Genomic DNA, 461,373 nt, shown 5'->3' with positions numbered 1-461,373 from the left:
CTCTAGTTGTCTGATAGCATTTCCGCCGCTCGGGGTAGAACCTGAACAGGCACCGCGTTAGAGCGTTGCAAGGAACCTCCGCAACGGGCTTGAGTCCCAGGGGCGGGGCCATGCTCCACGTTCGAAGTTTCATGCGCAGGTAGTTGCCGCGCTTTTGGGGGATTTGATGGATATCTGGATGGCCTTTCAGGCCCTGATTCTGGGCATCGTGGAAGGCCTGACCGAGTTTTTGCCAATTTCCAGCACTGGGCACCTGATCGTGGTCGGGGACTTGCTGGGCTTCAACGGCGAAACGGCGACGGCGTTCAAGATCATCATCCAGCTCGGCGCCATTCTCGCAGTCATCTGGGAGTTTCGAGCGAAGGTGCTCGGTGTGGTCGTGGGGTTGCCCAATGACCCGAAGGCACAACGTTTCACCTTCAACCTGCTGCTGGCGTTCGTTCCGGCTGTGATTTTCGGTCTGGCCTTTGCCGATCTGATCGAACACTGGCTGTTCAACCCCATCACCGTGGCCATGGCGCTGATCATTGGTGGCATCGTCATGCTCTGGGCAGAGAAGCGCAATCACCCGATCAAGGCGGAAACGGTCGACGACATGAACTGGAAGCTGGCGCTCAAGGTCGGTTTCGCTCAATGCCTGGCGCTGATCCCGGGGACGTCGCGCTCGGGTGCCACCATCATCGGCGGCCTGGTGTTCGGCCTTTCGCGCAAGGCGGCCACCGAGTTTTCCTTCTTCCTGGCCATGCCAACCATGGTTGCAGCCACGGTTTATTCGCTGATCAAGTACCGCCACATCCTGCAGATGAGTGACTTGCCGATCTTCGCCATCGGCTTCGTCAGCACCTTTATCGTGGCGATGATCACCGTGCGCGCCTTGCTCAAGTTCATCACCAGTCACAGCTATGCGGTGTTCGCCTGGTACCGAATCGCCTTTGGCGTGGTGATTCTCGCCACCTGGCAGCTGCATCTGATCGACTGGAGTACCGCGCAAGCGTGATCGGCAACGAGCGCAAAGGGCGCCTGAAAAACTGGGATGATGCCAAGGGTTTTGGTTTCATCCAGCCGCAGGACGGAGGCGCAGAAGTCTTCGCGCACATCTCGGTGATGCGCGGTGACCGTCGCCCGCAACCCGGCGACGAGGTGCTGTTCATCGAAGGGCGTGATCAACGAGGGCGGCCGCGTGCCGAACATTTGCGCCTGGCTGCGCAGCTGAGCCTTGATCGGGAGGCGATCCGGCGTAAACCGAAAACCTCCAGCAAGGCGGCTCCAGCAGCGCGGAAGTCTGCCGCCAGGTCCACGCACAGGGCAGCGAGGCAGGGCTCCATCCAGAACTTCGCCGGCAAGAGCGTGATTCTCGCCTTGCTATGCCTGTTGCCAGTGATCGGCGCCTTGCAGCTGCTTGGTAAAGGCTTGTGGTGGGTATTACCGCTTTATCTGCTGGCCAGTCTGCTGAGTTTTCTGCAGTACTGGCTGGATAAACGCAGTGCCCAGAGCGGTGGCCGGCGCACGGCGGAAAATACCCTGCACCTGATCGAGCTGGTCGGTGGTTGGCCAGGGGCGCTGGTCGCTCAGCAGACCTTTCGTCACAAGACCCGCAAGCTGTCTTATCAAGCGATTTTCTGGTTGATCGTCGCCGTTCATCAGCTGTTCTGGATCGACCTGCTATTGCTCGATGGTGCCTACATCGCCCGCCATATCCCCTCACTCCTTCAGTAGCAGGCCAGTTGGCAGGCACGCTGGCATTGGACCGCGCTAAGCGGCTATGTTGGCGTCCGGAGCCCGCCTGTCTGGCGGGAGCAACCAGGTCATGAAAACAATAATGAGAACCTTCGGCGTAGGCAGTGTCCGGCAACGTCTTGCGGCCTGTTTTCGGGCGCTGGGCCTGTGCCTGATGGGCTACTTCTCTGGCCCCGCCCAAGCGTCAACCGTGGTGCCATTGACCCTGGGCGGTACGCCCGAGTCGGTAGCCTATTGCCGGCAGGTGCTTGAGCAGGCGCTGGCCTTGGGAGGACACCCGGTCGTGGTGCGGGAGCTTGGCAGTCTGCCGATGACGCGCCTCGAGCTCATGCTCCAGCGTGGGGAGATCAGCGCACTGATCCTCGGGCCGACGGCCGAGCGTGAGCGCAGGTTCCTGCCAGTGCGGGTGGACATGACCGACAACCTGGTCAACCAGCGCATCCTGTTCATTCGCAAGGGTAGCCAGGCGCTGTATGACCCGGTGCACGGTCTGGAGGATTTTCGTCGTCTGCAGCAGGTAGCTGGCATGGGGGCAGCCTGGGCGGATCGGGTAATCTGGGAGGCCAATGAGCTGCCGGTGGCGACCATCGATGGCGACTGGAAACGGCTCTACCGTATGGTGGCTTCGCCGACACGGCCGATCGACTACCTGCCCCGCGGTGCCCACGAAATCGCGCATGAATGGATGCAGCACACTGAACTGGAGGTGGAACGCAACCTGGTGTTCCGCTACGCACAGGATCACATCCTCTACGTCTCGCCGAAACGCCCGGAGTTGCAGCGCTTACTGCAGGAACTGTTGCCGCAGGCGCAACGCAGCGGCTTGATACGCCGCCTGGCCCGGGAGCACTTCCATCAGGTATTCGAGCCACCGGTCAACCTGCAGCAGCGACGGAGCATCCACCTTGAGATGGCCACGCCGCTATAGCAGCAATCCCGGCTGCAGGCGTTTGGGCAATCTGCGCACTACCAGTTGATGTGAGCGTGTCAGTAACTGGCGCAACTCGTCGTCGCTCAGCGGCAAGCGCTGGGCGCTCATGCTGATCCAGTGAGCGCGGGCCAGATAAGGCGCAGGGCGGATGCCAGGACGGTCGACATAACCGAGAAACAGGTCGCTATCGACCTTGAATGCCAGATTCTCGCCAATGAAATGAAGGATGGCGAACATCTTGTTGCCCGCCACGGAAAACACCCGGTTGCTACCCCATTTGAGGTCTTCGCGGGCTCCGGGCAAGGCGAGGCAGAGGGCGGCGATCTGATCGGTTGTCATGGGCATGTCCCTGGCGGCTCGGCAGGCAGTCTATCTGTTGGTAGAGAGCGTGCGTAGCCCTTCGATCCACCGCCAGCGGCAACCCGCGTAGCGTTTCAGGCGCTCAGCCCACGCTTGCCGAGGTTCTCATGCTGTGCTCGTAGGCCTGGGTCATGACCTGCCAGGTGTGCGGGTCAGCCGGGATCAGGTGTTCGATACGCAGCGAGGCCACCGTGATGTCCAGTGGCATGCCAAAGGTGGTGAAGGTGGAGAGAAAGCTCAATTCGCCCTCGGGTGAGTCGATGCGGGTCATCACCAGCGGAGGCGCTTGGTTGCCCAGCACTGCCAGGCCCGACGGTTTCGGCAAGCCTGCCAACAAGGCGGCCAACTCGGGATTTTCCAGCGCTTCACGGAAGGCGCGCTGCCAGGCGAGCGCACGAATTTCGTCGGCGTTGAGCAGATGGTCGCCCAGGCCACCTGGCTGTAGCAGGGTCACCAACAGGTTGAGGTCATCGGCGGCATCGACTGGCAAGCCCAGCAGAGCGAACAGAGCAGCCGTGCTGGCGTTGGCGGCCATGACCTGCCACTGGCTGCCGAGGACGATCGCCGGTGCGGGGTTGTTGGCCTGCAGCACATGGCCGATGGCGCCGCGAATGGCCTCCAAAGATGGCGAAGTGAGCGGCAAGGCGCCATAGCGCGGCGCATAGCCAGCGGCCAGGAACAGGTTGTTGCACTGCTCTAGCGGGGCGTCCAGCGCCATCAGCAGGGCATGCAGTGTGGCGGGGCTGGGTCTGGCTCGCCCGGTTTCGATGCAACTGAGGTGGCGTTGGGAGATGCCGGTGATCAGCGCCAGGTCGAGCTGGCTGAGGCCTACCTGGCGGCGTAACTGACGCAATTGTTGGCCGGCGGGTGTGGCGGTGTGCGTGTGAGGTGGCAGATGAGCATTCATGCACAGACTCTGGCAGTTCGGCTGAGGCGATGTCTATGACCTGACAGGTCATTGAACCAAGGGCGAGCCTATCACTAGGCTCTGTAGGCAAAGTCGTCGAGCGCAGGTCAGGCAAGGCAAGAACGGGTGAGGGTGCGCAGTTTACGCGCTGCAAATGAGCATTCCGAATCCGTTCTAACCAGCGCAGGCACTTTTCGTACAGAACCTACCGTGCTCGCCTCACCGATCAGGAACCGCCGATGAACAGACCTTATCTCGCACTCGTCGCCTTGCTGGCGTTTTCGCTCTATACCGCCTGGTGCATGGCAGTAGCCGAACAGTCCCTGCTGGCCTTCGGCCTGGAGCTGCTGTCACGGCCCGACACCGCGCAGCTGGTCATCGACCTCTACCTGCTGGCCGCCATGGCGGCGCTCTGGATGTACCGGGATGCAAGGAGCAAAGGCCGTTCGCTGCTGTCAATTCTGCCGTACCTGGTGCTCACCGCGGTGTTCGCCTCCATCGGACCGCTGGCCTACATGGTGGTAGAGGGATTTTGGCGCCAGCGCCCGATGGCGCAGCGGGTGTGAGCGGCCTCCTGCAGCTGTATAGCCTGTGCGTGCTGGTGCTGTTTATGAAGATGTTGGCGATATCCTGCTACCAGGGTTACTTGCGCATCAGGTATCGAGCCTTCGCCAATACCGAGGATGCGGCGTTCGTTGGGCGTGCTGCGCGCGCGCAGGACCTGCCTCAGGTGCGGCGTGCTGGCCAAGCCTGGGCCAACGACCTGGAAAATATTCCGCTGTTCTTCGTGCTTGGCGCGCTGGCTGTGGTGCTGCGAACGCCGGACGAACTGACGGGGTTGCTGTTCTGCATATTCACCGCCGCCCGCGCCGCGCATACGTTGGCGTATCTGGGGGGCTGGCAACCATGGCGGACCCTGGCCTACGGGGCAGGGCTGGCTTGCCTGCTGGCGTTGGCGGCAATGATCGGTCAGGCGCTGCTCTGATCCTTCATGGCACTTTGGCTGCATCAGACTTGTCTGTAGACTCGGCATCCTGTGATCACCCGCGAGCAGGCGCCACTCGGACCCCAGTCGATACCCCGCATGAACACTCATCAGCGCTTTCGGCTCATCCTCTGGCTACTGCTTGGCCTGTCGATATTCGCTTCGTCGACCTGGGCCGGTGTTCGCCAGCTCGATGCTGCGGTGCTGGACAAGGAACCGTTGGCGCTGACGCCCCATGTCGGTTTGCTGGAGGATCCTTCGCGAACACTGACGTTGGCGGATGTCAGGTCTGTCGAGGTCGCGCAGCGATTTCGCACCGAGCAAGTCGACAGTGCGTCGTTCGCCTTGGGCTTCACCCGTTCGGCCTACTGGTTTCGCCTGGGCATCGGCAATTCCAGCGAGCAGGCGCTGACCCGTTTGCTGGTGGTGGACAACCCGCGCATCTCCCAGGTCGATGCCTACCTGCCGGACGGGCAGGGTAGCTATCGCATCTGGCGCACCGGGGCGGATCGCCCGCAAACCAGCAAGGCCTACGACAACCGCAACTTCGTCTTCCCCCTGCATCTGCCTGCGCATTCGCAGCAGATGGTCTATCTGCGAGTCGAATCGAGCATCGGCCTGCTGGTGCCGCTGCAGCTCTGGTCGGTCGAAGGTTTTCAGGCATACGAGCGCGAGGATTACATGGCGCGCGCCGGTTACGTGGGCATCGCCGTCGCGATGATCCTGTTCAACCTGATGCTGTTCATCGCCCTGCGTGAACGCATCTACCTGCTCTATGTGACCTTCGTGCTGTGCGCGGTGTGCGCCTTGACGGTCAAGAACGGCATGGCACCGGACTGGATGTTGTTCGGCATACCGCTCAACTCCAACGTGGCTTATTACTCAGGAGCATCGCTGGCGCTGAGCGGCATGTTGCTGTTCATGCGCAGCATGTTGCAGACCGCCTCTCTACTGCCACGGATCGACCGCGGCTTGCTGGTGCTGGTAGCGCTGTACCTGGTTTCCCCGCTGATCTATGCCGCCGCGTTGCCACAGGTGTCACGCGTGGCCATCGTGATCAATCTGCTGACGGCCTTCGTCATGCTGGGGGTGGCTTTGGCCTGCGCCCTCAAACGGCAACGCAGTGCCTACTTCTTTCTCGCAGCCTTCGGCCTGCTGATTCTCGGTGGGGCGACCACGAGCCTGCGCGCCATGGGCATCTTGCCGACCAATGCCTTTACCGTGGACGGTCTGCAGATCGGTTCGTCGCTGGAGATGCTGTTGCTGGCCTTCGCCCTGGCCGACCGCATCAACGTCATACGCCAGGAAAAGCTCCAGGCGCAGACCAGGTTGTTGCAGACGCAGGAGCAGCTGGTGCAAAGCCTGCAGCGCTCCGAGCGCGAGCTGGAGGAACGGGTAGCCGAGCGCACCCAGGAGTTGCAGGTGCTCAACAGTCGACTGGAAACCCTGAGCCTGACCGATGCGCTCACCGGCATCGCCAATCGTCGTCATTTCGACGAGGTACTGGCCAAGGAGTGGAAGCGCGCCCAGCGAGCAGGCGAGTCGCTGGCTCTGGCGGTTGTGGATGTCGACTGGTTCAAGGCTTACAACGACCATTACGGGCATCTGGCAGGTGACAGCTGCCTGCAACAGGTCGCGCACACGCTGGCCAAGACCATCAGCCGCTCCAGCGATCTGGTGGCACGCTATGGCGGCGAGGAGTTCGTTTTCCTGGCGCCCGCCACCAGCCTGGCCAGTGCACAGGACATGGCGCAGACGCTGGTTCGGTCAGTGGCAGCGCTGGCGTTGCCGCATATACGCTCACCCCTTGGCCACATAAGTGTCAGCGTCGGTGTAACGGCCATGCAGGCCGATGCAGAGCTTCCTTTGCAGACGCTGGTACAGCGTGCCGATACCGCGCTCTATCGCGCCAAGGCGCAGGGGCGTAATCGCGTTGAGAGCGGCTAGCCAGGCGCCTCGCTTGCCTGCGAAGGGGGGCGACAATGCCAGGCTTCAATGGATGCAGTCGGCCCGAGCAGGGCGCCGCGTCGTCTCGATCTGCCTCAGATGCTTAACACTCTCACCCTTTGCGCAGAAACCCTCTTGCTTGAGCGCTCGCGACGCGTTTATCAGGTGTTCTGTGCCGCCGGAACTGTCTCAGAGGCTTAACAAAACAGGTTCGCGGCGTCTAAGTATTTCGGTTAAGTGATTGTTATAAAAGAATAAATTTATTTTGGCCCAAGCCATGCTTTGCCATTGAAGCGGTGCGTTCGTTGAGCGCCCCATTCAGAGGATGCCGAGCATGAAGCTGGATTGCCGCATATGGATCTTGATGACCGTGCTGACGGGTGTAGCCCAGGCCGGCGAGGGCGACGTGGTCATCAGCCGCGATGTGCAGCCGCGCGTGGCCACGGTCAATCCTATCGTTGCTGATCCACATCCGCGTGTGGTCAATCCCGGCGCGATTGCCAGCGGGGTTACCGGCGAGCTCGGTGACAGTGATTTCGCCGGCGTTTCCAGCGGCCTGGCACTGCCTCAGCGGTTGCTCCAGGGCAGCCTTGGCACATCGATTCCCGCAGCTTCGCATCAGGGCATTCCCGTTCTCGGCGCAGGCCATTCAGGAGGCGCCCGCAGCAACGGCATCGCCGATCAGGTCAATCGCAGCGTGCAACAAGGTTTGCGCCCATTGCAGAGCATAGGAGGGCGCTGAGATGCACAAGCCTTTGCTGTTTTCCATGGCGCTGCTGCTCAGCCTGTCGGCCGAGGCCGACAGCATGAACGCCAACATCGACGCCAGTGGCCAGGCCTACCAGGGCAATCTGACGGTCAACCAGGCGGCGGGCCATCTGCAGCAGCAGGCAAACAGTCGTGCCCTCGCTGTGGGGGGCGCTGGCGTGGCGACGAACACCGTCGTGCAACGGCAGGAAAACCTGCTGCAGCGCTCCTCACCACTCGATGCCCAAGCCTCCATCACGGGGGACTCCTTCAGCAATGGCAGCGGCATTGTCGGCATCAACCAGGCCGCTGGCATCGCCAACCAGCAGGTCAATTCTGCAAGCGTGGCGCTGATTGCCGCGCCGCAGAGCCTGGATGACAGCGTTCTTGCCCAGAGCGTAACGCGCCCCAACGATTCAGCTTCAACCGTACCCACCCTGGATGGCGAGCGTCGTGTTGACATGAGCAACGAGGCCTTTGCCGGTAGCCGTGGCGTGGTGCAGTTGAACCAGAGTGCTGGGATTGGCAACCGTTCTGCCAATCACCTCAGCATCAGGGTGGTGGATTGAGCCCTGCCGCAACAAAGGTCAACTCCCAAAACCGCAAGGAGAACACCATGAAACACTCAGTACGGCTAAGCCCTCTGGCATTTGCCCTGGCCGCGATGTTGGCAACCGCTGTTCAGGCCGATGGCTTCGGAGGTGGTTACGGTAATCCCAATGGCGCCAGCGCGAGCGTCGACGACACGCAGATCAACCACAATAACGACGTGATCAACAACGAGACCAAGAACACGGCCGGTATTGATGGGTCGCTGGAAGGCGCAGCGGGTAACGTCGGTGTCAACGTCGCCGCCGGTGACAACAACCAGCAGGCCAATGCCGCAGCCATTGCGACCGCCGATGCCGCGTTCGTTTTCGGTGGCCTCGCCTCCAGCAGCGCCAGCGCCAGCATTGGTGTGGACCAGCAGGCTTACGACAACACCCTGACCAACTACGGCAACCCCAACAATGCCAGCGTGCTGGACAGCGCCAATGATGCGACCGGCAACGTCGCGATCAACGTCGCGGCCGGCAACTACAACCAACAGAAGAACGACATGTCGATCGCGGCGTCGGAAAACGCCCTGGTCGCCACTGCGGCGTCGACCATTACGCAGACCTCCAGCGGCAACGAGACGGAGAACAAGCTTGGCGACGTGTTCGAGGTCGATTCAGCCCTGCCCACTGTCGCCAGCGGATTCGGATTCGGCGGTGGTGGCGGTTATAACCCGCATACCCCACAGACCCCGGTGGTCAATAACGCCAGCTTGAGCGGCTCGCTGGCCAATGTCTCGGGCAACGTGGGCGTCAACATCGCCGCCGGTGGCGGCAATCAGCAGAGCAACAGCCTGGCGATTGCCGCCGGGTGCAATGCCTGTGTAGCTCAGTAGAGCAAATGGCGGCGCTGCCGTTTTCTCTCGATAGCGCCGCCTCCTTTTGCTGGAGGCACCATGTTCGGCTCCAGATCGCGACGGTTCATCTGCTGCCTGTGTTGCGCTTTCTGTTCGCTGGCCGGCGCAGCAGAGCTACGCCTTGCCGTGCTGCCCAATGGTGGTTTGGCCCATATACAGGTGGAGAGCATCCGTGAGCGGCGGTTTTCCAATCTGGTCGAACAGCAAACCGATTTCAGCTGCGGTGCGGCGGCCATGGCGACGATCCTCAACCAGGCCTACGGCTTGGCGCTGCGCGAAGAGGACGTGATCAGGGGCATGCTGGCCAGTGCGGACGCCGACCTGGTACGCACTCAAGGGTTTTCCATGCTCGACATGAAGAACTACGCCGCCACGCTGGGGCTGAGGGCGCGTGGCTACCGCGTTGCCGCCGAGCAGTTGGACAGCATCAAGATTCCCGCCATCGTCTTGCTCGATGTCCGCGGATACAAGCACTTCGTCGTGCTGCAGCGTACCTACCGGGGCTACGTCTACATCGGCGACCCGGTGCTAGGGCACAAGAAGATGGCGCTCAGCGAGTTCGGCAAGGGCTGGAACGGTATCGTTTTTGCCCTGATCGGCCCCGGCTACGACCGCGAGAATGCGCTGCTGACGCCGCCCGAACCGCTGACGGCGAAACATCGCATCGATCATTTCAGTCCCGTCAAGGACGCCGAACTGATGGAGTTCGGCTTCATCCAGAGTGACTTCTTTTAACCAACTAGGGCCCTGCGCCCAGGAGGTTGGTCATGCACAGCAAACTATGGCTAGCGGCGAGCATCCTCGCCGCCAGCTTGCCGGTAGGAGCCAGCACCCTGTTCCAGCCCGCAGAGGTCAGCGATCAGGAACTGGCACAAATGCGCGGTCGTTATGTATTGCCGGACCGCATCATCAGCTTCGGTGTGGTGATGACTTCAACCTGGCAGAACGGTGCGGGCCAGGTCATTGGCGCGCAGGTCGCACTGAACGTTACCAATGGTCAGATACAGCCGTCGCTCTACGTCAGGCAGATCAGCTCGTCCGGCGCTGGCAACGGCAGCGTCGTCACCGGCAGCGGCACCATCACTGGCGGTGCTGGCCTGGATAACGTGCAGGGCATCGTGCAAAGCGTGCGTACGGCCGGTGACCTCAATGCCGGGCTCAATGATCTGCGGCTACGGATCACGACGGGCGGTGGCGAAACGCCGGTCGACCCCGATGCACAACCCTGGAGCGGTAGTCAGGACTTCAGCAATGCCGCTGGACTGGTTCGCGTCAGCGCTCGCGCTGGCGGTATCAGCATCGCTCTGAATGCCAGCCAGGGGCAGGGTTCCAGTAGTCAGCAGATCGGTGGAGGTGTGGCCCAGCACGCCAATATCACCGGCACCCTGAACGATGTGCGGAATCTGGCGGCCCTGAACGTCGCGCTGCGTGACAACCCGCGCAACCTCAACCTCGAGAACTGCATCGAACAAATTCGGGCCTTGCGCCCTCACGGCTACTGAGACAGGTGCCCATGCGGCACAAGGATCCGGTATATGCGCCGAGCATATGGCGTCATCGTCACGTTCAGTATGAGCTTGTGTTCCAGTCTGCCGGCCGTCGCGGCCGACGACGCCCAGGTCGAGGCTCTGCAGAAGGAACTGCAAACGCTGCGAGCCAATTATCAGACGCAGCAGAATGCGCTGATGGTTCTTGAACAGCGCCTGCGTCAGATCGAGGGCAGGGCGGCTGCGGCAGGTGGCGGGGCGGCGCCGCTGTCACGCAACCCTCAGGTGGCCAGCGCCGGAACCTCCGCCGGCTATGGAACCGCCTTGAAAGACAACGCCGAGCCGCCCGCGAGCGTGGAGAACCTGTACCAGGAAGCCAGTGGTTTCTTCGGCGGCGGCACCTTCAGTATCGAGCCGGGAATTACCTACAGCCACTACGATTCACGCCAGCTGTTTCTCAACGGCTTTCTGGCGCTGGATGCGATCTTCCTGGGCAATATCGGTGTTGATCAGATCAATGCCGACACCTTCACGTTCGACCTGACCGGCCGCTACAACTGGGCGCAGCGTTGGCAGCTGGACATCAATACGCCGTGGATCTATCGGGAAAGTACCTATCAGTCGGCCGGAGCCGGCGGCTCCAGCACCTCGGTCAGCGAGGCGACCGTAACGGGCGATGCAAGGCTCGGAGACATCAACGTGGGCATCGCTTACAAACTGCTGGATGAAGGGGAAGGTACGCCGGATGTCGTCTTGAGTTTGAGGGCCAAGGCGCCGACCGGCGTTGAACCCTATGGGATAAAACTCGATCGCGTGGCAGGGAACGACAACCTGAGCATCCCGGAGGACCTGCCGACGGGTAATGGTGTGTGGTCCATCACCCCCGGTATCACGCTGGTCAAGACCCTCGACCCCACCGTGGTGTTCGGCAATTTCTCCTACACCTACAACTTTGAAGAAAGCTTTGACGACATCAGCCCGCAGCGCGGGGTAAAGGTGCCGGGTAAGGTGGATCTGGGCAATTGGTTTCAGTTTGGCCTGGGTGTGGCGTTCGCCCTCAATGAGCGGGCGAGCATGTCGATGTCGTTCAGTGAGCTGATCAGCCAGCGGAGCAAGATCAAACCTGAAGGGCAGGGCTGGCAGACCATCACCGGTAGCGATGCCAACGCCGCCTACTTCAACATAGGCATGACCTTCGCCGCGAGTGACAAGCTGACCATCGTGCCCAACCTGTCGATCGGACTGACACCCGATGCGCCGGATTTCTCGTTCAGCATCAAGTTCCCTTACTACTTCTGATCCGCAGTGTCAGCGTAGTTGGTGCTTATGCAGCAGTCGGTAGAAGGTCGGCCGCGACACCCCCAGGGAGCGCGCGGCGTTGCTCATGTTGGTCGAGTAATGCATCAGGGCATCTTCGAGCGCCTGGCGTTCGGCGCTTAGCAGGTAGTCGTCCAGCGGTCGGCAGGGGGCGGAGGGAGTGGCAACCAGACCGATATCCGCTGTTTCGATCTGGCGCCCCTCGGCCAGAACCTGAGCACGCCTGACGCGATTGGCCAGCTCCCGCACGTTTCCAGGCCAGCTGTGGCTCATCAGCGCAGTCATGGCGCCGCCACTGAACTTGCGTGGGCGACGGCCTATCTCGCCAGCGTACTGGCGAGAAAAATATTCGACGAACAAGGCGATGTCTTCCTTGCGCAAGCGCAGGGGGGTCGTCTGTATCTGCAATACATTGAGGCGGTAATAGAGATCCTCGCGAAACCGCCCGGCACTGATGGCCGCCTCGAGGTCGACATGGGTCGCGGCCAGCACCCGTACATCGGCTGCCATGCTTTTGCTGGAACCGACCCTCTCGTAGGTCATTTCCTGGAGGAAACGCAGCAGGTTTGCCTGCATCTCCAGCGGCAGGTCACCTATCTCGTCGAGAAACAAGGTACCGCCCTGCGCTGATTCGATGCGACCAATCTTGCGTTGACTGGCTCCGGTGAATGCACCCTTCTCATGACCGAACAGCTCGGAGTGGATCAACTGCTCGGAAATGGCCCCACAGTTGATCGCCACGAAAGGGCCACTGGCCCGCCGAGACTGGTTGTGCAGACGGCGCGCCACCAGCTCCTTACCCGTGCCGCTTTCACCGGTGATCAAAACCGAGGCATCACTTGGGGCAATCTTGTCGATCAGATGACGCAGCTCTCGTGTCGACTGGCTCTGCCCGATCAATAACTCTCCGGCCGTTACCGGCGGCGGGGTAGTGATACGGCGATAGAGACGGGCCATGCCCGAAGCGCGGCCCAATGTGCAATGCAGGCGGTATGAATCGAAAGGCAGCGTGTGAAAGTCGAAGAACCATTCATATATGAAGTTTGCCAGGTCCGTATTACGACGCAGGTCGTCACTCATTACTGCTATCCATTCGGTCTGGCTGTCGCGAATCTGTTGCTTTATACGTTCCAGATAATCCAGGTGGTGCGTTTGCAGACAAATCACGCACACATCATATACCGGTTCGACTTTGCTACTTAGATCTGCCTGGTCCACCAGCCACTTGTTTCTTCGCAGCTCGGGAATGAGTTGTTCACAGTCGCTTACAGGTTCTACGATCAACAGACGTCTAGGGTGGTCAAGCGAACCCAGCATACGAACTCCTTTGCCCTTGACGGACAGGAACAGCGCTCGCAGGTTGTTTCTTGGCATGGTGACTGCTTTGCAGTTCACCTATCGAAGCACTTAATATTCACCGCTTAATTCGGTACGGTCGTGCACGAAAGTGTGCACTTAAAATACCTGCGAGTCATAAGCGAAGTGTTTTAATAGTTATTGGCTATGTAAGTAATGGCGCGATGGGGAAGTTATAGTCGATGTCATCTGCAAGGCAAGTTAAATCCCCGCAATCCGATGTGTGGCGGCTGTTGTGAAAGTTTGATTGCTTATCTCGCCATGCCGCAGTCTTGATGACTGCTGCCTGGCTGGTCAGGGCTGCCAGCCAGGCAGTGATTCGAACAACGTACATGTATACGTCCCCTTCGATTGGAAGCAGCTGCCAATCGAAGGGGAGGGCTCAAGCTGGCGGCTGCCAGCCGCCGCCGAGCGCCTTGTAGATCGCCACGATGCCGCTGTAGAGCTCGACTTCCGCCGAGGCCTGGGCGTCTTCGGCGGCCAGGCGCTCACGCTCGGCATCGAGCAGCACAAGGAAATCCACCGTGCCTTCGCGGTAGCGGATCGCGGCCTGGTCAGCCGCTGCACGGCTGGCTTCGGCCTGGCGCACCAGCGCCACCAGGCGTTGCTGGCGTTTGGCGTAGTCGCTGAAGGCATTTTCCGACTCCTCCAGCGCCAGCAGTACCTGTTGCTCGTACTGCGCCAGGGCGCCGTCGGCTTCGGCTTCGGCGCCGCGCAGACGTGCGCGAACGCTGCCCAGGTCGAAAGCCGCCCAGGTGATACTCGGCGCTACGCCCCAGGCGCGGGCAGCCGATGCGCCCAGTTGCGAGCCGCGCCCAGCGGTGAAGCCAAGGAACCCGGAGAGACTGACACGCGGAAACAGATCCGCCGTGGCCACGCCCACTTGCGCCGTGGCCGCGGCCAGCTGGCGCTCGGCCGCCTGGATATCCGGGCGGCGGCGCAGCAGTTCGGCCGGGTTGCCAATCGGTAGCGCTTTGGCGATCACCGGCAGTGGCTTGGGCGCCAGATCCACCTGCAACTGCTCCGGCCGCTGGCCAAGCAGCGTGGCGATGCGATTCTGCGCGCGTACCTGCTGCGCCTGCAGTTGCGGCAGACTGGCTTCGGTGGCGGCGAGGCGTGCATCGGCGCGCAGCACATCCAGTTCGTTACCGACGCCGGCGTCACGCAATTGCTCGGTGATGGCGCGCGAGGCCTGCTGGTTCTTCAGGTTCTCGCGGGCGATGCTTTCGCGCAGCTGTGCGCCGCGCAGGGTGCCGTAGGCGTCGACCAGCTCGGCGATCAGGCTGACCTGCAGCTGGTAGTAGTCGGCCTCGGCCAGTTCGATGCGTGCCTCACTGGCCTCCAGCTGACGCTGGATACGGCCGAACAGATCCAACTCCCAGGCCATGTCCAGACCAAGGTCGTAGCGTTCCTGACGAACCCGCTCGTCCGTGGTCGGCGGCTGCTGCGCCTTGCCGAATTCGCCACTGGCACGGCTGGTGACAGTGGGGAAACGGTCGTTGGCCACGTCATCGCGAATCGAACGCGCCGCGCGCAGGCGGTTGAAAGCCACGCGCAGTTCACGGTTGTTTTGCAATGAGCGCTGCACCAACTGATTCAGCGTCGGGTCGTCGAACTGCTGCCACCAGGCGGCTTCGAAGCGACTGCGGTCGTAATTGGCCGCTTCCATCGCGGCAATGCGCGCAGGATCGGTCACGGGTGCTCGGTAATCCGGGCCGACGGCGCAGGCCGACAGCACCAGGGTCAGGAGAGCGGGGGCAAAGGCTTTCATGCGTGCACCTCCTGCAGGCGGGCGGCTTTGCGGGCTTCGCGTTTCTCGACGAAGGCGCGGATCAGGACATAGAACACCGGCGTCAGCAGCAGGCCGAAGAAGGTCACGCCGATCATCCCGGAGAACACCGCCACGCCCATGGCATGGCGCATTTCAGCACCGGCACCGGAGCTCAGCACCAGCGGCACCACGCCCATGATGAAGGCGATCGAGGTCATCAGGATCGGACGCAGACGCAGGCGGCAGGCTTCCAGCACCGCAGCGACGCGGTCGAGGCCTTCTTCCTGTTTCTCCTTGGCGAACTCGACGATGAGGATGGCGTTCTTGCACGCCAGGCCCACCAGTACGATCAGGCCGATCTGAGTGAAGATGTTGTTGTCGCTACCGGCCAGGATCACCCCGGTGATGGCCGAGAGCAGCACGGTCGGCACGATCAGGATCACCGCCAGCGGCAGACTCCAGCTCTCGTACTGGGCAGCCAGCACCAGGAAGGCCAGCAGCACGCAAAGCGGGAAGATGAACACGGCGGTGTTGCCGGCGAGGATCTGCTGGTAGGTCAGGTCCGTCCACTCGTAGGTCATGCCGTTGGGCAGTTCCTGTTCCAGCAATTTGGCGATGGCGGCTTCGGCCTGACCCGAGCTGTAGCCCGGCGCGGCGGCACCGTTGATTTCGGCGGTGAGGAAACCGTTGTAGTGCATCACCCGATCCGGGCCTGAGCTGTCCTCGACCTTGACGAAGGTCGACAGCGGCACCATCTCGCCACGGTTGTTGCGCACCTTGAGCTGGCCGATCTGCTCCGGCTCCAGACGGAACTGCTGGTCGGCCTGGACGTTGACCTGATAGGTGCGACCAAAGCGGTTGAAGTCGTTGGCATACAGCGAGCCCAGGTACACCTGCAGGGTGTCGAAGATGTCGCTGATGGCCACGCCGTGGGTCTTGGCCTTCTCGCGGTCGATGGCGGCATCGACCTGCGGCACGTTGACCTGATAGCTGGTGAACACTGACATCGGGTTCAGCTCCGGCAACTGACGGGCCTTGCCCAAGATGTTCTGGGTCTGCAGGTACAGCTCCTCATAGCCCAGGTTGCCGCGATCCTGAATCTGCAGACGGAAGCCGCCGATTGTGCCCAGGCCCTGCACAGGCGGCGGCGGGAAGATGGCGATATAGGCGTCCTGGATCTCGCTGAACTGGCCGTTGAGTGCGGCCGCGATGGCGCCGGCCGACAGGCTTTTGTCCTTGCGCTGGTCGAAGTCCTTGAGGGTGACGAAGACGATGCCGCTGTTCGGGCTATTGGTGAAGCCGTTGATCGACAGCCCAGGAAAGGACACGGTGTTTTCCACGCCTGGGTATTTGGCGGCGATCTCGCTCATGCGCTTGATCACCGTCTCGGTACGGTCGAGCGTGGCGGCATCGGGCAACTGGGCGAAAGCCACGAGGTACTGCTTGTCCTGCTGCGGCACGAAACCGGCCGGGGTGCTGGAGAAGCCCAGGTAGCCGAGCACCAGCAGGCCGCCATAGACCAGCATGGCGATGCTGCTGCCACGCAGCACGCGGCGTACGGTGCCGACGTAGCCATGGCTGGCGCGGTCGAACACGCGGTTGAACGGGCCGAACAGCCAGCCGCCGAACAGTTTGTCGAGCAGCCGCGAGAAACCGTCCTTGGGCGCGTGGTGATCCTTGAGCAGCACGGCAGCCAGTGCCGGTGAAAGGGTCAGCGAGTTGATCGCCGAGATCACCGTGGAGATGGCGATGGTCAGCGCGAACTGCTGATAGAACTGCCCGGTGAGGCCGGAGATGAATGCCGTCGGCACGAACACCGCGCACAGCACCAGCGCGGTGGCGACGATGGGACCGGTCACTTCTTTCATGGCCTGGCGCGTGGCTTCGACCGGTGACTTGCCCAGAGCGATGTTGCGCTCGACGTTCTCCACCACGACGATGGCGTCGTCCACCACGATACCGATAGCCAGCACCAGGCCGAACAGCGACAGGGCGTTGAGCGAGAAGCCGAACAGGTGCATTACCGCAAAGGTGCCGATCAGCGACACCGGCACGGCGGCCAGCGGGATGATCGAGGCGCGCCAGGTCTGCAGGAACAGAATCACGACCAGCACCACCAGCACGATGGCTTCGAGTAGGGTGTGTACCACTGCCTCGATGGAGCCACGGACGAAGATGGTCGGGTCGTAGACGATCTCGTAATCCATGCCTTGCGGGAAGCTCTGTTTCAACTCGGCCATGCGCGCCCGCACCTCGTTGGAGATGTCGATGGCGTTTGAGCCTGGGCGCTGGAATACCGGGATGGCCACGGCCGGCTGATTGTTCAGCAGCGAGCGCAGGGCATACTGGTTGGAGCCGAGTTCGATGCGGGCGATGTCACGCAGGTGAGTGATCTCGCCGTCTTCGCCGGCGCGGATGATGATGTTCTCGAACTCTTCCTCGGTGACCAGACGGCCCTGGGTGTTGATCGACAACTGGAAGCTGTTGCCGGCATCGGAAGGCGGCGCGCCGAGAGCCCCGGCGGCGACCTGACGGTTCTGCTCACGGATGGCGTTGACCACATCGGTGGCGGTCAGCCCACGCGAGGCCACCTTGTTCGGATCGAGCCAGACACGCAGCGAGTAGTTGCCCATGCCGAACAGCTGCACGTCGCCCACGCCCGGCAGACGCGCCAGCTCGTCCTTGACGTTGAGCGCGGCGTAGTTGGACAGGTAGAGCATGTCGTAGCGATTGTCCGGCGAGGTCAGGTGCACCACCATGGTCAGGTCAGGAGAGGCCTTGTCCACGGTCACGCCAAGACGTTGCACCTCGGTGGGCAGGGTCGGCATGGTGCGGGTCACGCGGTTCTGTACCTGCACCTGGGCGTTGTCCAGGTCGGTGCCCAGAGCGAAGGTCACGGTCAGGGTCAGCTTGCCGTCGTTGGTCGACTGTGACGACATGTAGAGCATGCCTTCCACGCCGACGATGGCCTGCTCCAGTGGCGAGGCCACGGTTTCACCGATCACCTTGGGGTTGGCGCCGGGGAAGTTGGCGCGTACCACCACGGTCGGCGGCACCACTTCCGGGTATTCGCTGATCGGCAGCTGGAACAGCGAGATGGCGCCGCTGATCAGGATCAGCAGCGATAGCACAGCGGCGAAGATCGGTCGCTGGATGAAGAATTGCGAGAAATTCATGGGTCTGTCCTCAAGGCGCAGGCTTGATCAGCCGCGCGGCGAGCGAGCGTCGATTTTTTCGGCGGCGATACGCGGAGTCTGGCTGCCATCAACGGCTTGGCGCATGCGAGCCAGGTGCTCAAGGGTGTTGTCATCGGCCATGGACACCGACTGCGGGTCGACGGTAGAGCCAGGCATGGCGCGCTGCAGGCCATTGACGACGATCTTCTCGCCCTTGCTCAGACCGCTACGCACGATGCGCAGCCCCTCCAGCTTCGGCCCCAGCTCGATGGAGCGATAGGACACGGCGTTGTCATCGCCCAGTACCAGCACGTACTTCTTGCCGAGATCAGTGCCGACCGCTTCGTCCTTGATCAGGGTGGCTGCGTAGGACTTGCTGCCCACCAGCTTCAGGCGAGCGTAAAGACCCGGGGTGAAGTGGCCGTCCTGATTGTCGAACACCGCACGACCACGGATGGTGCCGGTGCGCGGGTTGACCTGATTGTCGAGAAAGTCGAGCTGGCCGAGGTGCGGGTGATCGGTCTCATCGGACAGGCCAAGGTAGACAGGGCTGGCGCCACGGGCGTCGGTGCCGGCTTCACGGGCCAGTTCGGTGTACTTGAGGAAGGCGCGCTCGTCGGCATCGAAATAGGCATAGACCTTGTCGGTGGACACCACCGAAGTCAGCAGGCTTTCACCCGCGCTGACCAGGTTGCCCCGAGTGATTTCGGCGCGGCTGACACGGCCGTCGATGGGAGAGGTGATGCGGGTGAATCCGAGGTTCAGACGAGCGTTTTCCAGTTCGGCGGCAATCGCTGCGACCTGAGCCTGAGCTTCGGTGGCGGCACTGGCGCGAGCATCGGCCAGTTCGGCGGAGATGGCGTTGCTCTGGCGCAGACGTTCGCCGCGGCGCGCTTCGCTGGCGGCACGGGCCTGGTTGGCGCGGGCCTGCTGCAACTGTGCTTCGAGACGTTTGACTTCGGCCTGGAAGGGGCGCGGATCGATCTGGAACAGCAGATCGCCTTTCTTCACCAGAGTGCCTTCGTCGAAGGCGACTTTGTCGATGTAACCGGAGACGCGCGGACGGATTTCGACGGACTGTGGGGCTTCCAGGCGGCCGGTGAATTCGTCCCACTCATTGATCGGCTGTTCGATCACTTCGGCGACGCTGACCTTGGGCGGCGGCATTTGCGCCTGGGTCTGCGCGGCCTGATCGCAACCGCTGAGTGCGAGGGCGCCGGCGAGGGCCAGAGGGAATATCCAGATGTTCTTGTGCTGCTGTTCCATGGGTGACTCCGCCAGTCGGATTTGTGGATGGGCGGAGTCTGCGGCGAGTCTCGTAGGGCTACGAATCGAACGCCATGAATTTGAATATCATCGGGAATGATAAAAGACAGAGTTGTATCAATTTAGAACTATGACAGTGCGCAAAGGTTCCTGGCGGCACTTCGCTGGTGCGTTTCCGGATGTTTTACAGGCTATCGGGGTCGCCACAGAACATCTGAATGCGCGAGCGTAACCAGCGCTCGGCCGGATCGTTGTCCTGGGCGCCGCGCCAGGCCATGTGCAGCTCGAAGGTCTGGGCCTGGATAGGCAGGTCTTCGGCGCGCAGGCCGCCTGCGGCAGTCAGAGCGGCGGCAGTGTAGTCTGGCACGCTGGCGACGATATCGGTCTCTGCCAACAGGGTCGCCAGGCCGTTGAACTGCGGCACGGCCAGCACCACATGGCGCTCGCGGCCGAGCTTGGCCAGTTCATCATCGATAAAGCCCGTCAGGTCGCCAGCGAAGGACACCAGCGCATGGGGGCGGGCGCAGTAGTCATCGAGGCTCAGCGCACCGGGCACGGTATCGGCGCGCAGCAGCTTGGCCTTGCTGCGGCGCAGAACCTTGCGCTTGGCATTGGCCGGCAGTTCCTCGGTGTAGGCCACACCCACGGAAATTTCGCCGGAGGCCAGCAGGCCGGGCATCATCAGGTAGTTGGTACGACGAATCACCAGCACCACACCAGGGGCTTCGGCACGCAGACGGCGAAGCAGCGCAGGCAGCAGGGCGAACTCGACATCATCGGAGAGGCCGATGCGAAACACCGCCTTGCTGGTGGCAGGATCGAAATCGGCGGCGCGACTGACGGCGGTGGAGATGGAGTCCAGCGCTGGCGAGAGCAGGGAATAGATTTCCTGCGCGCGCGGGGTCGGTTCCATGCTGCGGCCGGTGCGCACGAACAACGGATCGTCGAACAGGGTGCGCAGGCGGGCGAGGGCGGCACTGATGGCCGGCTGGCCCAGGAACAGCTTCTCTGCGGCCCGGGTGACGCTGCGCTCGTGCATCAAGGTCTCGAAAACGATCAGCAGGTTCAGGTCGAGGCGACGCAGGTCGTTGCGGTTCATCCGGGTACCATTCGAGGGATACGGGCCTTGTCAGCACGGCGCTGCAAATGAGAGCCTTTGCCTGGGCAATAGTACGGGCAGTGTGCAGCGGATTGAAAGCTGCCGAATCACTGACAGGCATGAAGACTATCGATAGAGTCTGATAGTGTCGCCGCCGAACAGCGGATAGAGTCCACAGTCATTGAAGTGTTAATCCGCGATCAAGCTCGAGGTAAGCGATGTCCCGCATGATCCGTTTTCATAAGTTCGGCGATGCCGAAGTGCTCCAGTACGAAGAGGTTCCGACGCCCGAGCCCGGCCCTGGTGAGGTGCTGGTGCGCGTTCAGGCCGTGGGCCTGGGCTGGAAAGACGTACTGTGGCGACAGAACCTGGCGCCCGAGCAGGCCAAGCTCCCGGCTGGTACCGGTTTCGAACTGGCCGGCACCGTGGCCGTATTGGGCGATGGTGTCAGCGACTTCGACGTAGGCACCGCCGTTGCCGGCTTCCCGGCCAGCACGCCGAACCGTTACCCGACCTGGGGCGATCTGGTGCTGATGCCCAGCCACGCCCTGACGCGTTACCCCGATGTGCTCAGCCCGGTCGAGGCCAGCGTCCATTACACCAGCCTGCTGTTCGGCTACCTGGCGCTGATCGAGCTGGCGCACCTCAAGCCCGGCCAGCACGTGCTGATCACCGAGGCCAGTCACTGCATGGCGCCGCAGACCGTGCAGCTGGCCAAGGCACTGGGCGCCAAGGTTATCGTCTCCACCAGCTCAGTGGAGGATCGCGAGTTCCTGCGCGGCCTGGGGGCCGACAAGGTGATTGCGACCGAAGAGCAGGACCTGGTCCTGGAGGTTGAGCGTTACACCGAAGGCAAGGGTGTCGAAGTGATTCTCGACCAGTGTGCCGGCCCGCAGATGAAACTGCTGGGCGATATCGCCGCGCCGCGCGGCAAGCTGATCCTGTACGGGATCAATGGTGGCAACGACACGGCCTTCCCTGCCTGTGCAGCGTTCAAGAAGCACCTGCAGTTCTTCCGCCACTGCGTGCTGGATTTCACCGGTTGCCCGGAGCTTGGCATCGAGCCGAACAACGAGGCCGTGCAGCGTGCCATCACGCACATCAATCAGATGACCGCCGACCGCTTGCTGACGCCGGTGATCGACAAGGTGTTCGACTTCGAAAACTTCATCGAAGCGCATCGTTACATGGAAACCTGCCCGAACCGTGGGCGAGTGGCCCTGAAACTGGCTGCGGATTAAAGTCCGCGGTCAGATGGTCGCTATACCCGGTAGGTTTACCGTTAGTTCAAGGACAGTTTCATGACTATGGTCATCGGTGACGCGCTATCGCTGTTGTTGTTTCGTTTGCATAGCGGCCGTCTGCTGGGCATCAACCTGCTCAAGGTCAACGAGATCATTCCCTGTCCTGCGTTGACCAAACTGCCCAGCCGCCACCCCAATGTGCGCGGCATCGCCAGCCTGCGCGGTGCGGCGGTGACGGTGATCGATCTGGCGCGCGCCATCGGCGAGCAAGGTGCGGCTGACGAGGATGACGGTTGTCTGATCGTCACCGAGGTGAGCCGCTCGCGTCAGGGCCTGCATGTGAAGGGCGTCGAGCGCATCGTGCAGTGCTCAACCCGCGATGTGCGTCCACCGCCTGCCGGATCCGGCAGTCGTGCTTTCATCACCGGCGTGACTCAGATCGATGGTGCCATCGTGCAGATTCTCGATATCGAGAAGGTATTGCATGACATCGCTCCAGCACTCGAAGAGGCGCCAGTCGGGCAACTGCTCGACGGTCAGGATGGCCGCCTGCTGCAGGGGCGTCGCGTGCTGCTGGTCGATGATTCGCAAGTTGCGCTGCAACAGACCCTCAATGTCTTGCGCCAGCTAGGGCTCGACTGCACGGCAGTGCGCAGTGCCCAGGCAGCGCTGGAACAGCTTCATGAGTATCAGCAGGCCGGCATGCCGTTCGAGCTGCTGGTTTCGGATATCGAGATGCCGGAGATGGACGGCTACAGCCTGGTTCAGGAAATCCGCCGCAGCTCCGATATCGCTGCTACCTACGTGCTGCTGCATACCTCGCTGGACAGCACCATGAATACCGAGAAGGCGCGTGCGGTCGGCGCCAACGCGGTACTGACCAAGTTCTCCTCGGTCGATCTCAGCCAGGCACTGCTCGACGCCTTTCGGCAAATGAGCGGACAAGACTGAAGCGCTCCCTGCAAGCCCTTGCCGGCAAACGGCAAGGGCTTGCCAGGCTTTCTCTCGCACCAAAATAAAATCCAATACTTTCAATGAATTAAGCGCGCCGTTTGAGCTGGCATGCGCTTTGTATCAGTGCTCCTGGCAATTGCAATTCAGTCAAGGAGCACGACATGAGCACGATTGGAGGCGTTGGCAGTTACGGCGGTCTATCGCTGAGCGGATTGCGCAACAAGCAGAGTGAAGAGCAAGGCGAGTTTGCCCAGCTGGCGCGCAACGTGGAGAAGACCACGCGCTCGGCAAACGCCGAGTCCGAACGCGAGTTTCGCGCCAGACAAGCCACGGATGAGGGCTTTGCCCGCTTGCGTGTGGAGTTGCAGAATGGGGCCGAAGGCAAGGTGGAAGCTGCCGTCAGTTCCGGGGCAGTGCAAGAGCCGCAGGGCGAGGACAGCGGTGACGCCGCATTGGCGGAGTTCATGGCTTACATGGCGATGACACCGGCGGAGAAGATTCGTCACGGCATCCTCAATGAGATGGGGCTGACCGAAGAGGACATCGAAGACATGTCGCCCGAGCAGCAGCAGGCTGTCGAGCAGGAGATCGCTCAGCGCATGAAGGACCGTGCGGATATGCAGGCTCAAGAGGACGGCAAAGGCCGCTCTTATGGGCTGATTTGAGCCGTGCTTGCCGGCGCTGATTGAGCCATTTCCCGGGGAAGAAGGGGCAACGGACTGAGAAACGAACCGTGGAGACTCTCCATCTTTGGTTAAGGCCGTTTGGAATTTTTATGGGCTGGATTGTCTATCAATCTACGACAGTGCAACCGTTGCGTTGCGACCTGTCGAGCAGTCATCCCCATAGAGAATCTTTATCCGGACGTTTCCAATATGGATGTTCTTTCCGAGTTCTTCGAGCGCACGAGCCTGCAAGGGCGACTGTTATTCGCCGGCCCGGTAGACGGTACGTTGGTGCTGGACAGACCCCCTGGCATGGCATTCATCCACGTGATCGAGCGCGGCGCACTGGATATGGTGCACGCCGACAAGCCGCGCATTGCGATCAGTGAACCCAGTGTGCTGTTCTGTCCAAGCACCTGTTGCTACAAGCTGCGCGCGCACCAGCCTGGCGGCGTGGATCTGATCTGCGCTTCCTTTCAGTTCGGGCGCTCGGGGCAGCAGCCCTTTCCCCTGGGACTGCTGGAAACACTGGTGTTCCCGTTGAGTGCCCTGGAGCAGCTGGGGCCTGTGATCGGCTCCCTGGTCAACGAATTTCGCACACCGGCACCAGGGCGCAGCAAGGCACTGAATCTGTTGTTCGAATATGTGTTCGTCCTGCTGGTGCGGCGCGCAGTGAGCGAAGAGCGCATCACCAGCGGTCTGCTCTATGCCTTGCAGGACAGCCAGCTTGGGCCAGCCTTGATCTGCATCCATCAGGAGCCTCAGCAGGCCTGGAGCGTCGAGCGTCTGGCCGAGCTGGCGAAGATGTCGCGCACCAAGTTCGCTGCGCTGTTTTCCGAGGTCATGAGCATGACGCCCATGGCCTATGTGACGGCCTGGCGCATGAAGGTCGCGCAGGACCTGCTGTGTGAGGGCATGCCGATCAAGGTAGTCGCCGATGCGGTGGGTTACGCATCGCAGGCGTCGTTCTCGCGCACCTTTGCTCAGCATGTCGGGCAACCGCCAGGCGAATGGCTGCGCGCAGAGGGGGAGGACCCACCTGCGAAGCTGCAGGTGCAGATCTATCAGGATTGACCCGCGCCCAGGGCAATAAACCCTGGGGCGGGGTGCCCGCTCAGGCGACGACGGGGATCAGCGGGTCGGCAGCCGCCAGGGCGACGTCGCGTTTGGCTTGCGGCGGGTAGATCCACTGGGTGTTGATCTGCATCTTGAGTTCTTTGCCTGGCTTACCGGTCAGCACCACCTTGCGTTCCCAGCCTTCGGTGAACACCGCGCCCCAGGCGCCCAGATCCAGACAGGTGACGTACTTGGGCTGGCTGTAGGGAATCGGCTCGACACCGAGCAGATCGGCTGCCGCGTTGTTGCCGGAGGAGCGGCCGAGGGCAATGGCGTGCTGGCAGGTCATCAGTGCGTGGTTGCCCAGATCGTCCACTGCGGCATACGCGGTATCACCGGTGGCGTAGATGGCGTCCTGGCCCAGCACCTTGAGATTGCGGTCCACGTGCAGGCGCCCGAAGGCATCGCGCTCACCGTCGATTTGCTGGGTCAGCGGCGAGGCTTTCACGCCCACGGTCCAGACCACGGTGTCGGCTTCGATGCGCTCGCCGTTATCCAGCCGCACGCCATGTTCGTCGACCATCGACACCGGGCTGCCGAGTTTCCAGGTTACCCCGAGGTTGTCGCTCGCTTCAGCGATTACCGAGGCGATCTGCTCACCCATGACGCTGCCGACCTGATCACCCATGTCGACGATGATCACCCGCACGTCGACCTGGTCACCCAGGATGGCACGCAACCGCGACGGCATTTCCGTGGCCGTTTCGATACCGGTAAAACCACCGCCGACCACCACGACGGTGTTACGCGCCTGGCTGGCCGGCTTGTCGCGCAGGCCCTGTAGATGGGCTTCGAGTTGCTGCGCCGACTCCAGGCTGTCGACATCGAAGGCGAAGCGGTCGATACCGGCCAGAGGAGGCCTGGCAACCTGGCTGCCAGAGGCCAGAATCAGGCGGTCGAAAAGCAGCTCGGCCTGTGCGCCGTTTGCGTCACGGTAGATGACCCGCTTGCCTGCGGCGTCGATGCGTGTCGCGCTGCCTTGCACGAATTGCACGCCGACTGCTTCGAACAGCGGGCCGAGCGGCGCAACGCAGGTGCTCAGGTCGCTTTCGTAGAAGCGCGGGCGCACGCGCAGTTCGGCTTGCGGGGCGAGCAGGGTGACCGTGACATCCAGGCGTTGGTGCTGGTCCAGCAGGCGAACGGCGCTCAGCGCACTCCACATACCGCCGAAACCGGCGCCGATGATCAGGATCTGCTGTTTCATAGGGTTGATTCCCGTAGTTGAAGATAAAGGTGTTGGCTGACTACGGGATCGATTGTGTGGTTGTTTTGGATCAAGGTATTGATCCAATATCTGCACAAATAAGTGGTCCACTTTGGAGCATCCATGCCCGTCGAAAAAGCTCCGCCACACGTGGTCTTTCTACCCCTGGGAACACCGGAGGAGGGGGCTAGCCTGCAGGAGTGGCTGTATGACTCGTTGCGCAGCGCGATTCTGGGCGGGCGCCTGCCGGCTGGCAGCAAATTGCCCAGCACCCGCGCCATGGCCGAGTATTACAGCCTGGCGCGCGGCACGGTGCAGGCGGCCTATCAGCAACTGCTTTCCGAGGGTTATCTGCAAGCGCGTACCGGCAGCGGTACACGTGTCAGCGAGGTATTGCCGGACCCGACGCTGAATGCAGGGTACGTCCGGCGCAAGGTGGTGGCGGCGGTCGAGGACAAGCGCGCGGCGCCCGATACGCCATGGCTGAAACGCCTGGCGCAGATCGAGCCCATTTTCTCCCGGCACACATTGCCGAGTGGTCTGCGCGCGTTCTTTCCTCATCGTGGTGATATCAACGCCTTTCCCATCGATCTGTGGCGCAAGCTGCACACGCAGCAGCTGCGCAGCTCGCGCCTGAACATGCTGCTCGACGCCGATCCGGCGGGGTTGCCGGCGTTGCGCGAGGCCATTGCCGGTTATCTGGCCATCGCACGTGGCGTACAGGTTTCGCCCGAGCGCATCCTGGTGCTCGGCAGCGTGCAGCAGGGGCTGGATATCTGCCTGCGTCTGTTGGCCCCGGGTGATTCTCAGGTATGGATGGAAGACCCCGGCTACCCCGGCGCGCGGCAGTTAATGGATATCTCTGGCGTGACACGCGTGGACGTGCCAGTGGACCGCTCCGGCCTCGATGTGGACGAGGGCATACGTTTGGCGCCAGGTGCCCGGCTGGCCTACGTCACGCCGTCACGGCAGGCACCGTTGGGCGGCGAGTTGTCGCCAGCGCGCCGTCTCGCCTTGCTGAAGTGGGCAGCGGAGCAGGGCAGCTACATCTTCGAGGATGACTACGACAGCGAGTACCGTTTCATCGCCAAGCCGATTCCGGCCCTGCGCTCGATGCCTGGCGCCGAGCATTCGGTGATCATGGCAGGCACCTTCAGCAAGCTGCTGTTTCCCTCGATTCGCCTGGCCTACCTGGTCATGCCGCCGCAATTGGTCGAGAGCTTCACCCGCGTTTCGGCGCTAATGTCGCGCCATGCCAACAGCCTGGCGCAGGCCGTACTCGCCGACTTCATCCATGAGGGCCACTTCGACCGTCACGTGCGGCGCATGCGCAAGCTCTACGCAGCGCGTGCCGATGCCTTCGCCGAGGCTGCGCACAGGCATTGGCGAGGGTTGATCGAGGTGCCGGAAATTCGCGCGGGGATGGATATCGCCTGCGGTTTGCAGGTGGAGAACGAGCAGGATGCTTTTGCCCGTTTGCAGGCGGCCGGTATCGATGCCATACCGCTGTCGCGCTACTGCGTCAGCCCTCGTGGTCCAGGCCTGGTGATGGGCTTTGCGCCCTACGAGGAAGGCGCCATCGAGGCGGCAGCCAAGGCCGTCGCGCAGGCGCTGCGCAGCTGAGAGCCGCCCCGGCCGAAGCCGGGGCGGAGAGCATCAGAGGATGCTCAGCGGGTACTCGACGAAGGCGCGGATCTCGTTGAGATCCGGCCCGACGTCGGTGCTGGAGCGGTAGATGGAGTTGCGCAAGCGAACATGCAGATCCTTGGCCGCACCACTCTGGATGGTGTAGCCGATCTGGTTGAAGATCTCGCGTTCGGTGCCGTTGTTGTCGTTGCTGGTATCGATGTTGTCACCGCGTACGTAGGCGAACTTGTAGCGTAGACCCGGCACGCCGTACTCGGCGAAGTCCAGCTCGTAGCTGGCCTGCCAGGAGCGCTCGTCCTTCAGGTTGAAGTCCGAGTAATAGGAGTTGGCCAGGTAGATGCTCGAGCCGCCGTCGCCATAGTCATAGGCAAAGCCGGCATCGCCGCTGCTGCGCTGATGCGCGACGATGAAGGCATGGGCGCCGATGCTGTACTTGGCCGCCAGGCTCCAGATGGTGTTGCGATCGCCCTGGCCATCACCGCCGAGATCCACGGCGGCCACCGAGCCGGTGTCGTACTTGGTGCGGTAGATGTTGAAGTCGAAATTGAGCGCCTGCTCAGCCGCCAGCGCCAGGTTGTAGTTGATGTTGGCGTAGTAGCGTTTGTACATGTCCTCGAGGTCGGAGTGATACACCGCCAGGCTCAGATCATCGCTCACGGCGTAGCTGCCGCCGAGCACGTCGATGCTCTTGAGTCGATTGGGATCGCGTGCCGAATCGCCCATCGGGCTGTCCGCGGTGAAACGGCCGGCGTTCAGTTCGAGCCCTTCGATTTCGTTGCTGGTCACCAGCGTACCGGTGAAGGATTGCGGCAGCAGGCGGCTGTCGTCATGGGCCAGAACCGGCAGGGAAGGGAACTGATTGCCGTACTTGATCACGGTATTGGAAACACGCAGTTTCACCGCGCCGCCGGCCTGGGACAGATCGTCCACCGGACGGCCTTCGCTGTCGGTGTCGAAGAAGGCGCGATAGTTACGTCCGCGGCCGCTGTCGAGCTTGACCCCGAGCAGGCCGAAGGCATCGACGCCGAAACCGACGGTGCCCTGGGTGAAGCCGGACTCGAAAGTGGCGATGAAACCCTGACCCCAGGTCTTGGCGTCGTTGGTGTGGTCTTTGTAATCACGATTGAAGTAGGCGTTGCGCAGCAACAGATTGAGGTTGGCGTCTTCGACGAAACCATTGGCTTCGGACTGGCTGCTGGCATGAGCCAACTGCCCACCCAGCGCGAGGCTGCAAGCCAGCGCGAGACAGTGCTTCTTGTGCATGGGGGCTCCCGGTGTTGGTGTGCTGTTCTAAACGCGCCTCACATCGAGGTAAGGCCCGGCCCAGAGGGCGCGCATAGAGTTATCACCCGGCATGCAGATGCACTATTCAAGCTGATCGATGATCACTATCGACGACTTCGATGCGCTGATCAGCGCGAAGGACGATAGGCTTTACCCCGATGAAGACTTCCGAGCGGCGGCCTTTGTATCACTCACGGAGGCCGACGCTCTGGCTCCACTTCATCTCCTTTGGTTAAGACGACTTGTGGCCGCCTGGTGATCCAGTGCGGCCTTTTTTTCGTCTTCACCATGGCATCGCGCAGGTGCTCAGATGCTCAATGAAAATCGCGGCTGCGAATATCCAGACCGGTCAGCATGCTCGTCAGATCCGTCAGGCGCCCGGCTATCACGTGGCGCACACCTTCGACCGTTTCCAGATGACCATCGACGCGCAGCATCTGCGACTGCACCAGGGTCCGTCGTTGCCGCTCGGCCAGGTCGTGCCAGACAACCACATTGACCAGGCCGAATTCATCTTCGAGCGTGACGAATATGACGCCGCTGGCGGTTTGCGGCCTTTGCCGGCCAATCACCAGGCCGGCGATGCTGACCGGCCGGCCGTGCTCGACCGCCAGCAAATCATGGGAACTGCGGCAGCGCTCGGCGCGCAATGCCTCGCGCAGCATGGCCAGCGGATGCGGGCCGAGAGTGGTGCCAAGCGTCGCATAGTCGGTCAGCAGATCTTCCCCCTGCGAGGGTGCAGGCAGGCTCAGGCAGGCTTCACTCGGCGCAGAGACGCCGGCGAACAGCGGCAACTGTTCCTCGACGCCGGCCACCGCCCAGCGCGCCTGGTAGCGGTGGCCAACCAGAGCCCCAAGTGCGCCGGCATCGGCCAGCCGCTCACGCGCCGAGGCGTCCAGGCGTGCGCGCCGACTGAGGTCTTCGACATCGTGAAATTCACCTGACGGGCGCGCCTGTTCTATACGACGTGCATCGGCCTCGCGCAGGCCGCGGATCATTCTCAGCCCCAGGCGGATGGCCGGCTCGCCCTGTTCATTGGGTTCCAGGCTGCAGTCCCAGTCGCTGTAGCGGACATCCACGGGACGTACCTCGACGTTATGCCGCCGCGCGTCCTGCAGCACCTGATCGGGGCTATAGAAACCCATCGGCCAGCTGTTGACCAGGGCGCAGGCGTAGGCCGCGGGCTCATGACACTTGAGCCAGCAGCTGGCGTAGGCGAGCAGGGCGAAGCTGGCGGCATGCGACTCGGGAAAACCGTAACTGCCGAAGCCTTCGATCTGACGGAAGATCCGCTCGGTGAATGCCTGCGTGTAGCCCTTTTCCAGCATGCGCGAGGTGAGCCGCTGCCGATGAGGCTCAAGGCCGCCATGGCGTTTCCAGGCGGCCATGCTGCGGCGCAGTTCATCCGCTTCGCCTGGGGTGTAGTCGGCGGCGACGATGGCCAGTTCCATCACCTGTTCCTGGAACAGCGGCACACCGAGGGTGCGCTCGAAGACCGGCTTGAGTTCATCGGAGGGGTAGTCGATGGCTTCTTCGCCGTTTCGTCGGCGCAGGTAGGGATGCACCATATCACCCTGGATCGGCCCCGGACGGACGATGGCCACCTGGATCACCAGATCGTAGAACTTATTTGGGCGCAGACGTGGCAGCATCGCCATCTGCGCGCGCGACTCGATCTGGAACGCGCCGATGGTGTCCGCGCGGCTGATCATGGCGTAGGTGGCCGGGTCTTCCTTCGGCAGAGTGGCCAGCGTCCACTGTTTGCCGCGATAGCGTTCGATCAAGGCGAAACAGCGGCGCAGCGCGCTGAGCATGCCCAGGGCCAGCACGTCGACCTTGAGCAGCCCGACCCTGTCCAGATCGTCCTTGTCCCACTGAATCACGGTGCGTTCGGCCATGCTCGCGTTCTCCACCGGCACCAGCGTGTCGAGCGCATGCTCGGAGATGACGAAGCCGCCGGGATGTTGTGACAGGTGCCGGGGAAAACCGATGAGCTCACCGGTCAGTATCAGCACGCGCCGGAGCAGTGGATTTTGCAGATCGAATCCCGCTTCCTGCAGACGCTCGGGCGAGGGCGGACCGCTGCTCCAGCGACCACAGCAATCAGCCAGCGCATTGACCTGATCCGGCGGCAGGCCGAGGGCCTTGGCGACGTCGCGTATCGCCCCGGCGCCGTGGTAGGTGTTGACCACCGCCGTGAGCGCTGCACGCGTTCGCCCGTAGCGGCGAAACACGTACTGGATGACTTCTTCTCGGCGCTCATGCTCGAAATCGACGTCGATATCCGGTGGTTCGTTGCGCTCGCGGGAGAGAAAACGCTCGAACAACAGCCGGCTGTGCGTAGGGTCCAGCTCGGTGATGCCGAGCGCGAAGCAGACGCTGGAGTTGGCCGCCGAACCCCGACCCTGGCAGAGAATATGCTGCTCGCGGGCGAAGCGGACGATGTCATGCACTGTCAGAAAGTAGCTCTCGTATTGCAGCTCGGCGATCAGCGCCAGTTCGTGTTCGATCTGAGTGCGGGCAGCGGGCGGCACGCCCTTGGGCCAGCGCTCGCCGGCACCACGTTCCACCAGATGCCGCAGCCAGGACGTGGCGTCATGACCTGCCGGTACCAGCTCGTGCGGGTAGTGGTAGTCCAAGTGCGCGAAATCGAAGCTGCAGCGCTCGGCGATGCACAGCGTTTGCGCGAGCAGCTGCGGCGGATACAACTCGGTCAACTCTTCGAGTCGGCGCAGATGGCGTTCGCCATTGGCGAACAGATAGGCACCGGCCTCGGCCACGGGCAGATGATGGCCGATAGCGGTCATGCAATCCTGCAAGGCGCGGCGGCCACGGGCATGCATGTGCACATCGCCACAGGCCACGGCCGGCAAACCGTGAGCGTCGGCCAGATCGAGCAGGCGCTGCAGGCACGCGGCATCGTCCGCGCCGCGATGCAACTCCACGCCCAGCCACAGGCGCCCCGGCAATAACGAACGAAGCCAGGGCAGGGCGCTGCTATCGCCGTGGCTGAGGCAGATGCCCAGCAGCCCCTCGAGCGGCGCAACGAAGTCTTCATGCAACAAGCGGTAGGCGCCCTTTGCCGCTCGGCGTCGCGCCCGGGTGATCAGCCTGCATAGCGCCTGATAGCCCTTCAGATTCTCGGCCAGCAGCACCAGCTTCGGGCCGTTTTCGATCAGCACCTCACTGCCCACGATCAGCTTTACGCCGCTCTTCTTCGAGGCCTCCCAGGCGCGCACGATACCCGCAAGCGTGCATTCATCCGTGATCGCCAGGGCCCGATAACCCAGCAGGGCCGCCCGCTCGAACAACTCCTGGGCACTGGAAGCGCCACGCTGGAAACTGAAATTCGACAGGCAGTGGAGTTCGGCGTAATCGCTCACGCGAACCACCCGTGCAACAGCAACGGACCGTCACTGCCGACCGTTCGATAGGCCCAGCCGCGCTGGCCGGCACGGGTTTGCACCACGTAGTAGTCGCGGCGCACATCCCCGCCATCCCACCAACCAGACTCGATGCGCTCCGGACCGCAGAGGATGCGTAGCGAGCTTTCACGCAGTGGCTGGGGTTCGCTCAACAGCCAGCCGGGACGCGCACTGCAGGGTGGCAGCAAGGGGCTGATCGGTTCGTTCTGCCAGGCGTGTTCGGGGCGATGATCCGCTCTGGCTCCGAGGCCATGCAGGGCGCCATCACCCAGGCGAGCGCGCAACCGTTCGCGTAACTGCTCCCAGGGCTGGTTCTGCTGCGGGCGCTCATCGAACAGTTGCTGGTGTTGCGGCGCGAAGACTGGCAATTCACGCGCCACCAGGCGCACGGCCAGCACCGGCGCCGCTAGCTGCTGATGCTGCAGACGGCCGCGGGTCAGCTCGAACAGCATGCCTGGATCACGCTCGGCGCTGAGCAAACCCACCTGCACCTGGGTATCGCCCCCCGTGCGGTGTTCCAGATGCAAGGCAAAGCGCTGAACGCCACTGTCACGGCCGGCCAGGTAAGCCGCCAGATCGGCTGTCAGGCGGCGCAGCGGGAACAGCAGCGCCTGATGCGACTCCACCTCGAAATTCAGCTCGATACGGGCATCGAATACATCCGCAGGCGTATAGAAATCCAGCGCCAGTGGGCGCTGGCCAAGCAGGGTATCGAGGTGGCGCAGTACCTCGGCAGGAAAGCGCTTGGCCAGGCTGTCGCGCGGCAAAGCCAGCAGTTGGCGCAGTTGCCTGAGCCCCATGCGATTGAAGGCAGTGGTTACCGAGGCAGAAAGCCCGAGTCGGTCCACTGGCAAGGGATCGAGTATCTGCTTGAGCGTCTGTTCATCGCTTGCCATCAGGCCATCGCCGATATTGACCAGCACCCGCGCAGCAGCCGGATTCGGCGCGACGGCAATGCGGTGCTGGAAAGCCAGTGCTGACAGCTCGCTGCGCAGACGCGCCTGAAAGCGCGGCCAGGGGCCGAACAGGCCCAGGCTCGATTGCACTTCCAGCAGCAGACAGCGCGGATAATGGAGACTGACCTGGGCACTGAAGCCGTAGGCCCAGGCGGCCAGAAATTGTTGCCAGTGTTCGATGGCCGCAAGATCATACGGCGCTGTTGCGAACCCGTGCGTGAGCGCCTGTGCCGCTGTCAGTGACTGCCCGGGTTTCAGCCCCAGAGCTCGGGCTGGCGGGTTGACTGCTTGCAGTACGCGCCGTTGCGGCGAGCCGCTCAGTAACACCAGTGGCTCATCAGGGTTGGCGCGCTGACGTTGCACACCGTCCATGGCCAGCTGCGGCAACAGGATGCAAGCCCAGAGCATGGCCGGCTCAGTGCCAGGCAAACGCAAGCGGCTGCGCAGGTGGAAACCCACCTTTGCACTTGATCACCCGCAGCTGCGCAGGCTGACCTTCGAGCACCAGACGCAGAGCGGCCGGCGAGGGATTGGCGGCCTCCGTCTGTGGCCGATAGGCAAAAGCCAGGGTTTGCCCAGTGCCAGCGGCCACTTGCAGGCGTCTCAGCGAACGGTCATCAGCCTGACGCAACCAGCACAGCACCGCCCCGCAGCTCCCCGAGCGCAAACATTGCTCGGCAGCCCACAAGGCATCGCGGCCATTGGCCTGGATGATGCTCAGGTGGCGCAAGTCGACGCCGGCCTGAATCCAGGCCTGGGGATAGGGCAGGTGAGGAGGGGAGACGAGCACGACCCGCTCGCCCGCGCTACTGAGGCTTGCAAGGGTCGGCCACAGCAAGCTCAGCTCACCGATGCCTGGCGCACTCGTGAGAATTTCACTGAGCGCAGCCGTAGGCCAGCCGCCTCCAGGCAATGCGGCATCGAGAAAAGGGTGTCCAGTTGAGATATTGGCGCTGGATGGCGATGAAACGGCCTGGCCTCGCCACACACGGCGAGCGTCGATCAATCGGTCAAGCGCAACCACGGATGACATGGGGTAACGACCATATACTGTATATAGATACAGTATTGTGCGTGCGGGTGACCCTGGTCAAGTGGCTGGCAGCAAGCCTGCTGCGGTCCATGTTCGGACGCCATGCGATGCATGGACGCTACAGGCAAATAGAGGGCCGCACGGGTAACCCAGTGCGGCCCTCTATTTGATGGACATGACCCTTGGCCGTCAGGGATGCAAGACCGTAGCAGCCTCCGACTTGAATAGCCGCGTGCGAATGTCCTTGGCAAGCATCAGGAAGAGCAGGGCAAAGCCCACATAGCCGTTGATCACGTAGACGATATTGATCAGGCGATCGAAGGGGATGGTCAGGCCGACCAGGGTGCCGATTACCGCCAGCACTACCAGCAGGATGCGGTGACGCTGACTGTTTTCGTCCGGAGCAAAGCGCTTTACCGGCGCCCACAGCAGTGGCGCTGCAGTGGTGAAGATGGCAACGAACACGATGAGTGCAAAGCCCAACGCCAGTGTCGGGTGAAGCTTGGCGATCAACGCCAGCGTGGGAATCTGCGTACCGGCCACGTCATCGAGATGGGCCGCCAGGCCCAGCATCATGGCCAGTACCGCCAGGCTGAACATTACCGCGCCTAGCGTCGCACCCCAGCGGGCTTCCTTTCTACTGGAGGCCGACTTGCCCAGATTGGTCATGAACGCCGCCAGCCACATCATGCAAAAACCGACATAGGACGCACAGGCAATGAACCAGTTGCTGCTGGCCTGCAGAACGGTGCGATCAGTCACCAGTGGTTCCAGTTGCTCCGCATAGTTTTGCAGCCCGTCAGGCGCCATTGCATAGCTGACGATACCAATGACGATTGCCAGAACACTCAGCAGCGGGCCTATCAAACCGATGATTTCCACCAGCCGCTTGAAGCCCAACAGCAGCGTCACCAGGGCAAGACTGCCCATTGCCACGCCTCCGATCCAGTTCGGCCAGCCGAACTGCTGATGCAGCGCGGCGCCTGCGCCGGCGATCATTACCCAGAAGGACATGAACAGGAAAACGACCGAGAAATAGTCGAAAAAACTGCCGAGCAGTTTGCCGCAGTAATATTGATAAATACTTTTAGGCTCGCTGAACTGCTGCTCATAGCCGGCACTTACGAAGCTGAAATTGACATAGATGAACAGCAACAGCATTAGCGCAACGCTGGCGACGCCACGATAACCGTATGCCACGAAGTACTGCATGATCTCCTGACCCGTGGTGAAGCCGGAGCCCACCAGCAGGGCGATCAGTGCTCCACCTGTCAAAAGTACGCGCATCAGGCGCACGGGATTGTTGTTCCGAGTCATAAGTATTGCACCTTGAGTTCTTGGTTTTGTTGAGGTTGCAGTGGCGGTTTGGCGGGTTCCTTGCGGCTGGAGATGCAGGAACAGTAAGCTCGGGACGTCGTTTTCAATGCACCCGCAAGCGACATTCAGTCGTTCGGTTGCGACGCACCTTCAGGGCCATGGCGCTGAAAAAGTTGCGTTTTGCCGAGCGCGCGGCTATCGGGAAAAATCCAGATACAGCGAGGAGAGGGCGCTTACGCGATAACGCCATTGGCAAGTTTGGTGAACATGCAAACTCTGATAACAACGCAAACAAGGGCTGGCTCGGATGGACGCCTTGAAATTGTTACCCAAACGTAGTTTCAGCGAAGCCATGCAGGGGAAGAACCTGCGTTTCGTAGATGACAAGAAGCAGCCGGTCAAACAGGCCCGGGTAGGTTTTCTGTTGCTCGAGCATTTCTCCTTGCCGGCTTACACCCAGGCGCTCGACACCATGGTCACGGCCAACCTGATCAGCCCTGGCTGCTTCATTACCGAGTCATTCAGCCTGACGGGCGAATCGGTAACCAGCGACCTGGGCTTGGTGATCTGTCCTGGCGCACAAATTCAGTTGTCGCACATGGCGGACATGGATCTGCTGGTGATCTGCGGCGGTCTGCGTACGCCGCTGAAGGCCTCGCCAGCGCTGAGCGCCTTGCTGCATGGCGCGAACAAGCAGTTCGTAGAGCTGGCTGGGCTCTGGAATGGTGCCTGGTTTCTTGGGCAGGCCGGACTACTGGATGGCTATAAATGTGCGATCCATCCGGAGAATCGCGCTGTACTGGCGGAGGTCGCCAGAAACAGCCAGGTGACCAGCGAGAGCTACATGGTCGATGGCAACCGGTTGACGGCCGCCAGTCCCAGCGGTGCATTTCATATGGTGATGGAGTGGATCCGCAAGCGGCATGGCCGGGAACTGGCCGATGGCATCGTCGATATCCTGGCCTTCGAAGAGTCGCGCTACCGTCGCGCACGCCCGGCACTGCACGACAAGATGAGCGAGCCGCTGCGCAATGTGGTGCAGCTGATGTGCGCCAACATTGAAGAGCCCCTGAGCCTGACCCAGATCGCCCAGTATGTTGGGCGTTCCAGGCGGCAGATCGAGCGGCTGTTCCAGGATCAGATGACGACCACGCCGGTGCGCTATTACCTGGAGCTGCGTCTGACTGAAGGGCGCCGGCTGCTACAGCATTCCGATCTGCCGATCCTCGATGTGTCACTGGCTTGCGGGTTCGTCTCATCGAGTCATTTCAGCAAGTGCTACACAGAGTTCTATGGTTACTCGCCATCAAAGGAAATGCGCTTCGGCAACGTCCGTTCGTCAAAATGCGAAAAACCTGGACCGAGCACCTGACGGCAGTCATATGATAGTTCGCATAATGTATATTATGTTAAACAGCGTATTGAGTCAGATGCCCCTTCTTGATCAGGAGTGATCTGAACTAAAGATTCGAATTTCTGGTAACTACAGATTCGAAACGGGATTGAGCTCTCCGTTTCTAACCTTCGGTTCACTCTGTGCCCTCCCGTTTCCAATCTTTGGTTCACGAAAAAATCCGATTTCTAATCTTCAGTTCATGGATTGCCGTTCCATTTCGAATCTTTGGTTCACGTGCTTCGCCGTTTCTAATCTTCAGTTCACCGGAGCGTCCATTCGATTCGGTCACGCATCTCTCGATCAGTTGATCCCCTAAGCACCCGGTACTAGCCTGAATGAGTACAACGCACGTCGCGCTCGGGTACGCACGCCGATGGCTCTTAGGGCTTAGAGCCGGGATCAACGTCATGAAGATCGCGCCACAACCTCTTTTTGAGGTGCTTACTCGCTTCAATAAGCTCGAGTTTCAATCCCCAGAGCTGCGATATGAGCTACCTGAGGTGCGCGCATTTCTGGAAGGGTTTCCAGCGGCGTTTCGCGCCAAGGAGGGATACGTTGCAGTACGTGCTTTCCTAAAAACCTGCAGCGATAACGAGACAACATTCAACAGCTACCGCACTCATGCAGAGCGCTTACTCCTTTGGTCGCTCCTGGAGGCCCAGAAGCCGCTCCTAGAGCTCAACCACTCGGATAGCGAGAGCTTCGTAGCATTCTGCCTTAAGCCGCCGAGCAGCTGGGTTGGGCCGGTTGTAAGGGACAGGTTCACTCGCATTGGCAGTCGGATGGCGCATGAGTCAGACAGCTACATGGTCAATGCCGACTGGCGGCCTTTCAATTGGCACAATCCCAAAAGCGATCGATCTACCTCCTCAGGATGCACCCCTCCTCCGCTATCCGGCCCACCATTGGGCCTATCTCAGGCGACCCTTAATAAGTGCATATCTGTATGCAAATGCCTCTTTGTCTATGCCGTTGGTGAGGATCTAACCGAGGTCAACCCATTCGCCTCTAACCGCCTTCCTTCACGGGGAAGACGTATTCCAGGGAGCAATGGAGCGCGTTCGCTGAGCAAGGATCAATGGCTATACGTGATTGATACAGCAGCTGGTATGGTTTCAGAAGACGTCCGACATGAGCGGACGCTGTTCATCCTCGCCACCGTTTACGCCATGTACCTGAACGTATCCGATTTATCAGGCAAAGGGCGCGACGCTCCGGCGATGAAGGATTTTCGCAGGGACGCTGCTGGTCTCTGGTGGCTCTATCTGCGTAAAGGCGCCCGGTTGGTAGACAGAGTTCGTGCGCCGCAGGAGTACCTGGATGTTTACCTTGCACGTTACCGGCGCATTTTAAACCTACCTCCCCTGCCCTCCGACGACGAGGCCGTACCTCTGCTATGTACCCTGGGAGGGCGACCAGGATTGTCCGACCACCACATCCGCGGACTCCTCCAGCCGGTGTTTGATTTGGCCCTTGTTCGAATGCGGCAGGACGGGTGGAGTGAAATGGAGGTTGATCAGTTGCGATCGGCATCGCTCCAGTGGATCCGCAACACCTCTGCCAGGCTTGCCTCACCGAACCTCAATACTTTTGAGTTACAAGCCGCTCTTCGGATACGTGATATAGCACGCTACACCGCCACGGTACCCGGTGAAGAGAGTGACAGCTAAAGGGGTCTGCTGCCCGTCGAAATCTGCAAATAAATCTGCAAAACAGCACATCTGCCATCTCTGAAGTGCCCATTCTAGAGGCCTTAAGCGGTCATTGGTAAAGGTGCAAAAAAATACGCATATTCACCAGTAAGCATCGTTCCGCCGAGCCTTCAAAAGAGCTTTCCCCAATCTCTATGGGCTAACGCGCTACACGCACTGGGTGCTCCACCGAAGCAACGTAGCGACACTCTTTTCATCCGGGCCTCTGAGTCGTAAATCACTGGCACGCCATCTTGGTTAAGCAACACACCGCCAGCCCCGATCAGCAGAGCATGGCCACCAACGACGTCATGTGCCGAGACCGGCACGAGAGAGATTCCCGCGATAGCGTCGCCGGCGGCTACGCGAGCCAAGCGATACGCAATACTGGGGGAAGGAACAAAAGCTGCGGGCGCGCACAACTCGGCGTTGAGTTCTGGCTTGTTTACTGCCGCTGTGCTCACTAGGACCTGGCAGCCCGCGTCCAGAGCTCGATGCGCAAGCTGAGCGGTCACTTTGCGGTTATTGCGGATAACGCTTCCGCTGCCTTCCGCCCATGAGATGCAATCGGGCCCCAGATCTGGAGTGACTGGTGCGTAGACCACACCGAGAACGGGCGTCGCATTGCGCAGAAGCCCTACTGAAACTGCAGATCCTTTACGCCCTTGTAGAAAATCGCTGGTTCCATCGTTGGGGTCTACAACCCAACAATACTCGTGGCCAGCCAGGCTGGTGCCTGTTTCTTCTCCCCAGAAATCGCATGGCAGAAGGTCAAGGAGCCCCCTGCGCAGTACCACTTCGATTTCGGCGTCTACTTCTGCCTTGTCGCCGTAGCCACGCGGCCCGCCTGGAAGATCCCACTCGGCTGCAAGGAGCTTGCCTGCCAACAGCACCTTCTCAGTGACGAGCTTTAGCAATTCCTGGTTCATGGTCGGGCGCCTGCGCTAAAGACCCTGCACTCAGTGTTGCACATCTGTGGGGTTTGCTAGGGGTCCGCTCCCCTGCCCCTTTACCAACTGTCGGATACCTGCTGGTACCGGCACCGTCGTGATAGAGGTGGAGCCCAGCGACGCCCCCGCAGAACCATCCAACGATAGCGGTGACACCTCACAGGCGGCGAACGCCGCACCTGCGCCGTCTGCTGCGCCCGCTGCCGATAGCGTCGACGCCCTGCTGGCACTGCTCGGCACCCCTGATACCGAACGGCCCCCACAGGGGCCGGAGGCTGCGCCGCCAGTTGCAACCTGCATCGATGAACCACCTGCACCTTCTCAGGAGAGCGATTCAACGTCACCACCACCCCTTGTTCTTCCTTCCGCCGCGGGCGTCGAAAACCTGCGGGAACCACCCTCCGGCGAACACTTCATGGCCTGGCTGCGGCAGCGCATCCAAGGCCGCAAGCTCATCATCAATGACGCAAAGGCCCTGGTGCATACGGTGTCTGGCACAGCCTTTCTGGTCAGCCCGGGGGTGTTCCAACGCTACGCACAAGAACACCCTCACACTGCAGCACTCGCCAAGCAGGATCAGATGGCAGATTGGCAGTGGGTGCAAAAACGCTTCGAGAGGCTGCAGCTGCACCACAAGCACGACAACGGCCAGAACATCTGGACATGCGACGTGACGGGGCCGCGCAAGTCGCGGCGGCTGCATGGCTACCTGCTGAAAGAACCCCGGCAGCTGTTCGAGGAGGTGCCTACCAACAACCCCTATCTGATCCTGTTAGCACCACAGTAATTCGCGTTCGAGTGAGAACATGGATTTGGTGATATCAGTTTCAGGCAGTTTTGGAAAGCAATGTGGGGCTCCACCTGTTTGTTGGAAGTCAATTTGGAACTTTGCTCCTGGTCTCTTCTATGAATAGTAACGGCTTGAAGTAGAGAAGCCTGAGTCGACGTCCGTATCGTACAGGGTTGCGCTTGCTAGGTAGCGCATTCTCCCCGATCAAACACCCCTCCTTCGGGCTCCTTGTATGCAGTATCTAAGTGACACATGCATACAGCAACTGATCGGCTTTTTAGGCAGCGCCGGGCGCTCTAGAATCTGGTTTATAGTCGATTATAAAGTGATTATAGAGCGATTATAGAATTCGCTTTTGGTGCCTGATTGGGCCTGCTCGAAGCAGGCAGCCCCTGCATCTCGCCTAAGCAACAGTATGTTTGACCAGGCCCCCAATTCCTACTTGGGGCTCGACTGAACGGCTAGCGAGGCCGGTCTTGTGCTAGCGCGCCTAGCGGGTGGTGCGAACCCTACGAGCTTGAGAAATCCGGTTAAACGGAGCTACCAGTTGAGCCCGATTGATACCCTGCATGACACTCTATTTGATCCAAATCAACACTATTGCCAAAAGGAGCGTTCATGCCTCGGGGCAATCTGCTATCGTCGGCCTATTGCCCCGCCTGGTGAATTGCTGTGCGTCGGATTGGATTGATCCTGCTAATGATTGCTAGCCTCGTGCTGCCGACCTTCGGCGGTGTGGCTTTCAGCATGCCGGCACAACCTTGCCCGATGCAGAGCGCCGATCATCAGGGCCATGCAATGGTCGATGCTCCGTGCTGCGAGCAAATGGACACGTCTGATGGGGTGGCCAATAAGTCCCCCTGCAAATCCGGCCAGGAATGCAAGACCGGAGGACTTCTCCAGACCACCGTGATCAAGAGCATATCCCCTCTCCCCTCACGCCCCGAGATATTGCTGACCCAGTCGGTGATTAAGCGAGAGCCCGCAGGACTCTGGCGCCCTCCTCGTTTCGTCTAATGCAGTGATCATCCCGCGCCTTACAGTCAGGCGCATCGTCGCGGTCACGTTTCGTAGTCGCGACTTCGATCAATCGCATTGGAGGCGAAAGCATGTCCGCTTTCCTTTTTCCACGCCGTGGCTTTCTCGGTGTGTTGGCTGCCGCATTCTGGGCAGCTCCCTGGCTTGCCGCGCAGGCGCAGCCCCTAACTTTCGAACGAGCCCAAGCTCTGGCCGAGCAGAGTGCCCCTGAGAACCTCGCGCGCCAGGCGCAGGTGGCATCGGCACAGCAGGCTGTCGAGCCCGCAGACGCCCTGCCCGATCCCAAGCTGATTCTAGGCATCGACAACCTGCCGATCGAAGGCCCTGACCGTTACACGCTTAATCGTGACTCCATGACCATGCGCCGCATTGGGTTCATGCAGGAAGTCCCCAACAGTGACAAGCGTCAGGCTCGGCGCCAGTTGGCCGAGGCTTCAGTAGGCCGAGCCGAGGCCGAGCAGCGTGCCATGCAGTTGGAGATCAAGCGCCAGACGGCAGTGAGCTGGCTGGATGTGTACTACGCCGAACGCAGTGTTGGCCTCTTCGATCAACTGGACCGTCAGATCGAGATGCTCCGCTCGACCGTGCAATCGCTGATTGCCGGCGGTAGTGCTCAGCCTGGCGAGCTGTTGCAGGCCGACCAGGAAGCTTTGGCGTTACAAGATCGGCGAGATGAACTGAATCGCGATGTGGCAGTAGCTCGTGCCAAGCTGCGCCGCTGGATAGGCAACGAGGCTGACCAGCCTTTGCAAGGAGGTGTTCCCAGTCTGAACCTGGTGGCACCGCACCTGCAGCAACGCATTGCCTCACACCCTGAGTTGCGCGCTGCCTCCGCCCGAGTCGGCGAGGCTAGCGCCGAGCTGAACGAGGCCATCGCCGAGAAGACCCCCGACTGGGGTGTTGAGTTTGCCTACAACAATCGCGACAACCAGTTCGGCGATATGGTGATGGTGCAATTTACCTTCGACCTGCCGTTGTTCGTAGGCACACGTCAGGGGCCCAAGATCAACGCCAGACAACAAAGCGTGTCGCAGATGGAAGCCGAGCAGGAAGCATTACTGCGCGCCCATCAGGCTGAGCTGGAAGGCGGTATTGCCGAGCTTGAGCAACTGCGCAGGACCTTGTCACGCACCGAAAAAACCTTGATCCCGCTTGCAAGCAAACGTGCCGATCTCGAACTGGCCGCCTACCAAGCCGGTAACAGCCAGCTCACATCCGTTATTACTGCCCAGCGCGACCTGATTGATGCGCAACTGCGGCAGATTGAACAACAGCGCAAGTTGAGCCAGCTCTCCGCAAGCCTGTACTACGCCTATGTGGAGGGCCTGAAATGAAGATATCGACATTTGGTTTTGCGGTCGCCGTGCTGACCGTGGGCATTGGCGCGGCGGGCGGTGGCTACTGGCTGGCCCAGCGGCAAGCCAAACACGAGCTACTGCCTAGCTCCGCACCGACGGACGAGCGCAAAGTGCTCTATTGGTACGACCCGATGCAGCCTGAGCAGCGCTTCGATAAACCGGGCAAGTCACCTTTCATGGATATGGAGCTTGTCCCTAAATACGCAGGATCCGAGCAAGATCCGTCTGTCCTGAGCGTCCCCGCTCAAGCCGTGCAGAACCTCGGAATGCGGACCTCGAAGGTGATCCGCGGTGTACTGCCCTCGGATATCGAGGTGGTCGGCTCCCTGGCCTATAACCAGCGAGAGGTAGCGAACCTCCAGGCCCGCGCTGGCGGATTCGTCGAGCGGGTTTACGGGCGTGCCCCTGGCGATGTACTGCCAGCTGGAACACCCTTGGTCGACCTGCTGATTCCCGAGTGGTCCGCCGCGCAGTTGGAGTTCCTCGCGGTACTGCGTACCGGTGACGCCCGCTTGATCACTGCGGCCCAAGAGCGCCTCCGCCTGCTCGGCATGCCACAAGCGTTGATAGAGCAGGTTCGCCGCAGCGGCAAACCGCGGGCAGTGCAAACCCTCACCACACCTATCAGCGGCGAGCTCCAAGCCTTGCAGGTACGCGCCGGGATGACCGTTGAAGCCGGGCAGGATCTGGCGTTGATCAACGGGCTGTCCAGTGTCTGGCTCGATGCGGCGATACCCGAGGCCATGGCCGGAAGTATCCAGGTCGGGGACGAGATCCGCGCCAACCTGACGGCCTTTCCTGATCGACCGCTGCTGGGCCGCGTCATAGCCTTGCTGCCGAGTGCCGATCCGCAAACGCGCACGCTCACGGTACGCAGCGAGCTACCCAACCCTGCCGGTAAGTTGCGCCCCGGCATGTTCGCCGCCGTACGCCTGAACAGTGCCGTCGAACAATCCACGCTTCTTGTGCCGAGTGAAGCCGTGATTCGCACCGGGAAGCGTGCATTGGTGATGCTGGCCGAAGGCGACGGACGCTACCGTCCCCAGGAAATCACCTTGGGCCGCGAGGCCGATGGGCGTCTGGAGGTGTTTTCCGGTCTTGAGGAAGGTCAGGCGGTCGTTACCTCCGGCCAGTTCCTCATCGATTCGGAAGCCAGCCTGCAGGGCATCCTGGCCGGCAATGCAGAACAGGACAGCACGGAGGGGCTGCATGTGTCTCACGGCGTTATTCGCGCACTGGACGGGAAACAAGTCACCCTGGAGCATGGCCCCTTCGAGAGCCTGAATATGCCAGGTATGACCATGGCTTTTCCTCTGGTCAGCTCCGAAGTAGCTGTGGGACTTAAGCCAGGAGATCACGTACGCATCGCCGCACGTCAGACAAACTCCGGCCTGCTGATCGAGCAGCTCCGCAAGGAAGGAGACCAGCCATGATCGCGCGCCTGATCCATTGGTCGATCGGCAACCGCTTCCTGGTACTGCTGGCCACCCTGTTCATCACCGCCCTGGGCCTCTGGTCGCTGCGCAACACGCCGTTGGATGCACTGCCGGACCTATCTGACACCCAGGTCATCATCAGAACCAGCTTTCCCGGACAGGCACCGCAGATCGTCGAGAACCAGGTGACCTACCCACTGGCCACAACCATGCTCTCGGTACCGGGGGCGAAGACGGTGCGCGGCTACTCGTTCTTCGGCGACTCCTTCGTCTACGTGCTGTTCGAGGACGACACCGACCTCTACTGGGCGCGCTCGCGGGTGCTGGAGTACCTCAACCAGGCGCAGGAACGCCTGCCCGAGGGTGTTACCACCACCCTTGGGCCGGATGCCACCGGCGTGGGCTGGATCTACCAGTACGCCTTGGTCGACCGCAGCGGCCAACATGATCTTGCGCAGCTACGGGCGCTGCAGGACTGGTTCCTCAAGTACGAGCTCAAGAGCCTACCCAACGTGGCCGAAGTGGCTACCCTCGGGGGCATGGTCAAGCAGTATCAGGTGCTGCTCGATCCGCAAAAGCTGGTGGCTTATGGGGTAACTCAGCAGGAGGTCGAAGCGGCGCTGAAGAGCGCCAATCAGGAAACCGGCGGCGCCATCCTGGAGCTGGCGGAGCGCGAGTACATGGTGCGGGCTTCAGGCTATCTAGAGAGCCTGGAGGATTTCCGCAATGTGCCGCTGCGGGCTTCGGCCAGCGGAGTTCCGGTGCTGCTGGGTCAGGTGGCCACCATTCAGCTGGGGCCAGAGATGCGGCGTGGCATTGCCGAGCTGGATGGCCAGGGTGAAGTGGTAGGCGGCGTGGTCATCCTACGCTCCGGAAAGAATGCCCGCGATGCCATCGCTGCGGTGAAGACCAAGCTGGACAGCCTGAAGGGCAGCCTGCCGGCCGGCGTCGAGGTGGTCACCACCTATGACCGCTCGCAACTGATCGACCGCGCCATCGATAACCTCAGCTACAAGCTGCTGGAAGAGTTCGTGGTGGTGGCCTTGGTTTGCCTGCTCTTCCTCTGGCACCTGCGCTCGTCGCTGGTCGCGATCATCACCCTGCCCCTGGGCATCCTCATGGCCTTCATCGTCATGCGCTACCAGGGCGTCAATGCCAACATCATGTCGCTCGGCGGGATCGCCATCGCCATCGGCGCCATGGTCGACGCCGCCGTGGTGATGATCGAGAACGCGCACAAGCACATCGAAACCTGGAAGGCTCGACACCCTGGTGAGCAGCTACAGGGCGAGGCGCACTGGCGGGTGATCGGCGAAGCCGCGGTCGAGGTCGGGCCGGCGCTGTTCTTCAGCCTGCTGATCATCACCCTGTCCTTCCTCCCGGTCTTCACCCTGGAGGCCCAGGAAGGCCGCCTGTTCGGCCCGCTGGCCTTCACCAAGACCTATGCCATGGCGGCTGCCGCCGGACTCTCGGTCACCTTGGTACCGGTGCTGATGGGCTACTGGATTCGCGGGCATATCCCCAGCGAACAACAGAACCCCTTGAACCGCTGGCTGATCGGCGCATACCGGCCGGTACTGGAGTGGGTGCTGGCTTGGCCAAAAGTGACCCTGGCGCTGGCCGTGCTGGTCTTTTTGTCCAGCCTCTGGCCCCTCAGCAGACTCGGAGGAGAGTTTCTGCCGCCCATGGACGAGGGCGACCTGTTGTACATGCCCTCGGCCCTGCCCGGCTTGCCGGCGAGCAAGGCGACCCAACTGCTGCAGCAGACCAACCGGATGATCCTCACGGTGCCGGAAGTGGCGCGGGTGTTCGGCAAGGCCGGGCGAGCGGAGACGGCCACCGACCCGGCGCCGCTGGAAATGTTCGAGACCACGGTGCAGTTCAAGCCGCGCGAGCAATGGCGTGCGGGCATGACGCCGGAAAAGCTGATCGAGGAGCTGGACCGCGCGGTGAAGGTCCCCGGGCTGTCCAATATCTGGGTGCCGCCCATCCGCAACCGCATCGACATGCTGGCGACGGGGATCAAGAGCCCCATTGGGGTGAAGGTCTCCGGAACCTCCTTGGTCGACATCGAGCGCATAACGCGCGATATCGAGGCCGTGGCCAAAGAGGTGCCTGGGGTGAGTTCGGCCTTGGCAGAACGCCTGACCGGAGGTCGCTATGTGGATATCCAGATCGATCGGCTGGCCGCGGCGCGCTATGGCCTGAGCATCGCCGATCTGCAGACGGTGGTATCGGGCGCCATCGGCGGCAGCAATATAGGCGAGACGGTTGAAGGACTGGCCCGCTTCCCGATCAACCTGCGCTATCCCAAGGAGTGGCGAGACAGTCCGCAGGCACTACGGCGTATGCCGATCCTCACTCCAGCCGGCCAGCAGATCACCTTGGGCACCGTCGCCCAGGTAACTCTGACCGAAGGGCCGCCGATGCTGCGCAGCGAGAACGGGCGACTGTCCGGCTGGGTCTATGTCGATGTCCGTGGGCGCGACCTGGCCTCGACCGTGCGCGAGCTGCAGCAGCGCGTCGCCGAGCGGGTACAACTCGACGCCGGCATGACCGTCTCCTACTCCGGTCAGTTCGAGTTTCTGGAGCGCGCCAATGCGCGGCTGGCCTGGGTGGTGCCGGCGACTCTGTTGATTATCTTCGTGCTGCTCTACCTGACTTTCAGCCGCTTCGGCGAGGCCCTGCTGATCATGGCCACCCTGCCCTTCGCCCTATCGGGCGGCATCTGGCTGCTCTACTGGTTCGGCTTCAACCTGTCGGTGGCCACCGGCGTGGGCTTCATTGCCCTGGCCGGCGTCTCGGCCGAGTTCGGGGTGATCATGCTGCTGTACCTGAAGAACGCCTGGCATGCGCGTGTGGATACCGGGCGCAGCGGTGATCCGGCCCTACTGGAGGCAATTCGTGAAGGCGCGGTGCTGCGTGTGCGGCCCAAGGTGATGACGGTGGCCGTGATCATCGCCGGCCTGTTGCCAATCCTCTGGGGCGGAGGTGCCGGATCTGAGGTGATGAAGCGCATCGCCGCGCCCATGGTCGGCGGCATGATTACCGCGCCGCTGATGTCCATGTTGGTTTTGCCGGCCGCGTACTGGCTGATGCGTCGACAGGGCAAACGAAAGAGTTACTCACCACAGGAGCTATAGCTCTGAGTGTTCAGGAGAGCCCCTCCGCCAGATGACGAAAAGGGGCTTATCTGCCTTAAATCACGCGTTTAACACTCAGGTACTCGCCCTTGGGTTCAGCTCAACGGCAATGGCACAGTGACCCTCAGGTGCTCAAAGCCTGGGAGGCTGCTGCCGTGCGCCAGACGACCACGTTTTTTGTGAATGGCAAACCGCTCCTGAGCTTTGGTGCACAGCCACTGATTGATCTGGTTAAAGCTGAAATCGAACAAAGCAAATAAGCGCTTGCAGTCTGTAAACAAACGAACCCGCACCACCGCCTGCAATGTCTCGTGCCGAGTACTGCAGGTGGTGGCGCATTGTTTAGTGGCGATGGCTTTTCCCAACGTGGGTATGGCCATCATCTGGAAGTGCACTGACTCCGCCGGTGGTATTCAGGCGCTGGAGAATTCCACACTCGTCTACACCCCGCTCAGAGGCGCAACGGTGTCGTAACTCAACCAGCTGTTGTTGCAGTGCCAGGAGGCTGGTCACTCGCGCTTGCACATGCTCGATGTGCTCATCCACTAAGCTATTCACACCCTCACAGTTCCCCTCTGGCCGATCCATCAGCGCCAACAAGCTTCTGATCTCGTCCAGGGTCATGTCCAGTGTTCGGCAATTACGAATAAACGTAAGCCTCTCAAGATGCTCACTGCTGTAAAGACGATAATTGCCCTCGCTGCGAGCCGGTGTCGGCAACAGCCCTTCACGCTCGTAATAGCGAACCGTTTCAACCTGGCAATCGGCAAGCTTGGCCAGCTCTCCAATTTTCATGAAATACCCCTTCTACAAACTCTTGACCCTGTAGTGGCTTCAGGGTGTTCACTCTACAGCACTGACCAATAAGGATACCCCCATGGCTGGTTGCTGCAGTGATGAACAAAAACCTGAAGCGGTTTCAAAGGATGTCTGCTGTGACCCCAGCGGCGCGTTTAAGTGCTCGGCCACGGCAACTACAACGGTAAATGCCATGGTTCGCTCCAGGCTCAGCAGTTTCCGTATTGAACAAATGGACTGCCCCACCGAACAGACGCTGATTCAAGACAAACTGAGCAAGCTGGCTGGCATAGACAAGCTCGATTTCAATCTGATCAATCGCGTTCTTGGGGTATGGCACAGCTTGCCGTCGACCGCTCTTATTGAAGCGGCGATCTCATCCCTAGGTATGCAAGCAGAACCGCTCTCTGCTGAGGGGCAAGCCCGCATCACAATCGAACAGATGGACTGCCCAACGGAAGAAAAGCTGATCCGCGACAAGCTCTCCTCCCTGACCGGCATCAGCGCGCTGGAGTTCAACTTGCTTCAGCGCGTATTGACGTTTAGCCACACAGCAGAAGCATTGCCAGCAGCCCTGGCAGCGATTCGCGACCTTGGTTTCACGCCAGTGGTTGAGGGTGCAGCAACAGTAAACGATGAAGCGCAAGCAGCGCCGCGCAAGAAGGCTTGGTGGCCTTTGGCGCTATCCGGTGTGGCTGCCGTATCGGCTGAAGTGCTGCACTTCGCCGAGCTTGCACCTGAGTGGGTTGTGGCCGGTGTGGCGCTGCTCGCCATTCTGCTGTGCGGCCTGACGACCTATAAAAAGGGTTGGATTGCGCTGAAGAACCGCAACCTGAACATCAATGCACTGATGAGTATTGCGGTTACCGGTGCGGTGCTGATTGGGCAATGGCCGGAAGCCGCCATGGTCATGTTCCTCTTTTCTGTGGCCGAGCTGATCGAGGCAAAATCGCTGGGTCGGGCTCGTAATGCCATCCGCGGCCTGATGGATCTGACCCCAGAGCGCGCCACGGTGCAGCAAGCAGACGGCTCATGGCTTGAAGTTGAGGTTAAAACCATAGCCTTAGGTGCATTGGTCAGGGTTCGGCCTGGCGAGCGAATCGGCCTCGATGGCGAGGTGACTTCCGGCAACTCCACCATCAACCAAGCGCCGATCACGGGGGAAAGCCTGCCCGTAGAGAAAACCGTCGGAGACCCGGTTTTTGCTGGCACCATCAATCAAGCAGGCTCGCTGGAATACCGCGTCGTGGCAGCCGCTGCCAACACTACGCTGGCACGCATCATTCACGCGGTCGAAGAGGCACAGGGTTCACGTGCTCCGACCCAGCGCTTTGTCGACCAATTCGCCAAGGTATACACCCCTGTCGTATTCCTATTCGCCCTGGCTATCGCCATTGTGCCGCCACTCTTCATGGCCGAACCCTGGTACGACTGGATCTATCGTGCCTTGGTACTGCTGGTGGTCGCTTGCCCTTGCGCCTTGGTTATTTCAACGCCCGTCACCATTGTCAGTGGCCTGGCTGCGGCTGCGCGCAAAGGCATTCTGATCAAAGGCGGTGTCTACCTTGAAACCGGCGGCAAGCTTGGCTTCCTGGCACTCGACAAGACCGGCACTATTACTCACGGCAAGCCGGTGCAGACCGATTACATGCCGCTGGTTGATCAGGACTCAGAAGTCTACCGCACACATGCCGCCAGCCTCGCCAGTCGGTCTGACCATCCGGTATCGCAAGCGATAGCCAAGCATGCCAGTAAGAATGGGCTGGCGTTTACCGCCGTTGAAGGATTCGAAGCCCTACTGGGTCGAGGTGTTCGAGGCACCATCGAAGGCATAGATTTCCACCTGGGTAACCACCGCCTGGTGGAAGAGCTTGGCCTCTGCTCACCCGAGCTGGAAGCGACGCTGGAGCGTCTCGAACGCCAAGGTAAAACAGTGGTGGTGCTGTGCAATCCGCAGCGTGCCATTGCCCTGTTCGCCGTTGCCGATACCGTCAAGGGCTCCAGCCGCCAGGCAATTGAGGAGCTTCATGCGCTTGGCGTGAAGACCACAATGCTGACCGGCGATAACCCGCACACCGCAGATGCGATTGCACAGCAGGTAGGCATCGACGAGGCACGCGGCAACCTACTGCCAGTCGACAAATTGCAGGCCATTGAAGCATTGCAGGCGCGCGGCTACGTTGTAGGGATGGTCGGCGATGGCATCAACGATGCGCCGGCGCTGGCGAAGTCTGAAATCGGTTTCGCCATGGCCGCCGCCGGCACGGACACGGCCATCGAAACTGCGGATGTGGCCTTGATGGATGACGACCTGCGCAAGATCCCGGCCTTCATCCGCCTGTCTCAACAGACCGCCGTCATCCTCAAGCAGAACATCGTGCTGGCGTTAGGGATCAAGGCCCTGTTTCTCGCCATTACCCTAACGGGGCAGGCGACGATGTGGATGGCCGTCTTTGCCGACATGGGCGTCAGCCTGCTGGTGGTGTTCAACGGCCTGCGCCTGCTTAAAAAGTAGGATCGGAGGATTGAAGATGAAAGCAGCATTGCAACTCGCAATTGAACAAGCCTTTCAGCAGGCCCGGCAGGCCATGCAGGAACAGCGCAGCGCAGATGCCTTTCAATGGTTAGAGCGCGCGCACATCCTGACCCAACGCCAACCCGTGCTGCATGCTGGGTCACACTGACTGATGCTTGTGCTCGGCTGGCAGACCGGCGATTACCGCGAGGTCGCGGGGCAACTACCACGTATTTTCGCGGCCCTGCTGTTCTCCAAAATCTGGGTGCCTATCGGCAATACAGGCCGCTCCAGGGTCAGTGCTTTCAAGCCCATGCCGGTTCCCGAAGAACCACAGACCTTGCTTGCCGATGACAAGTAAACTCAATCCGGTCGGTGATTGCGCCCATGCAAATTGATATCTCTACCCAGCTGCCATGCTCACTGGCAGAGGTGATCGCCCAGGTGCGCACGCCACGTCTGCTGCATCAGGTTGCATCACCGTTGCTGAGTTTCAGCCCGCTGACTCCCGTTGAGTTTCCTGGCACCTGGAACGAGGGCACTTACTGGGTCAAGCTGAAGTTATTCGGCGTACTTCCCATTGGCCGTCAGGCGATTGTGATTACATACCCGCAGACGGAAAATGCTCAGATTTTCATGCTAAGAGACAACGGCTACAGCCCGCTGATCAGCAAGTGGGATCACCTCATTACGGCACAAGAGGTCAACGGCGGAACGCTTTACCGAGATAGCGTGACCATCAAGGCGGGCGTCCTCACTCCGTTCGTCTGGCTATTTGCGCGCCTGTTCTACGCCCACCGTCAGCGCCGCTGGGCAACCTTGGCGGCAAATGGCTTTAACTACGGAAACTCTCAGCCGCTGTAGTAATCGCACCTTGCTAGGTTCTTGGTCGCATCAACCAACTCTTCGTCTGGTAAGCGCTGAGCCCATGGCTATTCACACCCATGCGGTCACAGTTTCATGCACCATTACTGCCATGAGCTGGAATATACGCAGTGCGCCTGCCAGCTCCAGCTCGTCAGCGAAATGCTGGCTTACACGGCGGGAGTGAGCAGCATGCCCGAATCACGCAAGGTGATTCGGGTGGACGCTTACGAGCATCCAAACAAGATCAACCGGCGTCACCCCCAGCCGGCTTGTCACATCAGCCCGGCGCTATCGATCTATCTGAGTGCACCGTCCTATGAGCTGGCAGTCATGAACATTCGGCCTGATCAAGGCTGGAGCTCTCTCGACCTACCCGTCGGATTCTATTGAAAATCTGAATTCAAATGTCGCTTTAAGACAACTTTCATTGCCGCCTTGTGAAGATTACAGAATTGTAATTTTCCAATCATCTTCAAGTTATCTTCAGCTTGCAAGGATAGGGCTCAGCTCCCCAAAGGCGCAGAGCGCTTGAGGGTGCAATACCTATAAGAACGCCATGGCGAAAACTAGACTAATAACTGCCAATTATAAAGGAGCAATAAATGCTTAATAAAACCAAACTATCCCTTGCAGTATTTTCGGCGATTGTCAGTGCAGCTCCGCTCATGGCGGCCGCAGAAGAGCAAGCCGAAGGTTTTGTAGAAGGTAGCAGTTTCAATATTCTCAACCGTAACTTCTACATGAATCGTGACTTTCGTAAAGGTCAGTCGAGCAACACTGACAATGGTTATACTGAAGCTTGGGCACACGGGATCATTGGCCAGTTCGAGTCGGGCTTTACCCAAGGTACCGTAGGCTTTGGTATTGATGCCTTCGCCATGCTCGGCCTTAAACTGGATACCGGGGATGGTCGATATGGCCCAGGTGGTACTGTTAATCTGCTGCCGGTAAATAGTGATGGTGAAGCCGAAGATAACTACTCCAAAGTGGGTGGTGCAGTAAAAGCCCGGCTATTCGACACCGTTGTCAAAGTGGGTGATGTGTTCCCCATGACGCCGGTGGTTCACTACGGTGACTCCCGCCTGCTACCGGAAAGCTTTCGCGGCGTTACGGTTGAGAACACAAGCTTTGATGGTTTGACCCTTCAGGGTGGCCGCCTGCATGCCATGAGCCAGCCGCAGGTCAGCACCATGCGTGATGAGTTCGCAACCTTCTATGCGGGCTCTGTCGCGTCTCCATGGGTTGCCTATTTCGGCGGTGACTATTCGCTAAATGACAACCTGAGCTTTAGTCTCTATAGCAGCCAACTCAAGGATGCTTGGAAGCAGCACTATGCCGGTACGTCCTTCACCTACCCGCTGACCGACAGTGTTTCCTTGTTCGGTGGCTTGAACTACTACAAAGCTGTTGATGACGGCCAGCAGCTGTTGGGTGAGTTCGATAACGACATTTACAGCGGCAAAGTGGGTGTGCAGTTCGGTGCACACAGCGTTGCCCTGTCGCACCAGCGCAACAACGGCGACGATGATTTCGACTACCTGCGCCAGTCTGATTCCATCTTCCTCGACAACTCTATTCAGTACAGCGACTTCAACTCGCCGAAAGAGAAGTCCTGGATGCTGCGCTACGACCTAGATATGGCCAGCTATGGCGTTCCTGGACTGACCTTCATGACGCGCTATGCGCTGGGTACAGATGCGGACTATTCCGACGCCAACAGTGTGTATATGCGTCGTGATGCCGATGGCAACCCGCTGACTGACCAGAAGCGCTGGGAACGCAACATCGAAGCCAAGTACGTCGTCCAAACGGGCTCACTGAAAGAGATGTCCTTCCGTGTTCGCCAGATGACTACCCGCGCAACGGATTACGAGTCGGATCTGGACGAGGTTCGTCTGATCGTCGAGTACCCACTGAGCGTGCTCTAAAAATGGATGGGCGGGCGGGCTCTAAAAGCACTGCCCGCTCATGCATAACAAGATAGGCAGTTATTAGATTTCAAGAATGTAATGTTGGGCTCACGCTGCTGTTAGCTTCACCTCCGTAAAATTCACTCGAACTTGCAGAACTTGTCCATGAACCTCGACAAGCTAATAATTGAATTTTACGAGGCCTGCCTTATGAAGATGTTGAAAGCCCTAGTTATTGGATCAGTACTTCTTGTCGGCTCCACACAGTCTTATGCAGAAGATGGCTATGATCGCTCAATGAAAGCTCAGGCAAAATTTCGAGCAGATCAAAAACGAATTCACGGAACTGAGCCTGCTGCCAAACCGGCGGACGAACTAAAGGTTAAGACCAGCAACCAAGATCGGACCAATACCGATCTTAAAAAAGAAACCAACGCTGACTAACCGCTCACTTCCGAACGATGTTCACCTCTAGAAGCTCCCGAGCTCCTTTGGAAAGAGGTGTACCCTAAGCGCCCTTCGGGGCGCTTTTTTTATTTAATCTTTAATAATAAGAAAGATTCACTGGGAGTTTAAACCTCCAAGCTAGACAACTAACTCTTCTCTTCCGCAAGTCATTCATATCTGCAACAAGCCATCGCTGTCAGCGTGTAGCAAGAAGGGCAAAATGATACCGGTGAAGGCCTTTAGATTGATCTGCCTGATATCTGCAAAGGCACTCGGCTATCACCCCGATGCTAGAACACGGTGTCATTTGAATACCGCGCCCTTGCACCGTCAGCAGATACCCACTCAATAGCCAGACGCCGTGCCCATCTCAATCTTTCATGATTCAAGCCATCCAAGAGGATCGCCACGCTTTTCGCTTCCTCATGTAAGCTGACGTTTTTCATCCTTGAGGATGCTATGAGTAGGGATGCACTTGAACAAAACCAGATACCGATCTATTTCGTCGCGGTCATTGCAGCGGCAATCGGTGGGTTAATAGCTACTGCAGCGGCGCAGAGCCTGAACGCATTAGTGACCCCGACTATCGCCGTGCTGATGTACGCGATGTTTCTGCAAATTCCCTTTCTTGATCTCCGCAAAAGTCTTAGCAACAAACGCTTCATGTCAGCCTTGCTTATCGCCAATTTCGTACTGATTCCACTGCTGGTATGGGCACTCACCAGAGGGCTCGCAGAACACCCGGCAATCCTAATAGGCGCTCTTCTAGTTTTGCTCACCCCGTGTATCGACTACGTGGTGGTCTTTACTCACATTGGCAAAGGCGACTCGCGTGCGATTCTTGCAGCAACCCCCATCCTCTTGCTGTTGCAGCTTGTGCTGTTGCCTGTGTACTTGGCTTTCATGCTAGGGGAGCAATCCCGAGTCGTTATCTCGATAGCGCCTTTCGCTGAAGCCTTTCTCGCACTGATTGTCGTGCCTTTATTGCTCGCGGTTGCTACAGCAGCCTTGGCTAAGCGCTCACGGTTCGTAGGTCGCTGGAACACCGTATGGGCATGGATGCCAGTCCCTGCGATGGCGGCAGTTCTCATTGCGGTGGTTGGGTCGCAAATCTCGCCGGTGGTTCGTGATATCGACCAGCTTTTACCGGTGATCCCGGTGTACATCGGTTTCATGCTTTTGGCCCCCGTAGTGGGCGCACTGGCTTCAAGAGCTTATAAACTGCCCGCCTCGACGGCGAGAGCGGTTACTTTCAGTACCTCCACACGTAACTCGTTGGTGGTTCTTCCGCTGGCCCTGGCATTGCCTGAAGAAATACGGGGGCTTGCAGCCGCAGCGGTCATCACCCAGACGCTGGTTGAGTTGGTGGGTGAGCTTGTCTACATCCGGGCAGTTCCGATTCTTATTTGGCGTAAAAAAAGCCGCTGAGGACGTCACAGGCACAGTCACCGCCCACATTGAGCGGTATTTACGGTAAGCAAAAAGCCCCGCTCAAGAGCGGGGCTTTTCAGTTGCACACGAATAGCGCTGTGAACTTAGCGCAGACGATGGGCCAAGCGGTAGAGCAATGGCAAAACCAGCAGCGTCAGCACGGTTGAAGACAGGATTCCGCCAATCACCACCGTCGCCAGAGGGCGCTGAACTTCTGCGCCCGTACCGATGGCAGTGGCCATTGGAATAAAGCCCAGAGACGCAACCAAAGCAGTCATCAGCACCGGCCGCAAACGAGTCAACGCGCCTTCACGAATAGCCTCGTCCAGCCCCATGCCGTTCTCACGCAAACTGCGAATAAAGGAAATCATCACCAGGCCGTTGAGTACCGCGACACCCGACAACGCAATGAAACCCACCCCCGCAGAGATCGAGAGCGGAATATCACGCAGCCACAAGGCCATGATCCCGCCGGTCAGCGCGAAGGGCACGCCGGTGAATACCAGCAGGCCATCTTTGACATTGCCGAACATCATGAAGAGCAGCGTGAACACCAGCAGCAACGAGACCGGTACGACAATCTGCAGGCGCTTGGCTGCCGACTGAAGCTGCTCGAAGGTGCCGCCCCAGGTCGTCCAGTAGCCTGTAGGGACGCTAACCGCCAGGGCGATCTTGCTCTCGGCCTCGGCGACAAAAGAGCCAATATCGCGGCCGCGAACGTTGGCGGTGACCACCACGCGACGCTTGCCACTTTCACGGCTGATCTGGTTCGGCCCCGGTGCGGACACCACGCTCGCCACATCAGCCAGGCGCACAAACCCTGGGCCATCCAGCCCATCGCCATTGGCCAGACGAATAGGCAGCTGCTGGATCTTGTCGACATCATTGCGCCACTCGTCCGCCAGGCGAACTTGGATATCGAAACGCCGGTCACCTTCAAACAGTGCACCCGCCTCGCGCCCGCCGATGGCGGTGGAAATGGCGTCCTGAATCTCCGAGACATTCAAACCGAATCGTGCGGCTTTCTCACGGTCGATTTGTACGCTGAGCATCGGCAGACCGGTGGTCTGTTCGACCTTCACATCAGCTGCTCCTGGAATACCCTCCAGCACCTCAGCGATTTGCTCGGCGGTCTCGTTCATCACATCCATGTCATCGCCAAACACTTTCACTGCGACGTCACTGCGTACGCCGGAGATCAGCTCGTTGAAGCGCATCTGAATGGGCTGAGTGAACTCATAGTTGTTGCCGGAAACCTGTTCAACCGCCTCCTGCATCGCCGCAACCAAATCGGCTTTGCTGCGATCAGGATCGGGCCACTGGTCGCGCGGCTTTAGCATGACAAAGTTGTCCGCCACGTTCGGCGGCATTGGATCGGTTGCGACTTCAGCGGTTCCAAGCTTGGCGAACACCGTATCAACCTCGGCAAAGGATTTGATTCGTTGTTCGAGTTGCACCTGCATTTCAATTGCTTGCGAAAGGCTAGTGCCAGGAATACGCAGGGCATGCAAAGCGATATCGCCCTCATCCAGGCTCGGCACGAACTCACTGCCCATCCGCGAAGCAGCTAAACCAGAAAGCACCATGATGACTGTCGCAATGGTCAGCACTAACGGCTTGCTGACCATGACCCAATCTAGCAACGGCGCGTAGCCTTGCTTGACCCAGGCCATTAGCCGATTTTCTTTTTCACTGACGTTGCCATTGAGGAACAGTGCAACAGCTGCCGGGACGAATGTCACCGAGAGGATCATGGCTCCGAACAGGGCTGTCACCACGGTGAACGCCATTGGGTGGAACATCTTGCCTTCCACGCCGGTCAGCGCAAATATCGGCAGGTACACCACCATAATGATCAGTTGGCCGAACAGCAGTGGACGACGCGCCTCCTTCGACGCCGCGAACACCTCATGGAAGCGCTCATTACGGGTCAACGTTCGGCCTGCTGCGGCCTGGGCGTGAGCCAAACGACGCACGCAGTTCTCTACGATCACCACGGCACCATCGATGATGATGCCGAAATCGAGTGCGCCAAGGCTCATCAGGTTCGCGCTGACCTTGTTGCTGACCATGCCCGTAAAGGTGAACAGCATCGACAGCGGAATCACCATTGCGGTGATGAGGGCCGCCCGAATGTTACCCAGGAACAGGAACAGGATAGCGATAACCAGCAGAGCGCCTTCGATCAGATTCTTCTTCACCGTATTGATGGCCTTATCGACCAATACAGTGCGGTCATAGACCGTCTTCGCTATGACTCCTTTCGGCAGGTTGCGATTGATCTCCTTTATGCGCTGGTCGACAGCCTGCGATACATAGCGGCTGTTCTCACCAATCAACATAAAGGCAGTGCCGAGCACCACCTCCTGGCCGTTCTCAGTAGCGGCACCGGTGCGCAGCTCCTTACCCAGGCCAACCTCGGCCACATCACCGATGCGCACAGGAACACCATCGGTGTTCTTGATGATGATGTTGGCGATGTCAGCGATATTGCCGACTTGTCCCGGAGCGCGGATCAGGTACTGCTCGCCGCTGCGTTCGATGTAGCCCGCACCAACGTTGGCATTATTGCTCTCCAACGCAACCACAATGTCCTGCAGGCTGAGGCCATGTGCGACCAGGCGCTCCGGCTTGGGTGAAACCTGGAACTCCTTGGCATAACCGCCAATGGTGTTGATCTCGGTAACACCTTTGACGGTTCGCAGTTGCGGCTTGACGATCCAGTCCTGAATCTCACGCAGATCCATCGGTGTATAGGTGCTGCCATCCGGCTTCTTCGCACCGTCTTGCGCCTCGATGGTCCACATGTAGATCTCGCCCAGACCAGAAGCGATTGGCCCCATGCTCGGCGACAGATCACTGGGTAGATTTCCACGCGCTTCCTGTATCCGCTCATTCACCAACTGACGAGCGAAGTAGATGTCTGTGCCGTCTTCGAAAATGACGGTGACCTGCGACAACCCGTAACGTGAGATTGAACGCGTTTCCTGTAAGTTGGGCAGCCCAGCCATTACCGATTCAATCGGAAAGGTCACGCGTTGCTCGGTTTCCAGTGGCGAGTAGCCCTTTGCCTCGGTATTGATCTGCACCTGCACGTTGGTGATGTCGGGAACCGCATCAATCGGCAACTTCTGGTAGCTGTAAACACCCAACGCTGCCATGCCGAGCACAGCCAGCAAGACTAGCCAGCGCTGGTCGATGGCGAAGCGAATTAATCGTTCGTACATGTCAATTTCCCCTAAAGCGCAGCATCACCGCGCTCTCCAGTACGGATGCGCAATGCGTCGGTCAAAGGGGCCACGGCGACGATTCCATCACCGGGTACACCTGTGTGGGCGGCCTTCTCGATGGCATGGACGATCTCATCGGCAACTTCTTCTGAACAGAACGCCAGCAGCACGAGATGCTGATGGGCGTCGGGGTTCCACTCGTCGGCGATGTAGCTGTGATCCTTGCCGTGGCCACGTGGATGACCATGGGCGGGCAGGATGGTAAATCCAGGCAGGTGTGGCAGTGCATGCAAAGCTTGCTCGACGGCCTCAAGCCGGATCGGGCGAAAAATAGCTGTAACTTGTTTCATAGCTCGACTCCGAATTAGTGGTCATGGCTCGCGCCGGCTTTGCCAAGCTCAGCTTTGATCAGGAAGCTGTTCTTCAGCGCGTATCGATCGCCCGCCTTCAGACCCGAGATAACCTCGACGAAGCGGCCGTCGGATTTGCCCAGCTCAAGAGGCCGAGCTTCTAGCTGGTTATCGAAGCGGCCGAACACTACCTGCCAATCGCGAACGGTCTGGATCGCTTCGACCGCTACTGCAACGGGAACGTTGTTCTCCTCGGCAATCACCTCGACCGTCACTGGCAAACCAGGCCGCCATAGCCGATCTGGGTTAGCTAGCACGATGCGAGCAGTCGCTGAGCGGGTTTGCGCCCCAACCAGAGCGCTGACATAGGAAATGGAGCCCTTAGCCGTGGCGGCGAATGCGCTGGAGCTCACGACAACGTTTTGCCCTTCGGCGATTACGCCCAAGTCTTTCGCCGCGACGGTTGAGTCCACCCATACGGTCGACAAATCCGAGACGGTAAAGACTGCGGAATCCTCTTTGAGTACTTCACCAACAGAGATGCTTTTGCTGGTTATCACGCCATCGATAGGGGCACGAATCTCGAATTCGGTGAGATTCTGGCCTTTGGCCGGTGCACCGCCCAGCGAAGCGATTTGTTGCTGGACGCGCTGCACTGCGATAGCAGCTTCCTGCATGGCAACTTGCGCCTGCAGGAAGTCCTGCTCGGCGGAAATCTTCTCTTCCCACAATTGCTTTTCACGTGCATAGGTCGTGCGGGCAAGCGCAGAGCGTTGCTGGGCGGCCAGTAGCTCGCCACGCAGTTCGGCCAGCGCCTGGCTGGAGATTTTGGCCAATACCTGACCCTTGCTGACCGTATCGCCAGCACTAACCGCCACCGAGTCGACGCGCCCGGCAAGTTGCGGGGTCACCTGAACCGTGCGGTCACCGTTGTAACGAACCTCGCCGAGCACTTGCAGCGTGGAGGCGATTTTCGCGGGACCAGCAGTGGCGAGCGTGACGCCACCCTGCTCAAGCTGCGCATCCGTCATGGTCACGCGGCCCTCAACCTGCTCGTAACCGAACGAATAGCTCTTGCCACTGTGCGTGGCGCTGATGGAAACCTGGAATGAATGCGGCTCTACAACCGCGGCATCGCCACGTAGGTAGTTATTCTCTTTGCTGAAATTGATGATTTGCGCAGGTTGGCCAAGACGCAACAAGGTCACTTGCACCGTGCTTTCAGCAGGATTTAGAAGCTTGCCGTCCAGGTAGGTATAGAGCCTGAACTGAGGCTCTACGCCCTCCTCAAAAATCGTCACTTCAAGCGCATAATCACCCTCGGTGAAAAGCTTGCCGCCATGCTCGCCCTTGGTGGGTTCTACAGTTTCATGGTGCTCTTTATCTGCATGCTCATCGGCCTCTTCATGCTCGTCGGCCGAAGCCTCCCCGTGGTGCTCGGGATCTGCGTGAGCCGATACATCCTCATGACTCTCATCATGGCCATGGCCTTCCTCCCCGGACTTACCAGGGCTACCACTTAGAATCAGGCCCGCCACGGCTAAACCGATGACGACAACAGCCACAATCATCAGCCACTGCTTTCTGGGAGTTGTTGATGCCATTGGTAACTCCAAATTATCAAAAGTATTGAATTTGATTCATGCCCAGGCGGCGACTAAACGCGCTCAATAAACATGCAGCCGCCAGGAAAGCAGGCGAGGCTTCATGTCGCATGACGCGACCGTCTAAGGCGTTATGTAGGTGCGCAGAGATGCTTATTTTTTGAATTCGATGTTGAGTTGGGAGCCGTAAATCTTCTCCAAGCTCACCCAGGCCGAGATAGCTTCATCCAGGGTATTCAGGTACTGGGAGCGCATGCTTACGAGGGTGCGCTGAGCATCGAGTACATCGATAAAGGCAAACTTGCCCATCTCGAATCCACGTACTGCGCCCTCTACTGCTTGCTGCGCGGTCGGCAGCAGTGTGCCGCTGATCGAGTCGACTTCACTTCTAGCGCTTTCCCACTGCTCAAATGCCTGCTGGGCTTCCGCGCGCAGGCGGAGTTCTGCGGCATTGCGCAAATCCCGCGCTTGGTCAGCTCCTTGAGCAGCGGCCAGCACATTGCCTTGGTTACGGTTGAACAACGGAATAGGCATCGACAAGCCGAGCAAATTGACGCGCTCGCCAAGCCCTTCGTCGTATTGGCTGCCAACACTGACGGTGAGGTCTGGAATGCGCTGCGACTTTTCGAGTTCCAAGGAAGACTCGGCACGCTGGATGTGCGTGCTGGCCAGCCGTAGGTCCGCTGTATCTGTTATGCGTGCAAGCATCTCAGCCTGCGACGGCAGGTACGGCAGGCGCTCAAGATCACCCTCGACATGCGCGAAGTTCGGTGTCTCGGCACCCGTTATGAGCGCCAGTTGCTTGTAGGCATTGCTTTGATTGAGGCGTGCGCGATTCAGCTCCAGTTGAATTTCCGAAAGCTGCACCTGAGCACGCGAAATTTCGATTGGCGAAGCCTTGCCGGCCTTTACGCGCCCTTCGACCACCTGAAGTCCGCGACGGGCAAGGTCTAACGACTGAGTGGAAAGCTGCAGTCCTTCCTGGGCACGCAGGGCTGAGTAAAAGGCCTGGATGACCTCAGCGCGCAAGATGTTTTTCTTACGCTCCAGATCAATCGCCACCGCGTCCTGATCACGCTCAGACACATCAATACGCGCGCTACGCTTGCCGCCCAGCTCAATTGGCTGAGATACCTGAATGCTGGTAACGCGCGACTCACTGCGCGTGTCCTCAACGCTCCAGGACAACTCAGGATTCGGGATCAGCCCAGCTTGAGTACGAGCACCTTCGGCAATACCTGTATTCCATTGTGCTGCAGCGAACTCCTGGTTCTCAGTGAGCGCTTGCGCCAACGCCTCATCAATCGTTATTGACTGCCTTGTTGATTCGGCAGCAGTTGTTGGAACTGGAGCAATTAACAATGCAGCCAGTAGCCCTGATAACACACAGAACTTACCTACTCCAACTCCATGTCCGGCCATTGTTTTTACATGCACTTAAAAGTCCTCCGCAGAACTAACTCTGCTGGAATATAATGAAGGCCTTTATATTTATTAATCCCGAGGGATATCGAGGATCATTACTTGGGAAAATAAGTAGAAAGCCAATTCCCGGCAGAATGTAGTGCTCCACGCCTATCAGCAAGGTGACTGGAAAATTACAAATACGTTATCCAGCACCTTTCCAAGTAGGCCTGTATTAGTATTGGCAGCGCTCAAGAGAGCAGGCGATTTAGCGCCCAGCAACAACTAGAAACAAACACAGTTAAATAGCGGTTGCCTCGCGTGTAGCGCCCCGGGCAGCCCTGCCAGTCAAAAGTTGGGGGTTTTGGATAAGGGCAAGTACTGCGACACGTTGTCGCTTAACACCTTGGAGCCATGCGAAATAGGCATTACAGCTTGACCCTAAAGCCGCTTCAGGCTTTAGCCTTGGAGCAACCTGAAAAGCCGTAGGTCATATCCGTGACCGCCGATGAAAGAATTAAAACCACTCCGCAGCCACAACAAAAGAATATCTAAAAAATACTGGCTGCACATTTTAAGGTGAATTTTTATGCGAATCCTTATTGTCGAGGACGAGCCCAAGACTGCCGAATACTTACACCAAGGTTTAAGCGAAAGTGGCTATGTAGTTGATAAGGCAGCCACTGGCGTGGACGGTCTCCACCTTGTTAGGCAACACGCTTACGACTTGGTAGTGCTTGATGTAAACCTGCCTGAAATTGATGGCTGGGGCGTGCTTGAGCATATACGCAGTAACAGCAGTACACGCGTGATAATGCTGACTGCACGCGGGCGCTTAGTGGATAAAATTAAAGGCCTGGATTTGGGGGCAGATGATTATTTAGTCAAACCGTTCGAGTTCCCTGAATTACTTGCGCGAGTTCGTACATTGCTACGGCGAAGCGAGCAAATTCCAGTACCGGAAGTGCTGCGGGTAGCCGACCTTGAGCTTGATCCGGCGAGGCACCGCGCGTTCCGTGGTGAGCAGCGCATCGACCTGACCACTAAAGAGTTTGCGTTGCTGCACCTACTGATGCGCCGCTCTGGGGAAGTGCTATCGCGCACCCAGATCATTTCGCTGGTCTGGGATATGAATTTTGACTGCGACACAAACGTCGTCGAAGTCTCCATCCGCAGGCTACGCGCCAAAATTGATGATCCGTTCGATAACAAACTGATCCACACCCTCAGGGGTGTTGGGTACGTGCTTGAGGAACGGGCATGAAGCCGGCCAGTCTATCCATGCGCCTTGGCCTGTCGGTCAGCGTGATGGGGGCGGCACTGGTTGTTCTGCTAGCGGCACTCGCCTACTTCGCGCTTACCCATGAGCTGGACTCGTTGGCCAAGCAGAGTCTTGACGGCAAACTGGAGCAGATTCAGCACAATCTCGCCGAAGACATGAGTGCACATGCAATTGCCCAGCAACCTCACGAGTTGCTGGATCTGGTCATGGGGCATGACAACCTGCACCTGACGATCTACGGGAAAAAGTCAGGCACCAAATTACTCCTGAATCTGGGTGAGAAATCCAGGGAGCCCATTCTTGCCAACATACCAGCAGGCGATACCCCTAGTTACCAAAGCTGGTCGGATACTGAGGGAAACAACTTCCTGACCGCATCCAAGGTGATGCTGCTCAACGACGGCGACCACGTCAGGGTCTTACTCTCAATTGATCGATCTGCCGACGAAGCACTGCTCAGTGCCTACCTCAAGTCAACACTGATCGCACTCCCTCTTCTGCTCGCGCTGATTGGCATGGGCGCATGGTGGATCGTGCAGCGAGGCCTTTCTCCGCTCCGGCAATTTCGCCAGGTTGCATCGCTGATCTCCACACAGGATCTGACCCACCGAATTTCCGTGGATAAGCTTCCACAAGAACTCAGCGCGCTGGCCCACGGCATCAACTTCATGCTGCATCGACTTGATGGCGGCGTTCAGCAGCTATCGCAATTCTCTGATGACTTGGCCCATGAGTTGCGTTCGCCCATCACCAACCTGATGGGCAAAGCCCAGGTAACTCTCTCCAGAGAGCGTCCGCCAGAGGAATACAAAGCCGTACTGGAGTGCTGTACAGAAGAGCTTGAGCGCGTCACCCGGATTGTTTCCGACATGCTGTTTCTCGCTCAAGTCAGCCACCCGGCGTCCCTGGTTCCCTTCGAGAAGATTGCCCTAGAAGATGAGGCAAGACGCGTTGTGGATCTGTTCAGCATCTCCGCGGAAGAGAAGCAGATCAGCCTGAGCATTGTCGGAGCAGGCCTAACCTTCGGTGATCGGCTGATGGTGCAGCGCGCGATTTCAAACCTGTTGTCCAATGCGATTCGACATAGCCCCATCGGCGCAAACATTTCGTTGCTGATCGAAAAGCACAGCGAAACCGTATCGTTCTCGGTGGAAAACCCCGGGATTGGCATTCCCGCACAGCACATCCCTCATTTGTTCGAACGCTTCTACCGTGTCGATACCAGCCGCTCTCGTGCCGAAGGTGGAACAGGGCTTGGCCTGGCAATTGTTCGCTCGATCATGAGCCTGCATCAGGGCACGGTCGAGGTCAGCAGCCTGCCAGGCAGCTTCACCGTGTTCCGTTTGATCTTCCCCAAAGTCCGCAATGGTTCCTCGACCTAGACCCTGCAGGCGTACAGGCATAACGACCAGCCGAAGATTGGCTGCAGAGGAACCCGCCCCTATTCGGAGAGCACGGCATACAGCGACGGCTCCCCGATATGCCAACCCCCTGAGCATGGAGAAACAACAATGAAGAAGACCCTCTTGGCAGTCGCGGTGAGTACTGGGGTACTCAGTCTTAGCCAGCCAGCCTCCGCTGAATTTTTTGCAGACAGCAAAGCCGGTCTGGAAGCGCGTAACTTCTATTTCAATCGCGACTTCCGCCAAGACTCAGCCAGCCAATCAAAGCAGGAGGAATGGGCCCAGGGCTTCCTGCTGCGCTACGAATCCGGGTTCACCGAAGGGACAGTCGGCGTGGGCATCGACGCTATCGGCATGCTTGGCCTCAAGCTGGACTCCAGCGCCGATCGCTCAGGCTCGGGCCTGCTCAAGCGCGATAAAGAAGCACCTCGTGCCGCGCAGGATGAATATGGCGAGATGGGTTTAACCGCGAAGCTACGTGCTTCGAACAGCGTGCTGAAATTAGGCACGCTGCAACCCAAGCTGCCAACCGTCCAAGCGAACGACTCGCGCCTACAGCCACAGACCTTTCAGGGCGGACATCTCAACTCGCTGGAGATTGACGGGCTTACCTTTGATGCAGGCCAGCTCAAGCAAGTAAGCCAGCGCGACTCCTCCGATAGCGAAGACCTCAGCATTACCAGCGGCTCTGCCCGCGCTATCAGTGGCGGTGGAACCCAGACGAGCGATGAGTTCAGCTTTGCCGGGGCGACCTACAAATGGAACAGCAACCTGACCACTGGCTACAACTACGGCAACCTGGACGACTTCTACAAACTGCATATTTTCACTGTCCTGCATACCTTGCCGCTAGGTGACAAGCAGTCGCTAAAAACTGATCTTCGCTACGCCCGCTCCACCGATGAAGGCAACAGCAACGTCGACAACAAGGCATTCGGAGCAATGTTTACCTACGCCTTTGGTGGCCACGCCCTCGGTGTTGGCTACCAGAGCATGAGCGGAGACACCGGCTACGCCTACATCAACGGCACCGATCCGTTCCTGGTCAACTATGTGCAGATCGGCGACTTCGCCAACAAAGACGAAACCTCATGGCAGGCCCGCTATGACTTCAACTTTGCCAGCGTTGGCATCCCTGGCTTGACGTTCATGACCCGTTACCTGACTGGTGACAATATTGATCTAGGCGCAGGCAGCGCCGATGGTAAGGAATGGGAGCGCAATACTGACATCGCATATGTCTTCCAGGACGGTGCGCTGAAAAACCTGGGTGTGAAATGGCGCAACGCCACACTACGTTCAACCAATTTCGGCAACGATGTTGACGAGAACCGCCTGATCGTCAGCTACACACTTCCGCTGTTGTAATCATCAAACCTCAGCGCGGAACTAGTAGTCGAGTGCCGCGCTTAGAACCGCCCGCGCTGATAAAGTGATACTGCCGGAAGTTCAATTCCAAACATAAAGCTCCTCCCTCCATCAGATTACAAATAAGTAATCCTGCTGCGATCCTGGCGTTAGGTTCGTCTCGTTAAGCTCAAAGTACATGCATTTTGCTTGGCACGAGCTTTGATCGCCCCCCATGTTCGACCCTCTCACCATCGACCACCAACTAGCACAGATTTTCTTGACCAGCGCGCGCTGCGCCTGCTTTAGGCAGGCTGCACGCAGCCTAAACTTACATATCGTGCCGATGCGCAAAAAACTCAGGAAGCTGGAGGCAACTGTAGGTACCCCGCTATTCCTTTATAAAGGACGCGAGCTCAGCCTGAGCGCAACAGGACGTGAATTACAACAACTACTGATCCAGAAATTCGGTGACCTGCATCCAGAGGACGTCAGTGTCCAGCGAGCTCTGGTACGTCTTGCGGTGCCGACGGCACTGCTCACCGACCTGCTGGCCCGTGATTTGATCTCCTGGCTGCGTAATGACGCGGCCGTGAGACTAGAAATCATCCCACAGGAGGGCGAGCCCGAGAGGCTGGCAGAGATCATGATTTGGATCACCGATCCCGGCACGCCAAGACCGACTCCAAGCTTTGCAATGACAACACCATTGATGCTTGCACGAATTCCCTATCGTGCCCATATGGCCAAACGTTATGCGGGTAAACGCCTACCGAGTTCTGTAGCCGACCTCAAGGATTTCATGCTGGTTCAGCTCGCGGGAAACACAACGGTTGACAGTTTCGAACCATGGAATCAGCTGATCCGTCAGCGCCAAAGCGCGGTCATTCAAGTGCATTCACAAGAGTGGGTCGTTGACTTGCTGCGTAACTCCTCCTGCATTGGCCTGCTACCTGGCTACATCTCCCATGTAGACCGTAACCTGCTGCCCCTTGACGAGTTATTCGAGACTGCCTTGGAACGGGTGGTCTGGATTTCAACGTCCCCGCTGGCAGCAGAGCAATCAGAAGTGCAGACACTGGTATCGCTCATCTACAAAGCCTTTGAAGATCGCCACAACTGGTTCACTCAGTAGCCCTGAGTAGTCCACAAGCAGCTAATTCACCAAATAGTCATCTCGCTGAAACAAACAAAAGTTTCCACTCCTGCATTGAAACCCTCGCCCTGTAAGGCTTTCATTCGCCCTCTCGATCATTGAAATAAAAATGTCATCGAAAGTATGTGCAAGTGTAATACGCCTACCCGAGCCTGCCCCACGTCTACCACACATGTTTTCGACGAGGATAATTACATGCTCATTGCTACCCCCAACTCTCAATGGCTTAACCGAGTCACGTGCGGGCTCCTGCTGAGCGCTGGAGGACTCGGTCTCAGTCAACCAGCGGCAGCTGATTTTTTGGCAGATAGCAAAGCTGGTCTGGAAGCGCGCAACTTCTATTTCAATCGTGATTTCCGCCAAGACTCAGCTAGCCAGTCAAAGCAGGAGGAATGGGCCCAGGGCTTCCTGCTGCGCTACGAATCCGGCTTCACTGAAGGGACAGTCGGCGTGGGTATCGACGCCATCGGCATGCTGGGTCTCAAGCTGGACTCCAGCGCTGATCGTTCAGGCACGGGCCTTCTAAAACGCAACAAAGAAGCACCTCGTGCAGCGCAGGATGAATATGGTGAGATGGGCTTAACCGCGAAGCTGCGCGCTTCAAACAGCGTGCTGAAACTGGGCACGCTGCAACCTCGACTGCCAACCGTCCAAGCAAACGATTCGCGCCTGCTGCCACAGACCTTTCAAGGCGGGCACCTGAATTCGCTGGAGATTGCCGGCCTGACCTTCGATGCCGGCCAGCTCAAACAAGTAAGCCAGCGCGACTCATCCGATAGCGAAGACCTCAGCATTACCAGCGGCGCAGCCCGCGCTATCAGCGGCGGCGGAACCCAGAATAGCGATGAATTCAACTTCGCCGGAGCAACCTACAAGTGGAACAGCAACCTAGCCACCGGCTACAACTACGGCAATCTAGACGGTTTCTACAAGCAGCATATTTTCACGGTCCTGCACACCTTGCCGCTAGGTGACAAGCAATCGCTGAAAACTGATCTGCGCTACGCTCGCTCCACCGACGAGGGCAACAGCAACGTCGACAACAAGGCATTCGGGGCGATGTTCACCTATGCATTTAGCGGTCACGCACTCGGTGTTGGTTACCAGAGCATGAGCGGAGACACCGGCTACGCCTACATCAACGGCACCGATCCGTTCCTGGTCAACTATGTGCAAATCGGTGACTTCGCCAACAAAGACGAAACCTCATGGCAGGTCCGCTATGACTTCAACTTTGCCAGCGTTGGCATCCCTGGCTTGACGTTCATGACCCGTTACCTGACCGGCGACAATATTGATCTAGGCGCAGGCGGTGCCGATGGTAAGGAGTGGGAGCGCAATACTGACATCGCCTATGTCTTTCAGGACGGTGCGCTGAAAAACCTGGGCGTTAAATGGCGCAACGCCACACTACGTTCAACCAACTTCGGCAACGACGTTGATGAGAACCGCCTGATCGTGAGCTACACCCTTCCACTGCTGTAATTAGCAATAATCCGTGCGTTGCACTGTTTGTGCAGCGCACGCATTTAGCGAAATGCACAGACGGCGACTATGGGGAGCCGCCAAGAGTGCATTACTACCGCTAACGATCGCCTCACCAAAGCTGACTTTCCAATGACCCACTCACTGATACCTGGGTAGAAATTGTTATCTTCGGTAGCCGACGCCTGTAATTGCTCTGACGAGTGCCAAACATAACTGACGTATCAAAACCTTTACTCTCAAAGAGTTTAGATCCATTACAGGAATGTAATTCTCGCTTCACGTTTGTGACAGGGTCTTGCGTTTATATTTTAATCACCACCTTGAAGGAGTGATTAAACATGAAAAACCTCAAAGTCATTGCTGCACTTTCCGCTATGGTTGTTTCCTCTGCAGCTCTGGCAGAAGGCGGCGCTGATCGTGTCTATGGTCGGATGATTCAGGCCAATGAGCAGGCCATGCAAGAGTATGCTGCCGCTAACGGAAAGAATCCGCCTGAAGTTATTCATTACCGCTACGGCATGAAACTCGATATCGCCAGGGTCGTGGCCACTACCCCGACGGACTCTAGCTGCGGTGTGATGCCGGCCCAGATGACCTACGAGGACTCCAATGGCGATCTGAATATTCTTGAATACCGGGCAGCCGGGACAGGTTGCCGTAATCAAAACTAGATAAATGACATCGCGCTGACTGAAATGTAATTTCCAAGTCACCCTGACGTTATTTGGCATGTGGAAATATGACCAAGGCGTGCCTGGCTATGCCCGGCGCGCTTGGCACATATATGCGACCACACAATGACAACTGCCAATAACATCAGGAGCATTTATGAATAACAGAACCCTGTTAGGACTTTCTCTGCTCACTCTGAGCGTCAGTACCGGGCAAGCTGCAATGGCCGCCGGCGAGAAAGGCGAGGGATTTATCGAAGGCAGCAGCCTGACCATTCTCAATCGAAACCTCTACTTCAACCGCGATTTCCGTAAAGGCCAGTCCAGCAGCTCGGGTAATGGCTATTCGGAAGAGTGGGCGCATGGCGTGATAGGCCGATTCGAGTCTGGCTACACCGAAGGCACCGTAGGCTTTGGTGTCGATGCCTTTGCAATGCTGGGACTCAAGCTGGATACAGGCGACGGTCGCTCTGGTGCAGGCGGCTCAGTCGATGTGATGCCGTATAACAGCCTCGGGCAGGCTGAGGACAACTACTCCAAGCTGGGCGGTGCAGTAAAAACACGGTTCATGGATACCGAAATCAAGGCAGGCGATGTCTTTCCTGTCAGCCCGGTCGTCCAGTACGGTGATGCGCGGCTTTTACCGGAGAGTTTCCGCGGCATCACCGTGGCCAACACCAGTGTGGAAGGACTGTCGCTTCAAGGCGGTCGCCTTCATTCGATGAGCCAACCCAACAGCAGCAGCATGCGTGACGGCTTCGCCACCTTCTACGCGGGCGAAGTCGACTCTCCATGGATCGCCTATTTCGGCGGTGACTACACGCTCAACGACAACCTGGGCTTCAGTCTCTACACCAGTCGGCTCAAGGATGCCTGGAATCAATACTATGCGGGCACCACGCTGAGCTATCCGCTTGCGGACGATGTCACCTTGATCGGTGGGTTGAACTACTACAAGGCAGTTGATGAAGGGAAGCAGCTCCTCGGGAGCTTCGATAACAACATCTGGAGCGGTAAGGTCGGCATCCAGTTCGGCGCGCACACCGTCCTGGTTGGACTCCAGCGCAACAACGGCGATGACGACTTCGACTACTTGCGCCAATCTGACTCCATCTACCTCGACAACTCCATTCAGTACAGTGACTTCAACTCGCCCAAGGAGAAGTCATGGCAGGTGCGCTATGACCTGGATATGGAGCCTTTCGGTGTGCCCGGACTGAGCTTCATGACTCGATATGCTCAGGGCTGGGATGCCGACTACAGCAACGCAAACGAAGTCTATATGCGCCGAGATGACAATGGCGATCCGTTGACCAACCAGAAGCGCTGGGAACGTGACATCGAGGCCAAGTACGTTGTGCAGTCTGGATCACTGAAGGACATGTCCTTCCGCATTCGACAAGCCACGACTCGCGCCACTGACTTCGAGTCGGATTTGGATGAGTTCCGCTTCATCGTCGAGTACCCACTGGAAGTGCTTTAACGCCAGTGCGCGAGCGGTGTGAATGCCGCTCGCATTTTGACTCTGCTGTCCCCTCTAGTGCTCCTTTGGTTTGGAGACAGCCCTTGGCGCCCGTCGGGCGCCTTTTTTACTTAGGGGAAGTGTGAAGAAGATCGGCCACTCGTTCCCAAGCGGCCGCGGTGGAATGGGCTGCTACTCGGCGGGATATTCTGCAACGACCTGATCGGCACCCGTCTTGGTCAAGCCAATGACCTGGTAGGCATGCTGTACGCCATCGACTTCCATGCCGGGGGAGCCCGCCGGCATCCCGGGAACAGCGATGCCCAGCAGATCATCGCGCTTGGTGAGTTCGATGACCTGAGCCGCCGGCACATGACCTTCGACGAACTTGCCGTCAATCACCGCGGTGTGGCAAGACGCTAACCGTGGCGCGACGCCCAGTCTTTGCTTCACTGCTGTCATGTTGCTTTCAACATGGTCGACGACTTTGAAGCCATTCGCTTCGAGGTGTGAAATCCACTTCTTGCAACATCCGCAATTGGCATCACGATGGACATCAATCGTCAGGGCATCAGCTGCTTGAACCGCAGACGTGACGGAGAGAGCGGCCAGTAAGGCCAGATATTTAGCTTTCATGTACGTGCTCTTTGCCATCGGCGTGGGTGTGGGTCTTGGGCGAGGCGTTCGGAGCCTGCTCGGCGTGATGATCACCTCCGTTGGACGACGCCTCATCTCCAGCATGGTGGTCATCGCCACTCATATCCGAATGGTGACCTGCCTTAGGTGCGGAGCCACCCTCGCTATCCGTAGCCGCGGCATCGTGATGACCAGGCTCTCCAGCATCACCTGATCCATGATGGTCATCGCCACCGCCACTATTGTCATGATGGCCAGGCTTGTTGTCGCCGTGCTGTCCTTCATGGTTATGCATCTGCGTTTCCCCACCACCGTGCTGATGGCCGCCACTGGATGCGACGAGTGTTTGGTATTGCTTGGCATCCATCGTCGGCAGTTGGTTGAGGAAGGCAACCATGCCCCAGATGTACTCGTCTCCCATGCTCTTGCCCCACGCAGGCATACCCGTTGCCTTGATGCCATGCTTGATCACCCAGAACGCTGCTGACGGATTGCCATCGACACCGATCTTGGCGAGGTTGGGAGGAGCAGGATAAAGCGATTGGCTCAACTCGGTCTCCGCCACACCTGGCGCCAAGTGGCAGCCGATGCACATGGAGTTGTAGTTGCCCGCACCGGCGCGAATAAGAGCTTTATCATCCAGGTTAGGAACCTCGATGTCCCGCGAACGGACCTCGATAGAGCGGTCACGGGCCATTGTGAGAAACGCATACACCGCAGGAAAATGGGGATCGTCGGCCCCCACATTGACCACGCCAAAATAGGCGCCGGCCAGGACAGCTGTGCTACCGACCACGCCGGCCGCCACCAAAGTTTTAATTGTTCTTTTCATGTCAGGTTCTCAAAACCACATCCGGATACCGGCTACAAAACGCGCCTCGTCTACATCACCGCCCTCGTCGCGGACCATGTCTGCCGTGTTGCCATAGGAGCGGCTCCAGGAGACCCCGACATAGGGGGCAAACTGCCTGACAATCTCGTAACGCAGACGCAAGCCGAGCTCAGTATTGGCCAACCCCGATCCGACACCACGCTCAGGATCGTTCTTGCCGTAGAAGTTCATTTCGGCAGTTGGCTGGAGTATCAGTCGGTTGGTCAGCAGAATGTCGTACTCGCCCTCCAGTCGGGCAGCGGTCTGGCCATTCTCACCTACGAAGGCGGTGGCTTCGGCCTCGAAGGCGTAAAGCGCCATGCCCTGAACGCCGAAGGCGGCCCAAGTCTGCGGCGACTCGGGTTTGAAGTCCTGGCGAACGCCCGCGACGACGTCCCACCAAGGGCCGATCGAGCGGCCGTACAGCAACTGCAACTCCGCATCCTCAGTCACGCCGTTGGTACGCTCGCCTTCGGAGCGGAACCAGACCCGGTTGATGTCACCGCCTACCCAGCCCGACGCATCCCAGGCCAGGGTGCTGCCCTCATCTGCATCCTGGTATTCGAGCTGATCGAGCAGGAAAAAGCTGTTGATGGCGCTGTCGTGCACCTTATGGCCAGGTAGAGGCGGGAAAGCCGCTTGGCGATCAGCATCCGTCAGAACGGGAATCGGCGTACGGCTGGTGGTTCTTGGGTCTTCAGTGGAGCCATGGTTCATCTTTGAATGATCCATGCCTTCCATCTGCCCTTGCATGGCGCCATGGTTCATCTTGCTGTGGTCCATGACTGGAGCCTTATCTTGGCTCTGGCTGTGGCCCATTTGGCTATGATCCATGCTGCCCGAAGCACCCTGTATGGCACCATGGTCCATCTTGCTGTGATCCATGCCCTCCATCGGCGCTTTGGTAGCGCCGTGGTTCATCTGGCTATGGTCCATCGACATGGCGCCGTGCCCCATTGCCGAATGATCCATTTCTTCCGCAGCCAAGGTAACGCCGCCGCTGAACGCACTCAGCGACACAGCCAGCGCCAAGAGAGATGGACGTGAAAACTTAGTGGTCATGGTTCGAACCTGCTTCGGCTTCGGTGCCGCCATGCTTATCCATCATGTTTTCGTGATTCATGCCGTCATGCTTCATGTCTCCGTGATCCATGGCGCCATGATCCATCTGCTGGCCAGTCGCCTTATCCTTCGACTGATCTGCGTGATTGCCACTGGCGGTCTTGGGCGCAGCCGACTCGGCAGCATGTTGTTCGTGCTCACTGTGCCCCTCACCTGCCAACGAAACCGGTGCGTGCAGGGCAGCCAATAAGCTAAACATGACTGCGCTGCCAGTCAGGGCATTTCGCTTCATAAAAGTGCTCATCAGAAATCTCCTTTACTCATCCACACGAACTTCACGGAACATGCCCATTTCCATGTGGAGCAGCAGGTGGCAGTGATAGGCCCATCGCCCCAACGCATCGGCAGTCACTCGATAGCTGCGCTTGGAACCTGGCGGCATGTCGATGGTGTGTTTTCGCACCAAGAAATTGCCGTTCGCATCCTCCAGGTCGCTCCACATGCCATGAAGATGGATCGGATGAGTCATCATGGTGTCGTTGACCAGCGTGATGCGAACACGCTCGCCGTACTTGAGGCGCAGAGGCTCGGCGTCAGAGAACTTGATGCCATCGAAGGACCAGGAGAATTTCTCCATGTGCCCGGTAAGGTGCAGCTCGATGGTGCGACTTGGTTCGCGACCATCCGGGTCGAGGAAGGTGCTGCGCAGGTCAGAGTACGTAAGGACGCGTCGGCCGTTGTCTCGCAAACCAATACCTGGGTCGTCCAACTTGTGCGTCGGTGTCATGGTCTGCATATCGACCAGCGGGTTGTTGGTCTCTGAGGCTGGGTGTGCCTGCATGGCACCTGCCATGCCTGCCATGCCTGCCATGCCCGAATGATCCATTCCAGCCATCTGGCTGTGATCCATGCCGGCCATGCCACCCTGCATGCTCCCATGATCCATGCCCGCCATACTGCCGTGGTCCATTCCGGCCATGCTGCCGTGATCCATACCCATGTCGCCCATGGCAATCAGCGGACGCGGGTCGGGGCTGGGTACCGGTGCACTCAATCCCTCCTGTACAGCAAGGGTGCCGCGCGCATAGCCAGTGCGATCCATGGATTGGGCAAACACGGTATAGGCCTGTTCGCTGTCTGGTTCGACGATCACGTCGTAGGTCTCGGCCACGGCGATACGGAACTCGTCGACGCTGACCGGTTTGACGTGCAGACCATCGGCCGCAACCACAGTCATCTTCAGGCCCGGGATGCGCACATCGAAATAGGTCATCGCCGAGGCGTTGATGAAGCGCAGGCGGATCTTTTCGCCCGGTTTGAATATGCCGGTCCAGTTGCCATCAGGTGCCTGGCCATTCATCAGGTAGGTGTAGGTGTAGCCACTGACGTCAGCGAGATCCGTCGGGCTCATCTTCATCTCGGCCCACATCTTGCGATCGGCTACCGCAGCGGACCACCCCATCTCGCTCACGTCATTGATGAAATCACCAACGGTGCGCTTGTGGTAGTTGTAGTAGTCCGACTGCTTTTTGAGCTTGGCCAGTACCCGCGCTGGATTTTCATCGGTCCAGTCGCTCAGCAGCACGACATAATCACGGTCGTAACTGAAGGGCTCGGGTTCCTTGGCGTCGATGACCAGCGCGCCGTATACGCCGACTTGCTCCTGGAGCCCCGAGTGGCTGTGATACCAGTAGGTGCCGTTCTGGTTGACCTTGAACTTGTACTCATACATGCCGTCGGGGGCGATGCCATGGAAGCTCAGGCCCGGAACGCCATCCATGTTCGCCGGCAGGATAATGCCGTGCCAGTGAATGGACGTGTCCTCCTTGAGGCGGTTGCGTACGCGCAACGTCACGGTCTCGCCCTCCCGCCAGCGCAGGATTGGGCCTGGCAGCGAGCCATTGATCGTCATGGCGGTACGCGCTGCGCCGGTGATGTTTACCGGAGTCTCTCCGATAAACAGGTCGAAATCGTTACCGCTCAGCACGTTCGGCTGACCTGGGCTGGTTACCGCCCAGACCGGCGTGCGCCACATGCCCATGCCGCCGAGAATACCGGCGGCGGCGAGGCCTTTGACGAAAGTACGTCTTGTGGTTTTGCTTTGCATGCCGTTATGTCCAATCCGTCAGATGAGCCGGTGATGTGCATCCGGTCTCGGGTTCATTGACTGCTCCAGTATTGGGAGATTTGATCTTCAAGCCTTGCGTGCTGCGCAAGCCCCCCCGACACCAAGCAGTATAAAACTGCCATATCTCAACCATCCGGGTGATTACATTTCTGTAAGGTTGAAGGGGCTCAGCAGTTGGCGTGTTCCGCCTGTTTGGCTTGGCTGCCGGCGACGGGAGCTCCATCCTTCTGCTGCTTGGCCAGCTGATACGCTTCCAGCGAGACCTGACGGGCCTGCTCCATGCGTGCAAACGTGCGATCGGCACCGCCTTCGGCCATCGCCAGAGTGGAAGCACTCAGGGCAGCAACTACAAACAGGGTTTTGATCGATTTCATTTCGTGAATCCTCGTAAGTTTAGAAGCCCCCGTAACTAGTGGGGGCGAGCCTTAAGCTCGCTGTTACGTTAACCACGAAGCCCTGTCAGCAACCTGATCTGAACATTACAGTTCTGTCAGGTTGCTATTTCTTTCTTGTAGGCCCTCCTGAAGGCTCGGTACTGTCTTCTTGCCCGAGAAGCCTTGCGGATTCCATGGGCCTGCTCGGCAGCAATGCCTGAGCTAACTCGCTCATTCGCACCGACGGATCGCGACCATCAAACAATCAAGAGAAATAGCCACTATGTCGAACAAATCCAACGTAGCTACCGGTGCCGCCCTGGCTCTGGTAGCCGCCAGCCTGTTCTCCACCCTGCCCGTCCAGGCGGCCCAGGACACCAAAGCAGCAGAAGTGAAATGCTTCGGGGTCAATGGTTGCAAAGGGCAGAACGACTGCATGACCGCGAAAAACGACTGCAAAGGCCAAGGCGAATGCAAAGGCCAGGGGTTCAAGTTGATGACCCAGGCCAAATGTGACGAAGCCGGTGGCAAAACCAGCGAATAAGGCGGTTCAGGGGAGTGCATGCCACTCCCCTGCTGGAGTCTCGAATGAGTAAGCGCAAAACTCTGGGTTTCGGTCTTGGCCTTCGCAACGAGTATTACCGGCAGATCCTGGAGGAACGGCCTGCGGTCGACTGGTTCGAGATCATTTCCGAGAATTACCTGGTGGAGGGCGGCAAGGCTCTCTACTTCCTTGATGCGATCGGCGAGCACTACCCCCTGGTGATGCACGGAGTATCTCTTTCGATTGGCGGCTCACATGCCTTGGACATAGACTACCTACGACAGCTCAAGCAGCTGGCGGATCGGGTGCAGCCTCAGTGGGTGTCTGATCACCTGTGCTGGAGTCGAGGCAACGCCCATCAACTTCACGATCTGCTACCGCTGCCGTTTACCCAGGAGAGCCTGCTGCATGTCGCGGCCCGGGTGCGCTTGGTGCAGGATGTTTTGGAACGTCCCATCGTGCTGGAGAACGTTTCCTCCTACGTGCAGTGGACAACATCCAGCATGAGCGAGTCTCAGTTCCTCTCGGAGCTCAGTTACCTGACCGGGTGCGAGCTGCTTCTCGACGTGAACAACGTCTACGTCAGTTCGCGCAACCAGGGTTTCGACCCTTGGCAGTTCATCATGGAATTGCCGCACGAGCGGATTCGGCAAATTCACCTGGCCGGGCACAGCGATTACGGGCAGTACCTCATCGACACCCATGACCAGCCCATCGCTGATCCGGTTTGGTCTCTCTACAGCAAGACTTTGAGCTACTTGGGCCCGACATCGACCTTGATCGAGCGGGATGACCAGTTTCCGCCGCTGGAAGAGCTGTTGTCCGAATTAGCACATGCCCGTGCTATCGCCAAATCTGTGATATCGGGGGCCACCCCTTGAGCCTGATCGCCCTACAGACTGCATTTGAAACTTACCTGACAGGTGACAGTGGCCTGCCCTCCAACGAGCTTTTGGAGCAGATCCGAGGTAGCACAGCGCTGAGTGCTCTCGAAGGCCTGCAGATCTACCACAACGCTTACCGTTCGCGCCTGCTTGCGGTCTTGCGAGAAGACTTCCCTGCCCTGCTTCACTGGATCGGCAACGAATCATTCGAGCAGCTCGCACTGGCCTACTTGGCCGCCTGGCCACCACGACATTTCAGCATTCGCTGGCTGGGCGAGAAGCTGCCCGAGTTCATTAGCAGCTACGTCGAAGAACCCCAACTATCGCCGATGCGCGAACTCGCGGAACTGGAATGGGCCTTTACACTGGCCTTCGACGCTCAGGATGTCGAAGCGCTTTCGCTGGAGACCATGAGTGATTTTTCGGCTGAAGACTGGATTTCACTCAGGGTTTCCCTGACTGCATCTGCCCGGTGGTTGCAGCTGCAGTACAACACGCTGGAGTTGTGGAAAGCCGCCAAGTCCGGCAGCTTGCTGCCTGATGTTACCCGCCTGCCAACGAACCTAGCCTGTCTTGTTTGGCGTCATGAACTCGTCTGCCAGTACCGGAGCCTGGAGCCAGCGGAGGCTTCGGCATTGCAGTTTCTCATCGAGGGCGGATCGTTCGCTGAACTCTGCGAGTCGTTGAGCGCCACGCATGGCGAGCAAGCTCCCTTGCAAGCCGCGACCTGGTTGAAGTTGTGGGTCAACGACGGTTTGCTAAAGCGCGGCCAGCTATTACACGAATGACCCGGAACCTTTAGGCTAGCGCTCTCTCTTTGGCCACTCCGAGCGCTTCTATGACTCACCGCATCATTCATTTCAAACAGCAAGCCTTGCTTGACCCGGAGACCTATCAGGCAATGCTGGCCGACGGCGTTGGTCACTGGGAGCGGCTTGCAGGAGAAGTCGTCGGCATAGAAGACGAAAAAAGCCACGAGTTCGCTGCATTGAAAAGCCTGTTCAAGCGCAAGCGGTACTCCTATGACACGCTGGAAATGCGCGAGCCAGGCGATCACTCAAACTGGCTTCGCGGCCGAGATGGTTCAGAAGGTATGACCAACGAGGTCACCAGTATCCCAGGGCTAAAAGAGCTCTCAGAACTGGAGATTTAGTGGGATAGCAGGTCAGCGCTCAAGCGCTGACCTGGGCCGAATAGCCAAGCTCCTGGATGAGTTCGCGGATCGATTCGGCACTTTCTGTGCTCTCAACGGTGACCTTGCCGGCCGCTCGATCCACTTCTACTCGTGCATCCTGATCCAGAGCTTGAATGGCCTTCGTGATTTTGCTCACGCAACTGCCACAGCCCATCCCCGCAACACTCAGACTAAACATGTCTTTCACCTCATTTCGTCCGCGGCTCAAGTTACCGCACGGACAGCATCGACCTTGACACGATGGCAAGGTCAAGCCCGTAAGCGCTACAAAAGGATCAGCCGTTTACCACGGGCGTAAGGATGGGGGTTGGTGAACACACCACGACATGCCTTGCGCCCCTCGTCAGTGCGACGTATAGATTCTGGGGGGTCATAAGCTCAGGATGCAGGACAACCGAGACATCCGCCTCCAGCCCCTTGAGAAGTAATGTGCTGCCTACAGAGCGTCTTGCGATCGGTCGGGCAAGGTGTCTATTGCGCTCTCGCGCTTGAATGGCTGCACTCAGAAAGTCGGCAGCACCTCCCACCACCGCTTGCATTGCAGACCGGCAGCAGTACAGAACCTCCGGTCGGTATACACGTGCCCCGTGCTGCTCAGCGAGCGTATCGATCACACGGAGCGCTTGCCCCAATGTTGGCGCTGCTACGAAATCGATCGCCGCAGCCTCGGCCGCGGTCGGAGGCGTTCGGGCCCTTCCTGCACGCAGCGACTCCACGCGCGTTCGCAGGTTTGCTGCACCTACCCCCGTCATTACGCTGGAAGCAAACTCCACAAGTTGTGCCAGAGCATTGGCACCCTGCAAGTCAAAGTTCCTGGCGAAGTTGACGAGATCTCTCAGGTCGACGGCTTCTACGGCCATGGCACCGGGTGTCTGGCTCGTGAGCTGATGGCGACCTTGCACGTTGATGGAGTCCCCGATGATGAGGACGCTACCCTGAGCGTTGGGAGCTTCGGTTCTCGCGGCCACCAGTCGCTGCTGAACTTCGGTTCCGGCGTTTAGCTGCACCCAACGCACTTCTGCTGGAGCCGTGCGCAGATCCACCGGCTGACCAGCTTGAAGTTGTTGCCTTATGGCGAGCAGCCACTGCCCGAGGTTCTCAGCTCCAGCCAGCCGCCAGCGCCACGGTATCCTCAACTCTCCCGCTGCGGGAAACAGGGGTTGCACCTCATTCGCCCAATGCACCAGTCGATTGCCACGGAAGCTGAATATGGCTTGCATCGGGTCACCGAGCACGCAGGTCGGAAGCACCTGGGCCAAACCAGACACGATGGCGTGCTGGACGACGTTGCAGTCTTGGTACTCGTCGACAAGCAACCGTGCATAGGTGGCGCGAAGGGGCTGAGCGAGGTGACCGGCCTGCAACAACTGCATGGCGGCCTCCCGAATTGCCGGGTAGTCAGTATTGGGTTGATGCAGCTGTAGGATCTGCGGGTTATGGCCGCTTCGCGCTGGGAACTTAGCGATCAGGCGCATCGAGAATCCGTCAATGGTGGAGACTCGATATGCGGAGTTAGGAACACCGGCTCGTCTCAGGCGCGCCCGTAAGGCCGCAACGCCGGCGTTCGTATGTGTCAAGACGAGGATGGGTTTGCTCTGCGTATGCGCGATGAGCGTCTCGGCAATCAATTGCGTTTTTCCACAACCTGCGGGGGCCGTTATGGAGCCACGCTCGATAGCGAAAAGATCAATCTCAGGGGGCACTTGTAAACGTCCAGAGCTGATTCGTGACTGCCATGAAGCCCGGTTCGGCGTTCTGTAAAGACGGACCGACGATGTCCCTTGCAACCTCCTGATAGGTTGTCAGCGACTTGAACCAGCCGCTGTTGCGGATACGGGATGCGGTTCCCAGCAGCTCTCGTCTCTCAGGTGAGTACCCATCCACGAGTCGCTTGGCTCGGATATCGTTCAGCGTCACGCGGCCTTGGGACTTCGTCTGAATGTGTGCGTTCATCAGCTCTGCACCCACTATTGTTTCGGCTTTCGCCAGAAGTGCATCGAGTGCTTGCTCACTGAGATGGCGGAAGATCTCGTCCTCCAACGTGAGGCCTGGTCGCCATGTAAGAATTTGCCCGCCGGCGGCCAAGAATGCTTCAGCGAGCCCCGCGGTCGAAGGCTTGTCGGCATCTACAAAAACCATCACGCGGTAACCCAAGTTCAGAAGTGCTGTTCCCCGGATAAGACTGTTATCGGGGCTTCCCCCGCCGGCGTCCACATACGCGCCGCCATGGGCCAGGAATGAGGTAGCGCCAAGACTGACCCACCATTGGTCAAGGCCACGCGCGAAGCCAACCTCGCTGGCCCCCTCGCAAACGATGATGGATTTGGCGAGGAATGCTTCGGGGTCCTTCCGAAGGGTACTTTGTACCTCGTTGGCTTCCCCAGCTGGCATAACACTGTGGCGCTGAGGTGCTGACCGAACAACGAATAACTGGCTGCCGGACAGCTCGCGCAGCGCGACCGGCGAGTGCGTCGTCATGAACACTTGCAACGGAGCGGCAGCGTCCTTTGCACCCAGCGAGTCCAGGAATCGCATGAGCCGATGAGGTTCAAGCCCGTATTCCACCTCATCAACCAGGGCAATTGGCGCGGCGCTGGCCGCAGCCCTTTGAAGCCCTGCCACTAGCAAGCGTGACGAGCCCGTGCCAAGGGAGCGCAGCGGAATACCTGTTTCACTGTGCAGCGCGATCGCCCCCTCGCCAATCGACACAGAATGTGCGTCAAGGAGCGCCTGAGGCATAGCCCCGACCGAAACGCCAAGATGCTGTGCTGTGCGTTGCACGACCTCAAGCGTCTGGGTCAGATGTTCGGCTGCTTGATTGCCAAAGTTCGCTCTTGCTTGCCTAGCGGCGCGCGCCAGTTCAGCACCAAGCTCGGCGCGCTCATCGGTAAGTCGATTGAGCACTGAGCCACGACTCCACGACAAGTTCGAACTCGCAAAGCTGCCGATACGGGCGGGTGCTAGTGCCGCTCGTTCCTTCCAGGGAAGAGTGCGTTCGAGTTGCTGCTGCTCCGCACGCTCAGAAAAAAGTGTCCAGGTAGGTTCCAAATCGGCACCAACTTGCAGGAGCAAGGTGATAACGGTCTCCAGCCCCGCTCGCGGTTCGTCTTCGACTTCTCCCGTTCCTGGATTGAATCCACGCAAGAACTCGCCGTAAACATCGATATCCATCAGCGATACCGGCAAATCGCCAAGCGTCACACTGATGGTGATGGGTGTTTCGACGTTCAGAGCGAAGAAGTCCATGTCGCCGAACGTGCCGCCCCGGCGGGCACCGACGCAAAGGTCAATCGCATCTAGAATGCTGGACTTTCCACTATCGCCAGGACCTATGAGGCAGTTAATTCCTGGGGCCGGCACCCAGTCGAGCGCCTGGATAGATCGGAAGTTGCTGATAATCAGTCTGCGAATGCGGGCCACGGAGAGTCCTCATGGGTTAACGACGACCAGTCTCCTACCCGCAGCGGCAACAGTCCATCGAACGTCACCTCGTCACTATGTGTTGCGACAGATAGGTCGGACCGGAAACTACCGTACGGCATTTTCCGGTCAGATGCGCTTCTGAATAATCACCTGGTCGGTGGTATGGAAGCCTATCCGATGTCCGTTGATTTCAACCTCAGAGCATTGAAGACCACCGACGCCGAGCTGACACTCATCGCCAGCGCAGCAATCAAGGGCGACAGAAGATGCCCCGTCAGCGGGTACAGCAGCCCCGCTGCTAGCGGGATTCCCATCGCGTTGTAGAGGAACGCAAAGGCGAGGTTCTGCCTCATGTTTTTCACGGTTGCCACTGACAGGGTGCGCGCTCGCAGGATGCCCATCAGATCTCCCTTGACCAGCGTCACTTGGGCGCTGTTCATCGCCACATCGGTACCGGTGCCCATGGCGATACCTACGTCAGACCTGGCCAGGGCGGGCGCATCGTTGATGCCGTCACCCGCCATGGCGACACGACGGCCATAGCCCTGCAAATCGGCGACCAGTTTCTCCTTATCCTGCGGTTTGACCTCACCATGCACTTCCTCGATTCCGAGCTGCTTCGCCACGGCTCTTGCTGTGGTGAGGCCATCACCAGTGGCCATGATGACCTTTACGTCTTCGCTTTGAAGCTTGGAGACAGCCTGTTGAGAAGTAGGCTTGATCGGATCGGAAACGGCCAGGAGTCCCGCCAGGCGACCATCAACGGCCAAATAGATGATGCTGATGCCTTCCAGACGCAGTTGCTCGGCGCGATTGCGCAGCGGGGTAATATCGACGCCCGCCTCGTCCATCAGTGCGGTGTTGCCGAGCTGCAGCTGATGGTCATCGACCTGGCCGCGCACACCAATACCCGAGCCAGATTCGAAAGTGTCCGGTTTGACCAGTGCAATGCCCTGACCGCGCGCATGATCGACGATGGCATGAGCCAGCGGGTGCTCACTACCCTGGTCGAGACTAGCAGCCAGGCGCAGCACTTCATTGGAGTCGTAACCGCCTGTCCCTTCCGCACTATGAAATACGGGACGCCCCTCAGTCAGGGTTCCAGTCTTGTCGACGATGAGCATGTCGATCTTGCATAGATTTTCGATGGCGCTGGCATCGCGGAACAACACACCGCTGCTAGCGGCCTTGCCAGTCGCAACCATGACGGACATCGGGGTTGCCAGACCCAGAGCGCAGGGACACGCAATGATTAGCACCGCCACCGCATTGATCAGGCCAAATACCCAGCCTGATTCCGGCCCTAATAGCCCCCAGCCGAAGAAGGTCAGAATCGCGATCAGGATCACCCCGACCACGAAATACCCTGCCACCGCATCAGCCATACGCTGCATGGGGGCCTTGGAACGTTGGGCTCTGGCCACCATCTGAACGATCTGCGACAGCATGGTCTCGGCACCGACCTTCTGCGCCTCCATCACCAGGCTGCCGTGGGTGTTCAGGGTGGCACCGATAAGGGCATCCCCTACCCGCTTGGTCACGGGTAACGGTTCTCCGGTAAGCATCGACTCGTCGACGGCGCTCTCCCCCTCTAGAACCGTACCGTCCACCGGGACTTTCTCTCCCGGCCGGACACGTAGGTGGTCGCCCTGATGGACATGTGTCAGCGGAATATCTTCTTCCTGGCCATCGGGCTTGATGCGACGCGCAGTCTTTGGTGCCAGCCTCAGCAGTGACTTGATGGCTGCCGAAGTCTGCGAGCGGGCCTTGAGTTCGAGCATTTGGCCCAACAGCGTGAGTGAGATAATCACCGCGGCTGCTTCAAAATAGACGCCGATACGTCCGTCCTGGGCAAAAGCCGCCGGAAACCACTGCGGAACCAAGGTAGCGGCCACGCTGTAGAGGTAGGCAGCGGCCGTTCCCAAACCGATCAGGGTCCACATGTTGGGGCTGCGGTGGCGGATGGAGTCAATGCCGCGGGTGAAGAATACCCAGCCACCCCATAGCGTCACGGGCGTCGCCAGAGCCAGCTCGACCCAGTTCTGGGTCGTGCCATGAAACAGTTGCAAGGAATGGCCGGCCATCGCCAATACGGTCACGATGACGGTCAACGGTAGGGTCCACCAGAACCGCAGCGAGAAGTCCTTCAGCTCTGGATTTTCCTCCTCTTCCAGCTCCGGGATGACAGGTTCCAGCGTCATCCCGCAGATCGGGCAGTTTCCGGGAGCCGGTTGACGGATTTCTGGATGCATCGGGCAGGTGTATTCAGCACCTACAGGTGTCGATGTGTGTGCTGGAGTCGCGTGCTGGTGATGCTCCCCATGAGACTGATGGCTCATGTACTGATGAGGATCTGCTTGGAATTTCTCTAGGCACTTCGCACTGCAGAAATGATAGGCCTTCCCTTCAAAGCTCTCGCGATAAGGGCCATCAGGTTTGACCTCCATGCCACACACCGGGTCGCGCTGGCTCTCGGAGTGGGCGTGCGAGTTATGTGAATGATCCTGGTCATGATGGCAGGAGGTCTTTTGCATGCGATCTATGTCCTTTCTTCGTCCTTGGAAACAGCGGTGCTGCTGGAGTGGGAGTGCCCGCCGTGATTGTGGCCAAACAGATGCATCAGCGGGCATAGCAGCAGGATGAGGTACGGCAGGGCCTGCGAAAGATGACCGTAATGCTCACGCGCTACATAGAAGATGCCTATTACGGCCAGCATGATCAGCGCAATGCCAATCTTGCTCTTCCAAAAAGGCGGCTCAGTGGTACTGGTGTGATGGGTATGGTCCACGACAATAGCCTCGTTTCAATGGCGGCCGGATCACTATAGGTGTCTCAGACTGGACGGAGTTGGCGAGTATCAATAAACGTCAGCGTACGGTCACCTTACCGACCATTCCCGACTGATAATGTCCTGGAATATTGCAGGCGAACTCCAGTTCGGTGGCGGCGGAGAAGGTCCAGATCAACTCTTCGCGTGCTCCAGGTTCGACAAGAACACTGTTGGGGTCATCGTGTTCCATACCGACCATCTTCATGCCGCCCATGGCATGGCCCATATTGCTCATGTCATGTGCACCTGTAGGGGACAGCGTGCCGTTCTGAAACATCGCGGCCATCTCTTTCTGGTGCGCGGCATGGGATGCCGCTTTGCCAAGATTGAATTCGTGTAGCAGTGCACCGTCATTTTTCAGGACGAAGCGAACTGTCTCGCCTGCTTTGATCTCCATTGCTTTGGGTTCGAAGAAGATGTCCCCCATCCGGACTTCGATGGTGCGATCTACTGCCTGACCGTCTCCCGGTTGCCCAATACTGTCTTTCTTGTGGCCCGGGCTGGCCAGCGCATTGGCAGCACTGAGCAGCAAGCCAAGGGTGGTGATTATGAAAGCGGGTCTGAGTTTCATGGTGTGCCTCTGAGGTGTTGAGGAGGGATGAGTCCCGATGCTAATGAGGTGCAGCTGGCGGTACGCTGACGTGAAAACTACATCGCAGTAAGGTTCGTCAGATCGGTGCTACCCAGCTCGCGGCCAACGGGTAGCACCGATGCCGGACTAACGCAGAGCAAACTCACCGACCATCCCCGCCTGGTAATGCCCAGGCAATGTACAGGCGAAGCTCAAACTGCCCGCCTTAGGGAAGGTCCACACGAACTCTTTGGTTGTGCCGGGCTCGACGAGAACCGCGTTCGGGTCGTCATGCTTGGCTTTGATGACTTCCGGATAGCCTGGAGGGTTGGAGTCTCCCATGCCATAACGCTCATGCCAGACAATGCGCTCGGCCATGCCGGTCGGGGTCAGTGTGCCGTCCTTGAACAAGGACGCCATCTTGCGCTGGTGCTCCAGCTGGGACGCTGCCTGCCCGATGTTGAACTCGTGCATCAACGCGCCCTCGTTCTTCAGAACGAAGCGCACGGTTTCACCTGGCTTCACATCGATCGTTTTCTGGCTGTAGTTGATGTCGTCCATCTTTACCAAGATGGTACGAGTCGCTGGCGTCGCCTGGGCCTGCTGCCCAATGCCATTGCTACTGCCGCCGACCTCGGCAAATGCCGGAAAGGTGGTGCTGATGAACAGAGTGCTGATCAGCAGTTTAAGGGGTAAGCGTTTCATGGTGAGACCTCGAGATGGGTGCTGGAAATCTCATGCTATTCCCCGCTTGCTGCCAGGCCGCTGACCCCAAAACTACAATTGCGTCAGCTGGGAAAAAGCACGGCGCCATAAAGGCGCCGCTAGGCCAAAGGAGCAATCACGGAAGGCCTGGAAGATGGGAAAATCCTTATCGATGGCACTCTTTGTCGGCCATCATTAGCTTGTGCTCGCGGATCATTTGAGCCAGCACGTCGTCTACCAGCTTGTCATGCTTTTCCATCCAGGCCAGATGCTCTTCGGCAGACATGTTTGGCGCGGGATGTTCGTTGTGCAGCTGGCTCATGATGTCTTCGAGCATGTTCATATGCTCCTTCATGTGCACATGCCGCTCGCCGACCGGGGCCTTCTCCGCCTGGATCAGCACGGCTTCTGCTTTGTCGCGCATCTGCTGGATGCGCTCGAATACACGGTCGCTGCCCCCTTCGGCCCAAGCCATGGAAGACAGCAGTAGCGAACCAACCAGAAGCAAAGGTTTCAGCGATTTCATGGGCAGTCTCCATCAGTGCAAACTATGGCCGGCACCTCTGCTTTTGGTCTGTCGAGGGCCGAGAGCACAACCTAGTACTCATGCTTGCACCCTAGACAAGCCACCCTGTCAGTGAGCTGAAGTCAGAATTACATTTTCGTAAGCTTCTGGTTGGGGCCGCGGTTTGCCTGCAAACTCAGGCCACCCGACTTTTGGAGTCTGCACACATGAAACTACTGGTAGCTGAAGACGAACCCAAAACCGGTACGTACCTCCAGCAAGGTCTCACCGAGGCTGGGTTCAATGTCGACCGGGTTATGACCGGTACAGATGCCCTTCAGCATGCACTTAGCGAAGCCTATGACCTGCTAATTCTGGATGTAATGATGCCTGGGCTGGACGGTTGGGAAGTGCTGCGCATGTTGCGCGCAGCAGGAAAAGACGTCCCCGTACTGTTCTTGACGGCACGCGATGGTGTGGAAGACCGCGTAAAAGGGTTGGAGCTGGGTGCGGACGACTACCTGATCAAGCCATTTGCTTTCTCAGAGCTTCTGGCCAGGGTCAGAACGCTGTTGCGCAGAGGTAATGGTTCGCCGACGCAGACCACCATGAAAATTGCCGATCTGGAAGTCGATCTGATGAAGCGGCGTGCGATCCGTGGCGGGAAAAGAATTGACCTGACCGCGAAGGAGTTTTCACTGCTGGAACTGCTACTGCGCCGGCGCGGCGAGGTGCTCCCGAAGTCGCTGATTGCCTCTCAGGTTTGGGACATGAATTTCGACAGCGACACCAATGTCATTGAGGTTGCGGTACGCCGGCTACGCGCAAAAATCGATGACGATTTCGATCTCAAGCTGATTCATACCGCCCGCGGCATGGGATACATGATGGATGCTCCGGAGTGAATATGAAGCACCTTTCGCTGACCGCACGCATGAGCCTGATGTTCATGTCCGCGGTAATTGCAGTCCTGACGGTAGCAGGGCTGAGTTTCAATATGCTCAGCCAGCACCACTTCAAGATGCTGGATCGGCAGGCCCTGGTGGAGAAACTCGAATCCGCCAAACATATCCTCAACAATGCTCGCGGTGAAGCGAGCCTTTCGGAAGAATTACCGCAGTTGCGAGCTTTGCTGGGAGCCCATCAGGATCTGGCCGCCACTATCCTGGCCAGTGACGGTTCTGTACTGTTTTCCGACCCCAGAGCAGTCGAAGTACCTGAGCGTTTCAGACGTGCAAATGAGCAGAGCATGTGGGAGTGGCAGAACGGCCAACACATGTACCGTGGCATGACGGAGCAAATCTCGGTAGCCGATCAGGCTGAGCCGCTCACTGCGTTGCTGATTCTTGACGTCACCAATCACACACACTTTTTCGACACGCTGCAACGATGGTTTTGGATTGGATTGGTCATCAGCGCCCTGTTCAGTGCCGCACTCGGCTGGGTGGTTGCTCGCAGCGGCCTTAGGCCTCTGCGGCAAGTCACTCATGTGGCCTCCGGGATGTCCGCTCGCTCGTTACAGGAGCGAATCCCTCTCGAACCAGTGCCGCGGGAACTTCAGCAACTGGTTCTCTCCTTCAATGCGATGTTGGCTCGGCTAGAGGATGCCTTCGTTAGGCTCTCCAATTTTTCGGCCGACATTGCCCACGAGCTACGAACTCCAGTCAGCAATCTGATGACCCACACCGAGGTCGTGCTGAGTAAAAAACGCGATATCAATGCCTATGAGGAGAATCTGTACTCCAACCTGGAGGACTTGAAGCGCATGTCTCGGATGATTGATGACATGCTGTTCTTGGCCAAGGCTGATAATGGCCTGATCATCCCCGAGCAGGCCAGGATCGAACTGGCTGACGTAGTCTTCAAGCTGTTTGACTACTACCACCTTCTGGCCGAAGAGCGCGGCATTGAACTTTCGCTCACAGGCAAAGGCCAAGTGCTAGGAGATCGGCTGATGCTTGATCGAGCGCTGTCCAACTTGCTGTCCAATGCGCTGCGTTACACGCCGGCGGGAAAGAGAATTTCGGTTCTGATCCGCCAGACAGCGGACTCAACTACCTTCAGCATCGAGAACCCAGGGAACACAATCAGCTCGGAGCATCTAGAGAAACTCTTCGACCGCTTTTACCGGGTAGACCCTGCTCGACGCGAAGGTAGCCCGAGCAATGCCGGGCTCGGGCTTGCCATCACCCGATCCATAATCGAGGCTCACAAAGGCCGCATTTGGTGTACTTCAGCGGCTGGCCTCACGGGCTTTCACATTGAACTTCCCCATCCCAGCTGATGTCGGTCTGCCGGTAAGTAGACTACAGCAGACAGCTAGCCCAACTTGACAGAGCGAGCTCAGGTGCAATTCGACCGAGCGCAGATGGCTTTCGCCATCCAGGCAGGCAATGAGCGGTGAGCTGACACTAGAGCCCGCCATTCGCTCTCGGGTAGTAGTTTATGAAGCTTTGAAACGGCATCACCTACGCTTGCCTTGCCCAGCCAATCCAATGCTCGAATGGCATCCCCCGCTCCAGTAGCGCCAAGAGCCATCAGCCATCGAGGCGCATGCCGAATCGATACGGTGGTCTTGCCAACCTGAAGCACCCTAGAACGTCCGGTGGTTAGGAAGACATACCGAACAGGAACCTGTGTTGTCAGCCCCCATTTATTGGAGACGCTAGCCCCAGTGGCGACTATCAGCTCACTCTGCACATTTGCCAATGAGCGGATGATCATCTCCGGTGCCAGTTTGCGCGCGCCGAACCGAGTTTCGACTGCAGCAATATAAAAGCCCCGAGCAACACGAAACAGCTTTCCACCTTCGACCAGGCGAGAGAGCCCTCGCTGCACAGCATGGCGAGGTCCCTGATGCACGAATCTGCCAGGTGTCAGAACTTCGCCTTCTGGAAGCTGTTGAATAATGTCTAGGATTTTCTCGGGAAGAGCCTTCATTGGCCGGCCAAATGCAGTGAGTGGCCCCTACCGAGAACCGAGAGAGCCTGCGCCCATCTTATGCGGGACAGATCATCGAACAATAGACCTGGCGCTTGGCTCCGTCCTGTGAGTACTGGCAGTCCCTGTGCGAGTAGATCTGGCCTGATGCCGTTTTGAAGTCGTAGCCCAAGACTCGTTCGTCTGGATCATAGACCCTTACCAGCTCGGTCAGCCTCTCCATTGTCCAATCATTGGACCCATTTATCCTTGCGGGCAGCACAACCTGGACTGCCTCGACTAGCGTCCCCTCGGCGCGCTTTTCTAGCATGTGCTCCAGCTCTTCTTCAGTCGGAATCAGAAGCATCGTCCGCCATGAGGTGGTCTTCCGGCGGCGATTGATCACCACGTAAAACCAAGGGCGATGCTCCTCGAGCTCGACGAATCGCCACATTTGGAAGTCATCTCCAAACAACGGCGGATACGCGATTTCAGCGCGCTTGTACGTGAGAAACATCAGTACACCCCTTTTTAAGCTATATATAGCATAGCCCAAGAGACGCTAAAAAGGCTTCATCGTTCCTTTTGCGAGACAGCAAATGGAACTCAATGAAGCGCTTGGTCTGGTGATCAAGAATCTGAGAAATTTGAAGGATCTCCCCCAGGAAGGGCTGGGCCCCAGCCAGAGCTATATCAGTGCAATCGAGCGCGGCAAGTGGAAGCCATCGATTGAAAAGGTTGAGCAGATTGCCGAGGTTGTCGGCATTCATCCTTTGACGCTGCTGGTTCTGGCGTACCAACGGCAGACGCCTGGACTGAAGCCAGATGAGCTGCTGAAAAAGATCCAGCGAGAAATCATGAGTCTTCAGAGCAGCCTGTCACCTGAGTAGGTATGTGCAGATGAAATCGATGCAGGTGGTAATCGAAGACTGGGATGGTGACGGAGCTATTCGCATTCCCGACGAGGTGCTCCAAGAGCTTGGGGTCGACGTCGGGGACAGCCTTTACCTCATTGAAGAGTATGTCGGTACCGCCCGCTGTCTTGTGCTCAGTAAATCGCCACAGATCCCTGATAGGGTTGATGAGCTGGTGAGCACCTGGGAAGCCTCCGCTCCAAAGCCCTCTTCAAAATAATCTGGTTTCGCAATCCCCCTGCAGCTATTCTGTGTGTGCAGCCCAAGAGCTTCCTCTCCCGGGCGCTGTACCGGTGATGAAACTTGGTTCGAGGCGGCCCCTGAGGCCGCCTTTATCATTTCTGCGGGATGAGAACCTAGTCTGTAATTGAGGAGCTGAAAACTGGCCCCATTGCGCCCAGTGGCAAGGTCTCCGACTGCTCTTCTATTCGCCCCGCCAGGAACACATCGTCCTGCGTAGGGAAGTGCCGCAAAAGGAACTTGGCATCTCGCCGTACCTTTTCAGGCAGGCTGCTATCTCGGGACAGTTCAACGAGAAAATCTCGCGTCTTTATCACAGCGCGAGAGCGCTCATTCGGCATTGTCATTTCCGTCTCCATGAATACCAGGACTCCTCTGGCAGCATACGCTTGGAGTCATGACAGGTGGCCGATGCTGACGCAACTGGGCGGCAAGCCAACGCCTAAGATCTCTTGACCGAGAGCAAAAGCAGCGAGTCAGTCAAACCGGTAGTCCGTACTCAATAGAGAGCAACACCTGGTGTACAGCTCGGCCACCGAACTCGGTGCTCAACAGGGAAACGGGCTGCACGTTTCCTAGCGCAATATTTGGCGACGTGAGCCAGCGAGTCGCTGCGGCTTGATCTGCCTCCAAGACGTTCCGAAGCATGTCGACAAGATTCGCGAGCCGACAGAAGGCCTCGCCCTCCGCAGGCGTCATGAGGGAAGCCGCTGGAGTGATGCCGATCCAGCCTGCCACGAGGCAAGAACCAATACCCAGCTCTTCCGCCAAACGCGTGGTTAGCTCAACCGGGAGTCCTGCCATGGTCGCCTGATGCAGGCTCTTATGGCTTTGGGGCAGCCCAAGTCGCTCGATAAGACTTTTCATCATGGCAACCTCTGGTTGTATGTTGGCACCAGCCCGACATCGGCGCTGGTTAATTAATGGACCGTCCAGCACTTTATGTGGAGGTTCATTCGTGCGCTGAGACCGCTCGCGGACCGCAGGTTTTTTTTGCGACACTGCCTCACAGCTCAATCTCTTCGGACAGTATGCTGGGCGGAGAATAAGGCGAATACCCACAACCCATGGAGAAGTAAGCGTGATGGACAACGCTCGTGATCGTGTTACACAGGAAATTGTAGAGGCCGAAGACCTCAAGCTGTTGGCGTCAGTTAACTCGGATGGGTACCTGTGCAGCGGGTGCAATACCCAAGTGTTCCCGCGCTCTTACCGGCCGGAGAATCTATATCGTGCCCACTTTTTTATTCTCGACCCTCACGGCCAGGGTTGTGGGGTCGAGGTAGAAAAGAAGGTCATTGCTCGCGGCAAGCGTGGAAGTGTCCAACACGAGTTGGAGACCTCCCCTGGTTTGTCCCCCGCCCGCTTACAACTGATTGATGCTCGAACGATCGTAGACCCCGCCTTGCCTCGCACGGAACAACGAACGCAGAGCGTTAGTCAGCAGGACGCAACGGGCAACACAGCTCGCAGAGAGGGACGGCGCGCAGCCAACAGTATTCGCCCGATCTGCCGTGCATTTTTGCGCTTCCCCTACGATAGGCATCTCTCGCTTGAAGTCCCCGGCGTCGCCCCGACGACCTATCAAACCGCCTTCAAAAAACTTCGTTCTAAAGGTTTTGAGCGGTTTGCCCAAGCGCGTGTGTTCTATGGCGAGTTGGCATGGTCACAGGCCATCGAGTCACCCGAGCACCTGACCATCTCGCTCAATGCGGGGGAATGGGTAGAAGGAGAGCTTTCGCCTTACCAAGTGCTCGTCCACTGGCGCGAGTGGTCAGCGGTAGCATGCGCGCGCCTCAGGAATGAGCTAGAAGTAGCCCGCAAGGAGGGCATGGACGCCAAGAAAGCCAAGCAAACATCGCGCAGCTATCTCTTCTTTGTTGGTGACCAAGACGATAAGAACCCTGCATTGTTCCATGTGCTAGACCATCGGCTTGTCTGTACCCTGCACGGTGACCTGATGTTCCCTCCGCGAAAGTAATCGCAGCAGGAAGATCGCTGGCGGTGTAGCTACGGCAACTTCTCTGGGCCAGCCAATATTGCACCTCGATGGGCTTGTACCATTGCTCTAACGCATGAAGACAGGCATGGTGCCACTAGTGCAGCTGGTCGACGGGCAAGGAAGGAGTGGTAAGTGGGAAAACCATATCATGCGGAGCTTGATGCTATTCATGCGACCTATGTGTGGGCAACGCAGCAAGTCGTGTTACCCCTCCATCGGTACTTGAGTAGATGGACCGGTGAATACGCCTGCTTCATTGGTTCCGGAGGCTCATATTCAGCAGCGTTCGCAGCAGCTGAGTTACGAGAGATCGCACATGGTTCTCCTACCCGTGCGCTGACCCCGATGGAACTGTCGGCCAAAGCCAGGTTCACTCCTACCTCAAAAGTCATGTTGCTTTCTGCAGAGGGCCGCAATCCAGATGTTCTGGCCGCAGCGACGTACGCAATGCAGTCGGACATGACGTGTGCGGCGCTCACTCTCACCAAAGACAATCCGCTGACCAGGCGCGCTGTTGAGAACCGGGCAACACGAATCTTTTCGCATGAGATGCCCTGGGGCAAAGATGGCTATTTAGCAACGAACAGTCTGATCGCAACAGTCTTGCTTTTGCACAGGGCGCTCTTCCCTGAGGATACCAGTCGTGAGTTTCTAGCGCAGCTGTTTAATGTAGACCGATTGCAGTGGTACCGGGATCAGTGGCGTAGCGATGTGACAGTCAAAGCGATGGGCGGACGTAACTTCATCGTTCTGCACGATCCAATGACTAAGTCTTTTGCTATCGATTTAGAATCTAAGCTCTCCGAGTCCGCAGTGGCCAAGGTCGAGATCGCAGACTATCGTCAATTCGCTCATGGCCGCCATTTACAGTTGGCGGATGGTGCTGACGGTACAGCCGTCATTGCCGCTTATAGTGCAGACTCTAAGGAACTGGCTGAAGCGACTCTAGCTCTTTTCCCCACGGACATATTGACGTTTAAGCTTGAGATTCCTGGTGTCGAACCGAATGAATTGGTTGTTTCTGGGCTAGTTATGGCCACTCTTCTAACCGAAGCCATCGCCCGAGCGGTAGACCGCGATCCAGGGCAACCCACGGTTCCTACTTTTGGCCGGGAAATTTACCGACTGGATAGCAGTCAATATTTCAAGGGATGGAGCCAAGCGGAGAACCGCTACTCGCTTGCGGCTCGCCGAAAGTTCGACCATCGAAGCGTTTCATCAGAAGAGATGGTTCAAGCTGAGGTAGCGGCAAAGATCTATGAAGGCAAGCTGGAAGGAGCCGTCTACAAAGCAATCATCAGTGATTTCGACGGCACATTATGTAATGCAGAGGATCGTTTTAGCGGCATGTGCCCGCGCATAGCAAAGCGGATCCTCCAACTGATCGATGATGGCCTCATCTTCTCAATCGCATCAGGTCGAGGTGGATCGCTTCGGGACGACCTTATTAAGGCTTTCCCTACGGAGTATCACAAAGCAATTTGGGTTGGTTATTACGGTGGTTCGCTACTTCAACCACTTGAAGTAAAAGTCGAGCACCCAACACCGAACACAGATTTTCTGAGCCTTTTGGGCTGGCTAAAAACAACTGCTTACTACCCTCGCTTGAAAAGCTTTGAGGATACTGTAAGAGGCGGACAACTGACCATAAAAGTATCCAGTCCAGAGGAGTCCAGAAAACTCCGCTTGGCACTGCGTACACGTCTCAATGCCGAAGGACTCGGAGACTGGAGAGTTTTTTGCTCTGGCCATTCGATCGACGTATTGGATAGCCGTACCAGTAAGAACAACGTGGTACGGGCGATTGCAGAACGGTTTGGTTTTGACCCACTTACCCAAGCCTTGCGTCTAGGAGACAGTGGCGATGAAGAAGGTAACGACTACGAGTTACTTAGCAAGGGCTGCAGCCTTAGCGCCGACCGTGTTTCTGCATCGTTGACCTCGTGCTGGAACCTCGCGTCTCCGGGCGCTAGTCAAGCAGGGGCCACTCAACAATATTTAGATTTCCTGCAGAAAACTGACAAAGGTTTTGAGCTTCGGTTTTCCAAGGAGGGTGTTGCTTGAAGAGTAAGATTGCCCTGAGGTTGTTAGCTGAACAGCTGGACTGGAGTGACGAGGAGGCAACGGAAGAGTTCTCCGCTCTTCAGTTGATGATCACCCATAAGTACGATGGCTACCAAGGGTTTCAGCCAGCCTCTCGATTCCATGTTGCCTTATTGAACTGGCTTAGTCAGTTCCGGCAGGTTGCCCAGCGTCGTGTTGCCTTCAGCATTATTAAAAAGCAACTGGTGTACATCACTCAGCGCGAGATGCATCACCTCGTAAGCTTGATGATGCCTGAACTGGACAGGCTCATGCGCAAGCAAGTTGCGAAGGAGCTGGGCGTCCAGTTTTACGAGACCTGGACGGATGCTGCCGCAGAACGTCGACTACTGCTTCTCCGTCGCCGAACTATCTTCGTAGGGTTGAGCGATGGTGCGCGCATCGATGTCTTCCGCCGTTATAACGAAGGAAAGATATCCAATGAGCAAGTCGTGCCCTTCAGTGAGATGTCGGACCTGAAATGGGAAAACCTTACAAAAGAGCTCACGGAGTGGTTGATAGAAAAAGAATATAAAGACGAGACACCACATTTTGAGGCCGTATGCTTGGTAGACGACTTTGCTGGCTCAGGTGATTCTCTGCTCCGCCTCGATGAGGAAAAAGGAGAGTGGAAGGGGAAAATAAGCAAATTTTACAATACTAACAAAGCAAAAGTAGGCCAGATCCTCGCCAAAAATTGCCACCTGTATACTCACCATTATTTAGCCTCGTCCCAAGCCGAAAAAACGATCAACGATCGACTTGCGCGCTTTAGCGAGAGCCATGAGGAATTCAGCTACAGCGCCACATATTCCTATGTGCTTCCAGAGTCCATTGTCGTTAATGACAACACGCCCCCTCCAGAGCTAATAGATCTCATCAAAGCTCATTACGACAAGGGTATTGAAGATAAGCATGTGGGGAACGACATCTGGTTTGGGTATAGAAATTGCGGGCTCCCTTTAGTCCTTGAACACAATACGCCAAACAATTCAATTGCCTTGCTATGGGCTGATTCGCCTAATAGCGGCTCTGAAGGCCAACACAAAATGAAGCCCCTTTTCGCTCGACGCAAACGGCACTCGACTAATGGATAATCCATTTAAAAAGCGCGCCACTGAGTATGTGGCCGAGCCAAACACCCTACTCCCTCTTGTCAGCCATGCTCCGCTGGTGGAGTTCTTCACACAAGACGGTACGGAGTTACTGGAAAAGCTCAGCATTGTCGTTGGGACTCCTGGGTGCGGGAAGACCACAATTGCCCGAATCATTGAGTTCGACTCTTTGGCCACGCTTGCGCGCGACCCAGTGGAGATCAATAAGGAATTAGCAATAGCACTTGCTCAGCTCAAAATTTTGCGAGATGGAGCACCGTCGCTGCTGGCCTATCGATTGCCGATGACCACTAACTTCCGAAGCATTTGGGATCTGCCCTATTCGGACTCTATTCGGGCAACGCTTCTGCGGGCCTATGTGCAGTCCAAGGCAGTGCTGGGGTGGTTTAGGCAACTCGAAAGCGTCGAGGAAATAGACCTCGAGCAAATTGTGATTGTGACGCGTAGCGACTCGGAATCTGCGCGAAAAGTCCTTAAGGCCGACTCGCCAAGAGAGTTTCGTGAACATGCGCGGCGAATAGAGCTCGCAGTCTTCAAGGTGATAACCGCGCTAGTAGCACCCAGCGAGCAAGATTTGGCTGAAATCATAAACGAGACATATGACGTTTTTGAATATATAGAGCTTTTCAGGATAAAAGGCTGGCTAACTGGAAAGTCGGATGAATATGTAGACTTACTGCCTATGGCAATAGTCGATGACGCGCATGAGCTTCACCCGCTTCAGTTTGCACAACTCCGCGATTGGCTTAAGCGGCGCAACATAAAAATTGGCCGCTGGGTAATGTGCCGTCCTGATGTTGTGTCGCCTGAAGACTACCGGGATGCTATGGCTAAAGACGTGATAGAGGAAGGCGAACACCGACCGGGCACAACTGGTGGGCGGGACTACATCCTCAAATTGATGCAGCCAAGCCATCGCAATAAGCGATTTATAGGTGTGGCCCGAGATATCAGTACTCGGTATCTGAGTGGAATAAATGACCTTTCGCGTCGCTCTGTTAAAACCCTATCCAGTGTCCTTGATCACAACAGCGTGACCTTGACTGCCTCCCAACTTGAGCAGCTTCGTAAATCTGTAGATAGCCTCCAGCGGGAGTCGAAGCTTTCTGAGTCTGTGATTAGTTCTTTGCGCGCGCGCGTTCCAGAAAAGACACCACCCGACGAGGCGCTTGCTGCATTTCGAATTTTACTCAAGCGTGAATGGAATAGAACCCCCCAACTTGGCCTGCTGGATGATGAGCCAGCGGAAGAGCCGATTACAGGTGATCGCACTGTAAGCCCCTCTCTGCTCGAAGGTGCCCGCCTGCAATTATTTCATGAGTTTGGGCGGCCTTATTACTTTGGGATGGACAAGCTCGCAGACGCAAGCAACAACAACATTGAACAATTCATCCGCCTATCCGGCTCCCTTATCGACGAGCTTATTATGCGAGTCGTTAGAAATAAAAAGCCAGAACTGTCGGCGAAGCTGCAACATGATGCTTTGCGCAAGCTTTCAACGAAGATCATGGACGAATGGGATTTCCCATATCATGCCTTGGTCAAAGATCTCATACACGGAATGGCGTCTCGCTGTGTGGAGCGTACGCTACTGCCCAATGCCCCTCTTGACCATGGCGCCAATGCTATTGGTATTCCTCAGGAAGAAATGGACAAGGTGCTTGCTCGCTCTGAACGCCTTACTCGTGTTCTGCATTTCGCATTTGCCTATAAGGCCTTAGTCTTCGTCCCTCAATATAAATGTAAAGGGCGTGTTTGGTGCCTTTTGGAAATCGGAGCAATTCCAAGCATCGCCTATGGTTTGACTTTGCGCCGCGGTGGCTTCATTGAGGACACTCTCTCTGGCCTGCAGTCTCTGCTTAAGGAGTAAGCATTGTGAAGTTGATTACTCATAAGGACTCTGAGGAGTGTCTCGGCTTTTTCAATGGCTACTTCACCTTGGCCAAAAAAGCGCTTTTTGTGGGCACGCTCGGTTTCAACGACGCGTGCTTGTACTTCCCCAGGATGATCTGCGACCTGCAGTGTTTTGACTTTCTCTTCCTGATCGAAAAGCGCCCCGAAGTTTCGCCGATCCTTGAGCAGTCTGCGGATCAGATCCGAGAAGAGCTGGAGAAGATCCTGAGCCAGCACAGCCTTAGCTTTGAAGCCGTGACCATTATCGCCGAAGACACAGCCAGCATTGCCGGCAGAAACGCAGCGTCGACCTTCGCCAAATGGCTGGCAAACGATTACACCGATGTAATTGTGGACGCAACAACCATGTCCCGAGGCGTATGTTTTCCCTTGGTGAAACAGGCGTACGAGAGCAAGACAAATGCTCATGTAGTGATTGCTGATCGCGCCGTCTCCCCCCTCAAGACAACCGCAATGTACACGGACTCTCCGCAGTACATGCATGGTTTCCAGGCGGACATGGATACCGATGAGGTGATCCAAGCAATCAAGCTTTGGATTCCTCAACTTTCCGAAAAAAACCGGGATTCATTGGACCGCATTTTTCGTAAAGAACGGCCGCAGGAGGTCGCACCAATCCTGCCCTTTCCTGCCTTAGATCCTCGCCGCGGAGATGAGCTGATGCGGGAGTTCCATGACTTGATCCTTACAGATTGGGACGTGAACCTCCTAGACATTATTTATGCCCACGAGTCGGACCCGACGGACGTTTTTGCGACGATTGAGCGCATTCACAATGGGCGGGAGTCCGCCCTCAAGAGCTTTGGTGAAACGCCTCCACGCACCATTTTGTCGCCCAGCGGCAGCAAGATGGGGAGTCTCGGCATGCTATTTGCCGCCATATCGCTAGATTTGCCAGTGGTATACTCTGAGACGATGGGTTACCGATGTGAACAGCAGACGGTTCCGCAGGTCTCAAAAGACAAGCCAGACCGTATGTGGCACGCTTGGTTACGCCGTCCGTAAGGGTTCTCCAGGATGGGGAGGAGAAAATATGTGGCAGCAGAATCGAATTGTCGGTACTGGGCTCTTTGCCCTGGACGTGATTTTAGGAGCGGACTCTCGCCGCTTGGGTTCTGCACTGGGTGGGTCGACAGGTAACGTTTTGTCCATCCTGGGATCCTTGGGTTGGGCCGCTACGCCTGTTGCAAGCTTTGGCCAGGACCCTGCCGGCGAACGACTCTGCAATGAGCTTCAAGCCATTGGGGCAGATCTACGATTCGTGGATATCTCCAGTTCCCAACGCACGAACGTGATCTACCAGCATCAGCTAGCGCCTCAAAGCAGTAGCTCTCCAACACACCGTTTCAGCTTCAGCTGCCCCTGCTGTGGGAAGAAGCATTACCCCATAGTCGAGTGTGACGACCGCATCGTCAACAAAGCTTTGCAGGGGCAATCAAAGACCGATGTCTTCTATCTCGATCGGCCTACCAAGGCAGGTTATGAGCTAGCAAAGTCCTATTACGAATCTGGAGCCTTGGTCGTATTCGAGCCTTCTACTGCCGGCGACGATGAAGATCTTTTCTCCGCAATTCTGCAGAACGTCCACATCATCAAATACGCGGATGAGCGCTTCCATTCGTTTTCTCGACCACTCCCCAGCTCCATTCTGGTTGAGATCCAGACTCTAGGCCCACGCGGGCTGCGCTTCCGTAGTCCGGTCTCCGGCAGCGAGTGGCGCCAGCTATCAGCCTTTCCCCTACCAGAGGTTGCAGACACTGCAGGAGCAGGTGACTGGTGCACCGCTGGACTGGTGTACTCCCTACAGCAAAACCGAGTGCACGACTGGAGTGACCTCAAGGAAAGCGAGCTGGAACACGCGCTGTCGTTTGGTCAGGCGCTTTCCTCAATGAACTGTCTAACCCGTGGCGCTCGAGGGTTGCTGAGGGTTCTTACACCCGACGAGATTCTTTCGTTCGCCCAGCAGCTGTGCACTGGCCGCGACAATCAGGCAAGCGAAACAGCGACAGCCTCGCAACTCGGGAAGCTTGCCCGGCAGAAGACACACGCCATCGCGGTCAGTAGCACGGACCCACTTGAAGTGTGCTGTCAGGCCCGCTGATCTAGTCGACTGACACAGCAGCTTTCCGCGGCTTTTTAACAGCCCTTACGGGCTTTGCTTCTGCCTTGCGAAGCTCGTCGCGAACCTCCATCAGCAGCACTCCGAGCATATTCTTGCCCTTGCCATTGACCTCGCCCCAAGTCCTGTTAACCTCGTTATCAACAGTGGCCGACTCGACGAGTCGGGCCTCACCGGTAGAAAGCAGGAGCGCTTTCAGATCCTCGTGTTGAGTGAACTTGGCCAAGAGAATAGCGCGCATGCGCTCAAATTTAACTTTCGACCAGCCCGGGCGAATGTCCCACCAGTAAAGACCGTGAGCAGCCATTGCCACTAGCGCTGGCGATGGAGCCGCAAGGATCCAATCCCGCACGGCTTCCTTGCGAGGCTTGCCCGCTTGGTAAGCGTGCTCGGAGGTGGGATACACGACATCCTCAAACAACACTTCGCGCTTATACAGGTTACTTAAGGCCCCATAAGGCTTTTCATTTGCACGGTAGAACCGAATTTCCTGCATTACTGCTCCTCACCTAATGACTATCGGCCTGAGGCCAAGCATATGGGTTGCCAAAGCGGCACGCTAGAACGCAAACGTTGTTTTTCAAGTCCGCACCGCTGGACCATCTAACTCCGGATTCTCGGCGCTGAGAATGAGCTGTGGCGTACTCAGCTGTCCCGGGAACACCCCGACGCTCTCGACATAGCGCAAGGCCGACTGGCCATCGCTCCAGCCGACGTATTGCATCAGCGCCTTGAGGTCCCAGCTATTACGCGTGGCCCAGGTGGCAAAGCCACGGCGCAACGAATGGCTGCTGTACAGCTCCCCTGGCAGCCCTGCCGCCTGTAGGACGGCGCGCAGGAGCGGAACGACACTGTTCGGGTGCAGGCCTTCTTCACCCAGATGGCCCCAGCGATCGATACTGCGGAACACCGGCCCCCTCGCGATACCTGCCACGCTTATCCAGTCGACGTAGGCCTGTACGGGACACAACTTGGCCAGCGCCGGCGCGCTGAAGGTTTGGCCATGGCTGTCCCGGTCGCCTTTGCTCCACGGCAGAAAGAGCTGCATCCCCTCCCCGCTCCGCACCTGGATGTGCTCGACCTGCAGGCGGCAGAGCTCATCGCTGCGAAACGCCCGCCAGAAACCAATCAGAATCAGCGCGCGGTCGCGGCAACAGCGCAGCAACCGCGGCCAGTCATCTTCCGCTCGTGCCCTCCCCTCGGCCTGCGACAGCCACTGCACGCACTGCTCAAGTTGGAGGAGCTGCAACGGCTCGGCCTGCTTCTCCTGCCGTGGGTGCAGCGTCCGAATGCCCTTGAGGATCTGGCGGACCAGCGGGGTCTTGGTCGGATCGGGGAAACCTTGGCTGGTGTGCCACTGCGCCAACGCTGCCAGACGCAGCTTGAGGGTGTTGCTGGACAGCGTGGCGGCGTGATCGACCAGGTAACGCACGATGGCATCGCTGGTCGCCGGCAGAAAGCCGCCCCAGGTCACCTCGAAGTGCTCGAGCGCTTGCTGGTAGCTGCGCCGCGTGTTGGCGCGAGTGCCGGCCTGCAGGTACCGCTCGATGTCCTGGCTCATCTGGGCCTATCCCCCTGGTGTACCGGTGAGCGACTGGCAAACGACGAAAAAGCCGCTTCACCTTGGATAATTCGTGATTATTTTATCTGACAGACAGTCAGAATTCTCATTTTTATTTTTCAATAATCAGTATGTAATTACGTGGTACGTAATCCACTACGAAATCGTAGGAGCAAGCCATGGCCCGCGGCGGCATCAATAAGGCACTGGTACAAAAGGCCTACCGGACGATCTTGGCTCGAGGCGGCAACCCAAGCATCGACGCGATACGAGTTGAGCTTGGAAATACGGGTTCGAAGACCACCATTCACCGGTATCTCAAAGAGCTCGAAGACGGCTCCGGCAGGGACGGAGCTCCCCTCCCCCTCAATGAACAATTGGCCAACCTGGTAGGTCAGCTCTCCGACCAACTCAAGGCAGATGCGCAGGCTTCTGTAGCCAAAGAACGCGAACAGTTAGGGCAAGAACGGATCCGCTACCAGTCACTAACTCAGCAGGCAGAAGCACGTTCGCTTCAGTTGGAAGATCAATGCAAAGAGCTTTCAGACCAGCTCAAAGCTAACCAACAAGCGCTCTCGTCCGAGCAACAGCTACGCCAGGAGAATGAAGTTGAGCTCGCACGCTTGGCCCAGGCCAACCTAGACCTGGAAAGGCGAGTACAAGATCGTGATGCCCAGATACGATCGCTCGAGGACAAGCATCAGCATGCCCGAGACGCCCTAGAACACTACCGCCAAGCCAACAAAGAGCAGCGCGAGCAGGAGCAGCGCCGGCACGAGTCACAGGCACAACAGCTGCAACTAGAACTGAGGCAGCTACAACAGACTTTGATTGTCAAACAGGATGAGCTGACCCATCTAAATCGCGACAATGCGCGCCTGCTTGCCGAGGCGAGGCAGCAACAGAAAGATCAGCATGCGCAGCAACAGCTTCTCGCTCAGAGTACTCAATCACTGAAGGTGGCCGAGAGCACATTGGCCAACACTGAGCGTGCGAATGTAGCCCTGGAGGAGCGCTGTCATGCCTTGCAAGAGGAAGTGACTCGACTTGGTGAAGTCACTCAGGATCAGTCACAGAAAGCAGAAAACCTGAATGTCCGCCTGGCGGAAGCCTTAGCGCAATTGAAGCTGGTTGAGCAGACCAGCGGTATCGCAAACAACACATGATCCCACCACACTAGATCAGAAGCTGAGTGGAGGCTCATATGACACTACCCTACGAACGCACCCGCTCAGTGGTGCTGACTAAGGATTTTCTCACGAGGCTCTCACAGGACACTGCTCTGCCAGAATCCATTCGTGATGAAGCCCGCCAACTGCTGCGTCACTACCCAAGCAAGCATGAAGTACTGCAGGCCGGCCGGAATGAAGAGCAATCTCCAGGCGGCGTACTTTCCCAGGCCGTCTTCAGTTCGAAGATGGAACGCTGAACAGCTGACGTCACCATGTCATCGACGGTACCGCATACGAATCAGGCCGGAAGGCCCTATACAATCGCGTGAGATACCAGCTACACGGCTCTCAAGCGTGCTACTTGTCGCTACCGTTTAAATGAGAATGTGGGCGTGATGGTTCAAGTTCACGTTATTGCAAAGAACTATATGGTAACTAAACTTGGCCTTTCTCACCAAGAATCGCTCTGACTCAGTAACATATTGATAGATTTGACTCGCCCCGCACTCCGACTCCCTAGGATCAAAGTTGCGCACAAATTCAACACCCATACCGCGAGTCGTTGAAAAATTCTCAATCATATCCATAAGGATTCCACCACCAGCGCCAATTCGAATTTCGGCACTGGACTCAGAATCAGTCAGAAATTTTATTTCACCCAAAATTTTGAGAAATAGCGTTTGGTAGAAACCATCATCAACACTGACTAGCCACGGGTGGACCATTGCGAGCCGTTTAATATGAGCAAACCCAAGTACCCCAATTGGCTCTTCGCATAAATTATCTCCGTGACGAAATCTGAGTCTAAGCCGAAAATAACTGTAAGCAACGGCTAGCGGGCACAGTGGGCATATGTAGCTGTCATCGGGTTGAAAATCAAAAGACTTTTCCACCCTCCTCAAGCACGATTCGTGACCGATTAAATATGTCTTTTCGATAGCGGCGCATATTCTGTGTAGGCGTGTCTCAAATTTTCTGAGCGCGAGCTCATCAACGTCATAGGGGGAACACTCGTCTGCCCTCCAGTGATGAAGCTCAACCGATGATGGTGCAACCCCGCGATGGGTGGAAAAAAATGGATTTTCCACATTTAAAAGCTGCATTACAGCTCGGGTTAAGTCTTCGTCATCCTCGTAACACTTTAATCGGACTATTTTGTTAAAAGGATAGCCTTCCTCCTGCTTGGCCATTATTGTCCCAAACCATTTTTTCTGAGCGAGTCCAGCCTCCTGCATCATTGCCCGAAGCGCATTGTCACCTCTGTATGGCAACTGATCTAGAGATGTTGGAATGTGGTATCCACAGTCTGAGCAGCGATGTCCAAAGGATGGATGGGGAGTTTCATTTAGGTGCAGTCTAGAGCAGGAATAGCACATCTTTTTCAAAGGCGAACCATGCAACAAGCAGCGATCTACTTGCAGCACAAACGTAAAGGCTGAGTGATATCCAAGCGGCGCGCACTCAGCACAGTACCGGTGATGCTCATTCGACGGAAAATAGCTCGAAGGAAAATGATCTTCTAACCCACTCGGCTTACATGCTGGAAGACCTAATTCCGAGCGAGGGCGCACATAAAAGCAAGAGTCGACCTTAGCAGAGTCAAACCCTAAAAGCTCCAAAGCCTCAATCTCAGTAAGCGAATTAAATATTGCTAAATTTGAAACCATTCCCCCCACAGATTCAAACGGATAGGGGCCTGTTTTAAAAAACGATAGCCGCATCACGCCACCTTGGACTTGCCGCTGTAAGTACAGAAATCTTGTAGCGAACTAGACTCAACCCCGGCCATTATCTGTGTGTCCGTTAGAACTAAACCATCACGATCATGAGAAGAGCACCACATGAGAATGTATTTGATCGAAAACAAAACATGCTCCATAGGCAGGTTATTTCTGTAGCTCCCTATCGCACAGCCAGTTAACGCAAGCCAAATTGGCTTTGCATACTTTTCCAGCCGGAACCCACTCGAAAACGCTATGGGAGCAAAGGCTTGTGTAAAAGTAATTCCAGAGCCCGGCGGATACTCGGCAATAGAGTCATATCCTTTCAAAATAATTGTCAAATCATCAATACTGGAGCAGCCTTTAAATACAATGAACTCACTCATGAACCTGGCAATTATTTGCCTCTGTTCAGACGCAAAAAGATCATCGCGCAATTGGATCACTTCTGGCATAGCAAATGAAACAACAGTCATCTTGATGCCAACATTGTCAAGAGAGTTGTACAGGTCGGCCAGCTGATATAGATCAGCGCTCCTTAGGCGCTGAAATTCGTCTATCAAGCATACATACTGATTGCAGTCGTTTTCTCGAACCCGAAGAACGATTCTGTCCGTAAGCTTTTTGAAAATCGAAAGCCTTGTTTCGCGAGACTTTATCGGGCAGTTCTCAATGTCAGCAAGCTGACGGATGATGTTGGAGCAATTTAATCCTTCCCTATTAATAACGGTTACCGAATTTACATATAGCTTAGGGAAAGTGGCCATCAGATAACCCTTCAAAGCCTTGCAGCATTGGGACTTTCCGAGTCGAGCTGGTCCGTAGAATATAACTCCGGTTTTTCGCATGAACACACGATCTTTAACGATTGTGCTAATGCGCGAAATTTCGTTTGAGGCAATTAAAAATTGCGTTTCAATTACCGGATGATCGAGATCGTACATAGGCAGCCCTCTCAGTAATCGTCCTCAGGCCCCGGAATCAACTGACCAGGTTTCAGATCAAAACCAATCATGCTCGTAACAGACTGAACCTTCACTTTCTCGACTGGTGCGGGAATTGCGGGAGCTTCTTTTTCCACATCGCCTTCCAGCCCGAACTGCTCATCAAACAGTCGCTGCAACTCTAAATTAGTGCTTCGGGTTTTTGATGAAATTAGATGCTCGCGATATTTCACAATAACATCGTCAATCATTGAGCACTCAAGCACCCGCTTTTCTATCGCTCTATTAATGATCTTTCTTGTTGTAACGCTGTGCTTAGAATGACGCCATATACCTTGAACATGAAGGGTGCCGAAAAATTCACCGGAGGTGTAGTACGCGTCGACCGCTCTATAGTCTTTCGGGTCTATTTTCACCCGCAGGCGCTCCCCAATGAGTGCAGGCCGGCTCGCCAGTTCGGCGCTCGTGTAATGAGCTTTGTCGAGCTGAATATAAGGCCGTATTCCCTTTTTAATGCCTCCACGAATGGTGCATTGTTTGACATGGCTTGACAGTTCGCTTACGGATTGCAGCCTGTCCTGCAGGCGTGGAAAGATAAGCCCATTTTCCCGAAAGAACTGCCTCATCACTTCAACAGGGCTCAAAGAGTAGTTCCGCCCCCTGCGAGGGGTGATGTTGTATGTAGCCATAAAGACATCAACAACCTGCGCGGCCTCGTCAATATTGATTTGATATTTTTCAGCGTTCTCTATCGGCGCCTCTGATCTGCCATTCCAAGGATTACTTCCTGTGCTTGAGAGTATAAGGTGCAAGAATCTTTGACTTGCTTGCCGAAACAGGCCTTCAATTTGAGAGCGACGCTCGGGCCTTCCAAGCTGACCGTAATTTATAGAGAATCCGAGAATATTTCTCGCATTACTAGAAACAAGCGCGGCATGATGCGCCATTGCATTGTCTAAGTACAAACAACCCCACAGCGCTCCCCTCGACTCTTCAATTAAGTAGCAAGGCATCCCGGCCCCATTAGGATATTCCAGGCCAGGTACGTCCAGCTCACTGATTGGTTCCCATCCTCCAACTGATGCGTCACATATCAAATCAAGAATGTCTTGCGCTCGCACCTCGCTGCTAAAGACAAGCCGATAAGCAAGTACCGCTTCAGACCTGCTTTCAACTGCAGCAATCAACCAAAATCGATTAATAACAGTGGTGGTAGTTAGATTGGGCTCAGGGCGTACCGCAAGAGAAAAAAATCCATCAATTTTATAAGCATCTATTTCAATCACATCAAAAGGTGCACTGCCAACTATCAATCGCTGCATTCCGTTGCCAACCTGTAGGTGAGCTTTACCTCCTACATCTGCAACAGCGAATACTGCTTTTTCGAAATCCTGATTCAAGATCGAATCTATTAGCTTTAGAATTGTTCTTTTCCCGGCGCCTTGCACCGAAAAAGGCCACTCTGCATCTGTAACACCGTCCTCTCTTAAAAGGTTAAGGAACTCAGCATAGTAATAACTCTTCTTGTATTTCAGTCCGCGGAATGCTGTCGTTCCCTGTTGGAGAACACGTTTTACAAATTTGCGGAACACATCAGGATGTTTAGCAATAGTTAGGCCTAATATGCCGCTGAGACTTCCTTGCTGCTCGCTACGTTTGCTTTGCTCTATATTTGTTCTGGTGTATTGTTTAATTCGTTTATTCGGCAGCAGAGCGACCTCTCCATGGTACACACCAAAGTCATCAAGTGTTGTGAACCTACTAACCAGTCGACACACTTCTTGCGGTTTCAGCCCTGTGTAGGTTTCAATTTCCTTAAGCGCTTGCCCCTCAAGTTTTAGCTTTACCGCTTCCCTTCTGAGCAAAAAAATATTTTTATCTGGTTCTTTAAGGCAGGCCTCGTCTACCCGCCCATACCCACAGCGGTTCAAAGATTCCCAGGTTATTGAAGACTTCATGACACCAATGCCCACTTGGTGTTTTTTGCAAAAAATGCGCTTTCAAATTCTACTGCTATCTTGCCTAAAGAATAATGCTGACAAAATAAGTATAGAAGCACATCTTGGGAGTGACTATTCAAATGCCTTAGATACTCGTCAAGCGTGCCTGAGGCGTGACCTATAAGATAATCTGCAACATCCAGATTAATTGCCGGAGGGATAAAAAAGTGCCTACCTGCTGCCAAACAGGCCGCTACCTTTAGTAGCGGCATGATGCTGCTTGCTCTAGGCGCAAAGTCATCATCATTAAAAATTCGATAATTTACGCCAGCTGCTTTTGCAAGTTCGCGCTGAAGTTCTATTTGTGGTGTCGATTCCGCGTCTTTGTTGAAGCTTCCCTCCTTTATCTCATGCCATTCTATCGACCCACCCCGCACTATCACCTCAGCATCGAGAATGGTTCTCTTCGCACCAGGCTCCGGTGATTGACTACGCGGTTGTGGGTTCAGATCGAAACGGATTACGTCGGGATTGAACTCTAAAAACAGGATCCAATGCGCTAATTCCCGATCGCTACTAAGCGAAAAATCCTGATCGCATTTTGCGCTATATACCCGCCATACGTTCCCGAACACTTTTCCGCGCTTCGTGAACGCATGCACCTTGCTTTGCTTACTCATATCTAGACAGCCCCATAAAGCCATTTCGATTAAACGAATCGCCTGCCAAACCTCTCAGGTTTTACATTAGTAATAATAAAGATGGCTTTGTATAATGATTCGAAATATCTAGACTTGATTCCAATAACTTTTTGGGAATTATCCCAATTGGAATCTGTAGTTCATTTTTTTCTTGAGGAGGCTTTACTGACTGAAGCGCTGTATGAGAAGATGCTAAATATTCTAGATTTATTTAATGAAGCGACTATAACTCATTGATTTTGCTGCGCGGTCTGGTGTTGGAAATTTAGAAATGTCAGTTCAGATCGCTTCAGGTGTCAGCATTTCAACGGTCCAAGGCCAATCGTCTTTAAGGCGCTGCTTGAGAATCAAGATCGCGGCCCCGTTCTATCGGGGCCTGCGTGCCTGATGAGCGAACGCTAGCAATCACAGGTGGAAATCACCCGCTGCCTCCGGTTGGTAAAGCACTTTCCGGATTTCAATTCGGCGGGTCCGCTCGGAAATCCGCCAGTCGATGGCGTCTCCCTCCTGATAACCGAGGATGGCCGCGCCGATATCGGAACACACCGAATACTTGCCGGCGCTGCTATCAGCGTCTTCTGGATAGACCAAGGCCACCTCGATCTCTTCGTCGTCCAGCTGCAGCAAGGCTCTGGAGTTCATCGTGACGACATTGCACGCCACCTGATCCGGTTTGACGACAATGGCCCGCTCAAGCTCATGCTCGAGTTCAACAACGGCCGGACCTTCCTCGAGCGCGATCAGGCTCTCCAGCCTGGCCTTGTCGACTTCAGTGATGTAGATCCCACCTGAGTCGCCAACGGCATCCTCACGCAAGCACTGCAGATAGCGCCCCGACGTCATGGAAAATGTTTTCAAGGTCGGTGTTTCGCTCTCGAGCAGAAAGCCGCTGCGCAGAAACGCTTTCAGCGAGCGCTTGTTGTCCGGGTGGATCTTGGCGATGAGTTTCCCGGCCCGCATGTCGAGGAAGGCCAGCTTCATGCCTTCGCGGATCGTGCCTGCGCCAAGGTTCCGCCCCCATTTTTCGCTGTCTCCGATGGCCAGGACTATCTCGCAATCTGAGCCGGTCTTGATCAGGCGAACAAAGCCCACAGGGGCGTCATACCGGTCGTAGGCCATGAAAAAACGGCCGCCCCGGTTGAACAGATGGGTCAGGATCGGCAATTGCGTGCGATCGATGGCTTGCTCGATGGATCGGCAGACATCGCGCGAATCACTGAGATAGCGAGTCACGCGCTCATCCTCCAACCAATCCATCAGTGTCAGTGCATGTGCCCGAGTAATTTCTGGGCACAGCGAAATGAAAGGCTTGTTCATCTTCACCGTACTTATCTGTAAGGATGAAAGCCCTTCATGGCTATGGCCATGACGGTTCTTTCGGCAACCGGCTATTTTAAGGCATAACGCGGTCAATGCCGAGACACGGCGTAAAACCTGACAGGCGCCCTCCTCTACATTTCCAGCTTCGCCCTGACACGGCTTTCGAAGTCGACGCTGAGGCTGATGTGTTCCTGCAACTGCTGACGAAACCGTGGCGACAACTGCTCTGCGAACACCTGCTCGACGCCATGGCGTATCCGTTGCTCGTTACGCAAGGCAGCCCGTATGCGTGTTCGCCCAAGCTCTGGCAGCAGCAAGACAGTAAAGCTTCTCCAACCATGGCGCAGAGCGTCCAGCAGGTTCATGTGCTGCGCCGGGCGGCCGCCGTAGGTCAGGATCTGCGCATGCAAGCAGTCGATCAACGCCGAGCATTGCTGTTCGCGTTCATTGAAAAGACGTAGCTGCTCGGATGTGCTCGCTCTGCCAGCCAGTCGCCGATAACTCAGACGAGCATCGTGACAGCTCATCAGAAGGTGGTTGAGCTGAGTGATGGTCTTGTCCAAGGTTGGCATGCAGACGCCTCCCCCCATGGCTCTTCTGTGCGTGGCAATCACACCGGGGCCGCGCGGCGTCCGCGGCACCCGGTAGATGGAATCAGCTCTTGGCGCGTGCTGCGTCACGCATTGCCCTGACTTCATTGTGATTACGCAACACCCCCTGGTACTGGCGCTCGACCAGGCTGCGAACTTGCGGTGGCAGGTTCTGGGTCAGGGCTTCGCTGTAGCGCTCCTTGGCCACATCTTCACCACGCTCGGCTTCGTTGAGAATCGCCTCTTCGTCCTTGCCGGTAACCAGTGATTTCAGGTCGACCCAGCGGCGGTGCAGGTCTGCGCCGGTGCTGGTGCTGTCCTCGGGCTCGCCACCGAGCTCCAGCACAGCCCGTTGCAGTTCTTCCGCGGCGTCGGCGCATTGCCGCGAACGTTGCGAGAAAAGCTGCTTCATGTCGGGTCGTTTGACGTCTTCGGCGCACACCTTGAAGCCCGCCTCGCCGTCCTTGCAGGTTTCGATCAGCTTGTTGAGGGTGCGTACCAGATCTTTGCGATCGTCTGTGAGAGCCATGAATTGCCTCCAGGCCGAGTTAGCGGCCATTGCTTGATGGTATGTCCCGTCATGGGGCGTACATGGTTTCCGACGTGCAGGCTGCGCTGATCGTTCAGGGAATATTCCTGTCGGCAGTCAGGCTATGGCGCTTGTCATCGTCCTGACAAAAAGCTTGAACGCAGGGCGAGTCGCGAACTCTTCTACCAGGGGCGCGTGCCGGGCATCGGTGACAAATCGAGCGCGCCTCTTGCTTCCCCGGATCGCCGCAGCGTCGCCCTTCTCCTCATTTGCGGCGGTTCGTTCTTTTTCCATTCGGGAGGCGACAGCGGCTTACTCGGCAGAGCAGCCGAACTCACATCCAGCCAGGCAGTCACAACGTCGTGGCCTGCCCACTAGGGCCACGTGCTCGGAACGAACGGACGCACGGGAGAGCATCGATGCCACTGCTCAAACTGCTGCATTTCATGGCGCTGATCGGCTGGTGCGGCGCACTGCTGTACCTGCCGGCGATGATCGCCGCCAGCGCGCGCAGCGGCGATGACGGGTTCTATCGCGACCACCCCCAGCTCACGCGCACGGTGTTCAACCTGCTCGCTACCCCGGCTGCCTTGCTGGCCATCGGCTCAGGCACGGCGCTGTTTCTACGTGAGTCGATATTCGCCCCCTGGTTGATCGTCAAGCTCACCACGGTCGCGGCGATGGTGCTCTGCCACGCGCTGTGCGGCGTACTGATTCTGCGCCGCGAACGCATCGCTGAAGCCGCACTGAGGCGCGACTGCCTGCTGATCGGTCTGCTGTTGAGCGTATCGATCGGCGCCACGCTCTGGCTGGTGCTAGCCAAGCCATTCTGACCACGGAGACCGCCTGAACATGCCCGGCCTGTCCTGCTCTCTCTACCCCCCAGTAGCTGGCAAACCGGAGCCGGACGCTTCAGCGGGTATCGACGCCCACGCCATGCTCGTACACCAGGCGTCCACCGAGATAAGCCGCCAGACCGATCAGCGCGGCCGTGAGCAGCGACAGGTACAACCCCCAGCGCTCCATGCCCTGCTCCGGCCCGGCATAGCGCAGCAGCCAGTTCAGCGATGCCAGCGACAGCATCATCACCGCGATGATGGCGTGGCACCAGGCGGTGATCTTGCGCCGAATGCTGCTGACCGTGAGCAGGTCAACCAGCCCGGCCAGACTGGCGATCCAGCCACCGAAAGCGCCGACACCCGCCAGCCAGAGACTGGCGCGGGCCCAGAACGGATCGGCCAGCAGCAGGTAGGCGATATCCGTTGCCACCAGGCCAAGCAGTGCGGCGACGGGAAAGTGGATCATCATCGGGTGCAGCGGGTGCCCGGCGATGGCGGCGCGACTGACGATGACTTCCTTTATTTCGGCCATCCGGGCCTCCCTGTGCAGATAAGTGATGTGCGGAAACAGGGGCGCGGCTGGCTGTCCCCCTGTTTCAAGTTGACCACGCTGACGCTGGCAGTTCCGTTTCTGGTTGCCTGCGAGGGGCCGCAATCGGCGCTCGACCCGGCGGGGCCGATGGCGCGAGAAGTGGCGATGCTGTGGTGGGCGATGTGCGCCTTCGCCACGCTGGTGCTGATCGTGGTCACGGCGCTGTGGCTGCATGCCATGCGCCGCAAAAGCTCGCCGGTCGATGACGTCCGGGCGCGGCAACTGACGCTGCGCTGGCTGGTCGGTGGCGGGCTGCTGTTGCCGACTGTGAGTGTCCTGCTTCTGCTGCTGTTCGGTATTCCCATCGGCCATCGCATGCTGCCCTTGCCGCTGGCTGGCGAGCAGCCCATGCGCATCGAGGTGGTCGGTCATCAATGGTGGTGGGAGGTGCGGTATCCGGACAGCGGCGTGGTCACCGCCAACCAGCTGCATCTACCGGTCGGTCGGCCGGTGGACCTCGACGTCACCAGCGCCGACGTCATCCACTCCTTCTGGGTGCCGCGCCTGGGCGGCAAGATCGACATGATCCCCGGCCGCGACAATCGCATCCGCCTGCAGGCCGACCAGCCAGGCACGTTCCGCGGCCAGTGCTCGGAGTTCTGTGGCACGCAGCACACCCACATGATTCTCGATGTACAGGCTCACGAAGAAGAAGACTTCGCCAACTGGTTGCAGGCGCGCCGCGAACAACAGATCAGCGCCCTGCCCGGCCCTGCCGGCGACACCTTCGCGGCTCACTGCGGCCAGTGTCATCGCGTGGCGGGCGTCAGCGACGGAGCCCGCGCGCCGGACCTCAGCGACATCGGCGCCCGAGCCTCCCTGGGCGCCGGCGTCGTCAGCAACAAGCCGGGGGCTCTGTTGCACTGGCTGCAAGAGCATCAGCGACTCAAACCCGGCAATGCCATGCCGTTGCATGACCATCTGGACCCCGATCACCTCAGTGCCATCGCCGACTGGCTGGAGACCCTGCGCCCGTGAGTACGCCAAGCAACGATCAGGTAGTCGCCCAGGAACAATTGCACGATCAGTTCAACGAGGTATGGGGCAACCCGCGCGGCTGGAAGTCGCTGACCATCGTCAACCACACCACCGTCGGCATCCGCTTCATGCTTACCGGGTTGGGCTTCTTCCTGTTCGGCGGTTTGCTGGCGATGCTGGTGCGCACGCAGTTGGCGATACCGGGCTACGAATTTCTCGAGCCGGACATCTACAACCAGGTGTTCACCATGCACGGCACGGTGATGATGTTCCTGTTCGCCGTGCCGATGATGGAGGGCCTGGCGGTCTACCTGATTCCGAAAATGCTCGGCGCGCGCGACCTGGTATTCCCAAGGCTGTCGGCGCTGGGCTACTGGTGCTATCTGTTCGGCGGGTTGATTCTGTGCGCCAGTCTGCTGCTGGGCATCGCGCCGAAGGCCGGCTGGTTCATGTACACGCCGCTGTCCAGCGCGGTGCATACGCCAGGGCCGAACTCGGACTTTTGGCTGATCGGCATCACCTTCGTGGAGATCTCTGCGGTATCGGCCGGTGTCGAACTGGTGGTGTCGATCCTGCGCACCCGCGCCGAAGGCATGTCGCTGAACAAGATGCCGATCTACGCCTGGTACATCCTGGTCATGGCCATGATGATCGTGGTCGGCTTTCCGCCCTTGATTCTCGGCAGCATCCTGCTGGAACTGGAGCGCGCCGTGGGCCTGCCGTTCTTCGAAGTCGCGCGCGGCGGTGACCCGATTCTCTGGCAGCACCTGTTCTGGCTGTTCGGCCATCCCGAGGTGTACATCATCTTCCTGCCCGCAGCAGGTATCGTCTCGACCCTGTTGCCGGTGTTCTGCCAGCGGCCGCTGGTGGGCTATCGCTGGGTGGTGCTGGCGATCCTCACCACCGGCTTCATCAGCTTCGGCCTGTGGGTTCACCACATGTTCACCGTGGGCATTCCGCAACTGGCGCAGGCGTTCTTCTCTGCGGCAAGCATGCTGGTGGCAATTCCGACCGGCATCCAGGTGTTCGCCTGGATCGCAACGCTGTGGATCGGCCGGCCGCTGTATCACGTGCCAATGCTGTGGCTGGTGGGATTTCTGGTGATCTTCGTCTGCGGCGGCCTGACCGGCGTGATGTTGGCGCTGGTGCCGTTCGACTGGCAGGTGCACGACACCCACTTCGTGGTGGCGCACATGCACTACGTGCTGGTGGGCGGCATGTTCTTCCCGCTACTGGCTGGCATCTATTACTGGCTGCCACACTTTTCCGGGCGCATGCCGTCGGTGCGCCTCGGCAAATGGGGCTTCTGGCTGGTGTTCATCGGTTTCAACCTGACCTTCCTGATCATGCACTGGACCGGGCTGATGGGCATGCCACGGCGCATCTACACCTACCAGTCCGGCCTCGGCTGGGATTTACCCAACCTGATCTCGTCGATCGGCAGCTTCATCATGGCCATCGGCATCGCCACGGTGCTGCTCGATATCGTGCTGCACTTTCGCTTCGGCCAGAAGGCCGCGAAGAACCCCTGGGGCGCGGACACTCTGGAGTGGAGCACTCATCTGCCGCCCAGCCCCTACAACTTCGTCAGCCTGCCGCCGGTGCGCACGCGCCACCCGATGTGGGAGCTGCCTGATCTGGAAGAGCGTATCGACCGTGGCGAGTTCGCCTTGACCGTGATCGACCACGGCCGGCGCGAAACCTGGGGCGTGGAGCCGCTGACCGGCAAGGTTCGCGAAATCATTCACTTGCCCGGCAATAGCTGGTTGCCGTTCGCGGCGGCGACGTTCATCGCCATCACCTGCCTGGGGCTGCTGAGCAAGTTCTACTGGGTTGCGCTGGCTGCCAGCATCGTCGCGGTGCTGGTACTGCTGCGCTGGAGCTGGGAGAACGGCGCGCACCCGTTGGCGGCGCCGGACGCCCGCGTGCAGCCCGGCGAGCCGCCCCTGCACTCGCGCACCTGCGATGGCCCCGGGCTGTGGGGCATGGGCGTCACCCTGCTGGCCAATGGTGCCTTGTACCTGTCGCTGCTGTTCGGCTGGTTCTATCTGTGGACAGTGTCGCCGAACTGGCTGGTGCCGGACGATCTGGTAATGGATCAGCGCCTGCTTCTGGCCAGCGCCGTATTGCTCAGTATTGCCGTGCTCTGGCAGCGGCCTGTACTGCGCCGCTTGCGTCAGGGCCAGGGGGAACCTGCTGCCTTGATCGCCTGTTTTGTTGGGACGGCGCTGCTGGGCTCGTTGCACGCCGGGCTGCTGCTCTGGGCGCTCGTGGCGGGCGACCTGGCGCCGCGTGCAACCGCGCATGATGCAGTGATCGTGGTGATGCTCGTCTACAGCCTCGCGCATGGAGCGCTGGCGACCATTCTCAGTGCACTACAGGCGTTGCGTGTGCATCACGGCTACGTATCCAGGCGCACACCCTATGAACCGCTGGTGGTGGAACAACTCTGGCAATACAACCTGGCCGTGATGTGGATCACCTACTGCAGCGTGGTGCTGTTCCCGACGACCTTCGGAGGCGTTTGATGCAGCCGCTAAGCTCGCCCTACAACCCCATCCACATTGGCCTTGGGCTGGTGCTCTGGAGCCTCTGGTTCGTCGTGCTGTACGGCGGGCTGTCGATTGGTTGCGCACTGGCGCCTCCTGATCCGGCGCAAGGCCAATGGACCTGGCTGAACGCTCTGCTCGCCCTGTTCAGCCTGGTAACCGTGATCGCGTTGCTGGGTTTGGCCTGGCTGTTTCGACGTGCCGCCAGGCGTGCGCGTGAAAGCCTGTCGGCCCGCTTCGTGGCACGCCTGGCCGCAGGTGTGAACCTGATCGGCGCCATCGCCACCGTCTTCGTTGCCCTGCCAACGCTGAGCCTGCCGCCATGCATTTGATGACCGCAGCTCTGCTCCTTCTACCCGGCAGCGCCGCCGCCCATGGCCTGCTGGACGGCCACCTGCAGCTCAATGAGCGCGCTCCATTGTTGTTGAGCGCTCTGCTGCTCGGCGCTGCCTGGCTGCTGTATATTCTTGGCTGCCGCAGGGTACGCCCGCACGGACGAGAAGCGCTGTGGATGCACCTGGCGATGATCATCACCGTGCTCGCGGTGTTCGGTCCCATCGACGATTGGGCGGAAACCAGCACCAGCCTGCACATGGTCCAGCACATGCTGTTCATGATCGTCATCGCCCCGCTGTGGGCGCTGGCACGACCGCTGCCGCAATGGCGGGCGATGCTCGGTGGCTGGATGGCCCCGGTGTCCGAGGCAATTCTGCGCAGCGGCCGCTACCCGATGGCCCTGGCCATGCTGCACGGTGCGATGATCTGGGTCTGGCACACACCCAGCCTGTACACGCTGGCACTGGACAATACCTGGTGGCACGCCATCGAACATGCCTGCTTCCTATTCAGCGCCTGGCTGTTCTGGTGGTCCTGCCTGCGCGCCAACCCACGGCAAGTCCCACACGCGCTGATGGCCATTCTGCTGACATTGATGCACACCGGCCTTCTCGGCGCCCTGCTCACCTTCGGTAATACGCCCTTCTATGGTGAGTCCCGCTCCCTGGAAGACCAGCAACTGGCGGGGCTGTTGATGTGGGTGCCGGGCAGCCTGGTCTACCTCGCGGCGGCTGGTTGGATCAGTTGGCGTTGGCTGACACGGATCTGGCGTCGTCAGGCGCGAGAAGGAGCGGAGGATTCCCTTTAGCCAGGCCCATGCCTCGTACAAGCTTTATTCAAGTTTTCCAGGGGCATATTCCTGCTTCGCGAAACTGCACCATGAATTTGGTTCAAAGTATTTTTTCTGTCGGTGTGAGACAGTAAGTCTGTTTTCCGGCGCAACATACTGTGCTCCAACAATAAAACAATGATCAGGGTAATGGGGTTGCGGAAATTTCTCTCCCTGATCAGCCCGCGAAGACCATCTTGTATAACTCCAGTACATGATGTCACTTTGGAATTTCTTTTTACCAATCGTCCCAACTGTTGGTATGCACTGGATACGCCGTTATGTTTCAAGGGCGCTATTAAGGAGAGCCAGATGAAACATGACTTGGAAAGTATCAGATCGGCGCTGGCCGATTACGAAGTTGCCATGACCCCACGCCCAGACGGCAGCGTCGTACTGACCGTTGCCGGTGAACAGCGCCGCTTGGTACGTGTACTCGATGCCAGTTGTTCGATGCAGGAGTTCATTCGCCTGATTCATTTCGACATGACGCTGGATGAAGATGCGGAGTCGATCAATGAAGCGGTCAAGCACTGCAGTACCACGCAGTTACCTACCTACTCGCGTGAACCGCTCTTCCGTACGCGTCTCTCTCGTTTATGGTCCATGAGAAAACTCACCAAGAAATGAGGAGGTGCGCAAATGTCCAGACGCAACGATTCAGAGTTGGCCCGTCACAAGCCTGAAGAGCTGCAGGGAAGGATCAGAAGGCATATGCCCTACCGGCACCAGTTGATGTACGAATGGCCCTACGTGGCTGGCTCGACCTGCCTGGTGGTGTTGCTGATCTGGCAGCCCTTTCAGCCTCCTGCGCTGGCGGTAATGCTTCCAGTATCGCAGCCTGGCGCTCAGACCATTCAGCGCTCGTTACAGGAGATCGACGCGAACTGCTATCAGGTACAAAGCGAGACATTGGTTGAGCCTCTCTGCCAGGGTTGTGCCCAGGGCGAGCAGTCCGCCGCCAACCTCGATGCATCCTCCGAGTTCAGTCGCTCGATTCTGACCTGCCAGGATATTTACCCTGACCTCGCCCATGAGGTCGGCAATGACATACCCGGCAACATGACGATTGACGTGATCAAGTCCAACCACTCTTTCTAACTGATCATGAGACTCGCGTCTGGTATTTGCGGCTTATACATGACCGATACCCGTGCTTGTCCAAGCGATTCAACGGGTGGTTGTCGACATGCATATAGGCCTTACTCACAACAAGCGTGCTTTTCATTGCAATGTTCACAGCCATTCAGGAGGGAGAAAGCTACAAGTTGAAATTCTATCTGGCGGCATATGCTCGACTAGTTGCCTGGCCATAGATGACGACATCGGGAGACATTCATTGGGGCGAGATGAGTGTTTGAAGTGAACATTTTTTAATGAAGACAACGGCTTGGCTAATTCAATGCCGTGTGAAAGGTGAACAGTATTCATGAAGCGATAACGCTGCAGAAAAGGTCGAGCCTTTATTTGCAACGGTCCGTCATCTCAACGGCCAATAAAATCGTGGGAGTTTTCAGCACGACATCGGCGCATACAGGCACCTTGACATATACGCATCACCTGATGACTTCGTCCGCAAGCGACCCTGCGCATTCACTTTTCACCCCTCGCCTGCCGGCACACCGCAAGAACCTGAAACCGCTGGAACAAGCCGACAAGGCAGCAATCAAGAGGAAAAGACAGGATGAATGGCGCTCTGAACACCCCCTGGATGCGCTGGGGTAAACGCGCACTCACCCTGTTGCTTCTTCTGGCCATATCCACGCTGCTGTATACCTCGCTGCGCAATCTGGACTGGGGGGAAGTGCGTCAGGCGCTGAGCGCTTACAGCCCGCAGACCCTGTTGCTGGGGACGCTGATCACGCTCGCCAGCTACCTGGCGTTCGGCGGTTACGACCTGCTCGGCCGAAAGTACAGTCGCCATCACCTACCTGCGCGCCAAGTTCTGCCGGTGGCGATGATCTGTCACGCCTTCACGCTCAATTTCGCCACCTGGATGGGCAGTGTGGCGATGCAATACCGCTTGTACATGCGCCTTGGCCTCGGCACCTCGACGGTGACGCGCATTCTCAGCCTCGGCCTGCTGACTCACTGGACCAGCTGCATGATGCTGGCCGGGGTGATCTTCTCTCTGCGCCTGATAGAGCTGCCGGCCAACTGGAAGTTGAGCATGATCGGCTTGCAGCTGCTTGGTTTTGCCCTGCTCGGGCTGGTCAGCGCCTACGTCGGAATCTGCGCGTTTTCCCGCCAGCGCGTCTGGCACCTGCGCGAGCGCTCCGTCACCCTGCCCTCGCCGCGTATAGCCTTGCTACAACTGTGCCTCGGCGCAAGCAACTGGTCGCTGATGGCCGCGCTGCTCTATTGGCTGTTGCCGGACGGCGCCGCCTATACCTCGGTACTCGGGGCGCTGCTGATCAGCGCGATGATTGCGTTCGTGGCACGTGTTCCAGCCGGGCTCGGCGTGCTGGAGGCCATGTCTCTCGCGCTGTTGCAGCGTCAGCACAGCCAGTCCAGCCTGATTGCCGCGCTGGTCGCCTACCGTGTGCTCTATTACCTGCTGCCACTGCTGGTGACCAGCGCCCTCTACGTGGCACTGGAGAAACGTGCAAAAGCCCTGTGCAAGCGCAGCGAACAGCCGGTCGAAACGCTACCTGGCTAAGTGGCATCAGCAAGACGTCCGCGCTACGCCTCAAATTCCGCGCGCCCTACCGCCCGGCGGATGGTGGGAACTTGCAGGCGCGTCAGGCCGGTCTATCTCACATCATTCAGCAAAACTGGAGGTATGAGATGGCCAAGCCATTGCACCTGATCAGCTACACCCTGCACGACCGCTCGCACAGTGTGGAAGTCGAGTCTGACCGCGAGCAACTGACGCCCTACCAGGCTCGTTTCTATCTCAGTGCCCTTCACACCTTCGAGTGGCCCAGCGAATTCAGAAATGTACAGGTCACCCGCATCCTGCAGCCGAAGAGAGAACGCGCCAGCCCGACTCATCGCGTCCAGCGCTGAGCATGCCGCAGACGCCCGAGCGCACTCGTGGGCCTACAACAATTCAAAGACGGCGCGTCAAAGACGGCGCGAGTGTTCTCAGCGCCCCCTTGCTAGGGGGCCTTGTCATTGCCACCGGGCACGAATATCAGCGGAATGATGTGTAGCACGGTGAGCACCAGCACTGTCGCCAGTACCGCTGTCGCCTCACGCCCCAGCCCCACTGCCACACCAATTGCGGCGGCGGTCCAGAGCCCGGCGGCGGTGGTCAGGCCATGCACGTCGGACATGCGCTGGCCCTTGAGAATTGTGCCGGCGCAGACGAAACCGATGCCGGCGGCGACGCCCTGGATGACCCGGCTCATGGCGTCGCTGTCACCGCCATCCTGCTCCAGCGCCATGACGAAAATTGCCGCGCCGACGCATACCAGCATATGCGTGCGCATCCCCGCCGCCTTGCCGGTGACCTCGCGCTCGTAACCGAGCAGACCGCCGAGCACCGTCGCCAGCAATAGGCGCAAGGTGGCGCGGGTCATGTGCTCGACCTGGCCGAGGTCGGAAAACTCCATGAGCAGGGTGGCAAGAATGCGTTCGCTGACGTCCATAGCGCGATCCAGGTGCGAGTATTCCTTGATCTGAGCGATCAGAACTGCAGAGGTTCGATGGTTTTCTTGCGCCGCCTATCCGGCCAGGGGAACCAAGCTTGGGCACCGGGCTTCTTCCGTATGACCCTGTCACATCGTGGAGCAATCCAGCATGCCCCGAGGAAGCAAAGCCAAATACACCGCCAAGCAGAAGCGCAAAGCCGAACACATCGAAGACAGCTACAAGGCCCGTGGTGTCCCTGAAGACGAGGCCGAAGCACGCGCCTGGGCCACGGTCAACAAACAGTCCGGCGGCGGCGACAAGCCTGGCGGATCTGGGCGCTCCACCAGTGCGGCGAGCAAGCAGGCGGCACGCGAGTCCTCTGCCCGGCGCGCAGTGAAAACCCGCCAAGGGGTGCCCAGACCAGGCCGAACACTGGAGAGCATGACCCGCATGGAGTTGATGGAACTGGCGCGCAAGCGCGACCTCGTCGGGCGCTCACGCATGCGCAAGCAGGAGTTGCTGGAGGCGCTGCGTCACGTCAGCTGACAAGCGCCTGGGCGCACATGGCGACGCGGTAGCAGAAACGCCAAGGCCCGCAGAGCGCGGGCCTTGGCCGGGTGGTCACGAATCTCTGGATGCCTGCCTCTTCTGACCACCCTTGCGCCCGGCTTCCGATGCCCTCTGGCGGTCATTGGCGAAGTTGCCGCCACTGTTGTGACCACCTTTACGGCCGGCTTCGGACGCCTTTTGACGATCGTTTGCGAAGTTACCCGGATTTTTGCTGGTCGCCATTGCTGGTACCTCCTGATAATGACTCGCGAGGCGTGATTGCCTCTACTTGAAATCAGGCAAACCCACTCCCGAGTCGTTCAGGCTTTTTTCACCGGCATCTGCGCGTCACCAGCCAGCGCTGGCGCCTGGTCAGCCGCTCAGACGGCCTTGAGTTGCGGGCTGGCAGTCACCGGATGGGTCTTGTGGCGATTCTCGAAGCAGAAGTTGGTGGCCTGCACATAGCCCTCAGCCGAGCCACAATCGAAACGGCGGCCCTTGAACTTGTAGGCCAGCACGCAGCCCTGCTGGGCCTGTTTCATCAAGGCGTCGGTGATCTGGATTTCACCGCTCTTGCCCGGCTCGGTCTGCTCGATCAGTTCGAAGATATCGGGTGTGAGGATATAGCGACCGATGATCGCCAGGTTCGACGGCGCGTCCTCCGGGTTGGGTTTTTCCACCATGCTGTCGATGCGAAAGATGTCGTCACGCAGTGCTTCGCCGGAGATGACGCCGTAGCGCGAGACCTCCTCCATCGGCACCTCCTGGATGGCGACGATGGAACAACGGAACTGTTCGTAGAGTTTGACCATCTGCGTCAGCACGCCGTCGCCATCGAGGTTCAGACACAGGTCATCGGCCAGCACCACGGCGAACGCCTGATCACCGATCAACGAGCGACCGGTGAGAATGGCGTGACCAAGGCCCTTCATCTCCACCTGGCGGGTGTAGGAGAAAGTGCACTGATCGATCAGGTGACGAACGCCACTGAGGGATTTCTCCTTACCGGTGTTGGAAATTTCGTGCTCCAGCTCGTAGCTGATGTCGAAGTGGTCCTCCAGCGAGCGCTTGCCGCGCCCGGTGACGATGGCGATTTCATTGAGCCCGGCCTGGAGTGCTTCTTCGACGCCGTACTGGATCAACGGGGTGTCGACCACCGGGAGCATTTCCTTGGGCATCGACTTGGTAGCGGGAAGGAAGCGGGTGCCGTAACCGGCAGCGGGGAACAGGCATTTCTTGATCATGAGTTCGGTACCAGTTTAGTAATTTGGTACTAGAACCTGACCTGTATAGAGCCGTTGCGGTTCAAGATTTTTCCCGAAGAGGCTGTTTTGCCGTTGCTTTTTTGCGCCATAGCGCACCCTCCGTCCAAGCGCCCAACAGGTTGATCTGCCGCTGTAAGCCAGGTATCGCCCCCAGGCGAGATAACTGCTTACTTTAGTCAGATTGCCTCCGGATCGCGGAAATTCACGGATTCCATGGGGCCAGTGACGCCGGTGCGCGCAACCGGGCTCTCTTCCACCGCCACGCCCTGCTCGGCCAAGTGAGCGATGACGCGCTCTACCGGCCACCACCGATTTTTCCAACGGTGATCTGATCAAAACATGATCAGATCACCGCAGGTTTCGGTGTTTCTAGCGCTGTGCTTGATGATCGCGTAGGAATCGGCGTTGGCCGGTTGTCAGGGGCCTTTCAGCCGAGATCAACCTGCCAACAAGGCGACTCCTGCCCCTGCTGAAGCCACCCCGAGCACTCGGGTCAGCACGGCCGCCTTGATCGGAAACCAGCGTGCCAGCGCATAGCCGGCAGCATGCAGGGCTGAGGTCGCGATCACGAAACCGATCGCATAAGCCGCTGGGCTGCTCATTTCCGGCAATTCGAGACCATGGGCCATGCCGTGAGCCAGCCCAAAGAGGCCTGTGATGCCCAGGGCAAACGCTACCGGTGGGCGCGCCGCCATAGCGACCAGCAAGCCCAGGGTAAGCACCGATGCCGCGATGCCGGTTTCCAGGTACGCAATGGCGAACCCATCGACCCCCAGCAGGCCACCGAGCAACATGCCGCCGACGAAGGTGACGGGCAGCATCCAGCACGCCCTGCCCTTTTGTTGCGCGGCCCAAAGACCGACCGCGAACATGGCCAGCAAGTGATCCATTCCGCCCAGGGGGTGCCCCACACCCGCCATCAGGCCCGAGTCACCATGTCCCGGATGGGCAAATGCGAATACCGGTATCAGGCACAAGGCTGCGCCCAGAGAAAGTCGTATCGATTGAGTTGGTTGCATAAAACACTCCTGAATGCTGATAAAGGGGGGCTGACGCTGCAGATTCAACGGCTCGGCGGTTTAGGGAATGGGCCACGGGCTTGCTCATAGGCTTGAGCCACGCGCAAGGCCAGGGCGTCCTTGAAGCGCGGCGCGACGATCATCATCGCCACCGGCAAACCGTCAGCCAGACCTGTGGGAATCGAAGTCGCCGGGTGGCCGGTGAGGTCGAACGGCGCGGTGTTGCTCAGCATGTTCAGCGCGCTGTGGACGTACTCTTCGATCGGTGCGTCGGCGGCGGTCAAGGTAGTCGCCACGAAGGGCATGGTCGGCATCACCAGCACATCGAAATGCTTGAACGCCTCGTCGTATTGGCGAGTGAGTTCTGGCACCAGCATGCGCGCCTTGGCGTAGTAGGCGCCGTGCAGGCTCTTCAGGCTGTAGTGGCCGGTCAAGGCCACGGCCCGGACGCTGCTGGACAACGCATCGGCATGCTCACGACGCTTGGCGCCGAAGTAGCTCATGATGTCCGGATCGTAATAGCCATCCACGTTCATGCCGTAGCCATTGCCCTGCAGCATCTGATACGCCGCGCCATCGGTGGCGATGACATTCCAGATGTCCAACGCCACGCCCGAGTGCCAGGGGACGCTGGCTTCGCCTACCGTCGCGCCAAGGCTCTGCAGTTGGGCAACCGCTGCCTTGACCTGAGCATCCACCTCGGTCTGGGATACGCCGGGAATCGCGAAGCCTTCACGCAACACGCCGACTCGCAGCCCTGCTACGCCCTGACCCAGGGCGGCCACACAGGCTACGGCAGGTGGATTCTTCTGCCGCGAGTCGAGACCATCGGCCCCAGCGATGACATCAAGCATCACGGCCACGTCACGCACGCTATTGGCCATCGGGCCGACGTGATCGATGGTTCGTTCGATCGGGAAGGCCCCGGTGTAAGGTACCAAGCCGTAGGTGGGCTTGTGGCCGACAATGCCGCTCCAGGCCGAGGGCATGCGGATCGATCCGCCCTGATCCCCGCCAATCGCCATGTCGACTTCCTCGAGAGCGACCAGCACGGCACTGCCGCTGGAGGAGCCGCCGGCATTGCGGGTTGGATCCCAGGGATTTTTCACCGGCCCACTGGCGGCGGTGAAGCTGGCGCCGGAGAAGCACAGGTCCTCGCACACCGACTTGCCTACCACGGTCGCACCAGCGGCGAGCAGGCGTTTGACCACGGTCGCATCTTCTGCCGGGATGTAACCGTCCAGGCTTAGCGAGCCGTTGGCCATTGGCACGCCGGCCACGGAAACGTTGTCCTTGATCACCACGGTCTTGCCCGCCAAGGGGCCTTGGGCCGCTCCTCTGATCTGGGTTTTCACGTACCAGGCACCGTGCAGATTATCGGTGTCCGCCACCTTGCTGTATTCGCGCTGCGGTGGTTGCTGCGCCACCGTTGCGGCATACAGCGCGTCGATGGCTTCGTAAGAGCTCAGGGTTTCATCAGCCAAGGAGAGAAAAGACGCCATCTGTGCGTCGCTCAGGTGATAACCATGGTCTTGCGCTGCAATCAGAAAATCAGCCTTGCTCGGGCGTTTCACGGTCATGTGGGGGTCTCCAGGTATTGGTTAGAGGCTGCCGTGATCAGGCAGGCAACCATTGACTCGAGCCAGCTACGCGCTTGCGCAGGTACGGCTCGCTCCGGAGGACCCCGTTGTCCAGGCCGGCCGCCGCGCGGGGCCCCATACTTGCCGAATCAGGGCGTATGGCGGCCAGCGCGCAGAAAGAGGGTCCGGCCCACTGGGCCGGACGCTCAGAATCAGGTTTGTTGAAACAACTCGTGGGCCTTGACCAGCGCCTCGGCGATCTTTTCCACCGGTTCGCGCTTGGCCATGGCCTGATCGCGCAAGGCGTTGTAGGCGTCGATTTCCGACATGCCCTTGGTTTCGATCAGGATGATCTTGGCTTGCTGCACGGTACGTATCACGGCCATCCGCCCCTCCAGCCGCTTGACGTGCTTTTCCCGCTCACGCGCCTTGCGCGATTGACTCAAGGTCAGCGCCAATGCCGTGAGCAGGCCGAACGAGCGAACCGGCGACGGGATCACCGAGCAGGCATTGAGCTGCAGCAAGGCCTCGACGATGATCGGATTTTCATAGGCGATCACCGGGATGACCGGTGGCGTGCTGGCATGCAGCAGCCAGGGTGTTTTGGTCGACAGGCTTTCCGGGGATACCGCAAGCACGATCACGTCGACCTCGGCATTGAGTCGCTCGGGAATTGGCCATTGCACGCGTACCTGACAACCGATGCGCTGCAGTTGCGCAGTCAGGTTGCGGCCGTCCTCGTCATCCGGGTGCACCACGAGCACGCTGATGTCGCGCAGGTCCTTGATCCCTGCGCTGCTGTCAGCGCGTTGCCGTTTCTTGGCCGCGCGCAGGGTCATAACGCGCTCCCGGAGCGCCAGTCATTCAAGCGTGGCGCAATGGCGTAGGGATCGGGTTTGAGGGCGCCCTGGCTTTCATAGAGGATGTCGAACTGGCCCTCGGCGTTGGCCCGCCCGATGCGTGAAAACAGGTAGGTGTGATGGTTGTGCGGATCGACGCGCACGCGTCCTTGCGGCGCCTCGAACTCCAGGCCGCGCATCGCTTGCAGCACGTCATCGACCTCGGTGCTGCCTGCGATGAGAATCGCCTTGGCCAATAGATGGGTCTGAAAGTAGGCGGCTTCCCAGCAGCGGTCGGTGACCTGCTCCTGGCCAAACAAGGCGCGATACTCTGCGATGCATTGGTGGTTGACTGCGCTGTCGACCGACTGAAAGTAGGTCGCCGCCGATATGTGCCCCGTGCCCAGATGAACGCCCATCTGCTTGATGTCGGTCTCGCTGGCGGTCAGGCTGGCGATCGGCATGCTGGCCGGATCGAAACCGGCATCGGCATAGGCCTGGTACAAGTGCGCCATGGATTCGCCCACGACAGTGGAGAAGATGAAGGACGGTTTCAGTTCCCTGGCCTTGGCCATGAGCTTGGCGAAGTCTTCGGGCCGAGCGTTCTTCAGCGGCAGGTAATATTCGCCGAGCTTGATGCCTCCCCGTTCGTACAACAGGTCGCTCATCAGCCGGTTGGTCTCATAGGGATAAACGTATTCGGAGCCAATCATCAATACCCGGTTGCCGAAGTGATCGAGCATGTAATTGCCCAGCGGCACGGTGTTGTGATTGGGTGTCGCGCCGGTGTAGATGATGTTGCGTGAGTACTCGAAGCCTTCGTAGTACACCGGGTACATCAGCAGTGCATCGTAGCGTTCCACGATCGGCAGGGCGGCCTTGCGCGCAGCAGAGGTGTAGCAGCCGAAGAAGAAGCGCAGGTTTTCCTCGCGGATCAACGATTCGAGATGCATGGCATACAGCGCTGGGGTCGAATCGGGATTGCGGGTGATCAGCTCCAGAGGCTGCCCCCCTACTCCGCCGGCTGCATTGATCTGCTCGATCGCGAATTGCGCGCCGCGCATTGTCGAGCGCTCGGCGGCTGCCGTGACGCCGGTATCGGAAAACACACCGCCTATGCGGATCACCATGCCTATCAACCTTGTTCGGAGACCGAACGCCCGGCATCCGTCAGGATACGAGCCCTCGGCAAAGAGTCATCATGCAAAAAATCGGAGAACGCTGGCCGCGGGTTCACGGCTGCAATCAGGCTGTCTGTGCCTGAAACCGGCGCGACTGCGCTGTCGAGGCCGGTCATGCGAGGGGCCTTCCACACCTGCCGGAAATGGGCGTGTGACAAGGAACACTGCGAGGGTACTGCCCCTATGCAGATTGTGGGCCACTGCCCTTTTCAACGACCGCTGCGTCGAGCCCAGCCATGGGCGCGCTGATGATTGGCGGCACGAACCAGCACCCGTCGCCGCCGTGAAGCACTCACGCTTTTGGTGCGCCGCCACCAGCCTTGCACCAAGGGGGCGCAACGCCAGTCGGGCGTGCAATTAATGCAGGGAATGACGCGGGTTGCTCAAGATAGCCCCTGATCAGGCCATCTCTGATAATTGGCACCCCCCTTGCACTCACCCTCTCGAGACATCGCGCTGGCTGTCTGCCCTACGCCCACTTGGCAAGTAGGGAGGCGCCTGACGTACGACTGGCTTGGACACAGTTGTCCCGCCAGATTCGGCACAAGAAGCCTGACCTCCCGGTTATTCGTTTAGCCGGGACGTCGGGCTTTTTTCATTCAAGGGGAAAAATGAGATGCAATACGACAAGCGCCGTTTGATCAAGCACGCCCTGCTGCTGGGGGCCTTCAGCCTGTTGCCGTTTTCTCTGGTCAATCAGGCGCAGGCAGCAGAAACCGTCAAGGTGGGGATCATCCATTCGCTCACCGGCACCATGGCCATGAGTGAAGCCTCGGTGGTGGACGCGGAAAAGCTCGCCATCGATGAAATCAATGCCAGTGGCGGCGTGCTGGGCAAGACCATCGAGCCGATCATCGAAGACGGTGCAAGCGATTGGCCGACCTTCGCGGAAAAGGCACGCAAGCTGCTGGAAAGCGATCATGTGGTGGCCACTTTCGGCGCCTACACGTCGGCCTCGCGCAAAGCCGTGCTGCCGGTATTCGAGCGTAACAAGGGCCTGCTGTACTACCCGACCTTCTACGAAGGATTGGAGAAATCCCCGGCCATCATCTACACCGGTGCCGAAGCCTCGCAGCAAACCCTGGCCGCGGTTGGCTGGCTGATGGCCAACAAGGGCAAGAGCGTCTACCTGATCGGTTCCGACTACATCTGGCCACGGACCACGAACAAGCTCGCCCGTGCCTCGGTGAGCAAGCATGGAGGCTCGATCGTCGGCGAGGACTATCTGCCCCTGGGCAGCATCGAGTTCTCTTCGGTCATCAACAAGATCAAGGCGGCCAAGCCCGACATCATCCTGTCGACCGTCGTCGGCGGCTCCAATGTTGCCTTCTACAAACAGCTCAAGGCCGCCGGCATCGACAGCAGCAACCAGACCCTGATGGCGCTGGCCGTTACCGAAGAGGAAGTCACCGGTATCGGCGCCGAAAACCTCCTCGGGTTTCTGACCTGTATGAGCTACTTCCAGAGCCTGAAGAACCCGGTCAACGAAAAATTCGTCGCTGCGTTCAAGGCGCGCTACGGCGACAACCGCGTGGTAGGCGACCCGATGGCTGCCGCCTACACCGCGGTTTACCTGTGGAAGAACGCCGTGGAGAAAGCCGGCAGCTTCGATGCGGCGGCAGTGATTGCAGCGTCTTCGGAGATGACCCTCGATGCGCCTGAAGGCGAGGTCAAGGTGCACAAGGACAACCACCACCTGTGGAAGCGTGCGCGCATCGGCACCATCAACGCCGAGGGCCAGGTCGACGTGATCTACGAGTCCGCGCCGATTGAACCCAATCCCTTCCCGAAACTGTAAAGCGAGGCCAGGCGCGACTCACCTCGCGCCTGCGGCCACCCCGAAGTTCTGAAACGGGTTCGCCCATGTGCAGCGACAGGTAGTGACGCAATGACTCTCGATATTCTGATCATGCAGGTGTTCAGTGGCTTCTCACTGTTCTCGGTATTGGTGCTGATGGCGCTGGGGCTGACCATCGCCTTTGGCCTGATGGGGGTCATCAACATGGCCCACGGCGAGCTGATGGCGATGGGGGCGTACATGACCTACGTCACATCACTGGTGTTCCAGCGCTACTTCCCCGAGCTCATGGGCTGGTACTTCATCATCGGCATCGGTGTCGCCTTCGTGGTGACCTTTGCCTTCGGCCTCCTGCTCGAACGCTGCTTCATCCGCTTCATGTACAACCGCCCGCTGGACACCTTGCTGGCCACCTGGGGCCTGTCGCTGGTGCTGCAACAAGTGTTTCGCCAAGTGTTCGGCCCCAAGGAAGTCAGCGTGCCGACCGTGGAATGGCTGCAGGGTGCCTGGAGCCTCAGCGAGACTCTGGAACTGCCGCTCAACCGGATTTTCATCATTGGCCTGACGTTCGTCATCGCCGCTGCGGTGTTCCTGTTCCTCTACCGCAGTCGCTGGGGGCTGCGTATCCGCGCGGTGACCCAGAACCGTGCGATGGCCGGTGCTGCAGGCATCAACACTGCACGCGTCGATTCCGTGACATTCGCCCTGAGCTGCGGCTTGGCCGGGATCGCCGGCAGCTCGTTCACCATGCTTGCCTCGACGGGGCCGATGAGCGGCCAGCAGTACCTGGTGGACACCTTCATCGTCGTCGTGTTCGGCGGCGTCGAAAGCCTGCTCGGCACCTTTCTCTCCGCCTTCGCCATCGGCCAGACGCAGATATCGCTGGAGTATCTGACCACCGGCTCCATGGCCAAGGCGATCACCCTGATGGTGGTGATCGTGTTGCTGTTCTTCCGCCCCAACGGCCTGTTTGCCGCGAAAGTGAGACGTTGAGATGAACGACATGACAAATACCCGGCCACAGGCACCCTCGCGTGCTCGGCGCTGGCTCAATGCCGGCTGGTTGCCGCTGATCGAGCGACATGGCCTGATCTGGCTGTCGATCCTGTTGTTGGTCGTCCTGCCGCTGAGCCTGGGCGACTTTCGCCTCGGGCTGGCCGGCAAGTACCTCAGCCTGGCGTTCTGCGCCCTGGGCATGGTGCTGATCTGGGGCTACGGCGGCATCCTGAGCCTCGGCCAGGGCATCTTCTTCGGCCTGGGCAGCTACATGATGGCCATGTACCTCAAGCTGGAAGCGACCGCCAACGATGAAGCGGCCAGCGCCCTGGCGGCCTTCTACGGATCGGCACTGCCCGACTTCATGATCTGGAACAGCGTCGAGGCGTTGCCCTGGTGGTGGAAACCCTTCGAGTCGGCGACCTTCACCATCGCGGCGATTCTGATCATTCCTCCGCTGCTGGCATTTGCGTTCAGCTACGCCTACTTCAAGAAACGCGTAGGCGGCGTGTATTTCTCCATCATCACGCTGTCTCTGGCGTCGATCATGTCGATCCTGATCATCGGCCAGCAAGGTTATACCGGTGGCGCCAACGGCCTGACCGATTTCAAGACGGCGTTCGGCCTGAGCCTGCAGACACCCCAAACACCCTGGATCCTGTACTTGCTCACCGCCCTGCTGCTGCTCGGCTGCGTGGCGCTGTTCGGGCTGATTCTGCGCAGCCGTCTGGGCAAGGTGGTGGTGGCCATTCGTGACCGAGAAGACCGCGTGCGCTTTTCCGGCTACAACACGGCGTTGTTCAAGGCCTTCATCTTTGCCGTCGCCGCGCTGATCTCGGCCTTGGGCGGGGTGATGTTCACGCTCCAGGTCGGCCTCGCCTCGCCCTCTCTGGTGGGCATCATTCCCTCCACCGAAATCGTCATCTACGCCGCCCTGGGCGGACGTCTGTCACTGGTCGGCGCGGTGTACGGCACGCTGCTGATCGGCGTGGCGAAAACCTACCTGTCGGAGAACTTCGTCAACTTCTGGCAGTACTTCATCGGCTTCCTGTTCATGGGTGTGGTGCTGTTCCTGCCAGCGGGGCTGGCCGGGCTGTTGCAGCGCTTGAGCAACAAGGAGGTGCAGTCATGAGCGCGATATTGCTGAGTGTCGAAGACTTGACCGTGTCCTTCGATGGTTTCAAAGCCGTGGACAACCTCAACTTCTACGTCGAGCAAAACCAGGTGCATGTGGTGATCGGCCCCAATGGAGCTGGCAAGACCACCCTGCTGGACATGATCTGCGGCAAGACCCGCCCCAGCGCCGGGAGCATCCGCTTCAAGGATCTGCAGCTGGCCAACATGATCGAGTACCAGATCACCCGTGCCGGGGTCGGGCGCAAATTCCAGAACCCTTCGGTGTACGAAGACCTGACCGTGCGCGAGAACCTGGACATCTCCTCGCCGGACAAACGGGGCATTTTCAACTGCCTGTTCGCCCGCAAGGACAAGGCCCTGGAGGCCGAAATCGAACGCACCGCCGAGATGATCTTTCTGCACGACCAACTGGGCCGCAAGGCCGGCCTGCTGTCCCATGGCCAGAAGCAATGGCTGGAAATCGGCATGCTGCTGATGCAGCGCCCCGAACTGCTGTTGCTTGACGAGCCGGTGGCCGGCATGAGCGCCGGCGAGCGGGAAAAAACCGCAGGCCTGCTCAAGCAGATCGCCAAGGGTCGCGCCATGGTCATCATCGAACACGACATGGAGTTCGTGAAATCGGTGGCCGACAAGGTCACCGTTCTGCACCAGGGCAAGACCCTGGCTTACGGCTCAATGGATCAGGTGCAAAACGATCCTCGCGTCATCGACGTCTACCTGGGGCACTGAGCATGCTGACCGTTAACAATCTCAACGTGTATTACGGCGAAAGCCACGTGCTGCGTAACCTGGAGCTGAATCTGGCGCCCGCAGAATCCCTGGCGATCATGGGCCGCAACGGCATGGGCAAGACCACCCTGCTGAAAAGCCTGGTGGGCATGCTGCCCGCCCGCAGTGGCAGCATCCAGCTGGTGGGCGAAGAACTGATCGGGCGCAAGAGTTACGACCGGGTCGCGGCGGGCATCGGTTTCGTGCCCCAGGGGCGGATGATCTTTCCTTACCTGAGTGTCGAAGAAAACATTCTGAGCGGCATGCAGGGCGCGCCTACCGCGCGGATTCCCAACTACATCTACGAGTATTTCCCGGTGCTGTTCGAGATGCGCCGACGCAAGGGCGGCAACCTTTCCGGTGGTCAGCAGCAACAGCTGGCCATTGCCCGGGCACTGGTCTCCAACCCCAAGGTACTGATCCTCGACGAACCCACCGAGGGCATCCAGCCGTCGATCATCAAGGACATTGCCCGCGCCCTGAACCAGTTGAAGAAAGAACGCGGATTTTCCTTGATCGTCTCCGAACAGGTGCTGTCGTTCGCCATGGCCGTGGCCGACCGCTACCTGATCATCGAGAAGGGTGAATTCGTCCACAGCGAGACGCAAGAAACCCTCGATCGCGAGCGCATCCTGCGCTACCTGACCATCTGACTCGACACAGGACAGCATGCCATGTTGATACTCGAGCGCATCCTCGGCCAAGCCAGCGACCCCGCCCTTGCCGAGCAGCTTCATGACCTCAGCCACCGCGGTCAGGTCGAAACCCTGAGTCTTTCGGCCAGCGATATCCAGCGTCATCGCCTGCGCCTCGCCAGCGACCGTGGCACCGACTGTGCCATTCGCCTGGAGCGTCATCAGCACCTGCGCAACGGCTCGGTGCTGATGCTCGACGGCGAGCGTGCCATCGTCGTGCAGATGCAAGATCAGCAATACCTCTCGTTGCGCCCTCGCGACGCCGCCGCAGCGCTGGAGCTGGGGTATTTCGCCGGCAACATGCACTGGAAAGTGCACTTTGCCGACGGCCTTTTACAGATTCCGCTGCAGGGCCCGGAAGCCGATTACCTCGAGCGCCTGGAAATGATGCTGGCAGACGGCCGAGTGTCGCGTTCATGAACCCATTGCACAGCAGTCTGTTGGCCTTGCAGCAGGCCGACAGTTTTTTCCCTGGGGGCGCCGTGGCCTGGTCATGGGGGCTGGAGACACTGGTTGCCGATGGGCGCCTGGGCGCCACCAGCGCAGTGGCGCTCGCACGACGGCAACGGGGTGTGCCGCGCGATCGCAGTGCGCAGGTAAATGGTTTCGTCGAAGGCCAGCTACGTCATCGATGGGCTACTTTCGACCGGGTGTTCCTATCCGCTGCCTGGCACGCCGCCGACAGTCTCCAGGCATTGTCCACGCTGGATGCAAGGATCGAGGCGTTGACCCTCGCCGAAGAGCTGCGCCAGGGCTCGCGCCGGCTAGGCCAATCATTGCTGGGCGTGCATGTGGCCATGGGCACATCTGGCGCCGAAGCCTACCAGCAGTGCATCGCCAGTGGCGCCGCAGCGGGACATCTTGCCGTGGTGCAAGGCTTGCTCTGGCAGCGCCTGGGCATGGATCTCGATCACTGCCAGCTCGCCGCCGCACACGGGCTGTGTACGGGGTTGGTCAGCGCTGCCGTTCGCCTGGGCGTGATGGGCCACCTCGATGCGCAACGGATACTGACCGATATCCAGCCGCTGCTGCTGGAGCTCCTCGCCCAGCCCGTCCCCGATCTTGAAGACGCCAGCGGCTTCACCCCCATGGCCGAAATTGCCGTGATGCGCCACGAATCCCAGGAACTCCGACTCTTTGCCAATTGAAGCGATGAGCGCTGCGCCTGCCACCGAACGAGGAACATGAACATGCTGTTGACCCCGACAGAACTCGAGCGATTGACGCTCTACACGGCCGCCGAGCTTGCGCGTAAACATCGGGCCAAGGGTCTGCGCCTGAACTTTCCAGAGGCCAGTGCCCTGATTGCCGACGAGATTCTCGAAGGCGCGCGGGAAGGTCGTAGCGTCGCCGAACTCATCGGCTTCGGCTCGACGATACTCAGCACCGATGACGTCATGCCGGGCGTCGCTGAACTGCTGCCGGTGCTGCAAGTGGAAGGCACATTCCCCGATGGCACCAAGCTGGTCACCGTGCATCAGCCGATTCGCCCCGGGCGCTTGCCGCTGGAAAGCATGCCACCGCCTGGGGAAATCATCGCTGCGCCAGGCGACATTCAACTGAGCGAAGGCCGGCCCACGGCGAGCCTGCGCGCCGTCAACACCGGTGACCGACCGGTGCAGATCGGCAGCCACTATCACTTTTTCGAGGTCAACAAGGCGCTGGATTTCCCCAGGGAAATCGCCTTCGGCATGCACCTGGATATCCCTGCCGGCACTGCCGTTCGCTTCGAGCCTGGCGAACTGCGCGAGGTGCAACTGGTGCAATTTGGCGGCAGCGGCGACATCCATGGTTTCAGCGGCCTGACCAACGGCAACCTGCACGACCCCGCCTGCAAGGCTGCAGCCCTGCAACGCGCACGCGCTCAACACTTCAAGGGGGCCTGAGCCATGGCCACGATGACTCGTAAAGAATACGCCGCCATGTACGGCCCCACCGTCGGCGATGCCGTGCGCCTGGGGGACACCTCGCTGCTGGCCGAAGTCGAGTTCGACCATTCGGTGCCAGGCGATGAATGCCTGCACGGTGGCGGCAAGAGCTTGCGCGACGGCATGGGGCTGATGCCAGGCTACGACAGCGCCGACGGTGCACTGGACATGCTGATCTGCAATGCGCTGATCATCGACCCGGTGCTAGGCATCGTCAAAGGCGACATTGGCATCAAGGAAGGCAAGATCGTTGCCATCGGCAAGGCCGGCAACCCACAGGTCATGGATGGCGTGCATCCACAACTGATTTGCGGTGTGGCCACCACCGTGCGTGACGCCGAAGGGTTGATCGTCACCCCCGGCGGCATCGATGTGCACGTGCATTTCGATTCGGCGCAGCTATGCGAGCACGCGCTGGCGTCCGGGCTGACCACCTTGATCGGTGGCTCACTCGGCCCGATCACGGTGGGCATCGACTGCGGCGGCGAATGGAACGTGGGCAAGATGCTGCAGGCTTCCGAAGCCTGGCCGATCAACTTCGGGTTTCTCGGGCGCGGCAATTCCAGCAAGCCCGAATCCTTGCTGGGACAACTGCGCGGTGGCTGTCTGGGCTTGAAGATCCACGAAGACTGGGGCGCTATGCCAGCGGTGATCGATACCTGCCTCAAGGTCGCCGACGAATACGACTTCCAGGTGCAGTTGCACACCGACACCCTCAACGAGTCGGGCTTTCTCGAGGACACGCTGGCGGCCATCGGCGATCGCACCATTCACATGTACCACACCGAAGGCGCGGGCGGCGGGCATGCGCCGGACATCATCAGCGTCGCCGGCAAAGCCAACTGCATCCCCTCCTCCACCAACCCGACCAACCCCTACACCCTGAACACGTTCGACGAGCATCTGGACATGATCATGGTCTGCCATCACCTCAATCCAGACGTGCCGGAAGACGTCGCGTTCGCCGAATCCCGTGTGCGCCCGCAGACCATTGCTGCCGAAGATATCCTGCATGACACCGGCGCGATTTCGATCCTCGGGTCGGACAGCCAGGGCATGGGCCGGATCAACGAAGTCATCTGTCGTACCTGGCAACTGGCCTCGAAGATGAAGGATCAGCGCGGGCGCCTGACAGAAGAAGCAACCGCCCTGGGCGATAACGAGCGGATCAAGCGCTACATCGCCAAGTACACGATCAACGCGGCGCGGGTGTTCGGTATCGACCGCTACATCGGCTCTCTGGAGCCCGGAAAAATCGCCGACCTGGTGCTATGGCGGCCCGCGTTCTTCGGGGTCAAGCCGGAACTGGTGGTCAAGGGCGGCTTCATCGTGCACGGCGTGATGGGGGATTCGGCGGCATCGCTGTACACCTGCGAACCCTTGATGATGCGTCCGCAGTGGGGGGCCTTCGGTGAAGCCCCGCAGGCGTTGTCGGTGAACTTCGTCAATCGCTTGGCCGTCGAGTCCGACACGGCCGCCAAGCTCGGCCTCAAGAAAGCGCTGCTGCCGGCCATCGGCACCCGCACCCTGCGTAAATCCGACATGTTGCACAACGATGCCTGCCCCGATATCCGGGTCGATCCACAGACATTCGACGTATACGCCGACGGCGAGCGCCTGACCTGCGAGCCGGTCAGCGAAGTCCCTCTGGCCCAGCGCTACATGCTGCGCTAACCCTACAGGCACAAAGGAGGCAAATGATGAAAACCTCGTTCAATGCGCAATCGGCTAGCGAGTTGCCACTCCATCCCGGCGCCGCCCGTGTCGGGATCGGCGGCCCGGTCGGCTCGGGCAAGACCCGCCTGCTGGAGCAACTGATCCCACGCTTCATCGCCCGTGGTACCGAACTGGCGGTCATCACCAATGACCTGGCGACTCGCGAGGATGCCGAGCGCGTCAGGCGCAGCGGCCTGATCGATGCCGAGCGAGTACGCGCCGTGGAGACCGGAGCATGTCCGCATACGGCGATCCGCGAAGACCCGACAATGAACCTGCAGATGGCAGACGAGCTCGAAGCGCGTTTCGCAGGGCTCGATCTGCTTCTGATCGAGTCGGGAGGCGATAACCTGGCTTCGACGTTCTCCCTTGATCTGGTGGATTACTGGATTTTCGTCATCGACGTGGCAGGAGGCGACGACATTCCGCGCAAGCGAGGTCCCGGGGTGTTGAGTTGCGATCTGCTCGTCGTCAACAAGTACGACCTGGCGCCTTATGTCGGTGTCGACCTGCCGCGCATGCGCCGCGAGTCCGATGCTGCACGTGACGGCAGGCCGGTGCTGTTCACCAATTGCGCCACGGGTGAAGGCGTCGATGCGGTCGTGGACGCGATCAGCCGCGCCGTGCTGTTCGACCGCTCATGAACGCACCTCAGAGTTTGTTTCGTCCCTTGACCGAATCCGTGGATCCTCAAGCGTGGATCACCTTCAGCCAGAGCGCGGGTGGCGACAGCTATATTTCTGCGCAACAGGTAGGTTACCCCTTTCATCTGGGCCGCACGCTCAAGCTTCCCGATGACCCACCAGGTATGGCGGCGGTGTATCTGCAATCCTGTTCGGGGGGGATCTTTGCAGGGGAGCATCTGCACGTGCGCCTGCACGCAGAAGCGGGTAGCCAGGTGCACGTCAGCACCGGTGCTGCCACCATCGCGCATAGCATGCTCGAGCAGCCGGCACGACAAGTGGTCAGCCTGGAGGCAGGGAGCGGCGCGCTGCTCGAATACCTGCCGATGACCACGATCCTGTTCCCCCACGCGAAACTGCACAGCCGGGTAAACGTGACCCTGCACCCCGAATCCCGGGTAATGATATGTGACGCGTTTTCTCTGCATGCGCCGCAAGGGAGCAGCGAAACCTTCGATGTTTATCGCGCCGATCTGGAAGTGCGCAGCCCCAGCGGCCAGCTCTTGGCGGGGGACACGCTGGCACTGAGTGGCGAAGACATGCGCCGTCGATTGCCGGGCGTCAGCGAGGGCATGCAAGCGTTGTCGACATTCATGCTGCTGGGACACGGTCTGCCGGTCGACACACTCAAACAGCAGCTGCGCGATGTGCTGTCCGTCCTGCCCGACAGCTACGTTGGCGTCAGCGCATTGCCCAACGATTGCGGGGTCAGCGTACGCATCATGACCCTCGACGCAGTGGCGTTGCGCCAGGCACTGCACTGCGTCTGGTCCTGTGCCCGTGAACAGCTGACCGGCATCACGCCCAGGCCACGGCGCAAATGAGCGTTCGTGCCCCACTCGTCACGCCGCAACGGCGCACAGGAACCTGGTCTTTCCTCTTAATCAGGGCTTATCAAGCAGATGGAATCGTGGCAACGCCAGGTGCCAATGGATGGCGGCCAGGCGCGCGAGCAGCACGACCAGCATGGCGGCAGCGGTATCCAGCCAGTGCGGCGTGCCGATCATGCGCAGGCCGATGAAGGTCAGTGCTCCGGCGATGCAGGCCGTGGCGTAGATTTCCTTCTGGAAGATCAGCGGAATCTCGTTGCACAGCACATCGCGAATCACCCCACCAACCACCCCGGTCATCACCCCCATGATCACCGCGGTGCTGATCGGCGTACCGTGCTGCAGCGCCAGTTCGGTGCCATACACGGTGAACACGGCCAGACCGAAGGCATCGGCGATCAGCAGACCCTTCTCGTGAATAGGCCGGGTCATGCGCACCCAGGCCACGGTGCCCAGCGCTGCCAGCGAGGCCACCAGAACGTAAGTGTCGTCACGAATCCAGCTAACCGGATGATTGTCCAGAATCAGGTCGCGCAAGGTGCCGCCACCCAGGGCAGTGACGATGGCCATCACCAGCACGCCGAACAGGTCCATGGACTTGCGGCCCGCCATCAGGGCACCGGTGATGGCGAACACCGCTACGCCTAACAGGTCGGCGACGTAGAAAAGGGTTTGCATGCTGTCCTCAGCGGCTGACCGGCGTACGCAGGGTGACGAACTCCTCGGCGGCGCTCGGGTGCACGCCGATGGTCTCGTCGAAGATCTGCTTGGTCGCACCGGCCTTCAGTGCGATGGCCAGCCCCTGGACGATCTCGCCGGCCTCCGGCCCCACCATATGGCAGCCGAGCACGCGGTCGCTGTCGGCGTCGACCACCAGTTTCATCAGCGTACGTTCCGGATCCTCGGTGAGCGTCAGCTTCATCGGCCGGAAGCGGCTCTCGAAGACCTGCACCTTGTAGCCCTCTTCGATGGCCTGCTCCTCGCTGAGGCCAACGGTGCCGATATTCGGCAGGCTGAACACCGCAGTGGGAATCATCCGGTAGTCCACCGGGCGATATTCCTCGGGTTTGAACAGCCGGCGCGCAACCGCCATGCCTTCGGCCAGCGCAACCGGCGTCAGCTGCACGCGGCCGATCACATCGCCGAGGGCGAGAATCGATGGCGTGGAGGTCTGGAACAGGTCGTCGACCTCGATGTAGCCGCGCTTGTCCAACTTGACCTCGACGTTCTCCAGGCCGAGGTTATCGAGCATGGGCCGGCGGCCGGTGGCGTAGAACACGCAGTCGGTTTCCAGCACGCGACCGTCCTTGAGCGTGGCGGCCAGGCTGCCGTCGGCCTGGCGTTCGATGCTGGCGATATCGGCATTGAACTGCAGGTCGACACCCTTCTTGCTCAGCTCGTCGCGCAGGTGTTCACGCACCGCACCGTCGAAACCCCGCAGGAACAGGTCACCGCGATACAGCAACGAGGTGGTTGCGCCCAGGCCATTGAAGATCGAGGCGAACTCCACGGCGATGTAACCGCCGCCCACCACCAGTACGCGCTTGGGCAGCTGCTTGAGGAAGAACGCCTCGTTGGAGCTGATGGCAAGCTCACGGCCAGGAATATCGGGGATCTTCGGCCAGCCGCCGGTGGCGATCAGAATGCGCTCGGCGCTGTGACGCTGGCCATTGACCTCGACGGTATGCGCGTCGACGATGCGCGCATGACCTTCGAACAGACTGACACCGCTGTTGGTCAACAGGTTACGGTAGATGCCATTGAGGCGTTCGATCTCGCGGTTCTTGTTGGCGATCAGCGTCGCCCAATTGAAATTGGCCTCGCCCAGCGACCAACCGAAGCCCGAGGCCTGCTCGAAGTCGTCGGAAAAGTGCGCGCCGTACACCAGCAGCTTTTTCGGTACGCAACCGACGTTGACGCAGGTGCCGCCCAGGTAGCGGCTTTCGGCGACCGCAACACGGGCACCATAACCAGCGGCGAAGCGCGCCGCACGTACGCCGCCGGAACCGGCGCCGATAACGAACAGGTCGAAGTCGTGACTCATGGGGTATCTCCTTGGCAGACGAGGAGCATACCGTAAAGGCCAGCGCCAAGCCGAACAGCAGAGGTTGAGAACATGCGCCCTACCCTGACTCATCTTGCCCTGCACGTCCCCGATCTCGATGCCTGCATCGCCTTCTACGAGCAATTCTGCGGCATGCAGGTGATCCACCAGCGCCCTGGCAAGGGCACGCGCATCGTCTGGATGGCCGAGCCGGGCAAGGAACACCAGTTCATCTTCGTCATCATGCCGGGCGGACAGGACCGCCACCTGGCTGACAACGACTACAGCCACTTCGGCTTTGCCCTGAGCAGTCGCGAAGAGGTCGATCGCATCGCCGCCATGGCCGAATGCGCCGGCTGCCTGATCTGGCCGCCACGCGATGAGCCCTACCCGGTCGGCTATTACTGCGGCCTGCGCGATCCGGCAGGCAACTATGTGGAGTTCAGCTACGGCCAGCCATTAGGGCCTGGCTCCGAGCAGATGCCGATACCCTGAAACGCAAGACGCCACCCGAAGGTGGCGTCTTTATCTGCGCGCGCAGGCGCTTTCGTCAGAACGCCTTGCCGGTCTTGTACAGGTGCTCGAAGCAGAAGTTGGTCGCGTCGATGTAACCCTCGGCGCTACCGCAGTCGAAACGCTGGCCCTTGAACTTGTACGCCATCACGCAGCCCTGCTGGGCCTGGCGCATCAGGGCGTCGGTGATCTGGATCTCGCCACCCTTGCCCGGCGGCGTGCTGCGGATCAGTTCGAAGATGTCCGGGGTGAGGATGTAGCGGCCGATGATCGCCAGGTTCGACGGTGCGTCTTCGGGCTTGGGTTTCTCCACCATGTTGCTGACGCGGTAGATATCGTCGCGGATCATCTCGCCGTCGATCACACCGTATTTGTAGGTTTCGTCCCTGGGGACTTCCTGGATCGCGACAATGGAGCAACGGAACTGGTTGTACAGCTTGACCATCTGCGCCAGCACGCTGTCGCCTTCGAGGTTCAGGCACAGGTCGTCCGCCAGTACCACGGCGAACGGCTCATCGCCGATCAGCGGCTGACCGCAGAGGATGGCGTGGCCCAGGCCCTTCATCTCCACCTGGCGGGTGTAGGAGAAGCTGCATTCGTCGATCAGGCGACGGATGCCGACCAGGTACTTTTCCTTGTCGGTGCCCTTGATCTGGTGCTCGAGCTCATAACTTACGTCGAAGTGATCTTCCAGCGCGCGCTTGCCTCGACCAGTGACGATGGAGATCTGACTCAGACCAGCCTCCAGGGCTTCCTCGACGCCATACTGAATCAGTGGCTTGTTCACCACCGGAAGCATTTCCTTGGGCATTGCCTTGGTAGCAGGCAGGAAGCGCGTGCCGTAACCGGCAGCGGGGAACAGGCATTTCTTGATCATGGGACTCCCTAATGGGGATGGTTGGAATGCCCGCTCAGTCTATCAAGCCGCGCTAGCCTTACAACTGCCGCTTGCAGGCCGACCGATGCCACGATAGAGAAAACCCAGCTCCGCCAGTTGATCGGCATCATAGATATTGCGCCCATCGAACAGCACCGGCATACGCATCTGCCCGCGGATGCGCGGAAAATCAGGCTGGCGGAACTGCTTCCACTCGGTAACCAGCACCAGTGCATCCGCCCCCTGAGTGACGCTGTAGGGCGATTCGCTCAACAACAACTGCCCCGACTCGGCGGCCGACGCGTAGCGCGCGGCGACGGCTGCAGTGGCGGCCGGATCGCAAGCCTGCACCTTGGCGCCTGCCGTCAACAGTGCATCGAGCAGCACCAGGCTGGGCGCCTCGCGCAGATCGTCGGTGCCGGGCTTGAACGCCAGCCCCCAGAGCGCGACCACCCTGCCCTGCAAATGGCCGTTGAAATGCTCGCGCAGGGCCTGGAACAGCAGCGTCTTCTGCAACGCGTTACGCGCCTCGACCGCGCGCAGGATACCCGGCTCGATGCCCTCGTGCTCGGCGGTACGGATCAGCGCCTTGACGTCCTTGGGAAAGCACGAACCGCCATAGCCACAGCCGGCATAGATGAAATGCGTGCCGATACGCCGGTCACTGCCGATGCCACGACGTACTTGCTCGATATCCACGCCGAGGCGCGCGCAGATGCCGGCCATTTCATTGATGAAGGAGATCTTGGTCGCCAGAAAGGCATTGGCCGCATATTTGCTGAACTCGGCGGCGCGCACGCCCATGCACAGCAAGCGATCATGATTGCGCAGGAACGGCGCGTAGAGCCTGCGCAGCAGCTCGCGACCGCGCTCATCCTCGCAGCCGACGATCACCCGGTCAGGGCGCATGAAGTCCTCGACCGCAGAACCTTCCTTCAAGAACTCCGGGTTACTCGCCACCAACACCCGCGCGCGTTTCTGCCGACGCGCCAGGCCCGCATTGATACGCTGCTCGACGCGCTCGGCAGTGCCCACCGGCACCGTGGATTTATCCACGACCAGGCAGGCGTGATCGAGCCGTGCGCCCAGCTCGTCGGCAACCGCCAGCACATGGCTCAGATCGGCCGAACCGTCTTCACCGCTGGGCGTGCCTACGGCGATGAAGATGACCTCGGCGCGGCGGATGCCGGCCTGTAGCTGAGAAGTGAAGCTGAGTTGCCCGCCGGCCAGTTGAGCCCTGAGCATCGCCTCCAGGCCAGGCTCATAGATCGGCACCTCGCCTCGCGACAGCATCGCCACGCGTTGCGGGTCGCGCTCGACGCAAACCACCTGATTACCCATCTCGGCAAAGCAGGTCGCCGTCACCAAGCCCACATATCCCGCTCCTATCACGCATATCTGCATCGCAGCACCCTCCAGGCCTTTGCTGCGATTGCAACCAATCGCCGTGGCAGCGATGTGACGGCAAGACGAAAGAATGATGACAAGCGTCGTTTGCTGGCATTGGCTCGAGGCCACTTGCCGCTTGGGCGCAACGCTGCCCAGCAGCGCTGGAAACAAACCGACTAAGGGGAATAGGGTGGGCTATCCAGGCTCTCGCCTGGGCAGTCAGGAAATACTCACTGGTGGCTCAACAGCTTGCGCAGCGGCACACCGTCCTTGAGCACCGGCGACTTGATGACGATGTAGCTGAAGTACTTGGAGATGCCGATGTTCTTGTCCAGCAGCCCTTCCATCACTTCCTGATAGTGCTGGATGCTGCGGGTCATGAAGCGCACCAGGTAGTCGTAGCCGCCGCTGATCAGGTGGCATTCGAGCACTTCATCGACCAGGCGGATGTTGGATTCGAATTTGGCGAAGTCTTCACGCTTGTGGTCGCTCAGGGTGACCTCGGTGAATACCGTCACCGATTCGGTGATCTTGGCCAGGTTGAGGTGGGCGTTGTAGCCGGAGATGTAGCCCGCCGCTTCGAGTCGCTTGACCCGTTGCAGGCAAGGGCTGGCCGAGAGGCCCACGGTGTCGGCGAGGCTGACGTTGGTGATGCGGCCATCTTTCTGCAATTCGACCAGGATGTTGATATCGATCCGGTCCAGCTTGACTATTCCTTCCATCGCTTACGTCTCAATCACCGATTTCCGTCTTTCTAGCAAATTCAGCGACGCAGGGACAGCTGATGCTGCGCCACCAGGTCGGCCATACTGCTGGCACAGAACTGCGCCCCACAAGGTTGTGCATGCTCGCTTTCCCCGCGGCGAATCAGGCACAGATCGTCCGACGCCAGCATGCTGGCCGCGGGCGTAGAAACCTGCAGGACATGCCTGGCCTGCAGGTCGTGAGCCGCCAGCCAGGTTCGGTCCGTCAGCGGATTGCCGGCTCGCGACAGCAGATCCTCGGCGGCGATGCCCAGGCGCTCGCACAGCGCATCGCGGTCGGCGCTGTCGCGGTCGCCGTACACCAGCAGTCGATAGAACTTGCGCAGGTAGAGCATGGCGCCGGGCGCGTCCTCGAATAGCGTCCAGTCGCCTGCCGAACGGGCGAAGCTCATGCCCTCCTCCCAGGTGGCCTGCAGCCCCAGGCTTTCGGCCAGCTGGCGATGGGCGAAACACAGCAGCCCGCCGAAACCCAGTTCGCCGAAACGCGGATAGAGCGCCTGGTTGATCCGCCTGAACTCGGCCAGGATCTGCTCCTTGCTCGGTGTATCGGCAAGGCCCTCCAACAATGGCTGCAGCGCCGCCCAGATACCGGAATCGCGATCAACCAGCACTTCGTCGCAGTCGATCAGCAGTGCACGATAGTCAGTCAGTTCCGTGGCCATGCCAGCCTCCCTCGCGGTGTTTCATAAGTGGAACTCTATGGCTGCCTCGGTCGACGCCGCATCACTGGCATCGCCCGAGGCCAGGGCTTAGTTCAATACGCGCCCCAGGGCCGCTTCGAGGATATCCAAGGCTTCATCGACCTGTGCCTCTTCGGTGACCAGCGGCGCGAGGAAGCGCAGCACGTTGCGGTAAATACCGCACTTGATCACCAGCAGGCCGCCTTTGCGGGCTTCGTCGATGAGCTTCTGGTTGAGCTCGGGGTCGGGGCTGTGCGCCGCATCGTCCTTGACCAGTTCGATCGCCAGCATGAAGCCACTGCCGCGCACGTCGCCAATCTGCCGGTAGCGTGCCTGCAGCCGCAGCAGGCCCTGACGCAGGCGCTCGCCCAGGCGGTCGCCACGGGGCAGCAGCTGTTCGCGCTCATAGGTATCGATCACCGCCAGAGCTGCGGCGCACGACAGTGCATTGCCGCCATAGGTGCCGCCGAGACCACCAGGCGCTGGCGCATCCATGATCTGCGCACGGCCGACCACACCGGAGATCGGCATGCCGGCAGCCAGGCTCTTGGCCACGGTGACCAGGTCGGGCTGGATGCCGGCATGCTGAAAGCCGAACCAGGTGCCGGTACGGCCGAAGCCTGCTTGCACTTCGTCGAGAATCAGGACGATGCCGTGCTCCTCGGTCAGCGCCCGCAGCGCCTTGAGGAACTCCGGCGGCGCGGTGAGGAAGCCGCCATCGCCCTGCACCGGCTCGATAACGATGGCCGCAACGCGCTCCGGCGCTACCTGGGTGGCGAACAGCTCGTTGAGGGCCGCCAGCGCCATCTCGCTGGTGAAACCGCGATAGGCATTGGGATACGGGGTATGGAACACCTCCGGCGCCATGCCGAAGTTCTGCTTGTAGGGCTCGCTCATGCCGGTCAGGGTGCTACCGAGCAGGGTGCGACCATGGAAACCGCCACGGAAGGAAATCACCGCTGGGCGCTTGGTATGGGCGCGGGCGATCTTCACCGCGTTTTCCACCGCCTCCGCACCGGAGGTGAACAGCGCCGCCTTGTGTGCGATGCCGCTGGAGCCGGCGACCAGTTCGCACAGGCGCTTCGCCAGGTCGATATAGGGCTGATAGGCCACAACCTGGAAGCAGGCATGGGTGACCTTCTGCAACTGCACCTGCACTGCGGCGATCACCTGCGGGTGGTTGTGGCCGATGTTCATCACGCCGATGCCGCCGACGAAGTCGAGGTAGCGCTTGCCATCGACATCCCACACCTCGGCGCCCTGAGCCCGGTCGATGACCAGCGGATGGGCGGTGACCAAGCCGCGCGGTACGAACTGATCACGCTGCTGGAGCAAATAAGGGGTTTCTTCGCATTTGCTGTTCATGGCATCTCCCATAGTGAGCCGGGCAACCGGGAGGCGGCTGCAATGCGCTCAGGTTAAGCAATCGCGGCAAAGTTCTAAGCCGAACTTGGCCGCCGAGAGATACGGATCGACTGTTTTGCTCCCGGCAAACGGCAGAATCGGCCACGGCACGGAATCTGCCGGATTGGCCAGCAGAGAAGCCGGCATGTTGCGGTGTACGCAGCCATTTCGACATTTACTGCTCCGCTGCTACGGCACACTGAAAGTCTTTGCCTACAGGAGAAAATGCCATGGCCCTGCTCTATAAAGCCGACCCGGTGCGCGGCGAACACTGGCAAGCGCTGTTCGCCGAACAGGCTCCGGATATTCAGTGGCGCGCCTGGCCAGAGATCGGCGACCCGCGCGAGATCCGCTATCTGGCAGCCTGGCAGGCGCCGGAGAATCTGCTGGAACTGCTGCCGAACCTGCAGGTGCTGTTCGCCCTGTCGGCGGGCGTCGATCAGCTCGATCTGAGCCGCCTGCCGCAAGACCTGCCGGTGGTACGCCTGCTCGATCCAGGCATTACCCAGGGCATGTGCGAGTACGCCAGTTTCGCCGTGCTGGCCCTGCACCGCGACATGCTGCGCTACCGCCAGCAACAGGTCGAAAGACGCTGGCAGGCGCACCCCTTGCTGCCTGCTAACAAACGCCGGGTCGGGGTCATGGGCCTCGGTCTGCAGGCGAAGCAGATACTCGCCACCCTGCAGCCCTGCGGCTTCGCCCTGTCCGGCTGGGCTCGCAGTCAGCACCAGATCCCCGGCGTGCAGTGCTTTGCCGGCACCGAGCAGTTGCCGACGTTCCTTGGTCAATGCGACATCCTGCTTTGCGTCCTACCGCTGACTGAGCAGACCCAGGGCATGCTCGATCACGAGCTGTTCGCCCAACTGCCGCGCGGCGCTGCGTTGGTCAACATGGGCCGCGGAGGTCATCTGGTGGAAGCCGATCTGCTCGAAGCCCTGGCCAGCGGCCAGCTCAGTGCCGCAGTGCTCGACGTGCTGCAACAGGAACCCGCAGCCCCAGAGCACCCGTTCTGGCATCACCCACAGATTCTGCTGACCCCGCATATCGCGGCGATGACCCAACCGGACAGCGCCTTCGCCGGACTGCTGGACAATATCCGCCGTCATCAACGCGGCGAGCCGATGCGCGGACAGATCGACCGCCAGCGAGGCTACTAACTGCCGACCTGGCGCCAGATCTCGCCCGCTGCGGCGTGTTCTGGCGAGACTAGCCCTGCCTGCCACACCGCGAGCGCTGCCGTCTCTCAAGCAAAAAGAAGCCCGCACAATGAGCGGGCCAAAGGGTGACAACACCAACACAAAGGGTTAAAGCGCTGCGGCGATTGCCTTGCCAACGTCCTGGGTCGAACCCTGGCCGCCGAGGTCGGGGGTGATCGGCCCGGCAGCGATGACCTGTTCGATGGCCTTGAGGATGCCGTCGTGAGCAGCGCGGTAGCGTTCGTCGCCATTACCAAGAAACTCCAGCATCAGCGCGCCGGACCAGATCATGGCAATCGGGTTGGCGATGTTGCGGCCGAAGATGTCCGGCGCCGAGCCGTGTACTGGCTCGAACAGCGAGGGGAAGCGCCGCTCGGGGTCGAGGTTGGCCGATGGCGCGATGCCGATGGTGCCGGCGCAGGCCGGGCCCAGGTCGGAGAGGATATCGCCGAACAGGTTGGAGGCCACCACCACGTCGAAACGATCGGGCTGCAGCACGAAGCGTGCGCAGAGGATGTCGATATGCTGCTTGTCCCAGCTGACCTCGGGATAGTGCTCGGCCATGCGCGCGGTGCGCTCGTCCCAGTAAGGCATGCTGATGGAGATGCCGTTGGATTTGGTGGCAGCGGTCAGGCGCTTGCGCGGCCGGCTCTGCGCCAGGTCGAAGGCGAACTTGAGAATCCGGTCCACACCACGGCGCGTGAACACCGACTCCTGCAACACGAACTCGTGCTCGGTGCCTTCGAACATCTTGCCGCCCACCGAGGAATACTCGCCCTCGGTGTTCTCGCGAATCACCACGAAATCGATGTCGCCCGGCTCACGCCCGGCCAGCGGGCATGGCACGCCCGGGAACAGGCGCACCGGACGGATGTTCACGTACTGATCGAAGTCGCGGCGGAACTTGAGCAGCGAGCCCCACAGGGAGATGTGATCGGGCACCTTGTCCGGCCAGCCGACGGCGCCGAAGTAGATGGCATCGAAGCCCTTGAGCTGCTCGAACCAGTCGTCGGGCATCATCTGCCCGTGCTGCAGGTAGTAGTCGCAACTGGCCCACTCGAATACTTCGATGTGCAGGTCCAGATTCCATTTGGCGGCGGCCTGTTCCAGCACGCGCAGCCCCTCGGGCATCACTTCCTGGCCGATGCCGTCACCGGCGATGGCGGCGATTCTGTATGTCGTGCTCATGTATCACCTCACGCGCCCAACAAGCCGCCGATATGGAATGCCTTGATTTCCAGGTATTCGTCGAGGCCGTACTTGGAGCCCTCGCGGCCTAGCCCCGACTGCTTGACGCCACCGAAGGGCGCCACTTCCATGGAGATCAACCCGGTGTTGAGGCCAACCATGCCGAACTCCAGCGCCTCGCCAAAGCGCCAGGAGCGCCCCATGTTCTGGGTGAAGAAGTAGGCACCGAGGCCGTACGGGGTGGCGTTGGCCATTTCCAGTGCCTGCTGCTCGGTGGCAAAACGCATCAGCGGGGCGACCGGGCCGAAGGTTTCTTCGTTGGCCAGCAGCATGCTTGGGTTGGCATCGCCCAGTACGCTGGGCTGGACGAACTGCCCCTCGCCCGTCGGCACTGCGCCACACAACAGTTGCGCGCCCTGAGTCAGGGCATCGTCGATATGCCGGGCGACCTTGCTCACGGCTGCAGCGTTGATCAGCGGGCCGATAGTGGTGCCAGCTTCCAGGCCGTCGCCGACCTTGAGCTTGCCCACCTCCTCCACCAGGCGCGCGGCGAAGCGCTCGTAGATGCCGTCCTGGACCAGGATGCGGTTGGCGCAGACGCAAGTCTGCCCGGCGTTACGGAACTTGCTCTGCATCACCCCGGCAATGGCCTGTTCGAGGTCGGCGTCGTCGAACACGATAAAGGGCGCATTACCGCCCAGCTCCAGGCTCAGGCGCTTGATCTGCTCGGCGCTCTGGCGCATCAGCAGGCGGCCCACGGCGGTGGAGCCGGTGAAGGAAATCTTGCGCACCGTGGGGTTGCCGGTGAGTTCTTCACCGATACCCGCCGGCATACCGGTCAGTACATTGAACACCCCGGCAGGTATGCCCACGCGCTCGGCCAGCACCGCCAGGGCCAGGGCCGACAGCGGGGTCAGCTCGGACGGTTTGACCACGATCGGGCAACCAGCCGCCAGGGCCGGCGCGCATTTGCGGGTGATCATGGCGTTGGGGAAGTTCCACGGGGTGATGGCCGCGCACACCCCGACTGGCTGTTTGAGGGTCATCAGGCGGCGGTCGCCGCTGGGCGTGGGAATGGTCTCGCCATAGACGCGGCGCGCCTCCTCGGCGAACCATTTGACGAAGCTGGCGCCATAGCGGATCTCGCCCTGGGCTTCGGCCAGGGGCTTGCCCTGCTCGCAGGTCATGATCAGGGCCAGGTCGTCGAGGTTGTCGAGCATGGCCTGATACCAGCGCTCCAGCAGCGCCGCGCGCTCGGCGGCCGGGCGCGCACGCCAGGCCGGCCAGGCACGCTCGGCGGCTTCGATGGCGCGGCGGGTTTCGCTGCCCTGCAGGGCCGGTACACGGGCGATGCACTCGCCAGTGGCGGGGTTGATCACCTCCAGGGTGGCGCCATCGTCGGCGCCCTGCCACTGCCCGTCGATATAGGCACGCTCGGTCAGAAGGCTGGGATCCTGCAAACGATTCTTCAACATGATGGACTCCGGTTTCGAGACAGCCTTCAGTCTATTGAGGGGCTCCAGACGAGGATGCTGAAAGCGGCCGTTACACAGTGACGGATGCTGAAAATCGCCGCGCCACGGCAGGCTCTGCCGGGGCTCTTTTTCAGTTGCGCAACGAGCCCAGCAGGCCATCGAGAAACCGCTCGCCGGCATCCATCTGGCTCAGCTCGACGAACTCGTCGGGCTTGTGCGCCTGCTCGATGGAGCCCGGCCCACAGACCACTACCGGCACATCCAAGCGCTGGGTGAACAGCCCGCCTTCGGTGCCGAACGACACCTTGGCGGTGCCCGTGCCGGGTTCGGCAAAGGCCTGTAGAAAACGCACGGCTTCGACGCTCGGGTGGGTGTCGAGGCCGGGGTAGACGTTCAGCGTCTCGATTTCGATGGCCGCCACGCTGGACAGGCGCTTGGCTTCGGCAGCAATGGCCTCGGCCTGCTCGCGCATCTGCTCGATGAAGCCATCGAGATCATCAGCCGGCAGGTTGCGCACCTCGAAGTCCAGGCTGCACAGGTTGGGCACGATGTTCAGCGCCCGGCCGCCGGCGATCTGGCCGACATGCACGGTGCTATAGGGCACGTCGTAGGCGGCGTCCTGCGCACCCTGGCTTTGCAGGTATTGCTGGCCCTGGCGCAGGGCGGCGATGAAGTCGCAAGCCAGATGGATGGCATTGGCCGAGCGCGGCGCCAGCGAGGAATGCGCTTCCTGGCCGTGGCACAAGGCGCGGTAGGAGCCCTTGCCCTTGTGGCCAAGGACGAACTGCATGCCCGTCGGCTCGCCGACGAGACACAGCATCGGCCGGACCGGCGCCAGGTGCAGTACGTCGAGCAGGCGGCGTACGCCGACGCAGCCGATCTCCTCGTCATGCGACAGGGCCAGTTGCAGTGGGCGGCTCAGGGGGCTGTCGGCTGCGGTGAGCATGGCGTCGATGGCCAGGGCGATGAAGCCCTTCATGTCGCAACTGCCGCGCCCGTACAGACGCCCGTCGCGCTGGGTCAGCTCGAAGGCCGGCAGCGTCCAGGCCTGGCCCGCAGCCGGCACCACATCGGTATGCCCGGACAAGAGGATGCCCGGCACCTCCCGTGGGCCAACGCTGGCGAACAGGTTGGCCTTGCGTCCGCTCTCGTCCTTGACGATCAGCGACTCGATGCCCTTGCTCGCCAGCAGCTCGCGCACGTAGTCGATCAGCGCCAGGTTCGGCTCCGAGGAGACGGTGTCGAAGGCGATCAGGCGTTTGAAGATGTCCAGTGCACGGACTCTCATGCGTAGGCCTCCGTTTTGCGGCTGCTGCTCACCGGCAGGGCCTGCTGCGCGTGCTGCAACTCGGCGCTGCTGCGGTGGCAGAGCACCTCGCTGCCACCGAGAATCAGCCCGCGCGGCGGCATGCTGCGGTTGCACAGACCGTCGACCCGCACGGGGCAGCGGTTGAGGAACGGGCAGAGCTTGGCCCCGGCGAGCGGCTCGCCTATCGCCGGCAACGGGCCGTAGTTGGCCCCGCAGCTCTCCAGCCAACCCTGGCGCAGCTCCGGCACCGAGTTGATCAGCAGGTCGGTGTAAGGGTGGAACGGTGCCTCGGCAAAAGCCTCCTGCGTGCCGGCCTCCACCTTGTGGCCGCTGTACATCACCACGATGTCGTCACACAGCGCACGCACCGTGGAGATGTCGTGGCTGATGAACAGGTAGGACAGACCCAGCTCGCGGCGCAGCTCACGCAGCAGTTCGAGAATCGCCGCGCCGACCACGGTATCGAGTGCCGAGGTGACCTCGTCGCAGAGAATCAGATCCGGTTCGGCAGCCAGCGCCCGTGCGAGGTTGATGCGTTGTTTCTGGCCACCGGACAGCTCGCCAGGACGGCGCTGGGCGATGCCGGCCGGCAACTGCACCAGCTCCAGCAGCTCGGCCATGCGCCGTTGCTGCTGCGCGCCCTTCATGCCGTGGTAGAAGCGCAGCGGGCGGGCCAGGATGTCAGCGATGCTATGGCGGGGGTTGAGCGCCGTGTCGGCATTCTGGAACACGTACTGGATGCGCCGGAACTGCTCGCGGCTGCGCCCATCCAGGGAGCGGCTCAGGGGCTGGCCATCGAGCAGGATCTGACCGGCCGAGGGTTCGACCAGGCCGGCGATGGCCTGGGCCAGGGTGGTCTTGCCCGAGCCGGACTCACCGATCACGCCGACCGCCTCGCCACGCCGCACCTTGAGGTCGACGTTGTGCAGCACCTTCTTCAGCCCGTAGCAGATTTCCAGCCCCCGCACATCGAGCAACAGGCCGTCCTCTTCAGGGGTGACCTGGTGATCGCAGACGCCGCTTTGCACCACCGGTTTCATCGCCGCCAGCAGGCTTTGCGTATAGGGGTGCTGCGGCGCGCGCAGAATCTGCTCGGTGCTTTCGTGCTCCTGAATCTGGCCATCGCGCAGGACGATGATGCGGTCGGCCATCTGCGCCACCACCGCCAGATCGTGAGACACGTAGATGGCCGTGGTATCGCGCTCGCGCACCACCTGCTTGAAGGCGCGCAGCACTTCGATCTGGGTGGTCACGTCCAGTGCCGTGGTCGGTTCATCGAGAATCACCAGCGCCGGATCGGTGATCAGCGCCATGGCCGCCATCAGCCGCTGCAACTGGCCACCCGAGACCTGATGCGGATAGCGCGCGCCGATGCGCTCGGGCTCCGGCAGGGCCAGGGCGCGGAACAGCTCCACGGCCTTTTCCTGCGCCTGTTTGCGCGACAGCACACCATGAATCAGGGCGCTTTCGATCACCTGTTCCATGATGCTCTTCGACGGGTTGAAGGCCGCCGCCGCGCTCTGCGCGATATAGGCCACGGTGCGCCCGCGCAGTTTGGCCAGCTCGCTGTTGGAGAGTTGCAGCACATCGACGTCGCCGATGCGCACCGAGCCGCCGACGATGCGGCAACCCGCACGGGCATAGCCCATCAGTGACAGCGCAATGGTGCTCTTGCCCGAGCCGGACTCGCCGATCAGCGCCAGCACTTCGCCCTTGTTCAGGCTGAACTCGGCACCGTGCACGATCGGCACGTCGACACCCTGGTCGTTGCGCGCGGCCACTTGCAGGCCACTTACCTTGACGATCTGCTTCATCTCACTTCTCCCTGCCGTGCTGGGTTCGCCCGCCGAGGCTGTCGATGAGCAGGTTGACGCCCATGGTCAGGCTGGCGATGGCCAGCGCCGGAGCCAGTACCGCCGGGGCGCCCTGCCCCAGGCCCTGAATGTTTTCGCGCACCAGTGAGCCCCAGTCGGCCTCTGGCGGCTGAATGCCTAAGCCGAGGAAGCTCATGGCGCTGAGCAGCAGCACGACGTAGACGAAGCGCAGGCCGAAATCGGTGAACACCGGGCGCAGCATGTTCGGCAGCACCTCGATGAAGATGATGTAGGCCATGCCCTCGCCACGGGTGCGCGCGACCCGCACGAAGTCCATGGTCATCAGGTTGACCGCCACGGCGCGGGAGATGCGAAATGAGCCAGGCATGTAGGCGAAGGCCGCCATCAACAGCAACAAGGGTACCGAGGAGCCGAACGTGGCCACCATCAGCAGGGCGAAGATCTTGTTGGGAATGGCGATCAAGGCGTCCTGGGTACGACTGATCAGGGCATCCAGCCAGCCGCCGGAGGCCGCCGCCACCAACGCCAGCAGAACACCGGCGGCGCACGCCAGTACGGTAGCCAGCAGCGCCAAGCCGATGGTGTACGGCGCGCCCTGCAGCAGGCGGCTGAGCATATCGCGGCCCAGGTAATCGCTGCCCAACGGATATTGCAGGCTGAGCGGACCGAAGAAGTCATCGCTGACCAGGGCGTTGGGGTCGTGCGGCGCCAGCCAGGGGCCAGCCACCGCCATCACGGCCCAGAACAACACCAGCAGCAAACCGACGATGCCGGCACCGGACAGCGCCAGTCGGCGTTTGCGCGGCGCCACGGGTGCCACCGTCGCCTCGACGGAGTCATTGCTCAGCGCTACGTTCGCTTGTGTGGATACGGTGTCCGTTTTCATTTGCGCAGCCTCGGGTTAGACAGGATGGCACAGAGGTCGGCCAGCAGTACCAGCACCAGGAAGCCCAGGCAGAACAGCATCACACAGGCCTGTACCAGGGGCATGTCGCGGGTGATCACGCCGTTGACGATCAGCGTGGCGATGCCCGGATAGTTGAAGATCGACTCGACGATGACCACGCCGCCAAGCAGGTACGACAGGCTCAGCGCCACGGCATTGGCAATCGGTCCGATGGCGTTGGGCAGCGCATGGCGCAGCACCACGCGAATCGGGCGCGCCCCCTTGAGCACGGCCATTTCCACATAGGGCGAGCTGAGCTGGTCGATCACCGCCGCGCGGGTCATGCGCGCCATCTGCGCGATCAGCACGCAGCACAGGGTCAGCACCGGCATGGCGTAGACGCGCACCAGTTCACCGAAGCTGTGCACATCGACGTTGCGCGACAAGGCCGACAGCCAGCCCAGCTTCACCGCGAAGATCAGCACGGCGATGGTGGCGATGAGGAACTCCGGCACGGATACCGCGAATACCGTCAGCATGTTGCTGTAACGGTCGAATTTCGAACCCCGGTACATGGCCGAGAGAATGCCGATGGTCAGCGCCACCGGCACCGAGACCAGCGCGGTGATCGCCGCCAGGCTCAGGGTGTTGGGCAGGCGGCTGGCGATCAGATCACCCACCGGCATGCCGTTGACCATCGACACCCCCGGGTTGCCGCTGAGCAGTCCACCCAGCCAGTACAGGTAGCGCAGGTACACCGGTTGATCCAGACCGAGCTGCGCACGCATGGCCGCCACCGCTTGCGGTGTGGCCTCCTGACCGAGCATTTCCTGCACGGCATCGCCGGGCAACAGGCTGGTGAGGAAGAACACCACCAGCGAGACGATCAGCAAGGTGATTACACCGATCCCCAGACGTCCCACCACAAGGCGCGCAATGGTGCCATTCATATCAAGAGCCCCTCTTATTCTAAGGTCGCCGCCTGCGATACCCGCAGGCGGCGCCATGGTTATCGGCGCTACGCTTCAGGCATCCAACCAGACGTGCTCGGCGAACATGTAGCCCATCAAGCCACCCAGCGGATGTGGTGCAAGGCCTTTGAGCTTGGCGTTGTGACCATCGAGACTACTGCTGAATTGCGGGATGCCCACGCCACAATGCTCGTTAACCAGCATCTGCATCTCGCCGTACATCTGTTTGCGCTGGGCGTCGTCGGTTTCCCCACGAGCGGCTAGCAGCAACTCGTCGAAACGCTCGCTCTTCCAACCCGACTCGTTCATCACTGCATCGGACTGGAAGAACAGGCTGAACATCAGATCGGCGGTAGGCCGCGCATTGATCGAGCCGAAGCCCAGCGGATGCTTCATCCAGTGGTTGGACCAGTAGCCATCGGCCGGCACCCGCTTGATATCCAGCTTGAGGCCGATCTGCTGACCGGAGAGCTGGAGCAGCTGGGCGATGTCCTGCGAGCCGGTAGCGGCCTCGGAAGCCACCAGCGGCAGAGAACGCCCGGCCATGCCGGATTTTTTCAGGTGGAACTTGGCCTTGTCCGGGTCGAACGCACGCTGCGGAACATCGGCGGAGTAGTAACGGTTGTTGGCGGCGATCGGTTGATCGTTGGCGATCTTGCCGTAACCCCGGAAAGCCACGCGGTTGATCTGCTTGCGATCGAGCAGGTACTTCATGGCCAGGACGAAATCCGGGTTCTGCACCGGGCCCAGCTCATCGCGCATTATCAGGTTGGTGTAACCGCCAGTGGGCGACTCCATCAGCGCCACGCTGGCACTGCCCTCAAGGCGTGAAACCGAGCGCGGGCTGACCGGGTTGATCAGGTCCACGTCACCGGCCAGCAACGCACTGATACGCGCCGACTCATCGGGGATGGAGAAGAACTCAATCTCGTCGAGATACGGCAGACCCGCTTTCCAGTAGTTATCGTTGCGCTTGGCGATGGAGCGCACGCCTGGCTGGAACTCGGCGCAGGTGAACGGCCCGGTGCCGTTGGCCGTGGTGAAGTCGGTGGTGCCGTCGCGCACGATGAGAAAATGCGTGGTACCGAGCACTGCCGGCAGGTCGGCATTGGGGCTGACCAGGCGCACTTGAACCTCGTGCGGGCCGTTCGCCTTCACCTCCTCGAACTGCTGGGCAATGCTCAGCGCCTTGGAACCCACCTGCGGCACCTTGTGCCGAGTCAGCGAGTAGACCACGTCGGCCGAGGTCAGCGGCTTGCCATCATGGAACAGGATGTCCTTGCGCAGCTTGATGTTCCAGGACAAGGCATCGCTGGTGTCGAACGACTCGGCCAGCGACATACGCGGCACCAGTTGCTCGTCCAGTGAGGTCAGACCGTTGTAGAACATGTTGTGCCGACAATAATCGGTGTAGTTCGAGCCCTTGGCCGGGTCGAGGGTGTCAGCGGTGGAGCTGGTGGCGGTGGCCACCTTGATGCGCCCACCCCGTTTGCCAGTTACCGTAGCGCCGCTGGCGCTCGCCGCCAGCACCTGCCCTGCCGGGCCGAACAGGCTGGCGGCGCCGGCAGCGGCGATGCCGGCCAGCCCCAGCATACGCAAGGCATCGCGGCGCGACATACCCCGGTTGAGCCCCTCGAAAATGCGCTGACTCTGCTCGCCGCTGATCAGTTGAGTGCCGGGGATGTTCTTGTTGTCAGTCATATCGTTGTACCTGTCGAAAATGGAAGGCTCGAATGCTCACGGCTAAGCGGAGCGACCGGGTAACGCAAACGACGTTGGTGCCACTGTTTTTCTTGTCACACGCTCAATGCAAATAGTCCTGAATGCGGTAGTAGACCCCTACGACCGGCAGGAACCAGGGTTTGCCGAAATGCCCGGGAATCGCCGGCCAATCGAGCTCGCCCCAGGGATTGGCCTCGGCCTTGCCATCCATCACTTCAGCCATCACCTGGCCCATGTGCACCGACATCTGCACGCCATGGCCGCTGTAGCCCATGGAGTGATACACGCCACCCTGCTGGCCTGCGCGTGGCAGGCGGTCGGAGGTCATGTCCACCAGGCCACCCCAGCAATAGCCGATCTTCACCTCGGCCAACTGCGGGAACATCTGCGCCAACGCTGCCTGCAGCACCTTGCCGCTCTTGAGGTCGGAATTGCCGCCGGACATGGCGAAACGTGCCCGCCCGCCCAGCAATAGCCGGTTGTCCGGGGTGAGGCGGAAGTAGTTGCCGATGATGCGGCTGGTGACGTACGAGCGGCGCCGCGGCAGCAGGCGCTCGAGCACGGCAGCGGATAGCGGCTCGGTGGCGACGATGAAGCTGCCCACCGGCACGATGCGCCGTCGATACCAGCCCAGAGCGCCGTGCTGGCTGGCACCGGTGGCCATCAGCACCTGGCCGGCCAGCAGGCTGCCACGGCTGGTGTCGACCCGATAGCCACCGGCCACGGGCTGATGCCCCTGCATGGTGGTGCGCTCGTAGATCAGCGCACCATGGCGCGCCGCCGCCTCGGCCAGACCGATGCCGAAGCGGCCGATGTGCATCTGCACGCCATTACGCTGCAGCAGGCCACCATGGAACTGCGCGGAATCCACCTCGCTGCGCACCTGCTCGGCCGAGAGCAACTCCACCTCGGCATCCACCTCGCGGCGGATCAGCTCGCAGGTACGCGCCAGGCCCTCGTAATGCTGGGGTTTGGCGGCCAGTTTGAGCTTGCCGTTGCGGGTCAGGTCACAGGCGATAGCCTCCTGCTCCACCAGACCGACCACGCTTTGCACCGCGCTTTCGTAAGCCTGGTAATAACGGCGCGCACGTTCGCTGCCGAGGCTGGCAGCCAGCCCGGCATAGTCATGAGCGACGCCGGTGCTGCAATGCCCACCGTTGCGCCCGGAGGCCTCGCCGATCACCCGGCCGGCCTCCAGCACGGCGACGCTGGCGCCCTTCATGGCCAGCGCCCGTGCCGCCGACAGCCCGGTGAAGCCGCCGCCCACCACCACCACATCGACCCGCGCCGGCAGGTCGCCACTCTGTGCCCCGGTGAACGCCGGAGCCGTATCGAGCCAGTAGGAATCGCTGTGCATCTGCAGCTCCTCGCGCACGTCGGCGATCAGAGGCCGACCAGGGCCGGCAAACCGCCGATATCGGCGATTTGCTGGTAGCCGTAACAGGTGTTGCCTGGTTGCTCGTGACCACGGGCAACGAAGGCCTTGTGCTTGATCTTCATGTCGTCGGCCGACATCAGGTCGTAGCGAAAGCTGGAGGACACATGCAGCAGGTCTTCGGGGCCACAGCCGAGGCTGTCGAGCAGGTATTCGAAGGCTTGCAGGCGCGGTTTGTAGGCCTGGGCTTGCTGAGCGGTATACACCTTGTGGAACGGCACGCCCAGCTTGTCGACGTTGGACATGATCTGCTCGTCCATGGCGTTGGAGAGGATCACCAGCGGAATCTTGTCGGCGATCTTGGCCAGACCGGCAGTGACGTCGGCATGCGGGCCCCAGGTCGGTACGGCATCGTAGTAGCGCTGGCCTTCGCCACGGTACTCGACCCCCCAGCGCTTGCAGACGCGCGCCAGTGCGGTATCGAGAATTTCATCGTAGGGGCGCCAGTCGCCCATCACTTGATCCAGGCGATACTGCGCGAAGTCCTTGACGAACTGATCCATCTGCGCGGCCGGCACGCGGTCGGCGAACAGCTCACGGGTCAGTGGGCCCATCTGAAAGTTGGTCAAGGTGCCGTAGCAGTCGAAGGTGATGTACTTGGGGCGAAGAAAGCTCATGGCGCAGTCCTGATGTCTTGTTGAGGTTGTTGCAGTCAACATCGACTCCCCCGTCGCGCTGTACTGCCCGATCATTACAGCACCGTGAACCCAGCAGATGAGGTTAAAAGCACGCTTGGCTCGACACAAAAAGCCGTTTTACGGGCCGCACTCAGCAGACTTTGCGGGGCGCCCTGTAAGCGGGCAAAGCCAGAGAAAATGCGCCCTTTGAGGGCCATACAAGGCAAAACGGGCGCCTCGAAGGGCGCCCGCTGGGGTGTTTGCGCAGCATAATCAACTGATGTCGATGAGCACGCTCTTGTGCCGCAGATTGGCCTCGAACGCCTCGCTGCCCAGGTCCTTGCCGATGCCCGAGCCTTTGTAGCCCCCCGTGGGCAGTATGTGGTCGTCGCTGCGACCGTAACGGTTGACCCACACGGTGCCCACCTCCAGGCCGCGAATCAGGCGCAGGGCGCGATTGAGATCGGCAGTATGCACCCCCGCCGCCAGCCCGTAGCTGGGGTGCTCGGCCAACTGCAAGGCTTGCTGTTCGTCGTCGAAGGTCTGGATGGTCAACACCGGGCCGAAGATCTCTTCGAGTACCGCCGGGTTGCCGCTGTTGGCCACGCCGAGCAAGGTCGGCTGGTAGTAGGCGCCCCCCAGGCCGTCGATGCGCCCTCCTCCTTCGAGCACCTCGGCGCCAGCCTGGCGCGAGCGCTGCACGATACTGTCGATGCGTTCGACCTGCTGCCCGGAAATGATCGGCGGCAGGCTGGTCAGCGCCGACCAGGTGGGGCCGGGATGCAGCTCACGGAAATGCCCCTGCAGGCACTCGACGAAGGGTTCGAGAATGCTCCGCTCGATGATCAGCCGCGAACCAGAGACGCACACCTGGCCAGCGTTGCCGGTGATGGCCATGGCCACGCTACGCGCGGTCTTGCGCAGGTCGGGAATATCGGCGAACACCAGTTGCGGGCTCTTGCCGCCCAGCTCCAGGGTCACCGGCTTGGGGCCGTGGGTCGCGCACGCGGCCATGATGCTCGAGCCGGTGGCAGTGGAGCCGGTGAAGGTCACCTTGCTGATGCGCGGGTGGCGGCACAGGGCATCGCCAGTCAGCCGGCCGTCGCCCTGCACCACGTTGAAGATGCCCGCCGGCAGGCCGGCTTGCACTGCCAGCTCGGCGTAACGCAGGGCCGAAAACGGGGTCAGTTCGGACGGCTTGAGCACCACCGCATTGCCGGCAGCCAGGGCCGGCGCCACCTTCCAGTTGGCCATGCTCAGGGGGAAGTTCCACGGCGCGATGGCACCGATCACCCCATAGGGCTCGGCGATCTGCATGCCCAGGCGATCGCGCTGAGTGGCTGCTACCTGCCCGCCGTGCTTGTCCGCCAGTTCGGCGAAAAAACGCAGTACCTCGGCGACATAGGGAATGTCCCAGGCCAGTACGTCCTTGTGCGGGCGCGTCGAGCCCAGCGCCTCCAGGGGCGCCAGGTTGGCGGCATCGGCTTCGATCAGCTCGGCCCAGCGGCGCAGCACACGGCAGCGCTCGCGCGGCGGGCGGCTGGCCCAGTCACTCTGGCGAAAAGCCTGCCAGGCGTTCTCCACCGCCTCGTCCACCAGCGCCACATCGGCAATCGGCAATTGCGCGTAGGGCTGGCCATCGGAAGGACGCGACACCTGCAGCGCAGGCTCGCCACTGCGATAGAGGCCGCCGATGAAATGGGCACTGCGCACGGACACGCTGCTCGGGTCGAAGCTATTCATAAAGCACTCCAGAAAAGAGCCAGGGCACCTGCCCGGTGCCTGGCATGGCCAGGCCTCCATCCTAGAAAACATTGCCCGATACATGCTGCGGACTTGCTGCCCCGCGCAAGCATTAGCTGCGGTCTTTCGCCCCTCGCCTTATGCAATCGACCGTCGCGCTAGGCCCAGGCAGTCGCTACTGGGCACCTCTAAAAACTACCTGCGTTGCCATCGCTGCGTTAAAAACAGGCTCGTGCGCGAGTCCGATCAAAATGCTCATTTACAGCGCGTAAAGTCGAACGCGACTCCGAGCGTTTTTCGCCTGTTTTTGTGGGGCCGCCATCGGTATTGCGCTGGCTGCCTCGCCTACGTTTTTAGAGGCGCCCTACTGGCGCTCCAGGTAAACCTCGGCCAGGTCAGCCAGATCCCAATTGCCGCCGGTCAGTACCACGCAGACCTTTTCGTCTGCGCGCACCTTCAGCGCGCCGGCCAGCAGCGCGCCAATGCCGATCGCGGCGGCGGGCTCGGCGATCAGCTTGGCGTCCCTGGCCAGAACGCGCATGCCCTCGACAATGTGCTGGTCCTCGACCAGGACGATCTCGTCGACGTAACGCTCGATGATCGGATAAGGGTTCTGCCCCGGCACACTGATGCGCAGGCCGTCAGCGATGGTGTCGAGCAGCGGCAGCGTGGTGCGCTGCTTGTTCAAGCGGCTGTGATGGTACTTGGGGGTCAGCGCCGGTTCGGCGCCGACCACCCGCACCGATGGTTTGCTTTCCTTGATGGCCGTGGCGATGCCGGAGATCAGGCCGCCGCCACCCATGGGAACGATGACGGTGTCCACGTCCTGCAGGTCTTCGAGAATCTCGCAGCCGATGGTGCCCTGCCCGGCCATCACCAGCGGATCCTCGAAGGCATGCACCGGCACGTAGCCGTTTTCCTCGGCGATTTCGTACACCCTCTTCCAGCGCGCAGCCGTGTCGCCATCGAAGAGGATCACCTCCGCACCGAGCGCCTGGGTATTGGCGATCTTGATCTTCGGCGTGCTCACCGGCAGCACCAGAATGGCCCTCACGCCCAGCATGCGCGCAGCGTAGGCAAGCCCCTGGGCATGATTGCCGGACGAGGTGGCGATGATGCCCCTGGCGATCTCTTCCCTGGGCAGCGACAACGTCTTGTTCAGCGCGCCGCGAATCTTGAAGGCTCCGGTGATCTGCAGGGTTTCGGGCTTGAGATAGAGCTGGCAGCCAACGGCCTTTTCGATCTTTTCCGCGCGCAACAGCGGTGTATGTCTGATATGGGGCTTGAGGCGTTCCTGGGCTTGGCGGATGTCCTCGATGGTCGGATGGTCACGCATTTAATGTCCTCACGCCTACTGGCGAAATCAGGTTTCAAAGGAACGCGAAGAAGGTTCCGACGTTGCTTTCCAGTGCGTTGCGATAGATCTTCTCGGCCGTGGTGTTGTCCTGGATGGCCATGCCGGTGGAGTCGAAAATGGTGATTTCTTCGTCGCTCTCCCGCCCTGGCTTGGTGCCCAGCAGAATCTCGCCAAGCTCGCCGTGGATATCGTCCAGCCCGATGATCTTGGCGTTCAGCGGGTGCCAGGTTTCGCCTTTGTCAGTGCACTGTGCGATCGAGTCGTTGACGATCTTGGCGTGCCTGAATATCTCAGGCTCGAACTCCTGCTTGCCTTGCATATCCGTACCAATGGCGACGATATGAGTGCCGGGCTTCACCCAGCCTGCCTGCACCAGCGGGCCCTTGCCACGGGTGGTGGTGACGAGGATGTCGGCCTGCTCGACCGCCGCCTGCTTGGAGTCGGCGAGGATCACCGGAATGCCAAGCTCCGCCTCGATGTCCGTCTTGAAGCGTTCGCAGGTCTGCGGGTTTCTGCTCCAGGCGTGAATCTCTTCAATCTGCATCACCAGGCTGATGGCGCGAACCTGCATGCGCGCCTGGTTGCCAGTGCCGATGCAGGTGACCTTCCTGGCACTCTTGCGCGCCAGCGCCTTGACCGAGACAGCGCCCGAAGCGCCCGTGCGCAGGCCCGTGAGAAGGCTGCCGTCCATCACGCAGATCAGCGCGCAACTGCGGGCATCGAACAGGAGCACGCTGCCCATGCCATTGGGCACGCCATGCGCGGCGGGGTTGTCGAGAAAACCGCCGGAGGAGGCTTTCATCGAGATGATTTCGTTGCCCTTGCAATAACCGACCTTGAAGTCGATCTCGCCACGCGGTTCAGGCAGATGGATACCGATGTAATCGGGCTGCACCACCTGCCCGCTGCTAAAGGCCTTGTAGGCCTCCTCCACCGTGCCGATGACTTCTTTAAGGGATATCAAGCCGCCGACTTGCTCTTTGCTGAGCAGCAGGGTTTTCATCTGCACGACCTCACCATTCTCTGATCGGAGCGAGCGTGTCTGCCTACGCTTGCCGGTCTGCAGCGAACCAGCGCAGATGCTCGGCTCGCCTTCGATCAGTATGCCGCCGAGTGTCCGGCAGAAAATTTCGGATACAGGCCCGATGCGCAACATGCGCCTCGTTTTTGTCGTGCTTGGCGGCAGCTAACGCTTCACCCGCCTCGCAGCCACCCCGGGCAAGACGAGGCTTGCATCCGGCGAACAGGGCGATGGCAAGCGCCGCAGCATAAACTTCCGTGCTCGCCTGCGAAAACGCCCGATTCTGCGATTGCGCTTGAGCAATACGACAGCCTTAAGCGGGTCGAGCCGCCTAACATAGGGCAGCACGACGGCAGTGCCGCCCGCCCTGCAGTGGTGTTTCATCAGGACGACGGTCTTGCCGCGCCACCCTCATCATCGACTCATCTTTTGCAGGCCAGGAGAAACAGCATGCCGGCTCCCTTGATCACTATGCAGTCCACAGCGGAGTTGCCTGAAAGCGCCGATATCGTGGTCATCGGCGGCGGCATCATCGGTGCTTGCACCGCCTACTTTCTGGCCCGTGACGGACTCAAGGTCGCCCTGCTGGAAAAAGGCCGCATCGGCGCCGAGCAGTCCAGCCGCAACTGGGGCTGGTGCCGCCAGCAGAACCGCGATGCCCGCGAGCTGCCGCTGTCGACCAAGAGCCTCGACCTCTGGGAAGAAATCACTGCCGACTTGGGCGAAGACCTGGGCTTTCGCCGCTGCGGGCTGTTCTACCTGTCCGACAACCAGGCCGAGCTGGATGGCTGGGCGAAATGGCGCGACTTCGCCATCACCCAGGGCGTCACCACCCATATGCTCAGCAGCGCCGAGGCCAGCCAGCGCGGTGCTGCCACCGGCAAGCCCTGGCTCGGCGGGGTGTTCTCGCCGTCCGACGGCATCGCCGACCCAGCCCGCGCCGCGCCGCTGATCGCCAAAGGCGTGCTCAAGCATGGTGGCACGGTGCACCAGTTCTGCGCCGCACGCGGCGTGGAAACCGAGGCTGGGCGCGTCAGCGCGGTGATCACCGAACACGGTGTGATCAAGACCCAGAAGGTAGTGATGGCCGGCGGCGCCTGGGCTTCGTCGTTCTGCGCGCAACTAGGCATTCGTTTCCCACAGGCCTCGATACGCTCCAGCATCCTCTCGGTGATGCCCGGCGTGCAGGGCATTCCCGACACCCTGCATACCAGCGAAGTGACCGTCACCCGGCGTGGCGATGGCGGCTACACCCTGGCCATCTCCGGGCGTGCCTGCGTCGACCCGACGCCGCAGCAACTGCGCTTCGCCAGCTACTTCCTGCCGATGTTCGCCAAGCGTTGGCAGATGCTCTCGCCAGGCGACCTGCAGGGCTGGCTGTCCGGCCACGAAACCTGGCGCAAATGGGCGCTGGATAAACCGACGCCGATGGAGCGCATGCGCATCCTCGACCCGCGCCCGTCGGAATCGATCCTGCGCGACACCCTGGCACGCGCCCGTCGCCTGCTGCCGGCGTTGGGCAGCGTGCCAATGCAGGCCGGCTGGGCCGGTTATATCGACAGTACCCCGGACGGCGTACCAGTGATCGACGAAGCGCAGAACCTGCCGGGCTTCATCCTCGCCGCCGGTTTCTCCGGCCATGGTTTCGGCATCGGCCCAGGGGCTGGCCGCCTGATCGCCGAACTGGCGCAAGGGCAAACGCCCTTCGTCGACCACCGCCAATACAATTTGGCGCGCCTGAGCAAAAGCGCCTGGGGCAAGGTGTCGGAGTTCTGAACGCCGCCTAAGGCGGGAACCCGCTTCCACCTGAAGCGGGGCAACCGGGTGCGCCGTGCACGCCAAAGCGCCGGCGCTATCCTCATCCGTGCAGGCGAAGCTGTCGCCCCTGCTCTGCCATCCAATCCGATTGCTCGATCTCGCACACTGCTGCGCAAGCGTTTCACCGCGTGCCAACCGCCAGGGCGCCTGCGCGTAATCACCGCACAGGCGCCCTGGTGCTATGGCTTATTTGACGACGTACAGCTTGCGTACGTAGACGTTGCTCTCCCAGGCGCACGGGGCGCCCTGAGCGACGAACACCGTATCGCCAGTATTGACCTTGAGCTCAGCGCCATCGGCCAGCTGCAGGGTGACGCTGCCTTCGATCAGGTGCATCAGCTCATGCACCTTGTGCGGGCGGCTGCGACGGGCGTAGGGCGTGGAGTCCCAGACGCCAATCAGCAGATTGCTGGCGCTGTCGGCGAAGGCGTTGAAGGAACGGCATTGCGGCGCAGGGCCGATGAGGATCTGCGCGTCCGGCGCTTGCGAAGGATTGAGTGCCGCGCGGGCATCGAGCTGGGTCAGGCCCGGCTTGTGCTCGGCACCCTGATTCAGCGTGCAGAACGCCCACAGGCTACCGGCCTGTGCCTGCACGCGCAGCGCCGTGCCACGGCCGATCACCGCACTGTCGCCAACGCTCAGCTCGAGCGTCTGCTGCTCGTCCTGCAAGCTGACTTTACCGGCATGTACCACCAGCATCTCAGTGTAGGGATAATCCTCGAACACCAGCTCTACGCTCGCCTGAACGAAACCGGCGCTGACTCCATCATCGCCTCGGTAGGCCACGTGGCGGACGTTGCCGAAGGGGTCGGACGAGTCCAGGGCGCCAGGCGTGAATGCAGCGGCAGGAGTGCCGTCGGCATACGCCAGCAGCAAAGCGATAGGATGTGACATTCGGTGGAATCTCCAAGGGTGAACGCGTCGACGAGGCGAGCGGCGAATGGCTCGTAAAGAGGCTGAAAAAAACGACTTGGCAGCGGCTCGCGGCGCTATCCAGTCAGTGCTCCATGCTAGGAAATATCGCCCAATATTTGCTGCCGACTTGCTGCCTCGCTTGAGCATTAGCTGCGGCCGCGGACACCGAAACTTATGCAATCGACCGAATTGCGCCGTACCTATTGTCAGCACTCTGCTCAGCTGGGATACAGGTTCCACCGACCGCGCCCGCTACGCCACGTGGCCCCTTCAGGAGATCTGTAATGTCCGCCCCGAGCCATCCCTATACCTACCGAGCCATGACCGCCGCCGACGTTCCAGCCGCCCATGCCCTGTCGCTGAACCTGAAGTGGCCGCACCGCCTTGAGGACTGGGCCATGCTGCAGCGGGTCGCCGAAGGCTTTGTCGTCGAGGATGCTGGCCAACTGATCGGTACCGCCTTCACCTGCCTGCAAGGTGCCTACGCCACCATCGGCCTGGTCATCGTCAGCAACGACTATCAAGGCAAGGGCATCGGCCGCCGGCTGATGGAACAGGCCCTGCAGGCCTGCGGCCCGGCGACAGCGATGCTCAACGCCACCCTGGCCGGTGTGCCGCTTTACGCCAGCCAGGGCTTTATCGAATTCGCGCGAATAAACCAGCATCAGGGCGAGGTCCAACCGTTGCCCCACCCTACCCTGGCGTCAGGGGAAAACCTCCGCAATGCCGGCACCGACGACTGGCCACGGCTACTGGAGCTGGCCAACGCCGGCAGCGGTCTGGACAGAAGTCGCGTGTTAGACGACCTGCACGACGCGATCGAACGCACGGTAATCGTCGAGCGTGATGGCCAACCATGTGCCTTCGCCATGCTGCGTAGCTTCGGCCGCGGTCGGCTAATCGGCCCAGTCGTTGCGCAGAGCACCGAGCAGGCCAGAAGCCTGATCGCCGAGTTGCTGGCCGAAATTCCCGGCGCCTTCGTGCGCATGGATATCCAGGCCGACAGCGGCCTTGGCGAGTGGCTCAGTTCAGTGGGCCTGCAGCAGGTCGACAGCGTTGCGCAGATGGCGCGCGGCACGCCGCCTCGGATTGTCGGCGACATGCAGCAGTTCGCACTGGTGACCCAGGCCGTTGGCTGAACGGCATCCAACTTTTTTATGGAGTACGCAGCATGGCTCTGGGCGGCATCAGTATCTGGCAACTCGTGATCATCCTGCTGATCGTGGTCATGCTGTTCGGCAGCAAACGCCTCAAGAACCTGGGTTCCGACCTTGCCCATGCGATCAATGGCGTCAAGAAGACCATAGGCATCGAAGATGACAAACCGGCGCTCAATCCGCGCAAGGTCCAGACCGCCGATGCCAAGGCACACGAAGTTCAAGACTCGAACAGCCGATATTGAGCGCCGGCACGGCTTTTATCGAGCTACGCTGACAGCCGCAACCTCCGTCACATCATCGTGCAGGCCGCCACCGAGCGACTTGTACAGCGCCACCCGGTTGGCGATGTCTGCGCGGCGCAACTCCAGCAGCGTTTGCCGTGCAGCCTGCAGTTGGCGCTGGGCGTCGAGCAGCTCCAGGCGGCCGTCGACGCCTGCGCGGTAACGCAGATCGGACAGCGCCAGGCGCCGTTCGGCAGCATTCACCGCACGCAGTTGTGCCTCGATCTGGCGGCCGAAGGTAGCGGTTCCCGCCAGCGCATCGGCCACCTCGCGGAAGGCGCTTTGGATGGCGCGCTCGTACTGCGCGACCGCCTCGGATTTACGCACCTCGGCCAGGCGCAGTTCAGCGCGCAGGCGCCCGCCCTGAAACAGCGGCTGGGAGATCTGCGGGGCGAAACGCCAGACCTGCCGCGCCGGGTCGAACAGGCCAGCGAGCGAGGTGCTGGCGTAACCGAAGGACGCAGTCAGGGAAATCTGCGGGAAGAACGCCGCCCGCGCCGCGCCGATATCGGCATTGGCCGCTACCAGCATCTGTTCGGCCTGGCGCAAATCCGGTCGGCTCAGCAGCAGGTCGGCCGGCAGCCCCGCCGGGAGTTGCGCGATCAGCGATTGGCGCTCCAGTGGCAAGGCCGCGGGCAGATCGACCGGTAGCTCGCTGCCCACCAGCAATTGCAGGGCGTTGTCCGCCTGCGCCAGAGCGCGGCGGCGCGCTTCCAGGTCGGCTTCGGCCAGGGCCACCTGCCCTTCGGCCTGGGCCACATCCAGGCTGCTGTTCTGCTCGGCCTGTTTGAGCAGGCGCGCCAGCTGCAACGACTGTTGCCAGTCAGCCAGGGTGCGCTCGGTCAGTTGCAGTTGCTCGTCAGCCAGGCGCTGGGCGAAGTAGGCCTCGGCCACTGCGCCGACCAGGGTGATCTGCGCTGCATCGCGGCCCTGCTCACTGGCCAGGTAACGCGCGAACGCCGCATCGGAAAGTGCGCGCACGCGGCCGAACAGGTCCAGCTCGAAAGCACTGAGGGCGACGTTCACCCCGGTCTGCTGGTTCACCTCGCGGCTAGCCTGGCCGTTCGCATCAGTCGTCAAAGCGCGCTCCAGCGTGCGCGTTCCCTCCAGCCCCACAGCCGGCAGACGTGCGGCGCGCTGGACGTTCGCCTGGGCCTGCGTCGCCTCGACGTTGAGGATGGCCAGGCGCAGGTCGCGGTTATTGGCCAGCGAAAGGTCGATCAGCCGTTGCAGGCGCGGGTCGGCGAACATCGCGCGCCAGCCCAGGGCGCTGGCCGGCAGCGTCGGGGCTGGTGCAGCAGCCATGGCATAGCGCGCGGGCACCGGTGCGGCCGGACGCTCCAGTGGCGGGGTCAGTGAGCAGGCGCTCAGGCAGGCAAGCAGCGGCAGGGTCAGAAACAGGCGCATCATGGGTTCTCCTGGGTCAGCGCGGCGCCGCCCCGCTGCGCACGCCAGGCGCTGAAACGCTCCTGCGTGCCGATGACGAAGACGAAGAAGGCCGGCACGAAGAATACCGCCAACAGGGTGCCACTGAGCATGCCGCCAAACACCCCGGTGCCGATGGCGTGCTGGGTTTCGGCACTGGCGCCGGAGGCGAGCATCAGCGGCATCACACCGAGGGTGAAGGCCAGTGAGGTCATCAGGATCGGCCGCAGGCGCAGGCGCGCAGCGGTCACGGCGGCGTCGATCAGCGTGCGCCCCTCGGCATGCAACTGACGGGCGAACTCGACGATGAGGATGGCGTTCTTCGCCGACAGGCCGATGATGGTGATCATCCCCACCTTGAAGAACACGTCGTTGGGCATGCCGCGCAGCATCACTGCGGCCACCGCTCCGAGCAGGCCCAGCGGCACTACCAACATCACCGACAGCGGGATCGACCAGCTCTCGTAGAGCGCCGCCAGCACCAGGAACACCACCAGCGCCGAGAGCAGCATCAGCAGCGGTGCCTGCGCCGCCGACTGGCGCTCCTGCAGCGACTGCCCGGTCCAGGCCACGGCGAAGCCCTGCGGTAACTGGGCGACCAGGCGTTCCATCTCGGCCATCGCCGCACCGCTGGAAACCCCGGCAGCCGCACCGCCGGCGATACGCACGGCGGGATACCCCTGAAAACGCATCATCTGCTGCGGCGACTCGCTCCACACCGGCGTCACCACCTCGCGCAGCGCCACCATGCCGCCGCCGGCATTGCGCACGCGCAGGCCAAGCACGTCGTCCAGTTGCATGCGCGCCGCGGCGTCGGCCTGCAGGATGACCTGCTGCATGCGCCCGGCATTGGGGAAGTCGTTGACGTATAACGAGCCCATGGCTGCCGACAGCGTGCTGCTCACGGCGGAGAAGGACAGCCCCATGGCCTCGGCCTTCTGCCGGTCGATCTGCAGGCGGATGCTCTCGCCAGGCGGCAGGCCGTCAGGATAGACATCGCTGACCACCTTGCTCTGCGCCGCCAGTGCCAGCAGTTGCGCCTGCGCCGCCAGCAGCGCAGCTTCGCCACGGTTGGCGCGATCCTGCAGGAACAGGGTGAAGCCCGAGGAGGTGCCGAGCTCGTCGATGGCTGGTGGCATCAGGCTCATCACCGTGCCTTCGACGTTACCGGCCATGGCCTGCTGCGCCAGCGCTGCTTCTTCGGCGGCCGTGGCGCCATGGCGCTGGTTCCAGTCCTTGAGCATGGTAAAGGCTATGGCTGCGTTGGGCCCGGAGCCGGCGAAGCTGAACCCCAGCACCACCATGTTGGCATCCAGCCCTGGGCGCGACGCGACGTGCGCCTCGTAAGCCTTGACCACGTCCAGCGTGCGCTCGCTGGTGGCGCCGGTGGGCAACTGGATGGAGGTCATGAAGTAGCCCTGATCCTCTTCCGGCAGGAAGGACGACGGCAATTGCGCAGCGGCGACGGCCAGCACCGCGCAGAGCACGGCGAACGCTGCCATCATCCGCCCGCTGCGCCCGACCAGGCGCGCCACCCGCGCCCCGTAGCTCGCTGTCATGCGCTCGAAGCCGCGGTTGAAGGCGCCGAAGAAGCCGCGCTTTTCATGATGATCCGCGCTTACCGGGTGCAGCAGCGTGGCGCACAGCGCCGGCGTCAGGCTCAGGGCGAGGAAGGCCGAGAACAGGATCGACACCGCCATCGACAGGGTGAACTGCTGGTAGATCACCCCCACCGAGCCACTGCCGAAGGCCATGGGGATGAATACGGCTGTGAGTACCAGGGTGATACCGATGATCGCCCCGGTGATTTCCCGCATCGCCTGCAGGGTCGCCTCTTTCGGCGACAGCCCCTGGGTAGCCATCAGCCGTTCGACGTTCTCCACCACCACGATGGCGTCATCGACGATGATGCCGATGGCCAGCACCATGCCGAACATGGTCAGCGAGTTGATCGAGAAGCCCGCCAGCAGCATCACCGCGAAGGTGCCGAGCAGCGCAATCGGCGCGACGATGGCCGGGATCAGCGTGTAGCGCAGGTTCTGCAGGAACACGAACATCACCAGGAACACCAGCGCCATGGCCTCGAACAGGGTGTAGATCACCTTCTCGATGGACACCTTGACGAAGGGCGCGGTGTCGAACGGCACCGAATAGGCCATGCCGGCAGGCATGCTCGGCGCCAGCTCGGCCAGGCGCTCGCGCACGGCCGATGCGGTGCGCACGGCATTGGCTCCGGGTGACAGCTGGATCGCGGCACTGGTCGCCGCCACGCCGTTCTCGCGGTTGGAGAAGGCGTAGGACTGTGCGCCCAGTTCGATGCGCGCGACGTCACCAAGCACCACCTTGGCGCCATCGGCACCAGCGCGCAGGACCACGGCGGCGAACTGCTCCGGCGAGCTCAGTTGCCCCTGCACGGTCAGCGGCACGGTCAGGCGCTGGCCCGGCAACGCCGGCTCGTCACCGACCCGGCCGGGGGCAATCTGCACGTTCTGCTGCTCGATGGCCTGGCCCAGTTCGTTCATGGTCAGGCCATAGGCAGTGAGCTGCTGCGGGTCGACCCAGACGCGCATGGCCTGCTCGGCGCCGAACAGCTGCACGCGGCCCACGCCGTCGATACGGCGCAACTCCTGGACGATGTTGCGCGCCAGGTAATCGTTCAGCGCCACTTCGTCATACTGACCATTGGGCGAGGTCATGCCGACCATCATCAGAAAGCCCGAGGCGGCGGATTCCACCTGCAAGCCGTTCTGGCGCACGGCCTGGGGCAGGCGCGGCTCCACCGCCTTGATGCGGTTCTGCACGTCCACCTGAGCCAGTTCCGGGTCGGTGCCCGGCTTGAAGGTGACGGTGATCTGCGCGGTGCCCGAGGTGTCCACCGAGGACTCGAAGTACAACAGGTTCTTCACCCCGGAAAGCTCGCGCTCAACCAAACTCACCACCGAGTCGTTGAGGGTCTGCGGAGTGGCCCCCGGATAGGTGGCGTAGAGGGTCACCGAGGGTGGCGCCACCGACGGGTAGCGAGCAATGGGGAGCTGCGGGATGGCGATGAGGCCGACCAGCACGATGAACAGGGCGATCACCCAGGCAAACACCGGGCGGTTGATAAAAAACTGCGGCATGTGGTTGTCTCCGGACTCAGTGCGCGACGGCGCTGAGGTGTTCACCGCTGGCGGCGGGCTGCCAGGAGCGCGTGGCAACCTGGGCATCGGGGCTCAAACGTTCGATACCCTCGATCACTATCTGCTGCCCGGCGCTGAGCCCCGACACCACGCGGTAACGACGCTCGACCAGCTCACCGAGTTCGATGGGCACCGGCTGTACCTGGCCCTGCTCATCGACCACCCATACGCTGGCCTGGCCCGCCGTGCGCGTTACCGCCTGCTGCGGCACACTGAGGGCGGCGGAGTAATGCGCACGGGGTATCCGCGCCTGCACGTAGAGGCCGGGCAACAGGCGGCGCTGCGGGTTGTCCACCAGCACGCGCAGCAGCACGTCGCCGGTACCAGCATCCACCTCGATGCCGGAAAACAGGATGCGCCCCCGCATGCCCAGTGGCTTGCCGTCGCTGCCGAGGATGTCCACGCTCAGCTCCGGCGTCGCCGAACCGGCCTGCTGGCGCAGCGTGTCCAGTATCGAGGCGGACTGGCGTACGTCGACGTACACCTGGTCGATCTGCTGAATACGCGCCATGGGCGTGGCATCGGTCGGCGACACCAGCGCCCCTTCGCTGACCAGCGCCTGGTCGATGCGCCCGGCAATCGGCGCCTCGACGCTGGCGAACTGCAGGTCCAGCTGGCGCCGCGCCAGCGTCGCCCTGGCCTGAGCCACATCGGCGGCGGCCTGCTCACGCTGCGCCACGGCGTCGTCATACACCTGACGGCTGACCGCCTCGGCGCGCACCAATGGGGCCAGGCGCTCGGCCTGTACACGCGCCCGGGTCAGGGTCGCTTCGGCGCGCTGCAAGGCGGCCGCGGCGCTGTCGACCTCCGCCTTGAACGGCGCTGGGTTGATCTGGAACAGCACGGCACCGGCCTCGACTTCGGCACCCTGCTCGAACAGACGGCGCTGCACGATGCCGCCGATCTGCGCACGAATCTCGGCGCTGCGCACGGCGGCCACACGGGCTGGCAGGTCCTCGCTGACCGACAGCTCCTGCGCCTGCAATGTCAGCACCGACACCTGCAGCGGCGCGGCCGCCTCGCTTTGCTCAGGCGCCGCGTCGCAGCCTGCCAGAGCCAATACGGCAAACCCTGCGAGCGCGATGCCCAGATGCCGCTGTTTACTGCCCATAACCCACTCCTCGTTGCACGCTAGGCTCCGGTGACCTGATGGCGACCGGGAGCTGATCGACGCTGCAGTCTGAAGCGGCGCTGTTGCGAATGATTCGAGGCTTTGTGGAGAAAGCATGGAGGCCGCGATAGTATTTGCCGCCCCTCTGCGCGAGCCCGCCCATGTCCGATCCCCACGCCCGTACCAGCACTGCCTGCCCTGCCCCGGCACTGGTGCTGATCGCCGAGGACGAGGCCGAGATCGCCGACATCCTCATCGCCTACCTGCAGCGCAGCGGCCTGCGCACCCAGCACGCCAGCGATGGCCAGCAGGCCCTGGCGCTGCACCAGACGCTCAAGCCGGACCTGCTGCTGCTCGATGTGCAGATGCCGGTGTGCGATGGCTGGAAGGTACTCAGCGAAATCCGCTCCCGTGGCGACACCCCGGTGATCATGCTCACTGCGCTCGATCAGGACATCGACAAGCTGATGGGGCTGCGCCTGGGCGCCGACGACTATGTGGTCAAACCCTTCAACCCGGCCGAGGTGGTGGCGCGGGTGCAGGCGGTGCTGCGGCGCACGCGGGGCAGCGCGCCTGCTGCCACGCAGATGCTGCGCGTCGGGCCGTTCCAGATCGACCTGGACAGCCACGAGGCCAGCGTGATGGTCGATGATCAGCAGCAAACGCTGGAGCTGACCCTGACCGAGTTCAAACTGCTGGCCTGCCTGATGCGCGCGCCGAAACGGGCGTTCAGCCGTGCTGAGCTGCTGGTCACCTGCCTGCCCGAAGGCGACACCCAGGAGCGCACCGTGGATAGCCATGTCAGCAAGCTGCGCAAGAAGCTCGAAGCGCTCGACATCCAGGGCGTGCCCGCCAGCGTCTGGGGCGTGGGCTATCGCTTCGGCGTCGAGCCATGAAACCGGCACCGGGCCTGCGTCGACAGATCATCCAGTCACTGGCGGTAATGGCGCTGGGCATCATCTGCCTCTCGGTGATCGGTACCTACATCTTCTACGCTTTCGCCGTGACCTACCTGCCAGGCAGCATCTCCGACACCATGGTGCCCTCGCGGCTGGAGCTGGTGTGGATCGTCTGCACCATCATCGCCGCGTTGAGCATGGCGGTGTTCGTCGCCATACGCCTGTCACGGCGCCTGATCACGCCCTTGAACTCGGTGGCGCACAGCCTGCGCGAAGTGGCCCAGGGCAAGCTCGACGCGCGCGCACCGCTGGACCCACAGGCCATGGGCGAAACCGCACAACTGGTGCGTGACTTCAACGCCATGGCCGAGCGCCTGCAAAGCATGACCCGCGAGCGCGAGTTCTGGAACGCCGCCATCGCCCACGAACTGCGCACCCCGGTGACCATCCTGCGCGGCCGCCTGCAGGGCTTGGCCGAAGGCGTGTTCAGTCCCAGCACAGAGTTGTTCGAGGGCCTGCTACGCCAGGTAGAAGGCCTCAACCACCTGATCGAAGACCTGCGCGTGCTGAGCCTCAACGACAGCGGTCACCTGGAAGTGCAACGCAGCAACGTGCGCCTGGCCGATGAACTGGGCAGCGTGCTGCAGGCCTTCGCCACGCCGCTGGCGGAGAAAGGTTTTCACCTGCAGCAGGCCCTGGACGCCGAGCTGCTGGTGCAATGCGATGCCGTGCGCATCCGCCAGGCGCTGATGGCGCTGCTGGAAAACGCCCTGCGCCATGCCGACCCAGGCAACCTGTGGGTGCGTCTGGAGCGAGTCGGCGACGACTGCCAGTTGAGCGTGGAAGATGACGGACCCGGCATCGACAGCGCCCTGGTCGCCGACATCTTCGACGCCTTTCGCCGTGGTGACCCGTCACGCTCGCGCAAGAGCGGCGGTAGCGGCCTGGGCCTGGCGGTGGTCAGGGCCATCATCGAAGCCCATGGCGGGCAAGCCTTCTGCCAGGTGTCGGCTCAGGGTGGCAGCCGCTTCGTTCTGAGCTGGCCGCTGCAGCCATAACGACAGCCACCCGAAGGCCGCAGCGTGACACGGACTAGAGCGTGGTCACGCCCAAAGGGTATCGCTCACGCCAGCGCGGCACGATGACCATCATCGGGCTGTAAACCTTGGTGCCCCTGCCACCGACCTGATTGCCGCCGTTGTCGGCTTCGGCCTGAGCGCGGTTAAGCGAACCCTGCACGCCCTCCTCACCACGCTGGCGCAGCACGGCGGCGCGATCGAAGGCATGGGAGCCGCTAGCCGACCCAAAAGAATAGGCAATAAAGTGCCTTTACAATCCAGCGCCAGGGCTGTTTAAGGCATTTTATTGCCTTTATTCATAAAGACCACTAGTCTTTACGGCATTAAAGTGCCGGAGTCCATATGCACGCTCTCACCCTGCAACTGTACAGCGGTCATGCGTGGCACGACGCCATGCACCTCAGCTTTGAGCAGTCCGAAGCTGGTCTTGCTGGGCCGTGTTCTTTTGGCTACGAGCAGACATATCTGCTTGAGACGCTGGGCCACATCGGCAGCCGCCTTGAGCATGCCGTTAGCGCCACGCTGCCGCTGGACTGGGAATCCCATCGAACCCGCGAAGCGCCTGCCTTCCTTTACGACATACTGCCCGCCGGGGCCGCAAGGCGCTTCCTGCTGCAGCGCCTGGGTGAGCAAAAGCCCGAGCATCTTGGGCTTGATCTATTTCTGCTGGGGCGTTGCGCGCCAGCTCCGGTGGGAAACCTGCGTATCAAGGAGGCCGCATTAGCCCTTCAAGGAAATCCGCTGCTAGGTTTCTCTCGCGAAGATGTGATCAATCGCGATGCGCGTTTTCTGGAATACGCCTACGAGCAGGGTGCGGCTATCGGGGGCGCCACAGGTGCTGGTGGCGAAGCGCCCAAATTGTTGCTGACTGAAGATCGAGAAGGTGCACTGCACCCGGATGCGGCTTTGCCGGATGAGTCTGCAACCCGCCACTGGTTTGTAAAGTTCGCGCGCAACCAGGCCAGGCAGACCGACCAGGACATCCTGCGTAGCGAGTTCTGCTACTACAGAGCCGTGCAGCAGCTTGGCCTGGATACCGTACCCGCAGAAGGCCTGGCTCTGGAGGAAGGCCGCAAGCCTAGTCTGTGGATGCATCGTTTTGATCGCCATCTTGGCCCCGCAGGTGTCGAGCGCAGCGCCATGGAGTCTGTGTACTCGCTCGCTGGAGTAACCGTGCCGGGCAGCTACCTACTGCATACCGACGCCCTGAATCACCTGGTAAGGCTGTGGCAGCAAACGGGGCAAGGCGCACAAGTTGGCGACATGCTCTTTGAGTATCTACGGCGAGACTTGCTCAACCAGATCCTTGGCAACTCGGACAACCATGGCCGCAACACTTCGATCTTGCGTGATAGCACGGGTCTGAAACTCGCCCCGATCTACGACCTTGCCCCCATGGTGATGGACGATGAAGGCATCACTCGCACCACGAAATGGCCTCAATCCATAGAGGTTGCCGGCGAGGTCAACTGGCGCCAGGCCTGTGCCGCACTGGCGCAATGGACCAACACCGATGTTCTTTATGAAAGACTCAGAGACGCAGCAAATAACTTCCTGGCGCTGCCCGATCTACTGAGCGATCAGGGGCTACCAAGCTCCACGATGAATCATCCGCGTATCGCACTGCGCAACCTCCAGCAACGACTCAGCCGATGGGAGCTTGTCTGAATGGATATCATCGAGCGCAACCGCATTCTGACTGAAATACAAACCCAACTGGCGTCGGGCGAGCTGAGCATCGGCCAGGCTGTGCGCAAGCTACGGAAGGACGTCACCGGGTTGCAGCAGGCTCGTTTCGCACAGATGTGCAAACTCTCCCTGCGCGCCCTGCGCCAACTGGAACATGATGAATCGAATCCGACCGTGCAAACCCTGAATAGCGTGTTCAATCCGTTTGGGATGCAAGTTGGCATTGTGCCGAAGAACCGAACGTCATAGAGGCCGCCAGTCCTCCACTTAGAACGCTACCGCCCTCCACATTGAGCGCCAATCTAAATCATTGACCGACTGAAGAAAAATCTTGCCTCAGGATATTCGTAGACAGTTGAAGAGCTTACGCAAACTGGATAAAGCCAAATCACCCATCTAGAGCGTTAATTGCCATCGAGTAATTTGGCTCATTACCAACCTCTGCAACCAACTCGCAATGTAGAACCCTATTTTGCTCATCGAGAACGACGACGGCACGAGTAGCAAGACCGACTCTCGGTCCGTCAGCAATGGCAACACCATAGTTTTCAAGGAAGCCACGATCACGCAAGGTAGATAGATTGACCACCTGATCCAACCCTTCACTCACGCAGAAACGCTTATGGGCAAACGGCAGGTCAGCGGAAATACACAGCACCACAGTATTTTCCAGCTTACTGGCTTCAGAGTTGAATTTCCGTACCGAGGTCGCGCAAGTCGGCGTATCAATACTTGGAAAGATATTGAGCACTTTGCGCTTGCCAGAAAATGACGCCAACGTGTAGTCAGACAGATCCGATCCAACCAAGCAGAAATCCGGTGCCAGCTGCCCAACCTGCGGCAGACTGCCACTGATGCGAACCATTTTTCCTTTATGCACGACATAAGTCATACGTTTGACTCTTCAAATTCTATTGGCCAATCATTTGTTCTGAAACTTCTCAACATAGCTTCGCGCCATCAGGCATTCACACTGGCCATGCCTGGAAGTTCGAACTCGTAAAGTATTGCCTGACGTAGCGCGCTCAATTTCGATGGAGCGAGAACAGATCCTGCCAACTCATCATACTTGGCCACAAGCTCTGCATCCGACAACGGATCTTCTGGATCACCTTTGCGAGTTTGCTGAAAATGGTTGATCTCACGTCCATCCTTCAGCCGCACCAACAGCTTGGCCATGCGTTTTTTGGGATAGGCTGCGGCCAGCTCCGCATCTTCGCTGACCGTCACCCTCTGCATCAGTGCCAAGATGGCTGGATTTGCAAGGGCCTCTGGGGCGAATGCAGCCAAACGCACACCACCGAGCACGGACTGCGCAGCCATGCAGTACTGCAGGCTGAAGCGCGCCTCCTGGGCTGATTTGGCAGTGGCACGATTGCACATCTGGTAGGTGGCGCCATAACCGGCTACATGGATCGAGTCGATATCGCCGGCGGCAAAACCCTCCTTCTCCTGTAACAGCCTCAGACCATCGAGCGCGGGAAAGATATGCCCGCAACAGCCATGGTTCTTCACCGTCATGTGCATGATGGGCGTCCACTCCCCCAGCCCCTCAAGCGCTGCGGCCCAGTCACCGCTGGAAGCGCTGGTGGCAGCCGCGAAACCCTTTTCGCCATGCAGGCTGTCGAGGGACGCCGTCACGCCATGGGCTGCGGCCATGCCCGCGAGGATGCCGGCATCGGCCGCATGGCCGGGGTGCAACGCCTTGGCCATGCCCTCCCCCTGCAGGTTCTGCTGATGCCCACCGGCAAAGCTGCTCGCCAGGGCGATGGCATGGGCGATGCGCTCTGCATCGGCCCCCAGGAGCATGGCGGTAGCCACCGCCGCACCCAGGGTGCCGACCGTGGAGGTGGTATGCCAATGACGGTAATGGCTGGGTTGAATCGCCAGGGAAACCCGGCAGCCCACCTCATAGCCGGCGATGATCGCACGGTGCAGCTGCGCCAGCGATGCGCTCCTGTCCTGGGCGACGGCCAGGGCGGCGGAAACGGTGGGGCTGCCAGGATGATAGCCGCCGTCCTTGAAGATATCGTCGAATTCCACCGTATGGCTGGCGCAAGCATTGAGCAGCGCCGCATGCCGCGCCGAGGCGGGTTGGCCGTCCACGTAGCAGATGGCCTTGCCCGCGCCACGGCAGGCAGCCAGGGCCTCGGCCAGCAGGGTGGCCGGTGGCAATGCACAGCCCGGCAGGGTCGTGGCGAACCAGTCGAGGATGACCCGCCGGGTAGCCCAGCTCAGGCGGTCGTCCAGATCGCGATGGTGCCAGCCGGCCGCAGCCTCGGCCAGCACCAGGATGGGATTGCTCATCGTCGGTTCCTGAAGATCAATTGACGACACCGGCTGCGCGCAGCGCTTCGATCTGCTGCTCTCCGTAGCCGAGCTCGGCGAGGATCTCGGTGCTCTGAGCGCCGACGGGTTGCGGTGCCAGGGTGATCCGTGGCGGGCTGTCCGACAGATTGAACGCAGCTACCGGAACAGTCAGCCCATCGACGACGCTGCCCGAGGCTGCGTGTTTCTGCAGCACCTGCCTGCCAGCCACCTGTTCATCGGCAATGGCTTCCTCCAGACGGCGAATGCGCGCAGCAGGAATGCGCCTGCTTTGCAGGAACTGCTCCCAGTAGTCCGCCGACATGGTGCCGATGATTTTCGTCAGCACCTCGGCCTCTTGCGCATGCGCATCGAGGCGCTGGTTGTTGTCGGTCTTGATCATGTCCTCACGGCCAAGCGCCGTCCACAAGCGGCGTTGTTGCACCAGGTTCGAGGCGCCGATCATCAGCGGTACATCGGAGGCCTGATAGCAGCCAATGGTAGCGAAGGGAAAGGTATTGCCCTTCTGCTCCGGATGCTTGCCGTTCCAGAGCAATCCCGTGAGGTGCGAGCTGGTCAGGATCAGCGCGACATCGAGCATGGAGACATCGATGAACTGGCCCTTGCCGCCATTGCGTTCACGCTGGAAAAGCGCAGTGGCAATGGCATAGGCCGCCGAAGTGCCGGTGGCGTAATCCACGACAGGCGCGCCTGATTTCAGGGGCCTGCCATCGCCGTGGCCGGTCATCGCCATCATCCCGGAAAAGGCCTGGATCACGTTGTCGTAGGCCGTTTGCTCGCGGCGCGGGCCGTTCGCGCCAAAGGCCGAGATGGAGCAGTAGATCAGCCTGGGATTGAGCTTCGACATTTCGTCGTAGCCCAGTCCCAGCTCATCGAACGCGCCAGGGCGGTAGTTCTCCACGAACACATCGGCCGTGGCGATGAGGCGCTTCATCGCCTCGCGACCCTCGGCGCTCTTGAGATCCAGCGCCAGGGTCTTCTTGTTCGAGGCCTGGGCCATGAACGCAGTGCCCATACCCATATCGTTCAAGGCACGATCGGAGCCCTGCATGCGTGCCTGATCGGGATCATCGGGCGACTCGACCTTGATCACCTCGGCGCCCAGCACCGCCATCTGATAGCTGGCGAATGGGCCAGCCAGTACATGTGTCGTGTCGACGACACGAATTCCCTCGAATGCTTTGGACATGAATGCCTTACCCTGTAACCACGGACGTCTGCCGGCCAAGCCCTGAGATGGCGGTGCCCGACCAGACGCCAACGAAGGGGAAACTGCCCCATTCGCAGTCGCTGGCCTGGCATGACCTGGCATTCGCCAGACCCCTGACCTGCCATCTCGCTGGCCCAGCTATTTCACTGGATGTAACCGGCTTCCTTGAGCTGGACTTCCGCCACTGCCGTTACACGCTTGACGAATTTCGTGTACTCGTCCGGCCCCATCCAGGAATCCACGACGCCGGCGTTGCGCGCGTAACTCTGGTATTCCTCCGAACGCATTGCCTTGTGGATGGCGTCGGCAATCTGCTGTTGCAGCTCCTTGGGCATGTTCGCCGGACCGAATATTCCACGAACCTGCAGCCAGCTGGTGTCGACCTCATAGCCCTGCTCGGCGAAGGTGGGCACATCGGACAGACCGGTGAGCCGCTCATCCCCCAGTACGCCAAGCCCATGGATGCGATCGGCATCGAAGAAGGAGCTGACCGCGCCGAGATTGGAAACCCCGACATCGACGTGGCCACCCAACAGCGCCGCGGTGATATCTGGCGTGGAGTTGAAGGCCACCCAGTTGAACTTGACGCCGGCCGCCTTCTCCAGCATCGAGATACCGATGCTCTGCATCGAGCCTGCCGGACCAAAGCCACCAATATTGACCTGGCCATGGTTCGCTTTAGCCTTGGCCACTAGGTCATCGATATTCTTGATGTCGGAATCGGACTTCACGAACAGCAGGATCGCATCTTCCTGGGTCGAAGCGATCCAGGAGAAATCATCGATGGAGTAGGTACCCTTGAGGTTGGTCAGCATGCTGGTGAAGTGCGACAGGGTATTCACACCCAGCGTCAAGCCATCCGGGCGGGCCGAACGAATCCGCGTCATCTGCGCGGCGCCACCGCCACCCGGTGCGTTGATCACGATCACCTTCTGGCCGATCTCCGGCTCCAGGGTCTTGGCCAGCGTCCGGATGAAAACATCCGCCGTACCGCCAGCCGCCGTGTGCATGACCATGTTGACGGGACCGGTGGGACGCCACTCGCCTTCAGCGAGCGCGGCATCGACCGCACCGAGCATTGTCACGGCTGCCAGTACGCTTGCACCCAGGCAGTGACGGGCCTTCTTTCCAGCTTTGCTTAGCATCTTCTGACGATCTCCGACGATGTTATTTTTGTAATTCGCTATGGGGCTAACCCCTGAATCAAGGCTCCCAAAAAACCATCCGCGTCGGTACTGATGATTTGTCAGCCAAAGCAGGCCTTAACGTTGGGCAAGGCGCCAAGGTGCGGGCAGCAGGATGCCTGCCGCAACAGGGGCGCAGCAGCGAAGGCGTTCGATACAGGAGTGCCGGATAGAGGCGCTTGGCGGGCGCCCTTCGGGAGTGCGAAACAGGCAATCAGCCGCTCAGCAGGCAGGCCTGCCGAGCGTCCTGCCAGAACGGCAGTCCTCCGCCTCTGGCACGGTAGACATGGTCAATCCGTCTGCGCCAGCAGCTCACGCATCCAGGCAAGGAATTTCAGCAAGGGTTCCGATGGTTTCATGCTCCGCGGCCAGGTCAGGTAATAGCCTTCGCCGGTCTTGCAGGTCTGCTCGAACGGCGCGATGAAACTGCCATTCTTGATCTGGCGTTCGATGAAGGCCTTGACGGCGATAGCCACGCCCATGTTCATCGAAGCAGCCTCATAGGCCAGCGCCGAGTTGTCGAAGCGAATACCGCTATCGGCATCGATCCGGGTATCGGTCGCTGAAAGCCAACTGGCCCAGTCGTTCGGGCGTGCCATGGAGTGCAGCAAGCGCATGCGGAGCAAATCCTGCGGCGACTCCAACTTCGCCGAGGCCATAAAGGTCGGTGAGCAGATGGGAATCAGCTCGATATCGACGAGTTTCTCCGCATGCAAGTCGGGCCAGTCGCCGCGCCCCGAACGTATCGAGGCATCGATGTTCTGCGTCTCGAAATCCACGGGTGCCAACGAAGAGGACAGCCTGATTTCAATCGATTCATGGGCATCGTGAAAGTTGGCCAACCGGGGAATCAGCCAACGCTGCGAGAACGTGGTGTAGGACTGTATCGACAGAATATCCCGCCGCCCCCTGCGCGAGACCTTGCGCGCCGCGCTGCTGATGTCCTGGAAAGCGCGCGAGATCCCCTCGTACAGCTCCTTGCCTTCACGCGTCAGCTCGATGCCTCTGTGCAAGCGTCGAAACAGGGCCACCCCGAAATACTCTTCGAGCACCCGTACCTGGCGACTGACGGCAACCTGCGAGACGTTCATCTCTTCTGCGGCACTGGTCAGGCTACACAGCCGGGCCGCAGCCTCGAAGGCTCTCAAGGGGTTCAAGGGAGGCAGGGGATATTTCATTGGGCCACCGTGATCAAACGAAAAAGCACCAGCGGCAGCCAGGCAATGGCCGCGCGACTGGTGCATCTGAGCTCAAAGCAGACTGAGCGGATAACTGATGATAACGCGAGCGTCGTTGGCGTCACGCGCGAAGTCGGATCTGTAGGTGGCGCTACGCAGGCGCACGCCCAAGCCTTTGAAGCTGCCGCTCTGGAACACGTACTGCAGCTCAACATCCAGTTCGCGCTCACCACCACCATCAGCCCCTCGCACATCTGCGCCACTGCCGCGCAGGTAACGGGTCATGAAGGTCAGGCCCGGAATGCCCACCTTGGCCAGATCGTAGTCATAGCGCAGTTGCCAGGAGCGCTCGTCCTTCTCGGCGAAATCGCCAACCTGGACGAAGTTGACCAGATAAGGGTTGGCGCCCGCGACATAGGGGAAGGCCGAGTCCCCCGACATCACCTGATAGCCAACTCCCAGCGAATGGCCGTTCAGCTTGTAGGTACCCATGGCACTGATCGCACGGTTATCGATGTCGCCACCATGAGCCTCGCCTTCATCGTCGCTCAGGAACAGGCGGATATCCGTGTTGAACGCGCCCCACTCGCCCTTGCGTCGATCGCTGAGCCCCACGAACTGCTGGCGATAGATATTCTCGAAGCGAGCATATTGGTAACTGAAGTCGGTGTTTTCCAGCACCTTGTAGCTGAGCCCGAGCAGCTCGAAGTCACCGCCGTCCAGAGAGCCGCTGAAGCGACGGTTCTTGTTGTTCAGCGCCAGGCCTTCATCGCTCGTCTGGTCACGTTGCACGACGCGCTGAATTTGCGCGCCGGTGAGTTCCAGGCCTTTCAGCTCGCGCACCTGTAGCTGCATGCCCTCGAAGGTCTGCGGCAGCAAGCGGCCATCGTTGGCCTGCAATGTCGGCCACTTGGGCAGCAGCGTGCCCAGCTTGAACTCGCTATTGGATGCGCGCAGCTTTAGCGTGCCGCCAGCTTTCGAGTAGTCGTCCGACACGTCCTTGTCGTCTTCCACCGGCAGCAGCCCCGTGCCGGCCCGACCGCGACCGGAATCGAGCTTGATACCCAGCATGCCGATGGCGTCGAAGCCGACACCGATGGCGCCGGGGGTATAGCCGGATTGGTAGCGCAGGATGAAGCCTTGCGCCCATTCTTCGCGCTGTGACTGCCCGCTGCCCTCCCTGAAGTCGCGGTTCATGTAGAAATTGCGCAGATCCAGCGAGGCTTTGCTGTCCTCAAAAAAACCTTCCGCGAAGGCCGAAGGCAGCATGAGGACAAGCCCCGTCCCTGCCACGCACAGGGGCATGAGTTTCATCGTGTTCATCGTAAGTACCTGACGAAGGGCCGAACGCCGCAACCAGGGCGGAGCCGGTCCAGGGTGGGCGAAGCCGAACTTGGGCATCACCAGGCAAGCCGAAACCCGACGCATCGACACTGCGCAAGCGGGATATGCAACGAGAGGTGACCCAAGCGGGTTCGATTCAAATAGGCAATGGCGCTATTTGCTGTCATTCATCCAGAGTGGGATTGAATGACGCGTATTCGACCTGAACGTGCATGCACGGCATTGCAACCCTGGAACATCAAGTCATTCACGGCTACCGAGACATGCGCCAATGAAGCAGCAAGAGAGGGAATTTTCATAGAGACCTACTTGTTGTTATGAGTCTTGAATGAAACGCCCATCGATTATGCAATCGCGCTCCTGATGTTCAACCGAGCTATTCCACTGTGTGGAACATCAAGATCACGGTGGCCCGTGTTTGCGGCGTGTTGCGCTAGCCGAAAGGGAGGCAGACAATCCGACGCCGGGTGATGCGCGCTCGCTGAAGCTGACGAGCTCGTCTTCGACTTCATGCGCGGTAATGCTGTTAATGAGTACTCGGAGAGCCAAGGCGATGATCAGCCGTCAACTTCAGGCATTGGAAGAGACCGCCGACACGGCGACACCTGCGGGCCTTCCCGGCCAGGGCAAGTCAACACCGAATCGCTCCCTGGAGCGTGGCCTGGACTTGCTGCGAGCCTTTCGCCCAGGCTGCGAATACCTGAGCAACGGGGAGCTGAGCGAAAGGACGGGCCTGTCCAAGTCGACCGTTAGCCGTCTGACGCAAACGCTGGTTCGCAGCGGCTTCCTCGATTACGACCCGATCAGTGGTGCCTATCGACTCGCCGCCTCCCTCCTCAGCCTGGCCCACACCCTGCACCAGGGCAGTTCTCTGGTGCGAGTAGCGGAACCCCTGATGCGCCAGGTCGCCCGGCAACTCCAGGTAAACGTTGGCCTGGCCGCCGCGGATGGTGATGAGATGGTCTATCTGGAGTCGATCAGACTGAGCACGCGCAAATCGCCGCGCATCGTCGGCACGGGGCAGCGCCTGCCCATGGAGCTGACGGCGCTGGGCCGCGCCTACCTGTCGGTGCAGAACGAGGTGCACCGCCAAGCGCTGCTGGAGCGTTTTCAGGCACGCCGCTGCGCCTCGCGCTGGGCAGAGCTGAGTCAGGAGATCGAAGCAGCCATGCGCAGCGTCGAACGCCATGGCTACTGCGCCGCTTCCTGGCAACCGCAAGTGGTGTCGATAGCCGCTCCACTCGAGCTTCCCAGCTATCGCGGCCACGCGCTGAACATCAGCCTGTCGACCCGCGAGAGCATCGAGGCGGTGACAGCGCGCTATGCACAGCCGCTGCTCGAACTGACCGAGACCATCAGGCGCGAGCTGAAGCCAAAAGATTCATGACCGCCCCTGACGCTCAGGACGCCCCCTCGACTCGAAGCGCCGCGCCGCTGCAATGAACCAATGCACACCCGGCATGAATATGCAGATCCGCACGATCTGAAAGGACACGATAATGGCCACGCTGTAGCCGAGAAATTGCGCGGTCAGTGCCATTTCAGTGACCCCGCCGGGCGCCGCGCTGAGCACCATGACCTCCCAGGGCAGCTCGGTCAGCCCCGCGAAGGCCACGGCCATCATGCTGCTCATGAACAGGAACAGGAGCATGGAGAGGATGATGGTGAGCGTGAGCTTCATCTCCAGGAACAGCTCCCTGGTGAACACCGAACCCAGCCAGGTACCCAGCACCACCTGGGCGAGGGCCAGCACCAGCGCAGGATAAGGCGCAACGTGCAAGCCACTGCTGGAGGCGGCGGCGGAAATCAGCAAGGCCCCGAAGAAATAGGGATTCGGCAGCCTCAGCCATTTGAACAGCATGGCACCGGCCAGGGCAGAGACCGCAAGGAGCGCAACGCCGGCGGCATCGAATGCGCCGACCGCGCCAAGGGTGCGGCCGGCATTTCCCGGCCAACCGTCGGCGACGTACAACGCAATGGGGATGATCACCACGACGCTGGCGATGCGGATGGTCTGCGACAGCACTACCACGCCCTTGTCGAGGCCGAACCGTTCAGCGATCACGGCCGCCTCCACCGGACTGGTAGGGATGGTGCAGAGCAATGCGGTGGAATAGTCGAGACGACTGAAGCGCTTGAGCAGCACTGAAACGAACAGTGCGCACAAACCAGTCAGCACGGCCAGGCCCACGATTTCAGGCCCCATTTCGACAATGACGGCCAAGGCATCAGCGGTGAATGCCAGCCCCACGGTGGAGGCAATGATCATTTGTCCATAGGGCCGGGTCTTGGCCGAAATGGGCGTTTTCATCACGCCTGTAACGTAGAGGAAGGCCGTCAGCAACAGCGGGCCGATCATATAGGGCAACGGCATACCGATTGCCACAAACACCCGTCCCATGGCGAAGCACAGCCCGTACAGAAGCAGCAACCGAGCCACGCGAGAAAGATCCATAGTCATCACGACATCCTTAACCATCAACCGGTATCACCAGCAATCGTCTGGAGCCGCCAGGAGCAAAGCGCCTCCACCCGCGAAAGCAGATGCCGGACGCGAAACGGCCCGCAACGACAAACCATGACTGACTTGAGGTTTCGGGCCATGAAGTCCCGTGGTCTGCTCTGTCAAAAACATCGAGCACAGGCGCTTTTTCATTCAGCACCTGGCTCCTTGCCGAAGCGTGCGGAGGCTTGTCAGCCCCCCGCTCCGGCCAGTTTTTACAGAGCCACCGCCTTGTGCGAAGAAACGTCCAGCTCCATGGAGGCCATCATCAGGCGAGTCGACGGGTGAGCCTGCCGCGCATGAACTTCAACGCCGGCATGGCGAAGGAAAGCACCGCAACCCCAAGCAGCACCAAGGTCAGCGGGCTGCTGTAGAACACCGAGTAGTCGCCATTGGAAATGACCAGCGCCCGGCGGAAGTTGGTTTCGAGCATCTCCCCGAGCACCAGCGCCAGAATGATGGGGGCGAGCGGAATATCCAGCTTGCGCAGGACATAACCCAGCACACCGAAGGCCAGGGTGACGTAAACGGGGAACATCGAGTTCTCGGAGGCGTAAGCCCCCATCAGGCAGATGGCCGATACCGTGGCAGCGACCGCCGGACGCGGGATGTCTGCCACCTTCGCCCAGTACTTGGCCCCAGCCAGACCAATGATGATCATTACCGGCACGCTGACCCACAGCGCCGCGATGACGGTGTAGGGAATCTCCGGGTTGGTGGTGAACAACAACGGTCCCGGCTGAATGCCATGGATCATCAGCGCGCCGATCATGATGGCGGTGGTCGGAGAGCCGGGAATCCCCAAGGCGAAGAGCGGCGCCAGCGCGCCGGATACCGCCGCGTTGTTGGCCGACTCCGAAGCAGCAATACCCTCGACACTGCCCTTACCGAATTGCTCGGGGGTTTTCGAGGCTTTCTTCGACACGGCATAGGACACGAAGGAGGCAATGGAAGCTCCAGCCCCAGGCACCACGCCAATCACATAGCCGATCACGGAACTACGCAGCAGGTTGAACTTCAACTTGCCGAAGGTCTTCAGCGGCACCGCCAGAATCCCATTCATGGGATGGCTCTTGACCTTGGCGGAAGGCCCGGCCTCAATCATGAACAGCACTTCCGACAGCGCGAACAGCCCCAGCAACACCGGCACCAGCGGGAAGCCCTCGAAGAACTCGGGGTTCGGGCTGAAACGAGGAACGCCGGTCTGTGTGTCGAGCCCGACCGTGGCCAGGGCGAGGCCGATGCACATGGCGATGGCACCTTTTACAGGCGAGCCATTGGACAGGGTCGAGACCAGGCTCAAGCCCACCAGAGCCAGGCCAAAGTAGGCGGTAGGTCCAAAGTTGAGCGCGAACTCCGAGAGAGGTACCGCTGTCAGCAGCAACAGCAAAGCACTGACGAAGATGCCCACTCCCGAGGAAATGATCGATATGTTCAAGGCCACGCCGGCCTTGCCTTGCTGGGTCAGCGGAAAACCATCCCAGGACGTCGCCACGGCGGCTGCAGTACCGGGGGAGTTGATCAGGATGGCGGAAATGGCTCCACCATATTCAGCAGCCGCATACAGGGAGATCAGCGTCACGATCGACACCAGAGGATCGAGGCTGTAGGTGAACGGAATTAGCAAGGCGACGCCAAGACTCGGGCCCAAGCCCGGCAGCGCGCCGATCATGTAGCCCAGCAGTGCCCCGACAATCAGGCCGACCAGTACCAACGGGTCGGCGAAGGCCGAAAACCCGATCAAGATATTTTCGAACATGGTGACACCTCAAGAAAAGCTGACGCCGAGAGCCAGGATGAAGATGGCGTAAAGACCCGCGCTCAGCCCCAACGAAACAGCCGTGATCTGGAGCGGTCGACGCTCACCGGCAGCCAGCATGAGCAGAGCGGAAAGTGCAGCCACCCCGATAACGGGGCCCAGCTTGTCCAGATAAGTGCCGATCCCCAGCAATATCAGGATTGCCAGGACGACCGACCAGGGGCGGCAGATAGTGGTCACGTCCTGAGGCGAGTGCCGCAAGCACCTGACCACACCGAGACAGAGCATCAGCACCACGGATAGCAGAGCTGCGAAGGCGATGATCGTCGGGAACTCGCCGACACCTATTGCATTGGGATTCAACGAAGCGGGTAGCTGCAGAGCAGCCCAGCCATACCACCCAAACACGCCCAGCAGGATGAGCCCGGCAAGAACATCCAACACAGCTGCAGGAACTCTGATCAGCGGCTGCGCATTGCGTGCACCCGCCATCGGCTTCTTCGCTTTCCCTGAAGTTGCCGACACACTTGATGTGTTCATCTTTACTTCCTCTCACCGCGACCGTTGCCACGGATTTCCCGCGTCCGGTGACGCAGTTGTTTTTATTGTATTGGGCCGTCTACTTGCTAAGGCATCCGAGCATGCACGTGCCCTGCATCCTTCGGGCGTAGGATTTATAACCGGCAGTATTCAACCCATCTGTTACCGCGCCCTCACTATGACCGAACGCCAGGCCGCCCTGAACTGATAATTTATTTGGCCTAGAGCAGCAGGTTGTTTGTCATGCACCACCGCCGAGCCAGCCGAAACGGGCGAGAACCCAACAAATACGGGCCCTTCAAGCAGGAACCTGGCCACCCCGCGACTCACCCCACGCTCGACGCCTAACCCACTGCCTGAGCAGTCGAAGGGCATCCCAACGTTTTGTTAGACCAGTCGACATCTTTAGTCATTTGAACAGCAGGCATGTTGATCGAAGAATGCCAAATAGGATGACGACCGAACTAAAGGTTCAACTAACACCTGCAGTCTCCCGGCCGCAATCAGCCTGCCTAGTGCCAGGCATAACTCGAATCGGTTTATCTAATTACAAGAGATCCAACAATGAGCCAGAACACTCTGATCAACTTTCAACAGGAAAACGGCATTGCCGTCCTGACCCTCAACCGACCAGAAAAACGCAATGCGATGAGCGACGCCATGCGCGCCGAACTGGTTCAGTTGCTGGAGAAGTTGCGTAGCGATCGCAGCGTTCGTGCACTCATCGTCACGGGCACCGGCAAGGGCTTTTGCGCGGGTGGTGATATCTCCGGCATGAAGGCGCGTATGGAGGCTGATCCGGCCGTCGTTGGTTTCAACGGCTGGGAGCGCCAGCAAGGCGTGCACTATGCCGCCAGCCTGCTGCTCAACCTGCCCATCCCCACCATCGCCGCCGTCAATGGCGCTGCTGCAGGCCTGGGCGCCGATCTGGCGCTGTCCTGCGACTTCGTCGTCGCCGCGCGCCCGGCCACCTTTACCTGGGCCTACATCGCGCGCGGCCTGATCCCCGATGGTGGCGGCCTGTACTTCCTGCCACGGCGGGTCGGCCTGGCGCGGGCCAAGGCGCTGATCTTCAGTGGCCGCCGTGTTCCGGCCGAAGAAGCGCTGGCGTTGGGCATCGCCGACCGCCTCTGCGAGGCCGACGATCTGCTGAGCAGCGCAATGGCCATGGCCGACGAGATGAGCCGTGGCTCGCGCACTGCCACTGCCCTGACCAAGTCCATCATCAACCGCAGCTACGAGATGGCCGAACACCAGGTGTTCGCCGAAGGCAGCAAGGCCCAGGGTATCTGCTACACCTCGCAGGAACACCGCGCCTCGGTGCAGGCCTTCCTCGACAGCGCCAAGGAGGCCGGCAAATGAACCCGCTCGATGCCCTGCTCAATCCGAAAAGCGTCGCCGTCATCGGCGCCTCGGCGGACGTCAACAAGACCTCGGGACGCCCGGTTTCCTATCTGCTCAAGCACGGCTTCGAGGGGGCCATCTACCCGGTCAACCCGAAAGCCAGCGAGATCCAGGGGCTGCCCTGCTACGCCAGCATCGAGGAGCTGCCGCAGGCGCCTGACGTCGGCCTGGTGCTGCTCAGCGCCAAGCGCAGCATCGATGCCGTGCGCTCGCTGGCCAAGATCGGCTGCAAGGCCGCTGTAGTGCTGGCCAGCGGTTTTGCCGAAGCCGGTGAAGGCGGTCTGAACCTGCAGGAGGAGCTGAAAGCCGCCGCCGGTTCGATGCGCATACTGGGCCCTAATACCATCGGCCTGGTCAACCTGTCCGCGCGCATCCCGCTGTCCGCCAGCGGTGCCCTGGAGATCAGCGACCTGCCCACCGGCCATGTCGCCGTGGTCTCCCAGAGCGGCGGCATTCTCGGCGCCCTGCTCTCTCGCGCTGCTGGCCGTGGCATCGGCCTCTCCTCGCTGATCTCCACCAGCAACGAGGTGGATCTGGAAGTCAGCGACTTCATCGACTACCTGGTAGATGACGACAACACCAAGGTCATCGCCCTCTATCTGGAAAGCGTACGCAACCCGCAACGCTTCCGTGAAGTGGCACTGCGCGCCCGTGCGGCGGGCAAACCGCTGGTGGTGTTCAAGATCGGCCGCTCCGAAGCCGGTGCCAGCGCCGCCAGCTCCCATACCGGCGCGCTGGCCGGCGAAGACCGCGTCTACGATGCCTTCTTCCGAGAGCTGGGGGTGATCCGTGCCAACACCTTCGACGAATTCCTCGACATCCCCGCCGTACTGGTCGCCGGGCGCCGTCTGGCTGGCCGCCGTGTGGCCATCCTGACCTCCACCGGCGGTGCTGGCACGCTGATCGCCGACAGCCTGGGCATGAACCATTTCGACACCCCGGCCCCGGATGCCGCAACGGCCGAAAAACTGCGCGCCCTGCAGGGCGACACCCCCACCGCGCTCGACCGCAACCCGATCGACGTGACCCTGGCCGGCCTGCAACCCGACCTGCTGCGCCAGGCGATCCGCACCCTGCTGGCCAGCGACAGCTACGACGCGCTGGTGGTGATTATCGGCTCCTCCGGCCTGGCCATGCCGGACCTGGTGGTCAGCGCCATTCAGGACTGCCTGGACACCAACGACAAACCCGTGCTGGCCTACGTCAGCCCCTATGCCCCCGATACCCTCAAGCGCCTGAACAGCGCCGGCATTCCGGGCTTCAGCTCGCCGGAAAGCTGCAGCGCCGTGCTCGGCGCGTTGGATCTCATCGCCAAGCCGCTGACCAACCTGGCAGCCGCGCCACGCATCCCGTTGCCGGCGATGGTCGAGCAGGCTGAAGGCTCGCTCGATGAGGCCGCCGCCAAGGCGCTGTTCAGCCAGGTAGGGCTGCGCGTGCCGCAGAGCCGCGTGGTCGCCAGCCGTGAAGAAGCCGTACAGGCCGCTCGCGAACTGCAGCAGCCGGTGGTGCTCAAGGTGCTGGACGCCAAGCTGCTGCACAAGAGCGATATCGGCGGCGTGGCCCTGCAGCAGACAGCCGACAGCATCGGCGCACGCTTCGACAAGATGGCCACGGACGTAGCCGGCCACGTCGGCTACCGCCCGGATCGCTTCCTCGTCGAAGCCATGGTAGCCGGCGGTCACGAGCTGATCCTCGGCGCCAACCGCGACGCCCTGGGTACCACCATTCTGCTGGGTGCCGGCGGCGTCACCGCCGAGCTGTACAAGGACACCGCGCTGCGCATGCTGCCCGGGCAGGGTGGCCTGACCCTGGAGCAGGCTCACTCGATGATGCAGCAGTTGATCACCTGGCCATTGCTCGACGGCTATCGCGGTTCCAAGCGCCGTGATACCGAAGCACTGGCCCAGGCCATCGTCAATTTCTCCGCCCTGGTCGCCGCCTTTGGCGAACGCCTGGTGACGGCCGAAATCAACCCGTTGTTCGTCCTGCCCGAAGGCCAGGGCGTAGTCGCGGCCGACGCCGTACTGGTGCTGGAGCAGGCCGACGAAGAAGTCAGCGGAGAACGCCGTTATGGCTGAAGCCCTGAGCAACGGTCAGGCGCACCTGGCCTACGAGGGCGAGATCGCCGTGATCACCCTCGACAATCCGCCAGTCAACAGTAGTACCGACGCGGTCAGAAGAGGCATTCTCCACGCCCTGGCGAGCCTGGATATGGCGCGGGCCCGTGCGGTGCTGCTGACCGGCGCCGGGCGCAACCTGATGGCCGGCGCCGACCTGCGCGAGCTGGAGAACGAGCCCACCGAGCCCACCCTGCCCCAGGTGACGGCGGCCCTGGAAGCCTGCCCCGTGCCGGTGATCGCACTGGTCAAGGGGCACACCCTGGGCGGCGGCCTGGAGCTGGCCCTGGCCTGCGATGCTCGCCTGGCCACGGCCAACGCCAACCTGGGCCTGCCGGAAGTCACGGTGGGCATCATCCCCGGTGCCGGCGGCACCCAGCGCTTGCCTCGCGCAGTCGGTCTGGGCACGGCGCTGGAGATGATCGTCAGCGGCAAACCGATCAAGGCCGCCAAGGCCCTGGAACTGGGCCTGGTGGATCATCTGCTGAGCGCCAGCGACGAAGCAGAGCAATATGCCGAAGCACTGGCCTTTGCTCGCCAATACCAGGGCGGCAAACGACCACTGAGTGCGCGCCCCGTGGCTGCCGAGGACAAGGCCGCCCTGCATGCCCGAGCCCAGAAGCTGATCACTGGCGCGCGCGGTCTGCCGGCTGCAGCGGTTGCCGCCGAGGTGGTTCTAGCTGCAGACGAGATGAGCTTTGCCCAGGCCATCGGCAAAGAGCGCGCGGCCTTTCTCGCCCTGCGCGGCAGCCAAGCGGCCCAGGCCCTGCGCTATCTGTTCTTCGCCGAACGCGCCGAACCCTATGTCCCGGCGCAACCGACAGAAGCACGGGTGCTGGAACGGGTCGCGGTCATCGGTGCCGGCACCATGGGCAGCGGTATCGCCTTGTGCGCACTGCAGGCCGGCTGCACGGTGGATCTGCTCGAACTGAATGCGCAAGCACTCGCCGCAGGCGTCAAGCGCATCGAAGACGAGCTGGCGCGCGACGTCGAGCGCCAGCGTCTGAGCGCCGACAAGCGCGATGCCATCCTCGCCCGCCTCACGGCCAGCCAGGACATCCAGACCGTCGCCAAGGCCGACCTGGTGATCGAAGCGATCATTGAAGACATGGCGGCCAAGCAGGCGCTGTTCCAGCAACTCGCCGCACAGGTGAGCAGCCACGCCCTGCTGGCGACCAACACCTCCTACCTCGACATCGACGCAATCGCCGAAGGCATTCCTCACCCCGAGCGCGTACTCGGTCTGCATTTCTTCAGCCCGGCGCAGCGTATGGCCCTGCTGGAAGTGGTGCGCGGCAGTGCGACCGGCGAGCAAGCGCTGTGCGCGGCGCTGAAATTCGCCGAGCGCCTGAAGAAAAAGGCCATCGTCGTCGGCAACGCCTGGGGCTTCGTCGGCAACCGCCTGTACGCCGCCTATCGCCGCCAGTGCGAGTTCATGCTCGAAGAAGGCGCCAGCCCCGAGCAGATCGACACGGCCCTGGAGCAATACGGCTTCGCCATGGGCCCGTTCAAGGTAGCCGACATGTCGGGCCTGGATATCGCCTGGCGGATGCGCCAGCAGACCGCCGCCACACGGCACCTGCGTCGCTACGTCGGTATCCCGGATCTGCTCTGCGAAGCCGGTCGCCTCGGCCGCAAGACGGCCAAGGGTTACTACCGCTATGGCGAGGACAACAAGCCACAGACGGACAGCGCAGTCGCCGAGATCATCACCGGCTATCGCCGTGACAAAGGCATCGAAGCCAGAGCCTTCAGTGATGAAGAAATCCAGCAGCGCGCCGTGCTGGCTCTGATCAACGAAGCCCTGCTGCTGCTCGCGCAAGGCGTTTGCCAGCGCCCGGAGGATGTCGATATCGCTCTCGTCCACGGCTACGGCTTCCCACGCTGGCGCGGCGGGCCGGTGTTCATCGCCCGCAGCATGGGTTCGAGTGCACTGAATGCCGCCCTGGATGGCTTCGTCGAAGCCTCCGGCAAAGGCCAGGAGCGTGGCGCTGCCACCCTGTTGGCACCCGATACAGAGGAGTAAGGCCCATGTCAGAAGCTTATATCTGCGATGCGATTCGCACGCCGTTCGGCCGTTTCAATGGTGCCCTGGCCTCGGTTCGCACCGATGACCTGGCCGCCCTGCCCATCGCCGAGCTGATGGCGCGCAACCCCGACCTGGATTGGGGCCTGGTCGATGACGTGATCTATGGCTGCGCCAACCAGGCCGGCGAAGACAACCGCAACGTCGCGCGCATGGCCGCGCTGCTGGCGGGACTGCCGATCTCGGTGCCCGGTGCGACGCTCAACCGCCTGTGCGGCTCCGGCCTCGACGCGGTGGGCAGCGCCGCCCGCGCCCTGCGCTGCGGCGAAGCACAGTTGATGATCGCCGGCGGCGTCGAAAGCATGAGCCGCTCCCCTTATGTGGTGGCCAAGGCCGAGCAGGCCTTCGCCCGCGGCCAGCAACTGGAAGACACCACCATCGGCTGGCGCCTGGTCAACCCGAAGATGAAGGCGCTGTACGGCGTCGACGCCCTGACCCTGACCGCCGAGAACGTGGCCGAGGAAGAAGGCGTGTCGCGTGCCGATCAGGACGCCTTTGCCCTGCGCAGCCAGCAACGCTGGCAAAGCGCCCAGGAAGCGGGTTTCTTCGAGCGGGAAATCATGCCGGTGACCATCACCCAACCGCGCAAGCCGGAGCGCATCATCCGCCAGGACGAGCACCCGCGCCCGGACAGTACGCTCGACGCACTCAGCGGCCTGAAGGGTGTGGTCAAGGCCGATGGCACGGTGACCGCCGGCAATTCCTCGGGCATCAACGATGGCGCCTGCGCGCTGCTGATGGCCAGTGGCGAAGCCGTCGACAAACACGGCCTGAAGCCACGCGCCCGGGTCGTGGCCATGGCCACCGCCGGTGTCGCCCCGCGCCTGATGGGCATGGGCCCGGTACCGGCGGTGGAAAAGGTCATGGGCCTGAGCGGCCTGAATATCGGGCAGATGGACGTGATCGAGTTCAACGAGGCCTTCGCTTCACAAGCCATCGCCGTTTGCCGGCGCCTGGGGCTGCAGGACGACGACCCGCGGATCAACCCCAACGGCGGCGCCATCGCCATCGGCCATCCACTGGGCGCTTCCGGAGCGCGGCTGGTCACCACCGCGCTGAACCAGTTGGAGCGCCAGCAAGGCCGTTATGCGCTGTGCAGCATGTGCGTCGGGGTCGGCCAGGGCGTGGCGCTGATCATCGAGCGGGTCTGAGAAACGCTGACCACGCCCGCCTCCGTCCGGCTGACAGCCTGCCTGCAGCCGGACGGAGGCGGCCAACCCAGGAGAGGATCATGAGCACTTTCTTTGACGCTTCGATCAAGCCGCGCTTCAGCGAGACCGACATGCGCGGCCATATCAACAACACCGTGATTCCCGTCTGGCTGGCCGACGGCCGCGCGGCGCTGTTTCGCGAAGAACTCGGCTCCCGGGTGCCTACCATGGTGGTCAACCTGAATGTCGATTTCATCCGGGAGCTGCACTGGGGTGCGCCCGTAACGGTACGTACGGCGGTCGAAGGCATCGGCAACAGCTCCATCCGCTTCGTCCAGGAGCTGTGGCAGAACGACCAACGCTGTGTGCAGGCACACACCACCGTCGTCACCCTGGATGGCGAGACGCGCAAACCGATGCGCGTCCCCGACCACGAAAGAACCTTGCTGGCCCCGTACCAGATGAGCGCCGAGCGATAGGCCTGCTGGCAGGCTCGCCAGGCGTGGCCCTGACTCGCTATTCGAGGGTACGCAACGATGGAAAGTCAGCGAGCAGTTCAATCAGGGTTTCCCGCAGCCATCGGTTGGCCGAATCGTGGTGGAAGCGGGTGTGCCAATGCAGATGGATGTCGTAGCCGGTGATATCCCAGGGCAGAGGCAGCAGACGAACCCGGGCGATCTCGGCGAAGCGGCGCCATGGCAGGCCTGCTATTGATGCGCTTCGTCGACCGCAAGGGGCCCTATGCGGTGATGGTCTACCCATTGCTGTCGTTGCCCTTCCTGCTGGTATTGGGGGTCGCTGGATTGCAGGGCAACGCGTTTATCGCACTCAGTCTGATCGGGGCGATCTTCGTCAAAGGCAGCCACTACGGGATCACCAGTATCGCCGGGATCTTCTACCCCAGCGCGATTCGCGCCAATGGCGCTGGCTGGGCCGCCTCGGTGGGCAAGGTCGGTTCGATCCTCGGCCCCTTGCTGGGTGCCTATGTACTCAACAGCGGTCTGCCGGTGGTCAGAAGCTTCGCCATTCTGGCCCTGTGCCCGGCAGTGTTGGCGCTATGCGCCTTCTGCGTGGCGCGCATCTACCCACATGGCGAGACCAGCATCGAGCCAGCCGACAACGGCAAGAGAGTCACCCCGGCCACCACGCGGTAGGGAGATGATGGCCCTTGTTCCGGCGAAGTGATGGAAGCGATCACGGTGTCCGGCATCGACTACACCATCTTTTTCTACAACCCCAACATCAACTCGCAGAAGGAATACCTGCTGCGCAAGGACGAGAACATCCGTTTTACTGAGCAGCACGGTGTGCCGTTCAACCAGTCGCACGGCGCGATTTCCCAAGCAAAGCAAACAATAGGACAGGTTGGCGACGAGGCGCCCGCAATCATTCAGAACGTCAGAAAAACTCGCTCTAGCGTCACCCGGCGCTATGGGCGGGTTGTGGCGTATGCGCATACCGACATCTATCAGCGAGAAAGCCACTCGTTTATTCGCCTTGACGTTCTTAGGCAGGGCAAGCAGCCATAACCTCGCACAGTGAGAGCAAATCACGTTTTCGCCGTAATGGCATGAGCGCTTTAGCGACGCTTTTGATCATGAGGGCAGCTAATGATCGGGTGAAATAAGATCAGTTCTGCTCAAGCAGCGCGCTACCTAAAATGCAGTCCTCCCTGCTTCCAGCAGCACAGAAAAACCAATCGGAACCCTGAAGCGTCAAAACGAACTCAGGGCTGTATTGAATATTAGGTCGGTTCGAGATGAGTCAAGAATTTACATTTACCGTAAAAAGTATTCGCTTTGATGAGAACTACCAGCCATCAGACAGTACCCGCCTCACTACAAATTTTGCCAACCTGGCCCGCGGGCAGTACCGTCAAGATAACCTGCGCAACGCGCTAAGGATGATTGACAATCGTTTCAATGCCCTGGCGCAATGGGATAACCCTCAGGGTGATCGTTATTCCGTTGAGCTCGACATTATCTCCGTCGAAATGAATGTCAGCTCCGAGGCTAATGACAATACCTTTCCTGCGATTGAGGTATTGAAAACCAGCATTTTCGATAAAAAAACCAACAGGTGTATAGAGGGCGTTGTCGGCAACAACTTCTCCTCTTACGTTCGGGATTATGACTTTAGCGTGCTGTTGCTGGAGCACAACAAAAGCCAACCAACATTCGGCATTCCAGACGGCTTCGGTGATTTGCACGGAAAGATTTTCAAGCATTTTGTTAATTCTGAAGCTTACAAGCAGAACTTCAGCAAGCCGCCTGTTATCTGCCTCAGCGTGTCGGACAATAAAGTCTATCGTCGCACTGAGAATCAGCACCCTGTACTTGGGTTTGAATATCAACCCAATGAGTCATCCTTGACGGAAAGCTACTTCAAGAAGATGGGCTTGCAGGTTCGTTACTTCATGCCTTCCGGCAGCGCTGCGCCATTAGCATTCTATTTCTTTGGTGATTTGCTCAATGACTACACCGCCCTTGAGTTGATCAGCACCATCAGCACTATGGAAACCTTCCAAAAAATTTACCGCCCAGAAATCTATAACGCCAATGCTCCAGCCGGACAACGCTATCAGCCGAACTTGAAGAACCAAGATCACTCGTTGACTCGCGTGGTTTACGACCGCGAAGAGCGTAGCCGACTGGCTGTTGAGCAAGGCCGGTTTACTGAGCAACATTTCATCAAGCCTTACCAAGCCGTTCTTGAACAATGGTCCGCTAGCTGCGGCCTCTGATTTACCAGAATACAAGGTTGTCCATAATGAATAAATTATTGCCTACGTCGACTGCCGGCAGCTTGCCCAAGCCCTCCTGGCTTGCGCAGCCAGAAACGCTTTGGTCTCCCTGGAAACTGCAAGATGAAGAACTGACTGAAGGTAAGCAGGACGCGCTGCGTTTGTCGCTGCAAGAGCAACAACAAGCAGGTATCGATATCGTCAGTGATGGTGAACAGTCTCGCCAACATTTCGTCACTACCTTTATTGAGCACCTCGACGGCGTCGATTTCGAGAAGCGTGAGACCGTTAGAATCCGCGACCGCTATGACGCGAGCGTGCCATCGGTTGTAGGAGCTGTCAGTCGCTCAAAACCTGTGTTTGTTGAAGATGCCAAGTTTTTGCGTCAGCAAACCAAGCAGCCCATCAAATGGGCTCTGCCTGGCCCCATGACCATGATCGACACGCTTTACGACGGGCATTACAAAAGCCGTGAAAAGCTGGCGTGGGAATTCGCCAAGATTCTCAATCAGGAAGCCAGGGAACTAGAAGCGGCAGGCGTTGACATCATCCAGTTCGACGAACCTGCATTCAATGTATTCTTCGACGAGGTCAATGACTGGGGTATTGCTACGTTAGAACGAGCTATCGAAGGACTGAAGTGCGAGACGGCCGTGCATATTTGCTATGGCTACGGCATCAAGGCCAATACTGACTGGAAGAAGACGCTCGGCTCAGAGTGGCGCCAGTATGAAGAAATCTTCCCCAAACTGCAGAAGTCGAACATCGACATCATCTCGCTGGAGTGCCAGAACTCTCGCGTGCCGATGGAGTTGCTCGAGCTCATTCGCGGAAAGAAAGTGATGGTCGGTGCCATTGACGTGGCAACCAACACCATCGAGACACCTGAAGAAGTGGCCAACACTCTACGCAAAGCGCTTCAGTTCGTAGACGCCGACAAACTTTGTCCTTGCACCAACTGCGGCATGGCACCACTGCCTCGTCGAGTTGCCAGAGGCAAGCTGAATGCATTGAGTGCCGGCGCAGAGATAGTCCGCCGAGAGCTCTCCGCCTAACAGCTGAGCTAACACTGGATATACTGGATGAAATATGGCCTGTCGTAACTGATCGACTGGCCATATTTTCAAAGTAGCAACACTTGAAAATAGCAAGCTACTTCAGGTTCTCCCCAGCACTTTCGAGTAGCACCTAATATTCAGGTTTTACCATGTCACTCCCTTGCAATGCAATCGAACCATTGCGCTTTCGCGAAGCGCTCGGACACTATGCATCCGGTATCACGGTCATTACATCGATTATCGACAATGAGCCGCTCGGCTTCACTTGCCAGTCGTTCTACAGCGTCTCGATGAACCCGCCACTGGTCTCATTCAGTGTAATCGCCAACTCATACAGCTACCCCAAAATTCGCCGGGCAGGTCGATTTGCAGTCAACATCCTGTCAGGCGAACAGGCCGAAATATCCAATACCTTCGCTCGACAAGGCGCTGACAAGTGGAACGACGTAGAGTGGCACGCATCACCACTGGGCAATCCAATCATTGGCGATAGTCTGCACTGGCTAGATTGCGAGATTCACGCCGAGCATGTTGCCGGCGATCATCTGATCGTGATTGGTGAAGTGAAAGCGTTGCACGTTCAAGAAAATGTGGCTGCACGTCCTTTACTGTATTTTAAAGGGCGATATTGTGATCTTTTGATGCCTACCGAATAAACTGCAGCCTCGGACAAGAACGACGTCCCCATCGAGATAACACTGCAACTTCTATAGCAATTACGTCCCCGAGATATCACCACCTCAAAGTATTATTCAGCCCTGACCATGGCGGGGGCGTTCTCGTACATGTGGCTTTGCTAAGGCATGGGAATAGCATGTTCGCTACGATCAAAAATGACTTCTGGCAGGTCATGGCTCAGTGTCTCGCGCTCTTGATTCGGACGACAAGCGCCTGCTCAACAAAGCACCGCGCGACACTCTCAAGCTGTTGACCACTTATCGCTTGCAGTCCGTTCCGCAACTGAAGGTCGGTGGCGATGTGCGTTGGCAGGGTGAGGATTACTACTAGCGCTCCGGGCCGAACAACGCCCTTGACGAGCATTGCTACAGCGCCATAGGTGCGCGCGGCTGGTACGCCCCCCCCGCGCAGCCTGACAACAACGTTGACACACCCTCGAAAACCTCTCCAGCCAAGATGGCTCCAGACTTCACTTGGTAGCGAGGCACGGCAACGTTATTTCTCAGCGATATCAGCTATCTCGTCTTGTATGTGCTTTTGGGGTTTTGCTTTTCTACGTTGTGCCTGTCCGCGCTGCCGTCTGGCTTGTTGCTTCGCATGTAGAGCCTGAGAAGCGCTCACCATACCAACTGCCTGGCCACTCAAGTCAAAGCGCGGAGCATTCTCCGTCATGCATGCCCAGTATCGACTTCCTCGACACCAGGTTGCGATACCTGCTTTGAGCTGGTCACTGGATATTCCGAGCAACTCCAGATGCTGTTCAGCATCCTTGAGGATTCCCTCTTTCAAGGGAACCTTGGGAGCAGGACTAACGGGGAAAGCCCCGGGAAAGTGCTTCTGCAATCGCCAGATTGCCTCCACCGAAGGATCATGCTCACGAGACGCGCTCTGGGGAGTTGGCTTCTGTACACGCGTTTTTTTGCTATCGGTCTTTACCGATTCACTTTCGGCACGCAGTCGGTCGCGTAGCTCAGCTAGTTGCTCAAAACCCATCGTTCAATTCACTGCTTCATAGTTGATTAGTGGCCCAAGATTATCTCATACGATTTTTTGCTACATGCCAAACCCGCTCAGACTAGTTACCACCAGATGAAAAACTACTAGCCCACCTACAACGCTGATCACCTGCATGGCGCCTTCCTGGAGCTGCAGGGCACACAGCTCCAGACCAAGGTCATGAGCCACGACTTTAGAGCTATGCAGTGATCTGAGAACAGGACCTGGTCCTGATTCGCATCTGCGGCAAAAAGTGTTCTGCAGCGAAGGTGATTGGCTGTGGCAAAGGTTCAAATGCGCTGAACCTAGAGACGACAGTGGACAACCACAAACAAAAAAACCGGCCAAGAGTGCCGGTTTAGATGGGTTTCATAGACTTATACGAGACAGCTATAAACAGATGAATGGTGCCCGAAGCCGGACTCGAACCGGCACGCCCTTGCGAGCGAGAGATTTTAAGTCTCCTGCGTCTACCGATTTCGCCATTCGGGCGGTAGCGCTGTGCGAAGGCCGGACTATATACAGCCCTCCACGTCCTCGCAAGGCATGCAAAGGCCGCCAGGGAGAATGAAAAAGGCCTCGTAAATCATGGATCTACGAGGCCTTTTAGATTGGAGGCTGAGGTCGGAATCGAACCGGCGTTCACGGATTTGCAATCCGGTGCATAACCACTCTGCAACTCAGCCATGAAGCAAACGAGCCGCCTTGGCGACTCGTGTAAATCTGGAGCGGGAAACGAGACTCGAACTCGCGACCCCGACCTTGGCAAGGTCGTGCTCTACCAACTGAGCTATTCCCGCTTGTCTTGTCGACGGGCGCCATTCTATAGAATCGAATCGCGCCGTCAACCCTTTGATTCAAAAATACTTATTTCTTTTCCGAGGTGGTGCTCAGGTGCGGCCAGGCGGCCAGCAGGTACTGCAGCATGGACCACAATGTCAGCACCGCGGCAACTACCAGCAGTACGTATCCGAACACGACCCAGAAAGAGAACACCGGCGGATTGCCCAGCAGGATGACCAGCGCCAGCATCTGCGCTGCGGTTTTCCACTTGCCAAGGTTGGACACGGCAACATGCGCCCGAGCACCGATCTCGGCCATCCACTCACGCAGAGCGGATACGACGATCTCGCGACCGATGATGATCGCCGCAGCCAGCGTCAGCCAGAGATTGGAGTGCTCTGCCGCCAGCAGTACCAGCGCGACCGCCACCATCAGCTTGTCGGCCACAGGGTCGAGGAAGGCACCGAAAGGCGTACCCTGCTCCCAGCGACGCGCCAGGTAGCCGTCGAGCCAGTCGGTCACGGCGGCAACGGCGAAGACTCCGCTGGCAGCCCAGTAACTCCAGGAGAACGGCAAATAGAACAGCAGGATGAAGACCGGGATCAGTGCGACCCGGAGCACGGTAAGCAAGTTGGGGATGTTCATCGGCACAACTAGGCTGCGAGGTGAGCGGGCATTCTACTCGCTGTGCAGAGTGTCATAAATCAACTCGGCGAGCTTTTTACTGATTCCTGGTGCTTTGGCGATTTCTTCAGCACTGGCACGGGACAATTCCTGCAGACCGCCAAAGTGATTGAGAAGCTCGCGTCGCCGTTTCGGACCGATCCCTGCCACTTCCTCGAGCGTCGAGGTGCGCCGTGTTTTGCCACGACGTGCTCGGTGCCCGGTAATCGCGAAGCGGTGGGATTCGTCGCGTATCTGCTGAATCAGGTGCAATGCCGGCGAATTGCCTGGCAAGGTGAACTCGTGCTCGGCGTCATTCAGATAGAGCACTTCCAGGCCAGGCTTGCGCGTCGTCCCCTTGGCTACGCCAAGCAGAATCAGATCCGGCACCGCCAGCTCCTGCAGCACCTCACGAGCCATGGCCAGTTGCCCCTTGCCGCCATCCACCAGCAGCACGTCAGGCAGCTTGCCTTCACCATCTTTGATCTTGCTGAAGCGCCGGGTCAGCGCCTGGTGCATTGCAGCGTAATCGTCGCCAGCGGTAACGCCCTCGATATTGAAGCGGCGATAGTCGGACTTGAGCGGACCTTCGGGGCCGAATACCACGCACGAAGCCACCGTGGCCTCGCCACTGGAGTGACTGATATCAAAGCACTCCATGCGCTGCGGCGGTTCGTCCATTTCCAGCACGGCGGCCAGCGCATCGAAACGCTCGGCGAGGTGCTGCCGGTTGGCCAGGCGCGCCGCCAGCGCCTGCTCGGCGTTGGTCACGGCAAGTTGCTGCCAGCGGGCACGCGTGCCGCGTACGCGCAAACTGATGCTGAGGCTGCGACCGCGCAGCGACTCGATGGCCTCGATCAGCGTGGCGAAGTCCTCGTGCTGCACGTTGACGATCAGTTCGCTGGGCAGGTCGCGTTCGGCGTTGCCCAGGTAGTACTGGGCGAGGAAGGCCATCAGCACGTCACCACCCTCCTCTTCGATCGCCACCTGCGGGAAGAAATTCTTGCTGCCCAGCACGCGGCCGCCACGCACGCTGATCAGGTGCACGCAGGCGCCGCCTGGAGTGAGCATCACCGCGACCACATCGACGTCGCCAGTGCCGCCTTCCATGCTTTGCTGGTCCTGTACCCGGCGCAGCATGGAAATCTGGTCACGCAGTTCAGCCGCGCGCTCGAACTCCAGGGCCATCGAGGCCTTCTCCATACTGACCGAGAGTTCCTCGCTCAGCGCATTGCTGCGGCCATCGAGGAACATCACCGAATGGCGCACGTCCTCGGCGTATTCTTCCGGGCTGACCAAACCGACGCAGGGACCCTTGCAGCGTTTGATCTGGTACTCCAGGCAGGGGCGCGTGCGGTTCTTGTAGTAGCTGTCCTCGCACTGGCGAACCAGGAAGGTCTTCTGCAGCAGGCTCAGGCTCTCGCGAATGGCCAGCGCACTGGGATAAGGCCCGAAATAGCGCCCCTTGGCCTTCTTCGCGCCTCGGTGAATGCCGAGACGCGGAAAGTCACCGTCGGAAAGAAACACGTAGGGATAGGATTTATCGTCGCGCAGTAGGATGTTGTACGGCGGCCGCCACTCCTTGATCAAGGTCTGCTCGAGCAGCAGGGCCTCGGTCTCGTTGGCGGTGATGGTGGTTTCGATCTGCGCGATGCGCGCGACCAGGGCTGCGGTCTTCGGTGCCTGGCCGGTCTTGCGGAAATAACTGGAGAGACGCTTCTTGAGGTTCTTCGCCTTGCCCACGTAGAGCAGGCGGGCCTCGCTATCGAACATGCGATAGACGCCCGGGCGACCACTGCAGGTCGCCAGGAAGGCACTCGGATCAAATTGGTCGGACATTATCAGCTGACGGCGTCGACCATGCCGTGGCGAACCGCGAGCAGAGCCAACTCGACGTCGCTGGTGATGGAAAGCTTCTCGAAGATGCGGTAGCGGTAGGTATTGACCGTCTTCGGCGACAGGCACAGCTTGTCCGAGATGTTCTGCACCTTGTGGCAGTTGGCGATCATCAGAGCGATCTGGATCTCGCGCTCGGACAGCAGGTCGAATGGCGAGCCATTGCTCTGCGGCTGGAAGGATTTGAGCGCCAGTTGCTGAGCGATTTGCGGGTCGATATAGCGCTGCCCGGCAAATACGAGGCGAATGGCCTGCACCATTTCATCCAGCGCCGCGCCCTTGGTCAGGTATCCGGCAGCCCCGGCCTGCAACAGGCGCGTCGGGAACGGATCTTCCTCGCACACGGTAACGGCAACGACCTTGATGTCGGGATGGCTGCGCATCAGCTTGCGGGTGGCTTCGAGGCCGCCGATGCCGGGCATCTTGACGTCCATCAGGACGACATCGGGCTTGAGTTCACGGACCTTGAGCAGCGCTTCTTCGCCAGTGCAGGCTTCACCTACGACTTGCAGACCGTCGATATCGGCCAGCATGCGGGTTATGCCCGTGCGAACCAGATCGTGATCGTCGACCACCAGGACCCTAATCAATCGCCACCTCGTTGCACCTAATCAGCCACCGCGCAGTGACGGTGAGGTTGAACTTGCCGGTCACCTTAGCAAAAAGCCAGGGGCTGACCTAGCTTGGCGCACGGCAGTCAAAAAGCAAGCGCCAGATTAAGGTCAGAAATTGCGTCAAGGCAATTAGAGAATTGGCGGAAGCGGTGAGATTCGAACTCACGGATAGTTGCCCATCGACGGTTTTCAAGACCGTTGCCTTAAACCACTCGGCCACGCTTCCATATTCTTGAGTGCGGAGACTGCCTTACACAACCTCCGCAGCGGTGCGGGCGGCAATCTTACCGGAACGCAACACGCTGTCAAACTCTCTGTCTTGGCACCTCGCCTGGCTCTGTTATGATCGGGACCATTCGGATATCGGAAACCTTGTGCCACAGGAGCGTCGCCATGCAAGAGCAAGACTACGTAGTAAATCATTCGCAGGCCGACCAGCTGGAAGTCAGCAAGGTTCTGCGCAATACCTATGGCCTGCTGGCCATCACCCTGGCCTTCAGCGGGCTGGTCGCGTTCCTCAGCCAGCGCGCCAATGTGGCCTACCCGAACTTCTTCGTGGTGCTGATCGGTTTCTACGGCCTGTTCTTCCTCACCTACAAACTGCGCGACTCCGCCTGGGGCCTGGTATCCACCCTCGCCCTGACCGGTTTCATGGGTTACACCCTCGGCCCGATCCTCAACCGCTACATGGGCATGGCCAATGGCGCTGAAGTAATCAGCTCGGCCTTCTCCATGACTGCGCTGGTGTTCTTTGGCCTGTCCGCCTACGTGCTGACGACCCGCAAGGACATGAGCTTCCTCAGCGGCTTCATCACCGCCGGTTTCTTCGTCCTGCTTGGCGCCGTTGTGGCCAGCTTCTTCTTCCAGATCAGCGGCCTGCAACTGGCGATCAGCGCTGGCTTCGTGCTGTTCTCCTCGGTCTGCATCCTGTTCCAGACCAGCGCCATCATCCATGGCGGCGAGCGCAACTACATCATGGCCACCATCAGCCTGTACGTATCGATCTACAACCTGTTCATCAGCCTGTTGCAGATCTTCGGCATCATGGGCGGCGACGACTGATAACGCTTCGTTCCCCTTAAGCCCGCTTCGGCGGGCTTTTTCTTGCCTGCGTGTTCACCTGCTCTGCAGTGATTCTTTATCTGCCGCGCACCCTGGCCTTATCATTGGCCCAGTTTTGCCTCGTCGGACGCCCCATGAAGTTTGCCATTGCCCTGTTCGCCGCCCCTCACCTGCCCGCCTCGCGTCGCGCCTTGCGCTTTGCGCAGGCAGCATTGGCCGGCGGTCACGAGATCGTCCGCCTGTTCTTCTATCAGGACGGCGTGCACAGTGCCGCCGGCAACGTGGTCAGCCCGCAGGACGAGCTGGATCTGCCGCGTGAGTGGCGCGAGTTCGTCACAGCCAACGAACTCGACGCCGTGGTCTGTATCGCTGCTGCCCTGCGTCGTGGCGTGCTCAACGCCGAAGAAGCGCAGCGTTATGCCAGACCGGCTGCCAACCTGGAGGCGCCCTGGGAGCTCTCCGGTCTGGGCCAACTGCATGAAGCCGCGCAACAGGCCGACCGCCTGATCTGCTTCGGAGGTCAGTGAATGAGCAAGTCACTGTTGATCATCAGCCGCCAGGCGCCCTGGAGCGGCCCTGGTGCGCGCGAGGCGCTGGATATCGCGTTGGCCGGCGGCGCCTTCGACCTACCCATCGGCATGCTGTTTCTCGATGACGGCGTGTTCCAGCTCAGCACCGGCCAACAACCCGGCCAGCTGCAACAGAAAGACCTCGGAGCCAACCTGCAGGCTCTGCCGATGTTCGGTGTCGAGGCGCTGTATGCCAGCCAGCGCAGCCTGAGCGAACGCGGCCTTGGCGACAGCGAGCTGAATCTGGCGGTACAGCGGCTCGACGACAGCGCGCTGACCGCCCTTCTCGACCGCTACGATCAGGTGATCACCCTCTGATGGCCACCCTGCATGTTCTCTCTCATTCACCGTTCACCGATAGCCGCCTGGCCAGCTGCCTGCGCCTGCTGGGTGCAGGCGATGCGCTGCTGCTCACTGGCGATGCGGTCTACGCACTGCAGCCCGGCACCACCAATCTGCAGGCACTGCAACTGATGCCCGCCAGTGTCGCGCTCTATGCCCTTGACGAAGACCTTGCCGCGCGCGCCCTGCCGGCGCCCGAGCGTGCCGAGGTCGTCGGCTACCCGGAGTTCGTCGAGCTGTGCACCCGCTACGCCAAGGTCAACAGCTGGTTATGAGTGCTCTAAACGTCGCCGGACGTGACATCGCCCTGGACAAGGACGGCTATCTGGTCGACCTGCAGGACTGGTCGCGCCCCGTGGCCGAGGCCCTGGCCGCCGCAGAAGAACTGCAGCTGAGCGATGAGCACTGGGAAATCCTCGACCTGCTGCGCGCCTTCTACGCGGAATTCCAGCTGTCACCGGCCAACCGCCCACTGATCAAGTACGCAGCCCTGAAACTTGGCACGGACAAAGGCAACAGCCTGCATCTCAATCGCCTGTTCAAGGGCACGCCCGCCAAACTCGCGGCCAAGCTCGCCGGCCTGCCGAAACCGACCAATTGCCTATGAACCTGATCACCCCCGTCGAACACCCCTTCGCTCAGTTCGTGCGCATTCTCGGCAAGGGCAAGCGCGGCGCCCGCGGCCTGACGCGCGAGGAAGCCCGTGAAGCCATGGGCCTGCTGCTCGATGGCAAGGTCGAAGACACCCAGCTTGGCGCCTTTCTGATGCTGCTGCGGCACAAGGAAGAGAGTGCCGAGGAGCTTGCCGGCTTCACCGAAGCCATCCGCCCACGCCTCAAGGCCCCTTCCATTCAAGTCGACCTGGACTGGCCCAGCTATGCCGGCAAGAAACGTCACTTGCCCTGGTACCTGCTGGCCGTCAAGGCACTGGCCGCCAGCGGCGTGCGCATCTTCATGCATGGCGGTGGCGCCCATACCGCAGGGCGCATGTACACCGAACAGTTGCTGGAGCAACTGGACATTCCCTGCTGCCACGACTGGCAGGCGGTGGAACAATCGCTCGATGAACAGCACCTGGCCTACAGCTACCTGGGCGACTGGATGCCGGCGCTGCAGCGCATGATCGACCTGCGCAATACCCTGGGCCTGCGCTCGCCGATCCATTCCCTGGCTCGAGTGATCAACCCGCTCGGCGCGCGCTGTGGGCTGCAAAGCATCTTCCATCCCGGCTATCAGGCCGTGCATCGCGAAGCCAGCCGCCTGCTGGGTGATCACGCCATCGTGATCAAGGGAGAAGGCGGCGAGATCGAGGCCAATCCGGACGGCACCTGCCACCTGCATGGCACGCTTGGCGGTGAAGACTGGGACGAAGAATGGCCCGCGCTTTCAGCCCAACGCCATGTCAAACCCGAGCGACTCGAGCCGGCCATGCTGGGCGCCTTCTGGCGCGGCGAGCACGATGATGCCTACGGGCGACTCGCGGTAATCGCCACCATGGCCGTCGCACTGCGCGGGCTGGGTCTGGGCCGCGAAGAGGCGTTCCAGCAAGCCCAACTGCGCTGGGACGCGCGCCTTCAATCTAGTCAGCCGATTATTTGAGCCAGCATTTTCCACCTTTCAATCGAGTTCATAACGCTAGACTCCAGGTTCATTCAAAACGGAGGCAAGCGTTATGGGCTTGTTGATCGATGGACGCTGGCACGACCAGTGGTACGACACCGGCAACAGTGGCCGCTTCCAGCGCGAGAGCGCACAACGTCGTAACTGGGTGACTGCCGACGGCAGCGCTGGACCAAGCGGCGATGGCGGCTTCAAGGCCGAGGCCGGGCGCTACCATCTCTACGTTTCTCTGGCCTGCCCCTGGGCTCATCGCACGCTGATCCTGCGCACGCTCAAGGGGCTCGAACCTCTGATTGATGTATCGGTGGTGAGCTGGCTGATGCGTGAACAGGGCTGGACCTTCGACCGCGACTTCGGCTCCAGCGGTGACCACCTAGACAGCCTGAGCTACATGCATCAGCGCTATACCGCCGATGACCGCCATTACACCGGCCGCGTCACCGTGCCCGTGCTGTGGGACAAGCAGACCGGCGGCATCGTCAGCAACGAATCGGCGGAAATCATCCGCATGCTCAACAACGCGTTCGACGACCTCACCGGTAACGGCCTGGACTTCTACCCCGAACCGCTACGCGAGCGTATCGACCAGCTGAACGAGCGCATCTATCCGGCAGTGAACAACGGCGTTTACCGTGCCGGCTTCGCCACCACTCAGCAAGCCTACGAAGAGGCCTTCGACGAACTGTTCGCCATGCTCGATGAGCTGGAAACCCTGCTGGGCGAAAACCGCTACCTGGCCGGCGAATACCTGACCGAGGCAGACATTCGCCTGTTCACCACGCTGATTCGCTTCGATGCCGTCTATCACGGGCATTTCAAATGCAACCAGCGACGTATCGAGGACTACCCGAACCTGTCCAACTGGCTGCGCGAGCTCTATCAATGGCCAGGCATCGCCGAGACGGTGGACTTTACCCATATCAAATCGCACTACTACGCCAGCCACGCCACCATCAACCCGACGGGAGTGATTCCCAAAGGGCCACAGCAGGATTTCACTCGCGCGCATGATCGCCAGCGCCTGCCGGGTAAAGGCGTGTTCCAGCGCTAGAGTGGCAGCCATTGCTGCCTGAAGCCTCGACAAGGAGGCTTCAGTCGCTGGCCGTCAGATGCTGTTCTGAGCGCCTTCGAACCAGGCCAGCTTGTCGCGCAGGGTAACCACTTCGCCGACGATCACCAGGGTCGGTGCATGCACTTCGTGCTCGGCCACCAGCTGCGGCAGCGTCTCCAGGGTGCCGGTGAAGACACGCTGATTCTGCGTCGTGCCCTGCTGCACCAGTGCCGCTGGCGTGTCGCCCGAGCGGCCGTGAGCAATCAACTGCTCGCAGATCCCCGGCAACCCCACCAGCCCCATGTAGAACACCAGGGTTTGCCCGGGCGCGACCAGATCCCGCCACGGCAGGTTGCTGCTGCCATCCTTGAGGTGGCCGGTGATAAAACGCACCGATTGCGCGTGATCACGATGGGTCAGCGGGATACCTGCGTAGGCTGCACAGCCGGAAGCGGCAGTAATGCCTGGCACGACCTGGAAGGGAATATCCTCGGCGGCCAGTTGCTCGATCTCCTCCCCACCCCGGCCGAAGATAAATGGATCGCCACCCTTCAGACGCAGCACACGCTTGCCCTCGCGAGCCAGGTCGACCAGCAACTGATTGATCTGCTCCTGCGGCACCGCATGATCTGCACGGCGCTTGCCGACGTAAATGCGTTCGGCATCACGACGGCACAGCTCGATGATGGCCGGCGCCACCAACCGGTCATAGAGCACCACGTCGGCTTGCTGCATCAGGCGCAGGGCCCGGAAAGTCAGCAGATCAGGATCACCCGGACCGGCGCCGACCAGATACACCTCACCCAACGCACGCGGCGCAGCGCCGGCCACACGGGCCTCCAGCAGACGCTCAGCCTCTTCCGGCTTGCCGGCAAATACGCTCTCGGCGATCTGCCCCTGAAAGACGTCCTCCCAGAACACACGGCGCTGCTGCACGTCGGGGAACAGCTGCTTGACCCGCTCCCGGAAACGCTTGCCCAGGTTGGCCAGTTGGCCGTAGGTAGCCGGAATCCAGGTCTCGATCTTGGCGCGGATCAGGCGTGCCAGCACCGGCGCATCGCCGCCGCTGCTGACCGCGACGATCAGCGGCGAGCGATCGACGATGGCCGGGAAGATCACGCTGCACAGCGCCGGCGCGTCCACCACGTTGACGGGGATGCCCAACGCCTGGGCATCGCTGGAAATCTGCGCATTGAGCGGCACGTCGTCAGTCGCCGCGATGACCAGCGCCACGCCCTGCAAATCACTGCTCGCATAGCCGCGCAGGAAGATGCCATCCGGGCCGGCCAGCGCCTGCAGCTCGCTGCGAATCTCCGGGGCGACCACGCGCAGACGAGCACCGGCATCGCTCAACAGGCGCGCCTTGCGCAGCGCGACCTCACCACCGCCGATCACCAGTACCGGGCGACCCTGCAGCTTGTGGAACAGCGGAAGGAATTGCATCAGATCAGCCTCATCAGAGGTCGGTCGCAGAGTGCGCATGTCGCACCCCGCACCCATTGAAACGGGGCAGTTGCCCGCGCCCCGTTTTATGCGTCGTGATGGCCTATCAGCCGATCACTTCGATGCCGCCCATATAGGGCTTCAGAACTTCGGGCACGCGAATGCTGCCGTCAGCCTGCTGGTAATTCTCCAGCACCGCCACCAGGGTACGACCCACCGCCAGACCGGAGCCGTTGAGCGTGTGCAGCAGCTCCGGCTTGTTGGTTTCCGGGTTGCGGTAGCGTGCCTGCATGCGGCGCGCCTGGAAGTCGCCGCAGTTGGAGCAGGAAGAAATCTCGCGGTACTTGTCCTGGCTCGGCACCCAGACCTCCAGGTCGTAGGTCTTCACCGCAGAGAAGCCCATGTCACCGGTGCACAGGGCCAGCTTGCGATACGGCAGTTCCAGCAATTGCAGGACGCGCTCGGCGTTGGCCGTCATGCCTTCCAGAGCCTCGAAGGAGGTGGATGGCTCGACGATCTGCACCATCTCGACCTTGTCGAACTGGTGCTGGCGGATCATGCCGCGCGTATCGCGACCGGAAGCGCCCGCCTCGCTGCGAAAGCACGGCGTGTGGGCGACGAACTTCAGCGGCAGCTGTTTGGCATCGAGAATTTCGCCTGCGACGATATTGGTCAGCGACACTTCGGCGGTCGGGATCAGGTACAGGTCGGCCTGGTCTTCACGGCCGATCTTGAACAGGTCTTCCTCGAACTTCGGTAGCTGGCCGGTGCCCTGCAGGGCCGGCGCCTGCACCAGGTAGGGGGTGTAGGCTTCTTCGTAACCGTGCTCGCCGGTGTGCAGGTTGATCATGAACTGCGCCAAGGCGCGATGCAGGCGAGCGATCGGCCCGCGCAGCAGGGCGAAACGCGCGCCGGAGAGCTTGGCAGCGGTCTCGAAATCCAGCCAGCCATGCTGCTCGCCGAGGGCGACGTGATCCTTGATCTCGAAATCGAAGCTGCGCGGCGTGCCCCAGCGCGCCACCTCGACGTTGCCGTCCTCATCAGCGCCGACCGGCACGGATTCGTGCGGCAGGTTGGGAATGTTCAGCAGCAGGTTATCCAGTTCGTTCTGGATGGCGTCCAGCTCACGCTTGCCGGCCTCCAGATCGCTGCCCATCTGATCGACTTCCGCCAGCAGCGGTGCGATATCCTCGCCACGCGCCTTGGCCTGGCCGATGGACTTGGAGCGGCTGTTGCGCTCGGCCTGCAGTTGCTCGGTGCGCACCTGCACCGACTTGCGCTGACTCTCCAGGGCCTCGAAGCGGGCGACGTCGAGAGCGAAGCCACGGGTGGCAAGGCGCTCGGCGATTTCGGTGAGTTGCGTGCGGACGAGTTTGGAATCGAGCATGTTCGGGTCTCAATACATCGGCGAAAAAAGGTTGCGGCCACCAGCGTGACGCGGGTTGCCGAGTGTAAAGCTTTAGCGGGTCAGGATGCCAATCGGGCCAGGCTCAGACCGGCCCAGGCGGCCAGCAGCCCGCCAATGATACTGAATGCCAGGTAACCGAGGGCCTCGGGCGCGCGACCGCCTTCGATCAGTTTCATGATTTCCAGGCTGAAGGAGGAAAAGGTGGTAAAGCCACCCAGTACGCCGGTAATCAGCCCGGTACGCAGCTCCAGTGGCAGATCGGTACGGGTCAGGAACAGGCCTGACAACAGACCAATCAGCAGGCAACCGATGACATTGACCGCAAAGGTGCCCAGGTAGAAATGCCGTGGCCAGTTACCGGCCACCCAACTGGCGACCAGAAAACGCATGACAGAGCCAGCCGCGCCCCCCAGGGCGACGGCAAGCGCTACACGAATCATGGCTTTCTCCTTTGCCTGGAGCTGCTGGCATCCAGGTTGCGCAAGTGCTGCAGCTTGTCGCGGATCTTCAGCTCGAGGCCACGCGGTACCGGCTCGTAATACTGGCGCGGCTGCAGATTTTCAGGGAAGTAATCCTCGCCGGCAGCATAGGCATCGGGCTCGTCATGGGCGTAGCGGTATTCATCGCCGTAACCGAGCTGCTTCATCAGCTTGGTCGGGGCGTTGCGCAGGTGCAATGGCACCTCCTGCGAGCCTTGCTCGGCAGCATCACGCATGGCCGCCTTGAACGCGGTGTATACGGCATTGCTCTTCGGTGCGCAGGCGAGATAAACGATGGCTTGAGCCACGGCCAACTCGCCTTCCGGACTGCCCAGGCGCTCCTGTACATCCCAGGCATTGAGGCACAGCGTCAACGCGCGCGGATCGGCGTTGCCGATGTCCTCACTGGCCATGCGCACCACACGACGAGCGATGTAAAGCGGGTCACAGCCACCGTCAAGCATGCGCGCATACCAGTAAAGGGCGCCGTCGGGGCTGGAGCCACGTACCGACTTGTGCAGCGCGGAAATCTGATCGTAGAAGGCTTCGCCACCCTTGTCGAAACGCCGGCGGCTATCGCCCAAGAGGTTCTGCAGCAGTTCCACGTCGATCTCGCCATCGTCCTCGGCCAGGTCGGCGGCGTTTTCGAGGAAGTTGAGCAGGCGACGGCCGTCGCCGTCGGCAGCGGCCAGAAGAATCTGAAAGGCCTCGTCCGGCAGGCTCAGATGGCGCTCGCCCAGGCCTTTCGGGTCGCTCAACGCCCGCTTGACCAGCTTGCGCATCGCCGCCTCGTCGAGGCTTTTGAGTACGTAGACACGCGCCCGCGACAGCAGCGCGTTGTTCAGTTCGAACGACGGATTCTCGGTGGTCGCACCGATGAAGATCAGCGTGCCGTCTTCCACATAGGGCAGAAAAGCGTCCTGCTGGCTCTTGTTGAAGCGGTGTACCTCATCCACGAAAAGAATCGTGCGCCGGCCGTATTGCGCCGCATGCTGCTGAGCCACCTCGACGGCCTGGCGGATCTCCTTGACCCCGGACAGCACCGCGGAGATGGTCTCGAAATGGGCGTCGGTGACCTTGGCCAGCAAGCGTGCCAGGGTGGTCTTGCCCACGCCTGGCGGCCCCCAGAAGATCATCGAGTGCAAAGCGCCCTGCTCCAGCGCCTCGCGCAGCGGCTTGCCTGGCCCGAGAACATGCTCCTGCCCGACGTACTCGTCCAGGCTGGTTGCACGCAAACGCGCAGCCAGGGGCTGCGCGACGGGTTGGCGGCCGAACAGATCCACGCGTTACTCCTGGATGACGTCCGCGCCTTCCGGAATGTCGAAGGTGAACTGGTCGTTATCGACCGGCTCGTTCATCTTCACATTGAGGAACAGGATATTGGTGCGCTGGCCAATGCTGTCGATCAACTGCATGTCGTTGAGCACGCGGTTACGGAACGACAGGCGCAGGCTGTCGAACAGGCTGTCCTTGGCCTTGGGCTTGAGAATGAAGTCGACCACGTTACCGCCTTCCTTGTAGTCGATATCGAAGTTCTCGCGAATCTGCGATACATCTCCGGACAACAGCAGCGCCGGCGTGTGAGTCAGACGCTGGTCGAGGGTCTGAATGGTGACCTGCTCGAGATCCGGGTCATACAGCCAGACTTTCTCACCGTTGGACACCAGCAGCTGCTCCATCGGCTGGTCGGTGTGCCAGCGGAACATGCCCGGGCGTTTGAGCAGCAGCTCCCCTGCGGTTTCCTGCAGCTGGGTGCCGCTGGCATCGAGGGTCAGCTGGGAAAAACGCGCACTGATGGTCTGCGCCTGGCTGAGCAGTTCGCTCAGTCGCTTGGTGGCCGCGTCTTCATCAGCCTGGGCAGTCAGCAGGGTAAAGCTCAGAGCAGCCAGCATCAGCAGGCGAATAACACGCATATAAACCCCTTGAGTCCGTATGAGAATGGCGAGGCGACTCCGCACCTCGCATTGCCCGGCAACGCTTGGTTGCCGTGAAGTTCTGTAGACCGCTAATTCAGCGTTTTGTCCGCGACGCAACCTCTTCAGTCGCGAGAAGAACCGGGCGCAAGCACTTCGCGTGAGCCGTTGGTATTCATCGAGCTGACCACGCCGGCCATTTCCATCGCTTCGATCATCCGCGCGGCGCGGTTGTAGCCGATCTTCAGCTTGCGCTGCACGGCGGAAATCGACGCGCGACGGCTTTCCAGCACGAAGTTGACGGCTTCGTCGTACAGCGGATCTTCCTCGCTGCCCTCGCCGCCTTCACCACTACCGCCGCCTTCGAAGCCGCTACCGCTCTCCTCGACACCGGCAAGAATGTCTTCGTTGTAATCCGGCGCGCCACGCAGCTTCCAGGCTTCGACCACGCGATGCACTTCATCATCCGAGACGAACGCACCGTGAACACGAATCGGCAAGCTGGTGCCAGGCGGCATGTAGAGCATGTCACCGTGCCCAAGTAGCTGCTCGGCTCCCCCCTGGTCGATGATGGTACGCGAGTCGATCTTGCTCGATACCTGGAACGCCATGCGGGTCGGGATGTTGGCCTTGATCAGGCCCGTGATCACGTCCACCGAAGGGCGCTGGGTGGCGAGAATCAGGTGAATGCCCGCCGCACGTGCCTTCTGGGCGATACGCGCGATCAGCTCTTCGACCTTCTTGCCGACGATCATCATCATGTCGGCGAATTCGTCGACCACGACCACGATGGTCGGCAGCGGCTTGAGCAGCGGAGCTTCGTCTTCCATGCTTTCGCGACGGAACAGCGGGTCAGCCAGTGGCTCGCCAGCTTCGATGGCGTCCTTGACCTTGCGGTTGAAGCCCGCCAGGTTGCGCACGCCCATCTTCGACATCAGCTTGTAGCGGCGCTCCATCTCGGCAACGCTCCAACGCAGGGCGTTGGCCGCCTCCTTCATGTCGGTGACCACTGGGCAAAGCAGGTGCGGGATGCCCTCGTAGATCGACAGCTCGAGCATTTTCGGGTCGATCATGATCAGCTTGGCGTCTTCCGGGCTCGACTTGAACAGAATCGACAGAATCATCGCATTGACGCCCACCGACTTACCGGAACCAGTGGTACCGGCCACCAGCAGGTGCGGCATCTTGGCCAGATCGGTGATAACCGGCTTGCCGCCAATGTCATGCCCCAGCGCCAGGGTGACCGGCGACTTGGCATCGTCATACTCGGGCGTCGACAGCACTTCGGAGAAACGCACGATCTGGCGATTCTCGTTGGGAATCTCGATACCGACGGTGGTCTTGCCGGGAATCACCTCCACGACCCGCACGCTGGTCACGGCCAACGAACGCGCCAGATCCTTGGCCAGGTTGGCGATGCGACTGACCTTGACCCCGGCGGCTGGCTGGATTTCGTAGCGCGTGATCACCGGGCCCGGATGGATCGAATCCACCGTAACCTCGACGCCGAACTCCTTGAGCTTGATTTCCAGCAGGTGGCCGACGCCCTTGAGCGACTCAGGCGAGTACTCGACCTTCTTGGCTTCCGCCGGGTCGAGCAGGGAAATCGGCGGCAAGGTGCCCTCCACCGCGCTGTCGACGAACAGCGGCGCCTGTTTTTCCTTCTGCACGCGCTTGCTCGGCTCTGGCGCCTTGGCCACCGGCGGCGGCGCGATGACCGGGGCCGGACGCTTCTCGCGTTCACTCATGTGCTTGCTCAGCGACTCTTCGCGCTCGAGCAGACGCTCCTTCACCTTGGCCTGTTCACGGCGGTCGGAAACCACCGGCGCAGCCACCTCGGTCACCCGATCATCCAGTTCGCGCAGCTGAATCCTCATCTGCTTGCGCTCGCTGCGTGCATTCCACCAGCCGGTGATGGCGCCGTGAATCAGCTCGATCAGATCGAGGGTGATCTTGCCCGTCAGGTCCATCACGCGGAACCAGGACAGATCGGTGAAAACGGTCAAACCAAACAGGAACAGCGCCAGGAACACCAACGTGCTGCCCTGCACGTTCAGCGCGTGCACGGCCAGGTCGCCCAGGCTGGCACCAAGCATGCCTCCGCCCGAGCCCTGCATGCCGGAGGCGGCGGCGAAATGGATGTCGCCCAGCGCAGCGCCGGAAAGAATCAGGAATACCAGGCCGATGCTGTGCCAGGAAAACAGCCAGCCGTTCCAGTGCCAGGGCTCGTTGCGTGTGCGAAATACCTGCCAGGTCTTGGCTGCCAACAAAAGCGGGAAGATGTAGGCGAAGTAACCCAGCGCACCGAACAGCGCACTGGAGAGCCAGGCGCCAATGCTGCCGCCGGCGTTGATGATGCGCTCGACCTGCACACTGTTGTCCCACGCCGGATCGGCGACGTTATAGGTCAACAGTGCCATCAGCAGGTACAGGCACATAGCGCCCAGGGCGATCAATGCGCCTTCCTTCAGTCGATACTGAAGCTTCTGACGCCAGTCGGTGATCTGGGTGGTGGAATTCTTCAAAACAGCCATTTCCTGCGCCCTTGGCGCGTCCATCTGATGGTTAACCGCGAAGCGGCCTATTGTAGGGCCAGCCTGACGCCGAGGCCAATTGCCAAGCTCCCGCACCCACCCCGCTTCGGTGTAGCATAGCCGCCAGCAGCTTCCATGCGGCCCAATTGGAGCACGCATTCTCTTTTGTGACAAAGGCTTATGGGGTTTTTTTATGAGCGAAGTCAAGCATTCCCGCCTGATCATCCTGGGTTCCGGCCCTGCCGGTTACAGCGCCGCCGTTTATGCCGCGCGCGCCAACCTCAAACCCGTTGTCATCACCGGCATCCAGCCTGGCGGCCAGCTCACCACCACCACCGAAGTGGACAACTGGCCGGGTGACGTCGAAGGCCTCACCGGCCCGGCCCTGATGGAGCGCATGCAAAAGCACGCCGAGCGCTTCGACACCGAGATCATCTACGACCACATCCACACCGCCGAGTTGCAGAGCCGCCCCTTCGTGCTCAAGGGCGACAGCGGCACTTACAGCTGCGATGCACTGATCATCGCGACCGGCGCCAGCGCCCAGTACCTCGGTCTGCCATCGGAAGAGGCCTTCTCCGGCAAGGGTGTTTCCGCCTGTGCCACCTGCGACGGCTTTTTCTATCGCAACCAGGTGGTGGCCGTGATCGGTGGTGGCAATACCGCCGTGGAAGAAGCGCTGTATCTGTCGAATATCGCCAAGGAAGTGCACCTGGTGCACCGCCGCGACAAACTGCGCTCGGAGAAGATCCTGCAGGACAAGCTGTTCGACAAGGTCGAGAACGGCAACATGCGCCTGCACTGGAACCACACCCTGGACGAAGTACTCGGCGACCAGACTGGCGTGACCGGCGTGCGCCTGAAAAGCACCCTCGATGGCAGCACCCAGGAACTGCCACTGGCTGGCGTATTCATCGCCATCGGCCACAAGCCCAACACCGAGCTGTTCGTCGACCAGCTGGAGATGCATGACGGCTACCTGAAGATCAAAGGCGGCAGCGAAGGCAATGCCACCGCCACCAGCATCGAAGGCGTTTTCGCCGCTGGCGATGTAGCCGACCACATCTATCGCCAGGCCATCACCTCGGCTGGCGCAGGCTGCATGGCGGCGCTGGATGTCGAGAAATTTCTCGACGGCAATTGATGGCATAAGGGCGAGTGCCATCGCTCGCCCTCCCCTCCTCCGCTGGACTAGCGCACATGCTGACCTGGCTGCAACGTGACTCACTGCAGTTCCCGCCCCTGGCGAAAGCCATGCGCGAACCCAATGGCCTGCTCGCCGCCGGCGGCGACCTGAGCGCCGATCGCTTGATCAGCGCCTACCGCCACGGCTGCTTCCCCTGGTTCGACGATGGCCAGCCGATTCTTTGGTGGTCACCCGATCCGCGCACGGTGCTGTTCCCCGAGGAACTGCACGTTTCTCGCAGCCTGGCGAAACTGCTCAGGCAAAACCGTTATCGCGTCACCTTCGACCAGGACTTTGCGGCCGTGATAAAGGCCTGCGCCGAGCCACGCGCTTACGCCGATGGCACCTGGATCACCCGCGGCATGCAGGACGCCTACCTGCAACTGCATCAACGCGGCATCGCCCATTCCGTGGAAGTCTGGAACGAGGACGAGCTGGTTGGCGGGCTTTATGGCCTGGCCATGGGCCAGCTGTTCTTCGGTGAATCCATGTTCAGCCGTGCAGACAACGCTTCGAAGGTCGGTTTTGCCACCCTCGTCGGCAAGCTGCGAGCATGGGGCTTCGTGCTTATCGACTGCCAGATGCCCACACAGCACCTGCATAGCTTCGGCGCCAGAGCCATAGCGCGTGCCACATTCGCCGAATACCTGCAGCGTCATCTCGATCAGCCCAGCGCGGCAGACTGGCTCGCCTAGTCGAGTGGCCAACCCTGACATACACTCTTAGTCAGGTTCTCGCGAGACACTGCCATGACCGAGCTGGCCCGCCTGAAGTTCTACGCCACTCAGCCCCATCCATGCAGCTATCTGCCGGAAGAGCAGGCCACCACCCTGTTTCTCGACCCCAGCCAGCCCATGGATGTGCTGGTCTATGCCGAACTGTCGGAACTCGGCTTCCGCCGCAGTGGCGATCACCTCTACCGCCCCCACTGCCAGCAATGCACCGCCTGTATTCCAGCACGCATCCCGGCAGCACCCTTCAAGGCAAGTCGCCAGCAGCGCCGCATTCTCAAACGCAATGAAGACATTGCCGTGCGCTGCGTACGCCCGGCATTCACCGAGGAGTACTACGCGCTCTACGTGCGCTACATCGAGCAGCGCCACGCCGACGGAGACATGTACCCTCCGAGCCGTGACCAGTTCTCGACCTTCCTGGTACGGGACCTGCCATTTTCACGCTTCTATGAGTTCCGCCTGCAAGGCAGGCTGCTCGCCCTCGCCGTCACCGACCTTCTGCCCAACGGCCTTTCGGCCGTCTACACCTTCTACGACCCAGCCGAAGAGCGCCGCAGCCTCGGTCGCTTCGCCATCCTCTGGCAAATCGGCGAAACCGAGCGCCTGGGACTGGAGGCTGTCTATCTCGGCTACTGGATCAAGAACTGCCGCAAGATGAACTACAAGACCCAGTACCGTCCGATCGAACTCTTCGTCAATCAGCGCTGGACACGGCTTACCTAGGCACTCGGCCATCAGGCCAGACGCTCGACAATCCAAGACCCTTGGCGCAGCACCCTGTTTTCGGGCACAATGCACGCCGCTTTTGCCTGGCGCCAGTTGCACCGGGCCATTTCCTGGATACCGAGGGCTTTACTGCATGTCGAAAGAAGACAGCTTCGAAATGGAAGGCACTGTCGTCGACACCCTGCCCAACACCATGTTCCGCGTGGAGTTGGAAAACGGGCACGTCGTTACCGCGCACATCTCCGGCAAGATGCGCAAGAACTACATCCGCATTCTCACTGGTGACAAGGTGCGTGTTGAGCTGACACCTTATGACTTGAGCAAAGGCCGCATCACCTACCGCGCCCGTTAAGCCAAGCACCAAACGAAAACGCCCGGCATAAGCCGGGCGTTTTCGTTGGCTCACTGAAAGCCACCGGGGCCTTCAGTGATGCCTGAAGCATCCGATCAGGCGACCTCCGCCGCCGTCTCGAATTCGAAGCTGGGCTCGCCATCCTCGATGTCGACATGCACCACGCCGCCATGCTCGGCCAGCTCGCCGAAGAGAATTTCCTCTGCCAGCGGACGCTTGATCTTGTCCTGGATCAAACGCGCCATCGGCCGTGCACCCATCATTACATCGTAACCACGCTCGGCCAGCCAGCTGCGCGCCGCATCGCTGACCTCCAGCGTGACACGCTTGTCTTCCAGCTGCGCCTGCAGTTCGGTGAGGAACTTGTCGACGATGCTCTTGATGGTTTCGTGAGTCAGGCGACCGAACTGGATAATGGTATCCAGGCGGTTGCGGAACTCCGGCGTGAAACTCTTCTTGATGACTTCCATGGCATCGGTGGAGTGATCCTGCTGAGTGAAGCCGATCGAGGCGCGCGAGGCAGTTTCCGCCCCGGCGTTGGTGGTCATGATCAGGATCACGTTGCGGAAATCCGCCTTGCGTCCGTTGTTGTCGGTCAGCGTGCCGTGGTCCATCACCTGCAGCAGCAGGTTGAAGACTTCCGGGTGCGCCTTCTCGATTTCATCGAGCAACAGCACGCAATGCGGTTGCTTGGTGATTGCTTCGGTCAGCAGGCCGCCCTGATCGAAACCGACATAACCGGGCGGGGCACCAATCAGACGCGAAACGGTATGGCGCTCCATGTACTCGGACATGTCGAAACGCACCAGCTCGATACCCATGGCCTTGGCCAGTTGCCGCGCCGCCTCGGTCTTGCCCACGCCAGTCGGGCCGGCGAACAGGAAGGAACCAACCGGCTTGTCCGGCGCCTTGAGACCGGCACGCGACAGCTTGATTGCGGTCGAGAGCGAGTCGATGGCGGCGTCCTGACCGAAGACGGTGAGCTTCAGGTCGCGCTCCAGGTTGCGCAGCAGCTCCTTGTCGGAACTGGAAACATGCTTCGGCGGAATACGCGCGATCTTGGCGACGATGTCTTCGACCTGGGCGACCTCGATACGTGACACCCGCTTGTCTTCCGGTTGCAGGCGCTGGTAGGCGCCCGCCTCGTCTATCACGTCGATGGCCTTGTCCGGCATGTGCCGGTCATTGATGTAGCGCGCAGCCAGCTCAGCCGCTGCGCGCAGGGCCTCGTCGCTGTACTCGATGTGGTGATGCTGCTCGAAGCGGGCCTTGAGCCCTTTGAGAATGCCAACGGTATCCTCTACCGAGGGCTCGACCACGTCGACTTTCTGGAAGCGTCGCGCCAGCGCGCGATCCTTCTCGAAGATGCCACGGAATTCCTGGAACGTAGTGGAGCCAATGCAGCGAATGTCGCCAGACGACAGCATCGGCTTGAGCAGGTTGGAAGCATCCATGACCCCGCCCGACGCGGCGCCAGCACCGATGATGGTGTGGATCTCGTCGATGAAGAGGATGGCATGGGGACGCTTGCGCAGCTCGTTGAGCAGCGCCTTGAGGCGCTTCTCGAAATCACCGCGATACTTGGTGCCTGCCAGCAGCGCACCGAGATCCAGCGAATACACCACGCTGTCGGCCAGCAGATCCGGCACCTGCTCGTCGACGATGCGCTTGGCCAGGCCTTCGGCGATGGCGGTCTTGCCGACACCGGCCTCACCGACCAACAGTGGGTTGTTCTTGCGCCGACGGGCGAGAATCTGCGCAACGCGCTCGACTTCATGCTCACGCCCGACCAGCGGATCGATCCGCCCCTGACGAGCCAGTTCATTGAGGTTGCTGGCGTAGGCATCCAGCGGATTGCCGGACGCAGAGGACTCACCGCCCTCCTCATCCTGCATATCCTGATCGCTTTCATGCTGATCGCCATGCCCCGGCACCTTGGAGATACCGTGGGCGATGTAATTGACCACATCGATGCGAGCCACGCTCTGCTGCTTGAGCAGGAACACGGCCTGGCTTTCCTGCTCACTGAAGATCGCGACCAGCACATTGGCGCCGGTCACTTCGCGCTTGCCGGAGCTCTGTACGTGGAATACCGCACGCTGCAGAACACGCTGAAAACCGAGCGTCGGCTGGGTTTCGCGCTCTTCATCGTGCTGGGGAATCAGTGGCGTGGTGGAGTCAATGAACTCCTGCAAATCATGGCGCAGCTTGTCGAGATTGGCCCCACAAGCCCTTAAAACGCTGGCTGCCGCTTCGTTATCTAGCAAGGCGAGCAGCAGGTGCTCGACCGTCATGAATTCATGACGCTTGGCACGGGCCTCCTTGAAAGCCAGATTGAGGGTGACTTCGAGCTCTCGGTTCAACATAGCTTCACCTCATACCCAAGTGGCCGGCGTTAACCGTCCTTCTCTATTTCACAGAGTAGCGGATGCTGGCTTTCTCGCGCGTACTGATTGACCTGCATCGCCTTGGTCTCCGCAATATCGCGAGTGTACACACCACACACCGCACGCCCCTCTGTATGGACGGCGAGCATGATCTTGGTCGCCAGCTCCCGATTCATGCCGAAAAACGTTTCAAGCACTTCGACGACGAAATCCATCGGTGTGTAGTCGTCATTGAATAGGACCACCTTGTACATCGGTGGTGCCTGCAATGCTGGCTTGGATTCCTGAACAGCAATACCAGAGGAGTCATCCTCATGCTCTGCCGGGTGATCCTGATTGAATGTTAGTCGAATCTGGCTGCTTGCATGCATGCTGAAATCAGAGGTTCAGGGCCGGGCGAACGGGGATGCTAGAGGGAGTTTGACTGAGTTCTCAGCCATCCGCCGTATAGCCTTGACTAACGGCAAAAGGGTGTTACAACAAATGAATACCCATAAGCGGGTATCAGGGATTCCACGCCTTCGCCCAGCCTGGTCGGTAAATGCGTGGAATCGAAGTGGATGATACTCCAGAGATGGAGTTCTTTGCAGAGGGATATCAGCATGCTCAGCGGTAAGGTCAAGTGGTTCAACAACGCCAAAGGCTATGGATTCATCCTGGCCGATGGCCGAGATGAGGACCTGTTCGCCCACTACTCGGCCATCCAGATGGAAGGTTATAAAACGCTCAAGGCCGGCCAGCCGGTCCGCTTCGAGATCGTGCAAGGCCCCAAAGGCCTGCATGCCGTCAATATCAGTGCGGTTACCGCCAATCAGGACGCCCCAGTGGCCGTACCCCAGGCGCAGAGCATCGCGAGCACTGTCGAAGTCTGAGCATCCTGGCAAATCGCCACGAAAAGGCCGGTCATATGACCGGCCTTTTTTTCATGCTGACGATCGGTCAACTGATCACATGTGGCTGATCATCGCATCGCCGAATTCGGAGCAGGACAGCAACTTCGCCCCCTCCATCAAGCGCTCGAAGTCATAGGTCACGGTCTTGGCCGCAATAGCGCCGTTGGTGCCCTTGATGATCAGGTCCGCAGCCTCGGCCCACCCCATGTGACGCAGCATCATCTCCGCCGAGAGAATGACCGAGCCTGGATTGACCTTGTCCTGACCGGCGTATTTCGGCGCCGTACCATGAGTTGCCTCGAACATTGCCACGGTGTCGGACAGGTTGGCGCCGGGCGCGATGCCAATGCCACCGACTTCGGCTGCCAGGGCGTCGGACAGATAGTCGCCATTGAGGTTGAGCGTGGCGATCACGTCATATTCGGCCGGGCGCAACAGGATCTGCTGCAGCATGGCGTCGGCGATCACGTCCTTGACCAGGATATTCTTGCCAGTGCGCGGATTCTTGAATTGCATCCACGGGCCTCCATCGAGCAGCTCGGCCGCGAATTCCTCACGAGCAATCTCGTACCCCCACTCCTTGAAGGCACCCTCGGTGAACTTCATGATGTTGCCTTTATGGACCAAGGTCACCGAGCTGCGGTCATTGTCCACGGCGTACTGCAACGCCTTGCGTACCAGACGCTTGGTGCCCGCCTCGGAAACCGGCTTGATGCCAATACCGCACATGTCCGTGAAGCGAATCTTCTTGACGCCCATTTCCTCGGTGAGGAATTTGATGACTTTCTCGGCCTCGGGGCTGCCAGCTTTCCACTCGACACCCGCATAAATGTCTTCGGAGTTCTCGCGGAAGATCACCATGTCGACGTCACCCGGCTTCTTCACCGGGCTCGGCACACCTTCGAACCAGCGTACCGGGCGCAGGCACACATAAAGGTCGAGCTCCTGGCGCAGGGCCACGTTGAGCGAGCGGATGCCACCACCCACGGGCGTGGTCAGCGGCCCCTTGATCGAGACGACGCAATCACGCACGGCCTCAAGGGTTTCCTTCGGCAACCAGGTGTCCTGATCGTAAACCTGGGTGGCTTTCTCGCCGGCATAAACCTCCATCCAGGAAATCTTGCGGGCGCCACCATAGGCCTTCTCCACCGCGGCATCGACCACCTTGATCATCACCGGGGAGATATCGGCACCGATACCGTCACCCTCGATGAACGGGATGACCGGATTGTCTGGAACGTTCAGCGACATATCGGCATTGACGGTGATTTTGTCACCGCTGGCTGGCACCTGGATCTTTTGGTATCCCATTGCTGGACTCCATCTTGTGGTTAGACAGTGCACTCCCGAGAGTAGCGCAAACCTCCAACCTCAGACACATGTGCAAAGGTCTTATTCAACTGGGCATTCTGCGACGAGGCGTCGCAGTGATATACTGCTTAGGTGACTAACGAGTCATAAGGGGCGGCCTGTCCGGAACCGGATAGCAGCCTCTTGAAGCCGGCGGTGAAACACCATCGTCCGTCGGTTCGAAACGTTCGACACTCTACGGGTGCATCCAACATCACCGCGGCGAGTCCTCGACCGGCTCCACCATCCTGGAGTTCGCGCCACACGCGCAGGTCGAGTTTCTATGCGCGCTCAGCAAAGAAGAGAGTTAACGCTAAATGTCCACCCCTTCGAAGATCATCTACACCTTCACCGACGAAGCCCCGGCCCTTGCCACTTATTCGCTTCTGCCCATCGTGGAAGCCTTTGCCGCCTCGGCTGACATCTCCGTTGAAACCCGCGACATCTCTCTTGCTGGACGGATCCTGGCAAGCTTTGCCGACCGCCTCGACGCTGACAAGCGCATCGATGACGACTTGGCCAAACTGGCCGAGCTGACCCTGCAGGCCGATGCCAACATCATCAAGCTGCCGAACATCAGCGCTTCCGTTCCTCAGCTCAAGGCCGCCATCGCCGAGCTGCAAGCTCAGGGCTACGGCATCCCCAACTTCCCGGAAGACCCGCAGAGCGAAGAAGACAAGGAAGTTCGCGCCCGCTACGCCAAGATCCTCGGTAGCGCCGTGAACCCGGTTCTGCGCGAAGGCAACTCCGACCGTCGCGCCCCGGCCGCGGTCAAGGCCTACGCCCGCAAGCACCCGCACAGCATGGGCAAGTGGAGCATGGCTTCCCAATCCCACGCCGACTACATGCGCGGCGGCGACTTCTTCTCCAGCGAGCAATCGATCACCATGGCCAAGGCCGGTGACGTGCGCATCGAGTTCGTCGGCAAGGACGGCAAGGTCGAAGTCAAGAAGCAACTCGCCCTGCAGGAAGGCGAAGTCTTCGACAGCATGTTCATGAGCTGCAACAAACTGCGTGCCTTCTTCGAGAAGACCCTGCAGGACTGCAAGGACACCGGCGTGATGTGGTCCCTGCACGTCAAGGCGACCATGATGAAGGTCTCCCACCCGATCGTCTTCGGCCACGCCGTCAGCGTTTACTACAAGGACGTGTTCGACAAGTACGGCGAGCTGTTCAAGGAACTGGGCGTCAACCCGAACAACGGCATCAGCAGCGTCTACGACAAGATCAAGTCGCTGCCGGCCTCGCAGCAGGAAGAAATCCTCCACGACATCCACGAGGTTTACGCCCATCGCCCGGAAATGGCCATGGTCGACTCGGTCAAGGGCATCACCAACCTGCACATCCCGAGCGACGTCATCGTCGACGCCTCGATGCCGGCGATGATCCGCAACTCCGGTCAGATGTGGGGCAAGGACGGCAAGCAGAAAGACACCAAGGCCGTCATGCCTGAGAGCACCTACGCTCGCATCTATCAGGAAATGATCAACTTCTGCAAAACCAACGGCGCGTTCGACCCGACCACCATGGGCACCGTGCCGAACGTTGGCCTGATGGCGCAGAAAGCCGAAGAGTACGGCTCCCACGACAAGACCTTCGAAATGACCGCTGACGGCACCATGCGCGTCGTGGCAGCCGACGGCACCGTGCTGATGCAGCACGAAGTCGAAGCCGGTGACATCTGGCGCGCCTGCCAGACCAAAGACGCCCCCATCCGCGACTGGGTCAAGCTGGCCGTCACCCGCGCCCGTCAGTCCGAAACCCCGGCCATCTTCTGGCTGGACCCTGAGCGCGCTCACGACCGCGAACTGCAGAAGAAGGTCGAGCTGTACCTCAAGGACCACGACCTGACCGGCCTGGACATCCGCATGATGGGCTACAACGAAGCCATCCGCGTATCCATGGAGCGCATGATTCGCGGCCAGGACACCATCTCGGTGACCGGCAACGTTCTGCGCGACTACCTGACTGACCTGTTCCCGATCATGGAACTGGGCACCTCGGCCAAGATGCTGTCCATCGTTCCGCTGATGGCGGGCGGCGGCATGTACGAAACTGGCGCCGGCGGCTCGGCTCCCAAGCACGTACAACAGCTGGTCGAAGAGAACTACCTGCGCTGGGATTCCCTGGGCGAGTTCCTGGCCCTGGCCGTATCGCTGGAAGAAACCGGCATCAAGACCAACAACGCCAAGGCCAAGGTGCTGGGCAAGACCCTGGACCAGGCCACTGGCAAGCTGCTGGACAACAACAAGTCCCCGGCGCGCAAAGTCGGCGAGATCGACAACCGCGGCAGCCACTTCTACCTGGCCATGTACTGGGCGCAAGCCCTGGCCGAGCAGAATGACGACGCCGAGCTGAAAGCTCACTTCGCCCCGCTGGCCAAGCAATTGACCGAGCAGGAAGCGACCATCGTTGGCGAACTGGCTGCCGTACAAGGCAAGCCGGCGGAAATCGGTGGCTACTACCGCTCCAACCCTGAGCTGACCAGCAAGGTGATGCGCCCGAGCGCCACCTTCAACGCCGCTCTGAACGCACTCAATGCCTGATAAGGCCTAGGTGCAACAACAACCCCGGCTTTATGCCGGGGTTGTTGTTTGTGGGGGCGGCGCTTTCGCAAGCAGCGCCCGCGCCTACACAATCCTGCAACATGATTGTTTTTCTGGAGCAACCCACATGCAGTGGCAACCCCACATCACCGTCGCCACGGTGATCGAAGACCAGGGCCGCTTTCTCTTCGTCGAAGAGCTCAAGGCCGGCCGCATGGTGCTCAACCAGCCGGCCGGACACCTGGAAGCCAATGAATCGCTGCGCGAAGCCGCGCTGCGCGAAACGCTCGAGGAAACCGGCTGGGAGGTGGAGCTCACCGCCCTGCTCGGCATCTATCTCTATACCGCACCGAGCAATGGCGTGACCTATCAGCGCGTCTGCTTCATCGCCCGTCCCGTGCATCACGACCCGGAGCGCGAGCTGGACAGCGATATCAGTGGCATCACCTGGCTGACCCGCGACGAGCTGGCCGCCCAACCCGAGCGCTGGCGTAGCGAGTTGGTGTTGCAGTGCGTAGATGACTACCTGGCCGGCATCAGCGGGCCGCTTCAGTTGCTACGTGACTGAGCGCTACCCATCGGCAACCCGGAAACGCCTTGCCACGCCGCGCGGGTTTTCATCCCGGCGACGGACCCCGGCTTTCTGGTAAACTCGACGGCTTTTCAGGCTTCACTCGCAGATTCCCATGCAAGCACCTAGCACCCAACGCGTGATCGTCGGCATGTCCGGCGGCGTCGACTCGTCCGTTTCCGCCCTGCTGCTGATGGAACAGGGCTACCAGGTCGAAGGCCTGTTCATGAAGAACTGGGACGAAGACGACGGTACCGAGTACTGCACCGCCATGGATGACCTGGCCGACGCCCAGGCCGTATGCGATCGCATCGGCATCAAGCTGCACACCGCCAATTTCGCGGCAGAGTACTGGGACAACGTGTTCGAGCACTTCCTCGCCGAGTACAAGGCCGGACGCACGCCGAACCCGGACATCCTGTGCAACCGTGAAATCAAGTTCAAAGCCTTTCTCGACTATGCCCTGTCGCTCGGCGCCGACCTGATCGCCACCGGTCACTACGTGCGTCGCCGTGACATCGACGGTCGTACCGAGCTGCTCAAGGGCCTGGACCCGAACAAGGACCAGAGCTATTTCCTGCACGCCGTCGGCGGCGAGCAGATCGCCAAGACCCTGTTCCCGGTCGGCGAACTGGAAAAACCACAGGTGCGCGCCATTGCCGAGAAATACGAGCTGGCCACCGCAAAGAAAAAGGACTCGACCGGCATCTGCTTCATTGGCGAACGCCGCTTCAGCGACTTTCTCAAGCAGTACCTGCCGGCTCAGCCGGGCGACATCGAAACCACTGAAGGCCAGGTCATCGGCCGTCATCATGGCCTGATGTACCACACCATCGGCCAGCGCCAGGGGCTGGGTATCGGCGGCCTCAAGGACGCCAGCGATGATCCCTGGTACGTGCTGCGCAAGGACCTGACGCGCAATGTGCTGATCGTCGGTCAGGGCAACGAACACCCCTGGCTGTTCTCCCGCGCCCTGCTCGCCTCGGACATCTACTGGGTCAACCCGTTGGACCTGAGCGCCCCGCGGCGCCTGAGCGCCAAGGTGCGCTACCGTCAGAGCGACCAGCACTGCACCCTGGAGAAGACCGAGAACGGCTACCGCGCCGTGTTCGACGAGCCGCAGCGCGCCGTCACTCCCGGCCAGTCGGTGGTGTTCTACGACGGTGAAGTGTGCCTGGGTGGTGGTGTTATCGAAACCGCCGAGGCCTGGTACGAGGATGCCCAATGAGCCCGACACAGGAGCAACTGGTCGCACTTGGCGCCGTCTTCGAAGCCGCCTCGTTGGCAGACAAGATCGCCCGCACCGGCCAGATCAGCGAAGCCTCGATGGGCTGCATGCTCGGCAGCCTGCTGGTGCGCGACCCGAAAAGCACGCTGGATGTATACGGCGGCGACGACCTCAATCTGCGTGACGGCTACCGCGCGCTGATCAGCTCACTGGAGCGCAACCCCTCGGCCCTGCAACGCGAGCCACTGCGTTATTCGCTGGCGATGATCGGCCTGGAGCGGCAACTGGACAAGCGCGACGACATGCTGCAGGTGATGGGCAGCCGCCTCGACCAGATCCAGCAGCAGGTCGAGCATTTCGGCCTGGTCCATGACAACGTCATCGCCGCCTGCGGCGGCCTGTATCAGGACACCATCAGCACCTTCCGCCAGCGCATTCAGGTGCATGGCGACATGCGCTTCCTGCAACAGCCGAACAATGCCGCGAAGATCCGTGCCCTGCTGCTCGCCGGCATCCGCTCGGCGCGCCTGTGGCGCCAGCTCGGTGGCCATCGCTGGCAACTGGTGTTCAGCCGCAGCAAGTTGCTCAAAGAACTCTACGAGCTGACGCGAAGCTGACCATGGAACCCGCCAGCCGCAGCGTCAAACCCCTCCAGGGTGCCCTGCTGCTGGCGCTGTCGGCTTTGCTGTTCGCGTTTACCGGCGTCGGCATCCGCGAGATATCCACCAGTGTCAACAACGAGTCGGTGGTGTTCTTCCGCAACCTGGTCGGCGTGCTGTTCTTCCTACCCTTGCTGCTGGTGCGTGGCGTTCGCCCCTTGCGCACGTCGCGCCTGAAATCACACCTGTGGCGCACCACTTATGGCCTGGCGGCGATGTACTGCTTCTTCTACGCCATTGCCCACCTGCCACTGGCCGATGCCATGCTGTTCACCTACTCGGCGCCGGTATTCACCCCGCTGATCGCACACTTATGGCTGAAGGAACCGCTGACCCGGCGCATGCTGGTCAGCAGCCTGATCGGCCTGTGCGGCGTGCTGCTGGTCGCCAAACCCAGTGCCGCGCTCTTCGAGGGAGCCGCACTCATCGGCCTGGCAGCCAGCCTGCTGGCCGCCTTTGCCTTCGTCTCCATCCGCGAAATGAGCGACAGCGAGCCGGCCACGCGCATCGTGTTCTATTTCTCGCTGTTCAGCGCGCTATTTTCCGCCATCCCGCTGACCTGGAGCTGGCAGCCGCTGGACGCTCATCAGCTTGGCTGGCTGCTTGGCATCGGCCTGCTGGCCACCGCCAGCCAGATCATCATGTCGCGTGCCTACGGCCTGGCGCCGCCCGGGTTGATCGGCCCCGTCGCCTACCTGGCCATCGTCTTCGCCGGCCTCATCGCCTGGCTGCTCTGGCGCGAGACGCCAGATACCCTGTCGCTGCTCGGTGCGGCGCTGATCTTTGCCGCCAGTCTGTTATCGGTCGCAAGGCGCAGGGCATAGGCGGCCAAACGTTGGTTTTCATGTATGATATGCGCCCTTTTCGTCAGAGGCCGTCCCGGCAACTGAGCGAGCGCCAGCCCCCCATCGGAGCCGGCGCGATGCACGGTGACCCAGGATGGCTTTTCAGCCCGACAGCCCGAGAACGCCTACATGCAGTTTTCCTCGCTCACCGCGGTTTCCCCCGTCGACGGCCGCTACGCCGGCAAAACCAGCGCCCTGCGCCCCATCTTCAGCGAATACGGCCTGATCCGTAGCCGCGTACTGGTCGAAGTGCGCTGGCTGCAGCGCCTGGCCGCCCACGAGGGCATTCCGGAAGTCGCGCCCTTCTCCGCCGAAGCCAACGCCGTGCTCAACGAGCTGGCCGAGAATTTCGCCGTCGAGCACGCCGAGCGCGTCAAGGAAATCGAGCGCACCACCAATCATGACGTCAAGGCCGTGGAGTACCTGCTCAAGGAGCAGGCCGCCAAACTGCCGGAACTGGACAAGGTCAGCGAATTCATCCACTTCGCCTGCACCAGCGAGGACATCAACAACCTGTCCCACGCCCTGATGCTGCGTGAAGGCCGTGACAGCGTGCTGCTGCCGCTGATGAAGCAACTGGCCGACGCCATCCGTAACCTCGCAGTGAAATTCGCCGACGTACCGATGCTGTCGCGCACCCACGGCCAGCCGGCCTCGCCGACCACCCTGGGCAAGGAACTGGCCAACGTCGTCTACCGCCTGGAGCGCCAGATCGCGCAGGTCGCTGCCGTGCCGCTGCTGGGCAAGATCAACGGCGCCGTGGGCAACTACAACGCCCACCTGTCGGCCTACCCGAGCATCGACTGGGAAGCCAACGCCCGCCAGTTCATCGAAGGTGACCTGGGCCTGAGCTGGAACCCCTACACCACCCAGATCGAGCCGCACGACTACATCGCCGAACTGTTCGATGCCATCGCCCGCTTCAATACCATCCTGATCGACTTCGACCGCGACGTGTGGGGCTACATCTCCCTCGGCTACTTCAAGCAGAAGACCGTGGCGGGCGAGATCGGCTCCTCGACCATGCCGCACAAGGTCAACCCGATCGACTTCGAAAACTCCGAAGGTAACCTGGGTATCGCCAACGCAATCTTCCAGCACCTGGCCAGCAAGCTGCCGATCTCCCGCTGGCAGCGGGATCTGACCGACTCCACCGTGCTGCGTAATCTGGGCGTCGGCTTCGCTCACAGCGTCATCGCTTACGAGGCAAGCCTCAAGGGAATCAGCAAGTTGGAGCTCAATGCTCAACGCATTGCTGAAGACCTGGACGCCTGCTGGGAAGTGCTCGCCGAGCCGATCCAGACCGTGATGCGCCGCTATGCCATCGAGAACCCGTACGAGAAGCTCAAGGAGCTGACTCGCGGCAAGGGCATCAGCCCCGAAGCCCTGCTGGCCTTCATCGACGGCCTGGACATGCCAGCCGCCGCCAAGGAAGAGCTCAAGCAACTGACTCCGGCGCGCTACATCGGTAACGCCGTGGCCCAGGCCAAACGCATCTGAGCGACACCAGCCTCGAGGACGCCCGGCTGAGCCGGGCGTTTTTGTTTTAAGGTTTTTATCTATTTCAAGGGCTTACTGATGAATCCTGATACTCCGCTGCAATTGCTGGGTGGCCTCACAGCCCGTGAATTCCTGCGCGACTACTGGCAGAAGAAGCCGCTGCTGGTGCACCAGGCCATTACTGACTTCGAAAGCCCGATCAGCCCGGACGAACTGGCCGGCCTGGCCCTGGAAGAAGAAGTCGAATCGCGCCTGGTGATCGAGCACGGCGAACGCCCCTGGGAACTGCAGCGCGGCCCGTTCAACGAAGACACCTTCCAGGACCTGCCCGAGCGCGACTGGACGCTGCTGGTGCAAGCCGTCGACCAGTTCGTCCCGGAAGTGGCTGAACTGCTGGAAGACTTCAAGTTCCTGCCCAAGTGGCGCATCGACGACCTGATGATCAGCTTCGCCGCTCCCGGTGGCGGTGTTGGCCCGCATTTCGACAACTACGACGTATTCCTGCTGCAGGCTCATGGCCATCGCCGCTGGCAGATTGGCCAGATGTGCGATGCCGACAGCCCGCTGCTCCCCCACGCCGATCTGAAGATCCTGGCCCAATTCGAACCAACCGATGAATGGGTGCTGGCACCTGGCGACATGCTCTACCTGCCGCCATGCCTCGCCCACTGTGGCACCGCTGAGGATGATTGCATGACCTATTCCGTGGGCTTCCGCGCGCCAAGCGCCGCTGAAGTACTGACCCATTTCACCGATTTTCTCGGCCAGTTCCTGCCCGACGAAGAGCGTTACAGCGATGCCGACATCCAGCCCAGCGAGGATCCCAACCAGATTCAGCGCGACGCCCTGGAGCGCCTCAAGACCCTGCTCAACGAGCACATGAGCGATGAGCGCCTGCTGATGACCTGGTTCGGCCAGTTCATGACCGAGCCCAAATACCCGGAGCTGGTCGCCGGCATCGAAATCGAGGAAGAAGACTTCCTCGGCGCCCTGGAAGACGGCGCGATCCTTATCCGCAACCCCAGCGCACGCATGGCCTGGTCGGAAGTGGGTGAAGATCTGGTGCTGTTCGCCAGCGGCCAGAGCCGCCTGGTTTCGGCCCGCCTGCGCGAGCTGCTGAAGCTGATCTGCAGCGCCGATGCGCTGCATGTGGAAAACCTCGGCGCCTGGCTGGCCGACGACGAGGGGCGTACCCTGCTGTGGGAACTGGTCAAGCAAGGCAGCCTGGGATTTGCCGATGAGTGAGATCACTGTCCGTGTTGCGGACTGGCATAAGGACAATGCCGAGCTTCGTCGTATCCGCGACAGCGTTTTCGTCGCCGAGCAATCGGTACCGCCGGAACTGGAGTGGGACGCCGAAGATACCGACGCCGTGCATTTTCTCGTCGAGGAAGGCGATTATCCGGTCGGTACCGCGCGCCTGTTGCCCGACGGGCATATCGGCCGCGTTTCGGTACTCAAGGACTGGCGCGGCCTGAAAGTGGGCGAAAAACTGATGCAAGCCGTGATTGCCGAAGCGGAAAAGCGCGGCCTGCATCAGCAAATGCTCACCGCTCAGGTGCACGCCACGCCGTTCTATGAAAGGCTAGGCTTCAAGATTGTCAGCGACGAGTACCTCGACGCCGGCATTCCGCACGTGGACATGGTGCGCACCAGCCAGTAGAGAGCCAGATGAACGACAAAGACGCCCCGGTCGAACCGATCGATACGCCAGACCCCATTGAGCTGGCGGCCATCGAATTCGAGTCGCCGGGGCGTTTTGCCGTGCATAACCCCGAGCCCATCACGACGGATGCGGCGCAATGGGAGCCGGCTCCATTCATCCTCGGCCAGCATGAGCACCTGGAGCGCTTCAGCAAGCCGCAGGAGGCGCGCGCTCATGCACTGGCCCTGATGCAGCAGGCCCAGCGCAATCTGTGCCTGTACAGCGACGATCTGGAACCCTGGCTCTATCATCACGGCAGCGTGCAGCAGGCCTGCACCCGTTTTCTGCTCAGCAGCCCACGGGCGCGCCTGCGCATTCTGCTGCGTGACCCGACCCGTGCCGTGAAGGAAGGCCATCGCCTGCTCGCCCTGTCGCGCCGACTGTCCTCCAACCTGCATATCCGCAAGCTCAACCCGGACTACGCCAGTGACGAACTGGCCTTCCTGATCGCAGACGACAGAGGGTTGTTCTTGCGCCCGGAGCTTGACCAACAATCCGGCTACGCCCTGTACAACGACCCGGCGCGCGTGCGCCAGCGCCAGGCCCAGTTCGACCAGGCCTGGGACACCAGCATCACTGACCCTGACTTGCGGAGCTTCCTGCTATGACCCTGCGCACGCTGTTCGCCGCCCTGCTTCTCAGCCTGTGCCTGCCGCTGCAAGCGGCCACCGAGGTAATCCCGCTGAACTACCGCACCGCCGACGACGTGCTCGGCGTGGTGCAGTCGATGATCGGCAACGAGGGCAAGGTCAGCGCCTATGGCAACCAGCTGATCGTCAATGCGTCACCGGCCAAGATCGGCGAAGTGCGCGTTTTGCTGCAGCAACTCGACACCCGTCCGCGCCGCCTGCTGATTACCGTGGAAAGTGCCGACAGCAACTACCAGAACGACCGCGGCTACCGCGTCGACAGTACGATCAGCGCCGGCAATGCCGAGGTTCAGGTCGGCCGTGGTGAAGTCAATGGTCGCGACCAGGTGCGCATCATCCGCCGCAGCACCGACAGCCGTGGCGGCGGCACCCAGCAGGTACAGGCGACCGAAGGCTATCCGGCGCTGATCCAGGTCGGCCAGAGCGTGCCCTTGACCACCACCAGCACCGGACCTTATGGCCAGGTCTACCAGGACACCCAGTACCGCGACGTCACCCGCGGCTTCTACGTGACCGCCAGCCTCACCGGCGAGCTGGTGCATGTCTCGATCAGCAGCCAGCGTGATCGAATCAATGACCATCGCCCCGGCGTAATCGACGTGCAAAGCACCGATACACGAGTCAGCGGCCGTCTCGGTGAGTGGATCAGCCTCGGCGGCGTCAGCGAGGAGACCAGCTCCAGCAGCCGCGACGTATTGCGTCGGCACACCACCCAGGGCCACGAAGACATGTCGCTGCGCCTGAAGGTCGAAGCGCTCGACTAACCCCCCGACCAAAGTCGAACCCCGCTCTCCCCACAAGCACTATGGACAAGTCACGAAACCCGCGAAACGCCTGAAACGCCCGCCACACGGGCTGCAAAGCGTGACCGACCGGTCGGCGACTGAATATGTAGTAGTTTAAAAAAACCACTACAAAACGTTTGACGAAGCTTTTTCCCAGAGGCATGATGGCCTCGCTCCCGCTAGCCAGGGGTCCTGAAAAGGATCTCCAGATCGCCGACGAAGTACTTCGTAGCGATCCGTGTCCCAACAGCCCACAAGGCCGTACGACGAGGTTGCGACTGGAACGAAGTTGTCCTGAGGGACGGGGAAGCGTTTAGCGTCAGACAGCTCCAACACAGCAGGTGCCCAAGGTTTCCACGAGCCAACCGGCCCATGCAACGTTGTCGAACTGTTCGCCACATCCCCCTCCTCGCGGTCAATCCTCGCCCCAGCCGTTTACTTGCCGTCAAAGTGGAAGCCTCCCGCAGCCGCTGCATCCGTGCACGCCTTGCGTGGGTAGTCGGTGCTCAACCAACACATTTTTTGAAGGATTGACCATGTCCGCATATCAAAACGACATCAAGGCTGTAGCCGCTCTGAAAGAGACGTTCGGCAGCAGCTGGAGCGCTATCAACCCCGAGTCCGTCGCCCGTATGCGCGCTCAGAACCGCTTCAAGACCGGTCTGGAAATCGCTCAGTACACCGCCGACATCATGCGCAAGGACATGGAAGAGTACGACGCCGACTCCTCCGTCTACACCCAGTCGCTGGGTTGCTGGCACGGCTTCATCGGTCAGCAGAAGCTGATCTCGATCAAGAAGCACCTGAAGACCACCAACAAGCGCTACCTCTACCTGTCCGGCTGGATGGTTGCGGCCCTGCGCTCCGACTTCGGCCCGCTGCCGGACCAGTCGATGCATGAGAAGACTGCCGTCTCCGATCTGATCGAAGAGCTGTACACCTTCCTGCGTCAGGCCGACAGCCGCGAACTGGACCTGCTGTTCACCGCGCTGGACGCCGCTCGTGACGCTGGCGATCACGCCAAGGCTGCCGAGATCCAGAACCAGATCGACACCTTCGAGACCCACATCGTCCCGATCATCGCCGACATCGATGCTGGCTTCGGTAACCCGGAAGCCACCTACCTGCTGGCCAAGCGCATGATCGAAGCTGGCGCCTGCTGCATCCAGATCGAGAACCAGGTTTCCGACGAGAAGCAGTGCGGCCACCAGGACGGCAAAGTGACCGTTCCCCATGCCGACTTCCTCGCCAAGATCGCTGCAGTTCGCTACGCGTTCCTCGAACTGGGCATCGACAACGGCGTGATCGTCGCACGTACCGACTCCCTGGGCGCCGGCCTGACCAAGCAGATCGCCGTGACCAAAGAGCCGGGCGACCTGGGCGACCTGTACAACAGCTTCCTCGATTGCGAAGAAGTGTCCGCTGCCGACCTGGGCAACGGCGACGTCGTGATCAACCGCGGTGGCAAGCTGCTGCGTCCGAAGCGCCTGCCGTCCAACCTGTTCCAGTTCCGCAAGGGCACTGGTGAAGACCGCTGCGTACTGGACTGCATCACCAGCCTGCAGAACGGCGCCGACCTGCTGTGGATCGAAACCGAGAAGCCGCACGTTGGCCAGATCAAGGCCATGGTTGACCGCATCCGCGAAGTCATCCCGAACGCCAAACTGGTCTACAACAACAGCCCGTCCTTCAACTGGACCCTGAACTTCCGTCAGCAGGTGTTCGATGCGTTCGCCGCCGAAGGCAAGGACGTTTCCGCCTACGACCGCGCCAAGCTGATGAGCGTCGAGTACGACGAGACCGAACTGGCTCAGGTTGCCGACGAGAAGATCCGCACCTTCCAGCGCGACGGTTCGGCCCACGCCGGCATCTTCCACCACCTGATCACCCTGCCGACGTACCACACCGCCGCGCTGTCCACCGACAACCTGGCCAAAGGCTACTTCGCCGACCAGGGCATGCTGGCCTACGTGAAGGGTGTTCAGCGTCAGGAGCTGCGTCAGGGTATCGCCTGCGTCAAGCACCAGAACATGGCTGGCTCCGACATCGGTGACAACCACAAGGAGTACTTCGCTGGCGAAGCTGCTCTGAAGGCCAGCGGTAAAGACAACACCATGAACCAGTTCCACTAAGAACGGTTCCCTGCTGCGGGCCACGCACCCGCAGCAGACGCTTGCCTAATCCGCCCCGGCTTGCCGGGGCTTTTTTTGCCTGCGACTTTCCTGGCCAGACAAAGCCTCGCCATTGAAGAACGCCACGGCTGCGCCTCTGGGCGACCTCATGCACCTCCTCTCATGGGCGCACCTGGAATTTCGCCTGTGCCACGCAGAGCTGATCGAAACACCGATAAACACATCGCACAGGCGCAAGAACCGAGTGAAGTGCCAAATGCTACGAAATACCAGCAACAGCAGGCTGACACCTCATGCGCGGAGGTAACTTGCGCACATCGGCATACTGCTTTCGCCTTAACACCAAAGTGGCAGCGAAATGCTCATCTTGCCGAGGCTAATCACCTGCCGAAATGAGGCAAATTAGTCAGTTGAATAGGTGTGCGAATTGCACGGCGTTCGCACTAGGCTATAGTCCTGAAGGCGCGTGCCAGATGCCTGGTTCAAGATCGGCATCATCGAAAGAAGTCAATAACAAGCTCGACAGAAATGATCAGACTGCAAGAATAATTTTTCTTTGAAAAATTTACTTACAGATTCCCTGCACATAGTATTGTATACACACTTTGCGTCAGCACCCTTGGTGGTGCTTGGCAGCTAAATCAATTAAAAGCCGTTCCTTAGTTCAAGGAGTACCGGCATGCCTGATGCGGTAACGACCATGTCCCATAACTGGGCCTTCGCTGTGTTTTTGCTAGGTGTCTGCGGGCTCATCGCCTTCATGCTCGGCCTTTCCAGCCTGCTCGGCAGCAAGGCCTGGGGGCGCAGCAAGAACGAACCCTTCGAATCCGGCATGCTCCCTACCGGCAGCGCACGCCTGCGCCTGTCAGCCAAGTTCTATCTGGTCGCGATGCTCTTCGTGATCTTCGACGTTGAAGCCCTCTATCTCTTCGCTTGGGCGGTCTCGGTGCGCGAAAGCGGCTGGGCGGGCCTGATCGAAGCTACAGTTTTCATAGCAATTCTGTTGGCAGGTCTTGTCTATCTTTGGCGTATCGGGGCGCTCGATTGGGCTCCCCAGGGACGTCGTGAACGGCAGGCGAAGCTAAAACAATGAGGCTTTGGCGATGCAATACAAACTTACTCGGGTCGACCCGGATGCGCCCAACGAGGCGTATCCGATCGGCCAGCGGGAGGTCGTTTCCGACCCGCTGCTAGAGGACCAGGTTCACAAGAACATCTACATGGGCAAGCTCTCGGACGCGCTCAACGGCGCGGTCAACTGGGGGCGCAAGAATTCCTTGTGGCCGTACAACTTCGGCCTGTCCTGCTGCTATGTGGAAATGACCACGGCCTTCACCGCCCCGCACGACGTCGCGCGTTTCGGTGCGGAAGTCATTCGCGCATCACCGCGCCAGGCTGACTTCATGGTCATCGCCGGCACCTGCTTCATCAAGATGGCGCCGGTCATCCAGCGTCTCTACGAGCAGATGCTGGAGCCCAAGTGGGTCATCTCCATGGGTTCATGCGCCAACTCCGGCGGCATGTACGACATCTACTCGGTCGTTCAGGGCGTGGACAAGTTCCTCCCCGTGGACGTCTACATTCCCGGCTGCCCGCCCCGCCCCGAGGCGTTCCTGCAAGGCTTGATGCTGCTGCAGGAATCCATCGGCCAGGAGCGCCGCCCGCTATCCTGGGTCGTAGGCGACCAAGGCATCTACCGTGCCGAAATGCCTTCGCAGAAGGAACAGCGCCGCGAGCAGCGAATCGCCGTTACCAACCTGCGTAGCCCCGACGAAGTCTGAGCCGATGCTTGCCTGCGCAAGCATCACGCCTACTTTCTACGTTGATCGACAGCGACCGAGACCATGACTCAAGACACCGTTGTGTCCATACCGCCTTACAAGGCTGACGACCAGGACGTCGTCGCCGAACTGCACGCCCGCTTTGGCGACGACAGTTTCACCCTGCAAGCCACCCGTACCGGCATGCCGGTACTCTGGGTCGCCCGTGAGCGCCTGATCGAAGTGCTCACCTGCCTGCGCAACCTGCCGCGCCCCTACGTGATGCTTTACGATCTGCACGGCGTCGACGAACGCCTGCGTACCCAGCGTCGTGGCTTACCGGATGCCGATTTCACGGTGTTCTATCACCTGATGTCGCTGGAGCGTAATAGTGACGTAATGATCAAGGTCGCCTTATCCGAGCGCGACCTCAACCTGCCCACCGCCACCGGCATCTGGCCCAACGCCAACTGGTACGAGCGCGAAGTCTGGGATCTGTATGGCATCACCTTCACCGGCCACCCGCACCTGAGCCGCATCATGATGCCGCCGACCTGGGAAGGTCACCCGCTGCGCAAGGACTACCCGGCGCGCGCCACCGAATTCGATCCGTTCAGCCTGACCCTGGCCAAGCAGCAACTGGAAGAGGAAGCTGCGCGCTTCCGCCCCGAAGACTGGGGCATGAAGCGCGGCGGCGAGCACGAGGACTACATGTTCCTCAACCTCGGCCCCAACCACCCCTCCGCTCACGGCGCCTTCCGCATCATCCTGCAGCTCGACGGTGAAGAGATCGTCGATTGCGTGCCGGAGATCGGCTACCACCACCGTGGTGCCGAGAAGATGGCCGAACGCCAGAGCTGGCACAGCTTCATCCCCTACACCGACCGCATCGACTACCTCGGCGGGGTGATGAACAACCTGCCCTACGTGCTTTCGGTAGAGAAGCTCGCCGGCATCAAGGTGCCGGCCCGCGTCGACTTCATCCGCGTGATGATGGCCGAGTTCTTCCGTATCACCAGCCACCTGCTGTTCCTCGGCACCTACATCCAGGATGTTGGCGCCATGACGCCGGTGTTCTTCACCTTCACCGACCGCCAGCGTGCCTACAAGGTGATCGAGGCCATCACCGGCTTCCGCCTGCACCCGGCCTGGTATCGCATCGGTGGCGTCGCCCACGACCTGCCACGTGGCTGGGACAAGCTGGTCAAGGAGTTCGTCGACTGGCTGCCCAAACGCCTCGACGAATACGAGAAAGCGGCGTTGAAGAACAGCATCCTCAAGGCCCGCACCATCGGTGTTGCGCAGTACAACACCAAGGAAGCGCTGGAATGGGGCACCACCGGTGCCGGCCTGCGCGCCACTGGCTGCGACTTCGACCTGCGCAAGGCTCGTCCCTACTCTGGCTACGAGCACTTCGACTTCGAGGTGCCGCTGGCGGCTAACGGCGATGCCTATGACCGCTGCATAGTGCGCGTCGAGGAGATGCGCCAGAGCATCCGCATCATCGACCAATGCCTGAAGAACATGCCGGAAGGCCCGTACAAGGCCGATCACCCGCTGACCACGCCGCCGCCGAAAGAGCGCACGCTGCAGCACATCGAAACCCTGATCACCCACTTCCTGCAGGTTTCCTGGGGCCCGGTCATGCCGGCCAACGAAGCCTTCCAGATGATCGAGGCGACCAAGGGCATCAACAGCTATTACCTGACGAGCGACGGCAGCACCATGAGCTACCGCACCCGGATTCGCACCCCCAGCTTCCCCCACTTGCAGCAGATCCCCTCGGTGATCCGCGGCAGCATGGTGGCGGACCTGATCGCCTATCTGGGCAGTATCGACTTCGTCATGGCCGACGTGGACCGCTGATCATGAAGACGCTAATTCAGACCGACCGTTTCACCCTCAGCGAAACCGAGCGCTCGGCCATCGAGCACGAGATGCACCACTACGAAGACCCGCGCGCGGCCAGCATCGAAGCGCTGAAGATCGTGCAGAAAGAGCGTGGCTGGGTGCCGGACGGCGCCGCTGACGCCATTGGCGCGATCCTTGGCATCCCGGCCAGCGACGTCGAGGGTGTGGCTACCTTCTATAGCCAGATCTTCCGCCAGCCGGTGGGCCGTCACGTGATTCGCGTATGCGACAGCATGACCTGCTACATCGGCGGCCATGAGTCGGTGCTCAGTGAAATGCACAAGCAGCTTGGTATCGGCCTCGGCCAGACCACCAGCGATGAGCGCTTCACCCTGTTGCCCGTGTGCTGCCTGGGCAACTGCGACAAGGCCCCGGCGCTGATGATCGACGACGACACCTTCGGCGACGTTCAACCAGGCGGCGTCGCCAAGCTGCTGGAGGACTACAAATGAAAACCCTGACCTCCATCGGCCCAGCCAACCGCATTGCCCGCAGTGAAGAAACCCACCCGCTGACCTGGCGCCTGCGTGACGACGCCCAGCCGGTATGGCTGGAGGAGTACCAGCAGAAGAACGGCTACGCGGCCGCACGCAAGGCACTGACCGAGATGGCCCAGGCCGAGATCGTGCAGACCGTCAAGGAATCCGGCCTCAAGGGCCGTGGCGGCGCTGGCTTCCCCACGGGCGTGAAGTGGGGCCTGATGCCGGCCGACGAATCCATGAACATCCGCTACCTGCTGTGCAATGCGGACGAAATGGAGCCCAACACCTGGAAAGACCGCATGCTCATGGAGCAGCTGCCACACCTGCTGGTGGAAGGCATGCTGATCTCGGCACGCGCGCTCAAGGCCTATCGCGGCTACATCTTCCTGCGTGGCGAGTACGTCGATGCGGCCGCCAACCTCAACCGCGCCATCGAGGAAGCCAAGGCCGCCGGCCTGCTGGGCAAGAACATCTTTGGCAGCGGCTTCGATTTCGAGCTGTTCGTGCACACCGGTGCCGGCCGCTATATCTGCGGCGAAGAAACCGCGCTGATCAACTCGCTGGAAGGCCGCCGCGCCAATCCGCGCGCCAAGCCGCCCTTCCCCGCTGCCGTCGGCGTGTGGGGCAAGCCCACCTGCGTCAACAACGTCGAGACCCTGTGCAACGTGCCGGCCATCATTGGCCAGGGCGTGGACTGGTACAAGAGCCTCGCCCTCCCCGGCAGCGAAGATCACGGCACCAAGCTGATGGGCTTCTCCGGCAAGGTGAAGAACCCCGGCTTGTGGGAACTGCCGTTCGGCATCACCGCCCGCGAGCTGTTCGAGGACTATGCCGGTGGCATGCGTGATGGCTTCAAGCTCAAGTGCTGGCAGCCTGGCGGCGCCGGTACCGGCTTCCTGCTGCCCGAACACCTCGAGGCGCAGATGTACGCCGGCGGCATCGCCAAGGTCGGCACGCGCATGGGCACCGGCCTGGCGCTGGCGGTGGACGACTCGATCAACATGGTCTCCCTGCTGCGCAACATGGAAGAGTTCTTCGCTCGCGAGTCCTGCGGCTGGTGCACGCCGTGCCGCGACGGCCTGCCGTGGAGCGTGAAGATTCTCCGTGCCCTGGAGCGCAAGCAAGGCAGCGCCGAGGACATCCAGACCCTGCTTGGCTTGGTCAATTTCCTCGGCCCGGGCAAGACCTTCTGTGCGCATGCGCCGGGTGCCGTGGAGCCGTTGGGCAGTGCCATCAAGTATTTCCGTGAAGAGTTCGAGGCTGGTGTAGCCCAGGTGGCGACTACGCCCCGCACGCCAGCGACTGCGAGCTGAACAGACGAATTCCCTTAGCCAGCCGCCTTAACCAGCGGGTAAACGAAGACTTAAAGAAATGGCCACTATCCACGTAGACGGCAAAGATTTCGAAGTCGATGGAGCAGACAACCTCCTGCAGGCCTGCCTGTCCCTCGGACTCGATATCCCCTACTTCTGCTGGCACCCGGCGCTTGGCAGCGTCGGCGCATGCCGCCAGTGCGCGGTCAAGCAGTACAGCGACGAGAACGACACCCGTGGTCGTATCGTCATGTCCTGCATGACGCCAGCCACTGACAACACCTGGATCAGCATCGACGACGAGGAGTCCAAGGCGTTTCGCGCCAGCGTCGTCGAATGGCTGATGACCAACCACCCGCACGACTGCCCCGTGTGCGAGGAAGGCGGTCACTGCCACCTGCAGGACATGACGGTGATGACCGGGCACAACGCCCGTCGTTATCGCTTCACCAAGCGTACCCACCAGAACCAGGAACTCGGCCCCTTCATCGCCCACGAGATGAACCGCTGCATCGCCTGCTACCGTTGCGTGCGCTACTACAAGGACTACGCCGGCGGCACCGACCTGGGCGTCTACGGCGCGCACGACAACGTGTACTTCGGTCGCGTCGAGGACGGCACGCTGGAAAGCGAGTTCTCCGGCAACCTGGTCGAGGTCTGCCCGACCGGTGTGTTCACCGACAAGACCCACTCCGAACGCTACAACCGCAAGTGGGACATGCAGTTCGCCCCGAGCATCTGCCACGGCTGCTCCAGCGGCTGCAACATCAGCCCCGGTGAGCGCTACGGCGAGCTGCGCCGCATCGAGAACCGCTTCAACGGCTCGGTCAACCAGTACTTCCTCTGTGACCGTGGCCGCTTCGGCTATGGCTACGTCAACAATGCGGATCGCCCACGTCAGCCGTTGCTGGCTGGCCAGGTCATCGGCATCGACGCCGCGCTGGACAAGGCCGCCGAGCTGCTCAAGGGCAAACGCGTGATCGGCATTGGCTCGCCGCGCGCCAGCCTGGAATCCAACTTCGCCCTGCGCGAGCTGGTGGGTGCTGACAACTACTACAGCGGTATCGCCGCTGGCGAACTGGCCAATATCCGCCTGATTCGCGACATCCTGCAAAACGGCCCGCTGCCGACGCCGACCCTGCGCGATGTCGAATTGCACGACGCCATCTTCGTTCTCGGCGAAGACCTGACCCAGACCGCCGCGCGTATGGCCCTGGCCCTGCGCCAGGCGGTCAAGGGCAAGGCCACCGAGATCGCTGCCGGTGCACGCATTCAGGACTGGCATATGGCGGCGGTGCAGAACGTCGCCCAGCACGCCCTACACCCGCTGTTTATCGCCAGCGTAACGGAAACCCGCCTGGACGATGTAGCCGCCGAAAGCGTACACGCCGCGCCGGCCGACCTGGCTCGCATCGGTTTCGCCGTGGCTCACGCCATCGATCCGAGCGCCCCGGCCGTCGACGGTCTGGAAGCCGAGGCGCAAGCGCTGGTACAGCGCATCGCCGACGCCCTGCTGGCAGCCCAACGCCCGCTGATCGTCTCTGGTGCTTCGCTGGGCGACAAGGCCCTGATCGAAGCTGCCGCCAATATCGCCAGCGCACTGAAGAACCGTGAGAAGAATGGCTCGCTGAGCCTGGTGGTGCCCGAGGCCAATAGCCTGGGCCTGGCACTTCTTCTGGATAAAGAGCAGGGCGGCGACTCCGTCGATGCCGCACTCGATGCCCTGAGTGGCGGCCAGGCCGACGCCGTGATCGTGCTGGAGAACGACCTGTACCGCCGCGCCGATGCGGCCAAGGTCGATGCCGCGCTCAGCGCCGCGCAGGTGGTGATCGTCGCCGATCACCAGCGCACCGCCACCAGCGAACGCGCTCATCTGCTGCTGCCGGTGGCGAGCTTCGCCGAAGGCGACGGCACCCTGGTCAGCCTGGAAGGTCGCGCCCAGCGCTTCTTCCAGGTCTATGAGCCGAGCTACTACGACGCCGGCATTCTGATCCGCGAAGGCTGGCGTTGGCTGCACGCGCTGCACAGCACCCTGCAAGGCAAGGCCCTGGACTGGACGCAACTGGACCAAGTCACCGCAGCCTGCGCCGCCAGCAATCCGCTGCTGGCCGGCATCAAGGACGCCGCGCCGAGCGCCGCGTTCCGCATCAAGGGCCTCAAGCTGGCGCGCGAGCCGCACCGCTACAGCGGCCGCACCGCCATGCGCGCCAACATCAGCGTGCACGAACCGCGTCAGCCACAGGATCAGGACAGCGCCTTCGCCTTCTCCATGGAAGGCTACGCCGGCAGCAAGGAAGACCGTCAGCAGATTCCGTTCGCCTGGTCGCCGGGCTGGAACTCGCCACAGGCCTGGAACAAGTTCCAAGACGAGGTCGGTGGTCATCTGCGTGCTGGCGACCCTGGCGTGCGCCTGCTCGAAGCCGCTGGCAACGCCCTGCCCTGGTTCGCCGTCAACGCCGCGTTCAACCCGGCAGTCGGCACCTGGCAAGTGGCTCCGCTGCACCACCTGTTCGGCAGCGAGGAAAACTCCGCACGCGCCAAACCGATTCAGGAACGCATGCCCGAGCCCTACGTGGCCCTGGCCCGCGAAGAGGCGGCACGCCTGGGGGTGAACGACGGCGCGCTGCTGGCCCTGCGCGTCAACGGCCAGGCGCTGCGCCTGCCGCTGCAGGTACGCGATGATCTGGCCGTCGGTCTGGTCGGCCTGCCGCTTGGCTTGCCGGGCATTGCCGCGACGCTCGCCGGTGCCAGCGTGACCCTGCTGCAGGAGGCCGCGCAATGAGTTGGTTGACGCCCGAACTGATCGAGATCGTCGTCGCGGTACTCAAGGCCATCGTCATCCTGCTGGTGGTGGTGGTCTGCGGCGCGCTGCTGAGCTTCATCGAGCGCCGTCTGCTCGGTTGGTGGCAGGACCGCTACGGCCCCAACCGTGTGGGGCCGTTCGGCATGTTCCAGATCGCCGCCGACATGATCAAGATGTTCTTCAAGGAGGACTGGACGCCACCGTTCGCCGACAAGTTCATCTTCATCCTGGCGCCGATGATCGCCTTCGCGGCGATGCTGATGGCCTTCGCCATCATCCCCATCACCCCGACCTGGGGCGTGGCGGATCTGAACATCGGCATCCTGTTCTTCTTCGCCATGGCGGGCCTGTCGGTCTACGCGGTGCTGTTCGCCGGCTGGTCGAGCAACAACAAGTTTGCCCTGCTCGGCAGCCTGCGCGCCTCGGCCCAGACCATCTCCTACGAGGTGTTTCTGGCCCTGGCGCTGATGGGCGTGGTGGCGCAGGTCGGCTCGTTCAACATGCGCGACATCGTCGATTACCAGGCGCAGAACCTGTGGTTCATCATTCCGCAGTTCTTCGGCTTCTGTACCTTCTTCATCGCTGCCGTCGCCGTGACTCACCGTCACCCGTTCGACCAGCCGGAAGCCGAGCAGGAGCTGGCCGATGGTTACCACATCGAATACGCCGGGATGAAATGGGGCATGTTCTTCGTCGGCGAGTACGTGGCCATCGTCACCGTATCGGCGCTGCTGGTAACGCTGTTCTTCGGCGGCTGGCACGGCCCGTTCGGCATCCTGCCGCAGATCCCGTTCTTCTGGTTCGCGCTGAAAACGGCCTTCTTCATCATGATCTTCATCCTGCTGCGCGCGTCGATCCCACGCCCGCGTTATGACCAGGTCATGGCCTTCAGCTGGAAGTTCTGCCTGCCGCTGACTTTGATCAACCTGCTGGTGACCGGCGCCGTCGTGCTGGCCATGGCCCAGTAAGGAGAACCACAGAATGTTCAAATACATATGGGACGTGCTGGTTGGTACCGGCACCCAACTGCGCAGCCTGGCCATGGTGTTCAGTCATGGCTTTCGCAAGCGCGACACCCTGCAATACCCGGAAGAGGCGGTCTATTTGCCGCCGCGCTACCGTGGCCGCATCGTCCTCACCCGCGATCCCGACGGAGAGGAACGCTGCGTAGCCTGCAACCTGTGCGCCGTAGCCTGCCCGGTGGGTTGTATCTCGCTGCAGAAGGCCGAAACCGATGACGGTCGCTGGTACCCGGAGTTCTTCCGCATCAACTTCTCGCGCTGCATCTTCTGCGGCCTGTGCGAGGAAGCCTGCCCGACCACCGCGATCCAGCTCACCCCGGATTTCGAGATGGGCGAGTTCAAGCGTCAGGATCTGGTGTACGAGAAGGAAGACCTGCTGATCAGCGGCCCCGGCAAAAACCCGGACTACAACTTCTACCGCGTTGCCGGTATGGCCATCGCCGGCAAGCCCAAGGGCGCCGCGCAGAACGAGGCCGAGCCGATCAACGTCAAGGGGCTGTTGCCATGACTCGTTCTTACCCTCTCCCCCAGCCTCTCTCCCTCAAGCGGGAGAGAGGTGCAATGAGGAGCTTCTGATGGAATTCGCGTTCTACTTCGCCGCCGGTGTGGCGGTGGCAGCGACGGTGGGGGTGGTCACCAACACCAACCCGGTGCATGCCTTGCTCTACCTCATCGTCTCGCTGCTGGCGGTGTCGATGGTGTTCTTCGCCCTCGGCGCGCCCTTCGCTGGCGCGCTGGAAATCATCGTCTACGCCGGCGCCATCATGGTGCTGTTCGTCTTCGTGGTGATGATGCTCAACCTCGGCCCGGCTGCCGCCGAGCAGGAGCGCAAGTGGCTGACGCCTGGCATCTGGGTCGGCCCGGCGATTCTCAGCGCCCTGCTGCTCGGGCAGTTGCTCTACGTACTGCTCAACCACGTCAGCGACGCCCACATCGGCCACACCACGGTCGAAGCCAAGGCCGTCGGCATCAGCCTGTTCGGCCCCTACCTGCTGGCCGTGGAGCTGGCCTCCATGCTGCTGCTCGCCGCACTGGTCGCTGCCTACCACTTGGGCCGCCACGACGCCAAGGAGCCAACCGCATGATCGGCATCCCACTCGAACATGGCCTGGCCCTGGCCGGCGTACTGTTCTGCATCGGCCTGGTCGGCCTGATGGTGCGGCGCAACATCCTGTTCATCCTGATGAGCCTGGAAGTGATGATGAACGCGGCTGCGCTGGCCTTCGTCGTGGCCGGTGCCCGCTGGGGCGCGGCTGACGGCCAGGTGATGTTCATTCTGGTGATCACCCTGGCAGCCGCCGAGGCCAGCATCGGCCTGGCGATCCTGCTGCAGCTGTATCGCCGCTTCAACACTCTGGATATCGACGCTGCCAGCGAGATGCGCGGATGAACCTTCTAGCCCTGACTCTATTCTTCCCGCTGCTCGGCTGGCTGCTGCTGGCCTTCTCGCGCGGACGCTTCTCGGAAAACACCAGTGCGGTGATCGGTGTCGGCTCCATCGGCCTGGCGGCTGCCAGCGCTGCCTGGGTCATTGCCGCGTTCCTCGGCAGCACGCCGTCCGGCGGCGCCTACAGCCTGACCCTGTGGCAGTGGATGAGCGTCGAAGGCCTGGCGCCGAGCTTCACCCTGCACCTGGATGGCCTGTCGGCCACCATGCTCGGCGTGGTCACCGGCGTGGGTTTCCTGATCCACCTGTTCGCCAGCTGGTACATGCGCGGTGAAGAAGGCTATTCGCGCTTCTTCGCCTACACCAACCTGTTCATCTTCAGCATGTTGCTGCTGGTACTCGGCGACAATCTGCTGGTGCTGTTCTTCGGCTGGGAAGGCGTGGGCCTGTGCTCGTACCTGCTGATCGGCTTCTACTACAAGCACGTGCCCAACGGTAACGCGGCGCTCAAGGCGTTCATCGTCACCCGCGTCGGCGACGTGTTCCTGATGATTGGCATGTTCATCCTGTTCATCAACCTCGGCACCCTGAACATTCAGGAGCTGATGGTGTTGGCGCCGCAGCAATACGTGGCCGGCGACGCCTGGCTGTGGGTCGCCACGCTGATGCTGCTGGGCGGCGCGGTGGGCAAGTCCGCCCAGTTGCCGCTGCAGACCTGGCTGGCCGATGCCATGGCAGGCCCGACGCCGGTGTCGGCGCTGATCCACGCGGCTACCATGGTCACCGCTGGCGTGTACCTGATCGCTCGCACCCATGGCCTGTTCCTGCTGACCCCGGAGATTCTCGAACTGGTCGGCATCGTCGGCGGCGTGACCCTGGTGCTGGCCGGCTTCGCCGCGCTGGTACAGACCGACATCAAGCGCATCCTCGCCTACTCGACCATGAGCCAGATCGGCTACATGTTCCTCGCCCTGGGCGTTGGTGCCTGGGACGCGGCGATCTTCCACCTGATGACCCATGCCTTCTTCAAGGCCCTGCTGTTCCTCGCTTCCGGCGCGGTGATCAATGCCTGCCACCACGAGCAGAACATCTTCAAGATGGGCGGCCTGTGGAAGAAACTGCCGCTGGCCTACGCCAGCTTCATCGTCGGGGGTGCGGCGCTGGCCGCCCTGCCGCTGCTGACCGCCGGTTTCTACTCCAAGGACGAAATCCTCTGGGAAGCCTTCGCCAGCGGTCATAGCGAGCTGCTCTATGCCGGTCTGGCCGGCGCCTTCCTGACCTCGATCTACACCTTCCGCCTGATCTTCATCGCCTTCCACGGCGAGCAGAAGACCGAGGCGCACGCTGGTCATGGCATCGCCCACAACCTGCCGCTGCTGGTGCTGATCGTGCTGTCGACTTTCATCGGCGCCTGGATCACCCCGCCGCTGGCCGGCGTGCTGCCGGAAAGTGCCGGGCATGCCGGTGGCGAGGCCAAGCACAGCCTGGAACTGCTGTCGGGCCTGGTCGCGGTCAGCGGTGTCGTCATCGCCGCTCTGCTCTTCCTCGGCCAGCGCCGCGTCGCCTCCGCTGTGGCGCAGAGCGTGCCGGGCCGCCTGCTGAGCGCCCTGTGGTTCGCCGCCTGGGGCTTCGACTGGCTCTACGACAAGCTGTTCGTGCGCCCTTACCTGCTGCTCTGCCACCTGCTACGTCGCGACCCCATCGACCGCAGCATCGGCCTGATCCCGCTGCTCGTACGCGGCGGCAACGCCGCACTGGTGCGCAGCGAAACCGGCCAGGTGCGCTGGTACGCCGCTTCGATCGCCGGGGGCGCCGTGCTGGTGCTCGCCGCCATCCTATTTTTGAGTTAAGGAAAACAGCCTGATGATTCTGCCCTGGCTAATCCTGATCCCCTTCATCGGCGGCCTGTTGTGCTGGCAAGGCGAGCGCTTCGGCCATGTTCTGCCACGCTGGATCGCCTTGATCACCATGGCTCTGCTGTTCGGCCTGAGTCTGTGGCTGTGGATCAGTGGTGATTTCACCCTGGCGCCCGCCCCGGACGACGGCCCGCGCTGGGCCCACGAGTTCGTCATCGACTGGATCCCGCGGATGGGCATCACCATCCACCTGGCGATGGACGGCCTGTCGGTACTGATGGTGACGCTCACCGGTCTGCTCGGCGTGCTCTCGGTACTGTGCTCGTGGAACGAGATCCAGAACCGCGTCGGCTTCTTCCACCTCAACCTGATGTGGATTCTCGGTGGCGTGGTCGGCGTATTCCTCGCCGTCGACTTGTTCCTGTTCTTCTTCTTCTGGGAAATGATGCTGGTGCCGATGTACTTCCTCATCGCGCTCTGGGGCCACAGCGGCAGCGACGGCCGTACCCGCATCACTGCCGCGACCAAGTTCTTCATCTTCACCCAGGCCAGCGGCCTGATCATGCTGGTGTCGATCCTGGCCCTGGTGTTCGTGCACTTCAACCAGACTGGCGTGCTCAGCTTCAACTACGCCGACCTGCTGAAGACCCAACTGGCGCCGGGTACCGAATACCTGCTGATGCTCGGTTTCTTCGTCGCCTTCGCGGTGAAGTTCCCGGTGGTGCCGGTGCACTCCTGGCTGCCGGACGCCCACGCCCAGGCGCCGACTGCCGGCTCGGTGGACCTGGCCGGCATCCTGCTGAAAACCGCCGCCTACGGCCTGCTGCGCTTCGCCCTGCCGCTGTTCCCCAATGCCTCGGCGGAGTTCGCGCCCATCGCCCAGTGGCTCGGCGTGTTCGCCATCGTCTACGGCGCGTTGCTGTCGTTCGCGCAGGCCGACATCAAGCGCCTGGTGGCTTACTCCAGCGTGTCGCACATGGGCTTCGTGCTGATCGCCATCTACTCCGGCAGCCAGATCGCCCTGCAGGGCGCGGTGGTGCAGATGGTCGCCCACGGCCTGTCTGCCGCCGCGCTGTTCATCCTCTGCGGCCAGCTCTACGAGCGCGTGCACACCCGTGACCTGCGCCAGATGGGCGGGATCTGGGCGCGCATGCCCTGGCTGCCGGCCATCAGCCTGTTCTTCGCCGCTGCGGCGCTGGGCCTGCCGGGCACCGGCAACTTCGTCGGCGAGTTCCTGATTCTGCTCGGCAGCTTCCCCAGCGCGCCCTGGGTCGTGGTGCTGGCCGCCTGTGGCCTGGTGCTCGGCTCGGTGTACGCCCTGGCGATGATCCATCGCGCCTACTTCGGCCCGGTGCAACAGGAAGCGGCATTGCCTGGTCTGAAAGCCCGCGAGTTGGCCATGGTGCTCGGCCTTGGCGTGCTGCTGATTCTGCTTGGCGTTTACCCGCAACCGGTGCTCGATACCTCCGCTGCCAGCATGCATGGCGTGCAGCAGTGGATGGCTGGCGCCCTCGATCAACTCGCCTCGGGCCGGTAAGGGTAAGGATTAGAGACTCATGGAACATCACGCTGTCGAATTCACTCTGCAACACCTGATCGCCCTGCTGCCGCTGCTGGTGACCAGCCTCACCGCCGTGGTGGTGATGCTGGCCATCGCCGCCAAGCGCAATCACACGGTCACCTTCATCCTCTCGGTAGTCGGCCTGAACCTGGCGCTGCTGTCGCTGATTCCAACGCTGGAAGTGGCCCCGCTCGAGGTCACCCCGCTGCTGCTGATCGACAAGTTCGCCTGCTACTACATGGCCCTGGTGCTGGCGGCAAGCCTGGCCTGCATCACGCTGATCCATGCCTACCTGGGTGGCGATTCGGGCAAGGGTTACCCGGGCAACCGCGAGGAGCTGTATCTGCTGGTACTGCTGTCCGCCGCTGGCGGTCTGGTATTGGTCAGCGCGCAGCACCTGGCCAGCCTGTTCATCGGCCTGGAGCTGCTGTCGGTGCCCACCTACGGCATGATCGCCTACGCCTTCTTCAACAAGCGCTCGCTGGAAGCCGGCATCAAGTACATGGTGCTGTCGGCGGCCGGCTCGGCCTTCCTGCTGTTCGGCATGGCGCTGCTGTATGCCGAGTCTGGCAACCTGGCCTTCGCCGATATCGGTATCAGCCTGATGCGCGAGAGCAGCCAACTGGTGCAGATCGGCATCGGCATGATGTTGATCGGCCTGGCCTTCAAGCTGTCGCTGGTGCCCTTCCATCTATGGACGCCGGATGTCTACGAAGGCGCCCCGGCGCCGGTGGCGGCCTTCCTGGCCACCGCCAGCAAGGTGGCGGTGTTCGCCGTGCTGCTGCGCCTGTACCAGATTTCCCCAGCCATGAGCGGCGGCTGGCTGAACGAGCTGCTGACCCTGATCGCGATTGCCTCGATCCTGTTCGGCAACCTGCTGGCACTGCTGCAGAACAACCTCAAGCGCCTGCTGGGTTACTCGTCGATCGCCCACTTCGGCTACCTGCTGGTGGCGCTGATCGCCAGCAAGGGCCTGGCCGTGGAAGCCGTGGGCGTGTACCTGGCCACCTACGTGCTGACCAGCCTGGGTGCGTTCGGCGTGATCACCCTGATGTCCACGCCCTACAGCGGCCGTGATGCCGATGCCTTGTACGAATACCGCGGCCTGTTCTGGCGCCGCCCGTACCTGACCGCCGTACTCACGGTGATGATGCTGTCGCTGGCCGGCATCCCGCTGACCGCTGGCTTTATCGGCAAGTTCTACGTGATCGCCGCCGGTGTCGAGGCGCAACTGTGGTGGCTGCTCGGCGCCATGGTGCTGGGCAGCGCTATCGGCGTGTTCTATTACCTGCGGGTGATGGTCACGCTGTTCATGCGCGAGCCCAACCTGCATCGCCATGATGCCCCCTTCGACTGGGGTCAGCGCGCTGGCGGCATCATGCTGCTGGTGGTCGCCCTGCTCGCCTTCTTCCTTGGCGTGTATCCGCAGCCGCTGCTGGAGCTGGTGCAGCAGGCCGGACTGGTCGCCCTGGCACGCTAAGCGCAGCCTCGCAAAGGAAAAGCCCCCGCAGATGCGGGGGCTTTCTTTTAAGGATCGCGGCTAAAGCCTCTCCCACCAGTCACTCCAACCCCGTGGGAGGGGCTTTGGCCGCAACAGCGTGTTGCGCTAACGCCGGGCCACCAGAAACAGCCGCGGAAACGGCAACAACACCCGACCATCGGCCTGCGCCGGATAGGCCTCAGTGATCGCCGCCTGATAGCGTTGCAGAAATGCGGCCTGTTGCCCGGCATCCAGCGGCTGCAAAAACGGCAGCAACGCCGTGGACTTGAACCACTCCACCACCGCCGCCGCATTATCCAGCACATGGAAGTAGGTGGTGCGCCAGATATCCAGCTCACTGGCGTGGGCACCGAGGATGTCGTAGTAGGCCTGCGCACTGTGCCGCTCAGGGTGGCGCACCTCGCCGATTTGCCCTGCCCACGGTCCGGCGGCCGCCACTTCACGGGCCAGGCGGTGCGCCGGCTCCTGCAGATTGTCCGGCGTCTGGATCGCCAACCAGCCTCCAGGTGCCAGCTGCGCGAGCAATCTGGGGTACAGCTGGGGATGATCCGGCAGCCATTGCAACGACGCGTTGGCCAGGATCAGTTGCGGCGCGTTTTCGGCCTGCCAGTGCTGGATATCCGCCAACTGAAAGGTCGCCTGCGGCAGCCGTTCGCGCGCCGTACGCAACATGTCTTCACTGCTGTCGATACCGATCAGTTGCGCTTCAGGTGCATGCGCCTGCAACACGGCAGTGGAGTTACCAGGGCCACAACCCAGGTCAACGGCCAACTCGACACCATCACGCGGTACCGCCGCCAGCAGGTCATGTACCGGGCGTGTGCGCTGACGTTCGAACAGGGAATATTGCTGCGCGGACCAACTCATTGAAAAACGCCTAAGCTTCACTCGACCGGCAGAGGATAGCAGGCCGCGCACACGGCCTATCAACCGGCAATTTTCCGCCGAACAAAATGCCATCACATGGCGGCTATCCGCCATACCCTGTGCGCCAGATCACAGGGTTTCTACCAACCCAGGCAGGCTGGCGGAAATTCGCCACACTGGCATAACCCTTGCCCTATAAGTAACAGCTCTGAACTGTCTGGGGCGCTGCCAACCTCCCCCCAGCAGAACAGTGGAGCGACCAAATGATGACGCCCGAAGGCGTCGCAACCGACAAGAAGAAAAGGAAGCAGTATGTTCAATCCAGTCCGCGCCCTGGCCGCCTGCGCCTTGGCGTTAGCCTCCTTTGGTGCCACTACGGCACTGGCCGATGAACCTATCCTGATCAAGTTCTCCCACGTTGTCGCCGACCACACGCCCAAGGGCCAGGGCGCACTGCTGTTCAAAAAACTGGTCGAAGAACGCCTGGCCGGCAAGGTCAAGGTCGAGGTCTACCCGAACTCCAGCCTCTACGGCGATGCCAACGAGCTGGAGGCCCTGCGTAACGATGACGTGCAGCTGCTGGCGCCATCGCTGGCCAAGTTCGAGCAGTACACCAAGCAGTTGCAGGTGTTCGACCTGCCCTTCCTGTTCGATGACATCGAAGCGGTCAACCGTTTCCAGAAGCGCTCCAAGGGCCGTCAACTGCTGCGCTCGATGGAAGACCACAACATCGTCGGCCTGGCCTATTGGCACAACGGCATGAAGCAGCTCTCGGCGACGCGCGCACTGCACACCCCTGGCGATGCCAACGGCCTGAGCTTCCGCATTCAACCCTCGGCGGTACTGGAGGCGCAATTCCGCCAGGTTGGCGCGAGCACGCAGAAGCTGCCCTTCTCCGAGGTGTTCAAGGCGCTGCAGAGCGGCCAGGTACAAGGGGCCGAGAACCCCTGGTCGAACATCTACAGCCAGAAACTGCATGAAGTGCAGCCCTTCATCAGCGAAACCAACCACGGCGTGCTGGACTACATGCTGGTGAGCAACTCGCGCTTCTGGTACCGCATCCCGCATCAGGTCCGCGTGGAGCTCGAAGCCATCATCGATGAGGTCACCTATGCGGTGAACAAACAGGCTGAAGCCGCCAACCAGGCCGACCGCCAGCGCATCATCGATTCGGGTCGCAGCCAGCTGATCACCCTCAGCAGTGAAGAGCGCGAAGCCTGGCGCAACGCCATGCGCCCGGTGTGGCAGCAGTTCGAATCAGCGATCGGCAGCGACGTGATCAAGGCGGCGCAGACGGTCAATCGCAAGCAACGCAAATGATGGCGGGATTCCGCCAAGCCCGGTCAGCTGGGAATTTGCTCGGGCGGTAGCGGATGCCCGAGCAAGTAACCCTGCAGGGAGTCACAACCCAGTTTGGTAAGGAACGCCTGCTGCTCGGGCGTCTCCACACCCTCGGCGACGATGCGCAGGTCCAGCGCCTGGCCCAGGGCAACGATGGCGGAGACGATGGCCATGTCGTCGCCGTCATGCTCCAGATCACGCACGAAACCGCGATCGATCTTCAATTCATTGGCCGGCAGGCGCTTGAGATAGAGCAGGCTGGAGTAGCCGGTACCAAAATCGTCGATGGCGATGTCCACCCCCATTTCGGCAAGCTGCTCGAGAATCTCCTGGCTGCTGCTGACGTCATGCATGGCAGTGCTTTCGGTGATTTCCAGGGTCAGACAATTGGCCGGCAGTGCATGCCTGTCCAGGGTCTTGCCAACCGTTTCGACCAACTCTCCGTGGCAGAACTGTAAAGCCGAGAGATTCACTGCCACGCGCCAGTCCCGGTGCCCCTGCTCATACCACAGACGCATTTGCCGACAGGCCTCATCCAGCACCCATTCACCGATGGGAATGATCAGCCCGGTCTTCTCAGCCAGCCCGATGAAGCTGACCGGCGCCAACAACCCCTGCTGTGGGTGCTGCCAACGTAACAAGGCCTCGGCGCCGAGCATTTGACCAGAGTCACTGGCGAACTTTGGCTGGTAGTACAGGCGCAGCTCGCCATGTTCCAGGGCTACACGCAGGTCCTGCAGCAACTGCAGTTGCTGTCGTGCATTGGTGTTCATCGAGCTCTCGAAGAAGCTGTAACCATTCTTGCCCAGGCTCTTGGCGTGGTACATCGCCGCGTCGGCGTTGATCAGCAACTCCTGCTGGTCGATGCCATCCCCCGGATACAGCGCGATGCCCACGCTGGTGGAGACTCGCAGTTCGTGGCCGTCGATGTTGAACGCCTGGCCAAGCAGCCCCACCACATGGCTGGCCACATGAGCCGCATCATCCGGATGGCGCAACTCGGCCAGCAGCACGAACTCATCGCCGCCAATGCGCGCCAGACTGTCGTTGGCGCGCAGATGGACACGCAGGCGCTGCGCTACCGCGACCAGCAACTGATCGCCAACATGATGACCGAACGCATCGTTGACCGGTTTGAAGCCGTCCAGATCCATGAACAGCAGAGCGAAATGCCCTCCGCTGCGCTGCACCTTGAGGATGTTCTGGCTGACGCGGTCTTCCAGCAGCAGACGATTGGGCAGCTTGGTCAGACCATCATGCAGGGCCAACTGAGTCAGTTCGGCATTGGCCTTGGCCAGCGAACTGCTCAACAGCTCCGTGCGCGCCTCCAGACGCGCATCGAGAATCGAGGTCAGCAAGGCGATGGCCAGCACCGCAAGAGTGGTGACGATCACCAGGCTTGCCAGCCAACTGCTGTTCAGGCCGCTGAAGGCCGCACCACAGAAACTGCCTTCGGGGAAATTCGCGGCCGCCATGCCGGTGTAGTGCATTCCAACGATGGCAAAGCCCATGATCACCGCCGCCCCGCCACGCAACAGGCGCACATGGGGCGTATGACGACGCAGGCGGAAGGCGATGAGCAGCGCCGCCCCGGAAGCCGCCACGGCGATCAGCAGCGATAGCGCGAAAAGCAGCGGGTCATAGACGATACCCGGCTGCATGCGCATCGCGGCCATGCCGATGTAGTGCATGGCACCGATTCCGGCGCCCATGGCCAGAGCCCCCAGACCAAGATGCCAGGCAGGCAGTTCGGGCTGGCTGACCAGCCACAGCGCGAAGCCCGAGGCGAGCATGGCAATGGCCAATGAGAGCAGCGTGATGGTGAGGTCGTAGCCAAGCTCAATCGGCAGGCTGAAAGCGAGCATGCCAACGAAATGCATGGACCAGATGCCAAAGCCCATGGCCAGCGCACCGCCGCCTATCCACAGTGCACGCACTCGGCCGCTGGCGCTGGCGATACGCCCCGACAGGTCGAGGGCGGTGTAGGACGCCAGGATCGCCACGCACAGTGAAAGCAGGACCAGGGCAAAATCGTAACTACCAGTCAGCATCGAGGCACTCTGAGTAAAAAGACGCACGACCGAAAGGCGATGCCTGCCGACATCGCCGTTGGCCAATTGCAATCACTTAAAAACCAGCGCGGATCTTAACGGAAACCTGGCCCGCAGATCAGGACTAATGGTGCGAGCAACAAGGCCGCCCTAACGCCCCTCGCTGGCCTCACTATCGTGCAGTTGCTGCAACTGCCAGCCGCCGCCGAGGGCCGCGATCAACTGCACGCTGGCCGTCAGCCGGCTGCCGAGCAAGGTGAGATTGGTGCGCTCGTTGTTCAGCGCCGTCGCCTGCACGGTGACCACGCTATTGTAGTCGACGGTGCCGGCGCGGTACTGGTTCTCGATCAGGCGCAGCGACTCGCGCGCCGCATCCAACGCTTCCTGCTGCACCCCACTCTCCTGCTCCAGCACGCGCAATTGCACCAGGTAGTCCTCCACTTCACGAAAGCTGTCCAGCACTGCCTGGCGATATTGCGCAACGGTCTGATCATAGGCCGCTTCGCTACGCTCCAGCTCCGCGCGGCGGGCGCCGCCGTCGAACAGGGTCAACGCCAGTTGCGGGCCCAGCGACCAGAAACGATTAGGAACCTCGATCCAGTCGGCGAAGCTGCTGCCCCGGTAGCCGCCGCTGGCCGAGAGCGTCAGATCCGGGAACCAGGCCGCCTCGGCTACGCCGATCTGCGCGTTGGCCGCCATCACCCGACGCTCGGCCGCGGCAATATCAGGACGCCGTTCGAGCAGCTGCGAAGGCAGCGCCACAGGCACATCGGGCAGTGCCGGCAGGCTCTCGCGCGGTGCGATGGACAGCTCGGCCGGGCTCACGCCGACCAATACGGCAATGGCATGTTCGAGCTGCGCGCGCTGCCACTGCAGGTCGATGGCCTGCGCCTGGGTGCTCTTGAGCTGCGTGGTGGCCTGGGACACGTCGGACTTGGGCACGATGCCGGCGCGGTACTGGTTCTCGGTCAGGCGCAGCGAGCGCGCATAAGCGGCGACGGTGGCGTCGAGCAGGCGCTTCTGTTCGTCGAGAACGCGCAGCTGCAGGTAGTTCTGCACCAGCTCGCTCTGTAGGCTCAAGCGCGCCGCCGCCAGATCCGCGGCGCTGGCATCGAACTCGGCACGGCTGGCCTCCAGCCCCCGGCGCAGCTTGCCCCAGAGATCCAGCTCCCAGGCGGCATTGAGGCTGAGGTCATAGTTCTTGGAGATGCGCGACGCCCCCGAACCACTGATTGCGACACCATCGGCGCTGCGTACGGCGCCGTCACCGCCGCCCTGCCCGGCCCGCGTCACCCCGGCACTGGCGGACAGCGTCGGGTAGAAACTGGCTCGCGCACCGCGCACCAGGGCGCGCGCCTGGCGGTACTGGGCCTCGGCGGCGGCCAAGTTCTGGTTGGACAACTGCAGGCGCTCGACCAAGGCGTTTAGCTCGGCATCGCCGTATAGCGCCCACCACTGGCCACGCTCCAGCGCGTCGGCCGGCGCCGCGCTCTTCCAGCCCTCGACCTGCTTGAACTGCGCCGGCGCCGCCAGCTCGGGGCGCTGGTAGTCAGGCCCCAGGGCGCAGCCACCCAGCATGCCGGCCAGCAGCAGGGAGACGAGGGTTCGGGCGTAGGGAGCTCGGTTCATAGCGGATTTTCCAATGAAGCATCGGTACGTACGCCGCGCCAGCGATTGACCCGATGGCGCAGGCGGTCGAAGTAGAGGTAGACCACCGGAGTGGTGTAGAGCGTCAGCATCTGGCTCAGCACCAGGCCACCGACGATGGTGATACCCAGCGGCTGACGCATTTCCGAACCTTCGGCGCTACCCAGCACCAGCGGCAAGGCGCCGAGAATCGCCGCCAGGGTGGTCATCATGATCGGGCGGAAACGCAGCAGGCAGGCCTGACGAATGGACTCCTGCGGGCTCAGGCGCTCGCCGCGCTCCAGCTGCAGGGCCAGGTCGACCATCAGGATGGCGTTCTTCTTGACGATGCCGATCAGCAGGAACAGCCCCAGCAGCGAGATCAGGCTGAACTCCATGCCCACCAGTTGCAGGGCGAGCAAGGCGCCGACTCCGGCAGACGGCAGGGTCGAAAGAATGGTCAGCGGATGCACATAGCTCTCGTAGAGCACGCCCAGCACCAGGTACACCACCACCAGCGCCAGCAGGATCATCAGCGGCTGGTTGTCCTGTGCCTTCTGGAAGGCCGCGCCGGTGCCGCCCAGCGTGCCCTGCACCTTGGTCGGCAGATTGAGCCGCGCGATGGCTGCGTCGATGGCGCGGGTCGCCTGATCCAGGCTGACGCCCTCGGCCAGGGAGAAACCGATGTTCTCCACGGCGAACTGGCCCTGGTGGCTGACCCGGTCGTTTTCCAGGCTGCGCTCCCAGTGAGCGAAGGTCGACAGCGGCACCCGCGCGCCGTCGCCGGTGATCAACTGGATCTGATCCAGCGCCTCGGGATGCTGGGCGTACTTGGGATTGATCTCCATCACCACGCTGTACTGGTTCAGCGCCTGATAGATGGTCGACACCTGGCGCTGGCTGAAGGCGTTGTTCAGCACCGACGTGACCATCGCCATGTCCACGCCCAGGCGGCGCGCCGTGTCACGGTCCACCACCAGGCGAATCTGCTGCGCGCCCTCGGTTTCGCGCGCGTCGATACCGGTCAGCTCGGGCAACGCGCGCAGCGCCTCGCGCACCCTCGGCAGCCAGGTACGCAAAGCGTCGAGGTCATCGGACAGCAGCATGTATTCGTTTTCCGAACTGCGCCCCTGGCGCCCGCCCATCTGCAGGTCCTGGTCCGGCATGAGGAACATGCGCCCGCCTGGCACCTTGGGCACCGTGTTGCGCAGGCGATTGATCACATCCTGCGCCGAGTCGCTGCGCTCGGCGATCGGTTTCAGGCGCACGATCATGAAGGCGTTGTTGATGCCGCTGCTGCCGCCGATGAAGCCTGCCACGCTCTCCACCGCCGGGTCGGCCAGCACCGCATTGCGGAAGATCTCCATCTTCGGCTGCATGACCTGGAACGACAGGCCGTCGTCGCCACGGATGAAACCGATCAGCTGGCCGGTGTCCTGCTGCGGCATGAAGGTCTTGGGCACGCTGACGAACAGGTAGACGTTCAGTGCGATGGTGGCGAGGAAACTCAGTAGCATCAGCAGCGAGTGGCGCAGGGCCCAGTCCAGGCTGCGCGCGTAGAAGGCCAGCACCAGCGCCTGGACCCGGTCACCCCATTGCTGCAGGCGGCTGCGTGATTGTTCCTCCTCGGCCTTGAGCCAGCGCGCGCAGAGCATCGGCGTCAACGTCAGCGACACCAGCAGGGAAATCACCACCGCGACCGCCAGGGTCAGGGAGAACTCACGGAACAGGCGCTCGACGATGCCACCCATGAACAGGATGGAGATGAACACCGCGACCAGCGACAGGTTCATCGACAGCAAGGTGAACCCCACTTCGCGCGTACCCTTGAGCGCCGCCTCCAGCGGATGCTCGCCATTGCGAATGTGCCGGGAGATGTTCTCCAGCACCACGATGGCATCGTCCACCACCAGCCCCGTGGCGATGATCAACGCCATCAGCGACAGGTTGTTCAGGGAGAAATCCAGCAGGTACATGGCGGCGAAGCTGCCGATCAGCGACACCGGCACCGCCAGCGCCGGAATCAGCGCTGCCCGCCAGCGGCCGAGAAACGCCAGCACCACCAGCATCACCAGGCCCACGGCGATCAGCAGGGTCTGCTCGGCTTCGTGCAGCGTGGCGCGGATCACCGGCGAGCGGTCCATGGCCACCTCCAGCTTGACGCTGGCCGGCATCACCTCGCGCAAGGCCGGCAGCTCGGCGCGAATGTCGCTGATGGTCTGCAGGATGTTCGCCCCGCTCTGCCGGTTGATCACCAGCAGCACTGCTTCCTGGTCGTTGTAGAAACCGCTGTTGTAGCGATCCTCGACGCCATCGGTCACGCTCGCCACGTCGCCCAGGCGCACGGCCGCACCGTTCTGGTAGCGGATGATCATCGGCATGTAGTCTGCGGCCTTGGCCAACTGGTCGCTGGCCTGCACCTGCCAGCGGCGCTGCGGGTCTTCCACGGCGCCCTTGGGTTTCAGCGCATTGCTGGCGGCGATGGCCTGACGCACCTCATCCAGGGCGATGCCGTACTGATCGAGCAGGCGCGGCTCCAGCGCCACGCGCACGGCGGGCAGCGAACTGCCGCCGACCTGCACTTCGCCCACCCCTGATACCTGCGACAGCTTCTGCGCCAGGATGGTCGAGGCGACGTCGTACAGCTGCCCCTTGTTCAGGCTGTCGCTGGTCAGCGAGATGACCATGATCGGTGCTTGCGAAGGGTTAATCTTGCGATAGCTGGGCATGCTGCGCATGCCGCTGGGCAACAGCTCGCGCGCCGCGTTGATCGCCGCCTGCACCTCACGGGCTGCGGTGTTGATGTCCTTGTCGAGATCGAACTCGACCATGATCCGCGTATTGCCCTGGCTGCTGTTGCTGTTCATCTGGTTGACGCCGGCGATGCTGCCCAGCGAGCGTTCCAGCGGCGTGGCCACCGTGGCCGCCATGATCTGCGGGCTGGCCCCGGGCAGACTGGCCTGCACGGTGATCACCGGGAAGTCCATGTTCGGCAGCGGCGATACCGGCAGCAGGCCGAAGCTGACGCCGCCGAGCAGCATGATCGCCAGGCTCAACAGCAAGGTTGCCACCGGGCGACGGATGAAGGGCGCGGACAAATTCATGCGTGATTGGCCCCGCCAAGGCTTCGCCAATCCTGTAGGAGCGGCTGGGCGGCATTCCGCTTCAGTCGCGAACAGGCCGTTGCAGGATATTCGCGGCTGAAGCCGCTCCTACGCCCAGAGCTCATACCGTCACTCCAGCGGCGCTGCGCCCGCTGAAACGCCGCGATAGGCGATCGAAGTACAGGTAGATCACCGGCGTGGTGAACAGCGTCAGCACCTGGCTGACCAGCAACCCGCCGACCATTACCAGGCCCAGCGGCTGGCGCAGCTCGGCGCCGGAGCCTGACGCCAGCATCAGCGGAATGGCGCCGAACAGCGCCGCCAGGGTGGTCATCAGAATGGGCCGGAAGCGCAGCAGCGCCGCCTGGTAGATCGCCGCCTCCGGCGCCATCCCCTGATGGCGCTCGGCCTCGAGGGCGAAGTCGATCATCATGATCGCGTTCTTCTTGACGATGCCGATCAACAGGATGATGCCGATGATGGCGATCAACCCCAGGTCGTTGCCCGTCAGCAGCAACGCCAGCAGCGCACCGACTCCCGCCGACGGCAGCGTGGACAAAATGGTGATCGGATGGATATAGCTCTCGTAGAGCACGCCCAGCACGATGTACATGGTGACGATGGCCGCTAGGATCAGCAGCAAGGTCGACGACAACGACGCACGGAACGCCTCGGCTGCGCCCTGGAACTGGGTATTGATGCCGCCCGGCAGGCCAATTTCCTGCTCGACCCGCTCGATCACCGCCACTGCCTCGCCCAGCGACACGCCAGGCGCCAGGTTGAACGACAGGGTCACCGCCGGGAACTGACCGATATGGTTGATCAGCAAGCTGGCCGGGCGCTCCTCGATATGCGCCAGGGATGACAGCGGCACCTGCTGGCCATCACCGGTGGCCACATGAATCTGACGCAACGCGGCCAGGCCGATACGCCCGCCGTCGCGGCTCTCCAGCACCACGCGGTACTGACTGGCCTGGGTGTAGATGGTGCTGATCTGGCGCTGGCCAAAAGCGTCATACAAGGCATCGTCGATAGTGCCGACGTTGATGCCCAGACGCGCCGCGGCGTCACGGTCGATATCCAGGAACACCTGCAGACCGCGGTTCTGCAGATCGCTGGCCACATCAGTCAGCTCCGGCTGCTCGCGCAGCGCCTCGACCAGACGTGGCGTCCAGGTTTCCAACAACTGGCTGTCAGGCGACTCCAGGGTGAACTGGAACTGGGTACGGCTGATGCGATCCTCGATGGTCAGGTCCTGTACCGGCTGCATGAATAACTCGATACCGGGAACCTTCGCCAGCTCCGGACGCAAGCGTTCGATCACCTCGCTGGCGGTGGCATCGCGCTCGGCGTGGGTTTTCAGGTTGATCAGCAAACGGCCGCTGTTGAGCGTGGGGTTATCGCCATCCACACCAATCGACGAGGACAGGCTGGCCACAGCCGGATCATGCAGGATCACGTCGGCCAGACGTTGTTGGCGCTCGCTCATTGCGCTGAAGGAAATCGACTGCGGCGCCTCGGAAATACCCTGGATCACCCCGGTGTCCTGCACCGGAAAGAAGCCTTTGGGCACGGCCAGATACAGCAGCACGGTCAGGCCCAGCGTAGCCATGGCCACCAGCAGGGTCAGCGGTTGGTGACGCAGCACCCACTGCAGCCACACGCCATAGCGTTCGATCATGCGGTCGATCACGCCACCGGCCGCGTGGTAGAAACGCCCTTCCGACTCGGGCTTTTCGGCCTTGAGCAGGCGCGCGCACATCATCGGCGTGAGGGTCAGCGACACCACAAGGGAAATCAGGATGGCCACCGCCAGGGTGATGGCGAACTCACGGAACAGCCGCCCCACCACATCGGCCATGAACAGCAGCGGAATCAGCACGGCGATTAGCGACAGGGTCAGCGAGACCAGGGTGAAGCCGATCTGCCGGGCGCCCTTGAGCGCAGCGTTGAGCGGCGTTTCGCCCTCCTCCAGATGACGGGCGATGTTCTCCAGCATGACGATGGCATCGTCGACCACGAAGCCGGTGGCGATGGTCAGCGCCATCAGCGTCAGGTTGTTGATGGTGAAACCGGCCAGGTACATCACGCCGAAGGTGCCGATCAGCGACAGCGGCACGACGATGGACGGAATCAGGGTCGCCGACAGCTTGCGCAGGAACAGGAAGGTCACCATCACCACCAGGGCGATGGCCAGTAGCAGCTCGTGCTGCACATCGCGTACGGCAGCGCGGATGGTCTGGGTGCGATCAGTGAGCACCTTGACCTCGACGCTGGCCGGCAGGCCTTCGGTCAGGTGTGGCAGCAGGGTCTGGATGCGGTCAACCACATCGATGACGTTGGCGCCGGGTTGGCGCTGCACGTTCACCAGTACCGCCTGGTTGCGATTGGCCCAGGCAGCCAGGCGCTCGTTCTCGGCGCCGTCGATGATCTCGGCGACATCTTTCAGGCGTAATGCCGAGCCGTTCTCGTAGTTGAGGATCAGCTCGCGATATTCCTCGACCGACTTCAACTGGTCGTTGGCGTCGAGTTGGGAAACCCGTGTCGGCCCGTCGAAGTTGCCCTTGGGCTGGTTGACGTTGCTGGCCGTGATCAGGCTACGCACGTCGGCCAGGCTCAGGCCATAAGACGCGAGCGCCTCCGGGTTGACGCGAATGCGCACGGCAGGGCGTTGCCCGCCAGCCAGGGTCACCAGGCCGACGCCACTGGTTTGCGCCAGCTTCTGCGCCAGGCGGGTATCGACCAGGTCGTTGACCTGCGGTAATGGCATCGTCTTTGAGCTCACCGCCAGGGTCAGCACCGGTGTGTCAGCGGGGTTGACCTTGTTGTACACCGGCGGCGCCGGCAGGTCGCCAGGCAAGAGGTTGCTCGCCGCGTTGATCGCCGCCTGCACTTCCTGCTCGGCCACCGCCAGCGAGACATCGAGATTGAAGCGCAGGGTGATCACCGAAGCGCCGCCCGAGCTGGTCGAGGACATCTGCTTGAGCCCGGCCATCTGCCCGAACTGGCGCTCCAGCGGCGCGGTCACGGCGCTGGTCATCACATCCGGGCTGGCGCCTGGATACAGGGTCAGCACGCGGATGGTCGGGTAGTCCACCTCCGGCAGCGCCGACACCGGCAGCAGTCGGTAGGCGATCAGGCCGCTGAGGAAGATCGCCACCATCAACAGCGTGGTAGCGACCGGCCGCAGGATGAAGGGCCGCGAAATGTTCATGCGCCGCTCTGCATGGTGGCCTGGCCAGGCTCAGCCTGCGTCGGCTGCGCCGCATTCGGTGCGACCACGTCCACCTCGCTGCCATCACGCAGGCGGTCGGTGCCTTCCGTCACCAGCCGCTCGCCCCGCTGCACACTGTCGTTGACCATGCTGCGCTCGGCATCGCTGGCCAACACGGTAACCGGGCGGATGCTCACCTTGTTGTCGCGGTCGACCACATAGACGAAGGTGCCCTGGGTGCCGAACTGCACTGCAGCGGACGGAATGATGGTGGCCGCCTCACGGGTGTCGACGCGCAGGCGCACGTTGACGAACTGATTGGGAAAGAGCATCTGCTCGGCGTTGTCGAAACGCGCCTTGAGCTTGACGGTACCTGTGGTGGTGTCGATCTGGTTGTCCAGGCTCTCCAGCACACCCTCGGCCAGCTTCAGGCGCTCGCCACGGTCCCAGGCCTCGACCGCCAGGGTGGCGCCGTCTCGACGACGTTGCAGCACGGCAGGCAAGTCGCCCTCGGGAATGGTGAAGATCACTGCGATCGGGTCGGCCTGGGTGATCACCACCAGCGGCGTGGTATCACCGCTGCTGACCAGGTTGCCGACATCCAGCTGCCGCAACCCCAGGCGGCCATCGATGGGCGCGCGGATCTGGGTAAAGTCGAGGTTCAACTTGGCCGTGGCGACATCGGCCTGGTTGCTCTGCAGGCTGCCACGATACTGATTGACCAGAGCCTCCTGGGTATCCAGGGTCTGCTTGGCGATGCTGTCCTCGGCGTACAGGCCTTTGTAGCGCTGCAGATCCAGCTCGGCGTTCTTCAGTTGCGCCTGATTTTCCTGCAGCGCCCCCTGCGCCTGCTGCAATGCGACCTGATAAGGGCGCGGATCGATCACCGCCAGCAAATCGCCGGCCTTGACCTGCTGCCCCTCATCGAACAGCACCTTGACCAACTCGCCGTCGACTCGCGAGCGCACATTGACCGTGTTGTAGGAGGTGACGGTGCCGAGCGCCTTGAGCTCGATGGCGAACTCGCCCTGCTCGACCTCGGCCACACGCACCGGTACCGGCCCCATGTCACCGAAACGACCACGCCCCATCTGCTGGCTTTGCGGTCCGCTCGGCCAGAACCACCAGAGCAGCAGTAGCAGCACGGCGAGCAGCGTCAGGCCGATCAGCCATTGGCGGGAGGTGTTCGAGGAGGACGAAGAAGCATTCGACATGGCAGGCGCGCGGTCACTTTTGGTGGGAGTCGGAACGATAGTCACTGGCCCGCGTCAAGCAAAGCCTATTTACCCGCTTTTTACGCTCCCCTTACGTTACTAACTGTTTGTGTCCAGCCATCCCTGGCGGCCACCCTTCGGGCCGTCGCGGGCGACGTCAAAAAACGCTCCAGGCGTTTTTTGAGGCACAAATAAAAACGGCCTGCTAGGCAGGCCGTTCTGCAACACCAGCAGTGCGTTACTTCAGCACAGCCAGGGCAGCGGCATAGTTTGGCTCGTCGGCGATCTCGCCAACCAGCTCGCTGTGCAGCACCTTGTCGCTTTCATCCAGAACCACCACGGCACGCGCGGCCAGACCGACCAGCGGGCCGCTGGCAATGGCCACGCCGTAGTTCTTGAGGAACTCGACACCACGCAGGGTGGACAGATTGACCACGTTTTCCAGGCCTTCGGCACCGCAGAAGCGCGCCTGGGCGAACGGCAGGTCAGCGGAGATGCACAGCACCACGGTGTTGTTCAGCTGGCTGGCTTCGGTGTTGAACGTGCGCACGGAGGTGGCACAGGTCGGGGTATCGACGCTCGGGAAGATGTTCAGCACCTTGCGCTTGCCGGCAAGGCTGGCCAGGGTGACGTCGCTCAGGTCGCCAGCGACCAGGCTGAAAGCCGGAGCCTGTTGGCCGGCCTGCGGCAGTTGACCGTCGACCTGCACCGGGTTGCCTTTGAGAGTGACTTGCGCCATGAGAGTTTCCTTATCGTTCAGGGAGTTGAAGGGCAAATGTGTGACATCGGGTTCGCCGTGGCGAATGCTCCATCGAATGGCAGGTCACGGCCCGACCATCCGTCCAGACTAGCGCAGAAGCGCTGCCGATACACCCGAGGCCCTGTAGGGATTTAGCGAAATATCGCGCAGCCATCAGAAATCCCGCCGATAGAACAGGTCGAGCGAACTGGCCAGGCCGCTGGCGGCCTCCAGGTACAGGCGTCGACTGAGTTCATAACGCAGGGCGATGGTGTTGGCCGGCTCGAACACACCCACGCCGTAACGCAGACTCAAACGCTCGGTGATATTGCCGCTGGCTACCACGCTGGTGGTCACCCCACTGCCTTCGGTATCGAGCTGGAAATCCTGAATGCCCAGGCGATTGGCCAGGCTGGTGGTGAGCGAACTGCTTCCGGCCAGGCCGAGCGCCAGCGCAGCCTGACCGAGCATGTTGTTGTCACCCGAGCTCTGCCCCAATGGTCGCCCCAGCACCAGATAGGACAGCGCCTGCTCCTGGCTCATGGCCGGTTCGGAAAAGACCGTGGTGTTGGGCTGATCAGCGCTACCGGACAGACGAATGCCGGCGACGACCGTGTCGACGCGGCGAATCGCCTCGACATCGAGAAATGGCTGATCGATCGGCCCGGTGAACAGCAAACGCGCGCGGCGTATGCTCAGGCGCTGACCATAGGCACGATAGCGGCCGTTGACCAGATCCAGCTCACCGCGAGTATCGAGGTTGTCACCGATGTGCACGCGCCCACGAAGGTCGGCGCTCAAGCCGAACCCGCTGAACGCCAGCTTGTCCTGGCCGACGTCGACATCGACATCCATGGCCATACCCAGGCCTGGTTCGGCTTGTGGGGTATCACGGCCGACCACCCGCGCGTCAGCGGACACCTTCACCGTCGACGGCGGCAGCTCCCGCACGCTGATCAAGCCGCGCGGCACGCCGACCTTGCCGCTGACGGCCATGTGCTGGTCACGCAACTGCAGCTTCAGATCGGGCTCGACCTCCAGCTCGGCATAGGGCTCGACCTTGACCGGCAGGCGCTGCCCCTGCAGCGCCAGATCGCCACTCAGCCCCTGGGCCCAGGTCAGCTGGCCGCGCAAGCTGCCACGGCCCTGCTCGCCACTGCGCCAGTCGCCCGACAGCTGCACCTGTTCGCCGGCGATCAACGCTTGCAGCTGCAAACCCTCCAGACTGACCGGCAACTGGCTGCCGGACAGCTCACCACCATCCAGGCGCAGTTGGCCGTTGATCTGCGGTGCCAACAGGTGGCCGCCGATATTGCCGTTACCCTGCAGCTTGCCTTCGAGCTTGTCCGCCATGGGCACGAAGGGACGCAGCACGGCCAGGTCGAAGCCGCTCAGGCGGAACTCGCCGCTGACCGGTTTGTTCGCCGGGCGCGGATCGATACGAGCCTGCAACGCCAGGTCGCCCAGACGCTCGCTGACAAAACGCAGCTCGCTGTCCACCCGCTGTGGGCGCAGGGTGCTGTCCAGACGCAGGCTGTCGTAGGGGAAGTCCAGCCATCGCTCTTCATCCGGCTGGCGAATGCGCAGGTTGCCGCCGCCCGCATCGAGCGTGATCTGGCCGTTGGGGCCGCTTTCGGGCAGCTCGATTTTCAACTGACCGTCCAGGCGCCCCTGCCAGGCGAAATCCTCGGGCAGCCAGGGCTGCAGGCTGGCCAGGGGGAAGTTCTGCAGGCGCCAGTCCAGGCTCGGTTGCGGCATCAGGCGCTGCTGGCCGCCGCAGAGACTGGCATCGCCGGACTGCCAGCAATGCGCGCCCAGGTTCAGGCGACCACTGGCCAGGCGCTCCAGGCTCGCGGCCTGCTGCAGCTGCCAGTCCTGGCCGCCGCTCTGTACGCGGCCAGTGGCGATACGCCCACGCCAATCACCCTGCTCGCTCAAATTGCCGTCCAGGGCCAGGGCCAGGTGCAGCAACGGGCCTTGCAGATCGATATCCAGCGCCTGGCGCCGCTGATCGCCACGGCCATCAGCCTGCAGCCGCCCGAGGTAGGTGTCGCCGATACGGATACCGCGCAGATTCAAACCGACACGCGCCTGCTGTCGGGCATCCAGCGTCGCGTCCAACTGCAGGCGGCGCAGACTGGGGTCGCCGAAGGCCAACCGCTCCCCACTCAGCGCAAGCTGGCCCTGCGGCGCCTGTAGCGAACCGGCCAGCGACAGCTGCCCCTGCACCTGACCTTGCAGGCCCGGCCAGAGCTGACCCAGGCGTGGCAAGGCCAGTTGCAACTGACCTCGCAAGCGTTGGTCAAGCGCGCCCTGCCCGCTGACGCGGTTATCGCCCAGACGCACCAGCAGCCTTTGCAGCTGCCACTGCTCACCGCTACCGGCGCCCTGCACCTGCAATTGCGCCGGCTGGCCGCGCAGACGGCCATTGAGGTCGATATCGGCCTTGGCCTGCAATGCACCGGCGTTGAAGCGACCCGAGGTGTTCAGCGGGCCAGCCAGATTACCCGGCATTTGCGCCAGCCAGTAACCGGGGTCGAGGTCGCTCAGCTGCAGCATGGCCTGCCAGTCGATGCCGTCGGCGAAGCCGACCTTGACCACCCCTTCGGCGCGCCCCTGTCCCGCCAGCAGCTGCAATTGCGGCAGGCTGACCTGGCCATGATCGCCGCTGAGCGGACTGCTCAGGCTGAACTCACCGGCCGGCCCCTGCAGTTGCGCAGCGAAGTTGCCCAGATAGTTGCCTTGGCTGTAGCTGACCTCGGCCTGCAAGTTGCGCAAAGCCACCGGTGGCGGCTGGTACAGCGGGTACAGGCGTTGCCAGGGAAAGTCCAACCAGTCCAGCTGCGCATCGGCGCTGAAGGCCTCGTTCCAGGCCAGTTTGCCCTTGACCTGCAGGTGCTGCTCTTCGGCCTGAATACGCAGCGACTCGATGTCAGCACCAGCGGCGTCCACGCGCGCATTGAGTTGCAGTGGCATCGGCGCCTGTTCGGCCGGCAGATTGGCGCTGCCGTCGATGCGATAGCCAGCCGCAAGGTCGCCTTTGGCTTGCAGTTGCAGATCCTGCAGGCGCAGGGTTGGCGGCAAGGCGCTACTGGCCTGGAAGTCGCGACTGGTCAGGCGCAGCTCGGCTGGCAGATGCTCGGCCAGCAGCTGCACCTGCCCGTCGAGACGAGCGTCGAGATAACCGCGGCTATCGGCCCCGATCGTCAGGCTGCGTTGCACATCGCCCCCCACCTGCAGCGCCACCTGCCAGGCCTTGCCATCGACCTCCGGTAACTGCAGGCGGCCGCTCAGGGCCAGCGGCCAGTCGCCCTGTGGCGTCAGCTGGCCACTGAGCTCCAGACTCAGGTCATCGCGCTGCAAGGCCAGGCGTTGCAGCGCCACGCCCTGCTCGTTCCAGCTGGCGACCAGTTGCAGATCGCGCAGCTGCGTCTGGCCGTCCAGACGCAACTCGCCCAGCTGAATATCGCCGAGCTGCAGGTGCAACGGCAGTTTGAGGTTCGGCAGGCTCAACGGCTCGTCGCTGGCCTCCCCGCTCTGCGGCAGGGTCACGGCCACCTGCTGCAGATGCAGGCGATCCAGGCACAAGGTCAGTCGCAGCAGGCAGGCAGGCGACCAGGCCATGTCCGGCTGCTGCAGCTCCACACGCATGTCACCCTGCTGCCAGCGCAGCGCATCGGCCTGCCAGGCGCCGCCCAAACGCCCTGCGAAGTTATCGACCTGCAGGCCAGGCACCTGCGCCAGCAACCAACGGCTGCCGCCCTGGGTACCGAGCAGTGCCCACAGAGCCGCGACGAGCAGCAACACCAGGGCGAGCACGCCGCCGGCCAGCCATTTCAGCAGTCGCCGGGTCATAGTTCAGGCCCCATGGAGAAATGCAGACGCACGCCACCGTCGTCGTCCAGTGCGTGAGCGAGGTCCAGACGCAACGGACCAACCGGCGAAACCCAACGCACACCGAAACCGACGCCGGTCTTCAAGGTGGGGATGTCCAGCGAATTGAAGGCGTTGCCCTGGTCGATGAAGGTCGCCAGACGCCACTTGTCGTTGAGGCTGTACTGGTATTCGGCGCTGGCAGCGAACAGGTAGCGGCCACCGACCTTGTCACCACGGTCATTCTCCGGCGACAGGCTCTGATAGTCGTAACCACGCACGCTCTGATCACCACCGGCGAAGAAGCGCAGCGACGGCGGCACGGCCGAGAAACCGTTGGTTTCGGTACCACCGAACTGCACGCGGCCAAGCAGGCGGTGATTGTCGAATACGGTGGTCAGGCCCTTGAGCATGATATTGCCGTGCAACACATTGGCATCGGACAGCACGCCATCGACGGCACCGCGCAGGTCGAATTGCACCCGGTAGCCCTGGTTCGGGTCGAGCCGGTTGTCGCTGCGCAGCAGCGAATAGCTGACACCCGGCATCAGTAGCGTGCTGAGCCCGGAGTCGTCACCCAGGCGATATTCTTCGCGCTGCCACTTCACCGACAGCACGCGCTGCCAGCCGCCAGAGCGCTGGCTGTGCCATTCCGGGCCTAGGGTCAGCAGGCGGCTGAGGCTGTCGCTGCTGGCCAGTTCCTCGTATTGATAGCCGCCAGCCAGGCGCAGCTTGTCGGTCAACGGTGGATCGCCGGGAATGTCGTACCACAGGCCGACGTTCTGCCGCGGCGCGGACAGCTCGGTTTCGATGCCGTAGCTGTGCCCCTGCCGATTGCGCCAGTGACGCGTCCAGTTGGCGCGCAGGCGCGGCCCGACATCCGTGGAAAACCCCAGGCCCAGGCCCATGCTGCGCGGCTTGCGTACTTGCAGCGCCACCGCCACCGGAATGCGCAACTGGTTGGCCTGGGTGGGAATGGCATCGACCCGCACGGACTCGAAATAGCCACTGGACTGCAATGCCTGATACAGCTCGGCGATCAACTCGGAGTCGTACGGCGTGTCCGGTTTGAACGGCACCATGCGTAGCAACAGTTCTTCGTCGAATGGAAAGTCACCGTTGAAGGCAATATCGCCCAGGCTGTAGCGCGGGCCGCTGGTGAACACCAGCTCGATATCGGCGACGCCGGCAGCCGGGTCGATTTCCAGGCGCTGGCGGGAGAATCGGCCGTCGAAGAAACCATAACGCGAGGCCTGGTTCTGGATCAGCCGTTTGGCGTCCTCGTAGCGTCCGTGGTTGAGCACCGAACCCGGCTTCAGTCGACTGGCATTGGGCACGCGAAACGCCGACAGCTCGCTGGCCGGGCCTTCGATGCGGATGTCGACGTTGCGCAGGCGAATGCGCTCGCCGGGCTCCACCTCGAGCACCAGGCGCGGCGTTTCGCCCTGTTCGACATGACTGCGGATACGCGCCTGGTAATACCCCAGGGCCTGCGCTGCCTTGTCCGCCTCGCTCTCGGCGATACGGCGCATACGCCGCAGCGACTGGGCGTCACGGCCGTCGAGGCTGCCGACATAACCTTCGATATTGCTCTTGAGAGCCGAATTGCTGGGGGTGATTCGTACGTCGAGTTCGCTCGCTGCGAAGGCACTCGTACTGATCAGCAGCAGGGTCAGGCTGCGCTGAATATGTCCATATACACTCATGGCGGAGGATGCTACCACGGAGCAAAGCTCGCGCTAGCAGGCCTTCGACAAACGACCTGCGAGGCCATTACCGAGCTGAACAGCAGCTCGTGTGCGAGCCGATCCAGGTGCCCTCGTCAAGACGCTCATCGCCAGGCTTTGTACGAAAAGTCGTCGAGCGAAGGTCAGGCAATACCGATGGCGGCCCCGCGAAATCGCTCGAAGAAGCGCAGTTTACGTGCTGTAAATGAGCATTCTGAGAGCGATTTCAACGCAGCATCACCGAGCGCAGGCACTTTTCGTACAGAACCCAGCACGACTGCACCGGCTGACGCGGCTCGCCCTGCTCCTGCATCCATGCTGCACTCGCCTGGGTCTTGCAACCGCCTGCCTAAGGCCTCGGGCTTAGGCCAGACAGGCAGCGTTCAGGCGCTGGCCCTGACCACCGGTTGCGGATTGGGGTGGAAGAACACGTGCTCGACCACGGGACCAATGGCCAGTTCACCAATTTCCTCGTACCCCTGGCGCCGGTAGAACTCCAGATAGCGCGCATTGCCGGTATCCAGCACCACCCCTTGCGAACCAGTGTCCTGCGCGCACCAGTCGTGCAGCGCCTCGAGCAGTTGCTCGCCACGGTGCTGGCCCTGGAACTCGGGGTGAATACCCAACAGCGGCAGCACGTGATAAGGCCCAGGAGGCAGGCTCGCGAGCACCGCATCGTGGTATTCGAGGTAGCGTTTGGTGCAGCCGAAGCCGGTGCTCAGCAGCATGCGCAACCGCCAATTCCAGCTTTCGGTGATGTCCAGGCGCCGCTGCGGTGGCGCAATCAGCGCGGCGCCGATCAAACGATCGTCGATCAGCAAGCCGATGGCCGGCAGATCTTCGGCAAAGTGCTGCTGCACCAATTCGCGAATCGTCGCGCGCACGCGCTGATCGAAACCCGCCCGCTCGGCCTCGAACAGGTAGGCGAAGGTCGGCTCGTGGCGATAGGCATGGTAGAGCAGCGAACGAACCTCACGGGCGTAGCCACCATCGAGCATGCGCACTTCTGCTGGAGCGTTGTTGGGCATGGCAGACCTCTGCTGTCGTAGGTTGTGCTCAGGCATGTGACAGCCGACTGAGGCCGTTCAAGAAAAGTGCCTGCGCTCGGTGATGCTGCGTTGAAACAGGCCCAAGGCGCTGATGTACACAAGCAGACTCCGCGTCCGTGCCTGTTTTGGCTTTACTCGAGCGTCGCTCGGTAGCTTTTGTACAGACCCTAGCACCGCCGCCCGACGCCCGCCAGGCGCTGGCCGCGAGCGCAAAGGATCGGCTAGCATCACCTTTTGCCCAGGACCCGCTGCCCATGAAAATCGTCTCCTTCAATATCAATGGCCTACGCGCGCGCCCTCATCAGTTGCAAGCTCTGATCGAAAAACACCAGCCAGACGTGATCGGCCTGCAGGAAACCAAGGTAGCCGATGAGCAGTTTCCGGAAGCCGAAATCCGCCAGCTTGGCTACCACGTGCATTACCACGGCCAGAAAGGCCATTACGGCGTCGCCCTGCTCTCGCGCCAGGAGCCGCTGAGCCTGCACAAGGGCTTCCCCGGTGACGCTGAAGACGCTCAGCGACGCTTCATCTACGGCACCTTCGCCGACGCCAACGGCAATCCGGTCACGGTGATGAACGGCTACTTCCCGCAGGGCGAGAGCCGTGATCATCCGCTGAAATTTCCGGCCAAGCAGCGCTTCTATGCCGATCTGCAGCAACTACTGGTCGAGCACTTCGATCCACAGCAGGCGCTGGTGGTGATGGGCGACATCAACATCAGTCCGGAAGATTGCGACATCGGTATTGGCGAGCCCAATCGCCTGCGCTGGCTGAAAACCGGCAAGTGCAGCTTCCTGCCGGAGGAGCGCGAGTGGCTGGCGACCCTCAAGAGCTGGGGCCTGGTGGACAGTTTCCGCCACCTCAACCCCGAGGTGAATGACCGCTTCAGCTGGTTCGACTATCGCAGCCGTGGTTTCGAGGACGACCCCAAGCGCGGCCTGCGCATCGACGTAATCCTGGCCAGCCAGCCGCTGCAGGCGCGCTTCAAGGATGCCGGCATCGACTACGACCTGCGCGGCATGGAAAAACCGTCCGATCATGCGCCGATCTGGCTTGAGCTGAACTGAACCAGAGGCGCGTGCACAGCACGCGCCCGTCATATCCCTGCAATCTGACTGACTTAATCTGCGCGGCACGTTTCCTCCTAACCCACTAGAAGGTGCCTGCCGCATGCCGCGCGCCCAGTCTGCCATCGACCATGATCTCTGGGGTCGAACCCTGTCACTGCTGCTCATCGGTTTCATCTGCTACGCCCTGCCCCTTTCGGTATTCGCTGCCCTGCCCGCCTCCGACGGCAACCGGCCGGTGCTGCGCATCCAGGGCTCCAACACCATTGGCGCCAAGCTCGGCCCCGAACTGGTCAAAGGGCTGTTCGAGGCACAAGGGCTGCACGACATTCGCAGCGAGCACGGCGCCCATGAAAACGAGCAACGCCTGCTCGCACGCCAGGCCGACGGCCGTCAGATCATCGTCGAGGTCGCCGCTCACGGTTCGGGCACCGGTTTTACCTCGCTCAAGGATGGCAGCGCCGACCTGGCGGCTTCTTCGCGACCGATCAAGGACGGCGAGGCCACCGCCCTGGCACCGCTGGGCGACCTGCGCAGCCCGCAGAGCGAACAGGTCATCGCCATCGACGGCCTGGCGATCATCGTGCATCCGTCGAACCCGCTGACAACACTCAGCGTCGAGCAGATCGCGCAACTGTTCTCTGGCGAGATCGATGACTGGGCGGCGCTGGGCGGCAACCCCGGCAAGGTTCACCCCTATGCACGCGATGACAACTCCGGCACCTACGACACGTTCAAGGAGCTGGTGCTGGCGCCGGGCGGACGCGCACTGGCGGCCAACGCACAACGCTTCGAATCGAGCGATCAGCTGTCTGACTCGGTTAGCTCCGACCCCAACGGTATCGGCTTCATCGGCCTGCCCTACATACGCCAGGCCAAGGCTGTCGCCGTCGCTGCTGGCGACTCCCAGCCGATGCCGCCGAGCACCACACTGATCGCCACAGAGGATTACCCGCTGGCGCGTCGCCTATTCATCTACAACGATCCGCATCAGGAAAACCTCTGGGCGCGCGCGTTGATCGACTTCACCCAAAGCCCCCGCGGCCAGGCAATAGTCGACCGCAGCGGCTTCATCGCTCAGACCGTCGAGGCGGTGAAGGTCACAGCCGATACGCAGATGCCCACCGATTACCAGCAACTGGCACAGCAGGCGCAACGCCTGTCGGTGAACTTCCGCTTCCAGGAAGGCAGCGCGACCCTGGACAACAAGGCCCAGCGCGACCTGCAGCGGGTGCTGGATTACCTCAAACAGCACGACAAGCTGCAGAACAAGGTGGTGCTGGTCGGTTTCGGCGACGCCAAGAGCGACCCCGAACGCGCCGAACTGCTGTCGAAACTAAGGGCCATGGCGGTCCGCCGCGAACTGGCCAGACAGGGCGTGCTCTTCCGCGAAATCACCGGAATGGGCAGCGAGCTGCCAGTGGCCGCCAACGACCAGAACATCGGGCGCATCCGCAATCGCCGGGTCGAAGTCTGGGTGTACTGACAGCTGAAAAATAATCCCCGCCAGGGGGCTTGGCAGCTTGTCGAGTCGGCGTTAATCTCCGCCGCGCGTGACGCCGGGCCCCTCTGGCGGTGAGTTTCTCACCGTGATGTCGGAGTCACTGAGTCGATTTCTTCAACTCAGGCAGACATATAGGGAGGGCTCATGGACGCTCTACTTGCCTTTTTGACATCCCCCATCTTCGGTACCCCTGGCTGGTTCTGGCTGGCATTCCTGGTACTGATCATCACCCTTCTGGTACTCGACCTCGGCGTCCTGCATCGCGATCAGCATGAAATCGAGATGCGCGAAAGCCTGCTGCTGTATTCCGGCTACTTCAGTGTCGGCGTCGCCTTCGGCGGCTGGATCTGGTGGCAGCTTGGCGGCATCAAGGCGATGGAGTACTACACCGGTTTCCTGGTGGAGCAATCGCTGTCGATGGACAACGTTTTCGTCATGGCAATGATCCTCGGCTACTTCAACATCCCGCGTAAGTACCAGCATCGCGTGCTGTTCTGGGGCATTCTCGGGGTGATCGTGCTGCGTGCGATCATGATCGGCCTGGGCACGGCGCTGGTGCAGCAGTTCGACTGGATTCTCTACATCTTCGGCGCCTTCCTGCTCTTCAGCGGCATCAAGATGCTGCGCAGCGGCGGTGACGAAGAGTCACATCCGGACCTGGCGCAGAATCCGGTGATCCGCTTCGTGCGCAAGCACATTCGCGTCAGCGACGACCTGCACGAAGGCAAGTTCCTGGTACGCCTTAAGGACAAGGTCAGCGGCAAGCCACTGCTCTACGCCACCCCGCTGCTGCTGGCGCTGGTGCTGATCGAGCTGGCCGACCTGGTGTTCGCCGTCGACAGCGTGCCGGCCGTGCTGGCCATCTCGCAGGACCCGTTCATCGTCTATACCTCGAACATCTTCGCCATTCTCGGCCTGCGCGCGCTGTACTTCGCCCTGGCCGCACTGATGCACCGCTTCATCTACCTGAAATACGCCCTGGCACTGGTGCTGATGTACATCGGTGGCAAGATCTTCCTGCACGACCTGATCAAGGTTCCCGCCCTGCTCTCACTTGGCGTAACCTTGGGTCTGCTGGCTGGCGGCGTGCTGCTGTCGCTGCTCAAGACACGAGACAAGGCCAGCACCACCTAAGGAGGGGGCGATGCCCGACGTCTGCATAGAACTCATCGAGCGCCAGGGTCAACGGCTCTGGCAGGTACGATTCGGGCGTCGCGCACTGACCTTTCAGGAAGAACTGGCGGCACGTACCTTCGCCGCACAACTGCATATGCGTCTGGGCTGGCTGGACGAAGAACAACGCTCGGACGACAGATTGCCCTGAACGTGCAGACATAGAAGAAGGTTCTTCGCATTCTCGCGGGGAGGATGCGCTTGACGCCGGACTGGCAAGTTTGTGTGCGTATCGGTTACTGACTTGGCACTCTTCCGTTACCGCGCCTGCTGAACGTTTGGGTTGCGCCCCTTACGGGCACCACACCTTGATTCGCTGCGCTCACCCTTCGGGCCAGCCTGCGGCTGTTACTGCGCTTCTCGCTCCAGTGCTGCTCGGCCTCCTTAAGGGGACCTGGTCGGGAGCTTGCGACATCTCCGGAAGATCAAAGTCGGTAGCGTTTGGCTTTTGCTCTTGAAGCGCGATCTTACAGACGACGCCCAAGTCGCCTTCAGGAGGCCGAGTGGAATCGCCGCGTAAGGGGTTGAGCGACATGGATGTCGCGAGAGCTGCGACGGGCCAGGGATGGCCCTTCGCAGCGTGCCCCTGGAGTGGTGATGGAGCGAGGGAACTCCGGCGCAGCAGGGCGGGGGCGCCTAGCTCGGATGTCGGGGTGCCCTTCTCTTTGGTTACTTTCTCTTGGGCAAGCAAGAGAAAGTGACTCGCCCGTGAGGGGCGAAACGAGGACGAAAGATCGACACGCTAATGATCTTGGCTCAGAGATAAATAGCGCTGCGTACAGAACACACAAACTTGCCAGTCCGCTGTCAAACAGCGTCTTCCCAAAAACTGTGCGAAGAACCGAAAAGAAGAGGCCCGCATCAGCGGGCCTCTTCTTTATATAGAGCCGCTGAATCAGCGACTGGCCTTCATCACGTCGCGCGGTACGTACTTGCCGATTTCGTACTTTCCGATAGCCGCGCGGTGCACTTCGTCCGGGCCGTCGGCCAGACGCAGGGTACGCTGCATGGCGTACCAGTAGGCCAGCGGGAAGTCATTGGAGACCCCGGCGCCACCGTGCATCTGGATCGCCCGGTCGATGACCTTCAGTGCCACGTTGGGCGCCACTACCTTGATCTGAGCGATCTCGCTGGCGGCGATCTTGTTGCCCACGGTATCCATCATGTAAGCCGCGTTGAGGGTCAGCAGGCGTGCCTGGTTGATCTCCATGCGCGAGTCGGCGATGTGATCGATATTGCCGCCCAGGCGCGCCAATGGTTTGCCAAAGGCGCTGCGGTTGACTGCACGCTTGCACATCAATTCCAGAGCGCGCTCGGCCATGCCGATCGAACGCATGCAATGGTGGATACGGCCTGGGCCTAGGCGGCCCTGGGCAATCTCGAAACCACGCCCCTCACCCAGCAGCACGTTCTCGTAGGGCACCCGCACGTTCTCGAACAGCACCTCGGCATGGCCGTGCGGCGCATCGTCATAGCCGAACACCGGCAGCGGACGCAGCACCGTGACCCCAGGTGCGTCCATCGGCACCAGAATCATCGAATGCTGCTGGTGGCGCGGCGCGTCCGGGTTGGTCAGGCCCATGAAAATCATCACCTTGCAGCGCGGGTCGCAAGCGCCGGAAGTCCACCACTTGCGGCCGTTGATCACCCACTCATCGCCCTCGCGACGCGCGTTGGCCTGCATGTTGGTGGCGTCCGAGGAGGCCACGCCCGGCTCGGTCATGGCGAAGGCAGAGCGAATCTCGCCGGACAGCAGCGGCTCCAGCCACTGCTGCTTCTGCGCCTCGTTGCCGTAGCGCACCAGTACCTCCATGTTGCCGGTATCCGGCGCGGCGCAGTTGAACGGCTCCGGGCCGATCAGCGAACGGCCCATGATCTCGGCCAGTGGCGCGTATTCGGTGTTGGTCAGGCCCGCACCGTAGTCGGACTCGGGCAGGAACAGGTTCCACAGGCCTTCGGCTTTGGCCTTGTTCTTCAGCTCCTCCATGATCGCGGTCGGCTGCCAGCGATCACCCTCGGCCACTTGCTGCTCGAATACCGCTTCGGCCGGATAGACATGCGCTTCCATGAATGCGCTGACACGCTCACGCAGTTCTTGAACCTTCGGGGAATAGGCGAAATCCATGGGGTTACCTGTTTGTGACAAAGGGTGAGAGGTTGTGGAAATGATGCTAGAACAGCGCTTAAGATTTATCGAACCTATTTTCAGCGTGTATGAACATTCATAACCGATATATGATCGATTGATATCGACGCCCCTGGAGCACTGCCGGCATGAACCTGACCAAGGTGGATCTGAACCTCTTCATCGTCTTCGACGCCATCTACACCGAGGCCAACCTGACCCGTGCCGGACAGATCGTCGGCATCACCCAGCCGGCAGTGTCCAACGCCCTCGCCCGCCTGCGCGAAACCTTCAACGACCCGTTGTTCGTGCGCACGGCCCAGGGCATGGTGCCGACGCCCATGGCGCAGAACATCATCGGTCCGGTGCGCAACGCCCTGCAGTTATTGCGCGTATCCGTGCAGGAAAGCCGCACCTTCAACCCGCAGCAGGCCGGCAAGACCTATCGCATCAGCATGACCGACCTCTCCGAGCAGATCCTCCTGCCGCCGCTGTTCCAGCGCCTGCGCCGCCTGGCGCCCAGCGTGTGCATCGAGAGCTTCCTGGCCAAGCGCCGCGAAACCACCAAGGAACTGGCCGCCGGCCGCCTCGACTTCGCCGTCGACGCGCCACTCAACACCGACCCACAGGTTCGTCACGTCAAGCTGCTGGATGATCGCTACGTCTGCGCCATGCGCCCCGGCCACCCGCTGGCCAAGGAGAAGATCAGCCTCGAGGAATACCTGTCGCTGACCCACATTCACATCTCCAGCCGTCGCAGCGGTCTCGGCTACGTCGACCTGGCATTGGGCAAGATGGGCATCCAGCGCAAGATTGCCCTCCGCTCGCAGCACTACCTGATGGCCAGCAGCGTGATGCAACAGACCGACATGGTGATGACCGTGCCGGAGCGCTTCGCCCGCCGCCACAACCTGCACCATGTGACTTTGCCAGTCGGTGACGTGCCCACGCTGGAAACCCACCTGTATTGGCACGAGAGCACCGATCAGGACCCGGCCAACCGCTGGATGCGCGAGCAGATGATCGAACTGGCGCAGCAGGTCACCGCGCAGGAGAAGAAGGCCGAGCCAGCCCCTGCCGCATGATGGCCCGACCCAGAACGCAAGAAGGCCCGCAGATGCGGGCCTTCTCGTTGTTGCCGGGGAGAATCAGCGAGCGAGCTTGCTGTCGATCGACAGCTTGCCGGCACCTTCGAACACCAGCGCCACGCTGATGGCCAGCAGAGCCAGGGCGAACTCGTAACCGTTGTTGCTCATGAAGAAACCGTTGGCCAGGTGCACGCTGAAGATCGCCACCAGCATGGTCACCGCCAGCACCGCGGCAGCCGGGCGTACCAACAGACCGATGATCAACGCCACACCACCGAAGAACTCGGCGCTACCGGCCATCAACGCCATCAGGTAGCCCGGCGCCAGGCCGATGCTCTCCATCCACTGCGCGACACCGGCCAGACCGTAGCCGCCAAACCAGCCGAACAGCTTCTGCGAGCCATGAGCAGCAAAGGTAATGCCAGCGACGATACGCAGGATGGTGATACCCAGGCCGGCTTGGCTGGCGGTGATGCTTTTGATCAGGTTGTTCATTGCAAGGCTTCCTTCGTTGTGTGGGGTAGATGGCGCACAGAATATCCAGATTATTCGATTAAAAAACGGCAAAATACCGCTTATCAAAATCGACTATTTCGATATTTAATTGGCTGTGACACGCCGCCCCTGCGGCTCAAGCAAATAGCGTTCACGGTCATAAGCAAGGTAGTACTTGTTCACCGCATTCACGTAGCTCACCACGCCCATACCCATCTGCTCCATGGCCACACGCTCGACCTGGAAGAACCACTGATTGGGATTGAGCCCACGCCTGCGTGCCTCGGCACGCAGGCTCTGCACCCGTTGCGGGCCCAGGTTGTAGCCCGCCAGCACGAAGGCCATACGTTCACGCTCGTTGAGTTGCGGGCTGTTGAAGAAGTTGCGACGGATCATCGCCAGGTACTTGCTGCTGGCCTGGACGTTGCCGTCGAGATTCTGGATGTTGCTCACCCCGACGCTGCGCGCCGCCGCCGGCGTGATCTGCATCAGCCCGGTCGCCCCACTCGCGCCGCGCGCCGACGGGTTCAAGGTCGACTCCTTGAAGGCCAGCGCAGCCAGCATCAGCCAATCGAACCCCTGCTGCTCGGCGTGCTGCTGCAACACCGAACGCACTTTCTCCAGACGCTGGCGTTCGTTGCGCCCCAGGGGCGAATGAACCTTGTACAGCCGTCGATAAACGCGCTGGAACGCAGCATCCTGATCGGCCGGGCTCTGATAGCTGCTGAAGAAACGATCGATGCTGGCGCGCAGCATCGGCGCATCCGGGCGCACGAACCACTTCATGTCGCCATCGCGCGCCAGCACCAGATGCTTGTCGACACGCAGCTTGGGCATCACCTTGGCCCAGCGCTCGGCAATCGGCAGCTCTACCGCGGTGCGCTCGAAAATGCCAGCCTGGACCATTTCCAGAACGTCCTCGACGGCCAGGCTGGGGTCGACCCACTCGACCACGATGGGTGGCAGCTTGCGATCAGCCAGCTGTTGGTTGATCCGTCGTAGCGCCTCACCTACGGCGCTGCCCGCCGGCAACGAGAGGCTGCGTCCGGCCAATTGCTCGAGGCTGCGGTAGTGCCGGTTACCCTGCTTCGACACCAGCACCAGCGGCACTTGCTTGCGAATCGCGGTACTGGCACTGACATCATGCCCGGTGCGCACATCGAGCAGTTCGCCGGGCGCGACCAGGTCACCCTCGCCGCGCTGCAGGGCGCCGAGCAACTGATCCTTGGCTTTAGGGATGATCCTCAGCGTGAGGCTGCGCCCGTCTCGGGCGTTGCGATTGAGGTACTGCTCGAACGCCCGCAGGCGGTGGTACTCGACGCCAATGCTCTGCCCCTTGACCGAGCCTGAGCTGTTGCGGCTCTGATTGACCAGCACGCGCAACTCACCACTGCCGCGAATGGCCGGTAGATCACGGGTGCTGCGAGCCTGGCCACCGACCTCCGGTGGGCCGGCCAGGCGCGCGCTGGCCGGCAGCGGCAGCATGGCCAACAGGCACAGGATCAGCAGCAATCGCGACATCGACTCTCCAGGGAAGGCGTTTGACCGCCGAAGCCTCACCGGTCGTGGCCTGCTGTTCGCCGATGCGCGACAGACGGCTACAGACCGTAGACCCGCCAAACAGGCTGCCAAGGCCGGCAGGGCGCGGAGATTCGCACAGCCAAGCGCTACAGCGCCAGCCCACAACCTTGCATCAACCTTAAAAACAGCGAACAACTTATTGTTTTAAATCGGCTTTCTGACGAACGGAAGGCGTCTGCTATTCTGCCCTTTCACGCTCAACAGGTGGCACCATGCAACTCATCGATATCGCCGTCAATCTCACCCACCCCAGCCTCGCTGCGCAGGCCGAAGCCTTGCTCGAACGCGCCTATGCAGCCGGTGTGTGCCAGATGGTACTGACCGGCACCAGTCTGAACGAAAGCGAGGCCAGCCTCGCACTTTGCCGACAGCTGGACGACAGCGGCCAACGTCTGTTCAGTACGGCTGGGGTTCATCCGCATGATGCCAGTTCCTGGAACGGCGCCAGCAGCAGCGCGCTCAAGGCATTGCTGGCCGAGCCACAAGTGCGCGCCGTAGGCGAGTGCGGGCTGGATTTTGACCGTGACTTCTCGCCGCGACCGGCCCAGGAAAAAGCCCTGGAAGAACAACTGGCATTGGCTGTCGAGCTACAGATGCCGGTATTTCTTCATGAGCGCGAGGCCAGCCAGCGCCTTCTGGAAATCCTGCGCGGCTATCGCGACCAGCTGCCGGCCGCCGTGGTGCACTGCTTCACCGGCGAGCGCCGCGCGCTGTATGCCTATCTCGATCTCGACCTGCATATCGGCATCACTGGCTGGGTCTGCGACGAACGCCGCGGCACCCACCTGCATCCGCTGCTCAAGGACATTCCGGGCGAGCGCCTGATGCTGGAGACCGACGCCCCTTTCCTGCTACCACGCAGCCTGCGGCCGAAACCCAAGAGCGGGCGCAATGAACCCGCATTTCTCGGCGAAGTGCTGCGCGAGGTGGCGCTGCACCGCGGACAGAGCGAGCAAACGCTGGCAGCACAGAGCACGGCCTGTGCCCGGGCGTTCTTCGATATGCCAGCCATACTAAGTGGTGACGCAGCAGAATTTTGATTGACGTCAAGACTCTGGCTATCCACCAAGGCATACTGCTGGCACTTGGCCAATAGCGAACGCAACGAAACGGATAACAACAGCATGGGCGCCTGGATCAGCAATCTTTCACTCAAGTACAAATTCTGGGCGGTCAACGCCGTGGCTTTTGTCATCAGCCTGATGCTGGTGCTGTTCGCCCTGGATACCGAACAGCAGGCCCGTAGCGCCGACGCGCGACAGGCCGCCGCTGCCCAGGCACGCCTACTGCAGCAGTGGCCACAGCAGGCCACATTGCCCAACGCCGCCAATATTCAGGTCGTGCAAGGCAACCTGCCGGGCGCGCAAGGCGCACCCGACGCCAGCGGCTGGCAGGTACTGGAGCATGACGCCTGGTTCGGCGAATCACCGGTGATCGGTGCCCAGCGCCTTGCCCTCGGCGATGGACGCAACCTGGCGATCATGGCGCGCGCGCCCAGCCTGCTCGATCTGTTCGCCCAGCACGCTTTGACCTATGCCGTCGCAGTCGCGGTGCTGATGCTGCTGCTGCTGGCCGCTTCGCAGCTGTTGATCCGCTTTCTGCTCAGCCACCTCAACACGCTCAAGGATGTGATGCTGCAAGCCGAGCGCAGCGGCGATCTGTCCCTGCGCGTTCCCCTCGATAGTCGCGACGAAGTCGGCCAGATGGCTGCCGCCTTCAACGCCATGCAAGCCGGCTATCAGCGCGTGGTCGGCACCGTCGGCCAGGTGGCCAGCGAACTGGACAGCGGCACCCGCAACATGGCTGAGCGCATGGGCTCCGTGCGCCAGGGCATGCTCAGCCAGCAGAGCGAAACCGATCAGGCCGCCACTGCAATCAACGAGATGTCGGCGACCGTCCAGCACATCGCCGACCACGCCGGCACTACCCGCGACCAATCCCTCAATGCCGATCAGTTGGCGCGCGCCGGTCAGCAGGTGGTCGAACGCGTCGAACAATCCATAGCGGCACTGTCGCAAGGCGTACGCCAGAGCGCTGGTAGCATCGAACGCCTGGCCGAAGACAGCCAGCACATCAATCGCGTCGTCGGCGTGATTCACGGCATCGCCGAGCAAACCAACCTGCTCGCCCTCAACGCCGCCATCGAGGCCGCCCGCGCCGGAGAAATGGGCCGTGGCTTCGCCGTGGTCGCCGATGAAGTGCGCAACCTGGCCAAGCGGGTGCAGGACTCCACCGACGAAATCACCCAGATGATCGGCAACCTGCAAGGCGGCACCCGCGACGCGGTGGAATTCATGCGCGAAAGCTCGGAGAGCGCCAACCACTGCGTAGAGCTGGCGCAGGAGGCCGGCGAATCGCTGGCCGCCATCACCGCCGCCGTGGCGCTGATGCGTGACAGCAATACGCAGATCGCCGTGGCGGCGACGCAACAGAGCCAGGTGGCCGAGGAGATGAGCCGCTCGGTGGTGGGCATCCGCGACGTTACGGAACAGACGGTTGGCCAGACTCTGGAATCGGCCGCCACCAGTCAGCAGCTCGCGCAATTGGCTGGCGAGCTGAACAAGGCCATCCGCCAATTGCGCTTGTAAGCCACTGCGATAAAGCGCGCAGCCAGGCAGGGAGCTATCTGCGCCATAGCCAAGGCCAATTCGTCGCACGCTCGCGGCCGCCCTAGACTCGCCACATCGAGTCGAGGACAGCAGCATGAACAAAGGCCACCCTGATCCCTTGAGCTGGCGCTACGGCGCCAACCAGCACCGACATCTCGCCAACCTGGCGCTGCGCCTGATCAGCGCGCCGCTATTGCTGCTCTCGCTGACTCTCCTACTGATCGGGTTCTGGCAAGCGGGTTTCGTCCCGCTCAGCCTCGGCGCCATCGGTCTCTACGCAGCACTGGCCATAGAACTTCATGGCCGCCACCTCGAGCGCAAATAAGCCGAACCCTTCCCCGAAAAGCACGACCTGTGCACGCCTGCGCTTTTATAGCAGGGCGTGACCATTCCAGGCTTGGCGCTCTGCGCGGCCGGCCTGAAGCAACGCAGCCGAATGTCCGCTCGTCAGGCGGTTTGAGGATTATGGGCGCAATGAGATAGAGTCGACAAAAAATTGGCCAAAGACAGCAGTATGTCGCAGTATCGACATTTTTTTGTCACTTTATTTTTGACACTTCTTTGCCAGTTGCACGCTAATGCCGAGCCCGCGCCCTACCCGCTGGATCGTCCGGCATTGACGGTGCATCTGGCCGATGGCCGGCACCTGGCGTTCAGCCTGGCTCAGCTCCAGCAAATGCCGCAGGCTTCGATACGTTTGAGCACCCCGGAGGGCGCGCAGCAACATTGGCAGGGTGTGTCCCTCAAGCAATTGCTCGAACGCATTCCTGGCGCTGACACCGGCCGGCCGCTGCACACCACTGCGCTCAATCATTATTCGGTCCTGATTCCCTACGACGATATCCAGCGCTACGACCCGCTGGTGGCCTACATGCTCGACGGCCGCTTCATATCCATTCGCGACTACGGCCCGCTCCATCTGATCTACCCCTTCGACGACCACTCTGAACTGCGCCAGCAGATGTTCTACAACCGCTCCATCTGGCAGCTCAACGAGATCCATGTCGAGTGAAGCCCATGCCAGACAACCCCGCCGCCACCGTGCAGGTCAGGAACTCGCGCCTCAAGCTCATCGCCCTGACCGTGCTGGTGCTCGCCATGACGCTGACCGTCGCCGTATCGCTCTGGCTGGTCCAGAAGAAAGCCCGAGAGCTGGCCTTGCCAACCCTGCACAGCGAGCTCTGGCAGGCCTATCAGATTCACATGGAGATGGATCGCCTGCTGCTGGCCTCCCAGGCGTTGTTGCAAGGCAGGCTGGAGCCTGACGATCTGGTGGTGCGCACTCAGGTACTGCGCAGCCTGACCCAATCCCTGGAAGGCCAGCATCTGTTCGACTTTCTCCCCGAAGCTCGCCCTGCGGCCGAGAACACCTTGCAGCGCATCATCGCCCTCAGCCGCCAATGGGATGAGCAGGCGCAATGGGGCAATAGCGTTGCGGCACGGCAAGTCGCCGAGCAGGCCGTTAAAAGCCTGCCGCCACTGCAGAAGCCAATGCATGAAGTAATGGTGGCCACCAACATCTCCCTGGCCAATGAACTCGATGCCGAGCGCCAACACCTGTACGGCTACTTCACCGGTCTGGGCTGGGCGTTGCTGGGGCTGCTGGTGGGGGTTTCCCTGCTGGTGTTGCGCCTGATCGGCAACTACCGTGAGGCCCATGAGCTGTCGCACAACCTGACCGAGCTGAACCAGCACCTGGAGCAGCGAGTCAGCGAACGCACCCTCGAACTGGCCGAAGGCCAGGCCCTGCTCAAGCAGATTCTCGATGCCAGTCCAAGTGACGTGGTGCTGACCGACAACAGCGGCAAGCAGGTGTACTTCGTCAACCAGCGCCTGATGCAGCGGCTGAACCTGGACAAGGCCGGCGACTTCTCGCTCAATCGCCTGTTCTGCAACGCCCGTGAAGCCCTGCACTTTCGCGAAGCATTACTGGCACGTCACCGCGTCGATGACTGGGAGGGCCTGCTCGCCGGCGACCCGCCCTATTGGGGCGTGCTCTCCGGGCGCTTGCTGGAATACCGCGGCGGTCCGGCGCAACTGATCTGGAGCTACGACATCAGCGTACGCAAAGACATGGAGCAGGAGCTCCTGATGCTGGCGACCACCGATGCGCTGACCGGTCTGAGCAATCGCCATGCCTTCATGCAGCGTGCCCAGGAGCTGCTCAAGACCGCCGAGCGCTTCGAGCAGCCCTGCACGCTGCTGATGCTCGATATCGACCACTTCAAGCAGATCAACGACACCCACGGCCATCAGGTCGGCGACAAGGTGCTGGCCACCCTGGGGGAATTGCTCAGGAAGGAACTGCGCGAGGTCGACATCATCGGGCGCCTGGGCGGCGAAGAGTTCGCCGCACTGCTGCCGCAGAGCGATCAAATCGAGGCGGCACGGGTGGCCGAACGCCTGCGCGCCAGTGTCGAAGCCATGCCACAGCCCTGCGCTGGCGGCGCGCCATTGCGCATGACCCTGAGCATCGGCCTGGCCAGCCGACACCCGGCGGAACCCCTGGAAGGCCTGCTCGGACGAGCAGATACGGCGCTCTACAAGGCCAAGAGCGCCGGACGCAACCGCGTGGTTCGGGCCACTAGCTGACGCGTGTGACCACTCAGGCAAACACCGTCACAGTCTGCCGACTCAGGGCGATCAGCTCACCGCGCGGGCTCCACATCGCCGCAGCCACATGCCCGTAACCATCGCGGGCATATTCGATGTCCGCGCGATACAGGCACCAGTCTTCACTGCTGAGGGTGTGCAGGGGCTGGACGAACTCGATGGTCCAGGTCAGCGAGCTACCCGGCGCCGGGCTTTTCAGATGCGGCAGCACGGCCGGCGGCCATGCGTCGACCAGCGCCAGCAAGTGGGCCTCGCTGAGCACCTGCGGCTCGCGCTCACCGCGCAAGCGCACCCAGCCCCCCATTTGCCGCGACGGCGTGTTGCTGAACGGCATGCCGCCAATGCCCCAGCGCATGGCCAGAAAGCGGGTGAACTCGGGCGTGACGCTACGCACGTAGGGCAACTCCTGACACTGCTCAGCCGGCGCAACCTGCGGCGCGGGCAGCGCCTCCACGGCGATAGTCGAAGGCCGCGCCGCGCCGAAACTGCCCTGCACCACGGTCACCACCTGGCCATCTTGAACCGCGCGCAGGAACATCTGGCTGACCGCCCGCCCCTCGCGCAGCACCTCGGCCTGGAAACTGACTGGAACATCCGACGCCACCGGCCCGACGAAGGTGATGGCCAACGAGCGTACCGGTCGCCCCTGCGGCACCTTGGCGCACATGGCTTCGAACGCCAGCGCGGCCACCAGACCACCGAAGCTGGCGCGCCCCTGCCCCCACTCAGCCGGAATCACCACGGCATCGGGGTCGCGGCGTACCGCTTCGAGCATTTCAGAAAAGATCATACGCACCTCGGCATTCATCGATGGCGAGGATCTTAGGGGATGGCAGCCGCTGAACGATAGCCAGAAAGAAAGCCTATTCGGTCATATTGGCGGCGAAAATGACACCTTACCCTGCATTGGGCAGGTCACCATAGAGCGCCAGCAACGCCTCATCGGCGCGTCCCTCGGCAACCTGCATGGCCTGCAGCCAGACGGTTCGGCAAGGCTGCAGAGACGGTACTGCCTGCGCTTGCGCCAGCCACTGCAGGCAGTCGTGCCAGTCGCCCAGTGCGCTTTGCGCGCGCTTGAGCCGCTGTTGCGCGGCCTTGCTCAAACGGCTCTGCTCCGGATAGGTTTCAGCGGCGTAACGTACGCGCTTGATCAACAAGCGCAGACGGTGGCGGTCGTGCGCCGGATCGCGCAATGCGCGGGCCAGCTGCCGTTGCTGGCGGCGCAAACGCCGGCGGGTATGCTTATCTATATCGCTCAACTGGCCCTGCCTGGCAGCTTCACGCCAGTTGGCCGGCCAGCCATCGAGCAACAGCATCAGGTCGGCCAATTCACGGCTACCGGCAATGGCAGCGTAACCCGAGGCGCGTTGCGCCTGATCGACAGGCGCCAGATGAGCCAGGTCCATGCGCACCAATTCGGCCAGCAATACTTCACGATCACGTAGCGGGCCGCTGATACGCCCCAATACTGCCGCGCCCTGCTCCAGCGCATCCACCGCAGGCAGGCCGCGCAGCGGCCGCAACAGGCTGCGCAGTTGCCGCAGGGCGATGCGCAGATCATGCAGCGCCTCTGTGTCGGTGCAGTCGGCCAACCGTGCCTGGCAGGCGTACAAGCGCACCTGCAGGGCCAAGACCCGCTCAAGGCAATGCTCGATGAAATCGCTCATGCTCACTTCTCCCGAACGACGACAGGCCAGGCTAACACCCTGGCTCCAGGTTTCGCCCGTGACCGCTTGTCGCTAGCGCGACAAACGCCAGGGCAGTGCTCTACGCAACGCTTTCAATGCCCGCATCAACGGCGCGCGCGAAGCGGGTCCAGCGGCGTAACGCTGCTGTTCGAAACAATGGGCGAAGGCCTCGATCTGCTGCGCCTGCTCAGGCAGTTGCCGTGCGGCACGCATCGCGAAGGTGCGCGGCCCTTCACCGCTCTCTCGGCGCACATCGTGGCGCGCCAGCAGGCGTTCGAACGTGCGAAATGCCTCGCGCTGCGGATCAGAGCGTTGTTGCCAGGGCTTGAGCAGCCAGAATGCCAACAGGCCGAGCAACAGCGTCCCCGTACCGACCAGAGCAAGCGCCAGACGCTGCCAATCCAAACTGCCGAACCAGTTCTGCAGCAGCTTCAGTTGCTGCTCGCCCTGATAGCCCAGCACCCAGCGTTGCCAGCCATAGTTGAGATTCTCCCAACTCATGCGCAGCTGGTTGAGCCAGGCCAGCTCACGGTAGCGCAGCGGCGAGAACGGCTGGTCGTCGAGAAAGCCATCCTCCTCGCTCAAGGCCTCTTCCAGACCTCGCTCGATACGCTCGGGAGCGACCTGGAAGGTCGGATCCACGCTGCGCCAGCCCTGCCCTGGCTGCCAGTACTCGACCCAGGCATGGGCATCGAACTGACGCACCTGAATGTAATTGCCATTGGGATTGAACTCACCGCCCTGATAACCCGCGACCACCCGCGCAGGAATGCCCGCAGCGCGCAGAACGAAGGTCATCGCCCCGGCATAATGCGCGCAGAAACCGCGCCGGGTGTTGAACAGGAAATCGTCGATGCTGTCCTGCCCCAGAGGTTGCGGACGCAGCGTATAGGCGAAAGGCTGTTGATTGAAATGCTGCAGCAATGCCGCGACCAGCGCATCGCTCTGCGGGTATTGCGCCTTCAACTCGGCCGCCCACGCACGACTGCGCGGGTCGCCCTGCTCGGGCAACTGCAGCGCCTGACGGATACCCAGCGGCTCGCCCTGCGCCTCACGCACGGCCTCTGGCCAGGAGCGCACCTGATAGAGCAGCGGCCGATCCACCGGCCTTGTCCTCTGCCACCGGAAATCGCTCATCATCCGTCCACTGTCCTGGCCCATCTCGCCGACGTCCAGGGCGAACAACCAGCGTTGGCCGCTGGGCTGCATGACGATGCTGTAATCGAGCGGCTCGCCGGCCTTGCTCCATTTCGGACTGATCGGCACATCGGCGTAGCTGGACTGCGACCAACGCCTGCCGTCGAAGCGCTCCAGGGTCAGAGCCCGCCAATACAGCTGCCCTCGCGGTGGCACCTGACCCTCGAAGCTGGCGCGAAAGGCCAGCGCCGAGGAGCGACTGAGCTCGGCGATATCGGCTGGCGCCATGCTGTCCGAAAGCCCCGTGATGCCCTTGTCGCTGGGCAGCGGCAGCGACCACAACGGCCCCATCCGCGGGAAGAACACGAACAGCAGCACCATCAGCGGCATTGCCTGCAACATCAGACCGCCTGCCAGGCGCAAGGTAGGCCAGGGACGCTCGGCAAAACCGCTGCGCTGCAGGCCGACCAGAGCAGCCAGCAGCGCCGTGACGGGCAACAGGCTGTAGAGCGCGGCCAGGATGCCATCCTCGAACAGGTAGGCGGTCACCACACAGAAGAAACCGAGGAAGATCACCACCAGCGCGTCACGCCGCGTGCGCATCTCCAGCAATTTGAGAGTGAAGGTGGCGATCAGCAACACCACCGCGGCATCCAGCCCAACCAGCGTGCCCCGCGACAGCAGGATGCCAGCCAGCACCAGCAGCACCAGCCCACCTTTGGCCCAGCCATTGGGGTAGCGCGCGCGCATGCGCAAGATCTGCACGCGCCAACCGGCAGCGCCGAGCCACAGCGCGATCATCCACAACGGCAAATGCACCAGGTGCGGCACAATCACCAGCGCCTGGGCGACCAGTAGCCAGATCAGGGCAGTTCTTGGGATGCCCGGCACGTTGCTCATGCGCGCCCCCCGAACAGGGCCAGGGCACGCAGGCAGGCATCACGATGGCCGTCGCCATAATCCGCTGCGATCACCTGCCCCGGTAGTTGCAGACCGAATGCCTGCTGACGCTCGGAGAGCTGCAGCACCCAGTGACAGAGCAGCGACAGACGCATTTCGCTGTCGCCACCGAGACTGTCGAAGTCCAGCCACAGATCACGTCCGCTGAGCACGGCGAAATCCTTGACCAGCAGGCCCTGGCCACGCGAATAGGCTTTCCAGTGCAGGCGCCGTTTCGAGTCTCCCGGCTGATATTCACGCAGGCCCTGAAAATCGTCGGCACCCTGAGCGCGAGCACGCATGCCCTGCTCTTCCTCGTCATCGCCCAGGCCCGCCGACAACGGCAGGTCGCCTTCCAGCGGCCGCGGATAGACCAGCAGCGCCTGGTCCAGATCGACCCAGCTCCAGGCCACCAGCAAGCCCAAGGGAAAACGGCTTTCCACCCGCAGCCGCTCGGGTCGCAACCAGCCGCGCCGCTCGGCCAGCAGGCTCAGCTCGACTTCCGTCTGGCCTTCACGCGGCACGTCACTGACCACCAGTTCAGCAGGCGGCCAACCCAGCGCGACGGCCTGGTGCTCACGTTCGCGACTTTCCAGGCGAACGCGAAAGCGTGCCTGCTCGCCAACGAACACTGCCCCGCCGCCGCCTGCCTTGAGCACCAGCCCAGCCAGGTTGCGGTAGGTATGCAAGATGGTGACGACGAACACCGCCATCAGCAGGAAGGTCAGGCCGTAGGCGAGGCTGTTCTGGTAATTGATACCCACCAGCAGCATCAGCAGCAACGCAACGGCGAAGGCAGCACCGACCCGGCTGGGCAGAATGAAAATACGCCGCTGATTCAGGCGCACGCTCGCTGCTGGTGGAATACGTCTGGCCAACCAGCGTCGCCAGAGTGGTTTCAGCGCTGCAGGCATCAGAGCGCGGGCACTTCGCGCAACAGCCATTGCACTAGGCTGCCGCCACCATGACCGCTAGGATCGGCGCGCTCACGCAGGCGATGGCCGACCACCGAGGGCAGCACCGCCTGCACGTCTTCGGGAATCACATAGTCACGCTCGGCCAGCAGCGCCCAGGCCCGAGCGGCGGCGAGCAAGGCCAGGCTGGCACGCGGCGATAGCCCCCAGGCGAACTGCGGCTGACTGCGCGTCGCCTCGACCAGACGCAACACGTAGTCGATCAAGGCATCGCTGGCCCGCACCTTGGGCACGAGCGCCTGCAGGCGCGCCAGCTCGGCGTGATCGAGGATCGGCTCGAGCCGTGGCAACAGATCGCGCCGGGCGCCACCCAGCAGCAGCGCCCGCTCTGCGGCCTGCGCCGGATAGCCGAGCGACAGGCGCATGAGGAAACGGTCGAGTTGGGACTCGGGCAAGGCGAAGGTACCGCCACTGCTGACCGGATTCTGCGTGGCGATGACGAAAAACGGCTCAGGCAGTGGCCGGGTCGCGCCCTCGATGGTCACCTGCCCCTCCTCCATGGCTTCGAGCAATGCGCTCTGGCTTTTCGGTGTAGCGCGGTTGATCTCGTCGGCCAGCACCAGCTCGGCGAAGATCGGCCCGGGATGGAAGACGAACTGCCCGCTGTCCTTGTCGAACACCGAGGTGCCGAGAATATCGCCCGGCAGCAGGTCGGAGGTGAACTGGATGCGCTGGAAGCTGAGCCCCAGCACCCGCGCCAGGGCGTGACTGAGCGTGGTCTTGCCCATGCCCGGCAGGTCTTCGATCAGCAAATGACCACGCGCCAACAGACAGGTCAGCGCCAGGCGCACCTGCGCCTCTTTGCCCAACAACACCTGATTGACCGAGTCGAGGCAGGCATCCAGTTTGGTTCGCATCGTTTACTCCTTATGCAGAAGGTCGATGCTACTGGGGCGCCCGCTGACGGCAAAGCGCTATGAAATTTTTGCTCACGAAACTGTGAGGCCAGACGCTATGTAAGCCGGAAATGCCCCGCCATTCCCTGAAGCTCGCGCCCCAGTTCCGCCAACTGGATACTCGACGCGGCGGTTTCGTCCATGGCCGTAGCCGACTGGTCGGCGATATCACGGATCGAGGTAACGCTGCGATTGATCTCTTCGGCTACCGCGGTCTGCTCTTCGGCCGCTGCGGCGATCTGCTGATTCATCTCGGAAATCAGGCTTACCGCTTCGGCAATGGCCGCCAGGGCGCCCTCGGTCTGATTGGCATCGTCGACCGTCAGGCCGACCAGACTGGAGCTCTGCTCCATGTCCGCCACGGCACGGCGGCTGCCCTCGCGCAGAGCCGCAATCAGCGACTCGATCTCGGCGGTGGATTGCTGGGTGCGCTTGGCCAGCGCCCGCACCTCATCGGCGACCACCGCGAAACCGCGCCCCTGTTCGCCCGCGCGCGCAGCCTCGATGGCCGCATTGAGCGCCAGCAGGTTGGTCTGCTCGGCCACGCTCTTGATTACATCGAGCACGGCGTCGATACGCTGGGTGTCCTGGCTCAGGCGCTGGATACTCGCGGTGGTCGCCTCCATCGCGCCGGCCAGTTGTTCGATACGCTGCAGGGTCTGGCGTACCACCTGATTCCCGCTACCGACACGTTGATCAGCCTGCTCAGTGGAGGCTGCTGCCGCTTCGGCATTACGCGCCACCTCATGCACGGTGGCGGTCATCTGGCTCATGGCGGTGGCGACCTGGTCGGTCTCCATCTTCTGTCCATTGACGCCTTGACGCGTCTGCTCCGCAGTGGCCGATAGCGTCTGCGCGGCGCCGGAAATCTGCGCCACACCGCTCTGCAGGCGGCCAACCATATCGCGCAAGTTACCGGCCATGCCTTGCATCGCCGCCAGCAATTGGCCGATCTCATCGCGGCGATCTTGCTCGATATGTACGCTGAGGTCGCCACTGGCGATGGACTCGGCCAGGCCAATCACGCGCTTCAAGGGTCGCACGATGGCCAGACTGATCATGATCGCCGCACCCAGGCCGAACAGCAGAGCCAGAGCGGCCGCTGCGATGATCAGGCCGCTGCTGGCCTGACGTTCGGCCTGCATGGTCTGACGCTGGGTTTGCACAGCCAGGTCGACTCGCTGGAGCAACTGGTCGACCTGCGCCACCAATTGCGCATAGACCTGTTTCTGCTGCTGCAACTGGGTGGCGTATTCCTTCAGGCGTTCGTTGAACGAATCGACATTGACCACCACCTCGCCCAGAACGGCGGCGTAGCCGGGATCCTCCAGCGCATCACGCAATTCGGCAGCCAACGCCTGCGCCTCGCCGGCCTGGGCGATTTCGCTCTGTTCATCGCTATCGCTGCGCCGGCTGGCCTCCAGACGCTGGCGCGCCTGGTCCAGCGCCTGCAGCAGCAACTGGTGGATCTTGCCGACCTTGCCAGCCTGCAGCACCGAATCGCCGCCCTGCTCGCCCTGGGAGCTCTTGAGCAGGTCGACCCCGTCCTCGGACAATCCCTCCTGCAGCAGATCCAGGCTATTGGCGGCACTGACCACCAGCCAATCGGCGGCCTGCAGGGACAGCTGCATGTTATCGGTGAGTTCGACATAACGGGCGAAGGCGCTGCGGTAGTCGGCCAACGCGGGCTCGACCTGAGCCAGAACCGCCGCGGTGTCACTGTCGAGCTCGGCTTGCAGGGCCTGCCCCGTCTGCACGATGCTCTCGGCCTGCTCGGCCAAACGCTCGGCGTGCTTGCTGTCGCCGTCCAGTGCGAATGCCTGCTCACTCTGGCGCATGCGCAGCACCTGCTCGCCAAGAGCGCTCATGCGCTGCTGCAACTCGGCGCCCGCACTGACCTCACGTAACGCCAGCAGCCCGGTAGCCGCTACCAGAGCCGTCAGAATCAACACAAGAGCAAAGCCCAGCATCAACTTGCTGGTTGTACTCAGACTGGCCAACCGCTTGCCCAATGAGCCACCCATGACAACCCCCTGCCTACTGCAGCTAGCCCCCGAATCCTAAAACATAGGAGCGCAAGCTGCTGGCGACAAGCCAGTAGATACCCAGATGGCCGAAAAAGTTAACTGAACGTCGCTTTCAGGCCGACTTCAGGGACGCTGCATCTGAAACAGGTCACGCGTACGGCAGTAGGCGCTGCCCCCCAGACGACCGACCAGGTCGAGCTTCAGCGGGTCGATACGGCCCTGCTCGGTGAGCACCGCGTCATCGACATGCGCCAGCAGCACTTCGGCGAAGATCAGATGACAGGTAGGTTGTTGCGCCGGATAAGGCTGAATCTGCGCCACGCGGCACTCGAAGGTTACCGCCGCGCCTGTGACACGGGGCACGTCGATGCGCTCGCAGGGTTGGCTGGCAATGGCGCAATGGGCGAACTCGCTGACCTCATGAGGCAGGACCGCGGCACTGGCGTTCATCGCCTCGGCCTGCGCGAAGCTGACCAGCTGAATCGCCAGCTCGCCGCTGGCCTGGGCATTGCTCAAGGTGTCCTTGAGACTGCCGTCATCGCGAGTATTGACGTTGACCAGCAAGGTTGGCGGATTGTCGCTGATGACCTGAAAGAAACTGAACGGCGCCAGGTTGGCCACCCCATCGGCCGAACGGGTCGAAACCCAGGCAATGGGCCGCGGCGTCACGCTGGAAGCCAGCCAGCGATAGGCTTCGAGGGGGCTCAGCTCGGCAAAATCGAGTTGCATCAACGCCCCGCTCGCGATTCACGGATGTAGAAGCGCGCACGTTCGGCCTTGCTGGTACAGCCTGCATAGGCCTCGAACTGCTGCTGGGTCTTGGCAGCGGTGAGCAGAGAGAATGCCTTGGAGTAGCTTACGGTACCGGCGAAACCTTCAGCCTCGGCGATGCTCAGCTCCTTCCAGGCAGCATCCAGCTGATTGGCGCAGGTCTCGCGGTAGACGGTCTTGCCGGCACAGCCGGTGAGCGTCACCACAAGCAGCGGCAAACAGATCCAGTGTTTCATCGACCACACTCCTCGAACGGATATGACTACGGATTGGCCCAGTCTATGACGCTGCGGCAAAGGGAAAGTGCCCGGTACTCGCCGCTTCGCTTGCCTGATCATACCGATGCCGACGGACGGAAGGCGAGCCTGTAGGCACTTCGAAGCGGCAGCCGACAGTTTCTGCCACGCACGCCCTTGGCTGAGCCTCACGGCCCGAGTAAGGTCGAGACTTCACAGGGGGATTCGTCAATGAGCAAGAAAGTGGCGCTGGTACTGGGCTCAGGAGGTGCGCGCGGCTATGCGCACATCGGCGTGATCGAAGAATTGCAGGAGCGCGGCTACGAGATCGGCTGTATCGCCGGCTGCTCGATGGGCGCAGTGGTCGGCGGCATCTTCGCTGCAGGCAAGCTGCGCGAATACCGTGAATGGACGGAAAGCCTGGATTACCTCGACGTACTGCGCCTGCTCGACGTCAGCTTTCGCCTCGGCGCTATCCGTGGCGAGCGGGTGTTCGGACGCATCCAGGAAATCGTCGGCGACGTGGACATCGAAAACCTCGCAATCCCCTTCACAGCGGTTGCCACCGACCTGACCAACCAGCAGGAAATATGGTTCCAGGAAGGTTGCCTGCACCAGGCGATGCGCGCCTCGGCGGCGATTCCCAGCCTGTTCACGCCAGTCATCCAGGGCAAGCGCATGTTGGTCGATGGCGGCTTGCTCAACCCGCTACCAATCGTGCCGGTGGTTTCCAGCCACTGCGACCTGATCATCGCGGTCAACCTCAATGCCACCAACCAGAATCACTACCAGTTGCCAGTAATCGAGCGCCCTGCCGCCCTCAAGGGCCGTATCGATCAATTGATGAGCAACCTTGGCTCGCGCCTGCCGAGCTTTCGCCGCAAGAGCGAGGACGATGCCCTACTGCTCGCCGAGGAGCAACGCATCGCCGACGACGTCAGCCCGGCAGGCGCGCCAAGCCGCAAAGCGGACGAAGATGAACCGGTGCCCAAGTCCGCCAGCGGCTCGCGAGTCGTCGAGTTCAGCGGGCCGGCGTCGCTGCTGGAGCTGGTCAACCAGAGTTTCGAGGTCATGCAGACATCTCTGGCGCAGTACAAGATCGCCGGCTACCCGCCGGACATCCTGATCAACGTGCCCAAGCGCGCCTGCCGCTTCTTCGAGTTCTACAAGGCACCGGAGCTGATCATGCTGGGGCGGCAGATCGCTCGCGACACCCTCGACAAGTACGAAAGCGAACGCGGCTGATCAGCCGCGTGGTTCCTCGCCCGGCAGCGGCTTGTCAACCAGTGCTTCGGCGGCTGGCGTCTTGTTCGCCACCCAGTCGCTGAGCAGGCTGTAGGCCACTGCCAGCAGGGTCGGGCCGAGGAACAGGCCCATGAAGCCGAACGCCAGAATGCCGCCGAACACACCGAGCAGCACCACCACCAGCGGCAGGTTGCCGCCACGACTGATCAGGTAAGGCTTGAGGATATTGTCCACGCCGCTGATGACGAAGAAGCCCCAGACACCGAGGAAGATCGCCATGCCGATCTCCCCCTGCCACACCAGCCACGCCACAGCTGGCCCCCAGATCAGCGGCGGGATCATGATGAAGCTGAAGGCGAAGGTCAGCAGGCCGAGCACCAGAGCCCCCGGCACTCCGGCAATGATGAATCCGACGTAGGCCAGCACGGCCTGCGCCGCTGCGGTGCCGATCACGCCGTTGACGACCCGCTGCACCGTCCCGGCGACCAGTTCCAGATAGTGATCGGCGCGCTCGCCGATCAGCCGTTCCAGCAGGCTGTGCACGAACACCGCCAGGCGCGGGCCATCACGGTAGAAGAAGAACACCAGCACCAGGCTCAAGGCCAGCTCGACCATGCCCCCGCCGATCTTCGCGCTACGCGCCACCAACCAGTTGCCGACCTGCCCCAGATAAGGCCGCAAGGTATCGAAGAAGGCGGCGCCCTGCTGGTCGATGGTGCGCCACAGCTCCACCAGGCGATCGCCAACCAGCGGAATGCTGGCCAGCCAGCTCGGTGGCGGCGGCAGGCCATCGACCTGCAGGTCCTTGACCAAGGCATTGGCGTCCTTGATGTGGTCGGCCAGATTGAAACCCAGCCAGACCAGCGGCACCGCAACCATGATCACCCAGAGCCCGGTAAGGATGCCCGCAGCGAGCGACATTCGGCCGTTGAGCAACTGCGTCAACAGGCGCATCAGCGGCCAACTGGCGAAGGCCAGCACCGCCGCCCAGAACAGAGCCGACCAGAAAGGCGCCAGCACCCAGAGGCTGGCTGCCAGCAGGCCAAGCAGCAGGATCTGCACCAGCAGACGATCATTAGTGGCCATCAAGCGAAACTCCCTTCGACGAAACGACAAAGCGCCCTGACGGGCGCTCGATCACAGGCGATTGTGGACAACAGCTTAACAGGCCATCGCCCCCCCCAGGAGAGGCCTGCGAGACGATCCGCAGGCGCTCCCATGGAGTGGCCGATAAGCGCAGCCTGGGCATTATGCATGGACAATCCGACTGAACTTGCCAGCCATGTTTGACAGCCTGATTAACGCAACAAACGCACGTTCAGTGTGTCGCCCTCAACCTCGCCAAGCTCCAGGCGCGCTTCGCGTACACGCTGCTCGATGAGCGCCTCGCGCCAGGCTTCGGCCTGGCTGCCGGCGAGGGTAACGCGCAATGTGCTGTCGAGACGCAAGCTGCGCGCCACAACCTCCACCCAGGCGCTGTCGGCCTTGGCTTCGACGGGCAGTTTCAGCTCGCCATCGCTGCGCAGCTGTCGCAGCAAGGTCGCCGGGGTGGGCAGAAGAACTCCCAGCGGTGCGTCAGCGTCCAACTGCTCGACATGCAGGTATGCACGGCGGTTACCACGCGTAATGCTGTAAAGCGCCAGCAGGCTTTCGTGATTCGGCTCGGCCAGGCGCAACAGGGCATAGGACTGCTGATCGTCGGAGCCGTACAGCGTGGAGTTGCCAAATACCGAGTTGGCCCACAGGCTGCTCGCACCGCATTCGCGCCCCTCGCACCAGTAGAGCAGTTCCGCACCTTTTTTCAGCAGGCTTTCCCGCGCGGCGGTGAACACCTGATCGGCACTGTGGGTGCGCGGTAGCTCGTAGGTCACCGCCTGATGCCGGCCTCGCGTGAGAATTTCTCGCTCGTAACGCAAGCGCCCGCTGATACGGCGAATGGAGCCTTGCGGATAGATCCGCTCGGCGTCAGGTGCTTGCTTGAACGCGACGATGTGGCTGGCGGGGAAACGCGGCAAGACTTCGAGATCGTGACTACCGGGCGGATCGGCCGCCAGTGCGGCACCACTGCAAACCGTGACAAGCACCGCAGAGAAGAACTTCACAGCCCCCTTCATGAGCTGGCAGTCCACTGAAGACACACAACGGGTGAGCTTGCAAAGCAGCAACGGGCGACGTTTAACGGGTCGATCATGCGATCCTCCATGGCAGACCGCCACACCTTTCCCCAGGGCCGCCGGCAAGTCAAGGAATGCGCAGGAATGGATTGAAACAATCCGCTACACGTTGCGCGCCCGCCTCGTCATCCAGGTGCAGATGGTGACCACCCGGTAGGTGGTGGATCTCGAACGGCAGATCCTCCAGTAGCGCCTGCACCGCCGACTGCGCCCCCATCATCCCCTGCTCGGCCAGTACCAGGCTCACCGGGCACTGCAGCGCACGAACGAAGGCCTGGGCATGAGCCCAGCTCAGACGTAGCGGCGACGGCAGCGTCAGGCGACTATCGGTGCGCCAGGTGTAACCACCCGGCACCGGCATCAGGCCGCGCTGGGCCAATAATTCGGCCGCCTCACGGCTGACCGCACCGACGCCTTTCATGCGCGCCTCGACGGCGCGCGCCATCTCGGCATACACCGGTTTGCGCTTGTCGCTGAGCGCCTGCCTGGCGCGCAACGCCTCGCCCAGCTTGGTGGGTGCCTGTTGCGCTTCACCGGTGTAGGGCACCAGGCCGTCAATCAACGCCAGGCGCGCGACCCGCTCGGGCATCGCCCCAGCGAGCAATACCGCGGTGATGGCGCCCATGGAATGACCCAGGATGGAAAATCGCTCCCAGCCAAACTGTTCGGCGACCTGGAGCACGTCAAAGGCATAGTCCCACAACGCATAGCCGGCCCCTGGCGAACGATGATCGGAGTGGCCATGGCCGGCAAAATCCAGGGCGACGATACGCAGCCCCTGAAGCTTCGGCGCCAGCCGCGCGAAACTCGCTGCGTTATCCAGCCAGCCGTGCAGAGCGAGAACCGGCAAACCGTCCTCCGGCCCGTAGAGATGAGCAGCCAACTCGATATGCGGCAGGCTCAGACGAACTTCCTCGAAATCCATGTTCATGCACGTTGCTCCTGGCTACCGGCCCAGCGGGTGAACAGCTGACGCAGCAGCTCGGCGGTGGCCTGTGGGCGCTCCAGCGGGAACATATGCCCGCCAGGCAGATTGTGGTACTCGGCGCGCGGCATGCGCCGCAGCAGACGCGCATGATGCGGCAATACCACCCGGCTGTGGCGACCGCGCACCATGGCCAGCGGCACCGCCAACTGCTGCGGGCGGCCCGGCGAAGTATGCGGCACGCTGCGGTAGATACTGATTTCGGTCGCAGGATCGAACTTCAAACGCAGCCCCTGCTCGCCCCCTTGCAGACCATACCTGACATAGGCGTCCAGGCACTCAGGGTCGAAGCGTCGAAACAGGCTCTTGCCAGCGAAGTAATCCCGCGCCTCGGCCAGATCGGCGAATGCTTCACGGCGCCCCAGGGTGCGGCCGGCGGGCGTGATGCGGTCGATGAAGCCAAAGCGTTTGGCGGCGCGAATGACCATGCGGTCAGCCAGGGTCAGCACCGGTGAATCGAGCATCACCACCCCACGGTACAGCTCGGGGCAAAGCAGGGCCGCGTGATAATGCAGCACGCCGCCCAGTGAATGGCCCACACCCCAGACTGGCTCACCGCCCTGCTGCAAGTGATGGATCAGTTCATCGACCAGATTCGACCAGTTGTCATTGACCGGAAACCGTGGATCGTGGCCGTGCTGCTCCAGGTGCTGCACATCGAAATCCGGTGCCAGGGCAGCGAACAGCTTGCCGTAGGTGGCAGACGGGAAGCCGTTGGCATGAGCGAAGAAGATCGGCTGCGGCATGCATCACACTCGAAAAAGCGAACATACCCGGATTCTCCGGCAGCCCTGAGCGCACGGCAATGACCGTAACCGCCATTGATGGCGGCGCAACGGCCAGGGCTATAGCAGCAGACGCCCGACAATGCTCGCCGCCACCAGCAGGAATACCAGGCCACAGACGAAATCGATGGTCGGGGCCACCTGCAGCAAACGCTGGCGCATCAGCGGCCGGCTCAGTGTCAGGCCCAACAGACTGAACCAGAACAGGCTCAGGCCAAACAGCAGCGCAGCACAGGCCACCTTGCCGGGCACCGACATATCAGCCGGCACCAGACTGCTGAGCAGGGCCAGGAAGAATACCAGTGCCTTGGGGTTACCCAGATTGGTGAATACCCCGCGCAACCAGGGGCCGAACAACGAGGGCGCCAGCTCACCATCCAGGCGTCTGGGACCGGCACTGCCGCGCCACCAGGCGCGCACGGCAGTAACGCCCAGCCAGCCCAGATACAGCGCTCCGCCTATCTGTACCAGATCGAACAGCCACTCGGTGCGGCTGAGCAACAGGGCCACACCGCTGAGCACCAGCGTGCCGTGCAGAAGAATGCCGCAGGCCAGGCCCAGCGCACTGAGCAGACCCGCGCGCTGGCCCTGGTGCAGGGCGGTACGGACCACCAAAGCCACATCGGGGCCGGGGCTGATAAGGGCGACCGCGAACACGGCAGCCAGCGACAGCAAGACGGACGTCTCCTGCATGGTGATCTCCAGGAAATTGAAAGGACGGGATGTGCGGGTGGATCAGCCCTGGCGCAGGCGCGCCGGCGGCAGACCGTAGGTGCGGCGGAACAGCCGCGAGAAATGCGCCTGGTCGTAAAAGCCCAGGCGCAGGGCGATCTCGCTCAAGGGTTGTCCGGCCAGCACCAGCGGCAACGCTCGCTGCAGGCGCAGCTGCATCAGCCACTGATGGGGTGGCAAGCCGGTGTGCTGGCGAAAACGTCGCAGTGCCTGCCACGGGCTCATGGCGCAGAACACGGCGATCTCCTCCAGCGAGGGCGGATTGTCCAGACGGCTTTCCAGCCAGTCGCGCAGCTGCTGCCAGGTGTGATGATCGAAAACGCGATGCGCCTCGCTGACGCGCAAGGTCGACCCCATTTCCAGCAGATGGGCCAATGCCTGCCAGAGCGCCTCTTCCTGGGCCAGTTGCGAACCTTCCAGCATCGCCGCATGAAATCGCTGCAGGTGCTGCGACAGCAGAGAGTTACGCAAGCTGCTGGTGGTCAAACGTGGTGCGCCCTGGCGGCCGTCGCTCAGGGTGCGACTCGCCTCGTCCAGCCAGGAGGGATCGAATGCCATCACCCGGATGCGGTAGCTCTGCCCATCCAGACAGGCGCCGTCGTGAATCCCTTCCGGCGCCATCAGCAGCACGTCCCCTGCCCCGACATGCCGGCGCTCACCACCATAGGCGTAGCGATGCTGCCCCTGTATCAGCAGGCCGACGTGATATTCCAGATGAAAGTGCCGGGGAAAGGCGAAGCGGCGGTACTCGGCATCGATCAGACGGACGCCAGGCAAGCTGCTTTGAATGTGAGTGATGTGATCCATGCGCGTACTGTAGCGCCGTGAGCCGGGTAAATCTTGGATGAAATTGCAGGCATCAGAGTCGGCCAAAAGGCCAGTGAGCTGGCACCTGACAGCACGACCCAGACGCCAAAGCGCAGCTCACCGGCTGTAGCTTCAACGCAGCAGCCTTTGGACAGACTCTCAGCGTTTCGGCGCTTGCTCACCCAGAGGCACGATGGCCATCGTCAGCCGTGAGATGCAACTGGCCTTGCCGTCGTCGCCACTGAGGCGAATATCCCAGACGTGCGTGGTACGCCCCAGATGCACCGGCCGCGCAACGGCATGTACGCGTCCGCTGCGCAGGCCACGCAGGTGGTTGGCGTTGACCTCCAGGCCGACGCAGTAGAAACGGCTGCTGTCGATGCACAGGTAGCTGGCGGTGGAACCCAGCGTTTCCGCCAGGACCACCGACGCACCGCCATGCAACAGGCCGTAGGGCTGATGGGTGCGCGAGTCGATCGCCATGCTGGCGCTGAGCGATTCGTCGTCGAAGGCTTCGAAACGAATGTCCAGCACCTCGCCAATACTGTTTTTCAGGGTCGCATTGAGCGCATCGATATCAGGCGGTCGTTGCCACAGTGCCATGCCAGCATTCCTCCTGCCGCGTCGAAAAACCAGGCCGGCAGAGGCCGGCCCATTCATGATCAATCGTGCCAGAGCACCGCTTCGCTGCGCTGCTGCCACTCTGCGAAACGCCCGCCGTAGGTGCCCTCGATCACCGCGCGCTTGATCTTCAGAGTCGGCGTGAGGAAACCGTTCTCCACCGCCCAGACGTCCTTGACCAGCACCAGTCCCTGCAGCTGCTCATGATGATCGAGACAACCGTTGACCTCGGCGAGCAAGGCCTTGAGGCTGCTTTCCAACTCATCACGGTTGTCGTTGGCCGCCTCCTGACGCCCCACGTCCGAAAGCACGCAAAGGGCAATGGGCTGCGGCAGACCATCGCCAACCACGCACACCTGCTCGATACGCGAGTGCTCGCCTATGCGGTTCTCGATCGGCGCTGGCGCCACGTACTTGCCCTTGCTGGTCTTGAAGATTTCCTTGATTCGCCCGGTCAGGCGCAGATTGCCCTCGGCGTCCTGCTCCCCCTTGTCGCCAGTGCGCAAGAAACCATCGTCGGTCAGCGCCTCGGCGGTCTTGAGCGGATCCTTGTAGTAGCCCTGCATGGTCGCGCCACTGCGCACCTGGACTTCACCATCCTCGGCAATGCGCACCTCGACACCCGGATTGTTCTGGCCAATCCAGCCCTGCTTGAACTTGCCAGGTCGGCACACGTGGGAATAGCCGCAGTTCTCGGTCATGCCGTAGACCTCCTGGATCTCCATACCCAGGCGGCGATACCAGTTGAGCAGCGTCTCGGGCACCGGCGCAGCGCCGGACAGCGCGTAGCGAATGGCGTCCAGGCCAAGCCCGGCGAGGACCTTGCGCCCGATGAAGTGGCCAATGATCGGCAGGCGCAGCAGGCGGTCGAGCTTCTGCGCCGGCATCTTGCTGTAGACGCCCATCTGGAACTTGGTCCAGATGCGCGGCACGCCGAACATCACCGTCGGCCGTGCGCGTTTGAGGTCGGCGAGGAAGGTATCCAGGCTTTCGGCGAAGAAGATCGTCTGCCCGGCATAGATCGACGCCAACTCGACGAACATGCGCTCGGCCACGTGACACAGCGGCAGGTAGGAGATCAGCCGATCATCCTCACCCACGCCGAACAGCGTGATGGCATTGCTGGCAGCGAAACCGAAATTGGAGAAATTGTGCATCACGCCCTTGGGCATGCCGGTGGTGCCGGAGGTATAGATGATGGTCGCCAACTGGTTGGCTGCAGGCTTGGGGTCATCCTGAATCGGCGCGCTGCGCTGCAGGTCGTCCCAGCGGTAATCGAATTCGCCGTGCGGATGCAGTGGCAGGCTGACGGTCGGTAACCCCTGCGGCAGCCCCGGCGCCATCGACGCCCAGTCGTCGAGCTTGCCAATGAAAGCCAATGCCGCCTCGGAATGCTCCAGTACCTGGCCCATGGAGTCGGCGGTGAGATTGGGATAGAGCGGCACCGAAACATGACCGGCCATCCAGATGGCCAGGTCGGTGATGATCCAGTGCGCACAGTTCTTGGAAATGATGGCGATACGGCTGCAGGGCGGCAACTCCCGGCTGCGCAGCCAATTGGCGGCTCGACGTGCCTGTTCGCCGACATCGGCCCAGCTCAGCTCCAGCAGCTGGCCGCCCCCCAGAGGCTGCACCATGTAGGTTTTGTTCGGGTGCCTTGCTTCACGTTCGTAAAACAGCTCGAGCGGCAAACGGATTGCATCAGCCACGGGGCTTGCTCCTTTGTTGTTTTTGTAGGAATCAACCAAGCATTTGCTTGGTTGAATATTCCACGCAGACAAAAGAGGCGCAAGTTAAGAAATGTTTCTCGCCTGGAACATTTGCATGCTCCTACGAAGGCCAGGCGGGATGCACCTGCAGCGCCGCGAAAGGCGCTGCGGGCTCAACGGGGATGGATCAGCGCCAGCAGTTCCATCAACCCGGCGGCCGGAATGTCGCCTTCCAGCTCGGCCAGGCTGGCAGTGCGCATGGGCAACGGCTCCTGACGATGACCGTGCACCAACAACCCACCCAATGCACCAATCAGAGGCTGGTGGCTGACCAGCAGCACCTCGGCGCTTTCACGCTCATCGAGATGCTTCAGCACTTCGCGCGGATCACTGTCCGGGGTCAGCCAGGGCACCGTAACGGCTTTGCCGGCGAAGCCCAGTTCGCCGCGTACCAGCTCGGCCGTCTGCTGAGCACGCACATAGGGGCTGGCAACAATGGCAGTCAATGGCCGGCCGGCGAGCTGAGCGGCTGCCTGCAGCACTTCATTGCGACCGTGAGCAGTCAGCTCGCGGGCCGCATCGCTTTCAGCCTGCGGCTCGGCTTCACCATGACGCAGCAGCCATAGCCTCACAGCTTGGGCTCCTCGTCGCGCACCGGATGTGGCGCTGGCGGGATGCTGTGTGCGGTTTCGCCTTCCGGCGTGCGCGGCGCAGGCCAATCAGCGAACGGCCAGGGTTTTTCGTCGGTATTGAAGGTACCGAAACGACCGATCTGCGCCAGGTACTGGCTCAGGCTGTCACCAAAACTCATCAGTCCGCCATTGGGCGCCCCGTAGAACAGGCGATATCCCAGTTGCAGCAGTACCACCGCACCGAGCACCACCTCGGCCAGTTGCCAGACGATGACGAAAATCACCATCCACAGAATGCGCAGCAGAATCGACTCACGCTCCAGTTCCTGTTTTTCATCGCTCATGACTCACGCTCCTTGATTGGCTGCCGGGCTCAGAAACCCGCAGTAGGGATGAAATCGACATCGGTCTTGGGCTCGCCGAGCATCAGCAGTTCGATGACCTGAGCCAGCGTACGCCCCTCGAAAAGAATGGCATGCAAACCTGCGACCAGTGGCATGTACACGTCCAGCTCCTCGGCGCGAGCCTTGAGCACCTTCAGTGTGTTGACCCCTTCGGCGACTTCTCCGAGACGCTGCACGGCCTCTTCCAGGCTGAGACCTTCGCCCAGGGCGAAGCCCACCTGATAGTTGCGACTCTTCGGTGACGAACAGGTGACGATAAGGTCGCCGACGCCCGCCAGGCCGAGAAAGGTCATGGGGTTGGCGCCGAGCTTGACCGCGAAACGGGTCATCTCTGCCAGGGCGCGGGTGATCAGCATGCTCTTGGTGTTCTCGCCCATGCCCAGCGCCGCCGCCATGCCGGACATGATGGCGTAGACGTTCTTCAGCGCCCCGCCGAGCTCCACGCCGAAACGGTCGGCGCTGGCGTAGACACGGAAGGTCCGCCCATGCAGGGCCTGCTGCACGCGCAGGCACAGTTCTTCGTCTTCACTGGCGATCACCGTCGCGGTCAGAGCGTGGTCGGCCACCTCCTTGGCCAGGTTCGGCCCGGACAACACACCGATACGCGCATCGGGGGCGATCTCTTCGAGAATCTGACTCATCAGCTTGAAAGTCTTGGCCTCGATGCCTTTGGTCGTACTGATCAGCATCTTGCCCGCCAGCAGCGGCGCGACGGGTTGCAGGGCATCGCGCAGGGCGCTGGAAGGCAACGCGACCAACACCAGCTCGACCTGCTGCAGCACACCGCTAAGGTCGCTGGTCGGCTCGATACCGCAATGCAGCTTGACGCCCTTCAGGTAGCGCGGGTTTTCCCCGCTCTGGCGCATCTGCTCGGCCTGCTCGGGGTCGCGCATCCACTGCAGGACGCGCTGGCCGTTTTCCGCCAGCAGATTGGCCAAGGCGGTGCCGAAGCTGCCGCCGCCGATTACGGCAATGGGTTGAAGCTGTGTCATAGGTCTTCCGAATGAGGCCATTGGTGATGGCGGTCTGCAGGCATTATACGGAGCCGAGAGTACCCGGCCAGGGCAAAAGTTCAGTGCTGGCCGCCTATCGAGGCAGACAAACGAGAATTACCGCAGAGTGCGCACGCCTGAGACTGGCAAAGCGCAGCCGGTCGGTTAACATGCCGGATCGACGTTAATTGCCAAGGACGATTCGTGCCCACAGGCAGCCCCTTGCCCCCGCCCAGCTCGTCTCGTCAGCAGACAGCGGAGCCGCCAACCACCAGGGACGGCATGGCCATCGGTCAGCGCCGCGGCTGGAACATCCATACCCGTACCCAGCTGATCAGCGTTGGTCCCGCGCTGTTGCTGACGCTGCTGCTGACCGGCTTTCTGACCTTCACACGCCTGCAGGATCTGCGCCAGGAACAAGGCCACACCGGTCAGTTGATCGCCAATCAGCTCGCCCCTGCCACCGAATATGGCGTGCTCAATGGCAACCTGCAAAGCCTGGAGGCCCTGCTGCGCGCCACCCTGAGCACCCCTGACGTGCGCTTTGCAGAAGTTCGTGATCGCAACGACGACATCCTCGTGTACGTGGAACTGCCCAAGGAACAAGGTCATAGCACCCCGCAGGTCGAGGTGTTCCAGGCGCCGATTCGTCTGCAGGGACCGCCTTCCCACCTGCAGACACTGCCGCCGCTGAGCAAGGTGCTCGGCGACGGTTACCTGGGGCGGGTCGTGGTCGGCATGTCCAACGACACCTTCAACACCCGTCAGCAGGAAATCCTGCTCAAGGCCGGCGTTCTGTCATTGTTCGCCCTGCTTCTGACCTTCCTCCTCGCCCGTCGCCTGGCCAAACGCCTGGCGCAACCGCTCAGCGCCATGGGGCTGGCTCTGGAGCGCATCCAGAGCGGCGACTACCGCCCATCCCTGGCCGAGCGCGGCAACGACGAGCTGACCGACCTGGCCCGGCACATCAACAACCTGGCTCGCGCGCTCGAGCAAAGCGGCCAGGAGCAGCAGCAGGCGATTGCCGAACTGATTCAGGCCCGCGAGGAATCCGAGCAGGCCAACCGCGCCAAGTCCGACTTCCTGGCGATGATGAGCCACGAACTGCGCACCCCCATGAATGGTGTGCTGGGCATGCTGCAATTGCTGGAAACCACCAGTCTCAATGACGAACAGACCGAATACGCTGCCCTGGCCACCGAGTCCACCGAACACCTGCTCAAAGTGATCAACGATATCCTCGACTTCTCGCGGATCGAACGCGGTGCGCTGGAGCTCGAAGCCATTCCCTTCAGCCTGCTGGAGCTGCTGCAAGGCTCGGTGCAGGTGTTCCAGCACAGCGCCCAGCAACGTGGCCTGCGCCTGCTGCTGGAAACCCAAACCGGCCTCGACCAGTTGGAAGTGCGCGGCGACCCCACACGCATCCGGCAGATTCTGGTCAACCTGGTCGGCAACGCGCTGAAGTTCACCGAAGAAGGCCAGATCCGCGTGGAGACCCGCTGGCAGAAGCTGGACGAGCAGGTGCTGTGGTTCACCTGCGCCGTGCATGACAGCGGTATCGGCGTCGATGCCGAGCGCCTGGAGCACATGTTCGATGCCTTCCAGCAGGCCGACACCTCGATTTCTCGGCGTTACGGCGGCACCGGCCTTGGCCTGCCGATTGCCCGCACCCTGGCCGAGCGCATGGGCGGCACCCTGCGTGCGGAAAGCCAATTAGGCGAAGGCTCGGTATTCACCCTGGAAATACCGTTGCCCTTTGTGCCTTGCAGCGAGCATTTGCACAGCAGCGACAACCAGGCGCTCGGCAGCGGCGACGGCCAGGCCGTGCTGTTGGTCGAGGACAACCCGGTCAACCAGACGGTGATCGAAGCCATGCTGCGCAGCCTGGGCTATCAGGTCAGTCTGGTCGGCGATGGCCAGCAAGCGGTGCAGAGCGTCGCCCAGCACGACTACGACGCGATTTTGATGGACTGTCGCCTGCCGCTGATGGATGGCTACGAGGCCACGCGGCAGATCCGTCAGCTCGAACAGGGACAACAGGTACCCATCATCGCCTTGACGGCCAATGCCCTGCAGGGTGACCGCGAAGCCTGCCTGGAAGCGGGAATGAACGATTACCTGGCAAAACCGTTCAAACGGGCTGACTTGCAGCGCATTCTGGTGCGTTGGCTGCCAGTCCGGACATAAGTGACTGGCGCCCGTGACAAGCCCGAGTTACAAGGGGAAACTGCTGTCCTGTGACAATACGGAACTAGCAGAGTACAACTGTACTCACTGCGCTGTGACTTTCACCACAACGCAACAGTCTATGACTAGGCTGCCGGCATACCCCTACCGGGCGTAGCCGGCCAGGACGATTCGCCCAGCCTTAGAAGCGTGGGGACAATTGAGGAGCTCGCATGACAAGACAAAACGCCTACACTCGGGAAGACCTGCTCGCCTGCAGCCGCGGCGAACTGTTCGGCCCGGGGAACGCGCAACTGCCCGCCCCAAATATGCTGATGATCGATCGCATCGCTCACATCAGTGAAACCGGCGGCAAGTACGGCAAGGGCGAAATCGTCGCTGAGCTCGATATCAATCCGGACCTTTGGTTCTTCGGTTGCCACTTCGAGGGTGACCCGGTGATGCCGGGCTGCCTCGGTCTCGACGCCATGTGGCAGTTGGTCGGCTTCTACCTCGGCTGGCAAGGCAACCCGGGCCGTGGTCGTGCCCTGGGTAGTGGCGAAGTGAAATTCTTCGGTCAGGTTCTGCCGACCGCCAAGAAGGTCACCTACAACATTCACATCAAGCGCACCATCAGCCGCTCACTGATCCTCGGCATCGCCGATGGCACCGTGGCCGTCGACGGTCGCGAGATCTACAGCGCCGAAGGCCTGCGCGTCGGCCTGTTCACCTCCACCGACAGTTTCTGAAGGACTTGCACATGCGTCGTGTAGTGATCACCGGTCTGGGCATCGTTTCCTGCCTGGGTACTGATAAAGAAGCCGTAGCTGCCAGCCTGCGCGCAGGCAAGTCCGGCATCCGCTTCAATCCCTCCTACGCCGAGATGGGCCTGCGCAGCCAGGTGTCCGGCTCGGTCAACCTGAACCTGGAAGAGCTGATCGACCGTAAGCTGTATCGCTTCATGGGCGATGCGGCGGCCTTCGCCTACCTGTCGATGGAACAGGCGATCAAGGACTCCGGCCTCAGCGAAGAGCAGATTTCCAACCCGCGTACCGGGCTGATTGCCGGCTCCGGCGGTGCCTCCACCGTCAACCAGATGGAAGCCATCGACACCCTGCGCGAAAAAGGCGTCAAGCGCATCGGCCCATACCGCGTGACCCGCACCATGGGCAGCACCGTATCGGCTTGCCTGGCCACGCCGTTCAAGATCAAGGGCGTGAACTTTTCCATCTCCTCGGCCTGCGCCACCAGTGCGCATTGCATCGGCCAGGCCATGGAGCAGATCCAGCTGGGTAAACAGGACGTGGTCTTCGCCGGCGGCGGTGAAGAAGAGCACTGGAGCCAGAGCTGCCTGTTCGACGCCATGGGCGCCCTCTCCACCCAGTACAACGAGACGCCGGAGAAAGCCTCCCGCGCCTATGACGCCAAGCGTGACGGTTTCGTCATCGCCGGTGGTGGTGGCATGGTCGTGGTCGAGGAGCTGGAACACGCTCTGGCCCGCGGCGCCAAGATCTACGCCGAAATCGTCGGTTACGGTGCCACCAGCGACGGTTACGACATGGTCGCTCCGAGCGGTGAAGGTGCGATTCGCTGCATGCAGCAAGCGCTGGCAACCGTCGACACTCCGATCGATTACCTGAACACCCACGGCACCTCGACGCCGGTTGGTGATGTCGCGGAAATCAAAGGTGTGCGCGCCGTATTCGGCGACAAGGCTCCGGCCATCAGCTCGACCAAGAGCCTGTCCGGTCACAGCCTCGGCGCTGCCGGCGTGCAGGAAGCGATCTACTGCATGCTGATGATGGAAGGCAACTTCATCGCCGCATCGGCCAACATCGACGAGCTCGACCCGGAAGTGGCCGACCTGCCAATCCAGCTCAAGACCGCCGAAAACGCCAAGCTCGACACCGTGATGAGCAACAGCTTCGGCTTCGGCGGCACCAACGCCACGCTGGTGCTCAAGCGCTGGGCAGGCAAGTAACTGCTGCGGTAATGAAAACGGCGCCTTCGGGCGCCGTTTTCGTTTGTGGCCCTGCCTCAGACCTTGAAGCGCGTCACCAGGTTGTTCAGGTCGACGGCCAGGCGCGACAACTCCTGGCTCGATGCACTGGTCTGATTGGCCCCGGCTGACGTCTGCATCGACAGATCGCGGATGTTGACCAGGTTGCGGTCCACCTCACGCGCGACCTGCGCCTGCTCCTCGGAAGCGCTGGCGATCACCAGGTTGCGCTCGTTGATCGAGGAGATCGCCTGGGTGATCTGCTCCAGCGCCACGCCGGCAGCCTGGGCCACCTCAAGCGTGGAGCGGGCACGCCCGGTACTGCTCTGCATGGCGCTGACGGCGCGATCCGTTCCGCCCTGGATACCGCCGATCATCTGCTCGATTTCCTGGGTCGACTGCTGGGTGCGATGGGCCAGCGCCCTCACCTCGTCGGCTACTACAGCGAAGCCGCGACCTGCATCACCAGCCCGAGCAGCCTCGATGGCGGCATTGAGTGCCAGCAGGTTGGTCTGCTCGGCGATGGAGCGAATCACGTCAAGCACCTTGCTGATCTCGTGCACACGCTCAGCCAACTGCTCGATCTCCGCTGAAGTGGTGGTGACATCGCTAGCCAGTTGGCCGATGGAGTCGACGGTCTGGTGCACCTGCTCACGCCCACGCTGGGCCGTGACGGTCGACTCGCGCGAGGCTTCGGAGGTGCTCACGGCGTTACGCGCCACCTCCTCGACCGCCGCCGTCATCTCGTTAACCGCAGTGGCGGCCTGCTCGATCTCGGTGTTCTGCTGATGCAGACCGCGAGTCGAATCCTCGGTCACCGCATGCAGTTGTTCCGATGCCGACGCTAGCTGGTTGGAGGAATCGGAAATGCCCTGGATGGTGGTACGCAGGCTCTGCTGCATGTCTTTCAGGGCGCCGAGCAAGCGCGCAGGCTCGTCTTTCCCTTCCGTGTGAATACTCTGCGTCAAGTCGCCGGAGGCGACTTGCTCCGCCACCCGCACCGCCTCACTCAACGGCGCGACGATACTGCGCGTCAGCAGCAGCGCCAGCGCGACAGTGATCAGGGTCGCCAGGATCATCATGGCGATTACCCAGATCCGCGCAGACACGGTTACCTCGTCAACCATTTCCCCGGCGCCCAGAGCACCTAGCCTGTTGATCTCAGTCAGCTTGATGAGGTTCTTCAGCATGGCATCGGCATGCTGGTTGATCGAACCGCCAACGACCTCGGCAGCCGCCTCGAAATCACCTTGACGAACGGCCTCCGTTATACGGCCTTGCTCCTGCAGGTAAGCTGCTTCGGCACGTTTGAACTCGTCATAGATACCCTGTTCTTCGGCGCTGGAAATCAGTTGTTCATAACTCCCCAGACTCTTGCCAAGGGATGAGCGCAACTCCTCAGCCAGGCGAAGATTGTTCTGCACCTGGGCTGAATCACGATTGAGGATCAAGCGCAGGGTAATGGCGCGCAAACGCAAGACGTTGACGTTGACGTCACCAATGGCCAGGACGCTTGGCAGCCAGTTCTCGTTGATCTCATCGGACTTTTCACGCATTGCCCCCATCTGCGTCAGTGAAAAAATCCCGAGCAGTACAACAAGCAGAGCAACCAGCCCGAATCCAATAGCCGCCCGTGGGGCGATAGAGACATTACGCAGTGACATTTCGTGAAACTCCCTTTTGCGCGCACAAATCGAGACATCCATAGCCTTGCCTGGCATAGGACCTTGGAGATTGCGCTAATCCCTAATCTCTTATCGACGCCATCCACGCACTCTTGATCAGAAAAAAGAAAATCTTAACGACGCAGCGCCCCGGCCATCGCCTGGTCAACATGGTGGCGCCATTCGGCATCACGCCAGTCCTGCTCCCTGCTGACATGCCAGTCATCACGTTGCTGGCTCTGCTCGCACTGCCGAAAGCCATCGTCCCACCCCTGCGTGTACAGAGGCTCGGACTGATAGCGGCTGAGCGCTTTGGTGTAACCGCCCAACGGGCCGGCGGCTGCCCGTCCACTCTGGCAGCCCGCCTCGAAACCATCGACGAAGGCTGGCGGATAGTCGGCAGCCAGCATGCTTTCGCGCAGGCTCTGGCAGGCGGTGAGCATGACCAGCAATCCGCCGAGCAGCATCCGCTGGCATGCCGTCATCTCAGGCGCCCCCAATCCAGTCGGAAAGCGCGGTCTTGAGTTGGCACAGCGCCCAGGGGCTGGTGCTGCAGGCGCCGCTTTCCAGCGCCGTGCGCAAGGCGCCGACATCGGCACCACGAATGTAGCGTTCGGCATCGCCCATGCGGTCTTCACCGCCGAAGCCAGCACCGGCCATCTCTGCCAGCGCCTGCTCCTTGCTCCAGTCCTGATAGATGATGCGATACATCGCCGCGATCAAGCCGGTACGGTTCTGCCCATGCTTGCAATGAATCAACACCGGGCCCTGGGCCTGCGCTTGGCGAATGCTGCGCATCACCTCGATCACATCGGTGTCGTCGATGCGGTCGGTATGCAGCGGCAACTGGATCTGGCGTACACGCGGATCACGCAGCCACTGCTCGTCACTCTTCTGATAGAAGTTGATCACCGTGGCAACGCCGAGCGCCTGCAGCTGCGGCCAGTCCTTCGCCGCTGGCAGCGCGCTGCGATAGAGATCGGGCGTCATGCGATACAGGTTGATGCGCGAGTCCAACGGCTGCGCCCAGTTGCCTGGACGCACGCCCTGCAGGGGCGCTGCCGGCGAGCTCGTCGCCCCCCAGGCCATGCTCAAGGGCAGTGCCAGCAATGCACTGAAGAACACCAGGGCTGCCAGCACCAGGCACAGGCTCTGTACGATTCGGTTCATCGGCAGGTTTCTCCCAGGACGGTCTCTTGATAGGAACTACGCGCCACAGGGACGCGGTAAAGCAGCCAGCGATAGGTCAGCACGCAGATCACCCAGTCGATCAGCAGCGTCCACAGGTTGTGTGAAAGGAAATGTGCGCCCTGCAGCATGCGCCCCAGGGAAAACAGCGAACCGAGCCCCAAAGCGCATGCCAGCGCCACGCGCGCGAGCCGTGGTCGGCGGTCGCGCAGCACGAAGAACAGCGCCAGCAGCGAGAAGCCGGCCGTGGCATGGCCGCCGGGCCAGCAACGGCCAGGGTTGGCAGTAGGCGCGCGTTCGCTGAGCAGCGGCGTGAACTGCTCCTGGCCACCGAACTCGCTCAGGCTCCAGGGGCAGTGCATGCCGGTCAGCGTCTTCAGCGGAGTGACCACCGAAGTCGACAGGCCCAGCGCCAGCACCAGGTAACCCAGCTGACGGCGCCAGACGCGCAAGCGCGTCGGCAGCAGACTGAGCACGAAGCCGGCGATGGCCAGCACACCCAGCACGATCACCGCCTGCTTGGCGCGGTCATGCAGAATGTCTTCCAGCCAGAAGCTGTGGCGGCCGATGAAGCCTTCGCCAGGCTGGTAGAACAGATTAGCCAGGGCGAAATCCACCGGACTGGGATCGATCACCAGCATCAGCGCCATCAACAACAGCGGAATGCCCAGCGCCAGGCGAAAATTGAAATAACGAGACGGCATGGTCGCTCCTTAGCGCTGGCTCATGCGTTGATCTGACTGATCGTCTGGGTGCCAGGCGATCAGGCGTTTGCCGAAGGCATGGCTGGCGCCCTGGTAGTAGGCGATGTCACGCTGCATCAGCGGATCATCAGTGCCGACCTGAGCCTCGCGGCTGCGGCCCAGGGCATCTTCGTGGCGACGCATGCCCTGGCGCGGGCTGAGAATCGCCAGATCGTGCCCGTCGAACAGCCCCAGGTGCTGGTAGTTACCCAGCAGGGCGCGGCCTGCTGCGTGATCCTCGCGCAGCACGTTGCGGCCAAAGAAGGTCGACACGTAGTCCAGGTTCAGCAGCCCCATCAGCGTCGGCGCCACGTCGATCTGGCTGGCCACGTCGGCGTACTCGGCAGGTTTGATGTGCTTGGGCGAGTAGACGAACAACGGGATGTGATAGTTGGCCACCGGCAGGTCTTCGCGTCCGGCGCTGCCGGCGGTGTGGTCGGCGACAAAGACGAACAGGGTGTCGTCGAACCACGGCTTGCTGCGCGCCTCGGCGAGGAACTGGCCAATGGCATAGTCGGTGTACTTGACCGCGCCCTCGCGCCCGTCGCCCGACTCGATGTCGATACGGCCATCGGGATAGGTGTAGGGGCGATGGTTGGAGGTGGTCATCAGCTGCAGGAAGAAACGCTTGCCACTGGCGTGGTCGGCATCGGCCACCTTCATCGCCTGGTGATAGAGATCCTCGTCGGCCATGCCCCAGGCATTCTGGAAGCTCATGTCGGCGTCGGCGACGCTGCTCTGGTCGACGATGCGGTAGCCGTTGCCGCCAAAGAAGGCGTTCATGTTGTCGAAGTAACCGCGCCCGCCGTAGATGAACACGCTGTCATAGCCCTTGGCGCCCAACTGCTGACCCAGGCTGGCGTAACCGGCCTCTCGGCCGATGCGCTTGACGATGGAGCGTCCCGGCGTCGGCGGCATGGACAGGGTGATCGCCTCCAGGCCACGGTCGGTGCGGGTGCCGGTGGCATAGAAGTTGGTGAACACCAGGCTGTGCTTGCGCAGCTCATCGAGATTCGGGGTCAAGCCGCGGGTGTCACCGAAGCTGCCCAGGTACTTGGCACTGAGGCTTTCGATGGTCACCAGCACCACGTTGAGCGGTTTTGGCTGGCCCGGGTTGTCGATCACCCGGCGAATGTCTTCGGGGTCGCTGCCAATGAAGCGTGCATTGGGCTCAGCCACTTCCTCACGCAGCAAGCTGGCCACGGCCTGATCCGGCAAGGTTGCGTAGAACTGCTGGTAATCCAGCTCGTTGTTACGAAAGGCGGCGAAGAACTGGTAAGGCCCGTTGCTTGCCAGTTCACGCTGATAGGTGTTGCCGCCCAGCCCACGCGGTGCGTCCTGGCCGACCACGACCAGGCACAGCCCGACCAGCATGGCCAGCAGCATCACGCCTGGCACCGCGCGCTTGAACGGCAGGCGCGGTGCCTGCAGCGCATCGCGCAGGACACGCCGCAGAGCGAAGGTGAGGCCGATCGCCAGGGCAGCCAGTAGCGCCAGCAACGGGTAGATCGGGTAGGACTCGAGGATGTTGTCCACCACCTCCTTGGAATACACCAGATAATCCACGGCGATGAAGTTGAAGCGCACCCCGAACTCGTCCCAGAACAGCCACTCCGCCACGGCGGTGAACAGCATCACGAAGATGCTGACGGCAAGCACGCCGATCAACAGCCGCTGGTGCCAGCGCCGCTGCCACAGCCAGGCCGGACACAGCAGCAGGTACAGCGCCATCGGCGCAGCGGCGTAAAGCAGAAAGCTCAGGTCATAGACCAAGCCGACTGCATACAGGCCGAGCAGGTTGACCGGCGTGATGCCGGCATCGCCCAGATGGCTGATCAGCAGCACGCTGCGGGTAAGGAAGAAAACTGCCAGCCAGACCAACAGAATGATCGACAGATAACGAAGTTGCGCGTATTGAAGCCGTGGCATCGTATGATCCTTGTTGGATGAACGAGCCGAAGTCTGCTCCCCGCGTCGTGAGCCCTTCGTCAAAGCCGTGTGAAAAAATCGTCAAACCCGGGACTAACCGCCGATGCGTATTCTGGTCATCGAAGACAATCGAGACATCCTCGCCAACGTGCTCGACTACCTGCAGCTCAAGGGCTTTACCGTGGACTGTGCCCAGGACGGCCTGAGTGGCTTGCACCTGGCCAGCAGCGGCCATTACGACTTGATCGTGCTGGACATCATGTTGCCCGGCATCGACGGCTATCAGGTGTGCAAGCGCCTGCGCGAAGACGGTCGCAGCGAGGTGCCGATTCTCATGCTCACCGCTCGCGATGCGCTGGATGACCGCCTGCAGGGGCTCAACGCCGGCGCCGACGATTACCTGATCAAGCCCTTTGCCCTGTCCGAGCTGGTGGCACGTATCGAGGCGATCCTGCGCCGCAGCCGCGGCAGCCGCAAACGCCAGCTGCAGGTCGCCGACCTCAACTATGACCTCGACACCCTGCACGTCAGCCGCGCCGGTCAGCCGCTCAAGCTCAACCCGCTGGGGCTCAAGCTACTGGCCATCCTCATGCAGCGCAGCCCGGCCGTGGTGCGCCGCGAGGCCCTGGAAGAAGCCCTGTGGGGCGACGATTGCCCGGACAGCGACAGCCTGCGCAGCCACATCCATCAGCTGCGCCAGGTGCTCGACAAACCCTTCCCCACACCGCTGCTGCACACCATCCATGGCGTCGGTTATCGCCTGGCGGAGAGCACCGATGCTGTCTAAGCAACCATTCGAGCGGCGCATCCTGATCGCCTTCGTGCTGATGACCGTGATGGTCAGCGGCCTGTTTTCCCTGAGCATCGTCGCCGTGGTGCACTTCATCGAAGAGCATCTGGTGTCACAGGACATGAGTCGCCAACTGGACGAAACCCTCAAGGAGGACATCAGCCAGGACCTCGCTCCACGGCTGGACAGCAGCACCCGGTTCTTCTCCTCCGATCAGGCCCAATACGCCATTCCAGCGGAGTACAAGGGCCTGCAAGAGGGCTTCAACGAAGTGGTCAACGGTGATCAGGCCTATTACGTCTATGTGCAGGAGATCAATGGCCAGACCTACATGCTGGTGCAGGAACAGGAGGAGTTCGAAGCCCGCGAGAGCGCACTGTTCAACGTTGTCCTCGCCGGTTTCCTGCTCACCGTGATTGCGGCCTGGGGCCTGGGCCTGGTGACGGCACGCAAGGTCATGGCGCCGGTGACACGCCTGGCCCAACAAGTGCGGCATCGCGATCAGTTGCACCCACTGGCACCGCCACTGGCGCCAGACTATCCGGACGACGAGATCGGCCAATTGGCCGCAGCCTTCGACAGCACCCTCGGCCAGGTACGCCAGTCGCTGGAGCGCGAACGCCTGTTCACCAGCGATGTCAGCCATGAACTGCGCACGCCGCTGATGATCATCGCCTCCTCCTGCGAATTGCTCAGCGAGGCGCCGCTGGCCCCGCGCGAGAAGGAACAGGTCGCGCGCATCGCCCGCGCCTGCGAGGAAATGCGCGAACTGGTGCAGACCTTTCTGCAACTGGCGCGCGACAAGAGTAACGAAGCGGTGTTCATCGGCGAGCGCTCCCTGGCCAGTGTCGCCGAGGAGCAGGCCTGTCGTTGGGGCGCACTGATGGAGGAAAAGGGTCTGGCGTTCCAGATGCAGGTCGAGGGCGAGGATCATGGGCAGTACAACGCCACCTTTCTCGCCACGGTGATGGCCAACCTGCTGCGCAATGCCCTGCATTACACCGAACACGGCAGCGTGCGCCTGATCCTCGAACAGGGCGCCTTCCGCATCGAAGACAGCGGCGCAGGCATACCGATCGAGCAGCACGAGCGGATCTTCCAGCCCTTCGTACGCGGCGCGCAGGCCCGAGGCGAAGGGCTTGGCCTGGGGCTGTCGCTGGTCAAGCGGATCTGCGCCAAGCAGGGCTGGCAGGTCAGCCTGCAGAGCGAACCGGGCCATACCCGTTTCCGGGTAACGCTGAATACCAGCAGCGTTTGACGAAATTTTCACAGCCCTTTGACGTGATCTTGATGCCCTGACCTCTAGGGTGGCGAACGTGACCCATTTGCCGGACGTTCGCCATGACCAAGCAAAGCCCCATCGAGCTGGAATTTTCCCGCAAGTACGACCGCGACCACTCCCAGCAGTACCTGCACAAGCATCAGGACGGCCTGGCCAGGCGCCTGTCGCACTGGCGTGACGTGCAGGTCGCGCGCCACGCACTGAAGCTTGCCGATGAGCCCAACCTGGTGCTCGATCTGCCCTGCGGTGCCGGGCGTTTCTGGCCGATGCTCTGCGAGCAACCAAACCGGGTGATCTTCGCCGCCGACAACTCGGCCGACATGATCGCCACCGCACGTGCCGCCCAGCCACCCCAAGTGGTGGCGCGGGTCAACAGTTTCCGCACCTCCGCATTCGATATCGATCTGGGCGACAACGCGGTGGACTGCATCTTCTGCATCCGTCTGCTGCATCACATCGAATCGGCCGAACACCGCCTGGCCATCCTGCGCGAGTTTCATCGCGTCAGCCGCGATACGGTGATCGTGTCGCTGTGGGTCGATGGCAACTACAAGGCCTGGAAACGCAAGCGTCTGGAAGCGCGCCGTGCCGCCCAGGGCCGCGCCTCGGAAAACCAGAACCGCTTCGTCGTGGCCAGGAGCACGCTGGAGAACGAATTCCACCAGGCCGGTTTCAGCATTCTCGGCCACCTGGACTTCCTGCCCGGCTACGCCATGTGGCGCACCTACGTCCTGCGCAAGGTGGCCTGAGATGGGTATTCTCAGCGAACAGGCCCTGACCGCCCTGCCCTCTACCGAATTCGACCGCTGGTGGCACAGCCCGGGCGAATGGGTCGAACCGGCCAATCAACGCCGTGGCGGCGAAAGCGGCGTGCGCCTGCTGCAACACTGGGATGCCAGCCGGCCAGCGCTGTTCTGCAAGCGCCAGAGCGGGCATATCTACCGCTCGGTGCGCCATCCGTGGGGGCGCCCGACCATCCTGCGTGAGTTGCAAGCCTACCGTGCCCTTGCCCGCCTGGGTGTGCGTACGCCGAACATCGTCTACTGTGCGGCTCGCAAACAGGGCGGACAGTGGCAGGCGCTGCTGATCACCGAAGCACTGAAGGGCTTCGTCAGCCTGGAACAGTGGTACGAGCAGCCGCATGCGCCGCAGCTCAACCAACGGATGCTGCAGCGTCTTGCCGCAACCCTGGCGCGCCTGCATCTGGGTGGCTGGCAACACGGCTGCTGCTACGCCAAGCACCTGTTCGTCAAGGCACATGGCGATGGCGATGTGGACATTGCCCTGCTGGACCTGGAAAAAAGCCGCCGACGCTGGCGTGCCGCCAGCGCAGCGCGGCGCGACCTGGGCCAGCTGGACCGGCATCGCGGCGCCATGCCCGAAGCCGACATGCTCTACCTGCGCCAGGCGTACCAGCAGGCGCTGAACACACCCTGGGGCGGGCTGCAGACATGAATGAAAGCCCCGATCTGGATGCGTTGTCGTTCAAGGGACGGCGTGGCCTGACGCGTATTCTCGATGCCACCGGCTATTCGCTCGCCGGGCTGCGCGCCGCTTACCAGGGTGAGGCGGCGTTCCGCCAGCTGGTGTGGCTCAATCTGGTACTGCTGCCGCTGGCATGGGTAGTCGACGTCAGTCGCGCGGAACGGGCGGTGCTGGTTCTGGTGCCGTTACTGGCACTGGTGGTGGAGTTGCTCAATTCCGCCATCGAAGCGGTGGTGGACCGCATTTCCCTGAACCTGCACCCGCTGTCCAAGCAGGCCAAGGACATGGGCAGTGCGGCACAGATGGTCGCGTTGCTGATGATCGCCCTGAGCTGGGCGATCATCCTGCTCTGATCAGCGCACGGTGAAACGCTGTTCGGCCAGCTTGCGATCGCCCTGATAAACGATGAAATGCCATTCACCGGGCACCACTTCGTGGTGTTCGGTGAACTCGAACGCCATCACATCCTGCGGCGCGCCGAGCACCAGCTTCTGCTGCACTTCGAACTTGTCATGACGCTGGCCATCCGGGGTAACCACACCGGGCGTGAGGTACAGCAGGGTCAGCGGAGCTTCACCCTCGCGCTTGCCGGCCAGGCTGTAGCGCATGCCGAACTTGGTGCCGAGCTTGGCCGGAACCTGGTCGGTGCGTTGGATTTCCTGATTGCTGCGGGTGAGCACTCGCTCGCCTGGTTGAAAGTCCTGGTACTGGCTGCTGAAGACGCCGTACTCGACCGGACCTTCGACGCGAACTTCCGCCTGGCTCAGACCTGCCCAGACGAATAGACCGGCCATCATGGCCACTCGGGTGTAATGCATGGTGCGCTCCTCGTTGAGATGAGCGCGAGCCTATGACGCCCGAGTGACAGCCTGATGACAGATGCGCTAAGGAACATGCCCTCCCTCATCCGGCGCTACGCGCAGCCTTCTCCCTGAGGAAGAAGGTCATAGGAGGTCGCCACTGCGCGACGTCAACTCTATGGGTCCAGCTCGGCCTGCACCTTGCGCGGCAACACGGACAGAAAGTTGTCGCGTGCCACCTTGTGCGCCACGTCCTCGGGCAAGGCATCGAGGAAGGGGTCGAACCCCTTCATGTATTCGCCCAGGCTGCCGAAACGGCCGACCACGTCAGAGCCGAGCATGAAGCGCTCCGGGTAACTGCTGACCAGGTGCACCCACTTCGGGTCAGGCTTGCCGTTCTCGTCCAGCAGATAGGGATGCAGCATGGTCCAGGACAGATCGATGTACAGATTCGGGTACTGGCCGAGCATGCGTTCGATGGTCTCCAGCAGGAAGCCGAGCTTTTCCTGATGCCGATGAATCTCGGCACTGGTACCGGCATGCGCCCAGATGAAGCGCACATGTGGGTGGTTGCGCAGAGGCGCCTCGATCTCCTCGAGATAGATCGGCTCGCGCTCACGTTTGGAGGTGATGTTCGAGTGCAGCATCACCGGCAGGTCATATTCGGCCGCCAGGTGAAAGACCCGCGCCAGCGCCTCGTTGTTGGCGCGTGGCGCACTGCCGTGGATCAGCGCGGTGAGGTCGTCGTGACGGGTGAACACCTCGCCGATGCCCTGCCACAGGCCGGGGTCGAGCTCCAGCATGCGGCGGATATGCGCATCGGCATTCTTGTCGTTGGGGTTGAAGCCGGAAAGGAACGGATGGAAGCGCTTGCGCTGCTCGGCGGGCAGACGCTTGTAGGCAGCGGCGATGAACACGTCGGTCGCGCTGTACCAGTAGGCATTGGCGTCATCACCAGCGTAGTAGCGCGGACGCTTGGGCTCGTCCTCGTCCCACTTCTTGGCCACTGGAATACCGGAGAACATCACGTGATCGACGTTGTTTTCCGCCATCTTCTCCAGCAACTCATCCATGCCGGCGCTTTCCTGAAAGAAGTCGACATAGTGCAGGTGCGCGTCGCTGTAACGGTAGTCACGAGCCTGAGCGCTGCAGGCAAAGACGCTGCTGAGCGCCAATATCCATGGCATGGAACGAGATATGAGCAAGACGAGTCCTCCTGACGGCATGAGCAGCATAGACCGCCGAGTTGCGGAGCAAGTTCGGCGATCACGCGTCACCAACTCGCATCAGCGCCCCTGGAAGAAGCAGGCAAAACCTGTGGCCGCACCATATCGATACATGGAAAGCGGGCTGAACACCCGGGACGGCCATGGGCACGCGCGCCAATGATGGCACTTGGCTTGCAGCACCTCAGGCAGACCAGAAAGGGGAATCACCATGTTGCAGTTGCTGCGCAAGCCAGCCCGCAGAGCTCAGGACGAGGCCGCATTGGACGCACTGTTCCAACAACACGATCTCACCACTCGCCTCCCGGACCACTATCAATGGATGACGCGCCTGAACGATTTCAGTGCGGGTCTGCAGCAACGCATTCGCGCCAGCCTGGGTGCCGCCGTCGGCATCGCTGCGCATGCCCCGCAACTGGCCCGCATCGCCGCCGCCAACCAGCAGAGCGGGCAAACCCTGGCGCAGTCCTCGGAGCTGATCGCCAGCGCCAGCGAACAGGTCACCACCACCCTGGACGCTGAACTGGTAACGGGTGCAGGCGAGGTGGCGCGGCTGTCCGCCGAGGTTTCCGCGACCCTGCAGCAGTGCCAGCAAAGTGGCCAGGCCGTGCTGCGCCAAGTCGAAGTGATCGATGCCAGCGAAGCGCAGCTGGGTCAGGTCATCCAGCAACTGGCCGGACAGCTCGATGAGGTGAGCAAGGTCATCGGCGTCATCGCCAGCATCTCCCAGCAAACCAACCTGCTGGCACTCAACGCAGCCATCGAAGCCGCGCGTGCCGGCGAACATGGCCGTGGTTTCGCAGTGGTCGCCGAGGAGGTTCGTCGACTGGCCGGGCATACCACCGAGGCCACAGGCCAGGTCAGCAGCATCATCGAACGCTTCCGCGATGGCATGCAGCAGCTCGGCGATGCCGGCCAACACATGAACCAGGCCGTGGCTGACGGTCGCACCGGCATTGTCGCCGTCAGCCAGGGGCTGGAAAGCACGCGCCAGGCCATGGATCGCCTGGATGGCCAGGTCGGCCAGATCGCCACAGGCACCGAGCAGATCGGCCAGGCCGTACGCTCGATCAACGGCGACGTGCAGAACATTGCCCAGATTGCCGGCGAGTTGCTCGGCAAAGCCGGTCAGGTGCTCCATCACAGCAAGGCTGTTCGCGAGGACGGGGATCGCCTGCTCGCCGGTCTTGGCGACTTCCGCCTGGAAATCCACGCCGCCGTGCGCGCCAGTGTCGAGCAGTTGGCGACACGCGCCGAGCTGGCCGGCGACGTCACGGCAGCCGAGCGGCTACTCGCCGAGACACTGGCGCGCGACAGCCGTTTCGAGCTGTTCTACCTGGTCGACAACCGCGGCGTGCAGATATCCGAGAACATCTTCGCCAGTGATGTGACGCACAACGAAGCGGCCAGCTGTCGTGGCCGCGACTGGAGCCAGCGCCCCTGGTTCCGCGCCGTGGTCGAACGGATGCAAGGCCATATCACCCAGGTCTACCGCTCTTCGGCAACCGATGATTTCTGCTTCACCGTGTCGGTACCTATCGTCGACGGTCAGGGCCGCCTGTTACGTGTGCTGGGCGCCGACGTGCGGCTGTCGGCACTGGTATGAGCACGCTTGCCTGGGCTAGGCTGACGAGCATCGCCGTCACGCCTACAGGGAAGCGCCATGATCCGTATTCATAACAGCAAGGGCCTTCAGCAGCAGATCGAAATCGGCTCGCACCAGTTGCTCGGCGACGTATCGGCCGAGCTCGGTGGCGAGGATGGCGGCCCCGATCCGCACGATCTGTTCGACGCCTCGCTCGGCACCTGCAAGGCCATGACCCTGCTGCTCTATGCGCGCCAGCGCGGCCTGCCACTGGAGGGCATCGACGTCAGCGTCGAGCGTGACGACAGCGAAGAACGCGAAGGCAACTACCGCCTGATCGTCGAGCTGTCGCTCAAAGGTCCGCTGGACGACGCGCAGCGCCAGCAACTGCTGCGTGTCGCCGACAAGTGCCCGATCCACAAGCTGATGACCAGCACCGACATCCAGGTCGAAACCCGTCTGGCTGGAGCCTCGGCATGAGCGAGCTGCAACTGATTCGCCCGCGTGCCGAGGACATCGCCGGGCAACCGATCCTGCGGCCCCTGCCCTCGGCGCGCTTTCGCAGCATCGGTCCCTTCGTCTTCTTCGATCACATGCTGGAGCAGGACTACCCCGCCGGCAGCGGCATGAACATCGCCCAGCACCCGCATATTGGCCTGTCCACCCTCACCTACCTGTTCGAAGGCCAGTTGCTGCACAAGGACAGCCTGGGTTCCGATCAGGTGGTGAAGCCTGGCGAGGTCAGCTGGATGACCGCAGGCCGCGCCGTCGCCCACGTCGAGCGGACACCGCCCGAGCAACTTGACCAGCGCAAACGGGTGCACGGCCTGCAGGTGTGGCTGGCGCTGCCAGAAGCCGACGAGCAGTGCGAGCCAAGTTACAGCCATCACCCGGCCGACTCGCTGCCGCGCAGCGATGCCATGGGCGTGCAGATCACCCTGATCGCCGGCAGCGGCTTTTGCATGGAGTCGCCGGTCCCGGTTCGTTCACCGACCCTGTATGCCGATCTGCACCTGGCCGCCGGGGCCAACCTGCTGATTCCGGCCGAACACAGTGAACGCGCCCTGTACCTGATCGCTGGCGAAGCGGAACTCGATGGCGAGGTGCTGCCCAGGCACAGCATGGCCGTGATTGCCGCCGGCGAAACGCCACTGCTCAGCGCCTGTGGTGAGTGCCACCTGGCGCTGATCGGCGGCGAGCCCATCGGGCCGCGGCGGATAAACTGGAATTTCGTCGCCACCACCTCGGAGCTGATCGACCAGGCGCGCCAACGCTGGGCCGCTGGTGACTGGCCGCAAGTGCCAGACGAAACCACGCGCATCGAACTGCCGCGCTGAACCCATCAAGGACAGGCGCGCAATGGCGCCTGTCACTCGCAAAGGACTGCCCTCTTGCCCTTGTATCGCCCCCTCGCCGGCCTGCTGTTGCTGCCCAACCTGGCTCTGGCCGATCTACCCCGTTTCGAACCTGAACCTGGGCAGCATGCTCAGGTTCAGCAGCAAGGCGAACGCTATTTTCTGCAGCAACCCGACGGCAGCCGCCTCGCATTGAGCATCCCTGAAGGCAACGATGCAGAGGCACCGAGCTTCGAGAGCGAGGACTACAACTTCGACGGCCACCCGGATCTGGCAATTCGAGTTCCGGTCGGGATGGTCAACTCGGCCTACCACATCTACCTCTACCGCCCGGCCCAGCACCGCTTCGAGCGGTTGCAGATGCCGCCGGCGTTGATGGAACGCGTCAATTGCTCATGGCTGTCTGAGCTGCAGCCCAATAATGAGGAGCGAGCTCTCTACAGCCACTGCCGCAGCGGGCCGCGCTGGTACTACGACGCCTACCGTTTCGATGAGTCCGGCGTCCCGTGGCTATACAAGACGCTGCAGGTGCGCCACGACTACGACCCCGATGCTCCCGTGTTCTTTGCCGTCTTTGAGAAGACCCTCGACCCTGAGGGCAACATCATCGCCAGCCGCGCCCTCGACGACGATGATCGGCCCCTGACCTGGACAGTGCCCAGCTCACGCCTCTACCTCCACCAGCGTCCGGACCACGCCAGTCGCAGCAAGGCCTATCTGATCGAGGGGGACGTCTGCGACGTGCTGGATCAGCAAGGCAACTGGCTGCTGATTCGCTACGCCTCACGCAAGGGGCCGCTGGAGCGCTGGGTTTCACTCGACCAGGCCTACGCCCAGGCTCAGCCCTGAACCTTCCCCTTTGAGTACGCCGCAACGCCTTCGCAGTTTTTTGTTACCTGTGCGTGATCCAGAAGCGCAGTAGCCGGGTATAAGCTGCATGCGGATTTTTCAGGCCAACGGATGACCCATGGCAGATCGCGATTTCGATTACGAAAGCACCCTGGAAGCTTGCGCACGCGGCGACGAACGTGCCTTCCAGACGCTCTATCGGCAGGAGGCCGGGCAACTGCTCGGCCTGGCCATCAGCATGCTGGGCCGGCGCGATATCGCCGAGGACTGCCTGCACGACGCCTTCGTGCGCATCTGGCAGCACGCCGCGCGTTTTCGACGCGAACTGGGCAGCGGCCGCGCCTGGGTGCACAGCATCCTGCGCTACCGCGTACTCAACGCCCTGCGCAGTGGCAGCCGTCATGCAGAGGTCGACGATGACTTCATCGAACGCGTGCTGGACGACAGCCCGCAGGCTGAAGCCCAGGCGCTGGAGCAATCCGAAAAGCGCCTGCTGCGTCGCTGCCTGCAACGCCTGGAAAGACCACGCCGCCATCCGATCCTCCTGGCGTTCTACCGGGGCCTGACCCACGAACAGATCGCCAGCCGCCTGAGCACACCGCTGGGCACCATCAAAGGCCGTATCCGCGCCGGCCTGCGCGCGCTGCAGGAGTGTCTGCAAGCATGATTACCCACGATCCCGAAGAACGCCGCGCCCTGATAGGCGAATACCTGCTCGGCCTGCTCGACGAGCAGGAAGCCGCCGAGGTGCGCCAGTTGCTCGAAGACGATGAACAGGCCGCGCGCATGGCGCTGGAATGGGAGCGGCATTTTCTCGAGCTGAGCGACCAACTGCCGGCACAAGCGCCCTCCCCGGCACTCTGGGCCCGTATTCGGCAGAGCCTGGGCCTGCAAGATGAGTCACGTACCAGCCCCCTGGCCAACTGGTGGAACAGCCTGCTGACCTGGCGCCTGACCGCAGCCGCGCTGGCCGTGGCGCTGCTGGTCGCCGTGCTGATGCCGCTATTGCGGGCACCGGACATCGCCGGCGAGCGCTACACCGTGGTGCTGCAGCAGCCGGGCGAGGCGGCCAGACCGGGTTGGGTCATTCAGGTCAGCCGCGACGGCACCTTGCAGCTCGATCCGCTGGTTGCCGACCAGGTGCCTGAAGGGCGCGCCCTGCAATTCTGGACGCTGATCGACCCGGCAGACGGGCCACGCTCGCTGGGTCTGGTCGAAGCCGGACAGCCGCTGCGTTTGCCTGCCGAGCAGATCGGCGCCGTGCAGCCTGGGCAGTTGTTCGAGCTGACCCTCGAACCAGAAGGCGGCTCGCCTTACAACCGCCCCAGCGGCCCCGTGCTGTATATCGGCCGCGCCGTACTGGCCAGCGCCAACTGAAAAGATTGCCGGCCACCTGGCCGGCATTCTTTCGCACAGCTGGTCCCCCCAAAAAAATATTTTCATCCGCCGACATCCAACCCCGTTCCTCGCGGGTATAGCTCACAGGTGTTTCGTCGAGGCACCTGCGAAGCCGGCCTACCGGCTTCGCATCGATGCTGAAACCTTTTATGAGGAACAACCATGAAACGCATCACTACCCTCTGCACCGCCAGCCTGCTGACCCTGAGCGCAGGCGCCGCCAGCGCCACCGAACTGCTCGCGCTGGGCGCCGATGGCAAGCTGTTCAAGGTCGATGTCGCCAGCCTCAAGGTCACCGGCAACATGGCCGTCAGCGGCGCCAGCGATCTGCGCGGCCTGGACGTGCGCCCGGCCAGCGGCCAGGTCTACCTCCTGAGCGGTACCGATCAGCTCTACACCCTGGACACAGCCAGCGGCAAGGCGACCGCAGGCAGCAAGCTGCAAACCGCGCTGCCTGGCAGCGGCCAGGCCGTGGTCGACTTCAACCCGGTGGCCGACCGTCTGCGCCTGATGAGCCCGGACGGCACCAACCTGCGAGTGAATGTCGACACCGGCGAAGTCGCGGTAGACGGCAAGCAGGCCTACGCTGCCGACGGCCCTTACGCTGGCAAGCAGCCCCAGGTGGTTGCCGGCGCCTACACCAACTCCTACGCTGGCACGAAGAGCACGGCGCTTTACAACATCGACCTGGCCAACAGCAGCCTGATGCTGCAGAACCCGCCAAATGATGGCGTACAGCAACTGGTCGGCAAGGTCGCCGACGGCCTCAAGGCTGCCGCCATGGACATCCTCAGCGACGGCAAGGGTGGCAACACCGCCTATGTGCTGACTGGCAAGACCCTGCATCAGCTGGATCTGGCCAGCGGCAAGCCCACCACCCTGGGCGATATCGCCGACCTGCCGGACGGCATCATCGACATCGCCGTAATGCCCGCGAAGTAAGATGAAAAAAGGCTGCGCCCAATGGGCGCAGCCTTTCGTTTAACGTGCGGTAAAACCGCAGTCACTGCTCGGCGAATACTTCATCGAACAGATCGTTCATCGCCTTGAACGCCCGCGCGGCCACCACTGGGTGGTACTGATTGCGCCCTGGCACGTTGGCCTTGGGATTGGTGAACGAATGCACCGCGCCGCCGTAGCTGACCAGTTGCCAATCCACCTTGGCGGCCTTCATTTCAGCGACGAATCCGTCGACCTGCTCCTGCGGCACCGCCGGATCATCTGCCCCATGTAGCACCAGTACCGGTGCCTTGATGTTCCTCGCATCGGCCGGGTCAGGCGTATCCAGATTGCCGTGGAAGGATACGAAACCCTTCAGCGGCGCGCCCGAACGGGCCAGTTCCAGCACGGTTCCACCACCGAAACAGAAGCCGATGGCGCCCAGCTTGCTCAGATCCAGAGCCACCTCTCCGCTTTGCGCCTTGAGCACTTCGACTGCCGCCTGGGCACGCTTGCGCATCAAGGCACGGTCACTGCGCACCGTCGTCGCGGCCGCCTTGGCTTCGTCAGCATTGCTCGGGCGAATGGCCTTGCCGTACATGTCGGCGAGAAACACCACGTACTTGTCGCCAGCGGCGCGCGCCGCCTTGGCCACGGTGTCCGGGTTGACGCCCATCCAGTTGGGAACGGCCAATAGACCAGGGCGCGGCGTGGTTACCGAGTCGTCATAAACCAACACGCCCTCGAAGGCTTCGCCATCGATCTCATAGGAAATCGGCTTGGTCACGACAGCCGCATCGGCGAGGTCGGCGACGGCCGCACATAACAGGGGAACCAGTGTCTTCTTCTGCATGATCGGGCCTGCCCTTGGTAATGCTAGGCCCCTTACAATAGCTGCGCTGACGACAATGACCAAATCACCCGCACTCGGGTGTTAGACAGAAGATTTCAAGCGGCAGGCTGCTCGGCCCAACGCTCCTTGATGCGCAGAATCTCCGGCAGACAATCGATGAACAGCTCGGTCAGGCGCGGATCGAAGTGGCGGCCGCTCTGCTCACGCAGGAAGTCGACTGCGGCCTCCACTGTCCATGCCTGCTTGTAGGGGCGCACGCTGGTCAGCGCATCGAACACATCGGCGATTGCCACGATGCGACCTTCCAGAGGAATGTCCTCACCGCTCAGACCGTTGGGATAGCCGCTGCCGTCCCACTTCTCGTGGTGCGACAGGGCAATCCGTTGCGCCGTGCGCAACAATCCCGAACTGTGTTCGCCGATGATCCGCGCGCCGATTTCCACATGCTGGCGCATCACCTGCCACTCCTGCTCATCGAGCTTGCCCGGCTTGCGCAGCACCGCATCGGGAATACCGATCTTGCCGACGTCATGCATTGGCGCGGCGTTGAGCAGTTCCTCGGCCGCGCTCTCGCTGAATCCTGCGGCCAGTGCCAGCACCTTGGAGAAGTGGCTCATGCGGATGACGTGCAAGCCCGTCTCGTTGTCCTTGTACTCTGCCGCCATGCCCAGGCGCTGAACGATCTGCAGGCGGGTCTGCCTCAGCTCGTCGACCCGCACCAACGACAGATGGGTGCGCACCCGTGCCCGCACAATGGGCGGGCTCACCGGCTTGGTGATGTAGTCCACCGCACCGACCTCGAAGCCACGCGCCTCATCGTCGACATCACCGAGGGCTGTGACGAAGATCACCGGGATCGCCTTCAGCAGCGGGTTGGCCTTGAGCTGCTCACACACCTCATAGCCGGTCATGCCCGGCATCATCACGTCGAGCAGAATCAGGTCAGGTCGCTCGCGCTCGGCCATTTCCAGTGCGCGGGCACCCTCCTTGGCGAACAGCAGGCGATAGTCTTCCTGCAGGATATGACGCAATACCTGCAGGTTGGTGGGCTCGTCGTCGACCAGCAGCAACAGCGGACGGGTATCGGCAGCCAGGCTCATGATGGGGTCGTTTCCTCGTCATGCAGTTGCAACAGCAGTTTATCCAGCACGACCAGGGCCTGATCGAAATCGAAGTCATCCAGCGCCTGGCGCATATCATTCAGGGCTACAGCGTAGGCTGTTGCCCCAGCAGCGTGCTCCATGGCCGCCAGGGTCTCATCGTCCAGGCCGCCACGCTGCAGGGCATGACGCAGCTGACTGGCCTGTTCACGCAGCGAGGACAAGTCGGCAGTCGGGCTCTGGGCCGCAGAGTTAACCTCGGGCACCTGCGGGACCACCGCCTTGACCGTCTGCAAGGTCTGATCGAGCTCCGCGAGCAATGCAGGCAAAGCCTGCTCGTCCTGTGCCTGGAACGCTCGCTCGATCGACTGCCCCAGGCTTGCCAGGCTGGCCATCGCCAGGTTGCCGGCGGCGCCGTGCAGCCGGTGCGCCAGCGCCTCGCCCTCACGCCAGTCGCGCGCGGCCAGAAGCTGGTTGAGGCGCTCGACCAGCTCATGTTGTTCACCGATGAAGCTGTTGATCGCCCGGGCCATGCGCAACGGCCCACCCCAGAGGTTGCCGCCACGCACCCAGTCGAACAGGCCGGCGTCAGCAACACGAGTGGCGCTGACCACGGCACTAGGTACGTCGGTCAACCCGAGAACTCGGGCGATTTCCCACAGCAATGCACTGACGTCCAGCGGCTTCGAGGCGAAGCCATTCATGCCCGAATCCAGTGCCGCCTGACGGTCCTGATCGAGTACGCTGGCAGTCAGGGCAATGATCGGTATCGGCTCTCTGGCCTCGGCGGCTTCCAGCTCACGAATCCGCCGCGAAGCCTCCAAACCGTCGACTCCCGGCATCTGCACATCCATCAGGATCAGATCGAAGCGCTCCTCGATAAAGGCCTGAAGCGCGCCTTGACCATCGCCGACGCAGTGCACGCGATGGCCGAAATGCTCCAGGGTCAACTGCAACAACTCGAGATTCTGCGGCACATCATCGGCTGCAAGGATGTTCAACGGCCCCAGCTGCGGCATCACGGCACGCTGCTGCGACGCCCGGCGCTTGCCGGCGCACAGCGGCAATTCGACGCTGAAACAGCTGCCCTGCCCTTCGGTGCTTTCGACCCGCAGGCGACCGCCCATCAATTCGACCAGTTGGCGGGAGATGGTCGTCCCCAGGCCAGTGCCGCCGAAGCGCCGACTCATCGACGCATCGGCCTGAGCGAAGGGCTCGAAGATCTTTTCCAGGCGGTCGGCTGCGATACCGATACCGGTATCTTTCACCGCCAGGCGCATGGCGCCCGGATCGCCGCTCACCTTCAGGCATACCTCGCCCTGCAGGGTGAACTTGACCGCATTGCCGAGCAGGTTGGTCAAGACCTGTTGCAGACGCAGCGGGTCGCCGCAGAAGAACTCGTTGAGCGTCGGCGGGTAGTCCAGGTAAAGCTGCAGGCCTTTGCTTTCGGCGGCCAGGCATTGGCTGGCGATCACCTGCTCGCACAGCTCGCGCAGCGAGAAATCAAGCTGTTCCAGCTCGATGGCGCCACGGTCGAGCTTGGCCGTATCGAGGATGTCGTTGAGCAGCCCCAGCAGCGAGCGCGACGAATGCTGCACGGTGCTGAGGTGGCGACGCTGCTCACTGGAAAGCGGGGTTTCCAGCAGCAGCTCGGTGAAGCCGATGATGGCGTTCATCGGCGTACGAATTTCATGGCTCATGTTGGCCAGGAAGCTGCTACGAGCGGCAGCCGCGGCCTCGGCACGGTCACGGGCGGCACGCAGTTCCTGCTCCATCACACGACGGGGCGTGAGGTCGGTCGCCAGCTTGACCACCTTGAACGGCTTGCCATCGCTATCGAGGATCGGGTTGTAGCTGGCCTGGATCCAGACCTCACGCCCATCCTTGCCTTTGCGACGATACTCGCCGGTGCGAAAGTGCCCGGCGCGCAGATCGGCCCAGCCCTGGCGGTAGCTGTCGCTGGCGATCTGATCCGGGTAGCAGAACATGGTGTGGTGGCGGCCGATCACGTCTTCGCGCTCGTAATCGAACAGTGCCAGGGCGTTATCGTTGATCTGCAGAATGTTGCCCTCGAGATCAAACTCGATCAGCGCCATGGCCTTGCTGATCGCGGTGACCTTGCCCTCGTACTCGGCATTGCGTCGTTTGCTTTCGGTCTGATCGAGCAACACACCATCGATCCAGCGCGGCACACCCTTATCGTCGCAGACCGCACTGCCGCTTTCCCAGATCCAGTGTTCCTCACCCTCACGGTCGAACAGACGATACTCGACCGTATAGTTACGCCCCTGCTCGATGGCCTCTACCACCTCGTCGGCGACTCGCTGATAGTCATCGGGATGATACAGCTCGGCGATCGAGCAACGCCGGCTGATGAAATCCTCGGTGCTGTAGCCGGTCAGGCTCTGCACCGCATCACTGATGAACAGCATGGTCCAGTCGCGATCAAGCAGGCAGCGAAACGACACCCCCGGAATATTGCTGATCAGCGAACGATACTGCTGCTCGCTATCACGCAGCGCTTTCTCCATGGCCTGGCGTTCACTGATATCGGCCACGAATACCACGAACAGCGGGCGGCTGCCCGCATGTGTGATGCCAACGCTGATGCGCACGGGCTTCTCTTCCCCGTCGCGAGTCAGGCAGGCCAGTTCCTGCTCACCTGCCGGCAGGGACAGACGCCCTGTCCTGAGGTAATCGGCCAACAACGCTTCGACCTGATCGACATAACGGGGCGGCATCAGCGAGCGCATGTGTAACCCGACCAACTCCTGCGGTGCCCAGCCGAACAGACGGGAGACCGCACGGTTGGCCGAGCAAATCCTACCGCTGTGGTCGACAGTGATGATGGCGTCCAGCGCCGTATCGAATATCGAGCGCAGGTGCTGCTCGCTGGCCTTGAGCTGGCGGCTGATGCGGCGGTAGCGCAGCAGCGTGTTGACTGCCACCACGAAGACGGTCAGGACGACGGTCAACAGCGTGATGGCGATGGCGATATAGCCGCTGTCCATCACGCTCATCGGAGCGTCCGACTCGGGCGAACCAACGAAGCGCGCCGCCGCCATGCCGGTGTAATGCATGCCACTGATGGCCAGGCCCATGACCAGGGCGCTGAGCAACAGCGCCCAGGGCGCCGGCAGGCGCCCTTCCAGACCGAAGCGCACCCAAAGCGCAAGAATGGCCAGGGCAACGGCAACGAGGATGGACAGAGCGAACATCCAGGGGTCATAACGCAACAGCGGCGCCATCTGCATCGCGGCCATGCCGCTGTAATGCATGGCGCCGATACCGGCACCGACCAGTACGCCGCCCACATACAGCTGCAGTGGGCTCAGGTCACGTCGCGCCAGCAGGCTCAGTGCGACCCAGGATGCGGCCAGCCCCGGCAGTATCGACAACAAGGTGATGCCCAGGTCGAAACGCACCGCTGCGCACAGCTCAAAGGCGAGCATGCCAAGAAAATGCATGGACCAGATACCGCCGCCCAGGGCGAGCGAGCCGGTGAGGATGGTGATTTGCCTGGCGACCGGATGCGAACTGTCGCGCGCTTCGCCGGCCAGTTGCAACGCCATGCCCGCGGCGAACACGGCAATCGCCAGCGATAACAGCACCAACGGAGTGTCGTAGCTACTGAGCACAAGGACACTCGGGTCCGCGCCCATGATGAAGAACAACTCGAAGATCGACATACAACCCCAGGGCACCGACAAAAAGCCAGCCAATTGCCAGCATCTGAAACGACGGGGCTGCGCTTGTCAAATCCCTCTGATATATCGCGCCCATAGAAAAGCCCGCCGGAGCGGGCTTGTTCTACAGCGTAGCCAATCAGGCGGAGAGTTCCACCAATAGCTTGTTCAGACGCTGCACGTAAGCTGCAGGGTCCTTGAGGCTGTCACCAGCGGCCAGGGCGGCCTGGTCGAACAGGATGTGCGACAGATCGGCAAAGCGATCTTCATCCGGCTCGGCATCCAGGCGTTCGATCAGCGGGTGCGCCGGATTGAACTCGAAGATCGGCTTGGCATCCGGCACCTTCTGCCCACTGGCTTCGAGAATCTGGCGCATCTGCAGGCCCAGGTCCTGCTCGCCAATGGCCAGGATCGCCGGCGAGTCGGTCAGGCGGTGCGACACGCGAACCTCGGTGACCTGCTCACCCAGCGCGCCCTTGAGGCGCTCGATCAGCCCTTCCTTGGCCTTGGCGACTTCTTCCTGGGCCTTTTTGTCCTCTTCCGAGTCCAGCTTGCCCAGATCCAGGTCGCCACGGGCCACGTCGACGAACTGCTTGCCGTCGAACTCGGTCAGGTAGCTCATCAGCCACTCATCGATACGATCGGTGAGCAGCAGCACTTCGATGCCTTTCTTGCGGAAGACTTCCAGGTGCGGGCTGTTCTTGATCTGCGCGTAACTTTCACCCGTGAGGTAGTAGATCTTGTCCTGACCGTCCTTGACGCGGCCCAGGTAGTCGGCCAGCGACACCGACTGCTCATCGCCCTCACCCGCGGTGGAAGCGAAACGCAGCAGGCCAGCGATCTTCTCCTTGTTGGCGAAGTCTTCCGCCGGGCCTTCCTTGAGCACCTGGCCGAAGGTTTTCCAGAAGTTCTGGTAATCCTCCGCTTTTTCTTTCGCCAGTTTCTCCAGCATGTCCAGCACACGCTTGGTCAGCGCCGACTTCATCGAGTCGATGACCGGGCCGGTCTGCAGGATCTCGCGGGAGACGTTCAGCGACAGGTCGTTGGAGTCGACCACGCCCTTGATGAAGCGCAGGTACAGCGGCAGGAACTGATCCGCCTGGTCCATGATGAACACGCGCTGCACGTATAGCTTGAGTCCCTTGGGCGCTTCGCGCTGGTACAGGTCGAACGGCGCACGAGCCGGCACGTAGAGCAGCGAGGTGTACTCCAGCTTGCCCTCGACCTTGTTGTGGCTCCAGGCCAGCGGGTTCTCGAAGTCATGGCCGACGTGCTTGTAGAACTCCTGATATTCCTCGTCCTTGATCTCGGTACGCGGACGGGTCCACAGCGCGCTGGCGCGGTTGACAGTTTCCCACTCGAGCTCTGCCGGCTTGTCCTCGCCTTGGTGCTCCTTCGGCAGCTCGATGGGCAGCGCGATATGGTCGGAGTACTTCTTGACGATATTGCGCAGGCGCCAGCCATCGGCGAATTCTTCTTCACCGCTCTTGAGGTGCAGGACGATGCGAGTACCGCGCTCGGCTTTGTCGACGGTCGCAACTTCGAAATCGCCCTCGCCCTTCGACGACCAATGCACGCCTTCGCTGGCGGGGCTGCCGGCACGGCGGCTGAAGACCTCGACCTGATCGGCGACGATGAATGCCGAATAGAAGCCCACACCGAACTGACCGATCAGGTGCGAGTCCTTCTTCTGGTCGCCGGAGAGGTTCTTCAGGAAGTCGGCGGTGCCGGACTTGGCGATGGTGCCCAGGTGCGCGATGACCTCATCGCGATTCATGCCGATGCCGTTGTCTTCGAGGGTAACGGTCTTGGCGTCCTTGTCGAAGGACAGGCGGATCTTCAGTTCGGCGCCACCTTCGAGCAGCTCCGGTTTGGCCAACGCCTCGAAACGCAGCTTGTCAGCGGCGTCGGAGGCGTTGGAGATCAACTCGCGCAGGAAGATTTCCTTGTTCGAGTACAGGGAATGAATCATCAGGTGAAGCAGTTGCTTCACCTCGGTCTGGAAGCCCAGGGTTTCTTTTTGAGTTTCCACACTCATGGTCTTCTAACTCCATCTGCAGGACAGGAACCGCTATGGCGGCGGATGACCTACAGATGGGGCCAGCTGGATTAATTTCAAGGGCTTGCTGCATGCTCATCATCGCTTCTGGCAGGTACAAGCCGCTCACGAGGCGAATATGGCGAGCCACCCGCACTAGGGCTCCAGTAGTTCCAGGCGGCCAATTTCTTCCGGTTTGAAACTGAAGCTGGCCTGCCCGCCACCGCTGCCCATCTGCTGGCTGAGGCGAATGCTGCCATCGGCGTCGACACCGACAAAGCGTCCTTCAACCGTTCCGCCGCTGGCGCGGCTCAAACGCATGCTGAGGTTGCGGTACTGCTCGGGGTTACGCTGCAGGCGTGCCAGGCTGAAACGCTGGCGACGATCGAGCGGGCGACTCAGGCGCTCCTCGACGGGTGCAGCGTCACTTTGTTGGGCAGGCGGTCGCGAGACGACGGCAGGCAATGCCGGAAAGCGATCGCCGCTGACCGTCCAACCATGCTGGGGGCGCTTCTGCAGACGAATCGGCAGACTTTCGCTACGTCCGGCCACTTGCGCATCGACCTGCAATTCCAGGGTGTCACCCTCGAAGGTGAACACCGGTAGCTTCAACTCGCGTACATCGCGCGTGGCAAAACGTCGTTGCAGGTAGTCCTGCAGGACATGGGCGATGGTGTCACGCGAGTCGTACCGGGTATCGACCTGTCCTTGGGCATAGCGCAGGCGGTCACGGTACAGCTCGACTCGACCACTGAGGCTGGTCTTGAAACTGGGCGGCAATACCAGGTGAAAATCACCGACCAGCCGATTGGGCGCCTGCGGCTGCAGATCCAGGTGCAGGGTATAGCCGCGACTGAGACGACGGGCCTCGGGCAGATCCTGCTCCGGCAACAACCAGCTCAGCTCCACCTCCGGCAGATTGCCGCTGTCCTGGGGCAACACGTCGACACGCACGGCGCCCTCGACGGGCTGCGGCAGACGTATGCTCAACTCGCGCAGTGCGAAGAAGTCCAGGCCCTCGCGCAGCACCAGTACGCCATCGATCAGCTCGCCCTGCTGCGGCCGAAACGGCTGACCATTGAGCTGACCACGCAGGTCGATTGCCAGCTCCGCCGGCGCCTGCACTTCGGGCTTGAGCCAGTCGAGGCGAGCGATCGCCGCCAGACGCTCGGCATCCTTGTTGGCCAGTAAGGTCAGGCCCACCACCAGCGGGATGACGCCAAGCGCGATCAGCATGACCGCACTACGGGCACGCGCCCAGTGGCGCACCACGTAGATCAGGGTAATAGGTGGAATCAGGCTGCCCCACCCCCACAACAGACTGGTGGCGAAGGCACGCATGACCAGCCAGACCAGACCAACCAGCATCAGCAGCAGGCCACCAATTATCAGTAACGCATCCATCTACAGAATCCTTGTCATGATTTGCTGCGCTACCGATCCGCCTGGGTTTCGTCGACTCAGGGCTCATCGACCTTGAAGTGGGCACGGGCGGTGGCAATCGGCTCGGTCCGCGTCGTTTGCCAGGCGGTGATCGCCACATTGGCCACCCGCCGCCCCTGACGCCAGACCTGGCACTGCGCATAGGTGTCACGATAATGACCAGCGCGCAGGTAATCTATCGAGAAGTCGATGATTTTGGGCAAATGTGGAATACCCATGAACATCAATAGATGAAGCATGGCGGCATGTTCCATGAAGCCGGCGATCACGCCACCATGCAATGCAGGCAGAACCGGGTTGCCAATGCAGTCACGATTGGCTGGCAGACGGAAGACCATGTCGTCACCCAGGCGCAGGCACTCGATGCCGAGCAGCTTGGCGTAGGGAATCAGGCTGATCAGCGGGTCGTAGTCGTCTTGCTGATGCGCACGAGCCACCAGTTGCTCAAGGTTCAGTTCGCTCATGCGTCACCGCCTTGCTGGACGTTCTGCTTCAGCTCACCTGCGCCAGCCTGCGCGGCCTTGCCCATGCGCATGAAGGTACCGACCACGTGGGCAATCGGCTGCTCAGGATCGTCCTGATAGGCATAGCCACGGGTGAAGATGACGTTGGGCGTAACCCGGTAGCACTCGGCGAAGCCGAACACGTCCTTACCGGGCTCGGCCGGATGCATGTAGTCGATGCGCAGGTCGAGGGTCGGGCAGATTTCGAACTCCGGCAGCACGCAAACCGTGGAGATACCGCAGGTGGTGTCCATCAGTGTGGTGATGGCGCCACCGTGAACCACGCCGGTGTCCGGGTTGCCCACGATGTGCGCTGCATAAGGCAGTCGCAGCGTCAGCCCTTTGCCGTCCGCTGACTCGACACTCATGCCCAGCACCTGGCAATGACGCAATGCGGCCAGAAACCGCTGCGCCCGCGCCTGAATCGACTGCTCACTCATCACTTTCGCGCTCTGCTCTGCCATGGAAAAAAGGCTGCGCATGATAGCGCCTCGCGCCGGGACTCACAGCCGTTTCGCCAGCACGCCATCAGGGACAAGGGAACTTATGGGCGGTCCCGGCATTCGAAGTGACTGTGCGTTATGGGGTCAACCCAGCCACTAACAACTCTCACACATGGAGTGATCACCGTGAACAAACCTCTGACTTATGCCCTGCTGCTTGCCACTGCCCTGGGTCTCGCCGCCTGCGAGAAAACCCCGGAAGACAAGATGGAGTCGGCCAAGGAGTCAGTCTCCGAAGCCATGGAGAACGTGGGCGATGCAGCCAAAGACACTGGCGAAGCCATCGAACAGAAAACCAACGAAGCCCTGGGTAACGAACCTACCACTGGCGAAAAGATTGAGGATGCGGCCGGTGATGCGGCCGACGCCATCGAGGATGCCGGCGACGAAGCCAAAGACGCTGTCGACGGCAAGTAACCTCAGCTCGAAAGAAAAAGGCCCGCGATGCGGGCCTTTTTTCATCTCAGCGCAGGGCTGATCATCAACAACAGGCTGCAGGCCAGGCCCAGCACCCACACCAGGCTGCGCTGCCAGTGCAGATCCCACCAGTAGAACAGCATATACAGCACACGGCTGACGACGAAGGTGATCGCCAGGATGTCGACCAGAAAGCCATAGGTCTGTGTGCTGTGCGCCATCAGCACACCCGCCGCGAACAATGGAAATGCCTCGATGCTGTTCAAGTGCGCAGCCAGGGCTCGCGCACCGAAGCCCGTCAGGCGTGCCTGCTGGGCACGGGGATGATGATTGTCGTAACGACCACCGCCCTCTGCGGCCATGGCTTTGGCCACTGGCGCCTTGGCGATGAAGATCAACAAGGCGCTGATGAAGACGCACCAGAATGGAATGCTCATTCACTCTTCTCCTTGGCCACCTCGGCGGCCGGCGTTGGGGTATAGACCATCACTTCCAGCACATCAGAATGGAATTCACGGCGATACAGCACGACCACAACCCCGGCAGTCACCAACATGAAGAACCAGGGGTTGATGAACCAGGCCAGTGTCGCCATACCGAAATAATAGGCGCGCAAGCCGAAGTTGAACTGGTTGGCAGCCATCGAGATGACCCGCGCCGTGCGCTCACCGAAAGCCTTACGCTCCTGCTCGGTGACATGTCGCTCCCCCACCATCGGCGCCGAACCCACCAACACGGCCGCGAAGTTGTACTGACGCATGCACCAGCTGAAGGTGAAGAAGGCATAGACGAAGATCACCCCCAGGCACAGCAGCTTGATTTCCGACAGCCCGCGGCTGGCCGGCTGCACGAAAGGAATGTCGGCCAACAGCGACAGCGCGCGATCCGAAGCGCCCAGCACGGTGAGGATACCGGCCAGGATGATCAGTGTGCTGGAGGCGAAGAACGAGGCGTTGCGCTCCAGATTGCCGATCACGTTGGCGTCGGCAATGCGGTTCTCGCGCATCAGCATGCGGCGCATCCAGTCCTCGCGGTACAGGTGCAGCACGCTGGCAAGACAGGGTGTGGTTTGCGCCTTCAACGAGGCATAGCGGGTATAGCCTCCCCAACACAGAACGAACCAGAGTGGGGCCAGAAAATGAGGCAGATACGGATAGCTGTTGAGCATGCTGACTCCTTGCAAGACTGCTGCCGATTATAGCCAGCCCACCTACATCCTTGTTCGACAAAAAAGGCCGCCTTGTGGGCAGCCTTTGTTGTTTAGCGCAGGTTTCAAGCAGTAGCGCGTTGACGCAACCCGAGGATGCGATCCAACAGCGTCACCAGGGCCAGCGTCAGCACCACCGGCACCAGCCAGCCCAGGCTCTGGCCGGCCAGAGGCAACTGCCCGAACCAGGCCGGGACCTTGTCGGCCCATGGCGTGGCGGCAATGCCATCGGCCACGCCGAAGATCAGCGTCACGGCCATCACCGGTACAAACACCAGCGACTGGGAAAGCCACAAGCGGTTGGCCAGGCTCAGCGCGATCAGCACGATAGCCAGCGGGTACAGACCGACCAGCACCGGGATGGAGAAGCTGATCAGTTGGGTCAGCCCCTGATTGGCCACCAGCAGACTGAAGAGACCGAAGACGATCACCACACTGCGGTAGGAAACCGGCAACAGCTTGCTGAAGAACTCGCCGCATGCCGTGAGCAGGCCCACGGCGGTCGTCAGGCACGCCAGGGTGATGACCACTGCGAGCAGCAGGCTGCCGGTATTGCCGAAGGTGTGCTGCACATAGGTCGTCAGCACCTGGACGCCGTTCTGCGCATCGCCAGCGATGCCCTGGCTGGTGGCACCGAGATAGAACAGCGCCAGGTAAACCAGTGACAGGCCAATGGCGGCGATCACCCCGGCAATCACCGAATACCGTGTGATCAGACCCGCGTCGCTGACGCCGCGGTCACGAATGGCGCTGGCAATGACGATACCGAAGACCAGTGCTCCCAGCGTATCCATGGTCAGGTAGCCCTGCAGAAAGCCCTGCACCAACGGCGCATCACGGTAGTTATCGGCAACCCCCCCAACCTCGCCGGCCGGGGCGAACAAAGCAGCACCGCCCAGCACCAGCAGCGCCGTCAGCAGGACCGGGGTAATGAACTTGCCGATACGATCGACCAGTTGCCCCGGATTGAGGGAAAGGAACAGCACGGCCGCGAAATACGCCAGGGTATAGATCAGCAGCGGCGCACCTTCATTACCGGTGAACGGTGCGATACCCATCTCGAACGACACCACGGCGGTACGCGGCGTTGCAAACAGCGGCCCGATGGCCAGATACACCGCCACTGCCAGGATGGTTCCGGCCACCTTGCCCAGCGGCGCGGTGAGCAGGTCCATACCACCGCCCACTCGGGCCAGGGCCACCACGGTCAGCAGTGGCAGGCCGACACCGGTCAGCAGGAAGCCAAGGGCCGCAGGCAGCAGATTCTCACCCGCAGCCAGACCGGCACTCGGGGGGAAGATGATGTTGCCGGCGCCGAGGAACAACGCAAATGTCATGAAGCCGAGGGCCAGGAGATCCGAGCCTTTCAAACGAGTCATAGAGGGAAATACCGGAAGCAGAAATCGAAGAGTTGCGAGGGTTTCCTTGGGGATCGGGAAACGTCGCCCGAGCGTTTGGCTCGAACCACTGCAGGCATCGCCAGGCGCTTGTGGCACCACGGACACGGAATAAGGCGCGGATACTAACGAAAAGCGCCCTGCAGCAGCACAGTTGCCGGGCGAGCTGTCGAACTGGCGTAACTGACTGTCGCATCAACAACACTTACGAAGCAGGCGCCCCCGGCGGCACGGCACTTCGCCAGGGGCGGGCCGAATCGGCTGCGGTACAGAAACCGCACAAACAAAAAGACCACCCGAAGGTGGCCTTTTTGCGAGGGTCATCAACGCTTAGGCGTTTTTGACTTCCCAACCGGTCAGCTCAGCCAGGGCCTTGCCGATGTCAGCCAGGGAACGCACGGTTTTCACACCAGCGTCCTGCAGCGCAGCGAATTTCTCGTCTGCAGTGCCCTTGCCGCCAGAGATGATGGCGCCAGCATGGCCCATGCGCTTGCCGGGCGGAGCGGTCACACCAGCGATGTAGGAAACTACAGGCTTGGTGACGTTGGCCTTGATGAAGGCAGCCGCTTCTTCTTCAGCCGAACCGCCGATCTCACCGATCATGACGATCGCTTCGGTCTTCGGATCTTCCTGGAACAGCTTCAGGATATCGATGAAGTTGGAGCCCGGGATGGGGTCGCCGCCGATGCCCACGCAGGTGGACTGGCCGAAGCCGGCGTCGGTGGTCTGCTTGACGGCTTCATAGGTCAGGGTGCCCGAACGGGACACGATGCCGACTTTGCCTGGCAGGTGGATGTGACCCGGCATGATGCCGATCTTGCACTCGCCGGGAGTGATCACGCCCGGGCAGTTCGGGCCGATCAGGCGTACGCCCAACTCGTCGCACTTGACCTTGGCTTCCAGCATGTCGATGGTCGGAATGCCTTCGGTGATGCAGACGATCAGCTTGATGCCGCCGTTGGCCGCTTCCAGGATCGAGTCCTTGCAGAACGGAGCCGGAACGTAGATGACCGACGCTTCAGCGCCAGTGGCTTCTACGGCTTCCTTGACGGTGTTGAACACCGGCAGGCCCAGGTGAGTGCTGCCACCCTTGCCCGGAGTCACGCCGCCGACCATCTTGGTGCCGTAGGCGATGGCTTGTTCGCTGTGGAAGGTGCCCTGCGAGCCAGTGAAGCCCTGGCAGATGACCTTGGTGTCTTTATTGATCAGGATGCTCATTACTTACCCTCCGCGGCCTTGACGACCTGCTGGGCAGCGTCGGTCAGGCTGGTTGCCGCGATGATGTTCAGACCGCTTTCGGCCAGGACCTTGGCGCCCAGCTCGGCGTTGTTACCTTCCAGGCGGACGACCACCGGGATCTTCACGCCGACTTCTTTCACGGCGCCGATGATGCCTTCGGCAATCATGTCGCAACGAACGATACCGCCGAAGATGTTCACCAGAACGGCTTTGACGTTGTCATCGGAGAGGATGATCTTGAACGCTTCGGTCACGCGCTCTTTGGTCGCGCCACCACCTACATCGAGGAAGTTGGCCGGCTGACCGCCGTGCAGGTTGACGATGTCCATGGTACCCATGGCCAGGCCAGCACCGTTGACCATGCAACCGATGTTGCCTTCCAGCGCAACGTAGTTCAGTTCCCACTTCTGCGCATGGGCTTCACGCGGATCGTCCTGGGACGGATCGTGCATGGCGCGCAGCTTGGGCTGACGGTACATGGCGTTGGAGTCGATGTTGATTTTGGCGTCCAGGCAGTGCAGGTTGCCATCGGCCTTGATCACCAGCGGGTTCACTTCCAGCAGCGCCAGATCGTAGTCCTGGAACAGCTTGGCCAGGCCAACGAAGATGTGGGTGAACTGCTTGACCTGATCGCCTTCCAGACCCAGCTGGAAAGCCAGCTCGCGGCCCTGGTACGGCTGAGCGCCGACCAGCGGATCGACGGTGGCCTTGAGGATCTTCTCAGGGGTTTCGTGGGCCACTTTCTCGATGTCCACGCCGCCTTCGGTGGAAGCCATGAACACGATGCGACGGCTGGAGCGGTCCACTACAGCGCCCAGGTACAGTTCCTTGGCGATGTCGGTGCAGGATTCGACCAGGATTTTGCTGACCGGCTGACCATTGGCGTCAGTCTGGTAGGTCACCAGACGCTTGCCCAGCCAGTTGGCGGCGAAGGCCTTGGCGTCTTCTTTGCTCTTGACCAGCTTTACGCCACCGGCTTTACCGCGGCCACCAGCGTGGACCTGAGCCTTGACGACCCACTCGCTGCCACCGATTTTTTCGCAGGCTTCTGCGGCTGCTTCCGGGGTGTCTACCGCGAAGCCCTTGGATACAGGCAGGCCGTATTCAGCGAACAGCTGCTTACCCTGATACTCGTGAAGATTCATGCTTGTCTACCGTCTTCGTTTAGGTATTGCGCATTCGGCGCTGTACTTGTGATACCGCGCCACCTGTGACTGCCGAAGCAGTCCGCCGGGCGTTCCGCCGCGAGTGGAACTCGACGCGGGCCTCCCGACGTGGTTCTGCTTGCAAACACCACCGCAGTGATGAGGCGATTACGCGACGCCCCGCCTACCCCGGTGGTTTACAACAATTTGCTGTAGCCGGGCGAGCCGGCCACGTCTGACGCCTAGAACCGGTTTACGATCTGGCGAGCTAGAGATAAACGGTGGCGAAAAGGGCCGAGGAAGCGGAGTTTACATCTGTAAATGAGCATTCCGAGGCCGTTTTCAACGCCGTTTAGCCGACGCGCAGCAGATCGTATATCGGTTCTTAGCGCTTCTTGCGGTTAGCGATGTGAATCGCGCCACCGTTGACCGCCAGGGCAGCTTCGTGCAGCGCCTCGGACAGGGTCGGGTGGGAGAAGACCATCATGCCCAGGTCTTCGGCACTGGTACCGAACTCCATGCCGATTGCGCCTTGCTGTACCAGCTCGGCAGCGCTTGGGCCGATCACGTGGACGCCCAGTACGCGGTCGGTGTTGGCATCAGCGATGACCTTGACCAGACCACCGGTGTCGTTGGCAGCCATGGCGCGACCGCTGGCGGCGAACGGGAAGGTACCGATGTTGACGGCAACGCCTTCGGCCTTCAGCTGCTGCTCGGTCTTGCCGACCCATGCGATTTCCGGGTGGGTGTAGATGACCGACGGGATCAGGTCATAGTTCATCTGCGCCTTGTGGCCAGCGATGCGCTCAGCAACCATCACGCCCTCTTCCGAGGCCTTGTGCGCGAGCATGGCGCCACGTACCACGTCACCGACGGCATAGACGCCCGGAACGCTGGTTTCGCACTGATCATTGACGTAGATGAAGCCACGCTCGTCGAGGTCCACACCGCTGTCGGCGGCCAGCAGATCGGTGGTCACCGGGCGACGACCTACGGCCACGATCAGCTTGTCGAAGGTCATCTTCTGCTCGCCATTGGCGTCGGTGAAGCTGACGACGACCTGCTTCTTCTTGATTTCCGAGCCGGTCACGCGGGCACCCAGGCGGATGTCCAGACCTTGCTTGGTCAGGGTCTTCTGGGCTTCCTTGGCGATCTGCTCATCGGCAGCGGCCAGGAACTTGTCCATGGCTTCCAGCACGGTGACTTCGGAACCCAGGCGAGCCCATACCGAGCCCAGCTCCAGACCGATCACGCCAGCGCCAATGACGCCCAGCTTCTTCGGCACGCTCTGGAATTCCAGGGCGCCAGTGGAGTCGACGATCACGTCCTGATCAACCGGAGCCGGCGGGATTTCGACCGGCTTGGAGCCGGAAGCGATGATCACATGAGCGGCTTCGACCACCTGGGTCTTGCCGTCGGTGCCGGTCACTTCGACCTGCTTGCCAGCCAGCAGCTTGCCGTGGCCTTCCAGCAGGGTCACACCATTGGCCTTGAACAGCGCGCCGATGCCGCCGGTCAGGTTCTTAACGATGGTGGTCTTGCGGCCGATCATCGCCGGTACGTCGATGGTCACGCCCTTGGCTTCGATACCATGAACAGCGAAACCTTCTTTCGCCTCGTGGTACTTCCAGGAGCTGTCCAGCAGCGCCTTGGACGGAATGCAACCGACGTTCAGGCAGGTGCCGCCGAGGGCGATCTTGCCGTCCTTGCCCTGGTACTTCTCGATGCAGGCGGTCTTCAGACCGAGTTGCGCTGCTTTGATGGCGGCAACGTAGCCACCAGGGCCGGCACCGATGACTACCACGTCGAATTTCTGGGTCATAACGTATTCCTTCTCGAATAAACCGGACGGCCCTGAGAACAGGGCCGTCGTGGAGGAGACTGGCTTTTAGATTTCCAGCAGCAGGCGAGCCGGGTCTTCAAGCAAGTTCTTGATGGTCACCAGGAAGGTCACGGCTTCCTTACCATCGATCAGGCGGTGGTCGTAAGACAGCGCCAGGTACATCATCGGACGGATCACCACCTGACCGTTGATCGCCATCGGACGCTGGATGATGTTGTGCATACCCAGAATGGCTGCCTGCGGCGGGTTGACGATCGGGGTCGACATCATCGAACCGAAGGTACCACCGTTGGTGATGGTGAAGGTGCCGCCGGTCATTTCTTCGATGGACAGCTTGCCGTCTTTGGCTTTCTTGCCGAAGGTAGCGATGCCGCTCTCGATTTCAGCCAGGCTCATCTGCTCGGCGTTACGCAGAACCGGAACCACCAGGCCGCGGTCGCTGGACACGGCAACACCGATGTCGGCATAGCCGTGGTAAACGATGTCGTTGCCGTCGATGGAAGCGTTGACCGCCGGGAAGCGCTTCAGCGCCTCGGTAGCAGCCTTGACGAAGAACGACATGAAGCCCAGGCGCACGCCATTGTGGGACTTCTCGAACAGGTCCTTGTACTTCGAACGCAGAGCCATGACTTCGGTCATGTCGACTTCGTTGAAGGTGGTCAGCATGGCCATGGAGGACTGAGCCTCGACCAGACGCTCGGCGATCTTGGCACGCAGGCGGGTCATCGGCACACGCTTCTCGGTGCGATCGCCAGTGGCAACGACCGGAGCGCTAGCGGCAGCAGCGGCCGGCTTGGCAGCGGCAGCCGGCGCGTTCTTCTTGGCCTCGACGGCAGCGACCACGTCTTCCTTGGTCACACGGCCACCTTTGCCGGTGCCGGCGATGCTGTTAGGGTCGATGCCGTTCTCTTCAGCCAGTTTGCGAGCAGCTGGCGAGAGGATGGCGTCGTCGCCAGCGGCAGCAGCCGGAGCAGCAGCCTGGGCCGGAGCGGCGGCAGCGGCCGGGGCGGCAGCCGGAGCAGCGGCGGCAGCGCCACCTTCGGTCAGTTTGCCCAGCAGCTCGTTGGAGAGAACGGTATCGCCTTCGTTCTTGATGATTTCAGCCAGGACACCATCGGCCTCGGCCAGCACTTCGATCACTACCTTGTCGGTCTCGATGTCGACGATCAGCTCATCGCGCTTGACCGCTTCGCCCGGCTTCTTGTGCCAGGTGGCCACGGTGCCGTCGGCAACCGATTCCGGGAAGGTTGGGGCTTTGATCTCGATAGCCATTGTATGCGTTTCCTTAAATTCGGTTTACCGGCAGGTGGCACTCGCCACCTGCCGGATGAAGGCGTTAAACAGTAAAGGCGTCCTGCAGCAGTTTTTCCTGCTGCTCGGCGTGCATCGACGCATAACCACAAGCTGGCGCTGCCGACGCATCACGACCGGCGTACTCCAGGAACAGCGACTTCTTGTGTGCGGTGGTGACACGACGCATGTGGTGCTGACTGCAGTACCAGGCGCCCTGGTTCATCGGTTCTTCCTGACACCAGACGATGTGCTTGAGGTTCTTGTACGGCGCCAGCACTTCGGCCAGGTCGTCCTCCGGGAACGGATAGAGCTGCTCGATACGCACGATGGCGATGTCTTCGCGACCCTCGGCACGACGCTTCTCCAGCAGGTCGTAGTAGACCTTGCCGCTGCACAGGACCAGACGCTCGACCTTTTTCGGGTCCAGCGAGTCGATCTCGCCGATCACGGTCTGGAAGGAGCCTTCGGCCAGATCTTCCAGGCTCGAGATGGCCAGCTTGTGGCGCAGCAGCGACTTCGGCGTCAGCACCACCAGCGGCTTGCGCAGCGGACGGATCACCTGACGACGCAGCATGTGATAGACCTGCGCCGGGGTGGTCGGTACGCAGACCTGCATGTTGTGCTCGGCGCACAGCTGCAGGTAACGCTCCAGGCGCGCCGAACTGTGCTCAGGCCCCTGCCCTTCGTAGCCATGCGGCAGCAGAACGGTCAGACCGCAGAGACGACCCCACTTGGTCTCGCCACTGGAGATGAACTGGTCGAATACCACCTGGGCGCCGTTGGCGAAGTCGCCGAACTGGGCTTCCCAGATCACCAGCGCGTTAGGCGTGGTGGTGGCATAGCCGTACTCGAAGGCCAGCACGGCCTCTTCGGACAGGTAGGAATCGTACAGTTCGAACTTCGGCTGACCGTCGTACAAGTTCTTCAGCGGAACGTAGGTCGAGGCGTCCTTCTGGTTGTGCAGCACCGCGTGACGGTGCGAGAAGGTGCCACGGCCGATGTCCTGACCGGTCATGCGGATCGGGTGACCTTCGACCAGCAGGGTCGCGTAGGCCATGGTCTCGGCGAAGCCCCAGTTGATCGGCAAGCCACCGGCGCCCATCTTCTGGCGATCTTCGAGGATCTTTGAAACCTGACGCTGAATCAGGAAACCGTCCGGAGTTTCCAGCAACTTGGAGGACAGGTCCTGCAAGGTCTTGAGATCGAAACGGGTATCGTGGCGCGCAGTCCAGGCATGACCCAGGTACGGACGCCAGTCGACGAACAGCTCCTTGTTCGGCTCCTTGACCAGGCTCTTGACCACGTGCTGACCGTTGTCCAGCGCGGTACGGTACTCGTCGATCTTGGCCTGCACGTCATCGCTGCTCTGCACGCCGGCTGCAATCAGTGCGTCCGCATAGAGTTCACGGGTGGTGCGCTGCTTGGCAATCTGCTGGTACATCAGCGGCTGGGTGCCATTCGGCTCGTCGGCCTCGTTGTGACCACGACGGCGGTAGCAGACCAGATCGATGACCACGTCGCGCTTGTACTGCATGCGGTAATCGACGGCCAGCTGGGTGACGAACAGCACGGCTTCCGGATCATCGCCATTCACATGGAAGATCGGCGCCTGGATCATCTTGGCCACGTCGGTCGCATACTCGGTGGAGCGTGCATCCAGCGGGTTGCTGATGGTGAAGCCAACCTGGTTGTTGATCACGATGTGGATGGTGCCGCCAGTCTTGTAGCCGCGGGTCTGCGACATCTGGAAGGTTTCCATGACCACGCCCTGACCGGCGAAAGCCGCATCACCATGGATGGAGATCGGCAGTACTTTCTCACCAGAGGCGTCGCTGCGACGATCCTGACGGGCACGCACCGAACCCTCGACCACCGGAGAGACGATTTCCAGGTGCGACGGGTTGAACGCCAGGGCCAGGTGCACTTCGCCGCCGGCAGTCATGACGTTGGAGGAGAAACCCTGGTGGTACTTCACGTCACCGGAGCTCAGGCCTTCGGTCTTCTTGCCTTCGAACTCGTCGAACAGGTCGCGCGGGTTCTTGCCGAAGGTGTTGACCAGCACGTTGAGACGGCCACGGTGGGCCATGCCGATGACGATTTCCTTGGTGCCGTAGGAACCGGAGCGCTGAATGATCTCGTCGAGCAGCGGGATCAGGCTCTCGCCACCTTCCAGACCGAAACGCTTGGTACCCGGATACTTGGTGCCCAGGTACTTTTCCAGACCTTCGGCAGCCGTCACGCGCTCGAGCACGTGCGCCTGAACCTCGGCGGAAAACTGCGGGCGACCACGCACGCTTTCCAGGCGCTGGGCGAACCAGTTGCGTTGGCCGGAATCGACGATATGGGTGAACTCGGCACCGATGGTGCGACAATATGTCTGCTGCAGCGCATCGCGGATTTCGCGTAGCGTTGCCTCTTCCTTGCCGAGATACAGCTCGCCAGTGCGGAAAGTCGTATCCAGATCCGCGTCGGTCAGGCCGTAGTGATTGATCGACAGGTCAGACGGCGCAGTGCGCACCCACAGACCCAACGGGTCGAGCTGGGCGGCCTGATGGCCACGCATGCGGTAGGCCTGGATCAAGCGCAGCACTTCCACCTGCTTCTTTTCGTGCTCGCTGCTGACGGCCCCGGCGGAAACCGGCTGGGCACGACGCGAATTCTTGGCGAGCAGGACGAAATGATCGCGAATGGTCGAATGCGATACGTCCGTTGCAGCATTGCCGTCGGTCGGCAACTTCTGGAAGTAAGTGCGCCACTCTTCTGGCACAGCGTTGGGATCGTGCAGGTAGAGCTCGTAGAGCTCTTCCACGTAGGCAGCGTTGCCACCGGATAGGTGGGCACTGTCCCACATGCGCTGCATCACGCTTTCTTGCATGCTTGGTCACCCTCGGTAAGGGGACACCACCGGCGCGAATACCGCATGGTCCTGATCAAAGTCATGATGCTGCGACTCGGATAAAGCCACTTGGGTTCCCGCAGATAGTCCGGGTACCAGCCCGGATGCCCCTGCTGGTCGTCATATTTTTCGAGTATGAGCCGCGGCTTTGTGGGCTGCGGCTCTGGCTTTACTGCGAGACCGGCCAGAGCCGGCCCCACAGGTGTTACTGGTGTAGCAACTTGCGAATCAGGTACCGCTCTGCAGCAGCATGTTACGCACGTGGCCGATGGCCTTGGTCGGGTTCAGACCCTTGGGGCACACGTTCACGCAGTTCATGATGCCGCGGCAGCGGAACACGCTGAACGGATCGTCCAGCGACGCCAGACGCTCAGCGGTCTTGGTGTCACGGCTGTCGGCCAGGAAACGATAGGCCTGCAGCAGCGCAGCGGGACCGAGGAACTTGTCTGGGTTCCACCAGAACGACGGGCAGCTGGTCGAGCAGCAAGCGCACAGGATGCACTCGTACAGACCGTCGAGCTTCTCGCGCTCTTGCGGCGTCTGCAGACGTTCGATGGCCGGAGCCGGCGTATCGTTCTGCAGGAATGGCTGCACCTTCTCGTACTGCTTGTAGAAGATGCTCATGTCGACGACCAGGTCACGAATGACCGGCAGACCCGGCAGCGGACGAATCACCAGCTTGCCGCCCTTGAGGCCGGCAGCGGAGATCGGCGTGATGCAGGCCAGGCCGTTCTTGCCGTTGATGTTCATACCGTCGGAGCCACAAACGCCCTCGCGGCAGGAACGACGGTAGGAGAAGCCTTCGTCCTGTTCCTTGATCAGCGCCAGCACGTCGAGGACCATGATGTCCTTGCCGCTGGTGTCGACCTGGAAGTCCTGCATGAAGGGCGCAGCGTCCTTCTCAGGGTTGTAGCGATAAACACTGACTTGCAACATATCCGTCACCCTTAATAAGTCCGAACCTTGGGTTCAAATGCCGGAACGGTCTTCGGCGCGAAGTTGACCGCACGCTTGGCCACGCGCTTCTCGCCTGGGAAGTACAGGGAGTGGCACAGCCAGTTTTGGTCATCACGCTCTTCGAAGTCTTCACGAGCGTGGGCGCCACGGGATTCTTTACGAACCTCGGCTGCGACCGCGGTCGCTTCAGCGACTTCGAGCAGGTTTTGCAGTTCCAGCGCTTCGATACGCGCAGTGTTGAACGCCTGGCTCTTGTCCGCGATTTTGACTTTCGCGATGCGCTCACGCAGGTCGGCCAGTTGTTGGATGCCCTTCTGCATGTATTCGCCAGTACGGAATACACCGAAGTAGTTCTGCATGCACTGTTGCAGCTCTTTACGCAGCGGCGCGACGTCTTCACCGGTGCTGCGCTCGTTGACGCCAGCCAGACGCGACAGCGACTGCTCGATGTCGGTTTCGCTGGCGCCACGGACTTCCACGCCTTCTTTCAGCGCTTTTTCCAGGTGCAGGCCAGCGGCACGACCGAACACCACCAGGTCGAGCAGCGAGTTGCCGCCCAGACGGTTGGCACCGTGTACCGATACGCACGCCACTTCACCTACGGCGAACAGGCCTTCGATGATGGTGTCGTTGCCGTTGGCATCCTGAGTGATGGCCTGACCATGAATGTTGGTGGCAACGCCGCCCATCATGTAGTGGCAGGTCGGGATGACCGGAACCGGAGCGACGACCGGATCGACGTGAGCGAAGGTCTTGGACAGCTCGCAGATACCCGGCAGACGGCTGTGCAGCACTTCTTCGCCGAGGTGATCGAGCTTCAGCAGCACGTGATCCTTGTTCGGGCCACAGCCGTTACCGGCGATCACTTCCTTGACCATGGAGCGGGCAACCACATCGCGACCTGCCAGGTCTTTGGCGTTCGGTGCGTAACGCTCCATGAAGCGCTCGCCATGGGCGTTGATCAGGTAACCACCCTCACCACGGCAGCCTTCGGTGACCAGTACACCAGCGCCGGCGATACCGGTCGGGTGGAACTGCCACATCTCGATGTCCTGCACCGGCACGCCGGCACGCAGGGCCATGCCCACGCCGTCACCGGTGTTGATCAGGGCGTTGGTGGTGGAGGCGTAGATACGGCCAGCACCGCCAGTGGCCAGAACCACGGCCTTGGAACGGATGTAGACGGTTTCGCCAGTCTCGATGCAGATGGCGATGATGCCGACGATGGCGCCGTCCTGGTTCTTCACCAGGTCAACGGCATACCACTCGTTGAGGAACGAGGTGCCGGCTTTCAGGTTGGCCTGATACAGGGTGTGCAGCAGCGCATGACCGGTACGGTCGGCTGCGGCGCAGGTACGGGCTGCCTGGGTCGGATTGTCCGGACCCTTGGACTGGCCACCGAACGGACGCTGATAGATGCGGCCCTGCTCGGTGCGGGAGAACGGCAGACCCATGTGCTCGAGCTCGAACACGGCCTCCGGGCCGACGGAGCACATGTATTCGATAGCGTCCTGGTCACCGATATAGTCGGAACCCTTGACGGTATCGTACATGTGCCAGCGCCAATCATCGTTCGGGTCGGCCGAAGCGATGGCGCAGGTGATGCCACCCTGAGCGGAAACGGTGTGCGAACGAGTCGGGAACACCTTGGTGACCACGGCGGTCTTGTGGCCGCCCTGGGCGAGTTGCAGCGCAGCACGCATGCCGGCGCCGCCGCCACCTACGATGATGGCGTCATAGGAAAGAGTACGGATGCTAGCCATGAATCAGAAACCCCACAGAATCTGCACGCCCCAGACGAACATCGCGAACATCGCGATGCCGCACACGGCCTGGAACAGGAAACGCACGCCAGTCGCCCACTTGCCCAGCGCCATCGGCGTCAGGTAGTCGGTGGAAATGGTCCACATGCCGACCCAGGCGTGCACGCTCAGTGCGACGAGGGCCAGCAGGCTGAAGATGCGCATTGCGGTATTCGAGAACAGGCCATGCCATTCGGCGTAGCCCATACCCGGATTGCAGATCACATAGCCCAGCAGAAACAGCGTGTAAGCCGCGAGAACGACCGCAGAAACGCGCTGAGCCATCCAGTCATAGAGACCCGAACGCGAGAAATTCGTGACATTAGTTACCATATCCACACCCCCAGCAGCACGATCACGACTACCGCCACGGCGACGACAATCTTGGAGCCCAGCTTGCCGCCTTCCAGCGTCTCACCGATGCCCATGTCCATGATCAAGTGGCGCACACCGGCCACCAGGTGGTACAGCAGAGCGGACAACAGACCCCAGATCACGAACTTGGCCAGCGGGCTGGTCAGGCATTCTTTCACCTGGGCGAAGCCCTCTTCGGAGGTCAACGACTTGTCGAGGCCAAACAGCAGAATGGCGATACCGACAAAGAGGATGACACCGGAGATACGGTGAAGAATGGACGTGTAAGCGGTGATCGGAAGCTTGATAGTCCGAAGGTCTAGGTTTACAGGTCGTTGGCTATTCACGGCTTTTTTATCACACTGAGAGCCCCTAACGATCAGGGCAAAGTTGTTGGGAAGTGCACTGGCAAGGTACCCATCACCCAATGAGTGACAACCGCCATGACACGGCCCTAAAGCCTGTGGCGGTCGGCCGCAGAGTATAGACAGTTAGCAGACTAATGACAATGCGACCTCCCCCCCTAAAAAGCGCATTGCAGCCTTTAAACAAATGGCGTAAATAGCGCCCCTTTTTCGTTGAAAATCCCGTTCAAACCCTTCTACTGCCTGGGTTCTCGCAAATTGACTTTCGGATTTATCCCACTATAGTGGTGCGGGCCCTGCGTGGGGGGCTGTCTGATGATTTCAAGCATAACTAGGAGGCCACATATGGCTGACAAAAAAGCGCAGTTGATCATCGAGGGCAATGCCCCCGTCGAACTGCCCGTTCTGACCGGCACTGTTGGTCCCGAAGTAATAGATGTGCGGAGCCTGACCGCCACGGGTCGGTTCACCTTTGACCCTGGTTTTATGTCGACCGCCTCTTGCGAGTCGAAGATCACCTACATCGACGGTGACAAGGGCATTCTGCTGCACCGCGGCTACCCCATCGAGCAGCTCGCCGAGAAGTCCGACTACCTGGAAACCTGCTACCTGCTGCTCAACGGCGAACTGCCGAGCAAGGAAGAGAAGGCCCAGTTCGTCAGCACCATCAAGAACCACACCATGGTTCATGAGCAACTGAAGACCTTCTTCAACGGCTTCCGTCGCGACGCCCACCCGATGGCCATCATGTGTGGCGTGGTTGGCGCACTGTCCGCCTTCTATCACGACTCGCTGGACATCAAGAACCCGCAGCATCGCGAAGTGTCCGCCATGCGCCTGGTCGCCAAGATGCCGACCATCGCAGCCATGACCTACAAGTACTCCATGGGCCAGCCCATGATGTACCCGCGCAATGACCTGAATTACGCGGAAAACTTCCTGCACATGATGTTCAACACCCCGTGCGAGATCAAACCGATCAGCCCGGTGCTGGCCAAGGCGATGGACAAGATCTTCATCCTCCACGCCGACCATGAGCAGAACGCTTCCACCTCCACCGTACGCCTGGCAGGCTCTTCGGGCGCCAACCCGTTCGCCTGTATCGCCGCCGGCATCGCCGCACTGTGGGGCCCGGCACACGGCGGCGCCAACGAAGCCGTGCTGACCATGCTCGACGAGATCGGCAGCGTGGAGAACATCGACAAGTACGTGGCCAAGGCCAAGGACAAGGACGATCCGTTCAAGCTGATGGGCTTCGGTCACCGCGTCTACAAGAACTTCGACCCGCGCGCCAAGGTCATGAAGCAGACCTGCGACGAAGTACTGGCCGAGTTGGGCATCAACGATCCGCAGCTGGAACTGGCCATGAAGCTCGAAGAGATCGCGCGTAACGATCCTTACTTCAAGGAGCGCAACCTCTACCCGAACGTGGACTTCTATTCGGGCATCATCCTCAAGGCCATCGGCATTCCGACCTCGATGTTCACCGTGATCTTCGCCCTGGCACGTACCGTGGGCTGGATCTCGCACTGGAAGGAAATGCTCTCCGGCCCGTACAAGATCGGCCGTCCGCGCCAGCTGTACACCGGTTACGAGCAGCGCGACCTGCCCGACGACCGCGGCTGATAGCGAAACGAGACAAAAAAGGCTGCCAGATTAGCAGCCTTTTTTATTGCCGCAAACGCCCTCGTTTCAGCGTCCCTCCACCTTTGCCCGCAAACCCTGCAGCGTTTGCAGGGGAGCGTCGACGACAAAACTATTGGCCAGCCAGGAGGGCACGCTTCCGCCCGGCTCGGTATGCACCTCGTAGATCACTTCCACCCCGCCCTGCTCCAGCGGCTTGAGGTGCCACTCACCGTCGACGCGCGGCACCCGTACGAAGCCCTTTTCCTCCGGTAAACGCTCTGGCACGGCCTTGAGCAGGCGCGTGACACTGCCATCGGCATCGGTGCGCGTGGTCACCTGGATCACCGAATCGCGCGCCTCTACCGGCCAAGGCATTTCGAAGCGGGTGTACAGCTCGCTCACATTGCCCTTGGTGTCGAGCAGCCGCTGCTGCTGACAACTGAAAATCCAGGCACAGGACCCCGCGACATCTTCCTGAGCGGCCTGTACAGCAGCCAGGTCGCCCTTGATCGTGACCACGCCGCGATAGGCCTTGTACTTGGACCCAGGCACATCGGCCAGGTAAACGCTGACGCCGTCCTCCTCACGCTCCAATTGCCACGGCCTTTCGGCAGCCTGGGCAGCGCTTGCACACAACAGCAGGGTCAAAACGGAAAAACGCATCATCTTCGAACAACTCCCGGCAGGATTGTTTGCCTTTCGACCCGAAGGGGTCACAAGTGGTTCATCACGTCAGGCCGTCGCCTGCTCCAGCCAACCCAACAGGCGAATGGCAGTTTCGCGATCATTGCCGCACAACTGCTCTTCCGCCTTGAACCCGCCGCATACCGCAGGCCTCTCCGGGCGACCGAAAATGGCGCAGAGATACTCGGCATCGAGATGAATGCAGCGCACGCCGGCAGGCTTGCCCTCGGGCATACCCGGAATCGGCGAACTGATAGAAGGCGCGATGCAGCAGGCACCGCAACCGGCTCGACACTCCATGAAATGACCTCGACTACAAACGAACGGCCTTTTGCGATCAGCGGTCGCGCTGCAAACGGGCCAGCAGACTGGACGTATCCCAACGCCCGCCGCCCATGGCCTGGACATCGGCATAGAACTGATCGACCAGCGCCGTCACCGGCAGTTGAGCACCATTACGACGCGACTCCTCGAGCAGGATCGACAGGTCCTTGCGCATCCAGTCGACCGCAAAGCCGAAGTCGAACTCGCCGGCCAGCATGGTCTTGTAGCGGTTTTCCATCTGCCACGACTGCGCCGCCCCCTTGCTGATCACATCGACCACCGCATGGCCATCGAGGCCCGCGCACTGAGCGAAGTTCAGCGCCTCTGCCAGCCCCTGCACCAGGCCGGCGATGCAGATCTGGTTGACCATCTTGCTCAACTGACCACTGCCGGCCGGCCCCATCAGACGCTGCATTCGCGCGTAGCACTGGATGACCGGTTCAGCCACGGCATAGGTGTCGACCTCGCCGCCAACCATGACCGTCAGCACGCCATTGACCGCCCCGGCCTGACCGCCGGACACCGGCGCATCGAGAAAGCCCAGGCCGCGCTCGGCCGCGACAGCCGCCAACTCACGCGCCACATCGGCCGAAGCCGTGGTGTGGTCGACCAGGATCGCGCCCGCCGCCATACCGGCGAAGGCGCCCTGCTCGCCCAGGATCACGCTACGCAGGTCATCGTCGTTGCCGACGCAGCACATCACCAGTTCGGCGCCAGCCGCCGCCTCACGCGGTGTCGGCGCACTGCTGCCGGCGTATTCCGCCACCCACTGCTCAGCCTTGCCCGGAGAACGGTTATAGACCGTCACCTGATGGCCGTTACGAGCGAGATGCCCGGCCATCGGATACCCCATAACCCCCAAACCGATAAATGCGACCTTTGCCATACCAACCTCCTCAGGACATAGGTTGCAGAGCCTAGCATGACGTTTGCCCTGGCCGAAAAGGCCTTCCATACTGCCAGCGAATCGGCCCGGAGCATGGCCTTGCGAAGGATAGGAGCAGCAATGGGACATTGGTTGGTCATCGACCTGGAAGCCACGACCGACGAAGGCGGCTGGCCGATGGAAGAAATGGAAATCATCGAAATCGGCGCCAGCCTGGTTGGCGTCGATGGCCATGAACGCGACCACTTCCAGCGCATCATCAAGCCGCAGCGCCGCCCCTGCCTGACCGACTTCTGCCGCGAGCTCACCCGTATCACCCAGGCCGAGGTCGACGCAGCAGCGCCAATGGCCCAGGTCTGGCCCCAGTTCGAACGCTGGCTGGCCCAGCATGCACCACGCCTGGTCGGCTGGAGCAGCTGGGGCGACTACGACCGCCGCCAACTGGAACAGGAATGGCGCCAGCACCGGCTGCACAGCCTGCTGGCCCAGATACCGCACCTGAACCTCAAACAGGCCTTTGCCAAGGCGCGCCAACTGCAGCGCCCGGTCGGCCTGCACAGTGCCCTGCAACTCGCCGGCATGCAGTTTCTCGGGCGCCAGCATCGCGCACTGGAAGATGCACGCAACACCGCGCGACTGCTGCCGCTGGTGCTTCCCCTCAAAGACTGATGACGAAGAAAAGCCGCTTGGGCATACTGGCGGCCCTTTTATGGCCTGCCGTCCATGACGGCCAGCCTCCGGGCCGTCGCTGCGCGACGTTAGAAATGGCTACCCGCAACTTTCCCCCCTTCCGAGGAATCGCAGATGTTCAAGGTCAACGAGTACTTCGACGGCACCGTCAAATCCATCGCTTTCAGCATGGCTGAAGGCCCAGCCACCCTCGGCGTGATGGCTCCGGGCGAATATGAGTTCGGCACCAGCCAGCTGGAAGTCATGCATGTCGTCGCCGGCGCCCTGACCGTCAAACTGCCGGGCAGCGACAGCTGGAGCACCTTTGAAGCTGGCAGCAAGTTCACCGTACCGGCCAACAGCAAGTTCCAGCTGAAAGTCGCAGTGGACACCGCCTACCTCTGCGAATACCGCTAAGCCAAAGGCCTCATGAGAAACCGGCCCTCGCGGCCGGTTTTTTCTTTGCTGATCACCACCAGGACACAGCCATGCCACGTTCCGCCCTTCTCGCCCCCATCGCCTTGCTCGTGGTGGCCATGGTCTCGATCCAGAGCGGTGCGTCGCTGGCCAAGAACCTGTTTCCCCTGGTGGGTGCCGAAGGCACTACGGCACTGCGCCTGGTGCTCGGTGCGATCATCCTGTCGCTGGTCATGCAGCCTTGGCGGGCCAAGCTGGACTTGCGCAAATGCCACGCCCTGCTGGCCTACGGCCTGGCCCTGGGCGGCATGAACCTGATGTTCTACATGTCCCTGCAGAGCATCCCGCTGGGCATCGCCGTGGCCCTGGAGTTCACCGGGCCTCTGGCCCTGGCGTTGTTTTCCTCGCGCCGCCTGCTGGATTTCGTCTGGGTGATCCTGGCCATCGTCGGCCTGTGGATGCTCCTACCCACCGGCGCCACGCAAAGCGCCATCGACCCGCTTGGCGCCGCTCTGGCCCTCGGCGCCGGCGTTTGCTGGTCGCTGTACATCATCTTCGGGCAGAAGGCCGGCGCCCAGCATGGCCGCCACACCGTCGCGCTGGGTACCTGGGTTGCCGCCTTGCTGGTACTGCCCATCGGCGTCTGGCATGCCGGCAGTGATCTGCTGAACCTCGACCTGCTGCCCATCGCCCTGGGTGTCGCGGTGCTGTCCTCGGCCCTGCCTTACAGCCTGGAAATGGTCGCTCTGACGCGCCTCCCGGCGCGTACCTTCAGCGTCCTGATGAGCCTGGAGCCGGCGGTCGCAGCCATGTGCGGCCTGGCCTTTCTCGGCGAGAAGCTGCTCTGGGGCCAGTGGCTCGCCGTCGGCGCAATCATCGTGGCCTCGGCCGGTGCCGCCGCCACCATCAGACCCAAGAGCTAGCGACCGAACTGCAGCTCGGCCAACCGCGCATACAACGGGTTGCTCTCGATCAGCTCGGCATGCCGACCGATCGCGGCCAGGCGCCCCTGCTCGATCACCGCGATGCGATCAGCCTGCTTGACCGTTGCCAGGCGATGGGCGATGACCAGCGTGGTACGCCCGGCCATCAAGGATGGCAGCGCCTGCTGGATCAAGTGTTCGCTCTCGGCATCCAGCGCGCTGGTGGCTTCATCGAGCAGCAGGATAGGCGCATCGGCAAGCAAGGCGCGGGCGATGGCCAGACGCTGACGCTGCCCACCGGAAAGCCCGAGCCCGGCTTCACCGAGATGAGTCTGATAGCCCTGCGGCAGACGCTGGATGAACTCATGGGCGTGCGCCGCCCGCGCCGCCGCCTCCACCTCGGCCTGGCTGGCATCCAGGCGACCGTAGCGAATGTTGTCCTCGACCGAACCGAAGAACAGTGCGGGATTCTGCGAAACCAGGGCGAAACTGGCGCGCAACTCGCGTGGGTCGAGCTGATCGATCGGTACGCCATCGATGAGGATGCGCCCGGCCTGCGGATCGAAGAAACGCAGCAGCAGATCGAACAGCGTCGACTTGCCAGCGCCGGAAGGCCCCACCAGCGCCAGGGTCTCACCCGCCGACACCTGCAAGTCGATGCCATCGATGGCGTAGCTGTCCGCACGCGACGCATAGGCGAAGCGCACGCCCTGCAGCTCGATGCGCCCCTGCACCGGCTGCGGCAGATGCCTGGGCAGATCTGGCGCGACGATGGCGTTGCTGGCACGCAACAGCTCGCCGATACGCTCGGCGGCGCCCGCCGCGCGCTGCAATTCGCCGATCACTTCGCTCAGGGTGCCGAAGGACGAGCCGACGATCAGGCTGTAGAACACGAATGCCGCCAGCTCACCACCGGAGATGCGCCCGGCGATCACATCCATGCCGCCCACCCAGAGCATTACCCCCACCGCACCGAGCACCAGCACGATGACCACGGTGACCAGCCAGGCACGCTGGGCGATGCGCTTGCGCGCCACATCGAACGCCGCCTCGGCGGACTCGCCAAAGCGGCGCTTGTCCTCGCTCTGATGGTTGTAGGCCTGCACCGTCTTGATCTGTCCCAGCACCTCACCCACGTAGCTGCCGACATCGGCCACGCGGTCCTGGCTTTGCCGCGACAGCGCCCGCACGCGACGGCCAAACAGCAGGATCGGCGCCACCACCAACGGCAGGGCCAAGAGGACGATGCCGCTGAGCTTGGGATTGGTCACCACCAGCAGCACACTGCCGCCGATCAGCATGATCAGGTTGCGCAATGCCATCGACAGGGACGAGCCGATCACCGACTGCAGCAAGGTGGTGTCGGCGGTCAGCCGCGACTGGATTTCCGAGCTGCGATTGCTCTCGTAGAAGCCCGGATGCAGCTCGATCAGGTGGTCGAACACTCGTCGGCGGATGTCCGCAACCACCCGCTCACCGATCCACGACACCAGATAGAAACGTGTGTAGGTACCGAAAGCCAATGCCAGCACCAGCACGAAAAACAGCAGCAGAGAATGACGCAGTGCCGCTGGCGACTGCGTGGCCAGGCCCTGATCCACCAGCAGCTTGATGCCCTGGCCCATGGACAGGGTGATCGCCGCAGTGAACATCAGCGCCAGCAGCGCCCCCACTACGCGGCCGCGATAAGGCGCGATGAAGCGCCAGGCCAGGCGTATGGCGCCACGCTGGCGGGAAGAAAGCATCGATGTCATGACGGGTCTCAGGAGTCGGCAGCCGAGGGCGCTTCAGCCAGCCAGGCCACTGCACACAGAGCCAGCGCAGCCAGATTGGTCGAAAGCGGATTGAACGCTTGAATCAACAGATGGGGACTCAGCAGCGCAACATCAAGCAGCAGCACCAGCAACACCGCACCTGCGACCAGCAAAGGCCAGCGCTGGCGCCGCACCGCCAGCAGCGCGATGCCCAGCAGTATCTCGGCAATGCCGCCAATGCGCGCGATCGACTCCGGCGCGAACAGCGCATGATCAGGCAGGCCATGCGCCGCGATCATCGCCACCTCATCAGGGCTGAGCCAGAGAATCTTCGGCGCCAGCCCATGCCAGATGAACACCAGCGCCAGGGCCAGCCGAGCGAGCCAGGCGATCTGCGCCAGGCGCCGCTCAGTCATGCAGGAAGCGCTCGGCGTGATCGGCAGTGGGCAGCAGGCAGACCTGGTAGCGCCCGAACAGGCGGTAGCGATTCAGCGCGATGCGGTCATAACACCAGTCACGCAGCGGACGCGGAATCAGGCGCAGCCAGGCAAGAACACGCCAGGGCTGAGGCAGGCGGGCGAGAATGCGCAACAACGCGCTGGAACGCACATGCAAGCCTGCTTCATCGATCAGTGCCATGGTGTCGAAGCGATCGGTCGGCAGGCCATACCAGGCCAGCAGCGCCTGCCCCTGCGCCGACTGCACCGAAGCCAGGCGAAACTGGCACAGGCGATCATGCCGAATGAGAAATTTTGCCCAGCCATTGCAGAGCTTGCAGACGCCATCGAACAGGACGACACGCTCGCCTGCAGCAAGACCGGGCGCTAGCGATGGTTTCGTCATTGACCAGCGCTCGCCTGCTGCGCCAGAGGGCGGTAGTGGCCAGTGATGCGGTAGGCGAACAGAATGTCCTCCTCCTGCGTACCACGGCCGATGTTATGCAGCACCAGCGGCGCCCCGCTGGCTGCGCGGCGGTCGCTGACGATGCCGATATGGGTGAGGCCGTGACCCAGATCCCAAGTGACGATATCGCCGGACTGGTAGGCAGAGGCATCCTGTTTGACCGCAAGCGCCCAGCCCTGGCGCTTGAACCAGGTCATCAGATTGGGCACGCGGCGGTGGTCGATATTGCTGTCCGGGCGAGTCAGGCCCCAGTTCTTCGGATAGGCGGCGAAGTTACCGCGCATGTCGCGATGCACCGCTTCCTGCAGATCCAGCCCCTGCTGGCGTAGCGCGCGGATCACCACGTCGGTGCAGACGCCGGTGGCCAGGGGCACATCGCCGCCTGGATAGCTCAGCTTCCGGTAGGCCGGGTCATAGCTCAGGGTCACGCCGACCTGCTTGCGAGCATCGAGCACCAGCCTGTGCGCCTCGATGGCGTGCGCTGCAAAAGCCAGCGAGCAGAGCAGCAGTGCGATCACCGTGCGCATATCGATCTCCTATCGACTCAAGGGGTACAGCAGCTCTTCCTTATAACCGGCCCAGACCCGCACTGCATCGGGAAAATCGTCGTCCAGGCTCACGTCACCACTGTCCACCAGCAATGGCCGCCCCTGCAGCGTGCCCAGCTTGCGCTTGGTCGCCACCACGCGCAGGCGCTCCAGCCCCACCGCGCGCAACACACGCGGGCTGATCTGCTGGTTACCGCGACCGATGATATGACCCTGACCACCAATCGCGGTCACCAGCAGGTAGCTTGGATGCCCGTCGACCAGGCCGAACAGCTCGGTTTCGTTGACGTCGCGAGCGATGACCTGGCCCGCCTCGATCACGTCGACGCCCAGCAAGGTGGTTTCCAGCCCCAGATTCTGCGCCAGTCCGTGCAAGGTCGAACCGGGGCCGAACACGTAGCGCGCGCCCGGCTCCCACTCCGCCTCCAGCCAGGCGGCAAGATCGGCCAGCACCAGCTCTTCGGATTCCACGCCGCCCTGTTTGACCGCCTGCACATAGCCACCCTCCTGCGGCACGCACAGCTCACCGTACCAGCGCGCGGTCACCCGACCTTCACGCAGGGCGCTCTCGTCGATGTCACGCACTTCGCCGCTGCCCAGACGCACCAGGCCGCCGTCCACCAGGCGCGCAGTCAACTCACCCGCCGCTCGCGGACTGATGGCATAGACGCCGGACTGGATCTTCACCCCTGCCGGAATACCCAACACCGGCTGCCCCTCCCTGACGGCCGCACAGACATCACGGGCGGTACCATCACCGCCTGCGAACAGAATCAGAGCCACGCCGGCGTCCTGCAGCTGCTGCACCGCCTGGCGGGTGTCTTCGGCAGTGCTCACGCCGTCGTGCAACTCACCCAGCAAACGATGCGCGAAGCCCATCTGCGCCAGGAGATCGCCACCCATGGCACCCGGATAACTGACGAACTCAATGCGCTCATGCAGGGTCAACAACTGCTCAAGCGCAGTGCGCGTGCGTTGTGCAGCCTGTGCCTCGACGCCCAGCGCCAGTGCCTGCTCGGCCATGCCGTCGCTGCCCTTGAATGCTGCCGGACCACCCAGCCCAGCCAGTGGATTGATGATCAGACCGATATGAAAACGCGACATGACTTCCTCGTTCCACGAAGGCTGGCACGCAGCCTGCAGTGTGACTTTCGCAATGTGTTATCTGACGGCTTTCCGCCGTCGTGAACCAACTCAGAGTACCGCGAGCAGGAGCCAGGCCGGGCGAACAGATGAGCTTTCCGAGCCCGTTTACCACCCGGCATGGCCAACGCGCAGCAGACTTTTAACTGTCACCGCGCCTTCATCTGGATGCCCTAGAGTGGCGCGCACCACTGATGAGGAGACAGGCCATGAGCTTGCAAGACAACGCTGCCCAATGCCCAGCCACCCGACAACAGCAGGAGCCGGTGGGCGGTTTTATCATTGACGGCCAGGGCCGCGAAGTGCCCATTACCGAAGACATGATCCAGCAGGCCTGTGACGCTCTGGAAGAAAGCCGCCAGAGCGCCAACCAGCAGGCTTGAGCCGCACGCGCCAGGCAGCCGAAGCGCCTGGCGCGCCTTGCCTCAATCGCGTGGCACCAGCTTCAACGACAGGGAGTTGATGCAGTAACGCAGCCCGGTCGGGCGCGGACCATCAGGGAATACGTGGCCCAGATGCGCATCGCATTTAGCGCACTTGACCTCGATGCGATGCATGCCATGGCTGTAATCGTCGAGGCTGGCAATCACCTCGTCATTGATCGGCTGGAAATAGCTCGGCCAGCCGCTGCCCGAGTCGTACTTGGCGTCCGAATCGAACAGCGCCTCGCCGCAGCAGGCGCAATGGTAGATGCCAGGGGTCTTGCTGTCGTGATAAGCGCCGGTGAACGGTCGCTCCGTGCCACCTAGACGGCAGACATGAAACTGCTCGTCAGTCAGCTCTTCGCGCCAGCTATCCAGGGGTTTGTCGAGTTTATCCACGAACGGGCTCCTCCTCGGTAATGGGCGATACGCCAGGTTGCAGGCAGCGCCAGCCCTTGCCTTGAAGGCAAGGCGTACACGACAACCCAGTCACTGTGCGCCGCATGGCAGGCCAGAAAAAAGCAGAGCGGATAGCTTTGCCGCGCTCAGGTCGCCACGTATGATTCGACCCCAGTCTGTCACCCGCGTTACAGGCTGCCAAGATTCCCAGTCGAGAGAATTTTGCAGCGTGTTCAAGCGGGCTCTCCATAGCTCGGGACTTCTTACATGCAGGTCAGCAAATCGAACAAGCTCGCCAACGTCTGCTATGACATTCGCGGGCCGGTGCTCAAGCACGCCAAGCGTCTGGAAGAGGAAGGCCATCGCATCCTCAAGCTGAACATCGGCAATCCGGCGCCGTTCGGTTTCGAGGCGCCGGAAGAAATCCTTCAGGACGTGATCCGCAACCTGCCCACCGCGCAGGGCTACAGCGATTCCAAGGGCCTGTTCAGCGCGCGTAAAGCGGTGATGCAGTACTACCAGCAGAAGCAGGTCGAAGGCGTCGGCATCGAGGACATCTACCTCGGCAACGGCGTATCCGAGCTGATCGTCATGGCCATGCAGGCGCTGCTCAACAACGGTGACGAGGTGCTCATCCCAGCCCCTGACTATCCGCTTTGGACCGCCGCCGTCGCGCTGTCCGGCGGCAAGCCGGTGCACTACCTGTGCGACGAGCAGGCCGGCTGGTTCCCCGATATCGCCGACATGCGCGCCAAGATCACGCCGAACACCAAGGCGCTGGTGCTGATCAACCCGAACAACCCCACTGGCGCGGTGTACTCGCGCGAGGTGCTGCAGGACATCGTCGAGCTGGCCCGCCAGCACAACCTGGTGATCTTCTCCGACGAGATCTACGACAAGATCCTCTACGACGAAGCGGTGCACATCAGCACCGCCTCGCTGGCACCGGACGTGCTCTGCCTGACCTTCAACGGCCTGTCCAAGAGCTACCGCGTGGCCGGTTTCCGTTCCGGCTGGGTGGCCATCTCCGGGCCCAAGCACAAGGCGCAGAGCTACATCGAAGGTCTGGATATCCTGGCCAACATGCGCCTGTGCGCCAACGTGCCGAGCCAACATGCGATCCAGACCGCACTCGGCGGTTACCAGAGCATCAACGACCTGGTGCTGCCCAACGGCCGCCTGCTGGAGCAGCGCAACCGCGCCTGGGAACTGCTCAACGACATCCCCGGGGTCAGCTGCGTCAAACCCATGGGCGCGCTGTACGCCTTCCCGAAGATCGACCCGAAAATCTGCCCGATCCACAACGACGAGAAGTTCGTCCTCGACCTGCTGCTGTCGGAGAAGCTGCTGATCGTCCAGGGCACCGCCTTCAACTGGCCGTGGCCGGATCACTTCCGCGTGGTCACCCTGCCCCGCGTCGACGACTTGGAGCAGGCCATCGGCCGTATCGGCAACTTCCTCAAGGGCTATAGCCAGTAAACCAGCATGGATCTGCAGATAGACGATTTCTACAAGGACGCGGCCAGCGGCCTGCTCATGCTCTATCAGGCCTTCCCGCGCAAGATGGCGCTGTACGTGGAAGACCTGATCGGGCGTGAGGAGCCGGATGAATTTGGCCTGCCCAGCAAGCGCCACCAGGCCTGCCTGGGCGCCTTGCTGTGGCTGGCCGAAGAAGGTTATCTGCGTTTCGAGTCGACCATCGCTTACGATGCGCTGGATCAGGCGGTGCTGAGCGAGAAAGGTTTTTTGCGCCTGTCGCGCGGCGTACCGCACGTGCTTGCCGACGGTGAACCATTGCCGCCAAGCGTACGCCGCGTGCACGCCACGCTGGCCTTCCAGCTGCGTGAAGCCCTGGCGCGCCAGCACGGGGAACGCATCGCCCGGCTGACCCGTCTACTGTTCGAAAGCCAAGCGGCGCAGGCAAACGACATAGTTTGAAATAGTCCCTGGTTGAAAGCTCCAGGTAGGCGCCCTTATATAGCCCGCATTACTCGTACGTCTTTCCCCGTGAGGAGTCCGTTCACACCATGATGCGCATTATGTTGTTCCTGGCCACCAACCTGGCGGTGCTGGTTATCGCCAGCATCACCCTCAAACTGTTGGGGGTCGACCGCTTCACCGGCCAGAACCACGGCAGCCTGCTGATTTTCTGCGCCGTGTTCGGTTTCGCCGGCTCGCTGGTGTCGCTGTTCCTGTCCAAGTGGATGGCGAAGATGAGCACCGGCACGCAGATCATCACGCAACCGCGCACCCGCCACGAACAGTGGCTGCTGCAGACAGTCGAGGAGCTGTCGCGCGAAGCCGGGATCAAGATGCCGGAAGTCGGTATCTTCCCGGCCTACGAGTCCAATGCCTTCGCCACCGGCTGGAACAAGAACGACGCGCTGGTCGCCGTCAGCCAGGGCCTGCTCGAACGCTTCTCGCCGGATGAGGTGCGCGCGGTACTGGCCCACGAGATTGGCCACGTGGCCAACGGCGACATGGTCACCCTGGCGCTGATTCAAGGCGTGGTGAACACCTTCGTGATGTTCTTCGCACGCATCTTCGGCAACTTCGTCGACAAGGCGATCCTGAAGAACGAAGACGGTCATGGCATCGGCTACTTCGTCGCCACCATCTTCGCCGAGCTTGTTCTGGGGATACTGGCCAGCATCATCGTCATGTGGTTCTCGCGCAAGCGCGAGTTCAAGGCAGACGAAGCCGGTGCCCAACTGGCCGGTACTGGCGCGATGATCGCTGCGCTGCAACGCCTGCGTGCCGAACAGGGTGTGCCGGTACAGATGCCGGACAGCCTGACCGCCTTCGGCATCAATGGCGGCCTGAAGAACGGACTGGCTGGCCTGTTGATGAGCCACCCGCCGCTGGAAGATCGCATCGAGGCGCTGCGCCGCCGCGGCTGATCGAACGCTACAGACGAAAAAGGCGACCTTCGGGTCGCCTTTTTCATTGGCTTGGCGTATCAGCTGCGCGTGAGGTGAAACACCACCTCCTCCACCGCTTCGAGCTGACTCTCGACAAAGCGCGGGTTGCCGCTCAGAACATCCTTGCGTTCCACCTCACGCGCCACCCAGCCAGACGTGAAGCGCTGCTCGACCTCGGCGTCCGCGACCGAGAACGGCGGGCCATCCATGCGCTGCTGATCGTACACCAGGGTCACCAGCAAGCCCTGGCAGGCTGGCGGCAGAATCGCCTGCAGGTGGGCGGCGTAACGCTCGCGCATCGGCGCTGGCAGCGCGATCAGCGCCGCACGGTCATAAAACGCCTGGCAGTCGGCAACGTCCTCACGGGTCAGGGCGAAAAAATCGCCGCAGAGAATCCGCAGCTTGCCCGCCTGGTAGACCTTGAACGCACCCTGCTGAACGACCTGCGGCTGCACATCACGCTCGACGAAGAAATCCTGCACGGCACGCTCGGCCAGCTCCACCCCGATCACGGCGTGCCCCTGCTCCGCCAGCCAGGCCAGATCGAGGCTCTTGCCGCACAGTGGCACCAGCACCGCCGCCTCTTCACAGAGCCCGAGCCGAGACCAGTGACGGCGTAGATAGCCGTTGACCTTCTCCTGATGAAAACCGATTTGGCTACGCGCCCAACGATCCTGCCAGAACGCCTCGTGCATGGATAAAACCTCCACAAATTCGATAGGAATGCTCAACTATTTATGCTGGAAGTCGATAGATCCAGCACCGAAGATGGCGACATCCTACTTCAGGAACTGATTACCATGCTGCCCTCACTGTTCATATCCCATGGCTCACCGATGCTTGCCCTGGACCCAGGCGCCAGCGGCCCGGCACTGGCCAGGCTGGCCGCCGAGCTGCCCAGACCCCGGGCCATCGTGGTGGTATCGGCGCACTGGGAAAGCCAGGGCATACTGCTGACAGCGGGTGAGCACCCGCAGACCTGGCACGATTTCGGCGGCTTCCCGGCGCCCTTGTATGCCATGCAGTACCCCGCCCCCGGCGCACCGGAGCTGGCCGAGGAGATCGCCAGGCAATTGAACGACGCCGGCCTGCCCACCGGGCTCGACACCCAGCGCCCATTCGATCATGGAGCCTGGGTTCCGCTGTCGCTGATGTATCCGCAAGCGGATATCCCGGTGCTGCAGCTGTCTCTGCCGAGCCACCTGGGTCCCGAACTGCAGACCCGCGTTGGCCGGGCCCTGGCCAACCTGCGCGAGCGCGAGATATTGCTGATCGGCTCCGGCAGCATCACCCACAACCTCGGCGAGCTCGACTGGCGCGCCGGCCCCGACGTCATCACGCCCTGGGCCAAGGCGTTTCGCGACTGGGTGGTGGCACGACTCGAAGCCGAAGACGAGCAAGCGCTGCACCAGTACCGCCGACTGGCGCCCAACGCCGTCCGCACCATCCCAGTGACGAACACCTGCTGCCCCTGTTCTTCGCCCGCGGTGCTGGTGGCACCTTCAAGGTTGAACACAGCGGTTTCACCTACGGCGCGCTGGGTATGGATATCTATCGATTCGGCTAGGCATGCCACGCGCATGCAGCGGTGTCATCAGCCGGAAAATGCCGAGGCCCGTCATCGACGGGCCTCGCTCATACGCTCAGTCGAGCCGCACCAGGATACGGCCGACCATGCCGCCGGCCAGTATTCGCTCGATGGACTCTGGCAATTGCGTCAGGCCAATTTCATGGCACAGCGGCGAAAGATCGAGCTTCCACTGCAGCGATAGCTTGTCCCACATCGACGCCTTGACCACCAGCGGCAGCTCCACCGAATCCACCCCCAGCAGATTGACGCCACGCAGGATGAACGGCAGAACGCTGGCCTGGAACGCAAAGCCTGCGGTCAACCCGCAGCAAGCCACGCTACCGCTGTGGCGCAGCGACTTGACCACGTTGAACAGAATATCGCCGCCCACGGTATCCACCGCACCCGCCCAGCGCTCCTTGAGCATCGGCCGCTCGCTACCCTGCTGCAGCTCCTCGCGGCTGACAATTTCATCTGCACCCAGGCCACGCAGGAAATCCGCCTGTTCGGCCTTGCCGGTGGCGGCGGCTACGCGATACCCGAGCTGCTTGAGCAGCACCACCGCGATGCTGCCGACGCCGCCCGTAGCGCCGGTGACCAGGACGGTGCCGGACTCCGGGGTAACGCCGGCCTGCTCCAGCTTGTCGACACACAGGGCGGCGGTCAGGCCGGCGGTGCCGAGTACCATCGCCTCGCGCAGCGGCAGGCCCTGCGGGCGCTTGATCGCCCACGCGGCCGGCACCCGGATGTACTGGCCGAAACCACCGGCGGTGTTCATGCCCAGGTCGTAGCCGGTGACGATCACTTCGTCGCCCACGGCAAACTCGGCAACGCTGGAGGCCTCGACCACCCCCGCCGCGTCGATGCCGGGCGTATGCGGGTAAGCTTTGGTCACACCACGATTGCCGCTGGCGGACAGCGCATCCTTGTAGTTGAGCGAGGAATAGCGCACGCGGATCAGCAGCTCGCCCTGCGGCAACTGCTCGACGTTGCGCTGGACGACTTCACGCTGGAAACCACCGCTAGCGCCTTCACTGACCAATAAGGCCTTGAACTCGGTCATAACCCTCTCCTCTTGTCGTGGTTCGCTGCTGCGCAATGCGGGTCGCCGGCGCAGCCCATCATGAACGAAGCGTTACCAGAAGCGCTGCTGATTGAGCCGGCTCAGCCAGGTCAGGACGAAGCGATCTGCCGCCATGCTAGCAGCCAGTCCAACGCGCTCCTGCAGGCTCTTCTTCTGAGCGAAATGCAAATGGAACAGCTCCGCTTCGGCAGCACGCTCGGCCAGGTACTGGTCGCTGGTCTTGAGTTCGTCGACCAGCAGACGCTCTTGTGCGGCCATGCCCAGCCAAATTTCGCCGGTGGCGATGGCGTCGATGTCCAGCTGCGGGCGATAACGGGCGACGAAACCCTTGAACAGTTCGTGAGTGGTTTCCAGGTCCTCCTGGAACTTCTCCCGGCCCTTGTCGGTGTTTTCGCCAAATACCGTCAGAGTGCGCTTGTATTCGCCGGCAGTCAGCACTTCGAAGTCGATCTCATGCTTCTTCAGCAGGCGATGCACGTTGGGCAACTGCGCCACCACGCCGATGGAGCCGAGGATGGCGAATGGCGCGCTGAGAATCTTCTGGCCGATGCAGGCCATCATGTAACCGCCGCTGGCGGCCACCTTGTCGACACACACGGTCAGCGGGATACCGGCATCGCGAATGCGCACCAGCTGCGACGACGCCAGACCGTAACTGTGGACCATGCCGCCACCGCTTTCCAGGCGTAGCACCACTTCGTCCTCGGCCTTGGCCATGGACAGCAGCGCCGTCACTTCATGGCGCAGGTTGTCGGTGGCCGACGCCTTGATATCGCCATCGAAATCCAGCACGAACACCCGCGGCTTGCTGGCCGGTGCCTTCTTGTCCTGCTTGGCCGCCTTGGCCTCGGCCTTGCGCGTGGCCTTGAGCTGGTCCTTGGACAGCACGCTCTGCTCCAGGCGCTCGCGCAGGTCCTTGTAGAAATCATTGAGCTTTTGCACCTGCAACTGGCCACTGCCGCGCCGCCCTCTGCCGCGCGTGGCGGCAATCGCCACCAGCACCACGACGATAGCGACCACCAGGGTCAGGGTCTTCGCCAGAAAGCTGGCGTACTCGCTAAGAAACTCCACGGATCCCCCTCGGACATTGCGGCTGCGCCTGAGCGCACAAAGGCCCAAGCATACCGGCGCGGCGGCCCGCCGGCCAACCTCGGCAGCGCTGCATAATGGCCATACAAGCAATTCAAACAAGCGTATGTTTTTTCGTTGACAGCCCCCGAGCTTCCTCATACCCTCGCGAAACATTCAACGTGCCGAGACCAATACGGACGTGGGCAGCATCTATCTGATTCGACATGGCCAGGCTTCATTCGGTGCGGACGACTACGATGTCCTGTCTCCCGTCGGCGTGCGCCAGGCCGAAGTGCTGGGTGACCACCTCGAGCAGCTCGGCATCGACCTCGACCGTTGCGTCAGTGGCAGCCTGCGCCGCCAGCAACACACTGCCAACACCGCCCTGGAGCGCATGAGCCATGCGCCGGCGCTGGATATCGATGAAGCCTTCAACGAATTCGATGCCGATGCGGTGATTCGTACGCTGCTGCCAGATCTGCTGCCGCAAGAGCCCGAAGCCCTGCACATCCTGCGCAACGGCGCGCAGAACCGCGCCGAGTTTCAGCGCCTGTTCGCCAACCTGATCCAGCGCTGGATTTCCGGCGAGCACGACAAGCCCGGCCTGCAAAGCTGGCAGGCCTATGTCGAACAGGTCGCAGGCGGTCTGCGGCGCCTCCTCGAACAGGCCCACAGCAAGCAGAACATCGCCGTGTTCACCTCCGGCGGCACCATCACTGCCCTGCTTCACCTGATCACCGGCGTAGCGCCTGCAAAGGCCTTCGAACTGAACTGGCAAATCGTCAATACCTCGCTCAGCCAACTGAAATTCCGTGGCAACGAGGTGAGTCTGGCTTCCTTCAACAGCCATGTGCATTTACAGCTGCTGAAGGCGCCGGAGCTCATCACCTATCGATGAGCTCCAGCCCACTGCGGCCGCAAGGCTGCGCGAAAAAACCGAAAAAGGATAAGACCATGAGTGTTGCTGACATCGCCCAAACCATGCAGTCCAAGTTCAACGCCAGCGCCGCTGCAGGCCTGGATCTGGTATTCCAATTCAACATCGAAGATGGCGAGAACTACGCGCTGATCGTCAAAGACGGCACCTGCGCCCTCGAGCAAGGCGACAACCCGGACGCCAACGTGACCCTGATCATGGACAGCGAAACCCTCAAGGGCATCGTCAGCGGCGAAACCGACGGCATGCAGGCGTTCATGGCCGGCAAGCTGCGCGCCGAAGGCGACATGATGCTGGCGATGAAGCTGGGCGAACTGTTCCCGGTCTGATCGGCGAGCTGAGCGCAAAACACGAAAACCGGAGTCCTGGCACTCCGGTTTTTTATTGCCCGCGCACAGGTGAACGGCGCAGGTCGAAGATGACTGATCAGGCAGTTTGATCGAGGTGCAACACGCCCGCCTATAACGGCGCGTATTGCTTGTGACAGCCTGGGTGCAGCATTAGATTAACCAATTATCTGGGGCACCCATCATAAGTAAAAGGGATAAGCATGGCGCTCACTGACCAATCCACCCGCATCCGCACCGGCGAAGAGCTCGATACCGCCGTCATCGACGCCTACCTCAAAGCCAATATTCCGGGCTTGAGCGGCGAAGCCAGGATCAGCCAGTTTCCCGGCGGCGCGTCGAATCTGACTTACCTGATCGAATACCCGCAGCAGGAGTTCGTCCTGCGCCGCCCGCCATTCGGCCACAAGGCCAAGTCGGCGCACGACATGGGCCGCGAGTACCGCATCCTCAACCAGCTCAACGCCGGCTTCCCCTACTGCCCAAAAGCTTACGTGCACTGCACCGACGAGTCGGTGATCGGCGCCGAGTTCTACGTCATGGAGCGGGTCAAGGGCATCATCCTGCGTTCGGAGATGCCCGCTGAGCTGAACTTCAGCGCCGAGCAGACCAGCGCCCTGTGCAAGAGCTTCATCGACAAGCTGGTGGAGCTGCACAACGTCGACTACAGCGCTTGCGGTCTGGGCGATCTGGGCAAGCCTGAGGGCTATGTCGAGCGTCAGGTCAAGGGCTGGAGCGACCGCTACGAGAAAGCCCTGACCCCGGATGCGCCAACCTGGGAGCCGATCAAGGCCTGGCTCAATGACAAGATGCCCGCCGATCACCACAAGCCCGGCATCGTGCACAACGACTACCGTTTCGACAACGTGATCCTCGACCCGAACAACCCGATGCAGATCATCGGCATACTCGACTGGGAGATGACCACCATCGGCGATCCGCTGATGGATTTGGGCAACACCCTGGCCTACTGGATCGAAGCCAGCGATCCGGCGCCGGTGCAACTGATGCGCCGCCAGCCAAGCAACGCGCCGGGCATGCTCACCCGTCAGCAGTTCGTCGACTACTACGCCGAGAAAGCCGGCATCGAGATCAACAGTTTCGACTTCTACTACACCTACGGCCTGTTCCGCCTGGCCGGCATCGTGCAGCAGATCTACTACCGCTTCTACCACGGCCAGACTCAGGACAAGCGCTTCGCCCAGTTCATTCAGATGAACAAGCTGCTGGAGCAGATGTGCCTGCAGGTCATCGGCAAATCCACTCTCTAACCCCGGGGTAATCACAATGTCCAAGACCCAACTGTTCGACCTCGACGGCAAGATCGCCTTCGTTTCCGGCGCCAGCCGCGGCATCGGCGAGGCCATCGCCAAGCTGCTGGCCCAGCAAGGTGCTCACGTGATCGTGTCCAGCCGCAAGATCGACGGCTGCCAGGCCGTGGCCGACGCCATCACCGCCGAGGGCGGTAAGGCCACCGCCATCGCCTGCCACATCGGCGAGATGGAGCAGATCCAGAGCGTCTTCGCGCAAATCCGCGAGCAGTTCGGTCGCCTCGACATCCTGGTCAACAACGCCGCCACCAACCCGCAGTTCTGCAACGTGCTAGATACCGACCTCTCCGCCTTCCAGAAAACCGTGGACGTGAACATTCGCGGCTACTACTTCATGTCCATCGAAGGCGGCAAGCTGATGAAGGAAAACGGCGGCGGCTCGATCATCAATGTCGCCTCGATCAATGGCGTCTCCCCGGGCGAATTCCAGGGCATCTATTCGGTGACCAAGGCCGCGGTGATCAGCATGACCAAGGTCTTCGCCAAGGAGTGCGCGCAGTTCGGCATCCGCTGCAACGCGCTGCTGCCGGGCCTGACCGACACCAAGTTCGCCTCGGCGCTGACCAAGAACGACGCCATCCTCAAGCACGCCCTGCAGCGCATCCCGCTCAAGCGCGTGGCCGATCCGAGCGAGATGGCCGGTGCCGTGCTGTACCTGGCCAGCGACGCCTCCAGCTACACCACTGGTGTGGCGCTGAACGTGGACGGCGGCTTCCTCTCCTGAAGCCGGATGCCCTGAACGACAAAGGCACCTTGCAGGTGCCTTTTTTATTTGTAGGGCGGGTCGTACGGCGCAGCCAACCTCAAGGGCACAAAACGCCCACTACCCTCTCCCACAAGTGAGAGAGGGTCATCAGATGGCCGCTACCAATCCTTCAGCGCAGCTTCGGCGGCGGGATTCATCGGCTCGGCCAGCAAACCGGTCGGCGTCAGGCTGACGCTGTAGACCGCATCGGCGGCAATCGGCAGGTAGGTGACGCGCAGCGCCTGCGGGTCGAACAGCAGCAAATCACGCTGACTCAGTCGCAGCCAGCGCCACAGGTCCACGCCGTAAGGACTTTCGGCCAGTTGCACGCGGCCATGCTGTGCCAGCGCCTGCTGCTCGATGGCCAGGAAACGCCCCGACAGACGCTCCAGACGGTAACCCGGCTCCAGACCGATCAGATCGGCCAGACCTTTCCAGCGAATCAGGCGACCATCGAGCTGCCACATGTCACCTTCCAACGTGACCGTGCGCTCACGCCCCTTTTCGAGCAGCGTGACCTGATAACGCTGCGGGCCATCGGCCTTGAAGCTGAGTGTCACCAATGGCTTGCCCGGCTGCAGCGGCTCGTAGGTGTACAAGTCATAAGCCACCAGCCCCACCAGCCCGGCCAGGGCAAGAAATGCCAGACCACAGGTGCCGCGCAACCAGCCCAGGAACCAGCCCGTATTGAGCAAAATGCGCAATGCCACCAGCAGCGCCAATACGGCCAGCAGCGCCACGGCCCAGGCCAATCCGTCGTATTGCATCGGTTGCGTTCCTTCTCTGACGAAATCCCGGCATTATGCGCAGCTCTCCCCACGACGAACAGCCGCCACGCTGCGCATTCGCCCACAAGTCGACACTTTACCTATGCCTTTCGCTCTCGAGCTCGCCATCGACCCCAGCACATTAGCCATTCTCGCCCTGGTCGCCTTCATCGCCGGCTTCATCGATGCCATCGCCGGCGGTGGCGGCCTGCTGACCATTCCCGCCCTGCTCACGGCGGGGCTGCCACCGCATCTGGTCCTGGGCACCAACAAGCTGTGCGCCACCTTCGGCTCAGGTACTGCTGCCCTGACCTTCTACCGGCGCAAACTCTTCGATCCCAAGCAGTGGCGCAATGCGCTACTGGCTACGCTGATCGGCGCCCTGCTGGGCGCAGTCATCGCCCACTGGATGCCAGCGGCCTGGCTCAATCAGATGCTGCCGATAATCGTCTTCGCCTGCGGCCTGTATCTGCTGTTCGGCCGTATGCCAGAGGCGCCGGCCGAACACAACCTGCCGATCGCCCGTGGCCGGCAGTGGCCGCAAGGCCTGGGTCTGGGCCTCTACGATGGCGTCGCCGGCCCTGGCACCGGCGCGTTCTGGACGGTCAGCAGCCTGCTGATGTACCCGCTCGACCTGGTTCGCGCCAGCGGCGTGGCGCGCACCATGAATTTCATCAGCAATGCGGCTGCCCTGGTGGTGTTCATCGCCTTCGGTCAGGTGGCCTGGGTACTCGGTCTGAGCATGGGTGCAGCGCTGATGGTCGGCGCCTTTCTCGGCGCCCGCACGGCGATCAAGGGCGGCTCGAAATTCATCCGCCCGGTATTCATCACGGTGGTGCTGGTGCTGACTGCGCGCCTGGTCTGGCAGCACTGGTTTGGCTGATCCGGCGAGCCGTTCAGGATTCTGCAGGAGCGGCTTCAGCCGCGAAATGGTCGACGAGGTTCGCGGCTGAAGCCGCGCCTACATAAACAGCTCTAGGCCGGCAACGTCGGCTCGGGCAGACCGAGGCGCTGCGCAACGTAGAGGTCGATCAGATGGCGGGCGATGGAGCGCGATGCCGGCAGCGGCGGTAGCTCATCGACCCGGAACCAGCCCGCGTCCTCGATTTCGTCTTCCTGCATGACGATTTCGCCACCTGCATATTCGGCATGAAAGCCCAGCATCAGCGAATGCGGAAACGGCCAACCCTGACTGCCGATGTACTGCAGGTTCTTGACCTGCAGGCCAACCTCCTCGTGCACCTCGCGCGCCACGCAATGCTCGACCGACTCGCCCGGTTCGACGAAGCCGGCCAGGGTGCTGTAGACCCCGGTGACGAAACGCGGCGAGCGCGCCAGGAGGATCTCGTCGCCGCGCGTGACCAGCACGATCATGCTCGGCGAAATACGTGGGTAGTGCTGCGACTCGCAGCCGTCGCAGCGCATCGCGCGCTCGCCGGGAAGCTGGCGGGTCGGCGCACCGCAGCTGCCACAGAAACGATGCTCGGCATGCCAGGTGCCTATCTGCGCCGCGTAGGCCAGCATGCGAAAGGTTTCCACCTCGCCCTGCAGCATGAACTGGCGCAGGCTTTGCCAGGTGCAGCCTTCCAGCGCAGCGTCGGGCCTGACCTGCAGCAGGTAGACGGCGTCATCACCGAAGTGACCGATACCCTGCTCGCCGATGATCGGCAGATCTTGGCGCTTGATCCAGTCACGCGGGAACAGCACGCCGTTACTGTCGGCGAGAAAATGCTGCTTGCTGTAAAGCAGCGCCCAGCCACCTGACTGGGCAGGATCGAGGAAAGCGTGGCGCCAGCTCATCAGGCTGCCACCGGCATGCCCAGCGCCTTGACGCTCTCTTCGGCCAGGTCGAGCACGCTGGGACGCGTCTCCGGACGCATCACCGCGCCGGCCTCCAGGTAGTACTCGAGGCTGCTGAGGGCGTCGGCCAGGGTTTCCAGCATCTGCTCCGACGGCATCTGCCCGGCCTCGAGCATGCGCGTCTGGATGTAATCAGCGCAGGCTCCGACCAGCATCGCGGCGCGGCGCTGCTCGAGAAACCAGAGACCGCCACGCACGGCCTGCAGGCTGAACGGCACGTTGGACAGGTGCATCTTGTCGCCACCCGACTCCAGATAAGCGGTGATAGCGCGCTTGGCCAAAGCCAGCCCCGCTTGTGCTTCATCAACCACGACGATGCGCGCTTCGTTGAGTTGATGGCCGGCGAACGAATCGGCTTCATTGCCCGGCTCGACCACAGCCGGCCGAGTATCGCGCCCTTCACCGCGCTCCAGGCTCGCCACCATGCCTTCGACGTACAGCACGGCATCGGCCAGCTTGTGCAATTGTTCCGGCTGCGGCGGCGTGTCTTCGCGCCAGGACGCGACCAGCGGCAACTGCGCGCTGAGCGAGTTGCCGGCAGAGTTCAGACCGACCATGCCGAGGGTCTTGGCCAACTTGCCCAACAGAGCATGCAGAGTGCCCAGGGTTTCGTCCTGCAAGGTGCCACGCTCGAGCAGGTCGAGCATGTCCTTGACGCTGGCGAGCTCTTCGCGAATCGCCGTAGACAGCGAACGCATCACCGCCTTGCCCGGCCCGGCCAGGCGCTGGTATTCCTCTTCCAGCATATGGTCGGTGAACGGCAGCGGCGTCAGCCCGAATACCTCACGCATGGCACTGGCCAGCGGCCCCTGACTGTCGGCCAGTGCGACCAGGTACAGCAGCTCTTTGAGCAGACTGCGCGGCGCCTCGTACTGGGGATTGGCGAGCATCACCTTGAGCTCGCGATCCACCCGCGAGAACAGCTGCTTGCGCAACTTGCGTGGCAGCAACTGGCCGTCGCACTGCGCTTCGATGGCGGCCGCGCCGATCCAGCACATGCGGCCGCGCGGCTCATTGGCGAACAGACTGTCCAGGCGCGCCAGGGCGCGCACCATCAACTTGAGGCTGGCTTGCGGATTCTGTTCGCGAATGAAGCCCAGCAAGCCGACCTGATACATATGGCGCAGGCGCTTGCCTTCGCTCAGTTTGGCAGCGCCATCGAGCGGCTGAGTGGCAATGTGCGGGCGGGCATGATCCAGCCGTACGCTGAAGAAGAAGCTCTCTGGCAGAGGCTGTTGAGCGCCCGCCTGACGCAGATCGTTGATCGCCGGCAGCAACAGCTCGGGCATCTCCTGGCGGTGGGCGTCGACGTTTTCCAGATAGCGGCGCAACACGTGCAGGGCATTGCTGAGCGCCGCCAGTTGCACGTCGCGCTCCTCACCGGCGCCAGCGGGAATGTCTGTCGCCTGGTCGAGCACTTCCTGAGCCAGTAATTCAGCGCCAGCCAGCTCGATCAGATTGAGCGTGCCACGCACCTGGTGCAGGCTTTCCACAGCCTGCTGCAGCAGGCTGCCGTTGTGCCGCTCAGCGATGAACTGCTCGAGGCTCTGCTCGGCCTCCTCCATCGTGACGAACAGCTCATCGCGCACCAGATTCAGGGATGTGGCTCCACTTACCATGCTCTAGACCTCGCAGCGAACATCAGCAAAAACGGCATCAATCGGCAAACTCCGGCTTCTGCTTGGTCATATGCGCCGTCATGGCCAGGCGCAGGTCTTCCGACTGCAGCATGGCGGCGTTCCAGGTGGCAATGTATTCCAGGCCATCGTCGACCCGGTGATCGCGCATATAGCGAATCATTTCCTTGGTGCCGCGCACCGCAACCGGCGACTTGGCGGCGATCTGCGCAGCAATCTCCATCACTGCCCCAAGCAACGCCTCGTGGCTTTCATAGGTACGGTTGACCAGGCCTATACGGGCAGCCTCATTGCCGTCGATGCTGCGCCCGGTAAAGGCCAGCTCGCGCATCATGCCGTCTCCGATGATGCGCGGCAGGCGCTGCAGCGTGCCGACGTCGGCGGCCATGCCCATGTCGATTTCCTTGATCGAGAACTGCGCATCGACCGTGCTGTAGCGCATGTCGCAAGCGCTGATCAGATCGATGGCGCCGCCGATGCAATAACCCTGAATGGCGGCCAGTACCGGCTTACGGCAGTTGTCGACCGCGTTGAATGAAGCCTGCAATTCGAGAATCTTGCGCCGCAGAGCCGTGGCATTGCGACCCACGTCCTTGCCCAGCTGGGCGCCGACCGATGCCAGCAGCATCAGGTCGATGCCCGAAGAAAAGTGTTTGCCCGCACCGGAGAGCACCACGACACGCACCGCGTCGTTGTCGTCGACCCACTGGAAGATCTCGATGATCTCGCGCCAGAAGTCGGCATTCATGGCGTTGATCTTTTCCGGACGGTTGATCTGCACATGGGCGATCTTGTCCACCAGCTCGACGCGGAAGGCTTTGTAGTCGGACATGGCAGGCATCCTCAGCCGCAGCGTGGCAGCATGATATTTATTTTGTGATTAATAACCGAGCAACTATAACAAGCACGCCATAAAAGTCGATGCTTGCCACTGTGACGCAGGGCACGCCTCGGACGTTATCAACTGCTTTGAATATCAGAGATAAGAGATTGATCTGTCGAGGATCTTATTCCTCGACAGATCCGCAGCCAGCTCACTCCACCAGACAATTCACGCAGTACTCACCCGCTTCGGTTTGCAGGCCGTGCACGTCGATGTCGAAACCCGGGAATGCCTGATCGAAGGTTCTGGCGAAGGCCAGGTAATCAATGATCGAGCGCGTGGCGGCGGTGAAGCGTTCCCCCGGCATGATCAGCGGAATGCCCGGCGGATAGGGCACCAGCATTACGGCGGCGATACGCCCCTGCAACTGGTCGATGGGCACCGCCTCCACCTCGCCGCGCACCAGGCGGTCGTAGGCGTCGGCCGGTTTGATCGCCAGTTCCGGCAGCGCCGTGTACATGCTCTTCAGCGCTTTGGCCGTGGCATTCTCGCGATAGCAGCCGTGCAATGCATCGCACAGATCACGCAGCCCCATGCCCTGGTAGCGCCCGCCGCCGGCATAGGCAATGGAGGGCAATACATCGATCAGCGGCAGGTTGGCGTCATAGCTGCGCTTGAACTCCAGCAACTCGGTCAGCAGCGTGCTCCACTTGCCCTTGGTGATGCCCATGGAGAACAGCACCAGGAAGGAGTAAAGACCGGTCTTCTCCACCACCAGACCTCGCTCCCAGAGGAACTTGCTGACCACCGCAGCGGGAATCCCCTGTTGCTCGAGCTTGCCGGCCGCGTTGAGGCCCGGCATCACCAGGGTGACCTTGATCGGATCGAGCAGCACATAATCGTTGGCCACTTCGCCGAAACCGTGCCAGTCGGCATCGGGCTGCAGCACCCAATCAGCGGTAGACAGACTGTCGGCACCATCGGCCTCACCCGGCTGCCAAATGCTGAACCACCAGTCCTCGGCACTCAGGTTGCGCCGCACATTGGCCAGGGCACGACGGAAGCTCAGCGCTTCGTCGAACGTCTCCTGAATCAGCGAACGCCCGGCCGGGCCCTCCATCATCGCCGAGGCCACGTCCAGCGAGGCGATGATGCCGTACTGCGGCGAGGTAGAGATATGCATCATGAAGGCTTCGTTGAAACGGTCGCGGTCCAACTGACGCTGGCCGCCATCCTGCACATGGATCATCGAGGCCTGACTGAAGGCCGCCAGCAGCTTGTGCGTGGAATGGGTGGTGAACACCAACGGTGACTGTTCGTCGCACTGGGTGCCCATGCCGTAGCGGCCGGCGTAGAACTCGTGGAACGCGGCGTAGGCATACCAGGCTTCGTCGAAGTGCAGCACTTCGACCGAATCGCCAAGGGCCTGCTTGACCATCTCGGCGTTGTAACAGAGCCCGTCGTAAGTGGAGTTGGTCACCACCGCCAGCTTGACCTTGGGCGCGCGGCCACGCGCCAGCGGGCTGGCGTCGATCTTCGCCTGGATCGACTCGCGGCTGAACTCGGAGAGCGGAATCGGCCCGATGATGCCCAGCTCGTTGCGCTCCGGGCACAGGTAAAGCGGAATGGCGCCGGTCATGATGATCGAGTGCAGGATCGACTTGTGGCAGTTGCGATCCACCAGTACCAGGTCGTCGCGACCGACCATCGAATGCCAGACGATCTTGTTCGCCGTCGAGGTACCGTTGATCACGAAGAAGGTGTGGTCGGCGCCGAAATTGCGCGCCGCACGTGCCTCGGCCTCGGCCAACGGCCCGGTGTGATCGAGCAGCGAGCCCAGCTCCGGTACCGATACCGACAGGTCGGAACGCAGGGTGTTCTCGCCAAAGAACTGGTGAAAGGCCTGCCCTACCGGGCTCTTGCGGTAGGCCACGCCGCCGCCATGGCCGGGTGTGTGCCAGGAGTAGTTGGATTGCGCGGTGTGCTGCACCAGCGCCTTGAAGAACGGCGGTAACAGACCGTCGAGGTAGTTGTGCGCCGCACGCGCTACCTGCCGGGCCAGGAAGGACACGGTGTCTTCGTAGAGGTAGAGGATGCCACGCAGGTGGTTGAGATCGGCCATGGCCTCGGCCGGCGCATTCTCGATGGTGACCTGCTCGCCCAGGGCGAAGATCGGCAGTTGCGGCGCCCGTACCCGCGCCACGCGGATCAGCTCGACCATGTCCTGCAACAGCCGGCTGTTCTCCCCTGCGCCTTCGGCCGCCACCAGAATGCAGGCCAGGCCGTGATGAGTGGAGGCAACGATACGCCCTTCGGCGGCGCTGGCCGTGGGCAGAATACTGAAACCGTCCTGGGTGAGTTCCTGAGCGATGGCGCGCACACGATCACCGGCCACGGTGTCGGCCTTGATGTCGCGATGCACGATTAGGACGGGAAACTTGAGATCTTTATACATTGTGACGTCCTGAAGGCTGGCAGGCATGGCCTGCCCATCAGCTCAGGTTAGAGGCTCCCCCTGATGGGCGGAACCCCCTGTGCATCACGCTATAAGAAAAGGTCGCAATTGCGCTGTTCGGTTATTCCGGCGCTTTTTCCAGCTGCGCCCACAACGACGGGCCGCCAGCGGATTTCTCGATCACTGCCAGACGCGCCATGTGCGCCGCGAGCTCGTCTTCGTTGGCGCGAATGACCCGCGTGCGCGGGCGCGAAGCGTCCAGGCGGCGGATCGGAGTGGCCTGCTGACGCCCGCTGCCATCGCCATCGGAGCCTTCACCGGCCAGAGACAGGTTGGTCTGCCCACCCGTCATCGCCAGGTAGACGTCGGCCAGAATCTCCGAGTCGAGCAAGGCGCCGTGCAGTTCGCGGTTGGAGTTGTCGACGCCGTAACGCTTGCACAGTGCGTCCAGGCTGTTGCGCTGCCCCGGATGGCGTTCGCGCGCCATCATCAGGGTATCGAGCACCGAGCAATAGTCGCTGACGTCGGCGCGCTCGCTCTGCCCCAGCAGGGCGAACTCGTTGTTGATGAAGCCAACGTCGAACGCCGCGTTGTGGATGATCAGCTGGGCGCCCTTGATGAATTCGTAGAACTCATCGGCGACCTCCCTGAAGCGCGGCTTGTCGGCTACGTATTCGTTGGTGATGCCGTGAACCGCGATGGCGCCTTCGTCGATCTCGCGATCCGGGTTGAGGTAGACGTGAAAGTGACGCCCGGTCAGGCGCCGCCCCAACAACTCGACACAACCGATCTCGATGATACGGTGCCCGTCGGTGACCGGCATGCCGGTGGTTTCGGTATCCAGCACCACGTAGCGCTTGACGGTGTTATCGGTTGTCACGCCTTGCCTCTCTCATCTATCCGGGTTGTCGCACATTCAAGCGCGGCATCTTAACTCAGCTCGCGCGCCACGGCTCAACGCGCCGAGCGCACCTCGTCGACCCCTCGATTGGCCAACTGGTCGGCTCGCTCGTTGCCAGGATGTCCGGTATGCCCGCGCACCCACTGCCAGCTCACCTGATGACGATTGACTTCCTCATCCAGCTTCTGCCAGAGGTCGGCATTCTTCACCGGCTCTTTAGAAGCCGTTTTCCAGCCGCGCTTCTTCCAGTTCGGCAGCCATTCCTGGATGCCCTTCATTACATATTGCGAGTCGGTCACCAGCTTGACCGTACAAGGCCGCGTCAGTGCGATCAGGCCGGCAATCGCGGCCATCAGCTCCATCCGGTTGTTGGTGGTGTTGGGGTCGCCGCCCCAGAGTTCCTTTTCCACGCCCTTGTAGACCAGCAGCGCGCCCCAGCCACCAGGACCAGGATTGCCTTTGCAGGCGCCGTCGGTGTAGATCACCACATCATCGGTTTCGGACATTCATAAGCTCTGAACAGAATTGACTAACCGGGAACATGGCCCTCAGTTATCGAGATCACGCCGGCTGACCTTGGCCACCGGCATCGGCAGCAGCTTGCCCATCGGCTCACGGCGCGATTGCCGCAGCGGGCGCAAACCGACTACCAGCTTGCGCGCCACCAGCAGGTAAAAACCGGCGCCCGGCAGCTGCCAGGCGTCGCCCCAGCGCTCCATTCGGCGCAGACGCATTTGCCAGGCCAGCGACGCGAGCGGCGGACGATAGCACCCGAACCGGCGTTTCTCCAACGCAAAGCCCAGCAGGCTGAGCCAGTCCGTGACACGGCTCGGGGCAATACAGCGCGCCTTGGCCAGACCATCCTGGGCGAACAGGCGACGTACGCCCCAGGTACTCCAGGGATGAATCCCCAGAATCAACAGATGCCCGCCAGGCCTTACGCTGCGCGCCGCCTCACGCAACAGGCCATGGGGCGACAGACTGAAATCCAGGCCATGCTGCAACACCACAACGTCGGCGGCGTGCTCACCCAGTGGCCAAGATTGCTCCTCGCAGACGATCTGCACACCGGGCATTGGCGCGCCGAGGCGCACGTTGTGTTGGATCTGCCCGGCCTTGGGCGGCCCTTCGGCACCGGGCCCGTAGCTCACCAGATAGCCGCCAAAAAAACGCGCCAGCTCTTCCTCCAGCAAGCGCCGCTCCTCTTCCAGCAACAGCTGCCCGAGCGGCCCGGCCAGCCATTGGCGCGCCTCACCCACAAGCTTGAGCCACTCAGGATCGGCCTGGGCGAATGCCTGATCAGTCATCGCTGCCTCCACATGACAGGTTCCGCATGTCGTGTCTAAGATGCACCTTTATCACCCGCTTAGCGACCCGCAATGATCCAGATCGACGCGCTACCTGCCTTCAATGACAACTATATCTGGCTGCTGCAAGACGCCCGCAGCAGGCGCTGCGCGGTGGTCGATCCCGGTGATGCGGCGCCCGTCCTGGCCTGGCTGCAAGCCCATCCTGACTGGACGCTCAGTGATATCTTGATCACTCATCACCACTTCGATCACGTCGGCGGCGTCGAAGCGCTGAAAAAAGCCAGCGGCGCACGTGTCGCCGGCCCGGCGACGGAAAAGATTCCGGCGCGCGACATCGCCCTGAACGATGACGACGAGATCGAAGTACTGGGTCTGCGCTTCAAGGTCATGGCCGTGCCTGGTCACACCCTCGGCCATATCGCCTTCTACCATGCTGAGCAGAACCTGCTGTTCTGCGGCGACACCCTGTTCGCAGGCGGCTGCGGTCGCCTGTTCGAGGGGACCCCGCAACAGATGCATCGATCCCTGAGCCGCCTGGCGGCCCTGCCCGCTCGCACGCGGGTGTATTGCACCCATGAATACACCTTGAGCAATCTGCGCTTTGCCCATGCCGTGGAGCCAGACAACCAGCAGCTGAACGAGCGCCTGGCCGAAGTGACCCGCTGGCGCGAAGAAGGGCGTATCAGCCTGCCGTCGACCATCGAACTGGAGCTGGCCACCAACCCCTTCCTGCGCGCCAGCGAGCCGTCGATCGTCGCTGCGACCGAGGGACGCGACGACCGGCAATCGTGCGAGCCAAGCGCCGTATTCGCTAGTCTGCGTGCCTGGAAAGACACTTTTTAGCGGCTGAGGAAAAGGTCGACAGGCCCGCAAAAAACTGGCGAAAACTTGACCACCCCCGGCCCGGTTCCTAGAATCGCCCGATCTTTTCGCCGGGACATACACCTCACCCAATGCCTTCAACATCACGCAAGCCATTGAATATAAAGGCATTGGCGCGAGGCGCTCGAACGCTCGCGGTGATGTGCAGCATGATCCTGGCCGGCTGTCAGAGCCTCCCCAGCGACACCCCGGATCAGGCGACCGACACCTCGCGCGCGGTCGGCCTGGAGCGTGAGCCCGAGTGGCTCAGCAACCCAACCAAGCCACGTGAATACAGCGATATCTGGGAACGGGTGCGCGACGGTTTCAAGCTGCAGGATGAAATCGGCATCAACCCGCGTATCGAGCGCGTGCGCCTCTGGTACGCCAGCAATCCCAAACACGTCAACACCGTCAGCGAACGCAGCGCACCTTATATCCACTACATCGTCGAGCGCCTGGCCGAGCGCGACATGCCAATGGAGCTGGCGCTGCTGCCGGTCATCGAAAGTGCCTACGACCCACAGGCTTATTCGTCGGCGCATGCCGTCGGTCTCTGGCAGTTCATCCCGTCCACCGGCCGCCATTACAACCTGCGTCAGACCAACTGGTACGACGGCCGCCGTGACGTCACCGCGTCGACTCAGGCGGCACTCAACTACCTGAGCCGCCTGCACGAGATGTTCAATGGCGACTGGCTGCTCGCCCTGGCCGCGTACAACGCAGGCGAAGGCCGCGTCAGCCGCGCCATCGAGCGCAACGAGAAGCTCGGCCTGCCCAGCGACTACTGGAACCTGTCGCTGCCCAAGGAAACCGAAGACTACGTGCCCAAACTGCTGGCGCTGTCGCAGGTCATCCTGACCCCGGAAGCCTACGGCGTAAACCTGGCGCCGATCGCCGACGCACCCTACTTCGAACAGATCGCCATCAAGCAGCACATGGACCTGTCCCGCGTGGCCAAGCTGGCCGACCTGGACGAAGAGGAACTGCTGCAACTGAACCCCGCCTACAAGCGCGGCATCACCCTGGATGGCCCGCAGCACCTGCTGGTACCGACCGACAAGGCGGAAATGCTCAGCGCCAACCTGGCCCTGATGAAGCCACAGGAGCTGGTCGACTGGCAGACCTACACCGTACGCTCCGGCGACAGCCTGCATGCCATTGCCAATCGCAATCACCTGACCGTCAGCATGCTCAAGGACGTCAACCGCCTGAGCAGCAACAACCTGAGCATCGGCCAGGAGCTGACCATTCCGGGCAAACCCGGCGCCCAGCCGAGCGAGCCGCTGTATCAACAGCGTAACGTCGCCCAGAGCACGAGCAGGCGCACCTATCAGGTGAAGAACGGCGACAGCCTGTGGCAGATCGCTCGCGCCAACCAGGTTGCGGTGCATGACCTGAAGCGCTGGAACAAGCTGCAAGGCAATCAGCTGAAAGTCGGCCAGGTGCTCAGTCTGGCGGCGGCAGATAACGGCGCGCAGGTCGCCAGCAACACTCGCAGCAGCTCGCGCGCGCACGACAAGGCCACCTACTACCGCGTGCAGCACGGCGATTCGCTGTACGTGATCGCCAAGCGCTTCAAGATCGACCTCAAGCGCCTGCAAGCCTGGAATCCGCGCACCGAAACCCTGCGCCCAGGCGAAATGCTGACCCTCTACCTGCCCTGATCAGCGCTTGCTGATCGCTTCCAGGCAGCGGCCGGTCAGTTGCGTGAAGCGCTGAAACGCCACGAACTGCTCATGCCGTAGCGCTCGCCCGGACAATCGACTATCGGCATAGAGCACCCCGATCTCCCGCGTACCGGCGAGGATCGGTGCGATGAAGAACATGCCGCCGCCGAGGCTGCGTCGAATTGGCTGGGTCACCAGCTCGGCCAGGTTGTAGCTGGCGGGCACGCCCATCCAGATCGCCTCACGATGGCGCAACGCATAACTGAAGATATGCGGCTGCTCCGCCTGTTCGGCCGGCAGCACGAAGTCCTCCAGCCAGTGCTGAGTCTTCTCACCTATTACCCGCTTGGCGCGAAAGCGGCTTTGCCCATCGGCCAGCACCGTGAGCATCACCCGCTCCAGGCCGGCGCCGCGGTGCAGACCTTGCAACAGGGTATCGAGCACCAAACCGACGTCGCCTCTGGCACTAACCATCAACCCGAGATCCTGCAGGGCCTGCTGCATCACCAGCAGATCCGGCTGCAACAACTGCGCGCGGCGCGCCTCCTGCTGTTGACGAATATGCTCGGGGTCAGTGCTGGGGATCAGCTTGCAAAGCTTGCTGGCACCGAAGGTCGAGGCGACCTTGACCGCCTCGTCTGCGCTGGCCAACACCTGCTGCAGGGCTTCTTCCGGCGCCAGACCGATAAAGGCGGCCACCTTGCCCATAGCACTGTCCATCTCCGCGCAGTCCCAGCCTTCGAGCGCTGCCTCGCTGATGCGCACTCCCAGCTGTACCGCATAAGCCGCCGGATCATGAGGGCTGGCGCCGGCCTGTGCCAGGCTGGCGGTCTCACCCAGACTCCAGCTTTTCAGCAGTGCCTGGGTCAGTTGCCGGAAGCTGGTACCGAGTATTTCGCGCACGGCCTCATCGGCATCGACACCCGGGCGCTCAAGAGCAGCGGCCAGCTCGTCGGCCTGCGCCCCGCCACAGCCCCAGAACGCGAGCTCGCCCAGGTGATGCAGCAACGCCGCGATGAACACCTCTTCGGCATGCCCGGCAATCACATAGCTGGCCATGTTGCGTGCCTGCACGGCAGCGTGAAAGGAACGCGCGAGCAGCGTCTGCAGTTGTTCACGTGGCGCGCGGGTAAGCAAACCGTCGATCAGACTGACGGAAAGACAGATCAGCCGAACGTTGTCGAAACCGATCAGCACGATGGCCCGCGAAATGGTCTTGATGGCTTCTTGCGAGGGGTTGTAATAAACGCTGTTGGCCACCCGCAGCACCTTGGAGGTCAGCGCGGCATCACGCAGTAACACATCGGCCAGTTGCTGTACCGAGGCAGACTCCTGCTGCGCCAGGCGCTGTAGATCCTGTACCACCGAGGCCAGCGCGGGCAGTTCGGCTTGGTTGAAGCGATCAATCCATGACTGCAGACCATGGCTATGTTCCGACAAAGTTCGTGCCCTCGTGACGTCTGCTGCAAGTGTATGCCAAAGCGTCACGGGCGACCGCCCGCCACGGCACTCTTTTTCCTGCCGATACAAGCTGTTACTGTACCGCCCCAGAAGCCCAAACGCCGCCATGGATCGGATCTCACGCCCGATGCGTCCCCTCCTACTGCTGTTCCTCAGCCTGGCCTTGAGCTTTCCCGCCTCTGCGACTATCAGCGAGAGCCACGGCTACGCCCAGTTCGGGACACTCAAGTACCCCGCCAGCTTCAGTCATTTCGACTGGGTCAACCCCGATGCGCCCAAAGGTGGCACGTTGCGCATCATGGCGTCCGGCACATTCGATACGCTCAACCCCTACACCTTCAAGGGCAGCAGTCCGATCAGCACAGCGCACTTCCTGCAATATGGCGCCAACGAGCTGAACGAACCCCTGATGGTCGGCACCGGCGCCTATGACCCTTCGGGTGATGAGCCGGCTTCGAGCTACGGCCTGATCGCCAAAAGCGTCGAATACAGCGAGGACCGCAGCTGGGTGGTGTTCAACCTGCGACCGGAAGCACGCTTTCACGACGGCAAACCCATCACAGCCTACGACGTGGCGTTTTCCTATCGCCTGCTACGCAGTGACGGCCACCCGCAATACCGCACCAACCTGCAGGAAGTGAAGCGCGTCGACATTCTTGGCCGTCATCGCATCCGCTTCGTCTTCAAGCGCGCCGGCAACCCGCTGCTGATCCTGCGCCTGGGTGAACTACCGGTGTTGCCGCAGCACTACTGGAAGGACCGCGACTTCAAGAGCACCACCTTCGATGCGCCACTGGGCAGCGGGCCCTATCGCATCGTCCAGGTGGTGCCGGGCCGCCGCCTGGTGTTCGAACGGGTGAAGGACTGGTGGGGCAAGGACCTGCCGGTCAATCGCGGCAAGTACAACTTCGACCGTATCGAAGTGGAGTTCTACCGCGACAACCATGTCGCCTTCGAAGCCTTCAAGGCCGGCGAATTCGATTTCTACATCGAGAATCAGGCAAAGAACTGGAGCAACGGTTATCGCTTTCCGGCCGTGACCCGTGGTGACGTGGTTCGCGCCGAGATACCGCACCAGATCCCGACCCAGACCCAGGCGCTGTTCATGAACACGCGCCGTGAGATATTCAGCGACCGCAGGGTGCGCGAAGCGCTGGGGATGATGTTCGATTTCGAGTGGACCAATCGCACCCTGTTCAACAACGCCTACATGCGCGCCGCCAGCTATTACCCCAACAGCGAGTTCTCGGCCACCGGCAAGCCCGAGGGTGCGGAATGGCTGCTGCTGTCACCGCACCGCGACAAACTGCCCGCGCGCCTGTTCACCGAGGCGCCGAAGCAGCCGGTAACCGATGGGCGCGGCATCCCGCGGGAAACCTTGCGTCGCGCCCTCGGTCTATTGGCCGAAGCCGGCTGGAAACCCGTCGGCCAGGAACTGCGCAATGCCCGAGGCCAACGTCTCGAATTCGAGATCATGCTGGTCAACCCCAGCCTCGAACGCATTCTCCAGCCCTATACCGCCAACCTTGCCAGCATCGGCATACAGGCCAACCTGCGCACCGTCGACCGCGCCCAGTACAAGCAACGCCTCGACCAGTTCGACTACGACATGATTTTGCTGACCCTGCCGCAAACCCTCAGTCCGGGCCTGGAGCAATCGCTGTATTTCCATTCCAGTCAGGTTAACGTCAAGGGCGGCAAGAACTACGCAGGCGTCAACGATCCGGTGGTCGACGAAATGATCGACAAGCTGCTCTCGGCGCAGACCCGCGACGAGCAGATCGCCGCCGCTCGCGCCCTCGACCGGGTCCTGCTCTGGCAGCACTACAGCATTCCCAACTGGTACATCAACTATCACCGCCTGGCGTACCGCAACCGGTTCGCCTTCGTCACCACGCCGCCCTACACGCTGGGCCTGCGCACCTGGTGGCTGAAGCCAACGGAGAACCCTCGATGACCCACCCGCTGCGCAGTTTCCTGCTTCACGGTAGCAGCCTCATTCTGCTCGGCCTCGCCGGCCTGGCCTTCGCCGCCCCCAAGCACGCCGTCACGCTCTATGACGAGCCGCCCAAATACCCCGCCAATTTCACCCACTTCGAATACACCAACCCCGACGCGCCCAAGGGCGGCACCTTCCGCGAAGCCGGCTTCGGTGGCTTCGACAGCCTCAACCCGTTCATCAGCAAAGGCGTGTCCGCCGACGAGATCAACCTGATCTACGACACCCTGGCCGTACAGAGCATGGATGAGCCCTTCACCGCCTATGGTCTGGTAGCCGAGAAGATCGAGAAGGCGCCCGACAATGCCTGGGTGCGCTTTCTGATTCGCAAGGAGGCGCGCTTTCACGACGGCACGCCGATCACCGCCGAAGACGTGAAATTCACCTTCGATACGCTGATGGAAAAAGGCGCGCCGATGTATCGTGGCTACTACGCCGACGTCGCCCAGGTGGAAGTGGAGTCGCCACGCAGCGTGCGCTTCGTGTTCAAGCATGCCGGCAATCGCGAGTTACCGCTGATCGTCGGCCAACTACCGATTCTGCCCAAACACTGGTGGGCCGAGCGCGACTTCAGCAAGAGCAACCTGGATGTGCCGCTGGGCAGTGGTCCGTACAAGGTCGGTCGCGTCCAGCCCGGCCGCAGCATCCGCTACGAGCGGGTCAAGGACTGGTGGGCCAAGGACTTGCCGGTGAGCCGTGGCTTCTACAACTTCGACACCATCCAGATCGACTACTACCGCGACAACACCGTGGCCCTGGAGGCGCTCAAGGCAGGCCAGTTCGACTACTGGCTGGAAACCAGCGCGAAGAACTGGGCCACTGCCTACAACACCCCGGCGGTCGCCAATGGCCAGCTGATCAAGGAAGAAATCCAGAACCGCAACCCGACAGGGATGCAGGGCTTCATCTTCAACACCCGCCGCCCTCAGTTCCAGGATCGCCGCGTGCGTGAGGCGCTGGGCCTGCTGTTCGACTTCGAATGGGCCAACAAGCGCCTGTTCAACGGCGCCTACATCCGCACCCGCAGCTACTTCGACAACTCCGAACTGGGCTCGCGGGGGCTGCCTGGCGAAGACGAACTGGCGATCCTCGAACCGCTGCGCGGCAAGGTTCCAGCCGAAGTGTTCAACGAAGAATTCCGCGTGCCGGTCACCGACGGCAGCGGCATCATCCGCGAACAGCAGCGCCGCGCCTATCAGTTGCTGCAGCAGGCCGGCTGGCGCATCGATGGCGATCACATGCTCGACGCCAATGGCCAGCCGGTCAGTTTCGAATTCCTGCTCGCGCAGACCGAGTTCGAGCGCGTGCTGCTGCCCTTCAAGCGCAACCTGGCCGACCTCGGCATCGAGATGGTGATCCGCCGGGTCGACGTTTCGCAGTACATCAACCGCCTGCGCTCGCGTGATTTCGACATGATCGTCGGCGGTTTCGGCCAGTCCAACTCGCCGGGCAACGAACAGCGTGAATACTGGCACTCCTCCAGCGCCGACAACCCGGGCAGCCGTAACTACATCGGCCTGAAAGACCCGGCCATCGACCAACTGGTCGAAGGGCTGATCAACGCCGACTCGCGGCAGAACCTGATCGCCCACACCCGGTCGCTGGATCGCGCATTGCTGTGGGGCTACTACGTGATCCCCAACTGGCATATCAAGACCTGGCGTGTTGCCTACTGGAACCGCTTCGAGCATCCGAAGGTGACGCCGCTCTACGACATCGGCCTGCACACCTGGTGGGTACGCCCAGGCCTGGAGCAGCCAAACGAGGCCCAGCAACCAGCCGCAGAACAGGCGGAGCAATAACATGCTGGCCTATATCTTGCGCCGCCTGCTGCTGATCATCCCGACCCTGTTCGGCATTCTGGTGATCAACTTCATCATCATCCAGGCCGCGCCTGGCGGCCCGGTCGAGCAGATGATCGCCAAGCTGGAGGGCTTCGAGGGCGCCACCAGCCGCATCGCCGGTGGTGGCGCCGAGGTCTCGGTGGCCGGCTCCAACTATCGCGGCGCCCAGGGCCTCGACCCGCAGCTGATCAAGGAAATCGAGAAGATGTACGGCTTCGACAAGTCGGCGCCGGAACGTTTCTGGATCATGCTCAAGAACTACGCGCAACTGGATTTCGGCTCCAGTTTCTTCCGCGATGCGCAGGTCATCGACCTGATCATCGAAAAGATGCCGGTCTCGATCTCGCTTGGCCTGTGGAGCACCCTGATCATGTATCTGGTCTCCATCCCCCTGGGCATCGCCAAGGCCACCCGCCATGGCAGTGCCTTCGATGTCTGGACCAGTTCAGCGATCATCATCGGCTACGCCATTCCGGCCTTCCTCTTCGCCATCCTGCTCATCGTGTTGTTCGCCGGTGGCAGCTACTGGGACTGGTTCCCGCTGCGCGGGCTGACCTCGAACAACTTCGAACAACTCAGCCTAGGCGGCAAGATTCTCGATTATTTCTGGCACCTGGTGCTGCCAGTCACTGCGCTGGTGATCGGCAACTTCGCCACCCTTACCCTGCTGACCAAGAACAGCTTCCTCGACGAGATCAACAAACAGTATGTGGTGACCGCCCGCGCCAAGGGCCTGACCAATCACCGCGTGCTTTACGGTCATGTGTTCCGCAACGCCATGCTGCTGATCATCGCCGGCTTCCCCGCCGCCTTCATCGGCATCTTCTTCACCGGCTCCCTGCTGATCGAGGTGATCTTCTCCCTCGACGGCCTGGGCCTGATGAGCTTCGAGGCGGCGATCAACCGCGACTATCCGGTGGTGTTCGGCACCCTGTTCATCTTCACCTTGCTGGGGCTGGTCGTGAAATTGATCGGTGACATTACCTACACCCTGGTCGATCCTCGCATCGACTTCGAAAGCAGGGAGGGCTGAGCATGAAACTCTCCCCCCTCAACCGACGCCGCCTCGACCGCTTCAAGGCGCACAAACGCGGCTGGTGGTCACTATGGCTGTTCCTCCTGCTGTTCGGCCTGAGCCTGGGCGCCGAACTGATCGCCAACGACAAGCCACTGGCCGTGCGTTACGACGGGCAATGGTATTTCCCGGTGCTCAAGCGCTACCCGGAAACCGTGTTCGGCGGCGAATTTCCGCTGCAAGCCAACTACAAGAGCCCATACATCCAGGACCTGATCGCGGCAAAGGACGGCAAGATGATCTGGCCGCCGATCCCCTTCAGCTACTCCAGCATCAACTACGATCTGGAAGTCCCGGCCCCCGCACCACCTTCGGCGCAGAACTGGCTGGGCACCGACGACCAGGGCCGTGACGTGCTGGCACGGGTGATCTATGGCTTCCGCATCTCGGTGCTGTTCGCCCTGATCCTGACCCTGGCCAGCTCGGTGATCGGCGTGATCGCCGGTGCACTGCAAGGTTTCTACGGCGGCTGGGTCGACCTGCTCGGCCAGCGCTTCCTGGAAATCTGGTCGGGCCTACCAGTGCTCTACCTGCTGATCATCCTCGCCAGCTTCGTGCAACCGAACTTCTGGTGGCTGCTGGGCATCATGCTGCTGTTTTCCTGGATGAGTCTGGTCGACGTGGTGCGCGCTGAATTCCTTCGTGGCCGCAACCTCGAGTACGTGCGGGCGGCTCGGGCGCTGGGCATGGGCAACGGGGCGATCATGTTCCGTCATATCCTGCCCAATGCCATGGTCTCGACCATGACCTTCATGCCCTTCATCCTCACCGGTGCCATCGGCACCCTGACCGCTCTGGACTTCCTCGGCTTCGGCCTGCCGCCCGGCGCGCCGTCGCTCGGCGAGCTAGTCGCGCAGGGCAAGAGCAACCTGCAGGCGCCCTGGCTGGGCATCAGCGCATTCGCCGTGCTGGCGATCATGCTGAGCCTGCTGGTATTCATCGGCGAAGCCGCCCGCGATGCCTTCGACCCGAGGAAATGACATGAGCCAGAACGAAACCCTGCTGCAAGTTCGCGACCTGGCCGTCGAGTTCGTCATGGGCCAGCAGTGCCAGCGCGTGGTCGACGGCGTCAGCTTCGACATTCACAAAGGCGAAACCCTGGCCCTGGTTGGCGAGAGCGGCTCGGGCAAATCGGTCACGGCGCACTCGATCCTGCGCCTGCTGCCCTACCCGCTCGCCCGCCATCCGCATGGCAGCATCGACTACGCCGGCGAGGACCTGCTCAAGCTCGGCGAAGGCCGTCTGCGCGGCATTCGTGGCAATCGCATCGCCATGGTCTTCCAGGAGCCGATGACCTCGCTCAACCCCTTGCACAGTATCGAGAAGCAGATCAACGAGGTGCTCGCCCTGCACAAGGGGCTGCGCGGCAAGGCCGCCAGCGCGCGCACCCTGGAGCTGCTGGAGCTGGTCGGCATCCCCGAACCGAAGAAGCGCCTGAAGGCCTACCCCCATGAGTTGTCCGGTGGCCAGCGTCAGCGCGTGATGATCGCCATGGCCCTGGCCAACGAGCCGCAACTGCTGATCGCCGACGAACCCACCACTGCGCTGGACGTCACCGTACAGCTGAAAATCCTCGAATTGCTCAAGGATCTGCAGGCGCGCCTGGGCATGTCGCTGCTGCTGATCAGCCACGATCTCAACCTGGTTCGCAGAATTGCCCATCGCGTATGTGTCATGCAGCGCGGTCGCGTCGTCGAACAGGCGTCGTGTGAAGAATTGTTCCAGGCTCCGCAGCATCCCTACACCAAGGAACTGCTCGGTGCCGAACCCAGCGGCGACCCTGCGGCCAACCCCGTGGGCCAGCCGTTGCTGGAAGTGGACGACCTGCGCGTATGGTTCCCGATCAAGAAGGGCCTGCTGCGCCGGACGGTGGATCATGTCAAAGCGGTGGACGGCATCAACTTCAGCCTGCCTCAGGGCCAGACCCTGGGCATCGTCGGCGAAAGTGGTTCCGGTAAATCCACGCTGGGCATGGCCATTCTGCGGCTGCTCGCCAGCCGCGGTGATATCCGCTTCCAGGGCCAGCAGCTGCAGGGCCTCAGCCAGCAGGAAGTACGCCCGCTGCGGCGGCAGATGCAGGTGGTGTTTCAGGACCCCTTCGGCAGCCTGAGCCCACGCATGTCGGTGAGCCAGATCGTCGGTGAAGGTCTGCGCATTCACGGTATGGGCAACGAGGCGGAGCAGGAACAAGCCATCATCGACGCGCTTTTGGAGGTAGGGCTGGATCCGCAAACGCGGCATCGCTACCCCCACGAGTTTTCTGGCGGGCAACGGCAGCGGATTGCCATTGCCCGGGCACTGGTGTTGAAACCGGCGCTGATCCTGCTGGACGAGCCCACTTCGGCGCTCGACCGCACGGTGCAGCGTCAGGTGGTGGAGTTGTTGCGCGGCTTGCAGGCCAAGTACAACCTGACCTATCTGTTTATCAGCCATGATCTGGCGGTAGTCAGAGCGCTGAGCCACCAGTTGATGGTGGTCAAGCAGGGCCAGGTGGTCGAACAGGGGTCTGCCGAGTCGATCTTCAACGCACCGCAACACCCTTATACGCAGCAGTTGCTGGACGCCGCTTTTCTGGCCCCGGCAACGGCTCACTGATCCTTGAAACAGGAAGAGGAATAGCACAATGGGTTTTCTAACCGGTAAGCGCGTACTCATCGTTGGCGTTGCCAGCAAACTGTCCATCGCCTCGGGCATCGCCGCGGCCATGCACCGCGAAGGTGCCGAGCTGGCTTTCACCTACCAGAACGAGAAGCTCAAGGGCCGCGTAGAAGACTTCGCTGCCGGCTGGGGCTCCAACGCCGACCTGTGCTTCCCTTGTGACGTCGCCAACGACGAAGAAATCGCCTCGGTATTCGAAGCGCTGAGCAAGAAATGGGACGGCCTGGACTGCATCGTCCACTCGGTCGGCTTCGCTCCGGGCGACCAGCTCAACGGCGACTTCACCGACGTCACCACCCGTGAAGGCTTCAAGATCGCCCACGACATCAGCGCCTACAGCTTCGTCGCACTGGCCAAGGCCGGCCGCGAGATGATGAAAGGCCGCAACGGCAGCCTGCTCACCCTCTCCTACCTGGGCGCCGAGCGCACCATGCCCAACTACAACGTCATGGGCATGGCCAAGGCCAGCCTGGAGGCCGGCGTTCGCTACCTGGCCGGCAGCCTCGGCCCGGAAGGCACCCGCGTCAACGCCATTTCCGCCGGCCCGATCCGCACCCTGGCCGCCAGCGGCATCGCCAGCTTCCGCAAGATGCTGGCCGCCAACGAGAAGCAGACTCCGCTGCGCCGCAACGTCACCATCGAGGAAGTCGGCAACGCCGGTGCCTTCCTGTGCTCCGACCTCGCTTCGGGCATCAGCGGTGAAATCATGTACGTCGACGGCGGCTTCAACACCACCGCCATGGGTGCCATGGAAGACTGATCGGCAGTCGCCTGGCATCTAATCGGCCAGAACCTCTGCCAAACGGCGCCCGCGCCAAAACGAAAACGCCGCAGCCCCCACCGGACTGCGGCGTTTTCGTTTCCGGCAAACCTTGCCAGAGCCGATCCTGAACGTATCCAGCGCCTTTCGCCCCATCCTCAATCAACACAGGCACGCATCGAGGTTGGCGTTGTCCTAGCTTGGAAGCCTAGACAGAGATGAGTCGATGGTCCCGACAAGCCTGTGGCGAACCTGCCTGATCACCGCGCTATGCAGCCTGGTCACAGGCTGTGCGCTACCGGCACTGGATGGCCGCAGCGAGAGCCACGCCTTCACCCAGGCCGAAACAGCCGATACCACGCTGGGACAGGCGCTGAGCGGTGAGCGAGACGCTCATCCCGGCCTGTCCGGCATCCTGACGCTGGCGGATGCTCACGACGCCTTCGCGGCGCGCATGCTCCTGGTCGAGGCGGCGGAGCGTAGTCTCGACGTGCAGTACTACATCTGGCGCGACGACATAACCGGCACCCTGTTGCTCGACGCCTTGCTCAGAGCGGCCGAGCGCGGCGTACGCGTCCGCCTGTTGCTCGATGACAATGGCATCACCGGACTCGACAAGATCCTGAGCACCCTCGATCAGCCCCCCAACATCGAAGTACGCCTGTTCAACCCCTTCTCCCTGCGCCAGGCCAAGATACTGGGCTACCTGATCCATTTCCCTCGTGCCAACCGACGCATGCACAACAAGTCACTTACCGTCGACAACCAGGCCACCATCATCGGCGGGCGCAACATCGGCGACGAGTACTTCGATGCCAGTGAGGGCGTGCTTTTCGCCGACCTCGATGCGCTGGCCATCGGACCGGTCGTAGCCGACACCTCAGCCGATTTCGATCGTTACTGGGCCAGCGAGTCCAGCTACCCGCTGGAGTTGATCGTGCCGCGCACGCAGAGCACCCCACTGCGTTTGCACAATGTCGCGGCAGACCTTTCCCGGACACCTGCCGCCAGCGGCTATGTGAAGGCCCTGCGCGAGAGCGACTTCATTGCCCGCTTGCTGGACAGGAACCTGAGTTTCCAATGGAGCAAGACCACACTGGTCAGTGACGACCCTGCCAAGGGCCTTGGCGAGGCCAGTGACGGCGAGCTTTTGATCAGCGATCTGGCGAACATGCTCGACACCCCCACGTCACGGGTCGACCTGGTCTCCCCCTACTTCGTCCCCACGCAAAGCGGTGTCGACATGTTCACCGCCATGGTGCAGCGCGGCGTGCAAGTGCGCATTCTTACCAATGCCCTGGAGGCAACGGACGTGACGCCCGTCCATGCCGGCTACGCCAAGTACCGTCGCGCCCTGCTGGAAGGCGGCGTCAAACTCTATGAAATGCGCCTGGGTGCAGACGACCAGCATCGGGAGAAGGCCGGTCCATTCGGCAGCTCCGGCTCCAGCCTGCATGCGAAGACCTTCGCCCTGGATGATCAGCGCGTCTTCATCGGCTCATTCAACTTCGACCCTCGCTCGGCCCGCCTCAACACGGAGATGGGCTTCATCATCGAAAGCCCACCCTTGGCAGCAGCCATTGGCCAGGCATTCGAAAGCGATATCCCGGCCAACGCCTACGAACTGGGCCTGGACGAAAACGGCCAGATCTACTGGCTTGAGCGGGTAAATGGCGAGCAACGCCGGCTGGACAGCGAGCCCGGCGCGGGCCTGCTGAAGAAACTGGGCATCCGCCTGCTGTCTTGGCTGCCTATCGAATGGCTGTTATGAGCGCAAACGAAAAAGCCCCGCACTAGGCGGGGCTTTTTCATAGGCAACAGCGATCAGAATCGCTCGATGTCGGCCCTGGCTTCAAGCTGCTTGCGCAGCGCCGCGAAGTCCTGTTGCCCCTCGCGCGAGGCCAGGAAGTTGCGGTACATGGCAAGCTCTTCGTCTGCCAGTGCCTGTTCCGGTACGTTCACACCATCGAGGCGCAGCACGACGTAGTCACCATTGTTCAGCGTCACGCCGGCAAAGGTCGGCTCACCCGCCTTGGCTGGCTTGGGCATGCGGAACAGCGCCTGCAGCACCTTCGGCTCTATGCCGTCCTGGCTGCGCGTGGCGGCTTCCTGAACCTGCCAATCACCGCCTGTCACTTCACCAGCCTCGGCAGCAGCCAACTGCTTCTCGCCCTCAGCCTTGGCAGCAGCGGCGGCGCGCTCCTGCTGCAGATGAGCGCGAATGCTCGCGGCAACTTGCTCCAGCGGCAGTTGCTCGGGCTTGTTGTGCTCTTTCACGCGCACGACAACCACGGTGCTCGGATCCAGCTCGATGGTCGGGCTGTTGGTGCCGTCCTCCAGAACCTCAGGGCTGAATGCAGCCTGCAGCACCTGACGGTTGGCGGTAATACCCGTTGCACCACCCTCACGACCGAAAGGTTCGCTGGTCTTGAGTTCGAGCCCCAGTTCCTGAGCCGGCTGCGCCAGGTCCGATGCTTCGAACGCGGCGTCTTCCAGTTGCTTGGTCGCCTCGACGAAACGCTGCTCGACCTGCTGCGCCTTGAAGTCACGCGCCAGCTTGTCCTTGAGGCTGTCGAAGCTGGGCACTTCAGGCGACTGAACGCCGAGCAGCTTGATCAGGTGCCAGCCGAACTCGCTCTTCACCGGCTCGGATACCTGGCCCTGCTGCAGCGCGTAGAGCGCCTTTTCGAAGGCCGGATCGTATACACCCGGACCGGCATAACCCAAGTCGCCGCCATCGGCAGCCGACCCCGGATCCTGCGAGAATTCCTTGGCCAGTGCGGCGAAGTCTTCACCTGCATCCACACGCGCCTTGATTTCTTTGATCTTGGTGCGGGCCGCTTCGTCATCGCCTTCGATCAGGATGTGTGCAGCCTGACGCTGCTCAGCCAGGTTGGCGATTTCGCTTTCGTACAACGGCTTGAGGTCTTCGTCGCTGACTTCGATCTGATCGAAGAAGCTGTCCTTGTCCAGCTCGACATACTCCAGCACCACTTGCTCGGGGCTCATGAATTCGCCGGCATGCTCGTCGTAATAGGCTTTGACGTCGCTATCGCTCAGCTCGATCGCAGCACCGTCGGCCTTGATGGTGTGGCTGGCGAAGTCACGGGTCTGGCGCTCCAGATTGGCGAACGCACGCGCCTCCTGCTCAGTAACGAAGCTACTGGCACCGATACCGGCACGCAGCTGCCCGATCAGCATTTCCTCTTCCAGCATCTGACGGAACTGCAGGCGGGTATAGCCCATCTGGCGAATGACCTGGTCGAAGCGCGCACTATCGAAGCGGCCATCTACCTGAAATTCGGGGGTTTGCAGAATCACCTGATCCAGCGATCCCTGCGAAAAGGCGAAATGAGCGTCGCCAGCTGCCTGCAGCAGCAGCTTGCGCTCGATCAGCCCCTTGAGCGAAGCCTCACGCAGCAGCTTGTCATCGAGCAGAGAGGCATCGAAATCACGGCCCAGTTGCTGCAGCAGCTGACGGCGCTGCATTTCAACAGCCTGGCTGAGCTCGTTGAGGGTAATGGTGTCACCGTTCACGTCGGCCGCGTTGTTGCGGTTGCTGGTGCCCGTGACGATGGCTTCGAAACCAGTAAAGGCCATCAGCATGACGATGAGGCCGATGATGATTTTGGCAATCCAACCGCGTGAATTGTCCCTGATGTTTTGCAGCATGCTTCCCCCAGAACGACTGTACAGAGTCACCAGCCGCGCAGTGTGGGTAATATGTCCAGATAGAAGAAAGGCGCATCCTTGGATGCGCCTTCTCGTAACGCGTTAAGCGGTCAGTGCAGAAGAGTCTAGGACTACCTGCTCTGCCTCCTAACAGCCGCCAGACAGAGCCTGACAGCGAGGCAAACCCGGAAGACGCTTAGTTGACGGCGTCTTTCAGAGCCTTGCCAGCTTTGAAACCTGGGATCTTGGCAGCAGCGATGCTGATCGGCTTGCCGGTCTGCGGGTTGCGGCCAGTGCGAGCAGCACGCTCTTTGACAGCGAAGGTGCCGAAGCCAACCAGTACGACGGAATCACCAGCCTTCAGAGCGCCAGTGACGGATTCAATCACTGCATCCAGCGCGCGGCCAGCAACAGCTTTCGGGATATCAGCAGATGCAGCGATGGCATCGATCAGTTCCGACTTGTTCACTCTAAGTCCCCTTATTTCTGTTGAGTTTGTTTCTTGATTTTTAGTGTAAGCAAAGCGGGTGCTGGATGGCCTGCTGACACAATAAGAGCCGCTTTATAACAAGGGCTCAAAAATTGTGTCAAGGAAGCCCCCCTGCTAATGCGTGCTGATTCGCTCCTTGGAATCAGACTCGCGCTTGTCATCCGTTGCAACCATCTCGGGAGCCGCATCGGGCAAGGGCTCCGGGGCGTATTGCAGCGCAATTTGCAGGACCTCGTCAATCCATTTAACCGGTTTAATCTGCAGGTCTTGTTTAATATTTTCCGGAATTTCTTTCAGATCACGCACATTTTCTTCGGGAATGATCACAGTCTTGATCCCACCCCGATGCGCAGCCAGAAGTTTTTCCTTCAGACCGCCGATGGCCAACACCTGACCTCGCAGGGTGATTTCCCCGGTCATGGCCACATCCGCCCGCACCGGAATCTGGGTCAGTGCCGACACCAGTGCCGTGCACAAACCGATGCCCGCACTCGGGCCATCCTTGGGTGTAGCACCCTCGGGCATATGGATGTGAACGTCGCGCTTCTCGTTGAAATCAGCGGGAATCCCCAGGCTTTTGGCACGACTGCGCACCACCGTCATGGCTGCCGTCATGGACTCTGCCATCACATCACCCAGCGAGCCGGTCTTGATCAGCACGCCCTTGCCGGGCACCACGGCAGTCTCGATGGTCAAAAGCTCGCCGCCCACCTGAGTCCAGGCCAGACCGGTCACCTGACCAATCTGATCCTGCTGCTCGGCCAGGCCGTAGCGATGCTTGCGCACGCCCAGGAAGTGCTCCAGCGAATCGGCAGTCACCACCACCTGGAAGCGCTTCTCGGTGATGTGCTCCTTGACCGCCTTGCGGCAGACCTTGGCAATCTGACGCTCCAGGCTGCGCACGCCGGCTTCGCGGGTGTAGTAGCGGATGATGTCGCGAATCGCGGCCTCTTCGAACTCCACCTCGCCTTTCTTCAGGCCATTGGCCTTGATCTGCTTGGGCGCCAGATACTTGATGGCGATATTGACCTTCTCGTCCTCGGTGTAGCCCGGCAGACGGATGATTTCCATCCGATCCAGCAGCGGACCGGGGATGTTCATCGAGTTGGCAGTGCACAGGAACATCACGTCCGACAGGTCATAATCGACCTCCAGATAGTGATCGTTGAAGTTGTGGTTCTGCTCCGGGTCGAGCACCTCGAGCAAAGCAGACGCAGGGTCGCCGCGCATGTCCTGGCCCATCTTGTCGATCTCGTCGAGCAGGAACAGCGGGTTGCGCACACCAACCTTGGTCATTTTTTGAATCAAACGCCCCGGCATCGAGCCGATGTAGGTGCGGCGGTGACCTCGAATCTCGGCCTCGTCACGCACGCCACCCAAGGCCATGCGCACGAACTTGCGGTTGGTGGCGGTGGCGATGGATTCGGCCAACGAGGTCTTGCCCACGCCGGGTGGGCCAACCAGGCACAGCACCGGCCCCTTGAGTTTCTTCACCCGTTTCTGCACGGCGAGATACTCGAGGATGCGCTCCTTGACCTCTTCCAGACCGTAATGGTCGGCATCGAGGATGCTCTCGGCGCGCACCAGATCCAGGCGAACCTTGCTCTCGGCCTTCCACGGCACGTTCACCAGCCAGTCAATGTAGGAGCGCACCACGGTGGCTTCGGCCGACATCGGCGACATCTGCTTGAGCTTGTTCAGCTCGGCATTGGCCTTGGTCAGCGCTTCCTTGGACAGACCGGCGTTATCGATGCGCTTGCGCAGCTCATCGAGCTCATTGTGGCCTTCATCGATATCGCCCAGCTCTTTCTGAATGGCCTTCATCTGCTCATTCAGGTAGTACTCACGCTGGCTGCGCTCCATCTGCTTCTTCACGCGGCCACGGATACGCTTCTCGACCTGCAGCAGGTCGATCTCGGCATCCAGCAGCGCCAGTACGTGCTCGACGCGAGCGGACAGCGCGGTGATCTCGAGGATTTCCTGCTTCTGCTCGATCTTCAGCGCCATGTGCGCGGCCATGGTATCGACCAGGCGACTGGGCTCATCGATGCTGTTGAGCGAGGACAGCACTTCGGCCGGCACCTTCTTGCCCAACTGCACGTATTGTTCGAACTGACTGAGCAGGCTGCGAGTGAAGACCTCCGACTCGCGCTCGGCGGTCTCGCCCTCCTCGATCAGCTGCACTTCAGCCCGGCAATGATCATCGAGTTCGATAAAACGCTCGATAGAGCCGCGCTGCTCACCCTCGACCAGCACCTTGACGGTGCCGTCGGGCAACTTGAGCAGTTGCAGGACAGTGGCAACGGTGCCAACGCGATACAGATCCTGATCATCCGGATCATCGACGGCCGGGTTCTTCTGGGCCACCAGCAGAATCTGCTTGTCGCCCGTCATCGCGGCCTCAAGGGCCTCGATGGATTTCTCACGCCCGACGAAAAGCGGGATGACCATGTGCGGATAGACCACTACATCGCGCAATGGCAGGAGAGGCAATTCGATGGTTGTCTTCATGATTTCGGCTCAGCAGCGGCCCAAGGGCCGTAAACAGGCGGGATTACCCTTGGCTTTTAAGATGGGGGTAGCTCCCACAAAAAACAAGCGCAATGTCCAGAAAAGCGAAGGGGCCCAAAGGGCCCCTTCTTTGCATCGTGTAACAGCCGTCAGGCGTCTGGCGCGGCCTTCGCCGGCGGCTCGCTGTTCTCGTAGATCAACAGCGGCTTGGACGATCCCTCGATGACGCTCTCGTCGATCACCACCTTGCTCACGTCCTGCTGGGACGGGATCTCGTACATGGTGTCGAGCAGAATGCCCTCGAGGATCGAACGCAGACCACGCGCGCCGGTCTTGCGCTCCAGCGCCTTCTGCGCCACGGACTTCAGCGCATCGGAGCGGAACTCCAGATCCACGCCTTCCATCTCGAACAGCTTGGCGTACTGCTTGGTCAGCGCATTCTTCGGCTCGGTAAGGATCTGCACCAGCGCAGCCTCGTCCAGCTCTTCCAGGGTCGCGATCACCGGCAGGCGACCGACGAATTCCGGAATCAGGCCGAACTTGACCAGATCGTCCGGCTCGACCTCACGCAGAGACTCGCCGATTTTCTTGCCTTCCTGCTTGCTGCGCACTTCCGCACCGAAACCGATGCCACCCTTGGTGGAGCGCGCCTGAATGACCTTCTCCAGACCGGCGAACGCACCGCCGCAGATGAACAGGATATTGCGCGTATCGACCTGCAGGAACTCCTGCTGCGGATGCTTGCGCCCGCCCTGCGGCGGAACCGAGGCGACCGTGCCTTCGATCAGTTTCAGCAACGCCTGCTGTACGCCCTCGCCCGACACGTCACGAGTGATCGACGGGTTGTCCGACTTGCGCGAGATCTTGTCGATCTCGTCGATGTAGACGATACCCATCTGGGCCTTCTCGACATCGTAATCGCACTTCTGCAGCAGTTTCTGAATGATGTTCTCGACGTCCTCACCCACGTAACCGGCTTCGGTCAGGGTGGTGGCATCGGCGATGGTGAACGGTACGTTGAGCAGACGCGCCAGCGTTTCGGCGAGCAGGGTCTTGCCGGAACCGGTCGGACCGATCAGCAGGATATTGCTCTTGCCCAGTTCGACATCGTCTTTTTTCTCACGCTGGTTCAGACGCTTGTAGTGGTTGTACACCGCTACCGACAGCACCTTTTTGGCGCGCTCCTGACCAATCACATACTGATCGAGGATGGAGCTGATTTCCTTGGGTGCCGGGAGTTTGTGCGCGCTGCTCTCGGCCTGTGCTTCCTGCACCTCCTCGCGGATGATGTCATTGCACAGGTCGACGCATTCGTCGCAGATGAAGACGGAAGGACCGGCGATCAACTTGCGCACTTCATGCTGGCTTTTGCCGCAGAAGGAGCAATAAAGCAGTTTGCCGTTGTCCTCACCGTTACGGGTATCAGTCATTCGATCAATCCAATACGGTAGGCTTGAAACACAAGATGAAGGCAAATGCGGGCATTTTCAAGGGCGCAGGTCGCGTCATTGCCAATGCCCGTAGCCGGCGCCTCATCTAGACCGGCATTTGACGCTTTTCATGAACAGCATCGACGAGACCATATTCCACGGCGCGCGACGCACTCATGAAGTTGTCGCGGTTGGTATCACGCTCGATGGTTTCCAGGCTTTGCCCGGTGTGCTCAGCCAGCAACTCGTTCAGACGCTCGCGAATGAAGAGAATTTCCTTGGCATGGATCTCGATATCCGAGGCCTGGCCCTGGAAGCCGCCCAGCGGCTGGTGAATCATCACGCGCGAGTTCGGCAGGCAGAAACGCTTACCCTTGGCGCCACCGGCCAGCAGGAATGCACCCATGCTGCAGGCTTGACCGATGCAGGTGGTGGACACGTCGGCCTTGATGAACTGCATGGTGTCGTAGATCGCCATACCGGCCGTCACCGAACCACCCGGCGAGTTGATGTACAGGTGAATGTCCTTGTCCGGGTTTTCTGCTTCCAGGAACAGCAACTGGGCGCAGATCAGGTTGGCCATGTAGTCCTCGACCTGGCCGACCAGAAAGATCACGCGCTCTTTGAGCAGGCGCGAATAGATGTCGTAGGCACGCTCGCCACGAGCGGATTGCTCGATGACCATCGGCACCAGGCCGCCAGCGGCCTGGATTTCAGGCATGTTTTGCATAAAAGGATTGCGGGACATGTCTTGCGCTCACTCCCTAATAGTCATGTCTCAAATACACATAAGCCAGCACGGAGGCTGGCTTATGGTGGTGTACTCGAACGAGGTTACGAGATCAGTCGGCTTTAGGAGCTTCCGCCGGCTTGACTGCGTCTTCGTAGGAAACCGCTTTATCGGTCACGTTGGCCTTCTGCAGAACAGTATCTACAACTTGCTCTTCCAGTACAACCGAACGTACTTCGTTCATTTGCTGGTCGTTCTTGTAGTACCAGGCAACCACTTGCTCGGGCTCTTGATAGGCCGAAGCCATCTCTTCGATCAGCTCACGCACGCGGGCTTCGTCCGGCTTCAGCTCGAACTGCTTGACCACTTCGGCGACGATCAGGCCCAGCACGACACGGCGCTTGGCTTGCTCTTCGAACAGCTCGGCCGGCAGTTGGTCAGGCTTGATGTTGCCACCGAACTGCTGAACGGCTTGCACGCGCAGGCGATCAACTTCATTGCCGATCAGCGCCTTCGGCACCTCGACCGGGTTGGCAGCCAGCAGGCCGTCCATTACCTGGTTCTTGACCTTGGACTTGATGGCCTGGCGCAGTTCGCGCTCCATGTTCTTGCGGACTTCGGCGCGGAAACCTTCCAGACCGCCTTCCTTGATACCGAACAGGGCGAAGAATTCGTCGTTCAGCTCAGGCAGTTGCGGGGCGGAAACCTCGTTCACGGTAACGGTGAACTCGGCGGTCTTGCCGGCCAGATCGAGGTTCTGGTAATCCTCGGGGAAAGTCGGGTTGATCACGCGCTCTTCACCAGCCTTGGCACCAACCAGGGCATCTTCGAAGCCCGGAATCATGCGGCCAGAGCCCAGCACCAGCTGAGTACCCTTGGCGCTGCCGCCAGCGAAGGCTTCGCCGTCGATCTTGCCAACGAAGTCGATGTTCAGCTGGTCACCGCTCTCGGCAGCACGTTCAACAGCTTCGAAGCGGGTATTCTGCTTACGCAGAATGTCCAGCATGTTATCGACGTCGCTATCAACCACGTCAGCCTGCAGGCGCTCGATGGAAATGCCGTCCAGGCCAGTGACCTCAAACTCCGGGAACACTTCGAAAGTGGCCACGTATTCCAGTGCCTGGCCCTTCTCGAAGGACTTCGGCTCAACCGACGGAGCGCCGGCCGGGTTCAGCTTCTGCTCGACCACGGCTTCGTAGAAGGTAGCCTGGATCAGGTCGCCCAGGGCTTCCTGACGAGCGGCGTCTTCGTAACGCTGACGGATAACGCTCATCGGCACCTTGCCAGGACGGAAGCCAGGAACCTTGGCGCGACGGGCAGTCTGTTGCAGACGCTTGTTGACTTCAGTCTCGATGCGCTCGACGGGTACGCCGACGGTCATGCGACGCTCAAGAGCAGAAGTGCTTTCAACAGAAACTTGCATGGATATTCCTCGTTGCACAGACATAAGCCGGCTCGAACCGGCCCCGAATCAAGGCCAAGCATTCTAGAGGGTCAATATGAAGAAGTCACCCTAGAAGCAGGCGGCAATCGGGAGGATTTGTAAAGATGGTGCGGACGGAGAGACTCGAACTCTCACACCTTGCGGCGCCAGAACCTAAATCTGGTGTGTCTACCAATTTCACCACGTCCGCGTGGTTTGCAGCCTAAAACAAAAACGCCAGGCTTTGGGCCTGGCGCTTTGGAATATGGGGTGGACGATGGGAATCGAACCCACGACACCAGGAGCCACAATCCTGTGCTCTACCAACTGAGCTACGCCCACCATATTGCTTTGCTTACTCAAATTGCCTGACCGCCAAATGGCGCACCCGGCAGGACTCGAACCTGCGACCATCCGCTTAGAAGGCGGATGCTCTATCCAGCTGAGCTACGGGCGCTTATCCATCCGCTAGCGCAGACTTAGAAGCTTTCGGCTCCAGCCTCACCACCAGGGCTTGGCTCTTGCCGTCTCACCCAGCGAGTGGCTGTTCCTGAGAAGCGGGGCGAATGTTATAGACGCCTCCCAACCTCGTCAACAGAAATTTTCAAAAAAATTCAGCGATTTAAAGGAGTTACGCGAAAACGACGGCAGGCGCCTTTGCCCAAGTGAGCGCCCATGCGAGAATGCGCGTCCTTTTTTCATCCTTATTAATGGTTAACCAGCGCAATGACCGCACAACTGATCGACGGCAAGGCGATCGCCGCCAGCCTCCGCCAGCAGATTGCCCAACGTGTCGCCGAACGCCGTCAGCAAGGCCTTCGTGCGCCTGGCTTGGCTGTGATCCTGGTAGGTACCGATCCCGCCTCCCAGGTCTATGTGTCACATAAACGCAAGGATTGCGAAGAAGTCGGCTTTCTCTCCCGTGCCTATGATCTGCCGGCAGAGACCAGCCAGGCTGATCTGCTCGCATTGATCGACGAACTCAACGAAGACCCGACCATCGACGGCATTCTGGTACAGCTGCCGCTGCCGGAGCATCTGGATGCATCCCCCTTGCTCGAGCGCATTCGCCCGGACAAGGACGTCGACGGCTTCCACCCCTATAACATCGGCCGCCTGGCTCAGCGCATGCCGCTGCTACGCCCCTGCACCCCCAAAGGCATCATGACCCTGCTGCACAGCACCGGCGTCGATCTCTACGGTCTGCACGCGGTCGTGGTCGGTGCCTCCAATATCGTCGGTCGTCCGATGGCCATGGAGCTGCTGCTGGCCGGCTGCACCGTCACCGTCACCCATCGCTTCACCAAGGACCTGGCCGCTCACGTCGGCCAGGCCGATATCGTCGTGGTCGCCGTCGGCAAGCCGGGACTGGTCAGGGGTGAGTGGATCAAGGAAGGCGCCATCGTCATCGATGTTGGTATCAATCGCCAGGACGACGGCAAACTGGTCGGTGACGTGGTGTATGAGACCGCCCTGCCCCGCGCCGGCTGGATCACCCCGGTTCCGGGCGGCGTCGGCCCGATGACTCGCGCCGGGCTGCTGGAAAACACCCTGCACGCGGCCGAGCACCTGCATAAATAAGCAGCATGGTTGAATGAAAAACGGCACCCTAGGGTGCCGTTTTTTATCGCGGCTGAAGCGGAATGCCGCCCAGCCGTTCTCACAGGAACGGCGCTGACCTCACTTACGCGCCTGCTCCCAGGATTTGAGCAGCTCGTCGTAGGCGATGGTTTCGCCCTTGGGCTTCTCGTTGGCCAGCTTGGGCTTGGGCGCACCCGGCTGGTCGAACCAGTACTGCGGGTCACGCGGTTCGTTCAGTTTCGGCCCGCACTCACCCAGTACATTGGAACGCTCCAGGCGGCCGAGCATGGTGTCCTGCGCTGCGGCCAGGCCATCGAGCGCCTGTTGTGGCGTCTTGTCGCCACTGGCGGCCTCGGCGATGAACTGCCACCAGAGCTGAGCCAGGCGCGGATAGTCCGGCACGTTGGTGCCGGTCGGCGTCCATTGCACGCGGGCCGGGCTGCGGTAGAACTCCACCAGACCACCGAGCTTGGGCGCCACGTCGGTCATGGCTTGCGAGTTGATGTCCGACTCACGAATCGGCGTCAGGCCCACCAGGGTCTTTTTCAGCGAGACGGTCTTGGACGTGACGAACTGAGCGTAGAGCCAGGCGGCCAGGCGCTGTTTCTCCGGAGTGGACTTGAGGAAGGTCCAGGAACCGGTGTCCTGATAGCCCAGCTTCATACCCTCTTCCCAGTACGGCCCCTTGGGCGACGGCGCCATGCGCCATTTCGGCGTGCCGTCCGCGTTGACCACCGGCAAGCCCGGTTTGGTCATGTCGGCAGTGAAGGCGGTGTACCAGAAGATCTGCTGGGCGATGGCGCCCTGCGCCGGCACCGGCCCGGCTTCGGAGAAGGTCATACCCTGCGCTTCCGGTGGCGCGTACTGGCGCATCCAGTCGACGTACTTCTGCGTGGCGAACACCGCCGCCGGGGCGTTGGTGGCACCGCCACGCGCGACACTGGAGCCCACCGGCCGGCAGCCCTCGACGCGAATGCCCCACTCGTCCACCGGCAGGCCGTTGGGCAGGCCCTTGTCACCGCCGCCAGCCATGGAGAACCAGGCGTCGGTGAAGCGCCAGCCCAGCGATGGATCTTTCTTGCCGTAGTCCATATGGCCGTAGATGCGCTGACCGTCGATCTCCTTGACGTGCTTGGAGAAGAACTCGGCGATGTCCTCGTAGGCCGACCAGTTGACCGGCACACCCAGCTCGTAGCCATAGATTTCCTTGAACTTGGCCTTGAGCTCAGGCCGCTCGAACCAGTCGGCGCGGAACCAGTAGAGGTTGGCGAACTGCTGATCGGGCAGTTGGTACAACTTGCCGTCCGGCCCGGTGGTGAAGGAAATACCGATGAAGTCTTCGAGATCCAGGGTAGGCGAGGTGAAGTCCTTGGCCTCACCCTTGATCATGTCGCTGATCGCCATGGCCTTGCCGTAGCGGGCGTGGGTGCCGATCAGGTCGGAGTCGTTGACCCAGCCATCGTAGATGTTCCTGTCGGACTGCATCTGGGTCTGCAGTTTCTCCACCACATCGCCTTCCTGCAGCAGATCATGGCGCAGCTTGATGCCAGTGATCTCACTGAAGGCCTTGGCCAGCACTTTGGACTCGTATTCATGGGTGGTGATGGTTTCCGACACCACGCTGATATCCATGCCGCGGAAGGGCTCGGCGGCCTTGATGAACCATTTCAGTTCTTCGAGTTGCTGCTCGGGCGTCAGGGTCGAGGGATTGAATTCATCATTGATCCATTTCTTTGCAGCCTCTTCGTAGGCATCCGCCCAGGCAGCACCGCTCAAACCGGACAACGCCAGCAAGGCAGCCAGCGCCATGCTATGTCGGGTCTTGTTGTTATTGTCGAACATAGAGACCTCCATCTCAGGATTTGGGGAGAGGCATACCGGCAAAAGCCCGGCTCAGCCCCAGCGCATGACTGCGCACAGCCACAACAGTGATAGCAGCGAGGCTATCCACACGCTCCAGTCGGTCACGCCGATTACCAGCAGGTGCAGGTAGGCGCTGCCGAGCAGACCGATGAACAACCGATCACCCCGGGTGGTGGTGATCGGCAGAAAACCCTTGCGTTCGACGCACGGCCAGCGCAGCTCGACCAGCATCATGCCGGCCAGCAGCACGGCGATACCGGTGAAGAACAGTGCGGTCGGCAGAGTCCAGGCCATCCAGCTCATGACGAACCTCCCTTACACGCGACCAAGGGCGAAGCCCTTGGCCACATGGTTGCGAACGAACCAGATCACCAGCATCCCCGGCAGGATGGTCAGCACCCCGGCGGCGGCCAGCACGCCCCAGTCGATGCCCGAGGCGGACACGGTGCGGGTCATGACCGCGGCGATGGGTTTGGCGTCCACCGAGGTCAGGGTGCGCGCCAGCAACAGCTCGACCCAGGAGAACATGAAGCAGAAGAAGGCGGTGACGCCGATGCCGGAGCGAATCAGCGGAATGAAGATCTTCACGAAGAATTTCGGGAAGCTGTAACCGTCGATATAGGCCGTCTCGTCGATTTCCTTGGGCACGCTGGACATGAAACCTTCGAGGATCCACACCGCCAGCGGTACGTTGAACAGGCAATGCGCCAATGCCACGGCAATGTGGGTGTCGAACAGGCCGATGGACGAGTACAGCTGGAAGAACGGCAACAGGAACACTGCCGGCGGCGCCATGCGGTTGGTCAGCAGCCAGAAGAACAGGTGCTTGTCGCCAAGAAAACGGTAGCGCGAGAAGGCATAGGCAGCCGGCAGCGCCACGCTGAGCGAGATCAGGGTATTGAGGCTGACGTAGTACAGCGAGTTGAGGTAACCCTCGTACCAGCTACGGTCGGTGAAAATCACCCGGTAGTTGTCCAGGGTGAAGCTCTGCGGCCACAGGCTCAGCCCGCCGAGAATCTCGGTGTTGCTCTTGAACGACATGTTCAGCAGCCAGTAGATGGGCACCAGCATGAACAGGAAATAGATCAGCAGCACCAGGCGTTTGCGCAGCATCATGGTCGGCCTCAGCGATTTTTGTCGTCGTAGGTCATGGCGGTATAGAACAGCCAGGACACCAGCAGGATGATCAGGAAGTACACCAGCGAGAACGCCGCTGCCGGGCCCAGGTCGAACTGACCGATGGCCATTTGCGTCAGGGTCTGGCTGAGGAAGGTGGTGGCATTGCCCGGGCCGCCACCGGTGAGCACGAAGGGCTCGGTGTAGATCATGAAGCTGTCCATGAAGCGCAGCATCACCGCGATCAGCAGCACGCTTTTCAGCTTGGGCAGCTGGATATGGCGAAACACTGCCCAGTTCGACGCGCGGTCGATGCGCGCCGCCTGATAGTAGACGTCGGGAATGGCGCGCAGCCCCGAGTAACACAGCAGCGCCACCAGCGAAGTCCAGTGCCAGACGTCCATCACCAGCACCGTCACCCAGGCGTCCATGGTGTTGGCGGCGTAGTTGTAGCTGATGCCCAGGCTGTTCAATACCCAGCCCATCAAGCCGATGTCGGCGCGGCCGAAGATCTGCCAGATGGTGCCCACCACGTTCCACGGAATCAGCAGCGGAATGGCCATCAGGATCAGGCACAGCGAGGCCCAGCGCCCGCGCGTCGGCATACACAGGGCGATGGCGATACCTAGCGGAATCTCGATCAGCAGCACGCAGGCGGAAAAGATGAACTGACGCAGCAGCGAGTCATGCAGGCGCGGGTCCTGCAGCACCTGGCGATACCAGTCGACGCCGACGAAGTAGCGCGTGGCCGGGTCGAAGATATCCTGCACCGAGTAGTTGACCACCGTCATCATCGGCACGATGGCGCTGAACGCCACCAGCAGGAACACCGGAAGCACCAGCCACCAGGCCTTGTTGTTCTGCACCTTCATGGCGCCACCTCCACCAGGTAGTCATCGGCGTAGAGCATCAGCCACTGCGCCGGAAAGCTCAGATACACCTGCTCGCGCGGCACTGGCTGGTCTTCCTGCAGGCGCGCCTTGAGCACCTGGCCATCGAGGTCGAAGGTGAGGATCTTGTAGGTGCCCAGATCCTCGACATGCAGCACCTGGCCACACAGCGCGTCTTCGTAGGCGCCATCCCAGATGTGCACGAACTCGGGGCGAATCCCCACCTGCAGGCGCTTGCCGCCCAGTTCGGCCAGGCGCCGGTTGAGCGCGTCGGGCAAGGGCAGCACGGTATCGGCGAAACGCACGCCACCCTCGCGGCGCTGCACCTCGATCAGGTTCATGCCCGGGCTGCCGATGAAATAGCCGACGAAGGTGTGCCCGGGACGCTCGAACAGCTCGCGCGGCGTGCCGAACTGGACGATCTGCCCGCCGTACATCACCGCGATCTTGTCGGCGAAGGTGGAGGCCTCCAGCTGGTCGTGGGTGACGTAGACCATGGTGATGTTGAACTGCTCGTGGATCTGCTTGAGCTTGCGCCGCAGCTTCCACTTCAGATGCGGGTCGATCACCGTCAGCGGTTCGTCGAAGAGGATCGCCGATACATCGTCACGCACCAGGCCACGGCCCATGGAGACCTTCTGCTTCTCGTCGGCGGTGAGGTTGCGCGCTTTCTTGTGCAGCAGCGGGTGCAGCTCCAGCACCTCGGCGATCTCGTGCACCTTGCTCATCACCCGCGCGGCGTCCATACCTTGATTGCGCAGCGGGAAGGCCAGGTTGTCGAACACCGTCATGGTGTCGTAGACCACCGGGAACTGGAAAACCTGGGCGATATTGCGCTCTTGCGGCGACAGCGCATTGACCGCCTTGCCGTCGAACTGCACCTCGCCCTGCGAAGGACTGAGCAGACCGGAGATGATGTTGAGCAAGGTCGACTTGCCGCAGCCGGATGGCCCCAGCAGCGCATAGGCGCCGCCCTGCTGCCAGACATGGTTCATTTCGCGGATCGCATAATCTTCCGGCGCCTTCGACACACCGCTGTAACTGTGCGCGAGGTTGTGCAAGCGAATCTCGGCCATCAGGCTGCCCTCCCCTGACGCCGACTGGGTGCCTGCACCAGTTGCCCGTCGGCGGCGAAGACGAAGAGTTTGTGGGTGGGGATATAGATGAGGATCGGCGTATCCACGGCGTACTCGTGCACGCCCGGCAGGTGCAGCACCAGCACGAACTGTTCATTGCGTACATGCAGGAAGGTTTCCGAGCCGCTGATCTCGGCCAGCTCCACGGTCACCGCCAGTTCCAGATCATCGTCGTTCGATGGCACCAAGCCGATATGGCTGGGCCGCACGCCAAACCGATACTCACCTTCGGCGATGCCGCGCAGATCGGGGTTGAGCGGAAAGTGCACGCAGTCGGCGAAGCTCACCTCGGAGCCGCTGATGCGCCCCGGCATCAGATTGATCGCAGGCTCGGAGAACAACTCGGCAGCCAGCACCTGCTGCGGCCGGTGGTAAACCTCGGCGGTCTTGCCGCTCTGCACCACCCGCCCCTCGTGCAGGATGGTGGTGGTGCCACCCAGGGCCAGCGCCTCGTTGGGCTCGGTGGTGGCGTAGATGGCGATGGTGTGGCGCGCCTGGAACAGCTCGCGCATTTCCTGGCGCAGCTCTTCGCGCAACTTGTAGTCGAGGTTGACCAGGGGCTCATCGAAGAGGATCAGCGAGGCGTCCTTGACCAGCGCCCGCGCCATGGCCGTACGCTGCTGCTGGCCGCCGGACAGTTCCAGCGGATAGCGCGACAGCAGCTGGTCGATGCGCAGCATGCGCGCCGTGGCCTCGACCTTCTCGACGATCTGTTCCTTGGCCACACCGGCCTGACGCAGCGGCGAGGCGATGTTCTCGAACACCGTAAGGGTCGGGTAGTTGATGAACTGCTGATAGACCATCGACACATTGCGCTGGCGCACCGGCACGCCAGTGACATCGGCGCCGTTCATCAGCACGCGACCGCTGCTGGGCCGATCCAGCCCGGCCATCAGGCGCATCAGGCTGGTCTTGCCTGCCAGTGTGCGGCCGAGCAAAACGTTGAAGGAGCCGGGTTCGAAACTCAGGCAGGCGTCATCAATGTGCAGCTGGCCGTCGACGATACGGGTGACGTGTTCGAGCGTGAGCGACATGGCCTGTCCTTTTTCTTGTCGTGCCATTCGATTACGAACACTCAGAGCGACAAGCGTGCCAACCCGTATCTATTCATCGCATCCAATTGATAAATATAGAAAAGCTCTCCCAACAAGCTCGCGCCTGCTGTTTTCCAATGAACAGTTTTGAACAGTCGAATGTGAACAATTGAACAATTCGTTCATTGACTTTGAACAGTCTTGAACGAGACTGGACGGATCGCGGCGCAGATCGCGAACCGACAAGAAGAGATCACCGATGACCGAAGCTGCCCGCGCACCAGCGCACGACACCCTCATTCAGGAATCCTGGTCGCGCTGTCGCGACTACGGCCTGACCCACCAGAGCGTGCCCCGTTTCGACCCGCCGACAGCGGGTGATCTTTCGGTCCTGCTGGAAAGCCGCCAGGCCCTGGTGCAGACCACCCACCAGGAAGTGCTTCCCTACTACGGCACCATCCTGTCCAACTCCAACTGCCTGATCATGCTCGCCGACGAGCAGGGCCGGCTGCTGCAATCCTGGGGAGACCAGCGCTTCATCGAGCCGCGCCAGGCCGCCGGTTTCGTCGCTGGCGCCAGCTGGCTGGAGCGCTACACCGGCACCAACGCCATCGGCACCGCGCTCAGTTGTGGCCAGGCCGTGCACATCCAGCACGACGAGCACTTTCTCAAGGCCAACCGTTTCATGACCGGCTCCGCCTCGCCGATCTTCGACGAACAGCGACGCATGATCGCCGTGCTCGACGTATCCAGCGACAGCTACCTGCCGCCCGCGCACACCCTGGGCATGGTCAAGATGATGAGCCAGTCGGTGGAGAACCGCCTGATCCTCAAGCTGTTCGCCGACCAGTACCACCTGCTCAGCTTCAACACCAGCCTGGACAACCTCGACAGCCCCTGGGCCGGCCTGGTGGTGTTCGACGAACAGGGCCATGTGGTGTCGGCCAACCGCCGCGCCGATAACCTGCTCGGCCAACCCCTGACCTACGGCGCCATCGAGCAGCTATTCGACGTGCCGCTGCAACAGCTGCTCAACCAACCGGACGGCCAGCCATTCAGCCTGCGCACCAGCAGCCACTTTCGCTTTCATGCACGGGTACGGCGCCCTGCCCGGCCGGCACTCATCCAGCCTCGCGACTTCCGCCCGCAGGCTGCGCAGAACTCGCCGCAAGAGCCTCATCTGCATGCGCTGAGCGCGGGCGATGCACGCATGGACAAGGCCGTTCGCCAGGCCCAACGGTTGCTGGAAAAAGACATTCCGATTCTGCTGCAAGGCGAAACCGGCGCCGGCAAGGAGGTGTTCGTCAAGGCGCTGCACCGCGCCAGCTCACGCGCCGACCAGCCGTTCATCGCGGTCAACTGCGCCGCCATTCCGGCCGAGTTGGTGGAGTCGGAGCTGTTCGGCTACGAAAAAGGCGCCTTCACCGGCGCCAGCCAGAAGGGCCATGTCGGCCTGATCCGCAAGGCACACAAGGGCACGCTGTTTCTCGACGAGATCGGCGACATGCCGCAACGTGTGCAGGCCCGCCTGCTGCGTGTGCTGCAGGAGCGCTGCGTGCAGCCGCTGGGCAGCAGCGAACTGCATGCGGTGGATGTGCGCCTGATCTCCGCCACCAACCGTTCGCTGCGCCAGGACGTCGACAGCGGTCAGTTCCGCGCGGACCTGTACTACCGCATCAGCGGCCTGAACCTGGAGCTGCCGCCGCTACGCGAACGCAGCGACAAGCAGGCACTGTTCCAGCGCGTGTGGGAGCAACATCGCGAACCCCAGCAACGTGCGGGCATTAGCCGCGAGGTGCTGGAACTGTTCCAGCACCACCCCTGGCCCGGTAATCTGCGCCAGCTCAGCAGCGTACTGCGCGTGGCGCTGGCCATGGCCGATGACCAACCCATTCGCGCCGAGCACCTGCCGGACGACTTCTTTCTCGATCTGCCCACGGACACCGCCCTGCCGGCACACCCAGAGCCCGACGATCTTGCCAGCCAGTACCAGGCGTGCGGCGGTAATATCTCCTACCTGGCCCGCCATCTCGGCCTGAGTCGCAACACGCTCTACAAGCGCCTGCGCGAACAGGGCGTGCGCCCCTGAACCTTTGTTCGAGGAGCCGGCCAAAGCCATACATTTGCCATCCCGCCGGGCCTCTTCTGTCGGGCTGGGGTCGCCTCGCCAAGAAAGGACTTCTCAATGCGCCATCCGTATCGCCCTCTGCTCGCCGCCCTGGCCTTGCTGGCCTCCAGCCATGCGCTGGCGACAACGCCACTGGAGAAACGGGTCGATGCAGCCGCAAAGTCGGTGATGCAGCGCTACGCCATCCCCGGCATGGCCATCGCCATCAGCCACAACGGCCAGCAGCACTTCTATGAATATGGCGTTGCCTCCCGTGAAAGCGGCCAGACCGTGGATCGCCATACGCTGTTCGAGCTGGGATCGATCAGCAAGCTGTTCACCGCCACCCTCGGCGCCTATGCCGAAGCCCGCGGCACGCTGAACCTCAGCGACAACGCCAGCCAGTACCTGCCGGCCCTACAAGGCAGCGCCTTCGATCACGTCAGCCTGCTGGATCTGGCCACTTACAGCGCCGGCGGCCTGCCGCTGCAGTTCCCGGATGCGGTCGGCAGTGAACAGCAGATGCTCGCCTACTACCGCAACTGGCAGGCAGTCTACCCGCCCGGCACCCAGCGCCTGTACTCCAACCCCAGCATCGGCCTGTTCGGCTATCTGGCCGCCGCCAGCCTGGCCGAGCCGTTTCCGCAACTGATCGAGAACAGCCTGTTCCCGCAGTTGGGCCTGAAGGAAAGTTACGTGCGGATACCGGCCGAACAGATGCCGCGTTACGCCTGGGGCTATCGCGACGACAGGCCTGTACGCGTCAACCCCGGCGCGCTGGACGCTGAAGCCTACGGTCTGAAATCCAGCGCCTCGGACATGCTGCGTTTCATCGACGCCAACCTGCACCCGCAGCGCTTGCCTGCCGCGCTGCACCAGGCCATCAGCTCCACCCATCGCGGCTACTACCAGATCGGCGACATGACCCAAGGACTGGGCTGGGAGCGCTACACCTACCCTATCAGCCTGGAGAAACTGCAAGCCGGCAACTCAGCCGAGATGGCGCTGCAGTCCCAGCCAATCGAGCGCTTCAGCGTACCCAGGCCGGCCGAAGGCGACCTGCTGCTGAATAAAACCGGTTCGACCAATGGCTTCGGCGCCTACATCCTGCTGCTGCCGGCCCGTGATACCGGGCTGGTGATCCTCGCCAACCGCAATTACCCGAATGCCGAGCGTGTGCGCCTGGCGTTGCAACTGCTCGAGGCAGTCGAGCAGTAATTCTGGCAGGACGGGTGAACCATCGGCCCCTCCAGCACACTCTGCGGGCGCCCCCGCCTTGTCAGGCCGAGAAACCACCGTCAATGGTCAGGTTGGCGCCTGTGATGTAAGCCGCCTCAGGGCCAGCCAGATAGGCCACGAAGCTGGCGATTTCCTCGGCCTTGCCATAGCGCTGCAGGGCCATGGTCTGCTTCAGTGACTGGGCGAAATCACCATGATCCGGGTTCATATCGGTATCCACCGGACCAGGCTGCACGTTGTTGACCGTGATGCCGCGCGGCCCCAGATCACGAGCCAGGCCTTTGGTGAAACCAGCTACCGCCGCCTTGCTCAGCGCATAGACCGAACCACCGGCGAACGGCATGCGCTCGGCGTTGGTGCTGCCGATGGTGATGATGCGGCCGCCCTCGCCCATCACCCGCGCGGCCTCCTGGCTGGCGATCACTACACTACGCACGTTGACGTCAAGGGTGCGATCAAGATCCTCGACGCTGAACTCTTCGATCGGCGCCACCGCCAGCACACCGGCGTTATTCACCAGAATATCGAGTCGACCGAAGGTATCCAGCGCGTGTCGGATGGCGGCGCGAATGGCCTGCTCGTCACGACTGTCGGCCTGGATGGCGATGGCGTGGCCACCGACGGCTTCGATTTCACGCACCACTTCGAGGGCACCAGACGCCGAAGAGACGTAGGTCAATGCAACGGCTGCACCGTCCTTGGCCAGGCGTTGGGCGATGGCGGCACCGATGCCGCGCGAACCGCCCTGAATGAAGGCGACCTTGTTTGCAAGGGGTTGATTGAGGCTCATGGCTAATCTCCTGTGACTGAGGGGTTGAATGAAGCACGGACTCAGTATTCACCCACGACTCACAACCGATAAGCTGGCAATCGCTATATTCAGTCGATACCAATGGTTTACGGAGCATCCATGGAAACCCTCAGCAGCATCGAGTGCTTCGTCCGTGCAGCCGAGGCAGGCAGCTTCGCCGAGGCCGCACGGCGACTGGGCCTGACCCCAGCAGCCGTGGGCAAGAACGTCGCCCGATTAGAGTCCAACCTCGGCGTGCGTCTGTTCCTGCGCAGCACCAGACGTCTGACCCTGACTGAGGCCGGCGAACGCTTTCTTGCCGAGGTGTCGGGCGGACTGGCGAGCATTCAGGGCGCAGTGGCCAATCTGGCGAGCAGCCAGGGCCAACCCGCAGGCACCCTCAAGGTGAGCATGGGCCTGGCGTTCGGCCGCGATTACATCCTGCCGCACCTGAGCGTTTTCCTCGCGCGCTACCCGGCGATCAGCCCGGACTGGCATTTCGACAACCGCGCCGTCGACCTTATCGGCGAGGGTTTCGACGCGGCCATCGGCGGCGGCTTCGAGCTGCCTCCTGGCGCAATTGCCCGGCAGTTGGCCCCTGCTCACCGGGTGCTGCTGGCGTCGGCGCACTACCTTGCCAGGCATCCCACCATCGAAACGCCGGAGGATCTGGCACGGCACGACGGCATCCTCATGCGTTCGCCGCAAACTGGCCGGGTGCGCAGCTGGCCACTGCGCACCCGTGACGACCATCAAGCCACCTTCGAACTCAAGCAGCGCATGACCTTCAACGACCCCGAAGCAGCCTGCCATGCCGCCCAGCAAGGCCTGGGCATCACCCTGGTCAGCACCGTCCACGCGCTACCCTATCTGCAACGTGGCAGCTTGCAGCGAGTATTGCCGGACTGGTATGTCGACACCGGTAGCCTCAGCCTGTACTTCAGCGCCCAGAAGCAGTTGCCAGCCAAGACGCGAGTGTTCATCGACTTCATCGTCGAGCGATTTCGAGAACAGCGCTGGGCCGCGCATTTCGACGCCCGCCAGCCTCGCTAGCGCGCCCTCCCAGAAACGACAAAGGCCGCTGAGAAGCGGCCTTTGTCGTTAAGCACCAGCCCTATTCGGCCAGGCGCCAGGTGGTGCCGCCTTTGCCGTCTTCCAGCACCACGCCCATGGCGGTGATCTGGTCGCGGATGCGGTCGCTTTCTGCCCAGTTCTTGTCGGCGCGGGCCTGCAGGCGCGCGGCGATCAGCGCCTCGACCTCAGCGGCATCGACCTTGCCGGCAGCGCCAGCCTGGAGGAAGGCCTCCGGCTCCAGCTGCAGCACACCGAGCACGCCGGCCAGCTGCTTGAGCTGGGCAGCCAGGCCGGCAGCGGCCTGCACGTCGGATTCGCGCAGGCGGTTGACCTCGCGAATCATCTCGAACAACACCGCGCAGGCTTCCGGCGAGTTGAAGTCGTCATCCATCGCCGCGCCGAAGCGCTCGACGAAGTCCTCGCCACCGGCAGGCGCGGCTTCCGGCAGGCCTTTCAGACCATTGTAGAAGCGCTCCAGGGCGCCCTTGGCTTCCTTGAGGCTCTCTTCCGAGTAGTTGATCGGGCTGCGGTAGTGGCTGGACACCAGCAGGTAGCGCACCACCTCCGGCTGGTACTTCTCCAGCACCTCGCGGATGGTGAAGAAGTTGCCCAGGCTCTTGGACATCTTCTCGCCATCCACGCGCACCGCGCCGGCGTGCATCCAGGCATTGGCGTACTGCTTGCCGGTGGCCGCCTCGCTCTGCGCGATCTCGTTCTCGTGGTGCGGGAACACCAGGTCCGGGCCGCCGCCGTGGATGTCGAAGGTCTCGCCGAGGCAGCAGGTGGACATCACCGAGCATTCGATATGCCAGCCCGGACGCCCAGCGCCCCAAGGCGACTGCCAGCTCGGCTCACCCGGTTTGACGCCCTTCCACAGGACGAAGTCCAGCGGATCTTCCTTGGCCTCGTCGACCTCGATGCGCGCACCGATCTTCAGGTCTTCGATCTTCTTGCGCGACAGCTTGCCGTAGCCCACGAACTTGCCGACGCGGTAGTACACGTCGCCATTGCCCGGCGCATAGGCGTAACCCTTGTCGATCAGGGTCTGGATCATCTGGTGCATGCCGGCGATATGGCCGGTGGCGCGCGGCTCGATGTCCGGGCGCAGCACGGACAGACGCGCCTCGTCCTCGTGCATCGCCGCAATCATGCGCTCAACCAGTGCCTCGAACGGCTCGCCGTTCTCATTGGCACGCTTGATGATCTTGTCATCGATGTCGGTGATATTGCGCACATAGGTCACGTCATAGCCGCGCTGACGCAGCCAGCGGGTGACCACGTCGAAGGCGACCATCACCCGGGCATGGCCAATGTGGCAGAAGTCATAGACGGTCATGCCGCACACGTACATGCGTACGCTGTTACCGATCAGCGGCTTGAACGGTTCCTTGACCTTGCTAAGCGTGTTGTAGATCGACAGTGCCATTACTGCCCCCACGAATCGCGCAAGGTGACGGTACGGTTGAACACCAGCGCCTCGGCCGTCGAATCCTTGTCCAGGCAGAAGTAGCCTTCGCGCTCGAACTGGAAACGGTCCTCGGCAGCAGCCTGAGCCAGCGAAGGCTCGGCGCGGCAACCGGTGAGCACCACCAGCGACTCGGGGTTGATGTTGTCGAGGAAGCTGCCGCCCTCTTCACTCTTCTCCGGATTGGCCGAGCGGAACAGGCGGTCGTACAGACGCACTTCGCACTCGACGCTTTCGGCTGCCGGCACCCAGTGGATCACGCCCTTGACCTTGCGCCCTTCGGGGTTCTTGCCCAGGGTGTTCTCGTCATAGGAGCAGCGCAGCTCGACGATATTGCCGGCGGCGTCCTTGATGGCCTCGTCGGCGCGAATCACGTAGCTGCCGCGCAGGCGCACTTCGCCGCCCGGGATCAGGCGCTTGAAGCCGTCCGGCGGGGTTTCCTCGAAATCGCTGGCGTCGATGTAGATCTCGCGGGAGAACGGCAACACGCGCACGCCCATGTCCTGCTTGGGATGGCGCGACAGTTCGAGGTTCTCCAGCTTGCCCTCGGGGTAATTGGTGATCACCACTTTCAGCGGCTTGAGCACGCACATGGCGCGCGCGGCGTTGGCGTCCAGGTCGTCACGAATGGCGAACTCGAGCATGCCGATGTCCACCAGGCCACCGGCGCGGTTGACGCCGATCATGTCGCAGAAGGTACGGATCGAAGCCGGGGTATAGCCGCGACGGCGATAGCCGGACAACGTCGACATGCGCGGGTCGTCCCAGCCGTTGACGTGCTTCTCGTCGACCAGTTGCTTGAGCTTGCGCTTGCTGGTGATGGTGTAGTTCAGGTTCAGGCGGGCAAATTCGTACTGGCGCGGTTGCGCCGGCACAGCCAGGTTTTCCAGGAACCATTCGTACAGCGGGCGGTGATCTTCGAACTCCAGGGTGCAGATCGAGTGGGTCACACCTTCGATGGCATCGGACTGGCCATGGGTGAAGTCGTAGCTAGGGTAAATGCACCACTTGTCGCCGGTCTGGTGGTGGTGAGCGTGGCGGATGCGATAGAGGATCGGGTCGCGCAGATTGATGTTCGGCGAGGCCATGTCGATCTTGGCGCGCAGCGAACGGGCGCCATCGGGGAACTCACCGGCCTTCATGCGGGCGAACAGGTCGAGGTTCTCTTCGACGCTGCGCTCACGGAACGGGCTGTTCTTGCCCGGCTCGTTGAGGCTGCCGCGGTACTCACGCATTTGCTCGGCATTGAGGTCGCAGACGAAAGCCTTGCCGGCCTTGATCAGCTCGATGGCCCAGGCATGCAGCTGGTCGAAATAGTTGGAGGCGTAGCGCTCCTCGCCGGCCCACTTGAAGCCCAGCCACTCGACGTCAGCCTTGATCGCGTCGATGTATTCCTGGTCTTCCTTGGCCGGGTTGGTGTCGTCGAAACGCAGGTTGCACTGGCCGCCGAACTCTTCGGCCAGGCCGAAGTTCAGGCAGATGCTCTTGGCATGGCCGATGTGCAGATAGCCGTTGGGCTCCGGCGGAAAGCGGGTCACGATCTGGGCGTGCTTGCCGCTGTCCAGGTCAGCCTGGACGATGGGGCGCAGGAAATTGGCAGCTTTTTCGACGGTAGGCTTGCTCATGGTGTCCTTAACAATACTGGCGCGGCACAGGGTAGGCCGCTTCGGGCAAAGTCCGTATCATAACCAACCTGTCAAGCCCCTGACAGGGTGCATGCCACCCTGACAAGCGCTGTTCACCTCAGGGCCACTGGCTCGAACCTGCCTCATCACGGATACGATCATGATCAAACTGCACACCAACCACGGCGTCATCACCCTGAACCTGTTCGCCGACAAGGCCCCGGAAACCGTGGCCAACTTCGAGCAATACGTGAAGGAAGGCCATTACGACGGCACCATCTTCCACCGCGTGATCGGCAACTTCATGATCCAGGGCGGTGGTTTCGAGCCAGGCATGAAGCAAAAGCCGACCCGCGCGCCGATCAAGAACGAAGCCAACAACGGCGTCGCCAACAAGGTCGGCACCGTCGCCATGGCCCGCACCATGGAGCCGCATTCGGCCAGCGCGCAGTTCTTCATCAACGTCGCCGACAACGCCTTCCTCAACCACAGTGCACCGACCGTTCAGGGCTGGGGCTACGCCGTGTTCGGTGAAGTGGTCGAAGGCATGGACGTGGTCGAGAAGATCAAGGGCGTGGCCACCACCATGAAATCCGGCCACCAGGACGTTCCGGTGGACGACGTAATCATCGAGAAGGCTGAAGTCGTAGCCGAGTAAGTCGATGATCCTGCTGATCTCCGATCTGCACCTCGAAGAGAAACGCCCGGACATCACCCGGGCGTTTCTGCATTTTCTCTCAACGCGTGCGCGCCAGGCCGAGGCGCTGTACATCCTCGGCGACTTCTTCGAAGTCTGGATCGGCGACGATGGCATGACGCCCTTCCAGCACGAGATCGCCACTGCCCTGCGCGAATTGAGCGACGCCGGCACGCGTCTCTATCTGATGCATGGCAATCGCGACTTTCTCATCGGCAAGCGCTTCTGCCGTGAGGCGGGCTGCACCCTGCTCAGCGATCCCTGCACGGTGCAGCTGGGCGGTGAACGCGTGCTGCTGATGCATGGCGACAGCCTGTGCACCCTGGATGTCGGCTACATGAAGCTGCGTCGCTGGCTGCGCAACCCGCTCAGCCTGCTGATCCTGCGCAACCTGCCGCTAGGCACGCGCCAGAAGCTGGCGCGCAAGCTGCGCAACGAAAGCCGCGCGCAGACGCGGATGAAAGCCAGCGAGATCGTCGATGTCACCCCAGAGGAAGTGGTCAGGGTGATGGCTGCGCACGGCGTGCGTACGCTGATTCACGGGCACACCCACAGGCCGGCGGTGCATGAGCTGATCGTTAACGGCCAACCGGCACGGCGCATCGTGCTGGGCGACTGGGATCGCCAGGGCTGGGCCTTGCAGATCGACGGTGCGGATTGGCAGCAGGCGCCCTTCCCGCTCGCCTGATCACTGCCCCACGCGGTATTGCGGGCTTGCCTCGATGGTCTGCGCCAGACGCCGGGTCGCCTCGTTGACCTGATCGGCGACGAACAGGGTGATGTCAGTCGCCGGTAGCGCGGGCAAGGTTTCGATCACCCGCAGATCCGGCTCCAGAGTCGAGCGCGGCACGATGCCCACACCGATTCCAGCGCGCACCGCAGCCAGGACACCGGCGCGGCTTTGGCTGGCAAAGGCGATTCGGTATGCAATCCCAGCAGCGGCAAGCGCCGCGCATGCCGAGTCACGATGCAGGCAACCCTCGACGAATACCGCCAGCGGCAAGGGCATACGCTCATGGAGCGCATGGGCATCGGTGCGCACCCAGACCAACTGGTCGCGAAACAGCCGGCTGCCACCGCCAGAGGCAACCGGCATCTCTGCCAACGCCAGATCCAGCTTGCCCTCTGCCACGCATGTCGCCAGATACTCGGGGCGGTGGTCACAGAGCACCTCGAGGCTGGCCTCGGGATAACTCAGGACGAAGGCTTCCAGAAGCGGCGTGAGGTTGCGCGTGGCGTACTGGTCATGCGTGCCAAAGCGCACCCGCCCTACTACCTCGGCGTGGCGAAAGCTGCCCAGCACGCGGTCATGCAGGTTGAGCAACTGCTGGGCATGGGCCTTCAGCTGTTCGCCAGCATGGGTCAGCCTGACGCCATACTGCCCGCGCTGCAGCAGCTCGACCGCCACCAGGGCCTCCAGGCGGTTGAGCTGCATGCTGATGGTCGACGGCGCGCGATGCAGGCGCAGCGCTGCACTGGTCAGGTTGAGCGTCTCGGCGACCACCACGAAGGTACGCAGCAGCGCTATGGGCAGGTCGCGCATCGCAGAATTCAGCTTTATTGAAGGTGACGATCAATATTTATCGTTTCCACGAATTCTGGCAAGCCTCTACCTTAGCGCCATCCGCGGCCTGCGGATGTCCATCCCACCTTTACGGAGCCCGAATCCATGCGGATGCCCACCACGTTCGCCATGAACCAGATCGTCAGCCATGGATTCGGCATGTTCCTGTTCGCCGCGCTGTTGCCTTTCATGGGGGAATCCATCGGATTCAGCTCCTGGCAATTGGCAACCATCGGCGCACTGACCCAACTGGCCTATCTGGGCGGCGCCCTGCTGCTGGGTACGTTCGGCCATCACCTCGGCACCAGTCGCCTGGCTCTGCTGACCGGCTGCCTGGCCAGTTGCCTGCTGTTCATGATGTCGCAGCTACGCGATCCCCTGGCCATCACCCTGGTGTTGACCTGCCTGGCCGCCAGCGCGGCGATCAGCTGGGGTTGCATCGTCGAGATCCTGAGCCGCTGCGCCCGCCCTGAAGACCGCGCCACCTACCTCTCCTGCGCCTCCAGCGGCACGGCCTGGGGCTATGCCATCAACGGCCTGCTGATACTCCTGGTGGTGCCCGCACTCGGCTGGCAGATGAGCTGGCAACTCGCCGCACTGTTCGGCGCGCTGGTGGTCTGCCTGACCTGGCAGCTGCTGCGAAATCTGCCCAAAGCGCCCGGGGCGACAATGGACAACCGCGAGGCGATGATCGCCCCACGGCGCCTGCTGGCGATCGTCCTCGGTGAACGTACCGCCCTGATCGCCTGCCTGATCTGCCTGCTGGTGGGATTCACCACCATGCCGTTCTCCTACTGGCTCAACACCTACCTGGCCGAACTCGGCCTGCCGGCGACACTGGGCGGCTACACCTGGGCGATGGTGGGCGGCACTGGCATGCTCGCCGGGCTGGTGATCGGCAGGCTGGCCGACCGCAAGGGCCACGGCGTGGCCTTGATGTTGATATTCAGCGGCTTTGCCGCGGGCCTGTGGGCGTTCGCCCATGATCCGGGACGCTGGGCGCTGGTCGCCGGGTTCGGCTACGGGCTGATGTACTTTCCCATGTGGGGCATCGTTGCCGGCTGGGTCAACCGTCGTTACTCGTCCACCGCGACCATGCAGATCAGTGGTATCTGCATGGTCGCTTTCGGCATGGGCGGCGCGCTGGGCAACCTGCTGGCCGGGTACGTCCGCGAAACCGTCGGCTCCCTGCAAGGCGTGTTCTTCGGCCTGGCCGCAATGTCCTTGCTGCTGGTGTTGCTGGCGGTGATCGTCCTGCGGGGTGACAAGGCAGCACTGCTGCCGCCGACGACCGCCGGTGCCTGCTGAATCGCGCGGCATGCCGCTTGAGGAACAATGCCCCAGAGGCGCTAAAGCGGCACGCCACTGTGAAAGCGGAACTGCTCATCCGGCGAGGTGATCAGCTCCTGCTCAACCGCACGCACGACGTCGATACGAGTATCGACGTCGGCGGCATCGCCATACAGATAAGCGAGCTTGAGGTAGCCCCGGTAGTGGCGCCCCTCGCTCTCCAGCAACCCGGCGTAGAACTTGGCCAGTTCGGCGTCCAGGCGCGGCACCAGCGCGGCGAAGCGCTCGCACGAGCGCGCCTCGATGAACGCACCCACCACCAGCACATCCACCAGTCGCTCCACCTCGCCACCGCGTAGCAGCGCGCGCAGGCCTGCGGCGTAGCGGGATGCGGAGACATGGCGAACCTCGATGCCACGACCACGGATGATCTTGCTCACCTGCTCGAAGTGCACCAGCTCCTCACGGGCCAAACGCGACATTCTCGCGGTCAATTCGGTCTTGGTCAGGTAGCGTCCCATCAGGCTCAGGGCCGTCTGCGCCGCCTTGTATTCCAGGTTGCGATGGTCGAGCAGGAGAGTCTCCTGCTGGCGCAAGGCCTCGTCCAGCCAGGCATCGGGCGTGGCGACGCCACCGAGAAAACCAAGAATTTCCTGCAGGATCGACACAGGTTCCTCGCCTTTACTCGGAACATGCTGGGTATTTGACATCATGATTGAAGCGCTCTGGATGCTGGCGAGGTTGAAAATGGCGGGCCATTATACGAGTGGCAGGCCCGACGACCAGCACGCCGTTGATGCAGGTCAACAAGCCGCTGGCAACGACGCACCTATAGTTGAATGAGCGCTATTCACTCTCAGGGAGACGACCATGCAAGCGATACGCAGCATTCTGGTGGTGATGGAGCCCCAGCACCCCGAAGGCCTCGCGCTGAAACGGGCAAAACTGATAGCCGGAGTCACCCAGTCGCACCTGCATCTGCTGGTCTGCGACAAGAAAGGCGACCACAGCGCCTGGCTCAATGATCTCGGCAGCAGCCTCGACACGGAAGGCTTCAGCGCTTCCACTCAGCAGTCCTGGCACGACAACCCGCACCAGACCATCATCGCCGTGCAACAGGCCGAAGGCTGCAGCCTGGTGATCAAGCAGCACCTGCCCGACAACCCGCTGAAGAAGGCCATTCTCACCCCGGAAGACTGGAAGCTGCTGCGCTACTGCCCGTCGCCGGTGCTGATGGTCAAGAGCGAATCCCCCTGGACCGGCGGCAATATCCTCGCAGCCGTTGACGTCGGCAATGCGGACGGCGAGCACCACGCACTGCACTCCGGCATCGTCAGCCACGGCTACGATATCGCCGGGCTGGCCAAGGGCACCCTGCATGTGGTCACCGCACACCCGACGCCGATGCTGTCGGCCGCCGACCCCACCTTTCAGCTCAAGGAAACCATCGAAGCGCGCTACCGCGAACAGTGCCGCAGCTTCCAGGCCGAATACGACATCAGCGACGATCGCCTGCACGTGCTCGAAGGCCCGGCCGACGTGGTGATTCCGCAGGTCGCCCACCAGATCAGCGCGGCGGTTACGGTGATCGGCACCGTGGCGCGCACCGGCCTTTCCGGCGCGCTGATCGGCAACACTGCCGAGGTCATACTCGATGCACTGGAGAGCGACGTACTGGTGCTCAAGCCTGACGATGTCATCGCTCATCTCGAAGAGCTGGTGGCGCAGCGCTGAGCCATTGACTGAAACGAAAATGCCGCTCGATTGCGAGCGGCATTTTCATTGGATCGCAGGCGTCAAACCCGCAGTTCCAGTCCCTCGCGCAGAAACTTCGGCGCGATGTAGCGCTCGTAGTGCGCCTCGGACAACAGGAAGAACTCACGGTCGATGGCATCGCGCAATTCAGGCAGCGCCCAGTTGCGAAACTCGGGCAACAACACCATGCCGTAGGCTTCCAGCTGGTTGATCACCCGCGCGCCCCGCGCGATCAGCTGATAGGCCCAACAATAAGGCGACTGCTGCGGTACGAAGCGAATCTGCCGCTGCTCCAACTGGCGTCGCAGGCGCTGCTCGTCGAACACCTCCAGCTTGGCCGCCATCACCTGCACCAGCAAGACTTCCAGGCGCGTCCAGACGGCGCGTTTCTCATCGTCGTTGTAGCTGTTCCAGTTGATCACTTCATGGTGAAAGCGCTTGCAACCACGGCACACGACATCACCGTAAACGGTCGAGCAAAGCCCCACGCAGGGCGTCTTGATGCGCTGATTGGACATGGCGAAACAACATAGACGGCAAAACAGCCTGGCATCTTAGCCCTTTGTCTAATCCAGATCACCCCTGCCGACAGGCCACTGAAAACTACCTGCGTTGGCCCTACTGCGCTAAAAACGGCGTCAAAATGCTGATTTAGGGAAGCTAAACTGCGCTTTTCTCGCCATTTCTGCCTTGTATTGCCTGCCCCGCTCAGGTTTTCAGCAGCCTGCCACGACAAGGACATCGGCTTAACTTTATTCGCGCTTTCCATTAGAATCGGCCCGCCTTTTATGGCGCCAATGTCCGTTGGAAGCTGTTTTCAAAGCGTCACGAGCACAGTCGATCCTGCAGGTACGATGGCGGCGCAGCCACTTGGAGTCCCCCCGAGCGTCTGCGTCCGCCCTCATCAGAAACCGTCCTGCCGGCGTAAAACTTTGAAAGCAGCTTCTACAAGACACTCGTGAAACCTCGGCTGATCGGCTCATAAAGTCGAAAAGCGCCCGGTTCACGGGTCTCTGGATCGCGTCCCGGACAACCCTTTGGGACCACTGATGAGGGTAATAACTGTGCTTGAAGCCTATCGCAAACACGTAGAAGAGCGTGCCGCCCTGGGAATCGTTCCCCAGCCGCTGAACGCCGAGCAGACCGCTGGCCTGGTCGAATTGCTGAAAAACCCACCGGCCGGTGAAGAAGAATTCCTCCTGGATCTGATCACCAACCGCGTACCGCCGGGCGTCGACGAAGCCGCCTACGTCAAGGCCGGTTTCCTCTCTGCCGTTGCCAAGGGCGAAGCCACTTCCCCGCTGATCAACAAGCAACGCGCTGTCGAGCTGCTGGGTACCATGCAGGGCGGCTACAACATCGCCACCATGGTCGAGCTGCTGGGCGATGCCACCCTGGGCACTGTCGCTGCCGAACAACTCAAGCACACCCTGCTGATGTTCGACGCCTTCCACGACGTCGCCGAGAAAGCCAAGGCTGGCAATGCCAACGCCAAGGCCGTACTGCAATCCTGGGCCGATGGCGAATGGTTCACCAACAAACCGGTCATCGCCGAGAAATACAGCCTGGCCGTGTTCAAGGTGCCTGGCGAAACCAACACCGATGACCTGTCCCCTGCCCCGGACGCCTGGTCGCGCCCTGACATCCCGCTGCACGCCCTGGCCATGCTGAAAATGGCTCGCGACGGTATCGTGCCGGAGCAGCAAGGCGCTGTCGGCCCGCTGAAGCAGATCGAAGAGATCAAGGCCAAGGGCTTCCCGGTTGCCTACGTCGGTGACGTGGTCGGTACCGGTTCCTCGCGTAAATCCGCCACCAACTCGGTGCTGTGGTTCTTCGGCGACGACATCCCCTACGTGCCGAACAAGCGCGCTGGCGGTTTCTGCTTCGGCAGCAAGATCGCCCCGATCTTCTACAACACCATGGAAGATGCCGGCGCTCTGCCGATCGAGTTCGACGTCTCGAACATCAACATGGGCGACGTGATCGACGTCTACCCGCACGCTGGCAAAGTCTGCAAGCACGGCACCGACGAAGTCATCACCACCTTCGAACTGAAGACCCCGGTGCTGCTCGACGAAGTCCGCGCTGGCGGCCGTATCCCGCTGATCGTGGGCCGTGGCCTGACCGAGAAGGCGCGTGCCGAGTTGGGCCTGGGCCCGACCGACCTGTTCGCACTGCCGGAAGCACCGGTCGACACTGGCAAGGGCTACACCCTGGCGCAGAAGATGGTCGGCAAGGCCTGCGGCCTGCCGGAAGGCAAAGGCGTTCGCCCGGGCACCTACTGCGAACCGAAGATGACCACCGTCGGCTCCCAGGACACCACTGGCCCGATGACCCGCGACGAGCTGAAAGACCTGGCGTGCCTGGGCTTCTCCGCTGACCTGGTCATGCAGTCGTTCTGCCACACTGCGGCCTATCCGAAGCCGATCGACGTCACCACCCACCACACCCTGCCGGATTTCATCCGCACCCGTGGCGGCGTGTCTCTGCGTCCGGGCGACGGCATCATCCACAGCTGGCTGAACCGCATGCTGCTGCCTGACACCGTTGGCACCGGTGGCGACTCGCACACCCGCTTCCCGATCGGCATCAGCTTCCCGGCCGGCTCCGGCCTGGTGGCCTTCGCCGCTGCCACCGGCGTCATGCCGCTGGACATGCCGGAATCCGTTCTGGTGCGTTTCAAGGGCAAGATGCAACCGGGTATCACCCTGCGTGACCTGGTACATGCCATCCCTTACTACGCCATCCAGAAAGGCCTGCTGACCGTCGAGAAGAAAGGCAAGAAGAACATCTTCTCCGGCCGCATCCTCGAGATCGAAGGCCTGGAAAACCTGACCGTCGAGCAGGCGTTCGAGCTGTCCGACGCCTCTGCCGAGCGTTCGGCTGCCGGCTGCACCATCAAACTGCCGGAAGCGGCCATCGCCGAGTACCTGCAGTCCAACATCACCCTGCTGCGCTGGATGATCAGCGAAGGCTACGGTGATGCCCGCACCATGGAGCGTCGTGCTCAAGCCATGGAAGCCTGGCTGGCCAACCCGCAACTGCTGTCCGCCGACGCCGATGCCGAGTACGCCGAAGTCATCGAAATCGACCTGGCCGAGCTCAACGAGCCGGTACTGTGCGCCCCGAACGACCCGGACGACGCCCGTCTGCTGTCCACCGTGGCTGGCGACAAGATCGACGAAGTGTTCATCGGTTCGTGCATGACCAACATCGGTCACTTCCGCGCTGCCGGCAAGCTGCTGGACAAGGTCAAGGGCGGTATCCCGACCCGTCTGTGGCTGTCGCCGCCGACCAAGATGGATGCTCACCAGCTGACCGAGGAAGGCTACTACGGCATCTACGGCAAGGCCGGTGCACGTATGGAGATGCCGGGCTGCTCGCTGTGCATGGGTAACCAGGCTCGCGTCGCTGCCAACTCCACCGTGGTGTCGACCTCCACCCGTAACTTCCCGAACCGTCTGGGCGATGGCGCCAACGTGTACCTGGCCTCTGCCGAACTGGCTGCGGTCGCTTCGATTCTCGGCAAGCTGCCGACCGTCGAGGAGTACATGGTCTACGCCAAGGATATCGACAGCATGGCTGGCGACATCTACCGCTACCTGAGCTTCGACCAGATCGCCGACTTCCGTGAAGCTGCGGAAAACGCCAAGATCCCGGTCGTTCAGGCCTGATCCACGCGTTACAGAAAAGCCCCGCCTCGTGCGGGGCTTTTTTATGGCCAATCGCTCCTGACAGCCAGCCACCTGGCAGACTGGCATATGCCTTGCTTCATCAGGATACAAACAGCCTTTCCAACGACGGAATGGCTTGATCGACAACGGCGTCGTATCGATCCCGGCCTTTCGCGCCAGGGTTCGGTACGACGCTTTTTTGTGGCCAGCCATCGGCGAGCCAAGCCCCCTCTGGTGAGCCTAAGGAAGCAGCATGAGCGAACACGAAACCCCTCGCAGCGACGCCCTGACCTGGTCCTGGGGCAGCGACGCTCCGGAAAAGAGCGTGCTGGACATCGGCTTCATGGCGCTGAGCGATTCGGCCTCGGTGGTGGTGGCCGCCACTCAGGGCTTCGCCGAGAAATACGGACTGAGCATCAGGCTGAAACGCCAGACGTCCTGGGCCGGCCTGCGCGACCGCCTGCTCAGCGGTGAGCTGGACGCCGCCCATAGCCTGTACGGCCTGATCTACGGCGTGCAGCTTGGCCTTGGCGGCGCTCCGGCAACCGATATGGCCGTACTCATGGGGCTGAACCAGAACGGCCAGAGCATCAACCTGTCGCACACCCTGCAAGCGGCCGGCGTGACCAATGGCGAGGCACTGCACCAATACGTGCACCAGCATGAAGCACACCTGACCTTCGCCCAGACCTTTCCCACCGGCACCCACGCCATGTGGCTCTACTACTGGCTGGCCAGCCAGGGCATTCACCCCCTGCGCGACGTCGACAGCGTGGTGGTGCCTCCACCGCAGATGATCGAGCACCTGCAGGCCGAGCGCATCGACGGTTTCTGCGTCGGCGAACCCTGGACCGCCAAGGCCGTCGATGAGCAGCTCGGCTGCACCGTCACCACCATCCAGGCGATCTGGCCGGATCACCCGGAGAAGGTGCTGGGCTGCACCCGCGCCTTCGCCCAGCAGAACCCCAACACCGCCCGCGCCCTGATCATGGCCGTGCTCGAGGCCGCGCGCTTTATCGACGAAAGCGAAGAGAACAAACGCAGCACCGCCCTGCTGCTGAGCGGCAGCGAATACGTCAACGCCCCGGTTTCAGCGATCACACCACGCTTCCTCGGCCAGTATCAGAACGGCCTCGGCCACGCCTGGCAGGACGAGCACCCACTGCGCTTCCACGCCGGCGGCCTGGTCAATCAGCCGTACCTGTCCGACGCCATGTGGTTCATGACCCAGTTCCGCCGCTGGGGCCTGCTACGCAGCGACCCCGACTACCTGGGCGTAGCCCGTCAGGTGCAGCAACTGGCCCTGTACCGCGAGGCCGCCACGGCACTGGGCATTGCAGTGCCGAGCGAGATGCGCCGCTCGATCCTGCAGGACGGCACCTGCTGGGACGGCAGCGATCCAGCCGCCTACGCCCGCAGCTTTCGCCTCCACGCCCTGGCCGACGGCCCGGCTGTCGCCCTGTAACTGCCCGGAGAGCCATCGATGCTGCGTATCCTGCTGATCAACGATACCCCCAAGAAAGTCGGCCGCCTGAAATGCGCGCTGATCGAGGCGGGTTTCGAGGTCATCGACGAATCCGGCCTGACCATCGACCTGCCCGAGCGCGTCGAGGCGGTGCGTCCGGACGTGATTCTGATCGATACCGAATCCCCCGGACGCGATGTGATGGAACAGGTGGTGCTGGTCAGCCGCGACCAGCCGCGTCCGATCGTCATGTTCACCGACGAGCATGACCCCGGCGTGATGCGTCAGGCGATCCAGAGCGGCGTCAGCGCCTACATCGTCGAAGGCATCCATGCCCAGCGCCTGCAGCCGATTCTCGACGTGGCCATGGCCCGCTTCGAAAGCGACCAGGCGCTGCGTGCGCAGTTGCAGGCACGTGATGCGCAGCTGGCCGAACGCAAGCGCGTGGAACTGGCCAAGGGCCTGCTGATGAAGATGAAGAGCTGCGACGAAGAGGAGGCCTATACCCTGATGCGGCGCCAGGCCATGAGCCGCCAGCAGAAGCTGATCCAGGTGGCCGAACAGATCATCGCCATGCACGACATGCTCGGCGGCTGAGCAACTGTACCGCTGAAACAGTGCACTGTATCGGTTCAGACTGTATCACTCGGGCAACTGTAGCAGTCGCCTTCGCTGGCGCCTGTGTATGCCCCGCCCGGCGCGCCTCGGCTAGGGTAAGCGGTCTCAGCCCTATACCGAGTACAGCCCATGAACGAACGCAATCTGCTGGCAGAAGCCGATCGACGAGCTCTCGCCTACCTGGACAGCCTTGACGGACGGCGGGTCTTCCCCGACGCCCAGGCCCTCGCGGCCCTGGCCACTTTCGACCAGAGCCTGCCGGAGGATGGCGGCGATGCCGAGCAGGTGCTGCGCCAACTCGACGAGATTGGCTCACCGGCCACCGTGGCGAGCAATGCTGCGCGCTACTTCGGCTTCGTCATCGGCGCGACGCTGCCAGTGGCAGCCGCTGCCGAACGCCTGGTACTGGCCTGGGATCAATGCGCCTCGTCCTTCGACAATTCTCCAGTCGCTGATCGGCTGGAAAAGATTGCCGGACGCTGGGTCTGCCAAGCGCTGGGGCTACCGGATCAGAGCGCGGTGGGCTTTGGCACCAGTGCAACCGCCTGCACCCTGGCCTGTATTTGCGCTGCACGGCGCACGCTACTGGCCCGCCAGGGCTGGGATTTCGATGGTGACGGATTGCTCGGCGCACCGCAGATCCGCGTCGTACTTGCGGAAACGGCGCACATCACGGTGAAGAAAGCGCTGCGCGTGCTCGGCTTCGGCATGAACCACCTGCACTACGCCCCCGTGGACGAGTACGGGCGTATCGACCCGGCCCGCCTCCCTGAACTGGATGAGCGCACGCTGCTGATCTTGCAGGCCGGCGAGGTCAATACCGGCGAGTTCGACCCTTTTGCCGAGCTGATTGCCGTCGCCCGCAAGGCTAACGCCTGGGTGCATGTCGATGGCGCGTTCGGCCTCTGGGCGCGCGCATCATCCTCGGCGCACTTGCTCGAGGGCGTCGAGCTGGCGGATAGCTGGACGACCGATGGACACAAATGGCTGAACACCCCCTACGACTGCGCCATGGCGATCTGCCGTGACGCCGATGCACTGGCCGTCGCGATGAACAGCGATGCCGCCTACGCCTCGGCGAGCAAGGATGCACAGAAAAACCTGACGCTGGAGTTCTCTCGCCGCGCCCGGGGCATCGCCATCTGGGCGGCCCTGGCCTATCTGGGCCGCACAGGTCTGCAAGCGATGATCGACCGCCATATCCGCCAGGCTGAAGAACTGGCCGGCACACTGCGCAACGCCGGCTATCAAGTACTCAATCGGGTTGTGCTGAACCAGGTCTTGGTGCGTGGCGATTCAGACGAACAGACCATCGCCATTCGCCAGGCAGCCCAGGCCTCCGGCGAAGTCTGGTTCGGACCGACCGTCTGGCAGGGGCGCCCCGCCTTTCGCCTGAGTCTCTGCTCCTGGCGCACCGAAGATGCCGCTGTGAAAGCACTCGGCGCCTTGCTGCTGCGCTTGAAAAACGAGCTGAGCTGAAGCGACTGCTGCGCTATTTTCGCCGACAACTGCACTGGACAGCCAAGCTCGACAGCCCTTATCTTTGCCACCGGCCACAGCGGTGGCCAGCGTCGCTCGGACGGTTCCGGGCGCTTACGTATCCGAGGAAATCATGGCTGACAATGCCAAGCGCCGCTTTGCGCGCATCGATCGTCTCCCCCCCTACGTCTTCAACATCACCGCCGAACTGAAGATGGCAGCACGCCGTCGCGGCGAGGACATCATCGACTTCTCCATGGGCAACCCCGATGGCGCGACTCCGCCGCACATCGTCGACAAGCTCGTGCAGGTCGCTCAGCGTGAAGACACCCACGGCTACTCCACCTCCCGCGGTATTCCGCGCCTGCGCCGCGCCATCTCGCGCTGGTACAAGGACCGCTACGACGTGGAGATCGATCCGGAAAGCGAAGCCATCGTCACCATCGGCTCCAAGGAAGGCCTGGCGCACCTGATGCTGGCCACCCTGGATCATGGCGATACCGTGCTGGTGCCCAACCCCAGCTATCCGATCCACATCTACGGTGCGGTGATCGCCGGCGCCCAGGTGCGCTCCGTCCCCCTGGTGCCGGGCGTGGACTTCTTCGCCGAACTGGAACGCGCCATCCGCGAATCGATTCCCAAGCCGAAGATGATGATCCTCGGCTTCCCCTCCAACCCCACGGCCCAGTGCGTGGAGCTGGATTTCTTCGAGCGCGTGGTAACCCTGGCCAAGCAATACGACGTACTGGTGGTGCATGACCTGGCCTATGCCGACATCGTCTACGATGGCTGGAAAGCCCCGTCGATCATGCAGGTGCCCGGCGCCAAGGACATCGCGGTGGAGTTCTTCACCCTGTCCAAGAGCTACAACATGGCCGGCTGGCGCATCGGCTTCATGGTCGGCAACCCGGAGCTGGTCAGCGCCCTGGCGCGAATCAAGAGCTACCACGACTACGGCACCTTCACCCCGCTGCAAGTGGCAGCCATCGCCGCCCTGGAAGGTGACCAGCAGTGCGTGCTGGACATCGCCGAGCAGTACCGCCAGCGCCGCAACCTGCTGGTCAAGGGCCTGCACGAGATCGGCTGGATGGTGGAGAAGCCCAAGGCCTCGATGTACATCTGGGCGAAGATTCCCGAGGCCTACGCTCACCTGGGCTCGCTGGAGTTCGCCAAAAAGCTGCTGGCCGAGGCCAAGGTCTGCGTCTCGCCCGGCCTCGGTTTTGGTGACTATGGCGACGACCACGTGCGCTTCGCCCTGATCGAGAATCAGGACCGTAGCCGTCAGGCACTGCGCGGCATCAAGGCGATGTTCCGTGCCGACGGTTTGCTGCCAGGCAAGCCGGCCAAGGCAGAGACCGAGTAAAGCGCAGAGGGCGCCGTGAGGCGCCCTTTCTACATGGACCACGGAAACCGACAAGTTCTGCGACAATTCAGGACGTTAGCCGACACCAGGCGCAGGTTTCAAGCAATTGCCCGGCAGAGTGAACGTCCGTACACTGCGCGCCCCTCCTCCGATGGTTCTCCCCAATGCTCTTCGTTTTGCGCATGCTGCTGATGGGCGTGCATTTCATTCTGGCCGGTCTCCTGGGTCTGCTGATCGGCCTGTGTCGCCCGTTCAACCCGGACAACAGCCGCCTCTGCGCCCGCCTCTATTCGCTGCCCGCGCTGTGCCTGCTGCGCCTGAAGCTGAAGACCGATGTACGCCCGCTACTGGAGCACCAGCGTTCCTGCGTGATCATCGCCAACCACCAGTCCAACTTCGATCTGTACGTGCTCGGACGCGTGGTGCCGCAGCGCACCGTGAGCATTGGCAAGCAGAGCCTCAAGTGGGTGCCATTCTTCGGTCAGCTGTACTGGCTGGCCGGTAACGTGCTGATCGATCGCAGCAACGCCGTCGCCGCCAAGCGCGCGATGCTGACCACCACCGAAACCCTGCGCAATCGCGACACCTCGATCTGGGTATTCCCCGAAGGCACGCGCAACCTCGGCCGCGGCCTGCTGCCATTCAAGAAAGGGGCGTTCCAGATGGCGATCAGCGCCGGCGTGCCGATCATCCCGGTGTGCGTGAGCAACTACAGCCAAGCCATGCGCCTGAATCGCTGGAACAGCGGCCGCATCATGATTCGCTCGCTGCCTGCCATCCCCACTGCCGGCATGAGCCTGGATGATATGCCCGCCTTGATGGAGCGCTGCCAACAGGCCATGAGCGAGTGCATCAGCAGTATGGACAGGGAACTGGCGTCGGCCTGATGCCTATACGGTCCGAATGGATAACCCAGCTCAACCATCAGATCCAGCGATAGCGACGCTGCCGAGCATCCGTTATTCAAGCGAAATGACTCAGACGATTCTGTGCCCACGCCAACTCTTGGCCTGGAGCACAGAACCTGTCCCGCCTCTCTCAAGCCCACGGCAATGGCGGCAGTATCGAATGCAACCACAAGCTGACCCATCGCCTGAACCTGGCCTGAACAGCAGCCCGCCGCCAAGCAGAAGCGAGCGGATCTCGCCTTGCTTCGTACTCACTCAGCAGGCATGAAAAAGCCCGGAAAACCGGGCTTTTTCTTCTTCGCAGAAACTGACCTCAGGCCTTGGCCTGCTTGCCCTGGGCAACGAAGCGCATCATCCACTCAGCCACGGCGCTGCCCTGCTGCGCATGCTGGAGACTGTCCACACCCTGCTGATAGACCTTCTCGCCCAGGTGCTGCTGACGCAGCTCGAGCAGCGCTCGCGAATAATCGTGAACGAACTCAGGATGGCCCTGGAAGCACAGCACCTGATCTTCGATGTGGTAGGCGCCGATCGGGCAGAAATCACTGGAAGCCAGCAGCGTGGCCTTCTCCGGCAGGCGGGTGACCTGGTCCTGATGGCTGATCAGCAGCTGCAGCTCGTCCAGTGCCGGGCTCATCCACTCCGGCTTGCCTGCCAGGCGGTAACTGTGCACGCCAACCCCCCAGCCCTGTTCGGCACGCTCCGCCTTACCGCCCAGCAACAGCGCCAGCAATTGGTGACCGAAGCAGATACCCAGCAACTTGTCGCCACGCTTGTAGCGCTCGAGCAGATACTCCTTGAGCGTCTGAATCCATGGGTCACTACCGAAGGAATCAGCCTTGCTGCCAGTCACCAGATAAGCGTCGAATTTCTCGCTATCGGGCGGGTAATGCCCATCCACCACGTTGTAGACACTGAACTCCGCCGCGACCGGCTGTTGAGCGAAGAGTTGCTCGAACATGCGCCCATAGCCCTGATACTGGTCGACCAGTTCGGGGCGAAGGATGTCAGTTTCCAGGATGCAGATACGCAGTGACATGAGGTTTCCTGTGGTGAACACGGAGGGAGGGTTATTTGTGCGTTTTTCTTAACACATGAACTCGCACAAAGAAATAGCCAACCCTGATTTTCAAGCTGATTCACGATTATCGGCACTGTGCGACGCCACGAACAGTCGTCAATTAAAATTGACATCACATTGCACCGCGAGTGCCGGACGAAGCGTTATCAGCGGCTTCGATAGTTACCATGCATGCCATTCACTTCTGCGATTGCGTGAGCGCGGCGACTATCACCCCATCGGGCAGCCGCCCTCATCGCACAGAAGGAAATCGATCATGAGCATCTACGCCGCACTCGCCAGCTTCGCCGCTGCATCCGCCTTCCAGACTAGCGCACCGGTTCGCCCGAATCAGGCAGCGCCCGCAGCCCGTGACGCACGTCCGAGCTAACGCAAGCGCAGGAGAGCAGCCATGCACAGCCAACTCAGCGTCGACGCCTACGGCGTCACCTATGTCCACCTGCAGGACGGTGGCCTGCAGTTCGAGAGCGAAGCCGCTCTGCAGCTCGATGATGGCAGCATGCTGACCCTGCGCATGCCGACTCGCCACAGCGAGATGCTGGCGATCCACGAAGCCGTGTGCATTCGCCAGGGCTGGTGCCAGGCAGCGTGAGCGTTTGCTGATCGAGGCGCCTCATGACTCCCTTGAAAGGGCCTCGCACACTGCTCGCCCTGACAGCGACTGGATCAGCATCGAGGATGCCCATGAGAAACGGCCCGAGCGGGCCGTTTCTCATGGGTTGCGCCGCGAAGCACGGCGCACCTACTGCAGCAAAACAGGTTCAGAAGGTTTCGCCCTTGGCCGCCTTCTCCAGCAGCAATGCCGGCGGCAGGAAGCGTTCGCCGTACTGCTCGCACAGGTAGTGCGCGCGCGCGACGAAGTCCTTCACGCCGTACTGGTTGATGAACTGCAGCGCACCGCCGGTCCAGGCCGCGAAGCCAATGCCGAACATCGAGCCGATGTTGGCATCGGCCACCGACTGCAATACGCCCTCTTCCATGCAGCGCACCGTCTCGATGGCCTGGATGAACAGGATACGGTCGCGTACGTCTTCCGGCGAAATCTGCGCATCGGCCTTCTCGAAACGCGCCTTGAGCTCGGGCCACAGGTGCTTCTTGCCACCCGCCGGGTAATCGTAGAAACCACTCCCGGCCGCCTTACCCGGACGCTTGTACTCACCCAGCATCAGATCGATCACAGCGAATGCCGGATGTTCGGGGATGGATTTGCCCTCGGCCGCCAGGTCCTTGATGGTCTGCTGGCGGATGTGATTCATCAGGCTCATCGACACTTCATCGCTGATCGCCAGCGGGCCGACCGGCATGCCGGCCTTGCGCGCCTCGTTCTCGATCATCGCCGCGCTGACGCCTTCGCCAAGCATGGCCAGGCCTTCGTTGGTGAAGGTGCCGAACACTCGCGAGGTGAAGAAGCCACGGCTGTCGTTGACCACGATGGGCGTCTTCTTGATCTGCATGACGTAATCGAAGCCACGCGCCAGTGTCTCATCGCTGGTCTGCTCACCACGGATGATCTCCACCAGCGGCATCTTGTCCACCGGGCTGAAGAAGTGCAGGCCGATGAACTTTTCCGGCTTGGCCACGGCAGTCGCCAGGCCGGTGATCGGCAGCGTCGAGGTGTTGGAGGCGATCAGCGCATCGCACAGCGCGGCGGCCTCGGCGGCAGCGGTGACCTTGCCCTTGAGCGCACGGTCCTCGAACACGGCCTCGATGATCAGGTCGCAGCCGGCGAAGTCCGCATCGCTGTCAGTGGCCTTGATCAGCGCCAGGAAGGCCTCGCGCTGCTCAGCGGTCATGTGGCCCCTGCTGATCTTCTTGTCCAGCAGCTTGGCCGAATAGCTCTTGCCCTTCTCCGCCGCCTCGACGGACACATCCTTGAGCACCACCTCGATACCGGCAGCCGCTGAAACGTAGGCGATGCCGGCGCCCATCATGCCGGCGCCGAGCACGCCGACCTTCTTCGTCACTGACTTCGCATAGCCCTGCGGACGCGAGCCGCCGGCGTTGATCTCGTTCAGCTGGAACCAGAAGGTGCCGATCATGTTCTTCGCCACCTGCCCGCAGGTCAGCTCGGTGAAGTAGCGCGCCTCGATGATCTGCGCGGTGTCGAAGTCGACCTGCGCACCCTCGACAGCGGCGCACATGATCTTCTCCGGTGCGGGGAAGCAGCCCTTGGTCTTGTCACGCAGCACGCTCGGGGCGATGGCCAGCATCTGCGCCACGTTCGGCGAACTCGGCGTGCCACCGGGAATCTTGTAGCCCTGTACGTCCCACGGCTGCCTGGCGGCCGGGTTGGCGGCGATCCAGGCGCGGGCCTTGGTCAGCATCTCCTCGCGGTCGCTGGCCAGATCGTGGATCAGGCCGGCCTTGAGCGCCGCATCCGGGCGCACCTTCTTGCCTTCGGCCAAATACGGCAGCGCCTTTTCCAGACCGAGCAGACGCACCATGCGCACCACTCCACCGCCGCCCGGCAACAGGCCCAGGGTGACTTCCGGCAAGCCGAGCTGGACGTGGCTTTCGTTCAGGGCGATACGGTGGTGACAGGCCAGGGCGATTTCCCAGCCGCCGCCCAGCGCTGCGCCGTTGATAGCGGCGACCACCGGCTTGCCGAGGGTTTCCAGCCGGCGCAGCTGGCCCTTGATCTTCAGGATCATCGCGTAGAAGCCCTGGGCCTCGGCCTGGGTGACCTTAATCAGTTCGCCCAGGTCGCCGCCAGCGAAGAAGGTCTTCTTCGCCGAGGTGACGATCACTCCGGCAAGCGAATCCTTTTCGGCTTCCAGGCGATCGACGATCTGGCCCATGGCCTCGCGGTATACCGCGTTCATGGTGTTGGCGCTCTGGCCAGGCATGTCCATGGTCACGACGACGATATTGTCCTGGCCTTTTTCGTAACGGATGGCGTCAGTCATTTCATTCACTTTCCAATGTTCGGGGAGCGCTTCAGGGGCGTCACGAGCGAAGGTCAGGCTAGGCGGAAATCATGCGGAAAGCGCAGTTTGCTGTAGCAAATGAGCATTTTCAGAAGATTTCCAACACGGCATGGCCAAGCGCAGCAGCCCGTGATAGCTCCTCAGATACGTTCGATGATGGTCGCTATACCCATGCCGCCGCCGACGCAGAGCGTGGCCAGGCCGTAACGCAGCTGACGCTTTTCCAGCTCATCGAGCAGCGTGCCGAGGATGGCGCAACCAGTGGCGCCCAGTGGGTGGCCCATGGCGATGGAACCGCCGTTGACGTTGACCTTGCCCTCGCTCACGCCCATGTCCTTCATGAACTTCATCACCACCGAGGCGAAGGCCTCGTTGACCTCGAACAGGTCGATGTCGTCGACGCACAGCCCCGCTTTGGCCAGCGCCTTGCGCGTGGCTGGCGCAGGGCCGGTGAGCATGATGGTCGGGTCGGTGCCGGTCACCGCCGTGGCCACGATGCGTGCGCGCGGCTTCAGGCCCAGTTCCTTGCCCTTGGCCTCGGAGCCGATCAGCATCAGCGCCGCGCCATCGACGATGCCGGAGCTGTTGCCCGGCGTGTGTACGTGCTCGATACGCTCGACATGGCTGTAGACGCGCAGCGCAGTCGAATCAAAGCCCATCTGCCCCATCATCTCGAAGCTGGGTTTGAGCTTGCCGAGGCCTTCCAATGTGCAATCGCCGCGAATGAACTCGTCATGATCCAGCAACACGATGCCGTTCTGATCGGTCACCGGCACCAGCGACCTGGCGAACGAACCATCGGCGCTGGCGCGTGCAGCCTTGTGCTGCGAGCGCAGGGCAAAGGCATCGACGTCGGCGCGGCTGAAGCCCTCGAGGGTGGCGATCAGGTCAGCACCGATACCTTGCGGGACGAAGTTGCTGTGCATGTTGGTCTGCGGGTCCATCACCCAGGCACCACCATCGGAGCCCATGGGCACCCGCGACATGGACTCCACACCGCCGACCACCACCAGATCCTCGAAGCCGGAGCGCACCTTCATCGCCCCGATGTTCACCGCCTCCAGCCCCGAGGCGCAGAAGCGATTGAGCTGTACACCCGCCACGCATACGTCCCAGTCGGCGACCATGGCGACAGTCTTGGCGATATCGGCACCCTGATCGCCCACCGGCGTCACGCAGCCGAGCACGATGTCGTCGACCTGGCTGGTATCCAGAGCGTTGCGTATCTGCAGGGCTTTCAGCAGCCCGGCGGCCAGCTGCACCGGTTTGACGCTGTACAGCGCGCCGTCCTTCTTGCCCTTGCCACGGGGCGTGCGCAGCGCATCGAAAATATAGGCTTCGGTCATGGCGTCCTCGGAGACTAATACGGCGCAGGCGGAACAGGTTGTCCCGACCACGCATGTTCATATTGAGCCTGCCTACCATAGCGCCGAGGGGCCGGGGCTCAATGACCTAAGCGCTCAGCGCCGTTGACCACTGAGCTCAGACGAACGGTCGTTTGATCGCTCGCAGTCGGCCAAGGCCAGGCAGACCGTCTGCCTCAAGCCTTCTTGCGCGATGGCCAGAGGCCATGCATAGCCCGAAGTTTTTAACCATGGACCATTAGCAACCAAGACATCTAAAGGATCGGTGATGCCAGCCCTAGAGTTAATACTGTTTCCGCCATCAAATGGGCACAGAGAGTCGCTGCCGGGACATGCCGGAGCGGCGAATCAGCGTCACGCCCATACGTGAAGCAGCGACCTGCCAGGCAGTAAGGCAGTTACCCAACGCCACCCATAACAACAAAAGGCATGCGGCCATGTTCAAACAGCCGAAATACCGCCAGGCTGGAGTCATCCTTTTCGCCACGGCGGTCATCCTGATCCTTCCCAACCTGACCCGCCTGGTCAGTTGAGCCTCACAGCGCCCGTCACTGCGCCGACGCCGTAGCGCGCTCAACGCAGGGCGGGTATCCACCATGCCAGCAGCAAGGGAATCAACGCGAAAGCCAGCAGCGTCGAGCACAGCACCAGGCTGGCGACCTGCTCAGGTGAACGACCGGCGCGTACCGCGAACAGGTAGTTGAACACTGCCACCGGCATCGACGACTGCAGCACCAGCACGGCGTGAGCCAACGGCTGCAGGCCGATTGCCCAGCCAATGATCCAGCCCAGCGCCGCCCCGCAGAGAATGCGCAGCAAACCCAGCAGCAGGCCGTTGCCCAGGTGCCTTACACGGATGCTGGCCAGCGATACACCCAGGGTGATCAGCATCAGCGGTATGGTCATACCGCCCAACAGGTCGACCGTATTGGCTAGCCATCGCGGCAACTCAAGGTCGAGAAACAGCACTGCAAGCACCAGCGCCAGACTGAGCATGATCGGGTTGAGCAACAGCCCCCGCAGGGAAGCCTCGGCGCCGGACAAAAGCATGCCGATACTGAAATGCGCCGCCGACAGCACCAGAAAGAACGCCACCGCCAACGCCAGCCCTGATTCACCGAAGGCGAACAACGCCATCGGCAGGCCCATGTTGCCGGAGTTGGGGAACAGGTAGGCCGGCACCAGCACTTTCCAGTCCAGCCCGAACAGACGGCTCAACAGCCAGCCAACCACCCCCATGGACGAGGTCACCAACGCGCAGGCCAGAGCCATTTGCGAGAAGGCGCCCATATCCAGCTCGGCACGACTCAGCGTGGAGAGCACCAGGCAGGGCGTACCGATGTTCAGAACCAGGCGCGCGATGAAATCAGTGGGGTACTGGTGACCGCTGCGCACCCAACCGTAGCCAATGCCTGCCGCTATCAGTACCGGGGCCAGAACGGCAAACAACTCGGCTAACATCTACTACTCCCGTGACGTCGAGCGAGGCATCCTAGACTGCACGAAAGGCTCGGGCAATGATGTCGGGCCCACCTACCCGCTCCGGAGCCTGCCATGCGCCTGATTCTCCTGCTTACCAGCCTGTTCGCCATCCTCACTGCGCAAGCAGGTGAAATCGACCAGGCTGCCGCCATTTCAGCCCTGCAGCGCGGCGACAGCCTGCTGATCGACGTGCGCAGCGCCGAGGAATTCGCGCAGGGCGCGCTGCCCGGCGCCATCCGTATCGGTCATGAGGAAATCGCCGCACGGATTGCCAGCGTCGCACCGGACAAGGACCAGCCGCTGGTGCTCTATTGCCGTAGCGGACGCCGTTCGGCACTGGCCCAGCAGAGTCTGGAGGAAATGGGCTACAGCCAGGTGATCAACGCTGGCGCCTATGACGACTTGCTGCCACTGCTGGAGCACCACGAATGAGAGCCGTGCTTCTTCTGGCCTTGATCATCCTGAGCAACCTGGCGCAGGCCGCCGAGTTCGAGGTACTGCTCACCGATGGCCGGCACACCTGGAGCAGCAGCGAACTGCTGAATCACCCGCAGGCTCGCGATATCGAGATCGCCGATGACGTCAGCTACAAGCGCGCCATGCACTACCGCGCGGTGCCATTGAGCACGCTGCTGGAAGGCGTCACCCCCGGCGACCATCTGCAGGCCGTAGCGCTGGATGGCTTTGCCGCCGAACTGCCGGCGGCGATTCTCCTGGCCAGCGAAGGCGCCAAGGCCTGGCTGGCCATCGAAGACCCGCAGCGTCCCTGGCCGCCGCTGGCCAAGGGCAAGCCCAGCGCCGGACCGTTCTACCTGGTCTGGACCGATCCGGCCGCCAGCCATATCGGCCCCGAGCAGTGGCCCTATCAGGTTGCCAGGATTCGCCAGCTGGCGCCGGTCGAGCAGCGCTTCCCTGCCCTGCTACCGGCAACGGACGCAGGCACCGAGGTGCAGGCAGGCTTCGCTGCCTATCAGAAGAACTGCATGGCCTGCCATCGCCTCAATGGCGCAGGCGACTCCGAGTTTGGCCCGGACCTGAACATCCCACACAACCCGACCGAATACTTCGCCGGTGACTTCCTGCGCCAGTACATCCGCGACCCGCAGAGCCTGCGGCGCTGGCCGCAGGGGCGCATGCCCGGTTTCAGCGAACAGGTACTGCCGAGCGCCGAACTGGAACGCCTGATCGCCTACCTGCGGCACATGGCCCAGCGCAAAAGCAGCGCAAATCTGTAGGTCTCAGGGTGCGCCGTACGCACCGGTGTTAGGGGGCCAGAGGTGCTCACAGCGCCCCGTACTCGCCCCCAGCGCCTATCGACACTTCACTGCTGACGCACCTGCAGCAGCGGCGCCACCTGCACCTGTGCATGCATCTGCTCGCAGCCACCACCACGGCGCATGCCGCGTACCGGGCAGGCGTCGAGGTAGTCCAGGCCGACCGCCAGCTTGAGGTGACGCTCCGGGCGCGCCAGGCAGTTGGTCACGTCGAAGCTGTACCAGGCATCGCCGACCCAGGCCTCAGCCCAGGCGTGGCTGGCCAGATGCTCGGCATCGTCGGTGTAGAGATAGCCGGACACATAGCGCGCCGGTATGCCCAGGCTGCGCGCGCAGGCGAGGAAGGCATGAGTATGGTCCTGGCAGACGCCACGGCGGCCTGCGAAAGCCTCGGCCGCACTGGTGTCCACCTCGGTGATGCCCGGCTCGTAGGCGATGTGCGCATTGAGCGCGTGCATCAGATCGATCAGGCCGGTGCGATCGGCGCGCGCCTTGCACTGCTGGGCGGCGAATTCGCGCATGGCATCGTCGGCCTGGGTCAGGCGAGTGAAGCGCAGGAACGGCAAGGCCGACTGCTGCTCATGCTCGGCCTCGCAGGTTTCGTCGATCTCCACCTGACCACGGGCGCCGATGACGATGGACTCGTGTGGTTCATCCAGGGTCAGCACATGCAGGATGTTGCCGTACGGATCGAGCTGGGCATGCACCGGTCGCGGCAGGTCGAGCTGCCAGCTCAGTACCTGCTGGCGTTCACTGTCGTGCGGGGTCAGACGCAGGTACTGGATGCTCGCGCGCACCTGATCATCGTAACGGTAGGTGGTGTCATGGCTGATCGAGAGTCTCATGCGACCTCCAGATAGGACGTGTGAATGGTGTTGCCCAACTGACGCACCAGCAGGATGAAGTCCGTGAGCCAGGCGTGCAGGCCCTCGTCGAGCACTTCATCGATGCTGGTATAGCGCAGCCGCGCATCCAGCTCGGCGGCCAGGCGCTGCGCCGGGCGACCGTTCTCTCCCGGTAGACCGGCGAGCATCAGGTTCAGTTCTTCCATGCAGGCCCGCAGCGAGCGCGGTACGTCCGGGCGCAGCAACAGCAGCTCGGCAACCTTGCGCGTGCGCGGCGAGCCGCGGTAACTCTCGGCAAAGGCCTCGAATGAGGACAGTGCACGCAACAATGCACTCCACTGGTAATAGCTGCGCGCAGTCCGCTCTTCCAGCTCGTCGATCTCCTCGCCGAGCATTTCGTAACGCGCGTCGAGCAAGCGCAGCGTGTTGTCGGCGCGCTCGATGAAGGTGCCCAGGCGAATGAAGCGATAAGCCTCACCGCGCATGATGGTGCCGAAGGTGGCGCCGCGGAACAGGTGCGAACGTTCCTTGACCCACTCGCAGAAGCGGCTGATGCCGTAGCGCCCCAGGCCCTGCTCGGCGATACCGCGCATTTCCAGCCAGCTGGCGTTGATGTTCTCCCACATGTCGGCGGTGATTCGCCCACGCACCGCATGGGCGTTGCTGCGCGCAGCCTGCAGGCAGCAGTAGATGCTGCCGGGGTTGCTCGCATCGAGGGCGAAGAAATGCAGCATGCGCTCGGCGTGCAACGGGCCGTGGCGCTCCAGGTAATCGTCCAGGGTGCCGGTGATCAGCAGCGGCATGGCCAGCTCGTCGAGGCCATCGCCGCGACCATCCTGCGGCATCAGCGACAGCGAATAGCTGACGTCGAGCATGCGCGCCAGGTTCTCGGCACGCTCCAGATAGCGCGACATCCAGTACAGGTCGGAGGCAGTTCTCGAAAGCATAATCAGTCCTCCACCACCCAGGTGTCCTTGGTACCGCCGCCTTGCGACGAGTTGACCACCAGCGAGCCTTCACGCAGTGCCACGCGGGTCAGGCCGCCCGGCACCAGGCGGGTTTCGCGGCCGGTCAGGACGAACGGGCGCAGATCGATATGACGCGGTGCGATGCCGCGCTCGACGAAGGTCGGGCAGGTCGACAGGCTCAGCGTCGGCTGGGCGATATAGGCCTCTGGCCTGGCGATCAGGCGGGCGCGGAAGTTTTCGATCTCGGCCTTGCTCGCCGCCGGGCCGACCAGCATGCCGTAGCCGCCGGAGCCCTGGGTTTCCTTGACCACCAGCTCGGACAGGTTGGCCAGCACGTGGGACAGCTCCGCAGGCTTGCGGCACTGCCAGGTGGGCACGTTCTTGAGGATCGGCTCCTCGTCCAGGTAGAAGCGGATCATGTCGCCGACATAGGGATAGATCGACTTGTCGTCGGCCACACCGGTGCCAATGGCGTTGGCCAGCACCACATTGCGCGAGCGGTAGGCCGACAGCAGCCCGGCGACGCCGAGCATCGAGTCGGGATTGAAGGCCAGCGGGTCGAGGAAGGCGTCGTCGAGGCGACGGTAGATCACGTCCACCTGACGCGCACCGGCGGTGGTACGCATGTAGACCTTGTCGTCACGCACAAACAGGTCGGCGCCCTCCACCAGCTCCACGCCCATCTCACGGGCAAGGAAGGCATGCTCGAAGTAGGCGCTGTTGAAGCGCCCCGGGGTCAGCACCACCACCGTCGGATTGTCCAGCGGGCTGGAACTCTTCAGTGCATCGAGCAGCAGGTTCGGGTAGTGATCCACCGGCGCCACGCGTTGCGCGGCGAACAGCTCGGGGAACAGGCGCATCATCATCTTGCGGTCTTCGAGCATGTAGCTGACGCCGCTGGGGGTGCGCAGGTTGTCTTCCAGTACGTAGTAACTGCCGTCGCCATCACGCACCAGATCGACCCCGGCGATGTGCGCGTAGATATCGCGGTGCAGATCGAGGCCCTGCATGGCCATCTGGTAGCCTTCGTTGGCCAGCACCTGCTCGGCCGGGATGATGCCGGCCTTGATGATGCGCTGATCGTGGTAAAGGTCGGCGAGAAACAGGTTGAGCGCCTGCACACGCTGAATGCAGCCGCGCTCGACGATGCGCCATTCACTGGCGGGGATGGAGCGGGGAATGATGTCGAAGGGGATCAGGCGCTCGGTACCCTGATCATCCCCATAGAGGGTGAAGGTGATGCCGGCGCGGTGGAACAGCAGGTCGGCTTCTCGTCGGCGCTGGGCCAGCAGATCGTCCGGCGTTTCTGCCAACCAGCGGGCAAATTCGCGGTAGTGCGGGCGGACAGCGCCGCTCGCGTCGTACATCTCGTCATAAAAGGTGCGGGCCATGCCGTACTCCTTGTCACCCGGACTTGCAGCATCCTCTGCAAGGCCCGAGCCAGCACTATTAATCCTTTAAAATCAGTAACTTACCTATCAAGCCAAAACATAGAGCACCATTACAGTGCATCGCAGTGTTCTCGTCATGACGCGCCGCCCCATTGCGTGGCACGGCGCACCGTGCAGGGCCACCGTCTACTCACAGGATAGCTGGAAGCCTGCTGTGTCCACCCTGAAGCGGGGCCGGACACTCAGCTGTCACATTGCGTGACCGGACGGTCAAGCGCAACCGCTTTTACGGCGCTCTGGCGGGGAAAAAGTGTCTGAATGAGAGCCTGCCGCCCGGCTCGGATCGGCGGTCACTTCGCTCCCAGAAAACTCTCCATCACCCCCGCAGCTGTCGCGAGGTGCTGCTCATGAGTGAAACCCGACGCCTTCAAAGGCTTGAGGTCATGATCGGCGGCCTGCAACCAGTGCAGCTCGATGGCCGCTGAAAGCGCATAACCCGCAACGGTCTCCTGATTGCCCAGGGCATCGCGCTGCCCCTGGATGATCAAGGTTGGCGTGCGCAGTTCAGCCAGATGAGCGACGCGTGGCTTTTCCGGCTTGCCGGCGGCATAGAAGGGATAGCCCAGACAGATCAGCGCAGAAACGCCCAGTTCATCAGCCAGCAGGCTGGCCATGCGCCCCCCCATGGACTTGCCGCCAATGGCCAAGGGCCCTGCGACCCGTTGGCGCACCTGCGCATGCACATCGCGCCATTGCTGCAGCAGTTGCGCCTGTGGATTGGGCGGCCGTTTGCGCCCATCCAGCCGGCGCTGCGCCATGTAGGCGAATTCGAAGCGCACCACGCGTACGCCCCGTGCCGCCAGACCCTGAGCCATGGCCTGCATGAACGGGCTGTCCATCGGCGCACCCGCGCCATGGGCAAGGATCAAAGTGCTCGAGGCCGCCTGCGGCGGTTCGTCCCACTGCCAGGGCAGTCCCTGCTCACATTGACCGGCGTCAATAAACCCCAATGGCCCTTTGCTCATGCTTGCCTCGCGTCGATATCCGTGGTGTTCATGGCCTGCTCATGCCTAGGGGTGCCACGGATGTCGGCCGCTCTGCCATAACCGTGGATGGAAGCCCAGACATGAACACAACAACCCGTTCCGCCTACAACTACAGGGTGGTTCGCCAGTTCGCCATTATGACGGTGGTTTGGGGCATCGTCGGCATGGGACTCGGCGTATTCATCGCTGCCCAGCTGGCCTGGCCCGAACTGAACTTCAACCTACCGTGGACCAGCTTCGGCCGTCTGCGTCCGCTGCATACCAATGCGGTGATCTTCGCCTTCGGTGGCTGCGCCCTGTTCGCCACCAGCTACTACGCGGTGCAACGCACCAGTCAGACCACGCTGTTTGCACCGAAACTTGCGGCCTTCACCTTCTGGGGTTGGCAACTGGTGATCCTGCTTGCAGCCATCAGCCTGCCGCTGGGCTGGACCAGCTCCAAGGAATACGCCGAACTCGAGTGGCCGATCGACATCCTGATCACCATCGTGTGGGTCTCCTACGCCATCGTCTTCTTCGGCACGGTGATGCAGCGCAAGGTCAGCCACATCTACGTGGGCAACTGGTTCTTCGGTGGTTTCATCCTCACCGTGGCCATCCTGCACCTGATCAACAACCTGGAGATTCCGGTCACCCTGACCAAGTCCTACTCGCTGTATGCCGGCGCCACCGACGCCATGATCCAGTGGTGGTACGGTCACAACGCCGTAGGTTTCTTCCTGACCGCCGGCTTCCTGGGGATGATGTACTACTTCGTGCCCAAGCAGGCCGGTCGCCCGGTCTACTCCTACCGTCTGTCCATCGTCCACTTCTGGGCGCTGATCGCGGTGTACATCTGGGCCGGTCCGCACCACCTGCACTACACCGCGCTGCCGGACTGGGCGCAGTCGTTGGGCATGGTGATGTCGCTGATCCTCCTGGCACCGAGCTGGGGCGGCATGATCAACGGCATGATGACGCTCTCCGGTGCCTGGCACAAACTGCGCACTGACCCGATCCTGCGCTTTCTGGTGGTGTCCCTGGCCTTCTACGGCATGAGCACCTTCGAAGGCCCGATGATGGCCATCAAGACCGTCAACGCCCTGTCCCACTACACCGACTGGACCATCGGCCACGTGCACGCCGGCGCCCTCGGCTGGGTAGCGATGATCTCCATCGGTTCGCTGTATCACCTGCTGCCGAAAGTGTTCGGTCGCCAGCAGATGCACAGCATCGGCCTGATCAACACCCACTTCTGGCTGGCCACCATCGGCACCGTGCTGTACATCGCCTCGATGTGGGTCAACGGCATCACCCAGGGTCTGATGTGGCGTGCAGTCAACGAAGACGGCACCCTCACCTACTCCTTCGTCGAAGCCCTTGAAGCCAGCCATGCAGGTTATGTCGTACGCATGATCGGCGGCGCCTTCTTCGTGACCGGCATGCTGCTGATGGCCTACAACACCTTCCGCACCGTGCGTGCCGCCAAGCCGGCTGAATACGAAGCGGCTGCGCAGATTCCCGCCGGAGTAGCTCACTGATGAAACACGAAATCATCGAGAAGAATATCGGCCTGATGGCGCTGCTGATGGTGGTTGCCGTCAGCATCGGTGGCCTGACCCAGATCGTCCCGCTGTTCTTCCAGGACGTCACCAATGAACCGGTGGAAGGCCTCAAGCCCTACACCGCGATGCAGCTGGAAGGCCGCGACATCTACATCCGCGAAGGCTGTGTCGGTTGCCACTCGCAGATGATTCGTCCGTTCCGCGCCGAAACCGAGCGCTACGGCCACTACTCCGTAGCCGGTGAAAGCGTCTGGGATCACCCCTTCCTGTGGGGCTCCAAGCGTACCGGTCCGGACCTGGCTCGCGTCGGCGGCCGCTACTCGGACGAGTGGCATCGCGCCCACCTGTACAACCCGCGCAACGTCGTGCCTGAGTCGAAGATGCCTGCCTACCCATGGCTGGTCGAGAACAAGCTCGATGGTCGCGACACCGCGAAGAAGATGGAAGTCATGCGTGGCTTCGGCATCCCCTACACCGACGAAGATATCGCCGGTGCTCGCGATGCAGTGAAAGGCAATACCGAAATGGATGCGCTGGTTGCGTACCTCCAGGTTCTCGGTACTTCCATCAAGAACAAACGGTAAGACGCTATGGACATCGGGATGATTCGCGGCATCGGCACAGCGGTGGTTTTCATCGCCTTCATCAGCGTGGTGCTCTGGGCTTACAGCAGCAAGCGCAAATCGAGCTTCGACGAAGCCGCCAACCTGCCCTTCGCCGACGAAGCCGAGCCCGAGTCCAAGCGCGATCAAGACTCTTCCAGGAGCAATAACCAATGACCACGTTCTGGAGTTGGTACGTAACCATTCTGTCTCTGGGCACCATCTTCGCCCTGACCTGGCTGATCTTCGGCACCCGCAAGGGCCAGCGCCAGGAAACCACCGAAGAAACCGTCGGCCACAGCTTCGACGGCATCGAGGAGTATGACAACCCGCTGCCCAAGTGGTGGTTCATGCTGTTCGTAGCAACCATCATCTTCGCCCTCGGCTACCTCGTCCTGTACCCGGGCCTGGGTAACTGGAAAGGCCTGCTGCCGGGCTACGACTACGTCGATAGCGAGAGCAAGACCCCCTTCGCGGCGGGCGTGCAGATCGCTGATGGCTCCATGCGTCACTCCGGCTGGACCGGCGTGCACCAGTGGGAAAAAGAGATGGCGCGCGCCGATGAGCAATACGGCCCGCTGTTCGCCAAATATGCCGCCATGCCGATCGAGGAAGTGGCCAAGGACGAGCAAGCCCTGAAAATGGGTGGCCGCCTGTTCGCCTCCAACTGCTCCGTATGCCACGGTTCCGATGCCAAGGGCAGCTACGGCTTCCCCAATCTGACCGACAACGAGTGGCGCTGGGGCGGCGAGCCGGAAACCATCAAGACCACCATCCTCCACGGTCGTGAAGGCGCCATGCCGGCCCAAGGCCCGGCCATCGGTGAAGACGGCGTGCGCAACGTTGCCGCCTACGTCCTCACCCAACTGGCTGGTCGTCAACTGCCGGAAGGCACCGAAGCCGACATCGAAGCGGGCCAGAAGGTCTTCGCCGGTACCTGCTTCGCCTGCCATGGCGCCGACGGCAAGGGCACCCCTGCCATGGGCGCACCGAACCTGACCAACCCGGCAGCGTTCATCTACGGCAGCAGCTACGCGCAACTGCAGCAGACCATCCGCTACGGTCGTCACGGCAAGATGCCGGCCCAGGAAGCATTCCTCGGCAACGACAAGGTGCACCTGCTGGCCGCTTACGTCTACAGCCTGTCGCACAAGGCGCAAGAGCAGTAAGCACAGACGACTCTTTTGACAAGGGTCAATGAACGCCCGGGTCGCGACTGCTGGTCGCACCCGGGCGTTGTCTTTCAGGCGTACCATATAATCATAGTGAACTGACCCTGACCGGCATGTATCGGCCCGGGCTGCCAACCAACCGCCGTGGTATGCATTGATGAGCGAACAGATTCCCGTCCAGGACGTCACCCCTCCTTCAGCCAAGAATGCCAGCGTCGATCTCTACGCCAGTCGCGAGAAGATCTACACCCGCGCGTTCACCGGCCTGTTTCGTAATCTTCGACTCGCTGGCGGCGCCCTCCTCTTCGTGCTGTTCTTCGGCACCGTATGGATCAACTGGAACGGTCATCAGGCCGTCTGGTGGAACCTTCCCGAACGCAAATTCCATATCTTCAGCGCCACCTACTGGCCGCAGGACTTCATGCTGCTGTCCTGGCTGCTGATCATCTGCGCTTTCGGCCTGTTCTTCATCACCGTGTTCGCTGGCCGCGTCTGGTGCGGTTACACCTGCCCGCAGAGCGTATTCACCTGGGTATTCATGTGGGCGGAGAAAGTCACCGAAGGTGACCGCAACCAGCGCATGAAGCTGGACAAGCAGCCCATGAGCGGCAAGAAATTCGGGCGTAAGCTGGCCAAACACGGCATCTGGGTGGGCGTGTCACTGCTGACCGCGATCACCTTCGTTGGCTACTTCACGCCGATTCGCGATCTGGTCATCGAGATCTTCACCGGCCAAGCCAGCGGCTGGGCCTATTTCTGGACCGGCTTCTTCACCCTTGCCACCTATGGCAACGCCGGCTATCTGCGCGAGCAGGTGTGCATCTACATGTGCCCCTATGCCCGCTTCCAGAGCGTGATGTTCGACCAGGACACCCTGATCGTTTCCTACGATCCACGCCGTGGCGAATCACGCGGCCCGCGCAAGAAGGACGCCGACTACAAGGCCCAGGGCCTCGGCGACTGCATCGACTGCAAGATGTGCGTACAGGTCTGCCCCACCGGCATCGACATCCGTGATGGCCTGCAGATCGAGTGCATCGGCTGCGCAGCCTGCATCGACGCCTGCGACGACATCATGGACAAGATGAACTACCCCAAGGGTCTGATCAGCTACACCACTGAACACAACCTGTCTGGTCGACAGACCCACCTGCTGCGTCCGCGCCTGATCGGGTACGCTGTCGCGCTGGCGGCAATGATGGGCCTGTTCGCCTGGGCCGTGGCCAATCGCCCGCTGGTGGAGCTGGACGTGCTCAAGGACCGCGTGCTGTTCCGCGAGAACGAGCGCGGCCATATCGAGAACGTCTACACCCTGAAGATCATGAACAAAGCGCAGCGCGACATGACCTACCTGATCAGTGCCGACGGCCTCGACGGACTGGTCTACGAAGGCAAGCGCGAAGTACGAGCCCTGGCTGGCGAGGTGTATTCCTTCCCGGTCGAGCTGTCCATCGCCCCCGAGAAGCTGCCGTCGAGCGCTAACAACATCGTCTTCCACGTACAATCCGCGGATGACCCCAGTATCAAGAACGACGCCGACAGCCGCTTCATCGGCCCGAGCGTCCGCTGACAACGGAAAGCGCATGACCGAGCAAACACCATCGCCAGTCAAACCCTGGTACAAGCAGTTCTGGCCCTGGTTCATCCTGTTCCTGCTGGGCTACTCGGTGGTGCAGGGCCTGACCCTGCTCACCATCGCCACCAAGAATCCCCCAGGGCTGATCTCCGACGACTACTACGACGTCGGCAAGGGCATCAACCAGTCACTGGAGCGCGAGAAGCTGGCCGAACGCCTGCAACTGCACGGCGAGCTGGTGCTGGACAACGCCACCGGTGTCGCCACCCTGTCGCTGCTGGGCAACAGCAAACCGCAGCAGATCGTTCTCAACCTGATCTCACCGACCCAGCCGGAACGTGACCGCCGGGTGATCCTGCAGCCGGCCGATAACGATACTTACCGCGGGCAAATGGTCGATGAAGTCAGCGGCCGCCGCTTCGTCGAGTTGCTCGGTCAGGAAGGTAGCCAGCACTGGCGCCTGTTCGAGGAAGAGAACATCGCAGATGGCCAGACCATCATGATCGGTGACAATCCCTCCTACTGACGCTGCCAATGCCCGCCCCTACTCCCTGCTATCACTGTGGCCTGCCGGTACCTGCCGGCAGCCAGTTCCGTGCCGATGTGCTCGGTCAGACCCGCGAGATGTGCTGCCCCGGTTGCCAGGCCGTGGCCGAAGCCATCGTGGCCGGAGGCCTGGAGCACTATTACAGTCATCGCAGCGAGAACGCCGCCAATCCACAGGCGTTGCCGGCAGCCCTGCCTGACGAACTGGCGCTGTACGACCGCAGCGACGTGCAGCAGCCCTTCGTCCAGCACGAGGGCGAACTGAGCGAAACCCAATTGCTGATCGAGGGCATCAGCTGCGCCGCCTGCGGCTGGCTGATCGAAAAGCACCTGCGCGGCGTGCCGGGTGTGGCCGAAGCGTACCTGAACCTGTCCAACCATCGCTTGCAGGTGCGCTGGCAGGACAGCCAGATCCCGCTGAGCCAGCTGCTCGCCGAACTTCGCCGCATCGGCTACGCCGCTCACCCCTGGCGCGCCGACGAAGCGGCCGAACGCCTGACCGCGGAAAACCGTCGACGCATGCGCGAGCTGGGCGTGGCCGGGCTTTTATGGATGCAGGTGATGATGGCGACCATGGCCACCTGGCCGGAATTCAACATCGACCTGTCGCCAGAACTGGACAAGATCCTGCGCTGGACCAGCCTGTTCCTCACCACGCCTATCGTCTTCTATTGCTGCGGCCAGTTCTTCCGTGGCGCCCTGCGCGACCTGCGCACCCGGCACCTGACCATGGACGTATCGGTGTCGCTGGCCATCGGCGGCGCCTACGTGGCCGGGATCTGGTCGACCATCACCGGCCAGGGCGAACTGTATTTCGACGCCGTGGGCATGTTCGCCCTGTTCCTGCTCGCTGGGCGCTATCTGGAACGCCGTGCGCGAGAGCGCACCGCCGCCGCGACCGCGCAGCTGGTGAAACTGCTGCCGGCGTCCTGCCTGCGCCTGGACGACAACGGCCAGAGCCAGCGCATCCTCCTCAGCGAGCTGCGTGAAGGCGAGCAGGTGCTGGTGCAGCCCGGCTCGCTGATTCCCGCCGACGGTCGCATCCTCGCCGGCCAGTCCAGCGTCGATGAATCGCTGCTGACCGGCGAGTACCTGCCACTGCCGCGCGGCATCGGTGACAGCGTCACCGCCGGCACGCTGAACGTCGAAGGCCCGCTGACCGTGGAAGTGCAGGCACTCGGCGATGCCACACGGCTATCGGCCATCGTGCGCCTGCTGGAACGTGCCCAGAGCGAAAAGCCGCGCCTGGCGGAAATCGCCGACCGCGTTTCGCAGTGGTTCCTGCTGTTCATCCTGGTGGCGGCTGCCGTGGTCGGTTTCGTCTGGTGGGAGATCGACTCCAGCCGCGCCTTCTGGGTCGTGCTCGCCCTGCTCGTGGCCACCTGCCCCTGCGCCCTGGCCCTGGCCACCCCGACCGCCCTCACCACCGCCACCGGCACCCTGCACAAGCTGGGCATGCTGCTGACCCGCGGTCACGTGCTCGAAGGCCTCAACCAGATCGACACCCTGGTGCTGGACAAGACCGGTACGCTGACCGAGGGCCGCCTCACGCTCAAGGCCATTCATCCACTGCGCGACCTCGACGAGGGCGACTGCCTGGCGCTGGCTGCCGCGCTGGAGAACCGCTCGGAACACCCTATCGCCCGCGCCTTCAGCCAGGCGCCGCGCGCGGCGGAATGCGTCGACAGCCACCCGGGGCAAGGCCTGCAAGGCAAGGTCGACGAGCGCCTTCTGCGAATTGGTGAAGCCAGCTTCGTCTGCGCCCTGAGCAACCATGCCGTACCCCCGATTGCCAGCGAGCACGGCCAATGGCTGCTGCTCGGCGATGAACAGGGGCCGCTGGCCTGGTTCGTCCTCGATGACCGCCTGCGCGAAGACGCTGCCGAGCTGATTGCAGCGGCCCGTGCCCGCGGCTGGGCCATTCACCTGCTCTCCGGCGACAGTTCGCCAATGGTCGGCGAAGTCGCCGGCCAGCTGGGTATCGAAGATGCCCGAGGCGGCCTGACCCCGGACGCCAAGCTGGCCGTCCTCAAACAACTGCACGGGGCAGGACGTCGCGTGCTGATGCTCGGCGACGGCGTCAATGACGTCCCCGTACTGGCCGCCGCCGACATCAGCGTGGCCATGGGCTCGGCCTCCGACCTGGCGAAAACCAGCGCCGATGCCGTGCTGCTGTCGAACCGCCTGAGCAGCCTGGTCGACGGATTGAAACTGGCCAAGCGCACGCGTCGCATCATCATCGAAAACCTTGCCTGGGCAACGCTGTACAATGGCCTGGTGCTGCCCTTCGCCGCCCTGGGCTGGATCACCCCCATCTGGGCGGCGGTAGGCATGTCCCTCAGCTCGCTGCTGGTGGTACTCAACGCCCTGCGACTAAGTCGGTAGTCGGCTGCCGCACTGCCCTCGGCGAACGGATCGCCGCCAGTACGCCCATCACTGCCCCAGACTCGATCCCCGGAGACCGCATGTCCGCCCTCTACATCCTGATCCCCGTCGCCATCGGCCTGGTCGGTTTCGCCATCTGGCTGTTCTTCTGGGCGGTGGACAGCGGCCAGTACGACGACCTGGACGGGCCGGCGCACAGCATCCTCTTCGACGACGAGGATCCGCTGCACAAGGCCGGAGTCGAACAGGCCCAGGAGCACAACAAGCAGGACAAACCTGATGCTTGAGCTGGCACCGCTGCTGGTGTCCGCAGTGATTCTAGGCCTGCTCGGCGGCGGTCATTGCCTGGGTATGTGCGGCGGCCTGATGGGCGCCCTGACCCTGGCGATTCCACCGGAACAACGCGGCAAACGCCTGCAACTGCTGCTGGCCTACAACCTCGGCCGCGTCTTCAGCTACGCCCTGGCGGGCTTCGCCCTCGGCCTGGCCGGCTGGGCCGTTGCCGGCAGCAAAGCCGAGGTGCTCATGCGCACGCTGGCCGCCTTGCTGCTGATTGCCATGGGCCTTTATCTGGCGGGCTGGTGGAGCGGTCTGACGCGTATCGAAGCGCTGGGCCGCGGCCTGTGGAGACATATCCAGCCCCTGACTCGGCGCTTCATGCCCGTGAGCAGCGTGCCACGTGCCCTGGTGCTCGGCGGATTGTGGGGCTGGCTGCCATGTGGGCTGGTCTACAGCACGCTGCTGTGGGCCTCCAGCCAGGGCAGTGCCGTCAATAGCGCCCTGCTGATGCTGGCGTTTGGCCTGGGTACCTGGCCGGTGCTTCTGGCCACCGGGCTGGCCGCCGAGCGCATGACGGCCCTGCTGCGCAAGCGCGGCACTCGCATGGCTGGCGGCCTGCTGGTCATCCTGTTCGGTATCTGGACCCTGCCCGGGCCCCACCAGCACTGGCTGATGGGTCACTGACGCGCCCTTGATTCAAGTCAAGGCCGCAGGCCACGTGCATCCCTAGACTGGCCACAAAGCCTGTCCAGGATTATTTCCCATGCTCGACACCATCCAGTGGGACGCCGACCTGATCCGCCGCTACGATCTCGCCGGCCCGCGCTACACCTCCTACCCGACTGCCGTGCAGTTTCATGACGACATCGGCCCGTTCGATCTGCTGCATGCCCTGCGTGACAGCCGCAAGGCCAAACGGCCACTGTCGCTATACGTGCACGTGCCGTTCTGCGCCCACATCTGCTACTACTGCGCCTGCAACAAGGTCATCACCAAGGACCGCGGCCGCGCCCTGCCCTACCTGGAGAAGCTCGAGCGGGAAATCGAGATCATCAGCCGCTACATCGACCGCAACCAGCCAATCGAGCAGTTGCATTTCGGTGGCGGCACACCGACCTTCCTCAGCCACGATGAACTGCGTCGGTTGATGCAGCACCTGCGCCAGCATTTCAAGCTGCTGGACGACGACTCTGGCGACTACAGCATCGAGATCGACCCGCGCGAAGCCGACTGGTCGACCATGGGCCTGTTGCGTGAACTGGGCTTCAATCGCGTCAGCCTCGGCGTACAGGACCTCGACCCCGAGGTACAGCGCGCGGTCAACCGCTTGCAGACCCTGGAAGAAACCCGCGCCATCGTCGAGGCCGCTCGCACCCTGCAGTTCCGCTCGGTGAACATCGACCTGATCTACGGCCTGCCCAAACAGACGCCGGAACGCTTCGCCCGCACCGTGGCCGAGATCATTGCCCTGCAGCCGGATCGCCTGTCGCTGTTCAACTACGCGCACTTGCCGGAACGCTTCATGCCGCAACGGCGTATCAGCGCCGATGACCTGCCGACTCCGGCAGACAAGCTGAGCATGCTGCAGACCAGCATCGAGCAACTGACCCGCGCCGGGTATCGTTACATCGGCATGGACCATTTCGCCCTGCCCGACGATGAACTGGCCATTGCCCAGGAAGAAGGCACCCTGCAACGCAACTTCCAGGGCTACACCACCCACGGCCATTGCGACCTGATCGGCCTGGGCGTCTCCGCCATCAGCCAGGTCGGTGATCTGTACAGCCAGAACGACAGCGATATCGCCAGCTATCAGCAGACCCTGGGCAACGGCCAGCTGGCAACGCGCCGCGGCTTGCACTGCAATGCCGACGACCGCCTGCGCCGCGCCGTGATCCAGCAGTTGATCTGTCATTTCGAACTGCGCTTCGCCGACATCGAGCGCACGCATGGCGTGGTGCTGCGCGATTACTTCGACGCCCTCTGGCCCGAACTCGAGCAACTCGCCCGTGACGGCCTGATCGTGCTCGACGAACAGGGTATCCAGGTGCGCCCGGCAGGGCGCCTGCTGGTGCGCTCGCTGTGCATGCTGTTCGACCGTTATCTCAACGATCAGGTACGCCAGCGCTTCTCTCGGGTGATCTGAAAAACGGGCGTCGCCGCCCCGCAGCGGGAAGCCCCGCCGCCGGGCGACGCCTCAACCCATCGCCAGCGTGGCGGCGGTCTGCATCTGCTCACTCGACAGGCCGTTCTCGCGCATTACTTTGACCAGGTTGGCATTGGCCGAGCTCAGTGCGCTGTTGAGCGACGCAAGCTCGGTTTGCAGCCCTTCCAGCTGCTGGCGCTTGGTTTCCGCATCGAGACTCTGATCGCTCATGATCGCCTCGACCTGCGCCTGTTTCTCGACGATCTGCGCACGCAGTTCACGGATCATCTTGAGCAGATCCTTGATCGCCTGAGGCATATCGCTGTTGTCGATGTCCTCGTTCTTTTCAGGCTTGGCCGACATGCTCTTGCCCAGTTCGGAGAGGCTCACTCGCAACCCCTCGCGCACCTCCTCCGGGCTCCGCTCACCTGCGGTAAATTGTCGCTGAACGCCCTGAACCAGATTATTCAGTGGCCCCGTGGATGGTATGCGCATCGCGCTGCTCCCTGCTTTGGACTATGGTTCTACCTTCTTAATCGGCACCTCAAGGCCAAACTTGAGCATTCGGTCAGTCCTGATATGGCTGGCCGCCACACGAGCCCTGCGGTACCCTTACGAACATTGCGTGTATCCCCGGGAAGCCCAACGATGTCCGAGAGCATCAAGCTGCACAAGCAGCATCAAGCACATTGCAAGGATTGCAGCCTGGCTGCCCTATGCCTGCCCATCTCCCTGAACATGGAGGACATGGACGCGCTTGACGACATCGTCAAACGCGGTCGCCCGCTGAAAAAGGGCGAGTTCCTGTTCCGCCAGGGCGACACCTTCGGCTCGGTGTTCGCCGTACGCTCCGGCGCGCTGAAGACCTTCAGCCTCAGCGACGGTGGCGAGGAACAGATCACCGGTTTCCACCTGCCGAGCGAACTGGTCGGTCTATCTGGTGTGGACGGCGAGCGCTACCCGGTTTCCGCGCAGGCGCTGGAAACCACCTCGGTCTGCGAAATCCCCTTCGAGCGTCTCGACGATCTGGCCCTGCAGCTGCCACAGCTGCGTCGCCAGCTGATGCGCATCATGAGCCGCGAGATCCGCGACGATCAGCAGATGATGCTGCTGTTATCGAAGAAGACCGCCGACGAACGCATCGCCACCTTCCTGGTCAACCTCTCCGCCCGCTTCCGCGCACGCGGCTTCTCGGCCAACCAGTTCCGCCTGGCCATGTCGCGCAACGAAATTGGTAACTATTTGGGCCTTGCGGTAGAGACGGTGTCTCGCGTATTTACCCGTTTCCAACAGAACAAACTGCTCGAAGCCGAAGGCAAGGAAGTGCACATTCTCGACCCGATCGAGCTGTGCGCCCTGGCCGGCGGTAATCTCGACGTTTGAGTTCGCAGATCATTCGCGGGCTCAACGCTTTAGGACCCCACGATGATCTTTGACGAATTCAGCATCAAGACCCTGATCCGCCCGGTACCGGACTTCCCCAAACCGGGCGTCATCTTTCGCGACATCACCCCGTTGTTCCAGTCGCCGCGCGCCTTGCGCATGGTCGCCGACAGTTTCATCCAGCGTTACGTGGAAGCCGAGTTCAGCCATATCGGTGCCATGGACGCGCGCGGTTTTCTCATCGGCTCGATCATCGCCTATGAACTGAACAAGCCCCTGGTGCTGTTCCGCAAGCAGGGCAAGCTGCCGGCTGATGTCCTCAGCGAGGGCTACCAGACCGAGTACGGCGAAGCCTTTCTCGAAGTCCACAGCGACAGCCTCTGCGAAGGCGACTCGGTACTGATCTTCGATGACCTGATCGCCACCGGCGGTACCCTGATCGCCGCCGCCAACCTGGTTCGGCGCATGCGCGCAAGCATCTTCGAGGCAGCTGCGATCATCGACCTGCCGGAGTTGGGCGGCTCGCAGAAACTGCAGGACGCCGGCATTCCCACCTTCACCCTGACTGCCTTCGCCCTCGACGATCGCTGAGCAGACACGCCCGCCGACCGGTCAACGGCAGGCGGGCCCCTGATTCTGCCGGGCGCGCCCGGCATCACCGACAAGCGTAAATCAGACCCCATGCAAGAACTCGAACTGAACCCATCCAGCGATTGGCGTCAGCGCCTGGGCGCTGTCATGGACGGCACGTCCATACAACGCCTGGTCACTCTGCTGATCATCGTCAACGCCGCCATTCTCGGGCTGCAGACCTCACCCGCGATCATGAACGAATGGGGCAAACCGCTGCTGCTGCTGGACGGTCTGATCCTCGCCTGCTTCGTGATCGAATTGGCGCTGCGCTTCATCGCGCGAGGCGTCAGCCTGCTGCGCGACCCCTGGGCAATATTCGACTGCGTGGTCGTCGGCATCGCCCTGGTGCCGGCCAGTGGCCCATTCGCCGTACTGCGTGCGTTGCGCGTGCTGCGTGTCCTGAGGCTGGTGTCGATCAACCCGAGCATGCGCAAGGTGGTGCAGGCACTGCTCGCCTCGTTGCCGGGCATGGGT

General features: G+C 61.5%; 415 protein-coding genes, 7 tRNA genes and 5 pseudogenes (1 of these 427 running past the window's edge). 213 read left to right on the top strand and 214 right to left on the bottom strand.

The window, feature by feature from the left end; genetic code table 11:
• Nucleotides 1-166: 166 nt before the first annotated feature.
• The 3 genes from PCLY_RS11825 (at nt 167) to PCLY_RS11815 (ending at nt 2,665) form a co-directional block, all read left to right on the top strand.
• Entirely contained in the window at nt 167-997 is an 831-nt protein-coding gene (locus PCLY_RS11825) for an undecaprenyl-diphosphate phosphatase (RefSeq protein ID WP_061239474.1), read from the top strand.
• Nucleotides 994-1,716, top strand: a complete 723-nt coding sequence (locus tag PCLY_RS11820) for a DUF1294 domain-containing protein (RefSeq protein ID WP_061239473.1) — start codon at nt 994-996, stop codon at nt 1,714-1,716. Before PCLY_RS11825 ends, PCLY_RS11820 begins: the two co-directional genes overlap by 4 nt.
• 91 nt (nt 1,717-1,807) lie before the next feature.
• Nucleotides 1,808-2,665 carry a hypothetical protein gene (locus tag PCLY_RS11815; RefSeq protein ID WP_061239471.1) on the top strand — a complete coding sequence of 286 codons (858 nt, stop codon included), beginning with the start codon at nt 1,808-1,810 and terminating at the stop codon, nt 2,663-2,665.
• On the opposite strand, the gene PCLY_RS11810 is transcribed toward PCLY_RS11815, so the two are convergent.
• Both PCLY_RS11810 and PCLY_RS11805 read right to left on the bottom strand, forming a co-directional pair.
• Nucleotides 2,660-3,007, bottom strand: a complete 348-nt coding sequence (locus PCLY_RS11810; RefSeq protein WP_061239469.1) for an MmcQ/YjbR family DNA-binding protein — start codon at nt 3,005-3,007, stop codon at nt 2,660-2,662. The two genes, PCLY_RS11815 and PCLY_RS11810, sit on opposite strands and share 6 nt — an antisense overlap.
• A gap of 103 nt (nt 3,008-3,110) precedes the next feature.
• Nucleotides 3,111-3,935: a helix-turn-helix domain-containing protein gene (locus PCLY_RS11805; RefSeq protein ID WP_061239467.1), complete on the bottom strand. Its 825-nt coding sequence runs from the start codon at nt 3,933-3,935 to the stop codon at nt 3,111-3,113.
• A gap of 239 nt (nt 3,936-4,174) precedes the next feature.
• Between PCLY_RS11805 and PCLY_RS11800 the strand changes: the two genes are divergently transcribed.
• The 9 genes from PCLY_RS11800 to PCLY_RS11760 all read left to right on the top strand — a co-directional run bounded on the left by PCLY_RS11800 (nt 4,175) and on the right by PCLY_RS11760 (nt 11,853).
• Nucleotides 4,175-4,501, top strand: a complete 327-nt coding sequence (locus PCLY_RS11800; protein WP_061239465.1) for a hypothetical protein — start codon at nt 4,175-4,177, stop codon at nt 4,499-4,501.
• Entirely contained in the window at nt 4,498-4,920 is a 423-nt protein-coding gene (locus PCLY_RS11795; RefSeq protein ID WP_061239463.1) for an MAPEG family protein, read from the top strand. Before PCLY_RS11800 ends, PCLY_RS11795 begins: the two co-directional genes overlap by 4 nt.
• Before the next feature lie 99 nt (nt 4,921-5,019).
• Nucleotides 5,020-6,867 carry a sensor domain-containing diguanylate cyclase gene (locus PCLY_RS11790; protein WP_061239461.1) on the top strand — a complete coding sequence of 616 codons (1,848 nt, stop codon included), beginning with the start codon at nt 5,020-5,022 and terminating at the stop codon, nt 6,865-6,867.
• A 334-nt stretch (nt 6,868-7,201) separates the two neighbouring features.
• Nucleotides 7,202-7,609 carry a hypothetical protein gene (locus PCLY_RS11785; protein WP_061239459.1) on the top strand — a complete coding sequence of 136 codons (408 nt, stop codon included), beginning with the start codon at nt 7,202-7,204 and terminating at the stop codon, nt 7,607-7,609.
• A gap of 1 nt (nt 7,610) precedes the next feature.
• Entirely contained in the window at nt 7,611-8,183 is a 573-nt protein-coding gene (locus PCLY_RS11780) for a hypothetical protein (RefSeq protein ID WP_061239457.1), read from the top strand.
• Between the two features lie 47 nt (nt 8,184-8,230).
• Nucleotides 8,231-9,046 carry a hypothetical protein gene (locus tag PCLY_RS11775; RefSeq protein ID WP_061239455.1) on the top strand — a complete coding sequence of 272 codons (816 nt, stop codon included), beginning with the start codon at nt 8,231-8,233 and terminating at the stop codon, nt 9,044-9,046.
• Between the two features lie 60 nt (nt 9,047-9,106).
• The gene (locus PCLY_RS11770) at nt 9,107-9,802 is read left to right on the top strand and encodes a C39 family peptidase (RefSeq protein ID WP_061239453.1); all 696 of its coding nucleotides are present in this window, start codon (nt 9,107-9,109) and stop codon (nt 9,800-9,802) included.
• A 32-nt stretch (nt 9,803-9,834) separates the two neighbouring features.
• Nucleotides 9,835-10,569: a hypothetical protein gene (locus PCLY_RS11765; protein WP_061239451.1), complete on the top strand. Its 735-nt coding sequence runs from the start codon at nt 9,835-9,837 to the stop codon at nt 10,567-10,569.
• 33 nt (nt 10,570-10,602) lie between these two features.
• A complete protein-coding gene (locus PCLY_RS11760; RefSeq protein WP_061239450.1) occupies nt 10,603-11,853 on the top strand; it encodes a hypothetical protein in 1,251 nt (416 codons plus the stop codon).
• Nucleotides 11,854-11,862: 9 nt separating this feature from the next.
• Here the strand turns inward: PCLY_RS11760 and PCLY_RS11755 are convergent, their stop codons facing one another.
• The 5 genes from PCLY_RS11755 to PCLY_RS11735 all read right to left on the bottom strand — a co-directional run bounded on the left by PCLY_RS11755 (nt 11,863) and on the right by PCLY_RS11735 (nt 20,539).
• Entirely contained in the window at nt 11,863-13,188 is a 1,326-nt protein-coding gene (locus PCLY_RS11755; protein ID WP_061239448.1) for a sigma-54 dependent transcriptional regulator, read from the bottom strand.
• 421 nt (nt 13,189-13,609) lie between these two features.
• Nucleotides 13,610-14,998 (bottom strand): efflux transporter outer membrane subunit, encoded by a 1,389-nt coding sequence (locus PCLY_RS11750; protein ID WP_061239446.1) that lies wholly within the window; start codon nt 14,996-14,998, stop codon nt 13,610-13,612.
• Nucleotides 14,995-18,174 carry an efflux RND transporter permease subunit gene (locus tag PCLY_RS11745; RefSeq protein WP_061239444.1) on the bottom strand — a complete coding sequence of 1,060 codons (3,180 nt, stop codon included), beginning with the start codon at nt 18,172-18,174 and terminating at the stop codon, nt 14,995-14,997. The genes PCLY_RS11750 and PCLY_RS11745 overlap by 4 nt, the downstream gene beginning before the upstream one ends.
• A gap of 27 nt (nt 18,175-18,201) precedes the next feature.
• Nucleotides 18,202-19,440, bottom strand: coding sequence for a multidrug efflux RND transporter periplasmic adaptor subunit MexE (gene mexE, locus PCLY_RS11740; protein ID WP_061239442.1), 1,239 nt, complete (start codon nt 19,438-19,440; stop codon nt 18,202-18,204).
• Between the two features lie 184 nt (nt 19,441-19,624).
• Entirely contained in the window at nt 19,625-20,539 is a 915-nt protein-coding gene (locus PCLY_RS11735; protein ID WP_061239440.1) for a LysR substrate-binding domain-containing protein, read from the bottom strand.
• 218 nt (nt 20,540-20,757) lie between these two features.
• On the opposite strand from PCLY_RS11735, the gene PCLY_RS11730 reads away from it, so the two are divergent.
• The 4 genes from PCLY_RS11730 (at nt 20,758) to PCLY_RS11715 (ending at nt 24,476) form a co-directional block, all read left to right on the top strand.
• Nucleotides 20,758-21,780, top strand: coding sequence for a zinc-dependent alcohol dehydrogenase family protein (locus PCLY_RS11730; RefSeq protein WP_061239438.1), 1,023 nt, complete (start codon nt 20,758-20,760; stop codon nt 21,778-21,780).
• A 60-nt stretch (nt 21,781-21,840) separates the two neighbouring features.
• Entirely contained in the window at nt 21,841-22,734 is an 894-nt protein-coding gene (locus tag PCLY_RS11725; RefSeq protein WP_061239436.1) for a chemotaxis protein CheV, read from the top strand.
• A 164-nt stretch (nt 22,735-22,898) separates the two neighbouring features.
• Nucleotides 22,899-23,402, top strand: coding sequence for a hypothetical protein (locus PCLY_RS11720; RefSeq protein ID WP_061239434.1), 504 nt, complete (start codon nt 22,899-22,901; stop codon nt 23,400-23,402).
• Nucleotides 23,403-23,612: 210 nt separating this feature from the next.
• Nucleotides 23,613-24,476, top strand: a complete 864-nt coding sequence (locus PCLY_RS11715; protein ID WP_061239432.1) for a helix-turn-helix transcriptional regulator — start codon at nt 23,613-23,615, stop codon at nt 24,474-24,476.
• Nucleotides 24,477-24,516: 40 nt separating this feature from the next.
• On the opposite strand, the gene PCLY_RS11710 is transcribed toward PCLY_RS11715, so the two are convergent.
• Complete coding sequence (locus PCLY_RS11710; protein WP_061239430.1) at nt 24,517-25,722, bottom strand: NAD(P)/FAD-dependent oxidoreductase; 1,206 nt, start codon at nt 25,720-25,722, stop codon at nt 24,517-24,519.
• A 123-nt stretch (nt 25,723-25,845) separates the two neighbouring features.
• Between PCLY_RS11710 and pdxR the strand changes: the two genes are divergently transcribed.
• Entirely contained in the window at nt 25,846-27,345 is a 1,500-nt protein-coding gene (gene pdxR, locus PCLY_RS11705; protein ID WP_061239428.1) for a MocR-like pyridoxine biosynthesis transcription factor PdxR, read from the top strand.
• 33 nt (nt 27,346-27,378) lie between these two features.
• On the opposite strand, the gene PCLY_RS11700 is transcribed toward pdxR, so the two are convergent.
• From PCLY_RS11700 to PCLY_RS11680, 5 genes are all read right to left on the bottom strand, one after another.
• A complete protein-coding gene (locus tag PCLY_RS11700; protein WP_061239426.1) occupies nt 27,379-28,632 on the bottom strand; it encodes an OprD family porin in 1,254 nt (417 codons plus the stop codon).
• A 335-nt stretch (nt 28,633-28,967) separates the two neighbouring features.
• The gene (locus PCLY_RS11695) at nt 28,968-32,036 is read right to left on the bottom strand and encodes an error-prone DNA polymerase (RefSeq protein ID WP_061239590.1); all 3,069 of its coding nucleotides are present in this window, start codon (nt 32,034-32,036) and stop codon (nt 28,968-28,970) included.
• Nucleotides 32,033-33,442, bottom strand: a complete 1,410-nt coding sequence (locus PCLY_RS11690; protein ID WP_061239424.1) for a Y-family DNA polymerase — start codon at nt 33,440-33,442, stop codon at nt 32,033-32,035. Before PCLY_RS11690 ends, PCLY_RS11695 begins: the two co-directional genes overlap by 4 nt.
• Before the next feature lie 7 nt (nt 33,443-33,449).
• Nucleotides 33,450-34,067 (bottom strand): translesion DNA synthesis-associated protein ImuA, encoded by a 618-nt coding sequence (gene imuA, locus PCLY_RS11685; protein WP_061239423.1) that lies wholly within the window; start codon nt 34,065-34,067, stop codon nt 33,450-33,452.
• A 189-nt stretch (nt 34,068-34,256) separates the two neighbouring features.
• Nucleotides 34,257-35,354: a YkvI family membrane protein gene (locus PCLY_RS11680; protein WP_061239588.1), complete on the bottom strand. Its 1,098-nt coding sequence runs from the start codon at nt 35,352-35,354 to the stop codon at nt 34,257-34,259.
• Between the two features lie 382 nt (nt 35,355-35,736).
• Here PCLY_RS11680 and PCLY_RS11675 point away from each other — a divergent pair, with 382 nt between their 5' ends.
• On the top strand, nt 35,737-36,756 hold the full coding sequence (locus PCLY_RS11675) for a GlxA family transcriptional regulator (RefSeq protein WP_231740154.1): 1,020 nt from the start codon (nt 35,737-35,739) through the stop codon (nt 36,754-36,756).
• Between the two features lie 431 nt (nt 36,757-37,187).
• Nucleotides 37,188-38,450 carry a hypothetical protein gene (locus PCLY_RS11670; protein WP_061239421.1) on the top strand — a complete coding sequence of 421 codons (1,263 nt, stop codon included), beginning with the start codon at nt 37,188-37,190 and terminating at the stop codon, nt 38,448-38,450.
• Between the two features lie 152 nt (nt 38,451-38,602).
• Here PCLY_RS11670 and PCLY_RS11665 read toward each other — a convergent pair whose 3' ends face one another.
• Entirely contained in the window at nt 38,603-39,400 is a 798-nt protein-coding gene (locus PCLY_RS11665) for an inositol monophosphatase family protein (RefSeq protein WP_061239419.1), read from the bottom strand.
• A 184-nt stretch (nt 39,401-39,584) separates the two neighbouring features.
• Between PCLY_RS11665 and PCLY_RS25180 the strand changes: the two are divergent.
• The 4 genes and pseudogenes from PCLY_RS25180 to PCLY_RS11640 all read left to right on the top strand — a co-directional run.
• Nucleotides 39,585-40,208, top strand: a pseudogene (locus PCLY_RS25180) (conjugal transfer nickase/helicase domain-containing protein); the annotation flags it as partial.
• 1,112 nt (nt 40,209-41,320) lie between these two features.
• The gene (locus PCLY_RS11650) at nt 41,321-42,583 is read left to right on the top strand and encodes a TolC family protein (RefSeq protein ID WP_003139513.1); all 1,263 of its coding nucleotides are present in this window, start codon (nt 41,321-41,323) and stop codon (nt 42,581-42,583) included.
• The gene (locus PCLY_RS11645; RefSeq protein WP_061239417.1) at nt 42,580-44,040 is read left to right on the top strand and encodes an efflux RND transporter periplasmic adaptor subunit; all 1,461 of its coding nucleotides are present in this window, start codon (nt 42,580-42,582) and stop codon (nt 44,038-44,040) included. Before PCLY_RS11650 ends, PCLY_RS11645 begins: the two co-directional genes overlap by 4 nt.
• On the top strand, nt 44,037-47,186 hold the full coding sequence (locus tag PCLY_RS11640; protein ID WP_059392067.1) for an efflux RND transporter permease subunit: 3,150 nt from the start codon (nt 44,037-44,039) through the stop codon (nt 47,184-47,186). The genes PCLY_RS11645 and PCLY_RS11640 overlap by 4 nt, the downstream gene beginning before the upstream one ends.
• A 342-nt stretch (nt 47,187-47,528) precedes the next feature.
• On the opposite strand, the gene cadR is transcribed toward PCLY_RS11640, so the two are convergent.
• Complete coding sequence (gene cadR / locus PCLY_RS11635) at nt 47,529-47,981, bottom strand: Cd(II)/Pb(II)-responsive transcriptional regulator (RefSeq protein ID WP_017675702.1); 453 nt, start codon at nt 47,979-47,981, stop codon at nt 47,529-47,531.
• Nucleotides 47,982-48,216: 235 nt separating this feature from the next.
• Here cadR and PCLY_RS11630 point away from each other — a divergent pair, with 235 nt between their 5' ends.
• The 7 genes and pseudogenes from PCLY_RS11630 to PCLY_RS11600 all read left to right on the top strand — a co-directional run bounded on the left by PCLY_RS11630 (nt 48,217) and on the right by PCLY_RS11600 (nt 55,151).
• Nucleotides 48,217-50,499, top strand: coding sequence for a heavy metal translocating P-type ATPase (locus tag PCLY_RS11630; protein WP_017675703.1), 2,283 nt, complete (start codon nt 48,217-48,219; stop codon nt 50,497-50,499).
• 16 nt (nt 50,500-50,515) lie between these two features.
• Nucleotides 50,516-50,860: pseudogene (locus PCLY_RS11625) on the top strand (DUF3703 domain-containing protein).
• A gap of 26 nt (nt 50,861-50,886) precedes the next feature.
• Complete coding sequence (locus tag PCLY_RS11620; protein WP_059392066.1) at nt 50,887-51,363, top strand: hypothetical protein; 477 nt, start codon at nt 50,887-50,889, stop codon at nt 51,361-51,363.
• A 96-nt stretch (nt 51,364-51,459) separates the two neighbouring features.
• Nucleotides 51,460-51,756, top strand: coding sequence for a hypothetical protein (locus tag PCLY_RS11615; RefSeq protein ID WP_017675706.1), 297 nt, complete (start codon nt 51,460-51,462; stop codon nt 51,754-51,756).
• Nucleotides 51,757-51,968: 212 nt separating this feature from the next.
• Nucleotides 51,969-53,294, top strand: a complete 1,326-nt coding sequence (locus tag PCLY_RS11610) for an OprD family porin (RefSeq protein WP_026088463.1) — start codon at nt 51,969-51,971, stop codon at nt 53,292-53,294.
• A gap of 147 nt (nt 53,295-53,441) precedes the next feature.
• Entirely contained in the window at nt 53,442-53,720 is a 279-nt protein-coding gene (locus tag PCLY_RS11605; RefSeq protein WP_224490798.1) for a hypothetical protein, read from the top strand.
• A 462-nt stretch (nt 53,721-54,182) separates the two neighbouring features.
• Entirely contained in the window at nt 54,183-55,151 is a 969-nt protein-coding gene (locus PCLY_RS11600) for an arsenic resistance protein (protein WP_059392065.1), read from the top strand.
• A gap of 107 nt (nt 55,152-55,258) precedes the next feature.
• Here PCLY_RS11600 and PCLY_RS11595 read toward each other — a convergent pair whose 3' ends face one another.
• From PCLY_RS11595 to PCLY_RS11580, 4 genes are all read right to left on the bottom strand, one after another.
• A complete protein-coding gene (locus tag PCLY_RS11595; RefSeq protein ID WP_045733420.1) occupies nt 55,259-58,381 on the bottom strand; it encodes an efflux RND transporter permease subunit in 3,123 nt (1,040 codons plus the stop codon).
• A gap of 11 nt (nt 58,382-58,392) precedes the next feature.
• The gene (locus tag PCLY_RS11590) at nt 58,393-58,734 is read right to left on the bottom strand and encodes a P-II family nitrogen regulator (protein WP_045733421.1); all 342 of its coding nucleotides are present in this window, start codon (nt 58,732-58,734) and stop codon (nt 58,393-58,395) included.
• 14 nt (nt 58,735-58,748) lie between these two features.
• The gene (locus PCLY_RS11585) at nt 58,749-60,338 is read right to left on the bottom strand and encodes an efflux RND transporter periplasmic adaptor subunit (RefSeq protein WP_045733422.1); all 1,590 of its coding nucleotides are present in this window, start codon (nt 60,336-60,338) and stop codon (nt 58,749-58,751) included.
• A 153-nt stretch (nt 60,339-60,491) separates the two neighbouring features.
• Nucleotides 60,492-61,760: a TolC family protein gene (locus PCLY_RS11580; protein ID WP_045733423.1), complete on the bottom strand. Its 1,269-nt coding sequence runs from the start codon at nt 61,758-61,760 to the stop codon at nt 60,492-60,494.
• A gap of 571 nt (nt 61,761-62,331) precedes the next feature.
• Between PCLY_RS11580 and PCLY_RS11575 the strand changes: the two genes are divergently transcribed.
• The 7 genes from PCLY_RS11575 (at nt 62,332) to PCLY_RS11545 (ending at nt 70,572) form a co-directional block, all read left to right on the top strand.
• Complete coding sequence (locus PCLY_RS11575; protein ID WP_061239415.1) at nt 62,332-63,006, top strand: heavy metal response regulator transcription factor; 675 nt, start codon at nt 62,332-62,334, stop codon at nt 63,004-63,006.
• A complete protein-coding gene (locus PCLY_RS11570) occupies nt 63,003-64,406 on the top strand; it encodes a heavy metal sensor histidine kinase (RefSeq protein ID WP_045733424.1) in 1,404 nt (467 codons plus the stop codon). Before PCLY_RS11575 ends, PCLY_RS11570 begins: the two co-directional genes overlap by 4 nt.
• 129 nt (nt 64,407-64,535) lie before the next feature.
• Nucleotides 64,536-65,795, top strand: coding sequence for an OprD family porin (locus tag PCLY_RS11565; RefSeq protein ID WP_059392064.1), 1,260 nt, complete (start codon nt 64,536-64,538; stop codon nt 65,793-65,795).
• Nucleotides 65,796-66,009: 214 nt separating this feature from the next.
• Nucleotides 66,010-66,909: a LysR family transcriptional regulator gene (locus PCLY_RS11560; RefSeq protein ID WP_061239414.1), complete on the top strand. Its 900-nt coding sequence runs from the start codon at nt 66,010-66,012 to the stop codon at nt 66,907-66,909.
• 216 nt (nt 66,910-67,125) lie between these two features.
• Nucleotides 67,126-68,415, top strand: a complete 1,290-nt coding sequence (locus PCLY_RS11555) for an OprD family porin (RefSeq protein ID WP_059392063.1) — start codon at nt 67,126-67,128, stop codon at nt 68,413-68,415.
• A gap of 341 nt (nt 68,416-68,756) precedes the next feature.
• On the top strand, nt 68,757-69,089 hold the full coding sequence (locus tag PCLY_RS11550; protein ID WP_017675718.1) for a DUF2790 domain-containing protein: 333 nt from the start codon (nt 68,757-68,759) through the stop codon (nt 69,087-69,089).
• A gap of 157 nt (nt 69,090-69,246) precedes the next feature.
• Complete coding sequence (locus PCLY_RS11545; protein ID WP_059392062.1) at nt 69,247-70,572, top strand: OprD family porin; 1,326 nt, start codon at nt 69,247-69,249, stop codon at nt 70,570-70,572.
• Nucleotides 70,573-70,743: 171 nt separating this feature from the next.
• Here the strand turns inward: PCLY_RS11545 and PCLY_RS11540 are convergent, their stop codons facing one another.
• The 6 genes from PCLY_RS11540 to PCLY_RS11515 all read right to left on the bottom strand — a co-directional run bounded on the left by PCLY_RS11540 (nt 70,744) and on the right by PCLY_RS11515 (nt 75,622).
• Nucleotides 70,744-71,187, bottom strand: a complete 444-nt coding sequence (locus PCLY_RS11540; protein ID WP_059392061.1) for a DUF411 domain-containing protein — start codon at nt 71,185-71,187, stop codon at nt 70,744-70,746.
• The gene (locus PCLY_RS11535) at nt 71,177-72,019 is read right to left on the bottom strand and encodes a c-type cytochrome (protein ID WP_059392060.1); all 843 of its coding nucleotides are present in this window, start codon (nt 72,017-72,019) and stop codon (nt 71,177-71,179) included. The genes PCLY_RS11540 and PCLY_RS11535 overlap by 11 nt, the downstream gene beginning before the upstream one ends.
• Nucleotides 72,020-72,028: 9 nt before the next feature.
• Complete coding sequence (locus tag PCLY_RS11530) at nt 72,029-73,120, bottom strand: copper resistance protein B (RefSeq protein ID WP_059392059.1); 1,092 nt, start codon at nt 73,118-73,120, stop codon at nt 72,029-72,031.
• Complete coding sequence (locus PCLY_RS11525; RefSeq protein WP_059392058.1) at nt 73,110-73,424, bottom strand: hypothetical protein; 315 nt, start codon at nt 73,422-73,424, stop codon at nt 73,110-73,112. Before PCLY_RS11525 ends, PCLY_RS11530 begins: the two co-directional genes overlap by 11 nt.
• 12 nt (nt 73,425-73,436) lie before the next feature.
• Entirely contained in the window at nt 73,437-75,227 is a 1,791-nt protein-coding gene (locus PCLY_RS11520; RefSeq protein WP_061239412.1) for a copper resistance system multicopper oxidase, read from the bottom strand.
• A gap of 188 nt (nt 75,228-75,415) precedes the next feature.
• On the bottom strand, nt 75,416-75,622 hold the full coding sequence (locus tag PCLY_RS11515; RefSeq protein ID WP_003246751.1) for a co-regulatory protein PtrA N-terminal domain-containing protein: 207 nt from the start codon (nt 75,620-75,622) through the stop codon (nt 75,416-75,418).
• Between the two features lie 283 nt (nt 75,623-75,905).
• Here PCLY_RS11515 and bufA2 point away from each other — a divergent pair, with 283 nt between their 5' ends.
• From bufA2 to PCLY_RS11495, 4 genes are read left to right on the top strand one after another with little or no spacing between them, the layout of a single operon-like run.
• Nucleotides 75,906-76,166, top strand: coding sequence for a BufA2 family periplasmic bufferin-type metallophore (gene bufA2 / locus PCLY_RS11510; protein ID WP_003246752.1), 261 nt, complete (start codon nt 75,906-75,908; stop codon nt 76,164-76,166).
• A 44-nt stretch (nt 76,167-76,210) separates the two neighbouring features.
• Nucleotides 76,211-77,047 carry an MNIO family bufferin maturase gene (gene bufB / locus PCLY_RS11505; RefSeq protein ID WP_004374664.1) on the top strand — a complete coding sequence of 279 codons (837 nt, stop codon included), beginning with the start codon at nt 76,211-76,213 and terminating at the stop codon, nt 77,045-77,047.
• Complete coding sequence (locus tag PCLY_RS11500; protein WP_061239410.1) at nt 77,044-77,838, top strand: HvfC/BufC N-terminal domain-containing protein; 795 nt, start codon at nt 77,044-77,046, stop codon at nt 77,836-77,838. Before bufB ends, PCLY_RS11500 begins: the two co-directional genes overlap by 4 nt.
• Nucleotides 77,839-77,888: 50 nt before the next feature.
• Nucleotides 77,889-78,203, top strand: coding sequence for a hypothetical protein (locus PCLY_RS11495; RefSeq protein ID WP_004374672.1), 315 nt, complete (start codon nt 77,889-77,891; stop codon nt 78,201-78,203).
• 19 nt (nt 78,204-78,222) lie between these two features.
• Here PCLY_RS11495 and PCLY_RS11490 read toward each other — a convergent pair whose 3' ends face one another.
• The 8 genes from PCLY_RS11490 to PCLY_RS11455 all read right to left on the bottom strand — a co-directional run bounded on the left by PCLY_RS11490 (nt 78,223) and on the right by PCLY_RS11455 (nt 86,300).
• The gene (locus PCLY_RS11490) at nt 78,223-78,423 is read right to left on the bottom strand and encodes a heavy-metal-associated domain-containing protein (protein WP_003246756.1); all 201 of its coding nucleotides are present in this window, start codon (nt 78,421-78,423) and stop codon (nt 78,223-78,225) included.
• A 97-nt stretch (nt 78,424-78,520) separates the two neighbouring features.
• Complete coding sequence (locus PCLY_RS11485; protein ID WP_033725463.1) at nt 78,521-79,948, bottom strand: UvrD-helicase domain-containing protein; 1,428 nt, start codon at nt 79,946-79,948, stop codon at nt 78,521-78,523.
• A complete protein-coding gene (locus PCLY_RS11480; RefSeq protein WP_013715609.1) occupies nt 79,938-81,665 on the bottom strand; it encodes an ATP-dependent nuclease in 1,728 nt (575 codons plus the stop codon). Before PCLY_RS11480 ends, PCLY_RS11485 begins: the two co-directional genes overlap by 11 nt.
• Before the next feature lie 173 nt (nt 81,666-81,838).
• Complete coding sequence (locus PCLY_RS11475; RefSeq protein WP_197432172.1) at nt 81,839-84,202, bottom strand: heavy metal translocating P-type ATPase; 2,364 nt, start codon at nt 84,200-84,202, stop codon at nt 81,839-81,841.
• Nucleotides 84,203-84,207: 5 nt separating this feature from the next.
• Entirely contained in the window at nt 84,208-84,456 is a 249-nt protein-coding gene (locus PCLY_RS11470; protein ID WP_003246761.1) for a DUF2933 domain-containing protein, read from the bottom strand.
• 79 nt (nt 84,457-84,535) lie between these two features.
• Nucleotides 84,536-85,069, bottom strand: coding sequence for a cupredoxin domain-containing protein (locus PCLY_RS11465; RefSeq protein WP_003246762.1), 534 nt, complete (start codon nt 85,067-85,069; stop codon nt 84,536-84,538).
• Nucleotides 85,070-85,216: 147 nt separating this feature from the next.
• Entirely contained in the window at nt 85,217-85,774 is a 558-nt protein-coding gene (locus tag PCLY_RS11460; protein WP_003139550.1) for a cupredoxin domain-containing protein, read from the bottom strand.
• Nucleotides 85,775-85,940: 166 nt separating this feature from the next.
• Nucleotides 85,941-86,300, bottom strand: coding sequence for a co-regulatory protein PtrA N-terminal domain-containing protein (locus tag PCLY_RS11455; RefSeq protein ID WP_003246763.1), 360 nt, complete (start codon nt 86,298-86,300; stop codon nt 85,941-85,943).
• Between the two features lie 206 nt (nt 86,301-86,506).
• Here PCLY_RS11455 and PCLY_RS11450 point away from each other — a divergent pair, with 206 nt between their 5' ends.
• Both PCLY_RS11450 and PCLY_RS11445 read left to right on the top strand, forming a co-directional pair.
• A complete protein-coding gene (locus tag PCLY_RS11450; RefSeq protein ID WP_004374688.1) occupies nt 86,507-87,184 on the top strand; it encodes a heavy metal response regulator transcription factor in 678 nt (225 codons plus the stop codon).
• A gap of 2 nt (nt 87,185-87,186) precedes the next feature.
• Nucleotides 87,187-88,563, top strand: coding sequence for a heavy metal sensor histidine kinase (locus PCLY_RS11445; RefSeq protein WP_013715608.1), 1,377 nt, complete (start codon nt 87,187-87,189; stop codon nt 88,561-88,563).
• Between the two features lie 59 nt (nt 88,564-88,622).
• On the opposite strand, the gene PCLY_RS24495 is transcribed toward PCLY_RS11445, so the two are convergent.
• Nucleotides 88,623-89,219 (bottom strand): DUF6088 family protein, encoded by a 597-nt coding sequence (locus PCLY_RS24495; protein ID WP_080558749.1) that lies wholly within the window; start codon nt 89,217-89,219, stop codon nt 88,623-88,625.
• Between the two features lie 58 nt (nt 89,220-89,277).
• The gene (locus PCLY_RS25025; RefSeq protein ID WP_197432171.1) at nt 89,278-89,715 is read right to left on the bottom strand and encodes a hypothetical protein; all 438 of its coding nucleotides are present in this window, start codon (nt 89,713-89,715) and stop codon (nt 89,278-89,280) included.
• Between the two features lie 82 nt (nt 89,716-89,797).
• Between PCLY_RS25025 and PCLY_RS11435 the strand changes: the two genes are divergently transcribed.
• Nucleotides 89,798-90,088 carry a helix-turn-helix domain-containing protein gene (locus tag PCLY_RS11435; RefSeq protein WP_013715607.1) on the top strand — a complete coding sequence of 97 codons (291 nt, stop codon included), beginning with the start codon at nt 89,798-89,800 and terminating at the stop codon, nt 90,086-90,088.
• 10 nt (nt 90,089-90,098) lie between these two features.
• A complete protein-coding gene (locus PCLY_RS11430) occupies nt 90,099-90,332 on the top strand; it encodes an AbrB/MazE/SpoVT family DNA-binding domain-containing protein (RefSeq protein ID WP_041769753.1) in 234 nt (77 codons plus the stop codon).
• A gap of 136 nt (nt 90,333-90,468) precedes the next feature.
• Here PCLY_RS11430 and PCLY_RS25175 read toward each other — a convergent pair whose 3' ends face one another.
• Together PCLY_RS25175 and PCLY_RS25395 are read right to left on the bottom strand one after the other, a co-directional pair.
• Entirely contained in the window at nt 90,469-90,693 is a 225-nt protein-coding gene (locus PCLY_RS25175; RefSeq protein WP_273253145.1) for a BPSL0761 family protein, read from the bottom strand.
• A gap of 139 nt (nt 90,694-90,832) precedes the next feature.
• Nucleotides 90,833-91,000 (bottom strand): antitoxin Xre/MbcA/ParS toxin-binding domain-containing protein, encoded by a 168-nt coding sequence (locus PCLY_RS25395; protein WP_394295623.1) that lies wholly within the window; start codon nt 90,998-91,000, stop codon nt 90,833-90,835.
• A gap of 436 nt (nt 91,001-91,436) precedes the next feature.
• Between PCLY_RS25395 and PCLY_RS24840 the strand changes: the two genes are divergently transcribed.
• The 6 genes from PCLY_RS24840 (at nt 91,437) to PCLY_RS11390 (ending at nt 99,566) form a co-directional block, all read left to right on the top strand.
• The gene (locus tag PCLY_RS24840) at nt 91,437-92,333 is read left to right on the top strand and encodes a hypothetical protein (protein ID WP_041769454.1); all 897 of its coding nucleotides are present in this window, start codon (nt 91,437-91,439) and stop codon (nt 92,331-92,333) included.
• Between the two features lie 153 nt (nt 92,334-92,486).
• Nucleotides 92,487-94,418, top strand: a complete 1,932-nt coding sequence (locus PCLY_RS11410) for an HAD family hydrolase (protein WP_013715606.1) — start codon at nt 92,487-92,489, stop codon at nt 94,416-94,418.
• A complete protein-coding gene (locus tag PCLY_RS11405; protein ID WP_041769453.1) occupies nt 94,415-95,533 on the top strand; it encodes a phosphoribosyltransferase-like protein in 1,119 nt (372 codons plus the stop codon). The genes PCLY_RS11410 and PCLY_RS11405 overlap by 4 nt, the downstream gene beginning before the upstream one ends.
• Nucleotides 95,526-97,421: a hypothetical protein gene (locus PCLY_RS11400; protein ID WP_013715605.1), complete on the top strand. Its 1,896-nt coding sequence runs from the start codon at nt 95,526-95,528 to the stop codon at nt 97,419-97,421. Before PCLY_RS11405 ends, PCLY_RS11400 begins: the two co-directional genes overlap by 8 nt.
• 5 nt (nt 97,422-97,426) lie before the next feature.
• Nucleotides 97,427-98,470 carry a hypothetical protein gene (locus PCLY_RS11395; RefSeq protein WP_041769452.1) on the top strand — a complete coding sequence of 348 codons (1,044 nt, stop codon included), beginning with the start codon at nt 97,427-97,429 and terminating at the stop codon, nt 98,468-98,470.
• Nucleotides 98,471-98,498: 28 nt separating this feature from the next.
• Nucleotides 98,499-99,566 carry a PfkB family carbohydrate kinase gene (locus PCLY_RS11390; protein WP_013715604.1) on the top strand — a complete coding sequence of 356 codons (1,068 nt, stop codon included), beginning with the start codon at nt 98,499-98,501 and terminating at the stop codon, nt 99,564-99,566.
• 1 nt (nt 99,567) lies between these two features.
• Here PCLY_RS11390 and PCLY_RS11385 read toward each other — a convergent pair whose 3' ends face one another.
• Both PCLY_RS11385 and PCLY_RS11380 read right to left on the bottom strand, forming a co-directional pair.
• Nucleotides 99,568-100,080, bottom strand: coding sequence for an NADAR family protein (locus PCLY_RS11385; protein ID WP_041769451.1), 513 nt, complete (start codon nt 100,078-100,080; stop codon nt 99,568-99,570).
• Between the two features lie 84 nt (nt 100,081-100,164).
• Complete coding sequence (locus PCLY_RS11380; RefSeq protein ID WP_061239408.1) at nt 100,165-101,145, bottom strand: site-specific integrase; 981 nt, start codon at nt 101,143-101,145, stop codon at nt 100,165-100,167.
• A gap of 179 nt (nt 101,146-101,324) precedes the next feature.
• Here PCLY_RS11380 and PCLY_RS11375 point away from each other — a divergent pair, with 179 nt between their 5' ends.
• Together PCLY_RS11375 and PCLY_RS24490 are read left to right on the top strand one after the other, a co-directional pair.
• A complete protein-coding gene (locus tag PCLY_RS11375; protein ID WP_061239406.1) occupies nt 101,325-102,311 on the top strand; it encodes a DNA-binding protein in 987 nt (328 codons plus the stop codon).
• A 38-nt stretch (nt 102,312-102,349) separates the two neighbouring features.
• Nucleotides 102,350-102,574, top strand: coding sequence for a BPSL0761 family protein (locus PCLY_RS24490; protein ID WP_082768058.1), 225 nt, complete (start codon nt 102,350-102,352; stop codon nt 102,572-102,574).
• Between the two features lie 117 nt (nt 102,575-102,691).
• Here PCLY_RS24490 and PCLY_RS24835 read toward each other — a convergent pair whose 3' ends face one another.
• The 7 genes and pseudogenes from PCLY_RS24835 to PCLY_RS11345 all read right to left on the bottom strand — a co-directional run bounded on the left by PCLY_RS24835 (nt 102,692) and on the right by PCLY_RS11345 (nt 110,062).
• A complete protein-coding gene (locus PCLY_RS24835; protein WP_156458589.1) occupies nt 102,692-104,038 on the bottom strand; it encodes a hypothetical protein in 1,347 nt (448 codons plus the stop codon).
• On the bottom strand, nt 104,038-104,982 hold the full coding sequence (locus PCLY_RS11365) for an AAA family ATPase (RefSeq protein WP_061239403.1): 945 nt from the start codon (nt 104,980-104,982) through the stop codon (nt 104,038-104,040). The genes PCLY_RS24835 and PCLY_RS11365 overlap by 1 nt, the downstream gene beginning before the upstream one ends.
• Before the next feature lie 11 nt (nt 104,983-104,993).
• Complete coding sequence (locus PCLY_RS24830; protein WP_156458588.1) at nt 104,994-106,940, bottom strand: hypothetical protein; 1,947 nt, start codon at nt 106,938-106,940, stop codon at nt 104,994-104,996.
• The gene (locus PCLY_RS24825) at nt 106,937-107,602 is read right to left on the bottom strand and encodes a hypothetical protein (RefSeq protein ID WP_139205567.1); all 666 of its coding nucleotides are present in this window, start codon (nt 107,600-107,602) and stop codon (nt 106,937-106,939) included. The genes PCLY_RS24830 and PCLY_RS24825 overlap by 4 nt, the downstream gene beginning before the upstream one ends.
• Nucleotides 107,603-108,028: 426 nt before the next feature.
• A pseudogene (locus tag PCLY_RS11355) lies at nt 108,029-108,990 on the bottom strand (bifunctional GNAT family N-acetyltransferase/nucleoside diphosphate kinase regulator).
• An 84-nt stretch (nt 108,991-109,074) separates the two neighbouring features.
• Nucleotides 109,075-109,515, bottom strand: coding sequence for a DUF2383 domain-containing protein (locus tag PCLY_RS11350; RefSeq protein WP_061239580.1), 441 nt, complete (start codon nt 109,513-109,515; stop codon nt 109,075-109,077).
• A gap of 82 nt (nt 109,516-109,597) precedes the next feature.
• Entirely contained in the window at nt 109,598-110,062 is a 465-nt protein-coding gene (locus PCLY_RS11345; RefSeq protein WP_061239397.1) for a ferritin-like domain-containing protein, read from the bottom strand.
• A gap of 419 nt (nt 110,063-110,481) precedes the next feature.
• On the opposite strand from PCLY_RS11345, the gene PCLY_RS11340 reads away from it, so the two are divergent.
• Nucleotides 110,482-110,895, top strand: a complete 414-nt coding sequence (locus PCLY_RS11340; RefSeq protein WP_061239396.1) for a CopD family protein — start codon at nt 110,482-110,484, stop codon at nt 110,893-110,895.
• A 79-nt stretch (nt 110,896-110,974) separates the two neighbouring features.
• On the opposite strand, the gene PCLY_RS11335 is transcribed toward PCLY_RS11340, so the two are convergent.
• The gene (locus PCLY_RS11335) at nt 110,975-111,433 is read right to left on the bottom strand and encodes a DUF2231 domain-containing protein (protein ID WP_061239395.1); all 459 of its coding nucleotides are present in this window, start codon (nt 111,431-111,433) and stop codon (nt 110,975-110,977) included.
• Between the two features lie 147 nt (nt 111,434-111,580).
• On the opposite strand from PCLY_RS11335, the gene coxB reads away from it, so the two are divergent.
• The 8 genes from coxB (at nt 111,581) to PCLY_RS11295 (ending at nt 119,194) form a co-directional block, all read left to right on the top strand.
• Entirely contained in the window at nt 111,581-112,471 is an 891-nt protein-coding gene (coxB, locus tag PCLY_RS11330) for a cytochrome c oxidase subunit II (protein ID WP_061239394.1), read from the top strand.
• Complete coding sequence (ctaD, locus tag PCLY_RS11325; protein WP_061239393.1) at nt 112,468-114,999, top strand: cytochrome c oxidase subunit I; 2,532 nt, start codon at nt 112,468-112,470, stop codon at nt 114,997-114,999. The genes coxB and ctaD overlap by 4 nt, the downstream gene beginning before the upstream one ends.
• Complete coding sequence (locus PCLY_RS11320) at nt 114,999-115,352, top strand: hypothetical protein (RefSeq protein ID WP_061239392.1); 354 nt, start codon at nt 114,999-115,001, stop codon at nt 115,350-115,352. The genes ctaD and PCLY_RS11320 overlap by 1 nt, the downstream gene beginning before the upstream one ends.
• A complete protein-coding gene (locus PCLY_RS11315) occupies nt 115,343-116,164 on the top strand; it encodes a cytochrome c oxidase assembly protein (protein WP_061239391.1) in 822 nt (273 codons plus the stop codon). Before PCLY_RS11320 ends, PCLY_RS11315 begins: the two co-directional genes overlap by 10 nt.
• Before the next feature lie 333 nt (nt 116,165-116,497).
• A complete protein-coding gene (locus tag PCLY_RS11310; protein WP_061239390.1) occupies nt 116,498-116,815 on the top strand; it encodes a hypothetical protein in 318 nt (105 codons plus the stop codon).
• 12 nt (nt 116,816-116,827) lie between these two features.
• Nucleotides 116,828-117,286: a hypothetical protein gene (locus PCLY_RS11305; RefSeq protein WP_231740147.1), complete on the top strand. Its 459-nt coding sequence runs from the start codon at nt 116,828-116,830 to the stop codon at nt 117,284-117,286.
• Between the two features lie 583 nt (nt 117,287-117,869).
• Complete coding sequence (locus PCLY_RS11300) at nt 117,870-118,844, top strand: lysylphosphatidylglycerol synthase domain-containing protein (RefSeq protein ID WP_061239389.1); 975 nt, start codon at nt 117,870-117,872, stop codon at nt 118,842-118,844.
• A gap of 128 nt (nt 118,845-118,972) precedes the next feature.
• Complete coding sequence (locus PCLY_RS11295; RefSeq protein ID WP_061239388.1) at nt 118,973-119,194, top strand: hypothetical protein; 222 nt, start codon at nt 118,973-118,975, stop codon at nt 119,192-119,194.
• A gap of 92 nt (nt 119,195-119,286) precedes the next feature.
• On the opposite strand, the gene PCLY_RS11290 is transcribed toward PCLY_RS11295, so the two are convergent.
• Nucleotides 119,287-119,778 (bottom strand): MgtC/SapB family protein, encoded by a 492-nt coding sequence (locus tag PCLY_RS11290; protein ID WP_061239387.1) that lies wholly within the window; start codon nt 119,776-119,778, stop codon nt 119,287-119,289.
• A gap of 151 nt (nt 119,779-119,929) precedes the next feature.
• Here PCLY_RS11290 and PCLY_RS11285 point away from each other — a divergent pair, with 151 nt between their 5' ends.
• Nucleotides 119,930-120,307, top strand: coding sequence for a Rho termination factor N-terminal domain-containing protein (locus PCLY_RS11285; RefSeq protein WP_061239386.1), 378 nt, complete (start codon nt 119,930-119,932; stop codon nt 120,305-120,307).
• Between the two features lie 75 nt (nt 120,308-120,382).
• Here PCLY_RS11285 and PCLY_RS11280 read toward each other — a convergent pair whose 3' ends face one another.
• From PCLY_RS11280 to PCLY_RS24820, 7 genes are all read right to left on the bottom strand, one after another.
• Nucleotides 120,383-120,553, bottom strand: coding sequence for a con-10 family general stress protein (locus tag PCLY_RS11280; RefSeq protein WP_061239385.1), 171 nt, complete (start codon nt 120,551-120,553; stop codon nt 120,383-120,385).
• 137 nt (nt 120,554-120,690) lie between these two features.
• Complete coding sequence (galU, locus tag PCLY_RS11275; protein ID WP_061239384.1) at nt 120,691-121,554, bottom strand: UTP--glucose-1-phosphate uridylyltransferase GalU; 864 nt, start codon at nt 121,552-121,554, stop codon at nt 120,691-120,693.
• Between the two features lie 458 nt (nt 121,555-122,012).
• Nucleotides 122,013-122,594: a HupE/UreJ family protein gene (locus tag PCLY_RS11270; protein ID WP_061239383.1), complete on the bottom strand. Its 582-nt coding sequence runs from the start codon at nt 122,592-122,594 to the stop codon at nt 122,013-122,015.
• Between the two features lie 44 nt (nt 122,595-122,638).
• The gene (locus PCLY_RS11265; RefSeq protein WP_061239382.1) at nt 122,639-124,174 is read right to left on the bottom strand and encodes an amidase; all 1,536 of its coding nucleotides are present in this window, start codon (nt 124,172-124,174) and stop codon (nt 122,639-122,641) included.
• 212 nt (nt 124,175-124,386) lie between these two features.
• Complete coding sequence (locus tag PCLY_RS11260) at nt 124,387-125,013, bottom strand: ANTAR domain-containing response regulator (protein ID WP_061239381.1); 627 nt, start codon at nt 125,011-125,013, stop codon at nt 124,387-124,389.
• On the bottom strand, nt 125,010-126,143 hold the full coding sequence (locus PCLY_RS11255) for a transporter substrate-binding domain-containing protein (RefSeq protein ID WP_061239380.1): 1,134 nt from the start codon (nt 126,141-126,143) through the stop codon (nt 125,010-125,012). The genes PCLY_RS11260 and PCLY_RS11255 overlap by 4 nt, the downstream gene beginning before the upstream one ends.
• 5 nt (nt 126,144-126,148) lie before the next feature.
• Nucleotides 126,149-126,310, bottom strand: coding sequence for a hypothetical protein (locus tag PCLY_RS24820; protein ID WP_156458587.1), 162 nt, complete (start codon nt 126,308-126,310; stop codon nt 126,149-126,151).
• A 500-nt stretch (nt 126,311-126,810) separates the two neighbouring features.
• Here PCLY_RS24820 and urtA point away from each other — a divergent pair, with 500 nt between their 5' ends.
• The 11 genes from urtA to PCLY_RS11200 all read left to right on the top strand — a co-directional run bounded on the left by urtA (nt 126,811) and on the right by PCLY_RS11200 (nt 136,739).
• Entirely contained in the window at nt 126,811-127,992 is a 1,182-nt protein-coding gene (gene urtA, locus PCLY_RS11250; RefSeq protein WP_061239379.1) for an urea ABC transporter substrate-binding protein, read from the top strand.
• A 90-nt stretch (nt 127,993-128,082) separates the two neighbouring features.
• The gene (gene urtB, locus PCLY_RS11245; protein WP_061239378.1) at nt 128,083-128,985 is read left to right on the top strand and encodes an urea ABC transporter permease subunit UrtB; all 903 of its coding nucleotides are present in this window, start codon (nt 128,083-128,085) and stop codon (nt 128,983-128,985) included.
• Between the two features lies 1 nt (nt 128,986).
• Nucleotides 128,987-130,120: an urea ABC transporter permease subunit UrtC gene (gene urtC, locus PCLY_RS11240; RefSeq protein ID WP_061239377.1), complete on the top strand. Its 1,134-nt coding sequence runs from the start codon at nt 128,987-128,989 to the stop codon at nt 130,118-130,120.
• Entirely contained in the window at nt 130,117-130,854 is a 738-nt protein-coding gene (gene urtD / locus PCLY_RS11235) for an urea ABC transporter ATP-binding protein UrtD (RefSeq protein WP_061239376.1), read from the top strand. Before urtC ends, urtD begins: the two co-directional genes overlap by 4 nt.
• A 2-nt stretch (nt 130,855-130,856) precedes the next feature.
• On the top strand, nt 130,857-131,546 hold the full coding sequence (gene urtE, locus PCLY_RS11230; protein ID WP_061239375.1) for an urea ABC transporter ATP-binding subunit UrtE: 690 nt from the start codon (nt 130,857-130,859) through the stop codon (nt 131,544-131,546).
• A 21-nt stretch (nt 131,547-131,567) separates the two neighbouring features.
• Nucleotides 131,568-132,008 carry an urease accessory protein UreE gene (gene ureE / locus PCLY_RS11225; RefSeq protein WP_061239374.1) on the top strand — a complete coding sequence of 147 codons (441 nt, stop codon included), beginning with the start codon at nt 131,568-131,570 and terminating at the stop codon, nt 132,006-132,008.
• Nucleotides 132,005-132,736, top strand: coding sequence for an urease accessory protein UreF (locus PCLY_RS11220; protein WP_061239373.1), 732 nt, complete (start codon nt 132,005-132,007; stop codon nt 132,734-132,736). The genes ureE and PCLY_RS11220 overlap by 4 nt, the downstream gene beginning before the upstream one ends.
• A gap of 36 nt (nt 132,737-132,772) precedes the next feature.
• Entirely contained in the window at nt 132,773-133,474 is a 702-nt protein-coding gene (locus tag PCLY_RS11215) for an urease subunit beta (RefSeq protein WP_331711366.1), read from the top strand.
• 3 nt (nt 133,475-133,477) lie between these two features.
• Nucleotides 133,478-135,190, top strand: coding sequence for an urease subunit alpha (gene ureC / locus PCLY_RS11210; RefSeq protein ID WP_061239372.1), 1,713 nt, complete (start codon nt 133,478-133,480; stop codon nt 135,188-135,190).
• Between the two features lie 26 nt (nt 135,191-135,216).
• Nucleotides 135,217-135,876 carry an urease accessory protein UreG gene (gene ureG / locus PCLY_RS11205; RefSeq protein WP_061239371.1) on the top strand — a complete coding sequence of 220 codons (660 nt, stop codon included), beginning with the start codon at nt 135,217-135,219 and terminating at the stop codon, nt 135,874-135,876.
• Nucleotides 135,873-136,739 (top strand): urease accessory protein UreD, encoded by an 867-nt coding sequence (locus tag PCLY_RS11200; RefSeq protein WP_061239370.1) that lies wholly within the window; start codon nt 135,873-135,875, stop codon nt 136,737-136,739. Before ureG ends, PCLY_RS11200 begins: the two co-directional genes overlap by 4 nt.
• 60 nt (nt 136,740-136,799) lie before the next feature.
• On the opposite strand, the gene PCLY_RS11195 is transcribed toward PCLY_RS11200, so the two are convergent.
• Both PCLY_RS11195 and gorA read right to left on the bottom strand, forming a co-directional pair.
• The gene (locus tag PCLY_RS11195; protein WP_061239369.1) at nt 136,800-137,423 is read right to left on the bottom strand and encodes a trimeric intracellular cation channel family protein; all 624 of its coding nucleotides are present in this window, start codon (nt 137,421-137,423) and stop codon (nt 136,800-136,802) included.
• 7 nt (nt 137,424-137,430) lie between these two features.
• Nucleotides 137,431-138,789, bottom strand: a complete 1,359-nt coding sequence (gorA, locus tag PCLY_RS11190; RefSeq protein ID WP_061239368.1) for a glutathione-disulfide reductase — start codon at nt 138,787-138,789, stop codon at nt 137,431-137,433.
• Between the two features lie 72 nt (nt 138,790-138,861).
• On the opposite strand from gorA, the gene PCLY_RS11185 reads away from it, so the two are divergent.
• Nucleotides 138,862-139,284, top strand: coding sequence for a VOC family protein (locus PCLY_RS11185; protein ID WP_061239367.1), 423 nt, complete (start codon nt 138,862-138,864; stop codon nt 139,282-139,284).
• A 55-nt stretch (nt 139,285-139,339) separates the two neighbouring features.
• Here PCLY_RS11185 and galU (PCLY_RS11180) read toward each other — a convergent pair whose 3' ends face one another.
• The 5 genes from galU (PCLY_RS11180) to gabT all read right to left on the bottom strand — a co-directional run bounded on the left by galU (PCLY_RS11180) (nt 139,340) and on the right by gabT (nt 144,377).
• A complete protein-coding gene (gene galU / locus PCLY_RS11180; RefSeq protein ID WP_061239366.1) occupies nt 139,340-140,179 on the bottom strand; it encodes a UTP--glucose-1-phosphate uridylyltransferase GalU in 840 nt (279 codons plus the stop codon).
• A gap of 42 nt (nt 140,180-140,221) precedes the next feature.
• Complete coding sequence (locus PCLY_RS11175; protein ID WP_061239365.1) at nt 140,222-141,583, bottom strand: UDP-glucose dehydrogenase family protein; 1,362 nt, start codon at nt 141,581-141,583, stop codon at nt 140,222-140,224.
• Between the two features lie 215 nt (nt 141,584-141,798).
• Nucleotides 141,799-142,290 (bottom strand): Lrp/AsnC family transcriptional regulator, encoded by a 492-nt coding sequence (locus tag PCLY_RS11170; protein WP_061239364.1) that lies wholly within the window; start codon nt 142,288-142,290, stop codon nt 141,799-141,801.
• 41 nt (nt 142,291-142,331) lie between these two features.
• Entirely contained in the window at nt 142,332-142,994 is a 663-nt protein-coding gene (locus tag PCLY_RS11165; protein ID WP_061239363.1) for an HAD family hydrolase, read from the bottom strand.
• An 87-nt stretch (nt 142,995-143,081) separates the two neighbouring features.
• Nucleotides 143,082-144,377 carry a 4-aminobutyrate--2-oxoglutarate transaminase gene (gene gabT / locus PCLY_RS11160; RefSeq protein ID WP_061239362.1) on the bottom strand — a complete coding sequence of 432 codons (1,296 nt, stop codon included), beginning with the start codon at nt 144,375-144,377 and terminating at the stop codon, nt 143,082-143,084.
• A 269-nt stretch (nt 144,378-144,646) separates the two neighbouring features.
• Between gabT and PCLY_RS11155 the strand changes: the two genes are divergently transcribed.
• Entirely contained in the window at nt 144,647-145,573 is a 927-nt protein-coding gene (locus PCLY_RS11155; RefSeq protein WP_061239361.1) for a 2-hydroxyacid dehydrogenase, read from the top strand.
• A 147-nt stretch (nt 145,574-145,720) separates the two neighbouring features.
• On the opposite strand, the gene PCLY_RS11150 is transcribed toward PCLY_RS11155, so the two are convergent.
• The 12 genes from PCLY_RS11150 to PCLY_RS11095 form a co-directional block, all read right to left on the bottom strand.
• Nucleotides 145,721-146,800 carry a tartrate dehydrogenase gene (locus PCLY_RS11150; protein WP_061239360.1) on the bottom strand — a complete coding sequence of 360 codons (1,080 nt, stop codon included), beginning with the start codon at nt 146,798-146,800 and terminating at the stop codon, nt 145,721-145,723.
• An 8-nt stretch (nt 146,801-146,808) separates the two neighbouring features.
• Entirely contained in the window at nt 146,809-148,275 is a 1,467-nt protein-coding gene (locus PCLY_RS11145; protein WP_061239359.1) for an NAD-dependent succinate-semialdehyde dehydrogenase, read from the bottom strand.
• Between the two features lie 130 nt (nt 148,276-148,405).
• A complete protein-coding gene (argE, locus tag PCLY_RS11140; protein ID WP_061239358.1) occupies nt 148,406-149,563 on the bottom strand; it encodes an acetylornithine deacetylase in 1,158 nt (385 codons plus the stop codon).
• On the bottom strand, nt 149,560-151,398 hold the full coding sequence (locus tag PCLY_RS11135) for an ABC transporter ATP-binding protein (protein WP_061239357.1): 1,839 nt from the start codon (nt 151,396-151,398) through the stop codon (nt 149,560-149,562). Before PCLY_RS11135 ends, argE begins: the two co-directional genes overlap by 4 nt.
• Nucleotide 151,399: 1 nt before the next feature.
• Complete coding sequence (locus tag PCLY_RS11130; RefSeq protein ID WP_061239356.1) at nt 151,400-152,305, bottom strand: ABC transporter permease; 906 nt, start codon at nt 152,303-152,305, stop codon at nt 151,400-151,402.
• Nucleotides 152,302-153,255, bottom strand: a complete 954-nt coding sequence (locus PCLY_RS11125) for an ABC transporter permease (RefSeq protein ID WP_061239355.1) — start codon at nt 153,253-153,255, stop codon at nt 152,302-152,304. Before PCLY_RS11125 ends, PCLY_RS11130 begins: the two co-directional genes overlap by 4 nt.
• Nucleotides 153,256-153,330: 75 nt before the next feature.
• The gene (locus PCLY_RS11120; protein WP_061239354.1) at nt 153,331-154,977 is read right to left on the bottom strand and encodes an ABC transporter substrate-binding protein; all 1,647 of its coding nucleotides are present in this window, start codon (nt 154,975-154,977) and stop codon (nt 153,331-153,333) included.
• A gap of 103 nt (nt 154,978-155,080) precedes the next feature.
• Nucleotides 155,081-156,355: an NAD(P)/FAD-dependent oxidoreductase gene (locus PCLY_RS11115; RefSeq protein WP_061239353.1), complete on the bottom strand. Its 1,275-nt coding sequence runs from the start codon at nt 156,353-156,355 to the stop codon at nt 155,081-155,083.
• 26 nt (nt 156,356-156,381) lie between these two features.
• Nucleotides 156,382-157,050 (bottom strand): haloacid dehalogenase type II, encoded by a 669-nt coding sequence (locus tag PCLY_RS11110; protein WP_061239352.1) that lies wholly within the window; start codon nt 157,048-157,050, stop codon nt 156,382-156,384.
• Nucleotides 157,051-157,323: 273 nt separating this feature from the next.
• On the bottom strand, nt 157,324-158,793 hold the full coding sequence (locus PCLY_RS11105) for an aldehyde dehydrogenase family protein (protein WP_061239351.1): 1,470 nt from the start codon (nt 158,791-158,793) through the stop codon (nt 157,324-157,326).
• 364 nt (nt 158,794-159,157) lie between these two features.
• Nucleotides 159,158-160,129, bottom strand: a complete 972-nt coding sequence (locus PCLY_RS11100; protein ID WP_061239350.1) for a threonine/serine dehydratase — start codon at nt 160,127-160,129, stop codon at nt 159,158-159,160.
• 34 nt (nt 160,130-160,163) lie between these two features.
• Entirely contained in the window at nt 160,164-161,153 is a 990-nt protein-coding gene (locus tag PCLY_RS11095) for an ornithine cyclodeaminase family protein (protein ID WP_061239574.1), read from the bottom strand.
• 468 nt (nt 161,154-161,621) lie between these two features.
• On the opposite strand from PCLY_RS11095, the gene PCLY_RS11090 reads away from it, so the two are divergent.
• Complete coding sequence (locus PCLY_RS11090) at nt 161,622-162,947, top strand: NAD(P)/FAD-dependent oxidoreductase (RefSeq protein ID WP_061239349.1); 1,326 nt, start codon at nt 161,622-161,624, stop codon at nt 162,945-162,947.
• Nucleotides 162,948-163,175: 228 nt separating this feature from the next.
• Here the strand turns inward: PCLY_RS11090 and PCLY_RS11085 are convergent, their stop codons facing one another.
• Nucleotides 163,176-163,883: a cupin domain-containing protein gene (locus PCLY_RS11085; protein ID WP_061239348.1), complete on the bottom strand. Its 708-nt coding sequence runs from the start codon at nt 163,881-163,883 to the stop codon at nt 163,176-163,178.
• Nucleotides 163,884-164,188: 305 nt separating this feature from the next.
• On the opposite strand from PCLY_RS11085, the gene PCLY_RS11080 reads away from it, so the two are divergent.
• The gene (locus PCLY_RS11080) at nt 164,189-165,043 is read left to right on the top strand and encodes a GNAT family N-acetyltransferase (protein WP_061239347.1); all 855 of its coding nucleotides are present in this window, start codon (nt 164,189-164,191) and stop codon (nt 165,041-165,043) included.
• A gap of 32 nt (nt 165,044-165,075) precedes the next feature.
• Complete coding sequence (locus PCLY_RS11075; protein ID WP_061239346.1) at nt 165,076-165,306, top strand: twin-arginine translocase TatA/TatE family subunit; 231 nt, start codon at nt 165,076-165,078, stop codon at nt 165,304-165,306.
• A 15-nt stretch (nt 165,307-165,321) separates the two neighbouring features.
• Here PCLY_RS11075 and PCLY_RS11070 read toward each other — a convergent pair whose 3' ends face one another.
• From PCLY_RS11070 to PCLY_RS11060, 3 genes are read right to left on the bottom strand one after another with little or no spacing between them, the layout of a single operon-like run.
• Complete coding sequence (locus PCLY_RS11070; protein WP_231740145.1) at nt 165,322-166,755, bottom strand: efflux transporter outer membrane subunit; 1,434 nt, start codon at nt 166,753-166,755, stop codon at nt 165,322-165,324.
• Nucleotides 166,752-169,889 carry a multidrug efflux RND transporter permease subunit gene (locus tag PCLY_RS11065; RefSeq protein WP_061239345.1) on the bottom strand — a complete coding sequence of 1,046 codons (3,138 nt, stop codon included), beginning with the start codon at nt 169,887-169,889 and terminating at the stop codon, nt 166,752-166,754. Before PCLY_RS11065 ends, PCLY_RS11070 begins: the two co-directional genes overlap by 4 nt.
• Nucleotides 169,890-169,905: 16 nt before the next feature.
• On the bottom strand, nt 169,906-171,060 hold the full coding sequence (locus PCLY_RS11060; RefSeq protein ID WP_061239344.1) for an efflux RND transporter periplasmic adaptor subunit: 1,155 nt from the start codon (nt 171,058-171,060) through the stop codon (nt 169,906-169,908).
• Between the two features lie 161 nt (nt 171,061-171,221).
• On the opposite strand from PCLY_RS11060, the gene PCLY_RS11055 reads away from it, so the two are divergent.
• Both PCLY_RS11055 and PCLY_RS11050 read left to right on the top strand, forming a co-directional pair.
• Nucleotides 171,222-171,956, top strand: a complete 735-nt coding sequence (locus PCLY_RS11055; RefSeq protein WP_061239343.1) for a response regulator — start codon at nt 171,222-171,224, stop codon at nt 171,954-171,956.
• Nucleotides 171,953-173,017, top strand: a complete 1,065-nt coding sequence (locus PCLY_RS11050) for an ATP-binding protein (RefSeq protein ID WP_061239342.1) — start codon at nt 171,953-171,955, stop codon at nt 173,015-173,017. Before PCLY_RS11055 ends, PCLY_RS11050 begins: the two co-directional genes overlap by 4 nt.
• A gap of 34 nt (nt 173,018-173,051) precedes the next feature.
• Here the strand turns inward: PCLY_RS11050 and PCLY_RS24815 are convergent, their stop codons facing one another.
• Nucleotides 173,052-173,225: a hypothetical protein gene (locus tag PCLY_RS24815; RefSeq protein ID WP_156458584.1), complete on the bottom strand. Its 174-nt coding sequence runs from the start codon at nt 173,223-173,225 to the stop codon at nt 173,052-173,054.
• Nucleotides 173,226-173,380: 155 nt separating this feature from the next.
• Between PCLY_RS24815 and PCLY_RS11045 the strand changes: the two genes are divergently transcribed.
• Together PCLY_RS11045 and PCLY_RS11040 are read left to right on the top strand one after the other, a co-directional pair.
• On the top strand, nt 173,381-174,706 hold the full coding sequence (locus tag PCLY_RS11045; RefSeq protein WP_061239341.1) for a type II toxin-antitoxin system HipA family toxin: 1,326 nt from the start codon (nt 173,381-173,383) through the stop codon (nt 174,704-174,706).
• A complete protein-coding gene (locus tag PCLY_RS11040; RefSeq protein ID WP_061239340.1) occupies nt 174,707-174,976 on the top strand; it encodes a helix-turn-helix domain-containing protein in 270 nt (89 codons plus the stop codon).
• A 139-nt stretch (nt 174,977-175,115) separates the two neighbouring features.
• Here the strand turns inward: PCLY_RS11040 and tpx (PCLY_RS24480) are convergent, their stop codons facing one another.
• From tpx (PCLY_RS24480) to PCLY_RS11015, 6 genes are all read right to left on the bottom strand, one after another.
• Nucleotides 175,116-175,619, bottom strand: a complete 504-nt coding sequence (gene tpx, locus PCLY_RS24480) for a thiol peroxidase (protein WP_082768057.1) — start codon at nt 175,617-175,619, stop codon at nt 175,116-175,118.
• Between the two features lie 68 nt (nt 175,620-175,687).
• Nucleotides 175,688-177,034 carry an MmgE/PrpD family protein gene (locus PCLY_RS11035; RefSeq protein ID WP_061239339.1) on the bottom strand — a complete coding sequence of 449 codons (1,347 nt, stop codon included), beginning with the start codon at nt 177,032-177,034 and terminating at the stop codon, nt 175,688-175,690.
• Between the two features lie 16 nt (nt 177,035-177,050).
• Entirely contained in the window at nt 177,051-178,244 is a 1,194-nt protein-coding gene (locus PCLY_RS11030; RefSeq protein ID WP_061239338.1) for a CaiB/BaiF CoA transferase family protein, read from the bottom strand.
• Nucleotides 178,245-178,408: 164 nt separating this feature from the next.
• Entirely contained in the window at nt 178,409-179,410 is a 1,002-nt protein-coding gene (locus PCLY_RS11025) for a tripartite tricarboxylate transporter substrate binding protein (RefSeq protein ID WP_061239337.1), read from the bottom strand.
• 329 nt (nt 179,411-179,739) lie between these two features.
• A complete protein-coding gene (locus PCLY_RS11020) occupies nt 179,740-180,627 on the bottom strand; it encodes a LysR substrate-binding domain-containing protein (protein WP_061239570.1) in 888 nt (295 codons plus the stop codon).
• 72 nt (nt 180,628-180,699) lie between these two features.
• Nucleotides 180,700-181,950, bottom strand: a complete 1,251-nt coding sequence (locus tag PCLY_RS11015; RefSeq protein WP_061239336.1) for an OprD family porin — start codon at nt 181,948-181,950, stop codon at nt 180,700-180,702.
• A gap of 574 nt (nt 181,951-182,524) precedes the next feature.
• Here PCLY_RS11015 and PCLY_RS11010 point away from each other — a divergent pair.
• Nucleotides 182,525-183,358 (top strand): IclR family transcriptional regulator, encoded by an 834-nt coding sequence (locus tag PCLY_RS11010; protein WP_061239335.1) that lies wholly within the window; start codon nt 182,525-182,527, stop codon nt 183,356-183,358.
• On the opposite strand, the gene PCLY_RS11005 is transcribed toward PCLY_RS11010, so the two are convergent.
• The 3 genes from PCLY_RS11005 to PCLY_RS10995 all read right to left on the bottom strand — a co-directional run bounded on the left by PCLY_RS11005 (nt 183,353) and on the right by PCLY_RS10995 (nt 186,773).
• The gene (locus tag PCLY_RS11005; protein ID WP_231740143.1) at nt 183,353-184,432 is read right to left on the bottom strand and encodes an AbrB family transcriptional regulator; all 1,080 of its coding nucleotides are present in this window, start codon (nt 184,430-184,432) and stop codon (nt 183,353-183,355) included. The genes PCLY_RS11010 and PCLY_RS11005 overlap by 6 nt on opposite strands.
• Before the next feature lie 310 nt (nt 184,433-184,742).
• Nucleotides 184,743-186,233, bottom strand: a complete 1,491-nt coding sequence (locus tag PCLY_RS11000) for a tripartite tricarboxylate transporter permease (protein WP_061239334.1) — start codon at nt 186,231-186,233, stop codon at nt 184,743-184,745.
• A 9-nt stretch (nt 186,234-186,242) separates the two neighbouring features.
• The gene (locus PCLY_RS10995; RefSeq protein ID WP_061239333.1) at nt 186,243-186,773 is read right to left on the bottom strand and encodes a tripartite tricarboxylate transporter TctB family protein; all 531 of its coding nucleotides are present in this window, start codon (nt 186,771-186,773) and stop codon (nt 186,243-186,245) included.
• Between the two features lie 564 nt (nt 186,774-187,337).
• On the opposite strand from PCLY_RS10995, the gene PCLY_RS10990 reads away from it, so the two are divergent.
• The 11 genes and pseudogenes from PCLY_RS10990 to PCLY_RS25165 all read left to right on the top strand — a co-directional run bounded on the left by PCLY_RS10990 (nt 187,338) and on the right by PCLY_RS25165 (nt 198,340).
• Complete coding sequence (locus PCLY_RS10990; RefSeq protein WP_061239332.1) at nt 187,338-188,135, top strand: enoyl-CoA hydratase/isomerase family protein; 798 nt, start codon at nt 187,338-187,340, stop codon at nt 188,133-188,135.
• Nucleotides 188,132-190,255: an acetate--CoA ligase family protein gene (locus tag PCLY_RS10985; protein WP_061239331.1), complete on the top strand. Its 2,124-nt coding sequence runs from the start codon at nt 188,132-188,134 to the stop codon at nt 190,253-190,255. Before PCLY_RS10990 ends, PCLY_RS10985 begins: the two co-directional genes overlap by 4 nt.
• Nucleotides 190,248-192,320, top strand: coding sequence for a 3-hydroxyacyl-CoA dehydrogenase NAD-binding domain-containing protein (locus PCLY_RS10980; protein ID WP_061239330.1), 2,073 nt, complete (start codon nt 190,248-190,250; stop codon nt 192,318-192,320). Before PCLY_RS10985 ends, PCLY_RS10980 begins: the two co-directional genes overlap by 8 nt.
• 5 nt (nt 192,321-192,325) lie before the next feature.
• Entirely contained in the window at nt 192,326-193,531 is a 1,206-nt protein-coding gene (gene pcaF / locus PCLY_RS10975) for a 3-oxoadipyl-CoA thiolase (protein ID WP_061239329.1), read from the top strand.
• Nucleotides 193,532-193,611: 80 nt separating this feature from the next.
• Nucleotides 193,612-194,010, top strand: a complete 399-nt coding sequence (locus PCLY_RS10970; RefSeq protein WP_061239328.1) for an acyl-CoA thioesterase — start codon at nt 193,612-193,614, stop codon at nt 194,008-194,010.
• Between the two features lie 216 nt (nt 194,011-194,226).
• Entirely contained in the window at nt 194,227-194,685 is a 459-nt protein-coding gene (locus tag PCLY_RS10965; protein WP_061239327.1) for an MFS transporter, read from the top strand.
• A 21-nt stretch (nt 194,686-194,706) separates the two neighbouring features.
• A pseudogene (locus PCLY_RS25170) lies at nt 194,707-195,060 on the top strand (epoxyqueuosine reductase QueH); the annotation flags it as partial.
• 230 nt (nt 195,061-195,290) lie between these two features.
• A complete protein-coding gene (locus tag PCLY_RS10955; protein ID WP_061239325.1) occupies nt 195,291-196,274 on the top strand; it encodes a DUF1852 domain-containing protein in 984 nt (327 codons plus the stop codon).
• Nucleotides 196,275-196,300: 26 nt separating this feature from the next.
• Nucleotides 196,301-197,329 carry a methionine synthase gene (locus tag PCLY_RS10950; protein WP_061239324.1) on the top strand — a complete coding sequence of 343 codons (1,029 nt, stop codon included), beginning with the start codon at nt 196,301-196,303 and terminating at the stop codon, nt 197,327-197,329.
• Nucleotides 197,330-197,481: 152 nt separating this feature from the next.
• Nucleotides 197,482-197,988 carry a flavin reductase family protein gene (locus PCLY_RS24470; RefSeq protein WP_082768055.1) on the top strand — a complete coding sequence of 169 codons (507 nt, stop codon included), beginning with the start codon at nt 197,482-197,484 and terminating at the stop codon, nt 197,986-197,988.
• A gap of 202 nt (nt 197,989-198,190) precedes the next feature.
• Nucleotides 198,191-198,340 carry a hypothetical protein gene (locus PCLY_RS25165; RefSeq protein WP_231740141.1) on the top strand — a complete coding sequence of 50 codons (150 nt, stop codon included), beginning with the start codon at nt 198,191-198,193 and terminating at the stop codon, nt 198,338-198,340.
• A gap of 165 nt (nt 198,341-198,505) precedes the next feature.
• On the opposite strand, the gene PCLY_RS24460 is transcribed toward PCLY_RS25165, so the two are convergent.
• The 8 genes from PCLY_RS24460 to PCLY_RS10910 form a co-directional block, all read right to left on the bottom strand.
• Nucleotides 198,506-199,003 carry a ProQ/FinO family protein gene (locus PCLY_RS24460; protein ID WP_082768054.1) on the bottom strand — a complete coding sequence of 166 codons (498 nt, stop codon included), beginning with the start codon at nt 199,001-199,003 and terminating at the stop codon, nt 198,506-198,508.
• Nucleotides 199,004-199,411: 408 nt separating this feature from the next.
• Nucleotides 199,412-199,498 (bottom strand) — tRNA-Leu (locus PCLY_RS10940).
• A 120-nt stretch (nt 199,499-199,618) separates the two neighbouring features.
• Nucleotides 199,619-199,692, bottom strand: a tRNA-Cys gene (locus PCLY_RS10935).
• A 38-nt stretch (nt 199,693-199,730) separates the two neighbouring features.
• Nucleotides 199,731-199,806, bottom strand: a tRNA-Gly gene (locus PCLY_RS10930).
• 67 nt (nt 199,807-199,873) lie between these two features.
• A complete protein-coding gene (pgsA, locus tag PCLY_RS10925; RefSeq protein WP_061239322.1) occupies nt 199,874-200,434 on the bottom strand; it encodes a CDP-diacylglycerol--glycerol-3-phosphate 3-phosphatidyltransferase in 561 nt (186 codons plus the stop codon).
• 33 nt (nt 200,435-200,467) lie between these two features.
• Complete coding sequence (gene uvrC, locus PCLY_RS10920) at nt 200,468-202,291, bottom strand: excinuclease ABC subunit UvrC (RefSeq protein ID WP_061239321.1); 1,824 nt, start codon at nt 202,289-202,291, stop codon at nt 200,468-200,470.
• Nucleotides 202,292-202,293: 2 nt separating this feature from the next.
• Nucleotides 202,294-202,938: a response regulator transcription factor GacA gene (gene gacA, locus PCLY_RS10915; RefSeq protein ID WP_061239320.1), complete on the bottom strand. Its 645-nt coding sequence runs from the start codon at nt 202,936-202,938 to the stop codon at nt 202,294-202,296.
• 162 nt (nt 202,939-203,100) lie between these two features.
• Nucleotides 203,101-203,188 (bottom strand) — tRNA-Ser (locus tag PCLY_RS10910).
• A gap of 167 nt (nt 203,189-203,355) precedes the next feature.
• Here PCLY_RS10910 and PCLY_RS10905 point away from each other — a divergent pair.
• The 7 genes from PCLY_RS10905 (at nt 203,356) to PCLY_RS10875 (ending at nt 207,606) form a co-directional block, all read left to right on the top strand.
• Nucleotides 203,356-204,024, top strand: a complete 669-nt coding sequence (locus PCLY_RS10905; RefSeq protein ID WP_061239319.1) for a Bax inhibitor-1/YccA family protein — start codon at nt 203,356-203,358, stop codon at nt 204,022-204,024.
• Between the two features lie 134 nt (nt 204,025-204,158).
• Nucleotides 204,159-204,551: a sulfurtransferase complex subunit TusD gene (gene tusD / locus PCLY_RS10900; protein ID WP_061239318.1), complete on the top strand. Its 393-nt coding sequence runs from the start codon at nt 204,159-204,161 to the stop codon at nt 204,549-204,551.
• Nucleotides 204,552-204,911, top strand: coding sequence for a sulfurtransferase complex subunit TusC (gene tusC / locus PCLY_RS10895; protein WP_061239317.1), 360 nt, complete (start codon nt 204,552-204,554; stop codon nt 204,909-204,911). It begins immediately after the preceding gene.
• On the top strand, nt 204,911-205,210 hold the full coding sequence (gene tusB / locus PCLY_RS10890) for a sulfurtransferase complex subunit TusB (RefSeq protein ID WP_061239316.1): 300 nt from the start codon (nt 204,911-204,913) through the stop codon (nt 205,208-205,210). The genes tusC and tusB overlap by 1 nt, the downstream gene beginning before the upstream one ends.
• On the top strand, nt 205,207-205,542 hold the full coding sequence (locus PCLY_RS10885; RefSeq protein WP_061239315.1) for a TusE/DsrC/DsvC family sulfur relay protein: 336 nt from the start codon (nt 205,207-205,209) through the stop codon (nt 205,540-205,542). Before tusB ends, PCLY_RS10885 begins: the two co-directional genes overlap by 4 nt.
• The gene (locus PCLY_RS10880; protein ID WP_061239314.1) at nt 205,539-206,534 is read left to right on the top strand and encodes a glycosyl transferase family protein; all 996 of its coding nucleotides are present in this window, start codon (nt 205,539-205,541) and stop codon (nt 206,532-206,534) included. The genes PCLY_RS10885 and PCLY_RS10880 overlap by 4 nt, the downstream gene beginning before the upstream one ends.
• A 73-nt stretch (nt 206,535-206,607) precedes the next feature.
• Nucleotides 206,608-207,606, top strand: coding sequence for a glutathione S-transferase family protein (locus PCLY_RS10875; protein ID WP_061239313.1), 999 nt, complete (start codon nt 206,608-206,610; stop codon nt 207,604-207,606).
• A gap of 54 nt (nt 207,607-207,660) precedes the next feature.
• Here the strand turns inward: PCLY_RS10875 and cysG are convergent, their stop codons facing one another.
• The 6 genes from cysG to PCLY_RS10845 all read right to left on the bottom strand — a co-directional run bounded on the left by cysG (nt 207,661) and on the right by PCLY_RS10845 (nt 215,383).
• Nucleotides 207,661-209,049: a siroheme synthase CysG gene (gene cysG / locus PCLY_RS10870; RefSeq protein ID WP_061239312.1), complete on the bottom strand. Its 1,389-nt coding sequence runs from the start codon at nt 209,047-209,049 to the stop codon at nt 207,661-207,663.
• A gap of 106 nt (nt 209,050-209,155) precedes the next feature.
• Nucleotides 209,156-210,436 (bottom strand): serine--tRNA ligase, encoded by a 1,281-nt coding sequence (gene serS / locus PCLY_RS10865; RefSeq protein WP_061239311.1) that lies wholly within the window; start codon nt 210,434-210,436, stop codon nt 209,156-209,158.
• 80 nt (nt 210,437-210,516) lie between these two features.
• Nucleotides 210,517-210,897, bottom strand: a complete 381-nt coding sequence (gene crcB, locus PCLY_RS10860) for a fluoride efflux transporter CrcB (protein ID WP_061239310.1) — start codon at nt 210,895-210,897, stop codon at nt 210,517-210,519.
• Nucleotides 210,894-212,219: a replication-associated recombination protein A gene (locus PCLY_RS10855; RefSeq protein WP_061239309.1), complete on the bottom strand. Its 1,326-nt coding sequence runs from the start codon at nt 212,217-212,219 to the stop codon at nt 210,894-210,896. Before PCLY_RS10855 ends, crcB begins: the two co-directional genes overlap by 4 nt.
• A gap of 3 nt (nt 212,220-212,222) precedes the next feature.
• Entirely contained in the window at nt 212,223-212,849 is a 627-nt protein-coding gene (lolA, locus tag PCLY_RS10850) for an outer membrane lipoprotein periplasmic chaperone LolA (RefSeq protein ID WP_061239308.1), read from the bottom strand.
• Between the two features lie 125 nt (nt 212,850-212,974).
• On the bottom strand, nt 212,975-215,383 hold the full coding sequence (locus PCLY_RS10845; RefSeq protein WP_394326851.1) for a DNA translocase FtsK: 2,409 nt from the start codon (nt 215,381-215,383) through the stop codon (nt 212,975-212,977).
• A 193-nt stretch (nt 215,384-215,576) separates the two neighbouring features.
• Here PCLY_RS10845 and trxB point away from each other — a divergent pair, with 193 nt between their 5' ends.
• From trxB to infA, 4 genes are all read left to right on the top strand, one after another.
• The gene (gene trxB / locus PCLY_RS10840; protein ID WP_061239306.1) at nt 215,577-216,527 is read left to right on the top strand and encodes a thioredoxin-disulfide reductase; all 951 of its coding nucleotides are present in this window, start codon (nt 215,577-215,579) and stop codon (nt 216,525-216,527) included.
• Nucleotides 216,528-216,583: 56 nt separating this feature from the next.
• On the top strand, nt 216,584-217,264 hold the full coding sequence (gene aat / locus PCLY_RS10835; RefSeq protein WP_061239305.1) for a leucyl/phenylalanyl-tRNA--protein transferase: 681 nt from the start codon (nt 216,584-216,586) through the stop codon (nt 217,262-217,264).
• Nucleotides 217,265-217,318: 54 nt separating this feature from the next.
• Entirely contained in the window at nt 217,319-218,026 is a 708-nt protein-coding gene (locus PCLY_RS10830) for an arginyltransferase (protein ID WP_061239304.1), read from the top strand.
• Between the two features lie 136 nt (nt 218,027-218,162).
• Complete coding sequence (gene infA, locus PCLY_RS10825; RefSeq protein ID WP_002553999.1) at nt 218,163-218,381, top strand: translation initiation factor IF-1; 219 nt, start codon at nt 218,163-218,165, stop codon at nt 218,379-218,381.
• Between the two features lie 95 nt (nt 218,382-218,476).
• Here infA and clpA read toward each other — a convergent pair whose 3' ends face one another.
• Nucleotides 218,477-220,747 carry an ATP-dependent Clp protease ATP-binding subunit ClpA gene (clpA, locus tag PCLY_RS10820; RefSeq protein ID WP_061239303.1) on the bottom strand — a complete coding sequence of 757 codons (2,271 nt, stop codon included), beginning with the start codon at nt 220,745-220,747 and terminating at the stop codon, nt 218,477-218,479.
• A gap of 29 nt (nt 220,748-220,776) precedes the next feature.
• On the bottom strand, nt 220,777-221,139 hold the full coding sequence (gene clpS, locus PCLY_RS10815; RefSeq protein WP_003460431.1) for an ATP-dependent Clp protease adapter ClpS: 363 nt from the start codon (nt 221,137-221,139) through the stop codon (nt 220,777-220,779).
• A gap of 231 nt (nt 221,140-221,370) precedes the next feature.
• Between clpS and cspD the strand changes: the two genes are divergently transcribed.
• Nucleotides 221,371-221,640, top strand: coding sequence for a cold shock domain-containing protein CspD (gene cspD / locus PCLY_RS10810; protein ID WP_061239302.1), 270 nt, complete (start codon nt 221,371-221,373; stop codon nt 221,638-221,640).
• 75 nt (nt 221,641-221,715) lie between these two features.
• On the opposite strand, the gene icd is transcribed toward cspD, so the two are convergent.
• Entirely contained in the window at nt 221,716-222,972 is a 1,257-nt protein-coding gene (gene icd / locus PCLY_RS10805) for an NADP-dependent isocitrate dehydrogenase (RefSeq protein WP_061239301.1), read from the bottom strand.
• Between the two features lie 356 nt (nt 222,973-223,328).
• Between icd and PCLY_RS10800 the strand changes: the two genes are divergently transcribed.
• The 24 genes from PCLY_RS10800 to nuoN all read left to right on the top strand — a co-directional run bounded on the left by PCLY_RS10800 (nt 223,329) and on the right by nuoN (nt 251,207).
• Nucleotides 223,329-225,557 (top strand): NADP-dependent isocitrate dehydrogenase, encoded by a 2,229-nt coding sequence (locus PCLY_RS10800; RefSeq protein ID WP_061239300.1) that lies wholly within the window; start codon nt 223,329-223,331, stop codon nt 225,555-225,557.
• Between the two features lie 127 nt (nt 225,558-225,684).
• Nucleotides 225,685-226,125, top strand: coding sequence for an NUDIX hydrolase (locus PCLY_RS10795; RefSeq protein ID WP_061239299.1), 441 nt, complete (start codon nt 225,685-225,687; stop codon nt 226,123-226,125).
• 118 nt (nt 226,126-226,243) lie between these two features.
• Nucleotides 226,244-227,356, top strand: a complete 1,113-nt coding sequence (gene mnmA, locus PCLY_RS10790; RefSeq protein WP_061239298.1) for a tRNA 2-thiouridine(34) synthase MnmA — start codon at nt 226,244-226,246, stop codon at nt 227,354-227,356.
• Nucleotides 227,353-227,973 carry a high frequency lysogenization protein HflD gene (gene hflD, locus PCLY_RS10785; RefSeq protein WP_061239297.1) on the top strand — a complete coding sequence of 207 codons (621 nt, stop codon included), beginning with the start codon at nt 227,353-227,355 and terminating at the stop codon, nt 227,971-227,973. Before mnmA ends, hflD begins: the two co-directional genes overlap by 4 nt.
• Before the next feature lie 2 nt (nt 227,974-227,975).
• Nucleotides 227,976-228,839 (top strand): DMT family transporter, encoded by an 864-nt coding sequence (locus PCLY_RS10780; protein WP_061239296.1) that lies wholly within the window; start codon nt 227,976-227,978, stop codon nt 228,837-228,839.
• A 150-nt stretch (nt 228,840-228,989) separates the two neighbouring features.
• Complete coding sequence (gene purB / locus PCLY_RS10775) at nt 228,990-230,360, top strand: adenylosuccinate lyase (RefSeq protein ID WP_061239295.1); 1,371 nt, start codon at nt 228,990-228,992, stop codon at nt 230,358-230,360.
• Nucleotides 230,361-230,438: 78 nt separating this feature from the next.
• Nucleotides 230,439-231,605, top strand: coding sequence for a ribosomal protein uL16 3-hydroxylase (locus PCLY_RS10770; protein ID WP_061239294.1), 1,167 nt, complete (start codon nt 230,439-230,441; stop codon nt 231,603-231,605).
• Nucleotides 231,598-232,023 (top strand): GNAT family N-acetyltransferase, encoded by a 426-nt coding sequence (locus tag PCLY_RS10765; RefSeq protein WP_061239293.1) that lies wholly within the window; start codon nt 231,598-231,600, stop codon nt 232,021-232,023. The genes PCLY_RS10770 and PCLY_RS10765 overlap by 8 nt, the downstream gene beginning before the upstream one ends.
• Before the next feature lie 8 nt (nt 232,024-232,031).
• Nucleotides 232,032-232,673 (top strand): DUF7931 domain-containing protein, encoded by a 642-nt coding sequence (locus PCLY_RS10760; protein ID WP_061239292.1) that lies wholly within the window; start codon nt 232,032-232,034, stop codon nt 232,671-232,673.
• Nucleotides 232,670-233,479, top strand: coding sequence for a secretin N-terminal domain-containing protein (locus PCLY_RS10755; protein ID WP_061239291.1), 810 nt, complete (start codon nt 232,670-232,672; stop codon nt 233,477-233,479). Before PCLY_RS10760 ends, PCLY_RS10755 begins: the two co-directional genes overlap by 4 nt.
• Before the next feature lie 557 nt (nt 233,480-234,036).
• Nucleotides 234,037-235,632 carry an isocitrate lyase gene (locus PCLY_RS10750; RefSeq protein WP_061239290.1) on the top strand — a complete coding sequence of 532 codons (1,596 nt, stop codon included), beginning with the start codon at nt 234,037-234,039 and terminating at the stop codon, nt 235,630-235,632.
• Nucleotides 235,633-236,311: 679 nt separating this feature from the next.
• Complete coding sequence (locus PCLY_RS10745; protein WP_061239289.1) at nt 236,312-236,725, top strand: NADH-quinone oxidoreductase subunit A; 414 nt, start codon at nt 236,312-236,314, stop codon at nt 236,723-236,725.
• A 10-nt stretch (nt 236,726-236,735) separates the two neighbouring features.
• Complete coding sequence (locus tag PCLY_RS10740; RefSeq protein ID WP_036999426.1) at nt 236,736-237,413, top strand: NuoB/complex I 20 kDa subunit family protein; 678 nt, start codon at nt 236,736-236,738, stop codon at nt 237,411-237,413.
• 63 nt (nt 237,414-237,476) lie between these two features.
• A complete protein-coding gene (gene nuoC, locus PCLY_RS10735; protein WP_061239288.1) occupies nt 237,477-239,258 on the top strand; it encodes an NADH-quinone oxidoreductase subunit C/D in 1,782 nt (593 codons plus the stop codon).
• A 2-nt stretch (nt 239,259-239,260) separates the two neighbouring features.
• Complete coding sequence (nuoE, locus tag PCLY_RS10730; protein WP_061239287.1) at nt 239,261-239,755, top strand: NADH-quinone oxidoreductase subunit NuoE; 495 nt, start codon at nt 239,261-239,263, stop codon at nt 239,753-239,755.
• On the top strand, nt 239,752-241,098 hold the full coding sequence (nuoF, locus tag PCLY_RS10725) for an NADH-quinone oxidoreductase subunit NuoF (protein WP_061239286.1): 1,347 nt from the start codon (nt 239,752-239,754) through the stop codon (nt 241,096-241,098). Before nuoE ends, nuoF begins: the two co-directional genes overlap by 4 nt.
• A gap of 58 nt (nt 241,099-241,156) precedes the next feature.
• Complete coding sequence (gene nuoG, locus PCLY_RS10720; RefSeq protein WP_061239285.1) at nt 241,157-243,880, top strand: NADH-quinone oxidoreductase subunit NuoG; 2,724 nt, start codon at nt 241,157-241,159, stop codon at nt 243,878-243,880.
• Nucleotides 243,877-244,869 (top strand): NADH-quinone oxidoreductase subunit NuoH, encoded by a 993-nt coding sequence (gene nuoH, locus PCLY_RS10715; protein WP_061239284.1) that lies wholly within the window; start codon nt 243,877-243,879, stop codon nt 244,867-244,869. Before nuoG ends, nuoH begins: the two co-directional genes overlap by 4 nt.
• Nucleotides 244,870-244,882: 13 nt before the next feature.
• Nucleotides 244,883-245,431, top strand: coding sequence for an NADH-quinone oxidoreductase subunit NuoI (nuoI, locus tag PCLY_RS10710; RefSeq protein WP_061239283.1), 549 nt, complete (start codon nt 244,883-244,885; stop codon nt 245,429-245,431).
• A 67-nt stretch (nt 245,432-245,498) separates the two neighbouring features.
• On the top strand, nt 245,499-246,008 hold the full coding sequence (gene nuoJ / locus PCLY_RS10705; RefSeq protein WP_017360843.1) for an NADH-quinone oxidoreductase subunit J: 510 nt from the start codon (nt 245,499-245,501) through the stop codon (nt 246,006-246,008).
• Nucleotides 246,005-246,313 carry an NADH-quinone oxidoreductase subunit NuoK gene (nuoK, locus tag PCLY_RS10700; RefSeq protein WP_061239282.1) on the top strand — a complete coding sequence of 103 codons (309 nt, stop codon included), beginning with the start codon at nt 246,005-246,007 and terminating at the stop codon, nt 246,311-246,313. The genes nuoJ and nuoK overlap by 4 nt, the downstream gene beginning before the upstream one ends.
• Nucleotides 246,310-248,160, top strand: coding sequence for an NADH-quinone oxidoreductase subunit L (gene nuoL, locus PCLY_RS10695; protein WP_061239281.1), 1,851 nt, complete (start codon nt 246,310-246,312; stop codon nt 248,158-248,160). Before nuoK ends, nuoL begins: the two co-directional genes overlap by 4 nt.
• Nucleotides 248,161-248,173: 13 nt before the next feature.
• Nucleotides 248,174-249,703 carry an NADH-quinone oxidoreductase subunit M gene (gene nuoM, locus PCLY_RS10690; protein ID WP_061239280.1) on the top strand — a complete coding sequence of 510 codons (1,530 nt, stop codon included), beginning with the start codon at nt 248,174-248,176 and terminating at the stop codon, nt 249,701-249,703.
• Nucleotides 249,704-249,722: 19 nt separating this feature from the next.
• The gene (nuoN, locus tag PCLY_RS10685; RefSeq protein WP_061239279.1) at nt 249,723-251,207 is read left to right on the top strand and encodes an NADH-quinone oxidoreductase subunit NuoN; all 1,485 of its coding nucleotides are present in this window, start codon (nt 249,723-249,725) and stop codon (nt 251,205-251,207) included.
• 126 nt (nt 251,208-251,333) lie between these two features.
• Here nuoN and tam read toward each other — a convergent pair whose 3' ends face one another.
• The gene (gene tam / locus PCLY_RS10680) at nt 251,334-252,095 is read right to left on the bottom strand and encodes a trans-aconitate 2-methyltransferase (RefSeq protein ID WP_061239278.1); all 762 of its coding nucleotides are present in this window, start codon (nt 252,093-252,095) and stop codon (nt 251,334-251,336) included.
• Nucleotides 252,096-252,407: 312 nt separating this feature from the next.
• Here tam and PCLY_RS10675 point away from each other — a divergent pair, with 312 nt between their 5' ends.
• Nucleotides 252,408-253,415 (top strand): TRAP transporter substrate-binding protein, encoded by a 1,008-nt coding sequence (locus PCLY_RS10675; RefSeq protein ID WP_061239277.1) that lies wholly within the window; start codon nt 252,408-252,410, stop codon nt 253,413-253,415.
• 23 nt (nt 253,416-253,438) lie between these two features.
• On the opposite strand, the gene PCLY_RS10670 is transcribed toward PCLY_RS10675, so the two are convergent.
• The 9 genes from PCLY_RS10670 to PCLY_RS10630 all read right to left on the bottom strand — a co-directional run bounded on the left by PCLY_RS10670 (nt 253,439) and on the right by PCLY_RS10630 (nt 272,012).
• A complete protein-coding gene (locus tag PCLY_RS10670; RefSeq protein WP_061239276.1) occupies nt 253,439-255,487 on the bottom strand; it encodes a putative bifunctional diguanylate cyclase/phosphodiesterase in 2,049 nt (682 codons plus the stop codon).
• Nucleotides 255,488-255,637: 150 nt separating this feature from the next.
• Entirely contained in the window at nt 255,638-257,116 is a 1,479-nt protein-coding gene (locus PCLY_RS10665; RefSeq protein ID WP_061239275.1) for an efflux transporter outer membrane subunit, read from the bottom strand.
• Nucleotides 257,113-260,217: a multidrug efflux RND transporter permease subunit gene (locus PCLY_RS10660; RefSeq protein ID WP_061239274.1), complete on the bottom strand. Its 3,105-nt coding sequence runs from the start codon at nt 260,215-260,217 to the stop codon at nt 257,113-257,115. Before PCLY_RS10660 ends, PCLY_RS10665 begins: the two co-directional genes overlap by 4 nt.
• A gap of 121 nt (nt 260,218-260,338) precedes the next feature.
• Complete coding sequence (locus PCLY_RS10655; RefSeq protein ID WP_061239273.1) at nt 260,339-263,431, bottom strand: MdtB/MuxB family multidrug efflux RND transporter permease subunit; 3,093 nt, start codon at nt 263,429-263,431, stop codon at nt 260,339-260,341.
• Nucleotides 263,428-264,645: an MdtA/MuxA family multidrug efflux RND transporter periplasmic adaptor subunit gene (locus PCLY_RS10650; protein ID WP_061239272.1), complete on the bottom strand. Its 1,218-nt coding sequence runs from the start codon at nt 264,643-264,645 to the stop codon at nt 263,428-263,430. Before PCLY_RS10650 ends, PCLY_RS10655 begins: the two co-directional genes overlap by 4 nt.
• A 238-nt stretch (nt 264,646-264,883) precedes the next feature.
• Entirely contained in the window at nt 264,884-265,384 is a 501-nt protein-coding gene (gene tpx / locus PCLY_RS10645; RefSeq protein ID WP_061239271.1) for a thiol peroxidase, read from the bottom strand.
• A 174-nt stretch (nt 265,385-265,558) separates the two neighbouring features.
• The gene (locus tag PCLY_RS10640; protein WP_061239270.1) at nt 265,559-269,239 is read right to left on the bottom strand and encodes a translocation/assembly module TamB domain-containing protein; all 3,681 of its coding nucleotides are present in this window, start codon (nt 269,237-269,239) and stop codon (nt 265,559-265,561) included.
• Entirely contained in the window at nt 269,236-270,963 is a 1,728-nt protein-coding gene (locus tag PCLY_RS10635; RefSeq protein ID WP_061239269.1) for an autotransporter assembly complex protein TamA, read from the bottom strand. The genes PCLY_RS10640 and PCLY_RS10635 overlap by 4 nt, the downstream gene beginning before the upstream one ends.
• Before the next feature lie 404 nt (nt 270,964-271,367).
• Nucleotides 271,368-272,012 (bottom strand): GNAT family N-acetyltransferase, encoded by a 645-nt coding sequence (locus PCLY_RS10630; protein WP_061239268.1) that lies wholly within the window; start codon nt 272,010-272,012, stop codon nt 271,368-271,370.
• A gap of 275 nt (nt 272,013-272,287) precedes the next feature.
• On the opposite strand from PCLY_RS10630, the gene xthA reads away from it, so the two are divergent.
• The 4 genes from xthA (at nt 272,288) to PCLY_RS10610 (ending at nt 275,928) form a co-directional block, all read left to right on the top strand.
• The gene (gene xthA, locus PCLY_RS10625) at nt 272,288-273,100 is read left to right on the top strand and encodes an exodeoxyribonuclease III (protein WP_061239267.1); all 813 of its coding nucleotides are present in this window, start codon (nt 272,288-272,290) and stop codon (nt 273,098-273,100) included.
• A 103-nt stretch (nt 273,101-273,203) separates the two neighbouring features.
• Nucleotides 273,204-274,586, top strand: a complete 1,383-nt coding sequence (locus PCLY_RS10620) for a substrate-binding domain-containing protein (protein WP_061239266.1) — start codon at nt 273,204-273,206, stop codon at nt 274,584-274,586.
• Between the two features lie 162 nt (nt 274,587-274,748).
• Nucleotides 274,749-275,738: a TerC family protein gene (locus tag PCLY_RS10615; protein WP_061239265.1), complete on the top strand. Its 990-nt coding sequence runs from the start codon at nt 274,749-274,751 to the stop codon at nt 275,736-275,738.
• A gap of 10 nt (nt 275,739-275,748) precedes the next feature.
• A complete protein-coding gene (locus tag PCLY_RS10610; RefSeq protein WP_061239264.1) occupies nt 275,749-275,928 on the top strand; it encodes a hypothetical protein in 180 nt (59 codons plus the stop codon).
• Nucleotides 275,929-276,672: 744 nt separating this feature from the next.
• On the opposite strand, the gene PCLY_RS10605 is transcribed toward PCLY_RS10610, so the two are convergent.
• On the bottom strand, nt 276,673-277,902 hold the full coding sequence (locus tag PCLY_RS10605) for an acyl-CoA dehydrogenase (RefSeq protein WP_061239263.1): 1,230 nt from the start codon (nt 277,900-277,902) through the stop codon (nt 276,673-276,675).
• A 149-nt stretch (nt 277,903-278,051) separates the two neighbouring features.
• Here PCLY_RS10605 and PCLY_RS10600 point away from each other — a divergent pair, with 149 nt between their 5' ends.
• A complete protein-coding gene (locus tag PCLY_RS10600; protein ID WP_061239262.1) occupies nt 278,052-278,987 on the top strand; it encodes a LysR family transcriptional regulator in 936 nt (311 codons plus the stop codon).
• Nucleotides 278,988-279,050: 63 nt separating this feature from the next.
• Here PCLY_RS10600 and PCLY_RS10595 read toward each other — a convergent pair whose 3' ends face one another.
• Nucleotides 279,051-279,485, bottom strand: coding sequence for a DoxX family protein (locus PCLY_RS10595; RefSeq protein ID WP_061239261.1), 435 nt, complete (start codon nt 279,483-279,485; stop codon nt 279,051-279,053).
• 105 nt (nt 279,486-279,590) lie between these two features.
• Nucleotides 279,591-281,006: an MltF family protein gene (locus tag PCLY_RS10590; protein ID WP_061239260.1), complete on the bottom strand. Its 1,416-nt coding sequence runs from the start codon at nt 281,004-281,006 to the stop codon at nt 279,591-279,593.
• 272 nt (nt 281,007-281,278) lie between these two features.
• On the opposite strand from PCLY_RS10590, the gene PCLY_RS10585 reads away from it, so the two are divergent.
• From PCLY_RS10585 to PCLY_RS10565, 5 genes are all read left to right on the top strand, one after another.
• Nucleotides 281,279-282,106, top strand: a complete 828-nt coding sequence (locus tag PCLY_RS10585) for a TatD family hydrolase (RefSeq protein WP_061239259.1) — start codon at nt 281,279-281,281, stop codon at nt 282,104-282,106.
• Between the two features lie 84 nt (nt 282,107-282,190).
• Nucleotides 282,191-283,654: a methyl-accepting chemotaxis protein gene (locus PCLY_RS10580; RefSeq protein WP_061239566.1), complete on the top strand. Its 1,464-nt coding sequence runs from the start codon at nt 282,191-282,193 to the stop codon at nt 283,652-283,654.
• Nucleotides 283,655-283,769: 115 nt separating this feature from the next.
• Entirely contained in the window at nt 283,770-284,000 is a 231-nt protein-coding gene (locus PCLY_RS10575) for a hypothetical protein (protein ID WP_082768052.1), read from the top strand.
• Between the two features lie 243 nt (nt 284,001-284,243).
• On the top strand, nt 284,244-284,687 hold the full coding sequence (locus tag PCLY_RS10570) for a putative pterin-binding protein (protein ID WP_156458581.1): 444 nt from the start codon (nt 284,244-284,246) through the stop codon (nt 284,685-284,687).
• A gap of 5 nt (nt 284,688-284,692) precedes the next feature.
• A complete protein-coding gene (locus PCLY_RS10565) occupies nt 284,693-286,267 on the top strand; it encodes a GGDEF domain-containing protein (protein ID WP_061239564.1) in 1,575 nt (524 codons plus the stop codon).
• A 13-nt stretch (nt 286,268-286,280) separates the two neighbouring features.
• Here the strand turns inward: PCLY_RS10565 and PCLY_RS10560 are convergent, their stop codons facing one another.
• The 8 genes from PCLY_RS10560 to PCLY_RS10525 all read right to left on the bottom strand — a co-directional run bounded on the left by PCLY_RS10560 (nt 286,281) and on the right by PCLY_RS10525 (nt 294,956).
• Nucleotides 286,281-287,078, bottom strand: a complete 798-nt coding sequence (locus PCLY_RS10560) for an acyl-CoA thioesterase (protein ID WP_061239561.1) — start codon at nt 287,076-287,078, stop codon at nt 286,281-286,283.
• Nucleotides 287,079-287,184: 106 nt separating this feature from the next.
• The gene (locus tag PCLY_RS10555; protein WP_061239257.1) at nt 287,185-287,955 is read right to left on the bottom strand and encodes a CHAD domain-containing protein; all 771 of its coding nucleotides are present in this window, start codon (nt 287,953-287,955) and stop codon (nt 287,185-287,187) included.
• Between the two features lie 72 nt (nt 287,956-288,027).
• The gene (locus PCLY_RS10550) at nt 288,028-290,013 is read right to left on the bottom strand and encodes a transglutaminase TgpA family protein (protein WP_061239256.1); all 1,986 of its coding nucleotides are present in this window, start codon (nt 290,011-290,013) and stop codon (nt 288,028-288,030) included.
• Nucleotides 290,010-290,966 (bottom strand): DUF58 domain-containing protein, encoded by a 957-nt coding sequence (locus PCLY_RS10545; protein ID WP_061239255.1) that lies wholly within the window; start codon nt 290,964-290,966, stop codon nt 290,010-290,012. Before PCLY_RS10545 ends, PCLY_RS10550 begins: the two co-directional genes overlap by 4 nt.
• The gene (locus PCLY_RS10540; protein WP_061239254.1) at nt 290,966-291,883 is read right to left on the bottom strand and encodes an AAA family ATPase; all 918 of its coding nucleotides are present in this window, start codon (nt 291,881-291,883) and stop codon (nt 290,966-290,968) included. Before PCLY_RS10540 ends, PCLY_RS10545 begins: the two co-directional genes overlap by 1 nt.
• 95 nt (nt 291,884-291,978) lie before the next feature.
• Entirely contained in the window at nt 291,979-293,946 is a 1,968-nt protein-coding gene (locus PCLY_RS10535; protein ID WP_061239253.1) for a methyl-accepting chemotaxis protein, read from the bottom strand.
• A 126-nt stretch (nt 293,947-294,072) separates the two neighbouring features.
• Nucleotides 294,073-294,678 (bottom strand): flavin reductase family protein, encoded by a 606-nt coding sequence (locus PCLY_RS10530; RefSeq protein ID WP_061239252.1) that lies wholly within the window; start codon nt 294,676-294,678, stop codon nt 294,073-294,075.
• A complete protein-coding gene (locus PCLY_RS10525) occupies nt 294,678-294,956 on the bottom strand; it encodes a hypothetical protein (RefSeq protein WP_061239251.1) in 279 nt (92 codons plus the stop codon). Before PCLY_RS10525 ends, PCLY_RS10530 begins: the two co-directional genes overlap by 1 nt.
• A 231-nt stretch (nt 294,957-295,187) precedes the next feature.
• Between PCLY_RS10525 and PCLY_RS10520 the strand changes: the two genes are divergently transcribed.
• Complete coding sequence (locus tag PCLY_RS10520; protein WP_061239250.1) at nt 295,188-296,201, top strand: patatin-like phospholipase family protein; 1,014 nt, start codon at nt 295,188-295,190, stop codon at nt 296,199-296,201.
• Here the strand turns inward: PCLY_RS10520 and PCLY_RS10515 are convergent, their stop codons facing one another.
• From PCLY_RS10515 to PCLY_RS10465, 11 genes are all read right to left on the bottom strand, one after another.
• Entirely contained in the window at nt 296,202-297,287 is a 1,086-nt protein-coding gene (locus PCLY_RS10515; protein ID WP_061239249.1) for an AI-2E family transporter, read from the bottom strand.
• A 212-nt stretch (nt 297,288-297,499) separates the two neighbouring features.
• Nucleotides 297,500-298,315, bottom strand: coding sequence for a DUF4892 domain-containing protein (locus tag PCLY_RS10510; protein ID WP_061239248.1), 816 nt, complete (start codon nt 298,313-298,315; stop codon nt 297,500-297,502).
• A gap of 127 nt (nt 298,316-298,442) precedes the next feature.
• Nucleotides 298,443-299,306 (bottom strand): alpha/beta fold hydrolase, encoded by an 864-nt coding sequence (locus PCLY_RS10505; RefSeq protein WP_061239247.1) that lies wholly within the window; start codon nt 299,304-299,306, stop codon nt 298,443-298,445.
• Nucleotides 299,303-300,106: an alpha/beta fold hydrolase gene (locus tag PCLY_RS10500; protein WP_061239246.1), complete on the bottom strand. Its 804-nt coding sequence runs from the start codon at nt 300,104-300,106 to the stop codon at nt 299,303-299,305. The genes PCLY_RS10505 and PCLY_RS10500 overlap by 4 nt, the downstream gene beginning before the upstream one ends.
• A gap of 99 nt (nt 300,107-300,205) precedes the next feature.
• Entirely contained in the window at nt 300,206-300,838 is a 633-nt protein-coding gene (locus PCLY_RS10495) for a LysE family translocator (RefSeq protein ID WP_061239245.1), read from the bottom strand.
• 42 nt (nt 300,839-300,880) lie between these two features.
• Nucleotides 300,881-301,684 (bottom strand): AraC family transcriptional regulator, encoded by an 804-nt coding sequence (locus tag PCLY_RS10490; protein ID WP_061239244.1) that lies wholly within the window; start codon nt 301,682-301,684, stop codon nt 300,881-300,883.
• A gap of 159 nt (nt 301,685-301,843) precedes the next feature.
• Complete coding sequence (locus PCLY_RS10485; protein WP_061239243.1) at nt 301,844-302,287, bottom strand: hotdog fold thioesterase; 444 nt, start codon at nt 302,285-302,287, stop codon at nt 301,844-301,846.
• A 59-nt stretch (nt 302,288-302,346) separates the two neighbouring features.
• Nucleotides 302,347-304,014 (bottom strand): AMP-binding protein, encoded by a 1,668-nt coding sequence (locus PCLY_RS10480; protein ID WP_061239242.1) that lies wholly within the window; start codon nt 304,012-304,014, stop codon nt 302,347-302,349.
• A gap of 173 nt (nt 304,015-304,187) precedes the next feature.
• The gene (gene sixA, locus PCLY_RS10475; protein WP_061239241.1) at nt 304,188-304,646 is read right to left on the bottom strand and encodes a phosphohistidine phosphatase SixA; all 459 of its coding nucleotides are present in this window, start codon (nt 304,644-304,646) and stop codon (nt 304,188-304,190) included.
• Nucleotides 304,643-304,990 carry a DUF4389 domain-containing protein gene (locus tag PCLY_RS10470; RefSeq protein WP_061239240.1) on the bottom strand — a complete coding sequence of 116 codons (348 nt, stop codon included), beginning with the start codon at nt 304,988-304,990 and terminating at the stop codon, nt 304,643-304,645. The genes sixA and PCLY_RS10470 overlap by 4 nt, the downstream gene beginning before the upstream one ends.
• 29 nt (nt 304,991-305,019) lie before the next feature.
• On the bottom strand, nt 305,020-306,042 hold the full coding sequence (locus PCLY_RS10465) for an NAD(P)H-dependent glycerol-3-phosphate dehydrogenase (RefSeq protein WP_061239239.1): 1,023 nt from the start codon (nt 306,040-306,042) through the stop codon (nt 305,020-305,022).
• Between the two features lie 288 nt (nt 306,043-306,330).
• On the opposite strand from PCLY_RS10465, the gene PCLY_RS10460 reads away from it, so the two are divergent.
• The 3 genes from PCLY_RS10460 to fabB all read left to right on the top strand — a co-directional run bounded on the left by PCLY_RS10460 (nt 306,331) and on the right by fabB (nt 310,189).
• Nucleotides 306,331-308,229 (top strand): response regulator, encoded by a 1,899-nt coding sequence (locus PCLY_RS10460; protein WP_197432177.1) that lies wholly within the window; start codon nt 306,331-306,333, stop codon nt 308,227-308,229.
• A 212-nt stretch (nt 308,230-308,441) separates the two neighbouring features.
• The gene (gene fabA / locus PCLY_RS10455; protein WP_003240795.1) at nt 308,442-308,957 is read left to right on the top strand and encodes a 3-hydroxyacyl-[acyl-carrier-protein] dehydratase FabA; all 516 of its coding nucleotides are present in this window, start codon (nt 308,442-308,444) and stop codon (nt 308,955-308,957) included.
• A gap of 11 nt (nt 308,958-308,968) precedes the next feature.
• On the top strand, nt 308,969-310,189 hold the full coding sequence (gene fabB, locus PCLY_RS10450) for a beta-ketoacyl-ACP synthase I (protein WP_061239237.1): 1,221 nt from the start codon (nt 308,969-308,971) through the stop codon (nt 310,187-310,189).
• 56 nt (nt 310,190-310,245) lie between these two features.
• On the opposite strand, the gene PCLY_RS10445 is transcribed toward fabB, so the two are convergent.
• The 5 genes from PCLY_RS10445 to PCLY_RS10425 all read right to left on the bottom strand — a co-directional run bounded on the left by PCLY_RS10445 (nt 310,246) and on the right by PCLY_RS10425 (nt 315,731).
• The gene (locus tag PCLY_RS10445) at nt 310,246-311,871 is read right to left on the bottom strand and encodes a methyl-accepting chemotaxis protein (RefSeq protein WP_061239236.1); all 1,626 of its coding nucleotides are present in this window, start codon (nt 311,869-311,871) and stop codon (nt 310,246-310,248) included.
• Between the two features lie 134 nt (nt 311,872-312,005).
• Entirely contained in the window at nt 312,006-312,356 is a 351-nt protein-coding gene (locus tag PCLY_RS10440) for a hypothetical protein (protein ID WP_061239235.1), read from the bottom strand.
• A gap of 1 nt (nt 312,357) precedes the next feature.
• Complete coding sequence (locus PCLY_RS10435; RefSeq protein ID WP_061239234.1) at nt 312,358-313,041, bottom strand: phosphatase domain-containing protein; 684 nt, start codon at nt 313,039-313,041, stop codon at nt 312,358-312,360.
• Nucleotides 313,038-313,763 carry a phosphatase PAP2 family protein gene (locus PCLY_RS10430; RefSeq protein WP_061239233.1) on the bottom strand — a complete coding sequence of 242 codons (726 nt, stop codon included), beginning with the start codon at nt 313,761-313,763 and terminating at the stop codon, nt 313,038-313,040. The genes PCLY_RS10435 and PCLY_RS10430 overlap by 4 nt, the downstream gene beginning before the upstream one ends.
• Nucleotides 313,764-313,772: 9 nt before the next feature.
• The gene (locus PCLY_RS10425; RefSeq protein WP_061239232.1) at nt 313,773-315,731 is read right to left on the bottom strand and encodes an LTA synthase family protein; all 1,959 of its coding nucleotides are present in this window, start codon (nt 315,729-315,731) and stop codon (nt 313,773-313,775) included.
• Between the two features lie 103 nt (nt 315,732-315,834).
• Between PCLY_RS10425 and PCLY_RS10420 the strand changes: the two genes are divergently transcribed.
• The 5 genes from PCLY_RS10420 (at nt 315,835) to PCLY_RS10400 (ending at nt 319,641) form a co-directional block, all read left to right on the top strand.
• Nucleotides 315,835-316,518 carry a response regulator transcription factor gene (locus PCLY_RS10420; RefSeq protein WP_061239231.1) on the top strand — a complete coding sequence of 228 codons (684 nt, stop codon included), beginning with the start codon at nt 315,835-315,837 and terminating at the stop codon, nt 316,516-316,518.
• Complete coding sequence (locus PCLY_RS10415) at nt 316,508-317,779, top strand: sensor histidine kinase (protein WP_061239230.1); 1,272 nt, start codon at nt 316,508-316,510, stop codon at nt 317,777-317,779. The genes PCLY_RS10420 and PCLY_RS10415 overlap by 11 nt, the downstream gene beginning before the upstream one ends.
• Before the next feature lie 83 nt (nt 317,780-317,862).
• The gene (locus PCLY_RS10410) at nt 317,863-318,552 is read left to right on the top strand and encodes a class I SAM-dependent methyltransferase (RefSeq protein ID WP_061239229.1); all 690 of its coding nucleotides are present in this window, start codon (nt 317,863-317,865) and stop codon (nt 318,550-318,552) included.
• Nucleotide 318,553: 1 nt separating this feature from the next.
• Complete coding sequence (locus PCLY_RS10405) at nt 318,554-319,258, top strand: lipopolysaccharide kinase InaA family protein (RefSeq protein ID WP_061239228.1); 705 nt, start codon at nt 318,554-318,556, stop codon at nt 319,256-319,258.
• Nucleotides 319,255-319,641: a diacylglycerol kinase gene (locus PCLY_RS10400; protein ID WP_061239227.1), complete on the top strand. Its 387-nt coding sequence runs from the start codon at nt 319,255-319,257 to the stop codon at nt 319,639-319,641. The genes PCLY_RS10405 and PCLY_RS10400 overlap by 4 nt, the downstream gene beginning before the upstream one ends.
• Here PCLY_RS10400 and PCLY_RS10395 read toward each other — a convergent pair whose 3' ends face one another.
• Entirely contained in the window at nt 319,642-320,106 is a 465-nt protein-coding gene (locus PCLY_RS10395; protein ID WP_061239226.1) for a DUF3859 domain-containing protein, read from the bottom strand. It abuts the gene before it with no gap.
• Between the two features lie 158 nt (nt 320,107-320,264).
• Nucleotides 320,265-321,275: an amidohydrolase family protein gene (locus PCLY_RS10390; RefSeq protein WP_061239225.1), complete on the bottom strand. Its 1,011-nt coding sequence runs from the start codon at nt 321,273-321,275 to the stop codon at nt 320,265-320,267.
• Nucleotides 321,276-321,525: 250 nt separating this feature from the next.
• On the opposite strand from PCLY_RS10390, the gene PCLY_RS10385 reads away from it, so the two are divergent.
• The 7 genes from PCLY_RS10385 (at nt 321,526) to PCLY_RS10355 (ending at nt 327,443) form a co-directional block, all read left to right on the top strand.
• Complete coding sequence (locus PCLY_RS10385; protein ID WP_061239224.1) at nt 321,526-322,920, top strand: methyl-accepting chemotaxis protein; 1,395 nt, start codon at nt 321,526-321,528, stop codon at nt 322,918-322,920.
• Nucleotides 322,921-322,977: 57 nt separating this feature from the next.
• A complete protein-coding gene (locus tag PCLY_RS10380) occupies nt 322,978-323,379 on the top strand; it encodes an OsmC family protein (protein WP_061239223.1) in 402 nt (133 codons plus the stop codon).
• Entirely contained in the window at nt 323,376-324,236 is an 861-nt protein-coding gene (locus PCLY_RS10375) for a pirin family protein (protein WP_061239222.1), read from the top strand. The genes PCLY_RS10380 and PCLY_RS10375 overlap by 4 nt, the downstream gene beginning before the upstream one ends.
• A gap of 54 nt (nt 324,237-324,290) precedes the next feature.
• Nucleotides 324,291-325,103, top strand: coding sequence for an XAC2610-related protein (locus PCLY_RS10370; RefSeq protein ID WP_061239221.1), 813 nt, complete (start codon nt 324,291-324,293; stop codon nt 325,101-325,103).
• A gap of 118 nt (nt 325,104-325,221) precedes the next feature.
• Nucleotides 325,222-325,770, top strand: a complete 549-nt coding sequence (locus tag PCLY_RS10365; RefSeq protein ID WP_061239220.1) for a sigma-70 family RNA polymerase sigma factor — start codon at nt 325,222-325,224, stop codon at nt 325,768-325,770.
• On the top strand, nt 325,767-326,480 hold the full coding sequence (locus PCLY_RS10360) for an anti-sigma factor (RefSeq protein ID WP_061239219.1): 714 nt from the start codon (nt 325,767-325,769) through the stop codon (nt 326,478-326,480). Before PCLY_RS10365 ends, PCLY_RS10360 begins: the two co-directional genes overlap by 4 nt.
• A 183-nt stretch (nt 326,481-326,663) precedes the next feature.
• Nucleotides 326,664-327,443 (top strand): DUF4394 domain-containing protein, encoded by a 780-nt coding sequence (locus tag PCLY_RS10355; RefSeq protein WP_061239218.1) that lies wholly within the window; start codon nt 326,664-326,666, stop codon nt 327,441-327,443.
• A 61-nt stretch (nt 327,444-327,504) separates the two neighbouring features.
• On the opposite strand, the gene PCLY_RS10350 is transcribed toward PCLY_RS10355, so the two are convergent.
• The 7 genes from PCLY_RS10350 to PCLY_RS10320 all read right to left on the bottom strand — a co-directional run bounded on the left by PCLY_RS10350 (nt 327,505) and on the right by PCLY_RS10320 (nt 337,503).
• Complete coding sequence (locus PCLY_RS10350; protein WP_061239217.1) at nt 327,505-328,293, bottom strand: dienelactone hydrolase family protein; 789 nt, start codon at nt 328,291-328,293, stop codon at nt 327,505-327,507.
• 95 nt (nt 328,294-328,388) lie between these two features.
• Entirely contained in the window at nt 328,389-329,393 is a 1,005-nt protein-coding gene (locus PCLY_RS10345; protein ID WP_061239216.1) for a response regulator, read from the bottom strand.
• The gene (locus PCLY_RS10340; RefSeq protein WP_061239215.1) at nt 329,390-333,082 is read right to left on the bottom strand and encodes a PAS domain S-box protein; all 3,693 of its coding nucleotides are present in this window, start codon (nt 333,080-333,082) and stop codon (nt 329,390-329,392) included. Before PCLY_RS10340 ends, PCLY_RS10345 begins: the two co-directional genes overlap by 4 nt.
• Before the next feature lie 136 nt (nt 333,083-333,218).
• Nucleotides 333,219-335,117 carry a molecular chaperone HtpG gene (htpG, locus tag PCLY_RS10335; protein ID WP_061239214.1) on the bottom strand — a complete coding sequence of 633 codons (1,899 nt, stop codon included), beginning with the start codon at nt 335,115-335,117 and terminating at the stop codon, nt 333,219-333,221.
• 156 nt (nt 335,118-335,273) lie between these two features.
• On the bottom strand, nt 335,274-336,521 hold the full coding sequence (locus PCLY_RS10330) for a hypothetical protein (RefSeq protein ID WP_061239213.1): 1,248 nt from the start codon (nt 336,519-336,521) through the stop codon (nt 335,274-335,276).
• A gap of 56 nt (nt 336,522-336,577) precedes the next feature.
• Nucleotides 336,578-337,024 (bottom strand): PaaI family thioesterase, encoded by a 447-nt coding sequence (locus tag PCLY_RS10325; protein WP_061239212.1) that lies wholly within the window; start codon nt 337,022-337,024, stop codon nt 336,578-336,580.
• Nucleotides 337,021-337,503: a PaaI family thioesterase gene (locus tag PCLY_RS10320; protein ID WP_061239559.1), complete on the bottom strand. Its 483-nt coding sequence runs from the start codon at nt 337,501-337,503 to the stop codon at nt 337,021-337,023. Before PCLY_RS10320 ends, PCLY_RS10325 begins: the two co-directional genes overlap by 4 nt.
• A gap of 189 nt (nt 337,504-337,692) precedes the next feature.
• Between PCLY_RS10320 and PCLY_RS10315 the strand changes: the two genes are divergently transcribed.
• Nucleotides 337,693-337,983, top strand: coding sequence for a hypothetical protein (locus PCLY_RS10315; RefSeq protein ID WP_231740140.1), 291 nt, complete (start codon nt 337,693-337,695; stop codon nt 337,981-337,983).
• A gap of 41 nt (nt 337,984-338,024) precedes the next feature.
• Here the strand turns inward: PCLY_RS10315 and PCLY_RS10310 are convergent, their stop codons facing one another.
• The 12 genes from PCLY_RS10310 to sdhC form a co-directional block, all read right to left on the bottom strand.
• Entirely contained in the window at nt 338,025-338,420 is a 396-nt protein-coding gene (locus PCLY_RS10310; RefSeq protein WP_061239211.1) for an MAPEG family protein, read from the bottom strand.
• Nucleotides 338,417-339,151 carry a DUF599 domain-containing protein gene (locus tag PCLY_RS10305; RefSeq protein WP_061239210.1) on the bottom strand — a complete coding sequence of 245 codons (735 nt, stop codon included), beginning with the start codon at nt 339,149-339,151 and terminating at the stop codon, nt 338,417-338,419. Before PCLY_RS10305 ends, PCLY_RS10310 begins: the two co-directional genes overlap by 4 nt.
• Before the next feature lie 104 nt (nt 339,152-339,255).
• Nucleotides 339,256-340,569 carry a branched-chain amino acid transport system II carrier protein gene (brnQ, locus tag PCLY_RS10300; protein ID WP_061239209.1) on the bottom strand — a complete coding sequence of 438 codons (1,314 nt, stop codon included), beginning with the start codon at nt 340,567-340,569 and terminating at the stop codon, nt 339,256-339,258.
• 348 nt (nt 340,570-340,917) lie between these two features.
• The gene (gene sucD, locus PCLY_RS10295) at nt 340,918-341,805 is read right to left on the bottom strand and encodes a succinate--CoA ligase subunit alpha (RefSeq protein WP_003240843.1); all 888 of its coding nucleotides are present in this window, start codon (nt 341,803-341,805) and stop codon (nt 340,918-340,920) included.
• On the bottom strand, nt 341,805-342,971 hold the full coding sequence (gene sucC / locus PCLY_RS10290; RefSeq protein WP_061239208.1) for an ADP-forming succinate--CoA ligase subunit beta: 1,167 nt from the start codon (nt 342,969-342,971) through the stop codon (nt 341,805-341,807). Before sucC ends, sucD begins: the two co-directional genes overlap by 1 nt.
• Nucleotides 342,972-343,356: 385 nt before the next feature.
• Entirely contained in the window at nt 343,357-344,793 is a 1,437-nt protein-coding gene (gene lpdA, locus PCLY_RS10285; protein ID WP_061239207.1) for a dihydrolipoyl dehydrogenase, read from the bottom strand.
• A gap of 66 nt (nt 344,794-344,859) precedes the next feature.
• A complete protein-coding gene (gene odhB, locus PCLY_RS10280) occupies nt 344,860-346,086 on the bottom strand; it encodes a 2-oxoglutarate dehydrogenase complex dihydrolipoyllysine-residue succinyltransferase (protein ID WP_061239206.1) in 1,227 nt (408 codons plus the stop codon).
• Between the two features lie 64 nt (nt 346,087-346,150).
• The gene (locus PCLY_RS10275) at nt 346,151-348,982 is read right to left on the bottom strand and encodes a 2-oxoglutarate dehydrogenase E1 component (RefSeq protein WP_061239205.1); all 2,832 of its coding nucleotides are present in this window, start codon (nt 348,980-348,982) and stop codon (nt 346,151-346,153) included.
• 249 nt (nt 348,983-349,231) lie between these two features.
• Entirely contained in the window at nt 349,232-349,939 is a 708-nt protein-coding gene (locus PCLY_RS10270; RefSeq protein ID WP_061239204.1) for a succinate dehydrogenase iron-sulfur subunit, read from the bottom strand.
• 11 nt (nt 349,940-349,950) lie between these two features.
• Nucleotides 349,951-351,723: a succinate dehydrogenase flavoprotein subunit gene (sdhA, locus tag PCLY_RS10265; RefSeq protein ID WP_061239203.1), complete on the bottom strand. Its 1,773-nt coding sequence runs from the start codon at nt 351,721-351,723 to the stop codon at nt 349,951-349,953.
• A 3-nt stretch (nt 351,724-351,726) separates the two neighbouring features.
• Nucleotides 351,727-352,095 (bottom strand): succinate dehydrogenase, hydrophobic membrane anchor protein, encoded by a 369-nt coding sequence (gene sdhD / locus PCLY_RS10260; RefSeq protein WP_003240851.1) that lies wholly within the window; start codon nt 352,093-352,095, stop codon nt 351,727-351,729.
• A complete protein-coding gene (gene sdhC / locus PCLY_RS10255; RefSeq protein ID WP_061239202.1) occupies nt 352,089-352,463 on the bottom strand; it encodes a succinate dehydrogenase, cytochrome b556 subunit in 375 nt (124 codons plus the stop codon). Before sdhC ends, sdhD begins: the two co-directional genes overlap by 7 nt.
• Before the next feature lie 363 nt (nt 352,464-352,826).
• Between sdhC and gltA the strand changes: the two genes are divergently transcribed.
• Nucleotides 352,827-354,107: a citrate synthase gene (gene gltA / locus PCLY_RS10250; protein WP_061239201.1), complete on the top strand. Its 1,281-nt coding sequence runs from the start codon at nt 352,827-352,829 to the stop codon at nt 354,105-354,107.
• 66 nt (nt 354,108-354,173) lie between these two features.
• Here the strand turns inward: gltA and PCLY_RS10245 are convergent, their stop codons facing one another.
• From PCLY_RS10245 to PCLY_RS10235, 3 genes are all read right to left on the bottom strand, one after another.
• Entirely contained in the window at nt 354,174-354,773 is a 600-nt protein-coding gene (locus tag PCLY_RS10245; RefSeq protein WP_061239200.1) for an START domain-containing protein, read from the bottom strand.
• A gap of 66 nt (nt 354,774-354,839) precedes the next feature.
• Nucleotides 354,840-355,091: a YkgJ family cysteine cluster protein gene (locus PCLY_RS10240; RefSeq protein ID WP_061239199.1), complete on the bottom strand. Its 252-nt coding sequence runs from the start codon at nt 355,089-355,091 to the stop codon at nt 354,840-354,842.
• A gap of 37 nt (nt 355,092-355,128) precedes the next feature.
• Nucleotides 355,129-356,001 carry an NAD(P)-dependent oxidoreductase gene (locus tag PCLY_RS10235; RefSeq protein ID WP_061239198.1) on the bottom strand — a complete coding sequence of 291 codons (873 nt, stop codon included), beginning with the start codon at nt 355,999-356,001 and terminating at the stop codon, nt 355,129-355,131.
• A 120-nt stretch (nt 356,002-356,121) separates the two neighbouring features.
• On the opposite strand from PCLY_RS10235, the gene PCLY_RS10230 reads away from it, so the two are divergent.
• The 3 genes from PCLY_RS10230 to rhtA all read left to right on the top strand — a co-directional run bounded on the left by PCLY_RS10230 (nt 356,122) and on the right by rhtA (nt 358,010).
• On the top strand, nt 356,122-356,670 hold the full coding sequence (locus tag PCLY_RS10230; RefSeq protein WP_061239197.1) for a 3'-5' exonuclease: 549 nt from the start codon (nt 356,122-356,124) through the stop codon (nt 356,668-356,670).
• Between the two features lie 135 nt (nt 356,671-356,805).
• On the top strand, nt 356,806-357,087 hold the full coding sequence (gene ppnP, locus PCLY_RS10225) for a pyrimidine/purine nucleoside phosphorylase (protein ID WP_061239196.1): 282 nt from the start codon (nt 356,806-356,808) through the stop codon (nt 357,085-357,087).
• A gap of 71 nt (nt 357,088-357,158) precedes the next feature.
• The gene (gene rhtA, locus PCLY_RS10220) at nt 357,159-358,010 is read left to right on the top strand and encodes a threonine/homoserine exporter RhtA (RefSeq protein WP_061239195.1); all 852 of its coding nucleotides are present in this window, start codon (nt 357,159-357,161) and stop codon (nt 358,008-358,010) included.
• Here rhtA and PCLY_RS10215 read toward each other — a convergent pair.
• Genes PCLY_RS10215 through PCLY_RS10195 form a run of 5 tightly spaced genes read right to left on the bottom strand, consistent with a single transcriptional unit; the run spans nt 358,007 to nt 362,319 of the window.
• Nucleotides 358,007-359,764, bottom strand: a complete 1,758-nt coding sequence (locus tag PCLY_RS10215) for an ABC transporter transmembrane domain-containing protein (RefSeq protein ID WP_061239194.1) — start codon at nt 359,762-359,764, stop codon at nt 358,007-358,009. The two genes, rhtA and PCLY_RS10215, sit on opposite strands and share 4 nt — an antisense overlap.
• Nucleotides 359,765-359,772: 8 nt before the next feature.
• Complete coding sequence (locus PCLY_RS10210; protein ID WP_061239193.1) at nt 359,773-360,180, bottom strand: DoxX-like family protein; 408 nt, start codon at nt 360,178-360,180, stop codon at nt 359,773-359,775.
• Nucleotides 360,173-360,607, bottom strand: a complete 435-nt coding sequence (locus PCLY_RS10205) for a thiol-disulfide oxidoreductase DCC family protein (protein WP_061239192.1) — start codon at nt 360,605-360,607, stop codon at nt 360,173-360,175. Before PCLY_RS10205 ends, PCLY_RS10210 begins: the two co-directional genes overlap by 8 nt.
• Nucleotides 360,604-361,194, bottom strand: coding sequence for a DUF1287 domain-containing protein (locus PCLY_RS10200; RefSeq protein ID WP_061239191.1), 591 nt, complete (start codon nt 361,192-361,194; stop codon nt 360,604-360,606). The genes PCLY_RS10205 and PCLY_RS10200 overlap by 4 nt, the downstream gene beginning before the upstream one ends.
• A gap of 9 nt (nt 361,195-361,203) precedes the next feature.
• Entirely contained in the window at nt 361,204-362,319 is a 1,116-nt protein-coding gene (locus PCLY_RS10195) for an ATP-NAD kinase family protein (protein WP_061239190.1), read from the bottom strand.
• Nucleotides 362,320-362,567: 248 nt separating this feature from the next.
• Between PCLY_RS10195 and PCLY_RS25020 the strand changes: the two genes are divergently transcribed.
• Nucleotides 362,568-362,741, top strand: coding sequence for a PA1571 family protein (locus tag PCLY_RS25020; protein ID WP_197432170.1), 174 nt, complete (start codon nt 362,568-362,570; stop codon nt 362,739-362,741).
• A 42-nt stretch (nt 362,742-362,783) separates the two neighbouring features.
• Here the strand turns inward: PCLY_RS25020 and msrB are convergent, their stop codons facing one another.
• Complete coding sequence (gene msrB, locus PCLY_RS10190) at nt 362,784-363,179, bottom strand: peptide-methionine (R)-S-oxide reductase MsrB (RefSeq protein WP_061239189.1); 396 nt, start codon at nt 363,177-363,179, stop codon at nt 362,784-362,786.
• Nucleotides 363,180-363,446: 267 nt separating this feature from the next.
• On the opposite strand from msrB, the gene PCLY_RS10185 reads away from it, so the two are divergent.
• The 3 genes from PCLY_RS10185 to htpX all read left to right on the top strand — a co-directional run bounded on the left by PCLY_RS10185 (nt 363,447) and on the right by htpX (nt 366,079).
• Entirely contained in the window at nt 363,447-364,658 is a 1,212-nt protein-coding gene (locus PCLY_RS10185) for a pyridoxal phosphate-dependent aminotransferase (protein ID WP_061239188.1), read from the top strand.
• 6 nt (nt 364,659-364,664) lie between these two features.
• Nucleotides 364,665-365,117 (top strand): hypothetical protein, encoded by a 453-nt coding sequence (locus PCLY_RS10180; RefSeq protein WP_061239187.1) that lies wholly within the window; start codon nt 364,665-364,667, stop codon nt 365,115-365,117.
• Between the two features lie 89 nt (nt 365,118-365,206).
• On the top strand, nt 365,207-366,079 hold the full coding sequence (gene htpX / locus PCLY_RS10175) for a protease HtpX (RefSeq protein WP_061239186.1): 873 nt from the start codon (nt 365,207-365,209) through the stop codon (nt 366,077-366,079).
• 59 nt (nt 366,080-366,138) lie between these two features.
• Here htpX and PCLY_RS10170 read toward each other — a convergent pair whose 3' ends face one another.
• Nucleotides 366,139-366,795: a thiopurine S-methyltransferase gene (locus tag PCLY_RS10170; RefSeq protein WP_061239185.1), complete on the bottom strand. Its 657-nt coding sequence runs from the start codon at nt 366,793-366,795 to the stop codon at nt 366,139-366,141.
• A gap of 105 nt (nt 366,796-366,900) precedes the next feature.
• Between PCLY_RS10170 and PCLY_RS24450 the strand changes: the two are divergent.
• Nucleotides 366,901-367,667, top strand: a pseudogene (locus PCLY_RS24450) (DODA-type extradiol aromatic ring-opening family dioxygenase).
• Between the two features lie 76 nt (nt 367,668-367,743).
• Here PCLY_RS24450 and PCLY_RS10160 read toward each other — a convergent pair.
• Both PCLY_RS10160 and sohB read right to left on the bottom strand, forming a co-directional pair.
• Nucleotides 367,744-368,733 carry a YhdH/YhfP family quinone oxidoreductase gene (locus PCLY_RS10160; RefSeq protein ID WP_061239183.1) on the bottom strand — a complete coding sequence of 330 codons (990 nt, stop codon included), beginning with the start codon at nt 368,731-368,733 and terminating at the stop codon, nt 367,744-367,746.
• Between the two features lie 72 nt (nt 368,734-368,805).
• Entirely contained in the window at nt 368,806-369,825 is a 1,020-nt protein-coding gene (gene sohB / locus PCLY_RS10155) for a protease SohB (protein ID WP_061239182.1), read from the bottom strand.
• 199 nt (nt 369,826-370,024) lie between these two features.
• On the opposite strand from sohB, the gene PCLY_RS10150 reads away from it, so the two are divergent.
• From PCLY_RS10150 to PCLY_RS10135, 4 genes are all read left to right on the top strand, one after another.
• Nucleotides 370,025-370,723, top strand: coding sequence for a histidine phosphatase family protein (locus tag PCLY_RS10150; protein WP_061239181.1), 699 nt, complete (start codon nt 370,025-370,027; stop codon nt 370,721-370,723).
• 56 nt (nt 370,724-370,779) lie between these two features.
• Nucleotides 370,780-371,091, top strand: coding sequence for an SCP2 sterol-binding domain-containing protein (locus PCLY_RS10145; RefSeq protein WP_061239180.1), 312 nt, complete (start codon nt 370,780-370,782; stop codon nt 371,089-371,091).
• Nucleotides 371,092-371,312: 221 nt separating this feature from the next.
• A complete protein-coding gene (locus PCLY_RS10140; RefSeq protein WP_061239179.1) occupies nt 371,313-372,380 on the top strand; it encodes a phosphotransferase family protein in 1,068 nt (355 codons plus the stop codon).
• Nucleotides 372,381-372,396: 16 nt separating this feature from the next.
• The gene (locus tag PCLY_RS10135; RefSeq protein WP_061239178.1) at nt 372,397-373,164 is read left to right on the top strand and encodes an SDR family oxidoreductase; all 768 of its coding nucleotides are present in this window, start codon (nt 372,397-372,399) and stop codon (nt 373,162-373,164) included.
• A 140-nt stretch (nt 373,165-373,304) separates the two neighbouring features.
• On the opposite strand, the gene PCLY_RS10130 is transcribed toward PCLY_RS10135, so the two are convergent.
• On the bottom strand, nt 373,305-373,952 hold the full coding sequence (locus PCLY_RS10130; RefSeq protein ID WP_061239177.1) for a hypothetical protein: 648 nt from the start codon (nt 373,950-373,952) through the stop codon (nt 373,305-373,307).
• Between the two features lie 103 nt (nt 373,953-374,055).
• On the opposite strand from PCLY_RS10130, the gene PCLY_RS10125 reads away from it, so the two are divergent.
• On the top strand, nt 374,056-374,835 hold the full coding sequence (locus tag PCLY_RS10125; protein ID WP_061239176.1) for a TSUP family transporter: 780 nt from the start codon (nt 374,056-374,058) through the stop codon (nt 374,833-374,835).
• A 92-nt stretch (nt 374,836-374,927) separates the two neighbouring features.
• On the opposite strand, the gene nudC is transcribed toward PCLY_RS10125, so the two are convergent.
• From nudC to PCLY_RS10090, 7 genes are all read right to left on the bottom strand, one after another.
• Nucleotides 374,928-375,752: an NAD(+) diphosphatase gene (gene nudC / locus PCLY_RS10120; protein WP_061239175.1), complete on the bottom strand. Its 825-nt coding sequence runs from the start codon at nt 375,750-375,752 to the stop codon at nt 374,928-374,930.
• Nucleotides 375,752-377,431, bottom strand: a complete 1,680-nt coding sequence (locus PCLY_RS10115; protein ID WP_061239174.1) for a hypothetical protein — start codon at nt 377,429-377,431, stop codon at nt 375,752-375,754. The genes nudC and PCLY_RS10115 overlap by 1 nt, the downstream gene beginning before the upstream one ends.
• 37 nt (nt 377,432-377,468) lie before the next feature.
• On the bottom strand, nt 377,469-378,281 hold the full coding sequence (locus PCLY_RS10110) for a crotonase/enoyl-CoA hydratase family protein (protein WP_061239173.1): 813 nt from the start codon (nt 378,279-378,281) through the stop codon (nt 377,469-377,471).
• A 202-nt stretch (nt 378,282-378,483) separates the two neighbouring features.
• Nucleotides 378,484-380,727 (bottom strand): Orn/Lys/Arg family decarboxylase, encoded by a 2,244-nt coding sequence (locus PCLY_RS10105; protein WP_061239172.1) that lies wholly within the window; start codon nt 380,725-380,727, stop codon nt 378,484-378,486.
• 121 nt (nt 380,728-380,848) lie between these two features.
• Nucleotides 380,849-381,607, bottom strand: coding sequence for a DNA polymerase III subunit epsilon (gene dnaQ / locus PCLY_RS10100; RefSeq protein WP_082768050.1), 759 nt, complete (start codon nt 381,605-381,607; stop codon nt 380,849-380,851).
• Nucleotides 381,608-381,681: 74 nt separating this feature from the next.
• Nucleotides 381,682-382,134, bottom strand: a complete 453-nt coding sequence (rnhA, locus tag PCLY_RS10095; protein WP_061239171.1) for a ribonuclease HI — start codon at nt 382,132-382,134, stop codon at nt 381,682-381,684.
• A 42-nt stretch (nt 382,135-382,176) separates the two neighbouring features.
• Nucleotides 382,177-382,935, bottom strand: a complete 759-nt coding sequence (locus PCLY_RS10090; RefSeq protein WP_061239170.1) for a class I SAM-dependent methyltransferase — start codon at nt 382,933-382,935, stop codon at nt 382,177-382,179.
• 72 nt (nt 382,936-383,007) lie between these two features.
• Between PCLY_RS10090 and gloB the strand changes: the two genes are divergently transcribed.
• Together gloB and PCLY_RS10080 are read left to right on the top strand one after the other, a co-directional pair.
• On the top strand, nt 383,008-383,781 hold the full coding sequence (gene gloB / locus PCLY_RS10085; protein ID WP_061239169.1) for a hydroxyacylglutathione hydrolase: 774 nt from the start codon (nt 383,008-383,010) through the stop codon (nt 383,779-383,781).
• Nucleotides 383,782-383,891: 110 nt separating this feature from the next.
• Nucleotides 383,892-385,466, top strand: coding sequence for a lytic transglycosylase domain-containing protein (locus tag PCLY_RS10080; protein WP_061239168.1), 1,575 nt, complete (start codon nt 383,892-383,894; stop codon nt 385,464-385,466).
• Here the strand turns inward: PCLY_RS10080 and PCLY_RS10075 are convergent, their stop codons facing one another.
• Complete coding sequence (locus PCLY_RS10075; protein WP_394326850.1) at nt 385,467-386,909, bottom strand: HDOD domain-containing protein; 1,443 nt, start codon at nt 386,907-386,909, stop codon at nt 385,467-385,469.
• 148 nt (nt 386,910-387,057) lie between these two features.
• Here PCLY_RS10075 and PCLY_RS10070 point away from each other — a divergent pair, with 148 nt between their 5' ends.
• The 7 genes from PCLY_RS10070 (at nt 387,058) to PCLY_RS10040 (ending at nt 397,037) form a co-directional block, all read left to right on the top strand.
• Complete coding sequence (locus PCLY_RS10070; RefSeq protein ID WP_061239167.1) at nt 387,058-388,887, top strand: extracellular solute-binding protein; 1,830 nt, start codon at nt 387,058-387,060, stop codon at nt 388,885-388,887.
• Nucleotides 388,884-390,731 (top strand): extracellular solute-binding protein, encoded by a 1,848-nt coding sequence (locus tag PCLY_RS10065; protein ID WP_061239166.1) that lies wholly within the window; start codon nt 388,884-388,886, stop codon nt 390,729-390,731. The genes PCLY_RS10070 and PCLY_RS10065 overlap by 4 nt, the downstream gene beginning before the upstream one ends.
• Nucleotide 390,732: 1 nt before the next feature.
• Entirely contained in the window at nt 390,733-391,806 is a 1,074-nt protein-coding gene (locus PCLY_RS10060) for a microcin C ABC transporter permease YejB (protein WP_061239165.1), read from the top strand.
• Between the two features lie 2 nt (nt 391,807-391,808).
• Nucleotides 391,809-392,828, top strand: a complete 1,020-nt coding sequence (locus PCLY_RS10055) for an ABC transporter permease (protein WP_061239164.1) — start codon at nt 391,809-391,811, stop codon at nt 392,826-392,828.
• A gap of 1 nt (nt 392,829) precedes the next feature.
• On the top strand, nt 392,830-394,443 hold the full coding sequence (locus tag PCLY_RS10050; RefSeq protein ID WP_061239163.1) for an ABC transporter ATP-binding protein: 1,614 nt from the start codon (nt 392,830-392,832) through the stop codon (nt 394,441-394,443).
• Between the two features lie 28 nt (nt 394,444-394,471).
• Nucleotides 394,472-395,266, top strand: coding sequence for an enoyl-ACP reductase FabI (gene fabI / locus PCLY_RS10045; protein ID WP_061239162.1), 795 nt, complete (start codon nt 394,472-394,474; stop codon nt 395,264-395,266).
• A gap of 226 nt (nt 395,267-395,492) precedes the next feature.
• Nucleotides 395,493-397,037 carry a phospholipase D family protein gene (locus PCLY_RS10040; RefSeq protein WP_061239161.1) on the top strand — a complete coding sequence of 515 codons (1,545 nt, stop codon included), beginning with the start codon at nt 395,493-395,495 and terminating at the stop codon, nt 397,035-397,037.
• Between the two features lie 53 nt (nt 397,038-397,090).
• Here PCLY_RS10040 and PCLY_RS10035 read toward each other — a convergent pair whose 3' ends face one another.
• From PCLY_RS10035 to PCLY_RS09995, 9 genes are all read right to left on the bottom strand, one after another.
• Nucleotides 397,091-398,938, bottom strand: coding sequence for a SurA N-terminal domain-containing protein (locus PCLY_RS10035; protein ID WP_061239160.1), 1,848 nt, complete (start codon nt 398,936-398,938; stop codon nt 397,091-397,093).
• A gap of 196 nt (nt 398,939-399,134) precedes the next feature.
• On the bottom strand, nt 399,135-399,407 hold the full coding sequence (gene hupB, locus PCLY_RS10030) for a nucleoid-associated protein HU-beta (RefSeq protein ID WP_003239952.1): 273 nt from the start codon (nt 399,405-399,407) through the stop codon (nt 399,135-399,137).
• 135 nt (nt 399,408-399,542) lie between these two features.
• Entirely contained in the window at nt 399,543-401,939 is a 2,397-nt protein-coding gene (gene lon, locus PCLY_RS10025; RefSeq protein ID WP_061239159.1) for an endopeptidase La, read from the bottom strand.
• A gap of 149 nt (nt 401,940-402,088) precedes the next feature.
• Nucleotides 402,089-403,369, bottom strand: coding sequence for an ATP-dependent Clp protease ATP-binding subunit ClpX (gene clpX, locus PCLY_RS10020; protein WP_061239158.1), 1,281 nt, complete (start codon nt 403,367-403,369; stop codon nt 402,089-402,091).
• Between the two features lie 106 nt (nt 403,370-403,475).
• Nucleotides 403,476-404,117 (bottom strand): ATP-dependent Clp endopeptidase proteolytic subunit ClpP, encoded by a 642-nt coding sequence (gene clpP / locus PCLY_RS10015; protein ID WP_061239157.1) that lies wholly within the window; start codon nt 404,115-404,117, stop codon nt 403,476-403,478.
• Between the two features lie 94 nt (nt 404,118-404,211).
• Complete coding sequence (tig, locus tag PCLY_RS10010; protein WP_061239156.1) at nt 404,212-405,522, bottom strand: trigger factor; 1,311 nt, start codon at nt 405,520-405,522, stop codon at nt 404,212-404,214.
• Between the two features lie 126 nt (nt 405,523-405,648).
• Nucleotides 405,649-405,733, bottom strand: a tRNA-Leu gene (locus tag PCLY_RS10005).
• 55 nt (nt 405,734-405,788) lie between these two features.
• Nucleotides 405,789-405,864: transfer RNA gene (locus tag PCLY_RS10000), tRNA-His, on the bottom strand.
• A 38-nt stretch (nt 405,865-405,902) separates the two neighbouring features.
• Nucleotides 405,903-405,979, bottom strand: a tRNA-Arg gene (locus PCLY_RS09995).
• Between the two features lie 269 nt (nt 405,980-406,248).
• On the opposite strand from PCLY_RS09995, the gene folD reads away from it, so the two are divergent.
• Nucleotides 406,249-407,103 (top strand): bifunctional methylenetetrahydrofolate dehydrogenase/methenyltetrahydrofolate cyclohydrolase FolD, encoded by an 855-nt coding sequence (folD, locus tag PCLY_RS09990; RefSeq protein ID WP_061239155.1) that lies wholly within the window; start codon nt 406,249-406,251, stop codon nt 407,101-407,103.
• 99 nt (nt 407,104-407,202) lie between these two features.
• Here folD and PCLY_RS09985 read toward each other — a convergent pair whose 3' ends face one another.
• The 6 genes from PCLY_RS09985 to PCLY_RS09960 are packed head-to-tail and all read right to left on the bottom strand — an operon-like array spanning nt 407,203 to nt 413,142.
• Nucleotides 407,203-408,945, bottom strand: coding sequence for an ABC transporter substrate-binding protein (locus PCLY_RS09985; RefSeq protein ID WP_061239154.1), 1,743 nt, complete (start codon nt 408,943-408,945; stop codon nt 407,203-407,205).
• A gap of 51 nt (nt 408,946-408,996) precedes the next feature.
• Complete coding sequence (locus tag PCLY_RS09980) at nt 408,997-409,269, bottom strand: DUF2160 domain-containing protein (RefSeq protein ID WP_061239153.1); 273 nt, start codon at nt 409,267-409,269, stop codon at nt 408,997-408,999.
• A gap of 12 nt (nt 409,270-409,281) precedes the next feature.
• Nucleotides 409,282-410,082 (bottom strand): carbohydrate ABC transporter permease, encoded by an 801-nt coding sequence (locus PCLY_RS09975; RefSeq protein ID WP_061239152.1) that lies wholly within the window; start codon nt 410,080-410,082, stop codon nt 409,282-409,284.
• Between the two features lie 8 nt (nt 410,083-410,090).
• Nucleotides 410,091-410,954 (bottom strand): carbohydrate ABC transporter permease, encoded by an 864-nt coding sequence (locus PCLY_RS09970; protein WP_061239151.1) that lies wholly within the window; start codon nt 410,952-410,954, stop codon nt 410,091-410,093.
• Nucleotides 410,951-412,048, bottom strand: a complete 1,098-nt coding sequence (locus PCLY_RS09965) for an ABC transporter ATP-binding protein (RefSeq protein ID WP_061239150.1) — start codon at nt 412,046-412,048, stop codon at nt 410,951-410,953. The genes PCLY_RS09970 and PCLY_RS09965 overlap by 4 nt, the downstream gene beginning before the upstream one ends.
• The gene (locus tag PCLY_RS09960) at nt 412,048-413,142 is read right to left on the bottom strand and encodes an ABC transporter ATP-binding protein (protein ID WP_061239149.1); all 1,095 of its coding nucleotides are present in this window, start codon (nt 413,140-413,142) and stop codon (nt 412,048-412,050) included. The genes PCLY_RS09965 and PCLY_RS09960 overlap by 1 nt, the downstream gene beginning before the upstream one ends.
• 259 nt (nt 413,143-413,401) lie before the next feature.
• Between PCLY_RS09960 and PCLY_RS09955 the strand changes: the two genes are divergently transcribed.
• Both PCLY_RS09955 and ampC read left to right on the top strand, forming a co-directional pair.
• A complete protein-coding gene (locus PCLY_RS09955) occupies nt 413,402-415,231 on the top strand; it encodes a sigma-54-dependent Fis family transcriptional regulator (protein ID WP_061239148.1) in 1,830 nt (609 codons plus the stop codon).
• Nucleotides 415,232-415,327: 96 nt separating this feature from the next.
• The gene (ampC, locus tag PCLY_RS09950; RefSeq protein WP_061239147.1) at nt 415,328-416,467 is read left to right on the top strand and encodes a class C beta-lactamase; all 1,140 of its coding nucleotides are present in this window, start codon (nt 415,328-415,330) and stop codon (nt 416,465-416,467) included.
• Between the two features lie 61 nt (nt 416,468-416,528).
• On the opposite strand, the gene PCLY_RS09945 is transcribed toward ampC, so the two are convergent.
• Nucleotides 416,529-417,278 carry a 3-oxoacyl-ACP reductase family protein gene (locus PCLY_RS09945; protein WP_061239146.1) on the bottom strand — a complete coding sequence of 250 codons (750 nt, stop codon included), beginning with the start codon at nt 417,276-417,278 and terminating at the stop codon, nt 416,529-416,531.
• A gap of 120 nt (nt 417,279-417,398) precedes the next feature.
• Between PCLY_RS09945 and PCLY_RS09940 the strand changes: the two genes are divergently transcribed.
• Entirely contained in the window at nt 417,399-418,331 is a 933-nt protein-coding gene (locus tag PCLY_RS09940) for a LysR family transcriptional regulator (RefSeq protein ID WP_061239145.1), read from the top strand.
• Nucleotides 418,332-418,392: 61 nt separating this feature from the next.
• Here PCLY_RS09940 and cysS read toward each other — a convergent pair whose 3' ends face one another.
• Nucleotides 418,393-419,778, bottom strand: coding sequence for a cysteine--tRNA ligase (gene cysS / locus PCLY_RS09935; protein ID WP_061239144.1), 1,386 nt, complete (start codon nt 419,776-419,778; stop codon nt 418,393-418,395).
• On the bottom strand, nt 419,778-421,442 hold the full coding sequence (locus PCLY_RS09930; RefSeq protein ID WP_061239143.1) for a glutamine--tRNA ligase/YqeY domain fusion protein: 1,665 nt from the start codon (nt 421,440-421,442) through the stop codon (nt 419,778-419,780). Before PCLY_RS09930 ends, cysS begins: the two co-directional genes overlap by 1 nt.
• Nucleotides 421,443-421,602: 160 nt before the next feature.
• Between PCLY_RS09930 and PCLY_RS09925 the strand changes: the two genes are divergently transcribed.
• Together PCLY_RS09925 and lpxH are read left to right on the top strand one after the other, a co-directional pair.
• Nucleotides 421,603-422,100 (top strand): peptidylprolyl isomerase, encoded by a 498-nt coding sequence (locus PCLY_RS09925; protein ID WP_061239142.1) that lies wholly within the window; start codon nt 421,603-421,605, stop codon nt 422,098-422,100.
• A 4-nt stretch (nt 422,101-422,104) separates the two neighbouring features.
• Nucleotides 422,105-422,827, top strand: coding sequence for a UDP-2,3-diacylglucosamine diphosphatase (gene lpxH, locus PCLY_RS09920; RefSeq protein ID WP_061239141.1), 723 nt, complete (start codon nt 422,105-422,107; stop codon nt 422,825-422,827).
• Here the strand turns inward: lpxH and PCLY_RS09915 are convergent, their stop codons facing one another.
• Complete coding sequence (locus tag PCLY_RS09915) at nt 422,828-423,682, bottom strand: LysR family transcriptional regulator (protein WP_061239140.1); 855 nt, start codon at nt 423,680-423,682, stop codon at nt 422,828-422,830.
• 126 nt (nt 423,683-423,808) lie between these two features.
• On the opposite strand from PCLY_RS09915, the gene PCLY_RS09910 reads away from it, so the two are divergent.
• Nucleotides 423,809-425,011, top strand: a complete 1,203-nt coding sequence (locus PCLY_RS09910; RefSeq protein ID WP_061239139.1) for an MFS transporter — start codon at nt 423,809-423,811, stop codon at nt 425,009-425,011.
• 41 nt (nt 425,012-425,052) lie between these two features.
• Here the strand turns inward: PCLY_RS09910 and PCLY_RS09905 are convergent, their stop codons facing one another.
• Complete coding sequence (locus tag PCLY_RS09905; protein WP_061239138.1) at nt 425,053-425,706, bottom strand: MiaE family protein; 654 nt, start codon at nt 425,704-425,706, stop codon at nt 425,053-425,055.
• A gap of 157 nt (nt 425,707-425,863) precedes the next feature.
• On the opposite strand from PCLY_RS09905, the gene PCLY_RS09900 reads away from it, so the two are divergent.
• A complete protein-coding gene (locus PCLY_RS09900; protein WP_061239137.1) occupies nt 425,864-426,727 on the top strand; it encodes a universal stress protein in 864 nt (287 codons plus the stop codon).
• Nucleotides 426,728-426,789: 62 nt separating this feature from the next.
• Here PCLY_RS09900 and PCLY_RS09895 read toward each other — a convergent pair whose 3' ends face one another.
• Nucleotides 426,790-427,266, bottom strand: a complete 477-nt coding sequence (locus PCLY_RS09895) for a DUF1289 domain-containing protein (RefSeq protein ID WP_061239136.1) — start codon at nt 427,264-427,266, stop codon at nt 426,790-426,792.
• 546 nt (nt 427,267-427,812) lie between these two features.
• On the opposite strand from PCLY_RS09895, the gene acnB reads away from it, so the two are divergent.
• From acnB to PCLY_RS09865, 6 genes are all read left to right on the top strand, one after another.
• A complete protein-coding gene (acnB, locus tag PCLY_RS09890) occupies nt 427,813-430,422 on the top strand; it encodes a bifunctional aconitate hydratase 2/2-methylisocitrate dehydratase (RefSeq protein ID WP_061239135.1) in 2,610 nt (869 codons plus the stop codon).
• Nucleotides 430,423-430,675: 253 nt separating this feature from the next.
• Nucleotides 430,676-431,887, top strand: a complete 1,212-nt coding sequence (locus PCLY_RS09885; RefSeq protein ID WP_061239134.1) for a CmpA/NrtA family ABC transporter substrate-binding protein — start codon at nt 430,676-430,678, stop codon at nt 431,885-431,887.
• A gap of 18 nt (nt 431,888-431,905) precedes the next feature.
• Nucleotides 431,906-432,484, top strand: a complete 579-nt coding sequence (locus PCLY_RS09880; RefSeq protein ID WP_061239133.1) for an ANTAR domain-containing response regulator — start codon at nt 431,906-431,908, stop codon at nt 432,482-432,484.
• A gap of 150 nt (nt 432,485-432,634) precedes the next feature.
• Nucleotides 432,635-433,984, top strand: a complete 1,350-nt coding sequence (locus PCLY_RS09875) for a pyridoxal phosphate-dependent decarboxylase family protein (protein ID WP_061239132.1) — start codon at nt 432,635-432,637, stop codon at nt 433,982-433,984.
• 133 nt (nt 433,985-434,117) lie between these two features.
• Nucleotides 434,118-435,347, top strand: a complete 1,230-nt coding sequence (alaC, locus tag PCLY_RS09870) for an alanine transaminase (protein WP_061239131.1) — start codon at nt 434,118-434,120, stop codon at nt 435,345-435,347.
• 164 nt (nt 435,348-435,511) lie between these two features.
• Complete coding sequence (locus tag PCLY_RS09865) at nt 435,512-436,234, top strand: lysophospholipid acyltransferase family protein (RefSeq protein ID WP_061239130.1); 723 nt, start codon at nt 435,512-435,514, stop codon at nt 436,232-436,234.
• Between the two features lie 334 nt (nt 436,235-436,568).
• Here PCLY_RS09865 and PCLY_RS09860 read toward each other — a convergent pair whose 3' ends face one another.
• A complete protein-coding gene (locus PCLY_RS09860) occupies nt 436,569-437,294 on the bottom strand; it encodes an amidotransferase (RefSeq protein WP_061239129.1) in 726 nt (241 codons plus the stop codon).
• A gap of 298 nt (nt 437,295-437,592) precedes the next feature.
• Here PCLY_RS09860 and PCLY_RS25360 point away from each other — a divergent pair, with 298 nt between their 5' ends.
• A complete protein-coding gene (locus tag PCLY_RS25360) occupies nt 437,593-437,706 on the top strand; it encodes a PA2485 family small membrane protein (RefSeq protein WP_331711364.1) in 114 nt (37 codons plus the stop codon).
• Nucleotides 437,707-437,727: 21 nt separating this feature from the next.
• The gene (ptrC, locus tag PCLY_RS09855; RefSeq protein ID WP_061239128.1) at nt 437,728-437,928 is read left to right on the top strand and encodes a type III secretion system co-regulatory protein PtrC; all 201 of its coding nucleotides are present in this window, start codon (nt 437,728-437,730) and stop codon (nt 437,926-437,928) included.
• A gap of 169 nt (nt 437,929-438,097) precedes the next feature.
• Here the strand turns inward: ptrC and PCLY_RS09850 are convergent, their stop codons facing one another.
• From PCLY_RS09850 to PCLY_RS09840, 3 genes are all read right to left on the bottom strand, one after another.
• Nucleotides 438,098-440,242 (bottom strand): 3-hydroxyacyl-CoA dehydrogenase NAD-binding domain-containing protein, encoded by a 2,145-nt coding sequence (locus tag PCLY_RS09850; protein WP_061239127.1) that lies wholly within the window; start codon nt 440,240-440,242, stop codon nt 438,098-438,100.
• Nucleotides 440,243-440,403: 161 nt separating this feature from the next.
• Entirely contained in the window at nt 440,404-441,609 is a 1,206-nt protein-coding gene (locus PCLY_RS09845) for an acetyl-CoA C-acetyltransferase (RefSeq protein ID WP_061239126.1), read from the bottom strand.
• A 591-nt stretch (nt 441,610-442,200) separates the two neighbouring features.
• On the bottom strand, nt 442,201-443,088 hold the full coding sequence (locus tag PCLY_RS09840; RefSeq protein ID WP_061239125.1) for an AEC family transporter: 888 nt from the start codon (nt 443,086-443,088) through the stop codon (nt 442,201-442,203).
• Between the two features lie 93 nt (nt 443,089-443,181).
• On the opposite strand from PCLY_RS09840, the gene PCLY_RS09835 reads away from it, so the two are divergent.
• Both PCLY_RS09835 and PCLY_RS09830 read left to right on the top strand, forming a co-directional pair.
• Entirely contained in the window at nt 443,182-443,541 is a 360-nt protein-coding gene (locus PCLY_RS09835) for a rhodanese-like domain-containing protein (protein ID WP_061239124.1), read from the top strand.
• Nucleotides 443,538-444,344 (top strand): cytochrome c, encoded by an 807-nt coding sequence (locus PCLY_RS09830; protein WP_061239123.1) that lies wholly within the window; start codon nt 443,538-443,540, stop codon nt 444,342-444,344. Before PCLY_RS09835 ends, PCLY_RS09830 begins: the two co-directional genes overlap by 4 nt.
• 86 nt (nt 444,345-444,430) lie before the next feature.
• Here PCLY_RS09830 and PCLY_RS09825 read toward each other — a convergent pair whose 3' ends face one another.
• The 4 genes from PCLY_RS09825 to PCLY_RS09810 all read right to left on the bottom strand — a co-directional run bounded on the left by PCLY_RS09825 (nt 444,431) and on the right by PCLY_RS09810 (nt 448,612).
• The gene (locus tag PCLY_RS09825) at nt 444,431-445,228 is read right to left on the bottom strand and encodes a transglutaminase family protein (RefSeq protein ID WP_061239122.1); all 798 of its coding nucleotides are present in this window, start codon (nt 445,226-445,228) and stop codon (nt 444,431-444,433) included.
• Complete coding sequence (locus PCLY_RS09820) at nt 445,225-446,175, bottom strand: alpha-E domain-containing protein (protein ID WP_061239121.1); 951 nt, start codon at nt 446,173-446,175, stop codon at nt 445,225-445,227. The genes PCLY_RS09825 and PCLY_RS09820 overlap by 4 nt, the downstream gene beginning before the upstream one ends.
• A 2-nt stretch (nt 446,176-446,177) precedes the next feature.
• Nucleotides 446,178-447,587 (bottom strand): circularly permuted type 2 ATP-grasp protein, encoded by a 1,410-nt coding sequence (locus tag PCLY_RS09815; RefSeq protein ID WP_061239120.1) that lies wholly within the window; start codon nt 447,585-447,587, stop codon nt 446,178-446,180.
• 350 nt (nt 447,588-447,937) lie between these two features.
• Nucleotides 447,938-448,612 carry an alpha/beta family hydrolase gene (locus PCLY_RS09810; RefSeq protein ID WP_061239119.1) on the bottom strand — a complete coding sequence of 225 codons (675 nt, stop codon included), beginning with the start codon at nt 448,610-448,612 and terminating at the stop codon, nt 447,938-447,940.
• Nucleotides 448,613-448,713: 101 nt separating this feature from the next.
• Here PCLY_RS09810 and ccoN point away from each other — a divergent pair, with 101 nt between their 5' ends.
• The 10 genes from ccoN to hemN all read left to right on the top strand — a co-directional run bounded on the left by ccoN (nt 448,714) and on the right by hemN (nt 458,883).
• Nucleotides 448,714-450,153, top strand: a complete 1,440-nt coding sequence (gene ccoN / locus PCLY_RS09805) for a cytochrome-c oxidase, cbb3-type subunit I (RefSeq protein WP_061239118.1) — start codon at nt 448,714-448,716, stop codon at nt 450,151-450,153.
• Entirely contained in the window at nt 450,153-450,761 is a 609-nt protein-coding gene (gene ccoO, locus PCLY_RS09800; protein ID WP_061239117.1) for a cytochrome-c oxidase, cbb3-type subunit II, read from the top strand. The genes ccoN and ccoO overlap by 1 nt, the downstream gene beginning before the upstream one ends.
• Nucleotides 450,762-450,767: 6 nt before the next feature.
• The gene (locus PCLY_RS09795) at nt 450,768-450,956 is read left to right on the top strand and encodes a cbb3-type cytochrome oxidase subunit 3 (RefSeq protein WP_061239116.1); all 189 of its coding nucleotides are present in this window, start codon (nt 450,768-450,770) and stop codon (nt 450,954-450,956) included.
• A complete protein-coding gene (gene ccoP, locus PCLY_RS09790; RefSeq protein ID WP_061239115.1) occupies nt 450,953-451,948 on the top strand; it encodes a cytochrome-c oxidase, cbb3-type subunit III in 996 nt (331 codons plus the stop codon). Before PCLY_RS09795 ends, ccoP begins: the two co-directional genes overlap by 4 nt.
• Nucleotides 451,949-452,108: 160 nt before the next feature.
• Nucleotides 452,109-453,521 (top strand): cytochrome c oxidase accessory protein CcoG, encoded by a 1,413-nt coding sequence (ccoG, locus tag PCLY_RS09785; protein WP_061239114.1) that lies wholly within the window; start codon nt 452,109-452,111, stop codon nt 453,519-453,521.
• A gap of 13 nt (nt 453,522-453,534) precedes the next feature.
• Nucleotides 453,535-454,053: a FixH family protein gene (locus PCLY_RS09780; RefSeq protein WP_061239113.1), complete on the top strand. Its 519-nt coding sequence runs from the start codon at nt 453,535-453,537 to the stop codon at nt 454,051-454,053.
• Nucleotides 454,054-454,061: 8 nt separating this feature from the next.
• Nucleotides 454,062-456,458, top strand: a complete 2,397-nt coding sequence (locus PCLY_RS09775) for a heavy metal translocating P-type ATPase (RefSeq protein ID WP_061239112.1) — start codon at nt 454,062-454,064, stop codon at nt 456,456-456,458.
• 80 nt (nt 456,459-456,538) lie between these two features.
• Entirely contained in the window at nt 456,539-456,745 is a 207-nt protein-coding gene (gene ccoS, locus PCLY_RS09770) for a cbb3-type cytochrome oxidase assembly protein CcoS (RefSeq protein ID WP_061239111.1), read from the top strand.
• Nucleotides 456,738-457,421: a sulfite exporter TauE/SafE family protein gene (locus PCLY_RS09765; RefSeq protein WP_061239110.1), complete on the top strand. Its 684-nt coding sequence runs from the start codon at nt 456,738-456,740 to the stop codon at nt 457,419-457,421. Before ccoS ends, PCLY_RS09765 begins: the two co-directional genes overlap by 8 nt.
• Before the next feature lie 79 nt (nt 457,422-457,500).
• Complete coding sequence (gene hemN / locus PCLY_RS09760; protein WP_061239109.1) at nt 457,501-458,883, top strand: oxygen-independent coproporphyrinogen III oxidase; 1,383 nt, start codon at nt 457,501-457,503, stop codon at nt 458,881-458,883.
• 51 nt (nt 458,884-458,934) lie between these two features.
• Here hemN and PCLY_RS09755 read toward each other — a convergent pair whose 3' ends face one another.
• Nucleotides 458,935-459,378, bottom strand: a complete 444-nt coding sequence (locus tag PCLY_RS09755) for a hypothetical protein (protein ID WP_061239108.1) — start codon at nt 459,376-459,378, stop codon at nt 458,935-458,937.
• A 153-nt stretch (nt 459,379-459,531) separates the two neighbouring features.
• Here PCLY_RS09755 and fnr point away from each other — a divergent pair, with 153 nt between their 5' ends.
• The 3 genes from fnr to PCLY_RS09740 all read left to right on the top strand — a co-directional run.
• Nucleotides 459,532-460,266, top strand: a complete 735-nt coding sequence (gene fnr, locus PCLY_RS09750) for a fumarate/nitrate reduction transcriptional regulator Fnr (RefSeq protein ID WP_061239107.1) — start codon at nt 459,532-459,534, stop codon at nt 460,264-460,266.
• A 42-nt stretch (nt 460,267-460,308) separates the two neighbouring features.
• Entirely contained in the window at nt 460,309-460,857 is a 549-nt protein-coding gene (locus tag PCLY_RS09745; RefSeq protein ID WP_061239106.1) for an adenine phosphoribosyltransferase, read from the top strand.
• Nucleotides 460,858-460,947: 90 nt separating this feature from the next.
• Nucleotides 460,948-461,373 carry the 5' portion of an ion transporter gene (locus PCLY_RS09740; protein ID WP_061239105.1) on the top strand. The gene runs 390 nt beyond the window's last position, so only the first 426 of its 816 coding nucleotides appear in the window; it begins with the start codon at nt 460,948-460,950; the stop codon falls past the right edge of the window.

Origin of the sequence: Ectopseudomonas composti (genome assembly GCF_001567565.1) — a bacterium.
Lineage (GTDB): Bacteria > Pseudomonadota > Gammaproteobacteria > Pseudomonadales > Pseudomonadaceae > Aquipseudomonas > Aquipseudomonas composti_A.
This window is presented reverse-complemented; position numbering and strand designations above follow the sequence as displayed.

Coding starts and splice junctions, on each gene's coding strand:
- pdxR (WP_061239428.1), top strand. CDS start 25,846: ATGCCCGTCGAAAAAGCTCCGCCACACGTGGTCTTTCTACCCCTGGGA.
- PCLY_RS11345 (WP_061239397.1), bottom strand. CDS start 110,062: ATGGCTCTCACAGACGATCGCAAAGATCTGGTACGCACCCTCAACAAG.
- PCLY_RS10445 (WP_061239236.1), bottom strand. CDS start 311,871: ATGTCACTGCGTAATGTCTCTATCGCCCCACGGGCGGCTATTGGATTC.
- PCLY_RS11215 (WP_331711366.1), top strand. CDS start 132,773: ATGAACATGCTGTTGACCCCGACAGAACTCGAGCGATTGACGCTCTAC.
- PCLY_RS10195 (WP_061239190.1), bottom strand. CDS start 362,319: ATGTCGCGTTTTCATATCGGTCTGATCATCAATCCACTGGCTGGGCTG.
- brnQ (WP_061239209.1), bottom strand. CDS start 340,569: ATGACTCGTTTGAAAGGCTCGGATCTCCTGGCCCTCGGCTTCATGACA.
- PCLY_RS10070 (WP_061239167.1), top strand. CDS start 387,058: ATGCGTCCCCTCCTACTGCTGTTCCTCAGCCTGGCCTTGAGCTTTCCC.
- mexE (WP_061239442.1), bottom strand. CDS start 19,440: ATGGAACAGCAGCACAAGAACATCTGGATATTCCCTCTGGCCCTCGCC.
- PCLY_RS10955 (WP_061239325.1), top strand. CDS start 195,291: ATGAGTCAAGAATTTACATTTACCGTAAAAAGTATTCGCTTTGATGAG.
- PCLY_RS11615 (WP_017675706.1), top strand. CDS start 51,460: ATGCACCATTACTGCCATGAGCTGGAATATACGCAGTGCGCCTGCCAG.
- imuA (WP_061239423.1), bottom strand. CDS start 34,067: ATGTCATCCGTGGTTGCGCTTGACCGATTGATCGACGCTCGCCGTGTG.
- PCLY_RS09875 (WP_061239132.1), top strand. CDS start 432,635: ATGAACGAACGCAATCTGCTGGCAGAAGCCGATCGACGAGCTCTCGCC.
- PCLY_RS09865 (WP_061239130.1), top strand. CDS start 435,512: ATGCTCTTCGTTTTGCGCATGCTGCTGATGGGCGTGCATTTCATTCTG.
- PCLY_RS11110 (WP_061239352.1), bottom strand. CDS start 157,050: ATGAGCTTTCTTCGCCCCAAGTACATCACCTTCGACTGCTACGGCACC.
- PCLY_RS09840 (WP_061239125.1), bottom strand. CDS start 443,088: ATGTTAGCCGAGTTGTTTGCCGTTCTGGCCCCGGTACTGATAGCGGCA.
- pgsA (WP_061239322.1), bottom strand. CDS start 200,434: ATGAACATCCCCAACTTGCTTACCGTGCTCCGGGTCGCACTGATCCCG.
- PCLY_RS24460 (WP_082768054.1), bottom strand. CDS start 199,003: ATGGGTTTTGAGCAACTAGCTGAGCTACGCGACCGACTGCGTGCCGAA.
- PCLY_RS10170 (WP_061239185.1), bottom strand. CDS start 366,795: ATGCACGAGGCGTTCTGGCAGGATCGTTGGGCGCGTAGCCAAATCGGT.
- PCLY_RS11265 (WP_061239382.1), bottom strand. CDS start 124,174: ATGACCGTGAAACGCCCGAGCAAGGCTGATTTTCTGATTGCAGCGCAA.
- PCLY_RS10115 (WP_061239174.1), bottom strand. CDS start 377,431: ATGGTAAGTGGAGCCACATCCCTGAATCTGGTGCGCGATGAGCTGTTC.
- ptrC (WP_061239128.1), top strand. CDS start 437,728: ATGCACAGCCAACTCAGCGTCGACGCCTACGGCGTCACCTATGTCCAC.
- PCLY_RS11750 (WP_061239446.1), bottom strand. CDS start 14,998: ATGAAAGCCTTTGCCCCCGCTCTCCTGACCCTGGTGCTGTCGGCCTGC.
- PCLY_RS11035 (WP_061239339.1), bottom strand. CDS start 177,034: ATGAGCAATCCCATCCTGGTGCTGGCCGAGGCTGCGGCCGGCTGGCAC.
- PCLY_RS10610 (WP_061239264.1), top strand. CDS start 275,749: ATGCCCGACGTCTGCATAGAACTCATCGAGCGCCAGGGTCAACGGCTC.
- PCLY_RS10660 (WP_061239274.1), bottom strand. CDS start 260,217: ATGAATTTGTCCGCGCCCTTCATCCGTCGCCCGGTGGCAACCTTGCTG.
- tusB (WP_061239316.1), top strand. CDS start 204,911: ATGGCCACCCTGCATGTTCTCTCTCATTCACCGTTCACCGATAGCCGC.
- PCLY_RS11780 (WP_061239457.1), top strand. CDS start 7,611: ATGCACAAGCCTTTGCTGTTTTCCATGGCGCTGCTGCTCAGCCTGTCG.
- nuoM (WP_061239280.1), top strand. CDS start 248,174: ATGATTCTGCCCTGGCTAATCCTGATCCCCTTCATCGGCGGCCTGTTG.
- PCLY_RS11620 (WP_059392066.1), top strand. CDS start 50,887: ATGCAAATTGATATCTCTACCCAGCTGCCATGCTCACTGGCAGAGGTG.
- PCLY_RS10515 (WP_061239249.1), bottom strand. CDS start 297,287: ATGGCCACTAATGATCGTCTGCTGGTGCAGATCCTGCTGCTTGGCCTG.
- PCLY_RS11730 (WP_061239438.1), top strand. CDS start 20,758: ATGTCCCGCATGATCCGTTTTCATAAGTTCGGCGATGCCGAAGTGCTC.
- clpP (WP_061239157.1), bottom strand. CDS start 404,117: ATGTCCCGCAATCCTTTTATGCAAAACATGCCTGAAATCCAGGCCGCT.
- PCLY_RS11775 (WP_061239455.1), top strand. CDS start 8,231: ATGAAACACTCAGTACGGCTAAGCCCTCTGGCATTTGCCCTGGCCGCG.
- PCLY_RS10580 (WP_061239566.1), top strand. CDS start 282,191: ATGGGCGCCTGGATCAGCAATCTTTCACTCAAGTACAAATTCTGGGCG.
- PCLY_RS10585 (WP_061239259.1), top strand. CDS start 281,279: ATGCAACTCATCGATATCGCCGTCAATCTCACCCACCCCAGCCTCGCT.
- PCLY_RS11280 (WP_061239385.1), bottom strand. CDS start 120,553: ATGGCGACCAGCAAAAATCCGGGTAACTTCGCAAACGATCGTCAAAAG.
- PCLY_RS10510 (WP_061239248.1), bottom strand. CDS start 298,315: ATGAAGGGGGCTGTGAAGTTCTTCTCTGCGGTGCTTGTCACGGTTTGC.
- PCLY_RS11165 (WP_061239363.1), bottom strand. CDS start 142,994: ATGGCCACGGAACTGACTGACTATCGTGCACTGCTGATCGACTGCGAC.
- clpX (WP_061239158.1), bottom strand. CDS start 403,369: ATGACTGATACCCGTAACGGTGAGGACAACGGCAAACTGCTTTATTGC.
- PCLY_RS11270 (WP_061239383.1), bottom strand. CDS start 122,594: ATGCAACCAACTCAATCGATACGACTTTCTCTGGGCGCAGCCTTGTGC.
- PCLY_RS10485 (WP_061239243.1), bottom strand. CDS start 302,287: ATGGCACTGTGGCAACGACCGCCTGATATCGATGCGCTCAATGCGACC.
- PCLY_RS11535 (WP_059392060.1), bottom strand. CDS start 72,019: ATGAAAAGAACAATTAAAACTTTGGTGGCGGCCGGCGTGGTCGGTAGC.
- PCLY_RS10365 (WP_061239220.1), top strand. CDS start 325,222: ATGGCAGATCGCGATTTCGATTACGAAAGCACCCTGGAAGCTTGCGCA.
- PCLY_RS11465 (WP_003246762.1), bottom strand. CDS start 85,069: ATGAAACTCAGACCCGCTTTCATAATCACCACCCTTGGCTTGCTGCTC.
- urtA (WP_061239379.1), top strand. CDS start 126,811: ATGCAATACGACAAGCGCCGTTTGATCAAGCACGCCCTGCTGCTGGGG.
- PCLY_RS10425 (WP_061239232.1), bottom strand. CDS start 315,731: ATGCCACGGCTTCAATACGCGCAACTTCGTTATCTGTCGATCATTCTG.
- PCLY_RS10620 (WP_061239266.1), top strand. CDS start 273,204: ATGCCGCGCGCCCAGTCTGCCATCGACCATGATCTCTGGGGTCGAACC.
- PCLY_RS25175 (WP_273253145.1), bottom strand. CDS start 90,693: ATGCCGAATGAGCGCTCTCGCGCTGTGATAAAGACGCGAGATTTTCTC.
- PCLY_RS10765 (WP_061239293.1), top strand. CDS start 231,598: ATGAGTGAGATCACTGTCCGTGTTGCGGACTGGCATAAGGACAATGCC.
- PCLY_RS09945 (WP_061239146.1), bottom strand. CDS start 417,278: ATGAGCCTCAATCAACCCCTTGCAAACAAGGTCGCCTTCATTCAGGGC.
- PCLY_RS24840 (WP_041769454.1), top strand. CDS start 91,437: ATGGACAACGCTCGTGATCGTGTTACACAGGAAATTGTAGAGGCCGAA.
- PCLY_RS10210 (WP_061239193.1), bottom strand. CDS start 360,180: ATGACTGAGCGGCGCCTGGCGCAGATCGCCTGGCTCGCTCGGCTGGCC.
- htpG (WP_061239214.1), bottom strand. CDS start 335,117: ATGAGTGTGGAAACTCAAAAAGAAACCCTGGGCTTCCAGACCGAGGTG.
- PCLY_RS11575 (WP_061239415.1), top strand. CDS start 62,332: ATGCGAATCCTTATTGTCGAGGACGAGCCCAAGACTGCCGAATACTTA.
- PCLY_RS11525 (WP_059392058.1), bottom strand. CDS start 73,424: ATGAGCACTTTTATGAAGCGAAATGCCCTGACTGGCAGCGCAGTCATG.
- PCLY_RS10430 (WP_061239233.1), bottom strand. CDS start 313,763: ATGCCGTCTCGTTATTTCAATTTTCGCCTGGCGCTGGGCATTCCGCTG.
- PCLY_RS11475 (WP_197432172.1), bottom strand. CDS start 84,202: ATGCAAAAGACCTCCTGCCATCATGACCAGGATCATTCACATAACTCG.
- bufB (WP_004374664.1), top strand. CDS start 76,211: ATGAGTAAGCGCAAAACTCTGGGTTTCGGTCTTGGCCTTCGCAACGAG.
- ccoN (WP_061239118.1), top strand. CDS start 448,714: ATGAACACAACAACCCGTTCCGCCTACAACTACAGGGTGGTTCGCCAG.
- PCLY_RS10555 (WP_061239257.1), bottom strand. CDS start 287,955: ATGAGCGATTTCATCGAGCATTGCCTTGAGCGGGTCTTGGCCCTGCAG.
- PCLY_RS10740 (WP_036999426.1), top strand. CDS start 236,736: ATGCAATACAAACTTACTCGGGTCGACCCGGATGCGCCCAACGAGGCG.
- PCLY_RS11460 (WP_003139550.1), bottom strand. CDS start 85,774: ATGAAACGCTTACCCCTTAAACTGCTGATCAGCACTCTGTTCATCAGC.
- PCLY_RS09925 (WP_061239142.1), top strand. CDS start 421,603: ATGATCAAACTGCACACCAACCACGGCGTCATCACCCTGAACCTGTTC.
- PCLY_RS10575 (WP_082768052.1), top strand. CDS start 283,770: ATGAACAAAGGCCACCCTGATCCCTTGAGCTGGCGCTACGGCGCCAAC.
- cspD (WP_061239302.1), top strand. CDS start 221,371: ATGCTCAGCGGTAAGGTCAAGTGGTTCAACAACGCCAAAGGCTATGGA.
- PCLY_RS10830 (WP_061239304.1), top strand. CDS start 217,319: ATGACCGAGCTGGCCCGCCTGAAGTTCTACGCCACTCAGCCCCATCCA.
- fabB (WP_061239237.1), top strand. CDS start 308,969: ATGCGTCGTGTAGTGATCACCGGTCTGGGCATCGTTTCCTGCCTGGGT.
- PCLY_RS11720 (WP_061239434.1), top strand. CDS start 22,899: ATGAGCACGATTGGAGGCGTTGGCAGTTACGGCGGTCTATCGCTGAGC.
- PCLY_RS24490 (WP_082768058.1), top strand. CDS start 102,350: ATGACACTACCCTACGAACGCACCCGCTCAGTGGTGCTGACTAAGGAT.
- ampC (WP_061239147.1), top strand. CDS start 415,328: ATGCGCCATCCGTATCGCCCTCTGCTCGCCGCCCTGGCCTTGCTGGCC.
- PCLY_RS09960 (WP_061239149.1), bottom strand. CDS start 413,142: ATGTCGCTCACGCTCGAACACGTCACCCGTATCGTCGACGGCCAGCTG.
- PCLY_RS11530 (WP_059392059.1), bottom strand. CDS start 73,120: ATGACCACTAAGTTTTCACGTCCATCTCTCTTGGCGCTGGCTGTGTCG.
- PCLY_RS10420 (WP_061239231.1), top strand. CDS start 315,835: ATGCGTATTCTGGTCATCGAAGACAATCGAGACATCCTCGCCAACGTG.
- nuoJ (WP_017360843.1), top strand. CDS start 245,499: ATGGAATTCGCGTTCTACTTCGCCGCCGGTGTGGCGGTGGCAGCGACG.
- PCLY_RS11650 (WP_003139513.1), top strand. CDS start 41,321: ATGTCCGCTTTCCTTTTTCCACGCCGTGGCTTTCTCGGTGTGTTGGCT.
- PCLY_RS10635 (WP_061239269.1), bottom strand. CDS start 270,963: ATGAGTGTATATGGACATATTCAGCGCAGCCTGACCCTGCTGCTGATC.
- PCLY_RS10590 (WP_061239260.1), bottom strand. CDS start 281,006: ATGTCGCGATTGCTGCTGATCCTGTGCCTGTTGGCCATGCTGCCGCTG.
- PCLY_RS25025 (WP_197432171.1), bottom strand. CDS start 89,715: ATGTTTCTCACGTACAAGCGCGCTGAAATCGCGTATCCGCCGTTGTTT.
- cysS (WP_061239144.1), bottom strand. CDS start 419,778: ATGGCACTGTCGATCTACAACACGCTTAGCAAGGTCAAGGAACCGTTC.
- PCLY_RS09910 (WP_061239139.1), top strand. CDS start 423,809: ATGCGGATGCCCACCACGTTCGCCATGAACCAGATCGTCAGCCATGGA.
- PCLY_RS11095 (WP_061239574.1), bottom strand. CDS start 161,153: ATGAAAACCCTGCTGCTCAGCAAAGAGCAAGTCGGCGGCTTGATATCC.
- PCLY_RS09970 (WP_061239151.1), bottom strand. CDS start 410,954: ATGAAGGTGCAGAACAACAAGGCCTGGTGGCTGGTGCTTCCGGTGTTC.
- cadR (WP_017675702.1), bottom strand. CDS start 47,981: ATGAAAATTGGAGAGCTGGCCAAGCTTGCCGATTGCCAGGTTGAAACG.
- PCLY_RS11555 (WP_059392063.1), top strand. CDS start 67,126: ATGCTCATTGCTACCCCCAACTCTCAATGGCTTAACCGAGTCACGTGC.
- PCLY_RS10140 (WP_061239179.1), top strand. CDS start 371,313: ATGGCGCTCACTGACCAATCCACCCGCATCCGCACCGGCGAAGAGCTC.
- tig (WP_061239156.1), bottom strand. CDS start 405,522: ATGCAAGTTTCTGTTGAAAGCACTTCTGCTCTTGAGCGTCGCATGACC.
- ureC (WP_061239372.1), top strand. CDS start 133,478: ATGGCCACGATGACTCGTAAAGAATACGCCGCCATGTACGGCCCCACC.
- PCLY_RS11100 (WP_061239350.1), bottom strand. CDS start 160,129: ATGCGTGACCATCCGACCATCGAGGACATCCGCCAAGCCCAGGAACGC.
- PCLY_RS11085 (WP_061239348.1), bottom strand. CDS start 163,883: ATGTCACATCCTATCGCTTTGCTGCTGGCGTATGCCGACGGCACTCCT.
- PCLY_RS10670 (WP_061239276.1), bottom strand. CDS start 255,487: ATGCTGACTGGTAGTTACGATTTTGCCCTGGTCCTGCTTTCACTGTGC.
- tpx (WP_061239271.1), bottom strand. CDS start 265,384: ATGGCGCAAGTCACTCTCAAAGGCAACCCGGTGCAGGTCGACGGTCAA.
- PCLY_RS11690 (WP_061239424.1), bottom strand. CDS start 33,442: ATGCTCTGGGCTTGCATCCTGTTGCCGCAGCTGGCCATGGACGGTGTG.
- PCLY_RS25020 (WP_197432170.1), top strand. CDS start 362,568: ATGAGCTTGCAAGACAACGCTGCCCAATGCCCAGCCACCCGACAACAG.
- PCLY_RS11675 (WP_231740154.1), top strand. CDS start 35,737: ATGCAGGGGAAGAACCTGCGTTTCGTAGATGACAAGAAGCAGCCGGTC.
- PCLY_RS11545 (WP_059392062.1), top strand. CDS start 69,247: ATGAATAACAGAACCCTGTTAGGACTTTCTCTGCTCACTCTGAGCGTC.
- PCLY_RS09825 (WP_061239122.1), bottom strand. CDS start 445,228: ATGAGACTCTCGATCAGCCATGACACCACCTACCGTTACGATGATCAG.
- PCLY_RS10200 (WP_061239191.1), bottom strand. CDS start 361,194: ATGCGCACGGTGATCGCACTGCTGCTCTGCTCGCTGGCTTTTGCAGCG.
- PCLY_RS11145 (WP_061239359.1), bottom strand. CDS start 148,275: ATGTTGAAGAATCGTTTGCAGGATCCCAGCCTTCTGACCGAGCGTGCC.
- urtB (WP_061239378.1), top strand. CDS start 128,083: ATGACTCTCGATATTCTGATCATGCAGGTGTTCAGTGGCTTCTCACTG.
- nuoG (WP_061239285.1), top strand. CDS start 241,157: ATGGCCACTATCCACGTAGACGGCAAAGATTTCGAAGTCGATGGAGCA.
- PCLY_RS11000 (WP_061239334.1), bottom strand. CDS start 186,233: ATGTTCGAAAATATCTTGATCGGGTTTTCGGCCTTCGCCGACCCGTTG.
- PCLY_RS10495 (WP_061239245.1), bottom strand. CDS start 300,838: ATGCAGGAGACGTCCGTCTTGCTGTCGCTGGCTGCCGTGTTCGCGGTC.
- PCLY_RS11315 (WP_061239391.1), top strand. CDS start 115,343: ATGCATTTGATGACCGCAGCTCTGCTCCTTCTACCCGGCAGCGCCGCC.
- PCLY_RS11495 (WP_004374672.1), top strand. CDS start 77,889: ATGACTCACCGCATCATTCATTTCAAACAGCAAGCCTTGCTTGACCCG.
- ccoP (WP_061239115.1), top strand. CDS start 450,953: ATGACCACGTTCTGGAGTTGGTACGTAACCATTCTGTCTCTGGGCACC.
- PCLY_RS10405 (WP_061239228.1), top strand. CDS start 318,554: ATGGGTATTCTCAGCGAACAGGCCCTGACCGCCCTGCCCTCTACCGAA.
- PCLY_RS11560 (WP_061239414.1), top strand. CDS start 66,010: ATGTTCGACCCTCTCACCATCGACCACCAACTAGCACAGATTTTCTTG.
- PCLY_RS11600 (WP_059392065.1), top strand. CDS start 54,183: ATGAGTAGGGATGCACTTGAACAAAACCAGATACCGATCTATTTCGTC.
- PCLY_RS10400 (WP_061239227.1), top strand. CDS start 319,255: ATGAATGAAAGCCCCGATCTGGATGCGTTGTCGTTCAAGGGACGGCGT.
- galU (WP_061239384.1), bottom strand. CDS start 121,554: ATGATCAAGAAATGCCTGTTCCCCGCTGCCGGTTACGGCACCCGCTTC.
- PCLY_RS11725 (WP_061239436.1), top strand. CDS start 21,841: ATGACTATGGTCATCGGTGACGCGCTATCGCTGTTGTTGTTTCGTTTG.
- PCLY_RS09985 (WP_061239154.1), bottom strand. CDS start 408,945: ATGTTCGACAATAACAACAAGACCCGACATAGCATGGCGCTGGCTGCC.
- lpdA (WP_061239207.1), bottom strand. CDS start 344,793: ATGACCCAGAAATTCGACGTGGTAGTCATCGGTGCCGGCCCTGGTGGC.
- PCLY_RS10875 (WP_061239313.1), top strand. CDS start 206,608: ATGGGCTTGTTGATCGATGGACGCTGGCACGACCAGTGGTACGACACC.
- PCLY_RS10345 (WP_061239216.1), bottom strand. CDS start 329,393: ATGAGCCTGGCTGCCGATACCCGTCCGCTGTTGCTGCTGGTCGACGAC.
- PCLY_RS10985 (WP_061239331.1), top strand. CDS start 188,132: ATGAACCCGCTCGATGCCCTGCTCAATCCGAAAAGCGTCGCCGTCATC.
- PCLY_RS10440 (WP_061239235.1), bottom strand. CDS start 312,356: ATGACGGCATGCCAGCGGATGCTGCTCGGCGGATTGCTGGTCATGCTC.
- nuoF (WP_061239286.1), top strand. CDS start 239,752: ATGAAAACCCTGACCTCCATCGGCCCAGCCAACCGCATTGCCCGCAGT.
- coxB (WP_061239394.1), top strand. CDS start 111,581: ATGGCGCGAGAAGTGGCGATGCTGTGGTGGGCGATGTGCGCCTTCGCC.
- PCLY_RS11435 (WP_013715607.1), top strand. CDS start 89,798: ATGGAACTCAATGAAGCGCTTGGTCTGGTGATCAAGAATCTGAGAAAT.
- sucC (WP_061239208.1), bottom strand. CDS start 342,971: ATGAATCTTCACGAGTATCAGGGTAAGCAGCTGTTCGCTGAATACGGC.
- urtC (WP_061239377.1), top strand. CDS start 128,987: ATGAACGACATGACAAATACCCGGCCACAGGCACCCTCGCGTGCTCGG.
- PCLY_RS10525 (WP_061239251.1), bottom strand. CDS start 294,956: ATGAAACACTGGATCTGTTTGCCGCTGCTTGTGGTGACGCTCACCGGC.
- PCLY_RS11385 (WP_041769451.1), bottom strand. CDS start 100,080: ATGCAGGAAATTCGGTTCTACCGTGCAAATGAAAAGCCTTATGGGGCC.
- PCLY_RS11540 (WP_059392061.1), bottom strand. CDS start 71,187: ATGAAAGCTAAATATCTGGCCTTACTGGCCGCTCTCTCCGTCACGTCT.
- PCLY_RS11450 (WP_004374688.1), top strand. CDS start 86,507: ATGAAACTACTGGTAGCTGAAGACGAACCCAAAACCGGTACGTACCTC.
- PCLY_RS10800 (WP_061239300.1), top strand. CDS start 223,329: ATGTCCACCCCTTCGAAGATCATCTACACCTTCACCGACGAAGCCCCG.
- PCLY_RS10980 (WP_061239330.1), top strand. CDS start 190,248: ATGGCTGAAGCCCTGAGCAACGGTCAGGCGCACCTGGCCTACGAGGGC.
- PCLY_RS10560 (WP_061239561.1), bottom strand. CDS start 287,078: ATGATCTTTTCTGAAATGCTCGAAGCGGTACGCCGCGACCCCGATGCC.
- fabI (WP_061239162.1), top strand. CDS start 394,472: ATGGGTTTTCTAACCGGTAAGCGCGTACTCATCGTTGGCGTTGCCAGC.
- PCLY_RS10035 (WP_061239160.1), bottom strand. CDS start 398,938: ATGCTGCAAAACATCAGGGACAATTCACGCGGTTGGATTGCCAAAATC.
- sucD (WP_003240843.1), bottom strand. CDS start 341,805: ATGAGCATCCTGATCAATAAAGACACCAAGGTCATCTGCCAGGGCTTC.
- PCLY_RS10270 (WP_061239204.1), bottom strand. CDS start 349,939: ATGTTGCAAGTCAGTGTTTATCGCTACAACCCTGAGAAGGACGCTGCG.
- nuoH (WP_061239284.1), top strand. CDS start 243,877: ATGAGTTGGTTGACGCCCGAACTGATCGAGATCGTCGTCGCGGTACTC.
- PCLY_RS24825 (WP_139205567.1), bottom strand. CDS start 107,602: ATGAGTAAGCAAAGCAAGGTGCATGCGTTCACGAAGCGCGGAAAAGTG.
- PCLY_RS25360 (WP_331711364.1), top strand. CDS start 437,593: ATGAGCATCTACGCCGCACTCGCCAGCTTCGCCGCTGCATCCGCCTTC.
- PCLY_RS10110 (WP_061239173.1), bottom strand. CDS start 378,281: ATGTCCGACTACAAAGCCTTCCGCGTCGAGCTGGTGGACAAGATCGCC.
- PCLY_RS11170 (WP_061239364.1), bottom strand. CDS start 142,290: ATGGAAGGAATAGTCAAGCTGGACCGGATCGATATCAACATCCTGGTC.
- PCLY_RS10750 (WP_061239290.1), top strand. CDS start 234,037: ATGTCCGCATATCAAAACGACATCAAGGCTGTAGCCGCTCTGAAAGAG.
- argE (WP_061239358.1), bottom strand. CDS start 149,563: ATGAGAGTCCGTGCACTGGACATCTTCAAACGCCTGATCGCCTTCGAC.
- PCLY_RS11075 (WP_061239346.1), top strand. CDS start 165,076: ATGGCTCTGGGCGGCATCAGTATCTGGCAACTCGTGATCATCCTGCTG.
- PCLY_RS10465 (WP_061239239.1), bottom strand. CDS start 306,042: ATGACACAGCTTCAACCCATTGCCGTAATCGGCGGCGGCAGCTTCGGC.
- PCLY_RS09820 (WP_061239121.1), bottom strand. CDS start 446,175: ATGCTTTCGAGAACTGCCTCCGACCTGTACTGGATGTCGCGCTATCTG.
- PCLY_RS24835 (WP_156458589.1), bottom strand. CDS start 104,038: ATGCGGCTATCGTTTTTTAAAACAGGCCCCTATCCGTTTGAATCTGTG.
- ureG (WP_061239371.1), top strand. CDS start 135,217: ATGAAAACCTCGTTCAATGCGCAATCGGCTAGCGAGTTGCCACTCCAT.
- PCLY_RS10880 (WP_061239314.1), top strand. CDS start 205,539: ATGAACCTGATCACCCCCGTCGAACACCCCTTCGCTCAGTTCGTGCGC.
- PCLY_RS09955 (WP_061239148.1), top strand. CDS start 413,402: ATGACCGAAGCTGCCCGCGCACCAGCGCACGACACCCTCATTCAGGAA.
- PCLY_RS10350 (WP_061239217.1), bottom strand. CDS start 328,293: ATGCAGAAGAAGACACTGGTTCCCCTGTTATGTGCGGCCGTCGCCGAC.
- urtE (WP_061239375.1), top strand. CDS start 130,857: ATGCTGACCGTTAACAATCTCAACGTGTATTACGGCGAAAGCCACGTG.
- PCLY_RS10990 (WP_061239332.1), top strand. CDS start 187,338: ATGAGCCAGAACACTCTGATCAACTTTCAACAGGAAAACGGCATTGCC.
- hemN (WP_061239109.1), top strand. CDS start 457,501: ATGCTCGACACCATCCAGTGGGACGCCGACCTGATCCGCCGCTACGAT.
- PCLY_RS11565 (WP_059392064.1), top strand. CDS start 64,536: ATGAAGAAGACCCTCTTGGCAGTCGCGGTGAGTACTGGGGTACTCAGT.
- PCLY_RS11025 (WP_061239337.1), bottom strand. CDS start 179,410: ATGCTAAGCAAAGCTGGAAAGAAGGCCCGTCACTGCCTGGGTGCAAGC.
- PCLY_RS10065 (WP_061239166.1), top strand. CDS start 388,884: ATGACCCACCCGCTGCGCAGTTTCCTGCTTCACGGTAGCAGCCTCATT.
- PCLY_RS09975 (WP_061239152.1), bottom strand. CDS start 410,082: ATGATGCTGCGCAAACGCCTGGTGCTGCTGATCTATTTCCTGTTCATG.
- PCLY_RS11135 (WP_061239357.1), bottom strand. CDS start 151,398: ATGAAGCAGATCGTCAAGGTAAGTGGCCTGCAAGTGGCCGCGCGCAAC.
- PCLY_RS10375 (WP_061239222.1), top strand. CDS start 323,376: ATGAGCGAGCTGCAACTGATTCGCCCGCGTGCCGAGGACATCGCCGGG.
- PCLY_RS11825 (WP_061239474.1), top strand. CDS start 167: ATGGATATCTGGATGGCCTTTCAGGCCCTGATTCTGGGCATCGTGGAA.
- aat (WP_061239305.1), top strand. CDS start 216,584: ATGCTGACCTGGCTGCAACGTGACTCACTGCAGTTCCCGCCCCTGGCG.
- PCLY_RS10760 (WP_061239292.1), top strand. CDS start 232,032: ATGAACGACAAAGACGCCCCGGTCGAACCGATCGATACGCCAGACCCC.
- gloB (WP_061239169.1), top strand. CDS start 383,008: ATGATCCAGATCGACGCGCTACCTGCCTTCAATGACAACTATATCTGG.
- PCLY_RS10545 (WP_061239255.1), bottom strand. CDS start 290,966: ATGCCTGCAGCGCTGAAACCACTCTGGCGACGCTGGTTGGCCAGACGT.
- gltA (WP_061239201.1), top strand. CDS start 352,827: ATGGCTGACAAAAAAGCGCAGTTGATCATCGAGGGCAATGCCCCCGTC.
- PCLY_RS09835 (WP_061239124.1), top strand. CDS start 443,182: ATGCGCCTGATTCTCCTGCTTACCAGCCTGTTCGCCATCCTCACTGCG.
- urtD (WP_061239376.1), top strand. CDS start 130,117: ATGAGCGCGATATTGCTGAGTGTCGAAGACTTGACCGTGTCCTTCGAT.
- mnmA (WP_061239298.1), top strand. CDS start 226,244: ATGCAAGCACCTAGCACCCAACGCGTGATCGTCGGCATGTCCGGCGGC.
- PCLY_RS10640 (WP_061239270.1), bottom strand. CDS start 269,239: ATGACCCGGCGACTGCTGAAATGGCTGGCCGGCGGCGTGCTCGCCCTG.
- PCLY_RS10125 (WP_061239176.1), top strand. CDS start 374,056: ATGCCTTTCGCTCTCGAGCTCGCCATCGACCCCAGCACATTAGCCATT.
- PCLY_RS10275 (WP_061239205.1), bottom strand. CDS start 348,982: ATGCAAGAAAGCGTGATGCAGCGCATGTGGGACAGTGCCCACCTATCC.
- PCLY_RS11640 (WP_059392067.1), top strand. CDS start 44,037: ATGATCGCGCGCCTGATCCATTGGTCGATCGGCAACCGCTTCCTGGTA.
- PCLY_RS11390 (WP_013715604.1), top strand. CDS start 98,499: ATGTGGCAGCAGAATCGAATTGTCGGTACTGGGCTCTTTGCCCTGGAC.
- PCLY_RS10755 (WP_061239291.1), top strand. CDS start 232,670: ATGACCCTGCGCACGCTGTTCGCCGCCCTGCTTCTCAGCCTGTGCCTG.
- pcaF (WP_061239329.1), top strand. CDS start 192,326: ATGTCAGAAGCTTATATCTGCGATGCGATTCGCACGCCGTTCGGCCGT.
- alaC (WP_061239131.1), top strand. CDS start 434,118: ATGGCTGACAATGCCAAGCGCCGCTTTGCGCGCATCGATCGTCTCCCC.
- PCLY_RS11020 (WP_061239570.1), bottom strand. CDS start 180,627: ATGAAATATCCCCTGCCTCCCTTGAACCCCTTGAGAGCCTTCGAGGCT.
- PCLY_RS11055 (WP_061239343.1), top strand. CDS start 171,222: ATGTCCGATCCCCACGCCCGTACCAGCACTGCCTGCCCTGCCCCGGCA.
- PCLY_RS10180 (WP_061239187.1), top strand. CDS start 364,665: ATGGATCTGCAGATAGACGATTTCTACAAGGACGCGGCCAGCGGCCTG.
- PCLY_RS10605 (WP_061239263.1), bottom strand. CDS start 277,902: ATGGATTTCGCCTATTCCCCGAAGGTTCAAGAACTGCGTGAGCGTGTC.
- PCLY_RS11785 (WP_061239459.1), top strand. CDS start 7,202: ATGAAGCTGGATTGCCGCATATGGATCTTGATGACCGTGCTGACGGGT.
- PCLY_RS11375 (WP_061239406.1), top strand. CDS start 101,325: ATGGCCCGCGGCGGCATCAATAAGGCACTGGTACAAAAGGCCTACCGG.
- PCLY_RS10330 (WP_061239213.1), bottom strand. CDS start 336,521: ATGGATGCGTTACTGATAATTGGTGGCCTGCTGCTGATGCTGGTTGGT.
- PCLY_RS24830 (WP_156458588.1), bottom strand. CDS start 106,940: ATGAAGTCTTCAATAACCTGGGAATCTTTGAACCGCTGTGGGTATGGG.
- PCLY_RS10540 (WP_061239254.1), bottom strand. CDS start 291,883: ATGCGAACCAAACTGGATGCCTGCCTCGACTCGGTCAATCAGGTGTTG.
- PCLY_RS11520 (WP_061239412.1), bottom strand. CDS start 75,227: ATGCAAAGCAAAACCACAAGACGTACTTTCGTCAAAGGCCTCGCCGCC.
- PCLY_RS11045 (WP_061239341.1), top strand. CDS start 173,381: ATGCACGCTCTCACCCTGCAACTGTACAGCGGTCATGCGTGGCACGAC.
- PCLY_RS10325 (WP_061239212.1), bottom strand. CDS start 337,024: ATGAGCGAACTGAACCTTGAGCAACTGGTGGCTCGTGCGCATCAGCAA.
- tpx (WP_082768057.1), bottom strand. CDS start 175,619: ATGACTTATGTCGTGCATAAAGGAAAAATGGTTCGCATCAGTGGCAGT.
- PCLY_RS11630 (WP_017675703.1), top strand. CDS start 48,217: ATGGACTGCCCCACCGAACAGACGCTGATTCAAGACAAACTGAGCAAG.
- uvrC (WP_061239321.1), bottom strand. CDS start 202,291: ATGTCCGACCAATTTGATCCGAGTGCCTTCCTGGCGACCTGCAGTGGT.
- PCLY_RS10360 (WP_061239219.1), top strand. CDS start 325,767: ATGATTACCCACGATCCCGAAGAACGCCGCGCCCTGATAGGCGAATAC.
- PCLY_RS11765 (WP_061239451.1), top strand. CDS start 9,835: ATGCACAGCAAACTATGGCTAGCGGCGAGCATCCTCGCCGCCAGCTTG.
- PCLY_RS10240 (WP_061239199.1), bottom strand. CDS start 355,091: ATGGAGTGTCGAGCCGGTTGCGGTGCCTGCTGCATCGCGCCTTCTATC.
- tam (WP_061239278.1), bottom strand. CDS start 252,095: ATGAGTTGGTCCGCGCAGCAATATTCCCTGTTCGAACGTCAGCGCACA.
- clpA (WP_061239303.1), bottom strand. CDS start 220,747: ATGTTGAACCGAGAGCTCGAAGTCACCCTCAATCTGGCTTTCAAGGAG.
- PCLY_RS10745 (WP_061239289.1), top strand. CDS start 236,312: ATGCCTGATGCGGTAACGACCATGTCCCATAACTGGGCCTTCGCTGTG.
- xthA (WP_061239267.1), top strand. CDS start 272,288: ATGAAAATCGTCTCCTTCAATATCAATGGCCTACGCGCGCGCCCTCAT.
- PCLY_RS09830 (WP_061239123.1), top strand. CDS start 443,538: ATGAGAGCCGTGCTTCTTCTGGCCTTGATCATCCTGAGCAACCTGGCG.
- PCLY_RS10995 (WP_061239333.1), bottom strand. CDS start 186,773: ATGAACACATCAAGTGTGTCGGCAACTTCAGGGAAAGCGAAGAAGCCG.
- PCLY_RS10145 (WP_061239180.1), top strand. CDS start 370,780: ATGAGTGTTGCTGACATCGCCCAAACCATGCAGTCCAAGTTCAACGCC.
- odhB (WP_061239206.1), bottom strand. CDS start 346,086: ATGGCTATCGAGATCAAAGCCCCAACCTTCCCGGAATCGGTTGCCGAC.
- PCLY_RS11735 (WP_061239440.1), bottom strand. CDS start 20,539: ATGAACCGCAACGACCTGCGTCGCCTCGACCTGAACCTGCTGATCGTT.
- bufA2 (WP_003246752.1), top strand. CDS start 75,906: ATGTCGAACAAATCCAACGTAGCTACCGGTGCCGCCCTGGCTCTGGTA.
- PCLY_RS09860 (WP_061239129.1), bottom strand. CDS start 437,294: ATGTCACTGCGTATCTGCATCCTGGAAACTGACATCCTTCGCCCCGAA.
- PCLY_RS09930 (WP_061239143.1), bottom strand. CDS start 421,442: ATGAGCAAGCCTACCGTCGAAAAAGCTGCCAATTTCCTGCGCCCCATC.
- PCLY_RS10675 (WP_061239277.1), top strand. CDS start 252,408: ATGTTCAATCCAGTCCGCGCCCTGGCCGCCTGCGCCTTGGCGTTAGCC.
- PCLY_RS11185 (WP_061239367.1), top strand. CDS start 138,862: ATGCGCCCTACCCTGACTCATCTTGCCCTGCACGTCCCCGATCTCGAT.
- PCLY_RS10795 (WP_061239299.1), top strand. CDS start 225,685: ATGCAGTGGCAACCCCACATCACCGTCGCCACGGTGATCGAAGACCAG.
- PCLY_RS10505 (WP_061239247.1), bottom strand. CDS start 299,306: ATGAACATGGATTTCGAGGAAGTTCGTCTGAGCCTGCCGCATATCGAG.
- htpX (WP_061239186.1), top strand. CDS start 365,207: ATGATGCGCATTATGTTGTTCCTGGCCACCAACCTGGCGGTGCTGGTT.
- PCLY_RS10305 (WP_061239210.1), bottom strand. CDS start 339,151: ATGCTCAACAGCTATCCGTATCTGCCTCATTTTCTGGCCCCACTCTGG.
- PCLY_RS11120 (WP_061239354.1), bottom strand. CDS start 154,977: ATGACTGACAACAAGAACATCCCCGGCACTCAACTGATCAGCGGCGAG.
- nuoE (WP_061239287.1), top strand. CDS start 239,261: ATGAAGACGCTAATTCAGACCGACCGTTTCACCCTCAGCGAAACCGAG.
- lon (WP_061239159.1), bottom strand. CDS start 401,939: ATGAAGACAACCATCGAATTGCCTCTCCTGCCATTGCGCGATGTAGTG.
- PCLY_RS11260 (WP_061239381.1), bottom strand. CDS start 125,013: ATGACCCTGCGCGCGGCCAAGAAACGGCAACGCGCTGACAGCAGCGCA.
- PCLY_RS11365 (WP_061239403.1), bottom strand. CDS start 104,982: ATGTACGATCTCGATCATCCGGTAATTGAAACGCAATTTTTAATTGCC.
- nuoL (WP_061239281.1), top strand. CDS start 246,310: ATGAACCTTCTAGCCCTGACTCTATTCTTCCCGCTGCTCGGCTGGCTG.
- PCLY_RS11150 (WP_061239360.1), bottom strand. CDS start 146,800: ATGAGCACGACATACAGAATCGCCGCCATCGCCGGTGACGGCATCGGC.
- PCLY_RS11665 (WP_061239419.1), bottom strand. CDS start 39,400: ATGAACCAGGAATTGCTAAAGCTCGTCACTGAGAAGGTGCTGTTGGCA.
- PCLY_RS09795 (WP_061239116.1), top strand. CDS start 450,768: ATGGACATCGGGATGATTCGCGGCATCGGCACAGCGGTGGTTTTCATC.
- PCLY_RS11125 (WP_061239355.1), bottom strand. CDS start 153,255: ATGAATGGCACCATTGCGCGCCTTGTGGTGGGACGTCTGGGGATCGGT.
- PCLY_RS10320 (WP_061239559.1), bottom strand. CDS start 337,503: ATGAGTGAGCAGTCGATTCAGGCGCGGGCGCAGCGGTTTCTGGCCGCA.
- PCLY_RS10205 (WP_061239192.1), bottom strand. CDS start 360,607: ATGACGAAACCATCGCTAGCGCCCGGTCTTGCTGCAGGCGAGCGTGTC.
- PCLY_RS11305 (WP_231740147.1), top strand. CDS start 116,828: ATGTCCAGACGCAACGATTCAGAGTTGGCCCGTCACAAGCCTGAAGAG.
- gorA (WP_061239368.1), bottom strand. CDS start 138,789: ATGAGTCACGACTTCGACCTGTTCGTTATCGGCGCCGGTTCCGGCGGC.
- PCLY_RS10600 (WP_061239262.1), top strand. CDS start 278,052: ATGAACCTGACCAAGGTGGATCTGAACCTCTTCATCGTCTTCGACGCC.
- PCLY_RS10230 (WP_061239197.1), top strand. CDS start 356,122: ATGGGACATTGGTTGGTCATCGACCTGGAAGCCACGACCGACGAAGGC.
- PCLY_RS10185 (WP_061239188.1), top strand. CDS start 363,447: ATGCAGGTCAGCAAATCGAACAAGCTCGCCAACGTCTGCTATGACATT.
- PCLY_RS11445 (WP_013715608.1), top strand. CDS start 87,187: ATGAAGCACCTTTCGCTGACCGCACGCATGAGCCTGATGTTCATGTCC.
- PCLY_RS10500 (WP_061239246.1), bottom strand. CDS start 300,106: ATGCCGCAGCCGATCTTCTTCGCTCATGCCAACGGCTTCCCGTCTGCC.
- PCLY_RS10050 (WP_061239163.1), top strand. CDS start 392,830: ATGAGCCAGAACGAAACCCTGCTGCAAGTTCGCGACCTGGCCGTCGAG.
- PCLY_RS11005 (WP_231740143.1), bottom strand. CDS start 184,432: ATGACTATGGATCTTTCTCGCGTGGCTCGGTTGCTGCTTCTGTACGGG.
- PCLY_RS10130 (WP_061239177.1), bottom strand. CDS start 373,952: ATGCAATACGACGGATTGGCCTGGGCCGTGGCGCTGCTGGCCGTATTG.
- nuoC (WP_061239288.1), top strand. CDS start 237,477: ATGACTCAAGACACCGTTGTGTCCATACCGCCTTACAAGGCTGACGAC.
- PCLY_RS10245 (WP_061239200.1), bottom strand. CDS start 354,773: ATGATGCGTTTTTCCGTTTTGACCCTGCTGTTGTGTGCAAGCGCTGCC.
- PCLY_RS09900 (WP_061239137.1), top strand. CDS start 425,864: ATGCAAGCGATACGCAGCATTCTGGTGGTGATGGAGCCCCAGCACCCC.
- PCLY_RS24470 (WP_082768055.1), top strand. CDS start 197,482: ATGTCACTCCCTTGCAATGCAATCGAACCATTGCGCTTTCGCGAAGCG.
- PCLY_RS11455 (WP_003246763.1), bottom strand. CDS start 86,300: ATGAAATCGCTGAAACCTTTGCTTCTGGTTGGTTCGCTACTGCTGTCT.
- folD (WP_061239155.1), top strand. CDS start 406,249: ATGACCGCACAACTGATCGACGGCAAGGCGATCGCCGCCAGCCTCCGC.
- ppnP (WP_061239196.1), top strand. CDS start 356,806: ATGTTCAAGGTCAACGAGTACTTCGACGGCACCGTCAAATCCATCGCT.
- PCLY_RS11130 (WP_061239356.1), bottom strand. CDS start 152,305: ATGAAAACGGACACCGTATCCACACAAGCGAACGTAGCGCTGAGCAAT.
- PCLY_RS09755 (WP_061239108.1), bottom strand. CDS start 459,378: ATGCGCATACCATCCACGGGGCCACTGAATAATCTGGTTCAGGGCGTT.
- PCLY_RS11115 (WP_061239353.1), bottom strand. CDS start 156,355: ATGCACAGCGATTCCTACTGGCTCGATACGGCTCCGGCGTTCACCGGG.
- PCLY_RS11670 (WP_061239421.1), top strand. CDS start 37,188: ATGAAGATCGCGCCACAACCTCTTTTTGAGGTGCTTACTCGCTTCAAT.
- nudC (WP_061239175.1), bottom strand. CDS start 375,752: ATGAGCTGGCGCCACGCTTTCCTCGATCCTGCCCAGTCAGGTGGCTGG.
- PCLY_RS09915 (WP_061239140.1), bottom strand. CDS start 423,682: ATGCGCGACCTGCCCATAGCGCTGCTGCGTACCTTCGTGGTGGTCGCC.
- PCLY_RS10565 (WP_061239564.1), top strand. CDS start 284,693: ATGCCAGACAACCCCGCCGCCACCGTGCAGGTCAGGAACTCGCGCCTC.
- gabT (WP_061239362.1), bottom strand. CDS start 144,377: ATGAACAGCAAATGCGAAGAAACCCCTTATTTGCTCCAGCAGCGTGAT.
- lpxH (WP_061239141.1), top strand. CDS start 422,105: ATGATCCTGCTGATCTCCGATCTGCACCTCGAAGAGAAACGCCCGGAC.
- PCLY_RS11800 (WP_061239465.1), top strand. CDS start 4,175: ATGAACAGACCTTATCTCGCACTCGTCGCCTTGCTGGCGTTTTCGCTC.
- PCLY_RS24820 (WP_156458587.1), bottom strand. CDS start 126,310: ATGACCGGCCTCGACAGCGCAGTCGCGCCGGTTTCAGGCACAGACAGC.
- PCLY_RS10160 (WP_061239183.1), bottom strand. CDS start 368,733: ATGACCGAGTTCAAGGCCTTATTGGTCAGTGAAGGCGCTAGCGGTGGT.
- PCLY_RS10090 (WP_061239170.1), bottom strand. CDS start 382,935: ATGACTGATCAGGCATTCGCCCAGGCCGATCCTGAGTGGCTCAAGCTT.
- PCLY_RS09965 (WP_061239150.1), bottom strand. CDS start 412,048: ATGGCCGAGATTCGCTTGCACAACCTCGCGCACAGTTACAGCGGTGTG.
- PCLY_RS11220 (WP_061239373.1), top strand. CDS start 132,005: ATGAACCCATTGCACAGCAGTCTGTTGGCCTTGCAGCAGGCCGACAGT.
- PCLY_RS11790 (WP_061239461.1), top strand. CDS start 5,020: ATGAACACTCATCAGCGCTTTCGGCTCATCCTCTGGCTACTGCTTGGC.
- PCLY_RS09940 (WP_061239145.1), top strand. CDS start 417,399: ATGGAAACCCTCAGCAGCATCGAGTGCTTCGTCCGTGCAGCCGAGGCA.
- PCLY_RS10770 (WP_061239294.1), top strand. CDS start 230,439: ATGAATCCTGATACTCCGCTGCAATTGCTGGGTGGCCTCACAGCCCGT.
- PCLY_RS11060 (WP_061239344.1), bottom strand. CDS start 171,060: ATGGGCAGTAAACAGCGGCATCTGGGCATCGCGCTCGCAGGGTTTGCC.
- PCLY_RS10535 (WP_061239253.1), bottom strand. CDS start 293,946: ATGGGTGGCTCATTGGGCAAGCGGTTGGCCAGTCTGAGTACAACCAGC.
- PCLY_RS10390 (WP_061239225.1), bottom strand. CDS start 321,275: ATGCCATGGATATTGGCGCTCAGCAGCGTCTTTGCCTGCAGCGCTCAG.
- cysG (WP_061239312.1), bottom strand. CDS start 209,049: ATGCAATTCCTTCCGCTGTTCCACAAGCTGCAGGGTCGCCCGGTACTG.
- clpS (WP_003460431.1), bottom strand. CDS start 221,139: ATGCATGCAAGCAGCCAGATTCGACTAACATTCAATCAGGATCACCCG.
- PCLY_RS10135 (WP_061239178.1), top strand. CDS start 372,397: ATGTCCAAGACCCAACTGTTCGACCTCGACGGCAAGATCGCCTTCGTT.
- PCLY_RS11335 (WP_061239395.1), bottom strand. CDS start 111,433: ATGGCCGAAATAAAGGAAGTCATCGTCAGTCGCGCCGCCATCGCCGGG.
- PCLY_RS11015 (WP_061239336.1), bottom strand. CDS start 181,950: ATGAACACGATGAAACTCATGCCCCTGTGCGTGGCAGGGACGGGGCTT.
- PCLY_RS10845 (WP_394326851.1), bottom strand. CDS start 215,383: ATGGCTGTTTTGAAGAATTCCACCACCCAGATCACCGACTGGCGTCAG.
- PCLY_RS11595 (WP_045733420.1), bottom strand. CDS start 58,381: ATGTACGAACGATTAATTCGCTTCGCCATCGACCAGCGCTGGCTAGTC.
- PCLY_RS11105 (WP_061239351.1), bottom strand. CDS start 158,793: ATGAATAGCTTCGACCCGAGCAGCGTGTCCGTGCGCAGTGCCCATTTC.
- PCLY_RS10970 (WP_061239328.1), top strand. CDS start 193,612: ATGAGCACTTTCTTTGACGCTTCGATCAAGCCGCGCTTCAGCGAGACC.
- hflD (WP_061239297.1), top strand. CDS start 227,353: ATGAGCCCGACACAGGAGCAACTGGTCGCACTTGGCGCCGTCTTCGAA.
- PCLY_RS11760 (WP_061239450.1), top strand. CDS start 10,603: ATGCGCCGAGCATATGGCGTCATCGTCACGTTCAGTATGAGCTTGTGT.
- PCLY_RS11710 (WP_061239430.1), bottom strand. CDS start 25,722: ATGAAACAGCAGATCCTGATCATCGGCGCCGGTTTCGGCGGTATGTGG.
- ccoS (WP_061239111.1), top strand. CDS start 456,539: ATGTCCGCCCTCTACATCCTGATCCCCGTCGCCATCGGCCTGGTCGGT.
- PCLY_RS10780 (WP_061239296.1), top strand. CDS start 227,976: ATGGAACCCGCCAGCCGCAGCGTCAAACCCCTCCAGGGTGCCCTGCTG.
- PCLY_RS09810 (WP_061239119.1), bottom strand. CDS start 448,612: ATGAGCAAAGGGCCATTGGGGTTTATTGACGCCGGTCAATGTGAGCAG.
- PCLY_RS09775 (WP_061239112.1), top strand. CDS start 454,062: ATGCCCGCCCCTACTCCCTGCTATCACTGTGGCCTGCCGGTACCTGCC.
- PCLY_RS10965 (WP_061239327.1), top strand. CDS start 194,227: ATGGCAGGCCTGCTATTGATGCGCTTCGTCGACCGCAAGGGGCCCTAT.
- PCLY_RS11430 (WP_041769753.1), top strand. CDS start 90,099: ATGAAATCGATGCAGGTGGTAATCGAAGACTGGGATGGTGACGGAGCT.
- PCLY_RS09845 (WP_061239126.1), bottom strand. CDS start 441,609: ATGACCGAAGCCTATATTTTCGATGCGCTGCGCACGCCCCGTGGCAAG.
- PCLY_RS11065 (WP_061239345.1), bottom strand. CDS start 169,889: ATGCCGCAGTTTTTTATCAACCGCCCGGTGTTTGCCTGGGTGATCGCC.
- PCLY_RS09895 (WP_061239136.1), bottom strand. CDS start 427,266: ATGTCCAATCAGCGCATCAAGACGCCCTGCGTGGGGCTTTGCTCGACC.
- purB (WP_061239295.1), top strand. CDS start 228,990: ATGCAGTTTTCCTCGCTCACCGCGGTTTCCCCCGTCGACGGCCGCTAC.
- PCLY_RS11040 (WP_061239340.1), top strand. CDS start 174,707: ATGGATATCATCGAGCGCAACCGCATTCTGACTGAAATACAAACCCAA.
- PCLY_RS10520 (WP_061239250.1), top strand. CDS start 295,188: ATGAGCAAGAAAGTGGCGCTGGTACTGGGCTCAGGAGGTGCGCGCGGC.
- PCLY_RS10215 (WP_061239194.1), bottom strand. CDS start 359,764: ATGACATCGATGCTTTCTTCCCGCCAGCGTGGCGCCATACGCCTGGCC.
- PCLY_RS10550 (WP_061239256.1), bottom strand. CDS start 290,013: ATGAGCAACGTGCCGGGCATCCCAAGAACTGCCCTGATCTGGCTACTG.
- PCLY_RS11605 (WP_224490798.1), top strand. CDS start 53,442: ATGAACCTCGACAAGCTAATAATTGAATTTTACGAGGCCTGCCTTATG.
- PCLY_RS10395 (WP_061239226.1), bottom strand. CDS start 320,106: ATGCATTACACCCGAGTGGCCATGATGGCCGGTCTATTCGTCTGGGCA.
- trxB (WP_061239306.1), top strand. CDS start 215,577: ATGAGCGAAGTCAAGCATTCCCGCCTGATCATCCTGGGTTCCGGCCCT.
- crcB (WP_061239310.1), bottom strand. CDS start 210,897: ATGATTCGTGTAGCGCTTGCCGTCGCCCTGGGGGGCGCGGCTGGCTCT.
- PCLY_RS11175 (WP_061239365.1), bottom strand. CDS start 141,583: ATGCAGATATGCGTGATAGGAGCGGGATATGTGGGCTTGGTGACGGCG.
- PCLY_RS10490 (WP_061239244.1), bottom strand. CDS start 301,684: ATGGATCACATCACTCACATTCAAAGCAGCTTGCCTGGCGTCCGTCTG.
- PCLY_RS10615 (WP_061239265.1), top strand. CDS start 274,749: ATGGACGCTCTACTTGCCTTTTTGACATCCCCCATCTTCGGTACCCCT.
- PCLY_RS11200 (WP_061239370.1), top strand. CDS start 135,873: ATGAACGCACCTCAGAGTTTGTTTCGTCCCTTGACCGAATCCGTGGAT.
- PCLY_RS10905 (WP_061239319.1), top strand. CDS start 203,356: ATGCAAGAGCAAGACTACGTAGTAAATCATTCGCAGGCCGACCAGCTG.
- PCLY_RS11255 (WP_061239380.1), bottom strand. CDS start 126,143: ATGGTGATCCGCATAGGCGGTGTGTTTTCCGATACCGGCGTCACGGCA.
- PCLY_RS11310 (WP_061239390.1), top strand. CDS start 116,498: ATGAAACATGACTTGGAAAGTATCAGATCGGCGCTGGCCGATTACGAA.
- PCLY_RS11080 (WP_061239347.1), top strand. CDS start 164,189: ATGTCCGCCCCGAGCCATCCCTATACCTACCGAGCCATGACCGCCGCC.
- fabA (WP_003240795.1), top strand. CDS start 308,442: ATGACAAGACAAAACGCCTACACTCGGGAAGACCTGCTCGCCTGCAGC.
- PCLY_RS10310 (WP_061239211.1), bottom strand. CDS start 338,420: ATGAGCATTCCATTCTGGTGCGTCTTCATCAGCGCCTTGTTGATCTTC.
- PCLY_RS11590 (WP_045733421.1), bottom strand. CDS start 58,734: ATGAAACAAGTTACAGCTATTTTTCGCCCGATCCGGCTTGAGGCCGTC.
- PCLY_RS10530 (WP_061239252.1), bottom strand. CDS start 294,678: ATGCAACTCGATTTTGCCGAGCTGAGCCCCCTCGAAGCCTATCGCTGG.
- PCLY_RS11610 (WP_026088463.1), top strand. CDS start 51,969: ATGCTTAATAAAACCAAACTATCCCTTGCAGTATTTTCGGCGATTGTC.
- PCLY_RS10380 (WP_061239223.1), top strand. CDS start 322,978: ATGATCCGTATTCATAACAGCAAGGGCCTTCAGCAGCAGATCGAAATC.
- PCLY_RS11090 (WP_061239349.1), top strand. CDS start 161,622: ATGCCGGCTCCCTTGATCACTATGCAGTCCACAGCGGAGTTGCCTGAA.
- serS (WP_061239311.1), bottom strand. CDS start 210,436: ATGCTCGATTCCAAACTCGTCCGCACGCAACTCACCGAAATCGCCGAG.
- PCLY_RS10650 (WP_061239272.1), bottom strand. CDS start 264,645: ATGTCGAATGCTTCTTCGTCCTCCTCGAACACCTCCCGCCAATGGCTG.
- PCLY_RS10385 (WP_061239224.1), top strand. CDS start 321,526: ATGTTGCAGTTGCTGCGCAAGCCAGCCCGCAGAGCTCAGGACGAGGCC.
- PCLY_RS11295 (WP_061239388.1), top strand. CDS start 118,973: ATGGCCAAGCCATTGCACCTGATCAGCTACACCCTGCACGACCGCTCG.
- PCLY_RS10435 (WP_061239234.1), bottom strand. CDS start 313,041: ATGAACCGAATCGTACAGAGCCTGTGCCTGGTGCTGGCAGCCCTGGTG.
- nuoK (WP_061239282.1), top strand. CDS start 246,005: ATGATCGGCATCCCACTCGAACATGGCCTGGCCCTGGCCGGCGTACTG.
- PCLY_RS11490 (WP_003246756.1), bottom strand. CDS start 78,423: ATGTTTAGTCTGAGTGTTGCGGGGATGGGCTGTGGCAGTTGCGTGAGC.
- PCLY_RS11645 (WP_061239417.1), top strand. CDS start 42,580: ATGAAGATATCGACATTTGGTTTTGCGGTCGCCGTGCTGACCGTGGGC.
- galU (WP_061239366.1), bottom strand. CDS start 140,179: ATGATCAAGAAATGCCTGTTCCCCGCTGCCGGTTACGGCACGCGCTTC.
- PCLY_RS11195 (WP_061239369.1), bottom strand. CDS start 137,423: ATGCAAACCCTTTTCTACGTCGCCGACCTGTTAGGCGTAGCGGTGTTC.
- lolA (WP_061239308.1), bottom strand. CDS start 212,849: ATGCGTGTTATTCGCCTGCTGATGCTGGCTGCTCTGAGCTTTACCCTG.
- PCLY_RS10040 (WP_061239161.1), top strand. CDS start 395,493: ATGGTCCCGACAAGCCTGTGGCGAACCTGCCTGATCACCGCGCTATGC.
- PCLY_RS11805 (WP_061239467.1), bottom strand. CDS start 3,935: ATGAATGCTCATCTGCCACCTCACACGCACACCGCCACACCCGCCGGC.
- PCLY_RS11770 (WP_061239453.1), top strand. CDS start 9,107: ATGTTCGGCTCCAGATCGCGACGGTTCATCTGCTGCCTGTGTTGCGCT.
- rnhA (WP_061239171.1), bottom strand. CDS start 382,134: ATGTCCGAAACCGATGATGTGGTGATCTACACCGACGGCGCCTGCAAA.
- sdhD (WP_003240851.1), bottom strand. CDS start 352,095: ATGGTAACTAATGTCACGAATTTCTCGCGTTCGGGTCTCTATGACTGG.
- PCLY_RS11700 (WP_061239426.1), bottom strand. CDS start 28,632: ATGCACAAGAAGCACTGTCTCGCGCTGGCTTGCAGCCTCGCGCTGGGT.
- PCLY_RS11290 (WP_061239387.1), bottom strand. CDS start 119,778: ATGGACGTCAGCGAACGCATTCTTGCCACCCTGCTCATGGAGTTTTCC.
- PCLY_RS11300 (WP_061239389.1), top strand. CDS start 117,870: ATGAATGGCGCTCTGAACACCCCCTGGATGCGCTGGGGTAAACGCGCA.
- PCLY_RS11070 (WP_231740145.1), bottom strand. CDS start 166,755: ATGATGCGCCTGTTTCTGACCCTGCCGCTGCTTGCCTGCCTGAGCGCC.
- PCLY_RS10655 (WP_061239273.1), bottom strand. CDS start 263,431: ATGAACATTTCGCGGCCCTTCATCCTGCGGCCGGTCGCTACCACGCTG.
- PCLY_RS24495 (WP_080558749.1), bottom strand. CDS start 89,219: ATGAAGGCTCTTCCCGAGAAAATCCTAGACATTATTCAACAGCTTCCA.
- PCLY_RS10080 (WP_061239168.1), top strand. CDS start 383,892: ATGCCTTCAACATCACGCAAGCCATTGAATATAAAGGCATTGGCGCGA.
- PCLY_RS11340 (WP_061239396.1), top strand. CDS start 110,482: ATGCCACTGCTCAAACTGCTGCATTTCATGGCGCTGATCGGCTGGTGC.
- PCLY_RS11570 (WP_045733424.1), top strand. CDS start 63,003: ATGAAGCCGGCCAGTCTATCCATGCGCCTTGGCCTGTCGGTCAGCGTG.
- PCLY_RS11680 (WP_061239588.1), bottom strand. CDS start 35,354: ATGCGCGTACTTTTGACAGGTGGAGCACTGATCGCCCTGCTGGTGGGC.
- PCLY_RS09880 (WP_061239133.1), top strand. CDS start 431,906: ATGCTGCGTATCCTGCTGATCAACGATACCCCCAAGAAAGTCGGCCGC.
- fnr (WP_061239107.1), top strand. CDS start 459,532: ATGTCCGAGAGCATCAAGCTGCACAAGCAGCATCAAGCACATTGCAAG.
- PCLY_RS10060 (WP_061239165.1), top strand. CDS start 390,733: ATGCTGGCCTATATCTTGCGCCGCCTGCTGCTGATCATCCCGACCCTG.
- PCLY_RS09780 (WP_061239113.1), top strand. CDS start 453,535: ATGACCGAGCAAACACCATCGCCAGTCAAACCCTGGTACAAGCAGTTC.
- PCLY_RS09815 (WP_061239120.1), bottom strand. CDS start 447,587: ATGGCCCGCACCTTTTATGACGAGATGTACGACGCGAGCGGCGCTGTC.
- PCLY_RS09745 (WP_061239106.1), top strand. CDS start 460,309: ATGATCTTTGACGAATTCAGCATCAAGACCCTGATCCGCCCGGTACCG.
- PCLY_RS10885 (WP_061239315.1), top strand. CDS start 205,207: ATGAGTGCTCTAAACGTCGCCGGACGTGACATCGCCCTGGACAAGGAC.
- ccoO (WP_061239117.1), top strand. CDS start 450,153: ATGAAACACGAAATCATCGAGAAGAATATCGGCCTGATGGCGCTGCTG.
- PCLY_RS09765 (WP_061239110.1), top strand. CDS start 456,738: ATGCTTGAGCTGGCACCGCTGCTGGTGTCCGCAGTGATTCTAGGCCTG.
- PCLY_RS11755 (WP_061239448.1), bottom strand. CDS start 13,188: ATGCTGGGTTCGCTTGACCACCCTAGACGTCTGTTGATCGTAGAACCT.
- tusC (WP_061239317.1), top strand. CDS start 204,552: ATGAGCAAGTCACTGTTGATCATCAGCCGCCAGGCGCCCTGGAGCGGC.
- PCLY_RS10595 (WP_061239261.1), bottom strand. CDS start 279,485: ATGAACAACCTGATCAAAAGCATCACCGCCAGCCAAGCCGGCCTGGGT.
- PCLY_RS11285 (WP_061239386.1), top strand. CDS start 119,930: ATGCCCCGAGGAAGCAAAGCCAAATACACCGCCAAGCAGAAGCGCAAA.
- PCLY_RS11400 (WP_013715605.1), top strand. CDS start 95,526: ATGGATAATCCATTTAAAAAGCGCGCCACTGAGTATGTGGCCGAGCCA.
- ureE (WP_061239374.1), top strand. CDS start 131,568: ATGTTGATACTCGAGCGCATCCTCGGCCAAGCCAGCGACCCCGCCCTT.
- PCLY_RS11010 (WP_061239335.1), top strand. CDS start 182,525: ATGATCAGCCGTCAACTTCAGGCATTGGAAGAGACCGCCGACACGGCG.
- rhtA (WP_061239195.1), top strand. CDS start 357,159: ATGCCACGTTCCGCCCTTCTCGCCCCCATCGCCTTGCTCGTGGTGGCC.
- PCLY_RS09885 (WP_061239134.1), top strand. CDS start 430,676: ATGAGCGAACACGAAACCCCTCGCAGCGACGCCCTGACCTGGTCCTGG.
- PCLY_RS10055 (WP_061239164.1), top strand. CDS start 391,809: ATGAAACTCTCCCCCCTCAACCGACGCCGCCTCGACCGCTTCAAGGCG.
- PCLY_RS10415 (WP_061239230.1), top strand. CDS start 316,508: ATGCTGTCTAAGCAACCATTCGAGCGGCGCATCCTGATCGCCTTCGTG.
- PCLY_RS11050 (WP_061239342.1), top strand. CDS start 171,953: ATGAAACCGGCACCGGGCCTGCGTCGACAGATCATCCAGTCACTGGCG.
- nuoI (WP_061239283.1), top strand. CDS start 244,883: ATGTTCAAATACATATGGGACGTGCTGGTTGGTACCGGCACCCAACTG.
- icd (WP_061239301.1), bottom strand. CDS start 222,972: ATGGGATACCAAAAGATCCAGGTGCCAGCCAGCGGTGACAAAATCACC.
- nuoN (WP_061239279.1), top strand. CDS start 249,723: ATGGAACATCACGCTGTCGAATTCACTCTGCAACACCTGATCGCCCTG.
- PCLY_RS10950 (WP_061239324.1), top strand. CDS start 196,301: ATGAATAAATTATTGCCTACGTCGACTGCCGGCAGCTTGCCCAAGCCC.
- PCLY_RS11320 (WP_061239392.1), top strand. CDS start 114,999: ATGCAGCCGCTAAGCTCGCCCTACAACCCCATCCACATTGGCCTTGGG.
- PCLY_RS11815 (WP_061239471.1), top strand. CDS start 1,808: ATGAAAACAATAATGAGAACCTTCGGCGTAGGCAGTGTCCGGCAACGT.
- ccoG (WP_061239114.1), top strand. CDS start 452,109: ATGAGCGAACAGATTCCCGTCCAGGACGTCACCCCTCCTTCAGCCAAG.
- PCLY_RS10470 (WP_061239240.1), bottom strand. CDS start 304,990: ATGAGCGATGAAAAACAGGAACTGGAGCGTGAGTCGATTCTGCTGCGC.
- PCLY_RS09850 (WP_061239127.1), bottom strand. CDS start 440,242: ATGACTGACGCCATCCGTTACGAAAAAGGCCAGGACAATATCGTCGTC.
- PCLY_RS11155 (WP_061239361.1), top strand. CDS start 144,647: ATGGCCCTGCTCTATAAAGCCGACCCGGTGCGCGGCGAACACTGGCAA.
- PCLY_RS10665 (WP_061239275.1), bottom strand. CDS start 257,116: ATGAACCGAGCTCCCTACGCCCGAACCCTCGTCTCCCTGCTGCTGGCC.
- PCLY_RS11715 (WP_061239432.1), top strand. CDS start 23,613: ATGGATGTTCTTTCCGAGTTCTTCGAGCGCACGAGCCTGCAAGGGCGA.
- PCLY_RS10235 (WP_061239198.1), bottom strand. CDS start 356,001: ATGGCAAAGGTCGCATTTATCGGTTTGGGGGTTATGGGGTATCCGATG.
- sdhA (WP_061239203.1), bottom strand. CDS start 351,723: ATGGCTAGCATCCGTACTCTTTCCTATGACGCCATCATCGTAGGTGGC.
- PCLY_RS10630 (WP_061239268.1), bottom strand. CDS start 272,012: ATGCCCAACAACGCTCCAGCAGAAGTGCGCATGCTCGATGGTGGCTAC.
- PCLY_RS10410 (WP_061239229.1), top strand. CDS start 317,863: ATGACCAAGCAAAGCCCCATCGAGCTGGAATTTTCCCGCAAGTACGAC.
- PCLY_RS11350 (WP_061239580.1), bottom strand. CDS start 109,515: ATGCCAACCTTGGACAAGACCATCACTCAGCTCAACCACCTTCTGATG.
- PCLY_RS11380 (WP_061239408.1), bottom strand. CDS start 101,145: ATGAGCCAGGACATCGAGCGGTACCTGCAGGCCGGCACTCGCGCCAAC.
- PCLY_RS11030 (WP_061239338.1), bottom strand. CDS start 178,244: ATGTCCAAAGCATTCGAGGGAATTCGTGTCGTCGACACGACACATGTA.
- PCLY_RS11585 (WP_045733422.1), bottom strand. CDS start 60,338: ATGGCATCAACAACTCCCAGAAAGCAGTGGCTGATGATTGTGGCTGTT.
- infA (WP_002553999.1), top strand. CDS start 218,163: ATGTCGAAAGAAGACAGCTTCGAAATGGAAGGCACTGTCGTCGACACC.
- PCLY_RS11515 (WP_003246751.1), bottom strand. CDS start 75,622: ATGAAATCGATCAAAACCCTGTTTGTAGTTGCTGCCCTGAGTGCTTCC.
- tusD (WP_061239318.1), top strand. CDS start 204,159: ATGAAGTTTGCCATTGCCCTGTTCGCCGCCCCTCACCTGCCCGCCTCG.
- PCLY_RS11745 (WP_061239444.1), bottom strand. CDS start 18,174: ATGAATTTCTCGCAATTCTTCATCCAGCGACCGATCTTCGCCGCTGTG.
- PCLY_RS11580 (WP_045733423.1), bottom strand. CDS start 61,760: ATGGCCGGACATGGAGTTGGAGTAGGTAAGTTCTGTGTGTTATCAGGG.
- PCLY_RS09980 (WP_061239153.1), bottom strand. CDS start 409,269: ATGAGCTGGATGGCCTGGACTCTGCCGACCGCACTGTTCTTCACCGGT.
- PCLY_RS11810 (WP_061239469.1), bottom strand. CDS start 3,007: ATGACAACCGATCAGATCGCCGCCCTCTGCCTCGCCTTGCCCGGAGCC.
- PCLY_RS11550 (WP_017675718.1), top strand. CDS start 68,757: ATGAAAAACCTCAAAGTCATTGCTGCACTTTCCGCTATGGTTGTTTCC.
- PCLY_RS25395 (WP_394295623.1), bottom strand. CDS start 91,000: ATGCTTCGGAACGTCTTGGAGGCAGATCAAGCCGCAGCGACTCGCTGG.
- PCLY_RS09905 (WP_061239138.1), bottom strand. CDS start 425,706: ATGATGTCAAATACCCAGCATGTTCCGAGTAAAGGCGAGGAACCTGTG.
- PCLY_RS10340 (WP_061239215.1), bottom strand. CDS start 333,082: ATGTCGATCTTCGAGTTGTTCTTCATCATGGGCGCGGACCCGAGTGTC.
- PCLY_RS10105 (WP_061239172.1), bottom strand. CDS start 380,727: ATGTATAAAGATCTCAAGTTTCCCGTCCTAATCGTGCATCGCGACATC.
- PCLY_RS10355 (WP_061239218.1), top strand. CDS start 326,664: ATGAAACGCATCACTACCCTCTGCACCGCCAGCCTGCTGACCCTGAGC.